The organism is Micromonospora coxensis, from assembly GCF_900090295.1.
Classification (GTDB): Bacteria; Actinomycetota; Actinomycetes; order Mycobacteriales; family Micromonosporaceae; genus Micromonospora; species Micromonospora coxensis.
In genome coordinates, this window is record NZ_LT607753.1 from 3,747,388 (window position 1) to 4,195,790 (window position 448,403).

Annotated in this window: 428 protein-coding genes, 6 tRNA genes, 4 pseudogenes and 3 riboswitches (1 of these 441 running past the window's edge); of the genes and pseudogenes, 237 read left to right on the plus strand and 201 right to left on the minus strand. The window is 72.8% G+C overall.

All coding sequences use genetic code 11. The features are described from left to right. Positions 1-306: 306 nt before the first annotated feature. The 8 genes from GA0070614_RS17025 to GA0070614_RS17060 form a co-directional block, all read right to left on the minus strand. Positions 307-380: transfer RNA gene (locus tag GA0070614_RS17025), tRNA-Phe, on the minus strand. A gap of 102 nt (positions 381-482) precedes the next feature. After that, positions 483-559: transfer RNA gene (locus tag GA0070614_RS17030), tRNA-Asp, on the minus strand. 33 nt (positions 560-592) lie between these two features. Then, positions 593-665: transfer RNA gene (locus GA0070614_RS17035), tRNA-Glu, on the minus strand. A 155-nt stretch (positions 666-820) separates the two neighbouring features. Continuing rightward, positions 821-1,612 (minus strand): polysaccharide deacetylase family protein, encoded by a 792-nt coding sequence (locus GA0070614_RS17040; protein ID WP_088976890.1) that lies wholly within the window; start codon positions 1,610-1,612, stop codon positions 821-823. A gap of 73 nt (positions 1,613-1,685) precedes the next feature. Beyond that, entirely contained in the window at positions 1,686-2,621 is a 936-nt protein-coding gene (locus GA0070614_RS17045; RefSeq protein ID WP_088976891.1) for a MerR family transcriptional regulator, read from the minus strand. Then, a complete protein-coding gene (idi, locus tag GA0070614_RS17050; RefSeq protein ID WP_088976892.1) occupies positions 2,611-3,216 on the minus strand; it encodes an isopentenyl-diphosphate Delta-isomerase in 606 nt (201 codons plus the stop codon). The genes GA0070614_RS17045 and idi overlap by 11 nt, the downstream gene beginning before the upstream one ends. 43 nt (positions 3,217-3,259) lie before the next feature. Then, on the minus strand, positions 3,260-4,741 hold the full coding sequence (gene crtI / locus GA0070614_RS17055; protein WP_088976893.1) for a phytoene desaturase family protein: 1,482 nt from the start codon (positions 4,739-4,741) through the stop codon (positions 3,260-3,262). A 28-nt stretch (positions 4,742-4,769) separates the two neighbouring features. Beyond that, a complete protein-coding gene (locus GA0070614_RS17060) occupies positions 4,770-5,924 on the minus strand; it encodes a polyprenyl synthetase family protein (protein WP_088976894.1) in 1,155 nt (384 codons plus the stop codon). 65 nt (positions 5,925-5,989) lie between these two features. On the opposite strand from GA0070614_RS17060, the gene GA0070614_RS17065 reads away from it, so the two are divergent. Further along, positions 5,990-6,907: a phytoene/squalene synthase family protein gene (locus GA0070614_RS17065; RefSeq protein WP_088976895.1), complete on the plus strand. Its 918-nt coding sequence runs from the start codon at positions 5,990-5,992 to the stop codon at positions 6,905-6,907. Next, positions 6,904-8,226 carry a cryptochrome/photolyase family protein gene (locus GA0070614_RS17070; protein WP_088976896.1) on the plus strand — a complete coding sequence of 441 codons (1,323 nt, stop codon included), beginning with the start codon at positions 6,904-6,906 and terminating at the stop codon, positions 8,224-8,226. The genes GA0070614_RS17065 and GA0070614_RS17070 overlap by 4 nt, the downstream gene beginning before the upstream one ends. A gap of 1 nt (position 8,227) precedes the next feature. Here the strand turns inward: GA0070614_RS17070 and GA0070614_RS17075 are convergent, their stop codons facing one another. Next, a complete protein-coding gene (locus tag GA0070614_RS17075; protein WP_088976897.1) occupies positions 8,228-9,049 on the minus strand; it encodes a hypothetical protein in 822 nt (273 codons plus the stop codon). Between the two features lie 204 nt (positions 9,050-9,253). Then, entirely contained in the window at positions 9,254-10,339 is a 1,086-nt protein-coding gene (locus tag GA0070614_RS17080; protein WP_088976898.1) for a serine hydrolase domain-containing protein, read from the minus strand. Between the two features lie 91 nt (positions 10,340-10,430). On the opposite strand from GA0070614_RS17080, the gene GA0070614_RS17085 reads away from it, so the two are divergent. Continuing rightward, positions 10,431-11,915, plus strand: a complete 1,485-nt coding sequence (locus GA0070614_RS17085; protein ID WP_088976899.1) for a dihydrolipoyl dehydrogenase family protein — start codon at positions 10,431-10,433, stop codon at positions 11,913-11,915. A gap of 7 nt (positions 11,916-11,922) precedes the next feature. On the opposite strand, the gene GA0070614_RS17090 is transcribed toward GA0070614_RS17085, so the two are convergent. Both GA0070614_RS17090 and GA0070614_RS17095 read right to left on the minus strand, forming a co-directional pair. After that, complete coding sequence (locus tag GA0070614_RS17090; RefSeq protein ID WP_088976900.1) at positions 11,923-12,678, minus strand: crotonase/enoyl-CoA hydratase family protein; 756 nt, start codon at positions 12,676-12,678, stop codon at positions 11,923-11,925. A 58-nt stretch (positions 12,679-12,736) separates the two neighbouring features. Continuing rightward, complete coding sequence (locus GA0070614_RS17095; RefSeq protein WP_088976901.1) at positions 12,737-13,210, minus strand: hypothetical protein; 474 nt, start codon at positions 13,208-13,210, stop codon at positions 12,737-12,739. A 128-nt stretch (positions 13,211-13,338) separates the two neighbouring features. Continuing rightward, positions 13,339-13,538: riboswitch (cobalamin riboswitch) on the plus strand. Between the two features lie 33 nt (positions 13,539-13,571). Here GA0070614_RS17095 and bluB point away from each other — a divergent pair. Then, positions 13,572-14,192, plus strand: a complete 621-nt coding sequence (gene bluB / locus GA0070614_RS17100) for a 5,6-dimethylbenzimidazole synthase (protein WP_088976902.1) — start codon at positions 13,572-13,574, stop codon at positions 14,190-14,192. A gap of 19 nt (positions 14,193-14,211) precedes the next feature. On the opposite strand, the gene GA0070614_RS17105 is transcribed toward bluB, so the two are convergent. Continuing rightward, a complete protein-coding gene (locus tag GA0070614_RS17105; protein ID WP_088976903.1) occupies positions 14,212-15,297 on the minus strand; it encodes a DNA glycosylase AlkZ-like family protein in 1,086 nt (361 codons plus the stop codon). A 99-nt stretch (positions 15,298-15,396) separates the two neighbouring features. On the opposite strand from GA0070614_RS17105, the gene GA0070614_RS17110 reads away from it, so the two are divergent. Beyond that, entirely contained in the window at positions 15,397-16,236 is an 840-nt protein-coding gene (locus GA0070614_RS17110) for a Rieske 2Fe-2S domain-containing protein (protein WP_231933309.1), read from the plus strand. Positions 16,237-16,284: 48 nt separating this feature from the next. On the opposite strand, the gene GA0070614_RS17115 is transcribed toward GA0070614_RS17110, so the two are convergent. The 12 genes from GA0070614_RS17115 to GA0070614_RS17170 form a co-directional block, all read right to left on the minus strand. Further along, positions 16,285-17,409, minus strand: coding sequence for a LysM peptidoglycan-binding domain-containing protein (locus GA0070614_RS17115; RefSeq protein WP_088976905.1), 1,125 nt, complete (start codon positions 17,407-17,409; stop codon positions 16,285-16,287). Between the two features lie 14 nt (positions 17,410-17,423). After that, complete coding sequence (locus GA0070614_RS17120; RefSeq protein ID WP_088976906.1) at positions 17,424-17,855, minus strand: hypothetical protein; 432 nt, start codon at positions 17,853-17,855, stop codon at positions 17,424-17,426. Further along, positions 17,852-18,316 carry a TadE/TadG family type IV pilus assembly protein gene (locus GA0070614_RS17125; protein ID WP_088979477.1) on the minus strand — a complete coding sequence of 155 codons (465 nt, stop codon included), beginning with the start codon at positions 18,314-18,316 and terminating at the stop codon, positions 17,852-17,854. The genes GA0070614_RS17120 and GA0070614_RS17125 overlap by 4 nt, the downstream gene beginning before the upstream one ends. An 8-nt stretch (positions 18,317-18,324) precedes the next feature. After that, entirely contained in the window at positions 18,325-18,735 is a 411-nt protein-coding gene (locus GA0070614_RS17130) for a TadE/TadG family type IV pilus assembly protein (RefSeq protein ID WP_231933706.1), read from the minus strand. Positions 18,736-18,851: 116 nt separating this feature from the next. Beyond that, positions 18,852-19,043 (minus strand): hypothetical protein, encoded by a 192-nt coding sequence (locus tag GA0070614_RS17135; RefSeq protein ID WP_088976907.1) that lies wholly within the window; start codon positions 19,041-19,043, stop codon positions 18,852-18,854. A 26-nt stretch (positions 19,044-19,069) separates the two neighbouring features. Further along, a complete protein-coding gene (locus GA0070614_RS17140) occupies positions 19,070-19,927 on the minus strand; it encodes a type II secretion system F family protein (RefSeq protein WP_088976908.1) in 858 nt (285 codons plus the stop codon). Next, entirely contained in the window at positions 19,927-20,826 is a 900-nt protein-coding gene (locus GA0070614_RS17145; RefSeq protein ID WP_088976909.1) for a type II secretion system F family protein, read from the minus strand. The genes GA0070614_RS17140 and GA0070614_RS17145 overlap by 1 nt, the downstream gene beginning before the upstream one ends. A gap of 55 nt (positions 20,827-20,881) precedes the next feature. Then, entirely contained in the window at positions 20,882-22,414 is a 1,533-nt protein-coding gene (locus GA0070614_RS17150; RefSeq protein WP_088976910.1) for a CpaF family protein, read from the minus strand. Continuing rightward, on the minus strand, positions 22,404-23,204 hold the full coding sequence (locus tag GA0070614_RS17155; RefSeq protein ID WP_088976911.1) for a P-loop NTPase family protein: 801 nt from the start codon (positions 23,202-23,204) through the stop codon (positions 22,404-22,406). Before GA0070614_RS17155 ends, GA0070614_RS17150 begins: the two co-directional genes overlap by 11 nt. 2 nt (positions 23,205-23,206) lie before the next feature. Beyond that, complete coding sequence (locus GA0070614_RS17160; RefSeq protein WP_088976912.1) at positions 23,207-23,854, minus strand: SAF domain-containing protein; 648 nt, start codon at positions 23,852-23,854, stop codon at positions 23,207-23,209. Beyond that, positions 23,851-24,801, minus strand: coding sequence for a hypothetical protein (locus GA0070614_RS17165; RefSeq protein WP_088976913.1), 951 nt, complete (start codon positions 24,799-24,801; stop codon positions 23,851-23,853). Before GA0070614_RS17165 ends, GA0070614_RS17160 begins: the two co-directional genes overlap by 4 nt. Next, the gene (locus GA0070614_RS17170; protein WP_088976914.1) at positions 24,795-25,358 is read right to left on the minus strand and encodes a hypothetical protein; all 564 of its coding nucleotides are present in this window, start codon (positions 25,356-25,358) and stop codon (positions 24,795-24,797) included. Before GA0070614_RS17170 ends, GA0070614_RS17165 begins: the two co-directional genes overlap by 7 nt. 482 nt (positions 25,359-25,840) lie before the next feature. Between GA0070614_RS17170 and GA0070614_RS17175 the strand changes: the two genes are divergently transcribed. Next, a complete protein-coding gene (locus GA0070614_RS17175; RefSeq protein WP_408630775.1) occupies positions 25,841-26,602 on the plus strand; it encodes a prepilin peptidase in 762 nt (253 codons plus the stop codon). A gap of 255 nt (positions 26,603-26,857) precedes the next feature. On the opposite strand, the gene GA0070614_RS17180 is transcribed toward GA0070614_RS17175, so the two are convergent. Then, complete coding sequence (locus tag GA0070614_RS17180) at positions 26,858-27,478, minus strand: phosphatase PAP2 family protein (protein WP_088976915.1); 621 nt, start codon at positions 27,476-27,478, stop codon at positions 26,858-26,860. A 168-nt stretch (positions 27,479-27,646) separates the two neighbouring features. On the opposite strand from GA0070614_RS17180, the gene GA0070614_RS17185 reads away from it, so the two are divergent. Together GA0070614_RS17185 and GA0070614_RS17190 are read left to right on the plus strand one after the other, a co-directional pair. Next, the gene (locus tag GA0070614_RS17185) at positions 27,647-30,001 is read left to right on the plus strand and encodes a glycoside hydrolase family 65 protein (RefSeq protein WP_088976916.1); all 2,355 of its coding nucleotides are present in this window, start codon (positions 27,647-27,649) and stop codon (positions 29,999-30,001) included. Between the two features lie 192 nt (positions 30,002-30,193). After that, the gene (locus tag GA0070614_RS17190) at positions 30,194-30,679 is read left to right on the plus strand and encodes a GNAT family N-acetyltransferase (RefSeq protein WP_088976917.1); all 486 of its coding nucleotides are present in this window, start codon (positions 30,194-30,196) and stop codon (positions 30,677-30,679) included. Here the strand turns inward: GA0070614_RS17190 and GA0070614_RS17195 are convergent. Beyond that, positions 30,660-31,130 (minus strand): hypothetical protein, encoded by a 471-nt coding sequence (locus tag GA0070614_RS17195; protein WP_088976918.1) that lies wholly within the window; start codon positions 31,128-31,130, stop codon positions 30,660-30,662. The genes GA0070614_RS17190 and GA0070614_RS17195 overlap by 20 nt on opposite strands. Positions 31,131-31,241: 111 nt before the next feature. Here GA0070614_RS17195 and GA0070614_RS17200 point away from each other — a divergent pair, with 111 nt between their 5' ends. Then, positions 31,242-32,057 carry an SAM-dependent methyltransferase gene (locus GA0070614_RS17200; protein ID WP_088976919.1) on the plus strand — a complete coding sequence of 272 codons (816 nt, stop codon included), beginning with the start codon at positions 31,242-31,244 and terminating at the stop codon, positions 32,055-32,057. A gap of 236 nt (positions 32,058-32,293) precedes the next feature. Here the strand turns inward: GA0070614_RS17200 and GA0070614_RS17205 are convergent, their stop codons facing one another. The 7 genes from GA0070614_RS17205 to GA0070614_RS17230 all read right to left on the minus strand — a co-directional run bounded on the left by GA0070614_RS17205 (position 32,294) and on the right by GA0070614_RS17230 (position 37,345). Further along, positions 32,294-32,875 (minus strand): FHA domain-containing protein, encoded by a 582-nt coding sequence (locus GA0070614_RS17205; protein WP_088979480.1) that lies wholly within the window; start codon positions 32,873-32,875, stop codon positions 32,294-32,296. Then, on the minus strand, positions 32,875-34,680 hold the full coding sequence (locus GA0070614_RS17210; protein ID WP_088976920.1) for a serine/threonine-protein kinase: 1,806 nt from the start codon (positions 34,678-34,680) through the stop codon (positions 32,875-32,877). The genes GA0070614_RS17205 and GA0070614_RS17210 overlap by 1 nt, the downstream gene beginning before the upstream one ends. Before the next feature lie 92 nt (positions 34,681-34,772). Then, on the minus strand, positions 34,773-35,198 hold the full coding sequence (locus tag GA0070614_RS17215; protein WP_157745023.1) for a hypothetical protein: 426 nt from the start codon (positions 35,196-35,198) through the stop codon (positions 34,773-34,775). Between the two features lie 178 nt (positions 35,199-35,376). Then, on the minus strand, positions 35,377-35,499 hold the full coding sequence (locus tag GA0070614_RS31430) for a hypothetical protein (RefSeq protein ID WP_269459449.1): 123 nt from the start codon (positions 35,497-35,499) through the stop codon (positions 35,377-35,379). Between the two features lie 135 nt (positions 35,500-35,634). Beyond that, the gene (locus tag GA0070614_RS17220) at positions 35,635-36,726 is read right to left on the minus strand and encodes a right-handed parallel beta-helix repeat-containing protein (protein WP_157745024.1); all 1,092 of its coding nucleotides are present in this window, start codon (positions 36,724-36,726) and stop codon (positions 35,635-35,637) included. A 136-nt stretch (positions 36,727-36,862) separates the two neighbouring features. After that, positions 36,863-37,138: a type II toxin-antitoxin system Phd/YefM family antitoxin gene (locus tag GA0070614_RS17225; protein ID WP_172892455.1), complete on the minus strand. Its 276-nt coding sequence runs from the start codon at positions 37,136-37,138 to the stop codon at positions 36,863-36,865. Positions 37,139-37,273: 135 nt separating this feature from the next. After that, a tRNA-Lys gene (locus GA0070614_RS17230) sits at positions 37,274-37,345 on the minus strand. 138 nt (positions 37,346-37,483) lie between these two features. Between GA0070614_RS17230 and GA0070614_RS17235 the strand changes: the two genes are divergently transcribed. The 3 genes from GA0070614_RS17235 (at position 37,484) to GA0070614_RS17245 (ending at position 39,516) form a co-directional block, all read left to right on the plus strand. Beyond that, positions 37,484-37,963, plus strand: coding sequence for an anthrone oxygenase family protein (locus tag GA0070614_RS17235; protein ID WP_088976923.1), 480 nt, complete (start codon positions 37,484-37,486; stop codon positions 37,961-37,963). A gap of 206 nt (positions 37,964-38,169) precedes the next feature. Continuing rightward, positions 38,170-38,388, plus strand: coding sequence for a hypothetical protein (locus GA0070614_RS17240; RefSeq protein ID WP_231933311.1), 219 nt, complete (start codon positions 38,170-38,172; stop codon positions 38,386-38,388). 45 nt (positions 38,389-38,433) lie between these two features. Further along, positions 38,434-39,516, plus strand: a complete 1,083-nt coding sequence (locus GA0070614_RS17245) for an NAD-dependent epimerase/dehydratase family protein (protein WP_088976924.1) — start codon at positions 38,434-38,436, stop codon at positions 39,514-39,516. A gap of 134 nt (positions 39,517-39,650) precedes the next feature. Here the strand turns inward: GA0070614_RS17245 and GA0070614_RS17250 are convergent, their stop codons facing one another. The 3 genes from GA0070614_RS17250 to GA0070614_RS17260 form a co-directional block, all read right to left on the minus strand. Next, positions 39,651-40,802: a hypothetical protein gene (locus tag GA0070614_RS17250; protein WP_088976925.1), complete on the minus strand. Its 1,152-nt coding sequence runs from the start codon at positions 40,800-40,802 to the stop codon at positions 39,651-39,653. A 128-nt stretch (positions 40,803-40,930) separates the two neighbouring features. Further along, positions 40,931-42,115 (minus strand): GNAT family N-acetyltransferase, encoded by a 1,185-nt coding sequence (locus GA0070614_RS17255; RefSeq protein ID WP_088976926.1) that lies wholly within the window; start codon positions 42,113-42,115, stop codon positions 40,931-40,933. A gap of 50 nt (positions 42,116-42,165) precedes the next feature. Continuing rightward, the gene (locus GA0070614_RS17260; RefSeq protein WP_088976927.1) at positions 42,166-42,885 is read right to left on the minus strand and encodes a PP2C family protein-serine/threonine phosphatase; all 720 of its coding nucleotides are present in this window, start codon (positions 42,883-42,885) and stop codon (positions 42,166-42,168) included. Positions 42,886-43,088: 203 nt separating this feature from the next. Here GA0070614_RS17260 and GA0070614_RS17265 point away from each other — a divergent pair, with 203 nt between their 5' ends. Continuing rightward, positions 43,089-44,552 (plus strand): benzoate/H(+) symporter BenE family transporter, encoded by a 1,464-nt coding sequence (locus tag GA0070614_RS17265; protein ID WP_231933312.1) that lies wholly within the window; start codon positions 43,089-43,091, stop codon positions 44,550-44,552. A 150-nt stretch (positions 44,553-44,702) separates the two neighbouring features. Here the strand turns inward: GA0070614_RS17265 and GA0070614_RS17275 are convergent, their stop codons facing one another. The 4 genes from GA0070614_RS17275 to GA0070614_RS17290 all read right to left on the minus strand — a co-directional run bounded on the left by GA0070614_RS17275 (position 44,703) and on the right by GA0070614_RS17290 (position 46,688). Next, on the minus strand, positions 44,703-45,077 hold the full coding sequence (locus GA0070614_RS17275) for a hypothetical protein (RefSeq protein WP_088976928.1): 375 nt from the start codon (positions 45,075-45,077) through the stop codon (positions 44,703-44,705). A 78-nt stretch (positions 45,078-45,155) separates the two neighbouring features. Continuing rightward, positions 45,156-45,410, minus strand: coding sequence for a hypothetical protein (locus GA0070614_RS17280; protein WP_088976929.1), 255 nt, complete (start codon positions 45,408-45,410; stop codon positions 45,156-45,158). Between the two features lie 81 nt (positions 45,411-45,491). Next, positions 45,492-45,965 (minus strand): large conductance mechanosensitive channel protein MscL, encoded by a 474-nt coding sequence (gene mscL / locus GA0070614_RS17285; RefSeq protein WP_088976930.1) that lies wholly within the window; start codon positions 45,963-45,965, stop codon positions 45,492-45,494. Positions 45,966-46,004: 39 nt separating this feature from the next. Then, the gene (locus GA0070614_RS17290; protein WP_088976931.1) at positions 46,005-46,688 is read right to left on the minus strand and encodes a FadR/GntR family transcriptional regulator; all 684 of its coding nucleotides are present in this window, start codon (positions 46,686-46,688) and stop codon (positions 46,005-46,007) included. A gap of 49 nt (positions 46,689-46,737) precedes the next feature. Here GA0070614_RS17290 and GA0070614_RS17295 point away from each other — a divergent pair, with 49 nt between their 5' ends. Continuing rightward, positions 46,738-48,054 carry an MFS transporter gene (locus tag GA0070614_RS17295; protein WP_088976932.1) on the plus strand — a complete coding sequence of 439 codons (1,317 nt, stop codon included), beginning with the start codon at positions 46,738-46,740 and terminating at the stop codon, positions 48,052-48,054. 9 nt (positions 48,055-48,063) lie between these two features. On the opposite strand, the gene GA0070614_RS17300 is transcribed toward GA0070614_RS17295, so the two are convergent. Beyond that, entirely contained in the window at positions 48,064-48,420 is a 357-nt protein-coding gene (locus GA0070614_RS17300) for an STAS domain-containing protein (RefSeq protein ID WP_088976933.1), read from the minus strand. A 157-nt stretch (positions 48,421-48,577) separates the two neighbouring features. Between GA0070614_RS17300 and GA0070614_RS17305 the strand changes: the two genes are divergently transcribed. Genes GA0070614_RS17305 through GA0070614_RS17330 form a run of 6 tightly spaced genes read left to right on the plus strand, consistent with a single transcriptional unit; the run spans position 48,578 to position 54,167 of the window. Continuing rightward, entirely contained in the window at positions 48,578-49,432 is an 855-nt protein-coding gene (locus GA0070614_RS17305) for an STAS domain-containing protein (RefSeq protein WP_088976934.1), read from the plus strand. Further along, on the plus strand, positions 49,432-49,848 hold the full coding sequence (locus tag GA0070614_RS17310; RefSeq protein ID WP_088976935.1) for an STAS domain-containing protein: 417 nt from the start codon (positions 49,432-49,434) through the stop codon (positions 49,846-49,848). The genes GA0070614_RS17305 and GA0070614_RS17310 overlap by 1 nt, the downstream gene beginning before the upstream one ends. After that, entirely contained in the window at positions 49,845-50,261 is a 417-nt protein-coding gene (locus tag GA0070614_RS17315) for an ATP-binding protein (RefSeq protein WP_088976936.1), read from the plus strand. Before GA0070614_RS17310 ends, GA0070614_RS17315 begins: the two co-directional genes overlap by 4 nt. Further along, entirely contained in the window at positions 50,258-51,274 is a 1,017-nt protein-coding gene (locus GA0070614_RS17320) for a SpoIIE family protein phosphatase (protein WP_088979482.1), read from the plus strand. Before GA0070614_RS17315 ends, GA0070614_RS17320 begins: the two co-directional genes overlap by 4 nt. Before the next feature lie 23 nt (positions 51,275-51,297). Further along, positions 51,298-52,623: an ATP-binding protein gene (locus GA0070614_RS17325; RefSeq protein WP_088979483.1), complete on the plus strand. Its 1,326-nt coding sequence runs from the start codon at positions 51,298-51,300 to the stop codon at positions 52,621-52,623. Next, positions 52,620-54,167: a SpoIIE family protein phosphatase gene (locus tag GA0070614_RS17330; protein WP_088976937.1), complete on the plus strand. Its 1,548-nt coding sequence runs from the start codon at positions 52,620-52,622 to the stop codon at positions 54,165-54,167. Before GA0070614_RS17325 ends, GA0070614_RS17330 begins: the two co-directional genes overlap by 4 nt. A gap of 130 nt (positions 54,168-54,297) precedes the next feature. On the opposite strand, the gene GA0070614_RS17335 is transcribed toward GA0070614_RS17330, so the two are convergent. Beyond that, entirely contained in the window at positions 54,298-55,164 is an 867-nt protein-coding gene (locus GA0070614_RS17335) for a helix-turn-helix domain-containing protein (protein WP_088976938.1), read from the minus strand. 31 nt (positions 55,165-55,195) lie between these two features. Here GA0070614_RS17335 and GA0070614_RS17340 point away from each other — a divergent pair, with 31 nt between their 5' ends. From GA0070614_RS17340 to GA0070614_RS17365, 6 genes are all read left to right on the plus strand, one after another. Beyond that, positions 55,196-55,762, plus strand: a complete 567-nt coding sequence (locus tag GA0070614_RS17340) for a TIGR03086 family metal-binding protein (RefSeq protein WP_088976939.1) — start codon at positions 55,196-55,198, stop codon at positions 55,760-55,762. A gap of 32 nt (positions 55,763-55,794) precedes the next feature. Beyond that, positions 55,795-56,331, plus strand: a complete 537-nt coding sequence (locus tag GA0070614_RS17345) for a PadR family transcriptional regulator (protein ID WP_088976940.1) — start codon at positions 55,795-55,797, stop codon at positions 56,329-56,331. After that, positions 56,328-57,029 carry an ABC transporter ATP-binding protein gene (locus GA0070614_RS17350; protein WP_088976941.1) on the plus strand — a complete coding sequence of 234 codons (702 nt, stop codon included), beginning with the start codon at positions 56,328-56,330 and terminating at the stop codon, positions 57,027-57,029. Before GA0070614_RS17345 ends, GA0070614_RS17350 begins: the two co-directional genes overlap by 4 nt. Beyond that, the gene (locus tag GA0070614_RS17355) at positions 57,026-58,546 is read left to right on the plus strand and encodes an FtsX-like permease family protein (protein WP_088976942.1); all 1,521 of its coding nucleotides are present in this window, start codon (positions 57,026-57,028) and stop codon (positions 58,544-58,546) included. Before GA0070614_RS17350 ends, GA0070614_RS17355 begins: the two co-directional genes overlap by 4 nt. A gap of 115 nt (positions 58,547-58,661) precedes the next feature. After that, entirely contained in the window at positions 58,662-59,084 is a 423-nt protein-coding gene (locus GA0070614_RS17360; protein WP_088976943.1) for a hypothetical protein, read from the plus strand. A 2-nt stretch (positions 59,085-59,086) separates the two neighbouring features. Then, complete coding sequence (locus GA0070614_RS17365) at positions 59,087-61,204, plus strand: bifunctional polysaccharide deacetylase/glycosyltransferase family 2 protein (RefSeq protein WP_088976944.1); 2,118 nt, start codon at positions 59,087-59,089, stop codon at positions 61,202-61,204. On the opposite strand, the gene GA0070614_RS17370 is transcribed toward GA0070614_RS17365, so the two are convergent. Together GA0070614_RS17370 and GA0070614_RS17375 are read right to left on the minus strand one after the other, a co-directional pair. Further along, positions 61,205-61,408: a hypothetical protein gene (locus GA0070614_RS17370; RefSeq protein ID WP_088976945.1), complete on the minus strand. Its 204-nt coding sequence runs from the start codon at positions 61,406-61,408 to the stop codon at positions 61,205-61,207. Positions 61,409-61,419: 11 nt separating this feature from the next. Continuing rightward, positions 61,420-63,513, minus strand: coding sequence for a S9 family peptidase (locus GA0070614_RS17375; RefSeq protein ID WP_088979484.1), 2,094 nt, complete (start codon positions 63,511-63,513; stop codon positions 61,420-61,422). 147 nt (positions 63,514-63,660) lie between these two features. Here GA0070614_RS17375 and GA0070614_RS17380 point away from each other — a divergent pair, with 147 nt between their 5' ends. Continuing rightward, the gene (locus tag GA0070614_RS17380) at positions 63,661-65,037 is read left to right on the plus strand and encodes an FAD-binding oxidoreductase (RefSeq protein WP_088979485.1); all 1,377 of its coding nucleotides are present in this window, start codon (positions 63,661-63,663) and stop codon (positions 65,035-65,037) included. A gap of 40 nt (positions 65,038-65,077) precedes the next feature. On the opposite strand, the gene GA0070614_RS17385 is transcribed toward GA0070614_RS17380, so the two are convergent. Both GA0070614_RS17385 and GA0070614_RS17390 read right to left on the minus strand, forming a co-directional pair. Continuing rightward, the gene (locus GA0070614_RS17385) at positions 65,078-65,509 is read right to left on the minus strand and encodes a hypothetical protein (RefSeq protein WP_088976946.1); all 432 of its coding nucleotides are present in this window, start codon (positions 65,507-65,509) and stop codon (positions 65,078-65,080) included. A gap of 57 nt (positions 65,510-65,566) precedes the next feature. After that, positions 65,567-67,636, minus strand: a complete 2,070-nt coding sequence (locus GA0070614_RS17390; protein WP_088976947.1) for a SpoIIE family protein phosphatase — start codon at positions 67,634-67,636, stop codon at positions 65,567-65,569. A 348-nt stretch (positions 67,637-67,984) separates the two neighbouring features. On the opposite strand from GA0070614_RS17390, the gene GA0070614_RS17395 reads away from it, so the two are divergent. Both GA0070614_RS17395 and GA0070614_RS17400 read left to right on the plus strand, forming a co-directional pair. Then, the gene (locus tag GA0070614_RS17395; protein ID WP_088976948.1) at positions 67,985-72,352 is read left to right on the plus strand and encodes a hybrid sensor histidine kinase/response regulator; all 4,368 of its coding nucleotides are present in this window, start codon (positions 67,985-67,987) and stop codon (positions 72,350-72,352) included. After that, positions 72,349-72,906: a response regulator gene (locus tag GA0070614_RS17400; RefSeq protein ID WP_088976949.1), complete on the plus strand. Its 558-nt coding sequence runs from the start codon at positions 72,349-72,351 to the stop codon at positions 72,904-72,906. The genes GA0070614_RS17395 and GA0070614_RS17400 overlap by 4 nt, the downstream gene beginning before the upstream one ends. Before the next feature lie 86 nt (positions 72,907-72,992). On the opposite strand, the gene GA0070614_RS17405 is transcribed toward GA0070614_RS17400, so the two are convergent. Continuing rightward, a complete protein-coding gene (locus GA0070614_RS17405) occupies positions 72,993-73,481 on the minus strand; it encodes a GbsR/MarR family transcriptional regulator (RefSeq protein ID WP_088976950.1) in 489 nt (162 codons plus the stop codon). A gap of 93 nt (positions 73,482-73,574) precedes the next feature. On the opposite strand from GA0070614_RS17405, the gene GA0070614_RS17410 reads away from it, so the two are divergent. Then, the gene (locus GA0070614_RS17410) at positions 73,575-74,486 is read left to right on the plus strand and encodes an ABC transporter ATP-binding protein (RefSeq protein WP_088976951.1); all 912 of its coding nucleotides are present in this window, start codon (positions 73,575-73,577) and stop codon (positions 74,484-74,486) included. Further along, positions 74,483-76,069: an ABC transporter permease gene (locus GA0070614_RS17415; RefSeq protein WP_088976952.1), complete on the plus strand. Its 1,587-nt coding sequence runs from the start codon at positions 74,483-74,485 to the stop codon at positions 76,067-76,069. The genes GA0070614_RS17410 and GA0070614_RS17415 overlap by 4 nt, the downstream gene beginning before the upstream one ends. Before the next feature lie 78 nt (positions 76,070-76,147). On the opposite strand, the gene GA0070614_RS17420 is transcribed toward GA0070614_RS17415, so the two are convergent. Both GA0070614_RS17420 and GA0070614_RS17425 read right to left on the minus strand, forming a co-directional pair. Beyond that, positions 76,148-77,263: a CapA family protein gene (locus tag GA0070614_RS17420; protein ID WP_231933313.1), complete on the minus strand. Its 1,116-nt coding sequence runs from the start codon at positions 77,261-77,263 to the stop codon at positions 76,148-76,150. Positions 77,264-77,387: 124 nt separating this feature from the next. Beyond that, positions 77,388-77,720 (minus strand): STAS domain-containing protein, encoded by a 333-nt coding sequence (locus GA0070614_RS17425; RefSeq protein WP_088976954.1) that lies wholly within the window; start codon positions 77,718-77,720, stop codon positions 77,388-77,390. A 141-nt stretch (positions 77,721-77,861) separates the two neighbouring features. Between GA0070614_RS17425 and hemL the strand changes: the two genes are divergently transcribed. From hemL to GA0070614_RS17465, 8 genes are all read left to right on the plus strand, one after another. Then, entirely contained in the window at positions 77,862-79,199 is a 1,338-nt protein-coding gene (gene hemL, locus GA0070614_RS17430) for a glutamate-1-semialdehyde 2,1-aminomutase (protein ID WP_088976955.1), read from the plus strand. Positions 79,200-79,321: 122 nt separating this feature from the next. Continuing rightward, a complete protein-coding gene (locus GA0070614_RS17435) occupies positions 79,322-79,969 on the plus strand; it encodes a histidine phosphatase family protein (RefSeq protein WP_088976956.1) in 648 nt (215 codons plus the stop codon). Further along, a complete protein-coding gene (locus tag GA0070614_RS17440; protein WP_088976957.1) occupies positions 79,969-80,541 on the plus strand; it encodes a TlpA family protein disulfide reductase in 573 nt (190 codons plus the stop codon). Before GA0070614_RS17435 ends, GA0070614_RS17440 begins: the two co-directional genes overlap by 1 nt. After that, a complete protein-coding gene (locus GA0070614_RS17445) occupies positions 80,541-81,386 on the plus strand; it encodes a cytochrome c biogenesis CcdA family protein (protein ID WP_088976958.1) in 846 nt (281 codons plus the stop codon). The genes GA0070614_RS17440 and GA0070614_RS17445 overlap by 1 nt, the downstream gene beginning before the upstream one ends. After that, positions 81,386-83,008, plus strand: coding sequence for a cytochrome c biogenesis protein ResB (locus GA0070614_RS17450; RefSeq protein WP_088976959.1), 1,623 nt, complete (start codon positions 81,386-81,388; stop codon positions 83,006-83,008). The genes GA0070614_RS17445 and GA0070614_RS17450 overlap by 1 nt, the downstream gene beginning before the upstream one ends. Next, a complete protein-coding gene (ccsB, locus tag GA0070614_RS17455) occupies positions 83,008-83,988 on the plus strand; it encodes a c-type cytochrome biogenesis protein CcsB (RefSeq protein WP_088976960.1) in 981 nt (326 codons plus the stop codon). Before GA0070614_RS17450 ends, ccsB begins: the two co-directional genes overlap by 1 nt. A 281-nt stretch (positions 83,989-84,269) precedes the next feature. Next, a complete protein-coding gene (locus GA0070614_RS17460; protein ID WP_088976961.1) occupies positions 84,270-85,076 on the plus strand; it encodes a helix-turn-helix domain-containing protein in 807 nt (268 codons plus the stop codon). After that, the gene (locus GA0070614_RS17465) at positions 85,067-85,255 is read left to right on the plus strand and encodes a DUF397 domain-containing protein (RefSeq protein ID WP_088976962.1); all 189 of its coding nucleotides are present in this window, start codon (positions 85,067-85,069) and stop codon (positions 85,253-85,255) included. Before GA0070614_RS17460 ends, GA0070614_RS17465 begins: the two co-directional genes overlap by 10 nt. Positions 85,256-85,267: 12 nt before the next feature. Here GA0070614_RS17465 and GA0070614_RS17470 read toward each other — a convergent pair whose 3' ends face one another. After that, positions 85,268-85,744, minus strand: coding sequence for a MarR family winged helix-turn-helix transcriptional regulator (locus GA0070614_RS17470; protein WP_088976963.1), 477 nt, complete (start codon positions 85,742-85,744; stop codon positions 85,268-85,270). Between the two features lie 63 nt (positions 85,745-85,807). Between GA0070614_RS17470 and GA0070614_RS17475 the strand changes: the two genes are divergently transcribed. The 3 genes from GA0070614_RS17475 (at position 85,808) to mqnP (ending at position 88,943) form a co-directional block, all read left to right on the plus strand. Then, a complete protein-coding gene (locus GA0070614_RS17475; protein ID WP_231933314.1) occupies positions 85,808-86,359 on the plus strand; it encodes a carboxymuconolactone decarboxylase family protein in 552 nt (183 codons plus the stop codon). Positions 86,360-86,571: 212 nt separating this feature from the next. Next, positions 86,572-88,032, plus strand: coding sequence for a menaquinone biosynthesis decarboxylase (locus tag GA0070614_RS17480; RefSeq protein ID WP_088976964.1), 1,461 nt, complete (start codon positions 86,572-86,574; stop codon positions 88,030-88,032). After that, on the plus strand, positions 88,032-88,943 hold the full coding sequence (gene mqnP, locus GA0070614_RS17485; RefSeq protein WP_088976965.1) for a menaquinone biosynthesis prenyltransferase MqnP: 912 nt from the start codon (positions 88,032-88,034) through the stop codon (positions 88,941-88,943). Before GA0070614_RS17480 ends, mqnP begins: the two co-directional genes overlap by 1 nt. Positions 88,944-89,121: 178 nt before the next feature. On the opposite strand, the gene GA0070614_RS17490 is transcribed toward mqnP, so the two are convergent. After that, positions 89,122-90,087 (minus strand): terpene synthase family protein, encoded by a 966-nt coding sequence (locus GA0070614_RS17490; RefSeq protein ID WP_088979487.1) that lies wholly within the window; start codon positions 90,085-90,087, stop codon positions 89,122-89,124. A gap of 145 nt (positions 90,088-90,232) precedes the next feature. On the opposite strand from GA0070614_RS17490, the gene GA0070614_RS17495 reads away from it, so the two are divergent. Beyond that, positions 90,233-90,862: a UbiX family flavin prenyltransferase gene (locus GA0070614_RS17495; RefSeq protein WP_088976966.1), complete on the plus strand. Its 630-nt coding sequence runs from the start codon at positions 90,233-90,235 to the stop codon at positions 90,860-90,862. A gap of 95 nt (positions 90,863-90,957) precedes the next feature. On the opposite strand, the gene GA0070614_RS17500 is transcribed toward GA0070614_RS17495, so the two are convergent. Beyond that, entirely contained in the window at positions 90,958-91,224 is a 267-nt protein-coding gene (locus GA0070614_RS17500; protein WP_088976967.1) for a BldC family transcriptional regulator, read from the minus strand. 268 nt (positions 91,225-91,492) lie between these two features. Between GA0070614_RS17500 and GA0070614_RS17505 the strand changes: the two genes are divergently transcribed. From GA0070614_RS17505 to cds1, 3 genes are all read left to right on the plus strand, one after another. Continuing rightward, on the plus strand, positions 91,493-91,951 hold the full coding sequence (locus GA0070614_RS17505) for an Lrp/AsnC family transcriptional regulator (RefSeq protein ID WP_088976968.1): 459 nt from the start codon (positions 91,493-91,495) through the stop codon (positions 91,949-91,951). A gap of 128 nt (positions 91,952-92,079) precedes the next feature. After that, a complete protein-coding gene (locus GA0070614_RS17510) occupies positions 92,080-92,919 on the plus strand; it encodes an SDR family NAD(P)-dependent oxidoreductase (protein WP_088976969.1) in 840 nt (279 codons plus the stop codon). A gap of 10 nt (positions 92,920-92,929) precedes the next feature. Further along, positions 92,930-94,021, plus strand: coding sequence for an L-cysteine desulfhydrase Cds1 (cds1, locus tag GA0070614_RS17515; protein WP_088976970.1), 1,092 nt, complete (start codon positions 92,930-92,932; stop codon positions 94,019-94,021). A gap of 7 nt (positions 94,022-94,028) precedes the next feature. Here the strand turns inward: cds1 and GA0070614_RS17520 are convergent, their stop codons facing one another. The 5 genes from GA0070614_RS17520 to GA0070614_RS30605 all read right to left on the minus strand — a co-directional run bounded on the left by GA0070614_RS17520 (position 94,029) and on the right by GA0070614_RS30605 (position 98,769). Continuing rightward, entirely contained in the window at positions 94,029-94,337 is a 309-nt protein-coding gene (locus GA0070614_RS17520) for a hypothetical protein (protein WP_088976971.1), read from the minus strand. Continuing rightward, the gene (locus tag GA0070614_RS17525) at positions 94,330-94,839 is read right to left on the minus strand and encodes a DUF6232 family protein (protein ID WP_088976972.1); all 510 of its coding nucleotides are present in this window, start codon (positions 94,837-94,839) and stop codon (positions 94,330-94,332) included. Before GA0070614_RS17525 ends, GA0070614_RS17520 begins: the two co-directional genes overlap by 8 nt. 501 nt (positions 94,840-95,340) lie before the next feature. After that, positions 95,341-95,961: a putative glycolipid-binding domain-containing protein gene (locus GA0070614_RS17530; RefSeq protein ID WP_088976973.1), complete on the minus strand. Its 621-nt coding sequence runs from the start codon at positions 95,959-95,961 to the stop codon at positions 95,341-95,343. Positions 95,962-96,060: 99 nt separating this feature from the next. Continuing rightward, positions 96,061-98,196, minus strand: a complete 2,136-nt coding sequence (locus GA0070614_RS17535) for a DEAD/DEAH box helicase (RefSeq protein WP_088976974.1) — start codon at positions 98,194-98,196, stop codon at positions 96,061-96,063. 126 nt (positions 98,197-98,322) lie between these two features. Further along, on the minus strand, positions 98,323-98,769 hold the full coding sequence (locus GA0070614_RS30605) for a hypothetical protein (protein WP_157745025.1): 447 nt from the start codon (positions 98,767-98,769) through the stop codon (positions 98,323-98,325). 421 nt (positions 98,770-99,190) lie between these two features. Between GA0070614_RS30605 and GA0070614_RS17545 the strand changes: the two genes are divergently transcribed. Next, positions 99,191-99,712 carry a PE family protein gene (locus tag GA0070614_RS17545; protein WP_088976976.1) on the plus strand — a complete coding sequence of 174 codons (522 nt, stop codon included), beginning with the start codon at positions 99,191-99,193 and terminating at the stop codon, positions 99,710-99,712. Between the two features lie 3 nt (positions 99,713-99,715). After that, positions 99,716-99,958, plus strand: coding sequence for a hypothetical protein (locus GA0070614_RS17550; RefSeq protein ID WP_088976977.1), 243 nt, complete (start codon positions 99,716-99,718; stop codon positions 99,956-99,958). A 405-nt stretch (positions 99,959-100,363) separates the two neighbouring features. Here GA0070614_RS17550 and GA0070614_RS17555 read toward each other — a convergent pair whose 3' ends face one another. Beyond that, entirely contained in the window at positions 100,364-101,998 is a 1,635-nt protein-coding gene (locus GA0070614_RS17555; protein WP_088976978.1) for a C40 family peptidase, read from the minus strand. A gap of 240 nt (positions 101,999-102,238) precedes the next feature. Between GA0070614_RS17555 and mqnE the strand changes: the two genes are divergently transcribed. From mqnE to GA0070614_RS17570, 3 genes are read left to right on the plus strand one after another with little or no spacing between them, the layout of a single operon-like run. Then, a complete protein-coding gene (gene mqnE, locus GA0070614_RS17560) occupies positions 102,239-103,408 on the plus strand; it encodes an aminofutalosine synthase MqnE (RefSeq protein WP_088976979.1) in 1,170 nt (389 codons plus the stop codon). Between the two features lie 41 nt (positions 103,409-103,449). Continuing rightward, positions 103,450-103,872 carry a hypothetical protein gene (locus GA0070614_RS17565; RefSeq protein ID WP_088976980.1) on the plus strand — a complete coding sequence of 141 codons (423 nt, stop codon included), beginning with the start codon at positions 103,450-103,452 and terminating at the stop codon, positions 103,870-103,872. 47 nt (positions 103,873-103,919) lie between these two features. After that, positions 103,920-104,228 (plus strand): DUF4229 domain-containing protein, encoded by a 309-nt coding sequence (locus GA0070614_RS17570; RefSeq protein ID WP_088976981.1) that lies wholly within the window; start codon positions 103,920-103,922, stop codon positions 104,226-104,228. 51 nt (positions 104,229-104,279) lie between these two features. Here GA0070614_RS17570 and GA0070614_RS17575 read toward each other — a convergent pair whose 3' ends face one another. Beyond that, on the minus strand, positions 104,280-105,620 hold the full coding sequence (locus GA0070614_RS17575; protein WP_088976982.1) for a C39 family peptidase: 1,341 nt from the start codon (positions 105,618-105,620) through the stop codon (positions 104,280-104,282). 205 nt (positions 105,621-105,825) lie between these two features. On the opposite strand from GA0070614_RS17575, the gene GA0070614_RS17580 reads away from it, so the two are divergent. The 4 genes from GA0070614_RS17580 (at position 105,826) to GA0070614_RS17595 (ending at position 111,141) form a co-directional block, all read left to right on the plus strand. Then, positions 105,826-107,697, plus strand: coding sequence for a M14 family zinc carboxypeptidase (locus GA0070614_RS17580; RefSeq protein WP_088976983.1), 1,872 nt, complete (start codon positions 105,826-105,828; stop codon positions 107,695-107,697). 108 nt (positions 107,698-107,805) lie between these two features. Continuing rightward, a riboswitch (cobalamin riboswitch) is annotated at positions 107,806-107,868 on the plus strand. 111 nt (positions 107,869-107,979) lie between these two features. Next, positions 107,980-108,918 carry an ABC transporter substrate-binding protein gene (locus GA0070614_RS17585; protein ID WP_088976984.1) on the plus strand — a complete coding sequence of 313 codons (939 nt, stop codon included), beginning with the start codon at positions 107,980-107,982 and terminating at the stop codon, positions 108,916-108,918. Positions 108,919-109,291: 373 nt separating this feature from the next. Then, on the plus strand, positions 109,292-110,320 hold the full coding sequence (locus GA0070614_RS17590) for a FecCD family ABC transporter permease (RefSeq protein WP_231933708.1): 1,029 nt from the start codon (positions 109,292-109,294) through the stop codon (positions 110,318-110,320). Positions 110,321-110,361: 41 nt separating this feature from the next. Continuing rightward, positions 110,362-111,141: an ABC transporter ATP-binding protein gene (locus GA0070614_RS17595; protein WP_088979489.1), complete on the plus strand. Its 780-nt coding sequence runs from the start codon at positions 110,362-110,364 to the stop codon at positions 111,139-111,141. Here GA0070614_RS17595 and GA0070614_RS17600 read toward each other — a convergent pair. From GA0070614_RS17600 to GA0070614_RS17615, 5 genes are all read right to left on the minus strand, one after another. Then, on the minus strand, positions 111,138-111,896 hold the full coding sequence (locus GA0070614_RS17600) for a VOC family protein (protein ID WP_088976985.1): 759 nt from the start codon (positions 111,894-111,896) through the stop codon (positions 111,138-111,140). The two genes, GA0070614_RS17595 and GA0070614_RS17600, sit on opposite strands and share 4 nt — an antisense overlap. A gap of 94 nt (positions 111,897-111,990) precedes the next feature. Further along, on the minus strand, positions 111,991-112,728 hold the full coding sequence (locus tag GA0070614_RS17605) for an ABC transporter permease (protein ID WP_088976986.1): 738 nt from the start codon (positions 112,726-112,728) through the stop codon (positions 111,991-111,993). Then, positions 112,725-113,621, minus strand: coding sequence for an ABC transporter ATP-binding protein (locus tag GA0070614_RS17610; protein WP_088976987.1), 897 nt, complete (start codon positions 113,619-113,621; stop codon positions 112,725-112,727). Before GA0070614_RS17610 ends, GA0070614_RS17605 begins: the two co-directional genes overlap by 4 nt. After that, on the minus strand, positions 113,618-113,776 hold the full coding sequence (locus tag GA0070614_RS30260; protein WP_157745026.1) for a hypothetical protein: 159 nt from the start codon (positions 113,774-113,776) through the stop codon (positions 113,618-113,620). The genes GA0070614_RS17610 and GA0070614_RS30260 overlap by 4 nt, the downstream gene beginning before the upstream one ends. A gap of 65 nt (positions 113,777-113,841) precedes the next feature. Next, complete coding sequence (locus tag GA0070614_RS17615) at positions 113,842-115,959, minus strand: HelD family protein (RefSeq protein ID WP_088976988.1); 2,118 nt, start codon at positions 115,957-115,959, stop codon at positions 113,842-113,844. 223 nt (positions 115,960-116,182) lie between these two features. Here GA0070614_RS17615 and GA0070614_RS17620 point away from each other — a divergent pair, with 223 nt between their 5' ends. Genes GA0070614_RS17620 through GA0070614_RS17630 form a run of 3 tightly spaced genes read left to right on the plus strand, consistent with a single transcriptional unit; the run spans position 116,183 to position 119,123 of the window. Beyond that, positions 116,183-116,767, plus strand: a complete 585-nt coding sequence (locus GA0070614_RS17620; RefSeq protein ID WP_088976989.1) for a winged helix-turn-helix domain-containing protein — start codon at positions 116,183-116,185, stop codon at positions 116,765-116,767. Between the two features lie 40 nt (positions 116,768-116,807). After that, entirely contained in the window at positions 116,808-118,238 is a 1,431-nt protein-coding gene (locus GA0070614_RS17625) for an MFS transporter (protein WP_157745027.1), read from the plus strand. 33 nt (positions 118,239-118,271) lie between these two features. Beyond that, on the plus strand, positions 118,272-119,123 hold the full coding sequence (locus tag GA0070614_RS17630; RefSeq protein ID WP_088976990.1) for a menaquinone biosynthetic enzyme MqnA/MqnD family protein: 852 nt from the start codon (positions 118,272-118,274) through the stop codon (positions 119,121-119,123). 92 nt (positions 119,124-119,215) lie between these two features. Here GA0070614_RS17630 and GA0070614_RS17635 read toward each other — a convergent pair whose 3' ends face one another. Both GA0070614_RS17635 and GA0070614_RS17640 read right to left on the minus strand, forming a co-directional pair. Beyond that, the gene (locus GA0070614_RS17635) at positions 119,216-120,145 is read right to left on the minus strand and encodes a serine hydrolase (RefSeq protein ID WP_088976991.1); all 930 of its coding nucleotides are present in this window, start codon (positions 120,143-120,145) and stop codon (positions 119,216-119,218) included. Then, the gene (locus GA0070614_RS17640; protein ID WP_088976992.1) at positions 120,145-121,122 is read right to left on the minus strand and encodes a hypothetical protein; all 978 of its coding nucleotides are present in this window, start codon (positions 121,120-121,122) and stop codon (positions 120,145-120,147) included. The genes GA0070614_RS17635 and GA0070614_RS17640 overlap by 1 nt, the downstream gene beginning before the upstream one ends. A 366-nt stretch (positions 121,123-121,488) precedes the next feature. On the opposite strand from GA0070614_RS17640, the gene paaA reads away from it, so the two are divergent. The 26 genes from paaA (at position 121,489) to GA0070614_RS17770 (ending at position 150,341) form a co-directional block, all read left to right on the plus strand. Then, complete coding sequence (gene paaA, locus GA0070614_RS17645; protein WP_088976993.1) at positions 121,489-122,556, plus strand: 1,2-phenylacetyl-CoA epoxidase subunit PaaA; 1,068 nt, start codon at positions 121,489-121,491, stop codon at positions 122,554-122,556. Further along, entirely contained in the window at positions 122,553-122,873 is a 321-nt protein-coding gene (paaB, locus tag GA0070614_RS17650; RefSeq protein ID WP_088976994.1) for a 1,2-phenylacetyl-CoA epoxidase subunit PaaB, read from the plus strand. The genes paaA and paaB overlap by 4 nt, the downstream gene beginning before the upstream one ends. Further along, positions 122,870-123,604 (plus strand): 1,2-phenylacetyl-CoA epoxidase subunit PaaC, encoded by a 735-nt coding sequence (paaC, locus tag GA0070614_RS17655; protein ID WP_088976995.1) that lies wholly within the window; start codon positions 122,870-122,872, stop codon positions 123,602-123,604. The genes paaB and paaC overlap by 4 nt, the downstream gene beginning before the upstream one ends. Before the next feature lie 55 nt (positions 123,605-123,659). After that, on the plus strand, positions 123,660-124,136 hold the full coding sequence (gene paaD, locus GA0070614_RS17660) for a 1,2-phenylacetyl-CoA epoxidase subunit PaaD (protein ID WP_088976996.1): 477 nt from the start codon (positions 123,660-123,662) through the stop codon (positions 124,134-124,136). Further along, positions 124,133-125,242: a 1,2-phenylacetyl-CoA epoxidase subunit PaaE gene (gene paaE, locus GA0070614_RS17665; RefSeq protein ID WP_088976997.1), complete on the plus strand. Its 1,110-nt coding sequence runs from the start codon at positions 124,133-124,135 to the stop codon at positions 125,240-125,242. Before paaD ends, paaE begins: the two co-directional genes overlap by 4 nt. 494 nt (positions 125,243-125,736) lie before the next feature. Next, positions 125,737-126,927: a cyclic dehypoxanthinyl futalosine synthase gene (gene mqnC, locus GA0070614_RS17670; RefSeq protein WP_088976998.1), complete on the plus strand. Its 1,191-nt coding sequence runs from the start codon at positions 125,737-125,739 to the stop codon at positions 126,925-126,927. A gap of 188 nt (positions 126,928-127,115) precedes the next feature. Then, complete coding sequence (locus GA0070614_RS17675; protein WP_088976999.1) at positions 127,116-128,321, plus strand: hypothetical protein; 1,206 nt, start codon at positions 127,116-127,118, stop codon at positions 128,319-128,321. 524 nt (positions 128,322-128,845) lie between these two features. Then, a complete protein-coding gene (locus GA0070614_RS17680; RefSeq protein ID WP_088977000.1) occupies positions 128,846-130,075 on the plus strand; it encodes an LPXTG cell wall anchor domain-containing protein in 1,230 nt (409 codons plus the stop codon). A gap of 131 nt (positions 130,076-130,206) precedes the next feature. Next, entirely contained in the window at positions 130,207-130,917 is a 711-nt protein-coding gene (locus GA0070614_RS17685; RefSeq protein ID WP_088977001.1) for a demethylmenaquinone methyltransferase, read from the plus strand. Positions 130,918-131,058: 141 nt separating this feature from the next. Further along, complete coding sequence (locus tag GA0070614_RS17690) at positions 131,059-131,283, plus strand: hypothetical protein (RefSeq protein WP_088977002.1); 225 nt, start codon at positions 131,059-131,061, stop codon at positions 131,281-131,283. Positions 131,284-131,416: 133 nt separating this feature from the next. Next, the gene (locus tag GA0070614_RS17695; protein WP_088977003.1) at positions 131,417-132,691 is read left to right on the plus strand and encodes a geranylgeranyl reductase family protein; all 1,275 of its coding nucleotides are present in this window, start codon (positions 131,417-131,419) and stop codon (positions 132,689-132,691) included. Between the two features lie 134 nt (positions 132,692-132,825). Continuing rightward, entirely contained in the window at positions 132,826-133,191 is a 366-nt protein-coding gene (locus tag GA0070614_RS17700) for an NADH-quinone oxidoreductase subunit A (RefSeq protein ID WP_088977004.1), read from the plus strand. 14 nt (positions 133,192-133,205) lie between these two features. Next, the gene (locus tag GA0070614_RS17705) at positions 133,206-133,883 is read left to right on the plus strand and encodes a NuoB/complex I 20 kDa subunit family protein (protein ID WP_088977005.1); all 678 of its coding nucleotides are present in this window, start codon (positions 133,206-133,208) and stop codon (positions 133,881-133,883) included. After that, on the plus strand, positions 133,880-134,617 hold the full coding sequence (locus GA0070614_RS17710; protein ID WP_088977006.1) for an NADH-quinone oxidoreductase subunit C: 738 nt from the start codon (positions 133,880-133,882) through the stop codon (positions 134,615-134,617). The genes GA0070614_RS17705 and GA0070614_RS17710 overlap by 4 nt, the downstream gene beginning before the upstream one ends. Further along, entirely contained in the window at positions 134,614-135,939 is a 1,326-nt protein-coding gene (locus GA0070614_RS17715) for an NADH-quinone oxidoreductase subunit D (RefSeq protein WP_088977007.1), read from the plus strand. Before GA0070614_RS17710 ends, GA0070614_RS17715 begins: the two co-directional genes overlap by 4 nt. A 52-nt stretch (positions 135,940-135,991) precedes the next feature. Beyond that, entirely contained in the window at positions 135,992-137,149 is a 1,158-nt protein-coding gene (nuoE, locus tag GA0070614_RS17720; RefSeq protein ID WP_088977008.1) for an NADH-quinone oxidoreductase subunit NuoE, read from the plus strand. Then, entirely contained in the window at positions 137,146-138,462 is a 1,317-nt protein-coding gene (nuoF, locus tag GA0070614_RS17725; RefSeq protein WP_088977009.1) for an NADH-quinone oxidoreductase subunit NuoF, read from the plus strand. Before nuoE ends, nuoF begins: the two co-directional genes overlap by 4 nt. Beyond that, positions 138,462-140,972, plus strand: coding sequence for an NADH-quinone oxidoreductase subunit G (locus GA0070614_RS17730; RefSeq protein ID WP_088977010.1), 2,511 nt, complete (start codon positions 138,462-138,464; stop codon positions 140,970-140,972). The genes nuoF and GA0070614_RS17730 overlap by 1 nt, the downstream gene beginning before the upstream one ends. Then, entirely contained in the window at positions 140,969-142,324 is a 1,356-nt protein-coding gene (gene nuoH / locus GA0070614_RS17735; protein WP_088977011.1) for an NADH-quinone oxidoreductase subunit NuoH, read from the plus strand. The genes GA0070614_RS17730 and nuoH overlap by 4 nt, the downstream gene beginning before the upstream one ends. Position 142,325: 1 nt before the next feature. Beyond that, on the plus strand, positions 142,326-142,967 hold the full coding sequence (gene nuoI / locus GA0070614_RS17740) for an NADH-quinone oxidoreductase subunit NuoI (RefSeq protein ID WP_088977012.1): 642 nt from the start codon (positions 142,326-142,328) through the stop codon (positions 142,965-142,967). Beyond that, the gene (locus GA0070614_RS17745) at positions 142,964-143,734 is read left to right on the plus strand and encodes an NADH-quinone oxidoreductase subunit J (RefSeq protein ID WP_088977013.1); all 771 of its coding nucleotides are present in this window, start codon (positions 142,964-142,966) and stop codon (positions 143,732-143,734) included. The genes nuoI and GA0070614_RS17745 overlap by 4 nt, the downstream gene beginning before the upstream one ends. After that, positions 143,734-144,051 carry an NADH-quinone oxidoreductase subunit NuoK gene (gene nuoK / locus GA0070614_RS17750; protein ID WP_088977014.1) on the plus strand — a complete coding sequence of 106 codons (318 nt, stop codon included), beginning with the start codon at positions 143,734-143,736 and terminating at the stop codon, positions 144,049-144,051. Before GA0070614_RS17745 ends, nuoK begins: the two co-directional genes overlap by 1 nt. Positions 144,052-144,062: 11 nt before the next feature. Then, the gene (nuoL, locus tag GA0070614_RS17755; protein WP_088977015.1) at positions 144,063-146,021 is read left to right on the plus strand and encodes an NADH-quinone oxidoreductase subunit L; all 1,959 of its coding nucleotides are present in this window, start codon (positions 144,063-144,065) and stop codon (positions 146,019-146,021) included. A 61-nt stretch (positions 146,022-146,082) separates the two neighbouring features. Next, positions 146,083-147,615 carry an NADH-quinone oxidoreductase subunit M gene (locus GA0070614_RS17760; protein ID WP_088977016.1) on the plus strand — a complete coding sequence of 511 codons (1,533 nt, stop codon included), beginning with the start codon at positions 146,083-146,085 and terminating at the stop codon, positions 147,613-147,615. Then, positions 147,612-149,165 carry an NADH-quinone oxidoreductase subunit NuoN gene (gene nuoN, locus GA0070614_RS17765; protein ID WP_088977017.1) on the plus strand — a complete coding sequence of 518 codons (1,554 nt, stop codon included), beginning with the start codon at positions 147,612-147,614 and terminating at the stop codon, positions 149,163-149,165. The genes GA0070614_RS17760 and nuoN overlap by 4 nt, the downstream gene beginning before the upstream one ends. Before the next feature lie 90 nt (positions 149,166-149,255). Continuing rightward, positions 149,256-150,341, plus strand: a complete 1,086-nt coding sequence (locus tag GA0070614_RS17770; RefSeq protein ID WP_088977018.1) for a polyprenyl synthetase family protein — start codon at positions 149,256-149,258, stop codon at positions 150,339-150,341. A 66-nt stretch (positions 150,342-150,407) separates the two neighbouring features. On the opposite strand, the gene GA0070614_RS17775 is transcribed toward GA0070614_RS17770, so the two are convergent. After that, complete coding sequence (locus tag GA0070614_RS17775) at positions 150,408-151,592, minus strand: MFS transporter (protein WP_088977019.1); 1,185 nt, start codon at positions 151,590-151,592, stop codon at positions 150,408-150,410. 156 nt (positions 151,593-151,748) lie between these two features. Here GA0070614_RS17775 and GA0070614_RS17780 point away from each other — a divergent pair, with 156 nt between their 5' ends. Then, positions 151,749-152,531, plus strand: coding sequence for an IclR family transcriptional regulator (locus GA0070614_RS17780; protein ID WP_088977020.1), 783 nt, complete (start codon positions 151,749-151,751; stop codon positions 152,529-152,531). Between the two features lie 165 nt (positions 152,532-152,696). On the opposite strand, the gene GA0070614_RS17785 is transcribed toward GA0070614_RS17780, so the two are convergent. Further along, entirely contained in the window at positions 152,697-154,826 is a 2,130-nt protein-coding gene (locus GA0070614_RS17785) for a PhoX family protein (protein ID WP_088977021.1), read from the minus strand. Positions 154,827-155,057: 231 nt separating this feature from the next. Here GA0070614_RS17785 and GA0070614_RS17790 point away from each other — a divergent pair, with 231 nt between their 5' ends. Both GA0070614_RS17790 and GA0070614_RS17795 read left to right on the plus strand, forming a co-directional pair. After that, the gene (locus GA0070614_RS17790) at positions 155,058-155,552 is read left to right on the plus strand and encodes a sigma-70 family RNA polymerase sigma factor (protein ID WP_088959261.1); all 495 of its coding nucleotides are present in this window, start codon (positions 155,058-155,060) and stop codon (positions 155,550-155,552) included. Beyond that, positions 155,549-156,253 carry an anti-sigma factor family protein gene (locus tag GA0070614_RS17795; RefSeq protein WP_088977023.1) on the plus strand — a complete coding sequence of 235 codons (705 nt, stop codon included), beginning with the start codon at positions 155,549-155,551 and terminating at the stop codon, positions 156,251-156,253. Before GA0070614_RS17790 ends, GA0070614_RS17795 begins: the two co-directional genes overlap by 4 nt. 34 nt (positions 156,254-156,287) lie before the next feature. On the opposite strand, the gene rarD is transcribed toward GA0070614_RS17795, so the two are convergent. The 4 genes from rarD to eccE all read right to left on the minus strand — a co-directional run bounded on the left by rarD (position 156,288) and on the right by eccE (position 160,097). Further along, positions 156,288-157,208, minus strand: coding sequence for an EamA family transporter RarD (gene rarD / locus GA0070614_RS17800; protein WP_088977024.1), 921 nt, complete (start codon positions 157,206-157,208; stop codon positions 156,288-156,290). Next, positions 157,205-157,696, minus strand: a complete 492-nt coding sequence (locus GA0070614_RS17805) for a GNAT family N-acetyltransferase (protein ID WP_088977025.1) — start codon at positions 157,694-157,696, stop codon at positions 157,205-157,207. The genes rarD and GA0070614_RS17805 overlap by 4 nt, the downstream gene beginning before the upstream one ends. Before the next feature lie 135 nt (positions 157,697-157,831). After that, the gene (locus GA0070614_RS17810; protein WP_088977026.1) at positions 157,832-158,218 is read right to left on the minus strand and encodes a phage holin family protein; all 387 of its coding nucleotides are present in this window, start codon (positions 158,216-158,218) and stop codon (positions 157,832-157,834) included. Between the two features lie 55 nt (positions 158,219-158,273). Further along, positions 158,274-160,097, minus strand: coding sequence for a type VII secretion protein EccE (gene eccE / locus GA0070614_RS17815; RefSeq protein ID WP_172892457.1), 1,824 nt, complete (start codon positions 160,095-160,097; stop codon positions 158,274-158,276). A 291-nt stretch (positions 160,098-160,388) separates the two neighbouring features. Between eccE and GA0070614_RS17820 the strand changes: the two genes are divergently transcribed. Then, the gene (locus GA0070614_RS17820; protein WP_088977027.1) at positions 160,389-160,706 is read left to right on the plus strand and encodes a WXG100 family type VII secretion target; all 318 of its coding nucleotides are present in this window, start codon (positions 160,389-160,391) and stop codon (positions 160,704-160,706) included. Positions 160,707-160,730: 24 nt separating this feature from the next. After that, on the plus strand, positions 160,731-161,024 hold the full coding sequence (locus GA0070614_RS17825; protein ID WP_088977028.1) for a WXG100 family type VII secretion target: 294 nt from the start codon (positions 160,731-160,733) through the stop codon (positions 161,022-161,024). A gap of 218 nt (positions 161,025-161,242) precedes the next feature. On the opposite strand, the gene mycP (GA0070614_RS17830) is transcribed toward GA0070614_RS17825, so the two are convergent. Then, positions 161,243-162,490 carry a type VII secretion-associated serine protease mycosin gene (mycP, locus tag GA0070614_RS17830; protein WP_088977029.1) on the minus strand — a complete coding sequence of 416 codons (1,248 nt, stop codon included), beginning with the start codon at positions 162,488-162,490 and terminating at the stop codon, positions 161,243-161,245. A 154-nt stretch (positions 162,491-162,644) separates the two neighbouring features. Here mycP (GA0070614_RS17830) and GA0070614_RS17835 point away from each other — a divergent pair, with 154 nt between their 5' ends. Both GA0070614_RS17835 and GA0070614_RS17840 read left to right on the plus strand, forming a co-directional pair. Continuing rightward, positions 162,645-165,902, plus strand: coding sequence for an SseB family protein (locus GA0070614_RS17835; protein ID WP_231933315.1), 3,258 nt, complete (start codon positions 162,645-162,647; stop codon positions 165,900-165,902). Next, positions 165,899-166,264: a hypothetical protein gene (locus GA0070614_RS17840; RefSeq protein WP_088977030.1), complete on the plus strand. Its 366-nt coding sequence runs from the start codon at positions 165,899-165,901 to the stop codon at positions 166,262-166,264. The genes GA0070614_RS17835 and GA0070614_RS17840 overlap by 4 nt, the downstream gene beginning before the upstream one ends. 1 nt (position 166,265) lies before the next feature. Here the strand turns inward: GA0070614_RS17840 and GA0070614_RS17845 are convergent, their stop codons facing one another. The 6 genes from GA0070614_RS17845 to acs form a co-directional block, all read right to left on the minus strand. Next, positions 166,266-167,198: an alpha/beta fold hydrolase gene (locus tag GA0070614_RS17845; protein ID WP_088977031.1), complete on the minus strand. Its 933-nt coding sequence runs from the start codon at positions 167,196-167,198 to the stop codon at positions 166,266-166,268. Between the two features lie 76 nt (positions 167,199-167,274). Then, positions 167,275-167,691: a hypothetical protein gene (locus tag GA0070614_RS17850; protein WP_197701341.1), complete on the minus strand. Its 417-nt coding sequence runs from the start codon at positions 167,689-167,691 to the stop codon at positions 167,275-167,277. A 214-nt stretch (positions 167,692-167,905) separates the two neighbouring features. Then, a complete protein-coding gene (locus GA0070614_RS17855) occupies positions 167,906-170,293 on the minus strand; it encodes an immune inhibitor A domain-containing protein (protein WP_088977032.1) in 2,388 nt (795 codons plus the stop codon). A 331-nt stretch (positions 170,294-170,624) separates the two neighbouring features. Further along, a complete protein-coding gene (locus tag GA0070614_RS17860; protein ID WP_088977033.1) occupies positions 170,625-172,931 on the minus strand; it encodes an immune inhibitor A domain-containing protein in 2,307 nt (768 codons plus the stop codon). Positions 172,932-173,305: 374 nt separating this feature from the next. After that, positions 173,306-176,113 carry an immune inhibitor A domain-containing protein gene (locus GA0070614_RS17865; protein ID WP_172892458.1) on the minus strand — a complete coding sequence of 936 codons (2,808 nt, stop codon included), beginning with the start codon at positions 176,111-176,113 and terminating at the stop codon, positions 173,306-173,308. A gap of 228 nt (positions 176,114-176,341) precedes the next feature. Then, positions 176,342-178,306, minus strand: a complete 1,965-nt coding sequence (acs, locus tag GA0070614_RS17870; RefSeq protein ID WP_088977035.1) for an acetate--CoA ligase — start codon at positions 178,304-178,306, stop codon at positions 176,342-176,344. Positions 178,307-178,841: 535 nt separating this feature from the next. Here acs and GA0070614_RS17875 point away from each other — a divergent pair. Beyond that, positions 178,842-179,588, plus strand: coding sequence for a Fic family protein (locus tag GA0070614_RS17875; RefSeq protein WP_088977036.1), 747 nt, complete (start codon positions 178,842-178,844; stop codon positions 179,586-179,588). Positions 179,589-179,792: 204 nt separating this feature from the next. Here the strand turns inward: GA0070614_RS17875 and GA0070614_RS17880 are convergent, their stop codons facing one another. The 16 genes from GA0070614_RS17880 to GA0070614_RS17955 all read right to left on the minus strand — a co-directional run bounded on the left by GA0070614_RS17880 (position 179,793) and on the right by GA0070614_RS17955 (position 190,101). Continuing rightward, a complete protein-coding gene (locus GA0070614_RS17880) occupies positions 179,793-180,596 on the minus strand; it encodes an HAD family hydrolase (RefSeq protein WP_088977037.1) in 804 nt (267 codons plus the stop codon). A gap of 351 nt (positions 180,597-180,947) precedes the next feature. Next, the gene (locus GA0070614_RS17885) at positions 180,948-182,216 is read right to left on the minus strand and encodes a tyrosine-type recombinase/integrase (RefSeq protein WP_231933316.1); all 1,269 of its coding nucleotides are present in this window, start codon (positions 182,214-182,216) and stop codon (positions 180,948-180,950) included. Continuing rightward, on the minus strand, positions 182,216-182,488 hold the full coding sequence (locus tag GA0070614_RS17890) for a helix-turn-helix domain-containing protein (RefSeq protein WP_088977038.1): 273 nt from the start codon (positions 182,486-182,488) through the stop codon (positions 182,216-182,218). The genes GA0070614_RS17885 and GA0070614_RS17890 overlap by 1 nt, the downstream gene beginning before the upstream one ends. A gap of 28 nt (positions 182,489-182,516) precedes the next feature. Continuing rightward, a complete protein-coding gene (locus GA0070614_RS17895) occupies positions 182,517-184,295 on the minus strand; it encodes a replication initiator (RefSeq protein ID WP_088977039.1) in 1,779 nt (592 codons plus the stop codon). Further along, complete coding sequence (locus GA0070614_RS17900) at positions 184,295-184,564, minus strand: hypothetical protein (RefSeq protein WP_088977040.1); 270 nt, start codon at positions 184,562-184,564, stop codon at positions 184,295-184,297. The genes GA0070614_RS17895 and GA0070614_RS17900 overlap by 1 nt, the downstream gene beginning before the upstream one ends. Continuing rightward, positions 184,561-185,325 (minus strand): hypothetical protein, encoded by a 765-nt coding sequence (locus GA0070614_RS17905; protein ID WP_088977041.1) that lies wholly within the window; start codon positions 185,323-185,325, stop codon positions 184,561-184,563. Before GA0070614_RS17905 ends, GA0070614_RS17900 begins: the two co-directional genes overlap by 4 nt. Further along, entirely contained in the window at positions 185,322-185,669 is a 348-nt protein-coding gene (locus tag GA0070614_RS17910; protein WP_088977042.1) for an RRQRL motif-containing zinc-binding protein, read from the minus strand. Before GA0070614_RS17910 ends, GA0070614_RS17905 begins: the two co-directional genes overlap by 4 nt. Then, the gene (locus tag GA0070614_RS17915; protein WP_088977043.1) at positions 185,666-185,965 is read right to left on the minus strand and encodes a hypothetical protein; all 300 of its coding nucleotides are present in this window, start codon (positions 185,963-185,965) and stop codon (positions 185,666-185,668) included. The genes GA0070614_RS17910 and GA0070614_RS17915 overlap by 4 nt, the downstream gene beginning before the upstream one ends. After that, positions 185,962-186,399 carry a DUF6197 family protein gene (locus GA0070614_RS17920; RefSeq protein WP_088977044.1) on the minus strand — a complete coding sequence of 146 codons (438 nt, stop codon included), beginning with the start codon at positions 186,397-186,399 and terminating at the stop codon, positions 185,962-185,964. Before GA0070614_RS17920 ends, GA0070614_RS17915 begins: the two co-directional genes overlap by 4 nt. An 87-nt stretch (positions 186,400-186,486) precedes the next feature. Beyond that, positions 186,487-186,696 (minus strand): hypothetical protein, encoded by a 210-nt coding sequence (locus tag GA0070614_RS17925; protein ID WP_088977045.1) that lies wholly within the window; start codon positions 186,694-186,696, stop codon positions 186,487-186,489. Next, positions 186,693-187,562, minus strand: a complete 870-nt coding sequence (locus GA0070614_RS17930) for an FtsK/SpoIIIE domain-containing protein (protein ID WP_088977046.1) — start codon at positions 187,560-187,562, stop codon at positions 186,693-186,695. Before GA0070614_RS17930 ends, GA0070614_RS17925 begins: the two co-directional genes overlap by 4 nt. Positions 187,563-187,644: 82 nt before the next feature. Beyond that, on the minus strand, positions 187,645-188,577 hold the full coding sequence (locus GA0070614_RS17935; RefSeq protein ID WP_088977047.1) for a hypothetical protein: 933 nt from the start codon (positions 188,575-188,577) through the stop codon (positions 187,645-187,647). Next, positions 188,574-188,801 carry a hypothetical protein gene (locus GA0070614_RS17940; protein ID WP_088977048.1) on the minus strand — a complete coding sequence of 76 codons (228 nt, stop codon included), beginning with the start codon at positions 188,799-188,801 and terminating at the stop codon, positions 188,574-188,576. The genes GA0070614_RS17935 and GA0070614_RS17940 overlap by 4 nt, the downstream gene beginning before the upstream one ends. Positions 188,802-188,907: 106 nt before the next feature. Beyond that, a complete protein-coding gene (locus tag GA0070614_RS17945) occupies positions 188,908-189,093 on the minus strand; it encodes a hypothetical protein (RefSeq protein ID WP_088977049.1) in 186 nt (61 codons plus the stop codon). Positions 189,094-189,122: 29 nt separating this feature from the next. Further along, entirely contained in the window at positions 189,123-189,551 is a 429-nt protein-coding gene (locus GA0070614_RS17950; protein ID WP_088977050.1) for a hypothetical protein, read from the minus strand. A gap of 232 nt (positions 189,552-189,783) precedes the next feature. Then, positions 189,784-190,101 (minus strand): hypothetical protein, encoded by a 318-nt coding sequence (locus tag GA0070614_RS17955; protein WP_088977051.1) that lies wholly within the window; start codon positions 190,099-190,101, stop codon positions 189,784-189,786. Positions 190,102-190,279: 178 nt separating this feature from the next. On the opposite strand from GA0070614_RS17955, the gene GA0070614_RS17960 reads away from it, so the two are divergent. Both GA0070614_RS17960 and GA0070614_RS17965 read left to right on the plus strand, forming a co-directional pair. After that, complete coding sequence (locus tag GA0070614_RS17960) at positions 190,280-191,038, plus strand: XRE family transcriptional regulator (RefSeq protein ID WP_088977052.1); 759 nt, start codon at positions 190,280-190,282, stop codon at positions 191,036-191,038. A 4-nt stretch (positions 191,039-191,042) separates the two neighbouring features. Then, positions 191,043-191,513 carry an NUDIX hydrolase gene (locus GA0070614_RS17965; RefSeq protein WP_088977053.1) on the plus strand — a complete coding sequence of 157 codons (471 nt, stop codon included), beginning with the start codon at positions 191,043-191,045 and terminating at the stop codon, positions 191,511-191,513. On the opposite strand, the gene GA0070614_RS17970 is transcribed toward GA0070614_RS17965, so the two are convergent. Beyond that, positions 191,501-192,067, minus strand: a complete 567-nt coding sequence (locus GA0070614_RS17970; RefSeq protein ID WP_088977054.1) for an HD domain-containing protein — start codon at positions 192,065-192,067, stop codon at positions 191,501-191,503. The two genes, GA0070614_RS17965 and GA0070614_RS17970, sit on opposite strands and share 13 nt — an antisense overlap. A gap of 1,094 nt (positions 192,068-193,161) precedes the next feature. After that, on the minus strand, positions 193,162-193,473 hold the full coding sequence (locus GA0070614_RS17975) for a hypothetical protein (protein WP_088977055.1): 312 nt from the start codon (positions 193,471-193,473) through the stop codon (positions 193,162-193,164). Between the two features lie 919 nt (positions 193,474-194,392). Here GA0070614_RS17975 and GA0070614_RS17980 point away from each other — a divergent pair. Continuing rightward, on the plus strand, positions 194,393-196,537 hold the full coding sequence (locus GA0070614_RS17980) for an AIPR family protein (protein WP_157745028.1): 2,145 nt from the start codon (positions 194,393-194,395) through the stop codon (positions 196,535-196,537). Positions 196,538-196,570: 33 nt separating this feature from the next. On the opposite strand, the gene GA0070614_RS17985 is transcribed toward GA0070614_RS17980, so the two are convergent. The 9 genes from GA0070614_RS17985 to GA0070614_RS18045 all read right to left on the minus strand — a co-directional run bounded on the left by GA0070614_RS17985 (position 196,571) and on the right by GA0070614_RS18045 (position 207,830). Beyond that, on the minus strand, positions 196,571-199,162 hold the full coding sequence (locus GA0070614_RS17985) for an HsdM family class I SAM-dependent methyltransferase (protein WP_157745029.1): 2,592 nt from the start codon (positions 199,160-199,162) through the stop codon (positions 196,571-196,573). A gap of 112 nt (positions 199,163-199,274) precedes the next feature. Beyond that, complete coding sequence (locus tag GA0070614_RS31180) at positions 199,275-200,900, minus strand: tyrosine-type recombinase/integrase (RefSeq protein WP_231933317.1); 1,626 nt, start codon at positions 200,898-200,900, stop codon at positions 199,275-199,277. Between the two features lie 11 nt (positions 200,901-200,911). Next, positions 200,912-201,205, minus strand: a complete 294-nt coding sequence (locus tag GA0070614_RS17995; RefSeq protein WP_088977058.1) for a helix-turn-helix domain-containing protein — start codon at positions 201,203-201,205, stop codon at positions 200,912-200,914. Positions 201,206-201,223: 18 nt separating this feature from the next. Continuing rightward, a complete protein-coding gene (locus GA0070614_RS18000; protein WP_231933318.1) occupies positions 201,224-202,936 on the minus strand; it encodes a replication initiator in 1,713 nt (570 codons plus the stop codon). Positions 202,937-203,013: 77 nt separating this feature from the next. Further along, positions 203,014-203,640, minus strand: a complete 627-nt coding sequence (locus GA0070614_RS18005; protein ID WP_088977060.1) for a DUF2637 domain-containing protein — start codon at positions 203,638-203,640, stop codon at positions 203,014-203,016. After that, entirely contained in the window at positions 203,637-205,025 is a 1,389-nt protein-coding gene (locus GA0070614_RS18010; protein ID WP_231933319.1) for an FtsK/SpoIIIE domain-containing protein, read from the minus strand. The genes GA0070614_RS18005 and GA0070614_RS18010 overlap by 4 nt, the downstream gene beginning before the upstream one ends. 431 nt (positions 205,026-205,456) lie before the next feature. Then, a complete protein-coding gene (locus GA0070614_RS18020; RefSeq protein WP_172892459.1) occupies positions 205,457-205,885 on the minus strand; it encodes a hypothetical protein in 429 nt (142 codons plus the stop codon). Positions 205,886-206,262: 377 nt separating this feature from the next. Next, positions 206,263-206,988 carry a GntR family transcriptional regulator gene (locus GA0070614_RS18030; RefSeq protein WP_088977064.1) on the minus strand — a complete coding sequence of 242 codons (726 nt, stop codon included), beginning with the start codon at positions 206,986-206,988 and terminating at the stop codon, positions 206,263-206,265. Positions 206,989-207,572: 584 nt separating this feature from the next. Further along, complete coding sequence (locus GA0070614_RS18045; RefSeq protein ID WP_088977066.1) at positions 207,573-207,830, minus strand: hypothetical protein; 258 nt, start codon at positions 207,828-207,830, stop codon at positions 207,573-207,575. A 383-nt stretch (positions 207,831-208,213) separates the two neighbouring features. On the opposite strand from GA0070614_RS18045, the gene GA0070614_RS18050 reads away from it, so the two are divergent. The 5 genes from GA0070614_RS18050 (at position 208,214) to GA0070614_RS18070 (ending at position 214,530) form a co-directional block, all read left to right on the plus strand. Then, a complete protein-coding gene (locus tag GA0070614_RS18050; RefSeq protein WP_172892460.1) occupies positions 208,214-209,437 on the plus strand; it encodes a helix-turn-helix domain-containing protein in 1,224 nt (407 codons plus the stop codon). A 24-nt stretch (positions 209,438-209,461) separates the two neighbouring features. Continuing rightward, complete coding sequence (locus tag GA0070614_RS18055) at positions 209,462-209,929, plus strand: NUDIX domain-containing protein (protein WP_231933320.1); 468 nt, start codon at positions 209,462-209,464, stop codon at positions 209,927-209,929. Positions 209,930-210,692: 763 nt separating this feature from the next. Further along, on the plus strand, positions 210,693-211,940 hold the full coding sequence (locus GA0070614_RS18060) for a dsDNA nuclease domain-containing protein (RefSeq protein WP_088977068.1): 1,248 nt from the start codon (positions 210,693-210,695) through the stop codon (positions 211,938-211,940). A 206-nt stretch (positions 211,941-212,146) separates the two neighbouring features. Beyond that, entirely contained in the window at positions 212,147-212,545 is a 399-nt protein-coding gene (locus GA0070614_RS18065) for a hypothetical protein (RefSeq protein ID WP_088977069.1), read from the plus strand. Beyond that, positions 212,542-214,530, plus strand: coding sequence for an ATP-binding protein (locus tag GA0070614_RS18070; protein ID WP_088977070.1), 1,989 nt, complete (start codon positions 212,542-212,544; stop codon positions 214,528-214,530). The genes GA0070614_RS18065 and GA0070614_RS18070 overlap by 4 nt, the downstream gene beginning before the upstream one ends. Before the next feature lie 303 nt (positions 214,531-214,833). Here the strand turns inward: GA0070614_RS18070 and GA0070614_RS30265 are convergent, their stop codons facing one another. Continuing rightward, positions 214,834-215,658, minus strand: a complete 825-nt coding sequence (locus GA0070614_RS30265) for a hypothetical protein (protein WP_157745030.1) — start codon at positions 215,656-215,658, stop codon at positions 214,834-214,836. 697 nt (positions 215,659-216,355) lie between these two features. On the opposite strand from GA0070614_RS30265, the gene GA0070614_RS18075 reads away from it, so the two are divergent. Continuing rightward, the gene (locus GA0070614_RS18075) at positions 216,356-216,676 is read left to right on the plus strand and encodes a hypothetical protein (protein ID WP_088977071.1); all 321 of its coding nucleotides are present in this window, start codon (positions 216,356-216,358) and stop codon (positions 216,674-216,676) included. 330 nt (positions 216,677-217,006) lie between these two features. Then, positions 217,007-217,219 (plus strand): hypothetical protein, encoded by a 213-nt coding sequence (locus tag GA0070614_RS18080; protein ID WP_157745031.1) that lies wholly within the window; start codon positions 217,007-217,009, stop codon positions 217,217-217,219. A 225-nt stretch (positions 217,220-217,444) separates the two neighbouring features. On the opposite strand, the gene GA0070614_RS30785 is transcribed toward GA0070614_RS18080, so the two are convergent. Then, positions 217,445-218,272: a VHL beta domain-containing protein gene (locus GA0070614_RS30785; RefSeq protein WP_197701342.1), complete on the minus strand. Its 828-nt coding sequence runs from the start codon at positions 218,270-218,272 to the stop codon at positions 217,445-217,447. 403 nt (positions 218,273-218,675) lie between these two features. Here GA0070614_RS30785 and ssd point away from each other — a divergent pair, with 403 nt between their 5' ends. The 7 genes from ssd to GA0070614_RS18125 all read left to right on the plus strand — a co-directional run bounded on the left by ssd (position 218,676) and on the right by GA0070614_RS18125 (position 224,075). Next, on the plus strand, positions 218,676-219,776 hold the full coding sequence (ssd, locus tag GA0070614_RS18090) for a septum site-determining protein Ssd (protein ID WP_172892461.1): 1,101 nt from the start codon (positions 218,676-218,678) through the stop codon (positions 219,774-219,776). Next, positions 219,773-220,978: a TadA family conjugal transfer-associated ATPase gene (locus tag GA0070614_RS18095; protein WP_088977074.1), complete on the plus strand. Its 1,206-nt coding sequence runs from the start codon at positions 219,773-219,775 to the stop codon at positions 220,976-220,978. Before ssd ends, GA0070614_RS18095 begins: the two co-directional genes overlap by 4 nt. Before the next feature lie 716 nt (positions 220,979-221,694). Continuing rightward, complete coding sequence (locus GA0070614_RS18105; RefSeq protein ID WP_088979494.1) at positions 221,695-222,264, plus strand: hypothetical protein; 570 nt, start codon at positions 221,695-221,697, stop codon at positions 222,262-222,264. Continuing rightward, positions 222,264-223,043: a type II secretion system F family protein gene (locus tag GA0070614_RS18110; RefSeq protein ID WP_088977076.1), complete on the plus strand. Its 780-nt coding sequence runs from the start codon at positions 222,264-222,266 to the stop codon at positions 223,041-223,043. The genes GA0070614_RS18105 and GA0070614_RS18110 overlap by 1 nt, the downstream gene beginning before the upstream one ends. Before the next feature lie 74 nt (positions 223,044-223,117). Beyond that, positions 223,118-223,246 carry a DUF4244 domain-containing protein gene (locus GA0070614_RS18115; protein WP_208418639.1) on the plus strand — a complete coding sequence of 43 codons (129 nt, stop codon included), beginning with the start codon at positions 223,118-223,120 and terminating at the stop codon, positions 223,244-223,246. Next, on the plus strand, positions 223,243-223,611 hold the full coding sequence (locus tag GA0070614_RS18120) for a TadE family type IV pilus minor pilin (protein WP_088977077.1): 369 nt from the start codon (positions 223,243-223,245) through the stop codon (positions 223,609-223,611). The genes GA0070614_RS18115 and GA0070614_RS18120 overlap by 4 nt, the downstream gene beginning before the upstream one ends. 2 nt (positions 223,612-223,613) lie before the next feature. After that, a complete protein-coding gene (locus GA0070614_RS18125; RefSeq protein ID WP_408630694.1) occupies positions 223,614-224,075 on the plus strand; it encodes an Rv3654c family TadE-like protein in 462 nt (153 codons plus the stop codon). Between the two features lie 69 nt (positions 224,076-224,144). On the opposite strand, the gene GA0070614_RS18130 is transcribed toward GA0070614_RS18125, so the two are convergent. From GA0070614_RS18130 to GA0070614_RS18140, 3 genes and pseudogenes are all read right to left on the minus strand, one after another. Further along, positions 224,145-224,723 carry an LURP-one-related/scramblase family protein gene (locus tag GA0070614_RS18130; protein WP_088977078.1) on the minus strand — a complete coding sequence of 193 codons (579 nt, stop codon included), beginning with the start codon at positions 224,721-224,723 and terminating at the stop codon, positions 224,145-224,147. Between the two features lie 47 nt (positions 224,724-224,770). After that, positions 224,771-224,977 carry a hypothetical protein gene (locus tag GA0070614_RS18135; RefSeq protein WP_088977079.1) on the minus strand — a complete coding sequence of 69 codons (207 nt, stop codon included), beginning with the start codon at positions 224,975-224,977 and terminating at the stop codon, positions 224,771-224,773. 637 nt (positions 224,978-225,614) lie between these two features. After that, a pseudogene (locus GA0070614_RS18140) lies at positions 225,615-227,975 on the minus strand (DEAD/DEAH box helicase); the annotation flags it as partial. 132 nt (positions 227,976-228,107) lie between these two features. On the opposite strand from GA0070614_RS18140, the gene GA0070614_RS18145 reads away from it, so the two are divergent. From GA0070614_RS18145 to topA, 6 genes are all read left to right on the plus strand, one after another. After that, complete coding sequence (locus tag GA0070614_RS18145; RefSeq protein ID WP_088977080.1) at positions 228,108-228,464, plus strand: STAS domain-containing protein; 357 nt, start codon at positions 228,108-228,110, stop codon at positions 228,462-228,464. Then, positions 228,461-228,898 (plus strand): ATP-binding protein, encoded by a 438-nt coding sequence (locus tag GA0070614_RS18150; protein ID WP_088977081.1) that lies wholly within the window; start codon positions 228,461-228,463, stop codon positions 228,896-228,898. The genes GA0070614_RS18145 and GA0070614_RS18150 overlap by 4 nt, the downstream gene beginning before the upstream one ends. 319 nt (positions 228,899-229,217) lie before the next feature. Beyond that, the gene (locus tag GA0070614_RS18155) at positions 229,218-231,575 is read left to right on the plus strand and encodes a sodium-translocating pyrophosphatase (RefSeq protein ID WP_088977082.1); all 2,358 of its coding nucleotides are present in this window, start codon (positions 229,218-229,220) and stop codon (positions 231,573-231,575) included. Between the two features lie 102 nt (positions 231,576-231,677). Continuing rightward, on the plus strand, positions 231,678-232,220 hold the full coding sequence (locus GA0070614_RS18160) for a hypothetical protein (RefSeq protein WP_088977083.1): 543 nt from the start codon (positions 231,678-231,680) through the stop codon (positions 232,218-232,220). A 26-nt stretch (positions 232,221-232,246) separates the two neighbouring features. Beyond that, entirely contained in the window at positions 232,247-232,831 is a 585-nt protein-coding gene (locus GA0070614_RS18165) for a hypothetical protein (protein ID WP_408630695.1), read from the plus strand. A 462-nt stretch (positions 232,832-233,293) separates the two neighbouring features. Next, positions 233,294-236,116 carry a type I DNA topoisomerase gene (topA, locus tag GA0070614_RS18170; protein ID WP_088977085.1) on the plus strand — a complete coding sequence of 941 codons (2,823 nt, stop codon included), beginning with the start codon at positions 233,294-233,296 and terminating at the stop codon, positions 236,114-236,116. 57 nt (positions 236,117-236,173) lie between these two features. Here the strand turns inward: topA and GA0070614_RS18175 are convergent, their stop codons facing one another. Continuing rightward, positions 236,174-237,478 (minus strand): D-arabinono-1,4-lactone oxidase, encoded by a 1,305-nt coding sequence (locus GA0070614_RS18175; protein ID WP_088977086.1) that lies wholly within the window; start codon positions 237,476-237,478, stop codon positions 236,174-236,176. A gap of 147 nt (positions 237,479-237,625) precedes the next feature. Between GA0070614_RS18175 and GA0070614_RS18180 the strand changes: the two genes are divergently transcribed. Then, positions 237,626-238,279, plus strand: coding sequence for a TetR family transcriptional regulator (locus GA0070614_RS18180; RefSeq protein ID WP_408630696.1), 654 nt, complete (start codon positions 237,626-237,628; stop codon positions 238,277-238,279). Positions 238,280-238,333: 54 nt separating this feature from the next. On the opposite strand, the gene GA0070614_RS18185 is transcribed toward GA0070614_RS18180, so the two are convergent. Then, positions 238,334-239,542, minus strand: a complete 1,209-nt coding sequence (locus GA0070614_RS18185) for an alanine racemase (protein ID WP_088977088.1) — start codon at positions 239,540-239,542, stop codon at positions 238,334-238,336. A 269-nt stretch (positions 239,543-239,811) separates the two neighbouring features. Here GA0070614_RS18185 and tmk point away from each other — a divergent pair, with 269 nt between their 5' ends. The 7 genes from tmk (at position 239,812) to GA0070614_RS18220 (ending at position 245,975) form a co-directional block, all read left to right on the plus strand. Then, a complete protein-coding gene (gene tmk / locus GA0070614_RS18190; RefSeq protein WP_157745033.1) occupies positions 239,812-241,911 on the plus strand; it encodes a dTMP kinase in 2,100 nt (699 codons plus the stop codon). Further along, positions 241,911-243,149: a DNA polymerase III subunit delta' gene (locus tag GA0070614_RS18195; protein WP_088977090.1), complete on the plus strand. Its 1,239-nt coding sequence runs from the start codon at positions 241,911-241,913 to the stop codon at positions 243,147-243,149. The genes tmk and GA0070614_RS18195 overlap by 1 nt, the downstream gene beginning before the upstream one ends. A gap of 107 nt (positions 243,150-243,256) precedes the next feature. Then, positions 243,257-243,583 carry a YbaB/EbfC family nucleoid-associated protein gene (locus tag GA0070614_RS18200; RefSeq protein WP_088977091.1) on the plus strand — a complete coding sequence of 109 codons (327 nt, stop codon included), beginning with the start codon at positions 243,257-243,259 and terminating at the stop codon, positions 243,581-243,583. Beyond that, on the plus strand, positions 243,583-243,888 hold the full coding sequence (locus GA0070614_RS18205) for a type VII secretion target (RefSeq protein ID WP_088977092.1): 306 nt from the start codon (positions 243,583-243,585) through the stop codon (positions 243,886-243,888). Before GA0070614_RS18200 ends, GA0070614_RS18205 begins: the two co-directional genes overlap by 1 nt. After that, positions 243,888-244,556, plus strand: coding sequence for a hypothetical protein (locus GA0070614_RS18210; protein ID WP_088977093.1), 669 nt, complete (start codon positions 243,888-243,890; stop codon positions 244,554-244,556). The genes GA0070614_RS18205 and GA0070614_RS18210 overlap by 1 nt, the downstream gene beginning before the upstream one ends. A 267-nt stretch (positions 244,557-244,823) precedes the next feature. Further along, on the plus strand, positions 244,824-245,684 hold the full coding sequence (locus GA0070614_RS18215) for a PSP1 domain-containing protein (RefSeq protein WP_088977094.1): 861 nt from the start codon (positions 244,824-244,826) through the stop codon (positions 245,682-245,684). 60 nt (positions 245,685-245,744) lie between these two features. After that, a complete protein-coding gene (locus tag GA0070614_RS18220; protein ID WP_157745034.1) occupies positions 245,745-245,975 on the plus strand; it encodes a hypothetical protein in 231 nt (76 codons plus the stop codon). Here GA0070614_RS18220 and GA0070614_RS18225 read toward each other — a convergent pair. From GA0070614_RS18225 to GA0070614_RS18240, 4 genes are all read right to left on the minus strand, one after another. Next, the gene (locus tag GA0070614_RS18225) at positions 245,944-246,405 is read right to left on the minus strand and encodes a nitroreductase family deazaflavin-dependent oxidoreductase (protein ID WP_088977096.1); all 462 of its coding nucleotides are present in this window, start codon (positions 246,403-246,405) and stop codon (positions 245,944-245,946) included. The two genes, GA0070614_RS18220 and GA0070614_RS18225, sit on opposite strands and share 32 nt — an antisense overlap. Next, positions 246,402-247,160: a bleomycin resistance protein gene (locus GA0070614_RS18230; protein WP_088977097.1), complete on the minus strand. Its 759-nt coding sequence runs from the start codon at positions 247,158-247,160 to the stop codon at positions 246,402-246,404. Before GA0070614_RS18230 ends, GA0070614_RS18225 begins: the two co-directional genes overlap by 4 nt. After that, positions 247,157-247,639 (minus strand): MarR family winged helix-turn-helix transcriptional regulator, encoded by a 483-nt coding sequence (locus GA0070614_RS18235; protein ID WP_088977098.1) that lies wholly within the window; start codon positions 247,637-247,639, stop codon positions 247,157-247,159. Before GA0070614_RS18235 ends, GA0070614_RS18230 begins: the two co-directional genes overlap by 4 nt. Before the next feature lie 149 nt (positions 247,640-247,788). Then, positions 247,789-249,537, minus strand: a complete 1,749-nt coding sequence (locus tag GA0070614_RS18240) for a metallophosphoesterase family protein (protein WP_408630697.1) — start codon at positions 249,535-249,537, stop codon at positions 247,789-247,791. Between the two features lie 139 nt (positions 249,538-249,676). On the opposite strand from GA0070614_RS18240, the gene GA0070614_RS18245 reads away from it, so the two are divergent. From GA0070614_RS18245 to GA0070614_RS18265, 5 genes are all read left to right on the plus strand, one after another. After that, positions 249,677-249,750: transfer RNA gene (locus tag GA0070614_RS18245), tRNA-Thr, on the plus strand. A 360-nt stretch (positions 249,751-250,110) separates the two neighbouring features. Continuing rightward, complete coding sequence (locus GA0070614_RS18250; protein WP_088977099.1) at positions 250,111-250,665, plus strand: RNA polymerase sigma factor; 555 nt, start codon at positions 250,111-250,113, stop codon at positions 250,663-250,665. Next, positions 250,665-251,681: a CU044_5270 family protein gene (locus GA0070614_RS18255; protein WP_088977100.1), complete on the plus strand. Its 1,017-nt coding sequence runs from the start codon at positions 250,665-250,667 to the stop codon at positions 251,679-251,681. The genes GA0070614_RS18250 and GA0070614_RS18255 overlap by 1 nt, the downstream gene beginning before the upstream one ends. A gap of 313 nt (positions 251,682-251,994) precedes the next feature. After that, on the plus strand, positions 251,995-252,732 hold the full coding sequence (locus GA0070614_RS18260; RefSeq protein ID WP_088977101.1) for a DinB family protein: 738 nt from the start codon (positions 251,995-251,997) through the stop codon (positions 252,730-252,732). 210 nt (positions 252,733-252,942) lie between these two features. Next, positions 252,943-253,338 (plus strand): nuclear transport factor 2 family protein, encoded by a 396-nt coding sequence (locus GA0070614_RS18265; protein ID WP_088977102.1) that lies wholly within the window; start codon positions 252,943-252,945, stop codon positions 253,336-253,338. Positions 253,339-253,439: 101 nt separating this feature from the next. On the opposite strand, the gene GA0070614_RS18270 is transcribed toward GA0070614_RS18265, so the two are convergent. Next, on the minus strand, positions 253,440-254,777 hold the full coding sequence (locus GA0070614_RS18270; RefSeq protein WP_157745035.1) for a hypothetical protein: 1,338 nt from the start codon (positions 254,775-254,777) through the stop codon (positions 253,440-253,442). A gap of 210 nt (positions 254,778-254,987) precedes the next feature. On the opposite strand from GA0070614_RS18270, the gene GA0070614_RS18275 reads away from it, so the two are divergent. Continuing rightward, on the plus strand, positions 254,988-255,548 hold the full coding sequence (locus GA0070614_RS18275; protein ID WP_088977104.1) for a hypothetical protein: 561 nt from the start codon (positions 254,988-254,990) through the stop codon (positions 255,546-255,548). Positions 255,549-255,620: 72 nt separating this feature from the next. On the opposite strand, the gene GA0070614_RS18280 is transcribed toward GA0070614_RS18275, so the two are convergent. Then, entirely contained in the window at positions 255,621-256,334 is a 714-nt protein-coding gene (locus GA0070614_RS18280) for a hypothetical protein (protein WP_088977105.1), read from the minus strand. A gap of 118 nt (positions 256,335-256,452) precedes the next feature. Continuing rightward, positions 256,453-257,073 carry a pyridoxamine 5'-phosphate oxidase family protein gene (locus tag GA0070614_RS18285; RefSeq protein WP_088977106.1) on the minus strand — a complete coding sequence of 207 codons (621 nt, stop codon included), beginning with the start codon at positions 257,071-257,073 and terminating at the stop codon, positions 256,453-256,455. 158 nt (positions 257,074-257,231) lie between these two features. Between GA0070614_RS18285 and GA0070614_RS18290 the strand changes: the two genes are divergently transcribed. Genes GA0070614_RS18290 through GA0070614_RS18300 form a run of 3 tightly spaced genes read left to right on the plus strand, consistent with a single transcriptional unit; the run spans position 257,232 to position 259,412 of the window. Continuing rightward, the gene (locus tag GA0070614_RS18290) at positions 257,232-257,738 is read left to right on the plus strand and encodes a DUF2231 domain-containing protein (RefSeq protein WP_088977107.1); all 507 of its coding nucleotides are present in this window, start codon (positions 257,232-257,234) and stop codon (positions 257,736-257,738) included. After that, on the plus strand, positions 257,735-258,277 hold the full coding sequence (locus tag GA0070614_RS18295) for an Hsp20/alpha crystallin family protein (RefSeq protein ID WP_088977108.1): 543 nt from the start codon (positions 257,735-257,737) through the stop codon (positions 258,275-258,277). Before GA0070614_RS18290 ends, GA0070614_RS18295 begins: the two co-directional genes overlap by 4 nt. Positions 258,278-258,284: 7 nt before the next feature. Further along, on the plus strand, positions 258,285-259,412 hold the full coding sequence (locus GA0070614_RS18300; protein WP_088977109.1) for a glycosyltransferase family 9 protein: 1,128 nt from the start codon (positions 258,285-258,287) through the stop codon (positions 259,410-259,412). Positions 259,413-259,449: 37 nt separating this feature from the next. Here the strand turns inward: GA0070614_RS18300 and GA0070614_RS18305 are convergent, their stop codons facing one another. Together GA0070614_RS18305 and rfaE2 are read right to left on the minus strand one after the other, a co-directional pair. Next, positions 259,450-260,328: a glycosyltransferase family 2 protein gene (locus tag GA0070614_RS18305; protein ID WP_088977110.1), complete on the minus strand. Its 879-nt coding sequence runs from the start codon at positions 260,326-260,328 to the stop codon at positions 259,450-259,452. Next, the gene (rfaE2, locus tag GA0070614_RS18310) at positions 260,325-262,337 is read right to left on the minus strand and encodes a D-glycero-beta-D-manno-heptose 1-phosphate adenylyltransferase (RefSeq protein ID WP_088977111.1); all 2,013 of its coding nucleotides are present in this window, start codon (positions 262,335-262,337) and stop codon (positions 260,325-260,327) included. Before rfaE2 ends, GA0070614_RS18305 begins: the two co-directional genes overlap by 4 nt. A gap of 93 nt (positions 262,338-262,430) precedes the next feature. Between rfaE2 and GA0070614_RS18315 the strand changes: the two genes are divergently transcribed. Next, positions 262,431-264,107: an MDR family MFS transporter gene (locus GA0070614_RS18315; RefSeq protein ID WP_088977112.1), complete on the plus strand. Its 1,677-nt coding sequence runs from the start codon at positions 262,431-262,433 to the stop codon at positions 264,105-264,107. Positions 264,108-264,117: 10 nt separating this feature from the next. Here the strand turns inward: GA0070614_RS18315 and GA0070614_RS18320 are convergent, their stop codons facing one another. After that, positions 264,118-265,032 carry a LysR family transcriptional regulator gene (locus tag GA0070614_RS18320; RefSeq protein WP_088977113.1) on the minus strand — a complete coding sequence of 305 codons (915 nt, stop codon included), beginning with the start codon at positions 265,030-265,032 and terminating at the stop codon, positions 264,118-264,120. A gap of 85 nt (positions 265,033-265,117) precedes the next feature. Between GA0070614_RS18320 and GA0070614_RS18325 the strand changes: the two genes are divergently transcribed. Then, positions 265,118-266,125: an EamA family transporter gene (locus tag GA0070614_RS18325; protein ID WP_231933321.1), complete on the plus strand. Its 1,008-nt coding sequence runs from the start codon at positions 265,118-265,120 to the stop codon at positions 266,123-266,125. A 388-nt stretch (positions 266,126-266,513) separates the two neighbouring features. On the opposite strand, the gene GA0070614_RS18330 is transcribed toward GA0070614_RS18325, so the two are convergent. Beyond that, complete coding sequence (locus GA0070614_RS18330; protein ID WP_088977114.1) at positions 266,514-267,005, minus strand: NUDIX domain-containing protein; 492 nt, start codon at positions 267,003-267,005, stop codon at positions 266,514-266,516. A gap of 99 nt (positions 267,006-267,104) precedes the next feature. On the opposite strand from GA0070614_RS18330, the gene GA0070614_RS18335 reads away from it, so the two are divergent. After that, a complete protein-coding gene (locus tag GA0070614_RS18335) occupies positions 267,105-268,739 on the plus strand; it encodes a fatty acid--CoA ligase (RefSeq protein WP_172892604.1) in 1,635 nt (544 codons plus the stop codon). A gap of 180 nt (positions 268,740-268,919) precedes the next feature. Here GA0070614_RS18335 and GA0070614_RS18340 read toward each other — a convergent pair whose 3' ends face one another. Next, the gene (locus tag GA0070614_RS18340) at positions 268,920-269,933 is read right to left on the minus strand and encodes an NADPH:quinone reductase (protein WP_088977116.1); all 1,014 of its coding nucleotides are present in this window, start codon (positions 269,931-269,933) and stop codon (positions 268,920-268,922) included. A 298-nt stretch (positions 269,934-270,231) separates the two neighbouring features. On the opposite strand from GA0070614_RS18340, the gene GA0070614_RS18345 reads away from it, so the two are divergent. Continuing rightward, complete coding sequence (locus tag GA0070614_RS18345) at positions 270,232-270,747, plus strand: class I SAM-dependent methyltransferase (RefSeq protein WP_157745036.1); 516 nt, start codon at positions 270,232-270,234, stop codon at positions 270,745-270,747. 27 nt (positions 270,748-270,774) lie between these two features. Here GA0070614_RS18345 and GA0070614_RS18350 read toward each other — a convergent pair whose 3' ends face one another. The 3 genes from GA0070614_RS18350 to GA0070614_RS18360 form a co-directional block, all read right to left on the minus strand. Next, positions 270,775-271,431, minus strand: a complete 657-nt coding sequence (locus GA0070614_RS18350; protein ID WP_088977118.1) for an HAD family hydrolase — start codon at positions 271,429-271,431, stop codon at positions 270,775-270,777. Between the two features lie 116 nt (positions 271,432-271,547). After that, positions 271,548-272,405 (minus strand): SCO6745 family protein, encoded by an 858-nt coding sequence (locus GA0070614_RS18355; protein WP_408630776.1) that lies wholly within the window; start codon positions 272,403-272,405, stop codon positions 271,548-271,550. Between the two features lie 107 nt (positions 272,406-272,512). After that, a complete protein-coding gene (locus GA0070614_RS18360; protein WP_088977119.1) occupies positions 272,513-273,154 on the minus strand; it encodes an FKBP-type peptidyl-prolyl cis-trans isomerase in 642 nt (213 codons plus the stop codon). Between the two features lie 188 nt (positions 273,155-273,342). On the opposite strand from GA0070614_RS18360, the gene GA0070614_RS18365 reads away from it, so the two are divergent. After that, positions 273,343-273,735 carry a PPOX class F420-dependent oxidoreductase gene (locus GA0070614_RS18365; protein WP_088977120.1) on the plus strand — a complete coding sequence of 131 codons (393 nt, stop codon included), beginning with the start codon at positions 273,343-273,345 and terminating at the stop codon, positions 273,733-273,735. Between the two features lie 46 nt (positions 273,736-273,781). On the opposite strand, the gene ku is transcribed toward GA0070614_RS18365, so the two are convergent. Then, entirely contained in the window at positions 273,782-274,798 is a 1,017-nt protein-coding gene (gene ku, locus GA0070614_RS18370) for a non-homologous end joining protein Ku (protein ID WP_088977121.1), read from the minus strand. Positions 274,799-274,882: 84 nt separating this feature from the next. Here ku and ligD (GA0070614_RS18375) point away from each other — a divergent pair, with 84 nt between their 5' ends. Both ligD (GA0070614_RS18375) and ligD (GA0070614_RS18380) read left to right on the plus strand, forming a co-directional pair. Next, positions 274,883-275,824, plus strand: a complete 942-nt coding sequence (gene ligD / locus GA0070614_RS18375; RefSeq protein WP_088979501.1) for a non-homologous end-joining DNA ligase — start codon at positions 274,883-274,885, stop codon at positions 275,822-275,824. After that, on the plus strand, positions 275,814-276,725 hold the full coding sequence (gene ligD / locus GA0070614_RS18380; RefSeq protein WP_088977122.1) for a non-homologous end-joining DNA ligase: 912 nt from the start codon (positions 275,814-275,816) through the stop codon (positions 276,723-276,725). Before ligD (GA0070614_RS18375) ends, ligD (GA0070614_RS18380) begins: the two co-directional genes overlap by 11 nt. Before the next feature lie 6 nt (positions 276,726-276,731). Here the strand turns inward: ligD (GA0070614_RS18380) and GA0070614_RS18385 are convergent, their stop codons facing one another. Then, positions 276,732-277,862, minus strand: coding sequence for a hypothetical protein (locus tag GA0070614_RS18385; RefSeq protein ID WP_157745037.1), 1,131 nt, complete (start codon positions 277,860-277,862; stop codon positions 276,732-276,734). 309 nt (positions 277,863-278,171) lie between these two features. Between GA0070614_RS18385 and GA0070614_RS18390 the strand changes: the two genes are divergently transcribed. The 5 genes from GA0070614_RS18390 to GA0070614_RS18410 all read left to right on the plus strand — a co-directional run bounded on the left by GA0070614_RS18390 (position 278,172) and on the right by GA0070614_RS18410 (position 282,043). Next, positions 278,172-278,933 carry a TIGR03089 family protein gene (locus tag GA0070614_RS18390; protein WP_088977124.1) on the plus strand — a complete coding sequence of 254 codons (762 nt, stop codon included), beginning with the start codon at positions 278,172-278,174 and terminating at the stop codon, positions 278,931-278,933. A gap of 16 nt (positions 278,934-278,949) precedes the next feature. Further along, positions 278,950-279,543 carry a dihydrofolate reductase family protein gene (locus GA0070614_RS18395; protein WP_088977125.1) on the plus strand — a complete coding sequence of 198 codons (594 nt, stop codon included), beginning with the start codon at positions 278,950-278,952 and terminating at the stop codon, positions 279,541-279,543. Positions 279,544-279,663: 120 nt separating this feature from the next. Then, positions 279,664-280,341: a hypothetical protein gene (locus tag GA0070614_RS18400; protein WP_088977126.1), complete on the plus strand. Its 678-nt coding sequence runs from the start codon at positions 279,664-279,666 to the stop codon at positions 280,339-280,341. A 232-nt stretch (positions 280,342-280,573) separates the two neighbouring features. Beyond that, entirely contained in the window at positions 280,574-281,536 is a 963-nt protein-coding gene (locus GA0070614_RS18405; protein WP_088977127.1) for a zinc metalloprotease, read from the plus strand. Positions 281,537-281,656: 120 nt separating this feature from the next. Beyond that, positions 281,657-282,043 (plus strand): VOC family protein, encoded by a 387-nt coding sequence (locus GA0070614_RS18410; RefSeq protein ID WP_088977128.1) that lies wholly within the window; start codon positions 281,657-281,659, stop codon positions 282,041-282,043. A gap of 69 nt (positions 282,044-282,112) precedes the next feature. Here the strand turns inward: GA0070614_RS18410 and GA0070614_RS18415 are convergent, their stop codons facing one another. Further along, positions 282,113-282,280: a carboxymuconolactone decarboxylase family protein gene (locus tag GA0070614_RS18415; protein ID WP_231933322.1), complete on the minus strand. Its 168-nt coding sequence runs from the start codon at positions 282,278-282,280 to the stop codon at positions 282,113-282,115. Between the two features lie 41 nt (positions 282,281-282,321). On the opposite strand from GA0070614_RS18415, the gene GA0070614_RS30275 reads away from it, so the two are divergent. Next, positions 282,322-282,492: a hypothetical protein gene (locus GA0070614_RS30275; RefSeq protein WP_231933323.1), complete on the plus strand. Its 171-nt coding sequence runs from the start codon at positions 282,322-282,324 to the stop codon at positions 282,490-282,492. A gap of 120 nt (positions 282,493-282,612) precedes the next feature. Here the strand turns inward: GA0070614_RS30275 and GA0070614_RS18420 are convergent, their stop codons facing one another. Continuing rightward, positions 282,613-284,292, minus strand: a complete 1,680-nt coding sequence (locus GA0070614_RS18420; protein ID WP_088977129.1) for a DNA repair helicase XPB — start codon at positions 284,290-284,292, stop codon at positions 282,613-282,615. Between the two features lie 178 nt (positions 284,293-284,470). Here GA0070614_RS18420 and GA0070614_RS18425 point away from each other — a divergent pair, with 178 nt between their 5' ends. Together GA0070614_RS18425 and GA0070614_RS18430 are read left to right on the plus strand one after the other, a co-directional pair. Beyond that, positions 284,471-285,388, plus strand: a complete 918-nt coding sequence (locus GA0070614_RS18425) for a L,D-transpeptidase family protein (RefSeq protein WP_088977130.1) — start codon at positions 284,471-284,473, stop codon at positions 285,386-285,388. Between the two features lie 129 nt (positions 285,389-285,517). Then, positions 285,518-285,751: a hypothetical protein gene (locus tag GA0070614_RS18430; protein ID WP_088977131.1), complete on the plus strand. Its 234-nt coding sequence runs from the start codon at positions 285,518-285,520 to the stop codon at positions 285,749-285,751. 5 nt (positions 285,752-285,756) lie between these two features. Here GA0070614_RS18430 and GA0070614_RS18435 read toward each other — a convergent pair whose 3' ends face one another. After that, complete coding sequence (locus GA0070614_RS18435; RefSeq protein WP_088977132.1) at positions 285,757-288,225, minus strand: helicase-associated domain-containing protein; 2,469 nt, start codon at positions 288,223-288,225, stop codon at positions 285,757-285,759. An 84-nt stretch (positions 288,226-288,309) separates the two neighbouring features. On the opposite strand from GA0070614_RS18435, the gene GA0070614_RS18440 reads away from it, so the two are divergent. Next, the gene (locus tag GA0070614_RS18440) at positions 288,310-288,933 is read left to right on the plus strand and encodes an HAD family hydrolase (RefSeq protein WP_088977133.1); all 624 of its coding nucleotides are present in this window, start codon (positions 288,310-288,312) and stop codon (positions 288,931-288,933) included. 29 nt (positions 288,934-288,962) lie between these two features. Next, positions 288,963-289,349, plus strand: a complete 387-nt coding sequence (locus GA0070614_RS18445; RefSeq protein WP_088977134.1) for a cold-shock protein — start codon at positions 288,963-288,965, stop codon at positions 289,347-289,349. Here GA0070614_RS18445 and GA0070614_RS18450 read toward each other — a convergent pair. Then, entirely contained in the window at positions 289,310-290,194 is an 885-nt protein-coding gene (locus tag GA0070614_RS18450) for a 1,4-dihydroxy-6-naphthoate synthase (protein ID WP_088977135.1), read from the minus strand. The genes GA0070614_RS18445 and GA0070614_RS18450 overlap by 40 nt on opposite strands. A 576-nt stretch (positions 290,195-290,770) precedes the next feature. On the opposite strand from GA0070614_RS18450, the gene GA0070614_RS18455 reads away from it, so the two are divergent. Continuing rightward, positions 290,771-291,649 carry a GNAT family N-acetyltransferase gene (locus GA0070614_RS18455; RefSeq protein ID WP_157745038.1) on the plus strand — a complete coding sequence of 293 codons (879 nt, stop codon included), beginning with the start codon at positions 290,771-290,773 and terminating at the stop codon, positions 291,647-291,649. Here GA0070614_RS18455 and GA0070614_RS18460 read toward each other — a convergent pair. Beyond that, positions 291,621-292,271, minus strand: coding sequence for a futalosine hydrolase (locus GA0070614_RS18460; RefSeq protein ID WP_088977137.1), 651 nt, complete (start codon positions 292,269-292,271; stop codon positions 291,621-291,623). The genes GA0070614_RS18455 and GA0070614_RS18460 overlap by 29 nt on opposite strands. Next, on the minus strand, positions 292,268-293,989 hold the full coding sequence (locus GA0070614_RS18465) for an MFS transporter (RefSeq protein WP_088979502.1): 1,722 nt from the start codon (positions 293,987-293,989) through the stop codon (positions 292,268-292,270). The genes GA0070614_RS18460 and GA0070614_RS18465 overlap by 4 nt, the downstream gene beginning before the upstream one ends. A gap of 99 nt (positions 293,990-294,088) precedes the next feature. On the opposite strand from GA0070614_RS18465, the gene GA0070614_RS18470 reads away from it, so the two are divergent. Beyond that, positions 294,089-294,928, plus strand: a complete 840-nt coding sequence (locus tag GA0070614_RS18470) for a DUF3027 domain-containing protein (RefSeq protein ID WP_088977138.1) — start codon at positions 294,089-294,091, stop codon at positions 294,926-294,928. A gap of 45 nt (positions 294,929-294,973) precedes the next feature. On the opposite strand, the gene GA0070614_RS18475 is transcribed toward GA0070614_RS18470, so the two are convergent. Further along, positions 294,974-295,231: a DUF2530 domain-containing protein gene (locus tag GA0070614_RS18475; RefSeq protein ID WP_088977139.1), complete on the minus strand. Its 258-nt coding sequence runs from the start codon at positions 295,229-295,231 to the stop codon at positions 294,974-294,976. A gap of 88 nt (positions 295,232-295,319) precedes the next feature. Here GA0070614_RS18475 and GA0070614_RS18480 point away from each other — a divergent pair, with 88 nt between their 5' ends. The 5 genes from GA0070614_RS18480 to thpR all read left to right on the plus strand — a co-directional run bounded on the left by GA0070614_RS18480 (position 295,320) and on the right by thpR (position 299,944). Continuing rightward, complete coding sequence (locus GA0070614_RS18480) at positions 295,320-296,795, plus strand: NCS2 family permease (protein WP_088977140.1); 1,476 nt, start codon at positions 295,320-295,322, stop codon at positions 296,793-296,795. Positions 296,796-296,917: 122 nt separating this feature from the next. Beyond that, on the plus strand, positions 296,918-297,367 hold the full coding sequence (locus GA0070614_RS18485; protein WP_172892462.1) for a MarR family winged helix-turn-helix transcriptional regulator: 450 nt from the start codon (positions 296,918-296,920) through the stop codon (positions 297,365-297,367). Positions 297,368-297,436: 69 nt separating this feature from the next. Beyond that, positions 297,437-298,723, plus strand: coding sequence for an MFS transporter (locus GA0070614_RS18490; RefSeq protein WP_088977141.1), 1,287 nt, complete (start codon positions 297,437-297,439; stop codon positions 298,721-298,723). A gap of 163 nt (positions 298,724-298,886) precedes the next feature. Next, positions 298,887-299,369 carry a hypothetical protein gene (locus GA0070614_RS18495; protein ID WP_088977142.1) on the plus strand — a complete coding sequence of 161 codons (483 nt, stop codon included), beginning with the start codon at positions 298,887-298,889 and terminating at the stop codon, positions 299,367-299,369. Beyond that, positions 299,366-299,944 carry an RNA 2',3'-cyclic phosphodiesterase gene (thpR, locus tag GA0070614_RS18500; RefSeq protein ID WP_088977143.1) on the plus strand — a complete coding sequence of 193 codons (579 nt, stop codon included), beginning with the start codon at positions 299,366-299,368 and terminating at the stop codon, positions 299,942-299,944. Before GA0070614_RS18495 ends, thpR begins: the two co-directional genes overlap by 4 nt. Positions 299,945-300,047: 103 nt before the next feature. Here the strand turns inward: thpR and GA0070614_RS18505 are convergent, their stop codons facing one another. From GA0070614_RS18505 to GA0070614_RS18520, 4 genes are all read right to left on the minus strand, one after another. After that, entirely contained in the window at positions 300,048-301,034 is a 987-nt protein-coding gene (locus GA0070614_RS18505) for an aldo/keto reductase (protein WP_088977144.1), read from the minus strand. 93 nt (positions 301,035-301,127) lie between these two features. Continuing rightward, entirely contained in the window at positions 301,128-302,207 is a 1,080-nt protein-coding gene (sepH, locus tag GA0070614_RS18510; RefSeq protein WP_088977145.1) for a septation protein SepH, read from the minus strand. Positions 302,208-302,393: 186 nt separating this feature from the next. Continuing rightward, complete coding sequence (gene serC, locus GA0070614_RS18515; protein WP_088977146.1) at positions 302,394-303,521, minus strand: phosphoserine transaminase; 1,128 nt, start codon at positions 303,519-303,521, stop codon at positions 302,394-302,396. A 268-nt stretch (positions 303,522-303,789) separates the two neighbouring features. Further along, positions 303,790-304,896, minus strand: coding sequence for a citrate synthase 2 (locus tag GA0070614_RS18520; RefSeq protein WP_088977147.1), 1,107 nt, complete (start codon positions 304,894-304,896; stop codon positions 303,790-303,792). A gap of 274 nt (positions 304,897-305,170) precedes the next feature. Between GA0070614_RS18520 and pdxH the strand changes: the two genes are divergently transcribed. The 7 genes from pdxH (at position 305,171) to GA0070614_RS18555 (ending at position 311,310) form a co-directional block, all read left to right on the plus strand. Further along, positions 305,171-305,800, plus strand: a complete 630-nt coding sequence (gene pdxH, locus GA0070614_RS18525; RefSeq protein WP_088979504.1) for a pyridoxamine 5'-phosphate oxidase — start codon at positions 305,171-305,173, stop codon at positions 305,798-305,800. Continuing rightward, complete coding sequence (locus tag GA0070614_RS18530) at positions 305,797-307,110, plus strand: MFS transporter (protein WP_088977148.1); 1,314 nt, start codon at positions 305,797-305,799, stop codon at positions 307,108-307,110. The genes pdxH and GA0070614_RS18530 overlap by 4 nt, the downstream gene beginning before the upstream one ends. Before the next feature lie 120 nt (positions 307,111-307,230). Continuing rightward, positions 307,231-308,160, plus strand: a complete 930-nt coding sequence (locus GA0070614_RS18535) for an aldose 1-epimerase family protein (protein WP_088979505.1) — start codon at positions 307,231-307,233, stop codon at positions 308,158-308,160. 4 nt (positions 308,161-308,164) lie between these two features. Next, the gene (locus GA0070614_RS18540; RefSeq protein ID WP_088977149.1) at positions 308,165-308,767 is read left to right on the plus strand and encodes a nitroreductase family protein; all 603 of its coding nucleotides are present in this window, start codon (positions 308,165-308,167) and stop codon (positions 308,765-308,767) included. A 179-nt stretch (positions 308,768-308,946) separates the two neighbouring features. Further along, a complete protein-coding gene (locus GA0070614_RS18545) occupies positions 308,947-309,252 on the plus strand; it encodes a type II toxin-antitoxin system VapB family antitoxin (protein ID WP_088977150.1) in 306 nt (101 codons plus the stop codon). A 33-nt stretch (positions 309,253-309,285) separates the two neighbouring features. Continuing rightward, positions 309,286-310,446: an acyl-CoA dehydrogenase family protein gene (locus tag GA0070614_RS18550; protein ID WP_088977151.1), complete on the plus strand. Its 1,161-nt coding sequence runs from the start codon at positions 309,286-309,288 to the stop codon at positions 310,444-310,446. 99 nt (positions 310,447-310,545) lie between these two features. Beyond that, complete coding sequence (locus GA0070614_RS18555) at positions 310,546-311,310, plus strand: DUF4230 domain-containing protein (protein ID WP_088977152.1); 765 nt, start codon at positions 310,546-310,548, stop codon at positions 311,308-311,310. A 291-nt stretch (positions 311,311-311,601) separates the two neighbouring features. On the opposite strand, the gene GA0070614_RS18560 is transcribed toward GA0070614_RS18555, so the two are convergent. After that, entirely contained in the window at positions 311,602-311,808 is a 207-nt protein-coding gene (locus GA0070614_RS18560) for a PspC domain-containing protein (RefSeq protein WP_088977153.1), read from the minus strand. 442 nt (positions 311,809-312,250) lie between these two features. On the opposite strand from GA0070614_RS18560, the gene GA0070614_RS18565 reads away from it, so the two are divergent. The 9 genes from GA0070614_RS18565 (at position 312,251) to GA0070614_RS18605 (ending at position 324,721) form a co-directional block, all read left to right on the plus strand. After that, entirely contained in the window at positions 312,251-313,618 is a 1,368-nt protein-coding gene (locus GA0070614_RS18565; protein ID WP_088977154.1) for an L-serine ammonia-lyase, read from the plus strand. A 58-nt stretch (positions 313,619-313,676) separates the two neighbouring features. Continuing rightward, the gene (locus tag GA0070614_RS18570; RefSeq protein WP_088977155.1) at positions 313,677-314,504 is read left to right on the plus strand and encodes an ABC transporter permease; all 828 of its coding nucleotides are present in this window, start codon (positions 313,677-313,679) and stop codon (positions 314,502-314,504) included. A gap of 2 nt (positions 314,505-314,506) precedes the next feature. Then, complete coding sequence (locus GA0070614_RS18575) at positions 314,507-315,250, plus strand: ABC transporter ATP-binding protein (RefSeq protein WP_088979506.1); 744 nt, start codon at positions 314,507-314,509, stop codon at positions 315,248-315,250. Further along, positions 315,247-317,208, plus strand: a complete 1,962-nt coding sequence (locus tag GA0070614_RS18580) for a DUF5941 domain-containing protein (protein ID WP_088977156.1) — start codon at positions 315,247-315,249, stop codon at positions 317,206-317,208. The genes GA0070614_RS18575 and GA0070614_RS18580 overlap by 4 nt, the downstream gene beginning before the upstream one ends. 15 nt (positions 317,209-317,223) lie before the next feature. Beyond that, positions 317,224-319,398, plus strand: coding sequence for a bifunctional glycosyltransferase/CDP-glycerol:glycerophosphate glycerophosphotransferase (locus tag GA0070614_RS18585; RefSeq protein ID WP_088977157.1), 2,175 nt, complete (start codon positions 317,224-317,226; stop codon positions 319,396-319,398). A gap of 159 nt (positions 319,399-319,557) precedes the next feature. Then, the gene (locus tag GA0070614_RS18590) at positions 319,558-320,865 is read left to right on the plus strand and encodes an ABC transporter ATP-binding protein (RefSeq protein WP_088979507.1); all 1,308 of its coding nucleotides are present in this window, start codon (positions 319,558-319,560) and stop codon (positions 320,863-320,865) included. A gap of 208 nt (positions 320,866-321,073) precedes the next feature. Continuing rightward, positions 321,074-321,541: a DUF4442 domain-containing protein gene (locus tag GA0070614_RS18595; RefSeq protein ID WP_088977158.1), complete on the plus strand. Its 468-nt coding sequence runs from the start codon at positions 321,074-321,076 to the stop codon at positions 321,539-321,541. A gap of 61 nt (positions 321,542-321,602) precedes the next feature. Next, entirely contained in the window at positions 321,603-322,352 is a 750-nt protein-coding gene (locus GA0070614_RS18600; RefSeq protein ID WP_088977159.1) for a beta-phosphoglucomutase family hydrolase, read from the plus strand. Then, positions 322,349-324,721: a glycoside hydrolase family 65 protein gene (locus GA0070614_RS18605; protein WP_088977160.1), complete on the plus strand. Its 2,373-nt coding sequence runs from the start codon at positions 322,349-322,351 to the stop codon at positions 324,719-324,721. The genes GA0070614_RS18600 and GA0070614_RS18605 overlap by 4 nt, the downstream gene beginning before the upstream one ends. Positions 324,722-324,952: 231 nt before the next feature. On the opposite strand, the gene GA0070614_RS18610 is transcribed toward GA0070614_RS18605, so the two are convergent. The 3 genes from GA0070614_RS18610 to GA0070614_RS18620 form a co-directional block, all read right to left on the minus strand. Then, positions 324,953-325,132 (minus strand): hypothetical protein, encoded by a 180-nt coding sequence (locus GA0070614_RS18610; RefSeq protein ID WP_088977161.1) that lies wholly within the window; start codon positions 325,130-325,132, stop codon positions 324,953-324,955. A gap of 90 nt (positions 325,133-325,222) precedes the next feature. Beyond that, on the minus strand, positions 325,223-325,570 hold the full coding sequence (locus tag GA0070614_RS18615) for a thioredoxin family protein (protein ID WP_088977162.1): 348 nt from the start codon (positions 325,568-325,570) through the stop codon (positions 325,223-325,225). Further along, positions 325,540-325,932, minus strand: coding sequence for a MerR family transcriptional regulator (locus tag GA0070614_RS18620; protein WP_088977163.1), 393 nt, complete (start codon positions 325,930-325,932; stop codon positions 325,540-325,542). The genes GA0070614_RS18615 and GA0070614_RS18620 overlap by 31 nt, the downstream gene beginning before the upstream one ends. Before the next feature lie 160 nt (positions 325,933-326,092). Between GA0070614_RS18620 and GA0070614_RS18625 the strand changes: the two genes are divergently transcribed. Beyond that, a complete protein-coding gene (locus GA0070614_RS18625; RefSeq protein ID WP_088977164.1) occupies positions 326,093-326,755 on the plus strand; it encodes a dienelactone hydrolase family protein in 663 nt (220 codons plus the stop codon). A gap of 117 nt (positions 326,756-326,872) precedes the next feature. On the opposite strand, the gene GA0070614_RS18630 is transcribed toward GA0070614_RS18625, so the two are convergent. Continuing rightward, a complete protein-coding gene (locus tag GA0070614_RS18630; protein ID WP_231933324.1) occupies positions 326,873-327,994 on the minus strand; it encodes an AI-2E family transporter in 1,122 nt (373 codons plus the stop codon). A 164-nt stretch (positions 327,995-328,158) separates the two neighbouring features. On the opposite strand from GA0070614_RS18630, the gene GA0070614_RS18635 reads away from it, so the two are divergent. The 3 genes from GA0070614_RS18635 to GA0070614_RS18645 all read left to right on the plus strand — a co-directional run bounded on the left by GA0070614_RS18635 (position 328,159) and on the right by GA0070614_RS18645 (position 329,967). Beyond that, entirely contained in the window at positions 328,159-328,341 is a 183-nt protein-coding gene (locus tag GA0070614_RS18635; RefSeq protein ID WP_088977165.1) for an antitoxin, read from the plus strand. 184 nt (positions 328,342-328,525) lie between these two features. Then, a complete protein-coding gene (locus tag GA0070614_RS18640) occupies positions 328,526-329,734 on the plus strand; it encodes a cytochrome P450 (RefSeq protein ID WP_088977166.1) in 1,209 nt (402 codons plus the stop codon). Continuing rightward, entirely contained in the window at positions 329,731-329,967 is a 237-nt protein-coding gene (locus GA0070614_RS18645; protein ID WP_172892463.1) for a ferredoxin, read from the plus strand. The genes GA0070614_RS18640 and GA0070614_RS18645 overlap by 4 nt, the downstream gene beginning before the upstream one ends. 99 nt (positions 329,968-330,066) lie before the next feature. Here the strand turns inward: GA0070614_RS18645 and GA0070614_RS18650 are convergent, their stop codons facing one another. Continuing rightward, positions 330,067-330,669 carry a hemerythrin domain-containing protein gene (locus GA0070614_RS18650; RefSeq protein ID WP_088977167.1) on the minus strand — a complete coding sequence of 201 codons (603 nt, stop codon included), beginning with the start codon at positions 330,667-330,669 and terminating at the stop codon, positions 330,067-330,069. Positions 330,670-330,844: 175 nt separating this feature from the next. Here GA0070614_RS18650 and GA0070614_RS18655 point away from each other — a divergent pair, with 175 nt between their 5' ends. From GA0070614_RS18655 to GA0070614_RS18685, 7 genes are all read left to right on the plus strand, one after another. Beyond that, positions 330,845-332,104, plus strand: a complete 1,260-nt coding sequence (locus GA0070614_RS18655; protein WP_088977168.1) for a cyanophycinase — start codon at positions 330,845-330,847, stop codon at positions 332,102-332,104. A 160-nt stretch (positions 332,105-332,264) separates the two neighbouring features. Beyond that, positions 332,265-333,698, plus strand: coding sequence for a pre-peptidase C-terminal domain-containing protein (locus GA0070614_RS18660; RefSeq protein ID WP_088977169.1), 1,434 nt, complete (start codon positions 332,265-332,267; stop codon positions 333,696-333,698). A 64-nt stretch (positions 333,699-333,762) separates the two neighbouring features. Then, a complete protein-coding gene (locus GA0070614_RS18665; protein ID WP_088977170.1) occupies positions 333,763-334,647 on the plus strand; it encodes a MurR/RpiR family transcriptional regulator in 885 nt (294 codons plus the stop codon). 91 nt (positions 334,648-334,738) lie between these two features. Continuing rightward, positions 334,739-335,683: a transporter substrate-binding domain-containing protein gene (locus GA0070614_RS18670; protein WP_088977171.1), complete on the plus strand. Its 945-nt coding sequence runs from the start codon at positions 334,739-334,741 to the stop codon at positions 335,681-335,683. Positions 335,684-335,853: 170 nt separating this feature from the next. Continuing rightward, the gene (locus GA0070614_RS18675; protein ID WP_088977172.1) at positions 335,854-336,708 is read left to right on the plus strand and encodes an amino acid ABC transporter permease; all 855 of its coding nucleotides are present in this window, start codon (positions 335,854-335,856) and stop codon (positions 336,706-336,708) included. Continuing rightward, positions 336,705-337,499, plus strand: coding sequence for an amino acid ABC transporter ATP-binding protein (locus GA0070614_RS18680; RefSeq protein ID WP_088977173.1), 795 nt, complete (start codon positions 336,705-336,707; stop codon positions 337,497-337,499). Before GA0070614_RS18675 ends, GA0070614_RS18680 begins: the two co-directional genes overlap by 4 nt. Next, entirely contained in the window at positions 337,499-338,659 is a 1,161-nt protein-coding gene (locus GA0070614_RS18685) for a M20/M25/M40 family metallo-hydrolase (protein WP_088977174.1), read from the plus strand. Before GA0070614_RS18680 ends, GA0070614_RS18685 begins: the two co-directional genes overlap by 1 nt. Positions 338,660-338,733: 74 nt before the next feature. On the opposite strand, the gene GA0070614_RS18690 is transcribed toward GA0070614_RS18685, so the two are convergent. The 5 genes from GA0070614_RS18690 to GA0070614_RS18710 form a co-directional block, all read right to left on the minus strand. Continuing rightward, positions 338,734-339,375, minus strand: a complete 642-nt coding sequence (locus GA0070614_RS18690) for a C39 family peptidase (RefSeq protein ID WP_088977175.1) — start codon at positions 339,373-339,375, stop codon at positions 338,734-338,736. 308 nt (positions 339,376-339,683) lie between these two features. Further along, complete coding sequence (locus tag GA0070614_RS18695) at positions 339,684-340,109, minus strand: pyridoxamine 5'-phosphate oxidase family protein (protein ID WP_088977176.1); 426 nt, start codon at positions 340,107-340,109, stop codon at positions 339,684-339,686. A 98-nt stretch (positions 340,110-340,207) separates the two neighbouring features. Beyond that, entirely contained in the window at positions 340,208-340,549 is a 342-nt protein-coding gene (locus tag GA0070614_RS18700; protein WP_088977177.1) for a YkvA family protein, read from the minus strand. A 327-nt stretch (positions 340,550-340,876) separates the two neighbouring features. Next, positions 340,877-341,674 carry a hypothetical protein gene (locus GA0070614_RS18705; RefSeq protein WP_088979510.1) on the minus strand — a complete coding sequence of 266 codons (798 nt, stop codon included), beginning with the start codon at positions 341,672-341,674 and terminating at the stop codon, positions 340,877-340,879. A gap of 139 nt (positions 341,675-341,813) precedes the next feature. Next, on the minus strand, positions 341,814-342,167 hold the full coding sequence (locus GA0070614_RS18710; protein WP_157745039.1) for a hypothetical protein: 354 nt from the start codon (positions 342,165-342,167) through the stop codon (positions 341,814-341,816). A 262-nt stretch (positions 342,168-342,429) separates the two neighbouring features. Between GA0070614_RS18710 and GA0070614_RS18715 the strand changes: the two genes are divergently transcribed. Continuing rightward, positions 342,430-343,032: a lipocalin family protein gene (locus GA0070614_RS18715; protein ID WP_088977179.1), complete on the plus strand. Its 603-nt coding sequence runs from the start codon at positions 342,430-342,432 to the stop codon at positions 343,030-343,032. Positions 343,033-343,194: 162 nt separating this feature from the next. Here the strand turns inward: GA0070614_RS18715 and GA0070614_RS18720 are convergent, their stop codons facing one another. The 3 genes from GA0070614_RS18720 to eccB form a co-directional block, all read right to left on the minus strand. After that, positions 343,195-344,463, minus strand: coding sequence for a WXG100 family type VII secretion target (locus GA0070614_RS18720; RefSeq protein ID WP_088977180.1), 1,269 nt, complete (start codon positions 344,461-344,463; stop codon positions 343,195-343,197). Next, complete coding sequence (locus tag GA0070614_RS18725) at positions 344,456-344,770, minus strand: hypothetical protein (RefSeq protein ID WP_231933325.1); 315 nt, start codon at positions 344,768-344,770, stop codon at positions 344,456-344,458. Before GA0070614_RS18725 ends, GA0070614_RS18720 begins: the two co-directional genes overlap by 8 nt. 146 nt (positions 344,771-344,916) lie before the next feature. Beyond that, entirely contained in the window at positions 344,917-346,395 is a 1,479-nt protein-coding gene (eccB, locus tag GA0070614_RS18730; protein ID WP_088977182.1) for a type VII secretion protein EccB, read from the minus strand. 161 nt (positions 346,396-346,556) lie between these two features. On the opposite strand from eccB, the gene GA0070614_RS18735 reads away from it, so the two are divergent. Further along, entirely contained in the window at positions 346,557-347,738 is a 1,182-nt protein-coding gene (locus tag GA0070614_RS18735) for a type VII secretion protein EccE (protein WP_088977183.1), read from the plus strand. Here the strand turns inward: GA0070614_RS18735 and eccD are convergent. Continuing rightward, positions 347,722-349,149, minus strand: a complete 1,428-nt coding sequence (gene eccD / locus GA0070614_RS18740; RefSeq protein WP_331715088.1) for a type VII secretion integral membrane protein EccD — start codon at positions 349,147-349,149, stop codon at positions 347,722-347,724. The two genes, GA0070614_RS18735 and eccD, sit on opposite strands and share 17 nt — an antisense overlap. A 137-nt stretch (positions 349,150-349,286) precedes the next feature. Here eccD and eccCa point away from each other — a divergent pair, with 137 nt between their 5' ends. The 6 genes from eccCa to GA0070614_RS31435 all read left to right on the plus strand — a co-directional run bounded on the left by eccCa (position 349,287) and on the right by GA0070614_RS31435 (position 357,570). After that, positions 349,287-353,249, plus strand: coding sequence for a type VII secretion protein EccCa (eccCa, locus tag GA0070614_RS18745; protein ID WP_088977185.1), 3,963 nt, complete (start codon positions 349,287-349,289; stop codon positions 353,247-353,249). A 267-nt stretch (positions 353,250-353,516) separates the two neighbouring features. Further along, entirely contained in the window at positions 353,517-353,825 is a 309-nt protein-coding gene (locus tag GA0070614_RS18750; protein WP_088977186.1) for a WXG100 family type VII secretion target, read from the plus strand. A gap of 28 nt (positions 353,826-353,853) precedes the next feature. After that, positions 353,854-354,132: a WXG100 family type VII secretion target gene (locus GA0070614_RS18755; RefSeq protein ID WP_088977187.1), complete on the plus strand. Its 279-nt coding sequence runs from the start codon at positions 353,854-353,856 to the stop codon at positions 354,130-354,132. 84 nt (positions 354,133-354,216) lie between these two features. Continuing rightward, positions 354,217-355,638 carry a S8 family serine peptidase gene (locus tag GA0070614_RS18760; protein WP_088977188.1) on the plus strand — a complete coding sequence of 474 codons (1,422 nt, stop codon included), beginning with the start codon at positions 354,217-354,219 and terminating at the stop codon, positions 355,636-355,638. A gap of 33 nt (positions 355,639-355,671) precedes the next feature. After that, positions 355,672-356,226 carry a hypothetical protein gene (locus tag GA0070614_RS18765; RefSeq protein WP_088977189.1) on the plus strand — a complete coding sequence of 185 codons (555 nt, stop codon included), beginning with the start codon at positions 355,672-355,674 and terminating at the stop codon, positions 356,224-356,226. 15 nt (positions 356,227-356,241) lie between these two features. After that, entirely contained in the window at positions 356,242-357,570 is a 1,329-nt protein-coding gene (locus tag GA0070614_RS31435; RefSeq protein ID WP_157745040.1) for a WXG100 family type VII secretion target, read from the plus strand. 119 nt (positions 357,571-357,689) lie between these two features. Here the strand turns inward: GA0070614_RS31435 and mycP (GA0070614_RS18775) are convergent, their stop codons facing one another. Next, entirely contained in the window at positions 357,690-358,928 is a 1,239-nt protein-coding gene (gene mycP, locus GA0070614_RS18775; RefSeq protein WP_231933327.1) for a type VII secretion-associated serine protease mycosin, read from the minus strand. A gap of 64 nt (positions 358,929-358,992) precedes the next feature. Continuing rightward, on the minus strand, positions 358,993-359,316 hold the full coding sequence (locus tag GA0070614_RS18780) for a helix-turn-helix transcriptional regulator (protein WP_088977192.1): 324 nt from the start codon (positions 359,314-359,316) through the stop codon (positions 358,993-358,995). A 207-nt stretch (positions 359,317-359,523) separates the two neighbouring features. Here GA0070614_RS18780 and GA0070614_RS18785 point away from each other — a divergent pair, with 207 nt between their 5' ends. After that, positions 359,524-360,180, plus strand: a complete 657-nt coding sequence (locus GA0070614_RS18785) for a carbonic anhydrase (protein ID WP_088977193.1) — start codon at positions 359,524-359,526, stop codon at positions 360,178-360,180. A 63-nt stretch (positions 360,181-360,243) separates the two neighbouring features. On the opposite strand, the gene GA0070614_RS18790 is transcribed toward GA0070614_RS18785, so the two are convergent. Next, complete coding sequence (locus GA0070614_RS18790) at positions 360,244-361,263, minus strand: coiled-coil domain-containing protein (protein WP_088977194.1); 1,020 nt, start codon at positions 361,261-361,263, stop codon at positions 360,244-360,246. A 4-nt stretch (positions 361,264-361,267) separates the two neighbouring features. Continuing rightward, positions 361,268-361,398: riboswitch (cyclic di-AMP (ydaO/yuaA leader) on the minus strand. A gap of 166 nt (positions 361,399-361,564) precedes the next feature. Then, positions 361,565-362,914: a YibE/F family protein gene (locus tag GA0070614_RS18795; protein ID WP_088977195.1), complete on the minus strand. Its 1,350-nt coding sequence runs from the start codon at positions 362,912-362,914 to the stop codon at positions 361,565-361,567. Positions 362,915-363,213: 299 nt separating this feature from the next. Here GA0070614_RS18795 and GA0070614_RS18800 point away from each other — a divergent pair, with 299 nt between their 5' ends. The 3 genes from GA0070614_RS18800 (at position 363,214) to GA0070614_RS18810 (ending at position 366,497) form a co-directional block, all read left to right on the plus strand. After that, a complete protein-coding gene (locus GA0070614_RS18800) occupies positions 363,214-365,238 on the plus strand; it encodes a heavy metal translocating P-type ATPase (protein ID WP_088977196.1) in 2,025 nt (674 codons plus the stop codon). Positions 365,239-365,267: 29 nt separating this feature from the next. Continuing rightward, the gene (locus tag GA0070614_RS18805) at positions 365,268-365,789 is read left to right on the plus strand and encodes a hypothetical protein (RefSeq protein WP_088977197.1); all 522 of its coding nucleotides are present in this window, start codon (positions 365,268-365,270) and stop codon (positions 365,787-365,789) included. 69 nt (positions 365,790-365,858) lie between these two features. Continuing rightward, positions 365,859-366,497: a DUF305 domain-containing protein gene (locus GA0070614_RS18810; protein WP_088977198.1), complete on the plus strand. Its 639-nt coding sequence runs from the start codon at positions 365,859-365,861 to the stop codon at positions 366,495-366,497. Positions 366,498-366,592: 95 nt separating this feature from the next. On the opposite strand, the gene GA0070614_RS18815 is transcribed toward GA0070614_RS18810, so the two are convergent. Both GA0070614_RS18815 and GA0070614_RS18820 read right to left on the minus strand, forming a co-directional pair. After that, positions 366,593-366,817 carry an SHOCT domain-containing protein gene (locus GA0070614_RS18815; protein ID WP_088977199.1) on the minus strand — a complete coding sequence of 75 codons (225 nt, stop codon included), beginning with the start codon at positions 366,815-366,817 and terminating at the stop codon, positions 366,593-366,595. 127 nt (positions 366,818-366,944) lie between these two features. Beyond that, on the minus strand, positions 366,945-367,244 hold the full coding sequence (locus GA0070614_RS18820) for a metal-sensitive transcriptional regulator (protein WP_088977200.1): 300 nt from the start codon (positions 367,242-367,244) through the stop codon (positions 366,945-366,947). Positions 367,245-367,340: 96 nt separating this feature from the next. Between GA0070614_RS18820 and GA0070614_RS18825 the strand changes: the two genes are divergently transcribed. From GA0070614_RS18825 to GA0070614_RS18845, 5 genes are all read left to right on the plus strand, one after another. Next, the gene (locus tag GA0070614_RS18825; protein ID WP_088977201.1) at positions 367,341-367,550 is read left to right on the plus strand and encodes a heavy-metal-associated domain-containing protein; all 210 of its coding nucleotides are present in this window, start codon (positions 367,341-367,343) and stop codon (positions 367,548-367,550) included. A 35-nt stretch (positions 367,551-367,585) separates the two neighbouring features. Beyond that, on the plus strand, positions 367,586-368,578 hold the full coding sequence (locus GA0070614_RS18830; protein WP_088977202.1) for a hypothetical protein: 993 nt from the start codon (positions 367,586-367,588) through the stop codon (positions 368,576-368,578). Positions 368,579-368,592: 14 nt separating this feature from the next. Then, positions 368,593-370,851, plus strand: coding sequence for a heavy metal translocating P-type ATPase (locus GA0070614_RS18835; RefSeq protein WP_088977203.1), 2,259 nt, complete (start codon positions 368,593-368,595; stop codon positions 370,849-370,851). Between the two features lie 143 nt (positions 370,852-370,994). After that, positions 370,995-371,168 (plus strand): CsbD family protein, encoded by a 174-nt coding sequence (locus tag GA0070614_RS18840; protein WP_088977204.1) that lies wholly within the window; start codon positions 370,995-370,997, stop codon positions 371,166-371,168. A 354-nt stretch (positions 371,169-371,522) separates the two neighbouring features. After that, a complete protein-coding gene (locus GA0070614_RS18845; protein WP_088977205.1) occupies positions 371,523-372,029 on the plus strand; it encodes a hypothetical protein in 507 nt (168 codons plus the stop codon). Between the two features lie 32 nt (positions 372,030-372,061). On the opposite strand, the gene GA0070614_RS18850 is transcribed toward GA0070614_RS18845, so the two are convergent. The 4 genes from GA0070614_RS18850 to GA0070614_RS18865 form a co-directional block, all read right to left on the minus strand. After that, a complete protein-coding gene (locus tag GA0070614_RS18850) occupies positions 372,062-372,697 on the minus strand; it encodes a dihydrofolate reductase family protein (RefSeq protein ID WP_088977206.1) in 636 nt (211 codons plus the stop codon). A 29-nt stretch (positions 372,698-372,726) separates the two neighbouring features. Beyond that, complete coding sequence (locus GA0070614_RS18855) at positions 372,727-373,971, minus strand: RNA polymerase sigma factor (RefSeq protein WP_088977207.1); 1,245 nt, start codon at positions 373,969-373,971, stop codon at positions 372,727-372,729. Next, a complete protein-coding gene (locus GA0070614_RS18860) occupies positions 373,968-374,327 on the minus strand; it encodes a YciI family protein (protein WP_231933715.1) in 360 nt (119 codons plus the stop codon). Before GA0070614_RS18860 ends, GA0070614_RS18855 begins: the two co-directional genes overlap by 4 nt. A gap of 102 nt (positions 374,328-374,429) precedes the next feature. Next, a complete protein-coding gene (locus tag GA0070614_RS18865) occupies positions 374,430-375,665 on the minus strand; it encodes a DUF2786 domain-containing protein (protein WP_088977209.1) in 1,236 nt (411 codons plus the stop codon). A 163-nt stretch (positions 375,666-375,828) separates the two neighbouring features. Between GA0070614_RS18865 and GA0070614_RS18870 the strand changes: the two genes are divergently transcribed. After that, positions 375,829-376,710: a DUF3152 domain-containing protein gene (locus GA0070614_RS18870; protein WP_231933328.1), complete on the plus strand. Its 882-nt coding sequence runs from the start codon at positions 375,829-375,831 to the stop codon at positions 376,708-376,710. 12 nt (positions 376,711-376,722) lie between these two features. On the opposite strand, the gene GA0070614_RS18875 is transcribed toward GA0070614_RS18870, so the two are convergent. The 4 genes from GA0070614_RS18875 to GA0070614_RS18890 form a co-directional block, all read right to left on the minus strand. Continuing rightward, the gene (locus tag GA0070614_RS18875) at positions 376,723-377,910 is read right to left on the minus strand and encodes a PP2C family protein-serine/threonine phosphatase (protein ID WP_088977210.1); all 1,188 of its coding nucleotides are present in this window, start codon (positions 377,908-377,910) and stop codon (positions 376,723-376,725) included. 79 nt (positions 377,911-377,989) lie between these two features. Next, positions 377,990-378,418 (minus strand): ATP-binding protein, encoded by a 429-nt coding sequence (locus GA0070614_RS18880; RefSeq protein WP_088977211.1) that lies wholly within the window; start codon positions 378,416-378,418, stop codon positions 377,990-377,992. Between the two features lie 153 nt (positions 378,419-378,571). After that, positions 378,572-379,177, minus strand: a complete 606-nt coding sequence (locus GA0070614_RS18885; protein ID WP_088977212.1) for an STAS domain-containing protein — start codon at positions 379,175-379,177, stop codon at positions 378,572-378,574. Positions 379,178-379,283: 106 nt separating this feature from the next. Next, entirely contained in the window at positions 379,284-379,682 is a 399-nt protein-coding gene (locus GA0070614_RS18890) for an STAS domain-containing protein (RefSeq protein ID WP_088977213.1), read from the minus strand. Positions 379,683-379,845: 163 nt separating this feature from the next. On the opposite strand from GA0070614_RS18890, the gene GA0070614_RS18895 reads away from it, so the two are divergent. The 4 genes from GA0070614_RS18895 (at position 379,846) to GA0070614_RS18910 (ending at position 381,974) form a co-directional block, all read left to right on the plus strand. Beyond that, on the plus strand, positions 379,846-380,115 hold the full coding sequence (locus tag GA0070614_RS18895) for a GlsB/YeaQ/YmgE family stress response membrane protein (RefSeq protein ID WP_088977214.1): 270 nt from the start codon (positions 379,846-379,848) through the stop codon (positions 380,113-380,115). Positions 380,116-380,192: 77 nt separating this feature from the next. Further along, on the plus strand, positions 380,193-380,522 hold the full coding sequence (locus GA0070614_RS18900) for a hypothetical protein (RefSeq protein WP_088977215.1): 330 nt from the start codon (positions 380,193-380,195) through the stop codon (positions 380,520-380,522). A 54-nt stretch (positions 380,523-380,576) separates the two neighbouring features. Next, on the plus strand, positions 380,577-380,912 hold the full coding sequence (locus GA0070614_RS18905; RefSeq protein ID WP_088977216.1) for a YnfA family protein: 336 nt from the start codon (positions 380,577-380,579) through the stop codon (positions 380,910-380,912). A 60-nt stretch (positions 380,913-380,972) separates the two neighbouring features. Next, positions 380,973-381,974: a phosphotransferase gene (locus GA0070614_RS18910; RefSeq protein ID WP_231933329.1), complete on the plus strand. Its 1,002-nt coding sequence runs from the start codon at positions 380,973-380,975 to the stop codon at positions 381,972-381,974. Between the two features lie 73 nt (positions 381,975-382,047). Here the strand turns inward: GA0070614_RS18910 and GA0070614_RS18915 are convergent. After that, positions 382,048-382,761, minus strand: a pseudogene (locus GA0070614_RS18915) (FkbM family methyltransferase); the annotation flags it as partial. A gap of 271 nt (positions 382,762-383,032) precedes the next feature. Between GA0070614_RS18915 and GA0070614_RS18920 the strand changes: the two are divergent. Continuing rightward, entirely contained in the window at positions 383,033-385,129 is a 2,097-nt protein-coding gene (locus tag GA0070614_RS18920; protein ID WP_088977219.1) for a cellulase family glycosylhydrolase, read from the plus strand. A 64-nt stretch (positions 385,130-385,193) separates the two neighbouring features. Here the strand turns inward: GA0070614_RS18920 and GA0070614_RS18925 are convergent, their stop codons facing one another. From GA0070614_RS18925 to GA0070614_RS18945, 6 genes are all read right to left on the minus strand, one after another. After that, the gene (locus tag GA0070614_RS18925; protein ID WP_088977220.1) at positions 385,194-386,060 is read right to left on the minus strand and encodes a RodZ family helix-turn-helix domain-containing protein; all 867 of its coding nucleotides are present in this window, start codon (positions 386,058-386,060) and stop codon (positions 385,194-385,196) included. A 224-nt stretch (positions 386,061-386,284) separates the two neighbouring features. Continuing rightward, complete coding sequence (locus tag GA0070614_RS30280) at positions 386,285-386,482, minus strand: hypothetical protein (RefSeq protein ID WP_157745041.1); 198 nt, start codon at positions 386,480-386,482, stop codon at positions 386,285-386,287. Positions 386,483-386,734: 252 nt separating this feature from the next. After that, positions 386,735-387,436 (minus strand): response regulator transcription factor, encoded by a 702-nt coding sequence (locus tag GA0070614_RS18930; RefSeq protein WP_088977221.1) that lies wholly within the window; start codon positions 387,434-387,436, stop codon positions 386,735-386,737. Continuing rightward, positions 387,433-388,680, minus strand: a complete 1,248-nt coding sequence (locus GA0070614_RS18935; protein WP_231933330.1) for a sensor histidine kinase — start codon at positions 388,678-388,680, stop codon at positions 387,433-387,435. Before GA0070614_RS18935 ends, GA0070614_RS18930 begins: the two co-directional genes overlap by 4 nt. Before the next feature lie 288 nt (positions 388,681-388,968). Next, complete coding sequence (locus tag GA0070614_RS18940) at positions 388,969-390,492, minus strand: non-reducing end alpha-L-arabinofuranosidase family hydrolase (RefSeq protein WP_088977222.1); 1,524 nt, start codon at positions 390,490-390,492, stop codon at positions 388,969-388,971. Positions 390,493-390,852: 360 nt separating this feature from the next. Continuing rightward, positions 390,853-391,230 carry a winged helix-turn-helix transcriptional regulator gene (locus GA0070614_RS18945; RefSeq protein ID WP_088977223.1) on the minus strand — a complete coding sequence of 126 codons (378 nt, stop codon included), beginning with the start codon at positions 391,228-391,230 and terminating at the stop codon, positions 390,853-390,855. A 79-nt stretch (positions 391,231-391,309) separates the two neighbouring features. On the opposite strand from GA0070614_RS18945, the gene GA0070614_RS18950 reads away from it, so the two are divergent. The 3 genes from GA0070614_RS18950 (at position 391,310) to GA0070614_RS18960 (ending at position 393,746) form a co-directional block, all read left to right on the plus strand. Beyond that, positions 391,310-391,720, plus strand: a complete 411-nt coding sequence (locus GA0070614_RS18950; protein ID WP_088977224.1) for a RidA family protein — start codon at positions 391,310-391,312, stop codon at positions 391,718-391,720. 176 nt (positions 391,721-391,896) lie between these two features. Further along, entirely contained in the window at positions 391,897-392,829 is a 933-nt protein-coding gene (locus tag GA0070614_RS18955) for a LysR family transcriptional regulator (protein WP_088977225.1), read from the plus strand. Next, positions 392,826-393,746 (plus strand): serine hydrolase, encoded by a 921-nt coding sequence (locus GA0070614_RS18960; protein ID WP_088977226.1) that lies wholly within the window; start codon positions 392,826-392,828, stop codon positions 393,744-393,746. The genes GA0070614_RS18955 and GA0070614_RS18960 overlap by 4 nt, the downstream gene beginning before the upstream one ends. 86 nt (positions 393,747-393,832) lie before the next feature. On the opposite strand, the pseudogene GA0070614_RS18965 reads toward GA0070614_RS18960, so the two are convergent. From GA0070614_RS18965 to GA0070614_RS18990, 5 genes and pseudogenes are all read right to left on the minus strand, one after another. After that, positions 393,833-395,983 (minus strand): annotated as a pseudogene (locus GA0070614_RS18965) (transglycosylase domain-containing protein); the annotation flags it as partial. A gap of 148 nt (positions 395,984-396,131) precedes the next feature. Continuing rightward, a complete protein-coding gene (bla, locus tag GA0070614_RS18970; RefSeq protein WP_408630777.1) occupies positions 396,132-397,040 on the minus strand; it encodes a class A beta-lactamase in 909 nt (302 codons plus the stop codon). A gap of 149 nt (positions 397,041-397,189) precedes the next feature. Then, complete coding sequence (locus tag GA0070614_RS18975; RefSeq protein WP_197701343.1) at positions 397,190-398,368, minus strand: GDSL-type esterase/lipase family protein; 1,179 nt, start codon at positions 398,366-398,368, stop codon at positions 397,190-397,192. A gap of 506 nt (positions 398,369-398,874) precedes the next feature. Continuing rightward, the gene (locus tag GA0070614_RS18985; protein ID WP_088977229.1) at positions 398,875-399,255 is read right to left on the minus strand and encodes a YccF domain-containing protein; all 381 of its coding nucleotides are present in this window, start codon (positions 399,253-399,255) and stop codon (positions 398,875-398,877) included. A 155-nt stretch (positions 399,256-399,410) separates the two neighbouring features. Further along, positions 399,411-400,463, minus strand: a complete 1,053-nt coding sequence (locus tag GA0070614_RS18990; protein WP_088977230.1) for a sodium:calcium antiporter — start codon at positions 400,461-400,463, stop codon at positions 399,411-399,413. A 109-nt stretch (positions 400,464-400,572) separates the two neighbouring features. Between GA0070614_RS18990 and GA0070614_RS18995 the strand changes: the two genes are divergently transcribed. From GA0070614_RS18995 to GA0070614_RS19020, 6 genes are all read left to right on the plus strand, one after another. Next, on the plus strand, positions 400,573-401,889 hold the full coding sequence (locus tag GA0070614_RS18995) for a hemolysin family protein (RefSeq protein WP_088977231.1): 1,317 nt from the start codon (positions 400,573-400,575) through the stop codon (positions 401,887-401,889). A gap of 256 nt (positions 401,890-402,145) precedes the next feature. Further along, positions 402,146-403,222, plus strand: coding sequence for a sporulation protein (locus tag GA0070614_RS19000; RefSeq protein ID WP_088977232.1), 1,077 nt, complete (start codon positions 402,146-402,148; stop codon positions 403,220-403,222). Positions 403,223-403,322: 100 nt separating this feature from the next. Further along, the gene (locus GA0070614_RS19005; protein WP_088977233.1) at positions 403,323-403,544 is read left to right on the plus strand and encodes a hypothetical protein; all 222 of its coding nucleotides are present in this window, start codon (positions 403,323-403,325) and stop codon (positions 403,542-403,544) included. Between the two features lie 358 nt (positions 403,545-403,902). Beyond that, complete coding sequence (locus GA0070614_RS19010; protein ID WP_088977234.1) at positions 403,903-404,175, plus strand: GlsB/YeaQ/YmgE family stress response membrane protein; 273 nt, start codon at positions 403,903-403,905, stop codon at positions 404,173-404,175. Between the two features lie 148 nt (positions 404,176-404,323). Next, positions 404,324-405,259 (plus strand): cation diffusion facilitator family transporter, encoded by a 936-nt coding sequence (locus GA0070614_RS19015; RefSeq protein ID WP_088977235.1) that lies wholly within the window; start codon positions 404,324-404,326, stop codon positions 405,257-405,259. Positions 405,260-405,336: 77 nt separating this feature from the next. Then, positions 405,337-405,510 carry a CsbD family protein gene (locus tag GA0070614_RS19020; RefSeq protein ID WP_088977236.1) on the plus strand — a complete coding sequence of 58 codons (174 nt, stop codon included), beginning with the start codon at positions 405,337-405,339 and terminating at the stop codon, positions 405,508-405,510. Between the two features lie 110 nt (positions 405,511-405,620). Here GA0070614_RS19020 and GA0070614_RS19025 read toward each other — a convergent pair whose 3' ends face one another. Together GA0070614_RS19025 and GA0070614_RS19030 are read right to left on the minus strand one after the other, a co-directional pair. After that, on the minus strand, positions 405,621-406,967 hold the full coding sequence (locus GA0070614_RS19025; protein ID WP_088977237.1) for an MFS transporter: 1,347 nt from the start codon (positions 406,965-406,967) through the stop codon (positions 405,621-405,623). Between the two features lie 520 nt (positions 406,968-407,487). Beyond that, positions 407,488-408,375: a LysR family transcriptional regulator gene (locus GA0070614_RS19030; RefSeq protein WP_088977238.1), complete on the minus strand. Its 888-nt coding sequence runs from the start codon at positions 408,373-408,375 to the stop codon at positions 407,488-407,490. A 190-nt stretch (positions 408,376-408,565) separates the two neighbouring features. On the opposite strand from GA0070614_RS19030, the gene GA0070614_RS19035 reads away from it, so the two are divergent. From GA0070614_RS19035 to GA0070614_RS19065, 7 genes and pseudogenes are all read left to right on the plus strand, one after another. Next, on the plus strand, positions 408,566-409,366 hold the full coding sequence (locus GA0070614_RS19035) for a GNAT family N-acetyltransferase (RefSeq protein WP_088977239.1): 801 nt from the start codon (positions 408,566-408,568) through the stop codon (positions 409,364-409,366). Positions 409,367-409,579: 213 nt separating this feature from the next. Then, positions 409,580-410,014 (plus strand): hypothetical protein, encoded by a 435-nt coding sequence (locus GA0070614_RS19040; protein ID WP_088977240.1) that lies wholly within the window; start codon positions 409,580-409,582, stop codon positions 410,012-410,014. Positions 410,015-410,039: 25 nt separating this feature from the next. Beyond that, positions 410,040-410,134 (plus strand): annotated as a pseudogene (locus GA0070614_RS31190) (ABC transporter); the annotation flags it as partial. Positions 410,135-410,444: 310 nt separating this feature from the next. Then, on the plus strand, positions 410,445-410,567 hold the full coding sequence (locus GA0070614_RS31440) for a hypothetical protein (protein ID WP_269459450.1): 123 nt from the start codon (positions 410,445-410,447) through the stop codon (positions 410,565-410,567). Between the two features lie 160 nt (positions 410,568-410,727). Further along, complete coding sequence (locus GA0070614_RS19050) at positions 410,728-412,362, plus strand: TlrC/CarA/OleB/SrmB family ABC-F type ribosomal protection protein (RefSeq protein ID WP_088977241.1); 1,635 nt, start codon at positions 410,728-410,730, stop codon at positions 412,360-412,362. A gap of 64 nt (positions 412,363-412,426) precedes the next feature. Next, entirely contained in the window at positions 412,427-414,004 is a 1,578-nt protein-coding gene (locus GA0070614_RS19055) for an FAD-dependent monooxygenase (RefSeq protein WP_088977242.1), read from the plus strand. 608 nt (positions 414,005-414,612) lie between these two features. Then, positions 414,613-414,685 (plus strand) — tRNA-Arg (locus GA0070614_RS19065). Positions 414,686-414,883: 198 nt separating this feature from the next. Here the strand turns inward: GA0070614_RS19065 and GA0070614_RS30285 are convergent. Then, positions 414,884-415,126 (minus strand): hypothetical protein, encoded by a 243-nt coding sequence (locus GA0070614_RS30285; RefSeq protein WP_157745042.1) that lies wholly within the window; start codon positions 415,124-415,126, stop codon positions 414,884-414,886. 192 nt (positions 415,127-415,318) lie between these two features. Then, complete coding sequence (locus tag GA0070614_RS19070) at positions 415,319-416,137, minus strand: AAA family ATPase (RefSeq protein ID WP_088977244.1); 819 nt, start codon at positions 416,135-416,137, stop codon at positions 415,319-415,321. A 70-nt stretch (positions 416,138-416,207) separates the two neighbouring features. On the opposite strand from GA0070614_RS19070, the gene GA0070614_RS19075 reads away from it, so the two are divergent. From GA0070614_RS19075 to GA0070614_RS19085, 3 genes are all read left to right on the plus strand, one after another. Further along, positions 416,208-418,079: a glycoside hydrolase family 3 protein gene (locus tag GA0070614_RS19075; RefSeq protein ID WP_088977245.1), complete on the plus strand. Its 1,872-nt coding sequence runs from the start codon at positions 416,208-416,210 to the stop codon at positions 418,077-418,079. A gap of 151 nt (positions 418,080-418,230) precedes the next feature. Continuing rightward, positions 418,231-418,959 carry a poly-gamma-glutamate hydrolase family protein gene (locus GA0070614_RS19080; protein WP_088977246.1) on the plus strand — a complete coding sequence of 243 codons (729 nt, stop codon included), beginning with the start codon at positions 418,231-418,233 and terminating at the stop codon, positions 418,957-418,959. Positions 418,960-419,327: 368 nt separating this feature from the next. Next, a complete protein-coding gene (locus tag GA0070614_RS19085) occupies positions 419,328-423,146 on the plus strand; it encodes a carbohydrate binding domain-containing protein (protein WP_088977247.1) in 3,819 nt (1,272 codons plus the stop codon). 68 nt (positions 423,147-423,214) lie between these two features. Here the strand turns inward: GA0070614_RS19085 and GA0070614_RS19090 are convergent, their stop codons facing one another. Then, positions 423,215-423,688: an SRPBCC domain-containing protein gene (locus GA0070614_RS19090; protein ID WP_157745043.1), complete on the minus strand. Its 474-nt coding sequence runs from the start codon at positions 423,686-423,688 to the stop codon at positions 423,215-423,217. Next, positions 423,685-424,002 (minus strand): ArsR/SmtB family transcription factor, encoded by a 318-nt coding sequence (locus tag GA0070614_RS19095; RefSeq protein ID WP_231933331.1) that lies wholly within the window; start codon positions 424,000-424,002, stop codon positions 423,685-423,687. The genes GA0070614_RS19090 and GA0070614_RS19095 overlap by 4 nt, the downstream gene beginning before the upstream one ends. Before the next feature lie 184 nt (positions 424,003-424,186). Between GA0070614_RS19095 and GA0070614_RS19100 the strand changes: the two genes are divergently transcribed. Beyond that, complete coding sequence (locus GA0070614_RS19100; RefSeq protein WP_088977250.1) at positions 424,187-425,962, plus strand: adenylyl cyclase; 1,776 nt, start codon at positions 424,187-424,189, stop codon at positions 425,960-425,962. Positions 425,963-426,354: 392 nt separating this feature from the next. Here GA0070614_RS19100 and GA0070614_RS19105 read toward each other — a convergent pair whose 3' ends face one another. Both GA0070614_RS19105 and GA0070614_RS19110 read right to left on the minus strand, forming a co-directional pair. After that, complete coding sequence (locus GA0070614_RS19105; RefSeq protein WP_088979515.1) at positions 426,355-426,951, minus strand: ATP-dependent Clp protease proteolytic subunit; 597 nt, start codon at positions 426,949-426,951, stop codon at positions 426,355-426,357. 139 nt (positions 426,952-427,090) lie between these two features. After that, positions 427,091-427,735: a helix-turn-helix domain-containing protein gene (locus tag GA0070614_RS19110; RefSeq protein WP_088977251.1), complete on the minus strand. Its 645-nt coding sequence runs from the start codon at positions 427,733-427,735 to the stop codon at positions 427,091-427,093. 153 nt (positions 427,736-427,888) lie between these two features. Here GA0070614_RS19110 and GA0070614_RS19115 point away from each other — a divergent pair, with 153 nt between their 5' ends. Next, positions 427,889-428,905: a potassium channel family protein gene (locus GA0070614_RS19115; protein WP_088977252.1), complete on the plus strand. Its 1,017-nt coding sequence runs from the start codon at positions 427,889-427,891 to the stop codon at positions 428,903-428,905. Between the two features lie 126 nt (positions 428,906-429,031). Here GA0070614_RS19115 and GA0070614_RS19120 read toward each other — a convergent pair whose 3' ends face one another. The 3 genes from GA0070614_RS19120 to GA0070614_RS19130 all read right to left on the minus strand — a co-directional run bounded on the left by GA0070614_RS19120 (position 429,032) and on the right by GA0070614_RS19130 (position 433,626). Continuing rightward, positions 429,032-430,066 (minus strand): 2-oxoacid:ferredoxin oxidoreductase subunit beta, encoded by a 1,035-nt coding sequence (locus GA0070614_RS19120; protein WP_088977253.1) that lies wholly within the window; start codon positions 430,064-430,066, stop codon positions 429,032-429,034. Continuing rightward, on the minus strand, positions 430,059-431,906 hold the full coding sequence (locus tag GA0070614_RS19125) for a 2-oxoacid:acceptor oxidoreductase subunit alpha (RefSeq protein WP_088977254.1): 1,848 nt from the start codon (positions 431,904-431,906) through the stop codon (positions 430,059-430,061). Before GA0070614_RS19125 ends, GA0070614_RS19120 begins: the two co-directional genes overlap by 8 nt. Positions 431,907-432,198: 292 nt before the next feature. Next, the gene (locus tag GA0070614_RS19130) at positions 432,199-433,626 is read right to left on the minus strand and encodes a hypothetical protein (RefSeq protein WP_088977255.1); all 1,428 of its coding nucleotides are present in this window, start codon (positions 433,624-433,626) and stop codon (positions 432,199-432,201) included. A 145-nt stretch (positions 433,627-433,771) separates the two neighbouring features. Here GA0070614_RS19130 and ndhC point away from each other — a divergent pair, with 145 nt between their 5' ends. Further along, a complete protein-coding gene (gene ndhC / locus GA0070614_RS19135; RefSeq protein ID WP_088977256.1) occupies positions 433,772-434,149 on the plus strand; it encodes an NADH-quinone oxidoreductase subunit A in 378 nt (125 codons plus the stop codon). Positions 434,150-434,167: 18 nt separating this feature from the next. Here ndhC and folP read toward each other — a convergent pair whose 3' ends face one another. After that, positions 434,168-435,037: a dihydropteroate synthase gene (gene folP / locus GA0070614_RS19140; RefSeq protein ID WP_088977257.1), complete on the minus strand. Its 870-nt coding sequence runs from the start codon at positions 435,035-435,037 to the stop codon at positions 434,168-434,170. Between the two features lie 311 nt (positions 435,038-435,348). Between folP and GA0070614_RS31195 the strand changes: the two genes are divergently transcribed. Genes GA0070614_RS31195 through GA0070614_RS19160 form a run of 4 tightly spaced genes read left to right on the plus strand, consistent with a single transcriptional unit; the run spans position 435,349 to position 437,771 of the window. Next, on the plus strand, positions 435,349-436,059 hold the full coding sequence (locus tag GA0070614_RS31195; protein WP_231933332.1) for a DivIVA domain-containing protein: 711 nt from the start codon (positions 435,349-435,351) through the stop codon (positions 436,057-436,059). After that, complete coding sequence (locus tag GA0070614_RS19150) at positions 436,056-436,553, plus strand: SRPBCC family protein (protein WP_088977258.1); 498 nt, start codon at positions 436,056-436,058, stop codon at positions 436,551-436,553. The genes GA0070614_RS31195 and GA0070614_RS19150 overlap by 4 nt, the downstream gene beginning before the upstream one ends. A 40-nt stretch (positions 436,554-436,593) precedes the next feature. Next, positions 436,594-437,193, plus strand: coding sequence for a DNA-3-methyladenine glycosylase I (locus GA0070614_RS19155; protein ID WP_088979516.1), 600 nt, complete (start codon positions 436,594-436,596; stop codon positions 437,191-437,193). Beyond that, a complete protein-coding gene (locus tag GA0070614_RS19160) occupies positions 437,190-437,771 on the plus strand; it encodes a hypothetical protein (protein WP_088977259.1) in 582 nt (193 codons plus the stop codon). The genes GA0070614_RS19155 and GA0070614_RS19160 overlap by 4 nt, the downstream gene beginning before the upstream one ends. Positions 437,772-437,882: 111 nt before the next feature. Here GA0070614_RS19160 and GA0070614_RS19165 read toward each other — a convergent pair whose 3' ends face one another. Continuing rightward, positions 437,883-438,674, minus strand: a complete 792-nt coding sequence (locus GA0070614_RS19165; protein WP_088977260.1) for an enoyl-CoA hydratase/isomerase family protein — start codon at positions 438,672-438,674, stop codon at positions 437,883-437,885. 4 nt (positions 438,675-438,678) lie between these two features. Continuing rightward, positions 438,679-439,497, minus strand: a complete 819-nt coding sequence (locus tag GA0070614_RS19170) for a PaaX family transcriptional regulator (protein WP_088977261.1) — start codon at positions 439,495-439,497, stop codon at positions 438,679-438,681. Between the two features lie 190 nt (positions 439,498-439,687). On the opposite strand from GA0070614_RS19170, the gene GA0070614_RS19175 reads away from it, so the two are divergent. Then, positions 439,688-439,855: a DUF3117 domain-containing protein gene (locus GA0070614_RS19175; RefSeq protein WP_007455245.1), complete on the plus strand. Its 168-nt coding sequence runs from the start codon at positions 439,688-439,690 to the stop codon at positions 439,853-439,855. A 144-nt stretch (positions 439,856-439,999) separates the two neighbouring features. Beyond that, positions 440,000-441,475: a leucyl aminopeptidase family protein gene (locus GA0070614_RS19180; RefSeq protein ID WP_088977262.1), complete on the plus strand. Its 1,476-nt coding sequence runs from the start codon at positions 440,000-440,002 to the stop codon at positions 441,473-441,475. Between the two features lie 55 nt (positions 441,476-441,530). On the opposite strand, the gene GA0070614_RS19185 is transcribed toward GA0070614_RS19180, so the two are convergent. Then, on the minus strand, positions 441,531-442,103 hold the full coding sequence (locus GA0070614_RS19185; RefSeq protein WP_088977263.1) for an O-methyltransferase: 573 nt from the start codon (positions 442,101-442,103) through the stop codon (positions 441,531-441,533). A 291-nt stretch (positions 442,104-442,394) separates the two neighbouring features. Between GA0070614_RS19185 and GA0070614_RS19190 the strand changes: the two genes are divergently transcribed. Next, positions 442,395-443,729, plus strand: coding sequence for a S1C family serine protease (locus GA0070614_RS19190; protein ID WP_172892464.1), 1,335 nt, complete (start codon positions 442,395-442,397; stop codon positions 443,727-443,729). Between the two features lie 74 nt (positions 443,730-443,803). Further along, positions 443,804-444,223 (plus strand): Sec-independent protein translocase family protein, encoded by a 420-nt coding sequence (locus GA0070614_RS19195; RefSeq protein WP_088977264.1) that lies wholly within the window; start codon positions 443,804-443,806, stop codon positions 444,221-444,223. A 165-nt stretch (positions 444,224-444,388) separates the two neighbouring features. Here GA0070614_RS19195 and GA0070614_RS19200 read toward each other — a convergent pair whose 3' ends face one another. From GA0070614_RS19200 to GA0070614_RS19210, 3 genes are all read right to left on the minus strand, one after another. Next, a complete protein-coding gene (locus GA0070614_RS19200; protein ID WP_088977265.1) occupies positions 444,389-445,537 on the minus strand; it encodes an Mrp/NBP35 family ATP-binding protein in 1,149 nt (382 codons plus the stop codon). A 102-nt stretch (positions 445,538-445,639) separates the two neighbouring features. Beyond that, positions 445,640-446,251 carry a DUF1003 domain-containing protein gene (locus GA0070614_RS19205; protein WP_088979519.1) on the minus strand — a complete coding sequence of 204 codons (612 nt, stop codon included), beginning with the start codon at positions 446,249-446,251 and terminating at the stop codon, positions 445,640-445,642. After that, positions 446,244-447,530: a magnesium transporter MgtE N-terminal domain-containing protein gene (locus GA0070614_RS19210; RefSeq protein ID WP_088979518.1), complete on the minus strand. Its 1,287-nt coding sequence runs from the start codon at positions 447,528-447,530 to the stop codon at positions 446,244-446,246. Before GA0070614_RS19210 ends, GA0070614_RS19205 begins: the two co-directional genes overlap by 8 nt. A gap of 33 nt (positions 447,531-447,563) precedes the next feature. On the opposite strand from GA0070614_RS19210, the gene GA0070614_RS19215 reads away from it, so the two are divergent. Beyond that, positions 447,564-448,403 carry the 5' portion of a PhzF family phenazine biosynthesis protein gene (locus tag GA0070614_RS19215; RefSeq protein ID WP_088977266.1) on the plus strand. Its footprint extends 30 nt past the window's final position, so only the first 840 of its 870 coding nucleotides appear in the window; it begins with the start codon at positions 447,564-447,566; its stop codon lies off the right edge, out of view.

The following is a 448,403-nucleotide window of genomic DNA, read 5'->3' on the forward strand; positions in this document are numbered from 1 at the left end:
TCCCGACCCGTCCGCGCCGGAGGCGGCGCCGCGCTCATCGGGGCGAGCCAGCTGGTCCAGCAGGTGCCGTTCGTCGTCCCCATGCCCTACCCGGCGAAGGTCACCTTGTTCGTGGTGGCGCTGCTCCTTCTCGCCGCCGCGCCGGCCTGGTACGTCCTACGGCGCGACTGACTGTCCGGATCCATCGCGGGGACGACAGTCGGGTGCCAGGGCTCCCGCCGAACGGGCTCGGCTCAGGGTGGGACGCAGAAACGCCGACCTGCGTTTCCGCTGGTCGGCGTTTCAGTAGCCCGGCGAAAGGCTATGTGGCCAGGGGCGGGGTCGAACCGCCGACCTTCCGATTTTCAGTCGGACGCTCGTACCAACTGAGCTACCTGGCCGTGGTGCTCGGCTCATGCTACCCGGAAGGCGGGGTCTCCGCCGAACAGGTCACACGCTCCGATACGCAGAACGCCGCGCAATGGTTCACGCGGCGTCGGCGCTGGCGGTCCTGACGGGACTTGAACCCGCGACCTCCGCCTTGACAGGGCGGCGAGCACTCCAACTGCTCCACAGGACCTAGCTGATGTTGCATCCGGCCGAAGCCGGACCGTGCCCCCAACGGGATTCGAACCCGTGCTACCGCCTTGAAAGGGCGGCGTCCTGGGCCGCTAGACGATGAGGGCGGCCCCGCCATCATTGCACACTCGCAACTTCAAGCGGACTTGCTCCCATCCGGCCCCGCCGGAGGCATGAGAAGCATATGCCATGCCCGGGCGGACGACCAAACCGGTATGGCCAGGGGCACAGCGCTCCGCAAAACCGCAGCTCAGAGAGGCTGTCAGCGGGGTGGAGCGATGCCGAAGCGCCGTTTCAGGTCGGCGATCAGGTGTCCGCAGGCGGCCAGGGTGCGGCTCCGGTCGCCCCCACCGTCGTGCATCAGGACGATCGCGCCGGGGCGTACGCCGGCCTGGATCCGCTTGGTCAGCACCGGGGCGGTGGGCTTGGCCCAGTCCTGCGGGTCCACGCTCCAGTGCAGCGAGCGCATGCCGAGCTGACGGGCCACCGTCACCACCTCCGGCGTCCACCGGCCGCCGGGCTGCCGGAAGAAGGGCACCTTGGCGCCCGGGACGGCCGCCCGGATCGCCTGGTTGGTGCGGGTCAGGTCGGCCCGGATCTCGGCCACCGGCCGGCGGCCGAGGTCGAAGTCGTGCCGCCAACTGTGGTTGCAGAGCTGGTGGCCCTCCCGGACGATCCGCGCCACCAGCTGCGGGTGCTTGCGGACCTGGGTGCCGACCACGCAGAACGTCGCCTTCACCCGGGCCGCCCTCAGCTGGTCGAGGACCTTCGGCGTCCAGGTCGGGTCCGGGCCGTCGTCGAAGGTCAGCGCCACCGCCCGTACGCCGGTGGCGCGCCGCAGGCCGGCGGGGAGCGTCTTGGGCGTCGGCCGCAACCGGGGTTTCGGCCTGGTGGTGGGTCGCGCCGCGGGCGACGGGGTTCCGGCGGCGGACGGGTCCGTCGAGACCGCCGGGGCGGGCGCCGAGACCTGCCGGCTGTTCCGCTGCTGCTCGCCACATCCGACGAGGAGCAGGACCAGGGCCAGGGCGACCGCCAGGACGGGGCGTGGACGCATCGTCACTCCGAGGGGATCGGGTACGCGGACCGCCCCGACGGTAACGGACGAAACGTGAATCCGGCAGGGCCGGTCAGTCCCCCGTCGACTGGTCCAGCGAGTCCCGGACGGCCAGCGCCAGCGAGACCGCCTCGGCCAGGTCGACCGGGCGGACCACCCCGGCGGGCAGCGTGTCGGCCCGCCAGCCCGGCCCGGCCGCCAGCACCAGCAGCGGCCGGCGGGGCACCCCGAGCAGGGCGCTGAGCTGCCCCGGGTCGGCGGTCGCCCGGGTGTGCGACCAGATCACCACGGCCGCCGGTCCGGTCCGGTTCACCGCCTCGGTCAACGCCGCCACCGGCACCCTCGCCCCGAGCATCCGGTACGCGACCCCGGCCTCGGCCAGCGCGGCGGCCAGCGCCTCCAGCGGAAGGCTGTGCTGCTCCTCGTCGGCGCAGGAGAGCAGGATCCGGGGTGGGCCGGTGGCCGTGCCGGCGCGGGCGACGGCGGCGAACGCCTCCGAGACGCAGCGGGAGACCAGATGCTCCACCTCGATCAGCCCGGCGGTGGCGGCGTGCCGCTCGCCGATGCCGGCCAGCACCGGGCGGAGCAGCCCCTCCCAGGTGGCGATCACACCGTCGCGGGCCAGCGAGTGCGCGATCGTCTCGCTGATCGCCACCGAGTCCAGCCGCATGGCGGCCCGGGCCATGCCCCGGGCGACCGGCCCGGCCCGGCCGACCGGGATGGTCTGCCCGCCGCCGTCCCGGACGCCCCTCATCCGCAGTTCGGCGCCGGGGCTGACGGCCGGGCCCTGCTTCGCCCAGCGGGCCGCCTCGGCCGGGGCCACCCCCTCGGCGGTGAGCTTGCGCATGATCTCCAGGCGCGCCAGGTCGGCCGGCGTGTAGCGCCGGTGGTGACCCGGGACGTGGTGACTGGGACCGAGGCCGTAGCGCTGGTGCCAGGTACGCAGCGTGGTGACCGCCACGCCCAACCGGCGTGCGACGGCCCCCGCGCTCAGCGCCTCATCGGCCACCCGACCGCTCCGGAGCGTCGTCCGCCGGTACGCCGGAGGGGATCGTCAGGCCGGCCGGGTCGCCGGAGTGCAGCAGCCGGCTCACCACCCCGCCGAGCCAGGGCGCGTACGCGCGGGGGTCGGCCTCGATCTCGGTCATCAACCGGACCGGGTCGACCCAGCGCAGCTCGTCGACCTCGTCCGGGTCCGGCCGCAGGGTGACGTCGGCCGGTACGTCGGCGCGCAGCACGTGGTCGTACTCGAACTCGACCCGGCCGGTGACCGGGTCCTCGGCGTAGTAGAGGTAGACCCCCACCTCGGTCAGCGACACCGGCTCGGCGCCCAGCTCCTCGCCCAGCCGCCGGTTGGCGGCCTCGGCCAGCGACTGGCGGGGGCCGGGGTGGCCGCAGCACGAGTTGGCCCAGCGTTGCGGGAACCGGGTCTTCACCGCGGCCCGTCGCTGGAGCAGCACCCGTCCCTGCGGGTCGACCAGCAGCACCGAGAAGGCGCGGTGCAGCCGTCCCGGCGCCTGGTGCGCGGCGGCGACCGTGGCCTCGCCGAGCACGTGGCCGGTGTCGTCGACCAGCTCGACCAGGTGCCCTTCCCGGGACTTCACCGCCGTGACCCCCCACTCCTCCTGGTCACCGCACCGCGAGTGGTCACCGGCCGGCCCCCGTGACCCGGTTGGCGGCGAGCTTGCCGGAGATGAGCACCATCGGCACGCCGACCCCCGGCTGGGTGCCGGAGCCGGTGAACACCACGTTGGACAGACTCCGGTGCAGGTTCGACGGGCGGAACGGGCCGGTCTGGAAGAGGCTGTGCGCGGCGGCGAACGGCGTACCGGCGGCCATGCCCTGCTCCTCCCACTCGGCGGGGGTGATCGTACGCAGCACCTCGATGCCGTCGCCGAACCCCACGTACCCGCGCTCCTCAAGTGTCCCGACCAGCTGGTCGGCGTAGCGGCGGCCGAGGTCGCCCCGCCAGTCGAACGGCGCCCGCTCCAGGTTGGGCACCGGGGCGAGCACGTAGTAGGTGTGTCGCCCGGCCGGGGCGACCGAGGGGTCGGTCCGGCTCGGGTTGGTGACCAGCAGCGACGGGTCGCTCATCAGCTCGCCGCGCCGGATCACCTCGTCGAAGGTGCCCTTCCAGGACCGTCCGAAGTGGATGTTGTGGTGGGCGATCTTGCCATACCCCTGGGTCGACCCGACGTGCAGGACCACGCAGGACGGCGAGTAGGTGAGCTTGCGCTGCCGGCCCTCGGGCAGCAGGTCGCGGTAGGCGACGGGCAGGTCCGGGTTGAGCACGACGACGTCGGCCGGGATCAGCTCGCCGTCGGCGGTCACCACGCCGGTGGCCCGGCCGTGGGCGGTCTCCACCCGGGTCACCGTGGTGCCGTACCGGAACTGCACGCCGTGCTTCTCGGCGGCGCCGGCCATGCCGCGGGAGACCGCGTGGATGCCGCCGCGCGGGAAGTAGACCCCGGCCACCGAGTCGAGGTACGCGATGACGCTGTAGATGGCCAGCGCGTCGTGCGGCGCGAGGCCGGCGTACATCGCCTGGAAGGAGAAGATGCGCTGGGTGCGGGGGTCGCGGAAGAACTGGTTGATCTTCGTCTGGAGTCGCCGGAACGCGCCGTGGGTCAGCAGCTTCACCAGGTTGGCGGTGAGCAGGTCGGTCGGCGCGTCCAGGTTCCGGTCGATGAAGTCGGCCCGCTCCCAGTGCCAGAGGTTGCGCGCGTAGTCGACGAAGCGCAGGTAGCCGTCGGCCTCGCGGGGGCCGCAGACCTTCGCGATCTCGGCCGCCATCCGGGTGGTGTCGGTGATGACGTCCAGCGTCGAGCCGTCCGGGTAGTAGGCCCGGTACGCCGGGTCGAGCGGGGTCAGGTCGAGCCAGTCGTCCAGCTCCTCGCCGACCGCGCCCAGCGCCTCGGCGATCAGGTCCGGCATGGTGAGCACGGTGGGTCCGGTGTCGAACTCGTACCCGTCGACGCTCAGCCGCCCGGCCCGGCCGCCGGGCACCGGCTCGCGCTCCACCACGGTCACCTGCCGGCCGCTGCCGGCCAGGTGCAGCGCGCACGCCAGCCCACCGAGGCCCGCGCCGACGACCACCACCCGGTCCGTACGTCCGTTCACGGTCCGCACGTGACCACCTCCCTCACGAAGTTGCCCATCATGCCCGCCGCTTGGTGGCGGCGGTGGCGAGTCCGGTCAGCGCGGTGCGCGCCGTCTCGTCGATCGACGCGGTGTCGAGCGCGGTCAGCGCCTCGGCCACCCGGTCGGAGATCATCCGTTCGACCCGGGTGACCGCGCCGGTGTCGGCGACCACCTCGGCCAGCCGGGCCACCTCACGGGCCCCGGTCGCCGTGCCGGCGCGGTCCAGCGCCCGCCGCTGTCCCGGGCTGGCGAGCTGCCGGGCCAGCATCAGCAGCGCGGTCGGCTTGCCGGTACGCAGGTCGTCGCCGGCCGGCTTGCCGGTGGTCGCCGGGTCGCCGTAGACGCCGAGCAGGTCGTCGCAGAGTTGGAACGCCTCGCCCACGGCCAGGCCGTAGCGGGTGTAGGCGGCGATCAGCGGCGCGTCGGCCTCGACCCCGGCCAGGCACGCGCCGAAGAGCAGCGGTCGCTGGACGGTGTAGCTGGCGGTCTTGTAGCGGGCCACCCGCAGCGCCCGGTCCACCGACCAGTTCGCCGCGTCGTTCTCGCCGAGCACGTCGAGGTACTGCCCGGCGACCGTCTCGATCCGCATCCGGTCGTAGCAGCGGCGTACCTCGAACAGCCGGGCCGCCGGCAGGGTGGCGTGACTGAGCAGCCGGTCCGCCCAGACCATGCAGAGGTCGCCGATGAGCACGGCCACCGCCTCGCCGAACCGGTCCGGGTCGCCGGAGTGCCCGGCGGCGCGGTGCCGCGCGGCGGCGGCCCGGTGCGCGGTGGGCAGGCCGCGCCGGGTGTCGGAGGCGTCCATCACGTCGTCGTGCACCAGGGCGAAGGTGTGCAGCAGTTCCAGCGCGGCGAACGCGGGCAGCACCGTGGGCAGCGGCTCGCCGCCGCCCACCACCCCCCGCCAGCCCCAGTACGCGAAGGTCGGGCGGACCCGCTTGCCGCCGGCCAGCACGCAGTCGCGTGCCGTTGCGGCGAAGCCACCCATCGCTGCGTCGATCTCGGTGAGCGAGTCGACCTCGGCGGCGAGGAACGCCGCCAGCGTCTCGTCGACCCCCTTGATCAGGTCCTTGGTGAACGCGGCCAGTACGCCGCGGACCGGATCGTCCGTCGCTCCCGGCTGTGCCGGCGCGACGCGGAGCGCGTTACCCGCAACTGCGTCGTTGGCCATGTGGGGGAGCGTACCCTAGGGTTACGAGTTGCGTCGATTGCTGCGTCGAATTTCGAGGAGGGCCGGTGGACACCGATCTCACCGCGGCCTATGCCCGCTGTCAGGAGCTGCACAAACGGCACGGGCGCACCTACTATCTCGCCACCCGGCTGCTCCCCGCTTGGAAACGGCGGCATGTGCACGCCTTGTACGGATTCACGCGCTACGCCGACGAGATCGTCGACCGCACCGAGGACCTCCCGCCGGCCGAGCGTGCGGCCCGGCTCGACGAGTGGTCGTCCCGCTTCGTCGCCGGCCTGCACGGCGAACCGGTCGACGACCCGCTGCTCCCCGCCGTGCTGCACACCATCGCCGTCTTCGACCTGGACCGGGACGACTTCGCGTCGTTCCTGCGCAGCATGGCGATGGACCTGACCGTCATGTCGTACCCGACCTACGACGACCTGCTCGACTACATGGAGGGTTCGGCGGCGGTGATCGGCACCATGATGCTGCCGATCCTCGGCAGCTCCGACCCGGCCGCCGCCCGCGAGCCGGCCCGCCAGCTCGGCTTCGCCTTCCAGCTCACCAACTTCATCCGCGACGTCTCCGAGGACCTCGACCGGGGTCGCACCTACCTGCCCGACGAGGACCTGGCGAAGTTCGACGTGACCCGCGAGGACCTGCTCGCGGCGAAGGCGCAGGGTCGCACCACCGGCAAGATCCGCGAGCTGATCGAGTACGAGGTGAGCCGCGCCCAGGCCCACTACGCGGCCGCCGCGCCCGGGATCGGACTGCTCAGCCCCGCCTCGCAGGCGTGCATGCGCACCGCGTACGCGCTCTACGGCGGCATCCTCGACGCCGTCGCCGCGCAGGACTACGACGTCTTCGTCCGCCGGGCGCTGGTGCCCCAGCGCCGCCGGATGGCGGTGGCCGCCCGCGCCCTGCTCACCCCGTCCGGCAGCCCGGTCGCCCTGCCCGGACCGGCGCCGGTGCGCCGATGAGTCGACGTACGGCGGTCGTGCTCTTCACCCGCGACCTGCGGGTGCACGACCACCCGGCGCTGGCGACGGCCTGCGCCGCGTTCGACCGGGTGGTTCCGCTGTACGTCCTCGACCCGGCGCTGGCCGACCGCTCACCCAACCGCACCCGGTTCCTGCACCAGAGCCTCGCCGGGCTGCGCGAGGCGTTGCGCGAGCGCGGCGGGGACCTGGTGGTCCGCCGGGGCGACCCGGTCGCCGAGACGATCCGGCTGGCCCGGGAGGTGGACGCCGAGGGCGTCGGCCTCTCCGCCGACGTCAGCCGGTACGCCCACCGCCGGGAGCGCCGGCTGCGCGAGGAGTGCGACCGGCACCGGCTGTTCCTGCGGCTCTTCCCCGGCGTCACCGTCGTCGAGCCCGGGGCGCTGCGACCGGCCGGCGGCGACCACTACCGGGTGTTCAGCCCGTACCACCGCAGTTGGCTGGCGGCGCGGTGGCGGGAGGAACTGGCCGCCCCGAAGCGGGTCGAACTGCCCGACGGCGTCCGGGTCGGCCGGCTGCCCGCCCTGCCGGCGGGCGAGTCGCCGCAGGCGGCGGAGGGCGGTGAGGGCCCGGGTCGACGCCGGCTCGACCGGTGGCTGGCCACCCTCGACCGGTACGACGACATCCACGACGACATGGCCGGCGACGAGACCTCCCGGCTCAGCCCCTACCTGCGCTTCGGCTGCCTGTCACCCCTGGCGGTGGCGAACCGGGCCGGTGACCGGAACGGCCCCTTCGTCCGCCAGCTCTGCTGGCGCGACTTCTACTACCAGGTCACCGCCGCCTTCCCGGAGATCTCGACGAAGGCGTACCGGCGCGGGGCGACCGAGGACTGGCGGTACGACGCCGAGGCCATGGCCGCGTGGACCGAGGGGCGGACCGGGATGCCGATCGTCGACGCCGGGATGCGGCAGCTACGGGCACAGGGCTGGATGCACAACCGGGCCCGCCTGATCACCGCCGGGTACCTGACCAAGGTGCTCGGGCTGGACTGGCGGCCCGGCGTCGAGGTCTTCTCCCGCTGGCTGCTGGACGGGGACGTCGCGAACAACTCCGGCAACTGGCAGTGGGTCGCCGGCACCGGCAACGACAGCCGGCCCTACCGCAGCCTCAACCCGGTCCGGCAGGCCGAGCGGTACGACCCCGACGGCCGGTACGTGCGCAGGTGGGTGCCCGAGCTGGCGTCGGTGCCGGGCAAGGCGGTGCACCAGCCGTGGCGGCTGCCGGACGAACTGCGGCGGACGCTGGACTACCCACCGCCGCTGGAGGTGCCCGGAGCAGACCCGGTCTGGCTCCGCTGAACTACTTCTCCCATACGGTGACCTTGACGATCAACCCGCCGTCGCCGACCGAGTTCACCGCCTGCGCCCAGCCGGGACGCCCCTCGGAGGTGGTGAAGCAGAACTGCTGGTTGCCGCCCCCGACGTAGTGGTGCGCGAAGCTCTGCCGGTCGTCCTCCCGGTAGGTGCGGCAACGGGCGTCGGCACCTTGCTCCGGGCCCTGGTTGCTGTCGTCGTACAGCGCGCTGTGCCGGACGCTGGAGTAGAGGATGTAACCCCAGTCCAGGTAGAGGTCGACGACGGCGTCCTGGCTGGCCCTGCGCTCGGCCCGCCGGCCGTCCAGGTCGACGCCGGTCTTCTTGTCGAGCTGCACCACGTCGCTGAAGACGATCGGCCTGGCGGCTGCGGCGGACGGGGCGCCGGACGTCTCGGAGCTGCCGGCGGCCGGAGCGGACGCCGAAGCGCCGGACGAGGGCCCGCCGGTCTGCGGGGCGGTGGACGCCGCGACCCCAACCGGCGGACGGCCCGGGTGCCGGGAGACGGCGAGCAGCCCGCCGACCGCGCCCAGGACCAGCAGCACGACGAGGCTGACAAGCACCGCCCGCCAGTTCCGCTTCCGCACCTGGTACACCGTCACGCCGACGAGGACGAGAGCGCCCAGCCCGATCCAGAACAGCCACAGCGAATCGGTGCGGAGCAGCTGGACCATGGTCATCAGCCCCGTCACAGCCGAGATCACGTTGGTGGCCACGCTGGACCGGTCCCCCAGCAGACCAGGGGCGGCGGGATCGCGCGGACGGGTCGACCGGCCGTCCGGGCCGGCGGCGGGCGCTTCGTTCTCCACGAATGAGGAAGCGTACGGACGGTAGGTGCGCCGCGACACCGCCGACGCGCCCACCGGCCGGTCCGCTATCCGTCACCGCCCGGGACGGACACCGGCCTGTCCGCGCGGTACGACGTCGACGCGGTCGGCAGCGGAACGGCGATGGCGTCCAGGCGTTCCCGGCCGGGCGGGTGGCCTCGCCCGTCCCGGCCGGGAGTCCCGTCGTCAGAGGCAGGAGTGCAGGACCTCCACCAGTTCCTCCACCCGGTCGTGGTCGGCGAGCCGGCTCGTCGCGTACGCGAAGACGTAGCCGCGCACCGGGTCGGCCCAGGCGCTGCTGCCACCGATCCCGCCCATCCCCCAGCTCCCGTCCTCCTCCCGCTGCATGCCGAGGGTCCAGCAGGTCCGGCGGTCAAGCAGCAGGTCAGGGCCGTCGTACTGGGTCCGGGTCGCCTCCGCGACCAGGTCGGCGCCGATCAGGCGGACCCCGTCGAGCGTGCCGCCGGCGAGCAGGCCGGCGTAGAGCCGGGCCAACCCGGACGCGGTGGCGTGCAGGTTGACCGCGGGCACCTGCGCGCCCCGCCACAGCGGGCTGTTCACCACCGCGAGGTCCATGCCACCGGCGGGGTTGCCCAATGCGCGGGCCCGCAAAGACCCCGGCTCGCCGAGCATCCGCACCGGCCACTCCGGATCGCCGTACGACAGGTCGGCGCAGCGGCGCTGGTCGGCCGCGTCCAGCCCGAAGCCCAGGTCGAGCCGCCACGGGCCGGCGATCTCCTCGGCCAGGAACCGCCCCACCGTCCGCCCGTCCACCCGGCGGACCAGCTCGCCCACCAGGTGCCCGTACGTCCAGGCGTGCTCGCCCGCGACGGAGCCCGGGTCCCACTCCGGTTCGGCGGCGGCCAGGTCGGCGCAGAGCAGCGTCCAGTCGGCGACCGCCTCCGCGGGCCGGGGCACCGGGAAGGCCGGCAGCCCGGCGGTGTGGCTGAGCACCTGCCGCACGGTGGCGGGCGTACGGAACTCCGGCCAGTACGCCGCGACCGGTGCGTCCAGCTCCACCCGTCCCCGGTCGACCAGCACGAGCAGGCAGAGCGCCGCCACCGGCTTGCCGACGGAGTAGACGTCGACCAGCGTGTCGGGCCGCCACGGATCGCCCGAACGTGCCGCGGGCCCGACCGCCGCGCGGACGCCGCCGACCAGGTCGACGACTGGACGGCCGTCGTACCAGACGGCCAGGCCGGCGCCCGTCTCCCGGCCGGCGGAGAACAGGTCGTGGAAGCAGTCCCGGACCGGGGCGAAGCGTGCGTGCATCGGGTCACCGTAGGCCGCGCGGAGGTTACCGGCGCGGGAATTCCGGCGCGCGGCGCTGGCCGACGTCCCCGCGCGGGAGGATGCTGGCCAGATGGCGGAGCCGGAGATCGTGGACGTGGTGGTGGTCGGACTCGGCGTCGGCGGCGAGGAGGTGGCCGGGCGGCTCGCCGAGGCCGGCCTCACCGTGGTCGGCGTCGAACGGAACCTGGTCGGTGGGGAGTGTCCCTACTGGGGGTGCATCCCCAGCAAGATGATGATCCGGGCGGCGAACGCGCTGGCCGAGGCGCGGCGCGTCGACCAGTTGGCCGGCACGGCGGAGGTCCGGCCGGACTGGGCGCCGGTCGCCAGGCGGATCCGCGAGGAGGCCACCGACACCTGGGACGACCGGGTCGCGGTGGAGCGGTTCACCGGCAAGGGCGGCCGGTTCCTGCGCGGCAGCGCCCGGCTCGACGGCCCCGACCGGGTGGTCGTCGGCGACCGGGTCCTCCAGGCCCGGTACGGCATCGTCGTCGGCACCGGCACCAGTCCGTCCGTCCCGCCGATCGACGGGCTGGCCGACACCCCGTACTGGACGAACCACCAGGCGATCGAGGTCGAGGAACTGCCCTCGTCGCTGCTGGTGCTCGGTGGCGGCGCGATCGGGCTGGAGCTGGCGCAGGTCTTCGCCCGGTTCGGCGTCCGGGTGACCGTCGTCGAGGCGGCGGACCGGGTGCTCGCCATCGACGAGCCGGAGGCGTCGGAGATCGCGGCGGCGGCGCTGCGCGCCGACGGGGTCCGGATCCACACCGGGGTGCAGGCCGAGCGGGTCAGCCACGACGGCGCGGCGTTCACCGTGCACGCGGGCGACGAGGCGTACACCGCCGAGCGGCTGCTGGTGGTCACCGGCCGCAAGGCCCACCTGGAGGAGTTGGGGCTGGACAGCGTCGGCGTCGACTGCGCGCAGCGCTACCTGCCGGTCGACGACCGGATGCACGCCGCCGACGGGGTGTGGGCCGTCGGCGACATCACCGGCGAGGGGGCGTTCACCCACGTCGCCATGTACCAGGCGTCGATCGTGGTGGCCGACCTGCTCGACCACGTCCGTCGGGCCCGGGGCGGCCCGGACGCCAGCGGCACCGCCAGCGTGGTCGGCGGCGCGATGGGCGCGAGCAGCGCCGTCGGCGGTACCGCGGGCGCGTCCGGGCCGGGCGGCGCGGCCGGCATGGTCCCGCGCGCCGACTACCGGGCCCTGCCCCGGGTCACCTTCACCGACCCGGAGGTCGGCGCGGTCGGCCTCACCGAGCGGCAGGCCCGGGAGCGCGGGATCAACGTGCAGGTCGGCTTCGCCCCGCTCCCGTCGTCGGCCCGGGGCTGGATCCACAAGGCCGGCAACGAGGGCTTCGTCAAGCTGGTCGCCGACGCCGACCAAGGCGTGCTGATCGGCGCGACGTCGGTCGGCCCGGCCGGCGGTGAGGTGCTGTCGGGGCTGGTCGTGGCGGTGCACGCCGCCGTGCCGCTCAGCCGGCTCCGGCACATGATCTACGCGTACCCGACGTTCCACCGGGCGATCGAGGACGCGCTGCGCGACCTGAGCTGACGCGGGCTCACCGGCCGTGCCGGCCGGCGCCGGCCGCGAAGCGGGCCGCGCCGGCCACGGCGTCCGTGGCGAGCGAGTCCAGGCCGTAGGCCAGCTCGGTGGCCATCGCCTCCGGCTCGGACAGACCCGCGCCGGCCAGCACCGAGGCGCGGTCGTTGCGCAGGCACGCCTGCGGGTGGCGGGCGATGTCGGCGGCCAGCCGCTCGGCCGCCGTCCGCGACTCACCCGGCGGGACCACCCGGTTGACCAGACCCATCGCGTACGCCTCGTCGGCGCCGACCGGGCGGCCGGTGAGGATCAGGTCCATCGCGCGGCTCTCCCCGATCAGCCTGGGCAGCCGCACCGTCCCGCCGTCGACGAGCGGTACGCCCCACCGCCGGCAGAAGACCCCGAGCACCGCGTCCGACTCGGCGACCCGCAGGTCGCACCAGAGCGCCAGCTCCAGCCCGCCGGCCACGGCGTACCCGGAGATCGCGGCGACGACCGGCTTGGACAGCGACATCCGGGTCGGACCCATCGGGCCGTCGCCGTCCGGCTCGACCCGGTTGCCGCGCGGCGTGCCGATCGCCTTGAGGTCGGCCCCCGAGCAGAACGTGCCGCCCGCGCCCCAGAGCACCGCGACCCGGGCGTCCGGGTCGGCCTCGAAGGCGCGGAACGCGTCGGCGAGGGCCCGCGCGGTCGGCCCGTCGACGGCGTTGCGGGACGCCGCCCGATCCAGGATCACCGTGGTCACCGGTCCGTCGTGCGCCACGTGTACGGCCATCGGCACAGCATGCCCTCCGGTGGCGCCGGCCCGCCAGGGGCAGGCCGGCGCCCGATGGTCAGTTGCCGCAGGCGGCGTCGACCGCCTTCAGGGTCGGGTCCAGGTCCGGGGCCTCCACCTTGGTGGCGTCCGGGCCGGTGAGCCGCTTCTTGACCGCGCCGGCCAGGTTCTCCAGGGCGGTGCGCACCTGCGGGTCGGCCGCCTTGGGCGCCTCGACGCGCAGCCCCTCGGCGATGGCGGTGTAGTTCGCGCGGACCTTCTCGCCCGCCTCCTTGGCGCTGACCGGCTTGTCGATGGCCGCGATGGCGTCGTCCGCCATCGCGACGAAGTGCTTCTTGACCAGGGCGAGGCTGGCGTCGCAGACCTGCTTGCTGTTGGCGGCGACGTCGACCGTCGGGCTGGGCGCGGTGGACGCCGACGGCGCGGCGGCCGGCGTGGCCGACTTCTCCTCGCTCTGGCAGCCCGCCGCGAGGCCGGCGGCGACGACCAGGGTCAGGGCGGTACGGACGATTCGGGCAGGCGTACGCGTCATGGTGTTTCCCCCGTGGGTGCTGGCCTCGACGGTCGGCTCGACCGGGTCACAGGCCGGAGTCCGACACTGTAGACGGCGACCGGGCCGGCGCGCCTGCCGGTTCCACCCGTCCGGCCGCTAGCATCGCCGACGGCACGATCATGCGAGGTGCCCCGCGGCTGCGGGGAGAATCTGGGAAGCCGGTGCGAATCCGGCACGGGCCCGCCGCGGTGACCGGGGAGCCACCGTCCACGCGCGAGCAGCGCAGCCACTGGCCGTACGGCTGGGAAGGCGGACGGCCAGGCGTCGATCCGGGAGTCCGAAGACCGGCCTCGCGTCGACCGCCCACCTGCCGGTGGGCCGAGCGCAGCGGGAGCCTGCCATGGACCTCTACACCGCCATCCACCGCCGTCGGGACGTCCGCGCCGAGTTCACCGGCGCGCCGGTGCCGGACGACACCCTGCACCGGGTCCTCGACGCGGCGCACGCCGCGCCCAGCGTCGGCTACTCGCAGCCGTGGGACTTCGTCCTGGTCCGGGACGCCGGGATCCGTCGCCGCTTCCACGAGCACGTGCAGGTGGAGCGGGACACCTTCGCCGCCACCCTGGACGGCGAGGCGGCCGCCCGGTTCGCCCGTATCAAGATCGACGGGGTGTTGGAGTCGACCCTGTCGATCGTGGTCACCTACGACCCGTCCCGGGGCGGCCCCGCCGTGCTCGGCCGGCACGCCATCGCCGACGCCGGCCTCTACTCGGTCTGCCTGGCGATCCAGAACCTCTGGCTCGCCGCCACCGCCGAAGGACTCGGCGTCGGCTGGGTCTCCTTCTACCGGGAGCCGTTCCTGGCCGACCTGCTGGGCGTCCCGGCGGGGATCCGCCCGGTCGCCTGGCTCTGTGTCGGGCCGGTGACCCACCTGGAGTCCGTCCCCGACCTGGCCCGGCACGGGTGGCGGCAGAAGCGCCCGCTGGCCGAGGCGCTGCACAGCGACCGCTGGGGTGGCTGAGCCCAGCGGCGGCCATCCGTCACCCGACGTCGACAACTCGTCCGGCGCGGGTGACGGTGGTCAGCCCCAGCCACGTCGCCAGCGCCTCCAGCTCCGCGTCGACGGCCGCGCTGACCTCACCGTCGAAGGGGACGTCCTCGTGGACGGCGTGCACCCGCAGCACGCCCGCCTTCCGGTCGGCGGTGGCGTCCACCTTGCCGACCATCCGGTCGTGGTGCAGCACGGGCAGCGCGAAGTAGCCCCAGCGCCGCTTGGCCTTCGGCACGTACATCTCCAGGACGTACTCGAAGTCGAACAGCTCCCACAGCCGTTTCCGGTCGTGGACCAGCCGGTCGAAGGGGGACAGCAGCGCGGTGCGCCCGGCGAACGGCTGGTCCAGCGCCGCCGGGTCGACCCGCCAACCACCCGGGGTGCCCTCGACCTCGGCCGGCTCACCGGCCTCCCCGACCACCGACGCCCGGGCGATGCCCAGCGAGCGCAGCCGTCGCTCGTCGCGGATCCGCCGGGCCTCGTCCGCCGGCACGACCTCGGTGTCCGCCGGATAGACCCGCTCGGCCAGGTCCCACCGCCGCTGACGGCCGATCCGGCCGGCGATGGCGACCTCGCCCCGGGCGGCGAGGAACTCCAGCATCTGGGTGACGTTGCGGTTGTTCGTCCAGCCGGTCGACGGCCACGGCACCACACTGCGGTCCGGCACCTCGCGGGACAGCAGCGGGCCGGAGTCGCGCAGCAGGTCGAGCACGTACCGGCGGAAGGAGTCGTTCGCGGTCAGCCAGGCGAGCGCGCGGCTGCCCTCCGGCGGCCAGGCCGCCATGTCGGCCAGGTGCAGCCCGAGATCCGTCATCGGCCGGACGTAGGCGTTGTGCTCGTACAGGGTGCGGTCCCGCTCCACCGCCTGCTGCAGGTGCGCCGGCCGGTACCCGGCGCCGAGCCGGCACCAGGCGACGAGGTCGGCGCTGGGCGCCACGGCCGCCGTCGGATCGAGCTGGAGGAAGGTGAGCTGCTCGACCGTCGGCAGCAGATCCGAGGACCGGTTGGCGTCGAGCAGTTGCGCGCGTACCGCGACGCGTCGGGCCTCGGCGCGGGAGATCCGGTGGGGACGCATCCCGGGAGGTTAGCCCAGGCGTCCTCCGTGCGGGGGATCGTGCCGCCCGCCCGGTTTGCGACCGCACCTGCCGGGAAGTCGGAGAAGGTGCGAGCGCTGATGACGAAGATCGAGCAGAACGCGAAGCTGGACCGGATCGGTGACCGGCTGCAACGCGCGGTGCAGGGGACCCTGCGCCCGCAGCGGGTCCGCGACCTGCTGCACGGCGTCTGGCTGGGCCACCCGCTGCACCCGGCGATGGTGCAGGTGCCGGTGGGCGCCTGGATCAGCGCCGCCTTGGTGGACCTGCTGCCCGGGCAGCGCCGGGCGGCGACCACACTGGTCGCCCTCGGCACGGTGGGCGCGGTGCCCGCCGCCGTCGCCGGGCTGAACGACTGGGCTGCCCTCGCCCGGGACCAGCGCCGGGTCGGCCTGGTGCACGCCGCCGCCAACTCCGTCGGACTGGCGCTCTACGCCGGTTCGCTGGCCGCCCGGCTCAGTGGCCGGCACGGGACGGGCCGGGCGCTGGCGTACCTGGGGTTGAGCGCGGCGAGCGCCGGGGCGTACATCGGCGGGCACCTGGCGTACAAGCAGGGTGCGCAGGTCAGCCAGAGCATCTCCGAGCTGCACCGGATGAGCGACGAGTGGAAGGCGGTCGCCGACCTGGCCACCCTGCCGCAGCGCCGGCTCGTCACCCGCGAGGTGGACGACGTCTCGGTGATTCTCTACCGGCACGGCGACGAGGTCACCGTGATGCTGGAACGCTGCCCGCACCAGAGTGGCCCGCTCGGCGAGGGCGAGGTGCAGGAGATCGACGGGCACGACTGCGTGGTCTGCCCGTGGCACGGCTCGGCGTTCCGCCTCAACGGCGGCGAGGTCGTGCACGGGCCGTCCCCCAACGACCAGCAGCTCCTGCCCACCCGGGTGGTCGACGGCGTGCTGCAGACCAAGCTGCCCTGACCCGGGTCGGTCCCGGCGGTGCCGCGCGGGTGACCCACCCGCTCCTGGTCAGTCCCGGCGGTGCCGCCCGGTGACCAGCGCGCGGGCAGCGGCGGCGGTGGCCCGGGCCGGGCGGCGGCGCAGCCCCAGGACCGCGCCGATCTGCGCGCCGACGATGCTCGCCACGGCGAGCACCGCCGAGACGGCCAGCGGCCGGTTGATGCCGTCGTCGGCGGTGGCCCGGGACGCCCCGGCGGCCAGCGCCGGCGGCACCCCCACCGGCTCGTCCCGCTGCGGCGCCGGCTGCTGCGGCACCGGCTGCTCCGGCGATCGCGGGTCGACCCGCTCGTCCGGGGTGGCCCGGGTGTCCGGCCCCGGCGCGCCGGGCGTGGCCGTCCCCGGTGACTCCTGCGGGGTGGCCGCGGGCGGGCGCGGCGACGGCTTGCGGGGCGGGGACGCCACCAGGCGGCCGGTCGCGTGCTGCCGGGCGCCACTGTCGGTGGCCTGCGCCGGCAACTTGATCAACTGGCCGGGGCGGATCCGGTCCGGGTCGGCCAGCCGGTTGAGCCGGGCCACCTCCCGGTAGCGGTCGAAGTCGTCCAGGTAGCGCTCGGCCACCTCACCCAGGTAGTCGCCCCTGGCGACCTGGTAGACGGGTGGGGTCGCCGGCGTACGGGTGGCCTCGGACCCGCTGCCCTCCGGCACCGCGCCCGCCGTCGTCGCCGTCGGCGCGGCCAGCACAACCGTGGTGGCGGCCGGCGGCGCGGCTGCGACCGTCGCCGGGTACGCCACGGTCGTCGCCGCGCTGGCCGCCGGGGCCGCCGCGACGATCAGCGCGACCGATCCGACCAGGGCCGCCGCCGCCCGCTGCTGCCGGCTCATCCCGGGCAGCCGGGGCGCGGGTCGCCGTGCCGCCTGCGCCCCCAGCTCCACCAGGACGGAGAAGGTGAACGTCGCCCAGCCGAACCAGCCGAGGACCGCCAGCGCCCGCAGGAAGAGCCGGCCGTCGTCGCGACTGGTCAGCGCGGTGCCCACCTCGGCGAGGGTGGGCAGGTGGTCGGGGAGCGGGTTGCCGGCGAAGGCGAGCAGCGCCACCGGTGCGCCCGCCAGCAGCGCGATCAGCACGACCAGCGAGCCGAAGCCGGTGAGCAGCTGCCCGGCCCGCCGGGCGGCGGAACCACGGGGTGCGGTCATGGCGGCCTTCCTTCCTACGGTGCCTCGGTGAGGGCGCGCGCGGTGGCCTCGCCCGAGACGGTGACGGTGCTGTCCATGCCGAACAGGCCGAGCATGTGCCGGCGGTAGGTGACGGTGACCCGGACCTGGATCTGCTTCTCGCCGCCGACCACCGGGAAGGTGACCCGGTAGCGGGTCACGCCGGCCGCCGCGAGGTAGTCGCGGACGGCGGCCCGGGCGTCGGCCTCGTCGATCTCCTTCGGGCCGCCCTCGATCGCCCGGGCCCGGTCGACGGCCTGGCCGCCGCTGCGGGCCGCCTCGGCGGCGAGGTTGTCGGCGCGTTGCAGGGACCGGAGCTGACCGGCGCCGTCGTACGCGACCCCGATGATCGCCAGCACGCCGGTCATGGTGACGGCGAGGAACAGGCTGACCCGTCCCTCGTCCCGCCGCAGCCCGCGCGCCCTCATCCCCGGCTCCGGTAGCGGTCCAGCGGCGAGGTGAAGGTCGCCGAGGCGGTGGTGCGCAGCGGCACGCCGGGCAGGCCGGGGGCCCGCAGGTCGGCGTGGGAGACCACGCAGGTGATCGCGACCGTCACGCTCGCCGGCTCCCCGACCGGGCTGCGGTACGCCGCGTCGAAGCCGGCCGGCCGGCCGCGTACCGAACCGCTGAAGGTGATCCTCGGGGCGCCCTCGCAGTTGAGGCGTCGCCAGTCGAGCTGGCGGCGGACGGCGTTCCGGGCGGCGGCGCGGGCGGTGGCGGCGTCCCGGGAGATCGAGGCGGCCCGGGCGGCGTCGTGCGCGGCCGACTCGACCGCCTCGTCGGCGACCGCCGTCCGCCCGGTCACCCCGGCCAGCACCATCAGCATGATGAACGCCGGGGCCAGCACGGCCACCTCCACCGACACCGAGCCCCGGGCACGGCCGTCCACCGGGGCGCTCACGGGGTGGTCCAGCGCTCGACGGTGCCGTGCGCGGTCTGCCGTACCCCGAAGCTGACGCCCGGGACGACCGACAGGGACCGGCCGGTGACCGTGCAGGTGACCTCGGTGGCACCGGTGAGGCAGGTCGGTTTCGCGCCGACCAGCCAGTCGCCGGCGCTGCCGAGGAACCGGGCGGCGCGGGCCTCGCCCGCGCCCGCCGGGGCGTGCAGCGTCCGCTGGGCGTTGACCCCGCTCTGCGCCGCGTGCAGCGCGGTGGAGCGGGCCACGAACCAGACCGCCACCTGGACGGAGGCGAAGAGCAGCACCAGCACCGCGGGCATCACGACGGCCAGCTCGACGGGGTTCGCGCCCCGGTCCGTACTGGCGGCGGTGAGGCGGCGTCGGACGGCCCGGACGGCGGCGCGCAGGCCGGCCCGGACGGCGGCGCGCGGACCGGGCCGGCCGGGGACGCGGGAGGGCGTGCCGGGGGACCGGACGGCGGCGGCCGTCCGGTCCCGGGACGCGACGGCGGGACGGATGCGGATCACCTGGTCGGGATGCCGTCCATCCACGCCTTGGCCTTGGTCGCGACCAGGGCGGTGACGGTGATGCCGGCCGCGACCAGCCCGGCGATGATCACCGCGGTCGGCACCGGGCTGTCGCCCCGGTCGGCCTCGCGGCGCAGCTCGGACAGGCGGGCCACCGTGGCGACGTAGAGGAAGGTGAGCAGTTGCATCGGGGTGCTCCTTGTCGGGGAGGGGACTACAGGCGGGCCACGAAGGGGTAGAGGATGAAACCGAGCAGGACGAAGACCAGCAGCGAGCCGGGGATGTCGAGGCGGCTGGTGACCCCCTCGGCCCGGGCCAGGTTGTCGGTGCGGATCTGGTCCCGCAGCGAGTCCGCGCGGCTGCGCAGGGTCTCGTGCACCTGCGCGCCCTCGCTGCCGGAGTTGCGCATGATCGCCCCGACGTCGCCCAGCTCCGGGATGCCGATCCGCTCGGCCAGCTCCTGGAGCTCGTCCCACGGGGAGTGCATCTGCATCTGCGCGATCCGCAGCGACTCCTGGATCCGGTCGAAGACCCAGCCGTCGCAGACCGCCGCCGCGCGTTCCAGCGACTGCACCGGGCCGTGCGCCGCCGAGAGCTGCAACGCCACCAGGTCCAGGTAGGTGCAGACCGCCTGGCGGAACTCGTCGCGGGCGGCGTCCGCCTTCGCCAGCACCGCCCGGTGGGCGAGCAGCGCACAGACCATCGCCATCCCGATGCTGCCCAGCACCGGTACGGCCACCGGCAGGTGGACCCCGCCGAGGAAGAGCACCGCGCCGAGCACGGTCGGGATGGCCAGCCCGACCAGTCCGGAGAGGAGCACGGAGAGGGCGTACTGCTCGGGGGTCTGGTCGATCAGGGCGAGCTGCCGGTGCGGCGGGCTGAGCCAGCGGGAGAAGCCGCCCAGCCAGTCCGGCCCGCGCGTCGGGGCGACGGTGCCGGGCGGCTGGTGCAGCCGGCGCAGCGCGGGACCGAGCGCCGGGGACGCCGGCAGCGCCTCGCGGACCAGCAGGAACAGGCCCAGCCCCACCCCCGCGCCGCCGAGCACGGCGATCGCGAGCTGCCAGTTGAGCATCATGCGACCGCCTCCTGAAGATCCGGGGCGGGCAGGAAGCGGGCCGGCGGCGGGGGCTGGCTCATCGACCGCACCCAGACCAGCAGCCCGACGAACGCCGCGCTGAGCACCGCCATCACGAGCTGGCCGAGGACGCTGCCGTACGGGCGGACGTAGTCGATGTTCAGCAGCCCGTACGCGAGCACGACCAGGGTCATGCCGGTGAGGAAGCGGACCGCGAACCGGGGCTGGGTGCGCTTGGCCTCCACCTCGCGCCGGGTGGCCACCTCGGCGGCGGCGGCCGAGGCGATCGAGCCGAGCACGTCGCCGAGGCGCTCACCCCGGTCGGTGAGGTGCAGGATCAGCGCGGCCACCACCTGATCGCAGACCGGGTCGCCGATCTCGTCGGCGAAGGCGAGCAGGGCGGCGCGGGCCGTCCAGCCGGCCTGGAGGCGGGCGGCGAGCAGCCGCACCTCCTCCTGGATCTCCTCCGGGACGGTGGCGATGGTGCCGATGATGGCCTGCTGGAGGCCCTGCCCGGTGGCGGAGACGTCCTTGAGCCGGCGGGTCCACTCGCCGACCGCCTCGATCCGGGCGATGGTCCGCTGCTCGGCCTTGCCGACGGCGAAGAGCCAGGGCACACCGGGCACCGCCACCGCCACGATCAGCCCCACCACCGGCAACCCGCTGAGCAGGAACGCGACCGCCCCGGCGACCAGCGCCACGGCGAGCCGGGCCTGGTGGATCCGGCGTTCCCGCCGGCCGGCGCCGGAGCCGACCCAGATCCGGCGCAGGCCCCGCCCGGCGGCCGGCCGGGGTCGGACGGGCTTGCGGGTGCCGACCACCGCGACCACGGCCAGGACCAGCCCGGCCACGCAGGCCGCCCCGGAGACGACCGCGATCAGCTCGATCTCGCTCATCGGAGTGTCTCCGTTCGCGACTGCGGGGCTCGCAACCCCGGCTCACTCCTCGCGCTCACCGGCGCACCGCCGGGCCGAGGCGGCTGTGCCGGGGACGACGCCAGGCGCCGGCGCCGGCCTCGATGAACCGGGTCAGCAGCCGGGCGTCGTAGCCGACCCGCAGCAGCTGGTCGCGGATACGTTCGGGCAGGTGGCGGGGGACCGCCCGGCCGTCCGGGCCGGGGCCGAAGACCGACGTGGTGATGATCCGGTTGCCCTCGCCGACCCCGATCACCTCCTCCACGTGGGAGACGAAGCGGTGCTTGCGGCCACCGATCGCGGTCTCGTCCTCGACGGTCACGTAGACGATCAGGTCGAGGGCGTTGCCGGCCATCCGGCGGGCCTGGTCGACCGTCATCTCCCGGCCGTGGGCCAGCGCCAGCTCGATGATCCGCTCGCTCACCCCGGCCGGGGTACGGGCGTGGATGGTGCACATCGACCCGCGGCTGGTGGTCATCGCCTGGAGCATCGGCACGATCTCCCGGGACCGCACCTCGCCGACGATGATCCGCAGCACGCCCATCCGCAGCGACACCGGGATCAGGTCGGCGATGCTCACCTCGCCGGCGGGTCGGCCGTCCAGGCCGCGCTCGCCGTGCCCCTCCCGGGACTCGAAGCTCATCACCGCCCGGTGCTTGTGCCCGCGCCGGGCGGGCAGCAGCTCCCGGCTCTCCTCCAGCAGCACGTACGGCTCGTCCGGCGGGATCTCGTCCATCAGCGCCCGGATGACGGTGGTCTTCCCCGCCCCGGCCAGCCCGGCGACCATGATGTTCAGCCCGGCCCGCATGGACGCGCGGAGGAAGTCGCGCAGCAGCGGGTCGATCATCTCGTCCAGGTCGGGACGGGTGCCGCAGATGTCCTCCAGGCTCACGTCCAGCGTGTTGTGCTTGCGGATCACCGCGTACGGGCGGTGGCTGACCAGGAAGACCGCCGCGAGCCGGCTGCCGTCGGGCAGTTGCAGGTCCAGCGTCGGCTTCGAGGTGGACAGCGACCGTTCGGTGGCCCCGGCCCGGCGGGCCGCCGCCTGGAGGATCTCCACCAGCTCCTCGTCGCTGTCGGCGATCGGCTCGGCCCAGTCGACGCCACCGCCGTGCCGGGTGATCCGCACCTGGTCGCAGCCGAGGATGTGCACCTCCTCGATGGAGTCGTCGACCAGCAGCGTCTGGAGCCGTCCCAGGCCGACCAGTTCGGCGGTCACCTGGTCGAGCAGGGTCCGCTCCTCGTCGGCGGTGAGCGGGGTGCCGGCCCGGCGTACCGAGTCGGCGTAGCCGGAGACGACGGCGACCGCGAGCCGGGCCCGTTCGACCTCCTCCTCGTTGGCGTCGAAGTCCCGGCCACGCTGCCACTGGGTGAGCCGCTCGCTGAGTTCCCGCCGCAGCTCGCGGACCACGGCGAAGTCCACCCTGGGCCGGGGCGGCGGCGCCGGGGCGGGCGCGGCGACCGGCGGCGCGTGGTGGTGGCGTCCGTTCGCCGGGGGCAGCGGCGGCATCGTCGAGGTCGCGCCCGGCTGCGGGCGACGCGGGTCGTGGTGGACCGGCTCAAACCGCATCGGGGACCTCCTGCGTCGCCGGCCAGGCCAGTCGGGCCCGGCGGCGGTCCAGCAGCGCCCGGACCGGCGTCTCCAGCCCGGCGGCCGCGCGCATCAGCGGCCGTCCGGCACGGACGGTGCCGCCGAGGCTGAGCACCTGCGCGGTACGCCGGTCCTCCGGCAACCGGCCGATCACCGGCACCCGCAGCGCCTTGCTGATCTCGCCTTTGCCGTGGCCGTCGCCGACCACCAGCAGCCGCAGCGTGCCCGGCGGCACCCGGTGCTCGGTGAAGTCCCGCTCGATCGCCCGGATCATCGACCGGGTGGCCGACAGGTCGGGCAGTTGTGCCCGGGTGACCAGCAGCACCACCGTGGCGGCGCGCAGGATCGGCCACGGTGGACCGGCCACCTGGAGCCGGCCGCAGTCGGCGATCACGTCGTACGGCGGTTGGCCCTTCTCCAGGTCGCCGAAGAAGTCCGCGAAGCGCTGCCAGAGCGGGGTGACGCTGCCGGCCTGGGCCGGGTCGACGACGCCGGGCAGCAGCAGCCGTTCCCGTTTCGGGGCGTCCAGGTCGACCAGTTGGGACCAGAACGCCGACTCCAGGTTGCCGTCGCGCAGTTCGCCGACGGCCAGTTCGCCGATGCCCCGGGGCCCGTCGAGTGCGCCGCCGAGGTAGCCGGCGAGGACCGTCCCGCCGGCCGGGTCGCACTCGGCGAGCACCAGCCGTCGGTGCCAGCTCAGGGTGCAGGCCAGCGCGGACGTGGTGACGCCGGGCGAGCCCTTCGCCGAGACCAGCGCGATGATCGCCATGCTCAGGCCGCCTCGACCAGCACCAGGGCGATCCGCTCCTGCGCGGCCAGCACCACCACCGCCGGCACGTCCCGGGTCGGCAGCGCCACGTAGACCACCACGTCCTCGTTCTCCGGGGTGGCCGTGTCGATCACGGTGCCGGTGAACCGGGTGCCCGGCGCCTGGCTGTCGTCGTCGGCGGGGGTGCTGACCAGCAGCACCTTGTCGCCGGGGTGCAACTTGCGGGCGGGCACCTGGCTGGGCTTGAGCCCGAGCGCGATCTGCTGCTGGCCCGGGCCGAGCAGGGGAGCGTCGGTGAGCTGCTCCATGGTCAGCAGGGTGCCGGGGGTCAGCCCCACCGCCGCCCGCTTGCCGACCACCTCGTCGAGTTGCTTCGCCGGCACCGGGGACAGCCCGGCCCCACCGGAGACCTGCACGCTGACCAGGTCGTCGGCGCTGAGCGTCCGGCCGACCTCGACCGGGCGGGCGACCGCCAGGTAGCTGCCGGTGGCGCGTACCGAGGTGACCGCGAACGCCGCGCCGAGGCCGCCGAGCGCGATCAGCAGCACCGCCAGCCCGAGCAGGCCGGGGCGGGTCCGGCGTTGCCGGACCACCTTGGGCGGGGCGACCGGCGCGTCGACCGGGGTGCCGTTGCGGGTGACCAGGCTCATCGGGTAACCACCTGAAGCTCGTCGATCTCGATCGGAATGGTGCCGCTGGTCCGGGTCTGCGGGATGACGCCGCTCTCGCCGCCCCCGCTCCAGGTCACCGTCCAGTACGTGGTGGCGCTGACCCGGTACGTGCCGGCCTTCGGGTAGCCGGAGTCGTAGCCGCAGTCGGGCGAGGTCTTCCCGGCGCGCTTGCCCTTCGCGTCGTACTCGGTGCCCTCGTCGGCGCAGGTGACCTTGACGCCGTTGCCCATGTTCCAGACGATCCGGTCGAACCGGGCGACGAGTTCCACCCGCAGGCCCCGGTCCTCCTCGGATTCGGTGATCGTCGGCCCGAAGTAGTTCCGGCCCTCGCTGGCCCACATCCAGACCGGCAGGCCGACCAGGCCGGGGCCGGTGCTGCGGCGGGGCGCCACCGCGATCCGGGGCGGCAGCATGGAGATCCGGGCCAGCGCCCGGCGGGCCAGTTCCTCCGGGTCGGGCGGGCTGCCGAAGCCGGGCGGCGGGGCGTCGCGCAGCACCACCGTCTGGGTGCCCAGGTCGCCGCCGTTGCAGGTCTGCACGTACCACTGCTGGCCCGCGGGAGCCTCGGGCTGCGGCTCGGCCAGCTTGTAGTAGCAGCCGTCGCCGTTGTTGAACCAGCCGAGGAACTCGTTGTAGCAGGGCAGCGGCTTGCCGTTCCACTGGCACTTCGGGGCGGTGCCGCCACCTCCGCCGGTGCTGCCGCCGTCTCCGCCGTCACCCGGGTCGCCCGGATCACCCGGGTCGTCGTCCCAGATGGTGCAGTCGTTCTGGCCGGGCGGGCACTCCGGCCCCGGGCCCTCGGCGGCGGCCGGCAGCGGCGCGAGGACGGCCACCAGCAGCGCCAGCAGCGTGCCGGCGAGCAGCCGGCGGGGCGTCCCGGCCCCGGTCGCCGGAGCCGGGACGCGCCCTCCTCCCCAGGTCAGCACGGCTGGTCCTCGTGCGCGGCGCCGGTGCTGATCAGCCACCGGCCGTCCGGGTAGCGGGTCGCGGTCGCGGTGGCCAGGTGCCGTCCACCGCCGGAGCCGGGCACCACCCGCTTGTCCTTGGCGTAGATCAGGCGGTACGCGGTGGCGTCGAGGCAGTCCTGGATCTCCACGGTCGGCGGGACGGTGTCCAGGCTGACCGAGGTCACCGTGGGATCCGAGCGCAGCGTCCCGGTGCGTACCGCGCCGTGCCGGCGGGCCTGGTCGAGGGTCACCCGGACCCGGGTGAGCAGCGGGTCGGCCAGGAACCGGGCGAGCGCGGGATGACGCGGGTCGCTGGCCCGGCTCGCCTCCCGGGACGCGTCCAGGTATCCGGCGTACGCCTTCAGCGCCGCCTGTCCGGCGGCCCGTTCGTCCGCGCTCGACTGCCGTGGGTCGGTGGCCTTGCGGGCGGGTGGCCCGGCGGCCGTTCCCGACCCGTCGCCGCAGCCGGCGGCTGCTCCGGCCACCGCGGCGATGACCAGGCAGGTTGTCCAGCGGCGGGGATGCCGTGTGCGCATCGCCGTGCCCTCCTCGGTGCCGCCCGACGGCCGGATCCCGGCGGCGTCCGGGCATGCGGCAGCGCGCCCGGAGGTTGCCGTCCGGACCTGCGTTCAGTGCTGCCGCATTTACCTGTGTGGATCTGTAGTGAAACGTGCGGCCGGTTACCCGGCGCCTGTCGACGGGGGTTGCGTCCTACCCAAGGGGCGAGCATAGGCTGACGTCCGCCGATGCAACAGAGGCAATTCAATCGAACACGGTGAGTGATGATCGGAGGTGGCCGGGGGTGGACGACGGCGAGCACGGCACGCCCGGACGGCTGGCGCTCCCCGATCGGGGGTCGGCGGCCGACGGACGGGCGGGCGACGGCGTCGATCGTGTCGTACCGGCCACGGATATGGCACCTGTCGATGCGTATGGTCCGATCCGTCCCCCGGCCGCCGATCCCACCACCGGCGATTCCCCACCGTCCGGCACGCCGGCTCCCGGGCACCTGTCGCACATTTCGACGACACCGGATCGTCACCCGGAACCGACGGCTGAATCACTCTCCGTACGGGGCCTGGCCGCCCTGGCCCTGGCCCCGCCACTGCGGCTCGCGGTCGCCCGGCACGCCGTACCCCCGGGGTCGCCGGCCCGGACCGGGTGCGACGGCTGCGGCGCCTCGCTCCGCCTGGGTGGGCCCGGGTCCGGCCCGGCGGCCCGCTGTCCGCGCTGTCGGACCCGGATCGGGGCGCCGGCCGGCAGCGTGGAGGCCGGCCTGGCCGCCGCCCTGGCCGTGCTGGTGCTGCTCGACGCGCCGCTCGCCGAGCGCGCGGCCGTCGCGTGGTGGTTGGTCTGGGCGATTCCGCTGGTCCTGATCGACCTGGCCGTCCGCCGACTGCCCGACCGGTTCACCGCACCGGCCGCGGCGGGAGTGGTCGCGCTGCTCGCGGTGGCCGCGTCGACCGGGGCGGGATTCGAGCCGTGGCTGCGGGCGGTGGCGGCCGGCGTCGGGCTCGGGCTCGCGTTCGCCGCCACCACGCTGCTGCTCGGCCGGCGCGGCTTCGGCCTCGGCGACGCCAAGCTGGCGGTCGGCGTCGGCGCTCTGCTCGGCTGGTACGGCTGGCCGGTGCTGCTGGCCGGGGTGGTGCTGACGTTCGCGTTCTCGGCGGTGACCAGCCTCGGGCTGCTGCTCGCCAGGAAGGTGACCTGGTCGACCCACCTGCCCTTCGGCCCGTTCCTGGTCCTGGGCACCTGCGCCGCCCTCCTCCTCACCCCCTGACCACCCACCACCCACCCGCACGCACCCGCCGTGTGGGGCGGGCCGCGGGCCGCGGGCCCGGGAACTCGGGCCGATGTGCCCACCCCCAGCGCTTCACGCGGCCCCGCGGCACCCAACCCCTGGCGCCCACCCGTGTTGATCAAGAGGTTTGCGTCCCTGGAGAGCGCTGTCCCGTGCCCAAACTTCTTGATCAGCAACCGGGCCAGGGCTGGGCCGGATCGGGGCGGGGGCGGGGTGGGGGTACGGGCGGGGCGGTCAGCGGCGGTGGGCGGTGACGGGGAGTCGGGTGGTGCGGTCGGTGCGGCGATTCAGCAGGTCGGCGGTGGGGCGGGCGGCCAGGAGTGTGACGGTGAGCGTCGCCGCCGCGCCGAGGAGCAGCCCGGCGGCGACGTCGTGCGGGTAGTGCACGCCGACGAAGACCCGGGAGAGCGCGGCGAGCAGCGCCAGCGGTGCGGCGAGCAGCCCGAGCCGGCGGGAGCAGAGCAGCGTGGCCACGGCCAGCGCGCCGGCGATGGTGGCGTGGTTGCTCGGGAAGGACCAGTCACCGGCCGGCGGGCACTGCGCGGCCACGATCCGGACGGCGTCGCGGCAGGGCCGGTCCTGGTCGAAGACGGTCTTCAGCCCTTCGCTGCACCCGTAGGCGAGGACCACGGCGACCGGCGCGACCAGGGCGACGGCCCGTTCCGCCGGGCCGCCCCGGAGCAGCCGGGGCGCGGCGGCGAGCAGGAACAGCGCGCCGAGCAGCAGGATCGCACCCTCGGTGAAGTGCGCCGCGAACCACTGGACGGGTGTCGGGCTGTCGGACGCCACGTCGACGACGTCGCGGTACCACTCTACGCTGATGTCGGGAACGTCCGTCGTGCCGGTGTGATTCATGTGTCACCTCGCCAAATGTTCATACCCCGTTCACCAGGGCCAAACGCTACGAATCACGGAGACCGGGCACATCGTGCGATGGTGAGGGTTTGCCCCTGACCTTCGTCTCAGCCAACTCACAGCCCGGGGCCGATTCGGCCCCCGCCGCGAGGGGGTAACGGGAGTGCCGTGCGCGACGACGAGAGCTGGCGGATCCGCCGTACCGACGCCGACCTGGACCGACTCGGCGAGACGGAGTCGCTCCTCGCGCTGGGCAACGGCTGGATCGGCTGGCGCGGCACCCTCGACGAGGGCGAGCCGGTCGAGATGCCCGGCAGCTACCTCAACGGCTTCCACGAGCGGCGCGAGCTGACCTATCCCGAGGACGGGTACGCCTTCCCGCAGCACAGCGACACCGTGGTCAGCGCGCCCAACGCCGCCCTGGTCAAGCTCTGGGTGGCCGGCGAACCGCTGGACCTGCGCACCGGCACCCTGCGTACCCACGAACAGGTGCTGGACCTACGGGCCGGCGTGGTGGAACGACGGACCGAGTGGATCTCGCCGGGCGGGCACGGGGTACGCGTGCGCAGCACCCGGCTGGTCTCGCTGCCCCGGCACGCGGTCGCCGCCGTCCGGTACGAGGTGGAACCGCTCGGCGACGACCCGGTGCCGCTCCGGGTCTGCTCGGACGTGCAGGCCAACGAGCGGGTGCCGGAACGCGGCGACGACCCGCGCGCCGCCACGGTCGTCCACGACCCGTTGACCGCCGAGGCCCGCCGCTCCGACGGCTGCTCCGGGGTGCTGGTCCACCGCACCGGGCGCAGCGCCCAGCGGGTCGCCGTCGCGGTGACCCACGAGACGGAGCCGCCGGACGGTTTCACCACCTCCGACGACTGCACCCCGGACCGGCTGCGGCTGACCGTCGAGGGCCGGCTGCGTCCCGGCGACCGGCTGCGGATCACCAAGTTCGCCGCGTACGAGTGCGCGCCGGTCGACGGGACCCCGCCGGACGCGCTGGCCGACCTGGTCGCCGCCGAGGCCGCCGACGCGAGGGAGCACGGCTTCGACGCCCTCCTCGCCGACCAGCGGGCCGCCCTCGACGCGCTCTGGACGACCGCCGACGTGGAACTCGACGGCGACCCGGAACTCCAGCAGGCCGTCCGGTTCGCCGTGTTCCACCTGCTCCAGGCCGGCCGGCCCGACGGTGACCGGACCATCCCGGCGAAGGGCCTCACCGGCAACGGCTACGACGGCCACGTCCTGTGGGACACCGAGAGCTACGTGCTGCCGGTGCTGACGTACCTGGCGCCGGAGGTCACCCGCTCGGCGCTGCGCTGGCGGCACGCCCACCTGCCCGAGGCCCGGGAACGCGCCGCCGAGCTGCGGCTGCCCGGGGCCACCTTCCCGTGGCGGACCATCGCCGGCCGGGAGTGCTCCGGCTACTGGCCCGCCGGCACCGCCGCCCTGCACGTCAACGCCGACATCGCCGACGCCGTGCTGCGCTACGTCGCGGCCACCGGCGACGAGGAGTTCGTCGGCGAGGCGGGGCTGGAGCTGCTGGTGGAGACCGCGCGGCTCTGGCACGGCTTCGGGCACTGGTCGGACGACGGCGCCTTTCACGTCACCGGCGTCACCGGCCCCGACGAGTACGCCGCCCTGGTCGACGACAACCTCTTCACGAACCTGATGGTCCGGCGCAACCTGCGCGGCGCCGCCGACGCCGCCGAGCGGCACCCGGTACGCGCCGCCGAGTTGGGTGTCGAGGCCGCCGAGATCGCCGGCTGGCGGGCCGCCGCCGACGCGGTCGCCGTCCCGTACGACCGCAAGCGCGGCGTGCACCAGCAGGCGGCCGGCTTCACCGAGCAGCCCGAGTGGGACTTCGCCGCGCTGACCGACGACGACTACCCGCTGCTGCTGCACTTCCCCTACCTGGAGCTGTACCGCAAGCAGGTGGTCAAGCAGGCCGACCTGGTGCTGGCCATGCAGCGCTGCCCGGGCGAGTTCACCGCCGAGGAGAAGGCCCGCAACTTCGCCTACTACGAGGCCCGTACCGTCCGCGACTCGTCGCTCTCCGCCGGCTCGCAGGCGGTGCTCGCCGCCGAGGTCGGGCACCTGGACCTGGCGTACGACCTGTTCGCCGAGGCGGCCCTGCACGACCTGGCCGACCTGGGCGACAAGACCACCGACGGGCTGCACCTGGCCGCCCTCGCCGGCGCCTGGACCGCGGTGGTGGAGGGCTTCGGCGGGCTGCGCGACGACCGGGGCGACCTGTCGTTCGCGCCCCGGCTGCCGGCCCGGATCCGCCGGCTCGCATTCAGCCTGCGCTGGCGCGGGCAGCGGCTGCGGGTCACCCTCACCCGCGACGAGGCCCGCTACGAGCTGCCCGACGACCCGGACGGCACCGTGGAGCTGCGCCATTCCGGTGAGCCGGTACGCGTCACCGGCGCCGCCCCGGTCACCCTGCCCATGCCCCCGGTCCCCGATCCCGGCCCCGAGCCCCCGTCACCCCCCGGCCGCCGCCCCCACCCCCGCAGCACCCCCTGACCCCCCCACCCCGTCACCCACCCCCCCACCCCCACAGCGCCGCCGCCGCGCGCCCGCGCCCTCCGCTGCGCGCACTTTCAGAGAAGGCGTGGCTATTCGCGAAGGAATACGCACTCTTTCTCTGAAAGTGCGACGGCTGGGGGCACGACGTCGGCGCGATCTTGGACGGGGGGTGGTGGGTAGGGTGGGTGGGTGAGGGGGTTGGAGCGGCTCGGTGCAGGTCACGCGGACGCGGTGTTGCGGTTCGAGCGGGAGAACCGGGCGTGGTTCGCGCGTACGGTGCCGGACCGGGGCGACGACTACTTCACCGGCTTCGCGGCCCGGCACGCGGCGCTCCTCGCCGAGCAGGCCACCGGCGGGTGCCACTTCCACGTCCTGGTCGACGACGACGGCGAGGTGCTCGGCCGGTTCAACCTGGTCGACGTCGCCGACGGCAGCGCCGAGCTGGGCTACCGGGTCGCCGAGCGGGCCGCCGGGCGCGGCCTCGCCACCGCCGGCGTACGGCAGGTCTGCGACCTGGCCCGGGACGAGTACGGCCTGACCCGGCTCACCGCCGAGACCACGCGCGACAACCCGGGCTCACTGGCCGTGCTGCGCCGTGCCGGCTTCACCCCGGTCGGCGAGGTGCTGCTCGACGGGCGGCCGGGGCTGCGCCACGTCAGGGAGCTGACCGGCTGACCCCGCCGTCCATCCGCTCCAGGACGGCCTCCAGCGCCTCGAAGGCGTACGCCCAGTTGTGGCACTTGAAGCTGCGCAGGCCCTCGATCGGGGTGTGGCAGTCCACGCAGTGCACCCCGGCGATGGAGTCCGGCACCTCGGTGTTGACGTACTTGCGCTCGCCGAGGATGACCGTGGCGACCATCGCCCGGTCGTGTACGCCCTTCAGCGCCGAGGAGACGATGTCCAACCAGGTCTGCCGCCGGCCGCACTTGGGGCAGTCCGGCTCGTCCCCGCTCACCCACAGCGGGGCGCCGATGCTGCGCGCCGGCATGCCGAGCAGCTTCTCGATCCGGCGTACGTCGTGCTCCGGGGTGACCCAGCGGTGCCGGCCGGGCAGTGAGGCGGGCGAGTCGTACACGGCGCGGAACAGCACCGGGTCGACCTCGACGGTCTCCCGTGGACGGCTCATCGCGTACCTCCTCCTCGGCGGTCGGTGCCCTCGTCGTACCGCCGGAGCGCCCGGCGCGCAGCCGGATCACCGACACGACGGGTCAGCGTAACGTCGCTGCGGGTGCTAGACATGCAGGCGCGACCGACAGGGAGGGGAGTGCCGGTGACCGCGCCGACCGATGCGGAGCACGCGCCGAACGTGGCCCGGATGTACGACTACTTCCTGGGCGGCTGCCACAACTTCGCGGCCGACCGGGCCGCCGCCGAGAAGATCCTGGAGATCTTCCCGGACACCGGCATCGCCGCCCAGGCCAACCGCCACTTCCTGCGCCGGGCCGTGCGCCACGCCGCCGAGCAGGGGATCCGCCAGTTCCTCGACATCGGCGCGGGGCTGCCCACCCAGGGCAACGTGCACGAGATCGTCCGCCAGGTCGCACCCGACTCGCGGGTGGTCTACGTCGACCACGACCCGGTCGCCGTCGCGTACGCCAAGCGGCTGCTGCCGACCGACGACCGCACCGTCGTCGTCCGCGCCGACCTGCGCCGCCCCGACGAGCTGCTGGCCCACCCCGACGTGCGGGCCGCCGTCGACCTCGGCCGGCCGGTGGCGGTGCTGCTGGTCGCGGTGCTGCACTTCGTCACCGACGCCGAGGACCCGTACGCCGCGGTCGCCCGGCTGCGCGACGCCACCGTCCCCGGCAGCCAACTGGTGCTCTCCCACCTCACCATGGACGGCGCGCCGCCGCTGCCGGCGCAGCAGGGGCAGGCCGTCTACCGGCGCAGCAGTGCCCCGCTGGTGCCCCGCACCCACGCCGACGTGCTGCGCTTCCTCGACGGGTACGACCTGGTCGAGCCGGGCCTGGTCCCGGTGGCGGAGTGGCGGCCGGACGGCGAGCCGCAGGAGCGCATCTCGCACGGCTACGGCGGGGTCGGCGTCCGCCGCTGATCCGGCGGGCCGGAAAACCTCCCCTTTTCGACACCTGCCCGGACGCGCGGCGAGCTGGTGTGATTCGTGTCGGGCGTCGTCGGCCTCGTCCTCCGGCCTCGTCGCCCTGGCGTGCCCGCAGCTGCACGCTGTCACCGTCGTCGGGCCCCGATCGACCAGGGGCGCGACGCGCAGGAGGAAACAGGGGGGTGTGCCCTCCGGGCCGCGTGGGGCGCGACCCGGAGGGCACGCGCACGTCAGGCCCCGGTCGCACCCCGGCGGACCGCCTCGCCGGCCAGCCGGGACCGCCGCCGCTCGTCGTTGCTGACCAGCCCGAACTTGTCGTACAGGTTGGTCAGGTGCTTCTTCACCGCGCTCTCGCTGACCCCGAGCGCGGTGGCCAGCGCCCGGACCGTCGGCGGCTCCGGGAAGGCGGTCCCACCGGAGACGTACGGGCGGCAGAGCACCTCGATCAGCTCCTGCTCGCGCCGGGTCAGCGTCGGGGCCGGCGGCGGTGGCTCCACCCCGACCGTGCGGGTGCCGGTGAGCTGGGGCGCGTGGAACACCAGCCGGGCCGGGCCGATCTCCACCCGGTCGCCGTGCCGCAACAGCCGCGCCTCGCGCACCGGCAGGCCGTTGACCGTGGTGCCGTTGGTGCTGCCCAGGTCACGGATGGTCCAGCCGGACGGGAAGCGTTCCACGAGCGCGTGCAGCCGGGAGACCAGCTTGCTGTCGACGGTCACCTCGTTGCCGGGGGCCCGGCCGATGGTCAGCGCGTCGGCGGTCAGCGGCACCAGCCGGACGCCGCCCACCCCGTGGACCTCGAAGTAGCCCCCCATCACCGGTCGCAGTACGGCTCGGTGGTGGCCGAGGTGGCCGCCTTCGTCCGGTCGGCGGTCACCGTCGCCGACGCGGTGGTGCAGCCGCCCGCCGACCGGTGCGGCTCGGTCCACAGCTCGTACGGCTGCCCGACCGCGCGCTGGCGGAGCACCGGCCGGTCGGCCCGCACCGCCAGGTCGACCGTCCAGGTGCCGCCGTCGACGGCGACGTTGTCCCGGTACTGCTTCCACACCCAGACGTACGCCATGGTCGCCCGGCAGCTCGGCGACCAGTACTGCTTGACCGAGATCGCCTTCAGGCCGCCCGCGTGCCCGTAGGCGGACGCGCCGACCTGGTAGGCGTCGGCGTAGCAGGGGCCGGGCGGGGCGTCGTCCCGACTGGCCCGGCGCGGCTGGGCGACGCCGGTGAGGGTCGTCGACACCGGCCGGCCGGCAGCGGTCAGCTCCAGCGACGCCCGGATCGGGCCGGCGGACCGCGGGACGGCGACCAGCCGCACCTCGCAGCGGCCACCCGGCCCCACCGGTCCGGGGCTGCATCCGTCGCGGACGATCCGCAGGTCCGCCCGGGACGGCCCGCTCAGCGTCACCCCGGTCACCCGGACCGGCCGGTCGTCGCGGTTGCGCACCGACACCACCTGCTCGTCGGACTCGGCGTAGAGCTCCAGCTCGCCGAGGGCCAGGGTGACCGGCAACTGCACCGGGGCGGGCGTCGGCACGGCCTGGGAGTAGCCGGTGGCGAGCACCGCCGCCAGCGCGGTGAGCAGCCCGAACGCGCGCAGCAGCGCGCGCGGGCGTACCCGGGGCGGCCGGCGCTCGACGGTGGCCGACAGCGCCAGGGCGGCGTGGCGGCGGTCGGTCAGCGACAGCGACGCGGCGGCGCCGCCCGGCTCGTCCGCCGCCGGCCCGGCGGCGTCGCCCCCGCCGAGGACGAACGGGGTGACCGGCACCCCGGCCGCCGCCTGCGCCGCACGCAGCTCGTCGGCGAACTCGGCGGCCGTCGCGGGCCGCCGCGCCGGGTCCTTGGCCATCGCCCGCTCCAGCGCCGCGCACACCCCCTCGGGTACGCCGTCCGCGCGCAGGTCCGGCACCGGATCGACGGCGACGCGGCGCAGCAGCGACTCCAGCGACTCGCCGGCGGCGGGAGCGAAGGCGGGCGTGCCGTGGATCCAGTGCAGCACCGTCGAGGCGAGCGCGTAGACGTCCGCGGCGACCGAGGCCGGCGCGCCGCGCAGCACCTCCGGCGCGGCGTGCAGCACGCTGGCGGTGATCCTGCCCCGGGGGTCGGTGCGGTCCGCCGAACAGGGGCGGGCCTGCCCGAAGTCGGCCAGCTTCGGCTCGCCGTACCCGGAGATCAGGATGTTCTCGGGTTTCACGTCGCGGTGCAGCACACCGGCCCGGTGCGCGGTCTCCAGCGCGCCGGCCACGCTGATCCCACCGGCGACGGCCTCCCGCCAGTCGCCGGCCGCCCCGCCGCGCAGCCGGTCACCGAGCGAGCCACCCTCCTCGTACGCCATGAGCAGGTACGGATTGCCGGCGGCGGTGCGACCGGCCTGGTGCAGGGTGACGATGTGCGGATGGCCGGAGAGCCGACCCAGCGTCCGCAGTTCCCGCTCGAAGCGGGTGCGGGACGGGCCGTGCCAGTCGGCGGCGAGCACCTTGACCGCCACCCAGCGGGAGAAGGTCGGCTGCCAGGCCCGGTAGACGACGCCGAAGCCGCCCCGCCCGACCTCGACGGCATCGGTGCAGCCGTCCACCCCGAGTACGGGGTGCGGGCTCTGCTCGACCGACTGCTCGCTGTGGACCATCGCCGCTGAATGCTACCGATGGCCCGCGACATCGCCGTCAGCCGTTCGTGCCCCGTGCGGGGGCGCCCTCCGGGGCGCCCCCGCACCGACCGTCAGTGGTCGTTGTAGAAGCGGTAGCCCCCGCACTCCGACTCGTGGCCGTCCCTGATCCGGCAGAAGAGGAAGCCGATGTACCTGTTCTCGGGCAGGTTGTAGACACCGCCGTCGCTGGCCCGACGGGTGGCGCAGTTGCCCTCCCCGCCCCGGGTGAAGGTGTACAGGGTCGGCCCCTTCGGACCGTCGAGCTTGACCCACATCTTCACCGCGTGGCCGTCTTCGTCCGTGTCGCAGATCTTGACGATGTCGCCGTGCTCGGTGAAGGTCGCCTCACCGCTGTAGTCGAAGAAGCCGCCGCCGACCGCGTCGCCGGTGTTCATCTCGTGGTACGAGTCCGACGCCATGGCCGGGCTGGGCAGGGCGACGGTGAGCGCGGTGACCGCCGCGGCCACGCCGAGCGCCTTGCGCATCGTGAATTTCATGACTCTGGTGTTCCTTTCGGGGTTGTTGCACGGATGCCGTGTCCCGGTGGTGCCTGCCGGACACCGGGGCGGACCCGTTCGTGGAGCCGGGATCAGCAGACCCTGCTGGTCGACCCGTCCGCCCGGTCGCGGCGGCCGGTGACGTGCGCGTGCGACGACGCCGTGTCGCCGGTGCGCCTCACCCTTCGGGGCGGGTGGTGTCGTCCGGCCGGCGCGCTCCGCGGTCGTTGCCACTGACGACGTGGACGCTGAGGTCCCGGTCGGAGTGGGTGGCGGTGAGGGGACGGCAGACGATCGTCATGTCAGCCCCTGCTCCCTCCGGTGGTCGGTCACCGATGAGCCAACCAGTGCCGGACGGCGGCCGACAGGTGACGAAGCGGGGACGCTTTCCTCCCCCGTGGTCGTCGCCGTCCGGCCGCCCGCCCTTGCTCCCGGGTCAGGCCGAGTTGCCCTGGACCACCACGTTGTTGCGCTGGACACCGCTCCGGTCGAGCTGCGGAGCGTTGCGGTCGTTGCCGAAGAGCTGGTTCCAGGAGATCTCCAGGTCGTTCAGCACGGAGTTGCTGTTGGCGTAGATGGAGATGCCGCTGTGGTTGCTGACCCGGTTGTCGAGGATCTTCACGCCGGTCAACGTGTTCATCTCGATGCCGTGGGCGTCGCCGTTGACGCAGACCCCGCACGATGAGTCGGTGACGACGTTCTTGTAGAGGGTGAGCCAGCTCGCGCCCGGCGCGATGACGATCTGCCCGCCGTCGCAGATCCGGCCGCCGCAGGAGTAGATGCCGGCCCGGTGGTTGCGCTCGAAGTAGTTGTTCGCCACGCCGTTGTCCCAGTGACCACCGGCCCCGCTCACCTGGAGCCAGAGCGCGTTGACGCGGATGTCGCGGAAGGTGTTCCACTCGACGCGGACGTAGCGGTTGTGCCGCACCGGCTCGTCGTAGCCCAGGTGCAGGCCCATCTCACCGGCGTTCTCGATGGTCGAGCCCCACCAGTTCAGGTGCCAGGTGCCGAGCACCACCGCCGCGTCGGCGCGCACGTTGCGGATGTGCACCCGGTCGAAGGTGATGTGTTGGGTGCTGCCGTTCTCACCGAACACGAAGACGGGCGCGCCGCACCCGTCGGTGCAGCGGAAGGACTCGCTGCCGTCGAACGAGCCGGACAGGCGCAGGTTCTCCACCACGACGTGCTGGGAGTGGTGGATGCTGACGATCGAGGTGCTCTGCCGGCCCTGGTAGTGGAAGCCCACCCCGTCACCCGCGCCGGAGATCCGCTTGCCGGAGACGCCGCTGATCGCGTAGCCGCCGGTGTGGCCGTCGGGTACCTGGATCATCGAGGTGATCACGATCTGGTCGTAGGCGTTGGCGTTCATGCCGGCCACGCACTGACCGTAGGTGCCGAGGTCACCGGCATGGCAGACCCTGGTGTTCGCACTCGCGGGCGCCTCGACCAGGCCGACGGCCGCGACCGCCAGGACGAGTGCCGAGAGTACGCCCAGCGTGCGCCGCGCCGGGCTTGTCCGTGGAGACACGTGCCACCTCCGTCGACACGGGCTCCGGCGCCGCTGCCGGAGCCGCATTGACGGTTTACAATACCTATAGTTTTGCCAACCTGGTTGGTTCCCCCCCCCGGGGCTGTCGAGGACGCCGTCGCGGTGAAGACCAGCCTCACGCGACGTCCCGCACGGTGGCCGGGTCGATCAGATCCCGCTCGGCCGCATCGCCCTGCTCAAGCTCCGCCATCGACCTGCGCAGGGCGGCGGCGTTGCTCGGGTTGCGTAGCAGGTACTCGGTCTCCTTCATCGACTCGTACTCCGCAAGGGGCACGATCACCACGGGCTCGTGGCCGGATCGAGTCATCACCACTTCCTCCGCGTCGTTGATGACGCTGTCGAGTTCGGCGGCCAGGTTCTGCCGTAGCTGGGTGAAGTTCACGGTCCGCACGACGACCTCCATGGCAAGCACAGAAACCTGTACTTCAGGTGGGCCTGCGGCGACATGCACGTGCGCCGGCTACTGCCGTAGGGGCACGCGCACCACGATGAGAGACGGGCGAAGGGCTGCTGACCTGGGGAAGAGTGGGCCGCCAGGGACTCGAACCCTGAACCTATGGATTAAAAGTCCACAGCTCTGCCATTGAGCTAGCGGCCCGTCGGCCCTCAGGCTACCGGACCTTGACTGGGTAGGCCTTCCGGCTTCCGGCCGATCGCGCCCCGCCTGGACGCCCGCGCATGCACCCGAGCCTCCCGGCCATGGCCGCCGGCGGCGCGTACGGGTGAGCTGGAGGGCATGCGAACCCTCTCCCTCGCCGCCGCCACCGTCGCCACCGGTCTCATGGCGGGGCTCTTCTTCGCGTACGCCTGCTCGGTGGTGCCGGGCCTGGCGGCGGTCGACGACCGGACGTTCGTCGGGACCATGCAGTCGATCAACCGGCGGATCCTCAACGGCTGGTTCCTCGCGGCGTTCCTCGGCGCGGTGCTGCTGATCGGTCTGGCGGTGGCGCTGCACGTCACGGTCGACGGCCGGGTGCTGGCCTGGACGGTCGCGGCGCTGGTGTCGTACGGCGCCACGCTGCTGATCACCATGCGGTGCAACGTGCCGCTCAATGACCGGCTCGACGCGGCCGGGCCGGTGGACCGCATCGCCGACCTGCGGGCGCTGCGGGACGGCTTCGAGGCGAGCTGGGCGCGGTGGAACCTGGCCCGTACGGTCACCACCGTCGTCGCGTTCGCCTGCCTGGTCGCCGCGCTGGCGTCCGGGCGGTCCTGAACCGGGCGTGATCGACTCCGTATGCAGTGAACGGGGGCGCGCGGACACCGCGACACGCCGCGAGCGGAGTCGATCACGGCGCGGACCCGGGGGCATGGGGACCCGAGCGCGGGGAACCGTGACGGGATGAGGATGACCAGCACCCCGGCCGTCGCGGCGTCGAGCGAGGAGCCGGGCCGGACGGCGTACGGGAGCCGGGTGGCGAGGTGCACGCCTGGCAGCCCGGCCGGAACTCGACCGTCTGCGGCCTCCAACTCAGCCGTACCCGGCTGCGCCGGTTCCCGCACGTACGGTTCGACTACACCTCCACCGACGTGCTCACCGAGGCCGATCCGGTGGGGTTCGTCTGCCCGCGCTGCCTCGCCGCCACCCAGGGCCGCCGCCGGCAGGAGAAGTCCTGGGTACGGCAGTCGCCGCGGCCCTGAGCGGTCCGGGGGTTGGAGTCCGGTTCAACGGGTACCGCAGCCGGCATGCGGATCGTGATCGTGGGCGCCAGCGGCAACGTGGGGACGGCGCTGCTGCGCCGGTTGCGTCGGGAGTCGGGGCTGGAACTGCACGGTGTGGCCCGGCGGCTGCCCGGCCCGGACGCCGGTGAGCCGTACGACGGGGTGCGGTGGCACTCCTGCGACGTCGGGGCGCCGGACGCCGCCGGGAAGCTCGCCGCGATCTTCGCCGGGGCCGACGCGGTCGTGCACCTGGCCTGGCAGATCCAGCCCAGCCACGACCAGCGCACCCTGCACCGGACCAACGTCGGCGGCAGCCGCGCGGTGACCTCGGCCGTCGTCGCGGCCGGCGTCCCCGCCCTGGTGTACGCCTCGTCGGTCGGCACGTACGCGCCCGGCCCGAAGGACCACCCGGTCAGTGAGCGCTGGCCCGCCACCGGGGTGGACGGGTCGTCGTACAGCCGGGACAAGGCCGAGGTGGAGGCGATGCTCGACACCCTCGAAGCGGAGCGTCCCGAGCTGCGGGTGGTCCGGCTGCGCCCCGGACTGATCTTCCAGCGTGACGCGGGCACCGAGATCAGCCGGTACTTCCTCGGCCCGCTCGCCCCGGTGCGGCTGCTGCGCTTCGGGCGCATCCCGGTGGTACCCGCCAACCGGCGGCTGCGGATGCAGGCGGTGCACGCCGACGACGTCGCCGACGCGTACGCCCGGGCGGTCCTGGGTGACGCGCGCGGCGCCTTCAACGTCGCCGCGGACCCGGTGCTGACCCCGGATCTGGTGGCCCGGCACTTCAAGGGCTGGACGGTCCCGGTGGCCGTCCCGGTGCTGCGCGCCGCCGCCGCGCTGACCTGGCGCGCCCGCCTGCAACCGGTCGACACCGGCTGGGTCGACCTGGCGTTGAACGCCCCGCTGATGTCCAGCGAGCGTGCCGAGACCGAACTCGGCTGGCGCCCGCGCACCGACGCCGTCACCGCGCTCAAGGAACTCTTCGCCGGCATGGCGGCGCGCGCCGGCACCGACTCGCCGCCGATGAGCGCGGCTCCCGACCTCCCCGGCCGCCCCGCCGCCCTGCTCAAGGCCCGCACCCCCGGCACCGGCAACCCCTACTGACCGCCCTCCCGTCCGGCCACCACCACCTGCACGATGGTTGATCAAGAAGTTTGCGTACCCGGGAAGGCGATTTCCGGACGAAAACTTCTTGATCAACAGGGCGGGGTCGCGTGTGGCGGGCGCGGGCGGTGGGGTCAGGTGGTCTTGGCGGAGGCGCCGAGGAAGAAGATGCCGGGCATACCCCTGGTCTCGAAGCCCGCGCTCGTGTTGCGCCGCAGGGTCGAGTTCTCGATCCGCAGGGTGCCGGTGCGGTCGTTGCTGACGAAGAAGATCGCGCCGCCGCCCTCGTTCGCCCGGTTGTCGCGGATCACCGTGCCGGCGATCCGCACGCCGAACTCGTTGCCGTCGCAGTAGATCGCGCCGCCGCTGCCGCCGCCGGGGGTGCCCGGCCGGGCCGGGTTGGCGCCGGTGCCGACCGCCCGGTTGCCGGTGAAGACGCTGTTCAGCACCGTCCAGGAGACCCCGATGCTGCTCAGCGCCGCGCCGTTGGCGCAGGTGCCACCGGTGAACGTGCTGCCCACCACGTACACCGGGCGGTTGTCGTACTGGCTGAGCACCCGCAGCGCCCCGCCGCCCAGGTCCTGCCCGGTCCGGTCGCAGCGGTTGCCGGTGAACCGCGAGTTGACCACCTTCACCCGGCCACCGCGTACGAAGATCGCGCCCCCGCCACCGCCCTCGGCCTTCTCGCCGGTGGAGTCGCCGTCGGCGAAGGTCAGGTTCTGCACGGTCAGCGTGGGGTGGTCCTGGTTCTGGCAGTGCGAGGTGGTCCAGCCCTGCGCGCCGTCGCAGGTGTTCATGTAGAGGATCCGCCGCTCACCGCCACCGGAGAGGGTGACCTTGCCGCCGCCGTCGAGCACGACCCGCCCACCGACCCGGTTGCGGACCTTCGCGGTGGCCGTCATCCGGATGGTCACCGGGGCGGGGCCGCAGTCGAACGTGATGATCCCGCCGGCCGCCACCGCCTTCACCACCGCCGCCGAGGTGCAACTCGCCGGGGTGCCCGTGCCGACCGTCCTGGTCGGACGGGAGGTGTCCACCGCCCGCGCCTCGACCGGGACCGCCGCCCGGCCGTCCGGGTTGCCGGCCGTGAACGCCGGTGCCGCTTTGGTGGGGCTCGGTGACGGGCTCCTGCTCGGCGTGCGGCCGGCCGCCGGGGTCGACGCCACCGGACTGGCCGGCGCGGCGACGGGGGTCGCCCAGCGGGCGTCGTCGGAGGGCTCACCGCCGCAGGCCGGAAGACCGGCGGTGGCGACACCGAGGACGAGCAGGACCACAGCGGACGGCATGCGCACCCGCCCGATGCTAGGGACCGCTCACCGGACCCGCCGCATCCCCGGCCGAGGATTAACCCGCACCTAAGCCGGCACCGGAACCGCACGCTCCGGGCAGTCGGCGCCCGGTGCGGGGAAACGCCTCAGAAGTCCGCGAAGAGGTACGGCAGTTGGCGCGGGAAGAGTCGCCGCAGCTCGGCCGCCGCCTCCGGGCCGACCGTGCCGAGCCCGCGTACCGCCACCTCGGCCGGGTCGAGCACCCCGTACGCCAGGGCGGAGAGGCCGGCGGCGGTGAGCGTCGCCGACGGCGCCGACCCGCCGGAGGTCAGCTCCAGCTGGCCGGTGGTGCCGTCGAGCAGGTGGGTGCCGCCCAGCCAGCGGTCGTCGACCAGTTCCACGCGCACCCGGCCCGGACCGGCCGGCAGGCCGGCGAGCGCGTCCACGGAGAGCAGCCGGGCCATCGGGGCGGGCGAGCCGGGGCGGGACACTCGCGCCTCCACGTGCACGGCCAGGTCGGTCAGCCACAGCTCGGGCAGCTCGTCGGCGGGCACCTGGAGGCTGATCCGCTCCACCTGGTCGACGTGCCGGGCGAGGAACTGCAACAGCAGCGCCCGCGCGTACGGGCCGTCCACCAGCAGGTCGTCGCCGTGCAGCTCGCCGCCGTGGTCGTCGATGCGGTAGGTGAGCACGCCGAGGGTCGTGCCGTCGATCCGGGCGGTGACCAGCCAGCGGTCGTCCCGGTCGCGCAGCCCGACCGCCCGGAAGTCCGGGAAGATCGCGAAGCCGTGCCGCTCCCACAGGCACCGTTCGGTGAACGCCCGGTACCCGGCGTAGCCGGCGCCGATCCGCTCCCAGGTCACCTCGCCCGGCAGGTCCGCCCGCAGCAGCGGGCCCAGGTCGGCCGGGGAGAACCGGACGGTACGCGCCCGGGGCAGCCCGACGTAGCCGAACCGTTCGTAGAAGCCGGCCCGGAACGGGTACAGCGCGCTGATCCGGTGCCCCTCGTCGCGCATCTCGTCGAGGAGCTGGTGCAGCAGCGCCCGGACGTGCCCCTGCCGGCGGGCCAGCGGATGGGTCGCCACCCCGGCCACCCCGGCCATCGGCAGCACCCGCCCGCGCAGGTTCTGCCGCATCGGGATCGCGCTGGCCGCCGCCCGGGTCTCCCCGCCCTCCTCGACGACCAGCGTCCGGTTGCCCTTGTTGTACGGCAGGTACCGGTGGAACGCCTCCACCCGCTCCCCGGTCAGCGGCGACGCCTCGAAGGCGTACGCCTGGAGCGGGAAACTGGTGGTCAGGCGTTCTTCGGCGGCCAGCCGGCGGATGGGCACCCGTCCATCCCAACCCGGCCGGCGCTGCGCCGCAACCCGGTTGCCCGGGCTCAGACCTCGACCAGGTCGGAGACGACCACGGTGACGTTGTCCGGCGCGCCGGCCTGGTGGGCCAGCTTCACCAACTGCTCGCCGCACTGCTGCCGGTCGGCGTACGTGGTCAGCGCCGCCTGGATGGCGGTGTCCTCCACGTAGTCGGAGAGCCCGTCGCTGCACAGCAGCAGCCGGTCGCCGACGAACACGGTCAGCACCCCGATCGCCGGGGCTGCGTCCGCGCCCTGCACGGCCCGGGTCACCAGGGACCGCTGCGGGTGGTGCCGGGCCTGGTCGGGGGAGAGCGCCCCCTGGTCGACGAGCGCCTGGACGAAGGTGTCGTCCCGGGTGAGCTGGGTCAGCTCCCCGTCGCGCAGCAGGTAACAGCGGGAGTCGCCGACCTGGGCGAGGACCAGGGCGTCGCCGGCGAGCAGGCCGGCGGTCAGCGTCGTACCCATGCCGTCGCGGGCGGGATCGGCGGAGATCGCGGCGCGGATGCGCTGGTTGGCGGTGGCGACGACGGCGCGCAGCGCCTCGGCGGCCTCGTCGGGGACGGTCGGCGGGACCAGTTCGTCCAGGATCCGGATGACGATCTCGCTGGCCACCTCGCCGGCGGGGAGTCCGCCCATGCCGTCCGCCACCGCCACGAGGCGCTCACCGGCGAGGGCGGAGTCCTCGTTGTTGGTGCGGACCAGGCCGACGTCGTTGAGGATGGCCGAGCGGAGGATCAGCGTCATGCGACAAGCTTGCCGGAAAGACCCGGCCGGCGTCTCTACCGCCCCGGTGGGTGGAGTGGGAGAAATGTTCCCGACCGGCGGGACGCCGGGTCCCGATCGGCCGCCCCGCGGGCCCGGTACCGCCCCGTGGGCTGCGGAGCGACGCGCGACGCGACCCCCGGGACGCGCTGGTTAGGGTGACCGGCGACGACGGGGGGTGCGCGGTGGCGGAACGACTGCAACCGGTGCTGGCCGGCGTGGTGACCGCCCTGGTCGGCTTCGCCAGTTCGTTCACCGTGGTGCTCGCCGGGCTGCGCGCGGTCGGCGCCGACGAGGCGCAGGCCGCCTCCGGGCTGCTCGCGGTGAGCGTCGCCTCCGGGCTCTGCGCCCTCTGGCTGGGGCTGCGGCACCGGATGCCGATCGCCGTCGCCTGGTCCACCCCCGGCGCCGCGCTGCTGGTGGCGACCGGTCCGGTTCCCGGTGGCTGGCCCGCCGCGGTGGGCGCGTTCCTGGTCTGCGGGGTGCTGATCGTCGCCGCCGGGCTCTTTCCCGCGCTGGGTAGGGCGGTCGCCGCGATCCCCGGCCCGGTGGCCGCGGCGATGCTGGCCGGGGTGCTGCTGCCGTTGTGCACCGCCCCGGTGCGGGCGCTGGTCGAGGTGCCCCGGCTGGCCGTACCGGTGATCGTCACCTGGCTGGTGCTGCACCGGTTCGCCCGGCGGTGGGCGGTGCCGGCGGCGCTGGTCGTGGCGGTGGCGGCGATCGCGGTGACCACGTCGGGCGGGAGCGTGGGCGGTCTGCGGCCGGTGGTCGAGCTGACCCCGCCGACCTTCACCGTGCCCGCGGTGGTCGGTCTGGCGCTGCCGCTCTTCCTGGTCACCATGGCCGCCCAGAACGTCCCCGGCACGGCCGTGCTGCGCGGCTACGGATACCGGCCGCCGCTCGGGTCGGCGCTGCGGGTGACCGGGCTGGGCAGCGCGCTGGGCGCGCCGGTCGGCGGGCACGCGGTCAACCTCGCCGCGATCACCGCCGCCCTCGCCGCCGGGCCGGACGCGCACCCGGACCCGGACCGCCGCTGGATCGCCTCGGTCACCGCCGGGGTGGGGCTGGCGCTGCTCGGCCTCGGCGCGGGGGTGGCGACCGCCCTGGTGCTGCTCTCCCCGCCGGTGCTGATCGAGGCGGTGGCCGGGCTGGCGCTGCTCGGCGCCCTGGCGACCGCGGTCTCCTCGGCGGTCGCCGAACCGGAGGGGCGGGAGGCCGCCGTGGTGACGTTCGTGGTCACCGCTTCCGGGGTGAGCCTGTTCGGGGTGGGCGGCGCGTTCTGGGGCCTGCTCGCCGGCTGGCTGATGCTGCTGCTGTTCCGTGCCCGCCGTACGCCGGGGACCGGGGCCGTCGCCGGTGCGGCCGGCGACGGAACGGTCGCGGCCGGCGGCGCGCTGCCGCACGACCGTGCGGGGACGGCGCCGCACGAGGGCGTGGCGCCGGTGCCGCCGGACGGTGCGGCGGTGCCGCGTGACGCGACGGTGCAGGACGACGTGGCGGCGGTGCCGGGCGCGGGCGTGGCGGCGGTGCCGCAGGACGACGTGGCGGCGGTGCCGCGTGACGGCGCGGCGGCGGTGTCGCCGGACGCCGAGGGCGGGGACGCGCGGTGGCGCGACGACGGCCGGGCGGCGCAGGTCACCCGGCGCTGACGGCGGGCCACGATCCGACCGGGAAGCCGCCCGGGTCATCGCCTGCTTCCTGAACAGGGCTGGAGCCTGCTCCGTGCGATCAGGTCCGTGGCGTCCGACAGGCAGGCGGGGCGGACCCGGCGGACCCGGCCGAGGGCATCCCGGCGCGGGTCACTCCTCCGGCGGCAGGTCGCCGGCGGGGACGTCGAGGCGTACCCGGCCGTCGGCGACCGTGGCGATCTGGTCGGCCAGCACGTAGACCGCGCCGGTGCGGGCCAGCTCGGTCGAGACCTTCAGGTAGCCGGTGCGCAGCAGGCGGGCGGCCAGGTCGGCGGGGACCTCGGGCTCCTCGACCGCCGCCGCCTCGATCAGCTCGTCCAGGCTGCTGCCCGGGTCGGCGGTCGGCGCCTGCACGGTCACCGCGTTGGGGTCGCCGCGCTGCACCAGGTCGACGGTGCCGACGTCGACGCCCTCGGCGTCGACCACCCGCATGCCCGTGGTGACCCGCGAGATGACCGTCTGCTCTCCGCTGCCCTGCTGCTCCATGTCCGCGCGGTTCCCGGCCCCGCCCCGCGCTAAACGCACCCCGCCCGCGCTGTACGCGCTCCGCCGGGCCGCGAGCGGTCAGGGGGCGGTCGGCGGGGCCCAGGCGCTGGGCGGGCGGGGGGAGAGCTCACGCCAGGCGTCCGTGCCCTCCAGCAGCGCCCGTACGGTCTCCTCGGCCTCCTCGGCGCTGGCGTACTCATAGAACTGGGAGACCCCCTCCGCGCCACCGGCCCGCTGCTCGACGTGCCAGCGGTCGCCGTCCACCCGGAGGAAGACGTCCCGCCGGGCCAGCCGCCCCCACTTACCGTTCCACCAGTGCCTGCGCTGTTCCATGGCGGGACTCTATCGAACATGTGTACGACACGGAGCGGCCCCTGTGGGATTCCCACAGGGGCCGATGTGCGATACGTCGCGTCAGCGCGGCGCCGGCGGCTCCGTACGCCGACCCAGCACGTCGTCGAGCGCGCCGCGCTGCTGCCCCGGGGTGGTGTGCCCGGCCGCGACCAGCGCGTCGCGGATCTCGGTGAGCAGCCGCACCTCCTCGCTGGGGGCCTTCGGCGGCGGCTCCTCGCCGCGCTTGCGGCGCTCGGCGAGCTTGTTCATCGGGAAGACGACCAGGAAGTAGAGCGCCGCCGCGGTGAGCAGGAAGGTGATCAGGGCGTTGACGAAGGCGATCCAGTCGAAGGCGATGCCCCGGAAGGTCGGGGCGGTGCCCGCCAGGCCCTTGTCGCTGCCGGTGATCAGCAGCACGAACACCCGGATCAGCGGTTCCAGGAAAGACTTGGTCAACTGGGTGACCACGCCGGTGAACGCGGCGCCGATGACGACACCGACCGCCAGGTCGACGACGTTGCCGCGCATGATGAACTCTTTGAAGCCCTTGAACATCCGCACTCCCGTGCTGTTCGATTCTGCGTCCGGGACAACCTATGCCCCCGAGGGCGGCTCCAGAAAAGCACCGGCCTCGATCGCCGCCCGCGCCGGGTCGCCGGCCCGGATCGCCTCGACGAGCCGACCGTGGTCGACGTACCGTTCCGGCTCCAGCGTGTCGCCCATCGCCTGGGCCACCGTGCTGCGCAGGGCCGCGCCGACCGAGGCGTAGAGCTCGGCGAGCATGCCGTTGTGGGCGGCGGCGACCACCGCCGTGTGCAGCGCGGCGTCGGCCTCCACGAAGTCGGCGACCCGGCCCAAGCGCCAGGCGGCCTCCCGGTCGGCGAGCGCGCCGTCGAGCGCCGCCAGGTCCTCGGGGGTACGCCGCAGCGCGGCCAGCCGGGCCGCCTCGACCTCGAAGGCGCGTCGGACCTCGACCACCTCGGTCATCCGGTCGTCGGTGAGCCGGCGGGCCACCACCGGGGCCAGCTCGTCGGTCGACACCACGTACGTCCCGGAGCCCTGCCGGCACTCCAGCACCCCGGCGTGCACCAGCGCCCGGACCGCCTCGCGGACCGTGTTCCGTCCCACCCCGAGCGCGGCGACCAGTTGCGGCTCGGTCGGGATCCGCCCGCCGACCGGCCACTCGCCGCCGAGGATGCGGGCCCGGAGCTGCGCGATGGTCTGTCGTACCCGGTGCCCGCGCGGGGGCACGGCGACGGAATCGACGGCGGGTGTCACCGGTTACACCTCCTGCCGAAATTCATCCCATGATTGTAGGTTCGAGGTCATGACCCCGCCACCCACCGCCTGCGCCGAGGCGCCCGCCGACGCCCGTACCGACGCCGTCGCGGTCGCGCCGACCGCCGGCGTCACCCCCGGACCCGCGCCGACGGCCGCCCCGGCGACCACCTCCGGCCCGGTCACCGGCGGGCTGCTGGTGCTGGTCGGGATGCTGCTGGTCGCGCTCAACCTGCGCGCCGCCGTCACCAGCCTCGGCGCCCTCCTCGACGAGGTGCGCACCGGGCTGGCGCTCTCCGGCACGATGGCCGGCTTCGTCACCACGCTGCCCACCATCGCCTTCGCCGCGCTCGGCGCGCTCACCCCCTGGCTGGTCCGCCGCTGGCCGGCCGCCCGGGTGCTGATCCTCGCGATGCTCGCCCTCACGGTGGGCCAGGTGCTCCGGGTGGTCACCGACTCGGCGGCGGTCTTCGTGCTCACCAGCGCCCTCGCCCTGGCCGGCATCGCGGTGGCGAACATCCTGCTGCCGATGCTGGTCAAGCAGCACTTCCCGCACCGCACCGGGCTGGTCACCGGGGCGTACACGATGGCCCTGACCGTCGGCACGACGGTGGCCGCCGCCTCGGCGGTGCCGGTCGCCCACGCCTTCGGCTCCTGGCGGGCCGGGCTGGGCGTCTGGGCCGCGCTGGCGGCGGTGGCCGTACTGCCGTGGGTGCCGCTGGCGCTGCGGGCGCGTGCCGCCCGACGGGCCGCGACCACGACGGCGGCCCCCGCGCCCCGGGTGCGGATCCGACCGGAGCGCACCCGGCTCGGCTGGGCGATGGCGGTCTACTTCGGGGCGCAGTCGCTCAGCGGGTACGCGATCATGGGTTGGCTGGCGCAGCTCTTCCGCGACGCCGGCTACCGGGCCGAGACCGCCGGGCTGCTGCTGGCCGGGGTCACCGCGCTCGGCGTGCCGGTCGCGCTGCTGATGCCGACGCTGGCCGGCCGGCTGCGCACCCTGCTCCCGCTGGTGCTCTCGCTGACCGCCTTCTCCACGGCCGCCTACCTCGGCCTGGCCCTCGCGCCGCACGGGCTCGCGCCGCTGTGGGTGCTGCTGCTCGCCCTCGGCCAGGGCGCCTTCCCGCTGATCCTGACCACCATCGGCCTGCGGGCCCGCACCGCCGAGGGCACCGTCGCCCTGTCGGCCTTCGCGCAGAGCACCGGGTACGTGATCGCCGCGCTCGGCCCGCTGCTGGTCGGCATCCTCTACGAGGCCACCGGCGGGTGGACCGCCCCGATCGGCTTCCTGCTCGGCGCGCTCGCCGTACAGACGACCGCGGGCATGGTGATCGCTCGCCCCCGATTCATCGAGGACGAGCGCTGAGGGGGAAGGTCAGGAGGAGGCCGGGGTGGGGTCACCCGCGACGGCCTGCTCGACCGTCGGGTAGGTGTGCAGCACCTCGACCAGACCGCTGACCTCCAGGATGCGCAGCACCCCGCGCTGCGGAGCGGCCAGCCGCACCACGCCGCCGGCCTCGTCGCAGCTGTTCTTGGCGCGGACGAAGACCGACAGGCCGGTCGAGTCGCAGAACGACACGTTCGCGAGGTCGAAGACGAGGCGGCTGCGGCCCTTGTCGAGCAGGTCGGTGATCTGGTCCTGCAGCTGCGGTGCGGTCGCCATGTCGAGCTCGCCCGCGACCGACACGACGACGACGTCGCCGCGCTGTTCCGTGTGCACCGTCAAGGACATTCGGACCTCCTGTTATCGGTGGAACGGTATCCCACGATCGGGGTCGTACGCAGAACGGGAGCGGCATCCGGTGGGCCTGATCATTCCTTTGCCTCGTGGCAAGTAAGTCGCCAGGTCCCGGTGATAGAGTCCGCCCGTCCAGCTCAGAGGAGGGATCATGGCCCTGACCATCGAGGAGAGTGGCCGGCTCGCCGGCCTGCTGGCCGAGCACGCCGAGCGTGTCGTCCAGCGCTGGACGGAGGTCGTCGCGGCGTCGCTGCGCGGCCGGCTCAGCCACGCGGAGCTGCGCCTTCAGGTGCAGGAGCTGCACCGTAGCATGATCGACGCCGGCGCCGAGGGGCTGACCGACGTCCATTCCGAGCGTGCCGCCGAGGTGCGGGCCGTGCTCGCCGAGCTCTCGCGTGGTCGGGCCCGGCAGGGCTTCTCCGCCACCGAGACCGCGATCAGCATCTACGCCCTCAAGGACGTGCTCGTCGAACTCACCGAGGCCGGCGACGTGGAACTGCGCGACGTCATCGCCTTCAACGCCCTGATCGACCAGATGGGCCTGTTCACCTTCGAGACCTACGTGCAGACGCGCGAGGGGCTGATCGCCGACCAGGCCGAGCAGCTGCTCGAACTCTCCACCCCGGTGGTGAAGATCTGGGACGGCGTGGTGGCCGTGCCGCTGGTCGGCACGCTCGACTCGGCGCGCGCCCAGGTGGTGATGGAGCGGCTGCTGCAGACCCTGGTCGACACCGGCTCGCCCTACGCGATCATCGACATCACCGGTGTGCCCGCGGTGGACACCCAGGTCGCCCAGCACATCCTCAAGACCGTGGTGGCCGCCCGGCTGATGGGCGCCGACTGCATCATCTCCGGCATCCGGCCGCAGATCGCGCAGACGATCGTCGCCCTCGGCATCGAGTTCGGCGACATCGCCACCAAGGCCAGCCTGGCCGACGCGCTGCGCCACGTGCTGCGCCTCACCGGAGTCGAGACCGCCCGCCGCCACGCACGCCGGGAGGCGTGATGGAGCGGGTGCCGGTCCTCAAGATCGGCGACATCCTGCTGGTGTCCATCCAGATCGACATGTCCGACCAGACGGCGGTCACCCTCCAGGAGGACCTCGCCGAGCGGATCGTGGCGACCGGCGCGCACGGCGTCATCATCGACATCACCGCGCTGGACATCGTCGACTCCTTCGTCGGGCGGATGCTCTCCACCATCGCCTCGATCTCCAAGGTGCTCGACGCCGAGACGGTGGTCGTCGGGATGCGGCCGGCGGTCGCCATCACCCTGGTCGAGCTGGGCCTGTCGCTCAACGGCATCCGCACCGCGCTGAACGTCGAGCGCGGCATGGAGTTGATCGCGGCGACCCGCGAGGACGACTTCGGCCTCGACGAGGCCGAGGACGTGGAGTCCGGATCGGCGGCGACATCCGCATGACCGCGGGCGTCGACCTGGGCCCCAAGGCGCAGGCGATCGGCAGCGACGAGGACGTCGTCCGGGTCCGTCAGCTGGTGCGTACCGTGGCCGTGGCGGTGAAGCTCTCCCTGGTGGACCAGACCAAGCTGGTCACCGCCGCCAGCGAGCTGGCCCGCAACACCCTGATCTACGGCGGGGGCGGCAACGCCGAGGTCACCGTCGTCGAGGACGGGCGCCGTCGTGGCGTACGGATCGTCTTCGCCGACTCCGGCCCGGGGATCCCCGACCTCGACCTCGCGCTCACCGACGGCTACACGACCGGCGGCGGCCTCGGGCTCGGCCTCAGCGGCGCCCGGCGGCTGGTGGACGAGTTCGACATCCGGACCGCCGTGGGAGAGGGCACCCGCATCACGGTGACCAAGTGGTCCCGGTGAGCGCCGAGACCGTTCCCATCGACGGCGCCTGGTTCCGCGTCGAGTCCAGCAGCGCGGCCAGCGCCGTCCGCCGGGCCGCCGAGCGACTCGGCGTCCAGCTCGGTCTCGATGGGAACCGCGTCGCCGAGCTGGCCATCGTCACCGCCGAACTCACCAGCAACCTGGTCAAGCACGCCCAGGAGGGCGTCCTGCTGCTGCGCCCGGTGCGGGGGGAGGGCGAGGCCGGCGTCGAGCTGGTCGCCGTCGACTCCGGCCCCGGCATGGCCGACCTGACCGTCTCCTCCCGCGACGGCCACTCCACCACCGGCACCCTCGGCATCGGGCTGGGCGCGATCGCCCGGCAGGCGAGCTGGTTCGACTCCTGGTCGCGGGTGGGCAAGGGCACCGTCACGATGGTGCAGGTGTGGCCGAAGGGGGTGCCCACCCCGTCGGTCTGGGCGGCCGGGCTGACCCGGCCGATCACCGGGGAACAGGTCAGTGGCGACGGGTACGCGGTGCGGGTGGCCGAGGGGCGGCACCAGGTGCTGGTCTGCGACGGCCTCGGGCACGGACCGCTCGCCGGCGTCGCCGCCGAGGCCGCGCTGGCCGCGTTCCGCTCCGCGCCGGCCGCCCCACCCGCCACGGTGGTCCAGCACCTGCACCGGTCGATGGCGCACACCCGGGGCGCGGCGCTGGCCGTGGCCGAGCTGGACCCGTCGGCCGGCCTGCTGCGCTACGCCGGGGTCGGCAACGTCGTCGGTGTCGTCCTCGGCCCGGACGGCGGCCGGAAGGGGCTGGTCTCGCTGCCCGGCATCGCCGGTCACCAACGGCCGGTGATCCGGGAGTACGACTACCCGTTCCCGGCGGGCGCGACCCTGGTCATGCACAGTGACGGGGTGGTCGACCGTTGGCGGATCGAGGACTATCCGGGGCTGACCGGCCGGTCGCCGCTGGTGGTGGCCGCCGCCCTGCTGCGCGACGCCGGCATCCGCCGGGACGACGCGTGCGTGCTGGTGGCGAGGAGGCCGGCGTGAACCGGCCCGAGCCGCTCCTGCGGATGGCGCTCCGGGTGGAACAGGACATCTTCATCGTCCGGCAGCGGGGCCGGGAGGTCGCCGACGCCGTCGGGCTGGAGCACCAGGACCAGATCCGGGTCGCCACCGCGCTCAGCGAGGTCGCCCGGGACCTGCTGCGTACCGCGGAGGGGGCGGACGTCGCCTTCTTCGTGGCGGATCGCCCGGACGGTCGTCCCGCCCTGCGGATCGACCTGACCCCGGTGCGTCCGCTGCCCGGCGACCGGTACGAGCCGCAGTCCGGCGCGGTGGCGCGTCTGGTGGACACCCTCGGCGTGGCCCACCCGGAGGGCGATACGGTCGTGAGGATGTCCCGACGTGTCCCGGCCACCGCACAGGCGCTGACCGCCGCGCGGCTGGCCGAGCTCCGCGCCGAGCTCGGGCACACCGCCCCGGCCACCGCCCTGGACGAGCTCGCCACCCAGAACGGGCAGCTCATCGCCGCGCTGGACGAGGTACGCAGCCAACGCGACGAGCTGGCCGTGCTCAACGCGGAGCTGGAGGAGACCAACCGGGGCGTGATGGCGCTCTACACCCAGCTCTCCGAGGAGCTGGAGGAGACCAACCGGGGCGTGGTGGCGCTCTACGCCGAGCTGGAGGAGAAGTCGGCCCAGCTGCGGGCGGCGAGCGAGTCGAAGAGCCGGTTCCTGGCCAACGTCAGCCACGAGCTGCGCGCCCCGGTGACCGCGATCATCGGGCTGGGGCGGCTGCTCACCGACTCCGCCTCCGACCCGCTCACCGCCGAGCAGGCCGAGCAGGTGGAGCTGATCCGCTCCTCCGCGGCGGACCTGCTCTCGCTGGTGAACGACCTGCTCGACCTCGCCAAGGCGGAGTCCGGGCGGATCGAGCCGGAGTGGGCGGACGTCGACCTGCGGGCGGTCTTCGGGCAGCTGCGCGGCACGTTGCGGGCGCTGACCGGCCGGTCGACCGTGGAGCTGGTGGTGGAGGACCCGCCCGCGCCGGCGGTGCTCCGCTCGGACGAGGTGTTGCTGTCGCAGGTGCTGCGCAACCTGCTGCACAATGCGCTGAAGTTCACCGAGCGGGGTGAGGTGCGGATGCGCGCGGAGCGGGACGGGGACCGGTGGCGGCTCTCGGTCTCCGACACCGGCGTGGGCATCCCCGCCGGGCTGCACGAGCGGATCTTCGAGGAGTTCTACCAGGCGCCGGGGACCACCCGGATCGGCGGCACCGGCCTCGGCCTGCCGTACGCCCGACGGTTGGTGACGCTCCTCGGCGGCACCCTGGAACTGACCAGCGAGCCCGGCCGGGGCAGCACCTTCACGGTCGTCCTGCCGGCGGACGGGGGGTGACCGTGGTCGGCGACCAGGCGACCGTGCTGGTGGTCGACGACAGTCGCACCAAGCGCTACCTGTTGGTGAGCTGGCTGACCCGGGCCGGCTTCGCCGTCCGTGAGGCGGAGTCCGGCACGGAGGCGTTGGAGCGGGTCGGGGCGGACCCGACGATCGACCTGGTGGTGCTCGACGTACGGCTGCCCGACCTGAGCGGCTTCGAGGTCTGCGAGCGGATCAAGGCGGACCATCCGGCGCTGCCGGTGATCCACGTGTCCGCGCACGCCGTCGACACGGTGGACCGCACCCAGGGCCTGACCCGGGGCGCGGACGCGTACCTGGCGGAGCCGATCGAGCCGGAGGAACTGGTCGCCACCACGCACGCGGTGCTGCGCTACTACCAGGCGCGGCAGCGGGCCGAGCTGCTCGCCGAGCGGCTGACCGGGCTGGCCGACACCACGGTCGCGGTGCACGCCGCCCCGAACTTCGCCCGCCTGCTGGAAGTGGCGGCGGCCGGTGCGGCGCAGATATTCCGGAGCCCGGCGGCGGTGGTCGCCGAGACCTTCGACGGGGATTGCCTGGCCGGTGTGGTCACCGCGCCGGGCGCCGCCCCGGCGATCGTGCCGTGGGTGGTCGACGACACGGGCGTGCCGAAGGGCGCCACGGTACGGATCGAGGACCCGGCGCAGTGGGCGCTGGCGTCGTGGCCGGCGGAGGACACGGTGACCGTGGCGGCGGCCCGGCTGCGCGACGACCGTGCCCCGCTCTACGTGGTGGTGCCGACGGCGACCCAGACCGCCCGCACGCCGGTGCTGGTGCAGCTCGCCCAGGCGGTGGCCTCGGCCGTGGAGGCGCAGCGCTCCTTCGACGAGGAGCACCGGATCGCGGTCACCCTCCAGCGCAGCCTGCTGCCCCGGCGGCTGCCCGAGGTCGCCGGCCTCGACCTGGCCGTCCGGTACGAGCCGGCCAGCGCCCAGACCGAGGTGGGCGGGGACTTCTACGAGCTGGTGATGCTCGACGGGCACCTGCTGGTGGCGATCGGGGACGTGGCCGGCCACTCGCTGCACGCGGCGACCGTGATGGCCGAGCTGCGGCACGCGGTGCGGGCGTACGCGGTGGAGGGCCACCAGCCCGGGGTGATCCTGCACCGGCTCAACGAGCTGATGCGTACGCTGCTGCGCAACGAGCTGGCCACCCTCTGCCTGCTGCTGCTGCACCCGCCGACCGGCCGGATCCGGATGGCCAGCGCGGGTCACCTGCCGGCGCTGGTCAGCGGCGGCGGCCGGGTGGAGTTCGTCCAGCAGCCCGCGCCGCTGCTCGGGGTGCGCGCCGAGCGTCCCGAGGACCTGGAGTTCACCCTGCCGGCCGGGTCGACCCTGGTGCTCTACACGGACGGGCTGATCGAGCGGCGCGACGCCACCATCGACGAGGGGCTGGCCGCGCTCGCCGCCTGCGCCGCCCGGGTGGACGACGACCTGGACCGGTTCTGCCAGCGACTGCTCGTCGAGCTGGCCCCGCCGGAGATCCACGACGACGTCGCCGTGGTCGCCGTCCGCCGCCGCTGACGGATCCCCACCGGTCACCCGAGCTGTTTGCGGCGTGTCGCGGCGTCACGCACGGCGGATAGCGCGACACGCCGCAAAGGACGGGTGCGGGACGTGGCCGGGGAGAGCGGTGGAGATGGTCCACGCTCGGTCAGTGCAGTGAGCGGGCGTACGCGGCGGGGGAGACGCCGGTGACCGTGGTGAATTCCCGGATCAGGTGCGACTGGTCGCTGTAACCCAGGTCGGCGGCGAGGGCGGACCAGTCGGGCGGCCCGGTCGCGGCCAGCTCGATCGCCTCCTGGAGCCGGTAGCGCCGGATCACCCACTTCGGACCGACCCCGACGTGCTCCAGGAAGAGCCGTTGCAACCGTCGGACCGGGACGCCGTGCCGGCGGGCGAAGTCGTCCACCCGCCGGACGCTCCGGTCGGCGCGGATCTCCGCCGCCAGCGCCATCGCCTCGGCGCTCGCCGGGTCGGGCCGCGGCGACCAGGCGGTGAGGAAGGCGTCCAGGGCCTGGCAGCGCTCGGCGTCCGTACCCGCGCAGCGAGCCGGCGGGGCGACGGACCCGGCGGCCGGTGCGGGCGTCCCACCGGCGACGGCGTCGGGGTGGTCCGGCAGGCCGGCGGCGCGGGCGGCCTCGGGCACCTCGGCGAGCGGGACACGGCGGCCGGTCAGCTCGGCCACCGCGCGCCGCAGGAACGGCCGGAAGCCGCCGGGCCGGAACTGGATGCCGCTGATCCGCCCGACACCGGTCAGCGTGACGGTGAAGAGCGTCCGCCCGACGCCGGCGATCTCGGCGCTCTCCGGACCGCCGTCGGCCTGCCCGAACACCACGTTGACCGCCGGGTGCGGCACGACCCGCTGCGTGAAGGGCGCGGTCAGCTCCCAGTCGATCAGCCAGTAGTGCTCGACCAGGTCGCGCAGCGGCGGCGCCGGCAGGTGCCGCCGGAAGCGCAGCTCACGCCGCAGCCGGGCCGGGTCGAGGATGCCTCGGTGGTCGCCGCGTGGCTGTCGCATTCGTTCAAGACCACCTTCATACGCTGGCCCTATGGCAACGAAGACTAGCGACCTGCTGGCCGTCGCCGGGCCCCGGACCGTCGCCGTGGTCCGCGCGATCGCCGACGACCAGCTCGACCTGCCCACGCCCTGCCCCGACTACACCGTCCGCCAGTTGCTCGGCCACCTGTACGACGTGGTGGTCAACTTCCAGACCCTCGCGGCGCGGCGGGAGGTGGACTGGTCGGCGAAGACCGACCGCCTGACGCCGGGATGGCGTGACGGGTTCGCCGCCGAGGTCGACCGCCTGGTCGAGGCGTGGGCCGACCCGGTGGCCGAGGAGGGCGTCTCGCCCGGCATGGGGCTGCCGCAGTCGACCGTCGGCCTGATGGGGCTGATCGACCTGACGGTGCACGGCTGGGACCTGGCCCGGGCCACCGGCCTGCCGTACCGGCCGGCGGTCGAGGTGGTGGCGGCGGGGCACCGGTTCATGGACGAGATGGGGCCGATGGGCCGGCAGATGGGCGCGTTCGGACCGGAGGTGGCGACCGGACCCGGCTGCACCGAACTGGACCGGCTGCTGGGGCGGGCCGGGCGGGATCCGGACTGGCGGGCTTGACGACGGCTATTCACTGAATGAATAGTGGTCGTGTGTCCACGACGCACGTCCTGCTCGGGCTGCTCGCCGCCGGCAACCGGCACGGGTACGACCTGAAGCGTGCCCACGACACCCGGCTGCCCCGGGCCCGGCCGCTGGCCTTCGGGCAGGTCTACGCGACCCTCGGCCGGCTGGCCCGGGACGGGCTGGTGGTGGCCACCGGCCAGGAGCGCGAGTCCGGCCCCGACCGGACCGCCTACGCGCTCACCGGCCGGGGCCGGGAGGAACTCGACGCCTGGCTCGCCGCTGTCGAGCCACCCGCGCCGTACGTGACCAGCACCCTGTTCACCAAGGTCGTGGTGGCGCTGCTGGTCGCCGACGTGGACACCGCCCGGGCGTACCTGGTCGCCCAGGCGCGGGCGCACACCGACCGGCTGCGCGAGCTGACCGCCACCAAGACGGCGCCGACGGCCACCCTCGACGACGTGGTCGCGGCCGACTACGCCATCGTCCACCTCGACGCCGACCTGAGGTGGCTGCGGACCACCCTGGACCGCGTCGCCGACTGGCACCGGGAGGTGCACCCGTGACGCAACTCGCGGCCCGTGGCGTGGTGAAGGCGTACGGCCCGACACCCGCCCTGCGCGGGGTCACCCTGGACGTCGCCGAGGGGGAGATCGTCGCCGTCACCGGCCCCAGCGGCTGCGGCAAGTCGACCCTGCTGCACTGCCTCGCCGGGATCCTGCGTCCCGACGCCGGGCAGGTGACCTGGCGGGGCGAGCGGATCGACAGCTGGTCCGAGGCGGCCCGGTCGAAGCTGCGACGCACCGAGTTCGGGGTGCTGTTCCAGTTCGGTCAGCTCGTCGCGGAGCTGACCGCGGCGGAGAACGTCGCGCTCCCGCTGCTTCTCGCCGGCACGGGGCGGCGAGAAGCGCGGGCGGCGGCGCTCGGCTGGCTGGAACGGCTCGACGTGGCCGACGTCGCCGACGTCCGGCCCGGTGCGATGTCCGGCGGGCAGCAGCAGCGGTGCGCCCTGGCCCGGGCCCTGGTCACCGAGCCCCGGGTGCTCTTCGCCGACGAGCCGACCGGCGCGCTGGACACGCTCACCGGCGAACAGGTCCTCACCCAGCTGGTCCGGCTCGCCCGGCAGCAGCGCACCAGCGTCGTGCTGGTCACCCACGAACCCCGGATCGCCGCGTACGCCGACCGGGAGGTGATGCTCCGCGACGGCGTCGTGGACACCACCGGGCTGGGGTTGGACCGGCCGTTCGCCGGAGAGCGTCGGTGAGACCGGCCACCCTGCTCCGGCTCGCCCTGGCCGGCAGCCGGACCGACGTCGTACGGGTGGTGCTGACCACGCTCAGCGCCGTGTTGGCCACCCTCGCCGGGCTGGCCGCGCTGACCGTGCTGGCCATCCCCACCCCGCCCGGCGGCGACCCGCACGCCCGGTCGGAGCAGTACGTCAGCGCCCTGCTCCGCGAGCCGGGGCTACGCGGCGGGACCGCCGTGGCGCTGCTGCTGCTCACCATTCCGGTGCTGGCGCTGGCAGGGCAGTGCGCCCGACTCGGCGCCCCGGCGCGGGACCGCCGGCTCGCCGCACTCCGGCTGGCCGGGGCCACCCCCGGGCAGGTGACCCGGATCGCGATCGTGGAGACCGGACTGGCCGGGCTGCTCGGCACGCTGCTCGGCCTGACGGCGTACCTCGGCGGCCGGGCACTGCTGGACCGGCCGGACGCGCGGGGGCGGCTGCCGCTGCCCACCGACGTGCTGCCGTCGACGCCGGCGATCCTCGCGGTGGTGCTCGGGCTGCCGCTGGTCGCCGCGCTGGCCAGCGCCCTGCTGCTGCGCCGGGTGAGCACCACCCCGTTCGGCGTGGTGCGCCGGGCCGCCCGGGAACGCCCACCCGGACCCTGGGCCGGCCTGCTCATCGCGGGCGGGCTGGCCGCGGTCGCCGCCATCGGCCCGGTGCAGGACTGGTACCGGGACCGCCAGCAGGACCAACCCGCGCTGCTGCTCCCGGCACTGCTGCTCCTCGGCGGGCTGGCCGCGACGGTCGGGGTGGTCGTCGGGACCGGGTGGTTGTCGTACACCGCCGGCCGGCTGCTGCACCGGTCCGCCCGGCGGCCCGACACGCTGCTGGCGGCCCGCCGGCTGACCGTCGACCCGTGGGCCGGCAGCCGTACCTTCGCCGCGCTGCTCGCCGCCGTGATCGTCGGCGGTGGCGCGGCCGCTGTGCGGGCCGGCATCAGCGCCGAGCTGGAGGTGCGCCGGCGCACCGGTGCCGGCATCGCCGGCGACGACGACTTCTACCTCGGCACCCTCGACCTGGTCGACCTGGCCGTCGGAGTGGCCCTGCTGATCGCCGGTGGCGGGCTGGTCGTCGCACTGGTCGAGCAGATCGCCGCCCGGCGGCGCGCGTACGCGGCCCTGGTCGCCACCGGGGTGCCCCGGGCCACCATCGGCCGCTCCATCGCCTGGCAGGCGTTCGCCCCGGCGGTGCCGGCGGTGGCCGTCGCGCTCACCGTCGGCCTGCTGCTCGGCCGGGCGGTCACCGGAGGCGGCAGCCGGCAGAGCGGGTACGCCCAGGAGGTCTGCGACGCCGGCGCGCTCTGTGACGACCCGGCCACCCGGGCGGCGTACGTCCGTACCGAGTGGGTGCCCGAGGTGAGCGTGACGCCCGACGTACCGCTGGCGCAGCTGGCCGGGTTCGGTGCCGGCGCCCTGGCCGCGGTGCTGGTGACGGTCGGCGTCGGTCTGCTCTTCCTGCGCGCCAGCACGGCGGTGGAGGAACTGCGGGCCGGCTGAGACGTAACGGTCCGTGGTGGGACGTCGCTGAGCACTGCGGAGGCCCGCCAGTGGGCCCCGCCCCCGGGGTGCACGTTCCCGGGCGGCGGCAGCACGGCGATCGGGAGATCACCAGATGCACAACCAGCCGGGCGGCGCCCCGCCGGTGTTCGTCGACCGGACCGGCCGGCGGCGCCGGATCACCGTCGTCGCCGGCACCGCGATGGGCCTCGGGCTGCTCACCAGCCTCGGCCTCATCCTGGCCGGGCTGTTCGGGGACACCAGCGTCCCGCTGCCCGGCTGGACCGACCCCAAGGCGCGGCCACCGGCCGAGGCGGGCATCGACGGGCCCGACGAGTTCGGCCGGCCGGCCGGCCCGACGGCGCGCCCCACGCCGGTGACCGGCACCGCCGTCCCGTCACCCACGGCCACCCGGACGACCGCGCCGGCCCCCGCCGCGCCGACCGTCGCCCCGCCGCCGGCCACCGACACCGTCCCCGGCCAGGGCGACGAGCGCCGGACGATCAAGCCCAGCCGCACCCCGGGCAAGCCCCGCTGACCATGGCGCGACACGTCGCCCGCCGCGACCCACGGGCCCACTGGGTGCTCCTGCTGCTCGGCCTGCTCCTGCTGCTCGCCGCGCTGACCGTCAACGGCATGGTCACCGGGATCGACGGCGGCTCCGGCCCGTCCGCCGCCCCGGCCGAGCCGGCGCCCGAGCAGGCCACCGCCGCCGGCCCGGTGCTGCGGCTGGACCGACCCGAGCCGGTCAGCCGGCGGATGCCGGACCGGACCGTCGCGCTGACCTTCGACGACGGGCCGGATCCGCGGTGGACGCCGCAGGTGCTCGACGTGCTGCGCCGGCACCGCGCGCACGCCACCTTCTTCGTGGTCGGCTCCCGGGTCAACGACCACCCGGAGCTGGTCCGGCGGATCCTCGACGAGGGACACGAGCTGGGCTCGCACACGTACACCCACGCCGACCTGGGCACGATCTCCCCGTGGCGGGCCGAGCTGGAGCTGTCGCTGACCCGCAAGGCGATCGCCGCGGCCACCGGACGCGAGGTGACCCTGCTGCGGGCCCCCTACTCGTCCACCACCGACACCCTCGACACCGCCCTGTACGACGCGCTGCGCCGCGCCGCCGGCACCGGCCACGTGGCCGTCCTCGCCGACCTCGACACCAAGGACTGGCAGCGTCTCGGCGTACCGGCGATCGTCCGGGCCGCCACCCCGGAGGACGGCCGGGGCGCGGTGGTGCTCCTGCACGACGGCGGCGGGGACCGGAGCCAGACCGTCGCCGCCCTGGACCAGCTCCTCACCCGGCTGTCGGCGCGGGACTACCGGTTCACCGGGATCTCCGAGGGCATCGACGCCCCGCCGTCGACCGTCCCCGCGTCGACCGGCACCCGGCTCGGCGGGTACGCGCTGCGCGCCACCCAGACCGGGGCGCGGTGGGCCGCCACCGGCATGGACGTGCTGCTCACCGTCGCGCTGGTGCTCGGCATCGCCCGGCTGGCCGTACAGGTCGCCTGCGCGCAACGGCACGTGCGCCGGGTCCGCCGCCCGCACGGGCCGCGCCGGGTGGTCGACGCGCCGGTCTCGGTGATCGTGCCCGCGTACAACGAGGCCGCGAACATCGCCGCGACCGTCCGGTCGCTGGTGGCCAGCGCGTACCCGGCGCTGGAGGTGATCGTGGTGGACGACGGCTCCAGCGACGGCACCGCCGACATCGTGGAGCGGATGGGGCTGCGCGGGGTACGGGTCGTCCGCCAGGCCAACGCCGGCAAGCCGGCCGCGCTCAACACCGGCATCCGGGCCGCCCGGGCGAACCTGCTCGTGCTTGTCGACGGGGACACCGTCTTCCAGCCGGACACCGTGCACCGGCTGGTGCAGGGCTTCGCCGACCCGACGGTCGGCGCGATCTCCGGCAACACCAAGGTCGCCAACCGGCGCCGGCTGCTCGGCCGCTGGCAGCACCTGGAGTACGTGATCGGCTTCAACCTGGACCGCCGGATGTACGACGTGCTGGAGTGCATGCCGACCATCCCCGGCGCGATCGGCGCGTTCCGCCGGGAGGTGCTGCTCGCCGTCGGCGGCGTGCCATCGGACACCCTCGCCGAGGACACCGACCTGACCATGAAGGTGCTCCGGGCCGGCTGGCGGGTGGTGTACGAGGAGGGCGCGATCGCCTGGACCGAGGCGCCGTCGTCGCTGCGGCAGCTCTGGCGGCAGCGGTACCGCTGGTGCTACGGCACCATGCAGGCGATGTGGAAGCACCGGCACGCGCTGCGCGAGCCGGGGGCCGGCGGCAGGCTCGGCCGGCGCGGCCTGCCGTACCTGACGGTGTTCCAGATCGTGCTGCCGCTGGCCGCCCCGGCGGTCGACGTGTACGCCGTCTACGGGCTGGTCTTCCTGCCCTGGTCGACGCTCGTGCTGGCCTGGGTGGGGCTGCTCCTGCTCCAGGGGCTGACCGCCGCGTACGCCCTGCGGCTGGACGGCGAACGCTACGGCCCGCTCTGGTCGCTGCCGTTGCAGCAGCTCGTCTACCGGCAGGTGATGTACCTGGTGGTGGTGCAGTCGGCGGTCACCGCGGTGATCGGCAACCGGCTGCGCTGGCAGCGGATGGTCCGCACCGGTGAGGTGGCGGCCCTCGTGGACGCCCGCCCGCCGGCCTGATCAGCCGGTGTCGAACAGCCCGGCCGACCAGGCCAGGGCCAGCCCGACCACGGTCGAGCAGCAGCAGACCAGCAGGGCGGCGGCGACCACGCCGAGGACCAGCCAGGCCGGCCCCCGCCGGGCCGCCCCCGGTTCCGCTCCCGCCGTGGGTACGTCGGGACCGGGCGGCTCGCCGGCCGCCCGGTCCTCGTGCGCGTCGGTCATCCCGTCGCCGGTCAGGCGCGGCCCAGCCGGTCCAGGATCCAGGCGTTGATGAACGCCTCCTCGCGCCAGGCGTCGTACCGGCCGCTCGGGCCGCCGTGCCCGGCGCCCATCTCGGTCTTGAGCAGGTAGTCGCCCTGCGGGGCCAGCGCGCGCAGCCGGGCGATCCACTTGGCCGGCTCGTGGTAGAGCACCCGGGTGTCGTTGAGGCTGGTCACCGCGAGGATCGCCGGGTAGTCGACGGGGGCCACGTTCTCGTACGGGGTGTACGACTTCATGTACGCGTACACCTCCGGGTCGGCGAGCGGGTTGCCCCACTCCTCCCACTCGGTGACCGTCAGCGGCAGCGACGGGTCGAGGATCGAGGTGAGCGCGTCCACGAAGGGCACCTGCGCGACGATCCCGCGGAAGGCGTCCGGGGCGAGGTTGGCGACCGCGCCCATCAGCAGCCCGCCGGCCGAGGCGCCCCGGGCGACCAGCCGGTCGCTCGCCGTCCAGCCGGCCTTGACCAGGTGCCGGGCGCAGGCCACGAAGTCGGTGAAGGTGTTCTTCTTGGCCAGCAGCTTGCCCTCGTCGTACCAGCGGCGGCCCAGCTCACCGCCGCCCCGGATGTGCGCCACGGCGAAGATGACACCCCGGTCGAGCAGGCTGAGCCGGGCGATCGAGAACCACGGGTCCATGCTCGCCTCGTACGAGCCGTAGCCGTAGATGACGCACGGCGCGGAGCCGTCGCGCGGGGTGTCCTTCCGGCAGACCAGCGAGATCGGCACCCGGGTGCCGTCGTCGGCGAGCGCCCAGTCGCGGTGCTGCTCGTAGTCGGCGGGGTCGTACGCCCGGCCGTCCGGGCCGGGACGGACCGGCTTCTGCCGGCGCAGCACCATCTGCCGGGTGACGAGGTCGTAGTCGTACACCGAGTCGGGGGTGACCAGCGAGGTGTAGCGCAGCCGGATCTCCCGGGTGCGGTACTCCGGGTTGGCGTCCAGCCCGACGCTGTAGATCGGCTCGGGGAAGTCGATGTCCCACTCGTCGCCGCCACCGATCGGCAGGACCCGCAGCCCGGTCAGGCCGTTGGCGCGCAGCGAGACGACGAGGTGGTTCTCGAACGCGTCGACCGCCTCCAGCCGGGTGCCGGGGGAGTGCGCGATCAGCGGCACCCAGTCGCCCGGGGCGTCCGCCGACGTCCAGGCCAGCGCGAAGTCCTCCGCGCCGTCGTTGTGCAGGATCAGGAAGCGGTGGCCGTGGTGCTCCAGCGAGTACTCCACACCCTGCCGGCGCGGGGCGACGACGGCCGGCTCGCCGGTCGGGTTGCCCGCCGGGATCACCCGGACCTCGCTGGTGACCTTGCTGTGGATGTCGACGACCACGAAGCGCTCGGAGCGGGTCAGCTCGACGCCGACCCAGAACCGCTCGTCGTCCTCCTGGTGGACCACCACGTCCTCGCCCGACGGGGTGCCGACGACGTGCCGCCACACCCGGTTCGGCCGCCACGCCTCGTCCACCGTGACGTAGAAGAGCACCGAGGCGTCGGTGGACCAGGCGGTGCCGTAGAAGGTGTCGGGCACCTCGTCGGCGAGCAGCTCACCGGTGCTGAGGTCCTTGATCCGCAGGGTGAACCGCTCGTCGCCGCTGAAGTCCGTCGAGTACGCCAGCCAGCGCCCGTCGGGGCTGACGTCGAACGCGCCGAGGGCGAAGAAGTCGTGCCCCTCGGCGAGCAGGTTGCCGTCGAGCAGCACCTCCTCGCCGTCCAGCGGCGCGCCGTCGGCGCTGACCGGTGGGGTGGTCTCGCCGTCGCGGACCGCCCGGCGGCAGTGCACGCCGTACTGCTGGCCCTCGACCGTGCGGGTGTAGTACCAGTACCCGCCCTTGCGGGTGGGCACCGTCAGGTCGGTCTCCTGGGTACGCCGGCGGGTCTCCTCGAACAGCACCGCGCGCAGCCCTTCCAGGTGCGCGGTGCGGGCCTCGGTGTACGCGTTCTCGGCGGTCAGGTGGGCGATGGTCTCCGGGTCGTCCTTGGCGGCCAGCCAGGCGTACTCGTCGACGACGGTGTCGCCGTGGTGGGTGCGCTCGGCGGGCACCCGCTTGGCGACGGGCGCGGGCGACGGCTCCAGGTCGGGGCGCGGCGTCAGACGCGCCGAGTTGGAGTTGTCGGGGGATTCGGTGGTCACGGCGTCACGTTACCGGCCGGTGCCGCTCACGGTGTTTCCTCTTCACGCGACGTGCCGACGCGTTGTTCGAACATGTGTACGATGACCGCCATGGCGGCAGCAGCGCGTTCCACCGGTGCAGCGGAGATCACCCGACGGTTGGCCTCGATCTGCGGCCCGTCCTTCGCCCGCTTCGCGGGGGCGGCCGACGAGGTGGCCGGGCGGGCCGCCCGCTGGGTCGCCGTCCCCGGCGGCCCGCAGGCGACGGCCGAGGTGCTGCGGCTGGCGGCCCGGCACGACCTGACCGTGGTGGCCCGGGGCGCCGGCACGAAGATCGACTGGGGGGCCACCCCGGCGCGGGTCGACATCATGCTGGACACCGGCCGGCTCGCCGGCATCGGCCACCAGCCGGCCGGGTCGCCGGTGGTCGAGATCGGAGCCGGCACGCCGCTGCGCGCGGTCCAGGCCGTGCTCGAACGCACCGGCCGCCGGCTGCCGCTGGATCCGCCCTCGCCCGGCGCCACCCTCGGCGGGGTGCTCGCCGCCGACGAGGCAGGCCCGCTGCGCCACCGCCACGGCACCGCCTGCGAGCAGCTCGTCGGCCTGCGCTGGCTGGACGCCGACGGCGAACTGGTCGGCGCCGGGGTGGGGCCGGCCGAGCTGTCCGCCGGGGCGGCGCCGGTCGGGCTGGACGTGGGCCGACTGCTCTGCGGCTCGCAGGGTGGGCTGGGGGTGCTCGTCTCGGCCACGGTGCGGGCGCAGGCCGTGCCGGCCAGCCGGATCTGGGTGAGCCGTCCGGTGTGGACCCCGCTGGAGGTGCACGACCTGCTCCGCGCGGTGCTCGCCGCCCGGCTCGACCCGGCCGCGATCGAACTGGACCTGCCGGCGACCGGCACCCGGCCGGCCCGGCCGATGGATCCGGCGCTCGCGGCGGCCCGCGCCGCCCACCCGTCCATGGCGGGGCGGCGGGAGGCGTCGGCGCGGGTCGGGTCGGGCACCCTGGCCGTCCTGCTGGAGGGGGGCCCGGCGGACGTGGCGGAGCGGGTCGACCGGCTGGTGGCGCTCTTCGACGGCGAGGCGACCGTGGACAACGCCGCCCCGCCCTGGTGGCGCAGCTACCCGTTCGGGCCGGGCGACACCGCGTTGCGTATCGAGGTGCCGATCACCGACCTGCACGCCGCCGTCTACGCGCTGCGCGACGCGGCCGGCGCCCCCGTGCCGGTACGCGGCTCCGCCGGCCTCGGCGTGCTGCACGCGGCCCTGCCCGGCACGCTGCCCGGGGATCGGGTCGCCTCGATCCTCGCCGCCGTGCGCGGGGTGCTGCTCGCCCGGCGGGGGCGGTGCGTGGTGGTCGCCGCGCCCCCGACCGTACGGCGGCAGATCGACGTGTGGGGCGAGGCGGCGGTGATCCCCCGGCTCCGGGCGGCGAAGGACCACCTCGACCCGCACCGTCGGCTGGCGCCGGGGCGGCTGCCGGGCGGCCTCTGAGCCGTCGTGCCGGCGGCGCGGGAGCCGGGCGCGGTCGGGCTCAGTCCAGCCACCAGCGGTGCACGGTGTCCAGCGCCGGGGTGAACCGCAGCACGGTCAGCACCACGGTGACGACCGTGGCGGTGAGCAGCAGCCGGCGGGCGCGCGGCGGGTACCGACGCCACCCGCGGGCCAGCACCACGCCGGTGTACACGGCGAGCGCCGGCCCGAGCACGAAGCCGATCAGGTAGAGCAGGCCGACGGCCAGGTAGAGCCAGGTGAACGGGTTCGCGCCGCTCACCCCGAACGGCACCATGTCCTTCGGGTCGTACTGCCCGGTCACCATGTCGGCGGGGCCGACCCCCTCGGCGAGCATCCGCCCGAGGAAGGCCGTCACCAGCGCGACGAACGCGCCGGCCAGCACGAGGTGTGCGGTCAGGACGACACCGATCCGTGGCCGCTGCTCCTCACGGACATCCACGACGCTCGACATGGGCGTCACCGTACCCCGGGCGGGGTGGCGTGCGGTGCCCCCACCGCTGTGGCCCGGTCAGAGGGCGTCGTTGCGCAGGACCAGGATGGCGATGTCGTCGCGCGGGGTCTCCACCGAGAAGTTGATCGCGGTCGCGCGCAGCCGGGCGGCGACCACGTCGGCCGAGTACCCGGCCAGCGGGGCGGCGGCGTCGCGCAGCCGGTCGACGCCGAACAACTCCCGGCCGCGCCGGCGCTCGGTCACCCCGTCGGTGTAGAAGACCAGCGAGTCACCGGGGGCGAGCGGCACCTCCGCCGTCGGCGAGGTGATCGCGTCGAGCAGCCCCAGCGCGGTGCCGCCGAGCCCGACGAACGAGGCCCCGCCCCCGCCGCGCAGCAGCACCGGACGGTCGTGCCCGGCCAGGTGCAGCGAGACGTCGAGCTGCCCGCGCTCACCCGGCCCGACGGCGGCGAGCGCCAGCGTGCAGTACCGGCCGCCACCCCGCTCGACGAGCGTCTCGTTGAGCCGGGACAGCGCCTCCGGCAGCGGCTTGCCGTCGCCGACCAGCACCCGGATCACGTCCCGGACCAGCCCGGTCACCGCCGCCGCCTGCACGCCCTTGCCGGAGACGTCGCCGATGACCACCAGCCAGCGGCCGTCCGGCAGCGGCACCACGTCGTAGAAGTCGCCGCCGACCTCGGCGTCGTCGCCGGTCGGGACGTACTCGGCGGCGAAGCCGATCCCCTCGACGACCGGCAGCACCGGGGGCAGCAGCGACTGCTGGAGGGTCTGGGCCACCCGGCGGCGCTCGGCGTGGATCCGGGCGTTCTCGATGGCGAGGGCGGCCCGGCGGGCCACGTCCTCCAGCACGGCGACCTCGTCCGGGTCGTGCCGGTGTCGCAGGTGCCGGCCGACCGCCAGGGTGCCGAGGCGTTGCCCCCGGGCGATCAGCGGGACGGCGAAACCCTCCAGCGGCGGGCCCAGCGGGACCTGGGTGGCGCTGCGGGACGCCTCCCTGAGCCGGGCCTGCACCGACTCCGGACCGGTCTCCTCGAGCACCTTGTGCAGCTGGGGCAGGACCGACTCGTCGGCGTGGCTGGACGCGGCCAGCCGCAGCCGGCCCCACTCGTCGGTGGTGTGCACCGCGCACCACTGGCCCAGCCGGGGCACCACCAGCTGCGGGATCAACGCCATGGTCAGCTCGACGTCCAGCGACTGGGCGAGCAGTTCGCTCGCCTCGGCGAGGAAGGTCAGCCACGCCTGGCGACGGATGTCGGCCCGGCGCAGCCGGTCGTTCTCCAGGTGCAGCGAGAGCCGTTCCGCGGCGAGCACCGCGAGCGGCCGGGCGTACGCCGAGGGTGCGGCGTCCAGCTCCAGCTCCCCGGCGTACGGGCGGTGCACGGCCAGCGGCACCTGGAGCAGTTCGTTGCCGGGGCGGGGCTGGCGGCCGTAGCGGGCGAGCACCTGGGTGCCCTGGCCGTCGCCCCGGTCCAGCCGGACCACGCCCCCGGCCGCGCCGACCATCTCGGCGACCCGGGTCAGCAGGTCGGCGGCGAAGTCGGGCAGCGGGTCCTCGGCGTACGGGTCGGGGCTGGTCTGGGTCAGCTCGCTCATCGCGGCGGCGCTCGGTGCGGAACTCGCCGGGACGGTGCCGTCCCCACCGTTGACCGGCACCTGGTCCAGCGCGGCGGGCGCCTCCTTCACCGCGCCGGGGCGGTCCAGCCGGAACCAGACACCCTTGCCGGTGGGCAGGTACGTGGTGCCCCAGCGACTGGCGAAGTGGTCGACCAGCAGCAGCCCTCGGCCCCGCTCGGAGACCTCGGTGATCTCGTCGACGTCGTTGCGGACGCCCACCACCAGCTCGTCCACCGGCCCGGCGGCGAAGTCGGTGACGGTGACGGTGAGCCCGACCGGGTCGGCGACGACCTCGATGTCCAGTTCGGTGCGGGCGTGCTCCACCGCGTTGGTGGAGAGTTCGGTGGTCAGCAGCAGCGCCTCGTTGAGCAGTTCGTCGAGGTCGGCCTCGGTGAGCACGGAGCGGACCAGCGCGCGGGCGGCGGCGGGCGTACGCCGGTCGGCGGGCAGGCGGATGCGACGGACGTGCTCGTCCCGGCCCCCGTCCGACGAGGGCCCCGTCTCCGCCGACACCCTCGTATCCTCCACCGGCACGGGCCGGGTGCCAAGCCGGACCGCCTCGTCGGACACCGTGGGTGACCGGTGCGGCCCCCTCGCGTCGCTGCCCGGGACGCCTCGGGCGTACCCGCGCGCCGGGTGCCGATCTGTGCCGGTACGGGCAGGTCGGCGGCGGCGTTCCGTGCCTGCGACGCCCCCGGAGCGGCGGCGCGTCCGGTTCATTGCCGGGCCCGCCGCACGCCGACCGCGCCGCGCCCGAGGTGGGGCGGCGGACGCGGCGTCCGTGGCGTCGACACGGCGGTGGGCACAATGATGGGATGGGTGGCGTGTCGACGCGCCGGGAGGCCCCGAGCTGAGCGAGGAATGATGAGCGCGAAACAGTCGGTGACCGCGGATCCGTCCGCGACCGAGAACGATGCGCTGTTCGTCGAGCTGGCGGAGGCGTTGCGCCGGGTACGCGGCGGTGACTTCAAGGTGCGGCTGCCCCGCCGGGCGGGCGCGGCCGGTGAGGTCGCCGACGCCTTCAACGACGTGGTGGCGCTCCAGGAGCGGCAGCACCTCGACCTGCGCCGGATCAGCCGGGTCGTGGGCCGGGACGGCCGGCTCACCGAGCGTCTCGACGAGGAGGGCTTCGACGGCTCGTGGGCGGAGGGCCAGCGGGCCATCAACTCCCTCATCGACGACCTCGGCCGCCCCACCACGGAGATCGCCCGGGTGATCGTGGCGGTGGCCGACGGCGACCTCTCCCAGCACATGGCGCTGGAGATCGACGGTCGCCCGCTGCGCGGTGAGTACCTGCGCATCGGCCGCACGGTCAACACGATGGTCGACCAGCTCTCGTCCTTCTCCAACGAGGTGACCCGGGTGGCCCGCGAGGTGGGCACCGAGGGCAAGCTCGGCGGCCAGGCCGACGTCCGGGGCGTCGCCGGCACCTGGAAGGACCTCACCGACTCGGTCAACACCATGGCGTCGAACCTGACCGGCCAGGTGCGGTCGATCTCCCAGGTGGCGACGGCGGTGGCCAAGGGCGACCTGTCGCAGAAGATCACGGTGGGCGCCCGGGGCGAGGTCGCCGAGCTGGCCGACACGATGAACTCGCTCACCGACACGCTGCGGCTCTTCGCCGAGCAGGTGACCCGGGTGGCCCGTGAGGTGGGCACCGAGGGCAAGCTCGGTGGTCAGGCGGAGGTGCCGAACGTCGCCGGCACCTGGAAGGACCTGACCGACAGCGTCAACTCGATGGCGTCGAACCTGACCGCCCAGGTGCGCAACATCGCCCAGGTCTCCACGGCGGTGGCCCGGGGCGACCTGAGCCAGAAGATCACCGTGGCGGCGCAGGGCGAGATCCTGGAGCTGAAGGACACCGTCAACACGATGGTGGACCAGCTGTCGTCGTTCGCCGACGAGGTGACCCGGGTGGCCCGTGAGGTGGGCATCGAGGGCAAGCTCGGTGGTCAGGCCCAGGTGCGCGGGGTCTCCGGCACCTGGCGGGACCTGACGGAGAACGTCAACCAGCTCGCCGGCAACCTGACCAGCCAGGTCCGCAACATCTCCCAGGTGTCCACGGCGGTCGCCAAGGGCGACCTGTCGCAGAAGATCACCGTCGACGCGCAGGGCGAGATCCTGGAGTTGAAGAACACCGTCAACACGATGGTGGACCAGCTCTCGTCGTTCGCCGACGAGGTGACCCGGGTGGCCCGTGAGGTGGGCACCGAGGGCAAGCTGGGTGGTCAGGCGCAGGTCAAGGGCGTCTCGGGTACGTGGCGGGACCTGACCGACAACGTGAACTCGATGGCGTCGAACCTGACCTCGCAGGTGCGCAACATCGCCTCGGTGACCACGGCGGTGGCGAAGGGTGACCTGTCGCAGAAGATCACGGTGGACGCCCGGGGCGAGATCCTGGAGCTGAAGTCCACGGTGAACACGATGGTGGATCAGCTGTCGTCGTTCGCCGACGAGGTGACCCGGGTGGCCCGTGAGGTGGGCACCGAGGGCAAGCTCGGCGGCCAGGCCCAGGTACGCGGGGTGGCCGGCACCTGGCGGGACCTGACCGACAACGTGAACTCGATGGCGTCGAACCTGACCGCCCAGGTGCGCAACATCGCCCAGGTCTCCACGGCGGTGGCGAAGGGTGACCTGTCGCAGAAGATCACGGTGGACGCCCGGGGCGAGATCCTGGAGCTGAAGTCCACGGTGAACACGATGGTGGACCAGCTGTCGTCGTTCGCCGACGAGGTGACCCGGGTGGCCCGTGAGGTGGGCACCGAGGGCAAGCTGGGTGGTCAGGCGCAGGTCAAGGGCGTGTCGGGCACCTGGCGGGACCTGACCGACAACGTGAACTCGATGGCGTCGAACCTGACCTCGCAGGTGCGCAACATCGCCTCGGTGACCACGGCGGTGGCGAAGGGCGACCTGGGCCAGAAGATCACCGTCGACGCGCAGGGCGAGATCCTGGAGCTGAAGAACACCGTCAACACGATGGTGGACCAGCTCTCGTCGTTCGCCGACGAGGTGACCCGGGTGGCCCGCGAGGTGGGTATCGAGGGCAAGCTCGGCGGCCAGGCGCAGGTGAAGGGCGTCTCGGGCACCTGGCGTGACCTCACCGAGAACGTCAACCAGCTCGCCTCGACGCTCACCACCCAGCTGCGGGCGATCGCCCAGGTGTCCACCGCGGTGACCCGCGGTGACCTGACCCAGCGGATCGCGGTCAAGGCGCAGGGCGAGGTCGCCGAGCTGAAGGACAACATCAACCAGATGATCGTCACCCTCCGGGAGACGACCAAGAAGAACGCCGAGCAGGGCTGGCTCGACTCCAACCTGGCCCGCATCGGTGGCCTGCTCCAGGGCCAGCGCGACCTCGGCGAGGTCTGCCGCATGATCATGATGGAGGTGACCCCGCTGGTCGACGCGCAGCTCGGCGCGTTCTTCCTGGCCGACACCTCCGAGGGCGTGATGCGGCTGCGGCTCACCGCCTCCTACGGGTACGTGGCCCGGGGGCACAACGTCACCTTCGGTCCCGGCGAGGGGCTGGTCGGTCAGGCCGCGCTCTCCCGCCGGACGATCCGGGTCAACGCGCTGCCCGACGGCCGGCTCACGCTGCGCTCCGGGCTGGCCGAGACGCCCCCGGCCGACCTGGTGGTGCTGCCGGTCCTCTTCGAGGGCGAGCTGCTCGGCGTGATCGAGTTCGCCAGCGTGGCCCGCTTCTCCGAGCTGCACCTGGCCTTCCTGGAGCGGCTGGTGCTGACCATCGGCGTCGCGGTCAACACCATCCAGGCCAACCGGCGTACGGAGGAGCTGCTGGCCCAGTCGCAGCGGCTGGCGCTGGAGTTGCAGGACCAGTCGGCGGAGTTGCAGCGCACCAACGCCGAGCTGGAGGACAAGGCGAAGCTGCTCAGCGAGCAGAAGGGCAACATCGAGACCAAGAACCGGGAGATCGAGCTGGCCCGGCTCGGCCTGGAGGAGAAGGCGCAGCAGCTCACCCGGGCGTCGGCGTACAAGTCGGAGTTCCTGGCGAACATGAGCCACGAGCTGCGTACGCCGCTGAACTCGCTGCTGCTGCTGGCCCGCCTGCTCGCCGAGAACTCGGAGCAGAACCTGAGCCCGAAGCAGATCGAGTTCGCCCGCACGATCCACAGCGCCGGCTCGGACCTGCTCTCGCTGATCGACGACATCCTGGACCTGTCGAAGATCGAGGCGGGCCGGATGGACGTCGAGCCGACCGAGGTCCGCTTCGACGAGATCCGGGGCTACGTCGAGCAGGCGTTCGCCCCGCAGGCCGAGGAGAAGGGCCTGGACTTCCAGGTCCGGGTGGCGAAGGACCTGCCCCCGGCGCTGGTCACCGACGCGCAGCGGTTGCAGCAGGTGCTGCGCAACCTGCTCTCCAACGCGATCAAGTTCACCGACGACGGCGGGGTGACGCTGCGGATCGGCCTGGCGCCGGAGGACGCGGTCTTCGACGTGCCGGCGCTGACCAACGCCCGGCAGGTGATCGCGTTCACCGTGATCGACACCGGCATCGGGATCTCCGACGACAAGCTGTCGCTGATCTTCGAGGCGTTCCAGCAGGCCGACGGCACCACCAGCCGGCGGTACGGCGGGACGGGGCTGGGCCTGTCGATCAGCCGGGACCTGGCCCGGCTGCTGGGCGGGGCGATCACCGTGACGTCCGCGCCCGGGCAGGGCTCGACGTTCAGTCTCTTCGTACCCGATGTGCTGGCGCCGGACGCGGTGGTGGCGCCGCAGGCCCCGTCGCCGCAGCGCGCGGGCCTGCCGTCGTCGTTGCTGATGCCGCCGATGGAGCTGCTGCCCCGGCCGGAGGCCCCGGCGACCCGGCAGCTCGACGGCGCCACCGTGCTGATCGTCGACGACGACGTCCGGAACGTCTTCGCGCTGACCTCCGCATTGGAATTGCACGGCATGACCGTGTTGTACTCGGACAACGGGGCGGACGGTGTCCGCCTGCTGGCCGAGCATCCGGAGGTGGACATCGTGTTGATGGACGCGATGATGCCGGACCAGGACGGGTACGAGACCACCCGGCAGATCCGCCGCAACCACCGCTTCGCGGACCTGCCGATCGTCTTCCTGACCGCGAAGGCGATGCCGGGCGACCGCGAGTCGGCGCTCGCGGCCGGTGGCAGTGACTACATCACCAAGCCGGTCGACCTGGACGAGCTGATCGAGCGGATGGCGTCCTGGATCAGCGGCAGCCGAAGCGAGGAGAATTCGTGACGCAGACGGCCAAGGCGCTGCTGGTCGACGACCGGCGGGAGAACCTGATGGCCCTGGAGGCCATCCTCCAGGGGCTCCCGGTGCAGTCGGTCGCCGTGGAGAGCGGCGAGGCGGCGTTGAAGCAGCTGCTGGTGGAGGACTTCGCGGTGATCCTGCTGGACGCCCAGATGCCGGACATGGACGGCTTCGAGACGGCCAGCCACATCAAGCGGCGGGAGCGGACCCGGCACGTGCCGATCATCTTCCTCACCGCCGCCGACAAGGACGCGCAGCTCGCGCTGCGCGGTTACGCGGTGGGTGCGGTCGACTACCTCACCAAGCCCTTCGACCCGTGGGTGCTGCGGGCGAAGGTGTCGGTCTTCGTGGAGCTGTGGGTGAAGACCCGCCAGCTCGCCGCGCAGTCCGACGTGGTGCGGGAGCGGGACGCCCAGTGGCGGGTGCTCACCGACGCGGTGGACGAGGCCACCATGATGCTGCGCGCCGACGACAGCCTGGAGGCCCGCGACCGGGCCGTCGAGTTGCTCGAGCAGGCCCGCTGGGGCAACACCCCCTGACCCACCCTTCACGATCCGCACACTTTCAGAGAAAGAGTGGCCATTCACGCGTGAATGGCCACTCTTTCTCTGAAAGTGCGGAGCGATCAGGTGGTGGCGGCGCGGCGGGCCCGCCAGCGTTCGCCGATGGAGTCGATCTCCTCCTGGACGAAGACGAAGAAGTCGCGCATCTCGGCCACCCGCTCCCCGGCGGGCGTGCTCCGGCCGTCCAGCGCCGTCACCCCGTCGTCGGCGATGTCGATGAGGGTCTTGTACAGGTTGGTCTTGGTGAGCGTCGCCTCGTACCAGGGGTTGTCCGGCACCCGGTAGCGGTCCCGCCGGGATCCCTTGACCGGCTCGCGGAGCAGCATCCCCCACTGGGTCAGGTAGCGGACCGCCCCGGAGATCGCGGCGGCGCTGACCCCCAGCCGTTCGCCGATCTCGGCCGCGGTCAGCGGCTCGTCGGCACTCATCACGGTGAAGAGCACCCGGGCCGCCATCCGGGGGAAGCCGACCTCCGCGAAGGCCATCGCCATCCGTTCGACGAAGAGGTGGAGGTCCTCGTCGTTGCGGGCGGGGCTGCGGTCGTCGGCCATGTGTGCGTGCTCCTCGGGCTGCGTCGGGTACCCGATGGTGCCCCGACTCTCACAGTCTTCACAAGTTTGTGAAGCGAGTGTAGCTTCCTAACTATGGAAACTCCCATCGAAGTGGCCGGCCTCGTCAAGACGTTCGGCCGGACCCGGGCGTTGGACGGACTCGACCTGAGCGTCCGCGCCGGCGAGGTCCACGGCTTCCTCGGCCCGAACGGCTCGGGCAAGTCCACCACCATCCGGGTGCTGCTCGGGCTGCTGCGGGCGGACGCGGGGGCCGTCCGACTCCTCGGCGGCGACCCGTGGCGCGACGCCGTCGCGCTGCACCGCCGGCTGGCGTACGTGCCCGGGGACGTCACCCTCTGGCCCAACCTCTCCGGCGGCGAGGTGATCGACCTGCTCGGTCGGCTGCGCGGCGGGCTGGACCCGAAGCGCCGGGCCGAGCTGCTGGAGTCGTTCGAGCTGGACCCGCGCAAGAAGGGCCGCGCCTACTCCAAGGGCAACCGGCAGAAGGTCGGCCTGGTCGCCGCGCTCGCCTCCGACGTCGAACTGCTCATCCTCGACGAGCCCACCTCCGGCCTGGACCCGCTGATGGAGGAGGTCTTCCAGCAGTGGGTACGCCGGGCCAAGCGGGACGGCCGCACGGTGCTGCTCTCCAGCCACATCCTGGCCGAGGTCGAGGCGCTCTGCGACCGGGTCACCATCATCCGCAGCGGACGGAACGTGGAGACCGGCACCCTGGCCGAGCTGCGCCACCTGCACCGCACCTCGGTCGACGCCGAGATCGTCGGCTCCCCGGACGGCCTGGCCGACCTGCCCGGCGTGCACGACGTACGGGTGGAGGGCGCCCGGGTGCGCTTCGACGTGGACAACCCGGCGCTGGACGCCGCGCTGCGCCGGCTCACCGAGATCGGGGTACGCAGCCTGGTCAGCCAGCCGCCGACGCTGGAGGAGCTGTTCCTGCGGCACTACGGGACGAGCACCGACGAGCCGGCCGGGGTGGCCCGATGAGCACCCTCACCGGCACCCGTCACCTGGTCCGGCTGATCCTGCGCCGGGACCGCGTCCTGCTGCCGCTCTGGGTGCTGCTGCTGGCGCTGCTGCCGATGACGTACGCCACCAGCTTCTTCGAGCTGTATCCCGACGCGGCGCAGCGGGCCGCGTACGCCACCGGCACCGCGAGCAACCCGTCGATCGTCGCCCTGCTCGGCCCGGTGTACGGCGACAGCATCGGCGCGCTGACCGCCCAGCGCGGCGGCTTCCTCACCCTGGTCATCGGGCTGGTCAGCCTGCTCACCGTCATCCGGCACACCCGGACCGAGGAGGAGGCCGGCCGGCGGGAGCTGCTCGGCGCCACCGTCCTCGGCCGGTACGCCGGGCTGACCGCCGCGCTGCTGGTGACGTACGCGGCGAACCTGCTGCTCGGGCTGCTCACCGCCGCCGGGCTGGTCGCCACCGGACTGCCGGCGGCCGGCTCGCTGGCGTACGGGCTGTCGGCCGCGCTGGCCGGCGTGGTCTTCGCCACCGTGGGCGGGGTGGCCGCCCAGCTCACCGAGACCGCCGGCGGGGCGCGCGGCATCGCGGTCGGGGCGCTCGGGGTGGCCTTCGCGCTGCGCCTCGTCGGCGACACCGCCGACCGGGACTGGGCGAGCTGGCTCTCCCCGCTGGGCTGGGCTCCACGCATCCGCGCGTACGAGGGCGAGCGCTGGTGGGTGCTGGCGCTGCCGGTGCTGCTGAGCGTGCTGCTCGCCGCGCTGGCGTACCCGTTGTCGGTGCGCCGGGACCTCGGCGCCGGCCTGCTGCCGCCCCGGCTCGGGCCGGCCGACGGTGGCCTCGCCGGGCCGTTCGGGCTGGCCTGGCGGCTGCACCGGGGGCAGCTCGTCGGCTGGTCGGTCGGCTTCGGCCTGCTCGGGCTGATCCTCGGCGGCGCGGCGGAGGCGGCCGGCGAGGCGGTGCAGGGCAACGCGGCGGTGGAGGAGATCCTGGCCCGGCTCGGCGGCACGTCCGCGCTGGCCGAGGCGTACCTCGGTGGCACCCTGGGCTTCGTCGGCCTGGCCGCCGCCGGGTACGGCATCCAGGCGGCGCTGCGGATGCGCGCGGAGGAGGTCGCCGGGCGGGCCGAGCCGCTGCTCGCCACGGCGGTGCACCGGTCCCGCTGGCTCGTCTCGCACCTGCTCTTCGCCCTGGCCGGGCCGGTGGTGGTGCTGGCGGTGGCCGGGTTCGCGGTCGGGGTGACCTACGGGCTCAGCGTGGGCGACGTGCCCGGTCAGCTGCCCCGGATGGTCGGCGTCGGCCTGGCGCAGGTCCCGGCGGCCTGGGTGCTGGCCGGCCTGGCGGTGCTGCTGTACGGCGTGCTGCCCCGGCTCGCCCCGGTCGCCTGGGGAGCGCTCGCGGCCTGCGTGCTGCTCGGCCAGCTCGGCGCGGTGTTGGAGCTGAGCCAGTGGCTGCTGGACCTCTCCCCGTTCAGCCACACCCCGCAGGTCCTGGGTGACGACTGGACCGTCACCCCCCTGATCACCCTCACCGCGCTCGCCGTGGCCCTGGCGGCGACCGGCACCGCCGCCTTCCGCCACCGCGACGTCCCCACCAGCTGACCATCCGCGTCCACCTCGGCCCGAGGGTCCGTCGGCCCTCGGACCGAGGGAAGCGCGCCGGGGAGTGTCGGCGCGGCATCAGGAGAGCGGGCGCAGGCCGGCCTCGAACGCGCCGCGCATGCCGAGGTACCCGTTGATCCGCTCTTCGATCTCGGCGTAGTGCGCCCGCCTGGCGGCGGGCAGCCCGGTGTCCCTGGCGGCGCTGACCAGGTCGACCACCCGGGCGGCCGGCCGGTACTCCATCCAGGTCGGCAGCACCGTCACGCCGGTCACCTCCCACGCTCCGGACGCGGAGCGGGTGAAGGTGAACTCGGGCACCACCGCGTCCTGCGTGTTCTCCGGTGAGCCGTCGGCGAACCGGGTGGTGAGGTTGCCCATCCCGTAGGCGACCCACTTCCCGCCGACCTTCTCGAACGGCTGCACCACGTGCACGTGGTGGCCGACGATCAGGTCGATGTCCGGCGAGGCGAGCAGCTGGCGGGCCAGGTCCTGCTGGTCGTCGTTCGGGGCGTGCTGGTACTCCGTCCCCCAGTGCATGGAGAGGATGACGATCTCGGCGCCCGCCGTACGGGCCCGGTGGGCCGCCGCGAGGATCGCGTCCCGGTCGATCAGGTTCGCCGCCCACGGCCGGCCCTCCGGCAGCGGGATGTCGTTGAAGCTCAGCGTGTACGACAGCTGCGCGACCTTCACGCCGGACACGTCGAGGATGTTCGGCCGGGCGGCCTCCGCCGCGCTGCGGGCCGTGCCGGTGTGGCGCAGCCCGACCCGGTCCAGGTTGTCCAGCGTACGGGTGATGCCCTCCATGCCCGTGTCCAGCGAATGGTTCGAGGCCGTGGAGCAGGTGTCGAAGCCGGCCCAGGCCGCCGCGTCGGCCAGTTCCGGAGGCACGCTGAAGGTGGGCCATCCGGTGAACGGGCCCTCCGGCGGAGCCAGCGGTGTCTCCAGGTGACAGATGGCCAGGTCGGCGGCGCTGACTCGCGGACGGATCGCGGCGAGCACCCGGGTGAAGTCGTGGCCGCCGCGCCCCGCCTGCCGGGCGTCGGCGGCGGCCTGCTCGGTGAGCGCGGGGTGGACCAGCAGGTCGCCGGCGGCCACCACGGTGAGCCGGTTCGTCGGCGCCGGGGCGCTGGCCCCGGCGCGGGGGGTGGCGGAGGGCAGCACGACGCCCCCGCTCTGCTCCGTGCAGCCTGTCACGAGCAGAACCACAATTGCCGCAATACTGACTTTTGCCCTCATTTCAGGCATTGTCGGCAGTGGCGGTCCGCCCTGTGGCGGAACGGCGAACGGCCCCCCTCGCGGGGTCGTCCTGCGCGGCGGGTCAGAGGGCGGTTTCGTTGCGGATCATCAGGGCGGAGCGGAGGCCGGTGATGTCGAGGACGCGGAGCAGGAAGTCGCCGACGTTGCTGAGCACCAGCAGGCTCTGCGCGTGGCTGGCCTTGCGGCTGAGCACGACGAGGGTGCCCAGGCCCTGCGAGTCGCAGAAGGTCACCCCGGCCAGGTCGAGCACGATGCGCGGCGGGGGATCGGCGAGCACCTCGTTCACGACGGTCGACAGCTGGCCGGCGGTGAGCATGTCGATCTCACCGGCGAGGCGAAGCACGGCTTCATCGCCTGACCGGTGTACCGTGATGGACAGTTCGGCACGATCCACCGCGTCAGCCTATCGCGATCTCGACGCCCCGGCCCGGTGAGAGTCAGCCCGCCGACCCGTCGCGCGTACGGGGTGAGTCTGGTAACCCCGTCCAGGGGTGGCTGCCGATTCCCGGTCCGGCGCTGTAACAATGGCCGCATCGTGACCGATACCTTTTCCGCCGGATCCGGCCGCTACCCGGCCGACGCACCGGCCTCCGAGGCCCTGTTCGACCGCGCCACGGCCATCGTGCCCGGCGGGGTCAACTCTCCCGTGCGCGCCTTCCGTGCCGTCGGCGGCACCCCGCGCTTCATGGTCCGGGGGGAGGGTCCCTGGCTGTACGACGCCGACGATCGGCGCTACGTCGACCTGGTCTGCTCCTGGGGCCCGCTGATCCTCGGCCACGCCCACCCCGAGGTGGTCGAGGCCGTGCAGGCCGCCGCCGCGAAGGGCACCAGCTTCGGCACCCCGACGCCGGGTGAGGTCGAGCTGGCCGCCGAGATCGTCGCGCGCACCCCGGTCGAGCAGGTCCGCCTGGTCAACTCGGGCACCGAGGCCACCATGTCGGCGATCCGGCTGGCCCGCGGCTTCACCGGCCGCTCCAAGATCGTCAAGTTCTCCGGCTGCTACCACGGTCACTCCGACGCGCTGCTCGCCGCCGCCGGCTCGGGCGTGGCCACCTTCGGCCTGCCCGACTCGCCCGGCGTCACCGGCGCGGCGGCCGGCGACACCATCGTGCTGCCGTACAACGACATCGACGCGGTCGAGCAGGTCTTCGCCGCCGAGGGGCCGCACATCGCGGCGATCATCACCGAGGCCGCCGCCGGCAACATGGGCGTGGTCGCCCCGCGCGACGGCTTCAACCAGCGGCTCGCCGGCATCGCGCACGCGCACGGCGCGCTGCTCATCGTCGACGAGGTGATGACCGGGTTCCGGGTCTCCCGCGCCGGCTGGCACGGCGTCGACCCGTCCGACGCCGACCTGTGGACGTACGGGAAGGTCATGGGCGGTGGCCTGCCCGCCGCGGCGTTCGGCGGGCGCGCGGAGGTCATGTCGCGGCTGGCCCCGGCCGGTCCGGTCTACCAGGCCGGCACCCTCTCCGGTAACCCGCTGGCCTGCGCCGCCGGCCTGGCCACCCTGCGGCTGGCCGACGACGCGCTCTACCGCCGGCTCGACGACACGGCCGCCGTCGTGGGCAGGCTCGCCGCCGACGCGCTGGCCGCCGCCGGGGTCCCGCACCGGCTCTCGTACGCGGGCAACATGTTCTCGATCTTCTTCACCGACGCCGACGTGGTCGACTACGACACCGCCCGCACCCAGCAGGTGCCCGCGTTCAAGGCGTTCTTCCACGGGATGCTCGCCGCCGGCGTCTACCTGCCGCCGAGCGCGTTCGAGTCCTGGTTCGTCTCGGCGGCGATCGACGACGCCGCTCTGGAGCAGATCGCCGCCGCGCTGCCGGCGGCGGCGAACGCGGCGGCCGCGGCGGGTCACGGGGGGTAATCGGTGAGCGCGAGGAGTGAGCCGGGTCTGCGAGCCCCGCAGTCGCGAACGAAGGGGCGCACGGTGAGCGCGAGGAGTGAGCCGGGTCTGCGAGCCCCGCAGTCGCGAACGGAGGGGGCTCGGTGAGCAGGACGGTGGTGCACGTGCTCCGGCACGGCGAGGTGTACAACCCGGAGGGCATCCTCTACGGTCGCCTGCCCGGTTTCCGCCTCTCCGAGCTGGGCGTCCAGATGGCCAAGGCGGCCGCGCAGGCGCTCGCCGAGCGGGAGATCGTGCACGTGGTCGCGAGCCCGCTGGAGCGCGCCCAGCAGACCGCCGAGCCGATCGCCGCCCAGTTCGGGCTCCCGGTGGGGGTGGACGAGCGGCTGATCGAGAGCGCCAACTGGTTCGAGGGCAAGAAGGTCTCGCCGGGCGACGGCTCGTTCCGCGACCCGCGCAACTGGTGGGTGCTGCGCGACCCGGTGACCCCGAGCTGGGGTGAGGCGTACCGGGCCATCGCGGAGCGGATGTTCGCCGCCGTGCACGCCGCCCGGGTCGCCGCCGAGGGGCGCGAGGCCGTCCTCGTCTCGCACCAGTTGCCCATCTGGACCCTGCGCCGCTACGTCGAGCGCAAGCGGCTCTGGCACGACCCGCGCCGCCGCCAGTGCGGGCTGGCCAGCCTCACCTCGTTCCACTTCGACGGCGCGAAGGTCGCCGGGATCGGCTACACCGAGCCCGCCGCCCACCTGATCGCCATCTCACCGACAGCCAGGACGGCCAAGGGGGCCTGATGTCGATCCGGAGGACGCTCGCCGCCTCGCTCGCCGCCGTCACCGCCACGGCGGCGTTGGTCGGCTGCTCCTCCGAGAGCGGGGAGAGCCGCTGCGCCAACGAGGGCGGCATCATCGAGTGCGCCCCCGAGCAGCGCTCCGCCGCCCCGACGATCGCCGGTGACCTGCTCACCGGCGGCCGGTACGACGTCTCCCAGGCCCGTGGCCAGGTGGTCGTGCTCAACTTCTGGGGCTCCTGGTGCGCGCCCTGCCGGGCCGAGGCCGACGACCTGGAGGCCACCTACCAGGCCACCAAGGCGTCCGGGGTGACCTTCCTCGGCATCAACGTGCAGGACAGCAAGGACAAGGCCGTCGCGTTCGAGGAGGGCCGGGTCACGTACCCGAGCCTGTTCGACCCGTCGAGCCGGCTGGCGCTGGCCCTGGACATCCCCCCGAACACCATCCCGGCCACCGTCGTGCTCGACCGAGAGGGCCGGATCGCCACCGTGATCCGCGCCGCCGTCAAGCAGGACGGCCTCCAGCCCATCGTCGAGCGGATCGCGGCGGAGCAGCCCGCGTCCGGTTCCCGCTGATGGGCGAGACGTTCCGTCAGCTCGCCGAGTCCGGCCCGCTGCTGCTGGCCATCGGCGCGGCGGCGCTCGCCGGGCTGGTCAGCTTCCTCTCCCCGTGCGTGCTGCCGCTGATGCCGGGCTACCTGTCGTACGTGACCGGGCTGGCCGGCGCGGACCTGGAGGGCCGGGCCCGCACCGCCGACCGCCCCCCGGTGGACGTCGACCCGGGCCCGGGCGGCGGCGGGGTGGCGGTGGCAGCTCCCGCGCCGGCCCGGCCGACGGTCGCGGTCAAGGGGCGGGTCCTCGCCGGGACGCTGCTCTTCATCGCCGGGTTCACCGTCGTCTTCACCGCCACCGCGATCCTCTTCGCCAGCTTCGGCCGGGTCTTCTTCGACCACGAGCGGACGCTGGAGATCGTCATCGGCGCGCTGGTCGTGCTGCTCGGGCTCAGCTACCTGGGCGCGGTGCCGGGGATGCAGCGCGAGTTCCGCATCCAGCGGCTGCCCGCCGCCGGGCTGCTCGGGGCGCCGGTGCTGGGCGCGGTCTTCGCGTTGAGCTGGCTGCCCTGCACCGGCCCGACCCTCGGCGCGGTGCTCGGCATGGCCACGGCCGCCGGGAAGACCGACCGGGCCGTGGTGCTGGCGGTGGCGTACTGCCTCGGGCTGGGGGTGCCGTTCATCCTCTTCGGGCTGGGCTTCCACCGCCTGCTCGGGGTGTTCCGCGCCGTCCGGCGCAACAGCCGCTGGGTGACCCGGATCGGCGGGGCGCTGCTGATCCTGATCGGTCTGGCCCTGGTCACCGGCGGGTGGCAGAACTTCGTGATCTGGTTGCAGACGACCGTGGGCGTGGGCGAGGTGAGCATCTGATGACGACCGTGGACGAGCGGCCGGCCGCGCCGGCCGGAACGCCCCGGCGGCCCAACCCGGTGCTGGCCCTGCTGCGCAACTCCTGGCGGCAGCTCACCAGCATGCGTACGGCGTTGGTGCTGCTGTTCCTGCTCGCCGTCGCCGCGATCCCCGGCTCGGTGCTGCCGCAGCGGGGGGTGAACCCGGAACAGGTCGACCAGTACTTCCGCGACCACCCGGAGCTGGCCCCGCAGCTCGACCGGATCGGCGCCTTCGAGGTCTTCGCCTCGGTCTGGTTCTCCGCGATCTACCTGCTGCTGTTCACCTCGCTGGTCGGCTGCATCCTGCCCCGGATGCGCGACCACCTGCGCGCCCTGCGCTCGCGCCCGCCGGCCGCCCCGAAGCGGCTGGAGCGGCTGCCCCAGCACACCGTGCTGGAGGCCCCGGCCGCCGCCGATGCGGAGGCGATCGCCGCGGTGCTGCGCCGCCGGCGCTGGCGGGTGGTGGTACGCGGCAACGAGGTCTCCGCCGAGAAGGGCTACCTCAAGGAGACCGGCAACCTGCTCTTCCACACCTCGCTGGTCGCCGTCCTGCTCGGCGTGGCGCTCGGCTCCTGGTTCGGCTGGCACGGCAACCGGCTGCTGGTGGCGGGCGAGGAGAACGCCTTCTGCAACACCCGGCAGCAGTACAGCGAGGCGTCGCTCGGCCCGCGCGTCGACAGCAACGACCTGCCCCGGTTCTGCCTCACCCTGGACGACTTCGACGCCCGGTTCCTCCCCTCCGGGCAGCCGGAGTTCTACCGGGCCTCGGTGACCGTGGACGAGCTGGACGGCACGCCGCGCGAGGCCGCCTTCTCGGTCAACTCGCCGCTGCGCCTCGACTCCGCCAACGTCTACCTGCTCGGTCACGGCTACGCCCCGATCCTGAAGTACACCGACCGGTACGGCCGCAGCCAGACCAGCACGGTGCCGTTCCTGACCACCGGCGACGCCAACCTCACCAGCGAGGGGGTGGCCGCCTTCCCGGACGCCAACCTCGACCCTCGGACCGGCAAGCGGGACCCGGCCCAGCAGGTCGCCTTCGAGGGGCTCTACCTGCCGACCGCGCCGCAGACCGCGCCGTTCGTGTCGTCGCAGTTCCCCACCGAGCAGAACCCGGCGGTGGTGCTGGTGGCGTACCGGGGCAACCTGGGGCTCGACGCCGGCATCCCGGGCTCGGTGTACCAGCTCGACCAGCGCCAGGTGGCCAACGGCAAGCTGAAGCAGATCGGTGACCAGAAGCTGTTGGGCGTCGGCGAGAAGTGGACCCTGGACGACGGCAGCACGCTGGAGTTCCTGGGCACGAAGCCGTACATCACGCTCTCCGTGCGGCACGCCCCCGGCCAGACGCTGATGCTGGTGGCCTGCGTGGTGCTGCTCGCCGGGCTGATGGGATCGCTGTTCGCCCGCCGCCGACGGGTCTGGTTCCGGGTGCTCCCCGCCGACCCGGCGAGTGGATCTCCGACAAGCGGTAGTAGTTTGGTCGAGGCCGGTGGGCTGCCGCGCACCGAGCATCCGGGCTTCGCCGACGAGTTCACCCGGCTCGTCGCCGCCGTACGCGACGACGGGCGGGCCGACGGGCGGACGCGAGAGGGAGTCGAGTGATGGCGGAGCTGTCCGACCAACTGGTGACGGTCGCGATCCTGGCGTACCTGATCGCCATGATCAGCCACGCGGTCGAGTACGCGCTCGGCAACGCCCGTGCCGTGTCGGTCGCGGCTCCGGCCCGGGAACTCGTGGGCGCCGGGGTGGGCGCGCCGGGTGACACCGAGGCGGCTCCGGCCGCCGCCAGCACCGACGACGTACGCAAGGCGCGGACCGCGCGGCGGGCCGAGCTGGCCGGGCGGATCGCCGCCTGGGTCACCGTCGTGGCCGCCGCGATCCACCTGGGCGCCGTGGTCACCCGGGGCATCGCCGCCGAGCGGATGCCCTGGGGCAACATGTACGAGTTCGTGCTGACGGTCACCTGGATCGGCACGGCGGCCTGGCTGGCGGTGCTCGCCAAGCGCCCCTCGCTGCGCCGGCTCGGGCTCTTCCTGAGCCTGGTGATGGTGCTGCTGCTGGCCTTCGCCGAGCTGAAGCTCTACGTCGAGGTGGTGCCGCTGATGCCGGCACTCCAGTCGTACTGGTTCATCGTCCACGTCTCGACGATCATCTTCGCCTCCGGCATCTTCCTGCTCGGCATCGTCCCGGCGGTCACCTTCCTCATGCGCAACGGGTACGAGCAGGGCCGGCGCAGCTTCCCGTACACCCTGGCCCGCCGGCTGCCGGCGGCGGCCGGCCTGGAGCGGTTGACCTTCACGCTGCACGCCTTCTCGTTCCCGATCTTCACCTTCGCGGTGATCGCCGGGGCGATCTGGGCCGAGGCGGCCTGGGGCCGGGCCTGGGGCTGGGACCCGAAGGAGACCTGGGCGTTCATCTCCTGGGTGGTCTACGCCGGCTACCTGCACGCCCGGGCCACGCCGAGCGTGAAGCGCAACGTGGCGACCTGGATCGCGGTGCTCGGCTTCCTGACGGTGCTGATGAACCTGTTCGGGGTCAACTTCTTCTTCACCGGCCTGCACTCGTACGCCGGGGTGGAGTGAACCGGCCGGTGAGCACCCGGTCGACGCCCAGGGTCACCTGGTAGGCGACCTCCGGCACGTGCGGGGACGGACGAGTCGACGCGCGCCATCTCTGCAAGACGTATGACTACACCTCTAAGAACCGTGGTCATAAGAGAATTGGTGGACTCCGGCCGGCGAATACTGGCGGGACGCTGGAGGTGTCACGGTCTGACAGTTCACTTCCGGTTGACTACTCTGCGAAACGACAATCTCGCCCGCTGTCGAGCGGACGTCTCCCCGTCCCGAGATGGGAATGCCGGATGAGTGAGCAGGTGTCGACGGCGGAGTTGATCCGCAGCCAGCTCCGCCGGTCGCGGGTGACCGCCGGCCTGAGCCAGGAGGAGTACGGCCGGCGCGCGCACTACTCGCCGTCGATGGTCTCGGCGGTGGAGCTGGGGCAGGTCGTGCCGAACCACGCCTACCTCAAGCGCGCCGACGAGGTGTTCGACAGCGGTGGACTCTTCGTCACGCTGCGGGAGTTGGGTCGGCGGGACGGCGAGCCGGTCTGGTTCCGCCCGTGGCTGGAGGCGGAACGGACGGCGACCCAGTTGCGCTGCTTCGCGGTGTCGGTGGTGCCCGGCCTGTTGCAGACCGCGGACTATGCGCGGGCGGTGTTCCGGCTCGACCTCGGGCACACTCCCGAGCGGGTGGAGGAGCTGGTGCAGGCGCGGCTGGCCCGACAGTCCATTCTCGACCTCGAACACCCGCCGCAGCTCACCGCCGTGATCGACGAGACCGTGCTGCGCCGCTTCGCCGAGGGCTGCGCCGAGGTGATGGCCGGGCAACTCCGACACTTGATCGAGTGCGCCCGCCGACCGCACGTCAGCGTGCACGTGCTGCCGCAAGGCGTCGGCCTGCATCCCGGTGTCGCCGGTCCGTTCATCCTGGGGCGCTCGGCTGACGGCGACTGGGTGGGCCTCCTCGACACGCAGATCGGCGGCACGGTGGTCGACGACATCGAGGGGGTGGCGACCCTGTTGGGCAAGTGGGAAACTCTGCGCAGCGATGCGCTGCCCCGGCAGCAGTCGATCGACCTGCTTGAGGAGATCGTGAAGCCATGGATCTGACCGGCGCCCGGTGGCGCAAGTCCACCCGCAGCGGCAACGACTCAGGCTCGTGTGTCGAGGTCGCCGACAATCTGCCCGGTCGGGTGCACGTCCGCGACTCCAAGGACCGTGACGGCGCGGTGCTCACCTTCTCGCCGGCCGCCTGGCGGGCCTTCGTGGAGCTGGCGCGCAGCCGCTGACCACCTTTCGCGTCAGCCGCCGAACCAGCCCGGCACGTCCAGCCGGAAGAAGTTCGGCGGGGTGACCGCGCGCAGGTCGTCCTCCATCGCGGCGACCCGCTCCTCGCCGAGAGTCGCCGCCCAGCGCCGTCGCAGCTCGTCGAAGAGCACCGCCGAGCGGCGCAGCCCGTCGACGCCCTTCTCGGTCATCCGGACCAGTTTGCGACGGGCGTCGGCGGGGTCGTCGGCGCGTTCCAGGTAGCCGAGGGCGACCAGCCGGTCGACGGTCTTGCCGGCGGCCTGCTTGGAGACGCCGAGGCGCTGACCCAGCTCGGACGCGGTGGTGCCGTCGACGCCGACGGCCTGGAGCACGAAGCCGTGCACCGGCCGTAGGTCGGGGTGCCCCTGCCCGGCCAGTTCGGCGTGCAGGTCGTCGATGAGGGTACGGAAGCCGGCCAGCAGCAGCAGGGGCAGCAGGAAGCCGGGGCGCGCGGGGTCAGGTGTTGCCATGTTCGACAACCAGGTTTACGATTTCGACAACCACGTTGACGATCGTACCCGAGAGGCTCCGCCGTGTTCACCGTGCACACCCTCGACACCGCCCCCGCCGCCGCCCGCCCCACCATGGCGGCGGTCCACCGCAAGCTCGGCCACCTGCCCGGCGCGGTCGCCCTGATGGCCGAGTCGCCCGAGCTGCTCAAGGGCTTCCTCACCGCCAACGCCAGCTTCGAGGCGACCGACCTCGACCCGATCGAGCGCGAGGTGGTCGTGCTGACCGTCGCCACCCGGCACGGCTGCCACCTCTGCGTGGCCATGCACACCGCCACCCTCACCCGGCTCGGCGGCGACCCGGAACTGGTCACCGCCCTGCGCGACGGCACCACACCGGCCGACCCCCGACTGGCGGCGCTGCGCCGGTTCACCCTCGCCGTCCTCGACCACGCCGGCGCCGTCCCCGACGACGAGCTACGCGCCCTCATCGCCGCCGGCTACCGCCCGCGACACGCCCTCGACGTGGTGCTCGGCGTCGGGACGTACACCATCTCCACCTTCGCCAACCGGCTCACCGGCGCCCCGGTCGACCCGCACCTGGCCCCGTACGCCTGGGAACCGGCCGCCGCGTGACGGTGCACGTCGTCATGGTTTGCGGCGTGTCGCGGTGTCCTGGCCCCGGGATCCCGCGACACGCCCTATACCGTGCGGGCCGCCGCCGTGCCGTAAACCGTGCGGGCCGCCGATACGCATGACGCCGGCCGGACGGATGCGTGGGGAGTGCCACAGCGGGCGCGGCCACCCGGCGTGGGCGGGGCGTCGAGTCGTACGGGAGACTTGCGGGCATGGCGGCTCGTGGCTTCCCGTACACCGATCTCAAGGACTTCCTCGCGGCGCTGGAGCGCGCGGGCGAGCTGCGGCGGGTGAGCGTCCCGGTCGACCCCACGCTGGAGATCAGCGAGGTGGTCACCCGGACGGTCCGCGCGGGCGGCCCGGCGCTGCTGTTCGAGCGCCCGACCCGGGGCGAGATGCCGGTGGCGATCAACCTGTTCGGCACCGAGAAGCGGATGGCGATGGCGCTCGGCGTCGAGTCGCTGGACGAGATCGGCGCCCGGATCGGCGCGCTGATCAAGCCGGAACTGCCCGTCGGGTGGTCCGGCATCCGTGAGGGCCTGGGCAAGGTCATGCAGCTCAAGTCCGTGCCGCCGCGCAAGGTCAAGACCGCCCCCTGCCAGGAGGTGGTCTACTCCGGCGACGACGTCGACCTGAACAAGCTCCCCGGCCTCCAGGTCTGGCCCGGCGACGGCGGGATCTTCCACAACTACGGGCTGACCCACACCAAGCACCCGGAGACCGGCAAGCGCAACCTCGGGCTGTACCGCCTCCAGCAGCACAGCCGCAACACCCTCGGCATGCACTGGCAGATCCACAAGGACTCCACCGCCCACCACGCCGTCGCCGAACGGCTCGGCCAGCGGCTCCCGGTCGCCATCGCGATCGGCTGCGACCCGGTGGTCAGCTACGCCGCCTCCGCCCCGCTGCCCGGCGACATCGACGAGTACCTGTTCGCCGGCTTCCTGCGCGGCGAGCGGGTCGAGATGGTCGACTGCCTCACCGTGCCGTTGCAGGTCCCCGCGCACGCGCAGATCGTGCTGGAGGGGTACATCGAGCCCGGCGAGCGGCTGCCCGAGGGGCCGTTCGGCGACCACACCGGCTTCTACACCCCGGTCGAGCCGTTCCCGGTGCTGCACGTCGAGACGATGACCATGCAGCGCGAGCCGGTCTACCACTCGATCGTCACCTCCAAGCCGCCGCAGGAGGACCACGGCCTGGGCAAGGCCACCGAACGGATCTTCCAGCCGCTGCTCAAGCTGCTGATCCCGGACATCGTCGACTACGACCTGCCGGCCGCCGGCGTCTTCCACAACTGCGCGATCGTGTCGATCCGCAAGCGCTACCCGAAGCACGCGCAGAAGGTCATGAACGCGATCTGGGGCGCGCACCTGATGTCGCTGACCAAGCTGATCGTGATCGTCGACGAGGACTGCGACGTGCACGACTACAACGAGGTCGCCTTCCGCGCCTTCGGCAACGTCGACTACGCCCGCGACCTGCTGCTCACCGAGGGGCCGGTGGACCACCTCGACCACTCGTCGTACCAGCAGTTCTGGGGCGGCAAGGCGGGCGTCGACGCCACCCGCAAGCTGCCCACCGAGGGCTACACCCGCGGCTGGCCGGAGGAGATGAGCATGTCGCCCGAGGTCGTCTCCCTGGTCGACAAGCGCTGGAAGGAGTACGGACTCTGATGGCGACCGCCGTCGCGCCGGCCGCCCGGCCGGGCCGGGTCAAGTCCTTCCTCAAGCTGGTCGCGATCGAGCACTCGGTGTTCGCGCTGCCGTTCGCGTACCTGTCGGCGTTGACCGCGATGCAGGTGTACGGCGGGCGGGTGCGCTGGCTGGACCTGCTGCTGATCACCGTGGCGATGGTCGGCGCGCGGACGTTCGCCATGGCCGCCAACCGGATCCTGGACCGGCGGATCGACGCGCGGAACCCGCGTACCGCCAACCGGGAGCTGGTCACCGGGGCGGTGAGCGTACGGACGGCCTGGACCGGCGCGGCCGTCGCCCTGGTGGTCTTCCTGGCCGCCGCCGCCCTGCTCAACCCGCTGTGCCTGGTGCTCGCGCCGCTCGCCGTGGTGCCGCTGGTCGTCTACCCGTACGGCAAGCGGTTCACCGACTGGCCGCACGCCATCCTGGCGATCGCCCAGGCGGTCGGCCCGGTCGGCGCCTGGCTCGCGGTCACCGGCACCCTCGACGGCTCCTGGCCGGCCTGGCTGCTCGGCGCGGCCGTCGGCCTGTGGATCGGCGGCTTCGACCTGATCTACGCCTGCCAGGACGCCGAGGTCGACCGGGAGATCGGCGTGCACAGCGTCCCCGCCCGGTACGGCAAGCGCTTCGCGCTGCACGCCTCGACCGTCGCGCACGTGGTGACCTTCGCGCTCTTCATCTGGTTCGGCGCGCTGATCGGCTTCGGCTGGCTCTGGTGGATCGGCCTGGCGCTGACCGCCGTCGCCTTCGGCTACCAGCACGTGGTGGTCAGCCCCACCGACCTGAGCAAGGTCAACCGGGCCTTCTTCACCGCCAACGGCTTCGTCGGCATCGCCCTCTTCGTCTTCGCCCTCCTCGACCTCACCCTCCGCCTCCACCTCCACCCCTGACCACCCCCTCCGGGACCCCACCCCACCCCACCCCCGCCGCGCTGCGCTGCGCCGCCGAGGCGTGCACTTTCAGAGAAAGAGTGGCTATCGCGCGCCGAATAGCCACTCTTTCTCTGAAAGTGCACGGGGGCGGGGGTGGGGCGGGGGCGGGGGTGGGGTGGGGTGGGGTGGGTGGGGGTCAGGGGGTGTCGGGGATGGGGTAGCGGGCGCTCTCCAGCGTCCAGTCGACGGTGCCGCGCACCGCGTTGGCGATCCCGTCCAGGTGGGCGGCGACCGCCGGGTCCCAGGTCGGCCCGAACGACGGGACCGAGGCGCGCAGCGCGACGAAGCGCGTCATCGACTCCCGCCACCGGTCGGCCACCAGAGCCACGGCGGTCTCCAGCGGCACGCCCCGCTCGGCGGCCACCGCCAGCACCAGGTTGTGCCCGCCCGAGGTGGCGAGGTCGCGGTCCAGCGAGGCGATGTCGTTGTACCAGGAGAGCAGGTCGTTGCCGAGTTCCCCGACCCGGCGCAGCAGCGGGTGGTGGTAGACCGCGTCCGGCAGCGGCCGGCCGGTCGCGAACTCCACCAGCGGGTACGAGACGTACGCCGCCGAGGTCGCCCGGCGCAGCTCCACGTACTCGCGCACCGACGGCGCTCGCCCGGCCTCCTTGGCGACCGCCTCCCGCCACGTCCCGTCCAGGTGGTGGGCGACCGCGTCGGCGAAGCGCGACCGCCAGCGGGCCGGCATCCGGCGGCGCGGCTCCCGCCACGCCTCGACCAGCAGCCGGCGCAGCGGCCCGCCGAACCCGGGGTGCCGCCACCGTGGCCCCTCCCGGAGCAGGGTCAGCGCGCCGGCCCGCAGCGCCCGGATCTGCTCCGGGTCGAGCCGGCCCGGCCCGTCGCAGGCGTCGTCGACCAGGAAGAACCAGGTGAAGAGAGCGGCGAGGGTACGCAGGTCCGGCTCGTCGGCGTCCGGGTAGAGGCGGCCCGCGTACCGGGCGAAGCCGGCGCGCTCCAGCCGGCGGCGGGTGGCCCGGTCCAGCGGCAGCCCCAGCCGGGGCAACCGGTCCAGCACCCACTGCTGCACCGGATCCGCGTACGGGGAGAGCCGGGGCGCGATCGGACACGCCGAGCGGAGCGACCAGAGGACCTCGTCGACCATGCTCGATCCCTCCCGTGTGGCGCGGATCGCCGACGGCAGCATGCCAGCTCCGTGAGATTCCCGCCTCCCGCCCCGACCGGGGGTGCCCACGGCGACACGGGGGGTGGCAGTCGGGCCGCCACGGTCACCAGGCAGGCTGGACGGTATGCGTGAACCTTGGGTGGTCGGGGTCTCCGGGGCGTCCGGCACTCCGTACGCGGCGGCCGTCGTCAACGGGCTGCTCGACGCCGGTGAGCCGGTGGACCTGATCGTCTCCCGGGCGGCCCGGCTGACCGTGCTCGACGAGACCGGCCGGCCGTTCCGGGACGGGCACTGGGCCGAGGACCTGGCCGCCTGGCTGGGCCGGGACCTGACCGGCGCGGACGTGCGGCACTGGCCGGCCGGCGACATCGCGGCGGGGCCGAGCAGCGGCTCGTACCGGGTACGCGGGATGGCGGTGGTGCCGGCGAGCACGGCGGCCTGCGCCGGCATCGCCATCGGGCTCTCCAAGGACCTGTTGCAGCGTGCCGCCGAGGTCAACCTGAAGGAACGCCGGCCGGTGGTGCTGGTGCCCCGGGAGACGCCGGTCACCCGCAGCCACCTGGAGCACCTGATCGCGCTGCACGACGCCGGTGCGGTGGTCCTCCCGGCCAGTCCCGGCTTCTACGGCGCCGGCGCCGCCGCCACCGCGCAGCAGCTCGTCGACTTCGTGGCCGGCAAGGTGCTCGACGCGCTCGGGGTGCCCCACACGCTCTTCCGGCGCTGGGCGGGGCAGCTCAACGCGGACCGTTCCTGAACCTTGCCCGCCGCGTTCCCGCGAGGAGGGCCGGCGGGCCCCGACGGACGCGGACCGGACCCCCCGGCCGGCCCGCGTACCCGTATCGCACCCCTTCAGTACATCCCGGCGTTCGCCGGGCCCGGCCCGGTCGAGGCGGCGGGGCCGACGTTGCGCGGCTTGCCCATCTCCTCCGCCTCGTCCAACATGCCCTCCCCTTCCAGCAGGGCCCGCACCTCGGATTCCCGAAACCGGCGATGCCCGCCTGGAGTCCGGATGCTGCCTATCCGGCCGGCCGCCGCCCAACGCGTCACAGTCTTCGGGTCTACCCGAAACAGCGCGGCGACCTCACCCGGTGTCAGCAGGCGATCTCCAGTGTCCACAGCCCCCTCCTCGCGTCGACGAAGCCCCCGGCTGAACACACTGCCCCCGGCCGGTGCGAGCCCAGAGCCGTCATGAGGGACGTATGGCAATTACAGCACCAGCGACCTGGCGTGTCCGCCAAACGCGAAAAACGCACTGAGTGGGAAGTTAGTAAATGGTACCGGTGCCGGACTCCCTCGACCGATGGTCTGCGAACTGTGACGGACTGTCATGTCCAACGGAGTCCGGGCGTCGGGCGTTACGCCCGGCCAGCTAGGGTCACACTCCGTGGACGCCATCGACCGGAGCCTCGTCGAACTGCTGCGCGGCAACGCCCGCCTGTCGTACGCCGAACTGGCACGACAGGTCGGACTCTCCGCCCCGGCTGTGCACGAACGGGTCGGCAAGCTCGAATCCGGCGGGGTCATCCGCGCGTACCGGGCGGAGGTCGAGCCGGAGGCGATCGGGCTCGGGGTGACCGCGCTGATCGGCATCGTCGAGGACTCCAACGCCGACACCGACGACGTGCTGGAGGCGTTCCGGCTGATGCCGGAGATCGAGTCCTGCTACTTCATGGCCGGCGTCGAGTCGTTCCTGCTCAAGGCGCGGGTCGGCACCATCGCCGAGCTGGAGCAGCTCATCGTCCGGCTCAACCGCACCCCGGGCGTCGCCTCCACCCGCACCAGCATCGCCCTGTCGACCAAGTGGGAGAACCGCCCCCAGCCCATCGAACCCGCCACCTCCTGACCAGGTCCATCGCTCCGTTTGCGGCGTGTCGCGGCATCCGCGACCGCTGACACCGCGACACGCCGCAAACGGAGCAGCGCCGGCGGCAGGGCTGGTGCCCCGAGCACGGCGGGCGGTACGGTGCGCCGATGAGGACGCCGGCGGCCGGAACCGCCGTGGTGACCGGGGCGGCGGGCGGGCTCGGCCGGGCCATCGCCACCGCCCTGCACGCCGACGGGTGGACGGTCCTCCTCACCGACCTGGACGCCGACGCGGTCGCCACCGCCGCCGGGCCGCTCGGCGGCTGGTCCCGCGCCCTCGACGTGCGGGACGCGGCGGCCTGTGCCGAGGTCGCCGCCGAGGCGGCCGGCCGGAGCGGGCTCGACCTCTGGGTCAACAACGCCGGCATCCTGGAGACCGGCGCGTCCTGGACGCACGACGCAGCCACCCGACGCCGGCTGGTCGAGGTGAACACCCTCGGGGCGATGAACGGCACCCTCGCCGCCCTCGACGTGATGCGGCCCCGGGGACGCGGGCACGTGCTCAACGTCGTCTCGCTCGCCGGGCTGATCGCCGCGCCCGGCGAGACCGTCTACGCGGCCAGCAAGCACGCGCTGCTGGCGTTCAGCCTCGGCACCCTCGCCGACCTGCGGATGGCCGGGCTCCGGGGCGTACACGTGTCGTGTCTGTGCCCGGACGGGATCTGGACGCCGATGCTGCACGACCGGCTGGACGACCCCGGCGCCCTGGCCTCCTTCACCGGGACGCTGCTGACGCCGGAGCGGGTCGCCGCGCGGGCCGTGCGGCTGGCCCGCCGCCCCCGTCCGGTGGTCAGCCTGCCGCGCTGGCGCGGCGCCCAGGTACGGCTGCTGGACACCTTCCCCCGGCTGGCGCTCGCGCTGACCCCGGTGGTCCGGGCCGCCGGCCGGGCCGGGCAGCGCCGGCAGCGGCGCCGGGTCGGGCCGGACCCGAGCCGGCGTCACTTGTAACGTTGCCGGCGTGACTCATCTCGACCGGTGCGACGAGGCCAGCCGGACGTGGGTGACCGAGGCGATCGCCGCGGTCGAGGCGGACGCGAACCGCTCCGCCGACACCCACCTGCTGCCGTTCCCGCTGCCCCGGGAGTGGGGGATCGACCTCTACCTCAAGGACGAGTCTGTGCACCCCACCGGCTCGCTGAAGCACCGGCTGGCCCGCTCGCTCTTCCTCTACGGGCTCTGCAACGGCTGGATCGGCCCGCAGACCACGATCATCGAGGCGTCCTCGGGCTCGACGGCGGTCTCCGAGGCGTACTTCGCCCGGATGCTCGGGCTGCCGTTCGTCGCCGTGATGCCCGCGACGACCTCGCCGGAGAAGATCGCCCAGATCGAGTTCCAGGGCGGGCGCTGCCACCTCGTCGAGGACCCGGCCAAGGTGGTCATCGAGGCGCGCTGGCTCGCCGAGGACAGCGGCGGGCACTTCATGGACCAGTTCACCTACGCCGAGCGGGCCACCGACTGGCGGGGCAACAACAACATCGCCGAGTCGATCTACGCGCAGCTCTCCCTCGAACGGCATCCGATCCCGGCCTGGATCGTGGTGGGCGCCGGCACCGGCGGCACCAGCGCCACCATCGGCCGGTACACCCGCTACCGCCGGCTGCCCACCAAGCTCTGCGTGGTCGACCCGGAGAACTCGGCGTTCTACCCCGCCTGGCAGGCCGCCGACTGGTCGGTGCGCACCGGCCGCGGTTCCCGGATCGAGGGGATCGGCCGGCCCACCGTCGAGCCCTCCTTCCTGCCCTCGGTGGTGGACCGGATGACCGCCGTGCCCGACGCCGCCTCGCTGGCCGCCATGCGGGCCGGCTCGGCCGTCCTCGGCCGCCGCGTCGGCGGCTCCACCGGCACCAACCTGTGGGGCGCGTTCGGCCTGATCGCCGAGATGCTGGCCGCCGGGCGGACCGGCTCGGTGGTCACCCTGATCTGCGACGCCGGTGACCGCTACGTCCCCACGTACTACGACGACCGGTGGGTCGCCGGGCAGGGGCTCGACCTCGCCCCCCACCTGGCCACCATCGAGCGTTTCCTGACCACCGGGGACTGGCCGGGCTGAGCCGCCGTCACTCCAGCGAACGCACGATCAGCTGCGCGGCCGTGCCGGCGGCCGTCGCCTGTACGGCGGTGCCGAAGCTCTTGCGCACCGCCTGCTGCAGTTTGTTCAGCCGGCCCTTCTCCTTCTCGTCCTTCACCCGGGCGGCGGCCGCATCGTGGTCGACGACCATTCCCTGGGCGTCGACGAAACCGTTCGCCTGGAGCGCGGAGATCAGCCCGGCCAGTTGTTGGGCGGCGTCCGGACCCACTATCTTCCCGATCTGCACCTGCCCGCCCTGCATGTTTATCTGATCGCCGTAGTAGTAGTGGTCACCCACCGCGCACCACCTTTCCGATCTGAATGCCGTCGCCCTTCATGTTGATCTCGTCGCCGAAGACCAGCTTCCGGTTGTCGATGTTCTGCACGATCTCCCGGGCCGGCGGATTCTCGATGGCGTTGGCGATGAGGCCCACCAGGTTGTCGACCATCGCGCCGTCGGTGCTCACCAGCGCGGCGCTGGGCGCCCCGGTGGTCTCCAGCACGAGGGCGTACTGGGTGGCCCGGGTGGCGATGCGGAACGCGGTCCAGCCGCTGTATGCCGCCAGGCCCAACGGAATCAGCGAGGCGAACACGATGACGCCCGTCGGCGCGTCGGCCTGCCCGGCGCAGCAGAGCAGCACCAGCCAGCCGACGAGCCAGGCGGCGGCCCGCCCGATGGCACGGGTGACCCCGGCGCGGTCGGGTTCGGAGACCAGTGACTGCACGCGGGCGATGTTGCGGAGCTGGTAGACGTCGCTCCCGATCCACAGGGTCGCGCGGTTGACCCTGAGCTGGGTCACCCCGGAATGGTCGGTCAAATCGGTACCCTCCTCTTCGCGGCCCGGTCCAATTCCGCACCGGGCTCTTGCGGCGGGTCCACGACGCCCACGTCGATGAGCGGCACGGAAATTGTTGACGCGAACCATACTCCGGAATCGGAAGTGAGTCCCACGGGTGGGACCTGTCGGCATGGCGACAGGAATGGGCGGCGGATGGAACTTCCACGCGCATTCCAACGGTCAATGAAACGAATGGCGACAGTGGGCGGCTCGACCGTTCATGCCGGCGTCGCCCGGCCGGCGGCGGGCCGGGCCGGACGGGGTGGGCGCACGACCGACCGGCGGCCAGCACCGACCGGTGGGCCGCCGGTGCCGGGGCACGTGCGCCTCGCCGCGCTCCGCCGACCGGGCCGGCGTCCAGCGGTCAGCCGGTGTCGCTCCGGGCGGGCGTGCAACGGTCAGCCCACGTCGATCCGGGCGCGCGCCCAGCGGTCAGCCCACGTGGATCCGCTCGGCCGGCGCTCAGCCGGCGTCGACCCGCTCGGCCAGGCCCGGATAGCGCGTCACGAAGCCGTCGCCGTCCACCGCCAGCTCCGCCCGGAAGGTGTCGCTGGCGAAGCCCACCCGGCCCGGCCCGAGCGCGGTGTAGACCTGCTCGGCGGCGATCACCTCCAGGCTCGGCAGCAGCACCCACGCCACGGTGATCCGGTGCTCGGTGCTGGCCGCCGCCCCGGCCAGGCCCAGCCGGCGCACCGGGAGGGCGTTGAACAGCGGCGAGCCGCTCAGGTCGACGTCGACCGCGTCGTACAGCCGGTCCGGGTCGTCGGTGCCGGCCAGCCCGGCCGGCGGGTGCCCGGCGGCCCGCAGGGCCGCGTCCAGATCACCCTGCTCGCCGGTGGTGACCCGCCACCCGTCCGCGCCCCGCTGCAGCCGTACCCGCCGTGACCAGCCGGCGCCCTCCGCCTCCACCTCCAGGGTGGAGGTCGACCCGTCCGCTCCGGCGGCCAGCCGGTAACGGCAGGTGCAGGCGACGGGGTCGACGGCGAGCAGCGTGCCGTGCGCGGTGAGCCCCGGACCGTCGGCGAGCACGGCGTGCTCCGCTCCCGCGCCGTCCGTCCGGCTCCAGAACAGTGACCTCGGCATGGTCCGGACGTTACGCCAACCCCGCCCCGCCGGCAGCGCATGCGGAAACGCCGCCGGGGAGCGTGGGCTCCGCGACGGCGTTCCGGGTGGTCGGGTGGATCAGTGGGTACGCGCCGGCGGCCGGCCGCCGAAGCCACGCCGGTCGTCACGCGGGCGGTCGTCCCGGCCCCGCCCCTCCGGGCGGAACCCGCCCCGGCGGTCGGCGCCGCGCTGCTCGCCGCCGAAGCGACGCTCACCCTGGGGACGGTCGCCGAAGCTGCGCTCCCCGGCGGGACGGTCGCCGTAGCGCCGCTCCCCGGCCGGACGGTCACCGAAGCCGCGCTGGCCCCGGTCGCCGAAGGACCGGTCACCGGTCGGGCGGTCGCCCCGGCCGTCGTGCCGCCGGTCGCCGTAGCTCCGCTCACCGGAGGGGCGGTCGCCGTAGCCGCGCTCGCCGGTCGGGCGGTCGCCGTAGCGGCGCTCGCCCTGCGGCCGGCCCGCGTCGCCCCGCTCGGCGTACGAGCGCCCGCCGGTCGGCCGGTCACCGTAGGAGCGTCCACCCGACGGCCGGTCACCCCGGTCGCCGAAGCGCTCGCCCCGCTCGCCGGTCGGCCGGTCACCGAAGCGCCGCTCGCCGCCGTAGGTGCGCTCGCGGTCGCCGCGCTCGGCGAAGGTGCGCTCGCCGGTGGGGCGGTCGCCGTAGCGGCGCTCGGACCGGTCACCGTACGACCGGTCGCCGCTCGGGCGGTCGCCGTAGCGCCGCTCGCCGTAGCCGCCCCGGCCGTCACGCTCGCCGTAGCGACGCTCGCCGGTCGGCCGGTCACCGAAGCGGCGGCCACCGGAGCGGCGCGGCTCCGGCTCCTCGCGGACCGGCACCCCGCTCGGCTCGCGGGCGCCGGTCAGCTCGGCCAGCGTCGGGTCGCCGGCCCGCACCCGGGTCTGCTCCGGCTCGACGCCGGCCTTCTCCATCATCGCCAGCGTGGTCCGGCGCTGCTTCGGCAGCACCAGGGTCGCCACCGCGCCCGACTCCCCGGCCCGGGCGGTACGACCCGCGCGGTGCAGGTAGTCCTTCGGGTCCTTCGGCGGGTCGACGTGCAGCACCAGGGAGACCCCGTCGACGTGGATGCCCCGGGCCGCCACGTCGGTGGCGACCAGCACGTTCATCCGGCCCTCGCGGAACTCGGCGAGGGTCTTGGTGCGCATCCGCTGGGTCTTGCCGCCGTGCAGCCCACCGGCCCGGACGCCCACCGCGGCGAGCTGCTCCACCAGCCGGTCGACCCCGAGCTGGGTGCGCGCGAAGAGCATCGTCCGGCCGGAGCGGGCCGCGATCGAGGCCGCCACCGCGAACTTGTCGTGCGGCGGGATCAGCAGCAGGTGGTGGTCCATGGTGGACACCGACGCGGTCGACGGCGCGGTGGAGTGGGTCACCGGGTCGGTCATGAACCGCTTGACCAGCGAGTCCACGTCACCGTCCAGGGTGGCCGAGAAGAGCAGCCGCTGGGCGTCCGCCGGCGTCTTCGCCAGCAGCTCGGTCACCTCGGGGAGGAAGCCCATGTCGGCCATCTGGTCGGCCTCGTCGAGCACGGTGACCTCGACGTCGTCCAGGACGCAGACGCCCCGGTCGATCAGGTCGCCGAGCCGGCCCGGGGTGGCCACCACGATCTCCACGCCGCGCCGCAGCGCGTCGATCTGCCGGTCGTACGGCACCCCGCCGACGGCGGTCTTGAGGAAGATCCCGACGGCCTTGCCGAGCGGCATCAGGGCGTCGTTGACCTGCATGGCGAGTTCCCGGGTGGGAACCAGCACCAGGGCCCGCGGGTGCAGCGGCCGGGCCCGGTTGCGCTCGGCGAGCCGGGCGATGATCGGCAGGCCGAAGGCGAGGGTCTTGCCGGAGCCGGTCTGGCCCCGGCCGAGCACGTCCCGGCCGGCCAGGGCGTCGGGCAGCGTGGCCCGCTGGATCTCGAACGGGGTGGTGATGCCCTGCCGGGCGAGCGCGTCGACCAGTGGACGGGGCAGTCCCAGGTCGGCGAAGTCGATGTCGACGGCCGCAGCGGCCTCCTCGGCCGGGGTGGTCTCGACGGCCGGGGTGGTCTCGTCGGCCCGGGTGTCGAGGACGGCCTCGACCGGCAGGTCGAAGGCGGACGGAATGGTGCCGGGGTCAGCGGAGATGGTCAAGAAATGCCTTTCGAGCGGGGCGCATCTTCGCGATGGCCCGCTGCGGCTCAACGCCGCCGAATCGCCCGCAAGATCGCCCATGGGCGCGCACCACGCGCGCCAGGTCAGTGATCCTCACCAGTGTACGGCGACCGGCGGAGACCGCCAGTCGGCCACGATCGGGTAGTGGGCGGGCTCACCCCGCCCTTCCCGACGTGCCGTCCCCGCTCACTTCGTGAGGACGTTGCCGACCAGCCCGTCCATGGCGTCACCCGCCAGCAGGACGACCAACACGCTGATCGCCACCAGCAGACCGAGGGACGCGGCCAGGACGACCACCACCCGGGCGGTGCGGGACTTCTCCGTCGCCGGTGTCTCCGACCACCCCTGGGCCAGGATGTGCCCGGTCAGCGACCCGGAGTTCTCCAGCGGGTTGTTGGCCGGGAAGGAGACGGTGGCGAAGCCCGGCCCGTCGGTGCCGCCGTAGGCGGTGCTGGCCAGGTCCGGTCCGCCCCGGTACGGCGTGCCCGGGCGGCCGATGCCGGCCGGCGGCGCGGCCGGGAACGGACTGGCCCCTCCTGCTGCCCACTGCGGGGCCGGCGCGGCGGCGCGGGCCGAGGCGGGCGGGGCGGCCGGGAAGGCCGTGGTCGGTGGCGTGACCGGGGGAGCCGACACGGGCGGGGCAGCCGGCGGGACGGGCACGGGCCGGGCGGTCGGGAAGGCCGTGGTCGGTGGCGTGACCGGCGCGGCCGACACGGGCCGGGCAGCCGGGAAGGCCGTGGTCGGCGGCGTGACCGGCGGAGCCGATACCGGCGGCGTGACGGGTGGGGCCGAGACAGGCCGGGCAGCCGGCGGGGCTGACACCGGCGGCGTGAACGGCGGAGCGGAGACAGGTCGGGCAGCCGGTGGCGCCGAGACAGGCTGGGCAGCCGGCGGGGCCGATACCGGCGGCGTGACGGGTGGGGCCGAGACAGGTCGGGCAGCCGGCGGGGCCGATACCGGCGGAGCCGGGACGGACGCGGCAGCCCGGACCGGCTGGGCCGGGAGCGACGGAAGACCGCCGGGCGGGGAGGAGACCGGCGCGGCACTCCCCGGCGTGGACGAGCTGGGCGCGGTGCCGCCGGGGGGCGCGGAGACCGGCGTGGAGACCGGGGCGGTGGCCCGGGCGAGCGGGCCGCCCGTCGACCCCGTACCGGCGGGCCCACCCGTGCCGGCGGAGCCGAACGGCCGGTCCGGTCCGGTCGAGCCGGGCATGGCCGGCGGCGGCGGGAACGGCGGCGCCGGCATCGGCCCCGGCGGAGGTGGGGGCGGTGGCACCGCCGGCCCGGGCGGCGGCACCGGAGGCCCGGGGACGGGCGGCACCGGTCCCGGCGGGGGCGACGGGCGCGGTCCCGGCGGCGGGCCGGGCAGCGGCGGCACCGGCGAGGGGAAGGGCCCGGGCTCCGGCGGTTGCGGGCTCGGCACGGGCGGGACGGGGGTGGGAGCCGGCTCGGGCGTCGGGACCGGCTCCGGAGCCGGAGTGGGTTCCGGCTCGGGCGTCGGCGGGGTGGGCGGCTGGGCCGGCTCCGGGGGCTGGGCGGGCTCGGGCGGCTCCGGGTTCACCGGCGCGGAGCGGTAGACCGTGGCCGCGCCCCCGGCCCGGGCGACGACGTCGGCCGCCCCGGCCGCCGCGTCCCCTGCCGAGATCCGGCTCAGCCCCGGCACGCTGGCGCTGGCCCGCGCGGTCGCGCCGCGCTGCCCGGGTACCACCGCGCTGCCCGTGGCGGCCCGGGCGCTGCCGGACGCCGCGCCCGTACCGGCGTCGGCCGGGGCGGGACGGGCCGGTGAGTGGTCGTCGGCGGAGTCGGGCGACCCGGCCCGGTAGGTGGTGCCGGAGGCGGTGGCCATCGGCAGTGCTCCGTCCGGCGGGGCGGTGGCGGTGGCGACGCTGGCCCGGGCGCGGGCCGGCACGGGCGAGCCGTCGGCGGAGAGCTTCGGGGCGGCCCCGGTCGGGCCGGTCAGCGCCGGTGACACCGCGCCGTCGCGTACCGGTGCGTCGACAGCGGACGGTGCCGGCAGGGCGGCCCGGCCGGCGGCGGGTTCGGGCACGGATCCGCGGTCGACCGACTCCGCCGGAACCTCTTGCTCGCCCATGCTCGTCCTCCGTGCCGCGCTCGCACCCGGGACCGTGGCTCCGGACCGGATGTGCCTGGATGTCACGGTGCCACATTCCACCCCGCCGGCACAGCCGGAGTGCGTACCGGGCCGGAGTCGGCGTGGCCGCCGCAGGTCAGGAGCCGGTGCTCGCGGAGGCCGACGCCGAGGTGCTGTTCTCCGGGGCCAGGCTGGTCGGCGCGGTGCTCGGCTGCGCGCTGCTGGCGGCGGTGCTCGGCGAGACGGAACTCGTCGGGCTCGCGGAGACGGATTCGGAACTCGTCGGGCTCGCGGAGACGGATTCGGACGGGGTCGGGACCGTGGTCTCCGACGGCGACGGCGCCGGGCTCTCCGACGGCGGCGTGGTCGGCCGGGTCGGCTGCGGCGACGGCGCCTTGGTCGAGGTCGGCGAGGGGTTCGGCGCCGGGGTGGTCGGCTTGGGCGACGCCGGGCCGGTCGGCTTCGGGGCCGGCGTGGTCGGCTTCGGCGCCGGGGTGGCCGGGGCGGGCACCGCACCGACGACCCGGGTGGCCGCGTAGAGGCCGGACCAGCGCACCGTGGAGATCTTGACGACGTCGCCGGTGCGCGGGGCCTGCACCATCTTGCCGCCGCCGATGTACATCCCCATGTGGTGGATCGTCGTCCAACTGCTGCCGGAGGCGAAGAAGAGCAGGTCGCCGGGGAGGAGCGCGCTGCGGTCGACCGTCCGGGAGCGGGTGGCGTAGTACTGGTCGCGGGAGACCCTGGGCAGGTCGTAGTAGCCGGCCGACCGGTACGCGGCCCAGATCAGGCCGGAGCAGTCGAACCGGTCCGGCCCCTCGGCGGCCCAGAGGTACGGATCACCGAGCTGGGCCAGCGCGTACCGGACGGCCGCCAGGGCCTGCGGGCTGGCGATCAGGCCGGTGGCGCTCTGCCCCTCGACGTACGCGGCGCCCAGCTTCTGCTCGGCGGCCTCCTGCTGCCGCTCCAGCTCGATGATCTGGGCCTGGTTGTCCGCCCGGAGCTTGACCAGCTTGCGCTCGTTGTCGCGCAGCGCCTTCTCCACCGCGGTGTACTGCTCGCCGGCCCGGCGGACCCGGTCCTGCGCGGCGGTGACCGCCTGGGTGGCGACCTGCTCCGCCGTCCGGGCGCGGGACAGCTCGCCGGTCGCGGCGGTGGTCGCCCCGTCGGCCTGCTCGCCCCGCGAGATCCGCTGGAGCACGCTGAGCCCGTGCAGGTCCTCGGCGATCTCGCCGGGGGGCAGCGCGGCGGCGGCCTTGAAGGCGTCCGCCGCCACGGCGTCGGCGCGCTCCTGGGCCCGGGCCAGCGCCTCCCGGGCCAGGCCCAGCTCCCGCTCGGCGGCGGTGAGCTGCGTCTGTGCGTCGGTGCGCTGCTGCCGGAGCCCGAGCAGTTGGTCGCCGAGTTGGCCGACCTGCACCTCCAGGGCGCTGATCTGGGCCAGCAGCGGGCTCGCCGCGACGCCGCCGACCGGCAGCGTGGTGGGCGTCCCGCCGGGCAGGCCGGCCCCGGCGCCGGGCAGGCCGGTGCCGGGCAGACCGGTGGCGGGCTGGCCGGGGATCCCGCCGGGCAGCTGGAGGCCGCCGGAGACGACCGGACGCGAGCCGGTGTCCGGCACGGTGTTCGGCAGCGGCGGCTCGGCGTACGCGGGGGTGGCGAGGGCCATCGCGGCGACGGCGCCGAGCAGGGCGGACCAGAGCCGGGGACGCAGCACCGGCGAGATCACCGGGCTCCTGCGTCGTCGCTGCTGTCGCCCGTACCCGCTGTCGGCCATTCCGCTCCCCGTCCGGCGTGTCGTGCCGCGCACGGTGGGCGCGGCGGGACGGGACGGTACCAGTGTGTGTTCCGCCCCACCCTGTCTTACCGCACGCCGGCAACGATGTCGATGCGTAGCCGGGTCACGGAAGGCTGGGAGTCCGGTGAAGTACGTCGCTGCCGGTGCCCGTCCTGCCGGGTCGTCGCCGGGCCGACGTAGGCTCGACCGGGACCGCAGGTGGAAGGGACGTGGCTTTCGATGGACGCCGGACTCAAGCGCGAGCTCGAAGCGAAGGTGTACGCCGGGGAGCGGCTGACCCGTGAGGACGGGATCGCCCTCTACGACAGCGACGACCTGGCCTGGCTGGGGCGGCTGGCGCACCACCGCCGCACCGAGCTGAACGGCGACCGGGTGATGTTCAACGTCAACCGGCACCTGAACCTGACCAACGTCTGCTCCGCCTCGTGCGCGTACTGCTCGTTCCAGCGCAAGCCGGGCGAGAAGGACGCGTACACGATGCGCATCGACGAGGCGGTCCGCAAAGCCAAGGAGATGGAGGACGAGCAGCTCACCGAGCTGCACATCGTCAACGGCCTGCACCCGACGCTGCCCTGGCGCTACTACCCGAAGGTGCTCAGCGAGCTGAAGGCGGCGCTGCCGAACGTCAAGCTCAAGGCGTTCACCGCGACCGAGGTGCAGTGGTTCGAGAAGATCAGCGGGCTGAGCGCGGACGAGATCCTCGACGAGCTGATGGCCGCCGGCCTGGAGTCGCTGACCGGCGGCGGCGCGGAGATCTTCGACTGGGAGGTCCGGCAGCACATCGTCGACCACGCCTGCCACTGGGAGGACTGGTCGCGGATCCACCGGCTGGCCCACTCGAAGGGCATGAAGACGCCGTCGACGATGCTGTACGGCCACATCGAGGAGCCCCGGCACCGGGTCGACCACGTGCTGCGGCTGCGTGAGCTCCAGGACGAGACCGGCGGTTTCATGGTCTTCATCCCGCTGCGCTACCAGCACGACTTCGTGGACTCGGCGGACGGCAAGATCCGTAACCGGATCCAGGCCCGGACCACGATGGCCTCGCCCGCCGAGTCGCTGAAGACCTTCGCGGTCTCCCGGCTGCTCTTCGACAACGTCCCGCACGTGAAGTGCTTCTGGGTCATGCACGGGCTCTCGGTGGCCCAGCTCTCGCTGAACTTCGGCGTGGACGACCTGGACGGCTCGGTGGTGGAGTACAAGATCACTCACGACGCCGACTCGTACGGCACCCCGAACACGATGCACCGGGACGACCTGCTGCACCTGATCTGGGACGCCGGCTTCCGTCCGGTCGAGCGCAACACCCGCTACGAGGTCGTCAAGGAGTACGACCCGGCGCCGTCGCTGGCCGAGCGCCGTGCCGAGCCGCAGCAGGTCTGGGCCTGAGTCCGGCCGTATCCTCACAGGACCATGACCGGACGGGCACGATGACCGAGCAGCGGGCCGGGTTCCCCCGGCGGGACGCCGAGGGCCGCATCCTCACCCTGGGCGACCTGCTCGGGGTGAGCCTCGCCGGCTGGGTGATCGGGATGCTGGCGCTGGTGCTCTTCGACTGGGGCTTCGCCACGGTCGGCGCCGGGGAGTTCGGCCGTACCAACGGCTGGCTGGCGGTCATCCTGCCCGCCTGGCTGTTCTGGGACGACTTCCGCGCCTGGGAGTTCGGCGCGGCCCGGGTGGTGGCGGCGCTGGTCGCCGGCGTGGTCGCGGTGGTCGGTGGCCTGCTGGTGGCCGGCCTGGTCGGCGGCCTGGCGCCGCTGGCCACCGGCGGCCTGGCGGCGGTCGCCTTCACCCTGCTGTACGCGGTGCTCTGGTTCCAGGGCGTGCACTGGCTGGCCCGGCGGACGGGCTGAACCGACCGCCCGGGGGCCACCCGGGGCGTGGAGAACGGAGTGGGAACGTGAGCGCGGCGGCAAAGTACACGCTGGGCCGGATCGGGCTGTTCGTCGTCGTCCTCCTGGCCCTCCTGCCGGTCGACATGAACATCTTCCTGAAGCTGATGGTGGCGCTGGCGTTCTCCGCGGCGGCGTCGTTCTTCCTGCTGCGCGGCTGGCGGGACGAGATGGCCGAGGAGATGGCCGCGGCGGCGGAGCGCCGCCGGGCGGAGAAGGAGCGGCTCCGCTCCGCCCTGGCCGGCGACGACCAGCCCTCGACGACCGACCAGCCCTCGGCCGAGCAGCCGCCGACCGACCGGACCGACCGGCCGTGACCACGGGGTCGTCGCCGGGCGACGACCCCGTGACCGCTGTCGGCGCGCCGGTTACCAGTTGGTCGAGCCCGGGACCACCGGCCACGGCCGGTCGGCCGGCTTGATCAGGTACGCGATGCCGCCGGAGCCGCCGGCCACCGTGCCGTTGGCCCGGTACCGCTTGGTGCGCAGCCAGATCTGCTCGAACTGCTCGCGCTGGTAGACGTTGCGCACCTCGGCGTTCGACGACGACGCCGGGTCGTTGACGATCACGTCCCCGTCGGCGGTGAAGCCGACGACCACGAAGAGGTGCCCGGCGGTGCCGTAGTTCGAGCCGTCCAGTTCGCTGGCGAGGAAGGACTGCGAGGTGACGACCGGGATGCCGGCCTTGATGAAGCGCTCCACCTCGTCGAGGGAGTGCAGCCGGGTGACCCGCGCGTCGATGCCGGGGAAGCCGGCGGCGTACGCGGTGTTGAACGGCCAGTTACCGGCGCCGGCGTACTCGTGGTCCCAGGTCATCCGGGCGGCGTGGGCGACCTGCGGGTCGGTGTAGCCGGGGGTCACCCAGGACAGGTCCTCGGCCGACGGGCCCCGGCCGTAGTACTCCAGCACCATCGTGGTGGAGGTCGGGCTGCACCAGACCTGGCCGCCGCCGCCCCACTCGGGGTAGTTGCCCCGGTGGATCATCTGGGAGCGGGCCGGCACGGCCAGTTCGGTGCCCCAGGCGATCCCGCCCCGGCTGGGGGTGACGGTGAACCGGTCGGGCACGTTCGAGCTCATCGCGCCGAGCATCCGCACCGTGGGCGAGGCCGCCTGTCCGGGCGCGCGGTAGAGGGTCAGTCGGAGCTGGTACGAGCGCAGCAGCACCCCGGCCGCCGCGTCGTCGATGGCGAAGGTGTCGGTCCACACGCTGGACCAGGGGTCGCCCTGGTCGTCGAGGGTGGCCCGCTTGATGTCCCGGTCGCCGGAGGCCCAGCGGCCGAGCACGTACCAGGGGGTGTGGGCGCCGGTGTTGTAGCCGCCCTGGAGTTCGACCTGGAGCCAGGTGCCGGCCGGGGTGTCGGCGTTCCAGGAGGCGACCAGTTCGGTGGCGTCGAAGCCGATCCGGGTGACCGGGGAGGTCCAGGTGGCGTACTCCCAGCTCCGGGTGACGCCGGTGTGCTCGTCGGTGAACTCGGTGGTCCCGGCGGGACGGCCGATGGTGATGCCGGCGCGGCGGCCGGGGGCGGCGTGGGTGCCCTGGTGGCTGCCGCCACGCCAGTCGGTGTGGTGGGACCACTCCTGGAAGGTGATCTGCTCGTCGTGCGCCACCACCGGCAGGCCGTTGTCGGCCTGGACGGGTACGGCGGTGCCGAGCAGGGTGAGCGCGGCGACGCCCAGCAGGGCGACGGTACGCAGGGACGTGCTGGCCATGGCAACTCCGCGAGGTGAGGAATCGTTGCCGTTCACTGTCCCGCTTGGAAGGAAGTTCCGCCAGATGTTGAGGGATGGAAAATAATTGCCGAAGAGAGGATCAGGCTGAGATGGATCAACGCAATGATGAATGTTGATATGACCATGTGAGTCCTGGTGAAGTGTGCGGACAACGGGATCTCCCCGTACCCCGAGGAGGTTGTCCATGGCCCTCCGCACGTCCCCTCTGCGCCGCCGGCTGGCGCTCGCCGTCGCCGTCGGGCTCGGCCTCGTCACCGTCACCACCGGGCCGGTCGCCGCGCGGCCGGCCCCCGACCCGGAACCCGCCGCCGTCGGCTACCGGGTGATCGGGCCGCGTACCCTCGCCGACCGCGACGCCGTCGCCCGCACCGGCGCGGCCATCGACTACGTCGAGCACGGCAAGCTGCACGTCTCCGCCACCCGGGCCGAGGCGGCCGCGATCACCCGGCTCGGCTTCCGGCTCGAGAAGGAGGCGACGCCGACCGCCGACCCGCACGACCACGGCGACGTCGGCACGCTCGACTTCCCGCCCGCCGACGCCAACTACCACAACTACGCCGAGCTGACCGCGGTGGTGAACAAGGTGGTCGCCGACCACCCGTCGATCGCCCGGAAGATCAGCATCGGCAGTTCGTACGAGGGCCGCGACCTGATGGCGGTGAAGATCTCCGACAACGTCGGCACCGACGAGAACGAACCGGAGATCCTCTTCAACGCCCAGCAGCACGCCCGCGAGCACCTGACCGTCGAGATGGCGATCTACCTGCTCAACCTCTTCACCGACAGCTACGGCACCGACTCCCGGGTCACCAACGTCGTCAACTCCCGGGAGATCTGGATCGTGCCGACGGTCAACCCCGACGGCAGCGAGTACGACGTCGCCACCGGCTCGTACCGGTCCTGGCGGAAGAACCGGCAGCCCAACAGCGGCTCGTCGTACGTCGGCACCGACCTGAACCGGAACTGGTCGTACCAGTGGGGCTGCTGCGGCGGCTCGTCCGGCTCCACCTCGTCGGACACCTACCGCGGCCCGTCCGCGTTCTCCGCCCCGGAGACCCAGGCGCTGCGCAACTTCGTCAACAGCCGGGTGGTCGGCGGCACGCAGCAGATCAAGGCCAACATCGACTTCCACACCTACTCCCAGCTGGTGCTCTGGCCGTTCGGCTACACCTACAGCGACACCACCACCGGGATGAGCGCCGACCAGTACAACACCTTCGCCACCCTCGGGCGGCAGATGGCGGCCACCAACGGATACACCCCGGAGCAGTCCAGCGACCTCTACATCGCCGACGGCACGAGCATCGACTGGATGTGGGGCGCCCACGGCATCTGGGCGTACACCTTCGAGATGTACCCGGGCTCGGCCACCGGCGGCGGCTTCTACCCGCCCGACGAGGTCATCCCCCGGGAGACGTCCCGCAACAAGGACGCGGTCCTGCTGCTGTCCGAGTACGCCGACTGCCCGTACCGGGTGATCGGCAAGGACGCCCAGTACTGCGGCGGCGGTGGCGGTGGCACCACGGTCTGGTCGGACACCTTCGAGACGGCCACCGGCTGGACCGTCAACCCGAACGGGACGGACACCGCCACCACCGGGGCGTGGGAGCGGGGCGCCGCCCAGGCGACCAACTCCTCCGGCCCCAAGCAGCTCACCCCGTACGCGGGCAGCAACGACCTGGTCACCGGTCGGCTCGCCGGCACCGGGGCAGGCGACCACGACATCGACGGCGGGGTGACCAGCGCCCGCTCGCCGGCGGTGACCCTGCCCTCGACCGGGACGCTCACCCTCTCGCTGGCCTGGTACCTGGCGCACGGGTCCAACGCGTCGTCGGCCGACTACCTGCGGGTCAGCGTGGTCCACAACGGTGGCACCACCACGCTGCTCAACCAGGCCGGGGCCGCCACCGACCGGGACGCCGCCTGGGCGGTGTCGAACCTCGACCTGAGCCCGTACGCCGGGCAGTCGGTGCGGATCCTGGTCGAGGCGGCGGACGCTTCCGGGGCCAGCCTGGTCGAGGCGGCTGTGGACAACGTCACCATCACCAGTTCGTGAATCGAGGTGGGGCCCCGTACGAGCCCCCGACGGGGCCCCACCACCCCTCCCGTCCGGACGATCTCCGCTGGTCGTGCGCTACCGTGGCACCGATCGGCCCGCAGCGAAGCCGGTGGGAAACCGGCGCTGTCCCGCAACTGTGATGCCCCGCCCCGGCGGGGACGAGCCAGGTCGCCTGCGGACCGGTCGCGACACGCGCTCTCGAGGAAGGGCGCCTCGCGGACGGGCCCGCCCGCGGTCCCTGTCGGCGAAGCACCACACTCCTCGACCGACAGGAGGACCATGACCCGCCGTACCCCCCGGCTGCTCGCCGCCACCCTCGCGGTGGCCGCGTTGACCCTCGGCGCCTGCGCCGAGAAGACCTCGAACGACACCCCCGCCGCCGGCAGCAGCTCGGCGGCCGCCACCTTCCCGGTCACCGTCGGCAAGCTGACCCTGGAGAAGCGACCGGAGAAGATCGTCTCGCTCTCGCCGACGGCGACCGAGATGCTCTTCGCCATCGGCGCCGGCAAGCAGGTCACCGCCGTCGACGACAACTCCAACTACCCGCCCGAGGCGCCGAAGAGCGACCTCTCCGGCTTTCAGCCGAACGCCGAGGCGATCGCCGCGAAGACGCCCGACCTGGTGGTGCTCTCCAACGACACCAACAAGATCGTCGACCAGCTCACCACGCTGAAGATCCCGGTCCTGCTCACCCCGGCCGCCGCCACGCTGGAGGACTCCTACCGGCAGATCACCGACCTGGGCGCGCTGACCGGCCACCCGACCGAGGCGGCGGACGTCACCCAGCGGATGAAGGACGACATCGCCAAGCTGGTCAAGGACCTGCCGCAGCGGTCGAAGAAGCTGACCTACTACCACGAGCTGGGCCCGGAGCTGTACACCGCGACCAGCAAGACCTTCATCGGCTCGATCTACGCCCTCGCCGGCTTGGAGAACATCGCCGACGCGTCGGACGCCGACGGCAAGAGCGGCGGGTACCCGCAGCTGAGCCAGGAGGTCATCGTCAAGGCGAACCCCGACTTCGTCTTCCTCGCCGACACCAAGTGCTGCCAGCAGAGCGCCGAGACGGTCAAGGCGCGCGCCGGCTGGGCCGACGTCACCGCGGTGAAGAACAACCAGGTGGTGGCCCTCGACGACGACATCGCCTCGCGCTGGGGCCCGCGCGTGGTCGACCAGCTCCGCACCATCGTCGACGCGGTCGCCAAGGTGCCCGCGTGACCCTCCGCCGTCCGTGAGGGTGCGACCCACGGAACCCCGGCCGGCCGGGACGCCCGACGCGTCCCGGCCGGCCGGTGTGCCCGGGGCCGGCCCGGCCGCCGACACGTCCGGCCCGGTCGCCGACGCACCCGACACGCCTGACGCGCCCGGCCGGGCCGTCGAGGTGCCCGGCGTGCCCGGCGTGTCCGGCGTGCCCGGCGTGTCCGCCGGGTCCGACCGGCTCACCGGGTCCGACCGGCTCACCGGGTCCGACCGGTCCGACCGGTCCGCAGGCGTGAAGGTCGACGCCGGGTCCGCCGCCGCGGCGGGCCGCCGGTCACCGGTCCAGTCCGGTCGCCGACCGGCCGCCGCCGGCTCCGGCCGGCCGGCCGGGCTGCGCAAGCGGTGGCTCGCCGCCGGGGTGCTGGCGGTGCTGGTCGCCCTGGTCGCCGGGGTCTCCCTCGGCCCGGTCAACCTGCCGCCCGGCAGCGTCGCCGTCGAACTGCTCAACCTGCTCCCCGGCGTGCGGCTCGACAGCGGGCTGACCCCCGGCGAGGCCGCCATCGTCACCCAGCTCCGGTTGCCCCGGGTGGTGCTCGGCCTGCTGGTCGGCGGCCTGCTCGCCCTGGCCGGCGGGGCGTACCAGGGGGTGTTCCGCAACCCGCTGGCCGACCCGTACCTGCTGGGCGTGGCAGCCGGGGCGGGGCTGGCGGTCACCGCGGTCATCGCGCTCGGCGGGGCGATGGACCCGCTGGTCGGGCTGCCGCTGACCGTGCCGCTGGCCGCGTTCGTCGGCGCGCTCGGCGCGGTCGTCATGACGTACCTGCTCGGGGCGGCCGGTGGGCGCAGCCGCTCCCCGGCGACGTTGATCCTGGCCGGGGTGGCCGTCTCGGCGTTCCTCTCCGCCGGGCAGACCTACCTGCTGCAACGGCACTCCGAGAGCATCCAGCAGGTGTACGCCTGGCTGCTCGGCCGGCTCGCCACCGCCGGCTGGCACGACGTGCTGCTGGTGCTGCCGTACTTCGTGCTCACCGCGGTCGTGGTACTGCTGCACCGCCGCGAGCTGGACGTGCTCTCCCTCGGTGACGACGAGGCGGCCAGCCTCGGCCTGCACCCGCAGCGCTCCCGCTACCTGCTGATCGCCGCCGCCTCGCTCGGCACCGCCGCGGCGGTCTCCGCCTCCGGGCTGATCGGCTTCGTCGGGATCATCGTGCCGCACACCGTACGGCTGCTCGCCGGGTCGAGCTACCGGGTCATCCTGCCGCTGTCGATGCTCTTCGGCGGCGCGTTCCTGGCGCTGACCGACGTGGTCGCCCGGACCGCCGCCGCCCCGGCCGAGATCCCGATCGGCGTGGTCACCGCGCTGCTCGGCGGCCCGTTCTTCGTCCTGGTGCTGCGGACCGCCCGGCGGGTGCTGACGTGAGCGCGCGCGGTGGCCCGGCGGTCGGGACCGGGGAGGACCGGGTGGACGCGCCCGCGATCGAGGTCCGCGACCTGCACGTCACGCTGGGCGGGGCGACGATCCTGGCCGGCGTCGACCTGACCGTCTCGACCGGCGAGTGGGTCACCGTGATCGGGCCGAACGGCGCCGGCAAGTCGACCCTGCTGCGCGCCGTCGGCGGCCTGCTGGCCACCGGCTCCGCCGTCGCCATCTCCGGTACGCCGCTGCGGTCGATGCGTCCCCGCGAGCGGGCCCGGGTGGTGGCCACCGTGGCGCAGTCCCCGGCGGTGCCGGCCGGCATGTCGGTCCTCGACTACGTGCTGCTCGGTCGTACCCCGTACATCCCGCCGCTGGGCCGGGAGTCCGCAGCCGACCTGGCCGTCGTGCACGAGGTGCTGGACCGGCTGGACCTGGCCGCCTTCCACGGCCGGGAGCTGGCCACCCTCTCCGGCGGGGAGCGGCAGCGGGTCTTCCTGGCCCGGGCGCTCGCCCAGGGCGCCACCCTGCTGCTGCTGGACGAGCCGACCAGCGCCCTGGACATCGGCCACCAGCAGGAGGTGCTGGAGCTGGTCGACCAGCTCCGCCGAGAGCACGCGCTGACCGTGCTCGCCACCATGCACGACCTCTCCATCGCCGGCGAGTACGCCGACCGCCTGGTGCTGCTCGCGGACGGCCGGGTGGTCGCCGACGGCCCGCCGGCCGAGGTGCTCACCGAGGAGCTGCTCGCCACCCACTACCGGGCCCGCGTCCGGGTCATCCCCGGCGAGCACGGCCCCCTCGTCGTCCCGGTCCGCCCGTACTAGGCGAGGGCGATGACGGAGAAGAGGGCGCCCTGGGGGTCGCGGAGGGCGGCGAGCCGGCCCTGCGGGACGTCGTGCGGCGGGACCAGGATGCTGCCGCCGAGTTCGGCGGCGCGCGCGGCGGTGGCGTCGGCGTCCGCCACCGCGAAGTAGATCGCCCAGTATGCGGGCAGGTCGGCCGGCAGTTCCTCCAGCGGCGGCGTCATGCCGGCCACGATCCGCGCCCCGCACCGCCAGCCGGTGTAGGTGACCGGCCCCATCGGCTCGTCCTCCGGGTGCCAGCCGAAGACCAGCTCGTAGAAGAGCTTCGCGCCGTCCGGGTCCGGCGTGACCAGCTCGTTCCAGCTCATCGACCCGGGGGCGTTGAACAGTTCGGCGCCGCGCATGGCCATCGGCTGCCAGACGCTGAACGTCGCGCCGGCCGGGTCCGCGAAGACCCCCATCCGCCCCTGGTCGAAGACGTCGAAGGGGGCGACCAGCACCTGCCCGCCGGCCGCCTCGACCCGGGTGGCCGCCAGATCGGCGTCGTCCGTGGCCACGTACGTGGACCAGATCGGCACCTGGTCCGGGGTGGCCGGCGGCCCGGCCCCGCCCACCGCCCGCCCGTCCTTGAGGAAGGTGGTGTACCCGCCCGCCTCCGGCTGCGGGGACACCCGCCCCGTCCAGCCGAAGAGTTCGGGGTAGAAGCGTTGGGCGGCCGTCAGGTCGGGGGTGGCCAGATCGGCCCAGCAGGGCGTGCCGGGCTCGACGCCGCTCACGGTGACCCCTCTCCGCCGGTGGGCGGCCCGGCCGGACGCCCTGCCCGCATCGTGGCACCGGTTCGCCCGCGAGGGGCCGGAACGGGGCGAAACGTCAGCTGAACCGGCGACCCTCGTCGCGCCGGTACGCCCACCCCGCGAGCGCCGCCAGCACCACCACCCAGGCGACGAGCGAGACCAGCGCGCGGGGGGCCGGCCGCCAGTCGGTGCACGCCGCCCACATCAGCTCCACCGCGCCCCGGGTGGGCAGGTAGGGGGCGACCGCCTTGATGAAGCCGGGCGCGTCGTCCGGGCCGGAGAGCAGGCCGCCACCGAAGGCGAGCGGGAAGAAGACGATCTGCGCGACGACGATCGCCGCCTTGCTCGGCAGCGAGTAGCCGATGGCGAGCCCCATCAGGGTGAACGGCACCGAGATCACCGCGACCGTGGCGAGGGCCAGCAGGAACTGCACCGGGGTGACCCGGGCCGCGGTGGCCACCGCCGCGATCACCACCACCGGCAGCATCGACACGTACGTCAGCACCAGGCCGGCGAGGATCCGACCGGCGAGCCGGGGCGCCGGGCCCGCCGGCAGGGTCCGGGTGTACGGGTTCCAGGGCTGGTCGCGGTCCTCGGCGACGCCCACGCCGTACTGGAAGATGTTGGCGGTGAGCACCGAGAAGGTGACCATCGCTGCGGTGGCGTACGTGGCGGCGACCCGGTCGTCCCCGGCGAACGGCACCACGAAGAAGAGCATCGCGGCGGCGGGGAAGAAGGCGCTGCCGAACACCGCGACCGGGATCCGGACGATCTCCAGCAGTTGGTAGCGGGCGTGGACCAGGGCGAGCGTCACCGGGTCACCTCCGGTACGGCCGCCGGCCGGTCGTCGGCGGTGATGGCGAGGAACGCCTCCTCCAGCGAGGTGGGGCGGACCTCCAGGTCGCGGAAGGCCACCCCGGCGGCGACGAGGTCGCGGACGAGCTGGTCGGCGTCGGTGGTGAGCAGGTGGGTACGCCCGTCGGCGTGCGCGGTGTTCACCACGCCGGGCAGCGGCGGCAGCGTGTCGGCGACCAGGCTGACCCGGCGTACGCCGACGATGTCGCGGACCGCGCCGACGGTGTCGTCGGCGAGCACCCGGCCCCGGCCCAGCACCACCACCCGCTGCGCCAGCGCCTCCACCTCCTCCAGGTAGTGGCTGCTCAGCAGCACGGTGCCGCCCTCGGCGTGGAACGTGCGGATCTGCTCCCAGAGGGTGTGCCGCGCCTCCACGTCGAGCCCGGTGGTCGGCTCGTCGAGGACGACCAGCCGGGGCCGGCCGAGGAAGGCGAGCGCGACGGCGAGCCGGCGGCGCTGCCCGCCGGACAGCCCACCGGTCTGCCGTCTCACCTGGTCGGTCAGGCCGAAGCGGTCGAGCAGCTCGGCCTTCGGCACCGGGTCGGAATAGTGCGCGGCCACGAAGTCGACGACCTCGCCGACGCGCAGGGTGCCGGGCAGGCCGGTCTCCTGCGGGGTGACCCCGAGCTGTCGCCGGGACGCCGGGTCGCGGGGGTCGCCGTCGAAGAGCCGCACCCGGCCGGCGGTGGGGCGGCGCAGCCCGACCAGCAGGTTGACCAGGGTGCTCTTGCCGGCGCCGTTGGGCCCGAGCAGGCCGACCAGCTCACCGGCGTGGACCGCCAGGTCGACCCCGTCGAGGGCGAGCACGTCGCCGTAGCGGCGGGTGACCTGCTCGGCCCGGGCGAGGATCACGGCCGCCGCGCGGGCCGCTGCCCACCGGTCGGGGCGGTCGGCAGCGGCCGGAGCGCCGCCGCGCCGGCCGGTGCCGCCGCTGCGGCCGGCGGGGACGCGACCGCCGGCGCGGCGACGGCCCCGGCGGTCGGCAGACCGCGTCGTGACTGTGGCATGTCGGCTCCCTCGTGGACGGTCGACGTCCATCCTCGCGGGTCGCCGCAACCCGGGCCGGGGGCGGTCAGCCCAGCGGGGCGGGCAGCGGCGCGGCGTGCAGCACGGCGAGCCGGGAGACCGCCCGGGTCAGCACCACGTAGAGGCGGTGCAGGCCACGCGGCTCGGCGGCCACGATCGCGGCCGGTTCGACGACCACCACGTGGTCGTACTCCAGGCCCTTGACCAGGGTCGCCGGCACCACGGTGACCCGCGCGACGGTGTCGAGGTCGTCGGCGGTCGCGGTCTCGATGCCGGCGGCCGCCAGCGCCGCGCGCAGTCCGTCCACCGCGTCGTCGGCGGCGATCACCCCGACCGAGCCGTCGTGCGCGAGCGCCGCCCGTACCTCGGCCACCGTCGCCGCCGTCAGGTCGGCCACGGTACGCACGTCCAGCGCGCCGTCGCGGCGCAGCGACTCGGCCGGGGGCACGTCGACCGCGAGCGCCGGCAGCAGGCGGTTGGCGAACGCGACCACCACGGCGGGCACCCGGAAGCCGACGCTCAGCGGGACCACCGCGGCGTCCGGCTTGCCCAGGTGGGCCAGGGACTCCCGCCAGTCGGTGGCGGCCCAGGGGGCGGTGCCCTGGGCGAGGTCGCCGAGGAGGGTGATCGAGCCGTGCTCGCTGCGCCGGGCGATGGCCCGGCACTGCATGGGGGAGAGGTCCTGCGCCTCGTCGACGACCACGTGCCCGTAGCCGGCGGGGCGTTCGAGCAGCCCGGCCGCCTCGTCGATCAGCACCGCGTCGGCCGCGGTCCACCTCGTCGCCTTCGGGGTGCGGCCGAGTGTGGTGCCGGTCGTCGCCGCGCCTCGTCGTCCGGCCGCCGCGCCGGTGCCGCCCGGCTGCCCGGCGGCCGTCCCGCCGCGCAGCAGCGCCTGCTCGTCGGCGGTGAGCAGGCCGTCGGCCGCCGTCGCGAGCGCGTCGGCGTCGGAGAGGAGCCGGTGCAGCAGGCCCTCGGGGGTCAGCGCCGGCCAGACCGCGTCGAGGAAGGCGGTGACCGGCTTCGCCTTGCCCGCCCGGCGCAGCCAGGCGTCGCCGGGGGACTCGGCCCGGCGGGCCTCGGACTGCCGTTGCAGCAGGCCGACCACCCGGGCCCGGACCCGCTCGCGGCCGGTGGCGTAGGGCAGCCCCTCGCGGCGGGTCTCCTCGACCAGCCGGTGCAGCGGTTCGAGGCCGATCCGCCAGCGGAACGAGCCGTCCGGCACCATGATCGGCTCGGTGGGTGTGCCGATGTGGGCGTCGACGGCCCGGCGCAGTACCTCGGCCATCCGTACGTCGTGCTTGAGCGCGGCCACCGTGGGGTCGTCGACCGCCCGTACCGGCACCCGGGCGACCAGGTCCTCCACCGTGGCCTGCTCGACCTCGACCTCGCCGAGGGCCGGCAGCACCGCCGCGATGTACGACAGGAAGGCCCGGTTCGGCCCGACGATCAGCACGCCGGAGCGGCGCAGCCGTTCCCGGTGCAGGTAGAGCAGGTACGCGGCCCGGTGCAGCCCGACTGCGGTCTTACCGGTGCCCGGCGCGCCCTGTACGCAGATCGAGTCGGCCAGGTCGGCCCGGACCAGCTCGTCCTGCTCGGGCTGGATGGTGGCGACGATGTCCCGCATCGGCCCGACGCGGGGCCGCTCGATTTCGGCGGTGAGGATGCGGCTCGCCGTGCCCAGTTCCTCGCCCCGGTCGAGGTGCTCGTCCTCGAAGCTGGTCAGCGCGCCGTTGCTGAACCCGAAGCGACGCCGCACCGCGACGCCCTGCGGGTCGCGGGCGCTGGCCCGGTAGAACAGCCGGGAGACCGGGGCCCGCCAGTCCAGCACCAGGGGTTCGCCCCGCTCGTCGGTGACGTGCCGGCGGCCGACGTGGTACTCGCGGCCGGCGTGGTCGGCGTCCTGCGTCCCGCTGTGCCGGTCGAAGTCGAGCCGGCCGAAGAAGAGCGGGGTGGTGGGGTCGTCGGCGAGTTCGGCGACCCGTCGGGCCATGTGCCGGCCGAGCTGTTCGGCGGTGTAGGCGTCGCCGGCGACCTTGTCACCGGTGGCGAAGAGCGCCTCGGCGCGCTCGCGCATCCGGCGCAGCGCGGCGCGGGAGGCGTCCAGGTGGGCCCGTTCGGCGACGAGTTCGCCGTCCAGGGTCTGTTCTTGGGCGTGCAGGGTCATCCACGTACTCCTCGACACGGGGAAAAACGCTGCCGCTCGCGTTTCCGACTCGGTGATCGGCGCGGGGACGTCCGCTGCGGTGCTTACTCACCGCGGCCGTCGGGCGGGACAGAGCAGCTTACTCCCGTGCGGCGGCCGGGCAACCGGTTTTCCCGCCGGCCGGCGGCGGGTCCGGCGGTGCGGTGGCTGGCCCGACCCGTCGGCGCGGCGGGATCATGGGGGGATGACCGAGCCGCGCCCGGAGCCGCGCCGGATGACGATCAGCGATCCGCAGGTGATGCGGGCGCTGGCCCATCCGGCCCGAATCGCGATCATGGAGCATCTGAGCACCCTGGACGGGGGTGCCACCGCCACCGAGTGCGCCGAGATCGTCGGGCTGTCGCCGAGCGCGACCAGCTACCACCTGCGGGCGTTGGCGAAGTTCGGCCTGGTGGAGCAGGCGCCGAGCCGGGGCGACGCGCGGGAGCGGGTCTGGCGCACGTTCAGCCACAGCTGGATGGTGGACGCCGGCCGGGGCGCCGGGCCGGAGGCGCGCGCGGCCGAGCAGGCGCTGGTCGAGGCGCACGCCGCCCGGGACATGGAGCGCACCCGGGACTGGTTGCGGCGCGCCGGGGACGAGCCCGCCGAGTGGTACGACGCGGCCCTGTTCAGCGACACCCTGCTGCTGCTCACCGCCGACGAGCTGGTCGAGCTGAACGCCGCGGTGACGGCGCTGTTCGAGCCGTACCGGCAGCGCAACCGGTTGGCCGATCCGCCGGCCGGGGCGCGGACCGTGGCGGCGCAGTACAAGGTGGTGCCGCTGGCGTAGGGGGTTGAGTCGATCAGTTGTGAAGCATTATTTTCGAAGTATGTCTTTCACAACTGACGGTTCGCGCTGGCCTGACGTCTGGCTCGCCGCCACCGCCCGGGGCACCACGATCTGCGGGGAGTTCCTCGCCGCCACCGCCCTGGCGCTTGCCCTGCAGGCGTCCGGGGCCGGTGGGCTGGCCGTCTCCGGGCTCCTGCTGGCGGCCACCCTCCCGCTGGTGGCGCTCGCCCCGCTCGCCGGCCGGGTCGCCGACCGGGTCGACAGCCGTACGCTGCTGGTCACCGTCGGCGCGGCGCAGTCGGTGATCTGCCTGCTCCTCGCGTACGCCGAGCACCCGCTCGCCGTCGTCGGACTCGTCGCGCTGCTCGCCTGCGGGCTCGCGCTGACCCAGCCCTGCCTGGCGGCGCTGCTGCCGGCCATGGTGCGCCGCGACGACCTGCCCCGGGCCAGCGCGGTCCACCAGACCGCGGTCTCCGTCGGCGCGCTCACCGGCCCGGTGCTCGCCGGGCTCCTGGTCGGGCAGTTCGGCACCCGCGTACCGCTGCTCCTGGACGCCGCCAGCTACCTGGCGCTGATCGCCGCCGGCCTGCTGCTGCGGACCCGGCGCGGTGGCCGGCCGGCGGCCGGCGCGGCCGGCGCGACGGCCGTGCCCACCCCGGCCTGGACGCTGCGCCGCGACCCGCTGATGCTCGCCATGGTGGTCACCACGGCGGCGGTGATCACCGCGGTCGGCGGGATCAACGTGGTCGAGGTCTTCTTCATCCGGGAGACCCTGGACTCCTCCGCCACCGTGTACGGCCTGGTCGGCGCCGCCTGGATGGCCGGCATGCTGCCCGGCAGCTGGCTCGCCGCCCGGCTGGCCCGCCGGCTCACCGACGACGGCGCCCTGGTGTACGGGGTGCTCGCCACCCTGGGCGGCGTGTCGCTCATGGTGGTGTTCGCCGCCTTCGTGCCGGCCGCCGCGCTGCTGGTGCCGCTCTGGCTGGTCGCCGGCGCCGCGAACGGCGGGGACAACGTCTTCGCCAACGTGCTGACCGCCCGGCGGGTGCCGGAGGCGGTGCGCGCCCGGGCGTACGCGGTCAACGGCGCGGCCGTGCAGGGCGGCTCGATGGCCGGCTACCTGATCGGCGGCGCGCTGCTGGCGGTACTGCCACCGCGTCCCCTGATCGCCGCCGCCGGGGTCGCCGGCCTGCTGGTGGTGGCGGCGTTCGTGCCGGTCGTGGTCCGCGCGGTCCGGCGGGCCCACAGCACCGACGGCCACCGGCCGGCACCGGTGCCCGGCCCGGCGGCGGGGCCCTGCGCGGCGGCGGGGCCCTGCGCGGCGGGAGGGGCCGGCCCGGCGGCGGGGGGCGTGCCGGCCGGGGAACGCCGTGCGGCAGCGGACCGGCCGCCGGCCGCGACGCCCGGCGGCCCGGCGGAGGTCGGCGCTCCGGCGGCTGCGGGGTTGGCCACTTCCGAGCCGGCCCGGTGAGCAGGTCGTGCGGCCCGGGGATACGGTCGGGTCATGGCTGAGCGCGTGGCCCGCCCCCGGGTCGGACACATCCAGTTCCTCAACTGTCTGCCGATCTACTGGGGGCTGATGCGTTCCGGCGCGCTGCTCGACGTCGACCTGCACAAGGACTCGCCGGACCGGCTCAGCGCCGCGCTGGTCGCCGGTGACCTGGACATCGGGCCGATCTCGCACGTCGAGTACCTGCGGCACGCCGACGAGCTGCTGCTCCTGCCGGACCTGGCGGTGGGCAGCGACGGGCCGGTGCTCTCGGTCAACGTGGTCTCCACCCGCCCGCTGGCCGAGCTGGACGGCGCTCGGGTCGCCCTCGGCTCCACCTCCCGTACCGGGGTGCTCCTCGCCCAGCTCCTGCTCGCCGAGCGGTACGGCGTGCGCCCCGAGTACTTCCGCTGCCCGCCGGACCTGACCCAGATGCTGCTGGAGGCCGACGCCGGGGTGCTCATCGGCGACGTGGCGCTGCGCGCGCTGCACGACGCGCCCCGCCGTGGGCTGGAGGTCACCGACCTCGGGCAGGCGTGGCGGGACTGGACCGGGCTGCCGATGGTCTTCGCCGTCTGGGCGGTACGCCGCGACTTCGCCGCCGCCCACCCCGGCATGGTCAAGGAGGTGCACGAGGCGTTCCTGCGCTCCCGTGACCTGTGCCTGGCCGAGCTGGACCAGGTCGCCGAGGCGGCGGCCCGCTGGGAGCCGTTCGACGCGGCGACCCTGGCGACGTACTTCCGTACCCTCGACTTCTCGCTCGGCGAGCGGCAGGTGGCCGGGTTGCGCGAGTTCGCCCGGCGGGCCGCGGCGGCCGGCGAGGCCCCGCCGCTGCCCGACGGCGGGCCGGAGTTCTTCGCCGGCTGACCCACGGCCACCTCGCCGCCGGCCACCCCCGGACGCGGACGTGGCGGTGTCCCCGGACCCGGGAACACCGCCACACCGGTGGAACGGCCGGCTCAGACGTCCTTGCCGAGCACCGCCTCGGTGATCTTCTGACAGTTCTTCATGCCGTACTCGTAACCCATGCCGACCGGGTAGCGGACCATCACGCCCATCGTCCAGCCGTCGCCGATGGCCAGGCAGTTGATGTGCATCTCCTGCTCCCGGGTCCGGTCGACCCAGCCGTTCTTGATCGCGATGGTCTTGCGCTCGGCGGCCGGGAACGCCTTGCGGATGCCGAAGTCGCCCGCGCCGCGCACCAGCCGCATCTCGTTGATCAGCCACTTGGTCCACTTCGGGCCCGCCGCCCGACCGTCGGCGATGCACGCCCCGAGCCGGGTGGTGTCCCGCGGGGACAGGTTCGTCCGGCTCCAGCCGCCGTCGGCGGCCGGGCTGCTGTCGGTCATGTCGCAGATGGAGACCATCCGCTTGATCGCGGCGGAGCGCCCGATGGAGTTGTAGAACTGCTCGGCCCGGGTGTTGTCGCTGTCCCGGATGATCCGGGTGGCGTCGGCGAGCTTGGCGTCGCTCGGGGTCTTCCCGGCCTCGTCCGTCCGGCGCAGGTAGTCGGCGACGATCCAGGACTTGATCAGCGACGCGGTCGTGCTGGTCTCGTCCATGTTCTCCGAGCCGAAGATCTCCCCGGTCCGGGTGTCCTGGACGCTCCAGGCGTACCAGCCCTTGAGGTCGAGGTCGATCTGCTGGTCGCGGAACGGCAGCGGATCGAGCGACGGGCTGGGGGTGGGGGTGGCCTTCGGTCGGTCGCTGCGGTCGGAGGGCTCGCTGGTGGACCGTCCGGGCGGGGACGGCTCGCCCCAGCGCGAGGCGGCGGCCGAGGCCAGTGGCGAACCGGGGAGCAGGCGCAGCGAGACCAGCACCAGGCCGATCAGGATCGCGGCGACGGCGGCGAAGGTGAGCGGGGCGTGGCCGCGCCGGTTGCGGGCCATCAGAGCTTCCCGACCGGCTGCTGCGGGACCTTGAGGGCCGCGCCGGGCTGCGGCGTGACGAGCTGGGTCGCCACGCTGGCGCAGACCTTCGCGCCGTACGTCAGCTTCTGCGACTGCGGGTAGCGCAACATGACGGCGAGACTCCACTTGTCGGTGACGGCAAGACAGTTCACGTGCCAGTTGCCGTCGTAGTTCAACACGGTCCAGCCGTTCTTGATGCTGACCGGCCCCTGGGCCTTGATCTCGGCGGGCAGCCCGTCCACGATGCCCCACTTGCCGCCGCCGGAGCGCGCCTGCTGCTGGCTGACGCTGCCGCGCACCTTCGCCATCTCGTCCAGCACCCACTTGGTCCACTTCGGGCCGGCGGCCCTGCCGTCGGCGATGCAGTCGCCCAGCCGGACGGCGTCGCGCGGCGACATCCGGGTGAAGCTCCACCAGCCCTCGTAGCCGGGGACGTTGCCGCGCTTGGTGTCGGTGAGCCCGCAGATGCTGATCGCCCGCTTGATCACCGGACCGGGCTGGCCGCCCGCCGGGGCCCGGTAGGAGCCGCCGGCTGCCGCGTAGACCTTGTTGGCCCCGTCGTCACTGCTGTCCCGGATGGCGGTGCTGGCGGCCTTCTTCAACGTCGCCGTCGGTTCCTTGTCGCCGAGCTGGCGCAGGTAGTCCGAGACGATCCAGGCCTTGAGCATCGACTCGGTGGAGCTGGTCGAGGCCATGTTCTTCGAGCCGGCGATCTTGTCGGTCTCCCGGTCCAGCAGGGCCCAGCCGAAGAACTCGCCCTTGAAGTTCACCGAGACCGGGCCGGCGGCCAGGGTCGGCGCCGGGGGCTCGGTGGGCGCGGGCGCGGGGACCAGCTCCCCGGCGCCGCCACCGACGCCGCCGCCGTCGGAGAGGCGCGCGTACGCGGCGGGCACCAGGAGGCCGGCGCCGAGCAGGACCGCCATTACGGCGAGCACCATGATCACGCGGGATCGCATGAGTGGGTGGACTCCAGATGTCAGGCCGGGGGGACCGGCTGTTCGCATGGGTCGGCCCGACCGCCGCGGCCGGGGGAGGTGGCCGGCGTCTTCGTGGCGATCGTCAGCAGCCGATCGGTGTGCCGGGGGAAGTCTACGTTCGGAAAGGCGACACGCCAGGATCCGACGCGTAGGTAATTGCTGGGAAGCCCGGGCGGAACACACATTCCGCGTAGCTTGTGAGGATTCATGTTGAAAAAGTGAGACGAATCATAGATCATCCTTCGCTGACGGCGGGATAGTCACGGCGGTTCGCCCGCCCAGGTCCGGTTCAGAAATCTGTTACACCCTCTGGTTTTGCCAAAGGTCAGCTGTAACACTTGAGAGATGTATGGCAACGACTTCGCCGCAGAGGACGCTCCGGGCGGCGGCCTGCTCGGCCAGGTCGAGGCGGCCGAGGCGGCGCTGCGCGAGGCGGCGTCGCGGGGACGCCGCGGCGCGCCGGAGCCCGGTGAGGACCTCGAGGCGTACTTCGCCGACGTCATCGACGCCGATCAGAAGATCGAGCCGCGCGACTGGATGCCGGAGGCGTACCGCCGGACGCTGATCCGGCAGATCGCCCAGCACGCGCACTCCGAGATCATCGGCATGCAGCCCGAGGGGAACTGGATCAGCCGCGCTCCCTCGCTCAAGCGCAAGGCGATCCTGCTGGCCAAGGTGCAGGACGAGGCGGGGCACGGCCTCTACCTCTACGCCGCCGCCGAGACCCTCGGCATCAGCCGCGACGAACTCGTGCGGCTGCTGCTCGACGGCCGGCAGAAGTACAGCTCGATCTTCAACTACCCGACGCTGACCTGGGCCGACGTCGGCGCGATCGGCTGGCTGGTGGACGGCGCGGCCATCGTCAACCAGGTCCCGCTCTGCCGCTGCTCCTACGGCCCGTACGCCCGGGCGATGATCCGGGTCTGCAAGGAGGAGTCGTTCCACCAGCGGCAGGGCTACGAGATCCTGCACACCCTGTCGCACGGCACCCCGGCGCAGAAGCGGATGGCGCAGGACGCCGTCGACCGCTGGTGGTACCCGTCACTGGCGATGTTCGGCCCGCCCGACGGCGACTCGACCCACTCCGCCCAGTCGATGGCCTGGAAGATCAAGCGGTTCTCCAACGACGAGCTGCGCCAGCGCTTCGTCGACATGTGCGTGCAGCAGGCCCAGATCCTCGGCCTCACCCTGCCCGACCCCGACCTGCGCTGGAACGACGAGCGGCAGGCGTACGACTACACCCAGCCCGACTACGACGAGCTGATGCAGGTGATCAAGGGGAACGGGCCGTGCAACCGGCAGCGGATGGAGCACCGCCGGCGGGCCCACGACGAGGGCGCCTGGGTACGCGAGGCCGCCGCGGCGTACGCGGCCAAGCAGGCGGCGAGGCAGAAGGAGAAGGTGGCGGCGTGAGCGAGCGCAGCGAGCGGACCGGTCGACCCGGCGAGGAGGGCCCCTCGCCGCTGTGGGAGGTCTTCGTGCGGGCCCGGCGCGGGCTGTCGCACACCCACGTCGGCAGCCTGCACGCCCCCGACGCCGAACTGGCCCTGCGCAACGCCCGGGACCTCTACACCCGCCGCCAGGAGGGGGTGTCGATCTGGGTGGTGCCGGCGAGCGCCATCACCGCGTCCAGCCCCGACGAGAAGGACGCCTTCTTCGACCCGGCGGCGGACAAGGTCTACCGCCACCCCACCTTCTACGAGGTGCCGGACGGGGTGGCCCACCTGTGAGCGCGGCGAACGGCCCCTTCGACTTCACCCTCGCCATCGGCGACGACGCGCTGATCGCGGCGCAGCGGCTGGCCGAGTGGACCTCCCGCGCGCCGGAGATGGAGGAGGACATCGCGCTGGCCAACATCGCCCTCGACCAGCTCGGCGCGGCCCGGCTGCTGCTGACCTACGCCGGTGAGCTGGAGGGCGCCGGGCGGGACGAGGACGCGCTGGCGTACCTGCGCGACGACCGGGAGTTCCGCAACTGCCTGCTGGTGGAGCTGCCCAACGGCGACTTCGCGGTGACCATGGTGAAGCTGCTGCTGCTCGCCGCGTACCAGGTGCCGCTCTACACCGCGCTGGCCGGCTGCGCCGACGAGCGGCTGGCCGCGATCGGCGCGAAGGCGCGCAAGGAGTCCGCGTACCACCTGGACCACGCCGCGCTGTGGGTGAAGCGGCTCGGCGACGGCACCGAGGAGTCGCACCGCCGCGCCCAGGCCGCGCTGGAGCAGCTCTGGCCGTACCACCACGAGCTGTTCACGGCGGATCCGGCGGCGCCGGTCGACCCGGCCACCCTGCGGGCCGACTTCGACGCCACCGTCTCCGCCGTGCTCGACGAGGCCACCCTCACCCGGCCGGAGACCGGCTGGGCGCCGGCCGGCGGCCGGGACGGCGTGCACACCGAGCACCTGTCGTACCTGCTGGCCGAGATGCAGGTGCTGCACCGGGCCCACCCCGGGGCTTCCTGGTGAGCGCGAGGAGCGCGGCGCAGCGGAGCCCCGCAGTCGCGAACGAGAGGCGGCACCGGTGACACCCAGGGAGGCGGCCGCGTCGGTGGTGGATCCGGAGATCCGGGTCGTCACCATCGACGAGCTGGGCATCCTGCGGGCGGTGGAGGAGGATCCGGCCAGCGGTCGGGTCGTCGTCACCATCACCCCGACCTACACCGGCTGCCCGGCGATGGACGTGATCCGCGCCGACATCCGCCGGGCGCTCGCCGCCGCCGGCCACCCGGACGCCGAGGTCCGCACGGTGTACAGCCCCGCCTGGAGCACCGACTGGATCACCGAGGCGGGCCGGGCGAAGCTGGCCGCCGCCGGCATCGCCCCGCCGGCCCCCGCGTCGCACGGTGGCACCGTGGTGCCGCTGACCCTCGCCGTACGCTGCCCGCGCTGCGGGTCGCCGGAGACCGAGCAGGTGAGCCGGTTCGGCTCGACCGCCTGCAAGGCGCTCTGGCGGTGCCGCTCCTGCTCCGAACCCTTCGACCACCTGAAGGCGCTGTGACTGTCACCATCACCCGCCCGGTCCGCCGCCGGCCGGTCTTCCACCCGCTGCACGTCGACGCCGTGGACCGGCTCACCGACGACGCCGTGGCGATCACCTTCGCCGTGCCGGAGGAACTGCGCGAGACCTTCGCGTTCTCCGCCGGGCAGCACCTCACGGTGCGGCGGATCGGGCCGGACGGGGCGGACGTGCGGCGGTCGTACTCGATCTGCTCGACGCCGGACGAGCTGGCCCGGCACGGCCGGCTGCGGATCGGGGTGCGGGAGGTACCCGGCGGCGCGTTCTCCGCGTACGCCTGCGGCGCCCTGCGCGGCGGCGACACCGTCGAGGTGCTGCCCCCGCTCGGGCACTTCACCACGGCGTTCGCGCCGGAGCGGGTCCGCCGGTACGGCGCGGTGGTCGCCGGCTCCGGCATCACCCCGGTGCTGTCGCTGGTCGCGACCGCCCTGGCCGTCGAGCCGGCCAGCACCTTCACCCTGGTGTACGGCAACCGCACGGCCAACACGGTGATGTTCGCCGAGGAGCTGGCCGACCTGAAGGACCGCTACCCGACCCGGCTGCACCTGGTGCACGTGCTCTCCCGGGAGCCGGGCGAGTCGCCGTTGCTGTCCGGGCGGATCGACGCCGACCGGCTGGCCCGGCTGTTGGACACGATCGTCCCCGGCGACGCGATCGAGGAGTGGTTCCTCTGCGGCCCGTACGGGATGGTGGTGGACGCGAAGGCGGTGCTGACCGGGCGCGGGGTGCCCGAGTCGGCGGTGCGTACCGAGCTGTTCCACGTCGACGCTCCGCCGGAGCCGGTGCGCCGGCCCACCGACGAGCCGGGCGCCGGCACCGAGGTGACCATCCTGCTGGACGGCCGGGCGTCCCGCTTCACGATGGGGCGGGAGGAACGGGTGCTGGACGCCGCGTTGAAGGTCCGCGGCGAGCTGCCGTACGCCTGCAAGGGCGGGGTCTGCTCGACCTGCAGGGCCAAGGTCGTCTCCGGTGAGGTGACGATGGCCCGCAACTACGCCCTGGAGCCGGACGAGGTGGCGGCCGGGTACGTGCTCACCTGCCAGTCCAGCCCGACCACCGACACGCTCACGGTGGACTACGACGCGTGACGTGGAACGCTGGTGAGCCATGCGGGTGGAGTGGCATGTCGCATCGGAACAGGCGACGTGCCACTCGCGGCTGATCCGCCTGTTCCGGTAGGTGCGGCGCGGTGGCCTGCAGATGCCAGGAGCACTAGCTCCTCGGAAGTGGACCCGGCAGCCTTCCGGACGGTAGGTGGGCCGGGTCTCGCGTCTTCCGGACGTCACACTTGGCGTGTCTCGCTGATCAGTCCTTGCACCGCCGTTCGCCAGTGCCCGCCCTTCGCCCAACACCACGCGAGGGCATCGGGGATCGACAGCAGGCATTCTTCGTGCGCCCGTAGATGTTCGTAGCGAAGGCTTTCCGACACGCCCGCCCGTCGTACGTGCTCGAAGAGCAGTCGTTGGTCGGACTTGAAGGTGGCTCTTGGAAATAAGATCGTGGGGCGTTCGAGGTCCTGGCACGTCACATATGTGAACACCGCCGCAGGGGTACAGCGGCTGACCGGCGTACCCTCAAGGACGTGACGGTGAGCCGGGAGATCGACGACATCCTGCAGCGCGGCGCGGACGGCGGGCGGATCACGCCCGAGGAGGCCCTGCTGCTCTACACCGAGGCGCCCTTCCACGCCCTGGGCGAGGCGGCGGACACGGTCCGCCGGCGGCGCTATCCGGACAACGTCGTCACGTACCTGATCGACCGCAACATCAACTACACGAACGTCTGCGTGACGGCGTGCAAGTTCTGCGCGTTCTTCCGGGCCCCCAAGCACAAGGAGGGCTGGACCCACCCGACCGAGGAGATCCTGCGCCGCTGCGGCGAGGCGGTCGAGCTGGGCGCCACCCAGGTCATGCTCCAGGGCGGCCACCACCCGGACTACGGGGTGGAGTACTACGAGGAGCTGTTCTCCTCGGTCAAGAAGGCGTACCCGCAGCTCGCCATCCACTCCATCGGGCCGAGCGAGATCCTGCACATGGCCAAGGTCTCCGGCGTCGGCCTGGACGAGGCCATCGCCCGGATCAAGGCCGCCGGCCTCGACTCGATCGCCGGCGCCGGCGCGGAGATGCTGCCGGAGCGGCCCCGCAAGGCGATCGCCCCGCTCAAGGAGTCGGGCGCCCGCTGGCTGGAGGTCATGGAGCTGGCCCACCGGCAGGGCGTCGAGTCGACCGCGACGATGATGATGGGCACCGGCGAGACCAACGCCGAGCGGATCGAGCACCTGCGGATGATCCGCGACGTGCAGGACCGCACCGGCGGCTTCCGGGCCTTCATCCCGTGGACGTACCAGCCGGAGAACAACCACCTCAAGGGCCGTACCCAGGCCACCACCCTGGAGTACCTGCGGCTGGTCGCGGTGGCCCGACTCTTCTTCGAGACGGTGCCGCACCTGCAGGCGTCCTGGCTGACCACCGGCAAGGACGTCGGCCAGCTCGCGCTGCACATGGGTGTGGACGACCTCGGCTCGATCATGCTGGAGGAGAACGTCATCTCCTCGGCCGGCGCCCGGCACCGCTCCAACCTGCACGAGCTGATCGGCATGATCCGGTCGGCGGGTCGGATCCCCGCCCAGCGGGACACCCTCTACCGCCGGCTCGCCGTGCACCACACGCCGGCCGACGATCCGACCGACGAGCGGGTGGTCTCGCACTTCTCCTCGATCGCCATGCCGGGTGGCGGCGCCGGGCGGCAGTTGCCGCTGGTCGACGCCCGCTGAACGGTCGGCCCTCCGCCCTTCGGGCAGGTGGCGGCGTCCGAGCGGCGTCGCCACGGCGGCCGTACGGCGGACGGCTGGTGCCGTGACGGTCGCCGATGCCGGCGTGGTGTCGAGCGGGGCAGCGGGGTGGACGACCCGTCGCTAGGGTGCGGCGTACCGTTCACCCTTCCCGACGGGGGAAACCTTCCATGATCTTCCGTAACCGTCCGCTGGCGCGGCTCGGCGCCGCCGCCCTGCTCGCCTCCGGCGCGTTCACCGTGCTCGGCACTCCCGCGTACGCCGAGGGCGCGGGGACCGACCTGTCCATCGACGTCGCCGGCACCCGGGTCGCCGCCGGCACCGAGGGCAAGCTCGGCTTCATCAAGATCGGCAACAAGGGCGACACCATCCCCACCGACGTCCGGATCACCGTGGACGTCTCCCAGCTCGACCTGGACAAGGTGGGGCTCTCCCCGTTCGCCGAGCGCGAGTGCGAGGAGACCAAGGTCGACGGCCGGCTCCTCTGGGACTGCGTCGTACCCGAGTTCGCCGTTCCGGGCCCGGGCACCACGTCCGAGCTGCCGTTGGTGGTGTTCCGCGGCACCGACGAGCTGAAGGGCGCGTACGCCGCGCCGGTCACCTTCACCGTGGTCGCGCCGGGCGACACGAACGCCGCGAACAACTCCGAGACGGTGAAGGTCGAACTCACCGATGAGAACGGCGTCGACCTGTCGGTGTGGGCCCCGGACATCAACCTCCAGCTCGTCTGGAAGCCCGGTGGCGAGCCGGACGTGAAGAAGCCGGTGCTCAACCCGGGCGACGAGACCGTCGTCTTCGCGTCCGTCATGAACCAGGGCGACATGATCGCCGACGGCCTCGACTTCACCATCTCCCTGCCCAAGGGGGTCACCCTCACCGAGGAGCTGAAGGGGTGCACGGTCGCCGCCGACCGGCGCAGCGCCACCTGTGGGGCGGGCAGCACCCAGCTCAAGCCGGACAGCGCGGTGTACCCCGTCTTCCCGGTGAAGGTCGCCGCCGACGTCGAGGCGCCGGTCACCCTCTCCGGCGGCACCATCGGGGCCAGCGCCCGGGGCGAGCTGCCGGTGACCGAGAAGAGCCTCGCCAAGGCCGCCGCCAGCGAGCTGCCCTCGTTCCTGACCGAGAAGCTCACCCTCGTCAAGGACGTCGACCCGAGCGACGACAGCGACGACTTCGCGGTCAGGGTCGTGGCCGCCGCCAATGGCGGTGGCGGCGGCACCGGTGACGACGGCGGCCTGCCGGTCACCGGCCCGCAGGCCGGCCTGATCGGTGGTGTCGGGGTGGCGGTGCTGGCCGCCGGTGGCGCGCTGCTGATGATGGCGCGGCGTCGCCGGGTGGTGCTGGTGACCCCGGGCGACGAGAAGCCGACGGCCTGACCGGATCCGCGACGGTGTGGGCGGGGCCTCTCCCGCCCACACCGGGTGACCGACCGCTCGCGTCCGGGTGACCGGCCGAAAGTCCTGATCGGAGCCGTCGGGACGGTATTCCTGACGACCGTTCGGACGACCGGTCGGCCGGAGTGCCCGGCACAAGAGCTGTCAATCCCGACAATCTGCGGGTGGCGGCGGGGCGTCCCGCCCGGTGGCGTCCGGCGCGGGGGCTGGCGGGGTCGGCCGGCGGGCGCTAACGTGCGGCCCGCGTACCTTTCGACGCCTGTTCGAGCAGGTGGGAAGGGTCGGCCGGCAATCGAGGCGTGTCCTCCATCGGCCCATGAGGGCCGTTCACATATAACGCACGGCAGTGGGGGCGGGATGGTTCCACCATCCCGCCCCCACTGTGTCGTCCGTCCGGCTCGGACGGTCGGGAAACGCGTCCCGCCGCTGGCGCACCCCCGTCGATCTCCGATACCGTCCGCTCGATCCGCAACCCATTCCCACTGTCCCTAATCCCCGGGGGATCGATGACTCTGCTCCACCGCTCGGCCCTGGCCCGCGCCGGCGCCGTGGCCGTGCTCGCCGCGGCCGGCATCGCCACCGTCGCCGCTCCGGCGCAGGCGGCCGACCAGGCCGACCTCCAACTGATCCCGCTCAGCTACGAGCTGGCCAAGGGCGTCAAGGAGGCCAAGGCCAAGCCGTTCAAGTTCCAGGTCGACAACACCACCGGCACGGTCGACGCCAAGGACGTCCGGGTCACCGTCGAGACCAAGGGCCTCAAGGACCGCAAGGTCGGCGTGGTCGTGCCCGAGGGCTGCGAGGTCGACGGCACCCGCTTCAGCTGCCTCCTCGGCGACCTGGCCGCCGGCACCACCGAGGACTTCGGCATCCCGCTCTTCTCCACCGGTGGTCGTGGTGACGCCGGCACGCTGGTGGTGACCATCAGCGCGGCCACCGCCGACCCCGACCTGGAGAACAACACCGTCGAGCACGACATCACCGTCGCCAAGCCCGGCTACGACCTCACCACCTGGGTGCAGGACGTGTACGCCGACGTGGTCGTCGACGGCGACGAGGCCGGCGAGGCGAACCTGACGCCGGTGCGGCCGGGCCAGACCGCCCCGCTGGACTGGGCGGTCTACAACGACGGCAGCCGCAAGGCCACCGGCATCGCGTACGGCATCACCCTGCCGGCCGACGTCACCTTCGCCGAGCTGCCCGAGGGCTGCGTCGAGCAGCAGCTGGGCGGGCTCGCCCAGGCGTACTGCGAGGACGAGGGCGCGGTGCTGCGGCCGGGCGAGTTCTACGCCGCCGAGGTGCGGGTCAAGGTCGACGCCGACGCCACCGAGAAGGTGCTGCGCCCCGGCTTCCTCTTCGCCGCCGGCCTGGACGGTGCCGAGGGCCAGCCGGAGGAGGAGCCGAAGGCGGCCACCTCCCTGCAGCGCAAGACGTTCACCGAGACCGACCCGGTCGACAACATCGCCCAGTTCGACGTCTTCGTCGACCTGAGCACGCAGCCCTCGCCGACCCCGACCGGTGAGCCCACCCCGACCGGCCAGCCGACCGCGACCCCGACCTCGGGTGGCGGCAGCGGTGGCGGCTCCGGCGACGGCGGCCTGCCGGTGACCGGTGTGCAGGCCGGCCTGATCGGCGGGATCGGTGGCGCGGTGCTGCTCGCCGGTGGCGCGCTGGTGGTGCTCTCCCGCCGCCGCAAGGTGGTCCTGGTGACCCCGGGCGACGAGAAGTCCGACAGCTGATCCGTCGCGTGTCGAGGGCGGGGTGGGCGACCACCCCGCCCTTTCGCGTACCGGTCGGCCGCCGACGCCGCCGGCCGGAGGCGGTACGCCCCAGCGGACGCCGGTCGCGGGGCGGCTGGCAGAGTGGAGGGGTGAGCCGTACCCCGCAGGGCCAGCGCGCCAGCCTGGACAAGCAGCCGCACGAGGTCGCCGCGATGTTCGACGGTGTGGCCGCCCGCTACGACCTGACCAACACCGTCCTCTCCTTCGGCCAGGACCGGCTGTGGCGGCGGGCGACCCGGGCCGCGCTCGACCTGCGCCCGGGCGACCGGGTGCTGGACGTGGGCGCCGGCACCGGCGTCTCGACCGAGGAACTCGCCCACTCGGGGGCGTACGCGGTCGGCGCCGACCTGTCGCTCGGCATGCTGTACGCCGGCAAGCGGTCCCGCCCGGGGGTGCCGCTGCTGGCCGGTGACGCGCTGCGGCTGCCCTTCGCCGACGCGAGTTTCGACGCGGTGACCATCTCCTTCGCGTTGCGCAACGTCAACGACACCGACGCGGCGCTGCGCGAGTTCGCGCGGGTGACCCGGCCGGGCGGCCGGCTGGTGGTGTGCGAGTTCAGCACGCCGGTGAACCCGGCCTTCCGCACCGTCTACCTGTCGTACCTGATGCGGTCGCTGCCGGCCGTGGCGCGCGCCGTCTCCAGCAACCCCGACGCGTACGTCTACCTGGCCGAGTCGATCCGGGCGTGGCCGGACCAGCCGGCTCTCGCCGCACGCATCGGCGCGGCCGGCTGGGGCCGGGTGGCCTGGCGGAACCTGACCGGCGGCGTGGTGGCGCTGCACCGCGCGGTCCGGGACTGAGGCCGGCCCGCGTCGACCCGGCGCGGGGTGAGGACGGTCCGCGCCGATGCGACCGGCTGCGGAGCGCCGGTGGGCGGCGCTGCCGAGCGGTGTTTCGTGAATGTCCGACTTGCAGGCATTCAGCCCCGTAAGCTGCCCTGCATGACGGGACCGGAGCAGGTGGACGCGGCGAACGACGACGACGCCGCCGAACTCATCGCGCAGCTCAAGGAGCTGGCCGGTGCGGATCCCGCCGACGTCCGTCAGGTGGTTGCCGAGGTGCTGGCCGCGCTGGACCGCGCCGCCGGCGGGGCGCTGCGCGAGCACCTGCCCGACACGATCCGGCTCGACGCCGGCCTGGACACCGCCGCACCGGCGCGCCGCTGACCTCCGGGGGACGCCGCCCGGCTTGTTACCGGCAAGTTAGGTACCCCTGGTCCGGCGGGGGTATGACACCGGTCATAGACTCCAACCCGATCGGCTTGTGAAGCATTTCACGAGCGTGCGGGAGGAGGCGCAGATGACCGCGGTGGAGAACGACGCCGACGTGATCGTCGTGGGCGCCGGTCCCGGAGGATCGGCGACGGCGTACCACCTGGCGCGGCACGGCGTACGTGTGCTGCTGCTGGAGAAGACCGAGTTCCCCCGGGAGAAGGTCTGCGGTGACGGCCTGACTCCCCGGGCCGTGCGGCAGCTCGTCCGGATGGGTGTGGACACCTCGCCCGAGGCCGGTTGGCTGCACAACAAGGGCCTGCGGGTGATCGGCGGCGGGGTACGCCTCGAACTGGACTGGCCCGACCTGGCCAGCTTCCCCAACTACGGCCTGGTGCGTACCCGGCTGGACTTCGACGACCTGCTCGCCCAGCGCGCGGTCGCCGCCGGCGCGAAGCTGCGCACCGGCGTGAACGTGCTCGGCCCGGTGCTCGACGCCGACGACCGGGTGATCGGCGTGCAGGCCGAGGTCGGCCCGGAGAAGGAGCCGGTCAGCTTCCGCGCCCCGCTGGTGGTCGCCGCGGACGGCGTCTCCGGCCGCTTCCCGCTCGCCCTCGGGCTGGCCAAGCGGGAGGACCGGCCGATCGGCGTGGCCGTCCGGCGCTACTACCGCTCGGCCGCCAAGCACGACGACGACTACCTGGAGTCGTGGCTGGAGCTGCGGGCCAAGGGCAGCGACGCGCTGCTGCCCGGGTACGGCTGGATCTTCGGCCTCGGTGACGGCCGGGTCAACGTCGGCCTGGGCGTGCTCAACTCGTCCTCGGCCTTCGGCAAGACCAACTACCGGCGGCTGCTCACCGACTGGCTGGCCAACACCCCCGAGGACTGGGGGATGACCGACGAGACGAACGCCGAGGGGCCGATCCTCGGCGCGGCGCTGCCGATGGGCTTCAACCGGGTCCCGCACTACACCCGCGGGGTGCTGCTGGTCGGCGACTCCGGCGGCATGGTCAACCCGTTCAACGGCGAGGGCATCGCGTACGCGATGGAGTCCGGCGAGCTGGCCGCCGAGATCGCGGTCCAGGCGCTCGCCCGACCGGCCGGGGCCGACCGGGAGCGGGCGTTGATGGCGTACCCGCAGGAGCTGAAGGCCCGCTTCGGCGGCTACTACCGGCTCGGCGGGATCTTCGTGAAGCTGATCGGCCGTCCGGAGGTGATGCGGATGGCGACCAAGCACGGCATGCCGCACCCGACGCTGATGCGCTTCGTGCTCAAGCTGCTGGCGAACCTGACCGACCCGCGCGGCGGGGACGCGATGGACCGGGTCATCAACGCGATGACGAAGGCGGCGCCGGCCGTGTAGTGGACCACGCCCGGGGCCAACGCCGGCCCCGGGCCGGACAGAGATCGACCCCCGCTGACGGCCGTCACGAGGGACGTGAATAGTGTGATTTTGGCCAAGCACCAGGGGCAGGGGAAGGACGAGCAGGAGAAAAGATGTCGCTCTCGCCTTACGCACCGATCATCGGGCTGTTCGCCCTCGCCGCGGGGTTCTCGCTGTTCTCCGTGGCCGCCGCTCGCTTCGCCGGGCCCCGGCGCTTCAACAAGGCCAAGCTCGAAGCGTACGAGTGCGGCATCGAGCCGAGTCCCCAGCCGGTGGGCGGCGGACGGTTCCCGATCAAGTTCTACCTGACGGCGATGCTCTTCATCGTCTTCGACATCGAGATCATCTTCCTCTACCCCTGGGCGGTCTCGTTCGACGCCCTGCCGATCTTCGGCTTCGTGGAGATGGTCCTGTTCATCGTCGCGGTCTTCGTCGCGTACGCCTACGTGTGGCGGCGCGGCGGCCTGGACTGGGACTGAGGGAGGTACGTCAGATGGGCATCGAGGAGAAGCTCCCCGCCGGCGTCCTGCTCACCTCCGTGGAGAAGCTGGTCAACTGGTCGCGGAAGTCGTCCGTCTGGGGCGCCACCTTCGGCCTGGCCTGCTGCGCCATCGAGATGATGGCCGCCGGTGGCCCGCACTACGACATGGGTCGCTGGGGCATGGAGGTGTTCCGCGCCTCGCCGCGCCAGGCCGACCTGATGATCGTGGCCGGTCGGGTGAGCCAGAAGATGGCCCCGGTCCTGCGCCAGATCTACGACCAGATGGCGGAGCCCCGCTGGGTCATCTCGATGGGCGTCTGCGCCAGCAGCGGCGGCATGTTCAACAACTACGCCATCGTGCAGGGCGTCGATCACATCGTCCCGGTCGACATGTACCTCCCGGGCTGCCCGCCCCGGCCGGAGATGCTCATCGACGCGGTGCTCAAGCTCCGCGAGAAGATCATGTACGAGCCGCTGGGCCCGAACGGCCGCAAGATGCTCGAGGCCCGCAAGGAGCGCGGCGACGTGCCCGTCGTGCCGTACGGCTCGATGCCCTCGTCGTACCGCAACGACAAGGCCCGGCGTGCCGAGTGGACGAAGGCCGTCCGCGAGGGGCGCGAGGAGCAGTTGCGGATCGAGAACTGGATGAAGGCCCAGAACCACCTGCACCAGCACGGGGGCATCAAGTGACCGCACCCAACGACAGGAACGACAACGGCGGCGTGCCGGTCCCGACCACGCCGGCCGGCGCCTCCAGCGGCGCCCCGGCGGAGCACCCGCCGTCCAGCCCCGCCGGCCGCGGCATGTTCGGCATCCACGGCAGCGGCGACGTCTCCGGCTTCGGCGGCCTGGTCCGCCAGCGCCGGCCGATCGAGGAGAGCCCCCGGCCGTACGGCGGCTACTTCGACGAGGTCCGCGACGCGCTGGAGGAGGCGTACCCGGCCTTCGGCGAGGCGATCGAGAAGGTCGTCGTCGACCGGGGCGAGCTGACCCTGCACGTCCGGCCGGAGCGGATCGCCGAGGTGTGCCAGGTGATGCGGGACGACCTGGGGCTGCGTTTCGAGCTCTGCTCCTCGGTCTCCGGTGTGGACTACCTGGGCGCCGACGACCGCCGGCTGCACGTCGTCTACCAGCTCACCTCGATGACCTACCGGCGCACGGTCCGGCTGGAGGCCGCGGTCTCCGCCGAGCACCCGCACCTGCCGAGCGTCACCAGCGTCTACCCGACCGCCGACTGGCAGGAGCGGGAGACGTACGACATGTTCGGCATCGTCTTCGACGGCCACCCCAACCTCACCCGGATCCTCATGCCGGACGACTGGGAGGGGCACCCGCAGCGCAAGGACTACCCGCTCGGCGGCGTGCCCGTCGAGTACAAGGGCGCGGAGATCCCGCCGCCGGACCAGCGGAGGTCGTACCAGTGACGACGTCGAACTACGCCACCGAGCGCGAGACCACCGAGGGCAAGGTCTTCACCGTCACCGGTGGGGACTGGGACACGGTCGTCTCCGGTACCGACCCGATCAACGACGAGCGCATCGTCGTCAACATGGGTCCGCAGCACCCGTCCACGCACGGCGTGCTCCGGCTGATCCTGGAGCTGGAGGGCGAGACGGTCCGCGAGGCCCGCTCGGTCGTCGGTTACCTGCACACCGGCATCGAGAAGAACCTGGAGTACCGCAACTGGGTCCAGGGCTCGACCTTCGTGACCCGGATGGACTACCTCTCCCCGCTGTTCAACGAGACGGCGTACGCGCTGGCGGTGGAGAAGCTGCTCGGCATCACCGACGAGGTGACCGAGCGGGCCACCACCATCCGGGTGCTGATGATGGAGCTGAACCGGATCTCCTCGCACCTGGTCTGGCTGGCCACCACCGGCATGGAGCTGGGCGCGATCAACATGATGCTCTACGGCTTCCGCGAGCGTGAGTACATCCTGGAGATCTTCGAGATCATCACCGGCCTGCGGATGAACCACGCGTACGTCCGGCCGGGCGGCGTGGCGCAGGACGTGCCGGACGAGGCGATCGTCAAGATCCGCGAGTTCCTGAAGCTGATGCCGAAGAAGCTCAAGGAGTACGAGAACCTCCTCTCCGGCCAGCCGATCTGGATCGAGCGGACGACGAACGTGGCGGTGCTCGACGTGACCGCCTGCCTCGCGCTCGGGGTGACCGGTCCGGTGCTGCGCTCCGCCGGCCTCGCCTGGGACCTGCGCAAGACGATGCCGTACTGCGGCTACGAGACGTACGAGTTCGACGTGCCGACGCACACCGACGGCGACGTCTGGGGCCGCTACCTGGTCCGGCTCGCCGAGATCCGGGAGTCGCTCAAGCTGGTCGAGCAGGCGCTGGACCGGTTGAAGCCGGGCCCGGTGATGGTGGCCGACCGGAAGATCGCCTGGCCGGCACAGCTCGCCATCGGCGTCGACGGCATGGGCAACTCGCTGGAGCACGTCGCCAAGATCATGGGTCAGTCGATGGAGTCGCTGATCCACCACTTCAAGCTCGTCACCGAGGGCTTCCGGGTCCCGCCGGGCCAGGTGTACGTCGGCATCGAGTCGCCCCGCGGCGAACTGGGCGTGCACGCGGTCTCCGACGGCGGCACCCGTCCCTACCGGGTGCACTACCGGGAGCCGAGCTTCATCAACCTCCAGGCCCTCCCGGCGATGGCCGAGGGCGGCCTGATCGCCGACGTGATCGCCGGTGGCGCCTCGCTGGACCCCGTCATGGGGGGTTGTGACAGGTGAGCGCGAGGAGTGAGCTGGCGAGCCCCGCAGTCGCGAACGGAAGGCGACTCTGATGACTGTCTTCACCGAAGAGACCCGGGCCCGGGCGCGCGAGATCATCGCCCGGTACCCCGCCGACCGGTCCCGCTCGGCGCTGCTGCCGCTGCTGCACCTGGTGCAGTCCGAGGAGGGGTACGTCTCCCCGGCCGGCGTGGAGTTCTGCGCCGAGGTGCTCGGGCTGAACAAGGCCCAGGTCGGCGCGGTCGCCACCTTCTACACCATGTACAAGCGCCGTCCGACCGGCGACTTCCTGGTCAGCGTCTGCACCAACACCATGTGCAACGTGCTCGGCGGCCAGGAGGTCTACGACACCCTCGCCGAGCACCTCGGCGTCGGGCACGACGAGACCACCGCCGACGGCAAGATCACCCTGGAGCACGCCGAGTGCCTGGCGGCCTGCGACTACGGGCCCGTCATGACGGTCAACTACGACTTCTTCGACAACGTGGACCCGCAGTCCGCGCTCGGGGTGGTCGAGGAACTGCGGGCCGGTGGCCGGCCGATGCCGACCCGGGGCGCCCGGCTCTGCACGCTCAAGGAGATGGCCGTGCAGCTCGCCGGCTTCGCCGACGAGCGTGACGGCGCGGTCGCCGACGGCGGGCCGGGCGAGCCGACCCTGCGGGGCCTGCGCCTGGCCGAGCAGCACGGCATCGCGGTGCCGGGCTTCGACCCGAACACGCCGATCCGGAGCAAGGCCGAGGCCGACAAGGCCGCCGCCGAGGCGAAGGCGAAGGCCGAGGCCGCGAAGCCGGCCCCCGCCACGGCGCCGGCCCCGACCGGCAGCGCCGTCGCGTCGGGCACGCCCGGCAACGCGGGCGTCGGCGAGCCGGCCCCGGCCGAGCGGGCCACCGGCAGCACCGCACCGGACGTGAAGTCGCCGGACGACAAGTCACCGGAGATCCGGGCCGCCGAGACCCGGCAGCCCGACGCCCGGACCGCCGTCCCCGACGCCCCCGGCACCAAGGTCCCGACGGACCCCACCGCGCCGGCCCCCCGGGACGCGCGGGAGGCGCAGGCCGCCGGCACCGCCGCGAACGCGCCCGCCGGTGACGGCAAGCCCGCCGGCGACGAGGCCGGGGCGCAGCAGCGCAACCTGAAGGAAGCCGAGGCAGGGGCCGGCAGCAACGGCGCCGGTTCCGCCGTCGCGAGCGAGACGGGGGTCCAGAAGTGACCACTCCCCGGCCGGAGACGCTGGCCAAGCTGACGCCGGTGCTGACCAAGCGCTGGCTGTCGCCGGACGCCTGGCGGATCGGCACCTACGAGAAGCTCGACGGCTACGCGGCGCTGCGCAAGGCCCTCAAGGCCCACCCGGACGACCTGATCCAGCTGATCAAGGACTCCGGCCTGCGCGGGCGCGGCGGCGCGGGCTTCCCCACCGGCCTGAAGTGGGGCTTCATCCCGCAGGGCGACGGCAAGCCGCACTACCTCGTGGTCAACGCCGACGAGGGCGAGCCGGGCACCTGCAAGGACCTGCCGCTGATGACGCACGACCCGCACTCGCTGGTCGAGGGCGTGATCATCGCGTCGTACGCGATCCGGGCCAACCGCGCCTACATCTACATCCGGGGCGAGGCGGTGCACGCCGCGCGGCGGCTGCGCCACGCCGTCCAGGAGGCGTACGCCAAGGGCTACCTGGGCCGCAACATCCAGGGCAGCGGCTTCGACCTGGACCTGGTGGTGCACTCCGGCGCCGGGGCGTACATCTGCGGTGAGGAAACCGCGCTGCTGGACTCGCTGGAGGGCTTCCGGGGCCAGCCCCGGCTGCGCCCGCCGTTCCCGGCGACCCACGGCCTGTACGCCAGCCCGACCGTGGTCAACAACGTCGGCACCATCGCCAGCGTGCCGTACATCGTGCTGGGCGGCGCGGACTGGTGGAAGACCATGGGCACGGAGAAGTCCTCCGGCCCGATGATCTACTCGCTCTCCGGCCGGATCGCCAACCCGGGCCAGTTCGAGTGCACGATGGGGATCACCCTGCGCGAGCTGATCGAGCTGGCCGGGGGGATGCAGCCCGGGCACAACCTGCGGTTCTGGACCCCGGGTGGCTCGTCGACGCCGCTGCTGACCGCCGAGCACCTGGACGTCCCGCTGGACTTCGAGGGAGTGGCGGCGGCCGGCTCGATCCTGGGCACCACGGCCACCCAGATCTTCTCCGACCAGGACTGCCCGGTCTACGCGACCTACCGGTGGCTGGAGTTCTACCACCACGAGTCGTGCGGCAAGTGCACCCCGTGCCGCGAGGGCAACTACTGGATGGTCCGGGTCTACCGGCGGATCCTCGCCGGCCAGGGCACCCACGAGGACCTGGACACCCTGCTCGACACCTGCGACAACATCCTCGGCCGCTCGTTCTGCGGTCTGGGTGACGGTGCGACCAGCTCGGTGACCTCGTCGCTGAAGTACTTCAAGCAGGACTACCTCGACTACATCGAGGGACGTACCGCACCCAAGTTGTCGGAGAAGACCCTGGTAGGGGCGCACTGATGACCGACGTAGCCAAGCCGACCGAGACCGTCACCCTCACCATCGACGGCGTCGAGGTCACCGCCCCGAAGGGGGCGCTGCTGATCCGGGTCGCCGAGCAGTTGGGGACCGAGATCCCCCGGTTCTGCGACCACCCGCTGCTGGCCCCGGCCGGCGCCTGCCGCCAGTGCCTGGTCGAGGTGGAGGGGCAGCGCAAGCCGGTCGCCTCCTGCACCCAGACCGTCGCCGACGGCATGGTGGTGCGGACCCAGCTCACCTCCCCGGTCGCCAAGAAGGCGCAGGAGGGGGTCATGGAGCTGCTGCTGCTCAACCACCCGCTCGACTGCCCGATGTGCGACAAGGGCGGCGAGTGCCCGCTGCAGAACCAGGCCATGTCCACCGGCCGCACCGACTCGCGCTTCCACGAGCACAAGCGGGAGTACGAGAAGCCGCTGCCGATCAGCACCCAGGTGCTGCTCGACCGCGAGCGGTGCGTGCTCTGCCAGCGCTGCACCCGCTTCTCCGAGGAGATCGCCGGCGACAAGTTCATCGACCTGATGGGCCGGTCGTCCGCCGAGGAGATCAATATCTACCGGGACGACGCGTACGGCGAAGAGGGCGACGCCGGTGACGTGCCGTTCAACTCGTACTTCTCCGGCAACACCGTGCAGATCTGCCCGGTGGGCGCGCTGACCGGCACCCAGTACCGGTTCCGGGCCCGCCCGTTCGACCTGGTCTCCACGCCCAGCGTCTGCGAGCACTGCTCGGCCGGCTGCGCCCAGCGCACCGACTGGCGGCGCGGCAAGGTGCTGCGCCGGCTGGCCGGCGACGACCCGCAGGTCAACGAGGAGTGGAACTGCGACAAGGGGCGGTGGGGCTTCCAGTACACCCGCGCCTTCGACCGGCTCACCACCCCGCTGGTCCGCGACGAGCGCAGCGGCGAGCTGCGCGAGGCGTCCTGGAGCGAGGCGCTGACCCGGGCCGCCGAGGGGCTGCGCGCCGCCCGGGACGGCGGGCAGGGCACCGCGGTGCTGACCGGTGGCCGGCTCACCGTCGAGGACGCCTACGCGTACGCGAAGTTCGCCCGGGTCGCCCTGCACACCAACGACATCGACTTCCGGGCCCGGCCGGTCTCCCGCGAGGAGGCCGAGTTCCTGGCCAGCACCGTCGCCGGGATCACCGACGTGACCTACGCCGACGTGGAGAAGGCGTCCACGGTGGTGCTGGTCGGGCTGGAGCCGGAGGAGGAGTGCCCGATCCTCTTCCTGCGGCTGCGCAAGGCGTACCTGAAGAAGAAGCTCAAGGTCTACGCGATCGCCCCGTTCGCCACCCGGGGCCTGGAGAAGCTCGGGGCCAAGCTGGCCCGGGTGGTGCCGGGCGAGGAGGCGAGCGTGCTCGCCGAGCACGACACGGTGGCCGAGGCGCTCGGCGCCGAGGGTGCGATCCTCTTCGTCGGCGAGCGGCTGGCCGGCGTGCCCGGTGGCCTCTCCGCCGCCGCGGACGTCGCCCGGCGTACCGGCGCGAAGCTGGCCTGGGTGCCGCGGCGCGCGGGTGACCGCGGCGCGGTCGACGCGGGCTGCCTGCCCAACCTGCTCCCCGGCGGGCGCCTGGTCACCGAGCCGGCCGCCCGTGCCGAGCTGGGTGAGGCCTGGGACATCCCGGCCGGGGTGATTCCCAGCCAGGCCGGCCGGGACACCGACCAGATCGTCGCCGCGGCGGCCAACGGCCAGCTCGGCGCCCTGGTGGTGGCCGGCGTGGACCCGGCCGACCTGGCCGACCCCCGGCTGGCCGAGCAGGCCCTGGACGCGGTGCCGTTCCTGGTCAGCCTGGAGCTGCGCAACTCGGCGGTGGCCCGCCGGGCGGACGTGGTCTTCCCGGTCGCCCCGGTGGTCGAGAAGGCCGGCAGCTTCCTGGACTGGGAGGGCCGGCTGCGCACCTTCGAGGAGGTGCTGCACACCGGCGCGCTGACCGACGGACGGGTGCTGGACGCGCTCGCCGCGCAGCTCGACGTCCGGCTGGGCACCGGTGACGTGCCGAGCATCCGGCGCGAGCTGGGCGGGCTGCCGCAGACCCGGACGGAGCGGCCCGCCGCGCCGTCCGTCGCCCCGGCGACCGTGCCGCAGCCAGGCGCCGGGGAGGCCGTGCTGGCCACCTGGCACCAGCTCATCGACCTGGGCAGCCTCACCGACGGCGACGAGCATCTCGCCGGCACCGCCCGCCCGCCGGTGGTCCGGCTGGGCAAGGGCACCGCCGAGGCGATCGGCGTCGCCGACGGCGACCCGGTCACGGTGGGCACCGACCGTGGCGCGCTGACCCTGCCCGCCGCGGTCACCGAGATGCCGGACGGCGTCGTCTGGCTGCCGACCAACTCACCCGGCTCGACCGTGCGGCGCAGCCTCGGCGCGACGTCCGGCACGGTCGTCCGGCTCTCCGTCCCCACCTCGACCGGCGCGACCGTGCCGGCCGGGCGGGTCGCGGCGGACGAGGCCGGCCGTCCGGGTCCGCTCCTCAACGCTGGGGGTAACCAGTGAGCGCGCTCTACCTCGCGCAGGACCCGACGCTGGCCGACTTCGGCAAGGACCCGTGGTGGCTGGTCCTTGGCAAGATCGTCTTCGCGTTCGCCTTCGGTCTGCTCGCCACGCTGCTCGGCGTCTGGTTCGAGCGGCGGGTCGTCGGCCGGATGGCGGTCCGGCCCGGCCCCAACCAGGTCGGCCCGTTCGGCCTGCTGCAGACCCTCGCCGACGGCCTGAAGATGGCGTTCAAGGAGGACATCCTCCCGAAGGCCGCCGACAAGGTCGTCTACTTCTTCGCGCCGGTCATCTCGGTGGTCTGTGCGGTCACCGCCCTCTCGGTGATCCCGTTCGGCCCGATGGTCAGCATCTTCGGCCACTGGACGCCGCTGCAGGTCACCGACGTGTCGGTGGCGGTGCTGGTGCTGTTGGCCTGCTCCTCGCTGGCCGTCTACGGCATCGTGCTCGGCGGCTGGGCCTCCGGCTCGACGTACCCGCTCCTCGGTGGCCTGCGCTCCAGCGCCCAGATGATCTCGTACGAGGTCGCGATGGGGCTGAGCATCGTCGCGGTCTTCATGACCGCCGGCACGATGTCCACCAGCGGGATCGTCGCCGCGCAGGGGGACGCCACCCGGCTGACCGTGTTCGGCACCGAGATCCCGGCCCCCGGCTGGTACGCGATCCTGCTGCTGCCCAGCTTCATCATCTTCTTCATCGCCACCGTCGGTGAGACCAACCGGGCCCCGTTCGACCTGCCGGAGGCGGAGTCCGAGCTGGTCGCGGGCTTCATGACCGAGTACAGCTCGCTGAAGTTCGCGCTCTTCATGCTCTCCGAGTACGTCGCGATGGTGACCATGTCCGCGGTCACCACGACGCTCTTCCTCGGCGGCTGGCGCGCCCCGGCCCCGATCACCACCATCTGGGCGGGCGCCAACTCCGGTTGGTGGCCGATGCTCTGGTTCTTCGCCAAGGTCGTGATGCTGGTCTTCGTCTTCGTCTGGCTCCGGGGCACCCTGCCCCGGCTCCGCTACGACCAGTTCATGCGCTTCGGCTGGAAGGTCCTCCTCCCGATCAACCTGGTCTGGATCCTGGTCCTGGCCGGTCTGCGCTCGATCGAGGACTGGCAGTCGCGGGACCGGTTGCTCGCCACCGCCGTCGGCGCGGGCGTGCTGCTGCTGGTCACCCTGCTGTGGCCGAGCCGTAAGCAGGCGCCGAAGCCGTCCGTCCAGGAACAGGTCAACAGTCGGCCGCACGGCAGCTTCCCGCTGCCCCCGATGGACCTTCAGGTACCACCGAGCCCGCGCACCAAGCGCGTGGTCGCCGAGCGGGAGCCGGCCAACGTCGCCGCCGGCTCGGACTCCAGGGAGGTGTGACGTGGGCGCGATCACCGGAACGTTCAAGGGCTTCGGGGTCACCTTCTCGCACATGTTCAAGAAGGTCGTCACCACCGACTACCCGTTCAAGCCGCCGGTCTCGGCGCCGCGCTACCACGGCCGGCACATCCTCAACCGGCACCCGGACGGCCTGGAGAAGTGCATCGGCTGCGAGCTGTGCGCCTGGGCCTGCCCGGCGGACGCGATCTACGTCGAGGGTGGCGACAACACCGACGAGCAGCGCTTCTCGCCGGGTGAGCGGTACGCCAGCGTCTACCAGATCAACTACGCCCGGTGCATCTTCTGCGGGCTCTGCATCGAGGCCTGCCCGACCCGTTCACTCACCATGAGCAACGAGTACGAGCTGGCCCGGGACAGCCGGCAGGACCTGATCTTCACCAAGGAGCAGCTGCTCGCGCCGCTGCTGCCGGGGATGGAGCAGCCGCCGCACCCGATGCGGCTGGGTGACAGCGAGAAGGACTACTACGTCGGCGCGCTGACCAACCCGGGCACCTCGGCCGGTGCCGAGCACTCGGCCAACAACCCGGGCCGGTACCAGCTCGAGGAGCACCCCGGGGTGACCTTCCCCGGCGCCGAGCAGCACGCCCAGCGGGCCGAGGCGGGCAAGGGAGCAGGAGCATGACCACGCAGACGGTGCTCGCCGCGGCGGGCGAGGTCTCCGGGGGTGAGCAGGTCACCTTCTGGATCCTCGCCCCCCTGGCGCTGATCGGCGCGATCGGCATGGTCCTGGCCCGCAACGCGGTGCACTCCGCGCTCTGGCTGGTGCTGACCATGCTCTGCCTGGGCGTGTTCTACGTGCTCCAGGCGGGCCCCTTCATCGGCATGGTGCAGATCATCGTCTACACCGGCGCGATCATGATGCTCTTCCTCTTCGTGCTGATGCTGGTCGGCCGGGACGCCTCGGACTCGCTCATCGAGACGCTGCGCGGCCAGCGGGTCGCCGCGATCGTGCTGGCCGTCGGCTTCGCCGGCCTGGTCGGCACCGGCGTGTACCGCGCCCTCGACGGGGTCACCGCGGTCGGGCTCGACCAGCCGAACGCCGAGGGCAACGTGCAGGGCATCGCCCGCCTGCTCTTCACCAAGTACGTCTTCGCCTTCGAGCTGACCTCGGCGCTGCTGATCACGGCCGCCGTCGGCGCGATGGTGCTGGCGCACGTGGAGCGGCGCAAGGAGGACCGGATGGACCAGGTCGCCACCATGAAGGCCCGGTTCCGCCCCGGCAACTACCCCGGCCCGAAGCCCGGCCCGGGTGTCTTCGCCACCTCGTCCTCCGTGGCCACCCCGGCCCGGCTGCCGGACGGCCGGCTCACCGAGCGCAGCATCCCGGAGATCATGCCGGTGCGGGAGCTGACCGCCGAGGAGACCACGCTGAAGGGGACGGACAAGTAATGGATCAGTTCTTCTCGGTCGAGCCGAACTACTACCTGGTCCTCGCGGCGGTGCTGTTCACCATCGGCGCCGTCGGGGTGCTGGTCCGGCGCAACGCGATCGTGCTGTTCATGTGCGTCGAGCTGATGCTCAACGCGGCGAACCTGACGCTGGTCACCTTCAGCCGGATCAACGGTGACCTCAACGGCCAGATCATGGCGTTCTTCGTGATGGTGGTGGCGGCGGCCGAGGTCGTGATCGGGCTCGCGATCATCATGTCGATCTTCCGGACTCGGCGCTCCGCGAGCGTCGACGACGCCAACCTGCTGAAGTACTGAGGGGCCCTGCGGTGGATGAGATCCTGACGTACGCCCAGGCCGAGCCGGCCGGCACCGTCGCCTACGCGGAAGCCGGAGGTCTGCTGAGCAGCGTCTGGCTGCTGGTGGCGATCCCGCTGGTCAGCGCGGCGATCCTGCTGCTGCTCGGCCGGCGGGCCGACCGCTGGGGGCACTGGCTCGGGGTGGCCGCCATCGGCGCCGCGTTCGTGCTCGGGCTGAGCTACTTCTTCCAGCTGCGCGGCCTGGAGAACAAGTCCGTCGAGCTGAGCCTCTGGGACTTCATCACGGTCGGCGACCTGCGGGTGGACTTCGGTCTGCTCTTCGACCCGCTGGCCGCGGTCTTCGTCCTGCTGATCACCGGGGTGGGTTTCCTGATCCACCTCTACGCGGTCGAGTACATGGCGCACGACGAGGGCCGGCGACGGTTCTTCGGGTACTTCAACCTCTTCGTCGCCGCGATGCTGCTGCTGGTGCTCGGCAACAACTACGTGATGCTCTACTTCGGCTGGGAGGGCGTCGGTCTGGCGTCGTACCTGCTGATCTCCTTCTGGTACGGGCGGCCGAGCGCGGCCACCGCCGGCAAGAAGGCGTTCCTGATGAACCGGGTCGGCGACGCCGGCCTGGCGATCGGCATCTTCATCATGTTCGCCACCCTCGGCACCACCCAGTACGACGAGGTCTTCACCGGCGTCGGCGCGCTGACCAGCGGCACCGTGCTGGTGCTGGGCCTGCTCCTGCTGCTCGGCGCGGCCGGCAAGTCCGGCCAGTTCCCGCTCCAGGCGTGGCTGCCGGACGCGATGGAGGGCCCGACCCCGGTGTCGGCGCTCATCCACGCCGCCACCATGGTGACCGCGGGCGTCTACCTGATCGCCCGCTCGAACCCGGTCTTCTCGGCCAACTCCACCCTCCAGCTCGTGGTGGTCAGCGTCGGCGCGATCACGCTGCTGATGGGCTGCCTCATCGGTGCGGCCAAGGACGACATCAAGCGGGTGCTGGCCTGGTCGACGGTGAGCCAGATCGGCTACATGTTCCTCGGCGTCGGCCTGGGCGGCGCGGCGTACGCGCTGGCGATCGTGCACCTGCTGGCGCACGGCTTCTTCAAGGCCAACATGTTCCTCGGCGCCGGCTCGGTCATGCACGGCATGAACGACCAGGTCGACATCCGCCGTTTCGGCGGGCTGTCGAAGTACATGAAGGTCACCTGGCTGACCTTCATGATGGGGTGGCTCGCCATCATCGGCATGTTCCCCTTCTCCGGCTTCTTCTCCAAGGAGCCGATCATCGTGGCGGCGTTCGAGCGGGAGGGCTGGACGGCCTGGCTGTTCGGCGGCGCGGCGCTGCTCGGCGCGGGGCTGACCGCCTTCTACATGACCCGTCTCTTCGTGCTCACCTTCCACGGCCCGAAGCGCTGGACCGAGGACATCGAGCACCCGCACGAGTCGCCGAAGCTGATGACCATCCCGCTGATCCTGCTGGCGATCGGCTCGGTCGGCGCCGGCTTCCTGCTGGCCACCTCCGTGCCGGACTGGCTGACCGCCACCGCCGGACTGGGTGAGCAGGAGGAGGGCCACCACGCGGTGCTGTCGCACACCGTCATCACCGTGCTCTCGCTGCTGGTCACCGTGCTCGGTGCCGGGCTCGCCTGGATGCTGTTCCGCAACGGCACGGCCACCGCGCCGCAGCCGGCGGGCGTGCTGGTCACCGCCGCCCGGCGCAACCTCTACACCGACGCCTTCAACGAGGCGGTCTTCGAGAAGCCGGGCATCTTCCTCACCCGGGCGCTGGTCTTCCTCGACAACCGGGGCGTCGACGGTCTGGTCAACGGCCTGGCCGCGGCGGTGGGTGGCGGCTCCGGCCGGCTCCGGCGGCTGCAGACCGGCTTCGTCCGGTCGTACGCGACGTCCATCCTCACCGGCGCGCTGCTCGTGGTGGCCGCGTTCCTGGCCGTCCAGGCGGGGTGGTTGGCGTGATCGACCTTCAGGCGGCCGTCGCCGGCGGACCGCGCAGTGACGACGGAGGTAAGGCCGCATAATGTCCGACTTCCCGTTCCTCTCGGTGCTCACCGTGGCGCCGCTGGTCGGCGCCCTGGTCGTGGCCTTCCTGCCACGGCGGCGGCCCGAGCTGGCCAAGCAGGTGGCCTTCGCGTGGTCGCTGCTGGTGCTGGTGCTCTCCGTGGTCATGTGGGTCTCGTTCCAGGTCGACGGCGACCGGCTCCAGTTCCGTGAGTCGTACCCGTGGATCCCGACCTGGGGCGTCAACTTCACCTTCGCCGCCGACGGCATCGCGCTGGTCATGCTGATGCTGATCGCGGTGCTGGTGCCGCTGGTGATCCTGGCGTCCTGGCACGACGCCGAGTCGTCGAAGCGGTCCGTGCCGGTCTACTTCGCCCTGCTGCTCATCCTCGAGAGCACGATGATCGGCGTCTTCGCCGCCGCCGACGTCTTCCTGTTCTACGTGTTCTTCGAGGTCATGCTGGTGCCGATGTACTTCCTGATCGGCAGCTACGGCGGCCACCAGCGGCAGTACGCGGCGGTGAAGTTCTTCCTCTACTCGCTCGTCGGCGGTCTGTTCATGCTCGCCGCGGTGATCGGCCTCTGGGTGGTCGGCGGGAAGACCTTCGACTGGCAGACGCTGACCCAGGTGGACATCTCCACCGGCACCGAGCGTTGGCTGTTCCTCGGCTTCTTCCTCGCCTTCGCCATCAAGGCGCCGTTCTTCCCGTTCCACACCTGGCTGCCGGACGCCGGTGGCGCCGCCCCGGCGGGCGCCGCCGCGCTGCTGGTCGGCGTGCTGGACAAGGTCGGCACCTTCGGCATCCTGCGGTACTGCCTGCCGCTGTTCCCCGAGGCGTCGAAGTGGTTCGCCCCGTGGGCGCTGGCGTTGGGCCTGATCGGCATCATCTACGCGGCGCTGCTCGCGGTCGGCCAGTCCGACCTGAAGCGGCTGGTGTCGTACACCTCGATCGCGCACTTCGGCTTCATCGGGGTCGGCATCTTCGCCTTCACCACCCAGGCCGGCACCGGCGCGGTGCTCTACATGCTCAACCACGGGCTCGCCACCGGCCTGCTCTTCCTGGTCGTGGGCATGCTGATCGCCCGCCGCGGCTCGGCGCTGATCAAGGACTTCGGCGGCGCGGGCAAGCTGGTGCCGCTCCTGGCCGGCGTGCTCTTCTTCGCCGGTCTGGCCTCGCTGGCGCTGCCCGGCACCGCGCCCTTCGTCTCCGAGTTCCTGGTGCTCATCGGCACCTTCACGGTGAACAAGCCGGTCGCGGTGATCGCCACGCTCGGCATCATCCTGGCCGCCGCGTACGTGCTGTGGATGATCCAGCGGACCACGCAGGGCACGCTCAACCCGGAGCTGACCGAGATCGAGCCCATGCGCCGGGACCTCAGCCTGCGCGAGAAGGTCGTGGTCGCCCCGCTGATCGCCCTGATCGTGCTGCTCGGCTTCTACCCGAAGCCGGTCACCGATGTCATCAACCCCGCCGTCCAGGCGACCATGCAGGACGTCGGCAAGACCGATCCCGCCCCTGAGGTCGGCAGCGTCCAGGAGGCTGCGAAGTGACCGAGCTGAAACTGCCGTCGATCGACTACGCGGCGCTCGCTCCGATCCTGATCATGCTGGGCGCCGCCCTGCTCGGCGTGCTGGTGGAGGCCTTCGTGCCGCGCCGCAACCGGCACCTGGCGCAGCTGTCGCTCGCCCTGGCGGCGGTGCTGGCCGCGCTGGTGATGGTGGTGCTCAACGCGGGCGACCGGCTGATCACCATCGGCGGGGCGATCGCCATCGACGGTCCGGCGCTCTTCCTCCAGGGCGCGATCCTGGTGCTCGCCGCGATGTCGCTGCTGCTGATCGGTGAGCGTTCGGTGGAGCGGGGCGGGGCGTTCGTCGCCCAGGCCGCGGTCACCGCCGAGTCGGCCGACGACCGGCGGCAGGCCGAGGGGACCAACGGGGCCACCGAGGTGTACCCGCTGACCACCTTCGCCATCGGCGGCATGCTGATCTTCGTGGCGGCGAACGACCTGCTGACCATGTTCATCGCGCTGGAGGTCTTCTCCCTGCCGCTCTACCTGCTCTGCGCGCTGGCCCGTCGCCGGCGGCTGCTGAGCCAGGAGGCGGCGATGAAGTACTTCCTGCTCGGCGCGTACGCCTCGGCGTTCTTCCTGTTCGGTGTGGCGCTGGTCTACGGCTTCACCGCCGGGATCCCGGGCCGGGCAGCCGGTGTCGACTTCGCCACCGTGCACGCCGCCGTCAAGGAGTCGCCGGCCAGTGAGGTGCTGCTCTTCGCCGGCATGGCGCTGCTCGCCATCGGCCTGCTCTTCAAGGCCGCCGCGGCGCCGTTCCACGTGTGGACGCCGGACGTCTACCAGGGCGCCCCGACGCCGGTCACCAGCTTCATGGCGGCCTGCACCAAGGTCGCCGCCTTCGGCGCCCTGCTGCGGGTCTTCCACGTGGCGTTCGCCGACGCGGCCTGGGACTTCACCCCGGTCCTCGGCGCGGTGGCGGTGCTCACCATGCTGGTCGGCGCGGTGCTGGCGGTCACCCAGACCGACATCAAGCGGCTGCTGGCGTACTCCTCGATCGCCAACGCCGGCTACCTGCTGGTCGGTGTGCTCGCCCCGAGCGGCGCGGGCATCTCCGGCACGATGTTCTACCTGGCCGCGTACGGCTTCTCGGTGCTGGCCGCGTTCGCCGTGGTGACCCTGGTGCGCGACGCGGACGGGGAGGCCACCCACCTGTCCCGCTGGGCCGGGCTGGGCCGCCGCTCGCCGTTCTACGCCGGCATCTTCACCTTCATCCTGCTGGCCTTCGCCGGCATCCCGCTGACCAGTGGCTTCACCAGCAAGTTCGCGGTCTTCGGCCCGGCGCTGGAGGCCGGCCACGCCTGGCTGGTGGTGGCGGGCGTGCTGACCAGCATGGTGCTGGCCTTCCCGTACCTGCGGGTCGTGGTGATGATGTGGCTCTCCGAGCCGGGCGAGAGCACCCCGACGGTCACCGTGCCGGGTGGCCTGACCGCCACCGCGCTGATGATCGGCGTGGTGGCCACCCTGGTCCTCGGCGTGGTCCCGGCCCCGCTGCTCGACCTGGCGACGGACGCCGCGGCGTTCGTCAGATGATCCACTCTTTCCGGACGCGGGGCCGGTGCGCGTCGGCGCACCGGCCCCGCGCCTGTATCCCCGCCCCGGAGCAGGTCGAACGGGTGTGGCATGGTTGATGGCGTGGTGATTCCGGCTGGCGAGGGTTCAGGCGTCGTCGGCTCCGGCGGTCGTCGGAGCCGGGCGGGCACGAGTCAGATCGGCGCGCTCGGCGTCTACCTCGCCGATCCGCGCGTCGAGGCCTCCGTGCTGGGTCTGCTCGACTCCGTCGAGGCCGACCTGCGGGCCAGCGTGGCCAGCGCCGACCCGTTCGTCACCGAGGCCGCGCGGCACCTGGTGGAGGCCGGCGGCAAGCGGTTCCGGCCGATGCTGGTGGCGCTGGGCGCCCAGTTCGGTGACCCGGGCGCCGCGCAGGTCGTCCCGGCGGCGGTGGTGATGGAGCTCACCCACCTGGCGACGCTCTACCACGACGACGTGATGGACGAGGCGGCCGTGCGGCGGGGCGCGCCGAGCGCCAACTCCCGCTGGACGAACTCGGTGGCCATCCTGGTCGGCGACTACCTCTTCGCCCGGGCCGCGGACATCGCCGCCGACCTCGGCCCGGAGGCGGTCCGTCTCCAGGCGCGCACCTTCGCCCGCCTGGTCCACGGCCAGATCGCCGAGACCGTCGGCCCCCGGGCCGGCGAGGACCCGGTCGCGCACTACCTCAACGTGATCGCCGAGAAGACCGGCTCGCTGATCGCCACCTCGGCCCGCTTCGGCGGCATGTTCGGCGGTGCGAGCGCCGCGCACACCGAGGCCCTCGCCGGGTACGGCGAGACGATCGGGGTGGCGTTCCAGCTCTCCGACGACCTGCTCGACATCGCCAGCGAGTCGGTGCAGTCGGGCAAGACGCCCGGCACCGACCTGCGCGAGGGCGTACCGACCCTGCCGGTGCTCTACGCCCGGGCGTCGGACGACTCCGACGCGGCCTCGGTGCGGCTGCGCGAGATCCTGGCGACCGGTCCGCTGGTCGACGACGCGCTGCACGCCGAGGCCCTCGGCCTGCTCCGGGAGAGCCCGGCGCTGAAGCGGGCCCGGGAGACCGTCCGCAGCTACGCCGAGGACGCCCGGGCGCAGCTCGCCCCGCTGCCGCAGGGCCCGGCCCGCCGCGCCCTGGAATCCCTCTGCGACCACATCGCCGACCGCACCAGCTGACCGGCGTCCCGAGCCCCTCGGTCACCGCCGCCCCCGCGCGGACCCGCCGGGCCGCGCCGGACCGGGTCAGCCCTGCGCGGTGAGCATCCGGCTGCCGAGCAGCATGAGCGCGGCGGCGGCCAGCATCGCCACGGCGGCGGTCAGCCACATCACCGGGTAACCGACGGCGGCGGCGGTGGCGCCGAGGCCCAGCGGACCGAGGCAGCCGCCCGCGTACACCCCGGTCTGGGTGATCGAGGTGGCGGCGGCGGGCGCCTGCGGGTGCAGCTTCACCACGGCGAAGTTCATCAGCCCCGGCCAGGCCCAGCCCAGTCCGAAGCCGAGCACCACGCCCGCCACCAGCGGCACCGCGCCGGTCATCGCGAGCAGGCCCAGCCCCACGGCCCCGACCACCAGCATCCCGGCGATCACCGAGACGTGCCCCTCGGCCCGCCGGTCGGCCAGCCAGCCCCCGGCGACCCGGGCGGTCACGCAGACCGCGCTGCCCAGGGTGAGGGTGAGCCCGGCCAGGCCGGGCGCGAGGCCCCGGGCCGCCGCGGAGTCGACCAGGAAGGTGCCCAGGGCGTTCGCCGCCGCCGCGGCGAGCGTCGCGGCCACCCCGACGACCACCAGGGCCGCGGTGGCCCGGCCGCCGCGCGTCCCGGCGGCCCGTGCCGCCGGTCGGGCCTGCGCCGGGGGTACGGCGGGCAGGGCGGCCAGGGCGGCGACGGCGGCCGCCGCGAACGCCCAGCGCCAGCCGGCGGTGAGCGCGATGGTGGGTACGGCCGCGCCGGCGAGCAGCGTGGAGGCCGGGATCGCCGCCTGCTTCACCCCGAAGGAGAGGCCCTGCCGGCGGGCCGGCACGTGCCGGGCCAGCGCGGCGTTGCTGGCGAGCTGGCCGAGCGCGTTGGCGGCGGCGCTCAACCCCAGCAGGACCAGCAGCGTCGGGTACGAGCGGGCGAGCACCGCGATGGCGAGCAGGCAGCCGGCGGCCAGCAGGATGCCGGCGCGGCCGACCACGGCCGCGCCGTACCGCTCGACGAGGCGGCCGGAGGGGACCGACGCCAGGGCGCTGACACCGAAGTACACCGAGACGGCCAGCCCCAGCCCGGCGGGGGAGAAGCCGAGGTCGTCCCCCATCTGTACGGCGAGGCCGCCGACCAGGAAGACCGGCAGCACGGAGGCGATGGTGGTGGCGACGGCTCCGGACACGGCGCGCAGCGGGCGCACCGCGGGCGGGCTCGGCGACGGGTCGAGGGCGGTTCCGGTCATGGTTCCGTCAACCTACGTGAGCCCGTCTCACGACGACCCGGCGTGTCGGAGCGATACACGCCACGTGCGGGCTGATCTGCCATCCTCGACCCGAACGGGCGTTCCGTCCCGGGCCGGTTTTTCATATGGTGTAAGTCCCCGGCTGCGGAGGTGGTTGTGCGCGACCCCCTGGCGGAGCCTTCGGACCTGATCCGGAGCGTCTCCCGCGCGCTACGCGTGCTCGAGTCGGTCGGTCGTGCCCCGAAGGGCCTGACCGTCAAGCAGATCGCCCGGCGGTGCGAGTTGACCGTCGCCACCACGTACCACCTGGTCCGGACCCTGGCGTACGAGGGCTACGTGATCCGCCGGGAGGACGGCACGTACATCGTGGGGCTGGAGGTGGCCGACCGGTACCGCGAACTGGTGACCGCGTTCCGGGGCCCGCCCGCGGTCGGTGAGACACTGCGCCGGGCCGCCGCCGACACCGGCTGGAGCCACTACCTCGGCCGCTTCGTGGGCGGCCAGGTGGCCGTCACGGCGGTCGCCGAGGGGCCGCGCTCGCCGTACCTGGAGGACCTGGTCCCCGGCTTCGACGAGGGGGCGCACGCGACCGCCCTCGGCAAGAGCCTGCTCGCCACCCTCACCGCCGAGCAGCGCTTCCGCTACCTGCGCGAGTACGGCATGCGCCCGTTCACCGCGGCCACCCTGACCACCGCCGAGGCGTTCGAGGCGGACCTGGCCGCCGGGGACCGACGCGGCATGCAGCTGGAGCTGGGGCAGTTCCGGCAGGGGGTGGCCTGCGCGGCGGTGCTGGTGACCCCGGACAAGGACATCGAGCGTCGGGTGGTGCTGGCCTGCGCGCTGCCGGCCAGCGAGATGATGACCTCCGCCCGGGTGGTCCGGGCCAAGCTGCTGACGGTCGCCCGGTCCGTCGCCGACGGCATCGCCACGGAGAGCTGACCAGGGCCGGCTGCTCGTGCCGGTCGCCGTGGCGCTGCCCGCCCAGGCGGAACGGACGCCGCCGGTGGGCAGCGGGCGCGGGTGTGGACGCCGAAAGGGCCCCGTCCCTGGCGGAGAGCGGGGCCCTTCGGCCGGTGGTCCAGCGCCGGACCACCGGGGGGAACGTCAGCTGCCGATCGGGCCGCCGTCCAGGCGCCAGGTGACCACCACGCCCGGCTTGGCGTAGTCGCCGTCCGGCCAGGTCGACACCGGGTTGTCCACCGTCGCCCCGGTGACCTCGCCGGGGTGCTGCACCGCCACGAAGACCGAGCGGCTGTCGCCGGTGATGAACGGACCGCAGGCCTCCGCGCCGAGCGGCACGGTGAGGAACTGCTTGAGGTGGCCGCGCTCCGGCCCTTCGACGGCGGTGGCGAAGAGGCCGTCGTTGCTGCCCAGCGCGTTGCCGTCGGTGGAGATCCAGAGGTTGCCGGTGGCGTCGAAGGCGACGTTGTCCGGGCAGGAGATCGGCGAGACCTTGGTCTTGTCGTACCCGGCGAAGTAGGTCGACGGGTCGGTGGGGTCGCCGGCGACGATCGGCAACGACCAGGCGAAGGTCTCCGCCGTGTTGTCGCCCCGGTCCTCCACCAGTTCCAGGACCTGCCCGTGCTTGTTGAGGTTGCGCGGGTTGGCCTCGTCCGCCGGGGCCTTCCCGGGCTTGCCGCGGTCGGTGTTGTTGGTCAGCGCCACGTACACCTTGCCGGTGAGCAGGCTCGGCTCGACGTCCTCCGGCCGGTCCATCTTGGTCGCGCCGACCTTGTCGCCGGCGAGCCGGGTGAAGGTCAGCACGTCGGCGGCGGTCATTCCGTCGACGTACGAGCGGTTGCCGCTGACCAGCTTGATCCAGCGGCCCCGGCCGTCGAACGCCCCGTCGGCCGGGAGCTTGCCGGAGCCGTCGATCTCGGCGGCGCTGGTCTGCTCGATCTTCGCCACGTAGAGGGTGCCCGACTCCAGCAGGGTCAGGTTGTGCCTGCGCGCCACCCACGAGTCGCCCGGCAGGAACTTCTTGTCGGAGACGAACTTGTACAGGTAGTCGAAGCGCTCGTCGTCGCCCATGTACGCGACCACGTGCCCGTTGCGCGCCACGATGACGTTGGCGCCCTCGTGCTTGAACCGGCCCAGCGCGGTGTGCTTGCGCGGCCGGCTCTCCGGGTCGTACGGGTCGATCTCCACGATCCAGCCGAACCGGTGCGCCTCGTTGGGGTGCTTCGCCAGGTCGAAGCGCTCGTCGGCCCGCTCCCACTTCCGGCTGCCGCCCGGGTACCGCGCGGTGGTGGTGATGCCGTACCGGGCCAGCTTCGGCTTCAGCTCCTCCGGCGCGGCGTCGCCGCCGACGAAGTACTGGTTGAAGTTCTCCTCACCGGAGAGCACGGTGCCCCACGGGGTGACCCCGCCGGCGCAGTTGTTCAGCGTGCCGACGACGGTACGGCCCTTCGGGTCGGCGGCCGTACGCAGCCAGGCCGAGCCGGCGGCCGGGCCGGTCAGCTCGAACTTCGTGGCCAGCGCGGTCACCCGCCGGTTGTACGGCCGTCGGCCGTTGGCTACCGGACGCCACTGCCCGGTGCCGTCGACCCGCTCCAGCTCCACCACGGACATGCCGTGCGCGGCCATGGCCACCCGCAGCTGCTCCACGGTGAGCGCGTCCATCGTGGTGAAGCCGGGGAACATCAGGTCCTCGTTGGTGTACTCGTGGTTGACCACGAGCAGCGCCCGCCGGCCGCCCCGGTCCAGCGGCAGCACCCCGACGAAGTCGTTGTTGTAGCCGAACTGCTTCGACTGCGCGGCGGCGGTCTGCCCGCGCAGGTCGAACGCCGGCGCGCCGGGGACGACCGGGTCGCCCCAGCGGATGACCACCGCGTGGTCGTACCCGTTGGGGACGACCAGGGTGTCGAGCTGGTTCGGCGGGATCGGCCTGAAGGTCAGCGCGCCGCTGCCGGCGCCCGGCCGTGGCCGGCCGAAGCCGGCCGCCTCCGGCGGCACCGGGGCGGCGGGCGCGGCGGCGGCCGGGGCCGCGCCGGCCAGCGCGCCGGCCGCCGCGCCGCCGAAGCCGAGCACCAGCGCGCCGACCGCGCCGGCCCGGACCACACCGCGCCGGCTGACCTCGGCGGAGACCACGTCGCCGAAGTACGCGTTGTCGGAGGTGTTGGGGACCGGGTGGTCGCAGGCGTTGCCGCACCGGTACAGACAGGTCATCGCATCACGGCTGCCGTGGCGGGTGGTGGTGCCCAGCAACGGGAGCAGCCGGGGTCGGTCGCTCATGGGGTGCCTCCTGGAAGCGGTTCGGTGGCACGCGGATCGCTGATCGACGTGCGTACCGGCCGGACGCTGCCAGGACGCGGTGAGCGGCCCTCGGATTGAGGATGAACGAGGTGTGAACAGCTGACACGGTGAACCGATCCGGGTCACCGCGCGTATCCACGGGCGAACACCCATCCGGCCCGACTCGCCGCGGAGAGCGAGGGGATCACCATCAGCGACCACGACGCCCAACTGCTGCGCGCCCTGCACGACGAGCACGCGGAGGCGCTGTACGCGCACGCGCTCCGGCTGGTCAACGGCGATCGGACGCGGGCGGAGGACCTGGTGCAGGAGACCCTGCTGCGGGCCTGGCGCCATCCCGAGTCGCTCGACCCGCGACGCGGATCGGTGCGCGCCTGGCTGTTCACCACCGCCCGGAACCTGGCGATCGACGCCTGGCGGCGCCGGTCCACCCGGGTCGGCGAGGTGTTCACCGATGACCTGCCCGAGCCGCCGGAGGCGGTCGACGAAGCGGAGCGCGCGGTGGAGGCGTGGACCGTGGCCGAGGCGCTGAACCGGCTCAGCCCGACCCATCGGGAGGTGCTGGTCGAGTGCTTCTACCAGGGCCGATCGGTGGCCGAGGCGGCTGCCCGGCTGGGCGTGCCGCCGGGGACGGTCAAGTCGCGCACCCACTACGCGCTGCGCTCACTACGGTTGGTCCTGGCCGAGATGGGGGTGACCGGATGACCCGCTGCGAGTTCGCGCACGACGACGGCGCGTACGTGCTGGGCGCCCTCGCCCCGGCCGACCGGGCCGCGTACGAGCGCCACCTCGGCGGCTGCGCGGCCTGCCGGGAGGCGGTCGCCGAGATCGCCGTGCTCCCCGGGTTGCTGGGCCGGCTCGACCCGGCCGCGCTGGACGAGTTCCTGCCCGCGCCGCCGGAGGCCACCCGGGTGCCCGACCTGCTCGCCGCCGCCCGGGACCGCCGTCGCCGCGACCGGTCGCGCACCCGCCGACGGTACGCCCTGACCGCCCTGGTCGCCGCCGCGTTCGCCCTGGTGGTGGGCTTCGGCGGGGCGACCGCACTGCGCCCGGCCGACCCCGCGCCCGCGCCGACCGTGCAGGCGGTCCGGATGGTCGCCATGCAGCCGGTGTCGGCGAAGACGCCCGCGGTGCACGCCGAGATCGGGCTGACCGGGACCGAGTGGGGCACCGAGGTCACCATGCGGTGCGGGTACGACGCGACCGCCGGCTACGGCAAGGCGTACACCTTCCGGCTGGTGGCGTACGGGCCGGACGACGCGACGGAGCAGATCGCCTCGTGGCTGGCCGGCCCCGGGGACGACGTACGCCTCACCGGCGCGACCCGGTTCACCGACGCGGAGCTGGTCCGGCTGGAGCTGATCCGCGCCGACGGCACCCCGGTCCTCGGCTACGACGTGCGCTGACCGGTGTCCCGGCCCCGGCCGGTCCGGTCGGCGCTCACCGGGTGGCGGCGACCGGCGCGAGGGCGCGGGCGGCGGCCCGGGTGCGCCGACCCCGGTGCAGCGCGTCCACCGTGAAGATCACCAACGCCACCCAGACCAGGGTGAAGCCGGCCAGCCGGGCCGGCGGCATCGGCTCGTCGAAGATCAGCACTCCACAGCCGAGCTGGAGGATCGGGGCGAGGTACTGCAACATGCCGAGCCCGGACAGGGGCAGCCGGTTGGCCGCGCCGGCGAAGAGCATCAGCGGGACGGCGGTGGCCGCCCCGGCCAGCACCAGCAGCGCGGTGTGCCCGGCCGACACCTGCCCGAAGGTGGCCGCGCCCCGGGACGCGAGCCACCCCAGGTACGCCAGGGCGGGCAGCGCCAGCACCGCCGACTCGACGAAGAGTCCCTCCGCGGCGGGCAGCCCGAGCCGCTTCTTGACCAACCCGTAGCCGGCGAAGCTGAAGGCCAGGGTGAGCGCCAGGTACGGCAGCCGGCCGTAGTCGACGGTGAGCACGGCGACGGCCAGCGCGCCGACGCCGAGCGCCGCCCACTGCGCCGGGCGCAGCCGCTCGCGGAGCACGAAGACGCCGAGCAGCACCACGACCAGCGGGTTGATGAAGTAGCCGAGGGCGGTCTCCACCACCCGGTCGGAGTTCACCCCGTAGATGTAGGTGCCCCAGTTGAGCCCGATCAGCACCGCCGCCGCGCCGATCCCGGCGAGGGTACGGGGGCGGCGGGCCAGCGCGCGCAGGAAGCCGATGTTGCGCATCGCGGCCAGCACCAGCGCGACGAAGACCACCGACCAGACGATCCGGTGCGCCAGGATCTCCAGCGCGCCGGCCGGGCGCAGCAGCTTGAGGTAGACCGGGAAGAAACCCCAGATCAGGTAGGCGCCGAAGCCGTAGAGGTAGCCGAGGCGGGTCGGGTTCACCGCTCCACCGTAAGGGCCGGTGAGCCGATCGGCTCCTTTCCGGTGAGCGGAGTCACCGGCCGCCGGTCCAGCTCCATCCAGCGCTCCGGCGTGACCGGGGTGAAGCCCACCCCGGCGTACACCCCGTGCGCGTCGAGGGTCGCCAGCAGGATCCGGTGCACGCCGAGGGAGGCCAGATGGTCCCGGACGGCCGTGGCCAGCCAGGTGCCCAGCCCGCGCCCCCGCTCCTCCCGGGCGACGTAGACGTCGCAGAGCCAGGCGAAGGTGGCCCCGTCGGTGACCACCCGGGCCACCGCCACCTGCCCGCCGTCGGGCACCCGGTGCACGGCGTACGGGATCGAGCCGGCGAAGGCGCGGGCGACGGTCTCCCGGCTGCGCCCCAGCGCCCAGTACGCGTCGGTGGAGAGCCAGTGGTGCACCCGGTCCAGGTCGAGCCGGTCCGGGTCGGTGCTGAGCAGGTAGCCGTCGTCGCGGGTCAGGGTGAACACCCCCGCGACGCTAGCCCGACCGACTCCCACCCGCGCCGACCAATTCCCGCCATCTGGCCGTCGGTCGTGGCCGATGGCAGGGCGCCCGGATGCGGCCCGCCACCGGTCGCGGCGGGCCGCAACGCGGCCGGTGGCTCAGTCGCGGTCGAGGACCGCCCCGAGGATCCAGGTCACGATGCCGACGAAGAGCGCGCCGAGCACCGCCTCCGGCCAGAAGCTCTCCACGTGGAAGGGCAACCCGGCCTGGTCGGCGATCCAACTCGTCAGCAGGAACAGCAGTCCGTTGACCACCAGTGCGATCAACCCGAGGGTCAGCAGGTACAGCCCGCAGCCGACGGTCTTGATGATCGGCTGGAGCACGGCGTTGACCACGCCGAAGATCACGGCGACCAGCAGCAGCGTGGTGACCGTCTCCACCGCCGAGTCGGAGTCCAGGGTGATGCCGGGGATGAGCAGCGTCGCCAACCAGAACGCGACGGCCGTGGCACCCAGCCGGATCAGCAGGCCCTTCAGAAAACCCATGGCCGGGATCGTGCCACGGGAGATCCACCCGGGGAACCCTCCGGCGGACCCGGAATCAGCGCCGCGCGGGCCGGCCGATCAGCTGCGACTCGATCGGGGTGGGGGAGAGCAGCGCCCAGCGCAGCGCCCGCCGGTTCACCACCGCCACCATGTCGTCCCGGATCCGGGTCAGCCACTCCGCCGAGCCGCCCAGCCCCAGCGCGGTGCCGGCCAGCGCCGCCTCCTGCGCGTCCAACGGTTGCAGCACCGCCAGGTCGGCCCGGCCCAGCACGTCCACGTCGGACGCGGTCAACTCGTCGCGTACCACCAGGGTGGCCCGCCAGGCCGGGCCCGGCGTCGGCTCGACCGGCGCCGCGCCGGCGTCGACCACCAGCAGCAGCGGGCACAACGGGGAGCCGGGCGCGCCGCCCACCGGACGGCCCGGTGGCAGCACCGCCACCCCGCCCCCGGTGCTGCCCACACCGCGCACGAACGGCTCCCACACCCGGGGGCGGCCGGTCTGCACCGCCACCCGCGCGCCCAGCGCCATCGCCCGCAGCACCAGCAGTTGCGCCGCGCGTACCCCGCCGACGAGGACCAACCGGGTGCCCTCGGCGCGGAACAGCCGCACGGTCACCGCCCCGCCGTGCCGGTTCGCGCCCACCATCAGGCCCCCGCCGCCGATCGACAGCTCCAACGGCTCCGGCTCCGGGCCGGGCGGGACCGGGCCGCCGGCCACCGCGAGCGGCAGGGTGACGGCCAGCGCGCCGAGCTGCTCGCCGTCGAGCCGGCGCACCTCACCGCCGGCGTCGGAGACGAGCCGGTGCAGCGCCTGCGCGGCCAGCGCCAGCTCGTCGGGCGTCCAGGCGGTCAGCCGTACCGTCAGCTCGGCCGGCGCCGGGACCGGATCGGCGCCGGCACGCGGACCCGCGCAGAGCGCGACGCTGGTCGCGGTCGCCGGCAGCGCCAGCAGCCGGGACACCAGCCGCCGGCCCAGGTCGGTCCGGGGGTCGGGCCAGCGGGTCAGCCGGAAGCCGGCCTGGAGCAGGTCGCCGGAGCAGACCGCCGGCCAGGTCTCCCGGGTCGCCCGCGCGCCGTCGTGGTGGGCCAGCTCCCCGAGTACGCGCAGCGCGGCGTGCTCACCGAGCGGACGCCCGCCGGCCGGCCCGAGCCGGCGCAGGATCCGGCGTACGGTGCCGGAGAGGGCGCGGCGCAGCTCCTCGTCCGACCAGCCGTCCACCCGCAGCACCCGCACCGCCAGCAGGGCCCGCTCCTGGCCCGGCAGCCGTCCCTCGGTCAACTGCCGATACGACGTGCCGGCCGTGCCGCCCGCCGCGCCGGGCGCGGGCGCCGGGGCGGCGTGCAGGAGGAGCTGGACCCGCACCGGCGGGTGGTCGGGCGCCGCCGGTGGGAGCAGGGTGGCGGGCGCGGGCAGTGGACGCCGACCGTCGCCGAGCAGGTCGCCCGGGTCGCCCAGTTCGAGCAGGGCGGTCAGCCCGGTCGCGTCGTCGACGACGGCGGCCGGTTCGCCGGACAGTTCGGCGGCGCGCACCGCGGCGCCCGGGAGCACCAGGTCCAGCAGGGCGTCCGGGCCGGCGGTCGGGGCGAGCGCGCGCCGCCGGGTGACGTAGCCCAGGGCGGTGCCCAGCCACTCGAAGAGCCACCGGCCACGCCAGCGCACCCAGGCCGTGGCGAGCAGCGCGCCGGCGGCGAGCAGGGCGAGCCCGGTCGTCGCGGCGCCCCGGCCGGTGGCCGCGACGACCAGCGCCACCGCGACCTGGGCGGCCACCACCTGGCCGGCGCGGACGGCGGTCGACGGGCGGGCGGCCGTCAGCCACTGCGGCGGCAGCGGCTGGCGGTGGACCGCCCCCACCTGCCGTCCGGTCGTGCTCGCCGTCACCGCGTCTCCTCCGCTCGACGTGTGGGGCCGCTCGGCTCCGGTGCGCCGGCCGCGACGGGGTCGCGCCGTTCCCGCGACCGCACCGCGACGGCGGCGTGACCCATGGTAAGGGGCCGCCGGTCCGCCGGTTGTCCACAGGGGAGGGCGAGGGGGTAGCACGACGGCGATCGGGCCGCTACCGTCAGCGACGAGTTCGGCTGACCGTGCGCGCCGGGGCCACCCGTCCGGCGCAACGTCCACCCTGGACGTGTCGACGGCCGGCCACGATCGAGGAGACGAGGTGACGTCCGGGTGTCCCAGACCCAGGCAGAAGCCGCGGTGATGCAGCAGACCGCCGCGAAGTTCGAGCAGGTGGACCAGTCCCTGCAGAGCATGCTCAGTGGCCTGCTGGCCGAGTTGGAGGTGTTGCAGCAGGCCTGGCGGGGCGCCGGTGGGCGTTCGTTCGAGCAGGTCAAGCAGCAGTGGTCGCAGGACCAGGCGGCGTTGCAGCGGGCGTTGCGGGAGACCGCGTCGGCGATCCGCACCGCCGGCCAGCAGTACGACGCCTCGGACACCGAGGCCGCCGGCCGGGTCGCCGGCACCCACCGCGGCATCCAGTTGCCGCTGTAACCGCACCGAGGGGGAGGACATCCGATGGACAACGGTGTGCTGGTCGTCAACTTCGCCGCGCTGCAACAGGCCAGCGCGGACATCCAGAAGGCGTTGAACACGCTCGACTCGCAGCTCGGCCAGCTCGAACGGGACGCCGCCCCGTTGGTGGCGAGCTGGGCCGGCGAGGCGCAGCAGGCGTACGAGCAGCGGCAGGCGCGGTGGCGCTCCGCCTCGCAGGACCTCCAGGCGATGCTGCGGGACATCAAGCTCGCGGTGGACGACTCCGCCGGCGACTACCTCAACACCGAGAAGCGGAACGTCGGCCTGTTCCAGTGAGACCGGCCGCGCGGCGGCGCCCGACCATCCCGTCGGCGCGCCGCCGCCGTCGTTCCCGGCCCCGCCCGCGCCGCGCCCACCGTGGCTGCGGCCGGCCGGCCGTGCTGAGCCGTGCGGCTCCGGACGGCCGAGCCCGTGCGTCGGACCAGCAGGTGCTCGACGACGGTGTCCTGGCAGACCCGGACCCGGTAGGCCGGGCTGTGGGTCAGGGTTCCCGGTCAGGCCGGGCCGGCCGGGCGCCAACCGCGCCGCACGCCGCGCGGCAGCACCAGCGCCAGCAGGACCGCCGCCGCCACCGCCGCGCCGGTGACCCCGGCGACCAGCAGCGCCCGGTCCCGGGCCGCAGCCCGCCGGTCCGACCGGGCGAGCAGCGCCGGGTCCGGGCGGTCCGCCGGCAGGGTGGCCGGCGGGCGGTACGCCACCGGCCCGGAGCCGGTGTCGGCGACCGCCCGGTACGGGTTGAGCACCCCGGCGCCGTACCCGCCGCGGTCGCCGGGCGCCGGGTCGGCGGTGCTCACGATCCGCTCCGCCACCTGCGCGGCGGTCAGATCGGGCCGGTACTGCCGGATCAGCGCCGCCGTGGCCGCCACGAAGGGTGCCGCGTAGCTGGTGCCCTCCGCCCGGTGGTGTCCCTGCCCCGGCGCGGCCATCAGCACGTCACTGCCGGGCGCGACCAGGTCGACGTACGGACCGGTCTGGGAGAAGTCCGCCCGCAGGCCGTCGGCGCCGATCGCCCCCACCCCGAGCACGCCCTCGTAGGCGGCCGGGTACGGGCGGGGGTCACCGCTGTCGTGCAGGTTGCCGGCGGCGGCCACCACCACCACGTCCCGGCGTACCGCGTAGCCGACCGCCGCGCGGACGGCCGGGTCGTCCGCGTACAGCACCACGGAGAGGTTCAGCACGTCGGCGTCGTGGTCCACGGCCCACCGGATGGCCCGGGCGAACTCCGTCGCGCTGACCGTCCGCCCCGACTCGCGTCCCTCGACGACCTGCTGCTCGCTGACCCGTACCGGCAGGATGCGGGCCCGGGGCGCGAGCCCCTGGAAGGCGACGCCGTCGCCGGGGGCCGCCGCGATGATGCTGGCCACCCCGGTCCCGTGACCGGCGCAGTCGCGCCCGCCGTCACCGCCCGGGTCGAGGAAGTCCGCCCCGGCGAGCACCTGACCCCGCAGTTGCGGGTGCCGCGGGTCCACCCCGGAGTCGATCACCGCGACGGTGACCCCGGCGCCGGTGGCCAGGGGCGCGAGGCGGTCCGGGGCGTACCGCTGCTGGGTCCAGGGCGGGGCGGCGACGGCGCGGGCCGGGGCGAGCGGGGCGGTGCACCCGGGCGCGGGCGCGCGGGCCGTCACGGACCCCGGCACGGCGGCGCGGGCCGGGGTGACCGACGACACGGCGACGGCCGGGAGCCCGGTCAGCAGGGCTGCGGCCAGGACCGCGACGGCCGGTCGCGTGCTGGGCCGGTACATCGACCGCCTCCGTATCGTGTCGACTCCGGAACGGGATGTTATCGCCCCGAGGTCGCGGCGGCGGCCCGCCGCCGGTCCAACCCATTGTGATCTTGTTCGTACCTTGTAGGTTGTACGCGATGCCTATGGCCTGTTAGCGGGAGGAGAGGTGGCCGTGACCGACTGGGAGCCGGCTACCGAGGTCGAGGCGGCGATGCGGGACGCGCTGCGCGCCGACGACCAGCAACTCTACTTCCGCATCCTGGCCGGCACCGACCTGTTCCTCCCGGTCTCCGCGCAGGCGCTGGCCGGCGAGGCGCCGATGGGCTGGGGCACCTGGACCACCGGCGGCCGGACCCACGTGCTCGCCTTCACCTCGCCCGCCGCGATGCGCGCCTGTCTCGGCGCCGACGCCGGTCCCAGCCGGCGCAGCCCGTACGCCGACCTCGCCGCCGCCTGGCCCCACCACGAGTGGTGGCTGGCGGTCAACCCGGGCCTGCCGGTCGAGGGCTACCTCCCGGCCTGGTTCGTCTCGCAGCTTTCCCGGGGCGACGTGCGGCTGCCCGGCCGCACCATGGGCGCCCGCGCCCGGCTGGAGCGGGTGGAGTCGCTCGCCGCCGAGCAGCCGGGCGCCGGTCCCGCGGATGCCTGGGGCCAGCCGCAGCCGCCTGCGGCGATCGGCGGTGTTCCCGACGCTCCGCCCGCCCGGCCGGCCACCGGCCAGGTCCCGCACCCGGCGCGGGCCGCCCACGGCCCCGGTGCCGCCCCGGCGCGTACGCCCGGTGGGCAACCGACCGTCCCCGCCCCCGCGACCCGCCCGGAGGCCGTACCGGCCGATGCCGGGGACCCGGCGAACGGCGAGCCCGGCCCCCGGCCCGACCCGCGTGACGGCGGTGCGGGCCGGCCGGGCCCCGCCTGGCCGATCCCACCGCGGCGTCGTCTGCTCGCCGAGGGCGCGGGCGCCCGGTCCACCGGGGACGAGGGCCCGCCCAACGGGCACAGTTCCTTCTTCGAGCCGGCCTCCGGCCGGAGCGCGGCGGCGCGGGCGTTCCGCGACAATCCGCTGCGCTCGGGCGAACGGGCCGCCCCGCCACTGCGGCCCGGACTCGGCGGCCAGCCGTTCCCCCGCCGCCGTCCGGCCGGCCAGCCGGGCGACGACCCGACCCGCGCGTTCCGGATGGACACCGACCAGGCGAGGACGCCCCCGGTCCCCGGGCCGGGGACGAACGGCTCGCGGCCCGAACGGCCGGCGGAGGCGCCCACCCAGGCCTTCCGGGCACCCGGCGCCGAGGCCACCGAGGCCCTGCCACGACGCCGGCCGACGCCCGCGCCGACACCGGCCGAGGAGCCCACCCAGCCGCTGACCGACCCGGCTCCGCGCCCGGTGCCCGCGCCGACCCCGGTGGAGGAGGTGGCGCAGCAGACGCCCGTGTCGTACGCCGAACCGGTCTCCGCGCCGCCCGCGCCGCGCCGGGGCTTCTCGCCCATCGTCATCGAGGGCACCGTCATCGAGTCCCGCGACCTGCCCGTCTCCGACGAGCCCGCGCCGGCGCCCGCGCCCCGGCCCGCCGCGCCGCCGGTCGACACCGGTCGGGACGAGCCCCCGGCCGGCTCCGACGCACCCCCGCACGGCACCCCGGGTGGCCCGCTCACCGCCCCGTACGGCCCCGAGGCCGAGGAGCCGACCGTGCCGGTCGTCCCCGCCTCCGGCGAACCGACCCGGCCGATCTCGCCGGCCGCCGGGGCGGTCCCGCCGCAGCGCCCGGCCGCGCCGGACGCGGAGGGCCCCACCGAACCCCTCGACTCGCTCTTCGCCGACCGGTCCGTGGACCGCGCCGAACCGACCATGTCGCTCGGTTCGGTCGACCGTGCCGAGCCGACGGTGCCGCTCGCCTCGCCCGACCGGGCCGAGCCGACGGTGTCGTTCGGTGCGCAGGACCGGGCGGAGTCGACGGTGCCGCTCGCCTCGCCGGACCCGGCCGACCCGACCGTGTCGCTCTTCGCCGACCGGCCCGGGGCGGTGGACCGCGCCGATCCGACGGTGCCGCTCGCCTCGCCCGACCGGGCCGACCCGACGGTGTCGTTCGGTGCGCAGGACCGGGCGGAGTCGACGGTGCCGCTCGCCTCGCCCGACCGCGCCGACCCGACGGTGCCGCTCGCCCCGCCGGACCCGGCCGAGCCGACCGTGTCGCTCTTCGCCGACCGGTCGGCGGTGGCCTCGGCGGACGGTGGCGCCGCGCCGGTGACCTCCGCTGCCGAATCGGCGACGCCGGCCGACCCGGCGACGGTGGTGAGCCCCGCACCCGAGCCGACCCCCGCCGCTCCCGTTCCGAACGACCTCCACCCGCCGGTGACCTCACCCGTGGGTGAGGCGTACCCGCTGGACGAGGTGTACCCGGTGGACGGCGGCGCCGGGGAGGCGGTGCGAGCCGCACCGGAGCCCGCCGTCCTCCCACCGCCCGCCGACCCGGGGTTCCTGCCGGCGAACGAGGTCGAGGAGGAGTTGCTGGACGCCGCGGGCGTCGGCAGCACCGACACCTTCCTGTCGACCCTGCTGCTGGCCCGGGTGCTGCTGCCCGTCGCCCCGGACTCGGCCCCCGGCAGTCGCCCCGGCGACCCCGGCTTCGTCTGGCGTACCGAGGAACTGGACGGGGAGCGCTACGTGGTGGTGCACACCTCGCCGGAGCGGCTGGCCGATCACGCCGACGCGGCCGTGGAGACGGTCGAGGTCCGGTTCGTGCAGCTGATCCGGCGCTGGCCGGACGAGCAGTGGTCGTTCGCGGTCAACCCGGGCACACCGGTCGGGGCGAAGCTGCCGGGTGAGCAGATCGTCGCGTTGGCCAACTGGGCGGCCGAGATGGGGCTCGGCGACGACGCCGAGCCGGAGGCGGCGACCGAGCCGGCGCCGGCCGATACCCCCCGGTACGTCCCGACGGCCAACGACCCCACCAAGCCCGTGGTGATGCAGAAGGCGATCGCCCCGAGCCAGCTCGCGTACTACCTGGAGCGTGGCTACGACCGGGTGTCCGGCTTCGTGCACCGGGCCAACGAGCTGGCCCACCTGACCACCCCGGCCCAGCTGCACGACGCGCTCGGCCTCGGCTACCCGGACTCCCCCTTCGCCCGGGACGCCGAGACGATCTACGTGCTGCGCTGGCCGGCGTACCGGCCGAGCCTCTACCGCATCCCGTACGGGGGGCAGAACGAGGCCGCCATGCGGGCGATGGAGGGGTGGGTCATCGAGCGCGCGCCGTTCCGGGGCAACGGGTTCGCGCCGGGCGAGAGCAGCGACGTGGTGGCCGAGTTCAAGGTGGACAGCGCCCGGTTGCCGCACGGCGCGCAGCTCTGGCGCCTCGGCGCGGACGGCAGCGAGCGGGTGATCGCCATCCTCGACACCGACACGCTGGTGTGGCGACAGGTGGGTGAGCCGTGACGCGCGACGGTTACGTCGCCCGCTGGCGCGGGCGCGAGTACCAGGCCAGCCCCGACGGCGACGACGTCCGGATCTACCAGCCCGAGCCCGGTGAGGGCTTCGAGGAGGTACGCCCCGGCCGGTACGTGCGGGTCCTGCCGGCCACCGAGGTGGAGGAGCTGGCGTACGTGCGGACCACCTGCACCTGGCAGGGTCAGCCGTTCATCGTCCTCGGCGAGCACGACGGCTGGCTGCGGGTGGAGTACACCGGTGGTCGCTGGCCGGTGGCGAAGGCGATGGGCCTGGAGGTCTTCGACTTCGGCGTCTACCAGGGCTGGGCCCCCGCCGCCGAGGTGGCCGATCTACGCGAGCAGCGGGTCTGAGTCAGGACTTCGTCCAGCGCAGGATCTCGCCGAGCACCACCTCGCGGGCCTCGACGTGCGGGAAGTGCCCCACCCCGTCGAGCAGCCGCCACTCGTACGGGGCGCTGACGTAACGGCCGGAGCCCTGGGCGGTCCGGGGCAGCGAGGCGGCGTCGAGCGCGCCGTGCAGTTGCAGGGTGGGCGTGACGAGGGGCTTCTGCATCAGCCGGACGAAGCGGTAGCCGTGCAGCCGCAGCACCGACCGGAACGCCCACCGGTAGCCCTCCATCGCGCAGAAGGCGGCCTGCGGGATCTGGATCGCCTCCCGGCAGCACCGCGCGTACGCCTCGAAGTCCGGGCTGTGGGTCCAGCGGGGGCCGCCCCAGCGGCGCAGGATCTCCTCGACGGCGGCTCCGCCGTCCCGGGTCAGCACGTGCTCGTAGCGGGGGAGTTGGAACTTCAGCGTCGGCGTGGAGGCGGTGAACTGCCCGCGCGGGTCGGCGAAGATGGCTGCGCGCAGCCGCAGCGGGTGCGGTGCCCCGAGCACCACGAGCCGCCGGACCAGGGTGGGGTGGAACGACGCGGCGGTCCAGCCGATCAGGCCGCCCGCGCCGGTGCCGACCACGGTCGCGGACCGCTCGCCGAGGGCGCGGATCAGCCCGGCGACGTCGGCGGCGAGGGTGTAGCCGTCGTACCCCCGGGGTGGCTTGTCGCTGGCGCCGTAGCCGCGCAGGTCGACGGCGACCGCCCGGAAGCCGGCGTCGGCGACCGCCGGGAGGATCTCGTGCCAGGCCCACCAGTACTCGGGGAAGCCGTGCAGGAAGAGCACCATCGGTCCGGTCCCGGCCTCCACGACGTGGAACCGGCTGCCGTTCGCGCCGACGAAGCGGTGCGTCCACGGCCCCTCGGTCAGGACGCAGGACTCGTCGACGGCCCCGCCACGCTGCTCGGTCATGTGCCACAGCCTAGGGCCCCGGTGCCGGTGGTCCGTTCCGCCGATGCGCCGGGTGGCCGGGACCGCTCGGCCGGGGTCAGCCGACCGGGCTGATCTTCACGATGCTCGCGGGGATGCCGGGCCCGCAGTCGATCCTCGGCACGGCCGAGGAGATGGTGACCTTGACGGTGGTGCCGGTGCCGTAGGTGCCCATCCCCGCGCCGTAGAGGGCGTACTCCCGGCCGTCGTCGGTGACCAGGCCGTAGCAGGGCCCGTCGCCGCCCCGGACGATCCGGCCGGCGAGCACGTCGGTGCGGCGGCTGTCGGTCGGCGTCTTCGGCAGGGTCGGGGTCGGCGGCAGGGTCGGCAGTTCGGTGGCGGAGAGCGGGGTGGGGCGGCCGGCGGAGGGGACCGGCCGGCCGGACGGCGGCTGCGCCGACGGCGTACCGGAGGGGACCTCGGCGGGCAGGGACGGCGACGGCGACGTGGCGCCGGGCGTCGGTTCCTCGGACACGGTGTCTCCGTTCCCGGCACAGCCCGCGAGGGGTACGAGCAGGGCCAGCGTGAGCGCGGCCGGCAGGCCGACGGTACGTGGTGTCACACCCCTCGGACGCGGCGGCGGCCCCGTCGGTTCCCGGGGTGGCGTGATCGGGCTGGTCCGGGTGGGGAAAGGGCGATGCCCGGGCAGGTGACCCTGCCCGGGCATCGGTGGTGCGGTGATCAGCGGATCAGGAGAAGCGGACCTTCAGCGAGGTGCCGTTCTGCTCCAGGACGCGGATCTTGGTGCCGGTGGCCGGGAGCTTGACGCCGTGGTTCGGCAGCTCCTCGTACCAGTACTTCTTGGTGTCGTCGAACAGCGGCTGCGCGGCCTGCCCCCGGATGTACTGCGGCTGGCTGTTGATGTGCAGCGTGAACGAGTCCGCCTTCTTCAGGCTGAACGGCGCGTCGTAGACCTGGACGCGGGCCCGCCAGGGCTGCCCGGTCAGGTTGTAGATCGGCCGCGGGTGCGCGTCGATGATCATGTTACGACCTTCGCCCGGGTGCTCGAAGGTGTCGTTGTCCGCCCACCGGGTGTTCCAGTAGGAGATCAGCAGACCCTCCTGGTACGCGTAGTGGTCCACGTAGTCCGGGCGGGTGTTCGCGTAGCCGAAGTAGTACGGGCCGGTCTTCAGGTACTGGTCGTACGAGACGTACGACCGGTTGCCGGCGATGTAGTAGTTGTCGAACAGGCGGGTGTAGGTCTCGGCCTGGATGCTGAACCCGTTCAGGGTCCAGCCCTCGGCACCGGCCTCGGCACCGTCGCTGAGCACGGTCTGCCCGTCGGCGGTCACGGTGATCGCGTCACCGTAGAAGCCGCCGGAGGAGACACCGCCGTCGGTCTGGTAGCGGAGCCGGAACTGCACGACCTGGCCGGCGAGCGCGTCCATCGGGATGGTCACGTCGACCCACTGGTCGTCGCTGGAGCCGTCGAGCGCGAAGCGCCCGGCCGAGATCTCCTTGAGGGCCTTGCCGTTGGCCGTGCCCGGCAGCGTGGACCAGTTCTGGCCACCGTCGGTCGAGGCCTCGAAGAAGAGGTAGTCGTAGTCCTCCTCGATGTTGTAGCGACCCTTCATCGACAGCGTGGCGCTGCTCTTCCCCGTGAGGTCGATGGTCCGCGTCATCGAAGTGTTCAGGTCGTCCTCGTTGCCCGAGAAGAACTGCTTCTCACCCTCGAACGGCTTGCCGTTCTGGAAGGTGTACTCGCGCTGCGGCAGCACCACCACGGCGGCCTGGGCCTTGGCGGAGTTGTACTCCTGCGGGCCCAGTTCCAGGGTGCGCTTCTGGCCGGCCACGACGACCTCGTAGTCGAGCCAGCCGAGCTGGAGCTTGTTCCAGGCGCCGAGGTCGCCGCCCCGCTCGCCGATGCCACCGTCGTTCTTGGCGCCGAGCCGGCTCTGGGCCATCAGGGTCCAGTGCTCGTTGTTGTTGTCCCCACCGTTGGTGACGTTGTAGTCGTCCGGCAGACCGAGGTCGTGGCCGTACTCGTGGTAGAAGACGCTGCGGCCGCCGTTCTCCGGCTGGATGGTGTAGTCACCGATCCACACGCCCGTGTTGCCGATCTGGGTACCGCCGGCCGGGAAGTTGGCCGGGCCGGTCGAACCCTGGTCGGACGCGAAGGCGTACCAGCGGTGGCTCCAGATGGCGTCCTCACCCTGGTACGGGTCACCGTCGGCCTCGTCGCCGCCGGAGTGGACGATCTGGAAGTGGTCGATGTAGCCGTCCGACTCGTTGAAGTCACCGTCGGCGTCGTGGTCGTAGCGGTCCCACTGGTCCATCGCCTTGACGTCGGCGGCGATCTCCTCGTCGGAGCGCCCCTGCGCCTTCTGGTCGGCGACCCACTTGTTGGCGGCGTCGCGGACCAGCGCCCAGGTGTTGGTGCAGACGTTCGAGCCGCACGGGTAGCCACCCGAGCGGCCGTACCGGGCCTCGTTGTACTGGACCTTGACCCAGTCGGTGACCTTGCCCTCGACGCTGTAGCGACCCGAGGACTGGGCCTCGTAGTACTGCTTCAGCGACTCGTCGCCCTGACCGGTACCGAAGTAGAGCTTGCGGTAGTAGTCAGCGCTGTAGTCCGCCTGCCAGACGGTGGAGTTGTCCACCGCGCGGTTCGGCTTCGGGATCTCGTTGTGCAGCGGCCCGTCGAACCGGGTCGGACCCGGGGTGTCCGGGTCGGTGTCCTGGTCCGGGTAGTTCGGGTGCCGCTCGTTGCCGAACTCCGCGAGGATCACGAAGATCCGGTCGGTCTGCTCGCGGGAGAGCTCGACGTACTGGTCCTGCGTCGGGGTGGAAGCCCCGAACGTCCGGGCGCTACGCCCCTCGGCCTGGGTCTTGCCGACCTTGACGACCGTGCTGCCGTTGATCTTCTGCGCCTTGGCCCTGCCGGACAGGACCTCGCTCAGGCCCTCCTGACGCAGTGCCCGCCGCTTGGTCTCGAGCGGGTTGGGCAGATCGTGATCGACGTGAGCGTGCTCGGCGGTCGACGGGGCGGTCGCCGGCGAATTCGCCGCCGGCGCGGCGCTGGCGGACGTGCCCGTCACCAGTCCTGTCGCCGTCAGCGAGAGCCCGAGCAGACCCACTGCGACTTTGCGCACGTGGTACCTCCGGTGTGAGGGAACCGGCCCAACGGGGGTACGGGCCGGTGAATGCGTCCGACTGGTGGGACCAGTGGGACTCATGGTGAACATAGACACTGCCGGGACCGGTGGGAAGACGCCCGCGTCGATTTGTTGCAACTTCTTGATGGGAATGCTTTTCACCGTCACACATCCGCTGTTCATCAACGGCTGTGAGCTGGGAAGACCTGCCGGCGCGGTATTCGCAGTGACAGATTTCGATCAGATTGCGATGGCGCGCAAAACAGTGGGGGCCGGTGGCGTGTGCCACCGGCCCCCACTGTCGACCAATCGGTCAGTTGGTGACCTTCACGACCATGTCGTCGGTCGGGTCGGTGCCCTGCTTCAGGATCTCGATCTTGGTGCCGGTGCCGGCCACCTTCACCGAGTTCCACGGGTTGTTGCTGTTCCAGTACTTGTTGATGCCGTTGTCGGTGAAGACCGGCGTCGGGTCGAGCTGCGGCACGGTGACCGCCACCCCGTTGCGGTGGAAGGTCTGTGCCGGCTTGGCGTACAGGCTGAACGTCGCGTCGTAGCCGTTGCGACGGTTGCTGATGGTGCCCTGTCCGCCAACGTTGATCTTGCCGGGGCGCACGTCCACCGGCAGGTTCAGGCCGTAGCCCGGGTGCTGCGAGGTGTTGTTGTCGCCGTACGCGAGGTTCACGTACCACACCAGCATGCCGGGGTGGTTCGCGAAGCGCTCCACGAAGTCCGGCCGGGTGTTGCCGAATCCGAAGTTGTACCCACCGGTGCGCAGGGTGTCGTCGTAGCCGACGTAGGACCGGTTCTCCGCGATGTAGAAGCGGGGGTACGAGTCGGTGACCGAGCCGGTCATCCGGGTGAAGCCCTTGGCGGTCCACTCGGCGGCCAGCGTCTCCGCGTCGTCGGTCCAGGCGACCGCGCCGTTGGAGACGAGGGAGATGTTGTCCAGGAACGCGCCGGCGAGGTGCACGCCGCCGTCGGTCTGGTAGCGGTAGCGGAACTGCACGGTCTGCCCGGCGTACGCGGACAGGTCGTAGGTCAGGTCGACCCAGTTGCCGCTGGTGGAGCCGTCGACCCCGGTCTCACCGGCGTCGATCGACGAGTTGCTCAGCGGAGCCCAGGTGGCGCCACCGTTGGTGGACACCTCGGCGTAGAGGTAGTCGTAGTCCTCTTCGATGTCGTACCAGGCCTTGGCGGTGATCGACGCGGAGGTCGAGCCGCTCAGGTCCAGCGTCCGGGTCAGCGTGGTGTTCAGGTCGTCCGCGCTGCCACCCCACCACTCGTACGAGCCCGCGAACGGGGTGTTGTACGAGGTGGTCTGGGTCTGCGGCGGGAGGTTGACCACCACGGCCTGGGCCTTCGGGCCGTCGCTGTCCCCGGCCGGGCCGAGGGTCACCTGGGTGCTGCCCTTGCCGTACTCCACGGTCGAGTAGTTCAGCCAACCGAGGTACAGCTTGGAGAACGGGTCCATGTAACCCGGGGTGGAACCGATGTCGTCGGTGCCGTGGCTCAGCCACGAACCGGACGCCATGAGGCTCCAGAAGCCCACGCCGTTGTCGCCGCCGGCGGTGTCGTAGTAGTCCGGCAGACCGAGGTCGTGGCCGTACTCGTGGGCGAACACGCCCAGACCGCCGTTCTCCGGCTCCGTGGTGTAGTCACGGATCCACATCCCGGTGTCGCCGATCTGCACGCCACCGGCGAGGTTGCCGGCCGGACCCGCGGAGCCCGCGAGGTTCGGGAAGGCGGCCCACCGGTGCGACCAGATGGCGTCCTCGCCCTGGGCGCCGCCGCCGGCCTCCTCGCCCTCACCGGCGTGCACCGCCTGGAAGTGGTCGATGTAGCCGTCGGCCTCGTTGAAGTCGCCGTCGCCGTCGAAGTCGTACCGGTCCCAGATGTCGAACTGGGCCAGGTACTCCTTGATCTGCTCCGGCGTCTTGCCCGCCGCCTTCTGCGCGTCGTACCAGGCGGTGGCGGTGTCCTTGACGAAGTTCCAGTACCCGTCGGCCTCGGAGATGGCAGGGCTGCCGTACCGGGCCTCGTTGAAGGGCACCTTCACCCAGTCGCTGACGTCCCCGTTGACCGTGTAACGCCCGCCGGACTGCTTGAAGTAGAAGTCCCGCATCGACTCCCCAGGACCGAACATCATGTCCTGGAAGTGGGCCCGGTTGAAGTCCGACCGCCACAGGGTGCTGTTGTCGTCGGTCGAGTTGCCGTCCCAGTTGCGGTCCGGCCGGGGGATCTGGTTGTGGACCGGGCCGGCAGCTCCACCGGTCCGGGGGTCCGTCTTGTCGCCGAACTCGACCAGCATGGTGAAGATCGGGTCGGTCTTCGGGGACTGCTGGTACTCGACGAACAGGTCGTCCTTGACCTGGATGACCTTCGAGCCGTTGCGCGTCTGAAGCTTGGCCTTGCCGGAGAGCAGGTCGGAGATGGCCTGCTTCTTGATCTCCCGCTGCTGATCCGCCTTCGGATCGGGGAGGTTGTCCTTGCCGTGCTTCGCCTTGTCGGCGCCGGGGGCCGGCTCCGCCGCCGGAGCGGCAGTGGCCGGGGCCGTGACGACACCGGCCGCCAGCAGCGCGGCCGCAGCCGAGGCCAGGCCGGCTGTGACTCGTCTCCTCAAAGGTCCTCCTCCTTTGTGGATCTGTTACATGACGGGGACGACCGAAGCCGGCACTGTCATGTGATGCGTCACTCACGATGACAGAGCTTTCGACAGTTGTCACGGGTCAATTACGGCAGGAAGTGGGCTTCAAAACGGACCAAATCTGCTCGAATTGCCCGGCTGAATCGCGGCGGATTCACGTTACGTTTCGGCCACGATCACCTAGCGTGATGGTGATTATGGAGTCCCCTTAGGGGAGCGAAGGAGCCCCGAAAAATGTCACACCGATTGACTGCGGACGTTCCGGGCGCGTAAGAGGCGGGGCCCGCCGGTGAGCAAGTGTGCTCACCACCGGGCCCCGCCGTGTGTCCCGAGGGACGGATGCGGACGGATCAGTTCGTCGCGGGCGTCACCTGGACGGTCGCGTACGAGTTGTCCTTGGCGGTCCGCAGGATCCTGATCGACACGCCGTAGCCCACGCCCGCGTCACCCGGGTTGCCCGTGCCGAGGACGGTGAAGCCGAGGTCGGTGCCGTACAGGCCGGTCGCCGGGGAGCCGTCCGGGTTGGTGATCCGGGTGGTGTAGGGCGCGTTGCCCCGCGACGGCAGCACGACCGAGGCGTCGTTGTCCCGGGCGAACAGGCGCCCGTCGCGGACCTCGATGCCGGGGTACCAGCCCTTGCTGTCGGTGAAGACCGGCACCGCGGGCTGCGCCGCGAAGTCGGTGCAGTACTCGCTGTACGGCTCGTCCGCCGCCTCCAGGCACTCCTTGAAGGGGTACGTGGAGTTCAGCGAGAAGGCCGCGTTCGCCGACTGCGGCCGGCTGGGCAGGTTGTCCAGCGTCGACGGGTCCTTCGCGGCCGCCGCGCCCTGCCGGCGGTACGGGTCGAAGTGCGAGTCGACGATGAGCAGGCCGCCCTTGGCGCCGTAGCTGGGCAGCGCGGTCAGCTGCGCGGTGACGTGGTTGACGTCGCCGAGCGCGGTGTCCCGGTACCAGACCAGCATGCCCGGGGCGTTGTACGACAGCTTGTCCACCTTCCAGGCGTCCCGCGAGTAGACCGTGTCGTAGGCGTACTTCAGGCCGTTGTCGAAGCCGTCGAAGTTGCGCCACTCGGCCAGGTAGTAGTGCGCCTGGATGCTGGTGCCGCCGTCGATGCGCCAGCCCGCGCCGGTGGTGTCGACGAAGGTGCCGCCGGTCTGGGTCCAGCCGTTGGCCCCGCCCTCGACGTCGTCGCTCCAGGTGGTCGCGCCGCCGCCGGTGACCGAGAAGTCGTCGGCGAACCAGCCCCGCTCGAGGAACGCCTCGTCGGTGGCCTGCCGCAGCCGCAGCTGCACCGTCGTGCCGGCGTACGCCGACAGGTCGACGTAGTCGTGGCGCCAGCCGTGGGTGTCACCGGTCAGGCCGTACTTCTTGTTGCCGAAGTCGACCATGCGGCCGTTCGGGTCGGCGTAGTCGTCGTCGGTGCTGACCAGCTTGCCCGCGGCGTCGTAGACCTTCTGCTCGCGCCAGGTGGCGCCACCGTCGGTCGAGACCTCGACGAAGCCGTAGTCCCAGTCCTCCTCGATGACGTAGTTGTTCCACATCCAGAACTTCGCGTCGCCCGCCGCCGGCACCGCCACCTGGCGGCTCAGCTTCACGTCGGCCCAGTCCTGGTCGGCGCCGGAGTACCACATGTTCGCGCCGCTGTGCGGCGTGGCGAGCGTGACCACCTTGTTCGGCAGGTTGATCTTGATGCCGTCCTTGGTGCCCACCGGCGTGCGCGACGTCTGCCCGAGCTGGACGTCACGCGGGTCGCTGCCCGGCGCGATGGTCAGCGGGTCGGCCCAGCCGAGCACCCACTTGTCCCAGAGGCCCATGTGGGTCGGCAGCGCCTGGAAGATCTCGCCCGAGTGCGAGCCGGACGCCATCAGGTCCCAGAAGTCGACGTCCGAGTCGGCGTTGCCGGAGGTGTCGTAGAGGTCCGGCAGGCCCAGGTCGTGCCCGAACTCGTGGGCGAAGACACCGACCCCGGCGTCCTCCGGCTGCACGATGTAGTTCGACACCTGCAGGTCGGTGCCGGGGATGGTGTAGCCGCCGGCGATGGACGACGAGTGCGCCCACACCGCGTACACGCCCTCCGCGCCGCCGCCGCGGGACTTGCCCTGGCCCGCGTGCACCAGCACCAGGTGGTCGATCACGCCGTCCGGCTCGAAGACGTTGCCGTCACCGTCCCGGTCGCCCTGGTCCTCGATGTCGTAGTCGGCCCACGGGAAGTTCGGGTCCATCTTCGCGAGGGTGTCGATGGCGTCGGTGGCGAGCCGCCCCGCGCCCTGCGGGTTGTCCGGGTGGCCGTTCATCGACTGCTGCCGGCCGGCGACCCAGTTGCCGTTCTCGTCCCGGAAGCAGCGCGACGCCGCGTACCAGCCCTCCGAGTGCGGCACGGTGATCCACGGGCTGGCCTGCCCGTCCACCGTGTACGCGCCCTTGGACATCTCCAGGTACATGTTGTGCATGGTCCGGCCGGCCAGGCTGATGCCCGGCTTGCCGTCCGGCCCGGTCAGGTCCTTGCGGACCCGCTCGGTGATGCCCTCCTTCGTGTAGAGCATCTTGTCGAAGTGCTCCGGCGAGAAGTCCGGCACCCACATCGAGTTGTTGTCCAGGTGCGGCAGCGCGGCCGGGTCGGGGATGTTGTTGTGCTTCGGTCCGTTCTGCACGGTGCCGAGGACACAGCTCCGGTCCTCGAAGACCGTCTTGGGGACCATGACGTCGGTGAAGTCGTCGTTGGCCTGGTCGTTGAACTCCACCAGCAGGGTCAGCAGCTTGGCGGTCTGGGTGCCCTTGGCGTTCTTGATCTGCCGGGGGTTCTTGCCGGTCCTGATCGCCTGCGCCTCGGTCTTCGCGAGCTGGCGGGCGGCCACCGGGTTGCCCCGGGCGAACTTGCGGTCGTACGCGCGGGCCTCGTCGACGGCCGGGGCGTGGATGCCGCCCTTGCCCTTGACCTCCTTGCCGTCGGTGTCCGGTTGCACGGCCGGCTCGGCGTAGTTGATGTAGAACTCGTCGGTGCCGATCGTGGCCCGGGCGGGGCCGGACTCCTGGGCTGCCGCGCTGCCCGTCACGGTCAGTGACGTGGCGGCGAGGGCGATGGCGGGCAGCGCGACGAGTATGCGTCGGCGTGACCCGGATCGGGGAATGGTGTTCATGCCGCTCCGTTTCTCGGGCATGGGGAGAGAGGAATCGCCGGCTGCGGGTCGAAGTGACGCGCGTCGAAATCCGGCCGATGCGGCTGAACCTAAATGAGAAAGGAGCCGTCCGACAGGGGGCGACGAGCGCCTTTGGCCGTTCAGCCCGCCTCGACTCCACCGACCGAACGATTCGTACCCGGAAAACGGAACCGGGGTGGGTGACGGTCCGTGCGGACCGCCACCCACCCCGGGGGCCTGCGTGCGATGTCAGTCCTCGTCGGACTTCCCGCCACCCATGCCCGAGGAGATCAGTTCCATCACCGAGGAGTCCTGGAGCGTCGTCACGTCGCCCAGCGAGCGGTTCTCCGCCACGTCCCGCAGCAACCGGCGCATGATCTTGCCGGAGCGGGTCTTCGGCAACTCGGGCACCAGCATGATCTGCCGGGGCTTCGCGATCGGGCCGAGCGTCCTCGCCACGTGGTTGCGCAGCTCGGCGATGAGCTGCTCGCCCGCCTCCCCGGCGGTGTCGGTGCTGCCGCGCGGGATGGCGAAGGCGACGATCGCCTGACCGGTGGTCGGGTCGGTGGCGCCCACCACCGCCGCCTCGGCCACCGCCGGGTGCGACACGAGCGCCGACTCCACCTCGGTGGTGGAGATGTTGTGCCCGGACACCAGCATCACGTCGTCGACCCGGCCGAGCAGCCAGATGTGCCCGTCGTCGTCCTTCTTCGCCCCGTCACCGGCGAAGTACATGCCCTCGAACCGCGACCAGTACGTCTCGATGAACCGGTTGTCGTCGCCCCAGATGGTGCGCAGCATCGACGGCCACGGCTCCCGCAGCACCAGGTAGCCACCGCCGCCGTTGGGCACCGACCGGCCCTGGTCGTCCACCACGTCGGCGACGATGCCGGGCAGCGGGGTCATCGCCGAGCCCGGCTTGGTCTCGGTCACGCCCGGCAGTGGCGAGATCATGATCGCGCCGGTCTCGGTCTGCCACCAGGTGTCCACGATCGGCAGCTCGCCCCGGCCGACGTGCTGCCGGTACCACATCCACGCCTCGGGGTTGATCGGCTCGCCGACGCTGCCGAGCAGGCGCAACGAACTCAGGTCGTACCCGGCGGGGATGTCCTCACCCCACTTCATCATGGTGCGGATCAGTGTCGGCGCGGTGTACAGGATGCTGACCTTGTACTTGTCGACGATCTCCCAGAACCGGCCCTTGTGCGGGGTGTCCGGGGTGCCCTCGTACATGACCTGGGTGGCGCCGTTGGAGAGCGGCCCGTACACGATGTAGGAGTGCCCGGTGACCCAGCCGATGTCGGCGGTGCACCAGTAGACGTCGGTCTCCGGCTTCAGGTCGAAGACCGCGTGCGTCGTCCAGGACGCCTGGGTGAGGTAGCCGCCGGTGGTGTGCAGGATGCCCTTCGGCCGGGCCGTGGTGCCGCTGGTGTAGAGGATGAAGAGCGGGTGCTCGGCGTCGAACGCCTCGGCGGTGTGCTCCGCCGACGCGGTCTCCACCGTCTCGTGCCACCAGCGGTCCTTCTCCGACCAGGCCACCTCCTCGCCGGTACGCCGCAGCACCAGCACGTGCTCCACCGACGGGCAGTTCGCCACCGCCTCGTCCACCGTCGGCTTCAGCGCCGACGGCTTGCCCCGGCGGTAGCCACCGTCGGCGGTGATCACCACCTTGGCGCTGGCGTCCTGGATCCGGTTGGTCAGCGCGTCGGCGGAGAAGCCGCCGAAGACCACGCTGTGGGTCGCGCCGATCCGGGCGCAGGCCAGCATCGCCACCGCCGCCTCGGGGACCATCGGCAGGTAGATCGCCACCCGGTCACCGGCGGTCACCCCCAGCTCGGTCAGCGCGTTCGCCGCCTGGCAGGTCATCCGGTGCAGGTCGGCGTAGGTGAGGGTGCGGGTGTCACCCGGCTCGCCCTCCCAGTGGATCGCCACCGTGTCGCCCCGGCCGGCCTCCACGTGCCGGTCCAGACAGTTGTACGCCACGTTCAACCGGCCGCCGACGAACCATTTCGCGAACGGCGGCTTCGACCAGTCGAGCACCTGGTCCCACTGCCGCGCCCAGGTCAGGCGTCCGGCCTGCTCGGCCCAGAAGCCGAGCCGGTCCGCGTCGGCCCGCCCGTACGCCTCGGCGGTGACGTTGGCCGCCGCGGCGAGCGCGGCCGGCGGCGGGAACTGACGCGTCTCGTTCAGCAGGTTGGCCAGGGCCTCGCTCATGCCGCCACCTCGCTTCGCTCGGCGACGCCATGAGGCTCCTGCACCCTGAGCCTGATGATTCGCTCGCTTCGCTCGCTCATGCGGTGACTCCTTCGTCGCGTGACCTGCGTCTCCTACCCGGGTGAGGTTAGTCGCGGCCCGCGACCGCCGCGACAGCTCCGTCGGCCGTCGCGCGCCCAGCGGACACCGTCGCGCGCCCGGCGGCGCGCGCCCGTCCGTCCGCGCGTACCGGGTGCTCGTCGGCCCCGGTTTCGCGCGCGTCCCGTGCTCCGTGCCGGCAGGTCACGCTGCCGGCCGGTGCCCGTGTCCGGCGGGATCGGGCGGTCCGACGGGAGAGCGCGACCCGGTGCGCCACAGCGGCTCGGGGTCCGGCGCCGGCCCCGTGGGCCCGGCCGTGGCGTCGGCCCTCGGCCCGGCTGTGGCGTCGGCATGTGGGCCCGGCCGTGAAGTGGGTGGCGTCGGCCCGGCCGTGGCGCCGGTCGCCTTCCGGGCGGGTGCCGCCCGGCCGGGGCGTGCGGGTCGCTAGCGTGGCGGGGTGACCACCGATCCGCTCGCCCCGCTGCTCGCGCTCGCCGACATCGCCCCCGCCGTCGAGCGGGCCCGCGAGCGGGTCGACCAGGCGATGCGGCACCGCGCGCTGCGCCGGCACGGCGGCCAGGTCGCGGCCGAGGTCAGCCTCCGGTCCGCGGTGGCCAGCGCCGCCCTCGAGGGGTACGCCCACGAGCGCGAGGAGGTGCGCGCCGGCACGGTCACCGAGCCGGTGCTCCAGGGCGCGCTGCGGGTCGCCGGAGCGCTGCCCGGCCTCAGCGAGCTGTGGCCGAAGGCGCCCCGACAGGCCCTGGCGAAGCTGCACGTGCTCGCCGCCCGCGACGTGGTCGCCGAGACCGAGCTGGGCCGGCCGGTCACCGACCCGGTGGTCGCCGCCCGGCTCGACGGGCTGGCCGGGCTGGTCGCCGGCGGCACCACCGTCCCGCCGCTGGTGCTCGCCGCCGTGGTGCACGGTGAACTGCTGAACCTGCGGCCGTTCGCCGGGCCGTCCGGCGTGGTCGCCCGGGCCGCCGCCCGGCTGGTGCTGATGTCCCGCGGCTTCGACCCGCGCGGCCTGGTCGCCGTCGACGTGGGGCACCGTGAGCGGGAGCCGGAGTACGTGGGCGCGGCCGGGGCCTTCGCCACCGGCACCCCGGACGGGCTGCGCTCCTGGCTCCGGCACTACATGTCGGCGATCGAGGTGGGCGCGGACCAGCTCACCGTCATCGGCGACGAGGTGCTGGCCGCCTCCTGAGCGCGATCTGCTCGGTTTCCGGCTGTGGTCGGCTCGGTCATCCGGGCCCCGGCTAGCGTCGTCGCCCGGACCCCGGTCAGCGTCGTGTCCCGGGCGCGGTCGGCTCTGTCTCCCTGGCCCCGGCCGGTGCCGTGTCCCGGGTCCGGTCGGTGCCGTCTCCCGGCGCGGCCTGCGCCGTCCACCCGGCGCGGTGGCGGCGGTGGCTCAGGCGACCTGGGCGGCGCGGGTACGGCGGTGCCGGCCGTACCAGGCGATGCCGATGGCCACCCCGACGCCGACCCCGAGCGCCGCCGCGGCGACCGGCACGGCGGGGCGTTCCCGCAGCCGCCGGCCCAGCGGGATCGGGTGTCGGAACTCCAGCACCGGCCAGGCGTTCTCCACGGCCAGCTTGCGCAGGGCCCGGTCCGGATTGACCACGCTGGGGTGGCCGACGCACTCCAGCAACGGCCGGTCGCTGTACGAGTCCGAGTAGGCGTAGGAGTCGGCGAGGTCGTAGCCACGGGCCTGGGCCAGCTCGCTCACCGCGTCGACCTTGCTCGGGCCGGCGGCGTAGAACTCCACCTCACCGCTGTAGCGGCCGTTCTCGACCGCCATCCGGGTGGCGATCACGTCGGTGACGCCGAGCAACTCGCCGATCGGGCGGACCATCTCCTCGCCGGAGGCGGAGACCAGGACGACGTCCCGGCCGGCGGCCTGGTGCTCCTCGATGAGGGCGGCGGCCTCGGCGTACACGTAGGGGTTGATCAGCTCGTGCAGCGTCTCCGCGACGATCTGGCGGACCTGTTCCACCTGCCAGCCCTTGCAGAGCGTGGCGAGGTAGTCCCGGGTCCGGGCCATGGTCTGCTCGTCGGTGCCGCCCAGCCGGAACATCAGCTGCGCGTACGCCGACTTGACCACGTCTCGCCGGGTGATCAGCCCGTCCCGGTAGAACGGCCGACCGAACGCCAGGGCGCTCGACTTGGCGATGACGGTCTTGTCCAGATCGAAGAAAGCGGCACTTCGGCCCACGGCGCGAAAGTCTAGCCCGATGGTCTATCGTCGGCGGGTGCCTGGGGTCCATACCCTCCCCGACCTGCGGGCCGAGTCGCACCACCCCTGCGGAACGTGACGGCCATCACACGCTGTGGTCACATTTTCGCCGAGAGTGGGGTCGACACCACTCGACGTGAACAGTCCGCTCGGGCATGCTTGTCATCACGACGAGTACTCATATCTCGGACAGTTGCAGACCCTCAGCGGTTGCACCCCCCGTAACCGCTGAGTGGTTCGGCTCAACCCCCCCGGAGCCGAACCTCCCGACGACCCCCGTCTCCCCCCGACGGGGGTCGTCCCTTTCCGGGGTCAGCGTTGGGCCACAGCTCACAGGCCGTCTCCGTCCCCGTCGAGAGGGCTCTCCGAGGGCGCTTTTCCAGCCGGAGGCAGCAGAGAGGCAGCAGAGCTGTCGAACGCCTCCAGGACGCGGGCAGCGTAGTCGTCCGGGGTGTGGGTGTACCGGTTGAGCGTGGTGGACGCCTGTTCGTGGCCCATGACCCGCTGCACCAGGTTGATCGGGACGCCGTCGGTGACCAGCCAGGTGGCGTAGGCGTGCCGCAGGTCGTGGAACCGCATCCCGCCGGCGGCCTTGGCCGCGACACAGGCGACGGCCTCCCGTTCGGTGGTGAACTCCGCCGACCACTCGACGCCCTCCCGGTCCGGCCAGGTCGCGCGGTACCGGTGCGGGCCGGTGTTGACCTGGCCGAGCAGCCCGGCGCGGACCAGCGAGGGCAGCCAGATTCGACGCCGGAAGTTCGACCGCCGCAGTGGGCGCCCCACCCGGTCGCGGAAAACCAGCGTGCGCGGGTCCGGATCGTCGGCGGCGGCGTGCAGCTCGCGCAGCGCGGCCAGGAGGAAGCCGGGCAGCGGCACGGTGCGGACCCCGGCGCGACTCTTCGGGTACGGGCGCAGCACGATCCCGCCGTGGGTCTCCTCGGCCACCTGGACCACGCGCAGCGATGCCCGGTCTAGGTCGACCGAGGACCACGTCAACCCGGCGCACTCACCCCAGCGCAGGCCGGCCCCGGCGGCGGCGGAGACGATCCCCCGGTGCCGAGGTGGGACAGCGGGCAGCAGCCGGCCGAAGAAGTCCTCCCGGCTGATCGTGACCGGCTTGACGTCGCGGGACCGGTCACGAGGCAGCTTCACCCCTTCGGCGGGGTTGGTGCCGATCAGCCGCGCCTGAACCGCTGTCTTGAGGATCATCGACAGCAGTTGGTAGCACTTGGCCACGGTGGCCGGGGCGAGATCCCGACCCAGGCCGGTCACCCACTCCTGCACCGACATGAAGTCGACCTTCCCGAGCGGCCAGTCACCCCACTTCGGCAGGACGTGCGTGCGGAGCATGGAGACGGTCCGTTCAGTGGTCCGGGCCTCGACTGCCCGGGTGGCGAGCCACTGCTGAGCGAAGTCACCGAAGCGGGTACGGCCGGCGTGCGGGTTGACGTATGTGCCCCGGTTCAGACTGCCCTCAACCTCTACCAGGAAGGCATTCGCCTCCCGCTTCGTGCGGAAGCTCTTGGACTTCTGCCCGCCAGCAGGATCACGCCAGCAGGCGCGGAAGGTGCCGGCCGGAGTCTTACGGACGAAACCCATCAGCGCCTCCGCCCGTGCTCGGTGCCGGTGGCGGCGGGTTGCTCGGTGACACCGTCGAGCCAGGCGTGGAACCGGGCACGCGGGATCAGCCAGCGGCCACCCAGGCGGGTCGCCGGAATCGTGCCGTCCCGGACGAGCGCGTAGGTGCTGCCGAGCGAGATGCCGAGCAGCTTGGCGACCTCCCGGACGGTGTAGGTGACCGGCTCGACGACGACCGCCCCGGTACGAGGGACGAGCCGGACGACCGGGCTGGGACGGGCAGTGGTGCTCATGACGGGGACCCCCTCAGGTCTGTCGGGATCAGGCGGCAGCCGGCACCGTGCCGGCCGGGGTGGTGCTGAGTTCGTGGGCGAGTTCTTCTCGGCCGGTGGTTCGTCGCTCGCGGGCCATGGCGGCGGCGGTGTTGGCCAGCAGCGCGTCACCGGTGGTGTGCCAGCCGACGCCGGCGAAGGTGAGGGTGCCGACGATGAGGGTGGTGTCCTCGTCGTGGTGGTCGACGAGCTGGCCGCCGGCGGCCGGGTGCTCGTGGGCTTGGTCCTCGTGCCGGCGGAAGGTGACGCGGGTGTCGCGCAGGAGTTGGAAGGTGACGGAGTAGCGGCGGGCTTTGGTGAGGAAGTGGCCGCCGAAGCCGAGCATGTGCGCCCAGCGGCGCAGCCGGGCGTAGGGGTTGGCGCTGGCTGGTTTCGTCGGTTGGGTGTCAAGGGCGGCTTGACGGGCGGCGGTGCAGGTAGGGCAGGCGGCGTAGCGGGTGTGGGTGCCGCAGTCAGGGCATTCCCAGGGGTCGACGAAGCCGGGTCGGGGCCGAGGGTCGCGGGGCCGCTGTGAGAGCGGTACGGGCGTGTGGGTGGGTCGGCCGATGCGCCAGCAGGCGTCGATGAGGCGGGCGGTGTGGTCGCCGTCGGGGTCGGCGTAGTCGTCGATGGTGTCGGTGGTGAGCCTGACGGAGCGGTGCCCGGTTACCTCGGTGCTTTTGGTGGCGTATTTGGCAAGGTAGCCGGCGACCATGCTGTCGGTGACCTCCCCGTCGCCGTTCAGGGAGATGGGTCGGATGTCGAGCTGCTCGCCCCAGGCGATCGGCCATCCGTCGGGTCGGTCGGGGTGGGTGGGGGTGTGGAAGGCGACGTGGGCGGCGGCGTGGCGTAGGGCGTCGACGAGGTCGGCGACGCCGAATCCGGCCGGTGGTGGTACGACGGCGGTGGAGTCGTCGGGGTGGACGCCGTCGAGGCGCACGAGGGCGTGGAAGTGGACCGCTCCGCGTGCTTGGAACTCGGCGGCCTTGCCATGGGACAGCCGCACGGGAGGCACTGTGCGCGTGTTGCCGGAGGCCGTCACGACCTGCACGCGGGGGATGCCGCGGCGACGGGCGAGTTTGGCGAGCCATCGTTCCGCGGCTTGCTTGGTGCGGTGCCAGAGTTCGCCGGAGTAGAGGTTCCAGACGACTTGGTGGTCGTGGTCGTAGCAGTCCAGGCACAACGGCTGCCCGAGCACTACGTCACCGGGTTCGTGGCGGGCCCAGCAGACAGCGGGCCGGCCGTGAGCGCAGAGGCCGGAGTCGCGGCGGGCGTGGCACGGTTCGGGTCGGCAGTCGCAGCGTTTGCGGTTGCCGCAGGTGTGCTTGCGGACGACCCGGTTGTGGACGGGGCCGAATGACGGGGCGGTGAAGGTGGGGAACACCGCCGGATGTTGGGCGACGGTGTCGGGGACGCCCTTGCCGCCGACGAGGCCGGCGCGCAGGAGTTGGTAGGCGTCGCGTTGGTAGGTGTGGGCGCAGGAGGGGCAGACGGTGGCGCGGCGGTTGCCGCAGGCGGTGTAGATGGCGGCGTCGGGCATGGCGTCGGTGTGCCGCTGCTCCAGCACCCGGCCCGTCGACGGGTCGATGGTGAGGAGTTGGCCGGCGAGCCGGATGGGGCGGGTGCAGCCGGCGGCGGCGCGGATGTGGTCGATCCAGCCGAAGTAGTCGCTTCGGGTGGCGCGTTCGAAGGCGGAGCCGGCGGCGGTGTAGTCGTAGACGATGGTGTCGGCGTTCGAGCCCACCCCCCGGGCCGTAGCGCGGGGGGTGAGGTCCAGCGTCGAGGCCATCAGCCAGCCACCCCGGTGGTGGGGTGGTGGTTGGTGATGGTGCGTTCGGTGACGATGACCCGGCAGGCGCCGCATTGGCGCTTGGCCGGCTCGTGCCGATGGCAGGGAATGGTGGTGGTCACCTGGCCGCAGCGGATGGTGACCGGTGCCCGGCAGGGCCCGCCGGGGATGATGTCGACGAGTGTGCGGCGGATGTCGTAGGGGTGCCCGTCCGGGTGGTTGGGGCAGGTGTGCCAGTCCTGGTCGAGGTCGACGACGTGGATGGTCATCGGGCACCACCGGTCAGGGTGGTGAGGATTCGGCCGGCGACGGCCGGGGTGACGTCGAGTCGGCCGGCCAGCTCGTCGGAGGTGATGGGTTGGCCGGTGTTCTGTTCGTGCTGCACTGCGGCGAAGCGGGCCATGGGCAGCAGGTGGGTGGGAACGTCGACCGGCTCCGGGGCCGGCACGGTGACAGGCTCCGGCTCGACAGCCGGAACGGGAACGGGTTCCGACTCGACGGCCGGCGTGGCGGCCGGGGTGGGTTCGGGTGCGGTGATGGCGGCCGGCGGTGCCGGCTCGGTGGTGACCTGCTCAGCCACCTGGACACGGATCGGGTCAACCGGCGTAGGGGTCGGCGTTTGGTTGTGGTCCTTGGTGGGTGCGAGGACGAGTTTGACCAGAGCCATGAACGCCAGGGCGGGGACGGCGGACAGGAGCCAGCCGGAGATGCCCGGCTTGGCGACCGCCAGTTGTGCGGCGAGGGAGAGGCCGGCGGCGGCGATGAGCAGGAACAGTGGGTAGCCGATGGGTGCGCCGGTGCGGCGGCGTCGGCGGATGGTCAGCAGGCAGGCGATGGGGACGAGTTCGGAGATGACGGCGTTGGCCCAGCCGAACCATGCCCCGGTCCCGGCAGGGCTGTTGGCGAGCGTCCAGTCCTTGACGTGAGTGAACGAGGCCGCTCCGGCGAAGCCGGCGACGGTGAGCAGGATGAGGACCAGGACGACACCCTCGGCGCGGGTGCCCCGGCTGGTCGGGGTGTGGGTGGTCATCGGTGGCCTCCGTGGCAGTCGAGGCAGCAGCCGTAGCGGCGGGGGATGTAGTAGGGCTGCACGAGGCCGCAGACGGCGCAGGTGCGGCGGGCCCGTAGAGCTTTGGCGATGGCCTCCCGCTGGGCGGGGGTGGCGGTGCGCTTGGGTGCGGCGAGGTCGAGGCGGTAGAGGTAGGCGACCCTTTTGCCGCGACGCCAGAGGATCTGCGCGACCGGGTCGTGTCCTCCGGGGCGGAGGCCGGCGGCGCGTAATTGCCGGCGGGTGGCCAGCCCGTCAGGGGCGTACCGGTAGCGGTAGGTCGGGAACTCCTCGCCGGTGTCCGCAGGGTTGTGGGTGGTGGTCATGCCTGGCCTCCCCAGCGCTGCTGGGCGGCCTGCCGAGAGATGCCGAGCCGGGCACCGATCTCGGCCCAGGAGTAGCCGAAGGCGCGAAGGCCGATGACGGCTTCACCGATCGCGTCGTCGAGGTTGGCCGACAGGGCGACGAGGTCGCGGAGGGCTTCGACGTCGCCGGTGGCGACGCGACGGCCGTGGGCGCGGATGATGCGGCGTGCGAAGGCGGCGAATTCGTCGTTCTCGACGACATCCCGTCGCTTCTGCCGGGGAACGCAGGGCGTCAAGGTGGGCTTGACAGTGCTCATCGGTTCTCACCCCCATCGGTGTGGAGGCGGTCCCACTCGTCAGCAGCCGCCAGAAGGGCGGTAATGACCTGCTCGGCGGTGCGGGTCGGGTCGTCGTTCCACGAGTACGGGGAGGTGTGCTCGTCGAGCAGGTAGCCGTCTTCGTCGATGTGGAAGACCGGCGCGAAGGTGTCGAGGTAGTCGACGAACACCGCGAGGGTGGTCAGGTAGCCGGCGAGGGTGTCGGGGTCGAGTTGGGAGAAGTGCTCGACGCGGTGGCCGGCGCAGGCGATGCCGATGGCCCCGGCGGCGCAGGCCGGCGGGGTGAGGGTGTCGCCGGTGGCGTAGTAGGTGCCCTGGTGCCAGCCGTGCCGGCGCAGGTATAGGGCAGCGCACCGGAGCAGGTCAGCAGGGGTGACCTGGACTCCGGTGGATGGAAGTTGGGTAGCCTTCATGGCAGCCGCGTCCTTTCAGAAGGGCTTGGTGGGAGGTCGGCAGGACCGGCAGTTGCTGCCAGGCGGTGTCCGGTCCTGTCGGCCGATTCAGGTGGTGCGCAGCCGCAGGTAGCGGCGGTGGCGGGTGTCGTCGCCGCCCATGAGTTGGGGCGGGGAGACGTAGACGAGTCGGCCGCTGGCCGAGGCGATCTGCACCATGGCCGCGATCTCGGCCGGTTGGGCGACGACCCACATTTCGGTGTACTGGGCGGCCCGCTGCTGGTTGGCACGCGACTGGGCGCGTTCGCGGGTGGTCATGCCGCCGCCAAGTCGAGACGGGTCAGGTCGGGGACCAGGGTCGGTAACCGGCGGGGCCGGCGGATCCAGGCGGCGTAGTCGGCGATGCCGGCGATCTGGGCGTCGGTCAGGTAGGCGACCTTGATGCGCTGTGGGGTGCCGCCTTCGGCGATGAGGTAGGCCGCGCCCTGGTTGGAGGGGGCGATGTCGGTGGCGGTGTAGCCCTGCTCGGCCCAGCCGTGGCCGAGGACGATGTTGGAGCTGTTGGGGGTGGTGCAGCGGAACGCGGCGCGGTAGCCGAACAGGTCCCGCAGGCTGGTGGGGATGATGTCGAAGCTGGGCCGCTGCGTCGCGGCGACGACCGGGATGCCGGCGGCACGGCCCCGGGCGACCAGGTCGCGCAGGAGAGCGACGAACTCTTCCTGCTCCTGCTTGCTGCCGACGGTGGCGGAGTAGAAGGCGATTTCGTCGACGAGGACGGTGATGACGGACAGGCCGTCGGCGGCGGTGAGCTTGCGGCGCCCGTGGGCGCGGAGCCAGGCGTAGCGGTTGTTCATCACCAGCTGGAGGCGCTTGAGGACGTCGAGGGCGGCGGTGATGTCGGGGCCGATGAACGCATCGGCGCAGTCCTCCCACTGCCCCAGCTCGACGAGCTTGCCGTCCAGCAGCACGAGCCGGGAATCGACGGACAGAGCGGCGTGGGCGGCAATCGTGTTCAGCAGCCCGGACTTGCCTCCGCCGGGCTCGCCGCCGGCGAGCAGGTTGCGGTAAGCGAGGGTGATGTTGACGTGCTGACCGAACTCGTCGATGCCGACGAAGATGGGGTCGAACATCGACAGGCCAGGCCCCACCGGTATGCCGGCAGCAGGGGCGGTAGCGGTGGTCATGGGTGCCCTCCTTGGGCGTAGGTGGGCGCGGAGAGCCACACGAACGAGCCCGCAGGGCTCTCCGCGACCAAGATGGTTGGGGTCAGATCCAGTCGGAGACGTCGTCCTCGGGAGTCGAGGACGTGGCCGTGGGCTTGCTGCCGTTGGCCGTGTTGGTGGTGGCCGGCGACTTCTTCTGCGCCGGCAGGGTGATGGTGGGCGCGTCGACGTCGGGCAGGTCCAGAGCCGTAGGCACGGCCGGGGTGGGCCGGTCGGTGGCCGGGGTTGCCGGGTCGATGACGTCGACGAGCGGGGAGCCCACCTGGGCGGTGAGGACCTCGCGGCGCTTGATGTCGAAGCGCAGGTAGGCGGCGTTGCCGTCGGATGCCCGCTCGATCAGGGCGGTGGAGGCGTGGCAGGCGACCGCGATCCGGTCGAGCCGACCTTCCAGATCGGCCAGGGACAGGCCGGGGCGCAGGTAGACCCAGACCCGCTCACCGACGGGAGTGGGCTTGGCCCACAGGATGAGCGGCAGGCTGCCGGACTGGTTGGCGATGATGAACTGCGCGAAACACACACGCAGCCGATGCCGCACGATCAGGCACCACGTCCAGGCGACCACGGCCCGACGGGTGACCGGCAGGGCGGCCGGGACACCGACGACCAAGGCGACCACGACCAGCGTGACCGGGGTCGAGGTGTGGTTGGCCAGCTGCACCCAGAAGGTGATGACGGCGGTGGTGAGCACGATCTCGATGGACCACCACCACAGCAGCCGCAGCACCGGCCAGATCCGCACGAGGACCCAGGCGAGTCCGCCCAGCGGAACACCGATCAGAGCCCCGGAGAAGAGGGCGAGGATGGGGTGGATGTAGGAAGCGGCCACCACGGCCGACAGAAGGCCGACGATGACCGCCGTTAGGATGAACGCCAACCGGGCGTTGCGGGCCGAGGACCGGTGAACCTTGGCCTCGATCACCGTGATGGTCCCGTTCGACTTCCCGCCGAAAGGCCGGCGGGCGGTGGGCTTGGTCATGACGCCCTCCCCATGTCGCCGCAGGCGGCGCACCAGCAGTAGCCGTTGGAATCGATGAGGGCGAGAGCGCCGACCATGGTCGTCTCGCAGCCGGTGCAGGCCACGACCATCGGAACACCGGCCTTCTCGTGGTCGGTCCAGGTGTATTCGGACTTGTAGCCTGCACGGGCCTGCAAGAAGTGCAGTCCTGTCGGCAGGCCGCTCGGGCGGGTAGGCTTGGACACGACACGTCCTCCCAAGTGATTGGGCTGGATGGGTTGGAGAGCCCGGGGTCGGCAGGTGTAGGAGCCAGTACCGGCCCCGCGCTCGTTTTCCGAGGCTGACCAGGGGTCAGTGGTTGCGGCGAATCTGGTTGGCGAGCAGCCCGTAGCGGATGCGCTCGTCTTCGTCCAGGACCGTCGGGGTACGCCCGGCGGCGCGCTCTTCGCGGAGCTGCCGGTCGAGGTGCTTCGGATCGACCTTGACCTCACGGACGCGGCCGTCGTTGTCTTCGCTGAACAGGTACTTGTTGCCCATGGCAGGGACCTCCGGTGTTCAGGGGTGGGTTAGAGGCAGGCGACGAGCAGCGCGGACACCCACAGGCATCCGGCGTGCAGGGACTGGTCGGCCAGGTAAATCCCGCAGATCGGGGCCTGACGGTCGGCGAAGTCGGCGCTACCGGTGTGGGTCAGCAGCCATCGCACCGGCCACCGCCGGTCGAGGATTGCGTGGCTGATCGCGGAGAAGCCCAGACCAGCGGCGAGGCCGCCGGCAGTGACGGGCAGGTCCAGCGCGGCGATGGTGACGGCCAGCATGAACGCCACCACGAGGTGATAGGCCACGACGTGGCCCAACAGGTGACGCCAGCCGTGCCAGCCCGGCGCGGCCTTGTTCGCGGCCTGCGTGTCGGACTGGCCGAACACGTGATCGGCCACCTGGTGGCCGGCGTAGAAGGTCGCCGCGACGACGGCGAACACGATGGCGGATTCGAGCATGACAACCACTCCCCACGTTGAGGGCAGACGGGTTGGAAGGGCAGGCGGGGCCGGCAGGTGTAGGAGCCAGTACCGACCCCGCGCCACAATTTGTTGAGGGCAACCACGGGTTGCCAGGGCCGGGAGAGTAGGAGCCAGCAAAACTCCCGGACCAATGATTGGAACAGTCAGCGGACCTCAGGCCGCTACGAGCGAGACACCGCAGGCTTCACACAGCACGCTGTGCGAAGGACTACTTGGCCGCCGCACCAGCCTTCGGCTTCAGCGAGATCGCACGGAACGCGACGCCGTTGCGCCCGTTGGTCGCCCACGGAATGGCCTCCAACTGCTCGACCTCGATGAGCTGCCCCACCATCACACCCGGCTTCTCACCCGCCGTGGTGATGGTGATGACCTCACCGCCCGTCTCGTCGAGAACGAAGACCTGGGTCGACCACATGAGCCGGCCCGTTCCCTTCTCCGACCGCTGATTGCCGTTCTGGTCGTTCTTCGGCTCCGGGTCCTTCGACACCGTCACCTGCTTCGCCTTGGTGTCCACGTACAGCTTCACAACAGACCTCCTGTGTCTCGGGCCAGTGGATAGAGCTTGTCCCCGGTGGACTCTTGCTCTTGGCCTCGGGGGATAAGGCTCTCGAAAAGCCGAGGACAGCCCGACCGGTGGGCTGGACGACTAAGGGACGTCTTGGTTACCGTGTACTCGTCCCTAGTCGTCCCTTGAGGAGGGTCAAATGCCCAACGACCGGCTACGCGATGCCATCCTGCGCAACGGACTGACTCCCGGCACGGTGGCCGAGAAGATTGGGGTCGACCCGAAGACGGTAGAGCGGTGGATCACTCAGGATCGGGTTCCGTATCCCCGCCATCGGCATGCAATCGCCGCGATGGTGCGCGAAGACGTGCCGTATCTGTGGCCGGACGCGGTGACGCCGGAGAAGGCATCGAGAATCGGGCAGAGCGAGCTGGTCCAGCTCTACTCCCGGCGCTCTTCCGTGCCGTACGACCTTTGGCGTCGACTGATCGAACGAGCAGAGAAGCGGATCGACGTCCTGGCCTATGCCGGACTCTTCTTGGTGGAGCAGAACCCGAGGATCGTCGACACCCTGCGCCAAAAGGCCACTGACGGCGTCGCGGTGACGATCCTGCTCGGTGACCCGACCAGCGCCGCAATCGAGCGAAAGAGCATCGAGGAGGGTGCGCCCGGTGTGATGGCCGCGAAGATTCGTCAGGTCCAGCAGTACTACAACCGGCTTGACGGTGCGCCCGGGGTCAAGGTGCTCTACCACGACACGACGCTGTACAACTCGATCTACCGGTTCGATGACGAGATGTTGGTGAACATGCATGTGCTCGGGTTTCCGGCGCCGCACGCACCGGTGATGCACCTGCGCAAGCTCAACGGCGGTGACTTGTTCCGCACGTACTCCGACAGCTTTGACCGGGTCTTGACTGCCTCGAAGCCTCAGCCGGGCGGCGAGGTGGCAGCCTAGGACCATGGCGAGAGTCGAGCACTACCACGACCCGAACGCGCCGAAGGCCAACAGCATCGTCGTGGCCGTCTCCGTCTTCGTCCGAGACGACGACGACCGGGTGCTGCTCATCCAGCGCACCGACAACGGCCTATGGTCGCTGCCCGGCGGCGGCCAGGAGATCGGCGAGTCGATCGCGGAGACGGCAGTCCGGGAGACACACGAGGAAACCGGAGTCAAGGTCGAGGTGACCGGGATGGTTGGCGTCTACTCCGATCCCCGCCACGTCATCGAGTACTCCGACGGCGAGGTACGGCAGCAGTTCTCGCTCTGCTTGCGAGCCGTACCCGTGGGCGGCACCCCGACCCCGAGCGACGAGTCAAACGATGTCCGGTGGGTGCCCCGCGACGAGCTGGACGCGTTCGACATTCACCCGTCGACCCTGCTCCGCATCAACCACGGCTGCGAGGAACGCCCCGAGCCCTACATCGGCTGAGCGACGCTGCCGGAGAGCCGGCACTGGGTCCGCTGCACGGCGGCGACCATCTCCGGTTCTGCTCGGCAGATGAACCGGGTCACCAGGTGCTCTGGCCCGTACCTCGACCGAATCTCCGCAAGCCGCTCCAAGACCTCGAAGTCCTGGCCGTCCGGCCCGGTCGTCATGTCCGAGAAGCAGAGAGCGTCAGTCACCGCGGTTTCCTCCCGGCGGAACTCGGTGGCCAAGACCTCGCCGAGCCCACGTTCCTCAGCTTCGAGCCACGCGCAGGAGTGGTGAGCCACCAGAGCGGCAATCCGCTCGTCGAATCGCTCGCGGCGAAGCCAGCGGCCACCATCGAGGGAGTGAAAGCCGGTGTCGACCAGTTCGGGGCTGTAGCCCACGTCATGCAGCCAGGCCGAAGCTACAAGCACCTCCCGATCTTCGATCGGCACCGCCCCGCTGATCCGGTCCGCCTTGGCAGCCACCGCCTGAACGTGACTCCAACGGCGAGGCAACGACGTCTCCAACAGGTGTCGCGCAACTTCCCGGGCGGTATCGACGAAGGCGGCCATCCCGTCAGCGTACGGAGCGCACCCTGCCCGCACTATCCCGATGTCCGGGCGACGAGGCGGGGCGGCCGGCCGCCAGCGATGTGGTTCAAAGTTTCTGTACGTCTTCAAGGCGGCCCTGAACGGGCCGCACGCGCCGCCGCCGGGGCGCGCGTCCGTCGCTCCGCTGGCGCTCCGACTCCGGCCACGCAACACGCCCGGCGGCTGGCGCGGAGAGCGGGAAGCCCGGTGGGCCGCCGCATGACGACAGGGCCGTTGACCGGCCGGTGGTGGGCCGGCAGCCGCCCGGGCCGCGCGGCCCACGAGCCCGCGCGGCGTAGGGAAGCGCACGCCGGCCGCGTCGGCGGCTGCCGGGTGATAGCGGGGGTTGCGGCTACTGCGCCTCCGGCGGGGGCGCTCCGGCTCCAGGATGGCCGGGGCCCGTCGGCGCGTCGCGGTCCGTGAGTGGTCACGGTGGGAGCCATCCCGCCCGCCGTCGACCCGGGCGAGCCGAGCAGACCACCGCCCGACCCGCCAGCGTCCGAACTTACGTCAAGGCCGTCTTGACGTGGCGGGCCGGGCGGTGGCCCGCTCCCGGAGAGGGCGGGTCGATGGCATACGGGATGGCAACCTAGCGCTGGGTGCAGACTACGGCTAGGCGCGCAGGTTCCCTCGTACGAACTCCTCACGAATGAAATCAGCGTGTCCAGAGGCGCCCTGAAGGGAAAGCGTCGCGAGTCCTTGCTGGTAACGCACTTCAAGAGAGGAATTGTACAAAAGCTCATAGCTTGGAGCGACCGCAGGGTAGAGGAGGAACACTAGTTCGTTCAGCCCCCAAACCCTCTTCCTCCGCCCGTTCGGAAACCTCTTCGTATACCCCATGTGCTTAGTGCAGTGAGCGTCACTGGCTTGGAGTTGGGTATGCTTAGCCGCTAGGCGTCGAGGGTCTCCAAAGATTGGGTCAGCCAGCAGCGCAGCGCGAACCCTGTGGAGGGAGCCATAGAAGTAGCAGACCGCCGCCCATTCCTCGCTTCTCGCAAGCAACGAGTCGGCGGTCTGGTGGTGGATTGCTGCCCGAGCGGTGTGATCGGCAGCCTGCAAGACCGGCCGGGTCACGGTCAGCAGCCGGAGTACGCGAACTCACGGGAGCCAGCGGCTTCCGCTGTCCCGTCAAAATCCTCGGTCTCGCCTAGGCTGATCGAGAATCCAATCGACAGCTCGTCAAAGTAGAACTCCCGAGCGCCGATCATTCGTGTCATGAGTGCCGTGTACTCCTTGTCGGTGAGGGCATGCGTTACGAACGCCGTCACCTGAGCGGTGCAAAGGTCCTCGTTGGCGACAATCCGGATCTTGGACACCGGAAAATCCCGCACGCGATCAGCAGTCATGTTGCCGAGCGAGTCGATGAGGTCCCGGAATTCCTGGTCCATCTCTCCCCCTCCGCTTGTAGATCGGAATACCCAGTCTTTGCAGGCACCCGATCCTTTGCGAAAGTAGTCCACTTTAACTGTCTGTAGTCAGTTTGTCGCTCGGTTGAACCAATAACGTACCTCCACTGTCAACAAGCGCGCGAACGACATGTACGCGCGTCGCGTCCGGTTCGTCACGCTTTGCGTGATTAACGAGGCTGGGGCGGCGCTGGTAGCGGGTGCTATGCCCGATCTTCAGATCGTCCACTGTGGGGAATCCAACATTGCGCGCCCGGTGCCAGGATGAAGCGATCTCGACGCTAGCTCTACTGGCAGAGAGATCCCCAAACTTCGCAAGGCTGTCACCGCTAAGGATGACGGCCCAGCTGAGGGAGCTCTTGCTCCAACAGTGCTACGGCGCTGTCCGCGAGAGCTGATGCCCGAGCCAACTTGCCCAGGCAAAATCCGACCGTTGTCGCCAACCCGTCTCCGTCGAGGGGGACCAGCACCGTCCTCGACATCCCACGGGGTCATGTGATCGATGACGCTCCCGAATGACAGGACCTTGATCTACCTCTGAACCTGAGGCATCGCGACCGCGAGTCAAGCCGCCCCGGGTCTAACGCCGGGACGGGGCACCAGGCGCCACCCATCGTTGGGGACAAGCCATCGGCATCAATCGTTCGCTTCGGCAAGGCCATCAAGCCTGCCAACAACCCGGGCAAGCCGAGCAGTATGCCACCCGGCCCGCCAACGTCCGAACCTACGTCAAGACCTGCTTGACGTGGCGGGCCGAGGGCGGGTCGGCGACGGACACTGGGATGGCGGTTGGTGTAGTTGGGACGAACGACTGTTGACACGGACATTCCCACCACAGAGCATGGATCGTCAATGCGATCAGCCGGGGCGCTGGTGGGAACGAGGGCTTGGGGAGTCCAAGTTGAACCCGATTCAAGTTCGGCACATTCGGGAAGCAGTCACCGAAAAATTTGAGAGCCTACTCGACATGTCGGATTGGGCACAAGCCACCGAGGACCGGCGGCGTCCAATTTTCCGCAGTCGCGCGCTCACTGCACTTGCTGTCCAGATTGAAACCGGCTGCACAGATCAAGAGGCTGCCGCCGCGGTAATCGACGGGGGGCAGGACCAAGGCATTGATGCAGTTGCAATCTCTGCGCCAGAGAAGGCCCCGCGGCTTTGGTTGGTGCAGACGAAGTGGGCCGAAAGCGGCAACGCCAGCCTCAAGCAGGACGAGGCTCTGCAATTCATTCGCGGCATGCAGAAAATCCTCAACAGCGAGTACGAAAAGTTCAACAGTAAGTTCCAGTCCCTCGCTCCTGACGTCGACAGGGTGCTCGGCATCAGGGGCGTTCAGATCACTCTGGTCATCGCGCTTTTAGGCAACACCAGGTTGCACGAAGATGTGATGTCAGTTCTTCAAGAAGAGTGCGACAAGCTTAACTTTGCTAAACCGATGGTTGATCTCCGAATCCTTGGTCTTAAGCATTTCTACCAGGCGATACTCGGCGACGCTGCGCAGCCTCAAATCGATCTAGATGCCCGGCTGGAAGGGTGGAATATCCAGAAGGAGCCATACGAGGCTTATTACGGGTCGATGGCGGTAGCCGACATTGCTAACTGGTACGACGAGCATGGACGCACGCTTTTCAGCAAGAACATTAGAGATTCGCTAGACCTAACCGATGTCAACGTTTCAATCGTAGACACGTTGCGCAATCATCCGGAAAAGTTCTGGTACTTCAATAACGGCATTACTGTATTGTGCGATTCTGTGGCCAAGACTCCGCGCTTCCTTCCTTCCCCTGGGGGTCCCGGTGATTTCAAAATTGTCGGTGCCAGCGTAGTTAACGGCGCACAGACCGTTGCGGCAATCCATCGGGCGCTCAGGCAAGGAGGAGTCGGCACGCCTAACCCCGGCCAGGTTTTGGTGCGTCTAATATCTCTTGAGAGCTGCCCTGACGGATTTGGCGAGCAGGTCACACAGAAGACCAATACGCAGAACAGGGTTGAGACCCGCGACTTTAGGGCGCTTGACCATGGTCAGCACAGGCTGAGGGAAGACTTCGCAAGGGCGCTCGGCAAGAAGTACGTCATCAAACGCGGAGAGCAAAGCCCGGAGCCGGACGACGGCTGTTCCATCGATGAGGCTGCGGTTGCTCTTGCCTGCGCACATAAAAGCCCTGAATATGCCGCTCGCGCAAAGCGAGAGGAGGAACTGCTCTGGGAAGACCGGACTTACCACGCGATCTTTGGTACGCACCCGAACGCTTACCGTGTCTGGCGCTGCGTGCTCGTGCTGCGGGCGGTGCGGTCTGAGCTGGAGACATTGGGGAGGACGCTTACTGGCCGAAAAGCGGCTGTTACGCTTTACGGCGACCTCCTTATAGCGCATATCATCTTCCAAAAGCTTGGGCTCGACCTTTCAAAGACCGATGACCCTATGGCGGACCCGGATTGGAAACACGCAGCGGTTCAAATCCCTGAACTGACCAGGACGGCATTTCTCTGGCTGGCGAGAATGATTGACCAGGAGTTTGGGCCATCAAGCTACGTGATCGCGACATGCAAGAGCTCCGAACGCAGCAGAAAAGTCGTTCGAGATGTTCTTGAGCAGATGGCGAATCCCCAGGCGGTCACGCCGGAGATGCCACGACCGTATAGGTCAACCACGACTGGTCGCCGGATGAACGCCGTCGCGATCTTGTTCGACGCAGGCTTCATACCTGACGGTACGGTCCTCGAATTCCGCGGTGTAAACCGCACTGAACGAGCCGCGCTGGCGCCGTGGGTGAAAGAGAATCCACAGCGAGGTCTTGCCGCTTGGAGCAGCAGTAACCGAAGGGCTCCCTTGCGATGGCTTGCCGATGACCAGTACTACTCCCCGACCGGCTTGGTCACTCGAATGCTGGAACTGGCAACAGGGGCACCTCCCCGCGCCGTCCAAGGCACGGCCCGGTGGTACTGGCCGGGTAAGGGCTCGCTGGTGGAGCTAGCAGAGCGGGCACGGCAGGAAGACGAGGCATACCAGGAAGAGGACGACGACCTGGGGACGGACGAAGAGTAGGAGCACAGCGGTTGCCGCAGCCGGACACACGAACTACAAGAGTGCTGTGTGGTCCGGCTGCGGCCGCGGGCGGGGGAGAGGGAGTCGCCCGCGGGTGAGTAGCAGATTCACCATGGCGTCAATGCTGACTTGGCCCGACAGGAGCTGATCTAGGAACGGCCAAATCTCGGTTCGCGCACTCGCATCGGTAATCCTCGGCAGGAGCACTTGCTCAACATCTTCAGACGCGATCTCGGCAAGACCGTCTGCCCCACGCGCAAGACCCCTCATCTGTACTCGGTACGCCTCGGAGCAAAGCCCTACGACGAGATCGAGGAGGTATTCCTCCTTACCGGCCTTGACTCGCATACGGTGCATCCCATTGGTCACGACTAGGTCAGTGGCTTCTCGCCCCACAAGAAACCACTTTCGGACGCTATTACGGATTCCACCGACAAAAATGTCTCCGGGCTCGGCAAGGTGGCGCGCACGCTGAGGGAGTTCCCACCCACGGCGCTCATGCCAGCGATAGGAGCCCGTCTCGACATCTTGAATCTCGACGTGCCGATAAACTCGGGACGGCTCAAATCGGAGCTTGGTCCCCCAACTGGAAGTCCGTTCCGGAATGAAGCGGACAACGTCACCGACTGCGAAAAACTCCCGCGACCTGATTTCCGCCCTAAGTTCAGCAAACTTCCTGCAGAGCCGCTTTGGGTCGAGCGTGCGATAGCTGTCAGCAGTAATGTCGGTAATCGGTACCGTCCAACCCGGTCCCCCGGCACCGTCTTGATCGCTGAGTCCTCTGGTTAGCCAAGGAGCGAAGACTGCGGCGTCGCTCGTGCGAATTCGCCGCAGGGCTTCGTCGAAGTCGCTGTCTGGAATCAGCTGGCCCTCCTCGTCAAGGAGGAACGTTCCGTCAGACTGATCCCGCCGGAACAGTGGAGCTGCCTTCTTGTCTCCCGTCATCCAACCGACGCGGTCGATGATTTCGACGCACACGTCGTAGTCGCCGTCCTGCGAGGAATCTGACAGGGGCGATGGGCGCTTCTCGCAGAAGATGATGCTGGCCGAGACGTCCGCGCCGGAGCCTTTGAAGGTGAAGCGAGGTAGCGCAACGATAACCATGACACGGCAATGCCGCAGAATCCACTCGCGAAGCGCCGAGTACCGGATGGAGCGGTTTCCCAAGTAGCCGTTCGGGACGACCAAGGCCATTCGTCCGCCAGGCCGAAGCATCCTGACACATGCTTCGGCGAACAGTATTCCGCTCTCCTGGGTTTCGAGCACTTCGTTCGTTCTCTCGAATCCCCCGAGGGGCGAACGGCCCCACTCGTAACCCATGTCGAACTGGGACAGGACGGCTTTGTTTCGTTCAACGATCCGCGTCCCGAAGGGTGGGTTGCAGATGACGATATCAGTCGACTTCTCGGTTTCCCGGATTGTCGCGAGCGAGTCCTCTCGTCGGATATTGCTGCGGCCGTCACCGTTAAGAATCATATTGAGAGTGGCGACTTGTACAGCTTCGGCGGAGATATCGCTGCCCCAGATGTTGCTCGCATAGTTGGGCCAACGAGCCTGACCGCGGCGAAACGCAGCCGTAAGAAAGTCGGCACTACCGCAAGCGGGATCCTTGACATGCTCCGCAAACCCAGGATTTAGTACCTCGACGATGAATTCAGTGAGGGATGTTGGAGTGAAGTACTGTGCAAGGTCCCACTTGTAGATGTGCCTAGCGAAGTACATGTAGAAGTCTTGGATGACACTACGCTTCATGGACACGATTTTGGTGGGGGCCAAGACTTTTGAAATCTCGACGAGAGTTTCGCCGTTGACGAAAAATTGAGCCGGAATGGGCTCCGGAAGAAACGTCTGGTAGTAGCCGACCGCCTTTGCCAGCAGCCGGTTCAGTTCAGACAACGCGATGTCGCCGCGGATGCTTAACGCCGAGAAATCCTGGAAGGTCAGAGGGGTTTCGGGGCGTTCTTGATGCTCATGCTCGTCATGAAGCTTCGCGAGCAGGAGCTGGAGCATGACTGTGAAACGCTTCATGGGGCCGAGTGCCGAAGCGTGAAGGATGTCCTCGATGCGAGCGAACACTCCAAGGAGCGGCTTCTGGTCATCAATGGTTGCGAATGTCAGTGGGCGGACGCCCGGAGTCCCTCCGAATGGGGGAAGGTCTGCGAGTGGAGCCTCCCGATACTGCTTAACCCCTGCGTTGCGCTCTAGCCAGTAGACACGTTGCTCGACGTTGTCCCAGTACAAAGCGACGCAGTTGCTCCGGACGGCGAAGTCCAGCATCGGCTTCACCTGGAAGGCTGCGGCGTTGGCCGCGTCGGCGTTATCCCGCTTGATCTCGGCGAGCAACAGGGCGTGCTCTAGGACTTCGTCGGGATTGCTTGTGTTGATGGCAGCGGCAGGAACATCAAGCACTGCGAAGTCAGCACGGAAGCTGCTCCTGCCGCTGTTTCCAAAGCGCTTGATTACTGCCTCGATGACGAAGTGTTCCTTGGGGTAGCCGCTGCGAATCAGATGACGAATGGCGTCAACCCGGAAGCGTTCTTCGCTGGGGGTAAGGCCGTCCTTGCTGCGTGCCTTTGCCTTCAGGCGTCCGCGGATGGGACATATCAGCGTAAGCCCGGAAGACATGCGCGCCGCTCTCCTAGCCCTGTTCCTGTACCGTTCTGCAACTACTCCAGACGGCGTTGGCCTGCCGGACCGCCCCTGTGCCCCACCGTTGGAGGCCGGCACACGCCCCGGATCAACCGAGCCTGCCACAGCCACCATCCAGGGACGCGATCGACCTCGTGTGTCGTGACAAGGAATGCACTGCTGCGGACAGTGGCGTTGACCGCAACGGAGCCGGACAGCTGTGTGCTGACGGGCGCTGGCTTAGGCGTGACTCCGAGCGTGCAGCCACTCTCGGTCTTGCGGGGGTGCGATGGGCGGAGCTTGTAAGCGAGGCGTCAGGCAGCGAGGCAGCAAGAAGGCAGCACGAGCATCGGTGCGGGTCGACCCTGAACGTCGACCGATGACGCTCGCTACCTGCTCGCCGACGCGGGGTGCCACCGGCTGGCAGCGGCCGACAGCTTGAGACCGCATCCCCCCGACGGGGGTCGTCCCTTTCCCGGGCCCCTTCCGGCCCAGATGACAGCGCGTCTCCCAGGTCGGCCGGGCGGGGCGACAGACGGAAAGTCAGCGAATCGTCAGCGAACGTCAGCCGCACCCGGTCGGCGTAGTCCTCGGGCGTGTGCGTGTACCGGTCCAGCGTCGTCGACGCCTTCTCGTGCCCCACCACCCGCCGCACCACGTTGACCGGCACCCCGTCCGTCACCAGCCACGTGATGTACGAGTGCCGCAGGTCGTGGAACCGCAGGCCGCCGACCGCCGAGGTCGCCGCGTGCGTCACCGCCGCCGTCTCCGTGGCGAACTCCGCCCGCTGCTCCCGGCCGCCCCGATCCGGCCACACCGCCAGCCACCGGCCCGGCGCCACCTGGGCGACCCGGCCGAGCAGGCCGGCCCGCACCAGCGACGGCAGCCACACCCGCCGCCGGAAGTTCGACCGCCGCTGCGGCCCGCCGTCCCGGTCGGCGAAGACCAACGCCCGGCCGTCCGGCGAGCCGGCCCCGCGCTGCCGCCGCAGCTCGTCGACGAGGAACGGCGGCATCGGCACCGCCCGCACGCCGGCCCGAGTCTTCGGGTACGCCCGCAGCACGATCCCGCCGTGGGTCTCCACCGCCACCTGGGCGACATGCAGCAGCCCTCGATCGAGGTCGACCGCCTCCCACGGCAGGCCCGCGCACTCACCCCAGCGCAGCCCCGCCCCGGCGGCGGCACACACGATCCCCCGGTGATCGGCCGGAACGGCAGGCAGCAGCCGGCCGAAGAACGCCTCCCGGCTGATGGTGCCAGCGCGAGCCTCACGCGCCCGGTTGTGCGGCACCCGCACGCCCTCGCACGGGTTGACCGCGATCAGCCGCGCCCGGATCGCTGTCTGCATGATCATCGACAGCATGCCGAGGTGCTTCGCCGTCGTCGAGGGCGCCAGGGTCCGGCCAAGGTTGGTCACCCACTCCTGCACTGCCAGGTAGTCGATCTTTGCCAACGGCCAGTCAGCCCACTGCGGAAGCAGATGCGCCCGCAGCATCGAATCCGTCCGCTCGGCCGTCCGCGCCTCCACCGACCGCCCGGCCAGCCAGCGCGTCACGAACTCCCCGAACCGCATGCGCCCCGCGTGCGGGTCGACATACGTGCCCCGGTTGATTGCGCCCTCCACCTCGGCCAGGAAGGCATTCGCCTCCTTCTTGGTGCGGAACGTCTTCGCCTTCTGCCGGTTGGCCGAGTCACGCCAGTTCGCCCGGTACGTCCCGGCCGGCGTCTTGCTCACGAAGCCCACGATCACCAGCCCCCGCGCGGCGCGTCGGTGCCCGTTGCCGAAAGCTCGCCGGAGGCACCGTCCAGCCAGGCGTGGAAACGGCTACGCGGCACCACCCAGCGCCGCCCCAGCCGCTCGGCGGGGATCTGCCCGGCCCGGACCAGGGCATAGGCCGAACTGACCGACAGCGACAGCATCACGGCCACTTCCTTGACCGTGTAGACGGCCCGGACCGGCCGAGGCGGGTAGTCGTCAGACGCGACTTCGCCAGCACGAGGCCCGGACTGCCGAGGCGCGAACGGCACGACGATGGACAAGAATTCCTCCCCAGGAGTTCAGGCCGCGAGCGCGGCGGGTTGTTCGGCTGCCGAAACGGCGGCGGCTGTTCGTAGCCCTGCGGTGTCTAGGTCTGCGCGCCAGCGGATGCGGGCGGATATCGCGCGCAGGAGGCGGTGTTCCAGTGGCGGCACGTCGGGGTCTTCGGGCCGGGCGAGTTCGAACCGGTACCGCTTCGATCCGTCTGCCTCGTCGGCGGCCTGGTCGTGCTCTTCGGTGTCGGCCATGCCGCCGGCGAGGATGGCGCGGACCCAGGCCCGGTTGTCGGCGCGGTGGTCGGCGAGGGTCTTGCCGGACCACTGTCGGGAGACGAGCACGCGGCGGCCGGTGAAGCCGAGGGTGGAGCGCTGGTGCACCTTCCCCGTGCACCGTCCGGGGGTCAAGCCCGCCTTGACCCCGTCCGGCTGGACGCCGTAGAGCAGCCAGTTGGCGCACGTCGGCGAGCACGGCAGGACGGACAGCTCTGCGTGCAGGCGGTCGAAGTGGGCCTTCTGCGCGTCGGAGCGCGGCTTGGCCTGGTCGGTCAAGTCCTTGGTGACGTACTTGGTCACGTACCGGATCGACCGCTCCGCATCCGTGGTGCCCTGCTCGATGCCGCGCGCGTCGATGCGGCCGAGTCGGGCGACATAGGCGGGGCGGCTGTCGGGCTCCTCCAGGGCGTCGAGCGCCTCTCCCCAGGTGGGCAGCGGCTCGCGGGTCTTCGGGTCGACGTACGCCTGTCGGTCGACGTCCCAGACCGGCGGCTTGTCGACCGGGTAGGTGAGGTCGTCGAAGGGCGGCCACCACACCTGGTGGTAGGTGGCCGCCGCGACCTGCTTAAGCAGCCGGCGCGGAAGCGTGCCCCGGATGGCGAAGTGCGCATGTGGGGCGAGTCGCCGTTGCAGCTCCACCGCTCCGGCGTATTGGATGTTCCAGCCGGCGGCGCGGCGGACGTTCTGCCACCACCGGTCGAGGACCCGGGCGAAGTGGATCGCGTCCAGGGCCGCGCGCCGGTAGTCGTAGCTCGTCGGGTCGACCGGGGTGCCGAGCACGTCATCGTTAGGGCCGTGCCGGGTGCCGCATTCGCAGGGGGCGACGTAGGCGCCGCGCCGTAGGTGGGAGTGCACCGGCCCGTGAGAGCCCAGGGTGAGGGTAACGAGCATCGACGGCCGGTGTGTCTTGCCGGCCCGGCCGGAGTAGGCGCGGCCGACCGTGCGCGGGTCGACGGGCAGCCGGGGCAGGTCCGGCGAATCCTGCCGCCGCCGAGTCGACCGCTTGCGGCGGGGTCGCTCGTCGCGCTCCTTGGGGGTGAGGTGACCGCGCAGGCTGGTTTCGGCGAGTGCTTCGTCCAGCTCGGCTATCGCGGCGTCGATCTCGGCCAGGTGCGCGGCCCGCTCGTCGGGGCTCATCGGCTGGTACTGGACGGCTTCGCGTTCGAATTCCAGGTGCGCCCGCACCCGGACGAGCGCGAGTACGTCTTCACCGGGCTTGTCGGGGCGGACGGCGGGTTCGTCGGCGAGGTGCCAGCCTTCGCGGATCTGCTGGATACGCAGCCGCTGGCCCCGCTCTGCGCACGGCTTGCACTTGACGGCGAGGGTCGCCCCGCAGGGGACTTCGACGACCTCGGTGAGGCCGGTGGCGGTGTCGGTGCGGCGCAGCGCGAGGGGGCGGACGCAGACGCCGTGTTGCTCGGCGAGCTGCTTGAGCGCGTCCTTTGCGAGGGGCTTACGCATCCGGTCCGCCCGCGACCCCGGCCGAGGCCGCTCGACACCGTCACCGGCAGGGGGCGTGGGGATGAGTGGCAGTTGGCTCACCGGTCACCCGCCAGGGTCTGCGGGGTGCCGTTGCGGGCCGTGAACGCTGCCGCCGGCACGGGCACCAGCCCCGGCCGCTGCACCGGCACCGTCTGCGGGACTTGTTCGGCGATCACCGGCGGGCGGTTGTCGACGGTCTCGACAGCGGCGGGCGAGTGATCCTCCATCGGGTCGTAGCCGGGCGGCACCTCACCCCAGCCGCTGGTGTCGGCCGGCTCGTCGACGGGCGCCGGAGCGGTGGGGGTGGTGGAGAAGACGAGCTTGGACAGGCCGAGGAACGCCAGGGCGGGGACGGCGGACAGCAGCCAGCCGGACAGGCTCGGTTTCGCCACCGCGAGCTGCGCCGCCAGGGACAGTGCGACGGCGCAGACGAGCAGGAACAGCGGGTAGCCGACCGGGCCGCCGGTGCGGCGTCGCTGGCGGATGGTCAGCAGCGCCGCCAGGGGCAGCAGTTCGGAGATGGCGGCATTGGCCCAGCCGAACCAGTCGCCGGTTCCGGTGGGGGAGTTGGCCATGGTCCAGTCGTGGACGTGGGTGAAGGACGCTGCTCCGGCCAGCCCGCCCACGGTCAGGACGATGAGCACCAGGACCACGCCTTCCACGCGTTCGGTGTCTGCCTTCACCGGGTCACCTCCTGCCCGTCGTTGTCGGTGTTGTCGCAGAGGCGGCGGTAGTCGCGGCCGAGCTGGCGGATGTCGTCGTCGGTGAGGTAGGCGAAGCGGACCCGGACCGGTTCGCGCACGCCGTCGAGTACGACGAACCCGACGCCAGGGGTGGATTCGGGGATGCGGTCGCAGAGGGCTCCCCGGTCGCGGGCGGCGTCGCCGAGGACCATGTCCACCTGCTCCGGCTCGGTCAGCCGCAGTCCAATGCGGGTGGGGAACAGGTCCCTAAACGGCAGCACGTCCTTGCGCGGGTCCTGCAACGCCGCCACCACATGCACCCCGACCGCACGACCCTGCGACAGCAGTAGCCCGAGGGACTCCTTGATCCGGTCACGGACCTTCCGATCGGTGATGTACGCGGTCAGCGCGGCCAGCTCGTCGACGACCAAAACGATCAGCGGCTCCTCCGGCGTCGGCACATGCTGACGGGTCACCCCACGCAGGCGAGCCGCCCGCAGCCGCATCCGCTTGACTGCCTCTTCCAGGACGCCGGCCATGCCGTCGGGGTCGTCGTAGGCGAACCGGGCGAACAGCGGCACCCCGGCCGCCAACTCCATCCCGCCCTTCGGGTCGAACGCCCACAGCTCCACCAACCCCGACCGGATACCGCCGGCCAGGGACCGGATCAGCGACCACAGCACCGATCCCTTGCCCGACCCCGTCGCCCCCGCGATCAGCACATGCGACCCGGCAAGCCGCAGCCGATACGGCTGCCCGTCCTCATCGACGCCGAGGGCGAGCCCGTCCAGGTCCGGCACCTCGGGCACCGGCAGCGGCGCCACGATCCCGGCGAGCGGGTCACGACGGACGAACCGCAGCACCACCCGATCCGGCCGGGCCGCCGAGCGGGCCTGCCCAGCACGGAGGCGGAAGGCGTAGGCGAGGCGTTCCGCGGCCTGCCCCCAGTCATCGGGGATCTGCCCCGGCAACATCCGCACCGTCACCTCATCGCCGTACCGATCACAGCGCACCCGCAGCAGCTGCGGCACGTACCGGTCACCGGCGAACGCCGTCGCCAGCCCGCAGGTGGCCATCACGGACGCCCACCGCCGCCGGTAGACGACCAGCGCCCGGACCCGGCTGACGAGCGGGTACCAGCCGAAGCGCAGCCACGACCCCGGATGCCACCGCCACCAGGCGGCACAGCCGGTGACGAGGGCGAGTACGACGCCGGCCAGGACCAGGCCGCCGAACTCGGCGCGCACCCACAGGACGAGCACGGCCGGTGCGGTAAGCCACCAGTACCGCACCGCCAGGACGGTCAACCGGAACAGGCCCCGGGCCAGCCACCAGAACACCAGCAGCCAGCCCGGAACCCGCCACGCGGGAAGACGCACGTTCATCGGCGCCACGGGGATCTTCTCCCCCGGAATGATGTTGATCAGAGGCACAGGTCACCGCCCCGATCCGGACGGGCCAGGGTCGAGATGCACGAGCGGCAGGACATCCGCCGCACGTCGAACCGGCGCGGCTTCACCCACCGGCAGCAGTGCGGACAGCGAATCGCACACACCCGGGCCGAAGCCGGCGACAGCCGCAGCGCCGACCGGAGCGTGGCCTCCACCTCCCGGTAGGCGTGCCGTAGGCCGACCAGGCGAGTACGGGACATCAGGACCACCGCCCCGACAAGCAGCGGCCACGCAAGGGGATCAGAGCAGGGGGAACTACCGTGGGCATCACGCCCTCCTTCATCAGGTGAGGGATGGGAGAGCGCGGGACGGGCCGGGACTCTTGGCGGGGAAACGACCCGCCCCGCGCGCCAAACGACAGCCGATCAGGCCGCCACCGAACCCGGCACGGTCGACGCCGGCCGGATCGCGGTAGCCCGCAGCGAGTACGCCATCCGCGAGCGACAGTCACCCGACGAGCGACCCGGCTTGCACCGCTGCGAATCCACATACGGGGTCAGGGTCAGGCCCTCGAACTCCACCGCAGGCGGGTAACCCGGCACGGTCGACGGCGGCGGCACCGGCTGCTGCCCGGCGACCACCTTGACCTTCACCTCGGTCGACCGACCGAACTTCCCGGCCTCCGGGTCCAGGTCCATCACCCGCACCACCCAGACCCGCTCGCCGGTCTCCTTGTCCCGCGCCTGGTTGTCCGCCTCACCCCGCCGCTCAAAATCGATCTGCGGCGACACCCCGAGGCACAGCGCCCCGGCGGGGAAGACGTACTCGGACGGGACCGGCACCTTCAACGTCATCGGAACCACTTGGGAAGCCTCCCAACCTCACCAGTCGTCTTCCTGACAACCGGTTGAGCTAACAAGCTACGTCAGCTTGTAAACACAAGCAAGGTTGAATGCGAGTCCGCTGCACAATGTGGAGAGCCGGCCCCGTGTTGCCAGGACCGGCATGGAGGGGGACGTGATGCCAACGCGGGAAACAGCCGAGCGCCTAACGCTGGTGGACACTGTTGACCGGTGGTTCCACCTGGAACAGCCAGTGTTTATCGAATCCGGGCAGACCTACTGGATCGACCGCACGACAAGCGAGCTGTGCGTCGATCGGGGAGACGGGCGAGTCACGCGGACTGCCGGTGAGATGTGCCGCTGCCGCCAGCGTGGTTGACGGCAGCGGATCAGGACAGCGCGTAGGTGTCCTCGATCTCGTGACGGCTGCCGGGCATGACCAGGACCGAGGTCATGATGGGGTCGCCGGACGCCTGGTGCACGGTGATGACGACGCTCATCACCGACTCGTCGGCCGGTACATCCAACGCCTCCGCTTCGACCTCGCTGACCCGGCGGGCGGTCATTCGCTCGGTGGCGTAGTCGGCCCGTAGGCCCTTGTGGCGGGCGATGAGGTCGAGCAGGCCGCCCGGGATCGGGTTCGGCTTCGTGATGTCGGTCCCGGCCGCGATGTCCACCGGTACGAACGTGGCCACCAGGTCTACCGGCCCCGTCTCGGAGATGGTCCGGCGGCGACGCTCGTAGATCGGCGTGCCCTCCGGTATCTGCAACTCCGCTGCGATACGTGGCGAGGCGAGCACCGGGCCGACGTGCAGGATCTCCGTCTCGCCGGTCTCGTCCAGCTCCACCGCGTCCCGCGCGTACTCCGGTGAGGTGCGGCCGGAGGCGGGCCGACCGCGTACGAAGCTGCCCTTGCCCTGTTGCGACTCGATCCAGCCGTCCTGTTTGAGGATGCCGAGCGCCTTGAGCACCGTCGGGCGGGAGACCCCGAACTCCGTACAGAGTTGGCTCTCCGAGGGCAGTGCCGCACCGGGCGCGTAGTCGCCGTCCTCGATGCGCTTCCGCAGCGTGTTCAACACGCGCAGGTATTTCGGCGTCGGAATCTCGTACGCCATCGCGGGCCACCCCACCTATGAACGCTGCATGAATCTCAGCAGCTTATGAGTTGTCTGCATGACAGAACAAATCAGCTCAGCCGTTCGGCGTCACATGCTCCACCGCTGCGGCCAACCACCCTGACCAGGACGACGGCGCTCCCACCGACTCCGGTCGGGACGCGCCCGGCCACCGGGCGCGGCAGGCAGCCGTACCGGTCGAACACCCGCAGCGCTGCCCGACGCTCCGCACACGGGCCCTCCTCACCGCAGGCGACGCAGCGCCCGTCCGCGCTCGACGGCGTGTGCTGGTCAAGCTGCGCCTGTGCCGCACGGAGTTGGTCGCGCACGGCGCCAGACAGGTAGATGCTCACCGAACCGCCCCATCGGCCGGGAGCTTGCTCGCGCGTACCAGGATCCGGGTCTGCGGGCCCCGGCGGCCGGACCGACCGACCCTGATCCCCTCGACCCAGATCCACTCATCATGCGGAGGACGGTGGGCCACCAGCCGAACCCCGGTCACCAACAACGTCACCGGCCCGTCCGACGGCAGGAGACGATCGGCTGCCTCGATCTTCAGCACCGCGCCGAGTCGTACCCGAACGTCAAACACCGCGTCTCCTCATCACCGGCGCCACGTTGCGAGGCGGCGCGCTTTCGGTCGTGCGGCGCTGGATCTGAAGGCCGACGATCTGCACGAAGACCTCCCGCCGCGCCAACGCCTTGCCGCTTAACGGGTCGATGGAGTAGCCGGTGAGCCACACCCAGCCGTGGTACGTCGGTTTGTCGCAGACCGAGGTGACCCGCAGGTACAGCGCTCGGTCGCCGCCGAACTGCACCGACGCCCGGCCGTCGATGAGCACCAGGTCACCTACTGACGGGACACCCGGCCGGCGTGGCGCCGGTGTGCGAAGCGCCGAGGCGGGCGGGCCATTCACGGGTCGTCGTTCGGATCGCGGTCCCACGCCAGCACCCACCCCGGGCCAGCCTCAGCAGGTCGCCGAGCGACCGGAACCCGCGCAGTCCAGGCAGGACCGCCGAGCCAGGGAACGACTCCGCTCCGACCCCCGCGCCATTCCCCGGATGGCGGCACGGGCAAGGGTGTACTTCCAGCCCGCGCCTGAGCAGGATTGGCAGTTGCTCGATACGTTCAGCCCCGTCATGCAGACAGGTTGTGGCACAAAGCGCCCAGCAGCCCGGAAAATCCTTCCGGGGTCGCAGCCGACCGAGGGGAGACAGTGAACCGATGCGCGGGATGACGAACACCCTCACCATCGGCGAACGTGTCGGCTGGTACCGCCGGCGGCGCGGCCTGTCCCAGGAGGTCCTGGCCGGACTCATCGGCCGTACCGCCGACTGGCTGGGCAAGATCGAGAACAACCGGATCGAGCTGGACCGGCTCTCCGTCATCAAGTCCCTGGCCGAAGTCCTGGACGTGTCCCTCGGCGACCTGCTCGGCGAACCCTCGCTGCTCGACTGGACCGGCGACAGTGGCACCGAGACCGTGCCCGCGCTGCGCGCCGCCCTGATGAACTACCGCGCTATTGCCCCGATCGGCGACGGCACGGACGCAGAGCCACCTAGCGTGGCAATGCTGAGGAAGGAGGTCGGTGCCCTCTGGGACGCATACCAAGACTCGCGGTTCGGGTACGTCACCGGCCGCCTGCCCGACCTGCTGCACCGCGCCCAGGCCGCCGCCGACCACCACGACGGCGACGACCAGGACCAGGCCCGCCGCCTGCTCGGCCTCGCGTACCAGTTGGCCGCGACCCAGCTCACCAAGCTCGGGGAGAGCGACCTCGCCTGGATCGCCGCCGACCGCGGCTTGGCCGCCGTCCGCCCCACCGGCGACCCGCTCGTCACCGGCTCCCTGTTCCGCTCGGTTGGCCACGCCCTGCACGCCACCGGCCGCTACGCCGAAGCTGTACGCCTCACCGAGGACGCCGCCGGCTACCTTGAGCCCCACCTCAAGCACGCCACACCAGCACTGCTCTCCGTCTACGGAACCCTCTTCCTGTCCGGCTCGATGGCCGCCGCCCGGTCCAACGACGCCGCCACCACCCGCACCTTCCTCGACGCCGCCGACCACGCCGCCAACCAGCTCGGAGCCGACGCCAACCACCTCTGGACCGCGTTCGGCCCCACCAACGTCGCCATCCACCGCGTCGCCACCGCCGCCGAGCTGGGCGACCTTCAAGTCGCCGTCGACCTCGGCCCGCGCGTCGACACCGCCGGCCTACCGATGGAACGTCGCGTACGGCACGCACTCGAAGTCGCCCGCGCCTACAGCTCCTGGAACCGCGTCGACGACGCCCAAGCCGTGCTGCTCGACGCGGAGAAGATGGCACCCGAACAGGTGCGACATCACTTCCTCAGCCGACAACTCGCCCTGACCTGGGTACGCCGTCAGCGCGGCAAGCCGCCGGCCGAGCTGGTCGACCTGGCTCGTCGGCTCAAGGTGCTTGACTGAACCCAGCCCATCTACGCTGCCCTGGTGACGGCCAACGAGATGCCACCCATGGCAACCCCACGCGTCGCCGCAGGCGCCCTCTTCTTCGACGGTGAGGGCCGAGTGCTCCTCGTACGCCCCAACTACAAGGGGCACTGGGACATCCCTGGCGGCTACGTCGAACCCGGCGAGTCACCCCGAGCGGCATGCGTGCGCGAGGTCCAAGAGGAACTTGGCCTCACGCCCACGCTCGGACCCATGCTGGTCGTTGACTGGGCACCCGCTGAGAACGAGGGCGACAAGCTCCTCTTCATCTTCGACGGCGGATCACTCGGAGCCGAGCAGGAGCGCGACATCCGCTTCGCCGACGGTGAACTCACCGAGTGGCGCTACGTGAGCGCCGAAGCCTTGGAGCAGCACGGGCCGTCCCGGCTCGCCCGTAGGATTCGCACTGCGATTGCAGCGCGCAGTAACGGCGTTTCCGCGTACGCCGAACACGGCAGCGCAATTTAGAGCAGAGTTTCGATACACGATCAAGGCGGCCCGCAAGGGGCCGCCGCCTGGGCGCGCGCCGGCCGCTGCCGCTGTCGCTCTGCGGCCGTCACGCCTGATGCCCGGCGGCTGGCGCGGACAGCGGGAAAGCCCGGAGGGCCGCCGCAGAACGACAGAGCGTCGACCGGTGGTGTGGTGGGCCGGCAGCCGGCCGGGCCGCGGCCAGGACCCGCGCGGCGTAGGGGAGGGGACGCCGGCCACGTCGGCGAGCTCGCGGCGGTCGCGGGGTTGCGGTTAGGGCGCCTCCGGCGGGGGCGCTCCGGCTCCAGGATGGCCGGGGACCGTCGGCGGGTCACGGTCCGTGGGTGGCTACGGTAGGCCATCCCGCCTGCCATCGACCCGGGCAAGCCGAGCAGAGCACCGCCCGACCCGCCAGCGTCCGTACGTGCGTCAAGGCCGTCTTGACGTGGCGGACCGGGCGGTGGCCCGCTCCACAGGAGTGCGGGTCGATGGCACACGGGATGGCAGGTAGCCACCGGTAGGGCGCTGCTGTGAGGGGTCGATTTCAGCGTGGCTACCAGAACCGCGAGCCAGGCACCGTCACCTGAACGGCTCGTCGAGGACCGGCCCTGCATGCACCGAGAGCAGCCGAATAGACCAGGTACAACGGGTCGACCGGCACGGAACCGATCCGTTAACATCGTTTTCCCTGAGTAGTAGGGCCATCACGCCACGTGATTCGGGTCTGGCCCTCGACGTCGCACCAGGTGGGAGTGTCTTTCGGGTGACCGACGCAACGAAGCAAGAGCCCACTCCCGGCCTTGGCAACCTCGCCACGATCGCCAATGTAACGAACGACCCCACCGGACTCGACACCTTCGCTCGCTACCTCTGGCAGGCAAAACAAGTAGTGCGACAGTGGCTGACCTGCTTGCGGGAACAAGACGGGCCCGCCTTCGCCGTCTGTGAGCAGATCGAGGACCTTGCTCTTGTCCACTCCGACAAGGTCCGCCTCATCCAGCTCAAGACCCGTGACAAGGGCTCCTGGAGCGTCGTCGCCATGTGCGAAAGCGGACTCGACGCGCTCGTTCGGTCGTACGTGAACGCGCGCAAAGCCAAGTGCCACGAACTCTACAGCTACGAACTCTGGCTTGAAGGAACGACGGCACCGAAGGCGGACACCGCTAGCTTCGTGCGTGACCCCACTACAGCAAGCAACGACGTCCGCGCTCGCCTCGTCGCACACGGCCTCATCAGAGCCTGGGTGGACGACTTCCTGCAGCGCCTAGTCATCGAGCCTGGACAGCCCACCCAGATGTACATCGACAAGGTGGCGATGTGGGAAATGTCAGCCCTGTGGCCCGCACTGTCTCATCAGGAAGTGCAGCACCTCTACGAACGGCTCCTCAGCGCCGCAAGCGCTGCACAAACTGGCGGTGCTGGTCAGCCGGCATCCATCCAGGCGATCTTGGCCGCAGCGCTTCCGCACGTGAGTTACGACCTCCCGCGTCCAGGAGAGCCCGGCTGGTCAGACATCGAGCCCATACACAACCAGACTCTCAGCCGCAGCATGCTCACATCACTCACTCCGCCCCTACCCGGCGAACGACAACACCAACTCCTCGCGCGCATGGCTAATGGATCTGCAACATCGCTGATGGAACTGAAGATGAGAGCTGCAGGTGCCAGCACAACGCTCATCGAAGATGTTCAGGAACTGCGAGCCACCATGGAAGTCGAGCGTCAACTCCTACTCGCCAGTCGCGACAATGCAGAGTCCGACCTAGAGGACCTAGCCCGTCGCGTGCTGCGGATGGCCCAAGCCACCTCTACTCGCATCAAGCTCTCTGCCGTTGGGAACCCCGTCGCTGCCGGCCGCCCCGCCGAAGCTATCGCCGCTGACTTACGTGCCCGCCCCCACGATCTCGCCCAATGCGACCGGCAACCCTTGCTCCATCAGGACGAAGAACTCATCTTCGGCTACCTCGGCCACCTATCCGACCTCTGCCGCTTCGACTGGGGTCTCTCGTGATTCCCAGCACGAGACCCGCGGCCCGCACCCCGCCTAGGCGCGGAGGACCGCCAGCGCTCCGCGCAGACCAATCACCGCGAGCCCGGTTCCGGCCCTCACGCGAAGCCGAGGCGCGAATCCTCCTGCTCATCGACGCCTTCAGCCGCAAAGCCCGAGGCCAATCCCGATACCTCGAAGGCCGCGTCAAGCTAGCCAAGCTTGACTTCTTGCTCCGCTACCCGCGCCATCTACGCCGCGTTCTGCTTTCCCAGGGCGTCAGCGCTGACAAGATCGAGCAGCTCGATCCCAACGAGGCGCCCCTCGACGCCCGCATGATGCGTTACCGCTACGGCCCATGGGACCCCTCCTACTACGCCGTCCTCGGATCCCTCATCGGCCGGGGCCTCGTCGTGGTAGCCCCCCTCGGCAACGGCTTCGGCTACCGCACCACCAACACCGGCGCGGACCTCGCAGCCAACCTGCGCGCCGACGGCAGCTTCGACGACATCAACCAGCGCCTAGCCCTCCTACGCCGCTACCTCGACAAGTCCGGAAACACGCTCAAGAGTTACCTGTACGAACTGCCCGAAATTGCCGACGCCGCATGGCACGAGGATCTGACGTGAGCCGACCTACCACGACCCCGCCAGAACCGGAAACCGAGCTCCAACCGGTTCATCCACACCGCCTCGAACTACTGCAGGTAGATCTTGTAGGTGGTGGCCGTGAAGTCACCTTCAACGCAGGCCTCAACCACATCGTCGGCGACATCACCACAGGCAAGACCACCTTCATCCGCCTGATCCGAGCGCTGCTCGGCACCATGCCCAAGGACCTACCACCCGAAGTCGACTACGTCGACGCCATCCGTGGGCACGTCATGCTCGGCGACCGCGCATGGAAGATCTATCGACCCCGAACCACTACCAGTGACGCACTCGTCGAGATCAGCGAAGACGAGAGCGAGCCAGGCCGTGAAGCCCTATCAGTACGGCTCCCCGTTGCCCGCTCGACTCACACCTACAGCACCTTTCTGCTCGACCGACTCAACATTCCAGAAATCAGCGTTCCTCAAGCCCGAACTGACCCCACCGGTGTTCAGAGCCCGGTCACCATGACCGACTGGCTTGGATACTGCATCATCACTGGCGACGAACTCGACACTGAGGTCTTCGGACACAAGCGCCACTTCCGCGACGTCAAACGCCGCTGGGTCTTCGAGATCGCCTACGGCTACTACGAACCCGAACTCGCCCGCCTCAACGCCCAGCTGCGTCACTTGCAACGACAGCTCGACTCCCTCGAACACGACGCTGAGGTCCGTGCCCAATTCCTCAAGGACACCCCCTTCGCGGACCTCGCCACCCTTGACTTGCAATTGGCGGCCAGCACGACAGAGCTCGACCACGTCATCGAACAACGCCGAGCTCTCGGAAGTGCAGTAACCTACGTCCCGGGCGTCCAGCAGGCGCGAGAAGATCTGCTCGCCGCACGCAGCCGTCGTGCCGACATCGCAGATCGCATGTCTCGGCTCCAGGCGCAAATCAAGGACCTCAGCGATCTGGTCAGGCAACTGAGTAGTCAGTCCGCCCGCCTCACTCGCGCTATCGTCGCCGGCGAGTGGCTTGTGGATTTCGACTTCGTGGTCTGTCCGCGTTGCGGCAACGATGTCGAACCAGCAAGGACCGATCCGCACCTGTGCTACCTATGCCTGCAACAGCCGCGGCCTGCGCCCTCCGAAGCCGAGCTGCTGAGCGAGCAGGACCGCATCGCGAGTCAGATCACCGAAACCAACGAGGTCCTCGAAGGACGTCAGCGCGCTCTCGACAGATTGGCGTACGAGGCAACCCGACTCGACCAGCTCATCGCCGAGCTGGCCGACGACCTCGACCAGCGCACCCAAGCGTTCGTTTCCGACCACGCTGCACAGATCGAGCATCAAGCCACCCGGCAAGCTCAGCTCGAGGCCGACATCAAGCGTCTCCGTGAATACGCCGACCTCCTACGACGGCACGAGCAACAACTTGCCAGCCGCGGTGAGCTTGAAGCTCAGCAAGAAGATCTCAGGCTTCGTATCTCTGAGCGTGAACTCTCTCGATACGATGCGGAAGAGAATGTTAAAGCCCTTGAGATACGGATGCTCGAGTACCTGCAGCAACTGCGCATCCCAGACCTCGGCCTAGAACTTACGGTTAAGATCAACCGAAAAACGTACCTGCCCGAGGTCTCCGGCCGCAGCTTCGACGAACTATCCAGTCAAGGCCTCAAGACACTTGTCAACATCGCACACGCGCTCGCTCACCACACCGTGGCGATCGACCGAAATCTTCCATTGCCTGGGCTTCTCATCCTGGATGGGATTTCAGCGAACAGCGGACAAGAGGGCTTGAGCTTCGACCGCATTCGTGACGCCTACCGACTCCTCAGTAAGGTAGCGGCTGACGACTCATATCGAGGCGCACTACAAATCATCGCGGTTGACAATGAGCTCTCTCGCGAAATTATCGTTGAACTCGTTGAACGTGTTGCCCTTGAGCTCACCCAAGAGGACCGTCTCATCCGAACTCCGAATCCGTCACCAAAATCCGAGCCGGACGACGTCGAGCCGTGAGCGATGGAGTCGGGGGCACACATGGGGCACAAGACATCGTGAAACGTCGGCAATCAGCGACGAACGACATGAGCCCAGGCGCGGGCTTGGCCAGGGTGCCGACCGTATCAACGCAGGTCACGCGACCGCCCGTCTAAGTTCCGCTTGAACGTCTGACACTGGGGCTGGGTAACCAACTGGGTGACGACGGGTGCGGGCACCGCCGGACGCCCGTGGACTGCGGCGGACCGTTCGGGCCGCACGAGGGCAGACGTTAGCGGCACGGTTCCTGCGGCCAGGCTGGGACTACTCGGGTAGTCCTGACTAGCGGTGACTATTCCTTTCAGCCTGGTTAGGTACCGATGGTACCGGCGCTGCCGCCTCGATCAGTGAGAGATTGAAATGCTTCCTGCAGCGATTGAATAGCGCCAGAGAATAGGACATCAATGCCTGGTTGTATCGCTCAAACCTTTCGGCATCAATGCGTAGTTTGTCGCCTGGCTGGTAGTCGAGCCAAGGGCATGAGTCCGTAAACTTTCTGTCGCAAATCCCGGCCCGATGGGCGAGAATGTTACGGCTTTGCCACATCTCGAATATCGTCTTCCGAACATCGGCGTCAACAGCACCATCTAGTCCAACCGCCTCAAGGAGCCGTTCGAATCGAGTAACGCCGCTGGCAAGCTCTGTCCGCAAGTCGCGCTGCGCCTCGGATATCAGTAGCCGAATCCGATCATCTTCGGACAGTCGAGTGAACTCAGCGAGCGGAATGCGAACTTTCGAAAACGCGGCTCTCTCCAGCACCTCCGGTACGGCTTTCATCCATGCGCCCGCAAGGTCCTCGACCATTGCTTCCAGCGCCGACCATAGGCCGAGTAGGCAGTGCGCGTACATTAGATGACTGCCGGAAACTTCGATTTTTAGCGCTATATCCGCTCGCCTTCGCGCTATCGTCAACGCATCTGGTGTCGGATTTGTTATCTCCAATAGTTGAGGGAACTTCTTGGCGTGACCAAGTCCACTTAAATGCATCTCGATCAACGCATCTACCTCGATGCCGTAGTCGATGAATCGCAAAATTGCTTCCGCCCAAGGTTCCACCGCTGAATCTTGTGCAGTACTTGCCTCCGAGGAAGCATCGTGTGGCGACATGGCATTAATCCTAGATGAAGACAGGTCTATCCCGGAGCACCCAACGGACCTGTTGTTCGCCGAGTCGCGTGTCAGACTCCTCTAGCGGGGGACTCGGCCGGCCCTTTTCCTCGGCGTGACCGCCGGCCGAGTGGCACGCGCTGGTCAAGATGCGCAGGAGCGCCACGCCGAGGGCAAGCGGGCGGTCGGGACCGAACATGGCCCACGTGGCGAGGGCCGCCGGAACGCGGCGAGCGGGTTGCGTCCGTGCCCGTTACGTGCCCCGATCTCGCAGTCGCCGACGGGTAACCAAGGTCAAGGCCTGACGGTCGGCGGCATACCTGGCCAGCGGTAACCGGCAGGTGGCGAGGGCTATTCGGCTTGCCGCGCCGAGAATTCCTAAACCGTGTGTCGCAGGCGAGCAGCCAACGGAGCAGCCAAGCCGGCGATCAACGGCGGACAGCGGCGGACCGCAGGCACCGGTGGACGAGGACCAGGACCACGCCGACCAGCAGACCGCGACCGACTCGTAATGCGCAGATCATGGCAGGGTCTACACCCGGCGTTGCCGAATCAGTCTCTTTAGGATCAAGGCGGCCCGCAAGCGGGCCGCGCCGGCCCGCCCCGGCCTGCTGGCGGCCTCCGGCCGGCATCGGCCGAACGGGCCGGCTTCGATCCGCCTGGGTGACTCGACCGCGGCTTCTGCCATCATCCGGCGATGGAGATCTGGTCTCATGGCACCGAGCTGTACGAGGTGAACTCGTACTACAGCGTGCCCGACGACGCCTGGCAGTACGAGCTGACCGGCATGTCGCCGGCAGGCGGACATCTCTCCGTCGTCATCCCTGACGCAACCCCGGATGACGGCCCGTTCACACCGCAGCCAGCACATCGCGTGCTGGTGCAGGTCGGTGACAGACAGATTCCCTGGCCGATCTTCCGACGCTTCATCGACCTGGTCGAGTCGTCCGGTGACCTCGCTGAGGCCGACAATGACGAGCCGCACACCAGCGGCCGAGACGATCGCGGGACTGGCTGAGCGACGGTCAACTTGGGGCGATCGGCTGCCGCGCCGCTTCGCGGCTTGCCATCGGAATCCGGGATCCAGGTGCGCGGAGAGCCGGCGACACGTCAAGCCGCCCCCGGCCCGAAGGCCGGGGGCGGTAAGCCGTACTCCGCCGGATAACCGCACACCATTGGCGCCGTGCCAGCCGCATGCCAGTAGCTGGTGTCCCTGGCGGTCAGCAGCGGTCGTGATCGGGCGACATGACACCGCCGTTGACCAGGCGTTCCGGATAGATCAGGTCGGCCGAGAACGATCTTCCAAACTGGCGGTACCGATGCGCGACGTGTACGTACCATGTCGGCCATGATCGTGGCGGAACTCCAGGAGTGGTTGTCGCAGCAGAACCCTCGCTCACCCGTCTGCGTTATGGGCATTGCTGACTGCGGCGCATCGGTGCAGGAGTGGGGCATCAACCTCGGCACAGGGCAGGGGCCAAGCGACGACGTCGATGAGGTCATCATCTCGTGGGCCCATTCGCCGGAAGCCGAAGCCCGCTACGAAACGCAGAAGCACTGAGGTCGTACCACCATAGGTGCAGCCGAGCTGACCGAGGCAGACAGTCAGCGGATCGTCAGCGAACGCCATACCGCGTGGTCCGGCTCGATCATGCTCGACGGCACGACCGATGCGTCTGACCACGCGGTACGGCACTTGATCACACTCGCTGCTACGTCAGGTCACTTTCCCCCCGACGGGGGTCGTCCCTTTCCGGACTCCGCAGGTGGACGGGCCGTCGCCGCCTTACCTGACCACGGCCTTCTTGATCTCCCGGGCCGGGAGGAAGCAGACCAGCCCTCGGCCATCGCCGTCGGTCACCACCCACGGGTGGCCCACGTAGGTCTGCTGCCGGTAGCCCTGACCCGGTTGCAGCACCGCGTACCGCTGCCGTTGGCCCCCGTAGTCCAGCCAGTGGACGACGACGAGCGTGCCACGGGTGTTGACGAAGTCGACGAAGGTCTCCGGCCCACCGCTGCTCGACCGCAGCGACGGCTCCTGGGACGGGGGCAGCGGCTCCAGCTCATCCGGGCGGGACTGGTCGGAGCCGGGGGGCCTCGGCGGCGTGGTCGACGGTCTCGGGCGGGTGGTCGTACCCGTGGTGGGTCGGTGGCTGGGCGACGCCGCGCGGGTCGGGGAGGGCAGCGACGCCCGGGTGGAGAGCGACACCGGCGCCGGCGAGTAGGTCCAGCTCGGCGTGGCGCTCACCGGCTCGGTCCCGTCCGCCTGTCCGGCGCCGGTCGGCAGGACGGCCACGGGCCTGTCCTCCGGCCGGGGCGAGGTGGACCAGAACGGCGACAGCGCGAACACCAGCGTGGCGATCACGCCGACCGCGACGCAGCCGAGGACCAGGGTGCGGGTGGGACCGCCGGGGCCGTGCGGGGACGCGGGCGGTGCGGCCGTCGGCCGGGCGCCGGCCCGCGGCGGTGGCGGCTCGGCCCGGTGCTGCGCGTCGTGGGCCCGGCCCTCGGGACGCCTCGGACCGGGTGGTGCCTGCCGGCGCGACTCGGGCAGCCAGCCGCCGATCCGCAGGGTGGCGTCGGTGCGGGGCACATCGTCGGGTGATTCGGGCATGGCCCCGTTTCCGAGAACGCGGGAGCCACCTCCAGCGGTGGCACGGGCCACGATTATCGGCGTACGGGGCTCCCCGCCGTCAATGGTTCAGAGGGTGGAAAACGGGACGTTCTTTCGCCGCCCGTTCTGTCGGGCGGGCACGACGAGAGGGAATTCCGAATGGTCGATCGGGCAGACCATTCGCCACGCCGTCGGCACGTGTAACGGAATTCGGATCCCGGACGCTGATATGGATTCTCCGTCACGCTTCGTGTCCGCCGGCCCATAGCAGATCGTCGTCCGGTACGGCGGTCGTCCACAGGCCCCGCCGTCGTCCACAGGTGACGGCGGACGGCCGGCGGTGCTCGTGCCATCGGAGCAGGGTCTCGGTCAGCACCCCCGAGCCCGACCGCTGGAGGCCGTGATGCCCCGTACCTCCCTCCCGCCCCACCGGCGGCTGCCGCTGCTGGTCACCTCCGACGGCGACCTCCTCGACGAACTGCTCCGGCTCGCCGCAGCCGGCGGCACCGAGGTCGAGCTGGCCGCCGACCCGGCCGCCGCCCGGGCCCGCTGGCTACCCGCCCCGCTGGTGCTCGTCGGCCGGGACCAGGCACAGGCGTGCCTGCGTGCCCGGCTGCCCCGGCGGCCGCGCATGGTGCTGGTCGGGCGCGCCGGGGAGTTGGACCCCGGCTGGGAGGTCGCCGAGCTGATCGGCGCCGAGCACGTCGCCACCCTCCCCGCCGCCGAGCCCTGGCTGGTCGACCGGTTCACCGAGTGCGGCTCCGACCGACCGGCCGGCGGGGCGGCGCGTACCGTCGCGGTGCTCGGCGGTCGGGGCGGCGCCGGGGCCAGCGTCCTCGCCGGCGGCCTCGCCGTCACCGCCGCCCGCGCCCGGCTGCGCACCCTCCTCGTCGACGCCGATCCGCTCGGCGGTGGGCTCGACCTGGTGCTCGGCTGGGAGGAACTCGACGGCCTCCGCTGGCCGGCACTCACCGACGCCGACGGGCGGGTCGACGCCCCCGCGCTGGTCCGGGCCCTGCCCAGCCGGGGAGACCTGGTGGTCCTCTCGTGGGACCGGGGTGACCTGCTCGCCCTGCCCGCCCAGGCGATGGCCGCCACGGTGGACGCCGCCCGTCGAGGGCGGGACTTCGTCGTGGTCGACGTGCCCCGTCAGCTCGACGACGCCGCCGTCGTCGCGTTGCAGGCGGCCGACCAGGCGTACGTTGTCGTACCGGCCGAGCTGCGGGCCACCGCGTCGGCGGCCCGGGTGGTCGCCGCGGCCGCGCCGCACTGCGCGGCGCTCGGAGTGATCGTGCGCGGCCCCGCCCCCGGCCGGTTGAAGGCCGTCGAGGTCGCTCGCGCCCTGGGCCTGCCGCTCGCCGGCACCCTCCGACCCGAGCCCGCGCTGTGCCGGGGGCTCGAACGCGGCGAGGCCCCCGCCGCAGCCGGGCGTGGACCGCTGGCGACCCTGTGCCGACGCCTCGTCGGCGAACTGACCGGGCTGCCCGTGCCGGGTGCGGCGTGAGCGCCCACTCCGAGGACCTGTCGGCCCGGGTCCGGCAGCGCATCGCCGGCTCGGCCGTTCCGGTCACGCCGGCCGCGATCGTCTCCGCCGTACGCGCCGAGCCCACCGCCGCCGTGCTCGGTGACACCGCGGTGCTGCGGATGGCCGACCGGGTGCACGACGACCTCGTCGGCGCCGGGCCGCTCGCTCCGCTGCTGGCCGACCCGCAGGTCACCGACGTCCTGGTCAACGGCACGCGGGTCTGGGTGGACCGGGGCGAAGGGCTGCGCCAGGTGGCGGTGCCGGTCGGCTCCGTCGACGACGTACGACGGTTGGCGCAGCGGCTCACCGCGGCGGCCGGCCGCCGGTTGGACGACGGCTGCCCGTACGCCGACGCGCGGCTGCCCGACGGCACCCGGTTGCACGCGGTGCTGCCACCGGTGGCGACCGACGGTCCCTACCTGTCCCTGCGCACCTTCCGGCAGCGCCCGTTCACCCTCGACGAGTTGGTCCGTCAGGGCACCGTGCCGCGCCCCGTCGCCCCGGTGCTGGCCGCGGTGGTGGCCGCCCGCCTGGCGTACCTGGTCACCGGCGGCACCGGCTCCGGCAAGACCACCCTGCTCAACACCCTGCTCGGGCTGGTGCCGGCGACCGAGCGGATCGTGCTGGTGGAGGACGCTGCCGAGCTGCACCCGGTGCACCCGCACGTGGTGGGCCTGCAGGCGCGGACGGCCAACGTGGAGGGATCCGGGGCGGTCGGGCTGAGCGACCTCGTCCGGCAGGCGCTGCGGATGCGTCCCGACCGGCTGGTGGTGGGCGAGTGCCGGGGCGCGGAGGTGGTGGACCTGCTCGCCGCACTCAACACCGGCCACGATGGCGGGGCGGGCACGCTGCACGCCAACACCCCGGCGGACGTACCGGCCCGGCTGGAGGCGCTCGGGTTGCTCGGCGGTCTGCCCCGGGCGGCGCTGCACGCCCAGGTGGCCGCGGCGCTCCAGGTGCTGCTCCAGGTACGCCGTGGGTCCCGAGGCCGGGTGCTGGAGTCGATCTGCCTGCTGCTCCCCGAAGGGCCCGAACGGCTGGTCACCGTGGTCCCGGTCTGGATCCGGAGCCGAGGGCTCGGGCTGGCCGGTCGGGCGCTCGCCACCCTGCTGCGGGACCGGGGCGTGGCGGTGCCGCCGATCCTCTGCGAGCCGTGGCCTGGATCGGCGGGTCCGGCATGACGTCGGCGATCTGGACGGTGGCGGCGCTCCTGGCCGCCGCGGCGGTGGTGGTCGCCTGGCCGGCCCGCCGGATCCGACGCCGCCATCGGGCGTTGCTCGGTGCCGGCGTGTCCGCCCGTCACGCCCCGCTCGCCCCTTCCGCACCGACGTCGCCGTCCGCCCTGTCGCCGTCCGCGCCGTCCGCGCTGTCGCCGTCCGCGCCGATGTCGGCCTCGTCGTCCGCGCCGATGTCGGCCTCGTCGTCCGCGCCGATGTCGGCCTCGTCGTCCGCGTCGCTGCTGGCCTGGCCGTCCGCGTCGTCGCCGTCGTTGTCCGTGCCGTCCGCGCCCGTGTCCGCGCCGGTGCCGTCGATCTCCGCGTCCGCACCGCCGGAGTCCTTGACCGTGCCGATGCCGTCCTCCGCGACCGTGGCTGCTGGGCCGCCCCGGTCGGGAGGCCACCCCTCGTCGTCGCGCCCACCGGGGCGGCGGGACTCCCGTCGTCCACCGTGGGTGCCGGAGCCTGCCGCGGTGGACGGCGCGTCCCCGGCGTCCGGCCGCGCTCCGGCGATACGCCGTCGGGCCGGTGACGCGACCGTCCCTCACCGGTCCGGCGCGGCGGTCACCACCACGGCGTCGTCCGGATCGACCGCGACTGCCCCCGCCCCGCCGCTCGGCGCCGTCCTGCGCCCGTCGAGCCTCGCCCCAGGCTGGCGGCTGCCGGCCCACCGGGGCCGGATGATGCTGCTGGCCGGCGTGCTCGGCGCGGCTGTCGGTGGCGTCACGGCCGGTCCGGTCGCCGGGCTGCTGCTCGCCGGGTACGCGGTGCTGGGTGCCCGAGCAGTCCACCGGGGCCGGACGGGACGGCACACCACTCAGCAGCGCCGCCGCCGGTTGGACCAGCTCAGCGCCCTCGCCGCCGACCTGCGGGCCGGTCTGCCCGTCCCGGAGCCGGACGGCGACCCGGACCGGCTCGGCCGGCTGACCCGGGCCGCCGTACGGCTCGCCGACCGGACCGGCGCGCCCCTGGCGGAACTCCTCGAACGCGTCGAGGCCGATGCCCGGGCGTACGACCGGGGGCTCGCTGCCGCTGCCGCGCAGGCCGCCGGCGCGCGGGCCACCGCGCTGCTGCTGGCCGCCCTTCCGCTCGGCGGGATCGGGCTCGGCTACGGCATCGGCGCAGATCCGCTGGCGGTGCTGCTGCACACCCCCGTCGGGGCGGTCAGCGCGGTCACCGCGATGGCCCTTCAGATCGTTGGCCTGCTCTGGACCGAGCGGCTGGGCCGGCTTCCGGACGGGGACGACTGATGGGTCCGGCTGTCGCGGGCGCGTTGCTGTTCGTGGCGTTGGTGGTGGCCGTACGCCCGGCGGCGTCCCCGCCGGTCCGCCGGCTGCGGCTGCTGGGTGCCGGCACCCCGCGCGCCTCCGACCGGGCCGAGGACGGGGCGGAGCGTTCGGTGGGAGCGCCGGCCGGACGGAGTCGCCCGTCCTGGTGGCCCGACCCGGTACGCCTCGGCGCAGGGCTGGCCGGGGTGGCGGTCGCGGTGCTGCTCGGCGGTGTGCCCGGGTGCCTCGCGGGAGTGATGGCCGCGCTCGTGGCGGACCGGCTGCTGCGGCGGATCGAGACCCGGGCCACCCGCGACCGCCGGCTGCGGGAGGCCGGTGATCTTCCGCTCGCTGCCGACCTGCTGGCCATGGCGCTACGGGCCGGCGCACCGGTGGACCGCTCGGTGCTGGCCGTCGCCGACGCGCTCGGCGGGCCACTGGCCGAGCGTCTCGGTCGGGTCGGCCGGACGCTGCTGCTCGGCGGCGGCCCGGAGGAGGCATGGGCCCATCTGACCCCGGTGCCCGGCGCGGAGCGTCTCGTCGCCGCAGCCCTGCGGTCCTCGCGGAGCGGCGCCGCGCTCGCCGGTGCGCTGACCCGGGTCGCCGACGACCTTCGGGCCGACCGGTCCACCGCCGCCGAGGCGTCCGCCCGCCGTGCCGGGGTGCTCATCGTGCTGCCGCTGGGGCTCTGCTTCCTGCCGGCCTTCATTCTCGCCGGCCTGGTGCCGGTGATCGTCGCCGTCCTCGGCGATGTGCTCTGACAACCATCGAGAAAGGACAGACAGTGCGCACACTCCGTACCCGAATCCGGACCCGGCTGCGCGGGGACGCCGGGATGAACACCGCCGAGTACGCCGTCGGCACCCTCGCCGCGGTGGCCTTCGCCGGCATCCTGCTCAAGGTGCTCACCTCCGGCAACGTGCAGTCCGCGTTGACCGCGGTGATCGACCGGGCCCTGAAGTGAGCCCGCGTCGGCGGGCCGGCCGCGACCGGGGCTCGTTCACCGCCGAACTGGCGGCCGGCCTGCCGGCGCTGCTCCTGCTCCTGCTGACCGGGGTGACGGCGGTCGAGGCCGTCACCACGAGGGCCGCCTGTCTGGACGCGGCCCGGGAAGCGGCGCTCGCCGCCGCCCGGGGCGCGGACGGCGTGGCCGCCGGTACGCGGATCGCTCCGCCCGCCGCGACGGTCTCGGTGTCGGTCGAGGGAGACCGGGTCACCGCGACGGTGCGGGCCCCGGTACGCGCCCTCGGCGCCCGGCTGCCGCAGCTCACCGTCGAGGCCACCGCGGTGGCCGCCGTCGAACCGGGATCCCCGGCGGCCGAGCCGTGACGGTGGATCAGTCCGGTGCACGGACGCCCAGGGGTCGCTCCGGCACGTGCCCGCCGGCCGGCTGCGGTGGATGCCCGTCGAGGTCACCGCGCCCCGGCCGGATCCGAGCCGATCGGTGTCGTCCCGACCGGGGTGGCGCGACGGTGTGCCTGCTCGTCGTCGGCCTGGTGTTCGTGCTGGTGGGTGTCTTCGGCGCGGCGATCGGCAGTGCCCGGGTGGCGCGGCACCAGGCCCGGGCCGCCGCCGACTTCGCGGCGCTCGCCGCGGCCGGGCTGGCGTTGCGGGGTGACGCGGCGGCCTGTGGCGCGGCGGACGACCTGGCCGCCGCCAACGGTGCCCGACTGACCGGGTGCCGACTGGACGGGCTCGACGCGCTGGTGACGGTGCAGGTGCCGGTGACGCCGCTGCCGGGGTTCCACCGGGCGGCCACCGCCACCGCCCGCGCCGGCCCCGTCCGTGACTGACACCGCCCTCGGGTGCGGAAGCCGGCCGGGGTGCGCGTCGTACGGCACGCACCCCGGCCGGCGGGTGGGTCAGCGCCCCTGGAGCGCGTCCAGCCCGATCGCCATCGCGATCACCAGGCGACGGTCGATCTGCGGGTTCTGCACCTCGACGACGTACCGGTCGCGCAGGCCCCACTTCTTGATCACCGAGAAGACCGGCTGGCCGTTGGCGACGAAGTCGAAGTGGTACGGCAGCCAGGAGAGCGAGTCGACGAACCTGCGCAGCAGCGCCACCGGCATGCTCCGCTCCTGCCCGGTGACCTGCGGCAGGCCGGGCTGCTCGACATGCCAGGTGGAGCGCAGCAGCGACTGGGCGAAGTCCTTGCGGAACAGCCCGATCGGGGTGCCGGCGTGGTCGGTGACGTCGTACGTGGCGCCGAGGTCGAGCCGCTGCCGGGCCTTGAAGCCGAGCAGGGCCTGCTGCTTGGAGTCGTCGGTGTAGATGGTCACCTGCTCCTTGAAGGCGAGCCGCTTCTGCTGCGCGAACGCCAGCAGCTCCCCCTCGGTGCCGTCGGGCGCCACCGCGTGGACCTGGTACTGGTTGACCATCATCCGGATCCGCTGCCGGATGTGGAACTGGTGCTGGGCCTGCAAACTGTCGAGCTGCATGAAGATCTCCTCCGAAGGGTGCGCCGGAGTCTCGCACAATCCGCTGGTCAGCGCCCTCCTTCAAGGGTCGACTTCATCGCCCAGGTGTTGAGCACCTGGTGGATGCTGCGCAGGCGCTCGTTGATCTGTTCCAGCCGCTCCGCCTGGGCGAGGGTGGCCAGCGCGGAGCCCAGGGCGATCTGCTGGTCGGGGGTGAGTTTGTCCTGGTCGATCGTGTAGAGCAGGTCGACGGTCTCGGCGATCGTGTCGGCCACGGCTCCTCCTCGACAAAGAAGAACGGCAGGGTCGGCTGGTCGGTCGGGTGCCTCCGTACCGGGCGGACCGATCGATGGAAGCGCTCCCACAGACCCATTGCCCACATGCCGCGCCGCTCATGCACACATCCCACAACCTGGTCCGACGGCCGTGGGTCACCCCGCCGGGTCGATCACCCGCTGCCCACTCACGGACGCCGCGCCGCGCACAGACGCCGCCACTCCGGCCGCCTCACTGCTCTGGGGGCGACCTACTGCGGCGGCAGGCCCCCACTGCCGGCCGGCCGCGCGTGCGGCAGACCACCCACACCACCGGGGCGCGTCACGCAACCGAGCCGCTTCGGCGCAGACGACCGCCCCGACCTGAGGCACGGCAGGGCTACTGCGCCCCCTGCCGAGGCACCTTCGGCCCCGAGCCGCTGCCCGCGTCTCGACTCGAACCGCTGCCCGCGTCACGCCCCGCGTCGCCGGCCGGCACCGACCCGTCGGCCGCCGTCGACCTGGCGGCCGCCGTCGACCTGCTGGCCGGCATCGCCCCGCCGGCCGTCGACCCCGCCCCCGGACCACCCCCGGGCGGCACCCCGTTCGTGGCGTCACCGGATGGCGAGGCCACGGGCGTCGGGTCGTCCTCGGGCGGGGCGGGGAGGTGGGCGAGCACCACCTCGAGGACCCGGACGGCGTCCGGCTTGGACAGTGGGTTGTTGCCGTTGCCGCACTTCGGGGACTGCACGCAGGACGGGCAGCCGGACTCGCAGCCGCACTCGGCGATCGCGTCCCGGGTGGCGCGCAGCCAGGCCGCCGCCGTCCCGTACGCGCGCTCGGCGAAGCCGGCCCCGCCGGGGTGACCGTCGTAGACGAAGACGGTCGGGGCCTCGGTGTCCGGGTGCGCGGCTGTCGACAGGCCGCCGATGTCCCAGCGGTCGCAGGTCGCCATCAGCGGCAGCAGCCCGATCGCGGCGTGCTCGGCGGCGTGCAGCGCGCCCGGGATGTCGGCCGCCTCGACGCCGGCCAGGGCCAGCGACTGTGGCGACACGGTGAACCAGACCGCGACGGTGCGCAGTTCCCGGGCGGGCAGGTCCAGCGGCCGGGTGTCGATCACCTCGCCGGAGGCGATCCGCCGGCGCTGGTACGACACCACCTGGCTGGTCACGTCCACCTCGCCGAGGAAGAGCCCGACCGGTCCGGCGTCCACGTACGACCGGACCGACGCCACCGAGAGCGAGGTGACGTCCCGGGCGTGGGTGGACCAGTCCGGCTCCTCGGCGTGCACCAGCGCGCAGCCGTCGGCCAGGTCGAGCGAGTCGACCACGTACGAGACGCCTTGGTGCAGGTAGACCGCGCCGGGATGGATGAGGAAGTGCGACGAGCCGCCGTCCACGGTGCCGAGCAGTCGCCCGGTGGCCGCCTCGACCACGCAGACCGGCGCCCCGTCCTCACCGCGCAGGTCGACCTCGGGGCGCTCCCGGTGCCGCCAGTACCAGCCGGTCGGGCGTTGCCGCAGGGCGCCCGCCTCGACCAGCGAGTCCACCGCCTCCTTCGCGCCGTCGCCGAAGAGTTCCAGGTCGGCGGGGGTGAGTGGGGCCTCGGACGCGGCGCAGGCCAACTGCGGGGCGAGCACGTACGGATTGGCCGGGTCGAGCACGGTCGCCTCGACGGGCCGCCCGAACAGCGCCTCGGGGTGGTGCACCAGATAGGTGTCGAGCGGGTCGTCCCGGGCGACCAGCACGGCGAGGGCCTCGTCGCCGGAGCGGCCAGCCCGGCCGGCCTGCTGCCACAGCGAGGCCCGGGTGCCGGGCCAGCCGCAGATCAGCACCGCGTCCAACCCGACCAGGTCGACGCCGAGTTCCAGCGCGTTGGTGCTGGCGAGCCCGAGCAGGTCGCCGTGCAGCAGCGCCCGTTCCAGTTCCCGCCGCTCCTCGCGCAGGTAGCCGGCGCGGTAGGCGGCCACCCGGTCGCCCAGCCCTGGCACCGCCTCGTCCAGCGCCCGTCGGGCGTTGGCGGCCACCACCTCGGCGCCGCGCCGGGAACGGACGAAGGCGAGTGTGCGTACCCCCTCGGCGACCGTGTCGGCGAGCAGGTCGGCGGTCTCCCGCAGCGCCGACCGGCGGACCTGGCGCAGGTCGGCGTCGCTGCCGGCGGCGTCGGCGGAGGGCAGCAGCGGCGGCTCCCAGAGCGCGAAGGTCACCCCGCCGCGCGGCGAGGTGTCCTCGGTGACGGCGGTGACGGGCAGGCCGGTGAGCCGGCCGGCCGCCGCCGCCGGGTCACCCGACGTCGCCGAGGCCAGGACGAAGACCGGGGTACGCCCGTACTTCGCGCACTGCCGCCGCAGCCGGCGCAGCACGTGCGCGACGTGGGAGCCGAAGACACCCCGGTAGGTGTGGCACTCGTCGATCACCACGTACGCCAGCCGGCGCAGGAAGCCGGACCAGTGCGCGTGCCCGGGGAGGATGCCGTGGTGCAGCATGTCCGGGTTGGTCAGCACGAACCGGGAGTGCCGGCGGATCCACTCCCGTTCGGTGCGCGGGGTGTCCCCGTCGTAGGTGGCGGGGCGTACCCCGTCGAGTTCCAGGCCGGCGACGGCGCGCAGCTGGTCGGCGGCGAGCGCCTTGGTCGGCGCCAGGTAGAGCACGGTGGCCCGCGGGTCGGCGAGCAGGGTGGACAGGGCCGGGAGCTGGTACGCCAGGGACTTGCCGGACGCCGTCCCGGTGGCCACCACCACGTTCCTGCCGGCGTACGCCAGCTCGGCGGCCTCGGCCTGGTGCCGCCACGGGGCGACGACGCCGCGCCCGGCGAGCGCCGCCCGCAGCTCCTCGGGGACCCACCCGGGCCAGTCGGCCGGCTGCCCGGGGCGGGCCGGCACCCGCTCGACGTGGGTGACCGGGTCGGTGCCGTGGTGGCGGGCGCGCAACCGGCGCAGCAGGTCGCCGGGCGCCGCCGTCAGCGGTCGACCGGAGCCCGGACCTGCGGATACGGTGGCTGCGGGATTCACGTCCTGCACTTTCGCACTGGTGTTCGGGTGGTGAACGACCGGGGGCGTGGGTAAGGAGGAGCCGCCGCCGGTGACCGGAGGTCACTGTGGCGGGGATGGTTAGATGCCCAGGAGAGTTTACGGCTCTCGGAGGAGGGACTGATGGAGCTGTCGCTGGCGACCCGCACCGTGGGGGAGCACACGGTGCTCGAGGTCGGCGGTGAGGTGGACGTCTACACCGCACCCCGGTTGCGCGAACGGCTCCTGGAGTTGATCGACGGTGGGGTCCGGCAGGTGATCGTCGATCTCGGCCGGGTGGACTTCCTCGACTCGACCGGCCTCGGCGTGCTGGTCGGCGCCCTCAAGCGGCTGCGCGCGGCGGGTGGCTCCTTCGCCCTGGTCTGCGACAAGGAGCCGCTGCTCAAGATCTTCCGGATCACCGCGCTGGACCAGGTCTTCCCGCTGCACCCCACGGTCGAGGCGGCGATCGCGGCGGATCCGACCGGCGCCGGCGCGTGATGGCGACGGTCCGGCTCTCCTTCTCTCCCGCCCCGGTGCACGTGCGTACCGCCCGCCTGGTCGGCGTCGCGGTGGCCCGCCGGGCCGGAGTCCGCGAGGACCTGCTCGACGAGGTGCGGCTGGCCATCGGTGAGGCGTGCACCCGGGCCGTCGCCCTGCACCGGCAGTACGGGCTGCCGGACCCGGTGCTGGTGGAGATGTCCGACTCGGGGGCGTACCAGGTGCGGGTGGTCGACCGGGCGCCGATCGAGGCGGGTATCGGCCTGGCCGCGTTGAACGCCGACGAGTTGGCCAACGAGTCGCTCACCGACGAGGCGCTCACCACCGGCGTGGGCTTCGCCCTGCTCGCCGGTTTCGTGGAGGATCTCCAGGTCCGACCGGTCGACGAGGGTGTCGGGACCGAGGTGCGGATGGTGTGGCCGGTGGGCCGCTGACCGCGTGACGTCGTGCCGACGAGGCCGTGACCCCGAGTGGGTCACGGCCTCGTCGTGCTGATGGCCCCCTATATCAGATTTTTCCTCATAACACAGTTACGAAGATCATCCGAACACGGTGTCCCCCGCGTGTGACCTCCGACACTCAGCGGGGCTACAGTCTGTGGGTTGTCAGCACGGGATCCTTCCCGCAGCCAGCGGATATGGACGTTGATCTTGGTCCGCCGGGGGTGGGTCGGAGCGCGTGCGCCACCGCATCCAGGCGTCGGTCAGTACGTCCGCTGGCCGACGCGACAGTGTTCGGTACAGGAGGACATAGATGTCCGGGACCTTGGCCGCCGAAGGCGGCGCGCTGTCCCTCACCGGAGCCAACCTGACGTACGTCGTCATCGCGGCGGTCATCGCCGCGGTGGCCCTCGTCTTCGCCGCCGCCTTGACCAAGGCCGTGCTGGCAGCCGGTAAGGGCACCACCAACATGCAGGAGATCTCCGGGGCGGTGCAGGAGGGCGCCTCCGCGTACCTGCTCCGGCAGTTCAGGACGTTGGCGATCTTCGTCGTCGTCGCCGTCGTGCTCCTCTTCCTGCTGCCGGTGCACGACACCGACGGCAGCGAGGTCGCGGTGAAGATCGGCCGGTCCGCGTTCTTCGTGGTCGGTGCCCTGTTCAGCGCGTTCATCGGCGGTGCCGGCATGTGGCTGGCCACCCGCGCCAACCTCCGGGTCGCCGCGGCGGCCCGCGAGGCCCAGGGCGGGCGCGAGGCCGCCATGAAGATCGCCTTCCGCACCGGCGGTGTGGTCGGCTTCCTCACCGTCGGGCTCGGCCTGCTCGGCGCCGCGCTCGTCGTCATCATCTTCAAGGGCGACGCCCCGACCGTCCTGGAGGGCTTCGGCTTCGGCGCCGCCCTGCTGGCCATGTTCATGCGGGTCGGCGGCGGCATCTTCACCAAGGCCGCCGACGTCGGCGCGGACCTGGTCGGCAAGGTCGAGCAGGGCATCCCCGAGGACGACCCGCGCAACGCCGCCACCATCGCCGACAACGTGGGCGACAACGTCGGCGACTGCGCCGGCATGGCCGCCGACCTCTTCGAGTCGTACGCGGTCACCCTGGTCGCCGCGCTGATCCTCGGCCGCGCCGCCTTCGGCGAGCAGGGCCTGGTGTTCCCGCTGATCGTCTCCGGCATCGGCGTGCTCATCGCGATCATCGGCGTCTTCATCACCCGGTTGCGCGCCTCGGACCGCAACGGCCTGACCGCGATCAACCGGGCCTTCTACATCTCCGCGCTGCTCTCCGCGGTGCTGGTCGCCATCGCCACCTGGCAGTACCTCCCGGCCACCTTCGCCGAGCTGGAGGGCGGTCTCACCGACGTCGACCAGAACCCGCGGACGGTCGCCATCGGCGCGGTCGTGATCGGTATCGTGCTGGCCGCCGCCATCCAGGCGCTGACCGGCTACTTCACCGAGACCAACCGGCGCCCGGTGCAGGACATCGGCAAGAGCTCGCAGACCGGCCCGGCCACCGTCATCCTCGCCGGCATCAGCGTCGGCCTGGAGTCGGCCGTCTACTCGGCGCTGCTCATCGGCGCCGGCGTCTTCGGGGCGTTCCTGCTCGGCGGCAGCTCCATCACGCTCTCGCTCTTCGCGGTCGCGCTGGCCGGCACCGGCCTGCTCACCACCGTCGGCGTGATCGTCGCGATGGACACCTTCGGCCCGATCTCCGACAACGCCCAGGGTGTGGCCGAGATGTCCGGTGACATCGACGAGAACGGCGCCCGGATCCTCACCGAGCTGGACGCCGTCGGCAACACCACCAAGGCGATCACCAAGGGCATCGCGATCGCCACCGCGGTGCTCGCCGCCACCGCGCTGTTCGGGTCGTACACCGACACGCTGCGTACGTCGTACTCCGACGCCGGCGTCGGCGACGTCGGGGCCGAGATCCTCAACGCGCTCAACGTGGCCAACCCGCGCAACCTGGTCGGCCTGATCATCGGCGCGGCGGTGGTCTTCCTCTTCTCCGGGCTGGCCATCAACGCGGTGTCCCGCTCGGCCGGCGCGGTGGTGATGGAGGTCCGCCGGCAGTTCCGCGAGCTGCCCGGGATCATGGACCGCACCCAGCGCCCCGAGTACGGCAAGGTCGTCGACATCTGCACCCGGGACGCGCAGCGCGAGCTGATGACCCCCGGCCTGCTCGCCATCCTCGCCCCGATCGCGGTCGGCTTCGGCCTCGGCCCGGGCGCGCTGGCGTCGTACCTGGCCGGGGCGATCGGGGCCGGCACCCTGATGGCGGTCTTCCTGGCCAACTCCGGTGGCGCCTGGGACAACGCCAAGAAGCTCGTCGAGGACGGCGCGTACGGCGGCAAGGGCTCCGAGTCGCACGCCGCGACGGTCATCGGCGACACCGTCGGCGACCCGTTCAAGGACACCGCCGGGCCGGCGATCAACCCGCTGCTCAAGGTGATGAACCTGGTCTCGCTGCTGATCGCGCCGGCCGTGGTGGCCTGGAGCGTGGGCGACGAGAAGAACACCCCGCTGCGGGTCGGCGTCGCGGTGGTCGCCACCCTGATCGTCGTCGCGGCGGTGGTGTTCAGCAAGCGCAAGGGTGTCGCGATGGACTCGTCCGCCGACGGCGACGACCCCGGCGCGGGCAGCCACGAGCGCGCCGAGGCGGTCAACGCCTGAGTCACGACGGCGGGTCCCCGGTCGGTGTCAGGCCGGCCGGGGACCCGTCCGCCGTCCGCCTGAGCGGTGGCGCATTCACCGCGAGGCCGTACGCTGCAACGCATGCGTACGTGCCGGGCGACAGCCGCCGGAAAGCTCACGGTGGTCCTGGCCACGCTCGTACTGGTCGTCAGCGGCTGCGGTGGCGGGCCCAGCCCGCGCGCCTGGGCCGCCTCGGTCTGCGAGGCGCTCACCCCCTGGCGGGCCGAGATCAGCAAGTTGACCAGCAGCACCAACCAGCAGATGACCGCGCAGACCACCCCGGCGCAGGCCAAGGAGAACCTGGTCCGGCTCTTCGCCGGCGCGGAGGAGGCCAGCGAGACCGCTCGCCGCCGGGTCGCCGACGCGGGCGTCCCGGAGACCGAGCACGGCGAGGAGATCTCCCGGGGCTTCCGGGCCACGCTGGAGAAGGTCCGCGACGCGTACGGCCGGGCCCGGGACACCATCGACGGACTCGGCACCGGCGAGGCCACCGCCTTCTACGACGGGGTCAGGGCCGCGGTCGACACGCTGACCAAGGAGTACGACGCGAGCGCGCTGGACACCAGCAAGCTCAACTCTGAAGAGCTCAAACAGGCCTTCGACGAGGTTCCGGAGTGTCGCTGACCCCTCCCGACATACCACCCCGACCGGTGCGCCAGCTGTCGCTGTTCGGCACCGAGGCGGCGGATCCGTCCGTCGCCGACCTGGCCGGCCTGCTCGCCGGCCCGGGGGAGGTGGTCCGGATGGGGCGTACCGCCCGGCTGTCGATCGTGGTCGACGCCGCCTGGCGGGTGCACGTGCTCGTCGCCGAGTTGCGGCTGCGCGGGCTCGCCGCGAGCTGGGAGGCGACGGAGGACCAGCGGTTCGCCGTCCGCACGTCGTACGCGAGGACCCTGGCCCCGCTGGCCACGGCCTGGCTGGCCGGTCCGGCGGGCAAGCGGCCGCCCGCCGGCTTCCACCTCAACGGGCGGCGGCTGCGGCTCTGGCTGGCTGCCGCCGGCGCCGGTGATCCCGCCGGCTTCCTGTTGGGGCTGGGCGGCGGCGACCAGGAGTGGTGGCCGACGGTGCGGGCGGCGCTGGCCGCCGTGGGACTGCCGACGGCCGTGGTGGAGCCGGACGCCGGCGGGCCGGCGTTCCGGATCGCCAGCCGGCGGCGACTCGCCCGGCTGGCCGAACTCGTCGGGGAGCGACCGTCCACCGCGCCCCCGGAATCCTGGCCGGCGGCCCCGGCCTGACGTCCGCCCCGGCCCGCGGCCCCGCGCGGGCCTGATCAACTCCACGTCGGCGTAATGGCGCGGTGGAAGTGGCCGGGAGGGCGCGCCCGCGCCGCAACGGAGTGGATCAGGACGCCCGGGCTCGCCTCGGGCGTCGGCGGCGGCGGGTCAAGGTGGCGAGCTGTCCGATCAAGGACAGCCAGCCGGCGTCCGGCCCGGTAGGAACGGGCCGGTGGCCCTCGGCCGAGGGTCCGCCATCGTCACAGTGACCCGCCTGGCACCCTACCCACGGTGTACGGTGGCGCCGTCCGGCCCGTGAGGGCCGCGCGGCACCGGTCGCGTACCGCCGTGCGGGGCTGATTGCCGCCCGCGAAACCCGAAAGCCGGGCGGCGCGTTACGTTGGACATCCGGACCGCCGGTGGTCCGGCAGGTGCAACACGGCCCGAATCGGGCATGGAGCAGGAGTGAGGTCGGGGAGAGACGTGCCGAGCAAAGCTGGAACCACCCGTCTGGTCATCGTCGAGTCACCGGCGAAGGCCAAGACGATCTCGGGCTACCTCGGCCCGGGGTACGTCGTGGAGGCCAGCTTCGGTCATGTCCGCGACCTTCCGCGCAACGCCGCCGACGTGCCGGCGAAGTACAAGGGCGAGCCGTGGGCCCGGCTCGGGGTGGACGTCGACAACGGCTTCCACGCCCTCTACGTGGTCTCCGCCGACCGCAAGCAGCAGATCAGCAAGCTGGTGAAGCTGGCCAAGGAGGTCGACGAGATCTTCCTGGCGACGGACGAGGACCGCGAGGGCGAGGCGATCGCCTGGCACCTGGTGGAGACCCTCAAGCCCAAGGTGCCGGTCAAGCGGATGGTCTTCCACGAGATCACCAAGCCGGCGATCCAGGCCGCGGTGGCCAACCCGCGCGAGATCGACCGGGACCTGGTCGACGCCCAGGAGGCCCGGCGCATCCTCGACCGCCTCTACGGCTACGAGGTCTCGCCGGTGCTGTGGAAGAAGGTCATGCCGAAGCTCTCGGCCGGCCGGGTGCAGTCGGTGGCGACCCGCATCGTGGTCGAGCGGGAACGGCAGCGGATGGCCTTCCGCACCGCCGAGTACTGGGACATCCTCGCCACCCTGGCGGTGGCGAACGCCGGCGAGGGTCCGCGCACCTTCAACGCGACCCTGGTCGCGCTGAACGGCGACCGGATCGCCACCGGCAAGGACTTCGAGCCGACCACCGGCCGGGTACGGCCCGGGGCCGGGGTCGTGCACCTCGACGAGAGCGGGGCACGCGGTCTGGCGGCCCGCCTGGCGGGGCGGCAGTTCACCGTCACCCGGGTCGAGGAGAAGCCCTACCGCCGCCGCCCGTACGCGCCGTTCATCACCTCCACCCTCCAGCAGGAGGCGGCCCGCAAGCTGCGGTTCTCGTCGCAGCAGACGATGCGCACCGCGCAGCGCCTCTACGAGAACGGCTACATCACCTACATGCGTACCGACTCGGTGAACCTGTCGGAGACCGCCATCGCGGCGGCCCGCCGACAGATCGTCGAGCTGTACGGCGAGCGCAGCGTGCCGCCGGAGCCGCGCCGCTACACCGGCAAGGTGAAGAACGCGCAGGAGGCGCACGAGGCGATCCGCCCGGCCGGGGACAACTTCCGCACCCCGGGCGAGGTGGCCAAGGAGCTGTCGGCCGAGGAGTTCAAGCTCTACGAGCTGATCTGGCGGCGCACCATCGCCTCCCAGATGACCGACGCGGTCGGCTCCAGCGTCTCGGTGCGCATCCGCGCCGTCTCCTCCGCCCAGGAGGAGGCCGACTTCGGCGCGACCGGCAAGACCATCACCGACCCGGGCTTCCTGCGGGCGTACGTCGAGTCGAGCGACGACGAGAACGCCGAGGCCGAGGACGCCGAGCGCCGGCTGCCGAACCTGGCGAAGGACCAGCGGCTGACCGCCGACGAGCTGGCCGCGCAGGGGCACCACACCCAGCCGCCGTCGCGCTACACCGAGGCGTCGCTGGTCAAGGCGCTGGAGGAGCTGGGCATCGGCCGCCCGTCGACGTACGCGTCGATCATGCAGACCATCCAGGACCGCGGGTACGTCGCCAAGCGTGGCCAGGCGATGATCCCGACGTTCCTGGCGTTCGCGGTGATCGGCCTGATGGAGCGGCACTACCCGCGCCTGATCGACTACGACTTCACCGCCAGCATGGAGAACGAGCTGGACGAGATCGCCGGCGGTGACCACGCCGCGGTCGACTTCCTCACCTCCTTCTACTTCGGCAGCGCCAACGGCACCGGCGACCAGGCGATCGCCCACGCCGGCGGGTTGAAGAAGCTGGTCACCGAGAACCTCAGCGACATCGACGCGCGCAGCGTCAACTCCATCCCGCTCTTCACCGACGACGAGGGGCGCGAGGTCGTCGTCCGGGTGGGCCGCTACGGGCCGTACCTGCAGCGCGCGGTGCCCGGCGAGCAGCCGGCCCCGGCGGCGGAGGGCGAGGAGGGCACCGCCCCGGGCGACCGCGCCCCGATCCCGGAGGGCCTGGCTCCGGACGAGCTGACCCCGGAGAAGGTGCACGAGCTGTTCCTCGGTGGCGGGGGCGAGCGCAAGCTCGGTGACGACCCGGCCACCGGGGAGCCGATCCTGCTCAAGTCCGGCCGGTTCGGCCCGTACGTGGCCAGCGGCGAGCGCAAGTCGTCCCTGCTCCGCTCCCAGTCGCCGGACTCGCTCACCCTCGACGAGGCGTTGAAGCTGCTCAGCCTGCCCCGGCTGGTCGGGGTGGCCCCGGACGGCGTCGAGGTGTTCGCCAACAACGGCCGCTACGGCCCGTACGTCAAGCGTGGTGACGAGTTCCGTTCGCTGGACTCGGAAGAGAAGATGTTCACCGTCACGCTGGACGAGGCGCTGGCCCTGCTGGCCGCCCCGAAGACGCGCCAGCGCCGGGCCGCCGCGCCGCCGCTTCGGGAGATGGGCAACGACCCGCTCACCGAGAAGCCGCTGGTCATCAAGGACGGGCGGTTCGGGCCGTACGTCACCGACGGGGAGACCAACGCGTCGCTGCGGCGCGGGCAGACCCCGGAGGAGCTGACCCTCGAAGAGGCGTCGGAGATGCTGGCCGAAAAGCGGGCCAAGGGTCCGGCGCCGAAGAAGAAGGCGGCCAAGAAGGCGGCTCCGGCGAAGAAGACGGCGGCGAAGAAGACCGCCGCCGCCAAGTCCACCGCCGCCCGCAAGACCACCACGGCCAAGGCCACCACGGCGAAGAAGGCCCCGGCCAAGAAGGCCGCCCCCAAGAAGGCGACCGCCACCCCGGAGTGAGCCCGCCCGACGGGGTCCCGGCCGACATCGCCGGGACCCCGTCGGGACGTCCCCGGCTCAGCCGAGGATGTGGTCGAGGTGGGCGTTGGTGAGCAGGCGGTGCGGGTCCAGGCGGTTGCGCAGCGCCTGGAAGTCGGCGAACCTCGGGTACGCGGTGGCCAGCGAGGCGGCGTCGCGCCAGTGCATCTTGCCCCAGTGGGGCCGGCCGCCCAGTTCCGTCGTCACCTCTTCGAACGCCCGGAAGTACGGCTCGTACGGCATCCCGACGTACTGGTGGACGGCGATGTACGCCGAGTCCCGGCCGTAGCCGTGCGACAGCCAGATGTCGTCGGCGGCGGTGAAGCGCACCTCGACCGGGAAGAGCACCTTGAACGGCAGCCGGTCGACGATCCGGCGCAGCGCGGAGAGCGCCTCGGGCAGGGCGGCGCGCGGGACGCCGTACTCCATCTCCACGAAGCGGACCCGGCGCGGGGTGCAGAAGACCGTGTCGGAGCGGCCGGTGTAGGTGCGCTCGGTGAGGGCCCGGGCGGAGACCGCGCTGATGGCCGGGGCGAGCGCCGGCACGGCCCGGCCCAGCCGGCAGGCCCCGGCGAAGACGGTGTTGGCGAGGAACTCGTCGTCCAGCCAGCCGCGCCAGCGGGGCAGCGGCCGGTCGTCGGCGGGCACCCGGTCGTTGGCCTTGACCTGCACCCGGTCGGTGTACGGGAACCAGTAGAACTCGACGTGGTCGTGCCGGTCGACCAGCCCGGGCAGGTCGGCCAGCACGGCGGAGAGCGGGGCGGGCCGTTCGTGGGCGCGCAGCACGAAGGCGTCGACGCAGCGCAGGGTCACCTCGACCAGCACGCCGAGCGCGCCGAGCCCGACCCGGGCGGCGGCGAACACGTCGGGGTGCTCGTCGGCGGAGCAGCGCAGCACCTCACCGGTGCCGGTGACCAGGGTCAGCGCCTCGACGAAGGTGGCGAGGCAGCCGTACGCGGCTCCGGTGCCGTGGGTGCCGGTGGAGATCGCCCCGGCGATGGTCTGGGCGTCGATGTCGCCGAGGTTGGGCATGGCGAGGCCGTGCGCGGCGAGCAGCGCGTTGAGCGTACGCAGGGTCATCCCGGCCGGGACGGTGACGAGCCGGCGGGCGAGGTCCACCCGGACGTCGGTCTCCAGCGCGGTCAGGTCCAGCAGCCGCCCGTCGGGTCGGGCGACGGGGGTGAAGGAGTGGCCGCTGCCCACCGGCCGGATCCGCTCGCCGGCCGCGGCGGCGTCCCGGACGGCCTCGATGAGGTCGTCGACCGTTGTCGGGCGCAGGATGGCGGTGGCGACACTGTGCTGGTTACCTGCCCAGTTGGACCATGCGGTGGTGGTACCGGCCATCGGCGCTCCTCGACATGAATATGAGCCATCTTCATATCAGGAACGTTGTGCCTGGTAAATACCGCAATCGAGGTCCGCTCGTTGTACCGGTAGTCACGAGCACGTGACATGCAGATATGTTCTTCCGTCGAAGGGGGGTGGCGCCGAGTGTCCACACCAGCCGCCACGACCGGACCGCTGCGCCGCGTTCCGGTGCAGGGTCGAAGTGTCGCGCGGGTCCAGCGGATGCTGGACGCCTGTGCCGAACTCGTCGACGAAGTGGGGTACGAAGGGCTGACCACCACGCTGCTCGCCGAGCGGGCCGAGGTGGCGATCGGATCGGTCTACCAGTTCTTCCCGGACAAGCGGGCCATCGTGCAGGCGCTCACCCTGCGCACGATGGAGTCCTACCTGCAGCGGCTCGACGAGCGGTTCGCCTCCGACGACCTGACCCATTGGTGGGACGGCGTGGACGCGGGCATCGACGAGTACATCACGATGCACCGCACCGTCCCGGGGTTCCGTACCCTGCACTTCGGCGACGTGGTCGACCTGCACCTGCTCGATGAGCAGCGCGACAACAACGGCGTGATCGCCGACCAGCTGGCCCGGGTGCTGACCGAGCGGTTCGGGATGGTCGACGAGCCACGGCTGCGGTTCTGCCTGGAGATCGCCGTCGAGGCCGCCGACGCCCTGATCAAGCTGGCGTTCCGGCGCAAGCCGGAGGGCGACGAGCGGGTGCTGGCCGAGGCGAAGGCGCTGATCCGCGAGTACCTGCACCGGCACGTCGACGCACCGGCCGAGCCGGTCGCCCAGGGCTGACCGCCCGGCCGCCCGGCCGCCGCGCCGGACGGCGTCCGGCGCGGCGACGCCGGCTCAGAGGAAGGCGTGGCCCTCGCCCCGGTACGTGGGCACGACGCCGACGACCTCGTCCCCCTCGACCAGGTGCAGTTCGTTGACGTGCTCGCAGAGTTCGCCGGCCTTGGCGTGGCGGAACCAGACCCGGTCGCCGACCCGCAACGCGGCGGCCGCCGCCCCGGCCAGCGGCGTCTGCACCTCGCCGGCGCCCTCCGTGCCGACCAGCGTCAACCCGGCCGGCAGCCAGGGGCGGGGCAACCGGCTGCGTTCGGCCGGACCCGAGGCGGTCCACCCCCCGCCCAGCACGGTGACCAGGCCCGGCCCCGGCCGGCGGACCACCGCGCAGGCGAAGAACGCTGCCGGGGTCGGCCGCCAGGCCCGGTACGCGTCGAAGAGCGTCGGACCGTACAGACCCGATCCCGCGGTGACCTCGGTGACGGCGGGATCGGCGCTGGTGGCGGCCACGCTGCCGGTGCCTCCGCCGTTGACGAACTCCAGGTCGGCGTGCTCGCGCACCGCCGCGACGGCCGCCCCTCGGCGGGCCAGCAGATCCCGCCACGACCCGCGCTGGGCGATCCGGATCGCGGCGCCCAGCGCGGCCCGGCCGGGCGGCGCGTCGCCGAGCCCGGCGATCTGCGCCTCGTACGACATCAGCCCGACCAGCCGGAAGCCCGGCCGGGCGGCGACGGTGGCGGCGAGCGCGCCGGCGGCCCGCGCGCTGTGCACCGGCGAGCGGCGCACCCCGACGTGCACCCGCCCGCCCAGCGGTCGCCAGGAGGCGTCCAGGTCGAGGCAGACCCGCAGCTCGGGCCGGCGGCCGGGGGCGCACACCGTGTCGGCGAGGTCGAGCTGCTCGGTCCCGTCGACCATCAGGGTGACCGCCGCGGCGAGCGTCGGGTCGGCGGCCAGTTCGGCCAGCGCGCGGCGGTCGGCCGTCGGGTAGGCGACCAGGGCGTCACCGGTCACACCGGCACGGACCAGCCAGATCGCCTCGGGCAGGGTGAACGCCATCACCCCGGCCCAGCCGGGCCGGTCGAGCGCGCGGGTGATCAGCGTGCGGGCCCGGACCGACTTGCTGGCGACGCGGACGGGCTTGCCGCCGCTGCGAGCGGCCAGCGCGGCGGCGTTGGCGTCGAAGGCGGCGAGGTCGACCACGGCGTACGGCGGGTCGAGGTGGGCGGTCGCCCGGTCGAGGCGCTCGCGCAGGGTGTCGCTGTCGGTGGCCACGGGTGCACGCTAACTGTCCGGGGAGTAATGCGAAATACCCTCATGTCCGTCGGCTGCGCAGGCTGGTCCCCGCGGCCTACGCTCGGCGAGCAGGAGAATGTCGCGGTGGGAAGGCCTCCCACCGGGACTAGAGTGTTGCACCGGGACCGCCCAGTCTTGGGCCGGCACGTGGAGGTACGGCCATCGAAAGCCAGCAGAACGGCGAGTCGTCCGGCGTGTCGTCGTCCGGGACACAGTCCGACCGGTCCGGGTACGCCGCGATCCGCTCGGTGCTGCGCATCCGGCCGTTCCGCCGGCTCTGGATCGTGCTCGGCGCGGCCTCCTTCGGCGACTGGCTCGGCCTGCTCGCCACCTCGGTCTTCGCCGCCGCCCAGGTCTCCGGCAGCACCGCCAAGGGCGCGGCCTTCGGCACGCTGATCGCGGTCCGGCTGCTCCCGGCGCTGGTGCTCGGCCCGGTGGCCGGCGTCCTCGCCGACCGGTTCGACCGGCGCTGGACGATGGTCATCTGCGACCTGCTGCGCTTCGTGCTGTTCGCCTCGATCCCGCTGCTCGCGCTCACCGGCGCCAGCGGCGGCGTGGTGGTCACCTGGGCGGCGATCGCCACCTTCCTGATCGAGACGATCACCCTGCTCTGGATCCCGGCCAAGGAGGCCGCGGTCCCCAACCTGATCCCGCGCGCCCGGCTGGAGACCGCGAACCAGCTCACCCTGATCACCACGTACGGGCTGACCCCGGTGGCCGCCGCCGTCGCCCTGGCGGTGCTGGACCGCAGCGTCCGCGCGGTGACCGGCGGCGAGATGCCGGGCTGGGCCGAGCCGGCGCAGCTCGCCCTCTGGTTCAACTCGTTCTCCCGGCTGGCCACCGCGCTGGTGGTGGCGTTCGGGATCAAGGAGATCAGCCAGACCCGGGCCGGTGAACGCGAGCGCACCGAGCAGAGCATGATGCGCCAGTTCACCGAGGGCTGGAAGTTCATCAAGCAGACCCCGCTGGTACGCGGCCTGGTGCTCGGCATCTTCGGCGCGTTCGCCGGCGGCGGCATCGTGATCGGCACGGCCAAGTTCTTCGCCGCCTCGCTCGGCGCCGGTGACGCGGCCTTCTACATGCTCTTCGGCGCGATCTTCATCGGCCTGGCCGTCGGCATCGGGCTCGGCCCGATGATCGTGCGGGACATGTCCCGCCGCCGCTGGTTCGGCATGAGCATCGTGCTGGCCAGCGCCTCCGTGCTGGTGCTCGCGTTCGCGATCCACCTGTCCATGGCGATGCTCGGCGCGATCATGGTGGGCGCCGGCGCCGGGATGGCCTTCCTCGCCGGCACCACGCTGCTCGGCGGCGAGGTCGCCGACGAGGTGCGCGGCCGGGTCTTCGCGGTGGTGCAGATCGGCACCCGGCTGGTGCTGATCCTCGCCATCGCGCTGAGCAGCCTCCTGGTCGGCGTCGGCGGCTCCCGCCAGCTCACCATCGCCGACCTGGGCATCTCCGTCTCCTCGACCCGGCTGCTGCTGCTCGCCGCGGGCGCCGCCGGCATCTTCGCCGGAATCAGCGCCTTCGGCCAGATGGACGACAAGAAGGGCGTACCCGTCCTCGCCGACCTGTGGGGCTCGATCCGGGGCCGCCCGCTGATGCCGGCCGAGCCCTTCGTCTCCAGCGGGCTCTTCGTGGTCTTCGAGGGCGGCGAGGGCGCCGGCAAGTCCACCCAGCTGCGCGCGCTCGCCGACCAACTGCGCGGGCAGGGGCGCGAGGTCGTGGTCACCCGCGAGCCGGGCGCGACGCCGGTGGGGGAGCGGATCCGCTCGCTGGTGCTGGAGAACTCCGCGGTCGACGCGCCCTCCCCGCGCGCCGAGGCGCTGCTCTACGCCGCCGACCGCGCCCACCACGTGGCCACCGTGGTCCGGCCGGCGCTGGTACGGGGCGCGGTGGTGATCAGCGACCGGTACGTCGACTCGTCCCTGGCGTACCAGGGGGCCGGCCGGACGCTGCCGGTCGAGGAGGTCTCCTGGCTCTCCTCCTGGGCCACCGGCGGCCTCAAGCCCGACCTGGTGGTGCTCCTCGACGTCGACCCGCACACCGGCCTGTCCCGGGTGGCCTCCCGCAACGAGGGCACCGACCGGCTGGAGGCCGAGTCGCTCGCCTTCCACGAGCGGGTCCGGTACGCCTTCCTCGACCTGGCCGCGAACGACCCGAAGCGCTACCTGGTGCTCGACGCCTCCCGGCCGGTCGAGGAGATCTCCACCCTGGTCGCCCGCCGGGTGCAGGAGTTCCTGGTCGACCCGGCCGGGATCGTGCACCCGCGCCCCGCCCACGGGCCGGACACCTCGGTGCAGCCCGAGTTATCCGACGCGGAGCTGGTGACGATGGAGCATCGGACCTGATGCCGGACGTCTTCGCCGACCTCGTCGGCCAGGACGAGGCGGTCGACACGCTGCGCCGCGCCGCCGCGTCGGCCGCCGCCGTGCTGCGTGCCGCCCACGAGCCCGCCCCGGACGCCGACGACCCCGACGGGGACGGCCCCGCCGCCGACCCGGGCGCGGGGATGACCCACGCCTGGATCTTCACCGGGCCGCCCGGGTCCGGCCGGTCGGTGGCCGCCCGCGCCTTCGCCGCCGCCCTGCAGTGCGTCCACGGCACCGGCTGCGGCGAGTGCCCCGGCTGCCACACCACCATGACGGGCACCCACGCCGACGTCCGGCTGGTGGTGCCCGAAGGGCTCTCCATCGGGGTGAGCGAGATGCGGGCGCTGGTGCTCCGGGCCGCGAGCACCCCCTCCGGCGGTCGCTGGCAGATCGTGATCGTCGAGGACGCCGACCGGCTCACCGAGGCGGCCGGCAACGCGCTGCTCAAGGCGGTCGAGGAGCCGCCACCGCGGACCGTCTTCCTGCTCTGCGCCCCGTCCACCCACCCGGACGACGTGTCGGTGACCATCCGCTCGCGCTGCCGGGTCGTACCGCTGCGGCAGCCGGCGGCCGGCGCGGTGGCCGAGGTGCTGGTCCGCCGGGACGGCATCGCGCCCGACGTGGCGCACTGGGCGGCGGCGGCCGCGCAGGGGCACGTCGGACGTGCCCGGCGGCTGGCCCGCGACCCGGAGGCCCGGCAGCGCCGGGACGCCGTGCTGGCGGTGCCGCGCCGGCTCACCGGCGTCGGCACCGCGCTGGACGCGGCGTCCGCCCTGATCGAGGCGGCCGAGGCGGAGGCCGAGGCGTCCGTCGCCGAGGCCGACGCGGCCGAGCGGGCCGCCCTGCAGACCGCGCTCGGCGCGGGCGGCACCGGGCGGGGCGCGGCCGGCGCGATGCGCGGCGCCGCCGGGCAGCTCAAGGACCTGGAGAAGCGGCAGAAGTCGCGGGCCACCCGGGCCCAGCGCGACGCGCTCGACCGCGCCCTGGTCGACCTGGCCGGCTTCTACCGGGACGCGCTCACCATGGCGCTGCGCGCTCCGGTGGCCCCGGTGCACACCGACACCGCCGCGATGGCCGAGGCGGGCGCGCAGAAGTGGGCGGCCGAGGGCGCGCTGCGGCGGCTGGAGGCCGTGCTGGAGTGCCGCACGGCCATCGAGGCGAACGTCAAGCCGCGGATCGCGGTCGAGGCGATGATGCTCGCCCTCTGGAAGGGGTAGGGGCCACCCCGGACGGCATCGACAGGCGTCGTGGGCGTGCGGTACGGTCCGGTGTGCCGTGGTGACGGTGACGGCACGCAGGGTGAGGTCGGCCGGGGGGAGAACCGATGCCGCGCGAGATCGACGAGGCGTGGATCGAGGAGGCGGTGCGGCGCTATCGCCGTATCGAGTCCCTGCAGGCCGAGTTCGACCAGGCGGTCGACACGGTCGAGGTCACCGTCCGCTCCCCCGACGGGCTGGTCGAGGTGGTGGTGACCGCCGGCGGTCGGATCACCGACGTGCGCTTCCTCGGGCCGCTGCACCACCGCCATCCGCGCGACGTCGCCGGCTCGGTGCAGGCCGCGGTGACCGCCGCCGCGGACGCCGCCCAGTGGGCCCGGGAGAAGCTGCACAACGAGACCTTCGCGACGTACCGGCCGCTGGCGGGGGCCTGATGGACACGCTGCGCGCCCTCGCCGCCCGGCTGGAGGAGGCCAGCGCCACCCTGGCCGTGCTCTCCCGCACGGTCACCGCCGCCGACCCGGCCCATCCGGCCTTCGGCGCCGACGCCCCGGGCCGACCGGGGGAGATCGGCCGGGCCCTGCACCGGCAGTGGACCGCCGCCACCGGCGACCGGGCCCGCGAGGCGAGCGCCGCCTCGGCCCGGCTCGCCGCCGCGGCCTCCGCCGTGCGCAGCGCCGCCGACCGCTACGCCGGCGCCGACGACACCGCCCGACGCCGGCTGCCCGGGGATCGCTGATGGACGCCCTCGACCGGCTCGCCGAACCCGGCCTGGACCTGCTCCGCCGGGTCGACCGGCTGCTCGCCGCCGGCGCTCCGGAGGGGCACCGGCTCTGGCCGCTGCTGCGCCGCATGCAGGTGCTCCCCGGCGACGCGCTGCGCGCCTTCCTCGACCTGCACCCCGCGCCGCTGGCGACCGCCGGGCACGCGGTGCGCCGGCTCGTTCGGGGGTACGACGACGCCTCCGCCGCCCTGACCGATCCGGGCCTGTGGTCCGGTCCGGCCGCGTCGGCGTACGACGAGGCCCGCTCGGCGCTGCTGCGCCATCTCGACGAGGGGCCGGAGAGCCTGGTCGGGCGGCTGGAGTCGACCGCCGGGTACGCCGACGCCCTGGCCCACTGGGTGGAGGGGAGCCGGTTGGCGGTGGCCCGGGTGCTCGCCGAGGTCGTCGGCTCCGCCGAGGCGGTACGCGTGCACGCCGCCAGCGCCCCCGGCGCGGAACCCGGTCCGGGCGCCCTCGCGGCGGCGGAGATCGCCACCCGGGTGCTCTCGGTGCTCGGTGTGGCGTACGACGGCGCGGAGACGCTGCTGCGGCAGTGGTCGCCGAGCCTGGCCGAGTCGACGTGGCGCGGGCCGGCCGGCGCGACCGGGGTCCGCTACGACGGCACGCTGCGGGTGGGCCGCTGATCCTCCGGTGGGACGGGCCACGACGCCGCGCGCGGCGCCCGGACCGGCCGGGCCCGGCGGCGACGCCGTGGCCTCTTCCCTGCACCCCCCGCAGGTCTGATTCCACTCAACGCCCACCTCGGCCGTCTGTCCTCCGGCACCGGCCGGATTCCACCGTCCGGGCGAGGGGTGGGGGCACGGGTCGTCGGCCGTGGACGACTGCACGGCGTGACCGGCCGGCGACGGGCGGGCCGGTGGTGGCCGGTCGTCCGTCGTAGGGTGGAGCGCATGGGCATGCTCTGCGCGGTCAGCTTCAACCGGTACGGGCGCCTCTACTACCTGGACCCGGGTGAGTGGCGTCCGCAGGTCGGTGACCGGGTGCTGGTGCCGACCGACGACGGCCCCGAGGTGGCGGAGTGCGTCTGGGCCGCCCAGTGGGTCACCGAGGACACCGACGGCTTCCCGAAGCTGGCCGGGCCGGCGCAGGAGGAGGACCTGCGCCGCGACGAGCTGCTGCGCCGGCGCAAGGCCGAGGCCAAGGTGGCGGCGAAGCGGCTGATCCGGGAGCACGGGCTGCCGATGAAGGTGGTCGCCGTCGACCACGTGCTCGGCACCGCCGAGGGCTCCGGCGACCGGACCACCGTCTACTTCACCGCCCCGCACCGGGTCGACTTCCGCTCGCTGGTCCGCGACCTCGGCGCGACCCTGCACTGCCGGGTGGAGCTGCGCCAGCTCTCGGCCCGCGACTCGGCCCGGGTGCAGGGCGGCATCGGCTCCTGCGGGCGCGACCTGTGCTGCGCGACCTTCCTCACCGACTTCGAGCCGGTCACCATCCGGATGGCGAAGGACCAGGACCTGCCGCTGAACCCGCTGCGGATCTCCGGCGCCTGCGGCCGGCTGATGTGCTGCCTGAAGTACGAACATCCGTTGTACGCCACGTTCGCCGAGTCCGCCCCGGCGATCGGTGCCCGCGTCACCACGCCGGAGGGGGAGGGCCGGGTGGTCGGCCACAGCGTCCCGAGGGACGCGGTGACCGTCCGTCTGGACGCGGACGGCTCGCGCTCCATGTGCTCCCGCGCCGACGTCTGCGGTTCCCGCCGCGCCTACGAGAGCCGTGAGCTGCCCGGCCCGGAGGGCGCCGCGCGATGATCGACGTGCCTCGTCGCTCGCGGTAGTGATCTTGCGGTGGGCGTGAGGAACATCTGGCGCGTGGACGACGTGAGAGCCCGGGTCGCCGACCACGACGAGCCGGTGACCTTCTTCTGCGGGGGCTCACGGACCTTCCACGCGTTCATCGACCTGTTCGACGGCGTCTTCGTCCTCGACCTGATGCCGTCTTCCGGCAAGGAGGCACATCGGCGGTACGCGCGCGGTTCAGGCGTCCGCCAGGTCTGGCGAGGAGGATGCGCTACCGCGGTGGCGGCGGTCCGGGGGCGGTGATGGGCTGGAGGATCACGACCGGGATCTGGCGGGTGCTCCTGCTCTGGTATCTGCCGTAGTCGGGCCACAGGCTCGTCATCAGCTGCCACAGCCTCGCTCGCTCGTCACCGGTGGCGCTGCGGGCTGTCGCGATGAAGCGTTCCGCACCGACCTGCACCCGAACCTCAGGATTCGCGAGGAGGTTCAGGTACCACGACGGATGATGCGGACTGCCGCCGTTCGAGCCGACGACGATGTATCGGCCGCCGTCCAGACCGTAGATCAAGGCGGTGCGGCGGAGCTTGCCCGACTTGCGGCCCCGGGTCGTGAGCAGAAGCGTCGTGACTCCCCAACGACGGTGTCCCTGGCGGCCCTCGGTCTCGACGTAGTGACGGATGTGCTCGGCGACCCACCCGGTCGGGCTGTCCAGGACCTCCTCGTCCTCGGTCATCGCGGGTCCCCGTCCGCCCCGTCTCCGGACCCGGTCGGCTGGACCCGAGCAGCCAGCAACGGTCGAAGCTCGGTGATCCTTCGGAGGTCGTCGCCGAGGCGCGTACGGTCGGCCGTGGTCAGGGGCAGTGCCGCCGCGTCGGCGAGGAGGCGCTGCGCGCTCGCCGGGTCGTCGAGCCGCATCGCGATGTCCGCGCGCAGGACCAGCGCGCGGAAGCGCAGCGCCGGCTCCGCACCGGTGTCGGTGGCCAGCGCGCCGTCGAGCACCTTGGCGGCTGCGACGAAGTCCCCCTTGGCGTCGGCCAGTCGGCTACCGGTCTCGAGCGCCCGATCGAGGCGGCTGCGCGGTGATGCGCCGGCCGGCGGCTCGGGGACGGGTTGGCCGATGCGGATGTAGTTGCCGGCGGGGTCGACGACGATGAACTGCCGGACACCGTAGAACGGCATGTCCTTCAGTGGATTGATGCGTGGGACGCCGCGGGTGGGGACCTTGCCGAGCAGCCCCTTCATGCCGGCTGTGAACGCGTCGTACAGCCCGTCGACGTCGCTGGTGGTTACGTAGCAGGTGCCCCAGTTGTTCGCCGGTTCCAGGTCCTTCAGCACGAAGAAGTGCAGCTCGATGCCGCCTCGTCGGATCGAGGCGTAGGTGTTGGGGCGCTGCTGTCGGTAGGTCACCTCGAACCCGAGCGCGCGGTAGAAGTGGAGCGTGTCGTCGATGGATCTGGCGGGCAGGATCGGGATCATCGTCTCGGTCACTCGGACGCCTCCGTCGTCTCCGCGTGGTGTGGTGGCTCCTCGGCGACACCGGGGTCGTCGAGGCGGCGCAGGACGGCCAAGGCCGTGGCGATCTCGGCCTCGCTGTACCGCTCGGCGAGCGCGTTGGCCCACCGGGCTTGGACCTCGCGGACGCGCTGCATCGCGTCCAGGGCCTGCGGTGTGATCACCATGAGTTTGGCGCGGCGGTGGTGCGGGTTGGCCCGGTAGGTGATCATGCCGTCGCGTTCGAGGGCGTCGGCGGTCTGCTGGACGCTCTGTCGGGACAGCCCCATGAGGCGGGCCACCTGGGCGACGGGCGCGGGTGCGTGCTCGACGACGCCGAGGACCTGCCACCGCGCACTGGTGAGGCCGAACGGCCGGACGAGTTCGTCGCCTTCGACCAGCAGGAAGCTGTTCGCGCGGAACACTTCGATCACCAGGTCGGACAGCAGCGCACCCGCCACCGACAGTTCAGACATGACAGGAGCCTGTCATCCCGACAGGTACCTGTCAAACTCGTGGCTCCAGGTCCCCCAGGCCTTCAGGATCAGGCGTTCGCTCCGGCGCGGTCCCGCGATGTCGATCTCGCGTCGAACGTCCCCCTCGGACCCGGGCGGTACTCCGGCGGTCAGGTGAGGGTGATCGGGGGTTCGGCGAGGCGGGGGGTGAGCGGGTCCTTCGGGAGCAGCCAGCTCGCGGTGGGGGACTGGTCGGGGTTGAGACGCCAGTCGCGGGACACCCGGTCGACGGCGATCGGGTAGATCGTCAGGGCGCCGTCGGGGCTGATGCGCATCCGCAGGAACGACTTCGCGTCCTCGATGCCCTGACCGGCGAAGAGTTCGTTGAGGTTCACCCCGAAGCTCCCCGCGATCAGCAGGTACGCGCCCACCACCTGGCTGGAGACCAGCCCGATCACCGGCCCGTAGACGACTGCCGCGGCGACCGCCGGCAGCGGCCACGGCCACTCGTAGAGGGGCAACGCCAGCCACGCCCAGGTGCCGGCGGCGGCCAGCCCCACGTGCGCCAGGCCGTGGCCGATCCCGAGGATCCAGTGCCGGACGTGCCGTTTCCCGCCGGCGCTCGGCGGCTTGGCGAAGAAGGCCGCGCCGAGCAGCGCCACCCCCAGCATGATCACCAACGGGACACTGAACAGCCGCTGCTCCGTGGTACCCGCCCGGTTCGCCGCCACCCCGGCCATGGCCAGCATCAGCAGCGTGTGCACGGTGCCGAGCAGCGTCGTGAAGCCCGGGTTGCGGAACGGGAGCCGGGCGAAGATCCCCCAGCCGTACCGCCGCGACCGCGCCGCGTCCGGGTAGCGGCCGGCCAGGTCGTACCCGCGGGTGCGGCTGGCCCGCCGGGAGAGGGTGTCCTTCGGCGGCACCTCGATCCGCTGCGGCAGCTTGTGCGTCGGGTACAGGTACGCCCCGCCCCCGCCGCAGGTGACGAGCTGCCGTTCCGGGCCGGCGTACCGGGCGTAGTGGTGCAGGTCGCCCGAGATCAGCAGCCGCACGTGCGCCCCGGTGGGGGCGATGATCGTACGGATGAAGTAGTCGATCGAGTCGTACGCCGTGGGGTGGTCGACGGCCTTGACCCAGGTCGGCGCCGGCACCGCCAGGATCACCCGGCTCTGCGGCCCGAGCCGGCGGGCCACCTCGTCGAAGTAGGCGAGCTGCGGATCGTCCAGGTACGACCCGGACTGGTCGTCCAGGCCGAGCAGCCACCAGTCGCCGGGCAGTTCCACCGCGAAGTACGACCGGGACTGGCCGGTGCCCCAGCCGCCGAAGTGCCGGTCCCGGGAACGGACGAAGATCCGCAGGAAGGCGGTCAGCCCGTCGTACCAGTCGTGGTTGCCGGGCACGGCGAAGAGCGCCGGGCGCTCGGTCGGGGCCACCGGCATCGCGGCCTGGTACGGCCCCTTGCAGCGGTCCTCGTACGCCTCGTAGCCCGCCGACGGGTAGACCTGGTCACCCCCCATCACCAGGGTCTGCGCCCGGGGCAGCCGGTGCCCGTCCACCACCAGCTCCGGCTGCGCCAGCAGGTACGCCACCGAGTACGTGGCGTTGAAGCCGTCACCCAGGTCCGCCACGTAGTCCAGCCAGAGCCCACCGTCCGGCCCCACCTGCTTCGCGATCCGCGCGTCCAGGGCGTTCTGCAGCTCCCGCTTGTCCAGGTACGCCCCGAACAGCATCGCCAGCAGCGTACGGATGCCGGTGCTGATCAGCAGGAACGGCGCGAGCCACGGCACCGGCTTGCGCGGGGTGAACCCCAGCTCGACCGGGTCGAGGCTGCGCGGCCGGCGGGCGGCCCGTTCACCGGGGGCATGCTCGCCGTCGGCGGGGTGAGCGGCTTCGGGGTGGATTCCTGAATCGTCCGTCACCCGGCGGAGCGTAGTCCGGACGTGCCGCCACCGCTGTCCGGAGAACGGCCGGATCGCGCGGGGTGTCCGGATCGGCGGCCGGGTGGTGGGGAACCCCCTCGGGCGGTGGTCGGGGAGTGGCGTACACTTTCTGATCGTTGCCGCCTTAGCTCAGTCGGCTAGAGCGACGCACTCGTAATGCGTAGGTCGACGGTTCGATTCCGTCAGGCGGCTCGGTACGAAGCCCAGGTCATCGGCCTGGGCTTCGCCATTTCCCGAGGTCGATCACCTCACCGCTGGCGGGTCGAGTCCTCGGAGGGTCCTTGTCCCGTGCGGCGACGCCTCGCCCAGCCGGTTGGCGACCGCGTCCAAGTCGTCACCGGACAGCCCCGCGTACACGTCCAGCGACTCGCCGCACTGTACGGAAGCAGATGCTGAAGCTCGTGGGAGCCCGTCGAAGGCCCGTTCCGGTGGAGCTGATGCTTCAGGGGGAGTCGTACGGTGCGTGGCTGGTGAAGGGAGGTCGGCGGTAATCATCGGACCGGTGGTGACACAAGCCAGGGTGAGAGTTCGTCAACCAGGCGGGAGTCTTGGATGGGTCCACCGGGAAAACGCGATGAGGACTGGTTCACCAGGGTCTACGGGGCCGATTACCCACACGTTGTGAAGTACGGCCGGCGTCGGCTTGCCGATCTGGACGCGGCGGCTGAACTCGCTCAGGAGGTGTTCGTCATCGCCTGGCGGCGTCGCCGCGAGGTTCCGGACCACAGCCTCCCCTGGCTGTACGGGGTGGCTCGTCGCCTGCTCGCGAATGAATGGCGAGCTCGGAGAGCTGCGCCGGATGTGCTACCGGTTACCGACGCTGGCCTGCTGCAGAAGCCGGGCTCGCCCGGCGCCGACGAGACGGTGGGCGTCGCCGATCTCCAGGCCGCTCTGGCCACCCTCGCCGACCTCGACCAGGAAATCCTCCGGCTGGTCGGTTGGGAGGAGCTGACAGTTTCCGAGGCCGCTCAGGTCCTCGGCTGTACCCGCACCACCGCTGCCGTACGTCTGCACCGCGCCCGTCGGCGCCTCGACAGAGCGATGTCGTACCGAGCTGTACCGCCGGCGCAGCAGCCGGTGTTGGCGAGTCCTCGAAAGGTCATGTGATGTTCGGAGAAGAGCGAACGCGTACCCTCCTCGGTCCGGCTGACCCGGCCCGGCACAGCACCGTCGCGCCGCCCCGGCTGTCGGCACACGATCTGATCGTCCGCGCGGAGGCTGTCGCCGAGCCGGTCGCCCATCACCGACCGGCCCGCCCGACGCGCAGACTGATTCTGGCGGCCGGGGCGCTGGCCGCAGCGGTCGGCGCCGCAGCAATCGTCCAAGCGCTCGACCCGTCCAGCCCGGGCAGCTCAGAGATCGCCGGTCCGCCTGGAGCGGATCCGGGAGTGGTGCTCGTGCCGGTGGCGTACGGCACCGGCACCCGTGATGCGGGGAGCCAGCTGCGCGCGTTGGCGAGCAGGCTCGTCGACGCGGAGTACGACAACCGCACCGGCCGGTACATGTACCACCACACGAAGACGTGGGGCGACCCGGTGATGACGTCCTCCGACGGTCGCCACCACGTCGCTTTCGCGGACGAGACCAAGGTCTGGCAGGCGGCCGACGGGTCCGGTAAGCAGGTCACGACTCAACTTGAGCCGCAGTATCCAGACCAGGAGTCCCGGAACTACTGGCAGCGCAACCTCAAGCCCAGGGCTGCCGCCTCCGCCACCCCCGCTCCCGACGACATGCCCCTGCCACCGATGGACCTCGCGCCGCTGCCGTCGCGTCGGGCACAGCTGAACGAACTGCTCAAGGTCAGGTTCGGCGCTGGCGCCGTCAGCAAGGAAGTCAGCACGGTGTACGGGCGGTATGTCGTTCCGCGTCAGACGCGCGCGGAGATCCTGCGGGTCCTTGCTGACGTGCCCGGGTTCCGGTGGCGGGGGCAGGTGACCGATCGGGTGGGCCGGAAGGGCGTAGCCGTCACCTTCGACGACCGCGAGCACAACCAGCAGTCCCTCCTGATCTTCGACCCCAGCACCGGCGATCTGCTCGCCCACGAGCGGCTGACCCTCTCGCCGATACGAATGAAGGCCTACCAGGTAATCCTCGATACCGCCTGGACCGATCGACTCGACTGAATCACCGGTGCCGGGGCCGCCGGCTCGACGGGTGGCTCCGGTCCGCGTCTTACCTTGGCGTTGGCCTGGGTCATGCACGGGCCATGAGCCGGTGCCAACGGAGGGCATTCCGGGCCGCCTGAGGCCATGTCCGCCAGGCGGGACCCGGTATCCCGAACCGATCTATCCCGGGCTGACGGTATCCGTCTTGAGAAGTGCCAGCCATGGAGCGTGTCGAGACGGGAGCCTGGCACTGGGGCGGATCGCCCGTACGGGCCATGTCGGGTGACGCGGTGCGCCGGTCGCTGTCGGTCCCGGACACTACGATCCGGCGATGGCCACCTACACGGGACCCGACGACCTGAGCGGCACCGAGTTCATCGACACGAACTTCGCGGGCAGCGTGTTCCGCGAGGTGGATCTGAGCGGTACCCGGATCAGGGGTGCTCTGCTCAACGACGCCGACATCGACGGGGTCATCGACGGGCTGCGGGTCAACGGCGTCGAGGTGGCACCGCTGATCGAGGCCGAGTTGGATCGGATGTACCCGGAGCGCACGACGTTGCGTCCATCCACACCGGACGGGATGCGTACCGCGTGGGAAACCGTGGAGGCGTTCTGGGCGCGGACGATGGCGCGGGCGGAGTCGCTGCCGGAGGAGGATCTGCACCGGTCGGTCGACGGAGAGTGGTCGTTCGTCCAGACACTGCGGCATCTGGTGATGGCGACCGACCTGTGGTTCGGTCAGGCGGTACTCGGCCGGGAACGGCCGTACCACCCGCTCGGGTTGCCGGCGACGTTCGTCACGAACGGTGCGGACCTCGGCATCGACATGGATGCCGATCCGAGCTTCGCCGAGGTGGTGGCGGTCCGGGCCGGCCGCATGACCGAGGTGCGGGAGTTCCTCGCCACCGTCACCCAGGAGGACCTGGACCGGGTACGCGAGCCGAACGCCCCGCCCGGCTGGCCGTCGCCCGGCCCTCGTGCCGCCTCGGCGTGCCTGCGGGTCATCTTCGACGAGGAGTGGGCACACCACAGCTTCGCCGTCCGCGATCTCGACGCGATGGGATGACCGGACGACCCACGGGCGGGAGGAGCACCGGACCAGCGCGACAGGAAGGCTCGGTCGCCGTTCGTCGTCGACCGGGCAGCCGGACGTCGCTCACCAGGGCTGGTCGACGCAACCTCGTCCACCCCGATCAGGTGGATCCGCCGGCACAGTCCTCACGGTCTGGCCCGATCCCCGTCGGCAGGGGTCGGTCACGGGGCAAGCTGGGTCCTTGTGGACAGGGAACAGGTCGCCCGCTGGCTCGGGGCGTACGAACACGCGTGGCGGACGCCCGGGACGGACCCGCTCGCCACGATCTTCACCCCGGATGCGAGCTACCGGCAGGGGCCCTACCGGGCACCGGTCGTCGGCCTGCCCGGCATAGCCGGGATGTGGGAGGACGAGCGTCGTGGACCGGACGAGGTGTTCCACCTGACGAGCGAGATCGTCGCGGTGGAGGGTGACACGGCGGTGGCGCGGATCGAGGTCCGCTACGGCGAACCGGTCGCGCAGGAGTACCGCGACCTGTGGATCATGCGCTTCGCCGAGGACGGGCGGTGCAGGTCGTTCGAGGAGTGGCCGTTCTGGCCGGCGCAGCCGATCGCCGTGTCCCGTCCCGAGGAAGGCTGACCCGAGGGCGCGACGACGGCCGTGAGGGCCCGAGCTGCGCTGGCAACGCCGGCCGGCGACGGGCACGGCGGACTGCGGGCCGCCGCGCCCGTCGTGCCGGTTCAGGACCGCGTCGACTGACCGATCAGGTACGAGTCGACGCTCGCTTGGACCTGGAGGTCGACCTGGAAGCGCCGCTGCCAGGCGACGGCGGCCCGGCCTCCGGGGGTCACCGCGGCGGTCGGCATCGTGCCGTTCGGCACCACCACCTGCGTGGCGCCGAACGTCCCCGACCGGTTCACCCGCCGCGCGGCGATGCTGCTGACCGAGCCGTCGATCCCCTGCCCCTGCCAGACCACGATGCCGTCACCGTCGTCGTCGACCCGGACGGAGTGCATCCGGCCGAAGGCCGACAGCAGGACCGGCTCTCCGACCGTCCCGGTCCGGCTGACCGCGGCGGAGTACAGGTGCCCCCGCTCGAACAGGTCCCAGGTCAGCAGCATGTCGCCGTCGAGGTCGCCGGCGATCGAGTAGTTCACCGGGTCGGTGTGCGCGGAGGGGGTGAGCTGGCGGACGTCGCCGACGGTCCCCTCGCGGGACAGCCAGCGGCCCCAGATCTGATCGCTCTGGTCGGCGGCGGTCCAGTGCCGCCAGGTGACGAGCGCATCGCCGTCCCGGTCCACGGTCACCTTGGCGGTGAAGTGGCGGTCGATCGGCGAGAGGGGCGCCGACACCGTCCTGAGTTCACCGAGGGTCCCGTCGGCGCGGAGCGTCCGGGCCTGCACGACGTTGTCGTTGGCCCAGGCGAGGACGGCGTCGCCCTCCCGGTCGTACGCCACCGCCGGGGTCTCCGCGTGCGCGGGGGTCGTGGCGAGCGCCACGGCCGGCGACAGGGATCCGCTGCTGCTCCAGCGGCGCATCATCGGGCGGACGGCGACGTCCTCGTCCCACTCGATCCAGGTGATCACGGCGTCACCGTCGGCGTCGACGGCGACGTTCGTCCCGTGCACCGTCAGGCCGGCGCCGGACAGCTCCACGAGCGGACCGAGCACCCCGTACCGGGAGACGCGCCGCGCGTAGGCGTGGTAGTCGACGCCGTCGTACGCGTGCCACACCACGAGCGCGTCGCCGTCGTCGTCCAGGGCGACCTTCGGCGCACGCGGGTCCTGCCCGTACGGCGACACGGTGGTGGTGGCGCCCCAGGTGCCCCGGTAGCTGCGGGGCTTGATCTGGACGTACCGGTAGCGCGGGTAGGTGTGGTCCTCCCGCACCCAGGTGAAGAGCGCGTCGCCCTGCCGGTCGAAGGCCTGGTGCTGGTCGTAGGAGTCGTAGCCGGCCGGGGATATCGAGGCCGGTGCGCCGAGCGCGGCCGAGGCGGCCGTCGGTGCCGAGACGAGACAGGTGAGGGAGAGGGTGACCGCCATGGTCGCGGCAAGAGGTCGCAGCCTTCTGCGGGTCATCGGTGAGGCCTCCGAACATTCCGGGTTCAGGCGGTGACTTCCGGTAGCGTGACGGGCCGGTCGAGCGGGCATCGCGCGGCAGAGGCGCTGCTCTCGCCCTCGTTACGGCCGGTCGGAGCATAGAGGAAGTCGCCGACGCCCGTGGCCCGGTGCGGTCAGCGCACCGATGTGGACGGACGCCACGTTGCCCGGCACGCATAGCCTGCGGGGGTGAACTGGTCGACTCTCGCCGGGACGATCCTGACGCTCGCCGCCGGCGCCCTCATCGGTCTGGTGCCCGCGCTGCTGATCGAGCGGCGCAAGGAGAGGCGTCAGCTGGCGACCCGGTGGGACGCCCCGCTCTACGAGCTGAGCGTGGAGTTCGCCTCGGCGGTCCGGATCTTCCGCCACGCGGCCTCCCGGCTGGCGGACGCGTCGGACCCGGTCGATCACCGGGAGCGTACGGAGGAGGAACGGCAGCGGTTGAACGCCCTGCTCGAACAGATCCGGCTGGTCGGTGACGAGCGGGTGCAGCGCGCCGCGCGGATGGTGGTCCGCCACTCGTGGGCGGTGCTGCGGGTGGTCGAGGGGCACGAGGACGAGCGCGCGGCGGAGTATCCCGGCCGGTCGCCGGAGACCCGCCTGACCGACGCGCTGCACGAGTTCATCCGTGCCGTACGGGTGCAGCTGCGGGTGCCGAACGCGGAGCGGATCGCCTCCGACGAGCCCGACGACTGGCCGGAACTGGCCGGCGGGCAGCGTCCGTTCCGGATCGGCCTGCCGTCCCGCTGACGGTCCCACCGCGCCGACCGGCGGGGACGGCGAGGCCCGGACCGCGTCGGTCCGGGCCTCGCGCGGTACGCCTCAGCCGTTCTCGCGGTCCGGGCTCTCCAGCCGGAAGAAGTTGCTCTGCCGGCCGTCGGAGCGTTCCTCCTGGTAGATGAAGTTGAGCCGGCGCTGGTCGAAGGTGGCGAACCAGTCGTCCCAGCTGATCTCGCGCAGCCGGTCCTCGCGCCCGTTGGCCGGGAAGTCGAACCGCAGCACGCCCGGGTGCCCGTCGTGCTCGCTGCCGTCCACCGTGGTCGGCAGTCCGCCGCGCGCCTCGGCCCACTGCCGGATCACGTCGTGGTCGGTGGTGACCAGGCTGCGGCCGGGCCGCTCCGGCTCGTCGTCCGGGGAGGTGATCTCCTGGGAGTACCGGACCGAGGACGAGGTGTGCGCCCCCGTCCGCGCCCCGCCGCCGTCGTCGGACCGGGACGACCGGCCGCTGCCGGACGAGCGGGCGCCGCGCGTATCGGCGGCCGAAGACCCGGAGGAACGACCGGAACCGGTCCGGCCGCCCCCACCGGACGACGAACCGTCTTTCAAGCTCTTGACCAGGGCCTTGACCAGCTGGTCCTTCTTCATCCCGTCGGTGCCGCCGACGCCGCGCCGGGCCAGCCGGCTGCGCAGCTCGTCGACCTTCAGCCGGGCGATCCCGCTCTCGTCGATGTCGGGGGTGTTCGGGGTCTGGTTGCCCGGAGGGTTCCTGGTCGCGGTCGAGCCGCCGCCGCGGCCCGAGGTGTTCTGCGTGGGCATCGCACGTCATCCTCTCTCGACCCGTGTCCGTCGGTGCCGCCGCGTACGGCGGTCGGGCCTACGAGGAAGATCAGTACCCTCAGCGATCAGCTCAAACATGGCGCCGTCGCGACGCGGGCTACCCCCGGTACAGCGAGTCCAGGTACGCCGGGCCGTAGTGGCGCTCCAGGTCGGCGAGGCTCTCCGGCACCGCCTCCACCTCCTTGGCCAGCCGGGGCCGGGGCGGCAGCGCCTCCGGCCGCCAGCTCTCCGGCCGCCACAGCTCGGAGCGGAGGAACGCCTTCGCGCAGTGGTAGAAGATCTGCTCGACCGTCACCTCGACCGCCAGGACCGGGCGGTGCCCCTTGACCACCATGTCGTCGAACCACGGCGCGTCGCGGATCAGTCGGGCCCGGCCGTTGATCCGCAGCGTGTCGGTGCGGCCGGGGATCAGGAAGATCAGGCCGACGTGCGGGTTGTCGAGGATGTTGCGGTAGCCGTCGGCGCGCCGGTTGCCCGGCCGTTCCGGGACGGCGATGGTGGTGTCGTCCAGCACCCGGACGAAGCCGGCCGGGTCGCCCTTGGGGGAGACGTCGCAGCTGCCGTCCGCCCCGGCGGTGGCCACCAGGCAGAACGGCGACGCGGCCAGCCACTGCCGGTCCCGTTCGTGCAGCACCACCCGCTCCTTGGCGATCGCCCGCGGCGTCGGCGTCCCCAGCAGGTCCCGTAGCTCCTCCGGCGAGGTGATCTCCACCGTCACGTCCGTCTCCCCCGTCCGTTGATCCTCCGGAGCGGCCGGTGGGATTCCGGCCCCCGCCCGTCAGCCTAGGCGGGCGTGGCGAGCGTGAGGTTTGCCCGCGACAGCGGCGGGTACCGCCTCACCCAGCGCCCCCGGACGCGAGCAGTGGGAGGCCCACCGTGGAGAGCAGACTCAAGGTGCTCGGCCATCCCGTGCACCCGATGCTGGTGATGTTCCCGGTGGCCCTCCTGGTCACCGGCACGCTCTTCGACATCGTCGACACCGTCGGCGGTCCCGACTTCCTCGGCGAGGTGGCGTACTGGAACATCACGATCGGCCTGGTCGGCGGCCTGCTGGCCGCGGCGGCCGGCACCTTCGACCTGCTCGCCATCCCGGCCGGCACCCGCGCCAAGCGGGTGGCGCTCACCCACGCCGCCGCCAACGTCGCGGTGGTCCTGCTCTTCGCCGCCGTCTGGGTGGTCCGGCTCAACGCGGAGTCCCGGGCGGCCGGCGGCGCGCTGATCGCCATCGAGGTGGTCGGTCTGGCCCTGCTCGGCGTCAGCGCCTGGCTCGGCGGTGAGCTGGTCGACCGGCTCGGCGTGGGCGTGGACGCCGACGCCGGCCTGGACGCCCCCAGCTCACTGCGGTCCACCTCGGCCGCCCAGCGGATCGGAGAGATGCGATGACGGAACAGTCCGGAGGGTTCGGCCGGGGATGGCGGGGGCGGCAACAGGGCTGGGACCCGATGGGGGAGCTCCAGTCGCTGCGCTCCGAGCTGAGCCGCCTGGTCGGTGGCGGCCGTGGCGCGTCCCCGGACGTCGAGCTGGCCGAGACGGCCGACGGCTGGGAGGTGGTCGTCCGGCTGCCCGGCGTCGCGCCCGAGGAGGTCGCCGTCGAACTGGACGACCGGGAGCTGTGCGTCCGGGCCCGTTCCGAGGCCGAGGTCAACGCCGACCAGGGCATCCCGGGCGGCTTCGAGACGCGCGGCTTCGAGTACCGCGTCGACCTGCCGTCCCGGGTGGACCCGGAGGCCATCGACGCGGTGATGGACCACGGCCTGCTCCGCGTCCACCTGCCCCGGGCGAAGCGGCCCGCGCCGCGCACCATCACCGTCGGCCGTGCCGGCTACCGCGGCGGTCCCGCCGCCGGGGGTACGACCACGGTGACCGACCCCGCGGCGGACCGGGAGCTGCACCACCCCGACACCGCCCTCGACCGGCCGTAGGGATCGCGTGGGCACCCCGTCCCTGCTCGGCCCGGTGGGCGAGCGCGTCCCCGACGTCGCCCGGATCGCCGTGCTGCGGGCCAACGCGCTCGGCGACTTCATCTTCCTGCTGCCCGCCCTGGAGTCGCTGCGGGCCGCGTACCCGGAGGCGGAGATCGTGCTGCTCGGCGCGCCGTGGCACGCGGCGCTCTGGCGCGACCGGCCCGGCCCGGTGGACCGGGTGCTGGTGATCCCCCCGGCCCCCGGCATCCGCGACCCCGGCCCCGGCGAGGAACCCGGCTCCATGGACGACTTCCTGGACGCGGTGGCCGGGGAGCGCTTCGACCTGGCGTTGCAGGTGCACGGCGGCGGCGGCAACTCCAACCCGCTCGTCAACCGGATGGGCGCCCGGGTCACCGCCGGGCTGCGGGCCGAGGGCGCGCCCCCGCTGGACCGCTGGATCCGGTACGTCTACTACCAGCACGAGGTGATCCGCTACCTGGAGGTCACCGCGCTGGTCGGCGCGCCGGCCGTCACGATCGTCCCGGCGCTGACCGTCACCGACACCGACCGTGCCGAGGCGCGCGACGTGCTGGGCGCGCCCGTGGGACCGCGCGTCGCGGTGCACCCCGGGGCCACCGACAGCCGCCGACGCTGGCCCGCCGAACGTTTCGGCGAGGTCGCCCGGGCGCTGCACCGCGACGGGTACGAGGTGCTGGTCACCGGCACCCCCGCCGAGCAGGAGCTGGTCGACGCGGTGGTCGCCTCGGCCGGCGTGCCGGTGCGCCCGCAGGTCGGCACGCTCAGCCTCGGTGGGCTGGCCGCCGCGTACGAGGGGTGCGACCTGCTGGTCTCCAACGACACCGGCCCGCTGCACCTGGCCGGCGCGGTGGGCACCGCCACGGTCGGCGTCTACTGGCTCGGCAACCTGATTAACGGGGCGACCCCGCTGCGCGCCCGGCACCGCCCGATCGCCTCCTGGACGACCCACTGCCCGGTCTGCGGCGTGGACTGCACCCCCGGGATCTACCCGCACCGTCCCGGCGACGGTGACTGCCCGCACCGGGACTCGTTCGTCACCGACGTGCCGGCGATCGAGGTGCTGGAGGCCGCCGCCGAACTGCTGCACCCGGAGCCGGGCGCACCTCGCGTCTGACCGTCCCCGGTGGGTGTCGACGCGGGACCGAGCGGGGTCAGGCCGGTTGCGGGGTGTCCGAGTCGGCGAGCACGACCTCCCACGCCTCCACGTCCCGCTCGGTGACCGTGGTCGGCGACTCCAGGTGGTACGCCCCGCTGGGCAGGACACCGGCGCCGCCGTGGCGCGCCAGCACCGCGAGCTGCGCGGCGACGTCCTCGCCCTGGTGCTTCTCCTGCACCCGACGCCAGAAGTCGAAGCCGCCGGAGTCCACCAGCGCGGCCCGGTCGTACAGCACGCAGCCGCCGATCCAGGAGACCTTGTACGCCCGCCAGGCCCCCGGCGGCAGGTCCAGCTTGCGGGTCACGTGCAGCAGGTTCGCCGCCGGGTGGATCGACGCCCGGTCCCACTCGGGGCTGCCCGGCCGGATCCGCTCGGGCACCACCGGCCCGTCCCACTCCTCGTAGTGCGCGTGCGTCTCCGGGCGCACGTCGTCGGCGTACGACAGACCGTGCACCGCGTTGCCCACGAAACCGCAGCCCAGCTCCCCGATCGCGGTGACCAGCCGGTGCAGGGTCCCCGGTTCCAGCCAGACGTCGTCGTCGAGGCAGAGCACGTACCGGGCCACCGACCGGTCCAGCAGGTACGCGCGGTGTTCGGCCAGCCCGCGCCGGGGCAGCCGGCGGGTCAGCAGCACCGGGTGTCCCCGGTGGCGCAACGCCCGGACCATGGTGGCCGCCGCCGGGTGCGCGTACGCCGGCTCCCCGTCGGACTGGTCGCTGACCACCACGCCGAAGCCGTCGACGCCCTCCTGGGCGGCCAGCCCGGAGAGGGTGACCGCCAGCTCGGCGGGACGGTTGCGGGTGGGCACCAGCACGTCGAGCTGCCGGGGCCGGCGGAAGTCCTCGGCCGTGCCGAGGTCGAGCGGTCGGTTCACGCGGTCCTGCCCGTGCTCTGCGGTGTGACGCCGTCCTGCGGCGTGTCCTGCGAGGTGGCCGGCGACATCGGGCGGGTGGCCCCACCGGGCCGGGTCGGCTGCGCCGACGAGGCCGCTTGGGCGCGGATCCGCTCGATGATGGCCGAGGTGGAGCGGTCCGGCACGTACCCGAGGGTGCGGACCTGGCCGCCGAGCCGCCGTACCAGCGGGGCCTCGGGCACCATCTCCGGCGGGTAGTCGCCGCCCTTGACGTAGACGTCGGGGCGGACCGTCTCGATCAGTCCGGCCGGTGAGTCCTCCTCGAAGACCACCACGTGGTCCACGCAGGAGAGCGCGGCCAGCAGCGCGATCCGGTCCTCCACCGGGTTGACCGGCCGGTCCGGTCCCTTCAGCCGTCGGACGCTGCCGTCGGAGTTGACCGCCACCACCAGCAGGTCACCCAGGGCGCGGGCCTGTTCCAGGTAGCGCACGTGCCCGGGGTGCAGCACGTCGAAGCAGCCGTTGGTGAAGACGATGGCCCGGCCGGCCCGACGGTGGTCGGCCACGATCGCGGCCAGCTCGTCCTTGCCGACCAGGGTCGGGTGGGCGGTGCCGTCCGGGGTCGTGCCGAGCGCGGCGAGCAGGTCCTCGCGCCGGCACACGCAGGTGCCGGTGTCCGACACGGTGATCGTCGCGGCGAGCTGGGCGAGTTGGGCGGCGGTGGCCAGCGGCGCGTCGGCGGCCAGCGCCAGCGTCATCGCCGCCAGGTACGCGTCCCCCGCGCCGACCGCGTGGCTGGCCGGGACCGGTGTGCTGTGGCTGCGGCGCGGCTCGCCGTCCGCACCGGCGACCACCGCCCCCTCGGTGTCCAGGGTCACCGCCACCACGTCCGCGCCGGTGTGTTCACGCAGCTCGGCCAGGCGGGACTCGGCGAGCAGCGCCCGGTCGACGCCCTCACCGGCCGAGGTGTTCACGGTGACTCCGGTGCCGGTGACGGTCAGCCCGTCCCCGGTCATGGCCACCCGGTCCTCGCCGGGCGTCGGCTCGCCGGTCGGGGCGCCGGGCGTCCGGGCGCCGCCCGGGAGCGGCCCGACGGTCAGGCCGGCGTCGTCCGGGGCCGGCCCGCCGGTGGGAACCGCGCCGCGCCCGTCGTCCGCGCCGAGGTGTCCGGTCGGGGCTTGGCCGAAGCCGGGCGGGTCGGTGCTCAGGTGCCGCTCACCCGCGCCGCCCGGGGCGGCCCCGACGACGAGTTCGGACGGGCCGTCGGCCGGATCGGACGGCGGGTGGTCGAGGTGCAGGGCGTTGCCCGCGCGGGCCGGGGCGGGCGGTGCGCCGAAACCGGCGGCGGCGCGGGCCAGCAGCCGGGTCGCCTCGGCGAAGCTCGGGGTCACCACGGTCGGCGTGAGCCCTCGCCAGTCGGCCAGGTCGTGCGCGTCGAGCGCCACGGTGCCGAACCGGTTCCGGTTGGCGACCAGCCAGGCGCGTACCGGCGCGGGCAGCGCGCCCAGGCCGTAGTCGCAGACCACCAGGGTGGGCGTCGCGCCACCACCGACCGCCTTCAGCTCCTCGGTCGCGCAGTCCAGCGCGGTGAGCAGCCGTCCCACGCCGTCGGCGTCGAGCGGGTCCTCCGGGTCACCGGAGTCCTCCCGCAGCAGGATCTGGTTGCCGGCCAGCATCCGCCGCTTCACCGGCGTCGGGCGGTGCTGCTGGCCGACCGTACGGTCCCAGACGCCGGCCCGGTCCAGGCAGTCGTGCAGTTCGTCGCCGGCCACGTCGGCGCCGACCGGGGCGACCAGCAGCGCCCGGCCGCCCAGGGTGGCGATGTTGACCGCCGTGTTGGCGGCCCCGCCGGCCGCGGAGATGCGCCGGCGCAGGGTGAGGACCGGGGCGGGTGCCTCGCGGCAGAGCCGGTCGGACTCGGCGAACCGCCACTCGTCGAGCATGGCGTCGCCGACGACCAGGACGGGACGCCCGAGCCAGCTCTCCACGACGGTGGACAGCCGGCGCTGTTCCGCTGCTGCTCCTGCCATGCCTTCCGGACTCCCCCGAGGGTCCCGGACCAAACCTGCGCACCGGCCGGCCCCGCCGAGGCATGTTTCACCCGCCGAGGGAAACAAGGCGGGATGACCACCCACGCCCAGGACGCCCCGGTGCTCACCCCCCGTCAGCTCCGGTTGCTGATGTTCGGTCTGATGACCGGGATGCTGCTGGCGGCGCTGGACCAGACCATCGTCGGCACCGCCCTGCCCACCATCGTCGGTGAGCTGGGCGGGATCAACCACTACTCGTGGGTGGTGACGGCGTACCTGCTCGCCTCCACCGCCTCGACCCCGCTGTACGGCAAGATGGCCGACCTGTACGGACGCCGCCCGGTCTTCCTCTTCTCGATCGGCACGTTCCTGCTCGGCTCGCTGCTGGCCGGGCTGTCGCAGGACATGACCCAGCTGATCGTCACCCGGGGTGTGCAGGGCATCGGCGCGGGCGGGTTGATGACGCTGGCGTTCACCATCGTCTCGGACGTGGTGTCACCCCGGGACCGGGGCCGCTACCAGGGCCTCTTCGGCGCGGTGTTCGGGTTGTCGTCGGTGGCCGGCCCGCTGGTGGGCGGCTACTTCGCCGAGTCGAACTGGCGTTGGATCTTCTACCTGAACGTGCCGCTGGCGATCCTGGCCATCGTGGTCTGCTACCACGTCATGCGGTTGGTCCCGTTCACCCGGCGCGACCACGCGGTGGACTGGGTCGGCGCGGGGCTGCTGGTCGCCGGGGTGAGCTGCCTGCTGCTCGCGCTGAGCTGGGGCGGCAACGAGTACGCCTGGGGCTCCGGCGTGATCGTCGGACTCTTCGCCGCCGGGGTGGTGCTCGGGGTGCTCTTCCTGCTCCAGGAGGCCCGGGTCGCCGAGCCGATCCTGCCGTTGCGGCTGTTCCGCAGCGCCACCTTCACGCTGGCCAACTCGGCCGGCTTCGTGCTCGGTCTGGTGATGTTCGGGTCGATCATCTTCATCCCGCTGTACCTCCAGATCGTCCGGGGCGCCTCGCCGACCCGCAGCGGCCTGCTCATGCTGCCGATGATGGCCGGCATCATCGTCACCTCGATCGTCACCGGGCGGGCGATGAGCCGGATCGGCCGGTACAAGTGGTTCCCGGTGGCCGGCTCGGTGGTGCTCCTGGCCGGCATGCTGCTGTTCACCCGGCTGGAGGTGGACACCTCGCTCTGGGCCGCCTTCGGCTACATGGTGGTGATCGGCGTCGGGCTGGGCCTGTGCATGCAGTCGCTGATCCTCGCCGTGCAGAACGCGGTCGACGTGCGTGACCTGGGGGCGGGCACCTCCGCGGCGACGTTCTTCCGCTCGCTGGGCGGCTCGTTCGGGGTGGCGATCCTCGGTGCCGTGCTCTCCTCGCGGCTCACCGCGCAGCTCGCCGACCGGCTGCCCGGGGCGATCGCCCAGCTCCCGCCGGAGCAGCGGGCAGCGGTGGCGGCCGGCGGCGGGGCGGACATCTCGATCAACGACCCGGCGACCATCCTGGCCCTGCCCGGCCCGGTCCGCGCCGCGATCCAGGCCGCCTTCGTCGAGTCGCTGCACCTGGTCTTCCTGACCACCGGTCTGATCGCGATCCTCGCCGTGCTGGTCACCCTGGCCCTGCCGGACCACCAGCTGCGGGGCGCCGGCCCGCAGGGCGCGACCGGCGGCGCGGACCCTCTCGGGGGCCGGGCCCCGGCCCCCGGCGGCAAGCCGCTGGCGAAGGAGTCCCCGCAGGAGGCCGCCGCCGAGATGGAGGCCAAGTCCCAGACGATGCTCTGACCGTCCCGGGTCAGGCGTCGTCGGGACGCGCCGGGCCGACGTCGGCGGAGGCGCGCAGCAGGGTACGGACGAGGGCGAGCGGCGCCCAGGCGGCACGGCCGCGGCGGACGACCGCGTACGAACGCAGGACGACCCCGGGATTCGCCAGGGGGAGCAGCCGTACGCCGGGGAGGGTGGGCTGGTCGGCGGGGAGCAGTCCGACCCCGAGCCCCGCGACGATCAGGTCCTGGACGAGTTCCAGGCTGTCGGCGCGGTGCTCGACGCGGGGCTCGAAGCCGGCCATCGCCGCGACGGCGCGCACGACCACCTCGTCGGCGGTGTTGCGGGAGTTGACGATCCAGTCGTGCTCCCGGAACCGGGCGAAGACGTCGGCGGCGGAGCCGCCGGGATCGGGGCTGTCCGCCGGCGCCCCGAGGCTCCACGCTGTGGACCAGAGCGGGACCGCCTCGACGGTGCGGTCCGTCGGCGCCGGCGCGAGGTGGTAGTCGTACGTCAGCGCCAGGTCGACGTCGTCCGCCGCGAGCAGCGCGTACGCCTCGGCCGGCTCGTGCTCGTGGATGCGCAGCCGTACCCGGGGGTGATGGGCGGCGAGGTCGGCGGCGACCGGCAGCAGGGAGCGGCGTACGGCGGTGGCGAAGCCGGCGACCCGGACGGTGCCGGCCGGCTCGGCCGACGGGTCGAGGTCGAGCCGGGCGGCGTCGACCGCGGCCAGGATGGTCACCGCGTGCTCGGCCAGCCGCCGCCCGGCGGGGGTGAGGCGGACCCGGCGGCCCTGCGGCTCGATCAGGGTCGCGCCGACCTCCCGGGACAGCACCGCGAGCTGCTGCGAGACGGTGGAGGTGGTCACCCCGAGGTCCTGGGCGACCTCGCGCATCGAGCCGAGGCGGGCCAGTTCGCGCAGCAGGCGAAGGCGGCGGAGGTCCATCCGACAGATTGTTCATCAACATCGAACAGTGCGTCCACCAATGCCACGTGGACGTGAACGGTTGCTGCGGGCTCTACTGGACGGCATGGCTCCCACCCGTGCGGGCGCGGCGATGGCCGTCGCGTCGATGCTCTTCGTCCAGCTCGGCCTCGCCGCCTCGGTCTCCCTCTTCGACCGGGTCGGTCCGGAGGGCGCGGCCTGGCTGCGGCTGGCCTGGGCCGGGGTGCTGCTGGCCGTCGTGCTCCGTCCCCGCCCGTCCCGCTTCTCCCGGCGCGCCCTGCTCGCCTGTGTCGCGCTCGGCGTGGTGACCGCCGGGGTCACCATGCTGTTCATGGCGGCGGTCTCCCGACTCCCGCTCGGTACGGCCAGCGCGCTGGAGTTCCTCGGTCCGCTCGGCGTGGCGGTGGCCCGGGGCCGGGGTCGCACGAAGCTCTGGGCGGCGCTCGCCGCCGTGGGCGTGCTGCTGCTCACCGAGCCGTGGCGGGGCGGCGCCGACCCGGTCGGTGTCGGCTACGCGCTGGCCGCCGGGGCGTGCTGGGCCGCGTACATCCTGCTCACCCAGCGGGTCGGCGACGAGGTCTCCGGCGTCCGGGGGCTCGCCGTGTCGATGCCGGTGGCCGCCGTGGTCGCCACCGTGGTGGTCGGGCCGTCGGTGATCGGCGAGCTCACCGGCGAGGTGTTGCTGGCCGGGCTCGGGCTGGCCCTGCTGCTGCCGGTGATCCCGTTCGTGCTGGAACTGCTCGCGCTGCGCCGGCTCACCACCGCCGCGTTCGGCACGCTGATGAGCCTGGAGCCGGCGATCGCCCTGGTCATCGGCCTGGTCGCGCTGGGCCAGGTGCCGGGCCCCTGGGCGGTCGTCGGGATCGCCTTCGTGGTGGCCGCCGGGATCGGCGCGGAACGCACCGGGGCCCGCCCCGGCGCGGCGGGGCCGGTTCCGGTCGCGCAGCGGATGGTGGAGCCGTCGGTGGGCGCGTCGGGCGCGGCGGGGCCGGTTCCGGTCGCGCAGCGGGTGGTGGAGCCGTCGGTGGGCGCGTCGGGCGCGGCCGGGCCGGTGCCGGACCTGCAGCGGATGGCCGAGCCGGGTCGGGCCTAGCCCCGGCGGGGGCAGCGCCCGAGCCCGAGGTGGGTGTCGGGACGCTACCGACTTGATCGCATCAGTGGATCGCCGGCCCTCGACTCGCCACCTCCCCTCGTCCCGGAGGTGAGCCAGGCAGCGGGCGAAGCCGACGTCTCGGCTCGCGTCCCGATGGCCCGGCTCGCGCCCCGACGGCCCGGCTCGCGCCCCGACGGCCCGGCTCGCGCCCCGACGGCCCGGCTCGCGCCCCGACGGCCCGCGCCGGCCGGCGGAAGACTCTCCCGCCCACCGTGGCTCATCGCGATTCACTTCTGCGCTCAAGTCTGTAGCGCCCAGATCCCCTGGGCGCAGCGGACGTCGGCCGCCAGCGGCAGCCCGGCCACGGGCAGGGCCCGCCGAGGCCGGGCTACTTGAGGATGAGGCGGTTGGTCTGCTCGAAGACGTCCAGGTCGGCGAGGGTCTCCGGGACCGAGGCCGACAGCGGCGACGGAAACTCGTCACGGTGGAAGAAGCCCGCGTCGGTGGTCTCGTCGGTCACCCGGGCCAGGTCGCCGTCCCAGTCCTCGACCCGGAACGCGGTGGTGAAGATCTGGTACGTGTGGCCGTACATGTTGGTGTGCGTGCGGTCGGGGCCGGTGTAGAGCGCGAAGGCGCTTACCCGCAGGGCGCGCAGGCCGGTCTCCTCCCGCACCTCGCGTACCGCGCAGTCGGCGATCGACTCGCCGAGTTCCATCGCGCCCGCCGGCAACGCCCAGTGTCCGTTGTCGGAACGTTGGATCAGCAGCACCCGGCCCGCGTTGTCGCGGACCACGGCACGGGCCCCGACGAACATCAGCGTCCGGTCACCGGCGAGGGCGCGTAGTTGCCCCACGTACGAGTCGGCCCAGGAGATGCTCACCGGGACAATCTACGCAGCTTCGCCGGGCCGGTCCGGCGATCCGGGGGTTCCCAACCTGTGACCGGCGACACTAGCTTGTTACCCATGCGTAGCACGATGATGGACGCCCCTCTCCAGGTCTCCCGGATCCTCGAACACGGCTCCACCGTGCACGGCACGGCCGAGGTGGTGACGTGGACCGGCGGTCAGCCCCGCCGGATGTCGTACGCCGAGGTGGGCCGCACCGCCGCCCGGCTGGCCCACGCCCTGCGCGACGAGTGCGGGGTGACCGGCGACGAGCGGGTCGCCACCTTCATGTGGAACAACACCGAGCACCTGGTGGCGTACTTCGCGGTGCCCAGCATGGGCGCGGTGCTGCACACCCTGAACATCCGGCTCTTCCCGGACCAGGTCGCCTACATCGCCAACCACGCCGAGGACCGGGTGGTGCTTGTCGACTCGACGCTGATCCCGCTGCTGGCCCGGGTGCTCGGCGAGATGACCACCGTGCGGCACGTGGTGGTCGTCGGCGGTGGCGACCCGGCTCCGCTGACCGAGGCGGCCGGCGACCGGATCACCGTGCACCACTGGGACGACCTGCTGGCCGGGCGCCCCGACCGCTACGACTGGCCGGAGGTGGACGAGCGGGACGCCGCCGCGCTCTGCTACACCTCCGGCACCACCGGCAACCCCAAGGGGGTGGCCTACTCGCACCGCTCGATCTACCTGCACTCGTTGCAGATCTGCATGCCGGAGGGCTTCGGGCTGGCCCCGACCGACCGGGAACTGGCCATCGTGCCGATGTTCCACGCGATGTCCTGGGGGCTGCCGTACGCGGCGTTCCTCTCCGGCGCGTCGCTGATCATGCCGGACCGCTTCCTCCAGGCCGCGCCGATCGCCGAGATGATCGCCGCCGAGCGCCCCACCCTGGCCGGCGCGGTGCCGACCATCTGGAACGACCTGCTGGCGTACCTGGACAGCCACGACGTGGACACCTCCTCGCTCAAGGAGGTGATCGTCGGTGGCTCGGCCTGTCCGCCGGCGCTGATGCACGCGTTCGCCGAGCGGCACGGCATCGACGTGATCCACGCCTGGGGCATGACGGAGATGTCCCCGCTCGGCTCGGTGGCCCGTCCGCCGGCCGGGGCCACCGGCGACGACGCCTGGCGCTACCGCTACACCCAGGGCCGGGTGCCGGCCGGGGTCGCCGCCCGGATCGTCGGCCCGTTGGGCGAGCCGCTGCCCGCCGACGGCACGTCCGTGGGCGAGCTGGAGGTCCGTGGGCCGTGGATCACCGCCCGGTACGTCGGCGACGAGGCCCCCGACGAGGAGAAGTTCCGCGACGGCTGGCTGCGGACTGGCGACGTCGGCACGCTCTCCCCGGACGGTTTCATCACCCTCACCGACCGGGCCAAGGACGTGATCAAGTCCGGTGGGGAGTGGATCTCCTCGGTGGAGCTGGAGAACGCCCTGATGGCCCACCCGGACGTGCAGGAGGCGTGCGTGGTGGGGGTGCCCGACCAGCGCTGGGACGAGCGTCCGCTGGCCACCGTGGTGGTCCGGGAGGGCGCCTCGGTGACCGCGGAGGAGTTGCGCGAGTTCCTGGCGAAGTCGGTGGCGCGCTGGCAGTTGCCCGAGCGGTGGGCGTTCATCGACGCGGTCCCGAAGACGAGCGTCGGCAAGTTCGACAAGAAGGTCGTCCGGTCCCGGTACGCCGACGGCGGGCTCGAGGTGCGTGAGCTGGCCGGGCCGTAACGTTTTTCGGCGACCCGTCGCCGTATGGGGCAGGGACGTACTCCTGAACATCCCTCCCCAGGGGCGGCCCCGGCGTTCGCACCGCGCCGGGGCCGCCCTTCCTCTGCGGGGCGACCCGCACAGCCATTGTCGCGAAAGCCGTTCGGCTCTGTCCGGACGATTGCGAAATACCCTCGCGAACTACTCCTCGGCGGTGGTGACCAGCACCTTTCCGACCACCGAGTCCTCCACCGCCTGGTGCGCCGCCGCCGTCTCGGCCAGCGGGTAGCGGTGCAGCGGCAGCCCGGCCTCCTCGCCCACCCGTACGCCGCCCTGGGCGACCGCCGCCGCCACGTCGACCAGCGCCTGCGCCTTGGCCGCCTTCGGCTCGGTGTAGACCAGCACGAACTGCCAGCGGGCGTTCGGCACCATCAGCGGCCGGATCGGCAGGGTCACCTCGTCGCCGCCGTCGTCGGCGTACACGCAGACCGCCCCGCCGGAGCGCAGCAGTTGGACGTCGACCGCCGCGTTGCGCGCGGCGGACACCTCGACGACGGTGTGCACCCCGTCGGGCGCGATCTTGCGGACCTCCTCGACCACGTCCTGCCGCCGGTAGTCGACCACGAAGGAGGCTCCGGCCGCCGCCGCGAGCTGCGCCTTCTCCGGGCTGCTCACGGTCGCCACGACGCAGGCGTCCGCCCAGCGGGCGAGTTGGATCGCCGCGTTGCCGACCGCGCCCGCGCCGCCCTGCACCAGCACCACGTGGTCGCTGAGCGCGCCCGGGTGCAGCCGCTCCGGCATGTACTCGCCGGCGGTGAGGCAGCGGTGCGCGGTCAGGAACGGGATGCCCAGGCACGCGCCCAGGTCGAAGGAGGCGTCACCGAGCGGCACCGCCTGCCGTACCGGGACCACCGTGTACTCGGCGGCGGTGCCCCAGGGGCGCTGCCAGGCGGCCTCCCAGAGCCACACCCGTTCGCCGACCAGGTCCGCGTCGACGCCGCCGCCGACCGCCTCGACCACCCCGGCGCCGTCCTGGCCGGGCGTCTGCCAGCCCTCCGGCAGCGGCCACTGCCGCCGCGCCTTCCAGTCGGTCGGGTTGACCCCGGAGACGGCCAGCCGGACCAGCACCTCACCGGGTCCGGGCTCCGGCACCGGCCGGTCCACCAGCCGGAGCACCGAGGGGTCGCCCGTGCGCTCGTACACGATCGCCTTCATCGCCGTCTCCTCACGCTCGGACCGCAGCCCTACCCGGACCGCACGTGATCATTCCGATCCGGCCCGCCCCGCAAACCGTATAACCCGGTAGTCGGCGACAGGGGAGTGATCATGCGGGACATACCGGTGCCGGTGGCGCCGAGGCCGTCCGGCGCGGAGCGATCCGGGGACGACCGTTCGGCGGACGATGCGGAACCGGCCTCACCACGGCCGGCGGCGGACGATCCGGGGCGGCCCTTCCTACCCCGCTCCAGCCGCAGCCGGCACATCTGACGCAGGTGGCCGCTACGGTCACCGCATGGCGGCCATTCCTGTACGACTGACCTGGGCGGTGGATCGACTCGCCCCCCACCCCGGCCACCGGGTGCTGGAGGTGGGCTGCGGGCGGGGCGTCGCCGCCGAGCTGATCTGCCGGGCGCTCACCGACGGCACGCTGCTGGCCGTCGACCGCTCGACCGGCGCGGTCCGGGCCGCCGAGGCGCGCAACGCGGCGGCCGTCGCGGCCGGCCGGGCCGCGTTCCGGGTCGCCGAGCTGGCCGCCCTCGACCCCGCCGACGGCCCGTTCGACCGGATCCTCGCCGTCGACGTCAACCTGTTCTGGGTCGGCCCGCCCGGCGTCGAGTACGCGCTGCTGCCCCGGCTGCTCGCTCCCGGCGGCGAGCTGCACCTGTGCTGGCAGCCCCCCGACCCCGGCCGGCTGACCACCATCGTCGACCGGGTGGCCGCGCGGCTGCGGGAGACCGGCTGGACCGTCGAGCCGGCCGTCCGACCCGACGGCCCGTTCTGCGCGGTGACCGCCCGCCGTCCCGGCTGACCCCGGGCGGCCGGGCGTCGCGTCGGATCAGTCGAGCCGCGCCACGACCTCCGGGGTGAGGGCGTCCACCGAGGCCAGCGTCACGGCGGCGAGCGCCGCCGCGTCCGGGTCCAGCGGGTACGACCCGTGCGGCACCGCGACCACCCGCATGCCGGCGGCGGCCGCGGAGCGTACCCCGTTGGAGGAGTCCTCGATCGCGACGCAGCGGGTCGGGTCGACGCCGAGCCGCTCGGCCACGGCGAGCCAGACGTCCGGTGCGGGCTTGCCCCGGGCGGTCTCCTCGGTGGAGAGGGTGACCCGGAACGCGGCGGCCAGGTCCGTCGCGGCCAGCGCCGCCGCGATCAGCCGGGTCGGCGACGAGCTGGCCAGCCCCAGCGGCCACCGCGCGGCCATCCGGCGCACGACCGCGTCCGCGCCGTCGATCAGCGGTACGCGCCGCGCGTAACGCCGGGTCATCTCCTCGACCACCTCGGCGGCGACCTGCCCGGCGGTACGGTCGACACCCAGCTCGCCGCTGAGGTAGGCGGCCCACTCGCCGGTGCTCATCCCCATCAGCCGGCGCTGGGTGTCCGGCTGCCAGGTGCCACCGTGCGCGGCCACGTACGCCCGCCGGACCTCCTCCCAGACCGGCTCCGAGTCCACGATCACGCCGTCCAGGTCGAAGATCACCGCGTCCACCGTCACCCGTCCATCCTGCCCGACGCCGGCCGCCGTCCCCGCCCCGCCGCGCGTCCCGCCGTGGCCGTATCGGGGGCGTGAACCTGGTGATGACCGCGACCGGCCCGGCGTGGTACCCGGTGTCAGGAGCGCAGGGCGGGCAGCCCGATCGGGCTGTCCTCCGGGATGACGGTGTGGCAGGCGCGGGCCATCGGTTCGAGCAGCTCCCGCAGGCGCTCGACGCGCTCCGCGCCGAGGGTCACCCAGGGGCGGGCGGCGGCACGGTCGGTGGCGTCCTCGATCGCCCGGAAGTCGGCCCGGCCGACGTCGGTCGGCTCGCCGTCGGCGTCGAGCCAGCCCCGCTCGGCCAGCCGACCCCGGGCCGCCTGCCACTGCTCCTCCGACCAGCCCCGGCCGAGCAGGTTCTGCAGGGGCATGTCCACCGCGACCCGCCAGGCCAGCGTCTCGACCGGATCGAGACCGGCGGCGACCAGCGCGGCGATGTGCCCGTCACCGCGGGACTCGCGCAGCGTGGTGGCGGCCTGCCAGAGCCGGGCCAGCGGGTACTCGCCGCGGGGCAGGGCGGCGTTGACCGCGCCGAGCACCCGGCCGGCGGTGTCCAGGCCGCCGGCCGCCTCCTCCAGCAGGTCGGCCGCCTCGACCAGGTGCGACTCGGGCAGCTCGTAGGTCAGCTCGGCCAGCGCCTGCACGGCGCCGGTGAGCCGGGCCCGCAGCGCCTCCTGCGGGGTGGCCAGCTTCCAGACGGCGGGCAGCGCCCGGGACACCATGTGCGGGGCGAAGGTGAAGAACGCCGCGATCACCGGGGCGGCGTCGGTGGGCCCGAGCGGGGCGGCCCGGCCGGCGAAGTATCCCCGCCAGTAGCCGCGCAACCCGACCGCCTCGTACGCGGCGCGGGCCCGGGGATGGAAGTAGGTGACCGCGTGCAGGGGTTCGACGTGCGTCCACATCAGCCGGGCCGTCCGCCCGGGATCGTTGAGCACCGGCACGTGCACCTCCGCGTGGTGAGGGGTCACCGTGCGGCGGCGAACCGCCCACGGTGACCCCGAACCTACTGCGCGTGTACGACGGCCGGGAAGAGCAGTGTGGCCTACTGCACCGCGAGGACGTCGACGACGAAGCGCAGCGGGCCGGCCGGCGCGCCCGGGCGCTGCGGCTTCTCGCCGTACGCCAGGTCGGCCGGGATGTCCAGCTGCACCCGGCTGCCGACGGTCTGGCCCTGCATGCCCTGGTCCCAACCGGGGATGACGTTGCCCTGGCCGAGCACGAACGAGAACGGCTCCGAGCGCTTCCAGGACGCGTCGAACTCCTCGCCGGTCCGGTACGACACGCCGACGTAGTTCACCGTGATCTGCTGGCCGGCCTGCGCCGCCGGGCCCTTGCCGCGGATCAGCGGGGTGGCCTTCAGGCCGGTCAGGTCGCCCTCGCCCTTGCCGGCCGCCGGCTTGGTGCAGAGCGCCTGGTCGGCGCCCTCGGGCAGGGTCGGGAAGCCGCCCGGGCAGCCGGCCGGCGAGGCGGCCTGCTTCGGGGCGTCCTCGTCGCCGCCCCGGGTCACCACGAACACCCCGACGATCACGGCGATGACGACCAGTCCGGTGAGCGCGCCCAGCCACGCCTGGCGGCGCTTCTTCGCCTCGGCGGCCTTCTGCGCGGCCAACTGGGCGGCCAGCCGCCGTTGCGCCTTCGTCTCCGGGCCCTGGCCCGCCGACCGGTTCTCCGTACGCTCGCTCACGTCCTCGACTCCCTGCTGGTGTGGGTGACCGGCCCGGCGACCCGGTGCCGTGGCCAGCGCACACGGTACCTGGATCGATGCCGTCGGTGCCCCGTCGCCCGCCCGGTCCGCCACCGGCCGTCCCCGGGCGGCCCCCGTCGTCCGGTTCGTCCCGGTGCGAAAGACCCGGCGACGGTAGATTTCGGACCATGGCGATCCTCACCGACGAAGACCTGGCCCTGCTCTCCGAGCCGCAGTTGGCCCACGTGGCGACCATCGAGGCCGACGGCACCCCGCACGTCACCCCGGTCTGGGTGGACACCGACGGGGAGCACATCGTGTTCAACACCGCCAAGGGGCGGCAGAAGTACGTCAACATCCAGCGCAACCCGGTGGTCGCGGTGTCCGTGGTGGACAAGGCGGACGACTTCCGGACCCTGTGGGTGAAGGGCACCGCCGAGTTCGTCACCGACGGTGCGGACGAGCACATCGACCGGATGGCGAAGAAGTACCTCGGGCAGGACACCTACCCGTTCCGGCAGCCCGGCGAGGAGCGGGTGATCGTCCGGATCACCCCGACCGGCAAGCTCGGCCGGGGCTGACGCCCGCGCCGCCTGACGGTGCCGGGGGTGGTTCGCCCCGGCGCCGTCAGGCGGTCTTGCGCGGCGCGGCCTTCTTCTCGGCGGCCTTCTTCGCCGGGGCCTTGGCCGCCTTCTTCTCCGCCGTCTTCTTGGCGGCCGTCTTCTTCGCCGGCTCCGCCTTCTTCGCGGTCTTCTTCGCCGGGGCCTTCTTCGCCGGCGCCTTCGCGGCCTTCTTCGCCGCCTTCTGCGCCGAGCGCGCCGCCGAGATCGGGGTCGGCTCGCCCGCACCGCCGGACGGCTCCTCGCCCCGGGCGGCCCGGGCCCGCTCCACCGACGCCTTCAGCGCGGCCATCAGGTCCACCGCGGCGGCCGGAGCGGCCTCTTCCTCCTCCGGCTGCACCACCTCGCGCCCCTCGACCTTGGCGTCGATCACCTCCTGCAACGCCGCCCGGTAGTCGTCGGTGAAGGCGTCCGGCTGGAACTCGCCGGCCATCGAGTCGATCAGGGAGGAGGCCATCGCCAGCTCCGGGGGGCGGACCTTGAGGTCCTCGTCGAGGAAGCCGAAGTCCGGGGTACGCACCTCGTCCGGCCAGAGCATCGTGTTGAGCAGCAGCACGCCCTCGCGGACCCGTAGGGTGGCCAACTGCTCCCGCTGGCGCAGCGCCACCTTGACGATCGCCACCCGCTCCGAGTCGGCCAGCGCGTCGCGCAGCAGCACGTACGGCTTGGTGGCCGCGCCCTCCGGCTCCAGGAAGTACGCCTTGTTGTAGAGGATCGGGTCGACCTGCTCCGCCGGGACGAACTCCAGCACGTCGATCGCGTGCGAGGTGGTCAGCGGCAGGTCGGCGAAGTCCTCGTCGGTCAGGATCACCATCTCGCCGCCGCCCAGGTCGTACCCCTTGGCGATGTCGTCGTAGGTGACCTCCTGGCCGCAGACCTGGCAGGTCCGCTTGTAGCGGATCCGGCCGCCGTCCTCCCGGTGCACCTGGTGGAAACGGATGTCCTTCTCCTCGGTGGCCGAGTAGAGCTTCACCCCGATGGAGACCAGCCCGAAGGACACCGCCCCCTTCCAGATGGCGCGCATGCCGTACTCCTCTCCCCGATCTGACCAGGATCGCAAACGATCGAAGCGCACGCACGCGCTTCCGTGCGCAACTACAGTCAGGACGTGCCCGGCGCGCCGCTGAAGCCGATGCTCGCGATGACCGGGCAGCTCCCGGTGGGTGACGGCTGGGCGTACGAGTTCAAGTGGGACGGGGTCCGGGCGCTCGCCGACATCACCGGCGGCCGGCAGCACCTGTACGCCCGCAGCGGCGTGGAGATCACCGTCGCGTACCCCGAGCTGATCACCCTGGCCGAGCAGGTCGACGACGCGCTGCTCGACGGCGAGGTGGTGCTCTTCAACGCCACCGGCCAGCCGTCGTTCACCGCCCTGGCGGAACGGATGCACGTGCGGGACCGGGCGAAGGCGGCCCGGCTGGCGGCCGGCGTGCCGGTCACGTACATGATCTTCGACCTGCTCCGGCTGCGCGGCGAGGACCTCACCGGGTGGCCGTACCACCGGCGGCGGGCCGCCCTCGACGGCCTGGGCCTGGGCGCGGCCCGGTGGGCGGTGCCGCCCTCCTTCGCCGACGGCGCGGCGACCTACGAGGCGGCCGGCGAACACGGCCTGGAGGGGGTGATGGCCAAGCGCGTCGACTCCGTCTACCGGCCCGGGGTGCGCTCGCCCGACTGGGTGAAGGTCAAGCTGGAGGTGACCGGCGACTTCGTGGTCGGCGGCTGGCGGCCCGGCGCCCGCAAGATCGGCGGGCTGCTGGTCGGGGTGCCCGGCCCGGACGGCCGGCTCACCTACCGGGGCCGGGTCGGCGGTGGCATCGGCGCGGCGATCGAACGGGAGCTGCTGCGGGAGCTGGAGCCGCTGCGCACCGGCGCGTCGCCGTTCGCCGGGGACGTGCCGCGCGAGGATGCCCGGGGCGCGATCTGGGTAACCCCTCAGGTCGTGGTGGAGGTCAAGTACGGCCAGCGCACCCCGGACGGGCGGCTGCGGTTCCCCCGGGTGCTGCGGCTACGGCCGGACAAGCCGCCGGAGGAGGTCGACGATGCCGGGTGAGCGGCTGCGCGTCGAGGTCGAGGGACGCCCGCTGGAGCTGTCCAACCTGGACAAGGTGCTCTACCCGGAGGCCGGGTTCACCAAGGGCGAGGTGATCGACTACTACACCCGGATCGCCCCGGTGCTGCTGCCGCACCTGACCGACCGGGCGCTGACCCGGATCCGCTTCCCCAACGGGGTCACCGGCGGATCGTTCTTCGAGAAGAACGCCCCGGCCGCCACCCCCGGGTGGGTACGCACCGAGACGCTGCCCGCCCCCGGCTCCAGCAAGGGCCGGGAGACCATCGACTACGTGGTCGCCGACGACCTGCCCACCCTGGTCTGGCTGGCCAACCTCGCCGCCCTGGAGCTGCACACGCCGCAGTGGAAGGTCGGCGAGCACCCGGACATGATGGTCGTCGACCTGGACCCGGGCGCCCCGGCCACGCTGCGGCAGTGCTGCCAGGTGGCGCTGCTGATGCGCGACCGGCTCGCGGACGACGGGATCGAGTCCTACCCGAAGACCTCCGGCAAGAAGGGCATGCAGCTCTGCTGCCCGATCGCCGGCACGCAGTCCTCCGACGACGTGTCCGCCTACGCCAAACGGATCGCGCAGGAGTTGGAGAAGGCGCACCCCAAGCTGATCGTGTCGAAGATGGCGAAGAACCTGCGGCCGGGGAAGGTCTTCATCGACTGGAGTCAGAACAACGCGGCGAAGACGACGGTCGCGCCGTACTCACTGCGCGCCCAGTCGGTGCCGTCGGTGTCGACCCCGCTGACCTGGGCCGAGGTCGAGGCCGGGGCGGCGGGCAAGCGCCCGTCGACCAAGCCGTACACCGCGACCGAGGTGCTCAGGCGGGTGGCGAAGCAGGGGGACCTGCTGGCCCCCCTGCTCGACGGCGGCCCGGAGCTGCCCGCCTGAGGCCCGTCAGGCGTACGGCCAGGTGGTGTACGAGATGCGCGCGTTCAGGTTGGCCGGCACGCCGAGCCAGGCGTAGCAGTTGACCTGGACCACCGTGTCCGCCCCGGAACGACCCCAACCCGCCAGCACGCAGTGCCCCCGGATCGGCTGGCTGTCGAAGTGCGGGGCGTGCGCGTTGACGAAGGCGGTGCCGTACGTGGCCGCGGTGTTCCGGAAGGTCATCTGGTAGCGGCCAGTGCCGAGCAGGTCACCCCGGGCCCCGCCGTAGTCGCCCAGCGTCGAGTTGTACTTGTCACCGCTGATCACCCCGTCGCGGACGTTCTCCCCGTAGAGGGTGCCGCTGGCGAAGCGCGGGCCGGCCGAGTGGCCGAGCAGGTCCACCCGGGTGCCGTAGGTGACCGCGAACCGGGCGTCGACCGGGATGCCGGCCGCGTTGGCGCAGCGCACCTGCCAGTGGTCCGGCCAGGCGATCTGGCAGTTCACCGCGCTGGTGCCGAGCGCGGTGACGTGGGTCAACGGGAAGTACGCGGTGCCGGGCGGATCCGGGTTCGGGTTCACCCGGAACTGGTAGCGGCCCGTCTCCAGGCGCTCGTACCGGATCGCCCCGCCCGTGGAGTCGTACCCGTAGCCGGCCGGCAGGGTGCGCAGTCCGGTCGGCACCGCCTGGTCGGTGACGAACCACGCCAGCCGGCCCTGGTGGATCTGCCGGCGGTTGGTGAAGGTCGCCACGAACCGGCTGTCGACCGGCGCGCCGGTGGCGGCGAAGCAGCGCACCTGGATCAGCAGGTCGTCGCCCCCGAGGAGGGCCCGGTACCAGCCGGCGACCGTGCAGTGCACCGGCCCGCCGCCGTACGCCACCACGTGCGCGACGCCGGTGCGCGCCGGGGCCTGTTCCAGCACCACCGTGTACGCGCCGGTGCCGGTGCGCCGGATCAGCACGCCGCCGTCGGTGTTGGTGGCGGTGTATCCCCAGCTCGGTCGGTACTCGGTGGTGGTCGGGGAGTGTGCCCAGACGGTGGCGGTGACCGTCGGGTCGAGGCCGGGCAGCGGCTCGGCGCGGGCAGGTGCCGCCCCGGCCGTCACCCCGACCAGCAAGGCGGTCAACGCGGTCACCACTCGGCGTGCTCGTGTGCGCATGGCGGCGGCCCTCCGTCCGGGGACGTGTCGCGGATGGTCGGGCGGCGGCCGTCCGGCCACCGCCCGTGCCGTGAGTCTGCCAACGCCTGTCAATGCCCTCGTTCGACGACGGCCCGACGACGGCTGCCTGGCCGGCGTCAGGCCGCCGGCCAGGTCGTGTACGACACCCGCGCGTTGATGTTCGCCGGCACGCCCCCGTACGCGTAGCGGGGTGTGGGTGAGGTGGGGGTGGGGGGAGGGGTGGCGCGTCGGGGGGTGGGGGTGGGGTGGGGGTGGCTAGGGTGGGGGCAGCCTGTTGAGGAGTCCGCGATGAACGTGACCGGGGCGCCGGTGTCGACGGTGGCCGGGGATCGGCCCGCCGGGACGGACCTGCCGCTGCTCACCTACCTCGACGACGCGACCGGGGACCGGGTCGACCTGACCGCCGGCCAACTCGGCGGGTGGGCGGCCCGCTGCGCCGGCCTGCTGCGCGACGGCTGCGGACTGGCCCCCGGCAGCCGCGTCGCGGTGCTGCTGCCGCCGCACTGGCGTACCGCTGCGGTGCTGCTCGGCGCCTGGTCGGTCGGGATGGCGGTGTCGTTCCGGCCCCGCGCCACGGCCGGGCTGCCGGTGCTCGAACCGGGCGGCGACCGGCCGTACGACGCGGTGTTCGTGACCCCGCAGCGGCGCGACGACTGGCTGGAGGACGTACCCGAGGGCGTGCACCGCTACCTCGTCGGCACCGAACCCGGTCCGCTGAGCGACGTGCCGGTCGGCTGGCTCGACTGGTCCACCGAGGTGCTCCGGCACACCGACACCCCACCCGACCACGCCGCCGTCCGTCCCGGGCAGCCGGCCACCCCCGACGGCACCAGCTACGACGAGTGGGGCCGGCTCGCCCGCTCCGTCGCCGACCAGTTCGACCTGCGCGCCGGCGACCGGCTGCTGGTCGACGCGGACCGACACGAGCAGCCGGTGCAGTGGCTGCTCGCGCCGCTGGCCGTCGGGGCGTCGGTGGTCGTCTGCGCCAACCTCGACCGGTCACGCCTCGACGAGCGCATCGCCGTCGACCGGATCACCCGGGTCCGCTGAGAGGGAGAGAGAGCCGATGTCCGGTGTCTTCACCGAGGCGAGCATGTCCCTGGACGGCTACATCGCCGGCCCCGGGGAGAGCGGCTTCGACCTGCTCTTCCGGTGGTACGGCAACGGCGACGTCGTCAGACCCACCGCCCAGCCGGACCGGACCTTCCGCACCTCGGCGGCGAGCGCCCGGCACCTGCGCACCCTCGACGACACCGGGGCGCTGGTCGTCGGCCGGCGGCTCTTCGACCTGACCGACGGGTGGGGTGGCATGCACCCGATCGGTCGGCCGGTCGTGGTCGTCACCCATCACGTGCCGGACGGGTGGCCGCGGCAGGGCAGGTGGTTCACCTTCGTCACCGACGGGGTCGAGAGCGCCGTCGCGCAGGCCCGGGAGCTGGCCGGTGACCGGTGGGTGGGGGTCAACGGCGGCAGCATCTCCCGGCAGTGCCTCGACCTCGGGCTGCTGGACGAGATCCGGGTCAACCTGGTGCCGGTGCTGCTCGGCGGCGGGGTTCCGTTCTTCGACCGGCTCGCGAAGGCGCCGGTCGAGCTGACCGGGCCGACGGTGATCGAGGGGGACGAGGTCACCCACCTCTACTACCGGGTCCGCCAGCCGTAGCCGTACCCACCGCGTCGTACACCGTAGGGGGTCCCCTGAGGACGGCGGCCGGCCTCAGGGTCGTACGACGCGGGTTTTCTCCGGTGGTCGGCGCGGTCGTGCGGTGACAGCGTTGCCGGCATGGCATCCCGACCCGTACGCCGCTGGCGGCAGCTCACGGTCTGGCTGCACGTCGTCACCTCGGTGGGGTGGATGGCGCAGGCCCTGGCGATCTTCGTGCTGCTGGTCACCAGCCTGACCACGGAGAGCCGCGAGGTGGCCGTGAGCGCCACCTCGATGGCGCAGGTGCTCGACGGCAGGCTGCTCGCCCCGCTCGCCAACGCCTCGGCGTTCACCGGTTTCATGCTCGCCGCCGCGACTCCGTGGGGGTTCGTCCGGCACCGGTGGGTGCTGGTGAAGTTCGCGATCACGCTGGTCCAGCTCCACCTGGGCATCTTCGTCCTCGGCGAGGCGCTGGCGGAGAGCGCCGAGGCGGCGGCCACCGGCGGCGTCGGGCCGGCCGTACCGCTGGCTGTCGGCTCGGCGCTGATGGCCGGCGCGATCGCCTTCCAGGCGTGGGTGTCGGTGGCCAAGCCCTGGTCGACGACCCGCTGGATGCCGGCGGACCGGCGGCGGGTCTCCGCCGAGACGGCACCCCGCGGGGTGTTCGTGGCCACCGTCGCCGGGGTCGTCGCGGACCTCGCCGTCGCCGGGGTGCTCGGCCATCCGGCTCCGCTGGTCTCGCTGACGATCCTGGCCACCTGGCTGGTGCTGCGCCGCCGTCGGGCGGCGGTGGTGGCCGCCGGCGCGACCGCCTGACCGCACCGCGCCGCCGCCCGTCCCCGCCCGTCCCCAGCGGCTGCCGAGCGGCCTGAGAAATCCATCAACAGCGCTGCTCAGCCCCCTGTCGTTACATCGTCTCCGGCCCGGTCCTCAGGGCTGTCGCCGACGCCGCCGACGTGGTCTTATACCGGGACGGCGACGTCATTGACCTGGTCATGGCAACCCCGCGTCGCCCCGCACCGCTCTCCATCCCCCGAAAGGTGCACCGATGCACAGAAAATCGGCCTTCCGACTGGCAGTCCTCACCGCCACCGCTGCCACGTTCCTGACGTCCGGCGGCGCGTACGGCGCGGTGGCCGCCCCCGCGCCCGCCCCCGCCTCCCCGGCCGTCGAGGCGTGCGAGACGGATGAGCACGGGCACAGCGTCGCCCGGGTCGCCGAGGGCGCCACCGCCAAGGAGCCGGAGCTCTACTCCAAGAACGAGGCCAACGCCTACGGCGTGATCAAGGACTCCCCGCGCCTGGCCAACGGCAGCGTCACCGTGCCGACGGTCTTCCACATGATCTCGGACCACCCGCTCAGCGCCGCCGAGACCACCCGGTTCAACACCATGATCGCCGCGCAGATGGAGGTCCTCAACGACTCCTTCGCCGGCCGCACCGCGGCCGACGCCGCCGACACGCCGTTCCGGTTCGACCTCGTCGACACCACGTGGACGGTGAACAGCGACTGGTACACCGTCGTCCCGGGCAAGAACGAGCGGGACATGAAGAAGGCGCTGTACACCGGCGACTCCACCACCCTGAACGTGTACGCGGCCAACATCGGCGGCGGGCTCCTCGGCTGGGCGTACTTCCCGAAGGGCTACAACAACGGCCGCGACTACATCGACGGCGTGGTGCTGCTCGACGAGTCGATGCCGGGCGGCACCGCCGGCAAGTACGCCCTCGGTGACACCCTGACGCACGAGGTCGGGCACTGGCTGATGCTGGAGCACACCTTCGCGCACGGCTGCTCCGCCTCCGGCGACTTCGTCGCGGACACCCCGCGCGAGGCCGCGCCGCAGTTCAACTGCCCGGTCGGCGCGGACAGCTGCACCGCGCCCGGCCTGGACCCGATCCACAACTTCATGGACTACACGCAGGACTCCTGCATGAACATGTTCACCGACGGTCAGGCGGACCGGATGAGCGACGCGTGGGTCGCCTTCCGGGCCGGCGGCAACGGCTGACGAAGTCTCCGCACAGGGGTTGGCGGGCCGCACCCAGCGGCCCGCCAACCCCTTTCGCGTACGTGTCCAGCAGGTAGACCAGGACGGCCGAGGCGAGCTCGATCTGGCAGGTTGGAACCCATGGAACGCGTGACCGGCATCGGCGGGGTCTTCTTCCGCGCCGCGGACCCCGACCGGATCAACCAGTGGTACGCCACGCACCTCGGCGTCGATCTGGCACCGACGTCGTACGACGTGTCCTCCTGGTGGCAGCAACCCGGGCCGACCGTGGTGGCCGCGATGCCGGCCGACTCCGAGCACTTCGGCGGCGCCGAACACTCCTGGTCACTCAACTTCCGGGTCGCCGACCTCGATGCGATGGTCGCCCAGCTGCGCGGTGCCGGTATCGACGTCGAGGTCGACCCCGAGGAGTACCCGAACGGCAGATTCGCCACCCTGCGCGATCCGGAGGGCAACGTGATCCAGCTCTGGGAGCCGGACGGCGCCGACAGCCGTGGACCGGCTTGAGGGGTTCGATCCGCGGCGCGGCGCGGGCCCGGCACAGGATCGAAGGGTCCCGGGCCGGGTCGGAGGGCGTCAGTCGAACGCGGCGGCGAACATGCCCGGCTCGTACGAGCCGCCCTTCTGGTGCAGGATCACGGCGAGCCGGTTGGCCGCGTTGATCAGGCCGACCAGACAGACCAGGGCGGCGATCTGGTCGTCGTCGTAGTGCTTGCGCACCTGCGCCCAGGTCTCGTCGGACACGCCCCGGTGGGCGTCGGCGAGCCGGGTGCCCTCCTCGGCGAGTGCCAGCGCGGCCTGCTCGGCCTGCTCGGCCTCGGATCCTGCACCTCGACGGCGAGCTGGACACGGTCCTGGCGCTGCGTGTCGACGACGGCCTCATCACCGGGATCTACGCCGTGCGCAACCCCGAGAAGCTGTCCCACATGGAACGGGAGACCATCCTGAGCCGGTGAGCCGACGTGACGCCGTCACGCCGACCGGCCCGCAGAGATCGACTCGGCTCGCGGCGTGTTGCGGGGTCGGGGCGGACTGGATACCGCGACACGCCGCAAACCGAGTCGATCAAGGCAGTGTCAGTCGAACGACGGCAGGGACGGTCCCAGGACGTCGTCGGCGTCCACGATCGTGTACGCGTACCCCTGCTCGGCCAGGAAGCGCTGCCGGTGGGCCGCGTACTCCGTGTCGATGGTGTCCCGGGAGACGACGGTGTAGAAGTGCGCCTGCCGCCCGTCGGCCTTCGGCCGCAGCACCCGCCCGAGCCGCTGCGCCTCCTCCTGGCGCGACCCGAACGTCCCGGACACCTGGATCGCCACCGCCGCCTCCGGCAGGTCGATCGAGAAGTTCCCGACCTTGGAGATGACGAGGGTGCGCAGTTCGCCGGAGCGGAACGCGTCGAACAGCCGCTCGCGCTCCTTGTTGGTGGTCGAGCCCTGCACGATCGGCGCGTCCAGGTACTCACCGAGCTGGTGCAACTGGTCGAGGAAGCCGCCGATCACCAGCACCTGCTCCTGCGGGTGCCGCTCCACCAGGGCCCGCACCACCGGCAGCTTGGTCCGCGCCGTCGCCGCCATCCGGTAGCGCTCCTCGGACTCCGCCGTCGCGTAGGACATCCGCTCGGCGTCGGTCAGGGTGACCCGTACCTCGGTGCACTCGGCCGGGGCGATCCAGCCCTGCTGCTCGATGTCCTTCCACGGCGCGTCGTACCGCTTGGGGCCGATCAGGCTGAACACGTCGCCCTCCCGGCCGTCCTCGCGGACCAGGGTGGCGGTGAGGCCGAGCCGGCGGCGGGCCTGGAGGTCCGCGGTGAACCGGAAGATCGGCGCGGGCAGCAGGTGGACCTCGTCGTAGACGACGAGGCCCCAGTCGCGGGCCCCGAACAGGTCCAGGTGGGTGAACGCGCCGCCGCGCCGCGAGGTGAGCACCTGGTACGTGGCGATGGTGACCGGTCGGATCTCCTTGCGCTCCCCGGAATACTCGCCGATCTCGTCCTCGGTCAGCGAGGTGCGGGCGATCAGCTCGCGCTTCCACTGCCGGCCGGCGACCGTGTTGGTGACCAGGATCAGCGTGGTCGCCTTCGCCTCGGCCATCGCCGCAGCGCCGACCAGCGTCTTGCCGGCGCCGCAGGGGAGCACCACCACGCCCGACCCGCCGGCCCAGAACGCCTCCACGGCCTCCCGCTGGTACGACCGCAGCGTCCACGGCCTGCCGCCGTCCTTGCCGCCCTCGGCCAGTTCGATCGGGTGCGCCTCGCCGTCGACGTACCCGGCCAGGTCCTCGGCCGGCCAGCCGAGCTTGAGCAGCGCCTGCTTGAGCCGGCCCCGCTCCGAGGGGTGCACCTGGATGGTGTCGTCGTCGATCTTGTTGCCGAGCATCCCGGCGAGCTTCTTGCTCTTGGCGACCTCGATCAGCACCATCCGGTCCAGCCCGCGCAGCACCAGACCGTGCGCGGGATCGTTGGCGAGCTGGAGCCGGCCGTACCGGTCCATCGTCTCGGCCACGTCGACCAGCAGGGCGTGCGGCACCGGATAGCGGCTGTACTTGATCAGCGAGTCCACCACGCCCTCGGCGTCGTGGCCGGCCGCGCGGGCGTTCCACAGCCCGAGCGGGGTGAGCCGGTAGGTGTGCACGTGCTCGGGCGAGCGCTCCAGCTCGGCGAAGGGCGCGATCGCCATCCGGCAGGCCTGCGCGTCGGGGTGGTCGATCTCCAGCAGCAGGGTCTTGTCCGACTGCACGATCAGTGGTCCACCGCTCACGCCAGCGTCCTCTCCTCGGCCGGGTCGCCGGCCACCGTGTCGCCGCAGGTGGCACCCGCCGCAGGCCGACCATCCAGTGTTGCACGGGGTCTGGGATGTAAAGAAAATTGCCCGAACGACGCAACGTTTCCGGATCCCCGCACGTCTACCAATGGGACGGTCGATTCGGGAGGGCGCCATGAGACACACGGGTATCACCATCCGGATCGCCGCCCTGGCCGTGGTCACGCTGGTCGGTGCGGGTGGATGCGCGCTCGATCCGCAGGCCGACCCGGGTGGCACTGGAGGAGGGCTCGCCCCGGTCGGCAAGGCGGAGCAGGTAACGGGGGCGAGTGGCGTCTCCCCGGCCGACCAGCGGACCCGTCCGACACCGTCGGTCGCCCCGCCGGCCGAGCCGGCCGCGCCGCGCAAGGCGACCGCGGCGTCGGCGACGCGTACCAGGACCCCGCCGACGCCCACCCAGAAGCGGCGGGCCCCGGCCGCCCCCCAGCCGGTCACCAAGACCCGCTGTGACCAGGGCGAGTACCAGCGCGAGGTCGAGGGGTACCTCGCCCGCCTCGGTGGCTTCGGCACGGTCACCGTGGACGGCCGGCAGACCGATGCCGACTGCGCCGCGATCAAGAAGTTCCAGCTGCGGTACGACATCCGCCCCGCCGCCGGCCGCGCCGGACCGCTGACGTACGACGTGGCGAAGCGGCTCGCCACCACCGACACCAGCCGGTGCGACACCGGTACGGGCATCACCTTCTGCGTGGACCTGACCCGGCAGACGACCTGGGTGATGAAGGGCAGCACGGTGGTGGCCCGCCCGACGGTGACGCGTACCGGGATGGCGGGCTTCGCCACCCCCGCCGGGACGTACAAGATCAATTTCCGGAACATCAAGGAGTGGTCGGACCCGTACGACGTCTGGCTGCCGTACTGGCAGCGCTTCAACGGCGGGATCGGCTTCCACGAGACCACCACCTACCTGCACAACGGCGCGATCGGCTCGCACGGCTGCGTCAACCTGCTGCACGCCGACGCGGTGCGCTGGTGGGAACTCGGCGCGGTCGGCTCGCGGGTGGTGCTCGTCGGCCGCCGCCCCGGCACCTGATCCACCGCCGCCGCCCCCGTCCGCAGGGCCCGCTCCCGCGACACGGCCGACTCGGGGTTTTATCCCCTGTGCGCCAGGCCTGTCCGGTGTCACCCTGGGAGCACGGGCCGTACGGGCGGGGGAGGCTGGATGAGCGTCGACCAGGAGTCGGTCACCGATGACGAGGGCCCGGCCGACGAGATCTCGACGGCGACCCTGGTCGGGTACGCCGCCGCCGCGTTCGCCCTGGTCGGGTGGTTCTTCTTCGGCTGGCTGGTGCAGCGGCAGGGCTTCGTCGCCTCGGTCGGCGAGACGGCGGGAGCCGCCTTCGGCCTGCTCCTCGCCGTCTCGGTGATCGGCACGTTCCGCCGCGACCGGCGCTGACCGGGTCAGTCCTCGCGTACCGCGGCGGTGATCCGGTGCAGCGCGAAGGTGTGCAGCATCTCGGTCCGCTCGTCCTCGGCGCGCAGGTAACCCGCGCCGATCGACACCGGTCGCACCAGCCGGGACGCCGTCGCCCCGTGCGCGTCGACGTACCCGACCCAGACCAGCGCCTTGTCCCGCAGCGCCTGTTGCAGCACCGCCAGCGCGTCGCTGTGACTGTGCGCCGGCATCGGTCCGGCCGTCGCCCGTGCCGCGCCGCCGCGTACCACCGCCGGGGCGCGGCGGGCGGCCCGCGCCGCCGCGTCGCCCCGCCGGATCTGCTCCACCACCCCGAGCAGGCGCGGCATCGCCAGCTTCGGCGCGGACAGCGGGTCGACGCCCCGGGTGCCCACCGACGCGCGGGCGGGCGCCCGCCGGGTCTTCGGCCGGGCGAGCACCGCCGAGCCGGTGGCGTCCTCCGGCACCGGCGCGTACCCGGCGTCGCGCAACGCGAGCAGCATCCGCTGCACCTGGTACGGGGTGACCAGCACCGTCGGGGCCAGCCGGCGGAACGCCAGCGGCTCCAACCGTCGGTCGGCCAGCACCTCGGCGAGCAGCGCCTCGTCGTCACTGCGCACGTACCCGCCGGCGGAGCCGACCCGCAGCCCGCCGTGCTTGCGGGCCACGTCGTCCACCAGGTAGGTGAGCCCCTGCGGGACCGGGGTACGCGACCGGCGGCGGAACAGGGCGTGCAGGTCCTCGGCGGTGTAGCCGGCGTCCAGGGCCCGCCGGACGCTGGCCGGGGTGACCCGGTGCACGCTGGCCCCACCCGCCGACTCGTGCTCGGCCACCACGTCCAGCTCCGCGGCGAGGGTCGGATCCGGCGGTCCGGGCACCACCACGGACAGGTCGGCCTGCACCAGGAAGTGGTCCACCGGGGCGGGCAGCAGGGCGTCCAGCGCCCGTACCGCGCTCGACGGGTCCCCGCTCTCGGCCTCGGAGCGCAGGCCCAACGTGTCGTCCCCGCCCCGCTCGTCGGCCTCGGTCACGTCGCCCAGCAGCAGCCGCGCGTACGAGGTGAGCGCGCCGAGCCCCGTCACGCCGAGCTGGGCCGCCTCGGTCAGCACCTCCCGGTGCGCGGCCTCCCGGCCCCGGCTGCGCCGGGGCGCCCGCCAGTCCAGCAGGGCCAGCACCTCGTCCGGGGTGGGCGCGGTGGCCGGCTCCAGATCGGCCAGCACCCCGAGCACCGCCCGCCGGGCGGCCGGCGCGCCGGCCCGTTCCGCCTCGGCGGAGAGCACACTGATCGGGCGGTCCCGGTCGTCGCGCTGGCCGACCAGCCCCACCTGGCGGCTCATGGTGAGCCAGGCGCGGGCGAGCTGCTCCCAGCGGTGCGCCAGCGACATCGCCCGCCACACCTCGTACCCGCCGGTGGGCAGCACCTGCTGGTCGGCGCCGTACCGGCCGGTGGTCGCCCCGGGCAGGTCCGCCTCACCGACCAGCCCCGCCGCGTACGCCACCTCCAGGACCAGCGCGGTGTTCGCCTCGTCCAGCCCCGTCGTGCGGGCCAGCCGGCGCAGGTCACGTACCCCGACGCCGCCCGAGCGGAGCACCGGCGCGGGCTCGGCGGCCAGGCTCTCCAGCAGCGCCTCGGTGTGGCGTACCAGCTCCATCGTCTGCCCGGCGCCGGCGGAGTCGGCCAGCTTCGGCTCGCGGGGCACGGCGGCCACCGGCGGCGGGCTGGTGCGCAGCGGGCCGAGCGGGCCGCTGTCGCGCCGCAGCAGCAGCCCCACCTCGCGGGGCAGTTCCACGGTGCCGGTGGAGACCCGGACCAGCAGCCGGGCGTCGACCAGCCAGCGCACCGGGGAGCCGGTGGGCGCGCCGCCGTTGGTGGTGTCCGGGGGGAGGTCGTCCTCGGCGCCGACGGCGGGGGCCTGGAGGGCACCCGGCGGCACGCTGCCGACCGGCGGGCCGGCGGCGAGCCGGTCCAGGACGGCGCGGGCCGACGGGGGAGCGGCCAGCAGCGTCCGGCGCAGCTTCGCGGCGTCCGCGCAGAGCGCCGCCGCCCGCGGGTCCAGCTCCGCGGCCGGTCGGCCCAGCCCCGCCGGGTACGGGGCGACCTCGTCCACGCTGCCGGCCACGCGCAGCGCGTGCTCCGGGCCGTACAGCAGGAAGAGCGCGCGCAGCCGGTCCACCGCGCGCCGGACCGTGGTCGGCGCGGGCGGACGCGGCCCGGCGGTGGCCATCGCCAGCACGGCCTCGGTGGAGGTGGTGCCCTCCTGCGGGTGCCGGGTGAGCCGGGCGGCGTCGAGGACCTGGAGGGTGAACTGGTCCAGCCCGTCCAGCGCGCGGGCCACGGAGACCCGGGACTCGGCCCGGACGGCGAGGGCGGAGACGTCGGCCGGCACCGGCACGACGAGGTCGGGCCGCAGTTGCAGCAGGGCGGCCAGCGACTCGTCGGGCAGGGCGCGCAGGTGGTCGGCGAGTGAGGTGGTCATCGTCGTTCCACGCTAGCCCGCTGCGGGGTGGTCCCGCCCCTCGGACGTCCGGCTGGGTTCGCCGTCGGCGGGTACGTTCTCCGGGTGTCCTCCCTGACGGTCGGCTTCGACCTCGACATGACCCTGGTCGACTCGCGCCCCGGCATCGCCGCCTGCTACCGGGCCCTGACCGCGCGCACCGGCGTGCCGGTCGACGCGGAGCTGGCGGTGTCCCGGCTCGGCCCGCCGCTGCGCACCGAGATCGCGCACTGGTTCCCGCCGGAGCAGGTGGACGAGGCGGTGACGATCTACCGCGAGCTCTACCCGGCGTACGCGATCACGCCGACGGTGCCGTTGCCGGGCGCCCTGGAGGCGGTGGACGCGGTGCACGCCCGGGGCGGGCGGGTGATGGTGGTGACCTCCAAGATCGGCCGGTTGGCCCGACTGCACCTGGACCACCTCGGGCTGCGCGTCGACGAGTTGGCGGGTGACCTCTTCGCCGAGGAGAAGGCGACCGCGCTGCGCGCCCACGGCGCGACGCTGTACGTGGGCGACCACGTGGCGGACATGGTGGCGGCGGCGACGGCCGGGGTGCCCGGGGTCGGCGTAACCACCGGCCCGTGCGACCGCGACGCGCTGCGGGACGCGGGGGCGCACCTGGTGCTCGACGATCTCACCGGATTCCCGGCGGCGCTGGACCGGATCATCGGGCTAGCCTTGGAGCAGTAGACGTTCCGAGCGAAGCAGAGGTTCTTCAGGTGCCGACGGGTCGAGTGAAGTGGTATGACGCGGCCAAGGGATACGGGTTCGTCACCAGCGACGAAGGTGGCGACGTGTTCCTGCCCAAGGGCGCGCTACCGGCGGGTGTCACCGACCTCAAGGGTGGGCAGCGGGTCGACTTCAGCGTGGTGGACAGCCGCCGGGGCGCCCAGGCCATGGGGGTCAAGCTGCTGGAGGCCCCGCCGTCCGTGGCGGAGCTGCGCCGGCGACCGGCCGAGGAGTTGCACGGCCTGGTCGAGGACATGATCAAGGTGCTGGAGGCGAAGGTCCAGCCGGACCTGCGCCGAGGTCGGTTCCCCGACCGCAGGACCGCGCAGAAGATCGCTCAGCTGGTCCACGCGGTGGCGCGCGAGCTGGAGGTCTGAGGGACGAGCCCGGCGTCGGTGGCCCGACCCAGCAGCGCCTCCACGGCGGCGAACCCCGCGTCCCCCAGGTCCGCGGTGAACTCGTTGACGTAGAGGCCGATGTGCCGGTCCACCACGTCGGGCTCCATCTCCTGCGCGTGCGAGAGCACGTACTCGCGGCTGGCCTCCGGGTCGGCCCAGGCCTGCCGCACCGACTCGCGGATCCAATTGGCGGCCTCGACCGGGTCGACGGTGCCCTTGCGGGCCAGGATCGCGCCGAGCGGGATCGGCAGGCCGGTGTCGCCCTCCCACCACTCGCCGAGGTCGACCAGCGCGGTCAGCCCGTGCCGAGGGTAGGTGAACCGGGCCTCGTGGATGACCAGGCCGGCGTCGTACCGTCCGGCGGCCACCCCGGGCATGATCTCGTGGAACGGCACCACCTCGATCCGGGCCGGCGGCCGACCGGCGGACCAGAGCCGGAAGAGCAGGTACGCCGTGGTCCGGTCGCCGGGCACGGCGACGGTGGCCCCGCTCAGGTCGGTCCGGTCCGGCGTGGTGCCGGAGCCGGATCTGGTGGCGGTGGCGGTGCCGGAGTCGCCCGCGCCCCGGGTGAGGACCAGGGGCCCGCAGCCCCGGCCGAGCGCCCCGCCGCACGGCAGCAGGTGGTAGTCCTCCAGCAGCCAGGGCAGCGCCGCGTAGCTCACCTTCACCAGGTCGAACGCGCCGCGCTCGGCGGCCGTGTTCGTGACGTCCACGTCCGCGTAGGTCACCTCGACCGGCGGCGCGCCGGGCACCCGGCCGTGCACCAGGGCGTGGAAGACGAAGGTGTCGTTGGGGCAGGGCGAGATCGCCAGGGAGAGCGCCACGGTCCCAACGGTAGCCCCGCCGCAGCCCGGTCGCCCGCCGCGCCCACCCCGCTGTGACGCCCCCGGATCCCAGCTCCTGGGGAGGAGGAAGCGCACTTCGCCCCGCTACGGACTTGATGACGAATATGACTCGGCGGACGAAGGTCGCGAGTCGGTAGCGTCTCGCGCATGACGAGCGAGTACGTGCTGCAGGACCAACCCCACCGGAAGGTGGTACGGGTCGGCGACACGATCGCTCTGCGTTGTGCCCGCTCTGCGCTGTGCCCGCTCTGCGCTGTGCGCTGCTGAACTGGTCGGACCGGTCCCGGCCGTGGTCGGACCTCCCGCTCCACAGCCGTGGCCGCACCCTGCGATTCATATCTGTACTCAAGTCTGTAGCGGCTCGTCGGGACCCATCGTGCGTCGGAGATGAGGCGGTCATCGGGCCACGTCCGTCCCCGACCGTCGCCACCGCCCGGGCCGGCAGCTCTCGTTGTCCCCAGCCCGTCGCGTTGTCCACAGGGTTGTCCACACGGTTGTCCACAGGTTGGTCGAGGGTGTTGAGGACGGGCGTCGGCGCCGTCGAGCATGGTGGTCATGACGCGATCCGAGTCCACGGTCGACCTGGGTGCGACGCTCCGGGCACTGCGCCGGCACGTCGACCTGAGTCAACGCGAGTTGGCCGACCGGTCGGGGGTGCCCCAGGGCACGGTCGCCCGGATCGAGTCCGGGCGTACCGCCGACCCCGGCTTCCGCGTGGTGGAGCGGCTGGTGCGTGCGGTCTCCGGTCGGCTGACGATCTCTCTGCCGCAGGCCGGCACGCCCCTCGACGCGCCGGGCGGGGCGGCGACATGCTCCCTGCCGGCCGTGCCGTACGAGGGGCTGCGGGACGCGGCCGACCGGAACTGCCCCGCGCACCTCGACCCCAGCGAGGTCCGGGAGCCCCGGGACTGGCCGGGCGCCTGGTGGGCGCAGTTGCCCGGCTTGCGGAACCTGCCACCCCGGCAGTTCCCGATGCCGCTGCCCGCGACCACCTGGCACCGTGACCGGGGGCAGCGGGACCGACGGCGTGCGGCGGAGCGGGTCCGTCGGGAGTTCTCGGTGCGCCGGATCCACGACCCGCAGTCACCGACGTCGTGGCGGTTCGTCGCCGAACTGCCCGACGGTGAGCTGATCGGTGAGCTGCGTGCCCACGAGCGCAGCCCGCACCTGGCGTACGGCGGCGACGAGACGGTGTGGCCGCGCGAGCTGGTCCTCGACGGAGTGCTCGTGGCGCGGGAGCACCGAAGGCTGGGCATCGGCCGCCGGCTGGTGGACGCGCTGGTCGGGGCGATGGCCGAGGCCGGCGTCGGCCGGGTGCACGGAACCACGGAGGGGCCGGGCGTGGGCCTCCTGGCCGCCTGCGGCTTCCGTGCCGAATCCCGGGCGCTGAGGATGGCACGCACGGTCAGCGCAGCGCCCGGGCCGCCTCGCTGAGCGCGACGAACGCCTCCTTCATCCGCCAGGCCGCACGGTCGCGCGGGCCGATCGGATTGGAAATCGTGCGCAGCTCGGCGAAGGGGAGACCGGCCTGGGCGGCGGCCACCGCCACCCCGTACCCCTCCATCGCCTCGGCGACGGCGGCGGGATGCCGGTCGGCGAGGGCGCGGGTGCTCGCAGAGGTGCCGGTCACGGTGCTGACGGTCAGGATCTCGCCGGCGGTGGCTCCGGGCAGCGCCGCGCGCAGGGCGGCGAGCAGGTCCGGGTCGGCGTCGACGGCCGGTCCGCCGCCGAGCAGCTCCGGCGGCATGCCCAGCTCGTCGATCGGGAGGAACCCGTCGGGTGACTCCGCGCCCAGGTCCGCGGCCACGCTCCGGGTCCCGACGACCGTCCCGGCGACGGGTACGCGCCCGGCGAAGCCACCCGCGATCCCGGCGCTGACCACCGCCCGGTACGGCCGACCCGCCGCCTCGGCCAGGGTGAGCAGCCGGGCGGTCGCGGCCCCGGCCACCGCCGGACCCACCCCGACCGGCCGGACGGTCACCGTCGGGTCGGTCAGCCCGGCCCGGATCGCCTCCGCCTCGGCCGGCACGGCGGTCAGCACCAGCAGTCCGCTCACGACACCGGCCCGGGCGACTGCCGCCGCCGCTCGTCGTCGGCGTCGCCGGCACGCGGGACGGCCGAGGACGGCCGGTAGATGTGGTACCCGGGCGGGGCCAGCCCGGCGTCGTCGGAGGGCTGCCCGGTCGGGGCGGGCGAGGTCGGCGCGGCCTGCGCCGCGGCCTCCGCCGCGTCGTCGTCCACCGGGGTCCCGTCCACCAGGGTGTCGCCCCGGTGGTGGCCGTCCCGTCCGGCCTCCCGGTCGGCGGCCTCCTGGTCGGCGGCGGCCTGCGCGGCGGCGGCCCGGTCCGCCTCGGTCGCCTCCCGGTCCCGGTCGGTCAGCTCCTCGTCGGTGAGCGGCCGGCCGATGAGGCGTTCGGCGCGCAGCCGGCCGGCGACCAGCACACCCCGGCCGGCGGCGAGCACCCCGACCCCGGCGGCCACCGCGATGCCGATCCGCCCGTCGAAGGGGACGAGCCCCAGGCCGCCACCGGCGACGAAGGCGAGCATCAGGGCGGTCTCCGAGTGGGCGAACGAGCTGGCCCGCAGCCGCTCCGGGATCCGCTCCTGGATCGAGGCGTCCACGGCCAGCTTGGCGATCCCGCTGCTCATCGCGGCCACCAGGCAGAGCACCGCGACCATCGGCAGGGAGAACTTCACCGTGGCCAGGACCGCCACGCCCGCCACGATGACCATCGTGCTGGACTGGATGGCCGCCGGCCGGTGGATGCGCAGCCGGGTGCCGAGCGCGGTGGCCAGGAATCCGCCGACGGCCAGCGCCCCGCCGACCAGGCCCAACGCCATCTGGTCGCTCAGTTCCCGGCCGAAGAAGTCGGTGGTCAGGTCGCCCTTCTTCAACGCGAACGCCAGGAAGAGCAGCAGGAAGCCGTAGAGCGCGCGCAGCGCCGCCGCCCCGATCAGGGTGGCGATCACCAGCCGTCCGGCCGGTCGGCCCCGGCCCAGCGGGCGGTCACCGTCGCGGCGCAGCGCCCGCAGCGGTCGGGGCACCCGCTCCGGCGGCTCGGAGTCCGCCTTGGGGGGCAGCCGCAGCGCGATCACCATGCCGACCAGGAAGATCACCGACGCGACCCGGAGCGGCCACTGCGGCCCGAACCAGAACGCGGCCAACCCGATCGGGGCCACCAGTGCGCCGGCCACCGTGCCGTAGACGCTGGCCCGGGCCCCGACCTGGGAGAGCCCGAGGCCCTCCGGCAGCAGCCGGGGCACGGCCGCCGAGCGGGCCACGCCGTACGCGCGGGAGAGCGCCAGCACGCCGAACGCGGCCGGGTAGAGCCCGAAGCCGCCGATGTAGTCCGAGATCAGCCAGGCCAGGAAGGCCCGGCCGAGCATGGTGGTGGCCAGGGCGTACCGGCGACCGTGGCGGAAGTGGTCGAGCAGTGGGCCGACCACCGGCGCGAGCATGGCGAAGGGCACCATCGTGACCAGCAGGTAGAGCGCCACCTTGCTGCGCGCCTCGCCGAGCGGGACGTCGAAGAAGATCGTCCCGGCCAGCCCGATCGCGATCAGCGTGTCACCGGCGCAGGAGATCGCGTGCAGGTCGAAGAGGCGGACCATGCCGACCTCGTTGCCCGCCCCCTTGGCCCGGGCCGAGCCGGCCCGCCGGGTCATCCAGCGTCCGCCGCTGACGGAACCGCGGAGCAGCAGACGTACGGCGCGCACGCCCGTGCCGACGGTCCGGCCGAGGACGGACCGCCCGGAGCGGGAGGACAGCGGCATGTGCACCATCCTCGCCCATCTGCTCCACGCGCGTCGCGCCAGTGGGGGAAGAGGCCGCCCGGGGGGTCATCGGGGAGTCCCTGTCGGGCGGCGGCGCGCATGGGGAACAATGGTCGGGTGACCAGGCCCGCCTCCACCCGTGCCGCCCGCCTCGACCAGGTCTGCGCCGCCGCCGTCGAGGTGGCCCGTGACGCGATCACCGAGGTGGAGCCCTCCGACGTCGGCGACCACCTGCGCGCCGTCGCCGAGGGCGACCGGGTCGTCACGCACTACTTCGAGTGCCTGCTGGCCGGCTACCGGGGCTGGCGCTGGGCGGTCACGGTCACCCGGGTGGCGCGGAGCAAGCACGTCACCGTCTGCGAGACGGTGCTGCTGCCCGGCTCGGACGCGCTGCTCGCCCCCGGCTGGGTGCCCTGGCAGGAGCGACTCAAGCCGGGCGACCTCGGGCCGGGCGACCTGCTCCCCACCCCGGCGGACGACGAGCGCCTCGCCCCCGGCTACCTGCTCTCCGACGACCCGGCGGTCGAGGAGGTCTCCTGGGAACTCGGCCTCGGCCGGCCCCGGGTGCTCTCCCGCGAGGGACGCGCCGACACGGCCCAGCGCTGGTACGACGGTGACCACGGCCCGTCCGCACCGATCTCGGTGGCCGCTCCGGCCGCCGCCCGGTGCGGCACCTGCGGTTTCTACCTGCCGCTCGCCGGTGCGCTGCGGCAGTCCTTCGGCGCCTGCGGCAACTTCTACGCCCCGGACGACGGCCGGGTGGTGAGCGCCGACCACGGGTGCGGCGCGCACTCCGAGACGCTTGTCGAGAGCGCCGAGTCCGCGGTCGAGGAACTGCCGACGGTCTACGACGACAGCGCGGTGGAGGCCATGTCGGTCAGCCGGGCCCCGGGGTCGGTGGAGGCCGCCGAGCCGGGCGAGCCGTACGGCCACCCCTGACCGCGCCGCCGGCGTCCTGACCCGCCGGCCCAACACCGGGCCGGCTCAGCCCTGACCGGCGGCCTGTCGACGGCGGCGCCGGTTGGCGTCGTGCCGCATCATCACCGCCAGGCCGGGAAAGCCCCACAGGAATCCGGCCAGGCAGGTCCAGAGCCAGTTCTCGTGCCCGTGCTCGGTGAGCCAGCCGCGGAAGAAGACCAGCAGGACGAGGCCGGCGACGGCCCAGGCGACCAGCCCGGCGACCGCGAACGGCACCATCGGCGGGTCGAGCGGCTCGGGGCGCGGCGGTTGCTCCTGTGGCACGGGGCAAAGCGTACGCGATCAACTTTTCCTGCCGGGCCCTGATCTGGGACGATGCGCGCGACAACGGAAGATCACCTGCGAGGACCTGATGGCCATTGCGCCGCCGGACAACGGCACCCCGCCCGATCCCGCCCACCCGCGGAGCGGTTTCGACCGATTCTTCGAGATCTCCGCCCGTGGCTCGACGATGAGCCGCGAGGTCCGGGGTGGACTTGCGACCTTCTTCACGATGGCGTACATCGTGGTCCTGAACCCGCTGATCCTGGGCGGCGCCGTCGACGGTGACGGCAAGAAGCTCTCGATCCCGGCGATCGCCGCCGCGACCGCGCTGGTCGCCGGCCTGATGACGATGCTGATGGGTGTCGTCGGCCGCTTCCCGATGGCGCTCGCCGCCGGCCTGGGCGTGAACGCGCTCGTCGCGTACGAGATCGCCCCGGAGATGACCTGGGCCGACGCGATGGGCCTGGTGGTGATCGAGGGTGTGATCATCGCGGTCCTCGTGCTCACCGGTCTGCGGACCGCCGTGTTCCGGTCCGTCCCGACCCAGATGAAGACGGCGATCGGCGTCGGCATCGGCCTGTTCCTGACCATCATCGGCCTGGTCGACGCCGGGTTCGTCCGGCGGATCCCGGACGCGGCCAACACCACCGTGCCGGTCGGGCTGGGCATCAACGGCAAGATCGTCAGCTGGCCGATGCTGGTCTTCGTGGTCGGCCTGCTGGTGACCCTGGTGCTGGTGGTGCGCCGGGTGCGCGGCGCGATCCTGATCGGCATCCTCGCCTCGACCGTGCTGGCGATCATCGTGGAGGCGGTCGCCAACGTCGGCCCGTCGTTCGTGGACGGCAAGCCGAACCCCAAGGGCTGGTCGCTCAACGTGCCGGAGCTGCCCCGGCAGGTGGTGGACATCCCCGACCTGTCCCTGCTGGGCAACTTCAACGTGCTCAACTCGTGGAGCCGGGCCGGCTGGCTGGTGCCGCTGATGTTCGTCTTCACCCTGTTGATCACCGACTTCTTCGACACCATGGGCACGATGGTCGCGATCGGCCAGGAGGGCAGCATGCTCGACGAGCAGGGCACCCCGCCGCGGGCGAAGGAGATCCTGCTGGTCGACTCGATCGCGGCGGCGGCGGGTGGCGCGGCGAGCGTCTCCAGCAACACGTCGTACATCGAGAGCGCCGCCGGGGTGGCGGAGGGCGCCCGGACCGGCGTGGCCAACCTGGTCACCGGCGCCCTGTTCCTGCTGGCGATGTTCCTCGCGCCGCTGTCGTTGGTGGTGCCGTTCGAGGCGGCCTCGACGGCGCTGGTGGTGGTCGGTTTCCTGATGATGACCGCGGTACGCACCATCGACTGGACCGACTACGAGATCGCCATCCCGGCGTTCCTCACCATCACCCTGATGCCGTTCACGTACTCGATCTCCAACGGCATCGGCGCCGGCATCATCTCGTACGTGGTGATCAAGCTGGCGAAGGGGAAGGCGCGCGACATCCACCCGCTGCTGTACGGCGTGGCCGCGCTCTTCATCCTGTACTTCCTGCGCGGGCCGATCGAGTCCGTGCTGTAACGCCACCACCCGCTCCGGGCCGGGGAGTCGAACCGGATACCCGGCCCGGAGCAGGGCAAACTTCTCGTGAGCATGGTCATATCGCGTGTCGTTAGCCAGGCTCATTAGTTAAGCTAACGACTGTGACGGAGCGGACGGTGACGGCGAACCGCGTGCCACCGGCGCAGCTGGCACCTCAGCTGCGTGATGCGATAACCCGACTCAACCGGAGGGTCCGGCAGGCCCGCCCGGTGGGAGACCTGACGGTCACCCAGCTCTCCGCGCTCACCAGCCTCAAGCTGGCGGGCGCGCTGACACCCCGGGAACTGGCCGACATCGAGCGGGTGCAACCGCCGACGATGACGAAGATCGTCGCGAAGCTGGAGGAGCGCGGCCTCGTGCAGCGCACCCCCCATCCGACCGACGGTCGCCAGGTCATCCTCGCGGCGACCGAGGGGGGTCGGGCCGTGCTCGAACAGTTCGAGCGGGCCCGTAACGAGTGGCTGGCCGACCGGCTGGCCGCGCTCACGGAGGGTGAACGGGACACGCTACGGCGGGCCGCCGAGATCCTCCAGCAGCTCGCTCGCGCCTGAGCGCCCGTACCGCCGGGTCCGCGCCGTCCGTTGTGGATACGGCGTACGACCCGAGGAGGCGCACCAAGAGTGCAGGCGAAGCTGAGCACGATGTTCCAGTCCCTTCAGGTCCGCAACTACCGGCTCTTCGCATCCGGACAGCTGATCAAGCTGATCGGCGTCTGGATGATGTTCATCGCCCAGGACTGGCTCGTCCTCGAGCTCTCCGACGACTCCGCGACCGCGCTCGGTGTGGTCACCGCGCTGCAGTTCACCCCGGTGCTGCTGCTCACCCTGCTCTCCGGCCGGCTCGCCGACCGGTACGACAAGCGCATGCTGCTCTTCGTCGCCAACGCTTTCTGGACCGTGCTGGCGCTGGCCATGGCCGCCCTGGTGATCACCGGCCTGGTGCAGCTCTGGCACGTCTTCACCTTCGCCGCCCTGCTCGGCGTCGCGAACGCGGTGGAGACCCCGGTACGGCAGGCGTTCGTCAGCGAACTGGTCGGGACGCCGCTGCTGCCCAACGCGCTCTCGCTCAACGCGGCCACGTTCAACTCCGCCCGGATCGTCGGGCCCGCCGTCGCCGGCCTGGCCATCGCCGCCTTCGACGTCGGCCCGGTCTTCCTGGTCACCGCGCTCAGCTCGATCGCCCCGCTGGTCAACGTGGTCCGGATGCGTCCGGCCGAGCTGCACCGGGAGGCGCTGCTGCCGCGCGAGGAGCGGGCGTCGGCGAAGGTGATCGACGGGCTGCGCTACGTGCGCCGCCGCCCCGACCTGCTGCTGCCGATGGTGATGATCTCGGTGATCGCCACCTCGCTGTTCAACTTCCAGCTCACCCTGGCCGCGTTGGCCAAGACCGTCTTCGACACCGGAGCGGCGTCCTTCGGCCTGTTCAGCAGCGCGCTCGCGGTCGGGGCCCTGGTCGGGGCGCTGGCCGGCACCGGGCGGCGCAGCCGCCCCTCGGTGTGGCTGGTGCTCGGCGCGGCGGTCGCCTGTGCCACCTTCGGCACCCTGGTCGGGCTCGCGCCGGCGTACTGGCTGGTGGTGGCGCTGCTGCTGCCGACCGGGTTCTTCATGGTCTTCTTCGCCCAGGCGGCCAACCAGCGGATCCAGCTCGGCACCGACGCCGCCTTCCGGGGCCGGGTGATGGCGCTGTGGGTGCTGGTCTTCCTCGGCACCAACCCGGTCGGCGCGCCGCTGATCGGCTGGCTCGCCGAGACGTACGGCGCGGGGGCCAGCATCTGGATCGGCGGGCTGGTCTCGCTGGCGACCGCCCTGCTGGCGCTCACCTGGCAGCTGCGCCGCGACGGCGCCCGGCTGCGCTTCCGGGTGCTGCCCATGCCCCGCTTCTACGTCGTCTCCTCCCCGGACTGCTGAGCCCGACCGCCACTCGCGGCGGCGGGATTCCCGGCCCGACACCGCCATCCGGGAGAACCGACGGGTTTAAGGTCCGGATACCGGCAATCCCCTGGCGGACACCCGGCGTGGGCCTTAGCGTCGATGCGTGGAGGGCGGTAGCGGGGCGTGGACGCTGGCACTGATGATCTTCGCCGTGGCGTGCCTGCCGGTCCTGATCGCCCTGCTCTTCTGCTTCGACGAGATCGCCGACCGGGTCGCCTGCGGCTGGGCCGAGTGGCGGGAGCGACGCCGGGAACGGCGCACCATCGCCAAACTGGACCGCTCCTTCGGTCCGGACGCCTACGCGCTGGACATCGACCTGAGTCGGCTCGACCGGCCGGACCGGCGACCGCTGGAACGCATCGCCGCCGACCTGCGCCGCCTGGGCGAGCACCGGCTCGCCGCCGGCGGTCGCTCGGTGGTCTGGCACAGCTCGGTCATCGAGGCGTACGACGAGCGGCTCCGGGCCGCCTGCCGGGCACTGGGCATACCCGAGCACCTGGGCGAGCTGACCGGGGTCGACCGGGAGATCGAGCGGGTACGCGTCGAAGGGCTGCTCGCCCTGGCCGGACTGGACCTGCCGACCACCCGCGCCGGTCACCGACCCCGTGACCGGCGGGCGTGAGACTCTTCGTCGCGGTCTACCCACCACCGGCCGCCGTCGCGGACCTGACCGCCCGGATCGCCGGGCTGCGGGTCGGCGCCGCCCAGGCCGCCGGCGTCAACGTGCGCCTCGCCGACCCGGCGCAGCTGCACGTCACGCTCGCCTTCCTCGGCGAGGTGGAGGCCGACCGCCTGATCGACGTGGAGAGCACCCTGGGCCTCGCCGTCGAGACCGCCCGGAAGACCTGGGAGAGCAGCCCCCGGCTGCGCCTCGGCGGGGGCGGACGCTTCGGGCGCGGCCGGTTCACCGTCCTCTGGGTCGACCTGCTCGGCGAGGTGGAGGCGCTGCACGTGCTGGGCCGGCTGATCCGGTCCGGGCTGCGCCGCAACCGCCTCCCGCACGACGACCGGCCGTTCCGGCCGCACCTGACCGTCGCCCGCCCCGGCGACCGCGTCGACCGGTCCGACGTGGAGGCCGACCGGGCCGCCCTCGACGCGTACCGGGGCCCGGAGTGGCCCGCTACCGAACTGGTCCTGGTCCGCAGCCACCAGGGCCCCCGCCCCACGTACGACCGCCTGGCGGCCTGGCCCCTCTGAACGGCCCACCGGGAGGGGCGCGAGATGCGGCGAGTCGCGGTGACCCGACACCGGGACACCGCGACTCGCCGCAACTGGTGTCAGACGAAGGCGGTCGGTCGGCTCACCAGGCCCACGCCTCCGGTCCCGGACCGCCGTTGCCGACCGGCGGGAACAGCTCGTCGAGCCGCTCCTGCGTCGCCTCGTCGATGTCGACGGTCAGCGCGCCGAGGGTGCGGTCGAGCTGGTCGACGGTGCGCGGGCCGATGATCGGGGCGGTCACCCCGGGCCGGGAGAGCAGCCAGCCGAGCGCCACGTCCGCCGGGTCGTGGCCGAGGTCCGCGCAGAACTTCTCGTACGCCTCGATGGTCGACCGGTGCTCGGCCAGCGCGTCGGCGGCCCGGCCGCTGGTGCCGCGCGCCGCGCCGCCCTCGGCCATCTTCCGGATGACCCCGCTGAGCAGCCCGCCGTGCAGCGGCGACCAGGGGATGACACCCAGCCCGTAGTGCTGCGCGGCGGGGATCACCTCCAGCTCGACGTGCCGGGTGAGCAGGTTGTAGATGGACTGCTCGGCGACGAGGCCGAGGAAGTTGCGCTTCGCGGCGGCCGCCTGCGCCTGGGCGATGTGCCAACCGGCGAAGTTGGACGACCCGACGTAGATCACCTTGCCCTGGGCGACCAGCGTCTCCATCGCCTGCCAGATCTCCTCCCACGGGGTGCTCCGCGAGACGTGGTGCATCTGGTACAGGTCGATCACGTCGGTCTGGAGCCGGCGCAACGAGTCCTCGCAGGCCCGGACGATGTGCCGGGCGCTCAGGCCCTGCTCGTTCGGCCAGTCGCCCATCTTGCCGTACACCTTGGTGGCGAGGACGACCTTGTCGCGCCGCCCGCCGCCCTGGGCGAACCAGCGGCCGATGATCTGTTCGGTGATCCCCTCACCGGTCTGCCAGCCGTACACGTTGGCGGTGTCGAAGAAGTTGATGCCGTGTTCCAGCGCCCGGTCCATGATGGCGAAGCTGTCCGGCTCGCTGGTCTGCGGCCCGAAGTTCATCGTGCCGAGGCAGAGCCGGCTCACCGAGAGACCGGTGCGTCCCAGATTCGTGTACTCCATGGACCCACCCTGGCACGCGGGCACTTAGAGTGCCTCACCACGAACTCCGGCGCGGTGCCGGAGTGTCGTACGCGTGCCAGGGGTGGCCGTGGATCAGGAGGACTCGCGGGCCGCCGGCCCGCTGCCGAAGAGGACGTCGTCCCAGCTCGGCAGGCGCTTGCGCGGCTTGCCACCGGCCTCGGCGGTGTCGCCGCCGGCAGCGGCCGCCGCGGCGCCCGTCCGGCGCGGTCGCAGCACCGCCAGCGACGGTACGGCCGGGACCTCCTTCGGCGCGTCCGAGTCGTCGTCGAAGGCGGAACCCTGACCGCCGCCGAGCAGCGCTGCCGCACCCCCGCCGACCGCCCGCTGCCGGGGTGCCTCCGGACCGGCCATCGCGGCCGGGGACCGCGGGTCGAGCCCACGGCCGGAGGTGCCGCCGAGCGGCCGGTCCAGGGAGGCGAGCAGGGCGTCCCGCCCGGCCCGGATCGGGTCCCGACCCGGACGCGGCTCGGCGGCCGCCGGCAGGCCGTGCCCGCCCCGGCTCGGCTCGCCGCGCGACGGACCGGGCAGCGCGTGGCCGCCCCGCTCCGGCGCTGGCTCCTGGCCGAGGATCGGCGTCGGACGCTCGGCGCAGAGGTACTGCGCCATGTCGTCGTGCGGGGCGACGTTCTGCCGGGTCTTGTCGAGGTCCCAGACCGCCTGCGCGGTGGCCTTGCCCGACGGCCAGGTGGCGATGATCCGCCAGGTGCCGTCGTCGCGCCGGTAGGCGTCCCAGGAGATCTTCTCGGTGTCGATCCCGTGCTGGGCCAGCCGGCCGTTGACCACCTCGGCGAGCGGGGTGGGCTTCTCGGCGCCCTTGAGCCGGGTGCGCCGGGCGTGCTGGGCCAGCATGGCCCGCTCCTGGAGCACCGGACCGGCGTAGCGCAGGACGCGGTCGACCGGGACGCCGGCGATCCGCGCGACGTCCTCGGCGGACTCGCCGGAGCGGATCCGGGCCTGGATGTCCCGCGGGGAGAGCGACGGGGTCGGGTCGGCGGCGGCCGGCACCACGGAGAGGGGTGCGGCACCCGGCTCGGCGTGCAGCGCCGAGGCGATCCGGTCGTCGATGGGGAGGGCGAGCAGACGCCCGACCTCGTCGGCGAGAACCAGAGCCTGGCCGTCCTCGGAGAGGGCGACGAAGCGTACTGGGCGCATGGCGTTGCCTCCGTCCCGCTTCGCTGGCCGTCACGCCACGAGCCGGCCACCCGGGCGTCTCGCACCACCGTACGCTCATCTACCCGAAGGTGGGGGATGCGACACCCGCATGTCGCGACTGAGCTGCGGCGATCGTCACGGTGGGTGGCAACGGGAGCCTTCCCGGCCACCCACCGTGACGGTTGATCAGAGTCGCTCGACCACGTAGTCGATCGAGGCGGTCAGCGCCTCCACGTCGGCCGGCTCGACCGCCGGGAAGAGCGCGACCCGCAGCTGGTTGCGGCCCAGCTTCCGGTACGGCTCGGTGTCCACGATGCCGTTGGCGCGCAGCGCCTTGGCGATCGCCGAGGCGTCCACCCCGTCGGCGAAGTCGATGGTGGCGACCACGTTGGAGCGCAGCGCCGGGTCGGTGACGAACGGCGTGGCCACCTCGGAGCGCTCCGCCCAGCCGTAGACGATGCCGGCGCTCTCGGCGGTGCGCTTGGCCGCCCAGGCCAGGCCGCCCTGCGCGTTCATCCAGTCGGTCTGCTCCGCGGCCAGGAAGATGGTGGCCAGCGCCGGCGTGTTGTACGTCTGCTCCAGCCGCGAGTTGTCGATCGCGGTGACCAGGTCGAGGAAGGCCGGGATGTAGCGGCCCGAGGACTTGATCTCGGTGGCCCGCTCCAGCGCGGCCGGCGACATCAGGGCCAGCCAGAGGCCGCCGTCGGAGCCGAAGCACTTCTGCGGGGCGAAGTAGTAGACGTCGGTCTCGCCGACGTTGACGTCCAGCCCGCCCGCGCCGGAGGTGGCGTCGACCAGCAGCAGCGAGCCCTCGTCGGCGCCCGGCACCCGGCTGATCGGCACCGCCACGCCGGTGGAGGTCTCGTTGTGCGGGGTGGCGTAGACGTCCACCCCGGCCTCGGCGACCAGGCTCGGGGCGCTGCCCGCCTCCGACTTGCGGACGGTCGGCTCACCGAGGAACGGCGCGTCCTTGACCGACTTGGCGAACTTCGCGCCGAACTCGCCGAAGCTGGCGAACTGGGCCCGGTCGCGGACCAGGCCGAAGGTGGCGACCTCCCAGAAGGCGGTGGTGCCACCGTTGCCGATGACCACCTCGTAGCCCTCGGGCAGGGAGAAGAACTCGGCGATGCCCCGGCGCAGCCGGGCCACCTCGTCGCGGACGGTCTTCTGCCGGTGCGAGGTGCCCAGGTAGCTGGTCGCCACGTCGGCGAGGGCGGAGACGGCCGCCGGACGGACCTTGGACGGCCCGCAGCCGAACCGCCCGTCGGCGGGCTTGATGTCGTCAGGGATCCGGATGGTCGGTGCGTCAGCCACGGTTGTCTCGATCCTTCCGCATGGGCGAGGGCGGGCCCGTACAACGGGCACGGATCGACGGCGGCCTCGCACGCCTCGGCGCGCGGGGCCCGTGGTCCGAGCCCGTTCCGGCGGCACTGCCGTGCCCTCATCCTCGCACCCGGTCCGGGCCGGCCGGCGGTCGGTCCCGGCCCGGGTGCTGAGGGATGCGCCACAGGCTGAGGCACACGCCACACCGACACGGACAGGGGCCCCGTCCGTGCGGACGGGGCCCCTGCGGGTACGTGGGTCAGACGCCGTGCGGGATGGCGTCCCAGCCCTCGACCTCCTGCGGCTTGCGGGTGCCCGGCCCGACGTAGCGGGCGGACGGGCGGACCAGCCGCTGGAGCTTCTTCTGCTCCAGGATGTGCGCGCTCCAGCCGCCCATCCGGGCGCAGGTGAACATCGAGGTGAACATGTGCGCCGGCACCTCGGCGAAGTCCAGCACCACGGCCGACCAGAACTCGACGTTGGTGGCGAGCACCCGGTCCGGGCGGCGGGCCTGGAGCTCGGCCAGCGCCGCCTTCTCCAGCGCCTCGGCCACCTCGAAGCGCGGCGCGCCCAGCTCGCGGGCGGTCCGGCGGAGCACCCGGGCGCGCGGGTCCTCGGCCCGGTAGACCCGGTGGCCGAAGCCCATCAGCCGCTCGCCGCGGTCGAGGACGCCCTTGACGTACCCCTCGGCGTCGCCGCTGCGCTCGACGGCCTCCAGCATGGTGAGCACCCGGGACGGGGCGCCGCCGTGCAGCGGGCCGGAGAGCGCGCCGATGCCGGAGGAGATGCAGGCCGCGGCATCGGCCCCGGTGGAGGCGACGATCCGGGTGGTGAAGGTGGAGGCGTTCAGGCCGTGCTCGGCGGCCGAGATGAAGTACGCGTCGACGGCCTTGACGTGGCGCGGGTCGGGCTCGCCGCGCCAGCGCTTCATGAAGCGCTCGACGATCGTCTCCGCCTTGTCGATCTCCTTCTGCGGCACGGCCGGCAGGCCGAGGCCACGGGCGGACTGGGCGACGAAGGAGAGCGCGGTGACCGACACCCGGGCCAGGTCCTCGCGGGCCTGCTCGTCGGAGATGTCCAGCAGCTGGTCGAGCCCCCAGTACGGGGCCAGCATGGCGACCGCGGACTGCACGTCGACGCGGATGTCACCGGAGTGCACCGGCACCGGGAACGGCTCGGCCGGCGGCAGGCCCGGACCGAAGCGCCCGTCGACCAGCAGCGCCCAGACGTTACCGAAGGAGACCTGACCGATCAGATCCTCGATGTCCACGCCCCGGTAGCGCAGCGCGCCACCCTCGCGGTCCGGTTCGGCGATCTCGGTCTCGAAGGCTACGACGCCCTCCAGGCCCGGTTTGAAGTCGGACATGTCGTCTCCTGGCTTCTGGCTCGGTGCGCCCCGCCGCGGGCTCGTACTGCCCGGTACCCAAGGCGACCCTCAGGGATGTGTTCGTGACATCTTGCCTGCTGGGTAACCGAGCGCGCGACCCAGTGCGACTGTGCCGCACACGACATCCCCGGAGGTGGAGCCCGTCCCGGGCTCGGCGAGACTGGATGCTGAGGGCTGGCCAGCGCCGAAGGGCGCGGACACCCCGACGAGGGGGAGAGGGAACGTGACCGGCGACACACCCGTCCCGGCGGCCATGCGTAACGAGTACGCCGCCGACCTGGGCCTTTCCGAGACAGATCTGGCCGCCGACTGGTACACCCAGTTCGACCGGTGGTTCGCCGACGCGGTCGCCGCCGGGCTGCCCGAGCCGAACGCGATGGTGGTCGGCACCGCCGACGCCGCCGGTCGCCCCAGCGGTCGCACCGTGCTGCTCAAGGGGTACGACCCGGAGGGCTTCGTCTTCTACACCAACCACGCCTCGCGCAAGGGCGCCGAGATCGCCGCCAACCCGTGGGCCAGCCTGGTCTTCCCCTGGTTCCCGATGCAGCGGCAGGTGGTGGTCGCCGGACGCGTCGAGCGGGTGGACCGGGCCGAGACCCGGGCGTACTTCGCCAGCCGCCCGCGCGGGTCCCAGCTCGGCGCCTGGGCCAGCACCCAGTCCCGGGTCATCCCCGACCGGGCCGCGCTGGACGCGGCGTACGAGGCGGCGGCGGCGCGGTTCGCCGACGTCGGGCAGATCCCCGCCCCGCCGCACTGGGGCGGGCTGCGGGTCCGCCCGGAGACGGTGGAGTTCTGGCAGGGGCGGGCCAGCCGGCTGCACGACCGGCTGCGGTTCCGGCGTGCCGACCACGGCGACTGGGTCGTGGAGCGGCTGGCCCCGTGACCGACGCGAACCCGACCCGGCGGCGCGGATCGCGTCGCTGGGCCATCGACCTGCGCCCGCTGGCGGTGCCGGCGTACCGGCGGATCTGGCTCGGCAACACGCTCGCCATGTTCGGCTTCCAGCTCACCGCGGTCGCGGTGCCGGTGGAGATGTACGCGCTCACCGGGGACTCGTTCTGGGTCGGGCTGCTCGGCGTCGCCGGCTTCGTACCGCTGCTGGTCTTCGGCTTGTGGGGCGGCGCGGTGGCCGACGCCCGGGACCGGCGCCGGGTGCTGCTCGCCGGCTCGGCGCTGCTCTGGGTCTCGATGCTGGGCCTGCTGGTGCACGCGCTGCTCGGCGACGGCCATCCGGTGGTGCTGCTGGCCCTGGTCACCGTGCACTCGATCGCCTTCGCGATCAGCTCGCCGGCCCGTTCGGCGATCCTGCCCCGGCTGCTGCCGCTGGAGCTGGTGCCGGCCGGCAGCACGCTGAACTACACCACGTTCACCGCCGCCTCGGTGGTCGGGCCGCTGGCCGCCGGGCTGATCATCGCGGCCTTCGGCGCGGACGCGGGCCTGCCGATCGCCTACGCGCTGGACGCGGTCCTCTTCACCGGACTGGTGGTGGCCACCGTCCGGCTGCCCGCCATGCCGCCGGAGCCGCCCGCTGAGGGGGAGGTGCCCCGGGGCGGTCTCGCCGGCATCGCCGACGGGTTCCGCTACCTGGCCACCACGCCGGTGCTGCTGCTCTCCTTCGCGATCGACCTGATCGCGATGATCCTGGCCATGCCGCGGGCGCTCTTCCCCGAGGTGGCGCAGGAGCGGTTCGGCGGTGGGGCGGCGGTCGGCTGGCTGTACAGCGCCATCGCGATCGGCGCGATGCTCGGCGGCCTGACCTCCGGCTGGATCGGCCGGCTGCGCCGGCAGGGGCTGGCGCTGGTGGTGGCGGTGGTCGGCTGGGGGGTGGCGGTCGCGCTGGCCGGGCTGGCCGGCCAACTCTGGCTGGTGGTGGTGCTGCTCGCCGTCGCCGGGATGGCCGACCTGGTCAGCGCGGTGCTGCGGCAGTCGGTGCTGCTGGTGTACGCCCCGGACCGGATGCGCGGCCGGCTGCAGGGGGTGAACACCGTCGTCGTCGCCGGCGGGCCGCGGCTGGGCGACCTGCGCGCCGGCACGGTGGCCGCCGGGTTCGGCACCGGGGTCGCCTGGGTCGGCGGTGGCCTGCTCTCCGCCGTGCTGGCGATCGCGCTGGCCGTGGTCTTCCCGGCGCTGGTCCGCTACCGCTCCGCCACGGTGGCCGACCGGGACCGGGCCGTCGGGACGCCGGCGGGGTGACGGTCCGGGTCGTGCCGGATGCCGGCCCGGCCCGGGACCGGAGTCGCCCGGGTGACCGCCGACCGGGACCGCGGGCGGCGGGTCCGGCGCGGGCCGACCGGGGCGACTAAGGTCGCCGACATGGAGAACGCCGTGTCGCGCCCACCCTCGGGTGCACAGTGGACCATTGCCGCCGACGGCCACCAGGCGGTCATCGTCGAGGTGGGCGGTGGGCTGCGGTCGTACCGGCACGACGGCGTGGACTACCTCGACGGGTACGAGGAGGACGAGATCTGCCCGGGCTCGGCCGGTCAGGTGCTCGCGCCGTGGCCGAACCGGATCCGGGACGGGGCGTACACGTCCGGCGAGCGGTCGCTGCAACTCGACCTCTCCGAGCCGGCCCGGAACAACGCCATCCACGGCCTGGTCAACTGGGTCTCCTGGCACCTGGTCGAGCAGACGCCGGACGCGGTCACCGTCGGCTACGACCTGCCGCCGCGCCCCGGCTACCCGTGGTCGCTGCGGCTGCGCACCCGGTTCGGCGTGGGCGCGGACGGGCTACGGGTCGAGCACGAGGCGACCAACACCGGCGACGAGCCGGCGCCGTTCGGCTTCTCCATGCACCCGTACCTGCGCCTGCCCGACGTGCCGGTGGACCAGATCCTGCTGCGCGTGCCGGGGCGTACCCGGGTGCTGCTCGACAGCCGGCTGCTGCCGGTCGGGGTGACCTCGGTCGCCGGCACCGAGTACGACTTCACCGCGCCCCGCCCGATCGGCGACGCGGTGCTCGACGTGGCCTTCGGCGACGTGGTCCGCGACGACGACGGCGGCTCGGCGGTGACCCTGGCCGCCGCGGACGGCGCGAGCGTCGTACACGTCTGGGCGGACCGCGAGTTCGGCTGGTGGCAGGTCTTCACCGGGGACACCCTGACCGGGCAGCGGCACCGCCGCTCGGTGGCGGTGGAGCCGATGACCTGCCCGGCGGACGCCTTCCGCTCCGGCCGGGACGTGATCACGCTGAAGCCGGGCGCGACCTGGCGGGGCGCCTGGGGCGTCCGCCCGGGGGCCTGAGCAGATGGAGTTCGCCGAGGTCGTCCGACGCCGTCGGATGGTGCGCAACTACGACCCGGACCGCCCGGTCCCGCCGGAGGTCGTGGACCGGCTGCTCGACCACGCCGTCCGGGCGCCCTCGGCCGGATTCGCGCAGGGCTGGGGCTTCCTGGTGCTGGAGGCCCCGGAGGACCGGGAGCGGTTCTGGACGGCGGCCACCCCGGCCGGCGGCGGACGGGAGCGCTGGCTGGCCGGGATGCGCCGGGCGCCGCTGATCGTGGTGCCGCACGCGAACCGCTCGGCGTACCTGGAGCGCTACGCCGAGCCGGACAAGGGCTGGGCGGACCGTTCGGCCGAGCGCTGGCCGGTGCCGTACTGGTACGTGGACACCGGCTTCGCCGCGCTGCTGATGCTGCTGACCGCCGTCGACGAGGGGTTGGGCGGGTGCTTCTTCGGCATTCCGCCGCAGCGGCTGGACGCCTACCGGGAGGCGTTCGGGGTGCCCGAGGAGTACCAGCCGATCGGCGCGGTGACCGTGGGTTACCGCGCGCCCGACCACCGGTCACCGTCGCTGCGCCGGGGCCGCAAGCCGGTGGGTGAGGTGGTCCGGCGCGGCCGGTGGAGTTGAAGGGGATTCGGGTGGTCCCGGCCGGGTATCGGCGGTAGCGAAACCGACATGAGGGAGTAAAACGCGGTGTGGCGGTGGCGGTTAGGCTGGCACGGACATCAGTGCCGCGCCGTGCGGCGCCACGGCGTGACCCGGCTCCGCGCCGTCGGTCGGCCCGGCCACGGGGAGGGGAGCGTGCCGTGATCTTCAGAGCGGTCCGGGACGGGCGTCCGTACCCGGAGCACAACTTCACGCTCAAGCAGTGGGCCGAGATCCCCCCGCGCCCGCTGCGGTTGGACCAGCTCATCACCACCAAGCGGGAGCTGGCCCTGGACAAGCTCCTCGCCGAGGACTCGACCTTCTACGGCGACCTGTTCCCGCACGTGGTGCAGTGGAACGGCGGGCTCTACCTGGAGGACGGGCTGCACCGGGCGCTGCGCGCGGCGTTGCAGCAGCGCAACCAGATCCACGCCCGGGTGCTGGTGCTCGGCGGTCAGGGCGAGTGACCGGCGGCCTGAGGAATCGTTAGGGTGGCCCCCATGAGCCCTCTCGACCTGCTCGACGTCGACGCCTCGCTGAGCGAGGAGGAGCGCCAGATCCGTGCCGTCGTGCGCCGGCTCGTCGACGACCGGGTACGCCCGCACGTCGCCGGCTGGTACGAGCGGGGGGAGGTGCCCGCCCGCGAGCTGGCCCGCGAGTTCGGCAAGCTCGGCCTGCTCGGCATGCACCTGACCGGGTACGGCTGCGCCGGCTCCTCGGCCGTCGCGTACGGGCTGGCCTGCCTGGAGCTGGAGGCCGGCGACTCCGGCGTCCGCTCGCTGGTCTCGGTGCAGGGCTCGCTGGCCATGTACGCCATCTGGCGCTACGGCAGCGAGGAGCAGAAGCAGCGCTGGCTGCCCGCGATGGCGGCCGGCGAGGCGATCGGCTCCTTCGGGCTGACCGAGCCGGACCACGGCTCCGACCCGGCCTCGATGGCCACCCGGGCCCGCCGCGACGGCGACGACTGGATCCTCGACGGCGCCAAGATGTGGATCACCAACGCGCCGATCGCCGACGTCGCGGTGATCTGGGCGCGCACCGACGACGGGGTGCGCGGGTTCGCCGTACCGATGGACACGCCGGGGGTGACGGCGCGCGAGATCCGGCAGAAGATGTCGCTGCGCGCCTCGCTCACCGGCGAGATCGTCCTCGACGGCGTCCGGCTCCCGGCGGACGCCCGACTGCCCGAGGCGGTCGGGCTGAAGGCCCCGCTGAGCTGCCTGACCGAGGCCCGGCACGGCATCGTCTGGGGCGCGCTCGGCGCGGCCCGCGACTGCCTGGAGACCGCCCTGGACTACGCCACCACCCGCACCCAGTTCGGCCGGCCGCTGGCCGGCTTCCAGCTCACCCAGGCCAAGCTCGCCGACATGGCCGTCGAGTGGAACAAGGGCCTGCTGCTCGCGCTGCACCTGGGCCGGCTCGCCGACGCCGGCCGGCTGCGCCCCGCGCAGGTCAGCGTCGGCAAGCTCAACAACGTGCGGGAGGCGCTGGACATCGCCCGGCAGTGCCGCACCATCCTCGGCGCGAACGGCGTCTCGGGCGAGTACCCGGTGATGCGGCACGCCAACAACCTGGAGAGCGTGCTGACCTACGAGGGCACCTCGGAGATCCACCAACTGGTCATCGGCCAGCAGCTCACCGGCCTCTCCGCCTTCGCCTGACCTGCGGATCCACCCGTTCGGGTCGCTCGCCGAGCGGGTGTCGCACCGGGCACGTACCGTCATCGGAAGACGACGTGTCTGACGAGGACGGTGAGGGCGATGGCCCGCGACGGTGACATCAACGAGCCCACGAGGGAGTTCCCCGGTTACCCGACCGCCGACACACTTCCGGCCCGGTCGGACGACCCGACCCCGCCGCCGCCCGGCGGGCGCGGGTCGGCCGGTGGCCCGGTGAAGGGCCTGCTCTGGGTGCTGGGTGCGGCGGCGCTGGCGGTGGTGGTGCTGCTCGGCGCCCAGACCACCGGCATCTTCCCCGCCTTCCGCAACCCGTTCGCCAAGGAGCAGACCGACCGCAGCCAGCCGCCGCTGCTCAAGTCGATCCAGGACCTCAGCCGCTACGTCGCCGCCGAAGGCAACTTCCAGGTCGTCGTCGATCTGCAGAACGACCGCAACAACGTGCCCGAGTGGCTGCTCAACCAGCGCACCCTCTTCGTCGGGGCGGGCAGCGTCGAGGCGTACGTCGACTTCTCCACGATCGCCGAGGGGGCGGTGGTGGAGTCGGCGGACGGAAAGTCCGTGGAGATCAAGCTGCCCGCCCCGCAGCTCGGCAAGACCAACCTCGACCTGGAGAAGAGCTACGTCTTCGCCGAGGAGCGGGGCCTGCTCAACCGGGTCGGCGACCTGGTCAAGGGCGACCCGAACCGGCAGCAGCAGGTCTACCGGCTCGCCGAGGATCGGATCACCACGGCGGCGCGGGACAGCGGGCTGCAACAGCGCGCCGAGGAGAACACCCGCAAGATGCTGGAGGGGCTGCTGCGTTCCCTCGGCTACGAGAAGGTGACGATCACCTACACCGCGCCCTGACCTGACGACGACGGGGGCGGGCGCGTGACCGCGCCCGCCCCCGCCCGCGTCGACCTACGCCAGTCGTAGCGCGAGACGGGCCGGCGCGGCTGGTGGAGGCACGTCCGCAACCTGTTGACACGCTGTCAATGCCGTGGTGTGCGAAGTTGTGCCTTCAAATAGCGGCAAAAGCCGCGTGGGCTGTGGGCAAAACTTGGCTCGTGTGTGTTTTTGTCGCGATGACGCGGGTGGTGCGCCTCGGCGGTGGCCGCCGCCGCAGGGCTGCGAGCGGCGGCCACGCCGACGAGGTCGTCAGTAGCGGGTGGTGGCGTAGCGGTCCTCGTTCGGCATCAGGATCCACAGCACCAGGTAGACGATCACCTGCGTGCCGGGCAGCAGCAGCGACAGCAGGAACAGCAGCCGGATCAGGTTCGGCGAGGTGTTGAACCGGCGGGCCAGACCCGCGCAGACACCGGCGAGCATGCGCCCCTCGCGGGGCCGGACCAGTTTGCGACTCATCGTCGTACTCCCACTCTGCGGCGATCCGCCGCTCTGCGATCCACGGTAGGAAGGAGTGGCCACCGCGCCCTCCGTCCCGAGAGGGATCCGGCGGCCCCGTACCCGTAGGTGGTTACCCGCGTCGGCCTCAGCCGACGCGCCCCGTACCCGCTCGTGCGGCCACGAGATGCGGCGTGTCGCGGTGTCCCGGTCGGTCGACACCGCGACACGCCGCATTCGGGGGCGAGGGCGAGGGGCTGGGCGAGGGCGAGTTGCCGGAATTCGCCGGGGGGGTGGCGGGGGTGTAGCGGTGAGCCGGGCACGCGGTGAGCTGGGCGGGTAGGCTCGCCCGTCGGCGCCGCCCGTACCCGTGGCGGTGCCGGAACGACCGTCCCGGCCGGGGCGGCCAGCCCACCGGGACCGGACCCCGCACCACGGGGAACGACGGCGAGGAAGTGCAGCCATGATCAGTGTCTTCGACCTCTTCAGCGTCGGCATCGGGCCGTCCAGCTCCCACACCGTGGGCCCGATGCGGGCCGCCCGCACCTTCGTCGCCGGGCTGAAGGCCGACGGGCTGCTCGCCGACGTGACGCAGGTCCGGGCGGAGCTGTTCGGGTCGCTCGGCGCGACCGGGCACGGGCACGGCAGTGACCGTGCGGTGCTGCTCGGGCTGGAGGGCGAGGCCCCGGAGACGGTCGACACCGACACCGTCGGCCACCGGGTGGCCGCGATCCGCGAAACCGGGCGGTTGAGCCTGCTCGGCGCCCAGGAGATCGACTTCGACCCGGACCGCGACCTGGTGCTGCACCGTCGCCGGTCGCTGCCGTACCACCCGAACGGGATGACCTTCGCCGCGTACGACGGCGCCGGCGCGCAGGTCCGCGCCCGGACGTACTACTCGGTGGGTGGCGGTTTCGTGGTGGACGAGGAGGCCGCCGGGGCGGACCGGATCAAGCCGGACACCACCCGGGTCCGGTACCCGTTCTACACCGGCGCCGAGCTGCTGGAGGTCACCGCCGCCACCGGCCTGTCGATCAGCGAGGTGATGCTCGCCAACGAGCTGTCCTGGCGCAGCGAGGCGGACGTGCGGGCCGGCCTGCTGGAGATCTGGCGGGTGATGCGGGAGTGCGTCGAGGCGGGCTGCGCGCGGGACGGCGTGCTGCCGGGCGGGCTGAAGGTCCGCCGCCGGGCGGCGGAGCTGCGCCGCAGCCTGGAGGCGGAGAGCGAGGCCGACCCGCTGCGCGCGATGGACTGGGTGACGCTGTTCGCCCTCGCGGTCAACGAGGAGAACGCGGCCGGCGGGCGGGTGGTCACCGCCCCCACCAACGGCGCGGCCGGGATCATCCCGGCGGTGCTGCACTACTACACCCGCTTCGTGCCGGACGCCGCCGAGGAGGGGGTGGTCCGGTTCCTGCTGGCCGCCGGGGCGATCGGGGTGCTGTTCAAGGAGAACGCCTCGATCTCCGGGGCGGAGGTGGGTTGCCAGGGCGAGGTCGGCTCGGCCTGTTCGATGGCCGCCGCCGGGCTGGCCGAGGCGCTCGGCGGCACCCCGGCGCAGGTGGAGAACGCCGCCGAGATCGGCATGGAGCACAACCTGGGGCTGACCTGCGACCCGGTCGGGGGGCTGGTGCAGATCCCCTGCATCGAGCGGAACGCGGTGGCTAGCATCAAGGCGATCACGGCCGCGCGGCTGGCGCTGCGCGGGGACGGGGTGCACGCCGTCTCGCTGGACAAGGTCATCAAGACCATGCGGGAGACGGGCGCCGACATGAAGGTCAAGTACAAGGAGACGGCACGCGGCGGCCTGGCCGTCAACGTGATCGAGTGCTGAGCGGGCGTTCGTTCACCGACTGCTAACCTGTCGTCCGTCGGTGAGGCGGGAGGCGACGGTGACCGCTGGCGTCGCGGCCTTGTGGTCGCACCGCAACTCGCTGCGCATCCTGGTCAAGCGCGACCTGGCGGTGAAGTACCAGCAGTCGGTGCTGGGCTACTTCTGGTCGCTGATCGAGCCGCTCGGCATGGGCGCGATCTACTTCTTCGTCTTCGGCGTGCTGTACTCCGGCGACACCAGCCGGCACCTGGGGCAGGCGGCCGAGTCGTACCCGCTGTTCCTGATCACCGGCATCTTCGCCTGGATGTGGACCAGTTCGGCGCTGAGCGAGGCGACAAACGCGTTGACCGGGCAGTCCCGCCTGATCACCACGATGAACGTGCCCCGGCAGGTCTTCCCGATCGGCCGGGTCACCGGCCGCTTCGCCGAGTACGTCGCCGGTCTGCCGATCCTGGTCGCGGTCGCCGCCGTCTACCTCGCCCACGGGCGGATCGACCCCGGCTGGTCGCTGCTCGCCCTGCCGCTGGCGGTGCTGGTGCAGGCGACGCTGCTGGTCGGCCTGTCGCTGCTGCTGTCGGCGGTCAACGTGCTGATGCGCGACGTCGAGCGGTTCATGCGGCTGATCATCCGGGTGCTCTTCTACGCCACGCCGATCATCTACCCGCTGAGCCTGGTCCGGGAGTCCGGCCTGCCCGGCTGGGTGAAGGTGGTGTACGAGCTGAACCCGCTGGTCGGAATCTTCCAGCTCCAGCACGCGATCTGGTACCCGGACGAGTTCCCGGACGCCCGGCTGCTGGCCACCACCGTCGCCGGCAGCCTGCTGGCGCTGGTGGCCGGCTGGTGGGCGTTCCGCCGGCTCGAACCGGCCGTGCTCAAGGAGCTGTGACGGTGGCGCCGATCATCGAGGCGGAGGGCCTCGGCATCCGGTTCGTCCGCAACCGCCGACGACAGTTGCGGCTGCGGGAGCTGTTCATCCACCGGGGTGGGCGCGGGGCGGCGGCCGGTCAGTTCTGGCCGCTGCGCGACGTCTCGTTCACCGTCGAGCCGGGCGACACGGTCGGGGTGATCGGGCGCAACGGCACCGGCAAGAGCACCCTGCTGCGGCTGATCGCCGGGGTGCTCATCCCCGACGAGGGGCGGATCCGGGTGTCCGGCGACGTCGCGCCGCTGCTGGAGCTGTCGGCCGGCTTCTCCAACGACCTCACCGGGCGGGAGAACCTCTACCTGGTCGGCGGGCTGCACGGGCTGTCGTCGGCGTACCTGAAGCGGCACTTCGACGACATCGTGTCGTTCGCCGGCGAGCAGGTGGAGCGGGCCATCGACACCTCGGTCCGGCACTACTCGTCCGGGATGAAGGTCCGGCTGGGCTTCGCGATCATCTCGCACCTGCCGCACCCGATCCTGCTGATGGACGAGGTGACCGCGGTGGGCGACGCGGAGTTCCGCAAGAAGTGCTATTCGACGATCGACCGACTGCTCGCGGAGGGGCGCACCTTGGTGCTGGTGTCACACAACGAGAAGGACCTGACCCGGTTCTGCCGTCGGGGGCTCTACCTCGACGGCGGGCGGCTGACCGTGGACGGCACGGTCGCCGAGGCGCTCGACGCGTACCACGCCGCGGTCCCGCGGTGACGCTCGCGATCGTGCTCGCCGCCGGTGCGCCGGCCGCGGGCCTGCCGACCTCGACCGGGGAGCGCCTCGACGCCCGCCTCGCCGACCAGTGGCGCCGCGCCGGGGCGGACGCCGTGCGGGCCGTCGCCGACCTGGGTGAGCTGGCCGCCCTGCTGGACACCGTGACCGGCCCGGTGGTGGTGAGCGGGGCCGATCTGGTCGCGCACACCGCCGTACTCAGGCATCTGCGGACCAGCCCGGTCGGGCCGACGGTGGCCCTGGTGCTGACCGATCCGCCGGCCGCCGGCCGGGTCGCGCTGCGCGAGGAGCGCGGCCAGGTGGTCGAGGCCGGACCGGAGGTCGCCGACGCCACCGGCGTGTTCGGCGGCGCGCTGCGGGTCGGCGCGGGCGACCTGCCGGCGCTGGCGGCCGCCGCCCGGGCCGCCGCCACGCAGCCGGCGGCCGGGCCCGCGGTGGACCGGCTCTTCGCCGCCCTCACCGCGCTCGGCACGCTGACCTTCGCCCATCGGGTACGCCTGCTCGTGGCGCACCGGGTCGACGACGCCGACGGGTTGCGCGCCGCCGAGGCGGAGCTGTCGGGGGTCGACGAGGACCGGACCGAGCTGCGGCTCTCGGTGAAGGAGCGGGACGACTTCTTCACCACCTACTTCGTCAGCACCTGGTCGCCGTACGTGACGAAGGCGTGCGCCCGGATCGGGCTCGGCCCGACCGCGGTCACCATGGTCTCGGTGCTCTTCGCCGCCGTCGCGGCGCTGCTCTTCGCCGTCGGTGGCCGGCCCGCCCTGGTGGCCGGCGGCGTCCTGCTCTACCTGGGGTTCGTGCTGGACTGCGTGGACGGGCAGCTGGCCCGCTACACCCGGCACTTCAGCGCCTGGGGCGGCTGGCTGGACACGATGGCCGACCGGGCCAAGGAGTACCTGGTCTACGCCGGTCTCGGCTTCGGGGCCACGGCCGGCGGGTTCCGGTACGGCTGGGCGTTGGCGATCGCCGCGATGACCCTGCAGACCGTCCGGCACATGACCGACGCCTGGTACGGGGTGCTGCACGACGAGGCGGCCCGGCGTCCCCGCCCGTCGGCCGGCGCGGGCAGCGGGATCGGCGGCATGCTCAACGCCGCCTCCACGAAGGTGCAGGCGGACACCGGCTCGGTGTCGTACTGGCTGAAGCGGACGGTGGTCTTCCCGATCGGTGAGCGATGGGCGCTGATCGCGCTGACCGCCGCGCTGTTCGACCCGACGGTCAGCCTGGTCGCGGTGCTGGTCTGGGGGACGCTGGCGTTCGGGTACACGGGTGCGCTGCGTACCCTGCGGGCCCGCTGGATGTGGGTGCCGGTGCTGGACACGGTCGACGCCACCCTGCACCGCGACGACGGCCCGCTCGCGGCCCGGCTGCCGGTCGTGCGCCCGGTGGGGCCGCTGACGCTGGCGGTGGTCGGGGCGCTCGGGCCGGCGGTGCTGCTGGTGGCCGCACTGGTCACGGCGGACGGCGGGGACGCCGGTGGGCTGCGCTGGTGGCTGCCGGTGGCGCTGCTGGTGCTCCTGGTCGGCGGGCTGGGGGCCGGCGCGGCGCACAACGGGCCGCTGGACTGGCTGGTGCCGGCGGCGTTGCGGGCCGGCGAGTACCTCTTCGCGATCACCGTCGGGGTGGTCGGCGGGGCGCCCGCCTGGCTGGTCTTCGGGTACGTCTTCGTGCTCACCCTGCACCACTACGACCTGACCGCCCGGCTGGAGAAGCGGCAGGCCGCGCCGCCGCTGCACTCCTGGACGCTGGGCTGGGAGGGGCGTTCGGTGCTGCTGGCGCTCGTGGCGATCGCCGGTTTTGCGGGCATCGGTCTGGCTACACTCGGTACGTACCTTCTCGTGGTTTTCGTGGCGAGTGTCGTCCTGACCTGGGTCGTCCTGCCGGCCCGCGCCGAGCGGGCGACGGCCGTGCCGGTCGGGGGTGGCTCGCCGGGCTGACGGAGGGCGGCCGGGATGACCCTGATCAGCTTCGTCGTCCCGGCCCACCGGGTGCAGGGCTACCTGCGCGAATGCCTGGACTCGCTGCTCGGGCAGCCGTTCGGTGACATCGAGGTGGTCGGCGTCGACGACGCCTCGCCGGACGCCGTCGGCGACATCCTCGACGAGTACGCCGCCCGCGACCCCCGGGTCCGGCCGGTCCGGCTCACCGAGAACGTCGGCCTCGGCCCGGCCCGCAACGTCGGGCTGGACCGGGCCGTCGGGGAGTACGTCTGGTTCCTCGACGGCGACGACTGGCTCGCGCCCGACTGCCTGCCCGAGGTGGCCGACCGGCTCCGCGCCACCCGTCCGGACGTCCTCGTCGTCGACCACGTCCGGGTGCACTGGACCGACACCGCGACCCGCAGCGCCATGGCGGAGGTGTTCCCCGAGCCGCCCGGCGCGGCGACCTTCCGGCTGGCCGACCGGCCGGAGGCCCTGCACCTGCTGCACACCGCCTGGAACCGGCTGGTCCGCCGGAAGTTCCTGACCGACCTGGGGCTCCGCTTCGCCCCCGGCTGGTACGAGGACGTCTCGTTCAGCTACCCGGTGCTGCTGGCCGCTGAGCGGATCGGCGTGCTCGACCGGGTCTGCGTCAACTACCGGCAGCGGCGGGCCGGGGCGATCACCCGGACCCGGGGCGACCGGCACTTCGAGGTCTTCGCGCAGTGGCACCGGGTGTTCCGGTTCCTCGACGCCCGTCCGGACCTGGCCGCGCTGCGCCCGGCGGTCTTCGAGCGGATGGTCTGGCACTACCTGACGGTGCTCGGCAACGGCGAGCGGATCGCCCCCGAGCTGCGGCCGGCCTTCTTCGCCCAGATCACCGCCGACTACCGGCGTTACCTGCCACCGGGCGGCGTCGCGGCGCCGGACGGGGTGGAGGGGCTCAAGCACCGGCTGGTGGCGGCGGGACGCTGGCGCACGTTCAGCGCGCTGCGCGGCGTCAACCAGGCCAGGGCGACCGCCCGGGGCGCGGCCCGGCGGGCCCTGCCGGTGGCCCGGCGGGCCGCCCGGTCGACCCGGGACGCGGTGCTGCGCGAGTACTACCGGGCCGAGCTGCGCCGGCCGATCGAGGAGACGTTGGCCGTGTACGCGGCCTACTGGTACCGCGGCTACGCCTGCAACCCGGCAGCGGTGGACGCCGCCGCCCGGCGGCTCGCGCCGCACGTCCGTGGGGTGTGGATCGTTCGGCGGGACCGGGTGGACACCCTGCCGCCGGGCACCGAGTACGTGGTGGCCGGCACCCGCGCCTACTACCGGGCGCTGGCCCGGGCGCGGTGGCTGGTCAACAACGTCAACTTCCCCGACTTCGTCCGGAAGCGGCCGGGATCGGTGCACGTGCAGACCCACCACGGCACGCCGGTCAAGGTGATGGGGCTGGACCAGCAGCGGTACCCGTTGGGCGCGGTCGGGATGGACTTCGCCGGGCTGCTGCGCCGGGTGGACCGGTGGGACTTCAGCGTCACCTCGAACAGCTTCTCCACCCAGATGTGGGACCGGGCGTACCCGGCGTCGTACACCACCCTGGAGGTCGGGTACCCACGCAACGACCGGCTGGTCACCGCCACCGCCGAGGAGGTGCGCGAGGTCCGCGACCGGCTCGGGGTCGCCCCCGGCGAGCGGGTGGTGCTCTACGCGCCGACGCACCGGGAGCACCTGCCGCGCTACCGCCCGCCGTTCGACCCGCGGCGGCTGCTCGACGTGCTCGGGCCGGCCGGTCGGCTGCTGATCCGCAGCCACTACTTCCAGGACCGGCAGGGCCGGGCCCGGCGGCGTACCCGGGGACGGGTCGTGGACGTCAGCGACCATCCGAGCGTGGAAGACCTGTACCTGGCCGCCGACGTGCTGGTCACCGACTACTCGTCGGCGATGTTCGACTACGCGGTCCTGGACCGCCCGATCGTCGTGTACGCCCCCGACCGGGAGGCGTACGCCCTGGCCCGGGGGGTCTACTTCGACGTGACGGCCGAGCCGCCGGGTGCGGTGGCGCTCACCTTCGACGAGCTGCTGGAGGTGTTCCGCTCCGGCGCGGAGACGGCGGCGGAGGCGGAGCGGGCCCGGAGCCGGTTCCGGGACCGGTTCTGCGCGCTGGACGACGGCCACGCGGCGGAGCGGGTGGTCCGGCGGGTCTTCCTGGACGAGCCCGGGTGACCGCTCGTGAGCTGGCGTGACGCCCTGTCACGCCGCTCTCACTACTGACCGGTTAATAGTCCTGTCATAACCCGAACATGGCACGTTTACCCGATGTGCGGAGACGGTGACCGGGGCGACAGTCAACCCCGGGGTTCGGCCGAGCTGGGGGAGGAGACGGTGACCACCGTCGCGCTCAAGGATGTGACCAAGGTGTTCCAGGACGGGACACTCGCGGTCGACAGCGTCAATCTCGACGTCAACGACGGCGAGTTCATGGTGCTGCTGGGGCCGTCCGGCTGCGGGAAGTCCACAGTGCTGCGGATGGTCGCGGGACTGGAGGACCCCACCTCCGGCGCGGTGATGCTCGACGGCGAGGTGGCGAACGACCTGCCACCCCGGGAGCGGAAGATCGCCATGGTCTTCCAGGACTTCGCGCTCTACCCGCACATGACCGTGGGGGACAACATCGGGTTCCCGCTGCGGCTGTCCGGCGTCGAACCGCTTCCGCGCGGGGAGCGGATCCAGGACGTGGCCAGCGCGCTGGGCATCGGCGACGTGCTCGGCCGCAAGCCGAGCCAGCTCTCCGGCGGCCAGCGCCAACGGGTCGCGATGGGGCGGGCGATAGTGCGCCGGCCGGGCCTGTTCCTGATGGACGAGCCGCTCTCCAACCTCGACAGCGGGCTCCGCGCCGAGCTGCGCGCGGAGATCTCCGGGCTCACCCGCGAGCTGGGCGTCACCACCATCTACGTCACGCACGACCAGGCCGAGGCGCTGACCATGGCCGACCGGGTCGCCATCATGCGCAAGGGCGTGCTCCAGGACGTGGGCACCCCCACCCAGGTGTACGGCCGCCCGGCCACCCTCTACGTCGCGGCCTTCCTGGGCAGCCCCCGGATGAACCTGCTGGAGGCGTCGGTCTACGTCCACCTCGACCGGTACATCACGCTGACCCTCGGCGACCAGGCGCTCTACCTGCCCTGGGACGACATCCGCAGCCGGGCCGTGGCGCACTACCACGGCGAGCGGATCGTGGTCGGCATGCGGGCCGAGGCGCTCACCCCGGTCGCCCCGGACACCCCCGGCGACGTGCTCCAGGGCCGGGTCCGCTACCTGGAGCACCACGGGCACGAGTCGCTGGCCTTCCTCGACATCGGCGCCACCGCGATCGTGGTGGACGAGATGGGCGTGCCGACCGACGAGGCCGCGTCCGGCCAGCGCGGGCTGCGACGCTTCGGGCAGGTCATGCAGCGGCTCGCCGGCCGGGCCGTCGACCCCGCGCCGGCCCCGGCGCCCGCCCCGAGCGGCAACCGGACCAGCGTGCTCAACGACCCGGGCCGGCACCACCGCCGCCCCGCCGAGCTGGCCGTGCGGCTCGCCCCGTACCCGGCGATCGCCGCCGGCCACCCGATGTCGGTGGCGGTGCGGATGGACGCCCTGCACTTCTTCGACGAGCGCGGCGACCGGATCGACGTCGGCTGGCGCTGACGGACCCGTCCGCCCACCTCGCCGCGGGCCGGTCGCCCGTCGGCCGGGCCCGTCTCGACCGACCCGGTGTGCGGTGAGTCGGGGTGTCCACGTCGACTGACACCGCGACTCGCCGCAAACGGTGCGCGTGTTGGGCGGCGTTCGTGCGGTCCGTCCGGCGGCGCGGCCGGGCCTTGCCCATGAAGTTACCGGCTAGTAACGTCGGGGCATGTCCATCGACTCGCGCCAGGTGGCGTCCGCGCTGCTGGAAGCCGTGCCCTTCGCCCGTACGCTCGCCCTGGAGGTCGTCGAGGTCGCGCCGGAGGCCGAGGGCGGCGTTCGGGCCGTCGTCCGGCTGCCCGACTCGCCGGCCACCCACAACCACGTCGGCGGCCCGCACGCCGGCGCGATGTTCACCCTCGGCGAGACGGCCTCCGGGGCGGTGGTGATGGCCGCCTTCGGCCACCTGCTCGACCGCGCGGTGCCGCTGGCCGTCCGGGCCGAGATCGGGTACCGGAAGGTGGCGATGGGGCCGATGCTGGCCACCGCCCGGCTGGGCCGCCCGCCCGCCGACGTGATCGCCGAACTGGACGCCGGGCAGCGCCCCGAGTTCGGCGTCGAGATCGAGATCTGCACCGAGGACGGCACCCCGACGTCGGCGATGACCGTGCTCTGGACGCTGCGCCCGCACCGCTGACCCCGCCGTCGCGCCCGGAAAAGCGGTTTGTCCGGGCGATCGGCTGGATAGATTTCTCGGTGTGCTGGGTCTACCCGCTCACGTGACCGCCTGCCTCTTCGATCTCGACGGTGTGCTGACGCAGACCGCCAAGGTGCACAACGCCGCCTGGAAGCAGACCTTCGACGCCTTCCTGGCGCGGCGGGCGGCGGCCACCGGCGAGCCGTTCCGCCCGTTCGACCCCGGCCCGGACTACAACCGGTACGTCGACGGCCGGCCCCGCGCCGACGGCGTCCGCACCTTCCTCGCCTCCCGGGGCATCGTGCTGCCCGAGGGGAGCCCCGACGACCCGCCGGACGCCGACACCGTGCACGGCATCGGCAACCGCAAGAACGTCGTCCTGCTGGACCGCATCCACCACGACGGCGTCGACGTGTATCCCGGCTCGGTGACGTACCTGCGGGCGGCGGTCGCCGCCGGGCTGCGTCGCGCGGTCGTCTCGGCCAGCGCCAACTGCCGCGACGTGGTGGCCTCCGCCGGCCTGGAACCGCTGCTGGAGGCACGGGTCGACGGCCTGGTCGCCCGCGCCGAAGGGCTGCGCGGCAAGCCGTACCCGGACACCTTCCTGGCCGGCGCGGCGCTGCTCGGCGTCGAGCCGGCCGCCGCCGCCGTCTTCGAGGACGCCCTCGCCGGGGTGGCCGCCGGCCGGGCCGGCGGCTTCGGGTACGTGGTCGGCGTCGACCGGGTCGGCCAGGCCGACGAACTGCGCGCCCACGGCGCCGACATCGTCGTCACCGACCTCGCCGACCTGCTGAAGGGGGCGGCGGCATGATCCGCGAACGGGCCTATCCGGTCGAGCCCTGGCATGTGCGCGAGACCCGGCTCGACATGGACGTGCTGGCCCAGTCCGAGTCGGTCTTCGCGCTCTCCAACGGGCACGTCGGCCTGCGCGGCAACCTCGACGAGGGCGAGCCGCACGGCCTGCCCGGCACCTACCTCAACTCGTTCTACGAGCTGCGCCCGCTGCCGTACGCGGAGGCCGGCTTCGGCTTCCCCGAGTCCGGGCAGACCGTCGTCAACGTCACCAACGGCAAGCTGATCCGGCTGCTGGTCGACGACGAGCCGCTCGACGTCCGGTACGGCGAACTGCTCGCCCACGAACGCATCCTCGACCTGCGCGCCGGCACCCTGCACCGGGAGATGCACTGGCGCTCCCCGGCCGGTCGCGAGGTCAAGGTGCGCAGCACCCGACTGGTCTCCTTCACCCAGCGGGCGGTCGCCGCCATCAACTACGAGGTCGAGGCGGTGGACGGGCCGCTGCGGCTGATCCTCCAGTCCGAGCTGGTCGCCAACGAGACCCTGCCGGCGCAGAGCCGCGACCCCCGGGTGGCAGCCGTGCTGGAGTCGCCGTTGCAGGCCGAGGAGGAGCTGACCACCGACGACGGCGGGCTGCTCATCCACCGCACCAAGGTCAGCGGGCTGCGGGTGGCCGCGACGATGGGCCACGACGTGCACGCCCCGGGCAAGACCACCATCGAGTCCGAGGGGTACGAGGACTGGGTCCGCACCACCATCGGCTGCGTGCTCCAGCCCGGCGAGAAGCTGCGGGTGGTCAAGTACCTCACGTACGGCTGGTCGAGCCGGCGGTCGCTGCCGGCGCTGCGTGACCAGGTCGGCGCGGCGCTCGCCGCGGCCCGGCTGGACGGCTGGGAGGGGCTGCGCCGCGAGCAGCGGCACTACCTCGACGAGTTCTGGGACGCCGCCGACGTGCGCGTCGAGGGCGACCCCGAGGTGCAGCAGGCGGTCCGCTTCGGGCTGTTCCACGTGCTCCAGGCCGGCGCCCGCGCCGAACGGCGGCCCATCGCGGCCAAGGGACTCACCGGGCCCGGGTACGACGGGCACGCCTTCTGGGACACCGAGATGTTCGTGCTCCCGGTGCTCACCTACACCCAGCCGTCCGCCGTCCGGGACGCCCTGCACTGGCGGCACGCCACCCTGCAGCAGGCCCACGAGCGGGCCCGGACGTTGAACCTGCGCGGCGCGGCCTTCCCGTGGCGCACCATCGAGGGCCCGGAGTCGTCGGCGTACTGGCCGGCCGGGACCGCCGCCTTCCACGTCGCCGCCGGTGTCGCCGACGCGCTGCGCCGCTACGTGCTGATCACCGGCGACGAGCAGCTGGAGCGGGAGATCGGGCTGGAGCTGCTGGTCGAGACGGCCCGGCTGTGGCGGTCGCTGGGCCACCACGACCGGCACGGCCGGTTCCACATCGACGGGGTGACCGGCCCGGACGAGTACACCGCCGTCAAGGACGACAACATCTACACCAACCTGATGGCGCAACGGAACCTGCTCACCGCCGCCCAGTGCGCGATGCGCTTCCGGGACGAGGCGATCGACCTCGGGGTGACCGAGGAGGAGGCGGCCGAGTGGCGGGACGCGGCCAACGCCATGCACCTGCCGTACGACGAGGGTCTGGACGTCCACGAGCAGGTGGAGGGCTTCACCCGGTTGCAGGAATGGGACTTCGGGCACACCCCGCCGGAGAAGTACCCGCTGCTGCTGCACTACCCGTACTTCGACCTGTACCGCAAGCAGGTGGTCAAGCAGGCGGACCTGGTGCTCGCCATGCACTGGCGGGGGGACGCCTTCACCGCCGAGGAGAAACTGCGCAACTTCCTCTACTACGAGCGGCGCACCGTGCGGGACTCGTCGCTGTCGGCGTGCACCCAGGCGGTGATGGCCGCCGAGGTGGGCCATCCCGAGCTGGCCCACCGCTACCTGCGCGAGGCCGCGCTGATGGACCTGCACGACCTGAACGAGAACACCCGGGACGGCGTGCACATGGCCTCGCTGGCCGGGGCGTGGATCGCGTTGGTCGCCGGGTTCGGCGGGCTGCGCGACCACGACGGGACGCTGTCCTTCTCACCCCGGTTGCCGAGCCGACTGGGCCGGCTGGAGTTCTCGTTGCAGTGGCGGTCGATCCGGCTCAAGGTGGACGTCCGCCCGCACCAGACCACGTACACGGTGCGCAACGGCGGCGCGGACACGGTGGTCGAGCTGCGTCACCACGGCGAGTTGATCCGGGTCACCGCCGCGCTCCCGGTCACCCTCCCGGTCCCCACCCCCGATCCGCCCGGCCCGGCACCCGAGCAGCCTGTCGGCCGGGCACCCCTGATGCACCTCCCGGACTCCCGCCCCTGACCCACCCGGTCCCGCGCTCCCTCCCCGCCCGGCCAGCGTCCGCTCTGCCTGCCCGGTCCTGCGGGGCCGATCCGCGCCGGTCCTGCGGGGCCGATCCTCGCTTGCTTTCGCGGGGCCGATCCGCGCTTGCCTTCGCGGGCTCGATCATGAAGTTGGCGGCGATGCCGATCTCTCCGGCTGCCGCCAACTCCATGATCGACAGGTGGGTGGGGCCTGGTGGGTCGTGGTGGGTCAGAACTGGCGGCCGTTGGAGGGGCGGCCGGCGGCGTCGCGCGGGGTCATCGCGCGCGGGTCGTCGGCCGTACGGGCCTGGGCCGCCTCGTCCGCCCAGTCACGGTTGCGCTCGGCGTCCTGTTCGTGACGTTCCTGTTCGGCGGTACGGGTCTGCTGGCGGGACTTCCGCTCGGCCATGGCGATCCTCGCGATCCGTCGGGGCGCGGCTGCGCCGCTGCTGAGGTCACCCCGGGCCTTCCCGCTCGCCCCGCACGCAAACGACGCCGGTCACGGCTGGAGGTGACGCGCGAAGGCGAGCCGCAGGTGGTTCTTCGGCCGGGACCCGACGATCGACCCGACCACCTCGCCGCCGGCGAAGACCAGCAGGGTGGGCAGTGACATCACCCCGTACGCCCGGGTGGTCGCCGGGTTCTCGTCGGTGTTCAGGGTGGCCACCAGCAACCGGTCGCCGAACTCACCGGCCAGCTCGGTGAGGCTGCGGGAGACCGCCACGCAGGGCGGGCACCACTGCGCCCAGAAGTCCACCACCACCGGCCGGTCGGCGGCCAGCACCGTGTCGGCGAAGGTGGCGTCCGTGACGACGGTCAGCCGTCGACCGTCCGTTTCCTGGAGCATGTGTCCTCCCGATCCGCGATGGCCTGGGCGAGTTGGTCGTGCAGGTGCCGCCGTACCGCCCCCAGCCGGTCGAGGTAGGCGTCCACCTCGGCGAGCTTGCGGCGCAGCACGGCGACCGAGTCGGGACAGACGTCGCCGGAGGCGTGCCCGGCGCGCAGGCACGCCACGAACGGGCGGATGTCGTCCAGGTCGAAGCCCACCGCCAGCAAGGCGCGGATCTCGTGGACGACCCGCAGCTCCGCCTCGTCGTAGACCCGGTAGCCGTTGGCCGACCGCCGGGGCCGGACCAGCCCACGCGTCTCGTAGTACCGCAGCGTGCGGGTGCTCGTACCGGCCCGTTCCGCCAGCTCACCGATCAGCATCCGACCTCCTCGCCCCCGGTCCCGGCCGTCACGCTAGACCTTGTCGCCGGTGTCAGGGCAAGGGATAACGCGCCGCCCCGGCGGGTAACCGCAGCGGGCCGTCACCCGGGTGGCGGGCCCGTCACCCGTGGCGGGACAGCGGACGGAGTGGAGGCACGGCATGGCTACTCGCGAGCAGGTGACCATCCCGGTCGGCGCGGCCGGTCTGCCGGCCGACATCGACGGGCCGGAGGACGCCACCGGCGTGGTGCTCTTCGCCCACGGCAGCGGCAGCTCCCGGCACAGCCCGCGCAACGTGGCGGTGGCCCGGACGCTCCAGCGCCGCGGGTCGGCCACCGTCCTGGTGGACCTGCTCACCCCCGAGGAGGACGAGGTCGACGCGGTCACCGCCGAGCTGCGGTTCGACATCGGCATGCTCGCCGAGCGGCTCGCCGGGATCGTCGACTGGCTCGGCGCCGAGCCGTCGCTGGGGCGGCTGCCGGTGGGCCTCTTCGGCGCGAGCACCGGCGCGGCGGCGGCGCTGGTCGCGGCGGCCGCCCGTCCCGAGCGGGTGGCGGCGGTGGTCTCCCGGGGCGGCCGTCCGGACCTGGCCGGGTCGGCCCTGTCGGCGGTACGCGCGCCCACGCTGATGCTGGTCGGCGGCCTCGACGAGCAGGTGATCACCCTGAACGAGCAGGCCGCCGCCGCGCTGACCGCCCCGCACGAGCTGCGGATCGTGCCCGGCGCCACCCACCTCTTCGAGGAGCCCGGCACCCTGGAACAGGTCGCCGACGCCGCCGCCGACTGGTTCACCACCCACCCCACCCTCCCCGCCCCACCCTGACCACCCCCTCCCGCCCGCACCCACGCGCACTTTCAGAGAAAGAGTGGCCATTCCGCGCGGAATGGCCACTCTTTCTCTGAAAGTGCGCCCGCAGGGGGCGGGGGTCAGGCGGGGGGGTCAGGTGGGGGGTGGGGTGGGGGGGCGGCGTTCGCGGTGGCGTTGGACGGTGTCGACCACCCGGTAGGTGACCGCGGCGATCGGCACCGAGACGAAGGCGCCGGCGATACCGGCGATCAGGGTGCCGGCGGTGACCACCACCAGGATCACCGCCGGGTGCAGCTGGACCTGCCGCTTCATGACCAGCGGTTCCAGCAGGTTGCCCTCGATCTGCTGGACGGCGATGACCGCGGCCAGCACCAGCAGCGCCGTGGCCGGGCCCTTCGCGGCCAGCGCCACCAGCACGGCGATCGTGCCGGCCACCGTCGCTCCGATGATCGGCACGAAGCCACCGAGGAAGGTGATCAGGGCCAGCGGCAGCGCCAGCGGCACCCGGAGCACCACCAGGGCCAGTCCGATCCCGATCGCGTCGATCGCCGCGATGATCATCGTGCCCCGGCTGTACGCGCCGAGCGTGTGCCAGCCCGCCCGGCCCGCCTCGGCGGTCACCTCGCGGTTCGGGCCGGTCAGCCGGCGCAGCACCCAGCGCCACATGGTGCGGCCGTCCTTGAGCAGGAAGAACAGCAGCACCAGGGCGAGCAGCGTGGAGCCGGCCGCCTCGGCGGCCGTCCGGGCCCCGCCGACCGGGTCGAAGCTGCCGCCGAGCCCGCTGCGCACCTGCTCGATGAGCTTGTCCAGTTGGGCGTCGCTGACCGGCAGGGTGGTGGTGACGAAGTCGCGACTGCGCTGCAGGCCCTCGCCGAGTTCCTCGCTCAGCTCGCCGAACTGCGCGGCGGTCAGGTTCCACACCAGCACCCCGACGCCGACCAGGATGCCGAGCAGCAGCAGGAGGGTGAGCAGCGCGGCCGGCGCCGCCGGCACCCGCAGCCGGCGCAGCCCCGCCCGCACCGGGTCGAGCAGCGCGGTCAGGAAGAGCGTCACCGCCAGGGCGATGGCCAGCGGCGCGAGCAGCACCGCCACCTTGCCCAGCAGGTAGAGCCCCACCACCACGACCACCAGGCAGGCGCTCCACACCACGGCGCTGCGGACCAGCCAGGGCAGCGCCCCCCACGCCTGTCGCGGCTCCGGGCGGGCGCCCGCCGCGCTCACCTCGGGCGTACGCCCGTCACCGTTCTCGACCACGTCGGCCCTCCTTGGTGTCGCCGGGTCGATACCCGACGGTGGCCGTTGCGACACCCGTCCCGCCGGATGGGCGGAATGGCCGGCCCGGCGGGCGCGGCGGCCGTCGGTGTTTGTGCCACCGACCCGGGGGAAGGCAGACAGGTGACGAGATGAGGAGGATGCCTGTGAGTGACTTCATGGACAAGGCCAAGGACTTCGCCGACAAGCACGACAAGCAGGTCGACCAGGGCCTGGAGAAGGGCGGCGACTACGCCGACCGTCGTACCGGCGGCAAGTACGACGAGCAGATCGACAAGGGCGTCGACATGGCGCAGGCGCGTACCGGTGAGGGCGACCAGGGGCGCTGACCTCGTACGTCCGCTGCCGGGTCACCCACGGGGTGGCCCGGCAGCGCGGTGTCCGGGGGACGGTGGTCTGGTCAGCATCGACCACTCTCGCTACCATCCGCAGTCGGGACATGACTCGCTGTCGAGTCGTTTCCGGACCGGTCCGCCCGGCGCGGCGGGCCGCCGACGAGAGGGAGCCACCCCGGTGACCGACACATCCCAGGCCACGATCCCGCAGCGCTACCCGTTCAGTGACCCCCATCGCCTCGACGTCGACCCCCGGTACGCGCTGCTGCGCCGCGAGGAGCCGTTGACCCGGATCCGGATGCCCTTCGGTGAACCGGCCTGGCTCGCCACCCGGTACGCCGACGTGCGCACGGTGCTGGCGGACCCGAGGTTCAGCCGGGCCGCCTCCGTCGGCCGGGACCAGCCCCGTAACACCCCACGCCAGGCCGACGAGGGCATCCTCGCGATGGACCCGCCGGAGCACACCCGGCTGCGCCGGCTGGTGGCGAAGGCGTTCACCGCCCGCCGGGTGGAGGAGCTGCGCCCGCGCACCACAGCCGTCGCCGACGAGCTGGTCGACGGGATGCTCGCCGCCGGCCCACCCGCCGACCTGGTCGCCCACCTGGCCACCCCGCTGCCGATCCGGGTGATCTGCGACCTGCTCGGTGTGCCCGTCTCCGACCAGGACCGCTTCCACACCTGGTCGGAGGCGATCGTCTCGACCACCTCGCTGAGCGCGGAGACCGCCGAGAGCTACATCGACCAGTTGCTGGGCTACATGGCGGGGCTGATCGCGCAGCGGCGGGAGACGCCCACCGACGACCTGATCGGCGCGATGGTCCGGGCGCGGGACGAGAACGCCGACCGGCTCACCGAGGAGGAGGTGATCCGGCTCGCCGCCGGGCTGCTCGCCGCCGGTCACGAGACCACCGTCACGCAGATCCCCAACATGGTGTACGTCCTGCTGACCGAGGAGGGCGGCTGGGAGCGGCTGCGTACCGACCCGACCCTGGTGCCGAAGGCGGTGGAGGAGCTGATGCGGTTCATCCCGCTCGGCGCGACCGCCGCCTTCCCCCGGTACGCCACCGAGGACGTCGAGCTGGGCGGGGTGCTGGTCCGGGCAGGTGAGCCGGTGGTCGTCTCGCTGCACTCGGCCAACCGGGACGAGCAGGTCTTCGCCGACCCCGACCGGCTGGACCTGGCCCGCGAGGCCAACCCGCACCTCGGCTTCGGGCACGGCGTGCACCACTGCATCGGCGCCCAGCTCGCCCGGATGGAACTCCAGGTGGTGCTGGAGACGCTGTTGCGGCGTACCCCGGGGTTGCGCCTGGCGGTGCCGGTGTCGGAGCTGACCTGGAAGAGCGGCCTGCTGGTACGCGGCCTGACCGCCATGCCGGTGCAGTGGTGAGCGGGGAGCAGCCGGGCGGCTGGCGGGTGTTCGTGGACTCGACCCGGTGCATCGGGTCGGGGATCTGCGTGGGCGCCGCGCCCCGGCACTTCGCGCTGGCGGGCGGGCTCTCCCGGCCGCTGGAGGAACAGATCGACCCGGCCGACGAGGTGCTGGACGCCGCCGAGTCCTGCCCGATGGAGGCGATCATCGTGTCCGACGTGGAGGGCAGCCGGATCGCGCCGGAGCCGTGATCCGGCTGCGGCGGACGGGCAGATCGCCGACCTGCGGGTCCGCCCGGACGCCGGACGGCCACGTCCCGGGTGGAGCCGGGGCGTGGCCGTCGGGGTGGGTCAGTGCTGCTGCTTCTCGCGCAGCTCCCGCATCGAGGTCGGGCGTCCGCTGAGCGCGTCGCGCATCCGGTCCACCAGGCCGGTGCCGGGGGCGAGCAGCTTGTTCGCCGGCGGGTGGTCCGGCGCGGCCGGGTGCGGCCGGGTCGGCGCGGACTTCTTCGCGGCCTGCACCTTGCCGGCCAGCTCGACCAGTTCCTCCTGGGCGACCGCGGCCCGCAGGCGGGGGAACAGGTCCGACTCCTCCTCCTGCACGTGGTGTCGGATCGTGCTGGTGAGGTGGGCCAGCAGTTCGTCGAAGCGCGGATCGGAGGGGTCCAGCGACTCCAACTCCTTCATCGTCCGCTCGGCGTCGGCGTGCTCGCTGATCTCGTGTTCGGCGATCTGGTCGCCGTCCGGCAGCGCCTTGCGGGCGGTCGGGTAGACGTACGCCTCCTCGGCGACGGAGTGGCGGACCAGCTCGGCGATGACCACGTCGGTCAGTTGCCGGCGGTGCTCCGGGGTGCCGTGCCGGGTCTCCAGCTCCACGAAGATCGCCTCGACCTCGCGGTGGTCGGCCATCAGGACGTCGACGACGTCCTGGTGCGTGCTGTCGTGATGGCTCATGTCGTGCCCCCTACCGGTGCGGACGGTTCGGCTCTGCCGAGGCTCCTACCCCCGGTCGGGCGACCGAACCACCGGATCCGGCGTCGGCGTCGGCCGTGCGCACCGTTGTCGCCGCCGTCGCCCTGCCGTACGCTTCCCCTCGGCCCGCCCTCACGGTCTCCAGTGAGGAGCAGTCATGCCCTTGAACCGCCTGTTGACCCTCGGGGTCAGCGCGAGCGCGGCGGTCGTGCTGAGCGTGCCGGCGGTCGCCGTCCCGGCCTCGGCGGCCCCGTCCCACCACCGCACCGGCGGCAGCCTGGTGCTCGTCGGCGGTGCTCTCGCCGACGACAACGCGACCATCTACGGCGACATCGTCCGACTGGCCGGGGGTCCCGGCCGGGCCCGGATCGGCATCTTCACCGCCGCCGCCCCGGTCCCCTCGGAGGACCCGGACGCCGGCACCCCGGACTGCAACAACAGCGTCTGCAACGGTGACTACTACGCCGCCCTGTTCGAGAAGTACGGCGCGGCCGACGCACAGTGGATCCCGATCGACCTGGACCGTCCGGCGGCTGCGGACGACCCGGCCGTGGTCCGGCAGATCGACTCGATGACCGGCTTCTTCTTCGGCGGCGGCGACCAGTACCGCTACGTCACCACGATGACCCGGGGTGAGGCGCAGCGGGACTCGGCCGCCCTGGCGGCCGTCCGCCGCAAGTTGCGCGGCGGCGCGGTGGTCGCGGGCACCAGCGCGGGCGCCCAGATCATGGCCGGCCGCGACATGATCACCGGCGGCTCGACCGAGCCGGGCCTGCGCGACGGCGCGAAGCCGGGCTACTTCGACGACCCGGGCGTGCTCGGGTACCTGCCCAAGGGGGGCTTCGGCTTCTTCACCGAGGGCCTGCTGGACACCCACTTCTCGCGCCGGGGACGGGAGGCGCGCTCGATCCGCCTCGCCTCCGACACCGGGCACGACCGGGTGTTCGGGCTGGACGAGAACACCGCGCTGGAGGTGACCGGGGTCGGTGGCCGACACCGGTCGCTGCGGGTGCTCGGCCAGCGTGGGGTGAGCGTGCTCGACCTGCGCCGGGCGTCCGTGACCAGCACGGACGGCGTGTGGGGCATCGAGGGCGTGCGGTGGAGCCGGTTGACCGAGGGTGACCGCTACCGGGCCGAGCGCTGGCAGCCGGTGATCGCGGCGGGCAAGGAGCGGGTCGTCCCGGCCGCCGGCCCGTGCACGGTGCCGCCGTCGGACGACGTGTTCTACGACTACGCCCTGGTCGGGCTCGCCGAAGGGCTGGTCGACCAGGCCGGCTGCGCCTCGACCTCCGGCACCTCCTACGAGAAGGACCCGCAGTTCGCGGCGGAGGTGACCCGTGGCCCGCGCTTCGCCGGGTACCGGGCGGGGGAGTCGACCTCCTTCGTCGACGCGGTGATCGGCATCCGCCCGGCCTGACCGGAGGGCCGCCCCGGTCCCGGACCGGGGCGGCCCCGCAGGCACCACTGTGGACATGGCCGCCGATCGTCATCGGGCTGTAACAGAAGTTACGTCTTGAGCAGCGAACTTAATGGATGTAACTTCTGTTTCATCGATCCGTGGCCCCTCGGAGGTGCCCATGTCCCCCTTCCGCAACCCCCGCCGCCTGTCGGTGGTGGCCGCTGCCGCCGTCCTGACCACCCTGGCCCCGGTCGGGGTCACCGCCGCCCACGCCCAGGTCACCCGGATCCGGCAGGGCAGCGCCACCGACGTGTCCCGGGCCGCCTGGTCCGGCCCGGCGTACACGATGAACGGTTCGGGTGGCATCGTCACCGCCACCATGACCCGGGCGATCGACGCGATCCGGGGCGGCGCCGGCGCGATCGACGTGGTGGTGATCGCCGCCTCCGGCACCACCACCCCGGAGTGCGACGTGATCACCGACCTGGCCGGGGTGAACTCCTGCACCACGCTCACCCTCACCGCCGCCCGGGACGGTAACGACACGCAGGTCAACACCGACATCCGCAACGCCGAGTTCGTCTACTTCGCCGGCGGCAACCAGTGCAACTACGTGGCCTGGAAGGGCACCGCGCTGGAGGCGTCCGTCGAGTCCGTGGTGGCCAAGGGCGGCGGGGTCGGCGGCGGCAGCGCCGGGCACCACGTCAACAGCGACATCGTGTACGACGCCTGCGCCGCCAGCGCCACCTCGGCGACCGCCCTCGACGACCCGTACGACCGCTCGCTGACCTTCACCACCGGCATGTTCCGCTGGCCGCACTACGCCGACACGATCAACGACTCGCACTTCGTCGAGCGGGACCGGATGGGGCGCACGATGGCGTTCGTGGCCCGGGCGATCAAGGACGGCCGCACCAGCGGCGGGAAGGCGTGGGGCGTCGGGGTGGACCGGGACTCGTCGCTGCACATCGACCGCAACGGCCTGGCCACGCTCAGCGGCGGCAGCGCGTACGTCGTGCTCGGCGACCACCAGCCGGAGGTGGCGGTGGCCGGCCAGCCGCTCACCTACTCCAACTTCAAGATCTGGAAGCTGACCAACGGCCAGACGTACGACTTCGCCAACCGGCCGACCTGCGGCTACTACCTGAAGAGCGTCAACGCCGGCGTCCCGAGCAGCAACCTCTACAGCGGCACCCCGGTCACCGACTGCACGACGCCCCCGCCGCCGCCTCCGCCCGGCGGGAGCAGCTTCACCGAGGTCGAGCCGAACGACTCCCGCAGCGCCGCCAACGACGTCTCCGGCAACACCTACCCGCTCACCGTCACCGGCGACATGAAGAGCACCACCGACCGGGACTACTTCGCGCTCACCCTGAACAGCAAGCAGAAGCTGACGGTGGCCTGCGCGGTGCCGACCGCGTACGACGCCGACATCTACCTGCTCGACTCGGGCGGCAGCACGGTGACCCGCTCGGTCAACGACGGCGCGGGCGCCGACGAGTCGGCCAGCCTCACCCGCAACACCTCCGGCACCGGTACGTACTACCTGGACGTGGAGGCGTACTCCGGCTCCGGTACCGCCGACTACACCTGCACCCTCACCAAGTCCTGATTCGCACCCCCCAGCGGGCGCGGAGCGGGCTCGGTCCCGCTCCGCGCCCGGCTACGCTCAGCGCGTGTCGAACCCCGATCTTGTCGACGAGCCGCACGGCGTCGGTGTGGCGGCGCTGATCCGGCAGCGTCTCGGTGAGTGCAGCCCGGCCGAGCGGCGGGTGGCCCGGACGCTGCTCGCCGCGTACCCCTCGGCCGGTCTGGGTACCGTCGCCGCGCTCGCCGAGCGGGCCGAGGTGAGCGCGCCGACCGTGCTGCGCTTCCTGGCCCGGCTCGGCTTCGGCGGGTACCCGGAGTTCCAGCGGGCGTTGCGCGACGAGCTGGCCGAGCGGGAGACCTCGCCGCTGTCGGCGTACCGGGCGGCGGAGCGCACCGGGTCGCCGCCGGAGGGCGCGCTGCCCCGTGCCGCCGCGACCCTGCCCGAGGCGGTGGCCGGCACGCTGGCCGAGCTGCCCCAGGGCGAGTTGGACGCCGCGGTGCGCCTCTTCGCCGACCAGCAGTTGCGGGTGACCGCGGTCGGCGGCCGGTTCTCGGGGCTGCTCGCGCACTACCTGGTGCTGCACCTGATGCAGGTGCGCGGGGGCAGCCGGCTGCTCCCGGCGACCCCGGTGGAGCGCACCGACATGCTCGTCGACGTGGGCCGGCGGGACCTGTTCGCGCTCTTCGACTTCCGCCGGTACGAGGAGCCGACGCTCGCGCTGGCCCGAGAGGTCACGACGCGGGGCGCGAAGGTCGTCCTGTTCACCGACCGGTGGCTCTCGCCGGTGGCGGGGCTGGCCGAGGTGGTGCTGCCCAGCCGGGTCGAGTCGCCCTCGCCGTACGACAGCTTCGTGCCCGCGTTGGCCCTGGTGGAGACCCTGGTGGCGGCCGTGATCGACCGCCTCGGGCCGGTCGCCGGCACACGGCTGAAGGCGATGGAGGCGGCGCAGCAGACGTTCGGGAGCGCCTGAGGTCCGTTACAGAAAATCGTAACCCCGCTGAAACCGTAACGTGCGTTACAGTCCGGGGGCTGGTTCGTTCTGGCCCCCGGAAGGACACCTCATGCGCATCCGCCACTTCGCCCTGGTCGGCGCGACCACGGCCCTCCTCTTCGCCACCGCCGCCTGCGGCGGCACCACCACCACCGAGTCGGGCGGCGGCGACGTCACCCCGGTCTCCGTCACCATCGACGGCGTCGGCGCGGTCAGCACCGACACCGCGCTGGCCGGGAAGGTCCCGGGCGACGTGCGCGCCCGGGGCACGATCACCGTGGCGACCAACGCCCCGTACCAGCCGTTCATCGACTTCAAGGTCGAGGGGAAGAACGACGAGTTCAAGGGCCTCGACTTCGACCTCTTCCAGGCCGCCAGCGCCCGGCTGGGCCTGAAGGCGACCTTCAGCCAGCAGCCGTTCGACGGCCTCGTCCCCGGGTTGCAGGCCGGCAAGTACGACGCCATCGCCGGGGGCATCACCGACAAGAAGGAGCGCCAGCAGGTCGCCACCTTCGTCGACTACTCCGCCTCCGGCACCGGCTTCCTGGTCCGCACCGGCAACCCGGCCGGCGTGAAGACCGTCGCCGACCTCTGCGGCCGGACCGTCGCCGTGCAGAAGGCCAGCAACCAGGCGAAGAACCTCGCCACCTACTCCAAGGACAGCTGCGCCGGCAAGGCGATCGAGGTCAAGGAGTACCCGGAGAACCCGCAGGCCGTGCAGGCGCTGATCGCCGGCAACGTCGAGGTGGTCGCCGCCACCCGGGTCAACCTGGTGGACACCGCCGCCACGCTCGCCGGCAAGGCCGAGTTGGTGGCCGACCCGTCCGCCCCCAACGGCTGGCTGGCCAGCCCGAACGGCTTCGGCTTCCTCAAGGCGAACAAGGAACTGGCCGAGGCGTACCGGGCGGCCGTGCAGAGCCTGATCGACGACGGCACCTACGGCAAGATCCTCGCCCAGTGGAAGCAGACCCCGATCGCCATCGAGAAGGCCACCATCGACCAGGCCATCGACTGACCCGGCGGACCACCACCCCTTGAGACCGCGGTCGCCGGGCGCCCTCCGACTCCGTGAGGGCGGGCCCGGAGAGGCGTCCGGCGACCGCCGCACCACACCCTGTTCGCCACTGTGGGGCTCCGCAGCGCCGCACGTCGCGCTCACCGGCCCCGCCCGCAGGAGGCACCGCAATGACGAGCGACACCGAGACCGTACGGGTCGTCCCCGTACGCCACTACGGGCGCTGGCTGACCGCGCTGCTCGTGGTCGGGCTGACCGTCCTCTTCGTCCGGGCGCTGCTGGACAGCCCCAACCTCGAACCCGGCACGATCCGGGAGTACCTGTTCAAGGACTACGTGCTCGACGGCGTGGTCACCACACTCTGGCTGACCCTGCTGGCGATGGTGCTCGGCACCGTCGGCGGGGTGGTGCTCGCCGTGATGCGACTGTCGGCCAACCCGGTGCTGCGCGGCGTCTCCTGGGCCTTCATCTGGGTCTTCCGGGGCACCCCGCTGCTGGTCCAGATCATCTTCTTCGGGTTCCTCGGGGCGCTCTTCCCCCGGCTCACCCTGACCGTGCCGTTCACCGGCACCGTCCTGTTCGACGAGCCGACCAGCGTGGTGGTGACCGGCACGGTCGCCGCCGTGCTCGCCCTGTCGCTCAACGAGATGGCGTACGCCGCCGAGGTGATCCGGGGCGGCATCCTCGCCGTCGACGCCGGGCAGACCGAGGCCGCCGCCGCGCTCGGGATGAGCCCGGCGCTGACCCTGCGCCGGGTGGTGCTGCCGCAGGCGATGCGGGTCATCATCCCGCCGATGGGCAACGAGACCATCACCATGCTGAAGTCCACCGCCCTGGTGTCGATCATCGCCGGCCGGGACCTGATGACCGCCGTGCAGACCGTCTACCAGAACAACTACAAGGTCATCCCGCTGCTGGTGGTGGCCGCCATCTGGTACCTCGCCCTGGTCAGCCTGTTGTCGGCCGGCCAGTGGCTGATCGAGCGGCGGTTCGGCCGCGGCTTCGCCCGGGGAGGCGTGCGATGACGGTGACCGAGGAGAGGACCGCCACGGCCACCCGGCCGATGGTGCGGGCCGAGGGCGTGACCAAGCGGTACGGCCCGGTGGAGGTGCTCAAGGGCATCGACCTGACCGTCGCCCCCGGCGAGGTGACCTGTCTGCTCGGCCCCTCCGGCTCCGGCAAGTCCACCTTCCTGCGCTGCATCAACCACCTGGAACGCATCGACGGCGGCCAGCTCTGGGTCGACGGGGAACTCGTCGGCTACCGCCGGCACGGCGACAAGCTGTACGAGCTGAAGGCCCGCGAGGTGGCCCGCCGCCGCCGCGACATCGGCATGGTGTTCCAGCGCTTCAACCTCTTCCCGCACATGACCGCCCTCGCCAACGTCGTCGAGGCGCCGGTGCGGGTGCTCGGCACCCCGCGGGAGCGGGCGCGGGCCGAGGCGGCCCGGCTGCTGGAGCGGGTCGGCCTGGCCGACAAGGCCGGCAGCTACCCGGGCCAGCTCTCCGGCGGCCAGCAGCAGCGGGTGGCGATCGCCCGGGCGCTCGCCATGCACCCCAAGCTGATGCTCTTCGACGAGCCCACCTCGGCCCTCGACCCGGAACTGGTCGGCGACGTGCTCGACGTGATGAAGGGACTCGCCGCCGACGGCATGACCATGGTGGTGGTGACCCACGAGATGGGCTTCGCCCGCGAGGTCGCCGACAACGTCGCCTTCCTCGACGGGGGAGTGGTCGTCGAGTCCGGCACCCCGGCCGAGGTGCTCGGCGACCCGAAGCACGAGCGCACCCGCGCCTTCCTGGACAAGGTGCTCTGATGGACGCCCTGCTCACCGCCGCCGGCGACCGGCTCGGGGCGTACCACGACCGGCTGGCCCGACTGGTCGCCGTGGACAGCGGCTCCGGTCAGGTGGACGGGCTGCGGGAGGCCGCCGACCTGGTGCAGACCTGGTGCCTGGCGGCCGGCATGGCGGTCGAGCGCGAGGCGGTCGCCGACGCGGCCGGTACACCCCTCGGCGACGTGCTGGTCGCCCGCCGACGCGGGCGGGGACGGCGGCACGTCCTGCTCGCCGGGCACCTGGACACCGTCTTCCCGCCCGGGACGGCCGCCGCCCGGCCGCTGCGGGTGCACGACGGCCGGGCGTACGGGCCGGGGGTCAGCGACGACAAGGGCGGCCTGCTCGCCGGGCTCGCCGCCGTCGAGGTGCTGGCCGCCCTGGGCCGCGAGGAGTACGCCGAGCTGGTGCTGGTGTGCACCCCGGACGAGGAGATCGGCTCCCCGGGCAGCCGCCCGCTGCTGCGTACCCTCGGATCGGAGGCCGACGTGGCTCTCTGCCTGGAGTGCGCCCGCGACAACGGTGACCTGGTGTCGGCCCGCAAGGGCGTCGCGGACCTGGAGATCACGCTGCGCGGCCGGGCCGCGCACGCCGGGATCGAGCCGGAGCGCGGGGCGAACGCGCTGCTCGCCGCCGCCCGGCTCACCGTCGCGCTGGACGCGCTCAACGGGCGCTGGCCCGGGGTCACCGTCAACGTCGGGGTGCTGGAGGCCGGCGGCCGGCCCAACGTGGTCGCCGACCGGGCCCGGATGCTGGTCGACCTGCGGGCCTGGCGGACCGCCGAGTACGCCGCCGCGCTCGCCGAGATCCGCCGGCTGGTCGCGGAGCCGGCCGTCACCGGGGTACGCGCCGAGCTGGCCGTGCACGCGCCCACCCCACCCTGGGAGCCCGGCCCCGAGGACCGCTGGCTGCCCGAGCTGGCCGCGAAGGTCGGCGCGGGGCTCGGGGTGCCGGTCTCGCACACCGCCACCGGCGGCTGCGCCGACGCCAACCTGCTCGCCGAGGCGGGCGCGACGGTGCTCGACGGGCTCGGCCCGGTCGGCGGGGACGACCACAGCCCGGCCGAGTGGCTGGACCTGGACTCGGTGGTGCCCCGGGTGGCGCTGCTCGCCGGCCTGATCGACGAGGTGGCCCGCCGCTGACGCCTCGCGCCCGAACGACGCGAGGGCCGGTCTCCCCGTTCGGGGAGACCGGCCCTCGTCGGTGGTGCGTCGGATCAGGAGCTGTAACCGCGGCCCGCGATCCAGTTGGCCAGCTCGGTGATGTCCATCCAGTACTCCGGGGCGTCCGGAGCGGCCGGGTCGGAGATCTTCACCGTGTTGCCGTCGTCCTTGTACTCGACCACGGTCAGGTAGTGACCGGGGTAGCTGTGCTCCTTGCCGTCGACGTCGACCGCGCCGCCGAGGATGTTGGCGACGACCGGCTCACCGGCGTCCACCGCGGCCTTCACGTCGGCCCGCAGCCGCTCGACCTGCTCCTTCGAGGCTTCGTCACTGCTGATCTCGGTGGTCTTGTACTTGCCGCCGGTGTACTCGTTCAGCACCCGGGTGATGTCGATCGCCGAGTCGGTGCCGTTGACGGTGGTGCCCAGCTTCTCGGCCAGCTCGTCCTGGCTGACCTCCTTGCCGTCGGCCGACAGCGCGATCCGGGCCGACGCCGGGCCACAGTAGTAGAAGTTCGGCTGCGCCTCGTACTCGTAGCCGGCCTTGCGCGCGCCCTTGCCCTTCTCGGACACGACCGACGCGGCGGCCTTCTCGGCCGGCGTGGCCTGCGCGGCCATCGCGGGGCCGGCGATGGCGCCACCAGCCATGATCAGACCGGCGACGGAGAGCATGCTGTTGCGGATGGCGATGTTCATGTCGAAGCTCCGTTCGGGGGTTGACGCCCGCGTCACTCCGGACGCGCACGCAGCACCTTCAGGCGCTCGGATTCTCAGGGGACTCGGCGGGCGGGCTCGCGGCCCTCCACTCACCGCCGGAGGTGACGACCGGTGGCCCCGGGCGTTGCGACCCGTCCGCCGTGCTGCTCGGTCGTACGCAGGGTGTAACGACCGGGGGTGGGCGGTGATTCCGCCGGGTGGGTGGCGACGGTCACCCTGCGTGACCGGACGTCAGGGCGTGAACCGGGTACGGCGCGCGGCGGATCCGGGCCCGTCGGGTCGGCCGGTCAGGAACCGGACACCGGGGGCAGACTGCCCATCAGCCGCGTCACGGCGATCTCGATGACGACCCGCTCGGGGTTCGGCCGGGGCTGCCGGTAGCGCTCGGCGTAGCGGCGTTCCGCCTCGGCCACCGACGCCGGATCGGTGCGCAGCACCGCCCGCCCCTCGATGGTGAGCCACCAGCGGCCGTCGACGTGGCACACCGCCACCGGCGTGCCCGCCGGGCCGGCGGCGGCCACCTGCCGGGCCTTCGCCGAGCCACCCGAGGTGATCACCCGGGCGATCCCGGCGTCCGGGTCGAAGGTGACCCCGACCGGCACCACGTGCGGGGTGCCGTCCGCGCGCAGCGTCGTCAGGGTGGCCAGGTGCCGCTCCCGGCAGAAGGCGAGCACCCGCACGTCGTGCGGGTCCAGCCGATGACCGCCTGCCATGTCGTCCCCCGTCTTCCCGGGACCGGCGCACACCGGTCCCGCCGCACCGCGCGGCCGGTGGCGCTCCCGGTGCCCCGGGGCCGCCGGACTCCGACCGATCATGGCACGGGACGGCGTACCCGGTCCTGGTCGGGAGGAGTGTCCGGCTGGCTGGGCAGCCCTGCGGTGGTGGCCCGACGCTGACGGGCCAGCCGGGTCAGGTAGATCAGCGCACCGGCGAGGACCCCGAGGTCGTCCAGGTAGATCGGGTCGGGCAGCACGTCGACCGGGAAGACCGTGTAGATCAGCGCGCCGTAGAAGGCCACCTTGCCGCCGACGCCGAGGGTGCCGAGCATCCGCCGGGCGCGGACCACCCGGACGGCCAGCAGCACCGCGCCGACCAGCGTCGCCAGCGCCAGCACGCCGCCGATGACGACGAGCACCACCATCTCCCGGGACATCCCGCCACGCTAACCCACCCGCACCCGCACCCGTACCGCCCGCGCGTCACCGGCCGGCCGGCTCCGCCCCGGGCCCCGCCCGGCTCCGCCCCGCCCGGCCGGCTCGCTGGCCCGTCCGTCCGCTCTGGCCCGGTCCGGCTGGCCTCGGTCCGGTGATCAAGAGGTTTTGGTCTGCGGAACGCGCTCTCCCGGACGCAAACCTCTTGATCACCGCGAGTCGGCGGCCCGGGGCGGGCCCGCCGACGGCGAGCGGCTGCGCGAGCGGTGCGGGGCGGTGCGGGGCGGTGCGGGGCGGTGCGGGCAGTGGGGGAGGGAGTGGGGTGGGGGTCAGTAGGCGGGGGCGGGGGCGTGGCCTCGGGCGGTGGAGGCGGGCTCGCGGGTCGGCTCGGCGGTGGGACGGCGGGTCTCCGGCATCGGCACCACCGACCCGGTCTCCTCCGGCCGGCGGTCGAGCGCGGCGAACGCCTCGTCGCGCAGGCTGCGCGACGCCGCCGCGGCCAACTCGGCCGCCCGCCACGCCTCGCGCTCCCGCTCCACGGCAACCCGGTGCCGGGCCGCCAGGTTGTCCCGGATCGCCCGGTGCAGGACCAGCTCCTGCTCCACCGGGTGCCGGCGCGGGTCCCAGCCGTTGCGGTGCGCGAAGACGTCGCTCAACTGCTCGACCGACAGCTCCTTGCGCCAGTACGCGTCCAGCGCCGCCCGGTGCAGGAACCGCTCCCGGTCGGCGTACTCGGCCGGGGTCTGCGCCGTCTGTGGCAGCGGCATGGCGGCGGCGGCCGAGAGCCGGCGGACGTCCGCCTCGGCCGCCTGGTACGCCGTCCAGGCCGCCTCGACCTCCTCCTGCGCGGTCAGCCACCCGGCCCGGCACCGCTCGGCGGTGGCCCCGGCGCGCCGCGCCGCCACGGCGATCTCCTCCGCGTACCGGGCGCGTTCCCGCTCCTCCTCGGCAAGCTCGACGTGGCTGGGCAGCGCCGCCTGCCGGATCCGGCCGGCGACGGCGGAACGCAGCCAGGCGGGGCGGGCCACCAGGGCGCCCACGGCGACGGCCGCGACGGTGAGCAGGACCAACCAGATCACGGCGGCGGCGGGGACGTCGGGCAGGACGGAGGAGAAGACGGTCTGCATCACCAGCACCTCACGGCGGGGATCGATGTGGACGACGAGCAGGTGCCCGGCGGGGCGACGTGGGAAGCGCGCGGGTCGACGTACCCACGAGGGGCCGCGACCATGCGCGGCGGCCGGTGCCCTCGGGACGCCGCGACGCTCAGCCGCGGGGCGGGCCGCGCCGGCCGGTGGCGTCCCGGACCGGATCCGCCGTCGCCACCGGGACCGTCGAGGCGGTCGGCGCGTCGGCGGGGACGGTGGCGCGCCGGGCCGGCAGCGGCCGGGCGGGGGCGTCGGCGACCTGCTCGTCGGTCGACGGCCGGGAGGCGGCGGCCGGCAGCTCGGCCGTCCGGGAGATCGCCACGCCGGGGGCGACCGGGGCGACGGCGGCCGGGCCGGCCGCGACGGCGCCGACGCCGACGGCGAGCACCAGGGCGGTCACCGCCAGCCGGGTGAGATCGCGCAGCGCACGCAGCGTCACCGTCCGGATCGGGCGGGAGGCGGCTACGGGCACGTCTCCAACCTATCGCCGCCGCGCGGTCCGCGCAGCGTCACGACGGCCGCGTTCGGGGTGACCCGGGCCACGGCGTGCGATGTGGACGGACCTCTCCCGAGGAGGGATACGACGGCCGGACAGCCGCCGGATGCATCGACGGAGATGAGAATGACGACAGTTTCCGGCCGACCGATCCGGGCACTTCCGGGCCGTGCTCGGGGCGAACGGTCGCCCCCGGCGCGCCGCCGCCGTACGAGCCGCAGAGACCGGAGGAGACACCATGGGAGTTCGCCGTCGGGGAGCCGTCGTCGCGGCTGCCGCCGCCGTCACGGTGCTGGCCACCGCCGTACCCGCGCAGGCGGCGACCGCCGTGGACACCGGGTCGCTGACCCCGGTGCCCGCGGTCGACGTCCAGCGGTACGCCGGCGACTGGTACCAGGTCGCCGCGATCCCGGCCATCTTCGAGATCCAGTGCTTCAAGAACGTCAAGGCCCGGTACGACGTGCAGCCCGACGGCACGGTCGGCGTCCGCAACAGCTGCCGGACGATCATCGGCACCACCAGCTCGGTCACCGGCCGGGCCCGCAGCGAGAACCCGCCGGCCAACTCGGCCCTGACGGTGTCGTTCCTCAAGCTCGGCGGTGAGTGGCGCTACTTCGGCGGCCCGAACTACATCGTGATCGGCCTGGACCCGGAGTACCGCTGGGCGGTCGTCGGCGACCCGGACCGCAGCAGCGGCTTCGTCCTGTCCCGGGAGCCGTCGCTCACCGCCGGGCAGACCGCCGAGACCAAGGCGGCCCTCACCGCCAACGGGTACGACCTCTGCGACTTCCGGACCACCCGCCAGGACGGCGGGACGACCCGGGCGGGCAGCTTCTGCTGACCCGACCTCGACCCGACCGATCGGTACGCCGCTCGCCGGCACCCTGACGACCGTGCGCGGCCGACGGCGGCCCACGATCGCAAGGACGAGAGTCGGCCCGGCCCCGGACGAGGGACGGCCCACCCGGAGCGCTTCCGGGTGGGCCGTCTCGACGCGGTCAGCTCAGCGGTCGCCGCCGAGCACGGGCGGCGCGGTCGTGCCGCCGTCCCCCCACACCATCTCGTCCTCGGTGAGCCAGGTCATCCGCTCGTCGGTGTCGTCCTCGGCGTGCTGGCCCCGGCCACCGATCACGCCGTTGCGACCGGCGCCGCCCGCCGTGGCCGCCCGGTTCGCCGCGCTCGCGCCCTGCCGGCCGCTGTTGCCGCCCGCGCCGAGCTGACCGGAGGCGAGCCGGCCGGTGCCGGCCGCGGAACGGTTCTCCATGCCGGTCGGAGCGCCGGGGCGGCTCGGCGTGGTGGCCGGCGCCCGGCCGCCCGAGGAGGCCAGCGCGCCGGTGCCGAGCACCCCGCCGGCCATCAGGCCGGCCGCCCCGAGCATCGGGCCCGAGCCGGTGCCCGGCCCACCGGTCGTGGTGGGGCTCGCCCCGGCCAGGCCGGAGCCGCCGCCGACCCCGCCGGTCACCGGGCCCGCGCCGGCGAGCGAGGTGCCGGTGCCGCCGTCGATCACGCCCGGACCGCCGGTCGTGGTTCCGACGGTGCCCGTGCCGCCCGTGCCGGTGCCGCCGGACCCGGTGCCCGGGCCCTGGGACACGCCGCCCGTGGTGGTGGCGGTGGCGTTGCCGCCGGGGCCGAAGCTCCCCGTGGTCGGCGCGGACGACGGGGTGCCCACCGCCGGCCCGCGCTGCGCCGGGACGCCGCCGCGGTCGGTGTCGCCGGGCAGCCGCGTGGGCGGAGCCGGCGGGTCGACGATCCGCCCGTACCGGGCGACCTCGTAGCCGGCCGCCAGGTCGGCGACCACCTCCACCATCCGCTGGTGGGCCTTCTCCTGCTCGGCCTTGTCCTGCTGGTGGCCCATGATGCCGCCGACGATCATGCCCGGCACACCGAGCAGCGCGCCCTTGGTCGCCCCGTCGATCGCCTTGTCGTGGTCGTCGGTCGCCTCGGGGCTCTCCGCCTTCTGCTGCGCGGTGCGCAGCTGGCCGGCCATCAGGTTGAGCGCCTGCCGCACGTCGGCCGCGCCCTCGGCGAGCTCGGTGGAGTACCGCACCACCAGCGACAGCCGGTCGTGGAACTCGCGGGCCGCGTCCCCCGTCCAGGCGGGGGCCAGCTTCTCGAGGTCGGTGTCGAGGTCGCGGGCCAGGCCGTCGAGGGTGTCGCGCAGCGAGCTCCACTCGCTGGCCAGGCCCTCCACCTGCTGCGGGTCACCGGCACGCACCGCGTCGTAGAGCTCGCGGTGGCTCACGTGCTGGTAGCGCTGGGTGTACTCAGACACTGCGGTCCCCCCGCTCCTTGAGCGCCTCGTTCACCCCGTTCAGCGCGGTGGCGATGTCACTGGCGTTGGCCGCGTTGCGCGCCTCGGTGGTGCGGTAGTTCGTCATGATCGTGTTGGTGGCGGCCCGGGACGCCTCCACCGCGCGACGCAGCCGCCCCACCCGCTCGGCGTAGCTCGCCTGGATCTCGCTGTACCGGCGGGCGTTGCCGGTGCCGTCGGCGAAGGTCCCGAGGGCCGGCGGCCGGCACTGCAACTCGGTGTTCAGCTTCTTGAGGGCCGCCTCGGCCTGGGTCAGCCTGTCCGCCAACCGCTGGTGAAAATCCTCCAAGGACAGTACGTCGACTGTCGTACGCCCGGTCATGGCAGCATCCCCGTTGTCCATAGTCGATACCGTCGGCCCCAGGTTAGTCGACCGGCGCCAGCCCGGGCGACCCGTCGAAGTGCCGGCCGCGCTCAGCCGCCCTGCGCCGGTGACTCCGACGCCTCGCCCCGCGCCGTCGGCGACGGGCTGCCCGCCCCGTCGTCCGGCGCGAAGTAGGCCAGCGCGTCCTGCCGTTCCAGGGTGGGGCCGGTCGGCACCAGCGAGAGCAGCGACGCCGGCACCACCAGCGGCTTCACCCCGCCGTAGCCGAGGGCGGCCACCGCGTCGCCGGAGCGCTTGCCCAGCGGGTACCGCATGCCCTGCGGGGTGATCAGGTAGACGGTCGCGCCGGCCGCCGGCTCCGTACCCTCGCCCGCTCCCGGCGCGGCCTGCACCAGCGCGCCCCGGCCGCCCGGCAGCAGCACCTCGTCGGCGGTCTCGACCGCGTCGCGCGGGCCCTGCCGGGCCGCCCGCACCCCGTCTCCGTCGGCGAGTTCGGCCGGCGCCCGGTCGAAGACCTCCAGGGTGGTGGTCGGCGGGCCGCCGCCCGGACCGGGCCGGTAGGTCGCGCAGACGACCGACTGGCCGGGACGGACCGGGCGCAGCGCGGGCAGCGTCCGCAGCGTCCCCTCGGCCTCCAGCCGCTCGTCGGTCAGCAGCCGGCCGGCCTCGTCCGGGGTGATGTCGGTGACCTGGCCGCCGTCGCTCTGCAACAGCAGCGCGCTGACCTCGCCGATGGAGACCAGGCCGTCCCGGGTCAGCACGTAGTGCTCGCCGGCGGCGCGGAACACGTCGCCGACGCGCGCCTGCCGGCCGCCGACCGTCCGGCCGCTCGGCGCGCCGTCGCCCTCGATGCCCAACTGCCGCAGCGCCGGGCCGGCCGGCACCGCGTTGAGCAGCGGCGCGCCCACGTCGAGGGTGGTCGCGTTCGTCATCTTCAGCGCGGCGAGCGCCGGATCACCGCCGACGATCTGCGCCCGCGCGCCGTTGGCCAGCAGGAACCGCTGCCCGCCGCCGCGCACCAGCACCGCCTCGTCGCCCAGCGGGGTGCCGCCGGAGAGCGGCCGGTCGATCACCAGTCGGGTGGTGGAGCGCCGGGAGTCGCCCGGGTCCGGCACGTCACAGACCGACCAGGGCAGGCCGACCAGCGACTTCCGGTCCGGCAGGGCGTCCGGGGCGCCGACGATGCCGACGGTACGACCGCGCGGCCGGTCGGCGATCGACGCCCGGGACATCGTCCGCACCGGCGCGTCGGCCTCGTTGAGGATCAGCCGCGCGGAGGTGTAGTTCAACGTCGGGTGCAGCACCCCGTCGGCGTACACGTACGTCGCCCCGGTCTCCCGCTCGATGACCAGGGTGTTCGTCTCCAACGGCGCGGTGTTGCCGGTGAACTGCCCGTACGCCCCGGCGCCGCCGAGCACGATGGTGGCGGCGAGCACGCTGCCGGCCACGGCCATGCCGAGCCGCCGCATCGGAAGGTTGGTGGTCTCCGGGTCGCCGGAGAGCATCCCCGAGACGATGCGTCGGGTGACGAAGCGGTACGCCTGCACCTGATCGCGGCGGGTCCGCATGTTTGACCTCCGACGGGGACGGGTCCACGACGATCAGGGCTCAACTCCGTCGCGGGCTTCCCTACGATAAGGGCCGTCGGCGGGTCGACGGACCCCCGCCCGCCCACCGGCGGCGCACCCACCGGCGGATGCTCCACGATGTCCAGAAGGGACGCTCACCGATGACGCAGCTTGCGGCGCCACCCGGGCGTACGCCCACCACCCCGGCCGTCCCCGACGACCGTCCGGTGGTGCCGGCCGACCGGCGCGGACGCGGACGGATCGGCCCGGTCGCGGTCGGCCAGCTCGTCCTGGTGGAGCTCTGCGCGCTCGCCGTCTGGGCGGCGACGGGCGGCCCGGGCTGGCTGTTGGGGGCGGTCGGCGGCCTGGTCGTGCTGGTGCTGGCGGCCGCCTTCCTGCGCCGGGGCGGCCGCTGGTGGTACGAGGACCTGCTGCTGCGTCGCCGGCTGGGCCGCCGCCGGGACCAGGCGCGGGCCGCGGTCGCGCAGGGCAAGGTCGTCGACCCCCGGCTGGCCGCGCTCACCCCCGAGCTGAGTGTGATCGAACTCACCGAGCGTGGCACCCGGCTCGGGATCGGGCAGGACGGCCGGGGCTGGTTCGCCGCGGTGGTGCTGACCGGCCGGCCCGGCGCACCGGCCGGCGCGATCGAGGCGGCCACGGTGGACCGGGTGCTCAGTGTGCTGGCCGACTTCTCCGGCCCGGTCACCCTCACCCAGGTCGTCTCGCACACCCTGGTCTGGTACCCGGCGCCCGGCGCGCCGCCGGCGGCCCACCGCACGGTCTGGGTGGCGCTGCGGCTGTCGGTGCCGGACGCCCGTACCGAGGCGGTGACCCGGGGCGGCGGGATGCACGGCGTGCACCGCACCGTCGCGGCCGGCATCGGCCGCCTCGGCAAGGCGCTGAACGCCGCCGGCCTGGGCCACCGGGTGCTCGGCCGGGACGAGCTGCGGGCCGCGGTCGTCTCCGCCGCCGGCCTCGACCTGGCCCCGGCGGCCCCGGCCGAGACCTGGACCGGGCTGCGGGGCGGCGGCTGGACGCAGCGCTGCCTGACCCTGCGCAAGCGCCCCGGGGCGTCGCTCGGCACGCTGGTGGACGCGGTCACCGCGACCTCCGCTCCGTCGCACACGGTGGCGACGGTGGTGGTGCCCGGCGGCCGGCCGGTGCCGCCGCTGCTGCGGGTCGCCGCCCTCGACGGGCACGTCGAGGCCCTGGTGAAGGTGGTACGCGACGTGGCCCGCCGGAGCGGGATCCCGGCCCGGCCGCTGGACGGCCAGCACGGGCCCGGGGTCTACGCCACCACGCCGGTCGCCACCGCGGCCGGGACGATCAGGGTCGGAGATTGACGATCCAGCCGTAGAGGCCGCACACCCAGAACGCCAGCGGCACCACCGCGACGATCAGCAGGATCTCCACGATGTCGAGCACCCGGCCCCAGACCGGCGAGATCCGCTTGCCCGCCACACTGAGCCCGTAGATCAGGCTGATCACCACGGTCAGCGCCACCCCGCCCAGGACCAGGCCCAGCCGGGTCGGCAGCGAGCCGCCGGCGAAGGTCGCCCAGGCGGCCAGCGCCAGCCCGACCGAACCGGCGAAGAGCACCGGGGTGCGCTGGGCGCGCCCGATGAACGGCCGGGCACGCAGCAGCGACAGCAGCGCCAGCACCAGGCAGAGCAGCACCGCCGGCAGTCGACCGTTGCCGGCCAGCACGATCTGGCCGCCCAGCACCAGCAGCGACACCGTCCACAGCAGACCGGTCAGGAACTGGTCGGCCCGCTCGCTCTGCCGCAGCACCCGCCGCCCGTCGACGGTCTCGGTGTCGGTCTTCAGGTCCTCCGGGCCGGTCGGGATGGAGGGCACCGGGAGCCGGGCCAGCCGGTAGGCGGTCATCGGCAGCGCCGGCAGGGTGGCGAACGCGACGGTCGCCACGATGGCGGCGGCCGCCGCCGCGCCGAGGCCGAACGCCAGCGAGAGCAGCGCGCCGACGGCGGTCGCCGCGCCGACGGTGACGGCCCCGAGGAAGAGCGGCATCCGGTCGCCCACGGCCAGCCCGGCGATCGCCCCGAACAGCACCACCGCGGTGCCCGCGAGCAGCACGTGCGGGCCGGCCAGCTCGCCGAGCCCACGGTCGCCGGCCAGCACCAGCAGGCCGCCGACGGCCGCGTAGCCGACCCCGGCCATCGCCAGCACCGCACCCGTCCGGCTGTCGCCGGCCGCCCGGGACAGCACCGCCGCGGCCACCATCAGCAGCACCGCCACCAGCAGGGCGGCCACCGCGCCGGGCAGCTGCGGCGGCCCGGCGAACAGGGTGACCGCCGCGCCGACACCGAGCGCCGCCGCGGCCAGCAGCACCGAGAACGAGCGGGTGGTGCCGACCTGCCAGGTGCCCGGGCGCTGGTTGGTGGCGGTCGCCACCGCGTCCACCACGTCGTCGAAGACGATCTCCGGGGCGGCGGCCGAGCGCGGGTTGAAGTAGAGCACCTCGCCGTCGCGGACCCCGAGCTGCGCGGCGGTGCGGCCACCGTCGAGCGGTTGCCCGCCGAGCCGGGCCAGGCTCCAACCCCCGTGCCGTACGCCCTCGTCGGCCAGGTCCTCCCCGGCGTACCGGAGCAGGGTGGGCAGCAGGTCCGCCAACGGCACGTCGGACGGGAGGGCCAGATCCATCCTGGTCCGTGGTGCCACGATGGTGATCCGGCTCAGTCCACCGGTCGCCGACTTCGTCGCCACTGTGGCCTCCTCGTGCTCTCTCAGATCCACCTCGGCCGGCGGCTCGCCCCCGCGGGTCCACGACGCCCACGGGAGATTACCTACGATGGCGGGCGCGTACGATGCCCACCCGACGACTCCGGTCGGTCGCGTACCGCGTCAGGGCCGCTCTTGGGGAGGAGACAGCCGTGAGCACGGTCGTGTTCCGTCGGCTTCCACGGAAGGCGGGGCCACCGCTGCCCCGGGGTGAGGTTCTGCTGGAGTCTCCTCCGGAGCTGCCCGAACAGACCCCCCGCAGCCTGGGCCAGATGCTGATGATCCTGCCGATGCTCTGCGGCGTCGGCGCGATGGCCTTCCTCTACGCCGGCCGGGGCGGCAGCACCATGACGTACGTCGCCGGTGGCCTGTTCGGTGTCTCCATGCTGGGCATGGCCCTCGGCACGATGAGCCACGGCAACAACGACAAGGCCGAGCTGAACGCCGAGCGGCGCGACTACATGCGCTACCTGGCCCAGATGCGCAAGCGCACCCGCCGCGCCGCCGAGCAGCAGCGGGCCGCGATGACCTGGCGGCACCCCGAGCCGGACGCGCTCTGGTCGATCGCCGCCTCCCGGCGGATGTGGGAACGGCGGATCACCGAGGACGACTTCGGTGAGGCGCGGATCGCCACCGGCCCGCAGCGGCTGGCCGTGGAGATCGTCCCCCCGGAGACCAAGCCGGTGGAGGACCTGGAGCCGATGAGCGCGATCGCGCTGCGCCGGTTCGTCCGGGCCCACTCCAGCGTGCCCGACCTGCCCACCGCGCTGTCCCTGCGGTCGTTCAGCCGGATCGTGCTGCGCGGCGACCGGGACCCGGTGCTCGACCTGACCCGGGCCGCCCTGGCCCAGCTGGTCACCTTCCACGCCCCGGACGACCTGATCCTCGCGGTGGTCGCCGCGCCGGACCGGCAGCCGGCGTGGGACTGGGTGAAGTGGCTGCCGCACGCGCACCACAGCGCGCGCACGGACGCGGCGGGCGCCCGCCGGCTCGTCTTCGCCAGCCTGGCCGAGGCCGAGGAGTCGCTCTCCGCCGAACTGGCCGGCCGGCCCCGCTTCACCCCGGAGGCCAAGCCGCTGACCACCGCGCCGCACGTGGTGGTGGTGATCGACGGCGGTGAGGTCTCGGCGACCTGCCAGCTGATGGGGGCGGGGCTGCTCGGCGTCACCACCATCGACCTCTCCGGCGCCGTTCCGCGCGACGCCGGCCGCTGGCTGCTCTGCCTGGACGCCGGTGACGGCAGCTCGCTGGAGCTGGTCCGGGGCACCGCGAACTCCCGGCTCGGCACGCCGGACCGGCTCAGCGCCGAGGCGGCCGAGGGGCTGGCCCGGCAGATCGCCCCGTACCGGCTCTCCCAGCAGCAGACCACCTCCGAGGAGCCGCTGGCGCGCAGCATGGAGCTGCCGGACCTGCTCGGCGTCGGCGACGCCGCGGCGGTGGACGTGCAGCAGACCTGGCGGCCCCGCAGCCACCGCGACCGGCTGCGCATCCCGCTCGGCGTCGGCCCGGACGGCAACGTCGTGGAGCTGGACTTCAAGGAGTCCGCGCACGAGGGCATGGGCCCGCACGGCCTGGTGATCGGCGCGACCGGTTCGGGCAAGAGCGAGCTGCTGCGCACCATCGTCGGCGCGCTCGCCGTGACGCACTCCTCGGAGGAGCTCAACTTCGTCCTGGTCGACTTCAAGGGTGGTGCCACCTTCGCCTCGCTGGAGGCGCTGCCGCACACCAGCGCGGTGATCACCAACCTGGCCGACGAGCTGCCGTTGGTCGACCGGATGCGCGACGCGCTCGCCGGCGAGATGACCCGCCGGCAGGAGGTGCTGCGGGCGGCCGGCAACTACGTCTCCCGGTTCGACTACGAGAAGGCGCGGGCGGCCGGTGAGCCGCTCGACCCGATGCCCAGCCTGCTGATCATCTGCGACGAGTTCAGCGAGCTGCTGGCCGCCAAGCCGGACTTCATCGACCTCTTCGTGATGATCGGCCGGCTCGGCCGGTCGCTCGGCGTGCACCTGCTGCTCGCCTCGCAGCGGCTGGAGGAGGGGAAGCTGCGGGGCCTGGACACCCACCTGTCGTACCGGATCGGTCTGCGGACCTTCTCGGCGGTGGAGAGCCGCATCGTGCTCGGCGTGCCCGACGCGTACGAGCTGCCGAACGCGCCCGGCCACGGTTACCTGAAGACCGACACCAGCACCATGCTGCGGTTCCGGGCCGCGTACGTCTCCGGGCCGTACCGGGCGCCGGGGCAGAGCCCGCAGTCGTCGCGGGCGATGGTGCAGCGCCGGATCGTCCCGTACGGGGTGAACTTCGTGCCGGTGCAGGTGCCGCAGACCCCGGTCGAGGCGACCCCGGCGGAGGAGAAGCCCGCCGACGGCAAGGCCGTGGCGATGCTGGACGTGCTGATCGACCGGATCAAGGGCCGGGGCGCGCCGGCCCACCAGGTGTGGCTGCCGCCGCTGGCGGAGCCGCCGAGCCTGGTCGAGCTGCTGCCGCCGCTGGCCGTCCACTCGACCTTCGGCCTGTGCACCGCGACCTGGCCGGGCCGGGGGCAGCTCACCGTCCCGGTGGGCGTCGTCGACCGGCCGTACGAGCAGCGGCGCGACCCGATGATGGTGGAACTGGCCGGCGCGGGCGGCAACGTGGTCATCGTCGGGGCGTCGCTGAGCGGCAAGAGCACCCTGCTCCGCTCGATGATCGCCTCGCTGGCGCTCACCCACACCCCCCGCGAGGCGCAGTTCTTCTGCCTCGACTTCGGCGGTGGCGCGCTGCGCAGCCTGGACGGGCTGCCGCACGTCTCCGGCGTCGCCGGTCGGCGGGACACCGAGGCGGTCCGCCGTACGGTGGCCGAGGTGGTGGCCGTCCTGGACGACCGGGAGACCCGCTTCGCCCAGCACGGCATCGACTCGGTCGCCAGCTACCGGCGCCGCCGGGCGGCCGGCGAGTTCGCCGACGACCCGTTCGGCGACGTCTTCCTCGTGGTGGACGGCTGGAACACGCTGCGCCAGGAGTACGAGGAGCTGGAGCAGACCATCACCAACCTGGCCAACCGTGGCCTCGGTTTCGGTGTGCACGTGGTGCTGACCGCGGTCCGCTGGGCGGAGATCCGGATCAACATGCGGGACCTGCTCGGCACCAAGCTGGAGCTGCGGCTCGGCGACGCGAACGAGTCGGAGATCGACCGGCGGGCCGCGGCGAACGTGCCGACCGGCGCGCCCGGACGCGGCCTGACCCGGGACAAGCTGCACTTCCTCGCCGCGGTGTCCCGGATCGACAACCGCCGGGACATCGACGACCTCACCGAGGCGTCGGTCAAGCTGGCGCGGCACGTCGCGGACGCGTGGCCGGGCGAGCCGGCGCCGAAGGTCCGGCTGCTGCCGCGCAAGCTGCCCTTCGCCGAGCTGCTGCGGATCTCCGACCGGTCCGCGCCGGGCCTGCCGATCGGGGTCAACGAGTCCGCGCTCGCCCCGGTCCACCTCGACCTGGCGAACGAGCCGCACCTCACGGTCTTCGGTGACGCCGAGTGCGGCAAGACCAACGTGCTGCGGCTGATCGCCCGGGGCATCGTCGAGCGGTACACCCCGGCCGAGGCCCGGATCGTCATCGCCGACTACCGGCGCGGCCTGCTCGGCGCGGTCGAGGGGGACCACCTGCTCGACTACGCCCCGTCGAACCAGGTCTTCAGCCAGGGCCTCGGCTCGATCCGCTCGGCGTTGCAGAACCGCCTGCCGGGCCCGGACGTCACCACCGCCCAGCTGCGGGACCGCAGCTGGTGGAAGGGGCCGGACCTGTACATCCTGGTCGACGACTACGACCTGGTCGCCTCCGGCGGCAGCAACCCGCTCAGCGCCCTGCACGAGCTGCTGCCGCAGGCGCGCGACATCGGGCTTCACCTGATCGTTACCCGACGGGTCGGTGGCGTCGCCCGGGCCCTCTACGAGCCGGTGCTGCAACGTCTGCGCGAGCTGGACTCGCCGGGCCTGCTGATGTCCGGCAACCGGGAGGAGGGCGCCGTCTTCGGCACGCTGCGGCCCAGCCCACAGCCGCCGGGACGGGGCACCCTGGTGCGTCGCCGGGACGGTCAGCAGCTCATCCAGACCGCCTGGGTGGAGCCGGTCTGACCTCCGGTGGCCGGGGTGGGTTCCCGGCCACCCGTCGTGGCCGCGGCGAATGGTGACGTTCGTCGATTGACGGTATCGACGTGGACGTGGCGGTGAGGTCTGTCCACAATGACACCAAACACGTCACGTCCCGCCCCGGGCAGGGCTGCGGCCGTTGGACACGGTGAGCTACCGTCTCCCATGAGTGTCCGTCGGTGGGGTTCGGCCTTGCCGCGGGGGAGGGCGCGGCAGTTTCCGCCGCCACAAGAAGACGGAAGGGTGTGAAGCATGGCGTTCGAGGTCGAAGCAGCGACTCTGCATACCGCCGCGAGTGACGTGCGGTCCACGCGCAGCGAGGTCGACGGCGAGCTGAAGAAGCTGTGGAACGTCGTGGACGACCTGGCCATCGCCTGGAAGGGGCAGGCGTCCACCGGCTTCCAGTCGCTGATGACGCGCTGGAACGAGGACACGGTCAAGCTGCTGACGGCGATGGACAACATCGCCGACCTGCTCGACAAGTCGGGTACGACGCACCAGGTCAACGACGAAGAGCAGCAGCAGATGCTGGACAAGTTCCACTCTGCTCTCAACCCGTGATCCGCCGAGACGAGCAGGGGAGGAATCAATGAGCATCAAGGTCGATTACGCGGTCCTCGAGAGCGCGAACCAGCAGATGCAGTCCATCTCGAAGACCATCGACGAGAAGCTGGACACGCTGCGGTCGATGCTGTCGAAGCTCCAGTGGGACGGTGAGGACCGGGCCGCCTACGAGCAGCACCAGGCGCAGTGGGACACCGCTGTCCGCGACATCAACCGCATCCTCAACGAGATCGGTGGCGCGGTCGGCGTGGCGCGCGAGAACTACGTCTCCACCGAGATGAGCAACGCCAGGGTGTGGGGCTGAGATAATCAGCCGTCGCGGCTCCGGTCCGGTTCGACCGGACCGGAGCCGCACTGCGTTGTCGCCGGTCGAGGTCCTGGGAGTGTCATGCGTACGGGGAAGTCTCTGCGGTCCACCGTGGCCGTGCTGGCCCTGGTGGCCACGACCGGCACGGCACCGTTGGTGGCGCCGGCTCCGGCCCGCGCCGACACGGTGCGCGGCCTGCAGTGGTATCTCGACTCGCTCAAGATCCCCCAGGCCCACAAGATCACCAAGGGGCGCGGGGTCACCGTCGCCGTGCTCGACAGTGGCGTCGATCCCGGCGTCCCGGACCTGCGCGGTCAGGTCCTCGCCGGACGGGGGATCGGCGCGGACACCACCGCCGACGGGCGGGGCACCGACGACAGGATCGCCCACGGCACCGGCATGGCCGGGATCATCGCCGGTAAGGGCGGCGGCGCGATGCGCCAGCTGGGCATCGCGCCCGAGGCGAAGATCCTGCCGGTGTCGCTGGGCGAGCGGATGAACGACGACGAGATCGCCGAGGGCATCCGCTGGGCGGTCGACCGGGGCGCGGACGTCGTCAACATGTCCATCGGCGGCCGCGGCAAGGGCAGCCCCGTGCTTGTCGACGCGGTCCGGTACGCCAACGACAAGAACGTGGTCCTGGTCGCCTCCGCCGGCAACACGAAGCAGGGCGAGTACGAGATCATCTCGCCTGCCAACATCCCCGGGGTCATCGCGGTCACCGGTCTGGGCAGGAACGGGTCCGCGAACTCCGGCAGCGCCACCGGGCGGGAGGCGGTGCTGGCCGCGCCGATGCAGGACATCATCTCGCCCCGCCCCACCTCCGTGATGGACAACGGGTACAGCGTCGGCAGCGGGACCAGTGAGGCGGCGGCCATCATGTCCGGCGTGGTGGCGCTGGTGCGCGCCAAGTACCCCGACCTGGACGCCGCCAACGTGGTGAACCGGCTGATCCGCACCGCCCAGGACCGGGGCCCGGCCGGTCGCGACGACGACTACGGCTTCGGCGCGGTCGACCCGGTCGCGGCGTTGACCCGTCAGGTGCCCGCCGTGGACGCGAACCCGCTGCTCGCCGGGGCGCCCGCCGGCGGGAACGCCTCGCCCCGTCCCGCGCCGTCCGAGTCCGACGACGGCCCGGCCGTCTCGTTCGGCGTGACCAACCGGGCCGGCGCCCTGGTCCAGGGCGCGCTGTGCCTGCTCGTGCCCCTGGCGGTGGCGATCGTGGTCTTCGTGCTGGTCCGCCGTTCCCGGCGTCGCCCGGCCGCCCCGGCCGCCCCGGCGGGCCCGCCGACCGGTGGACCGGGCTTCCCGCCGCCGGGCACCCGGCCCGCGCCCGGCCCGTACCCGCCGGCCCCACCGCCGTACGGGACGCCGCCCGGCGTGCCGTCGCAGCCGGCCGGTCCCTACGCACCCCCCGCCGCGCCGCCGCCCGGCGCCGGCTGGCTGCCACCGGGGGCGACGCCTCCGCCGGCCCCGCCCGCCCAGGGCGGGCACCACCAGTAAGCCAGAGAGTCTGTCGGCAACGGGGAGGAACCGATGACGGACGACAGGACCAAGCAGCCGGACCAGATCGAGGTCGACACCCCCAACGTGCCGGTCGCGCCGACCATCACGCCGTTCGTCTACTTCGACGGCTACACGGCCGACAACGTCAACAAGGCGCACAAGCCGACGCACCTCACCCCCGCACCGGGCGGCGCCGGCGCCACCACCGAGTGGGACGCGAGCAGCCTCGAAGGCGCGATCAAGTGGCTCAACGATCACGCCGACTTCCTCAACAGCCAGTCGTACCGGATGGAGGAGGACATCCGGAAGTGGATGCGCAACCCGGCGGGCGGCGCGGCCGGGATCGGTGGCGGCGGTGACGGGAAGAGCCCGCTCGGGTCGTTCGAGCGGGCGGCCGCGCTCGCGCAGCGGCACGCCGGCCTCTACGACGGCACCCAGACCGCGCTCCGCACGCTCGCCGAGGACCTCTGGAACGCCGCCAAGGCGCTCGAGAAGGTCAAGGAGGACTACGAGACCGCGGAAGGGGCCAACAAGATGACCGCCGACCAGATGGCGCAGGCCCTGGGCAACGGCGCGGCAAGCTGATCGGGGGGAAGACAGATGCCGAGCTGGGAAGAGATGTGCCAGCAGATCGTCGTCGACGGCAGGCCCGGCGACGTCACCAGCGCCGCTCTCGGCTGGGAGCAGTTGCTGAAGAACCTGCGCACGGTGAAGGAGAACCTGGAGAAGAACGTCAAGGACCTCGGCGAGACCTGGAAGGGCCCCGCGTACGAGTCGTTCAAGACGCACGTCGAGGGGCTCGCCAAGCGGACCGGCGGGGTCGTCGAGGATGCCGAGAAGCACGACGGCATCGTCCAGTCGCTGAAGCAGGCGGCCAACGACCTCACCGTGGCCCAGCAGAACTTCCCCATCCCGGCGAGCTGCGTCAACGACGTGCTGGAGGCGCGTAACGCCAAGCTCACGATCAGCGCCGGCTTCTTCGAGATGAAGGTCAAGCCCGACTTCCTCGGCTGGGTCGACCCGATCAGCTCGATGATGGACTGGTTGAACGACAAGACCGAGGACGCGGCCCGGGTCTACGACCAGGTGAGCAGCAACTACCTCGGGATCGAGGAGCGCGCGCCGGGCTCGGTGACCGACAAGGGCGCGCAGAACCCGGACCTCGGCCGGCCCGACCTGACCACCGGCGGCGGTGGCGGCGGGGGCGGTGGCGGTGTGCCGAGCATCGGCGGCTCGCCGTCGACCGGCGGCGTGGGCGGTGGCGGCAGCCCCTCGCTCAGCGGCTTCGAGCCGCCCTCCGGCACCGGTTCGGGCACGCCGGGCATCGGCTCCGGCACCCACCCCGGCCTGACGCCGGGCACCGGCGGCTTCGGCGGCGGCTCGGGTGGCGTGGGGGGTCTGCCGGGCACCGGCAGCCTCGGTGACGAGTACGGCAGCGGTCTGGCCGGCGCGGGCGGCGGGCTCGGCACCCTGCCCGCCGGCGGCGGTGGCGGTCTGCCCAGCACCACCGGCCTCGGCGGCGGCGCCGGCCTGGGTGGCGGTAGCGGCCTGGGTGGCGGCGGCATGGTCCCCGGCGGCGGCGCGCTCGGCAAGCCGGTCACCGCCGGCATGCCCCCGATGATGGGCGGCGCGGCCGGCGCCGGTGGCGCGGGCCGGGGCGGTGGCGGCCGGGGGGCCGGCCGGCTCGGCGGCATGGGCGCCGCGATGGCCCCCGGCATGGGTGGCGCTGCCGGTCGCGGTGGCGCCGGCAAGGGCGCGGGAGGCGTCCGGGGCGCCACCGCGGGCGCGGGCCGTGGCGGCGTGGCCGGCATGGGCGGCGGCCACGGGGCCGGCTACGGCGAGGAGGAGGCCGCCCGCAACAGCTGGCTGGAGGAGGACGAGGACGTCTGGGGCGCGGACGGCGACGCCACGCCCGGCATCCTGCGCTGACCCGACGACGAAGCGCCGCCCGCCGGCATCCGGTGGGCGGCGCTTCGTCGTGTCCGGGTCGGACGGTGGGCCGGGGGCCCGGCCCGCGTGGTGCCCTGTCCCGAGGCGGCCCGGGATGGTCAGGCGTCGGCGGGTTCGGTGCGGCGTCCCGGTCGCCAGCCGCGTCGCCGGCCCAGGGCCACGACCGGACGGGCGATCAGCAGCCCGGCGGCGAGCAGCGCCGCCACCCCGGCCGCCCAGAGGGCCACGGTCCACTGCCGGCCCAGCGGGTCCTCGTCCGAGGCGGGTGGGGGCATCGCGCCGGCCGGCGGGTCGGTCCGGGTGCCGAGCAGGCTGGTCAGCGCACGGTACGGATTGACCACGCCGTACCCCAGTTGGGCGTTGTGGCCGTCGGGCGGGTTGTCCGCGGTCCGGGTCAGCCGGTAGGCCACCTGCTGCGGGGTGAGGTCGGGGCGGGCGGAGCGGAGCAGCGCGGCGGCGCCGGAGACGTACGCGGCGGCGAAACTCGTCCCGCCCTCCGGCTCGGCGAGGTAGCCCTGCCCGCCGGGGGCGGGGCCGACGATGTCCAGCCCGGGGGCGGCGATGTCGACGTAGTTGCCGCTGACCGAGCTGCCGACGTGGCCGCCCTCCCGGTCCACGCCCGCCACCGCGATCACGCCCGGGTACGCGGCCGGGTACGCCGGCAGGTCCCGCTGGTCCTGTGCCCGGTTGCCGGCGGCGGCGACCACCACGACGCCCTTGTCCAGGGCGTACTGGACGGCGTCCTTCAACTGCGGGTGGTCGATGGTGACGAGGGACAGGTTGATCACCTGGACGTCCTGGTCGGCCGCCCACCTGATCGCCGCCGCGATCTGCACGGGCAGCCCGGGGTCGTTGGTCCGCTGCGTGTCGGGCAGCACGCGTACCGGCAGGATGCGCGCGCCGGGCGCGACGCCGCTGTACGGGGCACCGGTGTCGTCGCGGCCGGCGATGATGCCGGCGACGATCGTGCCGTGTCCGGCCTGGTCGCACCGGCCCTGCATCTGCGCCAGGCCGTTGAAGTCGCGGCCTTCGCCCACCTGCCCCTTGAGCAGCGGATGGACCGGGGAGACGCCGGAGTCGACCACGGCCACGGTGACCCGTTCACCCCGGGTGATCCGCCAGGCGGACGCCGGATCGAGCCGGCGCAGCGCCCACGGCGTCTCGGTGGGGGCCGCCCCGCCGGCCGGGGCGGGGCACTTCGGTTCGGCCCGGGCCGGGGCGGGCGCTACGACGAGCGTGGCGAGCAGGGCCGCCACGACTCCACTGAGGACCGTCCGGGATGGGCGCCGGGTGGGCCCGGTCAGCGCCGTCCCGCCCGGCCGGAAGCTCTCGCGCACGCGGTGAGACTACCGCCGGCGCGCCCGCAGCGCGGTGACGGGCGACCCGGACGGGGCGGGCGGGTCAGCGGGTGGAGTCGGCCGGGTCGCCGGTGAAGAGGGCGAGCAGGTCGCCGACCTGGCGGTCCGACTCCGCCGGGTGCCGGAAGTGGCCGCTCGGGTTGACCGTGTACTCGTTGCGTCGCCCGACCCGGGTCCGTCGCAGGTACCCGCCGGCCTCCAGGTCGGCGACGATCGCCTGGGCGGCCCGCTCGGTGACGCCCACCTCGTCGGCCACGTCCCGCAGCCGGGCGGTGGGATTGCGGGCGATGGCGAGCAGGACGTGTGCGTGGTTGGTGAGGAACGTCCAGTTCCGGGTGCTCCCGTTCTCCGCTGCCATGCCCGCCATCGTATGGCCCCTCCTTCGGATTTACGGTCCGGGCCTCCCCGGACCGCGACCTTTCCGGCCCCACCGGGGAGAAGAGGACCAAAGCATGAAATGTGTATCACGTAAACCTTGACGTACCTTCTGCTGCGTGTGACCGTGGGGGGCGCGGCCGCCTCCGTCGCCGGCCGGTGCGACCAGGCCGATCACGCGCAGGACAGAGGTGCGGCAATGACCCTGACCGATCCCACCCAGGCGCTCGCCGAACTGCTCGCCGGTAACCGGCGGTTCGTCACCGGCGCGCCGCGCCACCCCAACCAGGATGCCGCCCACCGGGCCGCCGTCGCCGACGGCCAGCATCCCTTCGCGGTGATCGTCGGCTGCTCGGACTCCCGCCTCGCCGCCGAGATCATCTTCGACCGGGGCCTGGGTGACCTCTTCGTCGTCCGCACCGCCGGGCACACCGTCGGCTCCGAGGTGCTGGGCAGCGTCGAGTACGCGGTCAGTGTCCTCGGCACCCCCCTGGTGGTGGTGCTCGGCCACGACTCCTGCGGAGCGGTGCAGGCGGCCCGACAGGCGGCCCGCACCGGCGCCACGCCGCCGGGCCACCTGGGCGCCGTGGTCGACGCGGTGACGCCCAGCGTGCGGCGTGCCGCGTCGCAGGGTGTCGACGACGTCGACGGGATCGTGGACATCCACATCGCGCGCACCGTCGAGGCGCTGCTGGACAACTCGGCCGTCCTGGCCGGCGAGGTGGCCGCCGGGCGGTGCGCGGTGGTCGGCCTGTCGTACCGGCTCGCCGCGGGCGAGGCCCGGACGGTGGCCGCGGTGCCCGCCGACGTGCCGGACCGGGCCGGGGACGACCAGGTGGCCGTGGTCGCCCGCTGATCCCCGACACACGACGAGGGCCGCCCCGACCGGGGGCGGCCCTCGTTCCGTACGCGCCGGGCGCTACAGCAGCGACATGTGCACGTGGTCGGTGTGGTTCGACGGTCCGCTGTACGACTTCCAACCCGTCGCCGGGAACCAGATCTGCCGGTTCCAGATGACGTAGTAGATGCCCAGCCGGTCCGCGTTGCGGATCAGGAAGGCGGTGAGGTTGTTGCCGTACATCCGGGTGTCGTTGTTGTGCCAGGGGGCGAAGCCGCTGTTCTGCAGGGACCAGTCGCAGGCCTTGCCCTTCGGGTGCTCCCACGGCCCGCCGGGGCGGTAGCAGCCGGCGAACCGCTTGAAGCCGGCCCGGCGTACCTCCTTGTAGGCGTGCAGGGTGCGCGGCGTGACACAGCCCGAGGTGGTCGGGTCGTCCTCGCTGCACGACTCGGAGCGCCAGCCGCCGTCCGCCGTCCGGCCGGGGGCGATCCGGGCGACCGGGGACGTCGCGTCCACCAGGCCGCCGGTGAAGCCCTTGCCGCCGACGAGCGCGAGGGCCTTCTCCGCCTCCCGGCTCTCCCGGGCCATGTCGTTGGTGAGCTTCTGCTGCTCGCGAACCTCGGCGTCGAGCGCCAGCTTGGCCTGCTCCGCGCGGTTCTTGACGGCGGTCACCTCGGCCAGCTTCTGCCCGTTGACCATGTTCAGCTCGTCCAGGGCGGCCGCGCGTCGGACGAACGAGTCGGGCGCGTCGCTCTCCAGCAGCATCGACACCGCGCCGATCCGGCCGGTCCGGTACGACTGGGCGGCGATCTGGGTGACGTGCGGCTTGAGCGCCTCCAGCTCGTCCTGCGCCCGCCGTACCTCCATGGCGAGTTCGAGCTGGCGCTTCTTCGACTTCTCCAGCTTCGACTTCGCCTTGCTGTACTCGCGGTTGCGCAGCTCGATGACGTCGGTGAGCAACTTGGGCTCGTCGTCCTCCGCGTGCCCGGAGGGGGTGGGGGTCGAGGGGGCGGCAATGGCGGGGGCCGCGCCGGCGAGGATGGCCAGGGCGGCGAGCACGGACACCACCGGAGTCATCCAGCGGCGCAGGGGTGCCGTCACAGTGTTCCCTTCCGTCGACCGCCGACCGGGTTAGCTGACGGGTTCGGGACGGAAGTGGCCCCTACCGCTGTCGCGGATTCACCCCAGGTACCTGGTTCCCCGGCTCGCCTCGCGGCGATTGGGCGGCGGCACCGCAGGCGCCGCTGCGCGCCTTCGGCGGTGACCGGCAGCGAGGTTACCTGACAGTCGTACCGGTGAGCTACGTCCTGAACCCGACTAAAAGCGTTATTTCGTCGTGGCGTTGCGTGACGAGTGACGCGTTCGTCAGGTTCCGGGTCGTCGGCGGTCACGCTGTGGAGTTTCACCATGCGGTGTCCGTGCTCCTTCCGGGGTCGGGCCACCGTGCGGGGGCCGGGGTGGACGGGGTGCCGGGACGGCCCGCGCTCAGCGCCTCCAGCGCGGCGTCCCGGTCGACGGCGGGGCGAGGCTTCGGGGTGGGATCCGGGTCGCGCACCGGGTCGGCCTCCGGAGCGCGGCCGGCGGTGGTGACCAGCGCGGCCAGGCCGGTGGTCAGCGGTACGGCGGCGATCAGCCCCAGCGTCGCCACCGCGCTGCGGACGATCTCCTGGGCCAGGAACTCGCTGGTGAGGATCTGCCCCACCGGCCGGCTGTCGGCGGTCAGCAGGAGCAGCAGCGGCAGCGAGGCGCCGGCGTAGGCGAGCACGATGGTGTTCACCGTGGAGGCGATGTGCGCCCGGCCGACCCGGGTGGCGGCCCGGTAGAGCTGCATCCGGGACAGCCCGGGGTTGGCGTGCGCCAGCTCGGTGACGGTGGCCGCCTGGGTGACCGTGACGTCGTCGAGCACGCCGAGCGAGCCGATGATGATGCCGGCCAGCAGCAGCCCGTGCAGGTCCACGTCGCGCTGGTACATCGACAGCGTGGTGGCCTCCTCGCTGCCGAACCCGGTCAGGTGCGCGGCGGCGGTGGCCAGGCTGCCGAGGACTCCGGTCAGCACCAGGCTGCCGAGGGTGCCGAGGACGGCCACGGACGTCTGCGCGGTGATCCCGTGGGTGAGGTACAGCACCACGAACATGATCAGGGCGGAGCCGGTGATCGCGATCAGCAGCGGCGAGCCGCCGCCGGAGATGCCCGGCACCACGAAGGTGAGGAGGATGGCGAAGCTCGCGGCCAGCCCGGCGAGCGCCGCGAGGCCGCGCAGCCGCCCGAACGCCACGATCGCGGCCGCGAAGAGCGCCACCAGCCAGATCAGCGGTTCCCCCCGCTGGTGCTCGGCGATGTTGTAGCTGCTGGCCGTCGGGTCCGCCGGGTCGGTCAGCTCCACCAGCACGACCTCGTCGCCCACGGCGACGGTCGGTGCGCCCGGGCCGGCCGGCACCGGCGTCTGGACCTGCTGGCCGGCGTCCGGGCCCTGCTCGACCTTGACCGTCACCGTCCCGCACGGGCCGTCGGCCGTGCCGGGCGACCCCTCGGGCGCCTCCGGCGTCGGCGGGCAGGGCTCGGTCACCACCCGGGTCACCGTGCCGTGGTAGCGCGGCACGTCACCGCCGGTGTCCTTCGTCGGCGTGTCCCGCGGCCAGAGCACCAGCGCGACGATCACCGTGAGGACGAACAGCGGCACCACCGTCGCGACGAGGATCCGTCGCACCCCCGGCGGGGTGGACGGAGCGGGACGGGTGTGGTCGGCGCCCATTGCGAGTCTCCCAACGATCCAGAGCGAGGTACGTGTCAGCCGGCTGGTCGGTTCAGCGGATGGTGCCGGATGTCGTCGTCGACGCCCCCGGATCGCCGGGGAGTGCCGGCGTCGTCACGTACCGCGAGCGGACGTCGTGTCCGCCGGGTGGCGACGGGCCGACGACGGGCCCCGGCGCGGTACGCGGGGCGGTCGCGGCGGTGGGCGCAGGCGTCATCGTCGGTGAATGGTAGCCAGGGTGGGTGTCGGCTCGCCCGGTTCGCCCTGCCCGGAGCGCGCCGAAGCGGCATGTTGGAGGCATGGAGCAGCATGCCGGGCACGGTCAGCAGGGCGGGCGACACGGCGGGCACGACAAGCACGCCGGCCACGATCCCGAGATGTTCCGTCGCCGGTTCTGGGTCTGCCTGGTGCTGACCCTGCCGGTGGTGCTCGTCGGCGACATGGTGATGGACTGGTTCGGGTACTCCCTGGAGTTCCCGGGGCGCTCGCTGGTCGGGCCGGTGCTCGGCTCGGTGGTCTTCTGGTGGGGCGGCTGGCCGTTCCTGATCGGGGCCGTCCGCGAGGTGCGCGACCGGGCCCCGGGGATGATGCTGCTGGTCGCGATGGCGATCACGGTGGCGTACGTGGCCTCGCTGGCGACCAGCCTCGGCGCGTTCGACCTGGACTTCTGGTGGGAGCTGGCCGCCCTGGTCACCATCATGCTGCTGGGCCACTGGCAGGAGATGAAGGCCATCGGGCAGGCCCGGGGCGCGCTCGCCGCGCTGGCCGCCCTGCTGCCCGACGACGCCGAGCGGGTCGGCCCGGACGGGGCCGTCGAGCGGGTGCCGGTCGCGGCGCTGAGCGTCGAGGACGTCGTGCTGGTCCGTCCCGGTGGCCGGGTGCCGGCCGACGGGCGGGTCGTCGAGGGCTCGGCCGAGCTGGACGAGTCGATGGTCACCGGGGAGTCCCGGCCGGTGACCCGCGAGGTGGGGGACCGGGTGGTGGCCGGCACCGTCGCCACCGACTCGGCGATCCGGGTCCGTGTCGAGGCCGTCGGCGACCAGACCACGCTGGCCGGGATCCAGCGCCTGGTGGCCCAGGCCCAGCAGTCCGGTGGGCGGGCCCAGGTGCTCGCGGACCGGTTCGCGGCGCTGCTGTTCTACATCGCCACCGCCACCGCCGTGCTGACCGCCGTGGCCTGGTCCGCGCTGGGCGACCGGGACCAGGCGGTGGTGCGGACCGTCACGGTCCTGGTGATCGCCTGCCCGCACGCGCTGGGGCTGGCGATCCCGCTGGTGATCGCGCTCTCCACCGGGATCGCCGCCCGGTCCGGGGTGCTGGTCCGCGACCAGCTCGCGCTGGAGCGGATGCGGACCGTCGACGCGGTGCTCTTCGACAAGACCGGCACGCTGACGAAGGGCGAGCACGTGGTCACCGGGGTGGCCGCCGTGCCGGGCACCAGCGAGGACGAGGTGCTGCGGCTGGCCGCCGGGGTGGAGGCCGAGAGCGAGCACCCGCTGGCCCGGGCGATCGTCACGGCCGCCGCCGACCGTGGCGGCCCGGCCCCGGCCACCGGCTTCCGGTCGCTGCCGGGCCGCGGCGTGCGCGCCGAGATCGACGGTACGGCGTACGCGGTGGGTGGGCCGGCCCACCTGCGCGAGCAGGGGCTGACGCTGCCCGACGCGCTGACCCCGGAGGCCCGCCGCTGGGCGGAGCGCGGGGCGGCGGTGCTGCACCTGGTCCGCCTGCCGGACACCGTCCTCGGTCTGCTCGCCCTCGCCGACGAGGTGCGACCCGAGGCGCGGGAGGCGGTCGTCACGCTGCGCGCCGAGGGGATCCGGACCATCGCGATGATCACCGGGGACGCCCGGCCGGTCGCCGACGCCGTCGCCGCCGACCTCGGGTTCCGCCCGGGTGACGAGGTCTTCGCCGAGGTGCTCCCGGCCGACAAGGACGAGAAGGTGACCGAACTCCAGCGCCGGGGGCTGCGGGTCGCCATGGTCGGCGACGGGGTCAACGACGCGCCGGCGCTGGCCCGGGCGGACGTGGGCATCGCGATCGGGGCCGGCACCGACGTGGCGATCGAGTCGGCCGGGGTGGTGCTCGCCTCCTCCGACCCGCGCGGGGTCGGTGGCGTGGTCCGGCTCTCCCGGGCCGCGTACCGGAAGATGCTGCAGAACCTGGCCTGGGCGGCCGGCTACAACGTGGTGGCGCTGCCGCTGGCGGCCGGCGTGCTGGCCGGGGTCGGGCTGACGCTCGGCCCGGCGCTCGCCGCCGTGCTGATGTCCGGCTCGACGATCGTGGTGGCGCTCAACGCGCAACTGCTGCGGCGGGTACGCCTCTGACTCCGCCCGGGGTCGGTTAGCGTTGTCGGGTGCGGACGGCGACGGTGGCGACGACCGGGTGGTGGACCCGGCTGCTGCTGCTCGTCTGCACCCTGCTCGGACTGGCCGCCATGCACACCATCGGCCACGGCGGGCACGGCTCCGGCCACCCCGACGGCCACGCCGTCGCGCAGGGCCCGGTGCCACCGGCCGGGGCCCACGTCACCGCTGCGGAGGTCCGGGTCGAGCGGCCGGGGACGCCGGCCGTGGCGGGAGCCGCCACCACGACCACCGTCGTGCCGGTGGCCGGTGACGGGTGCCCGGACGACGGCTGCCGGCACGGGGCGGCGCTGCCCGCCGGTGACCCGGACGGTCACCCCGGGGCGTGGGGCGTCTGCCTGGCGGTGCTCGGCACGCTGACGGTGACCCTGCTGCTCGCGGCGCTGCTGCTCCGGTGGGGACGACCGCGCTCCGGCGCCCACCACCCCGCCGGGCGGTGGGTCGGGTCGCGCGCGCCTCCGGGCCGCCCCGTCGGCCTCCGGCTCGCCACGGTGTCGGTGCTGCGCAGATAGGACGCCCCGGCGCGGTTCCGCCGCGCCCGCCGTCCGCTGCGTCCGTCCTGACACCGAAAGGTTCGAATCATGCTCACTCGTACCATCGCGCGCCGTGCCGCCCTGGCCGGCGTCGCCGGCGCCGCCGTCCTCGCCCTCGCCGCCTGCGGCGGCGGCGACCACTCGTCCGACTCCGGCCACGGCATGCCGGGCGCCGGCGCCACCACCGGCGCCGCCTCCGCGAGCGCCGCGGCCGGCTTCGACGACGACGACGTGATGTTCGCGCAGATGATGATCCCGCACCACCAGCAGGCGGTGCAGATGTCCGAGCTGGCCGACGGCCGGGCCCAGGACCCGGAGGTCAAGAAGCTCGCCGCGGAGATCAAGGCGGCGCAGGCCCCGGAGATCGCCACCATGACCGGTTGGCTGAACGCCTGGGGTCGACCGGTGCCGTCCGGCAGCCCGGACACCGGCGGTCACATGGACCACGGCGGCATGTCGGGGATGATGTCCGACGCCGACATGGCGAAGTTGAAGGCCGCCTCCGGCACGGAGTTCGACCGGCAGTTCGTCACCATGATGATCGCCCACCACGAGGGTGCGATCACCATGGCCAAGCAGGAGATCGCCAACGGCGCCAACGCCGAGGCCAAGGCCATGGCGCAGCAGATCGTCACCGCCCAGCAGGGCGAGATCGACGCCATGAACAAGATCCTCGCCCGGCTCTGAGCCACCCGGCCGGGGACGCCCGGGGCCCGCTCACGGGTCCCGGGCGCTCCGCCGTACGGCCCGGGTGGGCCGTCGGCTCGTCGTGGGCGGAGCGGTCAGCCGGCGGTCCGTAGCACGTCCCGGCGTCGGTGGTACTCCTCGTCGTCGATCTCGCCGCGCGCGTAGCGCTCGTCGAGGATCGTCCGCGCGGTGGAGTCCACCGGCGTCCGGGGCTGCTCCCGGGTCAGGCGGTACGCCAGATAACCCAGTCCCGCCAGCACGGCCAGCGCCAGCAGCGTCCAGACCCACATGGCGCCCATCATCGGGCCGTACCCCATCATGGCCGCCCTCCGTCCACGACTCGGGTGGCCGGTCCGGTGCTCCGGTGGCGCCGGTCCCGGTCGCCACCTGCGACGGTAGTCCCGCGCGCCGCCCGGCGGTCGGGCCGAAGGTCCCGACGTGGGCGGTTCAGCCGCGCTTCATCAGGCGGCCGACGGCGGCCATCATCTCGCTGGCCATCTCGTCGGCCCGGCCCTCGGCGGCGCCCTCGTGCATGCAGTGCCGGGCGTGCCCGTCGAGCAGGCCGAGGGCGACCTTGTCCAGCGCGGCCTGGATCGCGGAGATCTGGGTGAGCACGTCGATGCAGTACCGGTCGTCGTCGACCATCTTCTCGATGCCACGGACCTGCCCCTCCACGCGGCGCAGCCGCGCGAGCAGTTGGTCCTTGCTGGCGCTGTAGCCCCGGGTCGGGGTGCTCGGTGTGGTCATGATGACAAGGATAGCGTACCCCTAGGGGGTATGCTACCGTCACTGGGCGAGCTACCCCAGGGGGGTATAGCATCGCCTCAGGAGAGGAGAACTGCCATGGTCACCACCACGTACCAGGTGAAGGGCATGACCTGCGGGCACTGCGTCAACTCGGTCAGCACCGAGGTGGGCGCGATCCAGGGCGTCCGGGACGTCCAGGTCGACCTGGCCACCGGCCAGGTCACCGTCACCAGCGAGAGCCCGCTGGACACCGACTCCGTACGCGCCGCGGTCGACGAGGCCGGGTACGACCTCGTCGAGGCGTGACGGGTCACCCGACCCGAGAGAACCGAGGTACCACGATGAACACGGCGACGAAGCTGAGCGGTTTCGCCCTCGGCCTCGCGGCGGTGTTCGGCACGGCGTACGGGGTCGGCCACCTGGCCGGCCCCGTCACCCCGGCCGCCGACACCCGCCACGACTCCGCCGGCGCCCACTCCGACGACTCCCACGACGGTGGCGGCCAGGCCACCGCCACCGACCACCTCCCGGGCGGCCTGCTCGTCTCCGACCGGGGCTACACCCTGCAACCGGTGGCCGCCCCGACCGGCGAGTTCGCCTTCCGGATCACCGGCCCCGACGGCGCCCCGGTCACCCGGTACGACGTCGCCCACGACAAGCGCATGCACCTGATCGTCGCCCGGCGCGACCTCTCCGGCTTCCGGCACGTCCACCCCGAGCTGGACGCGGACGGCACCTGGCGGGTCGACTCGCCGCTCGACGGGCCGGGCGTCTGGCGCGCCTTCGCCGACTTCACCCCGACCGGCGGACAGCCGCTCACCCTCGGGGTCGACGTGGCCGTTCCCGGCACGCTGACGCCCCGGCCGCTGCCCGCCCCGGCGACCAGCACCACGGTCGACGGCTACACGGTCACCCTCGGCGGGACCCCGCAGCCGGGCCGGACCAGCACCCTGACCCTGACCATCAGCCGGGACGGGAAGCCGGTCACCGACCTGGAGCCCTACCTGGGGGCGTACGGGCACCTGGTGGCGCTGCGCCAGGGCGACCTGGCGTACCTGCACGTGCACCCGGAGGGGGTGCCCGGCGACGGGCGTACCCCGGCCGGCCCGGCGGTGAGCTTCGCCGCCGAGGTGCCCTCCACCGGCGCCTACCGGCTCTACCTCGACTTCCGGCACGGCGGCGCGGTGCACACCGCCGAGTTCACCGTGGTGGCCGGCGACACCGCCGCCGCCCCGATCGCCACCGCCGCCCCGACCGCCCCCGCGACCACTCCGGCCGCACCCACCCCGACCGCCGACGCCGGCCACGGCGCCCCCGGTCACGGGCACAGCTGACAGGAGGTGCAGCGATGACATCGACCGCCAAGTCGCTGCCGGTCGCCCCGAACCTGATCGAACTCGCGATCGGCGGCATGACCTGCGCGTCCTGCGCCGCCCGGATCGAGAAGAAGCTCAACCGGATGGAGGGCGTCGAGGCCACCGTCAACTACGCGACCGAGAAGGCCACCGTCCGGTACGCCGACGACGTCACCCCGGACGACCTGATCGCCACGGTGGAGAAGACCGGCTACACCGCCGTCCTGCCGCCCCCGCCCACCCCGGCCGGCGTCGCCGAGCCGGCCGCCGAACCGGTGGACGAGCTGCGTGGCCTGCGTACCCGGCTGTGGGTGTCGGTGGCGCTGGCCGTGCCGGTGGTCCTGCTGGCGATGGTCCCGGCCTGGCAGTTCACCCACTGGCAGTGGCTGTCGCTGACCCTGGCCGCCCCGGTGGTCGTCTACGGCGGGCTGCCGTTCCACCGGGCCGCCTGGATCAACCTGCGGCACGGCGCGGCCACCATGGACACCCTGGTGTCGCTCGGCACCCTGGCCGCGTTCGGCTGGTCGCTCTGGGCGCTCTTCCTCGGCACCGCCGGGACGCCCGGCATGACCCACCCCTTCAGCTTCGACATCGCCCGCACCGACGGCGCGGGCAACATCTACCTGGAGGCGGCGGCCGGCGTCACCGTCTTCATCCTGGCCGGGCGTTACTTCGAGGCCCGGTCCAAGCGGACCGCCGGCGCCGCCCTGCGCGCCCTGCTGGAACTCGGCGCGAAGGACGTCGCGGTGCTGCGCGGCGGTGCCGAGACCCGGATCCCGGTCGACCAGCTCGCGGTGGGGGACCGGTTCGTGGTCCGCCCCGGCGAGAAGATCGCCACCGACGGGGTGGTCGACGAGGGCACCTCGGCCGTCGACGCCAGCATGCTGACCGGCGAGTCGGTGCCGGTCGAGGTCGGCCCCGGCGACACCGTGGTCGGGGCGACGGTCAACGCCGGCGGCCGGCTGGTGGTCACCGCCACCCGGGTCGGCGCGGACACCCAGCTCGCCCAGATGGCGAAGCTCGTCGAGCAGGCGCAGACCGGCAAGGCGGCCGTGCAGCGCCTCGCCGACCGGATCTCCGGGGTCTTCGTCCCGATCGTGATCGCGCTGGCGGCCGGCACGCTCGGCTGGTGGCTCGGCAGCGGCGCGGGCCCGACCGCGGCCTTCACCGCCGCCGTGGCCGTGCTGATCATCGCCTGCCCGTGCGCCCTCGGCCTGGCCACGCCGACGGCGCTGCTGGTCGGCACCGGGCGCGGCGCCCAGCTCGGCATCCTGATCAAGGGGCCGGAGGTGCTGGAGTCGACCCGCCAGGTCGACACGGTGGTGCTGGACAAGACCGGCACCGTCACCACCGGTCGGATGACCCTGGTCGACGTGGTCCCCGCCGCCGGTCAGGAGCGTGCCGAGCTGCTCCGGCTGGCCGGGGCGCTGGAGGCCGGCTCCGAGCACCCGATCGCCCGGGCCGTCGCCGCCGGCGCGGCCGAGGCCGGGGCGCTGCCGCCGGTCACCGGCTTCGCCAACGCCGAAGGGCTCGGGGTGACCGGCACCGTGGACGGCCGTGACGTGGTCGTCGGCCGGCTCCGGCTGCTGCGCGAGCGCGGTCTCGACGTACCGGAGGAGGTCGTCCGGGCGGTGACCGACGCGGAGGCCGCCGGCCGGACGGCGGTGCTGGCCGGCTGGGACGGTCGGGCCCGGGGGGTGCTCGCGGTCGCCGACGTGGTCAAGCCGACCAGCCGGGCGGCGATCGACGGGCTGCGCGCGCTGGGCCTGACCCCGGTGCTGCTCACCGGCGACAACGCCACGGTCGCCAAGGCGGTGGCCGCCGAGGTCGGCATCGACGAGGTGATCGCCGAGGTGCTGCCGGCCGACAAGGTCGCCGTGGTCCAGCGGCTCCAGGCGGAGGGGAGGACCGTCGCCATGGTCGGCGACGGGATCAACGACGCCGCCGCGCTGGCCCAGGCCGACCTGGGGCTGGCCATGGGCACCGGCACCGACGTGGCGATCGAGGCGTCCGACCTGACCCTGGTCCGGGGCGACCTCACCGCGGCGGTGGACGCGATCCGGCTCTCCCGCCGGACCCTCGCCACCATCAAGGGCAACCTGTTCTGGGCCTTCGCCTACAACGTGGCCGCCCTGCCGCTGGCCGCCGCCGGCCTGCTCAACCCGATGATCGCCGGCGCCGCGATGGCCTTCTCGTCGGTCTTCGTGGTGGCCAACAGCCTGCGGCTGCGGCGGTTCCGCCCGGTCGGCTGACCCGCTGCCCCGCCGGTCCCTCCATCGGGGACGGCCCGTCCCGGTGCTCACCGTCGGTGGTCGCCGGGACGGGACGCGGTTTCCCCCGACGGGTCCGGGGGTACCTCCTGGATGTCGAAGCAACGGCTGACCAGGAGGCTCGCATGAGTTACGACGACAAGATCGGTAACGCGACCGAGAACACCGCCGGCAAGGTCAAGGAGGGCGTCGGCCGGGCGACGGACAACGAGCGCCTGGAGGCCGAGGGCCGCAACGACCAGGCCAGCGCCAACCTGAAGCAGGCCGGCGAGAAGATCAAGGACGCCTTCAAGAGCTGACGTACGCTCCTGCGCCACGCCGGACCGGCCATCCCGCCGGCCCGGCGTGGCGCGCGTGCGCCGCTCGCCCGGCGCCGGAGGCTGCCCGTTCACGGGCGTGATTGCGGAGGGTCACCGTGGCGGCGGGCCGGTGCCCCACGGGGCGACGCCCGCCGGGGTAGGGTCGCGCTCGGCCCGGCCACCGCCCGGTCCTGCCGCCGGGGCGGTCGTCCGACCGGGTCGTGGCCCGACGGCCGTGGCGGTGGGAAGGCCACCGGAGCAGACCGAGACGGGCGGGTCGGCAGTTCACCGCGCCACCCGCCCGCGCCATGCCGTCCCTGTCGGGGACGGCCGACGACCGAACGGGGAAAGTCGATGTCCCGCACCGCCCGCGCCGTGTTCGCCCTGCTCACCCTCGGCACCCTGACGGCGGGCTGCCAGGACACCGGTGACGGCCCGGCCGACCCGGCGAGCGCGCCGACGGGCGTTGCCACCACCACCGGCGCCCCCACACCGACCGGCGACCCGACGGCCAGCCCCTCGCCCACCGGACCGAGCGCCGCCAACACCGTCGCCGTCTGCCGCGAGGTCGACCGGCTGATCATCGAGGGGAGCCGGAGGATCGCCGCCGACTCGGCTGCCGCCACCCGGCGGGAGCTGACCCCGGAGCAGCTCAACGGCCAGCTCAAGGGCAGCCTCGCCAAGCTCGCCGACGACGTGCGCGCCCAGGCGGGCAAGGCCGAGGACCCACGGATCCGGACGCTGGTCGGCGACGCCGCCAAGCAGATCGACGCCGGGGCCGGCGCGGCCAGCCCGGCGACCTGGATGAGCCGCAGCTTCGTCGGCATCCCGGAGAAGCTGGCCCGCGACTGCCACGTCTGACCGGACCGGACGCGGCGCCCGTGACCGGCGGTTCAGCGGCGGACCCGGTACGTCAGGTGGGTCACCGTCGGCCCGCCGACCACCGACACCTGCTCCAGCCGGGGATCCCCCACCCCCTCGAAGAGCCGCTCACCGGCGCCCAGCACGATCGGCACCAGGTGCAGCTGGAGGACGTCCAGCAACCCGGCGGCCAGGAACTGCCGCACCGTGTCCGCCCCGCCGGCCACCGACACCACCTTGTCGCCGGCCGCCTCGCGGGCCCGGGCCAGCGCCGCCTCGACGCCGTCGGTGACGAAGTGGAACTCGGTGCCGCCGCGCATGACCAGCGTCTCGCGCGGGTGGTGGGTGAGCACGAAGACCGGCGTACGGAACGGCGGGTCGTCGCCCCACCAACCGCGCCACTCCGGGTCCCACGGGCCGTCGCCCCCGCCGAACATCCGCCGGCCCATCACGTACGCCCCGACGTCGCGGGTCATCTCCTCGACCACGTCGGCGTCGACGCCGCGCTCCCCGCCGGCCAGGCCGTGCCGCTCCCGCCAGGCGTCCAGCCCGAACAGCCACTCGTGCAGGCGCAGCCCGCCCCGGCCCAGCGGATCCTGGCGGCTCTGCTCCGGCCCGGCCACGTACCCGTCCAACGACATCGAGATCTGACAGCTCACCGTACCCATGCGGGGTGGACTCCCGGCGCGGCCGGAACTCATCGCCGCTCCCCGAGGCGCGCGGCGCGCAGCTCCAGGTAGCGCTGCTCGGGCAGGCTCGTCGTCCGGCGGGCCGCCAGCAGGTACGCCTCGCGTGCCGCCGCCGGCTCCCCGGCCAGCTCCAGCAGGTGCGCCCGGACGGCGGCCAGCCGGTGGTGGCCGGCGACCCGGTCGTCGGCGTCGAGCGGGGCGAGCAGGGCCAGCCCGGCGCGCGGCCCGTCGACCATCGCCACCGCGGCGGCCCGGTTGAGGGTGACCATCGGGTTGGGCGCCAGGCCCGCCAGCACCCGGTAGAGCGCGACGATCTGCCGCCAGTCGGTCCGCTCCGCCGACGGCGCCTCGGCGTGCACCGCCGCGATCGCCGCCTGGAGCTGGTACGGACCCGGCGGTGACCAGGTCAGCGCCTCGGTCACCAGCGCCACCCCCTCGGCGATCGCGGCCCGGTCCCACCGCGCGCGGTCCTGCTCGGCCAGCGGCACCAGCTCGCCACCCGGCCCGGTACGGGCGTCCCGGTGCGCGTCGGTGAGCAGCATCAGCGCCAGCAGCCCGGCCACCTCGCCGTCGTCGGGCAGCGCCCGGCGCAGCTGCCGGGTCAGCCGGATCGCCTCCCCGGTCAGCTCCGCCCGGTGCAGCTCGGCGCCGCTGGACGCGGTGTAGCCCTCGTTGAAGATCAGGTAGAGCACGTGCCGCACGGTCCGCAGCCGCTCGTCCCGCTCGGCCGGCGCCGGCATGACGAACCGGGCCCCGGCCGCCTCGACCCGCTGCTTGGCCCGGCGGATGCGCTGGCCCATGGTCGCCTCGGGCACCAGGAAGGCGCGGGCGATCTGGGCGGTGGTGAGCCCGCCCACCGCACGCAGGGTCAGCGCCAGCTGTGCCGACCGGGGCAGCGCCGGATGGCAGCAGAGCAGGAGCAGGGTGAGGCTGTCGTCGGAGTCGGACCCGTCCTCGTCGGCGGGCGGGGTCACCGCCGCGTACGCCGGCTCGCGGAGCGCGACGGCGACCTCGCGGTCGCGGCGGGCCCGTTCGCTGCGCCACTCGTCGGTCAGCCGCCGGCCGGCGACGGTGAGCAGCCACGCCCGCGGGTTCTCCGGCGCCCCCCGGTCGGGCCACTGGGTGGCGGCGGCCAGCAGCGCCTCCTGCACCGCGTCCTCGCAGGCGGAGAACTGGCCGTGCCGGCGGACCAGGACGCCGAGGACCTGCGGCGCGAGCACGCGCAGCAGGTCCTCCACCTCCCGACCGGTCACATCTCGGTCCCGGCGTCGTCCATCACCGGCCGGACCTCCAGCACGCCGAGGCCGAGGCGGACGTCCGGCCAGCGGGAGGCGATCTCCACGGCCCGTTCCTCGCTGTCGCAGTCGACCATCAGGTAGCCGGCGAACTGCTCCTTGCTCTCCAGGAACGGCCCGTCGGTCACCTCCGGGTGCTCACCACGGCGCTGGACCGTCCGGGTCCGCGACGGGTCGGCCAGGGCCTGACCGCCGACCAGTTCGCCGGACTCGGTCAACTCCTTCATGATCTCGTCGACCTCGCCGAAGAGCGCGGTGCGCTCCTGCTCGGAGAGGGCCTCGACGAAGCCGGGCCGGTTCCAGATCAGCAGCATGTACTTCACGACGGTGCTCCTCGGCTACGGGCCACCGGTGTGGCCGCTCGGGAAGGGGTCGGAGCCGGGCCGGCGGATCCGACACCCGCACCGCGGATCTTCTCAGCGGCGTCCGGGCAGCGGCCGGGTGGACGCGCCGGCGTCGAGCCGGGCCCGGTCGGCGGCGGAGGTGCCCGAGTGCCAGCCCTCCGCGTCCCGGATCGTCAACCGGGAGCTGGTGGCCCGGGGGAAGAGGGTCTCCATCCGCTCGCGGACGGCGTCCGAGCGGGCCGCCAGCACCGGCAGCAGCCGCTGCGGGCCGGCGTCCTCGGCGGCCTGTCGGTCCGCCGCCTCGGTGGCGGCGCGCAGCCGCTCGCCGATGCGCAGCGCGAACGCGTGCAGGAACGACTCGTCGTACGCCTTCGTCCGGCGGTCCTTGCGGGTGCGTTCGCCGCGTCCGCGCAGCATCGCTGCGGTGGCCTGCACCAGCAGCGAGGTGTACAGCAGTTCGACCGCCTCCAGGTCGGCCGGGAAGCCGAGCACGGTGGCGAAGCCGAGGTCGTCCGACCAGACCGACTCGCACCGGTTCGCCGCCGCCACCTCCTGCACCAGCAGCGCCTTCGCGCCCGCGTACGGGGCCTCGGTGCCCAGCCGCACCCCGCCCGGCTGGTCGGGGCGTTCGGCGCTCGCCTCGACCAGCGCCCGGTCCAGGCTGTGCCGGGCGATCAGCTCCTGCGCCTTGCCGGTGAGCGCCTCCGCCTCGGCGGGGAAGGTGGTCGACTCCGCCTTGGCCAGCAGCGCCCGGACCCGGTCGAGCATCGGCGAGCCGCTGCGGCCGGCCGGGCCGCGCCGGGGCACGGCCGGGCCACCGCCACCCGGCGGCGGGCGCAGCACCGCGACCGGCGGCAGGCCGTCGAGCAGCGCCAGCACCTCCACCGCGTCGCGCAGCGCGGTGATCCGGTCCTCGCTCTGCCGGGCGGCCCAGCGGGCCAGCCAGCCGGCGTCGTCGTCCCACCAGATCCGGGCGGCCAGCGCGTCGAGCTGCTCGTCCCACCACTGCGGGACGTCGCCGGTCTGGCCGCGCCGCTGGGCGGCGAGCGCGTCGACCACCAGCCGCCCGGGGCGTGGGCCGAGCCGCCGGGTGACGATCCGGGCCACGTCGACCGGCTGCCAGCCGCGCGGCCAGAGCCGGGCCAGCGCGCCCACCAGCCGGTCCAGCAGGGCGGCGTCGACCGCCGCCGTGCCGTCCGCGGCGCCGGTGCCGACCACGAGCCGGTCCAGCTTCCGCTCCGCGTCGCGTACGTCGGTGCCGCGCACCGCGGTGACCGCGGCGACGATGAGGGCGTCGGCGTCCGACACGGGGGGTTCCTTCCTACGGGTGACGGCCGGGCGCTGTCCGGATCGTCGGGAGTGTCTGCCCGGCAACGGTACCGGGTGTCGAATCGTCGGCCGGATGACTCATCCGCACGGGCCCTCCCCGCGTACTCCTGCCCGGAACGGACGATCGGGACGGAGGCCGAGGGTGGGGAGCCTGACCGTGAGCGGCATGGCCGGGGCGACCGACCGGGGCCGGCACCGTGGCCGACGCCGGCTGTGGCGGCGGGCCGGCGGGTGGACGGCGGTGCTGGTCCTGGCGGTCGGGGTGGCCGGGGGTGGGGTGGCCGCGCAACGCGCCGGCCTGGACCTCGGCGACGTGGTCGGTGACGTCCGGCGCCCGCCCGGCGTCGCCGCCCCGGCGGCCGCCGCCGCGCCCGCCCCGGCCACACCGTCCCCGGCCGCCTCGCCGGCCGGACCGGCCCCGCGCGCCCTGCGCTACCCGGAGCGGGGTACGGGGACCTTCCGCACCGCCACCGCCACCGGCCGGGTGGCCGGAACCGGGGGTGAGCTGATGCGCTACCGGGTGGCCGTCGAGCGCGGCATCGACGAGGTGGACGTGGAGCGCTTCGGCCGGGAGGTTGCGGTGGTGCTGGCCGACCCGAAGGGCTGGACGGCCGACGGCCGGTGGCGGCTGCAGCGGGTCGGCCCGGACACCCCGGCGGACTTCACCGTGCTGCTCACCACCCCGGTCACCCGGGGCGAGCTCTGCGGCGACCCGGCGGACCGGTACACCTCCTGCCGCAACGGCGACCGGGTGGTGATCAACGTGGCCCGCTGGGCGCGGGGTGTCCCGGCCTTCGGCGGCGACCTGGCCACCTACCGGGCGTACCTGCTCAACCACGAGGTCGGCCACCGGCTGGGCCGGGGGCACGAACTCTGCCCCGGCCGGGGCGAGCCCGCCCCGGTCATGCAGCAGCAGACGCTCGGGCTGCACGGCTGCACCCCGAACGCCTGGCCGCAGGTCGGTGGCGAACTGCACACCGGTCCGCCCGGCGAGTACGACGACCCGATCCCGGCCGAGGACTGAGCCCGCGCCGGATCAGTCCGGCCGGCCGTGCCAGCGGACCAGCAGCACGGTGGCGTCGTCGCCGAGCTGGTCGTCCTGGTACGCCAGGATCGCGTGCACCAGCCGGCGGGCGGTCTCGGCCAGCGGCAGGTCGTCGGCGAGCGCCCGGACGGCGAAGTCGACCAGCCGGTCGACGCCGAACGGCTCGCCGTCGCCGGATCGCGCCTCGGTGATCCCGTCGGTGTAGAACAGCACGTCGTCGCCGGGCTCCAGCGCCTCCTCGACGACCACCGGGGCCCGGTGCTCGCCGAGGGTCACCGGCAGCGCCGTCGGGGTGGGCAGCACGGTGGCCACCGTGCCCCGGCGCAGCACCAGCCCGCTCGGATGTCCCGCGGAGATCACCCGGAGCCGACCGGTGCGCTGGTCCAGTTCGGCGAGGACGCCGGTGATCAGGCCCCGCTTGTCGTGGTCGCGGACGGCGCTGTCGATGTGGTGGTACGTGTCGGTCAGGTCCCGACCGGCCCGGCGGGCGTTGCGGTACGCCGCCAGCGCGAGGCTGGCCAGCACGACCGCCCGCATCCCGCCACCGGATCCGTGCCCCACCGCGTCGAAGAGCGCCAGATGGGCGATGTCGCCGTTGACCGCGAAGTCGAAGGCGTCACCGCCGACGTCGTAGCTGGGCTCCAGGATGCCGCTGATGGTCATGCTGCCGGTGGAGAAGGTGAGCGGCGGCAGTTGGGCGCGCAGCATCTCGGCGGCCAGCCGCATCGGGGCGCGGCGGCGTACCCGTTCCACCGTGTCGCTGTAGTTGGACCGGGTCACCACCAGCTCCGCCAGCAGGGAGCAGGCGGCCTCGAACTCGGGCACCCGGTCGGCGGGCACCGGCCGGGTGGTGACCACCTCCACCACACCCATCCGCTCCAGCCCGTCCAGCAGCGGCACCCAGAGCCGGGCGGCGCCCGGCCCGCCCTCGGCCGGGTACGGGCGCATCAGCGCGTACGCCCGGCCGGCGAGGGTGCCCTCGATGGTCAGCACGTCGCGGGGCGGTGACGCGTCCTCCCGCATCGGCAGCAGCTCACGCTGCTCGTGGTCGACCAGGTAGATGATCATTTCGGTGGCGCCGAGTTCCCCGGCCATCCGCCGGGCCAGCCGGGGCAGGTCCTCCGGGCGGGCCTGGTGGGAGCGGTGCAGCAGACCGTGCAGCGCTTCCCGCTCGCTCATCCGTGCCTCCGTCCGACGCCGCTGTCCGTGCCAGGTACCCGCCGGGCCGGGTCGGCGAACTCCCGGTCGACCGCGCGGGTCAGCGCCGGGGGAACGCCGCCCAGATGTTCTTGGTGGTCTCCGTGGCGTACCAGCCGACGTCCAGGGAGACCGCCTGGGCGATCTGGAGGCCACGGCCACCGGCGCCCATCGGCCGGGTGTCGGCCAGCTCCGGGATGCTGCTCAGGTCGTGGTCGGCCACGTCCAGGATGAACCGGTCGTCGGCGGCCAGCAGCCGCACGATGGTGGGCGGGATGCCGTGCCGCAGGGCGTTGGTGGCCAGCTCGCTGGCGACCAGGGCGATGAGTTCGGGGACCTCGTCCAGGTGGCTCCCGGCGGGCAGCTCCTCACCCGTCAGCGCCTCGTGCAGGGACGCGCGCAGTCCGCGCAGGTCGGCCGGGTCGGCCAGCTGCCAGCGCCGCAGCTCCGTGGCCTGCGGTGGGGGCGGAGAGGTGCGCAGCTGTCCCATGATCTCGCCTTACCCTCCGTAGCCGCTTCCTAAGCGGCCTCCGCCCGGTGTCACGGAGGATGTCGGCCATCCGTCCGCGCCTGCCGGCGGCGGGCGGCTGCGCCCTGAGCGTCGGCCCGCCGCGGGGGGTGCGGACGGAGCGCGGGCCGACGCTCAGGAGCCGGTCGCCCGACCGGCCCCCGCGAGCGGCCGGTCGGGCTTCAACCGGGCCAGCGCCTCGTCCCGGCTGTCGTAGATCGGGAAGACCGGGTCCAGCCGCATGGTGTGCAGGACGGTGCGGACGAACCGGGACGGCCGGACCAGGCAGAGCGTGGCGCCCCGGTCGCGGGCCTCGCGGTGGGCCCGGACGAGCAGGCCGAGCCCGGTGGAGTCGATGACGTGCACGTCGGTGAGGTCGACCACCACGTGACCGCCCATGTCGGCGGCGTGCCGCAGCGCGGTGCGCAGGGTGTCCCCGGTGTCGAGGTCGATGTCGCCGGTGGCGGCGACGACCGTGGTGTCGTCCAGGTGGTCGATGCCCAGGATGCCGCCGGGGCCGTGGCCCTCGCACGGGACCTGCCCGCCGCCGGAGGACGGGCGCAGGCTGCAGTGCGGGCAGCGGTGCGGGCCGACGGCGAACGGGGAGCCGCTCCAGCCGTGCTCGGACACCAGGGTCCAGACGACCTCGGCGTCGGGGAGCACACAGGTGGGGCCGGTGACGGTGTCGCCGCAGCTGTCGCAGATCAGCGTCATCAGGTGGTCGTGCGGGACGACGGTCATCCTGCTGTCCTTCCTACGTCCGTGCCACGCCGGTCGACGTGGCGGGCGTCCGTCGACGGGAGCCGGAACTCGTGGTCCGGCGCTCGGCGGGCGGTGCGGGGGCTGGTCACTGCCGGGCGGGGACCGGCGCTCTGCCCCGGGCGGCCGGCCCCGGCCGCGCCTCCTCCTCCAGGCCGCCGGCGCCGGACGGCGGGGCCCCGACGACCGGCAGGACCCGGTCCAGGTGGGCGGTCGCCAGGATGCGCCGGATCCGGGGATTCGGGTCACGCAGGGTGAGCACCGCTCCGGCGCGGACCAGCCGCCGGTGAGTGTCCAGCAGCAGGCCGATGGCGGCGGCGTCGATGTGCCGGCACCCGGACAGGTCCACCACGATCTGCCCGGGGTGCAGGGCCAGCAGACGGTCGAAGACCGCGCCGGTCTCCGGCAGGCAGGCCAGGTCGAACTCGGTGAGGCAGATCTCGACCAGGGGGACGGTGCACCGGGCCGGTGGTTGCGGCGACGCCATGGTCGTACCCCCTTCTCCCGGTCGACCCCCACCGTCGCGGGCCAGGTTGGCGGGCACCACGCGGATCCATGACAGTTGCGTGACATTTCGGCGTCGCCGTTTCGGCGGTGTGCGCCGCTGGGCAGGCAGGGGGTCGACGACAACGATCGGAAGGACGGCTACCGTGGAAGTGACCGGCATCCTCACCGCCATCATCATCGGCCTGGTCATCGGCGCGCTCGGCCGCCTGGTGGTGCCCGGCAAGCAGCGCATACCGATCTGGTTGACCCTGGTCATCGGTGTGGTGGCGGCGATCCTCGGGACCCTGGTCGCCGCCGCCCTCGGTGTCGACGACACCGCCGGCGTCGACTGGATCGAGTTGTTCATCCAGGTGGCCTTCGCCGCGATCGGCGTCTGGTTGGCCGCCGGCGCGTACGGCCGCCGCCGCCACTGACGCCGGCCCCGCCGGCCCGTCCCGAGGGGCGGGCCGGCGGCGTTTCCCAGCAGCCGGTCCCGGTCTACCGTCGACACATGAGCGACGAGCGTGACTGGGTGCCGGCGTCGTGCACCCTGCCCACCCCCGAGCGACCGCTGCGGGTGGTTGAGTTCGACGAACTGTTCGCCACCGCCCTGCGCCGGCAGGAACGGCCGGACGCGACCCGGCTGCGCTGGACGTTCGACCCGACGGCCGAGGGGAGGGTCCGCGACCTGACCACCCGGGAGTCCGGGTGCTGCGGGTTCTTCACCTTCACCGTGGCACCGGCCACCGACCACGTCGAGGTGCGGGTGGAGGTGCCGTCCGCGCAGGTGGTGGTGCTCGACGCCCTGGCCGCCCGGGCCGCCGCGAGGATCGGCCGGTGAGCGGGGGCCGCGCGGCGGCCGGGCCGCCGCGCTGACCGGGGTACGGTCCGGAGGGTGACGGTCCTGCGTTCGCTGCTGCTGTTCGCCCTCGCCGCGCTCGCCGAGATCGGCGGCGCCTGGCTGGTCTGGCAGGGCTGGCGCGAACACCGGGGCCTGTGGTGGATCGCCGCCGGGCTGATCGCCCTCGGCGCGTACGGCTTCGTCGCCACCTTCCAGCCGGACCCGCACTTCGGCCGGGTCCTCGCCGCCTACGGCGGGGTGTTCGTCGCCGGCTCGCTCGCCTGGGGCGTGCTGGTGGACGGGTTCCGCCCCGACCGGTGGGACCTGGCCGGCGCGGCGCTCTGCCTGCTCGGCGTCGCCGTCATCATGTACGCCCCGCGCGACGCCTGAAATCCACCTGACCGGGGTGCCGGGGACCGGGCAGAATCGCGCCGCATGAGGGACCGACCGGTGGGTCTGACGGAGGCCGAGCTGACCGGGGCGCTGGCCGAGGGCTGGGCGGTCGAGGCGCAGGCGGTCGAGTTCCTGCCGGTCGGGGCGGGCAGCCACCACTGGGCGGTGCGTGACCGGACCGGCACGGGCTGGTTCCTCACGGTCGACGACCTGGGCGTGCGACCCGCCGACCGCGACGACACCTTCGCCCGGCTGAGCCGGGCGTACGGCACCGCGCTGGCCCTGCACCGCCACGGCGGTCTCGACGCCGTGGTCGCGCCGATCCCGGACACCCGTGGCGCGGTGCTGCGGCGGCTCACCGCGCGGTACGCCCTGTCGGTGTTCCCGCTGGTCGACGGGAGTGCCGGGCCGTTCGGCCCGCACCGGCCGGAGGACCACGCCGACGTCGTCGACCTGCTGGCCCGGCTGCACCGGCTCACCCCGACGGTGGCGGGCGTCTCCGGCCGCGCCGACCTGGTGCTGCCCGACCGGGAGCGGCTGCACGAGGCGCTGCGGGACCTGGACCGGGAGTGGACCGGCGGGCCGTACGCCGAGCCGGCCCGTACGCTGCTCGCCGCGCACGCGGAGCACGTCGGGCGGCTGCTCGCCGACTTCGACCGGCGGGTCGAGCGGGTACGCCGGACGGCGTCGGACTGGGTGGTCACCCACGGCGAGCCGCACCCGGGCAACGTCCTGCGGACCCCGGCCGGGCTGCGGCTGGTCGACTGGGACACCGTGCTCCTCGCCCCGCCGGAACGGGACCTGTGGATGCTGACCCCCGCCTTCGCCCGGATGCTCGGCGAGGAGCCGGCCGACGACGGTGACGCGTTGCTCGCCCGGTGGAGCCGGGCCACCGGGCGGGCCGTCGACCCGGCGGCCCTCGCGCTCTACCCGTCGTGGTGGCGGCTCGCGGACATCGCGAGCTACGTCGCCGAGCTGCGGGCCCCGCACGGTGACGGGGAGGATCCGGCCGCGGCGCTGCATTACCTCGCCGGTGCTCTCACCTCCGGCCCGGCCTGACCCGCGCCTGGCCTGGCCTGTGCCTGGCCTGGCCTGGCCCGCTGACCTCTGCGGTGCGCAGCGGGCGGGACAGGCAGTAGACGTCGCCGGAGTTCGTCTCGTGCGGCAGCGCGCGCAGGTGTGCCGCCATCTCGCGGGCGGCCACCCAGGTCGGGAGGGCCAGCGTCATCTCGTCGCCGAGGGCGAGGTTGTACTTGTCGAAGCCGAGCGCCCGCGCCCGGTCGAGGCAGCGTCGCGCCACCGGGCGTCCGATCGTGGTGAACTCGAAGGAGAGCGCGGCCACCGGCCGGCTCAGCCCGGCCAGCACCTCGTTCTCGAAGCCCTCGACGTCGACCTTCACGAAGGCCGGCTCGCCGTACGCGTCGACGAGCGCGTCGAGGGTGGTGGCGGCGACGCTCAGCTCCGCGTCCCAGGACTCGTCCTCCCAGCCGCCGGCCCCGTCCGCCGCGCGGAGGAAGTCGGCGGAGGCGGTGGAGACGGTGGGGTTGGCCGAGTTGACGTGCAGCCGTACGCGTCCGGCCCGGCCGCCGCACGCCGCCTCGACCAGGGTGACGCCGTCGTCGTCGCCGTGGATGGCGCGCAGGGCCCGCAGGCACAGCGGTTGCGGCTCCACCGCCACGACCCGGGCCCCGAGCCGGCGGAAGCTGCCGACCCGGTCCCCCACGTGCGCGCCGATGTCGAGGACGAGGTCACCCGGCCGGACGAAGGGCGCGTAGAACGCGTCCATCGCCGCCTCCCGGTCCGGGTCGCCGTAGTACGACTCCAGGGAGCGGCGCAGGGACGACATCGCCGGATCGGCCTGGAGAGCTCGGATCACGCCGGCACGAGCGCCCACGCCGCGACCCTAGCCCGCACGCTCGGGCAGGATGCCCGCTTTCAGGGGATTGCCCGGTGGGTCACCCGGGGTCCCTCCCACGCGGGTCGCGACCCATCGCATAGGCGAACGCCGATTGACAAAGTTTGGAATCCAAACTTAATCTCGGTGCGACCCGGGTGGCCCGTACGACGTCCCGGCCGCCCACCACCCCGCGCACCACCACCGTCCCCTGAGGAGAGCCATGTCCGGTCTGCACGGCACCCTGCGAAGAACACGATGGCGGCTCGGTCTGGCCGCGACGGGCGTCACGGCACTGCTGGTGGGCCTCGGCATGACGGTCGCCGGCAGCGCCCAGGCGGCGGTGGGCTGCAAGGTCACCTACACCACCACCGCCCAGTGGCAGGGCGGCTTCGGCGCGGACGTCGCCGTGACCAACCTCGGCGATCCGCTCGACGGCTGGCGGCTGACCTGGACCTTCCCCTCCGGGCAGCGGGTCACCCAGGCGTGGAACGCCACCGTCACCTCCTCGGGTGATCAGGTCACCGCCGCCAACGTCAGCTACAACGGCAACCTCGGCACCAATGCCACCACGTCGTTCGGCTTCAACGGCTCCTGGTCGGGCGCCAACACCGCGCCCACGACGTTCGCGCTCAACGGCGTCACCTGCACCGGCTCCGTCGGCACCACGCCGCCGCCGACCTCACCACCGCCGACCTCACCGCCCCCGACCACGCCGCCGCCGGCCACGGACGCGATGGCGGCGGTGGCCGCGATGCAGCCCGGCTGGAACCTGGGCAACTCCCTCGACGCCGTCGGCCCCGACGAGACCGCCTGGGGCAACCCGCGGATCACCGAGGCGCTGCTCGACAACGTCCGGGCACAGGGCTTCAAGAGCATCCGCATCCCGGTGACCTGGTCGGCCCACCTGGGTGCGGCGCCGAGCCACACCATCGAGGCGGCCTACCTCCACCGGGTCAAGGAGGTGGTCGACTGGGCCCTCGCCGACGGCTTCTACGTGATGATCAACATTCACCACGACTCGTGGCAGTGGATCAACACGATGCCCACCGACCGGACGAACGTGCTGAACCGGTACAACGCGATCTGGACCCAGCTGTCGAGCACGTTCCGCAACTCCTCGCCCAAGCTGGTCTTCGAGAGCGTCAACGAGCCGCAGTTCACCGGCAGCTCCGGCGACGCCCAGAACGCCGCGCTGCTCAACGAGCTGAACACGTCCTTCCACCGGATCGTGCGACAGTCCGGCGGCAACAACGCCACCCGCCTGCTGGTGCTGCCCACCCTGCACACGTCGTCCGAGCAGGCCCGGGTCGACGAGCTGGCGGCCACGTTCCAGACCCTGAACGACCCGAACCTGATCGCCACCGTGCACTTCTACGGCTACTGGCCGTTCAGCGTGAACGTCGCCGGCGGCACCCGCTTCGACGCCACCGCCCAGAAGGACCTGACCGACTCCTTCGACCGGGTGTACCACTCCTTCGTCGCCAAGCGCATCCCGGTGGTCATCGGCGAGTACGGCCTGCTCGGCTTCGACCGGCACACCGGCACCATCGAGCAGGGCGAGAAGCTGAAGTTCTTCGAGTTCCTCGGCTGGTACGCGCGCACCCGGCAGCTCACCACCATGCTCTGGGACAACGGGCAGCACTTCGACCGGACCGGCTTCCAGTGGAAGGACCCGGAGCTGTTCGCGCAGATCAGGTCGAGCTGGACGACCCGTTCCGGCACCGCGTCCTCGGACCTGGTGTTCAACGCGAAGTCCAGCCTGATCAGCAGCAAGACCCTCACCTTGAACCTCAACGGCACGTCCTTCGTCGGCCTCCGCCAAGGCGCCACCGACCTGGTGCGCGGCACCGACTACACCGTCTCCGGCGACCAGCTCACGCTCACCGCGTCGGCGCTGACCCGGCTGACCGGGGCCCGCGCGTACGGGGTCAACGCGACGCTGCACGCGCGGTTCTCCGCGGGCGTGCCGTGGCGGATCGACGTCCTCACCTACGACCGGCCCGTCGTGCAGAACGCCACCGGGACGACCAGCTCCTTCGCCGTCCCGACCGCGTTCCGTGGCGACCAGCTCGCCACGATGGAGGCCAGGTACGCCGACGGCAGCAACGCCGGCCCGCACAACTGGACCTCGTTCAAGGAGTTCGACCGGGCCTTCGCCCCGAACTACGCCACCAACGTGATCAACCTGACGTCCGACTTCTTCGCCGAGGTCGCCGACGGCAGGCAGGTGACCCTGACGTTCCACTTCTGGAGCGGCGAGCAGGTGACCTACCGGGTCACCCGGTCGGGCAGCACCGTCACCGGCGTCGCCGGCTGACACCGATCGACCGTGGGTGCCGGACCTGTCCGGCACCCACGGTCGGGAACGGGTGGTCGTCCGATCAGCCGGTGAACTTGCCCAGCGCCAGTTCCAGCGCGCCGTCGTCCGGGCTGGCGTACGCCTTCATCGTCGTCCGGTTGTAGGCGATGAAGCTCGGGCAGCGGGTGGCCGGGGCGTTGATCGTGCCGCCGTCGCCGATCTTCTCGCCGGTCTTGGCGTTGTGGAAGGTCAGCGTGTACCGCGACGAGACGTAGTCGATGGTGACCGTCTTCTGCGAGCTGTCCTTGTAGTCGCACTTGCGGCCCGGCCCCTCGCTGCCTTCCACGTAGGTCAGGCAGCCGATGACCGGCACCTTCTCCCACTCGGTCGACCTGGCGTAGTACGGCTCGCCGTAGCCGAACGACTCGCTCCGCCAGGACGACGGCCGGTCCGGGGAGTTCGAGAAGGTGAGCACCTTCGCGCCCTTCGGGCTGGTGTACGGCGCGGCGTTCAGGATCGGGCTGCCGTCGCAGACCGCCGACATGTCGCTGGAGCTCTGCGCGGTCACCGCGTTGTTGTTGTCCGGCTGCGGCTCACCCGGCTGCGGCGCGGTGGAGGGCGACGCCGCGGTGGGGTCGGGCGCGGCGACGGAGGTGGTCGGGCCGGGGGCCGGGTCGTCCTCGTCGTTGAGGGCGACGAAGCCGATGATGCCGCCGCAGGCGACCAGGAGCACCAGGACCACGGCGCCGATGCCCAGTCCGATGTACAGCCCCTTCTTGGACTTCTGCGGTGGCGGGACGGGCGCGCCGTACGGCGGGGCGGTCACCGGCTGGCCGGGGTAGCCCTGCGGCTGGCCGTAGCCCGGCTGACCGACCGGCGAGCCGGGCGGGGTGCCCCAGGGCGCATTCGGATCCGGCTGACCTCCGTACGGAGGGTAACTCTCGCTCATGTGTAGCCCTTGTCGCTGTGGAGGAGTGCGTTGGCACGCGATCAAAAGACAGGGTAGTTAGCAGCGCAAACTGAGCGAGAGCAGTGACGGACATGGTCCCGTACAGTGATCTCTATCGGTCGATTGCCCCGACTCTTGTCACGATTCGTGGTGGATCTCATGGTCACCCCGGCCGTGGTCCCACCGGCCGGAGGTCCCCTCCTCAGCGACGGCAGCCCGAGGGGTCAGTCGCGCTGCTCCGCGTTGTCGGCCGTCGATGCCGGGGTAGGTCGCTGCTGGCCGGCCGGGTCCACCGCGAACGGATGACGCAGCCGCCGCATCGCCTCCGCGCTGCCGTCGAAGGCCACGGACGGGCCGTCGAGCCCGTCGACGGTCGGCGTGGCGAGGAACAACGACGGTCGGTCCTGGTCGTGTGATGTCATGCGCATTCCTGTTCCTGGCGGGAATTACCTGGGGTCGCGGCCAGGTGCCGGCCGCGCGAGGGCAGAGTCGGCGCTCACCGGGGCGCCCGATCGACGGCGTCTCGATCGCGGGCGACCGCCCGGTGACACCGTCACCCCGAACCATACCCGGCGTCGCCCCTCGCCGCGCCCGTGCGTGCAGGACCCCGCCCGGTCCGCGCCCTCGCCCGGTCCGCGCCCTCACCCGGTCAGCGGGCCGCGCACCACCTCGGCTCAGCGCCCACGGCCGGGTCTGCGCGCAGTACGCCACCAGTCCTCGGTCCCATCCGCCGGCCAGAGTTCCAGCAGGTCCCCGGGCGCGAGGCCGAGCGCGCGTTCGATCTCGCCGGGGGTGAGGTCGCGCAGGGACTCGGACAGCGACCGGGTCAGGTCCCGCCAGTAGCCCCGCAGCGTGGACTCGCTGACGAACAGCTGCCGGGCGACCTGGGCGTAGCTCAGCCCACGGGCGCGGCCGTGCAGGACCTGGCGCTGGCGCTCGCTGAGCAGGGTGATGCAGTCCCGCCGGACCAGCACCTCGAGGATCCCGACGACCGACTGCGGCATGACCGTGCCACCGGCGGCGACCTCCAGGAAGAGTTGCTCGGCCCGGCCGGTCGGCAGCGCCTTGGAGACGACCCCGCTCGCCCCCGCCGCGATGCACGCCGCGAGCACGAAACGACGCTCCTCCTGGCTGTAGACGCAGACCCGGTAGCCACAGCCGGTGAGGGTGCGGATCGCGGCGATGCCCTGCCGGACGTCCGGCTGTTCGAGGTTCGCCAGGTGCAGGTCGAGCAGGACGACGTCCACCACCGGCCGGCGGTCCGTCAGCTCCTCCACCGACGCGACCGCGGCGACGACCTCCAGACCGGGCATGAGCAGGCTGAACGAGTCGCGCATCAGCGCCGCGTCCTCGACGACGGCGACGGCCGGCCTCATGCCGCCTCGCCGACGACGGCGTCCCCGTCCACGTCGAGGGCCGCCGGGCCGGGACCGGACGAGATCGTCACCGTCGTCCCGTCGCCCACCGCCGACTCGATCCGGACGTCGAGCCCTCGCCGCCGTAGCTCGCCGACGACGACCTCGCGCAGCCCGACCCCGGCCCGCACCGACACCGGGTCGAAGCCGACGCCGTCGTCGCGTACGGTCAGCGTCCAGCTCCCGTCGTCGGCCTGGTCCAGGTGGACCACGACCTCGGCCGCCCCGGCGTGCACCCGTACGTTGAGCAGCAGGCTCTCCAACGCGCGTTCGAGCGCCTCGGCCTGCGCGGCGGGCAGCCTCAGGTCGGCCCCGAGGTCGAGCAGGGCATCGACGGAGAGGTCGGCGAACCGGTCGCACGTCCGCCGCACCATCGCCGCGAGCGGCACGGACGGCCCCGAGGCGTCCTCCCCGCCGGTGGGCTCGTCCCCGTCGGGCGCCCGGCCGCGCAGGTAGGCGCGCATGCGCTTGAGTTCCACCTCGGCCAGGTCGATCAGCCGGGAGCGCGCCAGGCCGGCCTCCGACTCGGTGAGCAGGCGCATCACCGCGACGCCGTTGTGCATCATCACCTGGGCGCGCCGCTCCTCCTCCCGCCGGGCCAGCTCCGCCGCGCGGGCGCGCGAGGCGTCGGCGTCCTGCGCGATGTGGCGGATGTACCCGAAGAGCATCCGCGCGACCAGCGCGTACACCACGTAGGTGAGGACGTTGCCGATCGCGCTCGGGGTCATGTCGCCACCGAACTCGCCGCCGAGATACACCAGGTAGGAGACGGCGACGCCCAGGAGACCACCGGCCCAGAGGACGAGGCTGCGGACCCCGCTGGCCGTGATGATGATCGACAGCGCGTAGCCCGGCTGGTACGCGACCCAGCTGCCGAAGCGCTCACCCGTCGCCAGCACCAACGGCCCCAGCACCAGCAGTACGCAGGCCAGGGCGAAGTCCACCGCGGCAGCCGTCGCGCCCAATGGTCGGCGGCGCACGAGCGTCGCCACGCTCACCGCTACCGAGGCGACGGCCGCGGCGGTCCAGCAGGCGAGGTAGCCGGCGGCATGGGGGGACGTGGCCACGCCGGTGTTGACCGCCGGGATCATCTGCGCGACGGTGCCCAGGCGCACCCCCGCAATGAGGTACGAGAACGTCCGCTCGACGCCGGCCCTGGTCGTGGGCAACTCCGCGACCCGCCACCGCCTGCCTGAGCGGTTCATGCTCCTCCCCGCGTGATCGACGGCGCCGGCCGTCCCCGAGTGCGCGGATCCACGGGCCACGGCGAGCCCGCGGAACGCCAAAGTACGCAAGCACGGAAGGAATGGCTAGTGCTCCGGTGTCACTCGTCCTGCGGGAAAGGACAAGCCCGGCGGCCCGCCACCATCCCCGTCGGACAGACGTGTCGCCTCGTCCGCGACACGGGACAGCGGCGGGCTCGGCGTGCGCCGAGCCCGCCGCTACCGGTCGTGGTGCTCGGCGCGGGTGGCTGTGGGGGTGGGGTCCGGTGGTCAGCGTTGCAGGGTGAGGAGTCCGGGTCGGTAGGGCAGGAGGCCGTAGTCGCCGCCGGAGTTGGGGGAGCGTCCCTGGTAGAGCAGTTGGAGGTTGCAGGCGTTGACGGTCATGGTCTGGTCGGGGTTGGTGCGGATGAGTTCGCCGTGGCTGATGTCGTTGGTCCAGGTGGCGCCGCTGTTGGCCTTGCCGGCGAAGGGGTTGTTCTCGGTGGCGGCCTGGGGGGTCCAGGTGCCGGCGAGGTTGGTGGCGGTGAAGGAGCGGAAGTAGCGGCCCTGCGCGCCGATGGCCTCGACGAGCATGAGGTACCGGTTCTCGTTCTCGAGCTTGTAGACCTGGACGGCTTCGAAGAGGTTGTTCGTGGTGTCGGTCATGATGGTGGTGTAGGACGAGCCGAAGTTGCCGGGGAAGTTGCCGATGGGCATGCTGGCGCGGTAGATGCGGCCGTTGTCGCCGGCGAAGAACAGGTACATGTTCGTGCCGTCACCGATGAGCGCCTGGTCGATCGGGCCGGTGCCGGAGTTGGAGATGCTCCCGGTGAAGAGAGGCTGTTCCGGTGACCAGCTGTTGACGTTGGTGGGGTCGGTGGAGGTGCGGTAGGAGAACGCGGTGCTGCCCCACTGGTAGGCGAGGACCCAGATGTTGCGTGGGCGGAAGTAGAACAGTGTGGGGGCGACCGCCGAGAAGGGCATGGTGTTCTGGCTGGCGGAGGCCATCTCGGACCAGTTGGTGAAGAGGCCGAAGTTCATCGAGCCCCATCTGGTGCCGGTGTCGTGCGTGGTGGCGTAGACGAGATGCCGGCCGTTGTAGGGGGCGTGGGTGAAGTCCTTGAGTGACACCCACCCCGCCTTCGGGTTCGCCAGCGACCCGGTCGACGACCACCGGTACGTCGACGGGAGAGCGCAGGTGCCGCCCGGCGGCGGCGTGGTGGGGGTGCCCCCACCGTCGACCCGGACGAGCTGCCACTGCTGGTTGTTGCCACCCCAGTCGTCGTACTGCACGATGTTGCCCCCGTCGGCGGTCGAAGCGCCCTGTACCTCCACTACCTTGTTGCTGTTCCGGTTGATCAACCGGACGTAGCCGCCGGCCGAGTCCGCCAGCCGGAACTGCTGGTTGGACCCGTTGCCGTCGGTCCACTGCACGATGCTGGCGCCGTTGGCGGTCGACCAGTTGTAGACGTCCAGCACCTTGCCCGACAGTCGTGACTTCAGCCGGTAGTAGCCGCCGCCGGAGTCGACGAACTGCCACTGCTGCTGGCTGCCGTTGTTCCGGGTCCACTGGGTGATCCGCGCCCCGTCGTTCGTGGCCAGGTTGTACACGTCCAGCGCCTTGCCGCTGTTGCGGTTCACCAACACGTACCAGGCGCTCGTGTCGACCGTGGCCGCGGCGGCGGGCGTCGACACCACCGTGACGGCGGCGCCACCGACCACCACGGCCGTCACGGCAGCGGCGGCGACCCGCGGCAGCCACCCGCGCCGCCGTGCCGGCGGTGCGGTCGATGGAGACCTACCAAAGACAGACATGATCCTCCTCCGATGACCAAGAGCCGAGCGGTCCGCCCGAGGACGGGCGTGCCGCAGCGCATGGCCGGGCGCATGCGGGAGAATGTCAGCGCTAACAGGGCCTCCGCATACCCTGGCGTACGCCTGATCCAAGAGCCGACGACGATGCAGGCTCTGCCCGGTGAGTCGCAGGCGTTGCCGACCTCAGACATCGACTGTGAGCGATAACATACCGTTCGTCAAGTCGTGATGTTCGGGGACCTGTCGGGCGGTAGCGCGCGGCGGCCTCGGGGTTCGACCGCACACCGGCGGCGCACGTCGCGGTTTCCGGATACGGCAGCAGGCCGAGGGGCGGAACGAAGACCGCCCGGCCCGCATTCGTCACTCGGCCTCCGCGTCGAACGCCTTGCGGGCGCGTTCGATCTGCGGCATGTGGGTATCGGCCCACTCGAGGAGGGCGTCGACCGGGGCGCGCAGGGTCTTTCCCAGCCGGGTGATCCGGTACTCCACCGCGACAGGGCGGGTCGCCACGACGTGACGTTCGACGATCCCGTTGCGCTCGAGCCGTCGCAGGGTCGCGGTGAGTGACTTCTGCGTCACCTTCGGAACCGCCCGGCGCAGCTCGTTGAACCGGCACGGGCGCTCGCACAGTTCGTTGAGAACGCTGAGCGACCACTTGTCCAACACCTGGTCGAGCAACTCGCGATGCGGCGCGTCGATACGCAGTTCCTCGGCGCGGGCGGTGGTGGTATCGCGCATGTAACCAGGTCTCCTTGAAGTGTCCTGCGGCAACTAGGTATCAATGGTAAACCGAGCCGATTCCCGTAGAGGAGAAACGATGCCCGTCACCCGCTTCAGCCCCGACGGCCTCCAGCCGCACACGCCCTACCATCACGTGGCGGTGGCCACCGGGTCACGGCACATCCACGTCAGCGGTCAGATCGCACGCCTGGGCGACGGCACACCGGTCGCGCCCGGCGACCTGTCCGGGCAGGTCGCGCAGGCGCTGCGCAACACCGGCCGGGCCCTCGCCGGAGCCGACGCCTCATTCGAGGACGTGGTCCGGTTGACCTTCTACGTCACCGACTGGGCACCCGAGAAGATCGGGCCGTTCATGGCCGGGATCGAATCGGTCGTCGAGGAGCTCGGTCTGCCCTGGCCCCTTCCGCCGGCGTCGCTGATCGGGGTGGACTACCTCTTCGAGCCCGACGTGCTCGTCGAACTGGAGGCGACCGCGATCTCGCAGTGAGTGCTTCCTGCTCGATCGCGAGACGGAGACAGCGGTCGCACGGCCACGCGTCGGTGTCGCCACCTCACGCCCTGCATCACCCTGTGTCATCGTGCCCAGCATCAGGCCGACTCCGGCCTGATGCTGGGCAGGTGCCGCGCCAGTTCGTCCATGCGCTCCGGGTATAGGTTCGGTGAGTGGATGTGGTCGCCGCCTGCCGGGCCTTCGTCGCGGTCAGCGGCCACGGCAGCTTCACCTCCGGGGCCGCAGCTGCGGGCATCCCCCAGTCGGTCGCCAGTCGCCGGGTCGCCGCCCTGGAGGAGCACTTCGGGGCGCGGCTGTTCGACCGGTCGTCCCGGGCGGTCCGGTTGACGTCGTTCGGGCAGGACATGCTGCCGTCGGCCCGGCGCCTGGTCGACCTCGCCGACGCCATGCGCGACGACGCCGAGCGGGCCCGGTTGCGGCCGCTGCGGGTCGCCGTACCCGAGATCTGCCCGCCGCGCCGCCTCGCCGATCTGGTGGTCGCGGCGCGGCGGCAGGGGATCCACCTGGAGGTACGGCCGGCCGGCCCATCCGAGCGTCAACGGCTCTGCCGGACCCTGGAGGTCGGTGCCGGGATCGTGGCGGTTCCGGAGGCGACAGCCGCCTGGCGGGTCCCGCTGGGGCTGGCCGCCCGGACCCCCTTCCCGGCGCCGACGGTGTTCCTGGAGACGCTGCGCAGCGGCAGGGCCCGGACGCAGGCACGCCGGAGGATCCTGATCCAACCCGAGGACGACGTCGCGCACCTACGCGACCCACTGACCCGCGTCGGCCAGGCGGCCGGCCTGGCACCGGCCCAGGTGACGGTCGCGCCGTCGCTGGTCGACGCCGCGGCAGCGGCCCTCGGCTCTCCCGACCTGCTGCTCTGCTCCCGTCAACAGGCCGAGGAGTTCGACCTGCACTGGCGCCCTCTCGCCGGCCCGCGGCTCCTGCGGGGCTACGACGTCGCCACCGGCACCCGCGAGGACCTCGATCAGCTCAGCACGGTCCTGTACGCGGACATCGCCCACTGCCTGGGCGCCTCCGCCGGTGACCCGAGGCCGGCCGAGGGCTCGCCACCCGGCAGCCCGTCGACCGGAGATCCGACATGAGCGCCATCGCGGTGGTACGCAACGCCCAGGACCTGCTCGACGAGGCGGGACTGCACGGCGCCTTCCTGGTCCGCAACCTCGACACCGGCGCGGAGATCGGCTTCGACGCGGACACCCCGTATCCGGCGGCGTCGCTGGTGAAGGTGCCACTGGCGGTCGCCGTGCTGGAACGGGTCGCGCGCGGGGAACTCGACCCGGCGACACCGGTCGACGTCCCGCCCGGTCGGATCACCACACCGGGCCCGACCGGGCTGAGCCGCTTCCGCCATCCCGCGCGGATAGCCGTGGACGACCTGCTCTACCTCAGCACCTGCATCAGCGACTCGGTCGCCGCCGACGTCCTGTTCGACCTCGTCCCGCCGGCCGCGGTCGCCGCCGAACTGCGGCGACTACGCATCGACGGCATCGCTGTACGACATCGCGTCGGCGACCTCACCGACACCCCCGCCGAACGCCTCGGCCCCGACGACGTGCACCTGGCCCACTCCCTCGCCATCGGCGCGACCACCCCTGGGCAGGGCCATCCCGTCGCCCAGCTCGACGTCACCCGCGCCAACGCCGGATCGGCCCGGGCCTTCGTCGACCTGCTGCAGGCCCTCTGGCGGCCTTCGACGATCCTGGCGGCCACCGCGGCCCGGGTGCGCGCCCTGATGGGTGACAACCTGCACCGGCAGCGGCTCGCCCCCGACTTCACCTCCGACGCCTCCCGCTGGGCGTCGAAGACCGGCACCCTGCTGCACCTGCGCCACGAGGTGGGCGTGGTGGACCACGCGGACGGGCAGTCGTACGCGGTCGCCGCGCTCACCGCCTCCCGGGTGCCCGCCGTCGCCCAGCCCGGCAGCGAGGCGACGATGGCCCAGGTCGCCCGTTCCCTGCACGACCACCTCCGCACCGGCACACTGCCGTGGTGGGGTTAGCCGGCGACGAGCACGACCGGCTTCCACACCAGGTCACCACCGCACCGGGACATCTCGACGTACGGGTCGCGCGTGGCTCAGCGGGTCAGTTCCGTCGGCGCCGGTGCGAAATCGATGCGTGGCTTGCCCTGCATCGCCGCCGCCAGGGTCTCGTAGACCGGCGGGTTGACACCGTCGCGCTGCTGGTGCCGCATCTTCACGGTGGTCTGCGGCCAATCCGGGTCGGTCAGGATGCCCGCCACGGCGTACTGCTTGGTCATCGCGACCAGGGAGGCGTAGTTCTCCGCGTCGGTGGTGCCGGTCTTGCCGGCGACCGGCGCGTCCACTGCGGCTTTCACCTGCGCGGCCGTCCGACTGCCGCCACACCGGCTGGTGGCGGAGTCGTCGCCGACGGGGCAGCGGGCGACATCGACGGCGGCGCGCGCCACTGCGGTGTCGATCCGCTTCTCGCAACGGGGATCGGCGACGCTCAGGGTCCCGCCGTCCGGACCGCGGATCTCCTGCACCGGTGTCGGTGCGCACCAGGTGCCGTCCGCGGCCAGCGTCGCGTACGCGTTGGCCAGTTCCAAGGGGGTCGTGGCGGAGACGCCCAGGGTGAACGCGCCCCAGTCGTGGGCGGCCTCCCGGTCGTCGGCCCACCGGTTCTCCCGGTCGACCCGGAACTGGATGCCGAGCCGCTTGGCCACGTCGACCACGTTCTCGGCGCCGACCTGCTGCTGCAGCGGAACGAAGTAGGTGTTGGTCGACCGGGAGAACGCGCTCCACATGTTCAGCACGCCACCGGCCCTCTTGTCGGAGTTCGTGGGGCAGTACAGATCGGTGCCTGGACACGCGGTGGGGCTGGCGCGGTCGATGACGTACTCCGACCGAAACCGTTGTGGTGCGTCGATGGTGTGGCTCAGCGGGATGCCCTTCTCCAAGGCGGCGACGACGGTGAAGATCTTGAAGGTCGAGCCGGCCTGGTAGCCGGTGATGCCGTCCCCTCCGGTGAGCAACGGGTTCACCGTGTGGGGGTAGTTGCCCGAGGCGCCCTTCGCCCGCTGCTTCGGGTCACTGTGCGGCTCGTTGGTCGGGTTCCTCGGGTCGTCGGGCCGGAAGGTGCGGTTCACGGCGAGGGCACGGACGCGGCCCGTGCCCGGTTCCACCGCGGCGACCATGGCCGCTTCCTCGGCGGTCTCGCTTTTGGCCCTGCGTACCGCCTGGTCCGCGCCGCGCTGCGCCTGCACGTCGAGGCTGGTGGTGATCGTGTATCCGCCGCTCTTGAGTCGCCGCTCCCGGTCATAGGTGGTGGAGCCGAAGGTCTCCTGCGACATCCACCAGCGGTAGAGGTAGTCGCAGAAGAAGCCCCAGTAGCGCTGGTTGGTGGCGACGCAGCCGTTCGGGGTGCGCTCGTCCTCGACGACCATCTCGGTGGCCTTGGCCGCGTCGGCCTGCTGCTGGTTGATCGCGCCGATGGTGACCATGTTCTGCAGGACGTAGTTGCGCCGGTCGAGGGCGAGACCCCGGCCGCTGCGGGTGGTCGGGTCGTTCTGGCTCGGCGCCTTCACCATGCCGGCCAGCAGCGCGGCCTCCGCCAGCTCGAGCTTGCTGGGCGGCTTGCCGAAGTAGACCTGGCTGGCGGCGAAGATGCCGTACGCCCCGTTGCCGAAGGCGGCGATGTTGAGGTAGCGCTCCAGGATCTCGTCCTTGGAGAACTCCTTGTCGATCTCCAGGGCGTAGCGCATCTCGCGCAGCTTGCGGGCGCTGGTGTCCTCGGTCGCGGCGACCACGTCGGCCGGGTGCGAGGCGGAGTACGCGATGGCGAGCCGCACGTACTGCATGGTCAGCGTCGAGGCGCCCTGCTGACCGTTCGTGCCGGACTGGTTGTTGACGAAGGCCCGGGCGACGCCGTTGAGGTCGACCCCGTGGTGCTGGTAGAAGTCGTGGTCCTCGGCGGCGATGATCGCCTTCTGCATCAACGGCGACACGTCGGCGAGCTTCACGTCCCGCCGGTTCTCGTCGTACATGGTCGCCAGCGGGGTCTTGCCGTCCGAGGCCAGCAGGTAGCTGATCTGCGGCGCCCGGGCCACGGTCAGCTCCTTCGGCAGTGCGCCGAACGTCTCGGCGCCGGCCTTCGCCGTCAGGCCGGACATCGCCACCGCGGGGAAGGCCGCCGCCGCGACCACCACTCCGGCCAGAAGGCCACAGATCAGCAGCGATGCGGCGTTGGTGACGACATGGTGGTCACGTTTCCGCATCCCGGGTCACCTCGATTCGTAGGGTGCTGGGCAGCAGCGGCCCACCAGTCGGCGTCCCACGCCCCGGCCGGGCCTTCATCGCCGCCGCCCTGCGGTGTCCGACACGTCGGTGCGGGCGCACGGCGACGAGTGGGTGCCGGTCACCCGGTCACCAGCTGGCCAGCACCGCCTTCGTCGCCTCGGCGATGAGGGCGTTGTCATAGCTGGCGTCCTTCTCGTCCCGGCTGGACAGCACTGCGAGGACGATCGGCGCCCGGTCCGGCGGCCAGATCACCGCGATGTCGTTGCGGGTGCCGTAGCCGCCGGCACCGGTCTTGTCCCCGACGACCCAGCCGTCGGGCACACCGGCGCGGATCAGCTCACCGCCGGTGGTGTTGCCCCGCAGCCAACCGTTGAGGATGTCACGGTCCGCGGGTTCGAGGGCGTCACCGACGGCGTACGCCCGCAGGGTCCCGGCCAGAGCCCGCGCGGTGCTGGTGTCCCGTCGATCGCCGGGCCTGGCCTCGTTGAGCGCGGTCTCGTAGCGCGCCGGGTCGGTGACCTTGTCACCGACCTCGCGCAGTTCCTTCTCGAACTTCTGCGGTCCGCCGAGCTGGCGCAACATCAGGTTGCCGGCGGTGTTGTCGCTGTACCGGACGGCGGCGTCCGCGATGGCGCGCAGCGTCATGCCCGTGGCGACGTGCCGCTCGGTGACCGGCGAGTAGGTCACCAGGTCGTCCGCCGAGTACCGCACCACCCGGTCCAGCTCGGCGTCCGTGGTCTCGTCGAGGACCTCGGCGGCGGCCAACGCCTTGAAGGTCGAGGCGTACGCGAACCGTTCGTCGGCCCGGTACCCCACCGTCCGCCCACTGCCGGTGTCGATCGCGTAGACGCCCAGCCGCGCGTCGAACTTCTCCTCCAGCTGCCGGAACTCGTGCTCCCGGTCGGGTGCGGGTGACGCGGGGGCCGTCACCGTGCTGTCCCGCGTCGGCTGCTCGGCGGCACCGGCGGGGCTGCAGGCGGCCAGGGACACCACTGCCGCCGTGACCACCAGGCGGTGTGTCGCAAGAACCATGATCACTCCTCGTCGATACGCGGACCGGGCACCGGACAGCCGGTCGGACAGACTCGACCCTGACAGCGATCCGGCATGCGGTCGAAGACAGAAGTCGCGGGATTCATGCCGATCAGACATCAACGGCGCGGCGCGGACCGACCGCAGGCGGATCAGGAGCGGCGCTCCGCGAAGGGTCCACCGGCGGCGAACGCCCGCTCGGCGAAGCGTTCGGCGATGCGTCGGTGGGTGGCGGTGTCCGGATGGAGCTGATCGGGCAACGGCAGCTCGGCGAAGTCGGCCTCGCCGTAGAGGTCGAGGCCGTCGAGGTGGTGTAGGTTCGGGTCGTCGGCAGCGCGCTGGGCGGTGATCCGCGCCAACTCGTCCCGGATGACACGGAGGGTGAGCTTCCCGCTCGCCCGCTCCGCCGGGTCGCCGGTGGCCCGGAACCGCACCTGTCCGGTGGCGAGGGCGGTCAGGTCGAACGCGCCGGGACCGGGGGTGTCCTCGTGGATGGGGCAGTAGATCGGGGAGACGACCAGCAACGGCGTGGTGGGGTGGCCGTCGCGGATGGTGTCGAGGAAGCCGTGCACGGCCGGGGTGAAGGCGCGCAGCCGCATCAGGTCGGCGTTGACCAGGTTGATGCCGATCTTCACGCTGATCAGGTCGGCCGGGGTGTCCCGCATGGTGCGGGCGGTGAACGGGTCGAGCAGCGCGCTGCCGCCGAAGCCGAGATTGACCAGGTCGACGCCGCCGAGGGACGCGGCGACAGCCGGCCAGGTGGCGGTGGGGCTGGTGGCGTTGGAGCCCTGACTGATGGAGCTGCCGTGGTGCAGCCACACCCGGCGCCCCGGGTCGGGCACGGGTGCGACGGGAGCGTCGGTGCGCAGGGCGACGAGTTCGGTGGTTTCGTGGTGCGGCAGCCAGATCTCGACATCCTTCACCCGGTCGGGCAGGCCGGTGAACCGGACGGTGCCGGGTGGAGCGGACCGGCGCTGCGTGGTCCCGCTGGTCATGTCGATGGTCACCGTGTCCCCGCCGGTGACGCTGGTCTGGTCGGTCAGGTGACCGTCGACGAGCAGGTCGTAGACGCCGTCGGGGCGGCCCGGCAGGCCGACGTAGGTGTGTCGGGTGGGCAGCGTGTCCAGCTCGACCGCGGTCGCGCGGGTGCGGAAGGCCAGCCGCACGCCGGCGGGTTGAGCCTCCACCATGGCGAGTTGCCCGTCGGTGTACTGGGCGCGGGCCCAGGCGGGCAGCCGGTGCGGCAGCACCCCGCGCGCGGTGCGCTGCACGTCGAGCGCTCCGCGCAGGAGGTCCGTGCTGATCGGGGTGGTGATCCAGGCGGACATCATGCTCTCAATCCGTCAAGTGGCTTGTCGGATGGCGGTGACCCGGCGGCCGGGTCACTCACACCGGTCGTGTTCGCGGGCGTAGCGGGCCCGCTACGTGGCGGGACCGGGTCTGAGGCCTGCGCCGGCCGCTCCACCCGCCCACCAAGATCAATCAAAGTTACCTGGGTTGCCCCCTTCGTGTGTTGGTCGCAGCGGGGCATTGCTGTGGTCGCCTGCCGAGGCTCAGCAGAGGCGTGGTGAGCCTGGCAAGGTGGACGTGCATCGCGCTGTCCGGCGCCTGGCCGGGCGTGGCCATGCCAGCGACAACGTCGAATTCTTCCGAATGTTGTCGTATTCGACGACGTCAGCCCTCGAAACCACCCGTCGGTGACCACGTCACGAACGCGTGTGACGTCGTGTTGGACCACGGCCCGCGGCAAGTGCTGGTCCTGTCTTTCGGGTGCGCCACCAGATGACTGCGGTGATGACGATGGCGGCGCTGGTACTTCCCGCGGTGGTCGGACCCGTTACGGGGTGTCGATGACCTCGCGTCCGAGGGGCCAGAACGCGGCGGGGACGAGCTTGAAGTTGGCGATCCCGAACGGGATGCCGATGATCGTGAGGCACAGCGCGATGCCGGCGAGGAGGTGGGACAGGGCCAGCCACCAGCCGGCGAGCACCACCCAGAGGACGTTGGCCAGCCCGGAGGCGATCCCGGAGTCGGGCTTGGGTACGACGGTGCGGCCGAACGGCCACAGAGAGTAGACCGCCAGCCGGAGCGCCGCGACGCCGAACGGAACCGTGACCACCAGGAGAAAGCAGATCAGCGCGGCGACGCCGTAACCGGCGGCGAGGACGATACCGCCGCCGAATATGAGCCACAGCACGTTGAGCACAAAGCGGATCATGTTCTGAGCATGACCGACGCGTGCCACCCGGGTGGCGCTGTCGACAGGGACCGCCAGCGCCGGCGATCGGCGCAGCTGCTCTCCGTGCGAGCAACCTGGCGACTTTGCTCTGGGCGAGGGCTGCGGCGGCGAGGTGTCGGGCATGCAGGCGTGGGTTACGCGGGGGAGAGGGCGAGGATGACGGTCATAGCGGCGTAGCTGGTCACGAGTAGTACGCCTTCGAAGCCGAGGCGGCCCCATCCGCACGCCTGGCGGACGAGTAGACCACCGACAAGGACGGCGGTCATGAACAGGGCGTTGGTAGTGACAAAGAGTTCCTCGGTTCCGGCGGCGTGGTAGATCGATCCGTCGCGGTAGGCGATGTCACCCACGACGAGGTTGAGCGCGTCGAGGCTGTTACCGCCGAGGACGGCAGCGATGGCAAGCGTCGGGGCGCCGCGGCGAACGGCGGCGACGGCGGTGACGGTTTCGGGCAGGGCGTTGACGGCGCCCATCAGAATCGCGCCGATGAAGCCGGCGCTGAGCCCGGTGATGGTGACGAGGCTCTCGGCGGCGAGGGCGATGGCCCAGCCGCCGACGGCGACGAGCAGGCCGACACCGGCGAACCGGGTCCACAGCCAGGCGGAGCTGCGCTGGTCGAGCTTTCCATGGGCGTGCGGGACGTCGGGAAGTGTCTCCGTGGTGGCAACGGCCTGCCACAACGGGCTGGCCCCGGCTCTGCGGATGAGGTGCAGGCCCCCGAGGTAGCTGCCGATCATGACGAAGGAGGCGGGATGCAGACCGGCGAGAGTCGCGTCCGGGGTGAAGCTGCCGAGCAGCGCGACGGCGAGCAGGGCGATGAGCAGGGTGCCGAAGAGCACGTTCGACAGGGACGCGGCGGCGTGTTCGAGGTTCACCCGACGCTGGAAGGCGTCCGCGACCGCGACCGCGGTGGTCTGGGCGGCGATGCCGCCGACGGCGTTGCTGTAGCCGAGTTGTGGCTGGTCGGTGGCAGCGGTGACGGCGGTCATCACGATGCCGGACAGAGAGGTGGCCAGGCCGAAGAAGACGGCGCCGAAGAACGCCTCACCCCAGCCCGTACGGTCGGCGAGCGTGTCACCGAGGGTGACCAGCCGGATGCTCCCGAGCACGGTCAGTGCACCCGCGATCAGAAAAACGGCGACACTCCATCCCAGCGGCCAGGGCAGAGCGGTGAGAACCTCCGGCACCGGCGGCGGGTTCCCCGTTTTGCGGCGGAGATGCCCCGATCTCGGTGGTCCCGGGGCGGCTACGGTTGGTGTTGCGGAAGGTCCGGTTCAAGGAGGCGTCGAACAGGCTGTGGGCGGCTATGGCGTGCAGGTCACGCTGGTGTTCGTGTTGGTGTTGGTGAACGCGGTGTTCGCGGGCAGCGAGATGGCGTTGGTGTCGCTGCGGGAGAGCCAACTGCAGCGCCTGGAGCGCACCTCCCGGGCGGGTCGGGTGTTGGCAAAGCTGGCCCGGGACCCGAATCGTTTCTTGGCCACCATTCAGATCGGCATCACCCTGGCCGGGTTCCTCGCCTCGGCCGCCGCTGCGGTGTCCCTGGCAGCACCGCTGGTGGGGCCGCTGGGGTTCCTGGGGTCAGCGGCGGAGCCGGTGTCGATCGTGCTGGTCACCATCGTGCTGACCTTCATCACCCTGGTGCTGGGTGAGCTGGCGCCGAAGCGGATCGCGATGCAGCGCGCGGAGGGCTGGGCGTTGCTGGTCGCCCGTCCCCTCGATGCGTTGTCGGCGTTCTCCCGGCCGGCGGTGTGGCTGCTGAGCAAGGCCAGCGACGCGGTCGTACGCCTGACCGGCGGTGACCCCCGCGCCCGGCGGGAGGAGGTCACCACCGAGGAGTTGCGGGACATGGTGGCCGCGCAGCGCAACCTCACCCCCGAACACCGGATGATCATCTCGGGGGCGTTCGAGGTGGCCGAGCGGATCCTGCGGGAGATCCTCGTTCCGCGCCGCGAGGTCATCACCCTGTCCGCGACGCTGACCGCGCCGCAGGCGCTGCGCGAGTTGGGCAAGTCGGGGCAGACGCGCGCCCCGGTCGTGGGCCGCGGCGGCCTGGATGACACCGTCGGCGTGGTGCACATGCGCGACCTGCTCGACCAGGAAGGCCCGGTCGCCGACCACGCCAGTCCGGCGGTGTACCTGCCGGAGACGCTGAAGGTGACCGAGGCGATCCGGGAGATGCGCGCACAGCGGCAGCAGTTCGCCCTCGTCGTGGACGAGCGGGGCTCCATCGACGGAATCGTCACGATGGAGGACCTGGTCGAGGAGATCGTCGGGGAGATCTACGACGAAACCGACCGGGACGTGCAGGCCGTCGTGCGGGAGGTGGACGGGGCGCTGCTGATGCCGGGTGGCTTCCCGCTGCACGACCTGTCGGATGTGGGCATCGACCTCGACGAGGACGTCCTCGAGGCCGGTGACTACACGACCGTGGCGGGCTTGCTTCTGGCCCACCTGGGCCACATCCCGAAGACGCCGGGTGAGGTGATCGAACTGCCGGGCCTGACCGCCGAGGTGGCGGAGGTGACGGGCCGCGCCATCACCCGGGTACGCCTGCGCACCACCCCGGTGCGTGGCGACGGGCCCGAGGCCGGCGAGGACGAGACGACCTCCTGACGAGGCCGGCCGACTGACACGCGCGATGTGGGGGTGGCGGCCGCACTCGCGCGCAGAGACCAGGCCGACACCCGCACAGGTACCCGAGAGTAGCTGTGCGGATGCATTCAGCCATCTCTCAGGTGGCATTGGTAGCTTCCCGGCGCGACGGCTTCCATCATGGACGTCGTTGATTTCGTTGCGGCGCAAGGGTTCCGGTGGAAGTTGCACCGAGTCTGGGTTGTCGCGCGTTCGATGTGCGTCGAGGGAGAGGTTCGTGGTGTTCAAGAAGATGCTGGGCGCGTTCGGGGTAGGCGGCCCCAGCGTCGATACCGTCCTGTCCAATCCGAACACCCGCCCGGGGCTGATGCTGGGCGGGCAGGTGAACCTGACCGGCGGCAGCCACGACGTGGAGATCGACCACATCACCGTCGGGCTGGTCACCCGGGTGGAGATCGACGGCGCGGAGGAGGAGTACGACGCCCTCGTCGAGTTCCACCGCGTTCAGGTCGCGGGTGGCCTGCACCTGCGCGAGGGTCAGCAGTTGTCGCTGCCGGTCCAGGTGGCGATGCCGTGGGAGACCCCGGTGACCGACCTGTACGGGCAGCACCTGCACGGCATGACCATGGGCCTGCGCACCGAGGTGGCGATCCGCGGCGCGGTCGACAAGGGCGACCTCGACCCGGTGTTCGTGCATCCGCTGCCGGTCCAGGAGCGCATCCTGGAGGCGTTCGGCCGGCTCGGTTTTTCGTTCAAGGGCGCCGACCTGGAGCGTGGGCACATTTCGGGGCTGCACCAGAGCCTGCCGTTCTACCAGGAGGTCGAGTACTACGCCGCCCCGCAGTACGCCCACAGCGTCAACGAGGTGGAGCTGACCTTCGTCGCCAACGAGCACGGCGTCGACGTCGTGCTGGAGTTCGACAAGCGTGGAGGCCTGTTCACCGGCGGCCACGACTCGTTCGGCCGCTACCACGCCGCCCACGCCGACGCTGACCGCGTCGACTGGGCGGCGCAGGTCGACGGCTGGGTCCGCCAGGCCCTCGACGGCTACCAGAGCCTGCACGCCGGCCACGGCTACGCTCCGCCCGCCCAGGGCTACGGCACGCCGGGCTACCCGCCTCCGCCGCCCGGCTACGGGCAGCCCGCGTACGGCGTCCCCGGCCACGGGCCCGCCGGGTACGGCCACCCCGGCGAGCACTACAAGGAGGAGCATCACGAGCGGCACGGTGGCCCCGGCATGGGTGGCGTCGCCGCGGGTGTGGTCGGTGGCGCCGCGCTCGGCTTCGCCGGCGGCATGGTCGCCGACGAGGTCTTCGACTTCGGTGACGACGAGGGCGGCGACGAGGAGGAGTGAATGCGTCCACAGTGGATCGAAGCGCCCGCTCCATGATCTAATTCGACAGATATGTCCGCACCCGACCGGATTGTCTGGTCGGGACTTCGAAGGAGTATGCATGCCCGTCACCGCCGACCTCACCAAGCTGGTCGACAAGGCCTACCAGGACAAGACCCTCACCGAGATCGTCGACGCCCCGGTGTCCGCCCTCGCCGGGGTCAGCGACGGCGACGCCAAGCTGCTCAAGGACGCCTTCAACATCACCACCGTCGGCGATCTGGGCCGTAACCCGTACTTCCGCACCGCCAACGCCCTGGTCGCCCTCGCCGGCGGCAAGTAGCGCCCCCACGGCGTGGTGCCGGGGCTTCCGGCACCACGCCGCATCGTGCAGGTGCGGCGCCGGCCTGGGCGCGAGGATGACAGCACCTCAGGTCCGCTGCCCCCATCTCAGGCGAGCACGCCCCGGCACGAGCCGAGCTGTCGGTTGCGCCGGCGATGGGATTCGGGCTCAGGTAGCCGCGACGGCGGGACAGTTGCCAGCAGGGGACGGTGGAGCCGCTGACGCCGTTCTGACGATCGGTGCGCGATTGCATGACAGGTGTGTGAAGAAGTGCCGGCATGCCATCGGGAAGGTTTCGCCGGCGGCACCCCAGGGGCACAGTGACCTCCGGCAGACAACCTCTGGAGGGACGGCTCTCGTGGAAGTTACCGGCTTCTTCACCGCCATCATCATCGGTCTGATCATCGGCGCGCTCGGCCGCCTGGTGGTGCCGGGCAAGCAGAACATCCCGATCTGGCTGACCCTGCTCATCGGCGTGGTCGCCGCGATCCTCGGCACTCTCGTCGCCGGCGCCCTCGGTGTCGACGACACCCGCGGCATCGACTGGATCGAGCTGGCGATCCAGGTCGTCTTCGCCGCGATCGGCGTCGCGGTCGCCGCTGGCGCCTACGGCCGCCGCCGGATCCACTGATCCGCGCAGCGTGTGCCCGGCCTGTCCCTGCGGGACGGGCCGGCGCGTGCTGCCCGGCGGGATAGCGGCAGACACCGGTCCGGTGCCGGTCCGGCGTCACAGGCACACTGATCACCCATCCGACGATGCGACGAGGGAGAGCGGACCGATGGCGGCTGAGGGCAGTACCAAGGCTGTGGTGACGGCGCTGGTCGCGAACCTGGGTATCGCGGTCAGCAAGTTCGTCGCCGCGGGCATCACCGGGTCGGCGTCGATGCTCGCCGAGGGCGTGCACTCGGTCGCGGACTCCACCAACCAGGCGCTGCTGCTCGTCGGCGGCAAGCGCGCCCGCCGTGCCCCCACCGCGCTGCACCCGTTCGGCTACGCCCGCGAGCGCTACGTCTACTCGTTCATCGTCGCGATCATCCTGTTCACCCTCGGCGGTCTGTACGCGCTCTACGAGGGCTACCACAAGATCAGCGACCCGCACGAGCTGACCTCACCGCTGATCGCCGTGGCCGTCCTGCTGATCGCGATCGCCCTGGAGAGCTACGCGCTGCGGACCGCGGTGAAGGAGGCGAACAAGGTTCGTGGCAAGCGGGGCTGGGTCTCCTTCGTCCGCCACGCCCGCGCCCCGGAGCTGCCGGTGATCCTCCTCGAGGACGCCGGCGCCCTGCTCGGTCTGCTCTTCGCCCTGTCCGGCGTCGGCCTGAGCGTGCTCACCGGCAACGCCCTGTTCGACGGCATCGCCACCCTGTGCATCGGCGTCCTGCTGGTGGTCATCGCCGTCATCCTCGCCGTCGAGACCAAGAGCCTGCTCATCGGCGAAGCCGCCCTGCCCGAAGAAGTCACCGCGATCCGGACCGAACTGGTCGCCACCCCTGGCGTCGACCGCGTCATCCACCTGCGCACCCTGCACCTCGGCCCAGACGAGCTCCTCGTCGCGGCGAAGATCGCCATCGGCACCGCCGACCGGGGAGCCGACGTCGCCACCACCATCGACGACGCCGAGGCCCGCATCCGCCGGGTCCTGCCCACCGCCACGGCGATCTACCTCGAACCCGACATCGACCGGCAACCCGCACCGTCCGGCCTCAGCAACTGACCTGGTGGACGGTGGTTCAGGTCCGGCGCCAGGGGTAGTGGAACCCGTGTAGCGCCAGCATCGACGTGGGAGGCTCCATGGGTATCGACGACAAGATCGGCAACGCCTCCGAAGAGGCCGCCGGCAAGGTCAAGGAAGGCGCCGGCCGGGCGACCGACGACGAGCGGCTCGAAGCCGAGGGCCGCGGCGACCAGACCAGCGCGAACGTCAAGCAGGCCGGCGAGAAGATCAAGGACGCCTTCAAGAGCTGACCGGGCCCGCGCAGGGCGCGGCAGGGTGAGATGACTGAACGGCCACGACGGCACACCCCCGTCGTGGCCGTTCCCTGTCCCCGCCGGCCCTTTCCCCGAGTGCCCGGCGGCTACCGGTCGACCGCCGTCATCGTCCCCACCGGGAGGGCGATGTCGTCCCCGGCCTTGCGGGCCCACCGGCCAGCGGCGACCGCGTAACCCACCGCGAGGCACCCGTAGCCGACCGCGGCGACACCGAGCAGCACCGGTGAACGCCCATCGTCCGGAATGAAGCGGGATGCGGCCACCATGCCGAGCACATAGGCGAGGTTGAACGCCGTGTCGTTCACGGCGAAAACCCGCCCCCGGAACGCGTCGGCGCACTCGTGCTGCACCATCGTGTCCACCACGATCTTGATGCCGTGCCCGGCCACGTTGACCACCAGCACGACCACCACCAGGAGCAGCGGGTCGAACGGCAACCCGAACACCGGCAACGCCACCGCGACCGCCGCGAGCAACCCGACCACCCACCGCCACCCACCGACCCGGCGGGCCACCACCGGAGTCACCGCCGCCGCGAGCAACACGCCGGCCGCGCCCGCAGCGAAGACCAGACCCAACCGCGCCGGCACGCCGTCGAGGTCATCGCCGGCGAACCGGTTGCGGTAGAGCAGCAGCATCGCCAAGGCCAGAACCCCGAACAGCAGCCGGAATCCCGCCTGGACTCCCATCGCGTACGCGGCGCCGCGCGCCTGCCCCAGGTGCCGTATCCCGTCAGCCATACCGCGTACCACCGCCGCCGCCTCTCCGGCCAGGCCCGGCCGGTGCGGCAGCACCTGGTCGGGGCCCAACTCGTCGCGGGCGAAGGAGAACCGGGCCATCGCGGCGGAGGTCAGGTAGCCCACCGGTGCGAGCAGGGCGATGGCGGCGTAACCCGTGTCGCCGGCCGGGAACACGGTCTGGAGCAGCAGCAGGGCGCAACCCAGCCCGAGCGAGTACGCCACCGACCCCCCGGTGCCGCCGACCGCGTTCGCGGTCACCAGCCGCTCGTCGGGCACCACGTGCGGAGTCGCCGCCGACAACCCCGACAGCAGCAGCCGGCCCAGCCCGATCACGACCAGGGTCGAGACGAAGAACAGCGGCCCTTCCGACCCGAGGAAGATCAACGCGGCGATCGGCAGCACGACACCCGCCCGGGCCAGGTTCGTCACCACGGTCACCGTCCGGCGGCTCCACCGATCCAGCAACACCCCCGCGAACGGCCCCACCACCGAGTACGGCAGCACCAGCACCGCCGCGGCGAACGCGATCGCCGTCGGCGTGGCCTGCCGGTCCGGGTTGAACAACACACTGCCGGCCAGGGCGGCCTGGAACACCCCATCGGTGAACTGCCCACCGAGCCGGACGGCCAGCAGCCGCCGGAACGCCGGCACGGCAAGCAGGGCACGGAAGTGATGAGTACGGCGAGAAGCCATGATCCGCCAAGCCTACGGGGGTGACCAACGCCGCTCGGGTCACCCGCCCTGACCGCCAGCAGCATGCCGCTCGCGATCGTCCTGGTTCTCGCACATCGGGTCCGAGGTGTCTGCCGTCCACGGCGGCAGGCTGACGTTGCCCCTCCTGCTGGCCCACGCTCTGGCTGCCACCCCAGCTCCGCCGGCGCTGGGAGGACGCCTTCCCCGAACTCGCCGCGACCCGCAGCAACGCGGCGTAGCGGTGGACCCCTTCCACGAACGCCTCGCCCGCACGGGGCTCAGGGCCGTCCGCCGGCAGCTGAGGGGATGTCCTGCGCCGGCTGAGATTGGTCGCCCGCCGGACCTCCGGTCGTAGCGCCTGGCGGATCGTTTCCCGGCTGTACCCGGTGACCCGCTGCAGATCCATTGGCCGCCAGCCGGCCGCGTGAAACGCCCGTAGCCAATCTGTGGCGCGCGGCAGTCGGAAGCTTGTTGAGCCGCAGTCACGGTCTGCCGGTGGGAAGGGCGGCGCCAGGCCCGGCTACGTCGTTTGCTGCGCCTTTGTGACGACTTGAACGAAGGCGCGTACCAGGGCATTCTCTCCGCCTTTGCGCCACACCGGCGCGTAGTGCAGCACCGGTCCGTCGGTGATGGGCAGGAAGGTGATGTCGCCTCGTTGCCGGGTGGCTACCACGTCCGATCCGATCGGGGACACGACGCTGCCGCCGGCGATCGCTCGGAAGGCCTCCTCGAGGGTGACGATGCCCAGTCCGCGCCGGACGGGCCGCCCGGCCGGGGTGGTGGACGGGGTGTGCGCCTCCCACACGTAGTCGGGAATGGGTCCCTCGGGGTAGACCACCGGATGATCGCCGAGATCCTCCAGCTCGACGCTGCCCCGGCCGGCCAGCGGATGACCGGCGGCCACCGCCAGCACCAGCTCCTCGCGGTGCAGGACCGGCCCGACCGTGAGGTCGGGCTCGCGGATGGGCAGCCAGAGAATCCCGATGTCGACCGAACCGGCCCGCAGCGGCCCGAGCGGGTCGGTCGGCAGGATTTCGCGCAGGCGCAGCTCGCACTGCGGGTGCCGCTGCCGGAACAGGTCGAGGACGGCCTCGACCGACTGGTAGTGGGTGGCCATGGTGCCGACGGTCAGCGTGCCGGCCTGGCCCCGTGCGGTGGCGGCGGCCTCCTCGATGCCGGAGATGATCTCGCTGTAGCCGGCGCGGAGGCGGTCGCGTAACCGCTCGCCGAGCGGGGTGAGTCGAACAGCGCGGCTCGTACGCTCGAACAGGCCCCCGCCGATCCGGCGTTCCTGCTGTTTGATCGACTGACTGACCCGCGATTGGGACACGTGCAAACGCTCGGCGGTGCGACCGAAGTGAAGCTCCTCGGTCAGCGTCAGGAAGATCTCGATGTCGCGCAGTTCCACCAGACGGCCCTACCTTCGATCACTGCGGCCTGGAATTGGGCAGTCTACGGCCGCGACGAGAACGGGCGGCACGAGCGTGGCTCGGACCACCGGCCGTCGCGGGGTCCGTCCTCGATCGATCACCGCTGGCTAATGCGGCGATGCGATCTTCTGCGTTGTTCGGCCGGGGCGGCCGGGCGATGGTGGACGCATGAGCGAAAGCGTGATCGACATCGTGGCGGCGCCTGATCATCTCGGGACCCCACGCTGGCACGCTGTGACGTCGCCCGGTTCGGTGGCCGGGGTCGCCGATCTACGTCCGGTCATGCCGTTCGAGTACGAACTGCCACCGCCGACCGCCCTGCAGCCGGGCACCCTTGATCTGAACCTGTATGTGCAGCCGCAGTGGCGTCGACGAGGGATCGGATCGCGGCTGCTGGCCGCCGTCGGTGCACACGCCGTGGGACGGCGGCTGATCGTGGAGACCGCCCCGGATTCCGCCGCGCAGTCGTTCTGCGAGCGGCACGGATTTCGGCGCACCGGATCCAGGATCCATGACCTGCTCGCCTACCGCGATATCCACCATGCCTGGCTGGGTGAGTTGGTCGACGTCGAGCACCCCGGATACCGACTGCGTCACTGGACCGGGGACCCGACTGGCGCGAGCGGCGTCGAGCAACTGCTCCGGTATCCGAGCCGACCGGGTGATGCGGTGGTGAGCACCGCCGAGGCGGACGGCGGCGTGGTCGCCTGTGTCTTGGCGATGACGGGTGCACCGTCGCAGCGTCGCGCCCGCCAGTACGGCCCTGCCGTGCGCGTCGGTCATCGCGGACGGCGGCTGGGACTGTGGGTCAACGCCGCTCTGCTCACGCGACTGCGCGAGATCCACCCACACGTCGAGGAGATCGAGACTCGCACCGCCGACGAGGACTCCGACCTGGTCGCCCTGCATCGACACCTGGGCTTCCGCCCTCTCGGGCGGCGTCTCCGCTACGAACTCACCCTGCCGTAACCGGCGGCCCTGACTCCGGTCCAGCAGCACCGGGCCGACGCGTCCCGCTGAAGAGAGGTTTGTCATGAAAGATCCTGTCCACCCCTGGACGTGCGCCACCCCGGACGGGAGCCGAGACCCGCCCGGTGATCCCGGGCCGCCACCCGGCGGTCGCCACCCGCCCACGCCAACGTCAACGTCAACGTCAACGTCAACGTCAAGGAGCTCACCACCGTGTCCGTCAACCTTTCCACCCAGGACAAACTCACGCTTCGCACGGCCGCGTACGGTGCGGTCACGCTGCTGTCGGCGGCCGGAGCCGCCGGCGGCTCACCCCACAAGATCGCCACCGAAGGGTCCATCGCCCTGGCCTCGGCAACCGGCCTGGTCGGGCACGTGCTCGCGGAGAAGTCCACGGGTATTGACCTGGGCGGCAGGTCGGTGGCCGAGATCGCCGACCGCGTTCTGCCCGCCCTGACCGAGGCGATGCGCCTGCTCGCCGAGCAGGCTCCGGCCGAGGCCGACAACTTCCGCCGCACCGTCGTCGTCGCCCTCGACGCGGCCGTCCGTACCCGGCAGGGCGCACCCGGTCCCACCGTCGCCGACATGACCAACAAGATCGTCGCGGCGCTCGACGCCGCCGAGGCCACCCCGGAGGTGACCACGTGACGACCCCGGCGACTCGGTCTCCGGCCTGCGCAAGGCGTACAAGGACAAGCCGTCCTCGACGGCGTCGACCTCGACGTCCACGCCGGCACGGTGTTCTGTCTGCTCGGCCCGAACGGCGCCCAGTGTGCTGACCAACGTGATCGCCATCGCGGCGCTCGTCGGAGTGGTCTTCCTGCCGGGTTCAGCCCGGAGGCGAGCCTGACCGACTGGCTCGCCGTGGGTGGCGTCGTCGTTCTGCTCGCGTTCGCGGCGGGCTGGTTCACGGTCGCGCTGGGACTGTCGGCGAAGTCGCCGGAGACAGCGGGCATGGCCGCCGTGCCGCTGGTCATGCTGCCGTTCTTCAGCAGCGCGATCGTACCGGCGGAGAAGATGCGGACCGGGCCTTCGTCAGTTCGCCGAGTACCAGCCGTTCACGCCGCTCATCGAGACCGTGCGCGGCCTGCTCGACAGCGCGCCCGACACCACCGACGCGGCCGTCGCCGTCGCCTGGTGCGTGGCGATCGCCCTCGTCGGCTACCTGTGGGCGCGTTCCGCCTTCACGAAGCGAGCGTGACCCGGGCCGGTGTGGGGCGTTTGCGGCGCCGTCTCGGTGAACCCGATCCGACGAGGCGGCGCCGCAACGGGTCGAGAGCCCTTGCGCTCGGCACCTGGCCGTGGCGGCCGAACGGCCGTCATCGGCATGTCCTTGTCAAGCTGTCAGATCAGGGGCCGTCTTGTTCACGTCGCAACTTTCGCTGCACCACATCATCCGCCGCTACGACGAGCGCACCGTGCTGGCCGGCGTGTCCTTCAGCGTCAAACCGGGCGAGAAGGTCGGCATCATCGGCGACAACGGCGCCGGGAAGTCGACCCTGTTACGCCTGATCGCCGGGGTGGACCGACCCGACAACGGGGAACTGACGGTGATTGCCCCCGGCGGTGTCGGCTACCTGGCCCAATCGCTGGCGCTGCCGCCACATGCCTCGGTCCAGGACGCGATCGACCTCTCTCTGGCCGACCTCCGCGAGCTCGAGTCGCTGATCATGCACACCGAAGCCGGACTGAACGGCCTGTCGAGGGCTGAACTCGTCGCCGGCCTGGAGCACTACGCCGGGCTGGTTTCCCGTTACGAAGCACGGGGCGGGTACGGGGCGGACACCCGGGTCGAGAAGGCGTTGCACCGGCTCGGCCTGCCGAATCTGGACCGTACGCGGGCGCTCGGCACCCTGTCCGGTGGGGAGCGGTCCCGGCTGGCGCTGGCCGCCACGCTGGCCTCCCAGCCGGAACTGCTCCTGCTCGACGAGCCGACCAACGACCTCGATGATCAGGCCGTGGGCTGGCTGGAGGCGCGCCTGCGGCAGCACCGCGGCACACTGCTCGCGGTCACCCATGACCGGGAGTTCCTCAGCCGGGTCACCGACACGATCCTGGACGTCGGTCAGGGCACGGTGACACGCCACGGCGACGGCTACGACGGGTACCTGACCGCCACGGCCGCCGAACGCCGCCGTCGGCTACAGGAGTACGAAGACTGGCGCCATCAACTGGTCCGCAACCGTAAGCTCGCTGCCGCCAACGCGTTCCGTCTGGAAGCGATCCCGCGTAAGGCGCCGATGGCCAAGTTCGGGCACGGCGCCTTCCGTGCCCGCGGCCGTGATCACGGTGCGATGGGACGCATCCGCAACGCCAAGGAGCGCATCGAGCGTCTCACGGCAAACCCGGTCGCGCCGCCGCCCGACCCACTGGCGTTCTCGGCGAGCATCACCGGCGTCGACAAGGACGCCCCGGAGACGGTTGCCGAGCTCACCGAGGTTCGCGTCACCGACCGGCTGTACGTGCCGTCACTGCGGATCGGCGGCACGGACCGGCTTCTGGTCACTGGGCCCAACGGGGCGGGCAAGTCCACCCTCATCCGGGTCCTGGCAGGAGAACTGCGCCCGGACGATGGAAGGGTACGCACCCAGGGCCGGATCGGTCACCTGCGGCAGCAGATGACGCCGTGGCCGCCGGACCTGACCGTGTTGGAAGCGTTCGCCGGCGGGCCGGCTGGTGACCCGGACGAACTGCTGTCGCTGGGCCTGTTTCGGCCGGCTGACCTGCGGTTGCGGGTAAGGGAGCTGTCGTACGGACAACTCCGCAGGCTCGAAGTGGCCCGCCTGGTCAGCAAGCCGGTCGACCTGCTGCTCCTGGACGAGCCGACCAATCACCTGAGCCCTGCTCTGGTCGAGGAGTTGGAGCAGGCGCTGGTCGACTACCAGGGCGCAGTGGTCGTCGTCACCCACGACCGCAGGATGCGGGCTAGGTTCGCCGCCACGCACCTACAGCTACGTGCCGGCCACGTGGAACAACTCAGCGAGAGGACCGGCTGACGCCGGCATCTGCCGCGACGGCGGTGCCAGGGGCGACGAGAACCTCAGAGGGGAATGGCGAGTAATGGAGACTGACGTAATCATCGTGGGCGCCGGTCCGGCGGGCCTGATGTTGGCCGGGGAATTGCGCCTGGTCGGAGCCCGAACGGTGGTGCTGGAGCGCCACCCGCAGCCGCGAGACATCCCGAAGGCCAGCGGCCTCGGCGGGCGGATCCTGGACCTGCTGCGCCACCGGGGAATTCTGGAGCGATTCGAGGAGGCCAGCAGCAATCCCCAGGTGGCCCCTCGATTTCCGTTCGGCACCATGCACCTGGACTTCACGCACCTGGCGGATCCGCCGATGCGGGCGCTTCCAATTCCGCAGCGGGAGGTCGAGCGACTGCTCGAGGAACGCGCGCGGGAACTCGGCGCTGACGTCCGTCGCGGACACGACGTGGTCGGGGTGACCCAGGACGATGCCACGGTGACCGCGGACGTGCGTGGGCCGGACGGGCCCGCGCGAGTGACCGCTCGATACCTGGTCGGTTGCGACGGTGGGCGCAGCCGGATCCGCGACCTCGCGGGGATCGCGTTCCCCGGCGTGACCTACCCGGAGGTCAACAGGCTGGGCCAGGTCACGGTGCCCGACTCGGTGACGGTGCTGGACAACGGTGACATCGACGTTCCCGGGCTGGGCCGGATCCGCGCGGGTTTCACGCGGACGGACCGCGGTGTGTTCGCGTTCGCGATCACCGCCGGCGTCCTGTTCGTGCAGATCACCGAGGACGAAACCACCGAGTACGACGACGACGAACCGCTGACCCTGACCGAACTCGCAGAGAGCGCTCGCCGTGTGCTCGGCGCGGACCTCCCGCTGGGGGAACCGATCCGGCTGTCGCGCTACACGTTCAAGGATCGGCAGGCCGAACGATACCGCCACGGGCGGATCATGCTGGCCGGCGACGCAGCCCATCTGTTCCCCGCCACCGGTACGGCACTCACCGTCGGCATGCTCGACACGGTCAACCTCGCCTGGAAGCTGGGCGCCGACATCCACGGCTGGGCGCCGGCCGGCCTGCTGGACACGTACCACGACGAGCGCCACCTCGCCGGCGCACGTGCACGGCTGCAGACCCGAGCCCAGGCGGCCATGAGGCGCGGACACGACCCGGCCGCCGAAGCGCTCCGGCAGGTCTTCCAGGAACTGGTCGTCGACGAGCCGGCGCTGCGCCGGATGGGAGCACTCGTCGCTCATGCCGACGTCCGCTACCCGATGCCGGGCACCGGGCACCACGCCTTGGCCGGCACCTTCGCACCCGACCTCATTCTGCACACCGACCGGGGCACAACCAGCGTCGCGGAGCTCATGCACACCGCACGGCCCGTCCTCCTCGACCTTGCCGACCGCCCCGAGTTGCGCCAGATTGCCGGAGACTGGGTCGCTCGCGTCGACATCCGCGCCGCGAAGACCGACACCCGACCAGCAGACGTCCTCCTGATCCGCCCCGACGGGCACGTCGCCTGGGCCGCGACGCTCGACGAACCCACCGTCACCGCCGGGGCCACGTTGCGAGACGCGCTCTCCCGCTGGTTCGGCACACCGCCAAAGCCAAGGGGAGTGCCAGCTGTCGAGTACGGCTGCTCGAACGGGCCGGCGTCGTGAAGGTGGTACGGACGCGGAAGGTGCGGGGACAGTTGGGGGCGCGGTTACAGGGCCCGGTCGCTCTGTTCCACCCGGCACCGCGCGAGCGCGTCGAGGGAGGTGCCAGGTGACCTCAGACGAGCGGAGGTTGCCGGCCGGGTTCGGGCGGCTGTGGGCTGCGCCTCGACACCCTCGCGGTCGACCAACCCGCCGCCTGGCAGCGGGTCGACGACCTCATCGCCACGAAGAAACCCCGCGGCTACGCCGCCGCCGTACAACTACTCGTCGACCTGCGCGACCTCGCTGAACGCGACGGAGACAGCGGGCTTTTCCGAAACCGGCTGGCCGAGCCACGGGCGGCGACGTCGGCGGCGGTGGGCTCCAGGTGTCCGTCGGGACCCGCAACCGGACATCGAACTGTGTCGTTGCTGGGTGGACCCCGGAGGTCGGGTGGCAGCGTTCGCCGCGCACGCCGGCCTCGCACCGATCTCCCGGGACTCCGGCCGCCGACAGGGCCACCAAATTCGACTCCCTGGGCTGCGACAACGGCGGTCCGGGGAACGTGGGTGAGCGTCGGCCACTCCCTGCCACCCCAGGTGAACCGACAGGTCGCTAGACTAGGCCCTCGCGCCCTCGTAGCTCAGGGGATAGAGCATCGGTTTCCTAAACCGTGTGTCGCAGGTTCGAATCCTGCCGGGGGCACCTCGAGAAACAGCCAAAACGCCACCTGAGCAGCGGATACCCCCGCGTCGACCGGTCGCCTGTGCATGTCACCCGGAGCCGCTATGTGCACCCGTGCGTGCGATGATCTTGGATGCTTGAATGCCGCTGTCCGTGCAGGTCAGCGCCCGTGACGGGTGAATGGGCCCGGCAGAGGCCGTTCGCGGAGAGTCGGGATCATCAGCGACCCGCCAGAAGCCGGATCTGCGGTACGTCCCGGCTCACCACGACCGGCACGGAGCAGTGCCGACAAGACCCGGATGAGGGCCGGACGACGTTGGTCTGGGTGTCGACCTCGCCCGGCTTCTCCGCCTCCGGACAGCGGTAGCCCAGATTGAGCCGGACCCAGGGTGCTCGGGTGAGGGCAGCGCCAGGCTCGTTCCGCTTCGCGTCGTGGAACGGTGCCCACCAGTAGTCGACCACTGCACGCAGGCTGGTCTGGTCACGTTCTTCGCAATGGTCGAAGGCCGCGATGCGGCCGGCGGAGTAGTGCCGGCCGAACTCGTCAGCTGAGGGCTGGGGGTCGAGGGTCGAGGGGCCGAGGGTCGGAAGGCCGTGCGCCGCCGAGTGGCGCAACCGGGCCGGCCCCGGAGAGGCTCCGGCAGTACCGTTCCCTCAACCTCGACGGAGCGATTCCACCGCCTGGCCCGGACGTCGGATTCCTGGGTGCCCAGGTCGACGCTCCGTGGCCGGCTCGCTCGGTGTCGAGTCGTCTCCCGTCGTCGACGGTACGAGCAGGGCGACGACCGCTGCCATGATCGTCTCGACGGCCGGCGTCCCGTCGTCCGAGGTGTCGATCTCGACCACGGCGTCGACGCCCGCCGGTGGCGCGAAGATCGACCGCTTCATCTCGCCCCGCTGGAACAGGGACAGGAGTTGCTGGTCGACGGCTCCACCGTCGGCCGCCCGAGCGGCGAGCCGCCGGCCGATGACCGCCTCCTGGGCGACGACGTGCACAGCCAGCACTCGGGTGCTCGGGGGCAGCACAGCCAGCAGCTCGTCGGAGAGCACCGAGGACTCGACGACGAAGCTCACTCCCGAGGACGCCAGCAGTCGGACGGCGTCCACCATGACGCCCTCAGCCCGGCGGCTGACGGGACCGCCGGCGACGTGGAAGTCCTGGCCGAGCCGGACCCGGCCGTCGTGGGCGACGGAGGCGGAGGACAGCCCGAGGCCCACCTTGAATTCGTCCCGGGTCAGGAACGGGATGCCGAGACGGCCAGCCGTGGCAGCGGCAATGGTGGTCTTCCCGGCTCCGGGGCACCCGCATACAGCGATCACCACAGGCCGTTCGGTCACCATCCGTCGATCTTGGCAGACCAACAGACGCGTCGTGAGGAAGGGATACCGCTCGAACCCCCTCGGCCACCAGCGACCGTCCTCGGCGTTCCGCCACTCTCGGGTGATTCGAAAGCGACAGAACCCCACATTCATGTCCAGACGGGCAGGGTGCGTGGAGGTGGACCCCGACCGTCGAGGTCACTGATCGCTGGAGGGCAACCCTATGTTCCGTCGGCTCACCCACGCTGTGCTGCGGGTTCCCGTCGTGCTCGTCACCTCGTGCGGCCTCGTTCTCTCCGCCGGCGGATCGGCCGGGGTGGGCGCGGTTCCCGAGGCTGTCGGGTACCGGGCCGACGGCGGTCCGGCTCCGGACGACCCGGTGGACCGGCGGATCCGAACGGTGATGGCGGAGATGAGCCTGGCGCAGAAGGTCGGCCAGATGTTCGTCCTCCAGGTGAACGGGGACACCGCGACGACGACGAACCCCACCGATGTGGCGGCCAACCAGGCGCTCTACGGCAGTGACGTCCGCAACGGGGCGGAGCTGCTGGCGAAGTTCCACCCCGGCGGCATCATCTACTTCACCAACACCAACAACCTGAACAACCCGCAGCAGGTCGCGCTGCTGTCGAACGGTCTGCAACGGGCGGCGTCGGCCGACCACGGCGTACCGCTGCAGATCAGCACCGACCAGGAGGGTGGCGTCGTCACCCGGATCCCGCCCCCGTCGGCGATCTCGCCGGGCAACATGGCGATCGGGGCGACGTTCGACCGCGACGTGTCGTTCTCGACGGCCGCGGTGACCGGCAGGCAGCTCCGGGCGATGGGCATCAACATGGACCACGCGCCCGTGGTGGACGTCAACACCAACCCCCGCAACACGGCCGACGGGACGCGTGCCTTCAGCGACCGGACCGAGACGGTGTCCGCGTTCGGCGCCGCAGCCGTCCTCGGGTACCAGGGCAGCGGGGTGGCTGCCACGGCGAAGCACTTCCCCGGCCTGGGCGACGCGGAGGCCAACCCCGACACGGGGATCGCGGTCGTCGACGCGACCCGCGAGGAGATGCTGCGTACGCACATTCCGCCGTTCCGGGCGGCGATCGCCGCCGGAGTGAAGTCGATCATGCCGACGGCGGTGATCGTGCCCGCGCTGGATCCCTCCCTGACGCCGGCCATCCTGTCCCGGCCCATCGTGACCGGGCTGCTGCGCGACACGCTGCACTACGACGGCGTGGTCGTCACCGATGCGCTGCGCGCCGACGCGCTGGCGGCCATCCCGCAGGAGGAGGTGATCCTCGGCGCGATCCGGGCCGGCAATGACGAGTTGCTCCTGCCCACGGATCCGCCCGCCGCCATCGCCACGGTGCTCGACGCGGTACGCACCGGCGCCGTGAGCCGGCACCGCATCGACCAGTCGGTGTACCGGATCCTGCGGATGAAGGCCGAGCTGGGGCTCTTCGACGACCCGTTCACCACGAGCGAGGCGGTCGACTCGACGGTCGGCACGCCTGCCGCCCAGCAGGTCATGGCGGACGCCGCGCGTCGCTCGATCACCCTGCTGCGCAACCAGGCCGGTGTGCTGCCGTTGCCGGCGAACTCCGGTCGCCACGTGCTGGTCACCGGCTGGGGCGTCAACGCGGTGCCGTCCCTGGCCAACCAACTGTCGTCCAAGGGCCTGGTCGCGACCCCGATGTGGACCGGGTCGCCGGACCAACAGACGATCCGCCAGGTGGTGGCGGCGGCCGGCGCGAGTGACGTGGTCGTGGTGCTGACCAACAACGCCTGGGGCGACGTGAACCAGCAGAACCTCGTCACCGCGCTGCTGGCGACGAACACCCCGGTGGTGACCGTCTCCGTCGGCGGACCGTACGACATCGCCTACTTCCCGGCCGCGCCCACCTACGTGGCGGCGTACGGCTACCGGGACGTCTCACTCGTCGCCCTGGCGGATGTCCTGGTCGGGGCGGAGCCGGTCGGCCGCCTCCCGGTCACCGTCCGGACCCCGGACGACACGCGCGTCCTCTACCCCTACGGTTCGGGCATCGGCTACCAGAGGTCGACTCCGGGCGGGTCGGCGGCCGACCGGGGCAGGTGACCGGCCGAGCCCACGGTGACGAGCGGCCGGCGAGGCAGCCTCGCCGGCCGCTCGTCAGGTCCGCCGCGATCTGTCCGCCGGGTCGGTGACGGGGCAGCGACCGTCGGTGGCCGTGGTCGATACTGCGGATCCGAGTATCGACAGGAGAGTCGTGAACAGTCATACACAGTGGATCCTCAGTGCCCTCGCCGTTCCGCTCGTCCTGCTGGCGGGCCACGGCGCGGTCGGGCTGGGTCAGGCGTCGGCGCCGTCGTCGCGGCAGGAGGTGGGCACCATTCCGGGCAGCGTCGCCGAGTACCCGTCGATGACCGCGCTGCGCAAGGTCGAGAAGGAGGGGGAGGCCTACGACCTCACCTGGACGGTCACCGGCTCACCGCTGATCGTCGTCGCCCCGCACGGCGGCGCGATCGAGCCGCGTACCAGCGAGATCGCGAGCGCGATCGCGGGCGCCGAGCACACCCAGTGCCAGTTCAAGGGCACGCTGCCGGCCGGCCAGAACTTCCCGAGGCTGCACGTGACCAGCACCAACTGGGACGTCGAGGAGTGCCTGATCCTGATCCGCCAGCGGACGCACGCGTTGTCGATCCACGGCATGGCCGGCTCGGACAAGACGGTCCACATCGGTGGGCGGGACGCCGCCACCGGTGCCGAGTTGGCGGCGGCCCTGGGCGCCATCGACGGCATCAACGTGGTCTACCCCGCGACCGGTAACGTCGCCGGCACGCTGCCGGAGAACTTCGTCAACAAGGACGCCGACGGTCAAGGGGTCCAGCTCGAACTGACGAACGCCCTGCGGATGGAGCTGTTCCCGACGAAGGACGCGCCGCCCTCGTCGCGCGGGCAGGCGTTCGTCGACGCCGTGCGGGGCGTGTACTCCTGACCGTTCCCCGCCGGCCCGCGTGAGCCCGCGGTGGGTGGCGCTCGCTGCCGAGTGGTCCGGATGGAAGGCGGCTGCCGTGCCGGTACGGCAGCCGCCTTTCGCGTACCGGTGGGGGCCCGCCGAGCGGCCCGGAGGGCGGGACATCCACCTCCGTCGCACCCCGTTACCGTTTCGTTACTTCCCTGGAGCGACGTCAGCCAATATGTTGTCCCTTACAACAATCGACGGAGAGCGTTCTCACGTCACCCTACCGTGACGCACCGCCCGTACCCGTCGGTGACGCCCGTCTGTCCACCCGCCGCGAGCCCCGCCGGCGCGCGGTCGATCCACCCTGCCCGCGTACCCCCACCCCCACCACAGGAGGCACCGTGCACCCCGACCCTGATCGCAGGCGGCGGGGCGGTTCCCGTACCCGGACCGCCGCCCTGCTCGCCCTCGCCCTGCCCGCGTCGTTACTGGTCACACCGACGGTGGCGCAGGCCGTGCCGGACCACGTCACGGCCCGCGCCGTCGCCGCCGAGCCGCCGCCGGCCGGCGTCCGGCGGACCGTCGAGGACTACGAGGACGGCGTCCCGCCCGAGGTCGCGCTCTTCGCCTCCACCGACGCCGAGCGGCCCGAGGTGGCCACCGTCGCGACGGGCGACCGGCCGGGCGCGGGTGACGGCGACGACGCCTTCGCCGTCCGGTACGACATCGACGGCTGGGGCGGCTTCACCCACAACTTCACCGCCCCGGACGGCCACCAGGACTGGCGGGCGTACGACGGGTTCTCGTTCTGGGTCAAGGGGGAGGGCAGCGGCCGGAGCGTCCAGTTCGAGATCAAGGACGGTGGCGCGCACGGCGAGGCGTCGGAGCTGTGGGAGTCGTCCTTCGTCGACGACTCCACCGGCTGGAAGCAGGTCCGCACGACCTTCCCGGAATTCGCCTGGCGCACCAGCTACCAGCCGGCCGACGGTCCGAAGGACCGGGAACTCCAGCTCGACCGGATGTGGGGGTTCGCGGTCAACCTGCCGCAGGGCGCCGGTGAGCTGCGCTTCGACCAGGTGGAGCTGTTCACCAACGTGGCGACGGTCGCCGACTTCGAGGCCCCGCGCCCGCCGCTGGACCCGCCCGCGGGGCAGCCCGGTGTCTCCACCTTCGCCGGCGACGCCTCCCGCGTGCCGAAGCTGAGCTACGTCGACGCGCCCCGCGACGGCGCGCCCGCCGGCAACCAGGCCCTGGCCGTGGCGGTCGACACCACCACCAGCTGGGCGGGCTTCTCGCACAATCTGAGTTTCGACACCGACCCGCAGGACTGGAGCCGCTTCGGCGGGTTCCGGTTCTGGTACTTCAGCCCGCTGACCGTGCCGCCGGCCGCGCCCGGCGCCGGCCGCCGGATCGACCTGGAGATCAAGGACGGCGGGGCGGACGCCGACCACAGCGAGCTCTGGACCACCAGCTTCACCGAGGACTGGGTCGGCTGGCGGCTGGTCGAGATCCCCTTCTCCCGGTTCGCGTACCGGACCGACTACCAGCCCGTCGGCGGCATCAACAAGGAGTTGGACCTCGACCGGATGTGGGGCTACGCCATGCAGCCCCGCTCCGGCTACGCCGACACCTTCCGCATCGACGACGTCCAGGTGTACGGCGTACCCGAGGTGAAGCCGACCGTGCGGGTGGACGCCACCCCGGCGGTCAGCCTGCTCGACGAGGGTGGGTCGGCGACCGTGACGCTCCGGCTCACCACCACCGGTGGCGCGCCGCTGGAGCGCGACGTGACCCTCCGGTACGCCACGGGCAGCGGGTCCGCCACCGCCGGCGAGGACTACGAGCCGGTCGAGGGTGAGTTCGTCCTCCCCGCCGGCACCGCGTCCGGCACCACCCGGCAGATCACCGTGTCCACACGCCCCGACGACCGGGCCGAGACGGCGGAGAACATCCCGCTGACCATCTCCGGCAGCGGCGTCGCCGTCACCGAGGACCTGCCGAACATCGTGGTCAACGCGCACGGCCTGCCGTACCTGGACGCGTCGCGGCCGGTCCGGGAGCGGGTCGCGGACCTGCTCGGGCGGATGTCGGTGGAGGAGAAGGTCGGCCAGATGACCCAGGCCGAGCGCAACGCCCTCGACGCCCCCGACGACCCGGCCACCTGGCGGCTCGGCTCGCTGCTCTCCGGCGGCGGCTCGGTGCCCGACCCGAACACCCCGGCGTCCTGGGCGGACATGGTCGACGGCTACCAGACCCGCGCGCTGCAGACCCGGTTGCAGATCCCGCTGGTCTACGGCGTCGACTCGGTGCACGGCCACGGCAACCTCCGGGGCGCCACGATCTTCCCGCACAACATCGGGCTCGGCGCGGCCCGTGACCCGGGCCTGGTCGAGCGGGCCGGGCACGTCACCGCGAAGGAGACCCGGGCGACCGGGCCGCAGTGGGCGTTCGCGCCCTGTGTCTGCGTGGCCCGCGACGACCGGTGGGGGCGTACCTACGAGTCCTTCGGGGAGGACCCGGCGCTGGTGGTCGCCAACGAGACGGTGATCGACGGGCTCCAGGGCCGCTCGCTCGCCGACCGCGACAACGCCGACCGGGTGCTCGCCTCGGTGAAGCACTACGCCGGCGACGGCGGGACCACGTACCAGCCGGGCAGTGGGGGGTACCGGATCGACCAGGGCGTCACCACGATGAGCCGGGCCGAGTTCGACCGCGTCCACCTCGGGCCGTACGTGCCGGCGGTGCGCCGGCACCACGCCGGGACGATCATGCCGTCGTACTCCAGCGTAGACTTCACCGACGACGGGGTGGGCAACCCGGTCAAGATGCACGCCCACAAGGAGCTGCTCACCGACGTCCTCAAGCAGAAGATCGGCTTCGACGGCTTCCTGATCAGCGACTACGCCGCGATCGACCAGATCCCCGGCGACTACGCCAGTGACGTGCGCACCTCGATCAACGCCGGACTCGACATGATCATGGTGCCGAACGAGTACCAGCGCTTCGAGGAGACGCTGCTCGCGGAGATCGAGGCCGGGACGGTGCCGATGTCCCGCATCGACGACGCGGTCGGCCGGATCCTGACCCAGAAGTTCCACCTCGGCCTCTTCGAGCAGCCGTTCACCGACCGGACCCACCTGGCCGACGTGGGCTCGCCCGCGCACCGGGCGGTGGCCCGCGAGGCGGCGGCGAAGTCGCAGGTGCTGCTCCGCGACAACGGTCGGGTGCTGCCGCTGCCCACCACCGGCAAGGTCTACGTCGCGGGCGGCAACGCCGACGACGTCGGCGCGCAGGCCGGCGGCTGGACCATCACCTGGCAGGGCGGCAACGGCGACATCACCCCCGGCACCAGCATCGTCGAGGGCATCCGGCAGGTGGCCCCGGACGCCGAGGTGACCTTCAGCGCCGACGCCTCCGCGCCGCTGGCCGGGCACGACCGGGCCGTCGTCGTCATCGGCGAGCGGCCGTACGCCGAGGGCCAGGGCGACGTCGGCAACAACGGGTTCACCATGACGGTGAGCGCCGCCGAGCGGGACCTCGTCCGGAAGGTCTGCGCGGCGGTGGCCGACTGCGTCGTGCTTGTGGTGTCGGGTCGCCCGCTCGTGCTCGACGACGCGCTCGCCGGGGCGGACGCCGTGGTGGCCTCCTGGCTGCCCGGCACCGAGGGCGCCGGCGTGGCGGACGTGCTCTTCGGCAAGCGCCCGTTCACTGGTCGGCTGCCGGTGTCCTGGCCGCGTTCGCTGGCGCAGGAGCCGGTCAACGTCGGCGACGCCGGCTACGACCCGCTGTACCCGTACGGCTGGGGTCTGCGTACCGATCCGACCCGGGACCGGGTGCGGGAGCTGCGCGCCGGGTTGGCGGCGGTCGAGGGCGACGGCCGGATCCGCGCCGCGCTGGCCCTGCTGGACCGGTCGCTGCGCGACGGGAGGTCGTGGCACGCCGACGGCTCGGTCCGCGACGAGCGCCGGGTCGTCAAGGACCTGGTGGCGGTCTCGGCCCTGCTGGCCCTCACCGAGCGGGACGGGGCCGCGCAGCACGAGCTGCTGGTGTCGGCGCTGCGGGACGTCGCGCAGGCGGCGATCGCGCGGGACGGGACCACGGCCGCCTCGGCCGGGCGGACGTCCACGCTGACCGCCGACGCGGAGCACGCGTTGCTGGTCGGCGAGCCGACCAGGGCGGTGCTCAAGCTCGCCGAGGCCTGGCGGGTCGCCGCGGGTTGACCCACCTGGGCGGCGTCCCGGTCCGATCCGGATCGGGACGCCGCCCGGGCGTTCCGGCCGCCTTCGCCTCAGACCTCGGCCGCGTAGTGCCGCAGCAGGCCGGGCCAGCCGCCCTCGCCGCCCACCCCGGCGCGGACGCCCTCCCAACCGGGCCCGTGCGCGTCGAGCCGGTCGTGGACCAGGTCGACCCGGGTGCCCCGGTCGGTCGGGGTGAACGTGACGGTGACCCGGCTGCCGGTCGCGTCCGGTGCGGGCACCGCCCAGTCCGGGCCGATGAGCCAGGAGAAGGCGAAGGTGCGGGGTGGCTCCCAGGTGAGCACCCGGCCCCAGACGCACACCTCGCCGGCGTCGTTCTCCTCCCAGACCCGTCCGCCCTCGTGCGGGTCCACGCCGACCTGCTTGAGTTCGCCGGGCAGCAGGTGGTGGTGTCGGTTCCACCAGCGGTCCAGGCCGCGGGTGAAGACGGTGAAGGCGTGGTCGGGCGCGGCGGCGACCTCGATGCTGCTGCGGACGACGGTCGGCTCGTCGACGTCGGTTGTCACGATTTCTCCTCCGGTTGTTCCACGGCCTGCGCGAACGCGGCCAGGGCCTGGTTCCAGAACTGGTCGAAGTAGCCGCGTACGGCCGCCAGGCCCTGCGGGTCCAGCGCGTAGACGCGACGGGTGCCCACCGGGGTGGACGAGACGAGTCGGGCTTCCTTGAGCACCTTCAGGTGTTGCGAGACCGCAGGGCGGCTGACCGGCAGGTCGGCGGCGATCTCGGCGACGGAGCGGGGGCCGACGGCGAGGAGTTCGAAGATGGACCGTCGGGTCGGGTCGCCCAGGGCGTCCAGCATCCGCCCTTGGTAAGTTGTCACGAACGGTAAGTCTAGACTAACGGATGTCCCGGTCAAGGTTCGCGGCGATGACCTCTGGCGCGATCGGCGTCGAGGCGGTAGAAACGGCGGCATCCCCTGTTACCTCCAGCGGGACGCCCGACGGCCATCCGAGAGAGCGCTCTCTCGTTGGTCGTGGGGCCGACCACCACCGACAGGCAGGCCGATGACCTCCTACTTCCACCCGTCCCGCCGCCAACTGCTGACCCTCGCCGCGGCCACCGCGGCGGCCGGGCTCGTCCCGACCGCCGCCTCCGCCGCGCCCGCCCGCCACGACGAACCGGAGCCCGACTTCGGACCGAACGTCTTCGTGTACGACCCGAGCACCCCCGCCGCCGAGATCCAGTCCACCTTCGACCGGCTCTTCGCCCGGCAGGAACGCAACGAGATGGGCACCGACCGGTACGCGGTGCTGCTCAAGCCCGGCCGGTACGACGTGGACGCCCGACTGGGCTACTACACGACCGTCGCCGGCCTCGGCGAGCACCCCGACGACGTCGACATCCGCGGCGCGGTACGCGTCGTCGGCCAGCCCGACCCGAACTCGCCGGCCGGCATCTCCGCGCTGACCAACTTCTGGCGCTCGGTCGAGAACCTCTCCGTCACTCCCACCGACTGGTCGAACCAGTGGGCCGTCTCGCAGGCGTCGCCGATGCGCCGGGTGCACGTCAAGGGCATCCTCTGGCTGGAGCCTGGCAACGGCGGCTACTCCAGCGGCGGCTTCATCGCCGACTCCAAGGTGGACGGCATCACCATCAACGGCTCCCAGCAGCAGTGGCTCACCCGGGACAGCGAACTCGGCGGCGACTGGACCAACGGCGTCTGGAACCAGGTCTTCTCCGGCGTCCTCGGCGCGCCCGCCCAGGGCTTCCCGAACCCGCCGTACACCACGCTGGCGACCAGCCCGGTGACCCGGGAGAAGCCGTACCTCTTCGTCGACGCCGCCGGGCGCTGGCGGGTCGCCGTGCCGGGGCTGCGCCGGGACACCGCCGGCACGAGCTGGGCGTCGGGCGGCGTCGCCACCCGGTCGCTGCCGCTGCGCGCCTTCTTCGTCGCCCGCCCCGAGCACGACGCCCAGCGGATCAACCGGGAACTGGCGCGCGGCAAGCACCTGCTGCTCACCCCCGGCGTCTACCGGCTGGACCGGGCCCTCCGGGTGATCCACCCGGGCACCGTCGTGCTCGGTCTCGGCATGCCGAGCCTCGCCCCGACCACCGGGGACGCCGCGCTGCGGGTCGCCGACGTCGACGGCGTGCGCATCGCCGGCATCCTGGTCGACGCGGGCGAGCAGGAGTCGGCGACGCTCGTCGAGATCGGCCACCGGCACTCCCGCCGCGACCACGCCGACGACCCGATCTCGGTGCACGACCTCTTCTTCCGCATCGGCGGACCGTGGGTCGGCCGGGCCCGGACCAGCCTGGTGGTGAACAGCCACCACACCCTGATCGACAACGTCTGGGCCTGGCGGGGCGACCACGGCAACGGCATCGGCTGGACGGCCAACACCGCCGACACCGGCGTCGTCGTCAACGGCGACGACGTGACCGCGTACGGGCTCTTCGTGGAGCACTACCAGCGCTACCAGACCGTCTGGAACGGCGAGCGCGGCCGGACGGTCTTCTACCAGAGCGAGCTGCCGTACGACCCGCCGAGCCAGGCGGCCTGGCGCAGCCCGACCGGGCGTGGCTGGGCGTCGTACAAGGTCGCCGACGGGGTACGCGAGCACGAGGCCTGGGGCCTCGGCGTCTACTCGTACTTCAACCAGGGCGTCGACATCCGCTGTGACCGGGGGATCGAGGCGCCCCACCGCGACGGGGTGCGCTTCCACCACATGGTGACCGTCTTCCTCGACGGCAGCGGTGGCATCGAGAAGACGATCAACGAGGTCGGCGTACCGGTGGTCGGCGAGTACGGCACCAGCCCGGTCGTCAGCTACCCCTGACGTCCGCTCGGCCGTACCGGACCGGCGGCCGGCGGACACGGTCGCGGGGCCCGCGCGAGGGTCCCGGACGGCCGTGGGCCGCCGGCCGCCCGGGACGACGGCGGATGTAACAAGAATTGATCGGAAAGCGCTGCGCCCTCGTCCGGAGCGCGCCGGACCGCTGCGGCATAGGCTCGGCGGGTATCGAGGAACGCCGGTCCCGGCTCCGGCCGGGGCGGTCGACGGACACGATCGAGGGGGCGGGTCCGCCGCATCCGTCCTCGATGTCCACCGGTCGCCGGTGCCGTGCCGCGCCGCCGACGTGGGTGCCGGCGGGACACCGGCGGCACGCGGGCCGCCGGCCGGCGGGGCACGTGCCGCCGGCCGTGGTCATTCGCGCCGGGCGGACGGGATCAGCCGGCGAGCTGGTCGACGTGGGTCAGGACCTGGTCGATCAGGCCGTAGTCGCGGGCCTGCTCGGCGGTGAACCACCGGTCGCGGTCCCAGTCGCGCTGGATCTCGTCGAGGGTCCGGCCGCTGTGCTGGGCGATCAGCTCCTGCATGGTCCGCTTCACGTGCAGCATGTTCTCCGCCTGGATGGTGATGTCGGCGGCCGTGCCGCCCATCCCGCCGGACGGCTGGTGCATCATGATCCGCGAGTGGGGCAGCGCGAAGCGTTTGCCCGCCGCCCCGGCGCAGAGCAGGAACTGCCCCATCGAGCCGGCGAAGCCGAGGGCCAGGGTGGCCACGTCGTTGCGGACGTAGCGCATGGTGTCGTAGACGGCCATGCCCGCGCTCACCGAGCCGCCCGGCGAGTTGATGTAGAGGTAGATGTCCCGCTCGCTGTCCTCGGCGGCGAGCAGCAGGATCTGGGCGCAGATCTGGTTGGCCGAGGCGTCGGTGACCTCCGTGCCGAGGAAGATGATCCGCTCCTTGAGCAGCCGCTCGAAGACGTGGTCACCGAAGGACGGCTGTCCGTCGGCCAGCATCCGTACGTCGTACCCGATCATCGTGGCCACCCTCCGCGCTGCCGGCGGGCGAGGAGATCCGCCCGGGGGACCGGCACGTCCCCAGCCTGCGCCCGGCGGTGGTCGGGCCCCCAGCGTTTCTGCCGGCGGCAGATCCGCCGACGGCAGAACCGGCCGGGCCCTACCGGGCGGTCAGCCGCCGCCGGCCCGCCCGGGCCCGCCGCCGGGCCAGCAACCGGGAGGTACGCGCAGCGGGGCGAGCGGGCGGCGCGGAGGGGAACAGCCGGACCCGCAGGCCCGCGCCGCCGACCGGCGCACCGAGCTGCGGAGCCGGCACGCCGAGGGCCGACCCCGTCGCGCCCGGGCCGAAGGCCGACCCGGCCACGTGCAGCAGGCGGCCAGCGGTCGCCGTGGGCGCGGTGTCGAGGCGGAACAGCCGCTCGCCGGCCACGGGTGTCGCCGCCCGCGGCTCGGGCGCCGGGGAGTCCGGGTGGAACCCGACACGCAGGCGCGGGCCGGCGGCGTCGCCACGGGCGGCCGGCACCCGGTCCAGCCGGGCGAGCGCGGCCCGGGGCGCGGCGGGGACCCGCCGTTCGACCCGCCGCAGGTCGTCGCGCGCCTCCTCCAGCAGGTCGGAGAGGCTGATCCCGAGGGCACGGCAGATCGCGGCCAGCACCTCGGAGCTGGCCTCCTTGCGGCCGCGCTCCACCTCCGACAGATACGGCAGGGACACCCCCGCCGCCTCGGCCACCTCGCGCAGGGTGCGGCCCTGGCGCTGACGCACCCGGCGCAGCACCGCGCCGATCACCCGTCGCAGCAACGACATGGGGGCCTCCTCGCGGTGGGGCGATGGACTGAACCCATCATGCCCGCTGCCGGCCCGGACGGCCGTCCCGTACGCCACCCCGACGTGCGCAACGGCGACCAACCGCTATGTTGTGGTCGTGCAGGCGACGGCGAGGTCGGGGCAGGCCCCACGGTGATCCACTTTCCCGCGCAGCGGCGGGGTCCGCTCAGCGCGCTGAGTATCCGCCTGGCGGCCGCCCTCGGTCTGGTGCTGGCCGTGGTCGCGGTGGTCTACCTGGAGCGGGACGGCTACCGCGACGTCAACGAGGACGGGCTGACCCTCCTCGACTGCTTCTACTACGCGGTCGTGTCTCTCTCGACCACCGGGTACGGCGACATCACCCCGTTCACCCCCTCGGCCCGGCTGGTGAACGTCCTGTTCGTCACCCCCGCCCGGGTGATCTTCCTGATCATCCTGGTCGGCACCACCCTGGAAGTCCTGACCGAGCAGTACCGGACCGGCCGACGCCTGGGCCGGTGGAGGAGGACCGTGAAGGACCACGTCATCATCTGCGGCTACGGCACCAAGGGTCGCAGCGCGGTCTCCGCCCTGCTGGAGAACGGCCTGGACAAGTCCCGGATCGTGGTGGTGGAGCGCAGCGGGACGGCCCTGCGGCAGGCCACCTCCGCCGGCCTGGTCGCGATCGAGGGCTCCGCCACCCGCTCGTCGGTGCTGGAGGAGGCGCACGTCCGCAACGCCAAGGCGGTGATCATCGCGACCGACAGCGACGACGCCTCGGTGCTGGTGGCGCTCACCGCCCGGCAGCTCACCGCCGGCCAGGTCCGGATCATCGCCGCGGTACGGGAGGCGGAGAACGCCCCGCTGCTGCGGCAGAGCGGCGCCCACCACGTGATCGTCTCCTCGGCCACCGCCGGCCGGCTGCTGGGCCTGTCCACCTCCGCCCCGCCGCTCATCGACGTGGTGGAGGACCTGCTCACCCCCGGCCAGGGCATGGCGCTGGCGATGCGGTCGGCCGAGCGGCACGAGGTGGGCAAGTCCCCGCGCGAGCTGGAGTCGCTGGTGATCGCGCTGGTGCGGCGGGGCAAGGTGGTCACCCTGGCGGACCGGGCCGGCGCGGTGATCGAGACCGGCGACATGCTGGTCCACGTCCGCGACGACCGCCCCACCGCCACCACCCCCACCCCCTGACCCCCCTCGCCCCCTCTGGGCGCACTTACAGAGAAAGAGTGGCTATTCCGCCTCGGATAGCCACTCTTTCTCTGTAAGTGCGTGCGTGGGGCGGGGTGGGAGGGCGGGGAGGTACGGGGTGGGGGGTTAGAGGATGGTCCAGGTGTCGCCGCTGGCCAGGAGGCCGGCGAGCTGCTGTTCGGGGGTCTCGGTGACCGTCGCCTTGGCCGTGGCGACCTGCTCCTGCACCACGCTGTCGTACGACGGGCGGTCGACGGAGCGGAACACCCCGATCGGGGTGTTGCGCAGGTCCAGCCCGGGCAGCCGGGACAGCGCGAACGCGTACGCCGGGTCGGTCACCGTGGCGTCGTGCACGACGATGTCCTCGGCCGGGGTGGTGGCGGTCTCCCGCACCTCCAGGCCGAAGCCGCCCGGCGGGTGGACGACGCAGAACTGGCCGTCGGCGCCGAACGTGATCGGCTGCCCGTGCTCCAGCCGGATCAGGAAGTCGTCCCGGGTGGCCGGCTCCTTGAGCTGGTCGAACGCGCCGTCGTTGAAGATGTTGCAGTTCTGGTAGATCTCCACGAACGCCGAGCCCTCGTGCTGGGCCGCGGCCCGCAGCACCGACTGGAGGTGCTTGCGGTCGGAGTCGATCGTGCGGGCGACGAAGGTGGCCTCCGCGCCGAGCGCCAGCGACAGCGGGTTGAACGGGGCGTCCGCCGAGCCGACCGGGGTCGACTTGGTGATCTTGCCGACCTCGGAGGTGGGCGAGTACTGCCCCTTGGTCAGGCCGTAGATCCGGTTGTTGAAGAGCAGGATCTTGAGGTTGACGTTGCGACGCAGCGCGTGGATCAGGTGGTTGCCGCCGATGGAGAGCGCGTCGCCGTCACCGGTGACCACCCAGACCGACAGGTCCGGCCGAGAGACCGACAGGCCGGTGGCGATCGCCGGGGCACGGCCGTGGATGGAGTGCATCCCGTAGGTGTTCATGTAGTACGGGAAGCGCGACGAGCAGCCGATGCCCGAGACGAAGACGATGTTCTCCCGGGGGATGTTCAGCTCCGGCATGAACCCCTGCACGGCGGCCAGGATGGCGTAGTCGCCGCAGCCGGGGCACCAGCGCACCTCCTGGTCGGACTTGAAGTCCTTCGCGGTGAGCTTGAGGGCGACGGGCTCAGACATTCTTCAGGACCTCTTCCAACATCGTCTCCAGCTCGGCGGCGGTGAAGGGCAGGCCGCGGACCTGGTTGTAGCCGATGGCGTCGACCAGGTACGTCGCCCGGATCACGTGGGCGAGCTGGCCGAGGTTCATCTCGGGGATGACCACCCGTTCGTAGGAGCGCAGCACCTCGCCGAGGTTGGCCGGCAGCGGAGCCAGGTGCCGCAGGTGCGCCTGGGCGACGGAGAGCCCGCGCTGGCGCAGGCCACGGCAGGCCGCGCCGATCGGGCCGTACGTCGAGCCCCAGCCGAGCACCAGCACCCGGGCGTCGCCGTCCGGGTCGTCCACCTCGACGTCCGGCACCGGGATCGTCTCGATCCGGGCCGCCCGGGTGCGCACCATGAAGTCGTGGTTCGCCGGGTCGTACGAGATGTCGCCGGTCTTGTCGGCCTTCTCCAGACCGCCGATCCGGTGCTCCAGCCCCGGGGTGCCCGGGACGGCCCACGGCCGGGCCAGCGTCTCCGGGTCCCGCAGGTACGGCAGGAAGGTGGTGCCGTCCTCGCCGTTCGGCGCGCTGGCGAACTCGACCCGCAGGTCGGGCAGGGACTCCACGTCGGGCAGCAGCCACGGCTCGGAGCCGTTGGCGACGTAGTTGTCCGACAGCAGGAGCACCGGGGTGCGGTAGGTCAGCGCGATCCGGGCCGCCTCCAGCGCCGCGTGGAAGCAGTCGGACGGCGACTTCGGCGCGATCACCGCGACCGGGGCCTCGCCGTGCCGGCCGTACAGGGCCATGTTGAGGTCGGCCTGCTCGGTCTTGGTCGGCATGCCGGTGGACGGCCCGGCCCGCTGTACGTCCACGATGACCAGCGGCAGCTCCAGCGCGACGGCCAGCGAGATGGTCTCGCTCTTCAGCGCCACGCCGGGACCGCTGGTGGTGGTGACGCCGAGCGCCCCGCCGTACGACGCGCCCAGCGCGGCGCCGACCGCGGCGATCTCGTCCTCGGCCTGCATGGTGACCACGCCGAGCCGCTTGTGCTTGCTCAGCTCGTGCAGGATGTCCGACGCCGGGGTGATCGGGTACGCCCCGAGGAACACCGGCAGCCCGGAGCGGACCCCGGCGGCCACCAGGCCGAGCGAGAGCGCCGCGTTGCCGGTGATGTTCCGGTACGTGCCCGGCAGCATCTTCGCCGGCTTCACCTCGTACCGCACCGAGAAGGAGTCGGTGGTCTCGCCGAAGTTCCAGCCGGCCCGGAAGGCGGCCACGTTCGCCGCGACCAGTTCCGGCCGGGCGGCGAACTTGCGCTCCAGGAACCGCAGCGTCGACTCGTACGGCCGGGAGTACATCCAGGAGAGCAGGCCGAGGGCGAACATGTTCTTGGCCCGCTCGGCGTCCTTCTTGGACACCTCGTGCTCGGCCAGCGCGCCAACGGTCATCGAGGTCAGCGCGACCGGGTGCACCACGTAGCCGGCGAGCGAGTCGTCGTCCAGCGGGCTGGTCGCGTAGCCGACCTTGGCCAGGTTGCGCCGGGTGAACTCGTCGGTGTTGACGATGATGTCCGCGCCGCGCGGCAGGTCGGCCAGGTTGGCCTTGAGTGCCGCCGGGTTCATCGCCACCAGCACGTTCGGCGCGTCGCCGGGGGTGAGGATGTCGTAGTCGGCGAAGTGCACCTGGAAGCTCGACACGCCCGGCAGGGTGCCTGCGGGCGCCCGGATCTCGGCCGGGAAGTTGGGCAACGTGGAGATGTCGTTGCCCAACTGCGCCGTCTCGGAGGTGAACCGGTCGCCGGTCAACTGCATACCGTCGCCGGAGTCGCCGGCGAACCGGATGACCACCCGGTCCAGTTGACGGATCTGCTTGGTCACGCCTGCACCTCGCTTCGCTCAGCCCCGTCGCGCGGGCAGCTGAACATGTTGGTGACCCCGCCTTGCCCGGCCACGTGACCTCCTTGACGCGCCGCTGCGCCGAACAACCCGTGGCTGGTCCGGCCCGCTGTCGTTTCTCACCCCAGAGCCTACGTCGAGCCGTTAGGGCAACCTTGGTGGAGGTCCGACGAATGGGAATGGATTCGGCGGATTTTTTTCCTTATTTGTGCCGTTTCATGACCGCCGCCGTAATCCATATCACCGGCCGGTGACCCTTACCGGCGAGGTCGGCTCAGTCCGCCGCCGGATTCGCCGTCGGGTCCGGCGCCGGTCCGCCCATCCGCCGGCGCAGCGAGGTGGTGGCCAGCGCGAGCGCCAGGACGACCAGCAGCACCGAGACCGCGATCAGGGCGACCGCGATCCGCTGCACCGAACTCATCCCGCCGGTGTCCGCGTTCCGGCCGGCCGCGGCGAGCACGCCCTGGGAGCCGGTCGGCGTCGGGGTGGTCGCCGGCGGGGTGGCCAGCGCCGCCGCCGCCACGATACGGAAGCTCATCCGCATCTGCCGGGTGCGACCGCTGCGCGGGTCCAGCTCGCCGATCACCGCGCCGGCCAGCGGCGCCTCGCGCTGGGCCTGCGGGGTGGCGACCACCGGCAACCGCAGGGTCTGCGTCCGCCCCGTCGGCAGCAGGCCCACGTCGCACCGGGTACGCGTCGGCGACACCACGGCGCAGGCCGGCGGAGGGCTCTGCACGCTGACCCCGGACGGCAGGACCACCTCGACCCGTCCGGTGGCGTCCACCTCGCCGGTGTTGCCCAGCCGGACGGCCAACTCGGTCGCGCCGCCGGTGATGTCGAAGGCGACCTCCTCGGCGTCGAGCACCATCCCGGGCACCGGCGGGCCGGGCGGGAAGAGGACCGCGAAGCCCTCGTTGTCCTCGACGGTGCCGCTGGTGCCGGGCCCGGTGGCGGTGACCCGGACCGAGCCGCTCAGCGGCATCCGCCGCCAGGCGTCGCCGGCGACCCGTACCTTGATCAGGCTGGTGAAGCGCGCACCCGGCGCCACGGTCCACTCGCCGCAGCCCCAGCTCCCGCCGCCCGCGGCGACGCAGCCGGCCGTCCCGGCGTCGGTCAGCCCGGTGGGCAGGGTGTAGCCGAGCCGGACCCGCTCGCCGATCCGGCCGGTGTTCTCCACGGTGACCCGCAGGGTGGTCACGGTGCTCTTCGCGTTCCAGTAGGAGCGACCCAGCACCAGGTCCCGGGTGGTCACCCGGACTCCGAGCCCGTCGGCGTTCGGCTGGCTCGGGGCGGGCACGTTCGGTGGGGCCGGCTTGCCGCCGTCCGGCGGTGGCGGGGTGGTGGTCGGCGCGGCGGTCGTCGGGGCCGGGTCACCCGGCGGGGTGGTGGTGGGCGCCGTGGTGGTCGGCGCGGGCGCCGGGGTGGTCGGGTCGGGCGGCAGGGTCGGGGGCGCGGTGGTCGGCACCGGCTCGGTCGCCGTCGGCTCCACCGGGGGCGTGGTCGTGTCGTCGGTCGGCTCACCGCCGGGGGCGGTCTCGCCGGTGCCGGGGGTGGTCCCCGTGGCCGAGGTCGGAGCCGCGGTGGCCAGCTCGGGCGCGACCGCCAGGGCCACCGCCAGGCCGGCCGCGAGCGATGCCGCGAGCAGCGATGAGGTACGCCGGGCGAGCGCCCGCCGAGGGGGGCGTACGTCCACGCGGGCCATCTGTCCTCCGTGACACTGGGTGAGGTTCCATCTTCGTTAACAGTTGCCGCGGCGCACTAGTCCCGCCGAGAAACAAGTCCGTAACGCATTCGGTACGGCTCCTGGTCCGGCCGGCGTGGGGCGGTGCCCGGTAGGCTGACCCACCGTGACCGGTTACCTGGGCTCGTACGCGACGCTCGGGCTCTTGCTGCTCGCCAGCGTGCTCTTCTTCGTAACGGCGTTCTCGGCCAACCGGGTGTTACGTCCCGGCCGTACGGCTGATCCCTGGGGCAAGCGGGCCAGCTACGAGTGCGGCCTCGACCCGGTCGGCGGCGACTGGGCGCAGATGCAGATCCGCTACTACGTGTACGCGTACCTGTACGTGCTCTTCGCCGTGGAGGCGGTCTTCCTCTTCCCCTGGGCGCTGGTCTTCGACCGCCCGGGCTTCGGTGTGGTCACCGTCGTCGAGATGGGCGTCTTCGTGGCCGTGGTCGCCCTCGGCATCCTCTACGCCTGGCGGAAGAACATCCTGCGCTGGACCTGACCCGGCCGTCGCCGCCACTCAGGCGAGGCCGCGGCGGGTGAGGGCCGGCGGGCGGTCGCCGCGGATCGAGGCGACCATGTCCAGCACGCGGCGGGTCGGCAGGACCTGGTGGGCGCGGAAGACCTGGGCGCCGAGCCAGGCCGAGACGGCGGTGGCCGCCAGCGTGCCCTCCAGCCGCTCCGGCACCGGCAGGTCCAGCGTCTCGCCGATGAAGTCCTTGTTCGACAGGGCCACCAGCAGCGGCCAGCCGGTGCCGGACAGTTCGTCGAGCCGTCGGGTGATCTCCAGCGAGTGCCGGGTGTTCTTGCCGAAGTCGTGCGCCGGGTCGATCAGGATGCCGTCGGGGCGTACCCCCAGGGCCACCGCGCGCTCGGCGAGCCCGGTCACCGTGCCCACCACGTCGGTGACCACGTCGTCGAAGGCGGCCCGGTGCGGCCGGGTACGCGGCGCGAGGCCGCCGGCGTGCGAGCAGACCAGCCCGGCGCCGGTCTCCGCGGCCACCCGGGCGAGCGCCGGGTCGGCCCCGGACCAGGTGTCGTTGAGCAGGTCGGCGCCGGCCGCCACCGCCTCCACCGCGACCTCGGCCCGCCAGGTGTCGATCGAGACGACCACCTCGGGGAAGGCGGCCCGGACGGCGGCGATGGTGTCCACCGTGCGCCGGATCTCCTCGGCGACGTCGACCTCGTCGCCCGGCCCGGCCTTCACCCCGCCGATGTCGATGATCTCCGCGCCTTCGGCGACCGCGCGTTCCACCGCGCGCAACGCGCTGTCCTGGGCGAAGGTGGCGCCCCGGTCGAAGAACGAGTCCGGCGTCCGGTTGACGATCGCCATCACCACCAGCTCGCCCGGTGCGAACGTCCGCCCACCCAGCCGCAACGCCCCGGCCATCCCCGCCTCCCGCCCTCGCCGGCCGGGTCCGCCCGGCCGCTGACGACGCTATCCGGTCGCGGGGCGGGTCACCGGGGGCGGGTGTCGTGCTGTCGGTCGGGTGGCGGGTCGCCGGGGCGGGTGTCGTGCTGTCGGTCGGGTGGCGGGTCGCCGGGGCGGGCGTCGGTGGCCCGGTGCGATGGGTCATCGGGCGGGTGGGCACTGCTGCCGGGTCGCGCGGCGCGTCGTCCGGGTGGGCGTCACCAGGGGATCGGGAACCGGTGGCGTGGTTGGGGTCGCTCGGGGGCCGGTCGCCGTGCCACGATCTGTCCATGGGTCAGGTTCTGCTCGTACTGGTCGTCGCGTTGACCGTGGCGGCGGTGGTGTTCGGGGTGACGGTGCTGGTCTCCGGGCGGGATCCCGGCCTGGTCCCGGCGGAGCCGGACGGCCGCGCGGTGCCGCTGCCGGGCGCCCGGCCGCTGCGCGAGTCGGACGTCGGCGAGGTCCGCTTCGACACCGCGCTGCGCGGGTACCGGATGGCCCAGGTCGACCAGGCGATGCGCCGCGCCGCCTACGACATCGGCTACAAGACCGAGCTGATCGGCGTGCTGGAGGCCGAGGTCACCGCGCTGCGCGAGGGCCGCACCGCCGACGCGGACGCGTTGCGCCGGGCCCGCGAGGAGGCCGCCGGCGCCGCCACCGACCGGCCCACCGACCCGGCCGCCACCGACCGGCCGTCGGCCGGCACCGCCCCGGCATCGGCCGGTCACGAGCCGCCGGCCGGTGACGCGACTCCGGCCCTGCGCGATGCCGCCGCCGCGCCGGCCCCGGCCGAGGCGGCTGCCGCCACGGAATCCGACGAGACCGCCGCCACGGGATCCGACGAGACCGCCGCCACGGGATCCGACGAGGCCGCCGCCACGGGTTCCGACGCGGCCGCCGTCGCGCGACCGGAGGCGGCCGACGCCACCCGACCCGGCCCGGCCGACCGGCGGGACGCCGACCCGGCCGATGCCGCCAAGGTCCGCTCGGAGCCGGTGTGACCGGCCCGGAGGGCGCGGACGGGCTGCGCGAGGCCGCCCGCAAGGGGGCCGGCGAGTTCACCGCCACGGTGATCGTGGACGCCCCCGCCGACCGGGTCTTCGCCGCGCTCACCGACTGGGAGCGGCAGTCCGACTGGATCCCGCTCACCACCGTCCGGGTGGTGGAGGGCGACGGCGGGGAGGGCAGCCTGGTCGAGGCGGTCACCACGCTCGGGCCGGCCGCGTTGCGGGACGAGATGCGGGTGGTCCGGGTGGACGCGCCGTACGAGGTCGGCGTGGTCCACTGCGGGAAGCTGCTGCGCGGGCCCGGGGTGCTGCGCTGCACCCCGCTGGCGCGCGACCGTACCCAGGTGGTCTGGCACGAGTGGTTCCACCTGCCCGGCGGGGCGGCCGGCCGGGTCGCCTGGCCGCTGCTCTGGCCCGGCTCCAAGGCCAGCCTGACCCTGGCCCTCAAGCGGTTCGCCCGGATGGTCGAGCAGGGTCGCCTGCCCTGACCCCGGTCCACCGTCGGGGCCCTGGCCTACCGTGTACGACGTGAGTGACCTGGTGACCGGCGCCGACGGGCTGGCCCGCTGCGCCTGGGGGTTCAGCACCCCGGACTACGCCGCCTACCACGACACCGAGTGGGGCCGGCCGCTGCGCGGCGACGACGCGCTCTACGAGCGGCTCACGTTGGAGGCGTTCCAGTCGGGCCTGTCGTGGCTGACCATCCTGCGCAAGCGGCCGGCGTTCCGGCGCGCCTTCGACGACTTCCGGATCGAGCGGGTCGCCTCGTACGGCGAGGCGGACGTGGCCCGGCTGCTCGCCGACGTGGGGATCGTCCGCAACCGGGCGAAGATCGAGGCGGCGATCGCCAACGCCCGCGCCGCGCTGGAGCTGCCGGACGGGCTCTCCGCGCTGCTCTGGTCGTACGCGCCGCCGCCCCGGGCCGCCCGGCCGCAGTCGTTCGCCGACGTGCCCGCGCTCACCCCGGAGTCCACCGCGATGGCCAAGGGCCTCAAGAAGCGCGGCTTCCGCTTCGTCGGCCCGACCACCGCGTACGCGCTGATGCAGGCCACCGGGATGGTCGACGACCACCTGGCGGGCTGCCACGTCGCCGCTCCGGCGGCGGCGCGTGATGGGATGGGGGCATGACCGCAACCGACCACCGCGCCAGCCGGAGCACCGACGCGGGCGCCGGGCGGGCCGAGGGCGCCTGGGCGGTGCTCCTCCCGCCGGGGCGCCTCGACGCCGAGCGTCTCGTCCACCACGACTCGCTGGAGCTGCCCGGCTCCGCCGCCGACCCCCGGCCGCGTCCCGGCGACCCGGTGGCCGTGCTGGTGGACGCCCCGCTCCGGCTGGTGGCGCTGGGCCGGGTCACCCGATCCGGTGACGGGCTGGTGGTCGCGTACACCCGGCGGGCCTTCGACGAACCCGTCCCGGCCGAGCAGGTGACGGTCACCGGGCCGGTCGGCCCGCTCGACGTCGACGTGTTCCGGCAGCTCGTCGACCGGTTGGGGCCGCCCGCGCCGCGCCGGACCTGGCTGGTCAGCCTCGACCTGCCCATCGAGGCGGACTCCCGGGCCGAGGCGGTCCGGCTCTTCTGGTCGTACGTGCAGGAGCTGGGCCCGGCCGAGCTGCCCGCGTTCGTGTCACCCTCCGGCGACGAGTTGGCAATGCAGGCGTTCGTGCTCGGCGCCGAGGCCAACCAGGACCCGGAGGAGGACGACTAGCCCGCGTCAGGCCGCCGCCCGGCAGTGGGCGCACGGGGCATGGGCGCGGCCCGCACGGCGAGTGGTGCCCGGTAGGCGTCAGCCCCCGGGGCCGCGCGAGCCGCGACAGGTTCAGTGGCCCTCGAAGGTGGGCTTCTGCTTGTTGACGAAGGCCAGGGTGGCGGCCTTGTGGTCGGCGGTGGCCCCGCAGATCGCCTGGGCCTGCGCCTCGGCGGCCAGGGCGTCGGCCAGGGTGCCCGCGTCGGCGATGGAGAGCTGCCGCTTGATCGCCCCGTAGGCCACCGTGGGGCCGGCGGCGAGGCGGGCCGCCAGCTCCTGCGCGGTCGGCAGCACCGCCTCGTCGTCCTCGACGAGCTTGGTGAGCAGGCCCAGCCGGCAGGCCTCGTCCGCGCCCACCGGCTCGGCGAGCATCAGCAGTTCGACGGCCTTGGCGTGGCCGACCAGACGGGGCAGCGTCCAGGAGGCCCCGGTGTCGGCGGCCAGCCCCACCCCGGCGAACGCCATCAGGAACCTCGTCTTCGGCCCGCCGATCCGGAAGTCGGCGAGGAACGCCAGCGAGGCGCCGGCGCCGGCGGCCATTCCGCGTACCGCCGCCACCACCGGCTTGGGCAGGCTGGCCAGCTTCGCGGCGATCGGGTTGTAGTGCGCCCGGACGGTGTCCAGCGGGTTGGCGGTGGGGGACTGGAGGGTCTGCACGTGCTCGCGCAGGTCCTGCCCCGCGCTGAACGAGCCGCCCGCCCCGGCCAGCACCACCGCCCGGCAGGACCGGTCGGTCTCCAGCTCGGCCAGGATGTCCCGGAGCGCCTCCTTGAGCGCCACGTCGAGCGAGTTCATCGCCGTGGGGCGGTTCAGCGTCAGGGTGACCACGGCGTCGGTGCGGTCGACGAGCAGCGGCTCGGTCACGTTCTCAACGACCCTTCTGTCGGGTGGTGCGGTTGCCGTTGTCGAGGCACTGCTCGACGTACCGGTCGGCGGCCGGCCGCAGCCGGGCCGCGTGCCGGTCGAAGAAACTGGCCGCGGCGATGCCGGGCCAGCGCTCCGGGAGCAGCGCCGGTGGCAGCTGCGGGTCCCGGAACAGGAAGGTACGCCACGCGTGCACCAGCCGGAACCGGGCCGCGTACGCCTCCTCGTCGCCGCTGCGCACGGTCACCCCGGCCAGCAGGGGACGCTGCTCGGCGACGAAGCGCTCGTACGCGTGCCCGATCTCGGTGAGGTCCCAGGCCCGCCGGACCACCCCCATCGCGCCCGGCGTGCCGGCGGCGTGCGCGGCGGTGAACCGCTCGTAGCGCACCCCGGCCTCCTCCAGCAGCAGGTCCACGTCCTCGCTCGCCCGGGTGGCGACCCAGGTGTGCTCGTCCAGGGTGCCGTAGCCCAGGAAGCTCAGGTTGGCGGCCAGCCGCTGCCGGTCCCGCCGGGCCGTCGGGGTCTCCAGGACCAGCAGGTCGAACCGGCCGTCCCAGGTGACCCGGCCGGTGCGGTAGATCCGGGCGGCCGCCTCGTCGAGTCGTCGGGCGGCCTTCGGTGTGATCGAATATCCCGGCCCGGAGGCCAGGCGGAGCGGATCGAGCCAACCCTGGCGGACCATCCGGGAGACCGCGGTGCGCACGGCCGGGGGTGCGATCCCCAGCGGCGCGAGCAGCTTGACCAGGGCGGCGACCGGTGCACGGCCACCCCTCGGCCGGAGGTAGTCGCCGTACAGGTCGAAGAGTGCCGACCGTGCCTGCATGACCGCACATTGTGACAGGCCTATCCAAGATAAGCTAGGTGCTGTTACATCAATGCTGCTTCGGTTTGGGTCCGGCGGTGTTCATCAGGGAAAATCGTTGGTCGACACCCCCGCGTACGTTGCGGGTGGTCATGACGAAGTGGCTGTGGGGCAACCCACCGACCCTGGTGTAGGTCTGAGGGGAGACAACATGGCGGCGATGAAGCCGCGGACGGGCGACGGTCCGCTGGAAGTCACCAAGGAGGGCCGGGGCATCGTCATGCGAGTCCCGCTGGAGGGCGGTGGCCGGCTCGTCGTCGAGATGACTCCCGACGAGGCCAACGCGCTCGGTGACGCGCTGAAGGCGGCCGCCGGCTGATCGAACGACAATCCGCGCGACGGCGCGCGGACGGTTCGTCGTGTCCCTGAGCCACCGGCGACGCCGGTGGCTCAGGGTCTTCAGACCACTCACGCGGGTGTCCAGGCCCCCGCGCCACGATCATTCCCGGAGGTACGGTCCAGCGTGCTCGCCATCCGTCTGACAGCCGGTCCCGACCGGCTGGACACCCTCGTTCTGCCCGTCCGGGCCGGTGCCACGACCGACGGGGGCGAGACCCCGGCGACGCTGGCCCCGACCGTCCCGGCCCTGCCCGACGAGGTGGCGGCGGAGGCGACCGCCCTGCTGCCCGCCGCCCGGCTGACCGGCCGGGCCGGGGAGACCTTCGCCCACCTGCGGCCCGCCCGCACGCCGGGGCGGCTGCTGCTGCTCGGGGTCGGCGACGGCGCCGACAAGGCCTGGCGGACGGCCGGGGCGGCCCTCGCCCGCGCCGCGAAGGATGAGACGCGTATCACACTCGCGCTGCCCGTCGACGTCGCCGCCGATGCCGTCCGCGCCCTCGTGGAGGGGCTGCACCTCGCCTCGTACCGGTTCCGGATGACCGAGGCGGGCGAGACGCCCGCGCTGGCCGAGGTGGAGCTGCTGGTCGCCGATCCGCAGGCGTACCGGGAGGCGGTCGCCACCGCGGAGACCACCGCCCGGATGACCCGGCTCGCCCGGGACCTCACCAACACCCCGTCGTCGGTGAAGAACCCGCAGTGGTTCGTCGCCCAGGTCGAGGCCGCCGCGGCCGACCTGGCCGACCTGCACCTGCGGGTACGCGGCCCGGAGGAGTTGGCCGCCGAGGGCTTCGGTGGCATCCTCGCCGTCGGCCGCGGCTCGGCCAGCGGCCCCCGCCTGGTCGAGCTGGACTGGCGCCCCGCCGACGCCCGTACCCACGTGGTGCTGGTCGGCAAGGGAATCACCTTCGACACCGGCGGCATCTCGATCAAGCCGGTGCCGGCGATGAAGCTGATGCGCAAGGACATGGCCGGCGCCGCCGCCGTGGTCGCGGCGACCCTGGGCGCCGCCGCGCTGCGCCTGCCCGTCCGGGTCACCACCCTCGCCCCGCTGGCCGAGAACATGGTCAGCGGCTCGGCGTTCCGTCCCGGCGACATCGTCCGCCACTACGGCGGCCTGACCAGCGAGACCACCAACTCCGACGCCGAGGGCCGGCTCGTGCTCGCCGACGCCATGGCGTACGCGGTGCGGGAACTCGCGCCCGACCTGCTGATCGACCTGGCCACTCTCACCGGTGCCAACGCCGTCGCGCTCGGCAAGCGCCACGGCGCTCTCTACAGCGAGAACGACCAGCTCGCCGCCGACGTGCTGGCCGCCGTCGACGCCGCGGGCGAGGCCGCCTGGCGGATGCCGCTGCCCGCCGACTACGTCGAGCACCTCGGCAGCGACCTGGCCGACCTGCACAGCTCGCCGGACGCCGGCGCGGGCTCGGTCACCGCCGCGCTCTTCCTCCGCGAGTTCACCGGCGACCTGCGCGACCGGTGGCTGCACATCGACATGTCCGCGCCCTCCTGGGCCGACGGCGACGACGCCGAGCTGACCCGGGGCGCGACCGGCTGGGGCGTACGCGGGCTGCTGCGCTGGCTGGCGACCCTGGGCTGAGCGGTCGGTCCCACCCGGCGTCCGACGGGCGCCGGGCGGGCCGGTCAGCGACCGGTCAGCACTTCACCGCGACGAGCAGGCCGTGCCCGACCGGCAGCAGCGCGGTCGTCCAGTGCTCGGACTCGCGGATCGCCTTGACCGTCTCCCGGACGGTCACCGTCTCGGCGTCCCGGGCGGTCGGATCGCCGATCCGCCCGTTGGCCAGGATGCCGTTGAGGGCGACCATCCCGCCGGGGCGCAGCAGCCGCAGCGCGGCGTCGACGTAGGCGGCGAAACCGGTCGCCTCGGCGTCCACGAAGACCAGGTCGTACGCGCCGTCGGCGAGCCGGGGCAGCACGTCCAGCGCCCGGCCGGTGATGATCCGGGTCCGCCCGGAGGGGAAGCCGGCCTCGACGAAGATGCGCCGGGCGATCCGCTGGTGCTCGACCTCCAGGTCGATGGTGGTCAGCACGCCGTCGGCGCGCATCCCGCGCAGCAGCCAGACGCCGCTGACCCCGGTGCCGGTGCCGATCTCGACCACCGCGCGGGCGTTGCCGGCGGCGGCGAGCAGGCGCAGCGCGGCCCCGGCGCCCGGGGTGACCGCGTCGAGGCCCACCTCCCGGGCGAGGCTGCGGGCGGTGCGCAGCACGAGGTCCTCCCCGACGTACGACTCGGCGAACTGCAGCGTCTGCGCCGTCGGAGTGCCGGAATTGGCGACCGTGGCGATGGGACACCTCCGGGCGGCGGGAGTGGTGCGAGGGGCGGGTGGGCACTGTGAGCCTAGAGGCGAGGCTTCCGCCGCGCAGCCGCGCCGTCCACCGATGACGATCACGCCCACCGAGAGCCGACTCGGTACCCGGCATTCGTGCAATCCTGGAAGCGGTGTCCCTCGTCGCGTGCCGGTCGTCGTGCCGTGCCGGACGGGGGACCGGGGGACGGAGTGGGAGGCACCGACGTGACCGACGGCTGGGACTGGCGCCGCCCCGGCAGCAATCCGACGCCGGCGGTTCCGCCGGCCGGGGCGCCGCCGGTGGGGCCGCCGACGGCGCCGCACGGCGCCGGGGGAGGGGCGACATCGCCCTGGTGGTCCGACGCGCTCGCCGATCCGTGGCGGGACCCGTACGCGCCGGCCGCCGTGGTGATCCCGACCGTGCCCGCCGGGGCCGGGCCGGAACCGGTCACCGACCCCGACGCCCCGAGCCGGCCGAGGCTGCGCCAACTGCTGCTGATTCCGCTGATCACCGCGCTGCTCGCCGGGTCGCTCGGCGGCGCCCTCGGGTACGCCTTCGCGGTCCGCGGTGGCGCGGGCGGCGGCGTGACGCTCGGCGCCCGTCCCGCCGAGGCGCCCGGGCTGGCCCAGCGCCGCCCCGACTCGCTGGCAGGGGTCGCCGAGAAGGTCCTGCCCAGCGTGGTGACCGTACGGGTGGCCGGCCTGGGCGGAGTGAGCGAGGGCTCCGGCTTCATCGTCAGCGCCGACGGGCACGTGATCACCAACGACCACGTGGTCTCCGGTGGCACCGGCAAGGCCACGGTGGTCCTCAACGACGGCAGCACCGCCCCGGCCACCATCGTCGGGCAGGACCCGGAGTCGGACATCGCCGTGATCAAGGTGAACCGGACGGGGCTGCGCCCGATCGAGTTCGGCGACTCCGACGCGCTCGCCGTCGGCGACCCCGTGCTCGCCATCGGCTCGCCGCTCTCGCTGGCCAACACGGTCACCGCGGGCATCGTCAGCGCCCTGGACCGCACCATGCAGGCCGGGGAGCCGGGCGGCCCGGTGCGCTACTACGCGGCGATCCAGACCGACGCGGCGGTCAACCACGGCAACTCCGGCGGGCCGCTGGTCGACTCGGCCGGTCGGGTGATCGGGGTGAACTCCACGATCAAGTCGCTGGTGGCCGAGGGGCAGGAGGCGGGGAACATCGGGCTCGCCTTCGCCATCCCGATCAACCAGGCCAAGCGGATCACCCAGGAGATCATCGGCACCGGCAAGGCCCGGCGCACGGTGATCGGGGCCCAGGTGGGCGGCACCGGCTCGGCGACCGGCGGAGCCGGCGTACGGCTGGCGGCGGTGGAGCCGTCCGGGCCGGCGGCCGGCGCGGGCCTGCGGTCCGGGGACGTGATCCTGCGGTTGAACGGCCGGCCGATGACCGAGCCGACCGACCTGATCGCCCTGGTCCGCAAGTTCGCCCCGGGTTCGGTGGTGACCGTGGAGTACCGGCGCGGATCGACCCGGCAGAACACCTCGGTGACGCTCGCCGCAGACGCCAAGTGAGGACCGGTCACCCCCTCCCGGGTGGGCGTCCGACGTGCGTAGTCTTGGCCTGACGCCGACGAGGAGGCCCAGCAGTGCTCGACAACCTGAACTGGTGGGAGATCGGTGCGCTGCTGCTCCTGGCGCTGCTGATCTTCGGTGACCGGCTGCCCGCCGTGATCAACGACGGCCTGCGGTTGGTGCGCAACCTGCGCAACATGGCCCGGAACGCGACCGGCGACCTGAGCCGCGAGCTGGGCACCGACATCCAGCTGGAGGACCTGCACCCGAAGGCGTTCATCCGCAAGCACCTGCTGAGCGAGGAGGACGAGGCGGCGATCCGCAAGCCGTTGCAGGGCGTCTACGACAACCTGCGCGCGGACGTGACCGGGGTGCACGACGAGCTCAAGCAGGTGGCCGACGCCGCCGACCTGCGCTCCGACGGCCGCCGGAGCACCGCGACCGGCGCCGCGCCCGCCCCGGCCCCGCGCCCCAGCTACGACGACGCCACCTGACCCACCCCCCTCCGCGCCGCCCGGCCCCGCGCGCACTGCGCGCACCCTCGGGAAGCCGCACTTTCAGAGAAAGAGTGGCCTCCCCGGCGAGGGAAGCCACTCTTTCTCTGAAAGTGCGTAGCCCTAGCGGCCCGGTGGTTGCCCCTCGGGTCGAGGAGGGTTGGGTCAGCGGCCGGCGGGCTTGAGGCCGAGCGGCTTGCCGAGCAGCGACTCGCGCCGCACCGCGAGGCGGTCGGCCACCTGACCCAGCGCCTTCGAGGCCGGGGCGTCCGGCTCGGCCAGCACGATCGGGTGACCGGCGTCGCCGCCCTCCCGGACCCGGGTGTCGAGGGGGATCTGACCCAGCAGCGGCACCTGCGCGCCGATCGTCCGGCTCAACGAGTCGGCGACCGTCTGGCCGCCACCGGCGCCGAAGACCTCCATCCGCGAGCCGTCGGGCAGCTCCAGCCAGGCCATGTTCTCGATCACGCCGACCACCCGCTGGTGGGTCTGCAGGGCGATCGCGCCGGCCCGCTCGGCCACCTCGGCGGCCGCCGCCTGCGGGGTGGTCACCACGAGGATCTCGGCGTTGGGCAGCAGCTGGGCCACCGAGATGGCGATGTCGCCGGTGCCCGGGGGCAGGTCGAGCAGGAGGACGTCCAGGTCGCCCCAGTAGACGTCGCCGAGGAACTGCTGCAGCGCCCGGTGCAGCATCGGGCCGCGCCAGACCACGGCCGCGTTGCCCGGGGTGAACATGCCGATCGAGATGACCTTCACGCCGTGCGCCTGCGGCGGCATGATCATGTCCTCGACCCGGGTGGGCTTGCCGTCCGCACCGAGCATCCGAGGCACCGAGTGGCCGTAGATGTCCGCGTCGACCACGCCGACGGACAGGCCCCGGGCGGCCAGCGCGGCGGCCAGGTTGACCGTGACGCTGGACTTGCCGACGCCGCCCTTGCCGCTGGCGACCGCGTAGACGCGGGTGCGGGAGCCGGGCTGGGCGAACGGGATGACCGGCTCCTGGGAGGCCGCGCCGCCGCGCAGCTTCGTCTGCAGCTCCTGGCGCTGCTCGGGGCTCATCACGCCGAACTCGATCTCGACACCCGTCACACCGGGCACCGCGCCGACCGCGGCGGTGATGTCGCTGCGCAGCTTGTCCTTCAGCGGGCAGCCGGCCACGGTGAGCAGCAGTTCGACGCGGACGACGCCGTCGTCGCCGATCACGGCGGAGCGGACCATGCCGAGGTCCGTGATCGGGCGGCGGATCTCCGGGTCGTTGACGGTGGCCAGGGCGGCCTGAATCGCGTCGGAGACGGTGCTGACGGGTGCTGACATGCCGGCAATGTTACGTCGGCGGCGATCCGTCCCCGCCGCCAGCGCGGCCGGGTGTGAGGGAATCGATCGTCGCAGCTGACGCCCCGGCGACGGCGGGACGGCTCAGCCCTCCGACCGGCCGTCGCGGGCGAAGTCGCCGTCCAGGTCGTCGCGGGGCTCGTCCAGGGGTGGCTCCCCACCGCCGGGGCGCTGGGCCGCCCGCTCCTGCTGCCGCCGTTCCAGCTTCTGCCGGCGCTGCGCCGCCTCGTCCAGCTCCTCGGCCAGCCGGGCCAGCTCGGAGCGGAGGAAGTCCCGGGTGGCCACCTCGCCCATCGCGATCCGTAACGCGGCGATCTCCCGGGCCAGGTACTCGGTGTCCGCCTTCTGCATGGTCGCCCGTCGCCGGTCCTCCTCCAGCGCGACCCGGTCCCGGTCGGCCTGCCGGTTCTGCGCGAGCAGGATCAGCGGGGCCGCGTACGACGCCTGCAGCGACAGCACCAGGGTGAGGAAGGTGAAGGTGTACGGGTCGAAGCGCAGGTTCGCCGGGGCCAGGGTGTTCCAGGCGAACCAGGCGGCGATCACCACCGTCATGTAGACGATGAAGTTCGCCGTCCCCATGCCCCGGGCGATCCCCTCGGACCAGCGGCCGAACGCCTCCGGGTCGAAGCGGGGCAGCTTGACGCCCCGGGGCTCGCGCGGCTGGTCCAGCCGCTCGGCCCGTCGCTGCTCAGCCATCGCCACCGTCCAGCGTCTCCCCGGCGGGGCCCGGGGCCGGCACGGCGTCCCGGTCCCGCCAGTCGCGGGGCAGCGAGTGGTCCAGCACGTCGTCCACGGTCACCGCGCCCACCAGCCGGTTGTTGCGGTCCACCACCGGCATCGCCACCAGGTCGTACGTGGCCATCCGGCGGGTGATCTCCGGTAGCGGGGTGGTCGGGCGCAGTGGGTCGATGTCGTTGACCACCACCCCGCCGAGCAGGTCGGCCGGCGGCTCCCGGAGCAGCCGCTGGAAGTGCACCATGCCCAGGTAGCGGCCGGTCGGGGTGGTCATCGGGGCGCGGGCGACGAAGACCTGCGCGGCCACGGCGGGGGAGAGCTGCTCCTCCCGGATCCGGGCCAGCGCCTCGGCGACGGTGGCGTCCGGGGGCAGGATCACCGGCTCGGAGGTCATCACGCTGCCGGCGGTGCCGGAGGCGTACCGGAGCAGTTGGCGTACCGGGTCGGCCTCGTCCGGCTCCATCAGGTCGAGCAGCACGTCCTGTTCCGGCGGGGGCAGCTCGTTGAGCAGGTCGGCGGCGTCGTCCGGGTCCATCTCCTCCAGCACGTCGGCGGCCCGCTCCCGGTCCAGCGCGGCGAGGATCTCCACCTGGTCGTGCTCGGGCAGCTCGCTGAGGACGTCGGCGAGGCGCTCGTCGTCCAGGGCCGCGGCGACCTCGTTGCGCCGGGCGTCGGGCAGGTCCTGCAACGCGTTGGCCAGGTCGGCCGGGCGCATGTCCTCCAGCACGGCGAGCAGGTTGGCCGTACCCCGGTTGTCGGCGATGCCGCTGAGTCCGCGCACCCGGTCCCACTCGACCTGGTGCAGGTGGCCGCGGCGGGTGAGCCGGCTGCTCTGCTCGCGGACGGCGACCCGGGACAGCGACCACTCGCCGCCCCGGCTGCACTCCATCGCGACGTCGACCACCGCGCCCGGCTGGCCACCCGGTTCGAGCTGCACCCGCCGGTCCAGCAGCTCCTGGAGCACGAGCAGCTCGTTCGGGCGCTTCTCGAAGCGGCGCAGGTTGAGGGTGCCGCTGCCGAGCACCACCGCGTCCGCGTCGATGGAGGTGATCCGGTTGATGGAGAGGAAGATCCGCCGGCGCATCGGCATCTCGGCCACCAGGCCCACCACCTCGGGCGGGCGCTGCGTCGGCCGGAGCCGGGCCACCGCGTCACGGACCCGCCCCACCTGGTCGCCGTTGGGGTCGAAGACGGCGACTCCGGCGAGTCGAGCGATGTAGACCCGGTTCGGCGTGCTCACGGGCACCAGCCTAAGCGCCTAGTGTTTATCAACATGTCGACCTTGGCCTACGAGATCGTGGACGTCTTCACCGACCGCCCGTTCGCCGGCAACCCGCTGGCGGTGGTGTTCGGCGCCGAAGGGCTGGCCACGGAACAGATGCAGGCGCTCGCGCTCGAGTTCAACCTCTCGGAGACGGTGTTCGTGCTGCCCCCGACACAGGTCGGCGCCACCTACCGGGCCCGGATCTTCACCCCGGCCGAGGAGCTGCCGTTCGCCGGGCACCCCAGCGTCGGCGCGGCGGTCACCGCGAGCCGGCGCGGGATGTTCGACGTGGGCCAGGTCACCCAGGAGTGCGGCGCCGGGGTGCTCCCGGTCGCGGTCACCGCGACCGGGGCCACGCTGACCGGCGGCACCCCCACCCTCGGCCCGGAGCTCGACCCGGAACCGCTGCTGGAGATGGCCGGCCTGCGTCCCGAGGACCACGTCGGCCCGCCACCCCGGGTCGCCGGCTGCGGCCTGGAGTTTCCCTACCTCCCGGTACGACCGGACGCGGTGGCGCGCGCCCGGGTGAACGCGGTCGCGGCGGCGAAGTACGGCGTGGAGCACGTCAGCGTCTTCTCCTGGGACGCCGCGTCGCAAACCGCGCACGCCCGGGTCTTCGTGCCGGGGCTGGGCGTGCCGGAGGACCCGGCGACCGGCTCGGCCGCCCTCGGACTCGGCGTCTGGCTGGTCGCCAGCGGCCTGCTCCCCGGCGAGGGGCGCTCGTCGTACGCGGTCCGGCAGGGCATCGAGATGCGCCGCCCCTCGTCGCTGGCCTGCACCGTCACGGCGGCCGGCGGGGTGGCCGTCGGGGCGACCGTGGCCGGCCAGGTCATGCCGGTGGCGCGTGGC

Bases quoted from the DNA above. Each gene is read 5' to 3' on its own strand.
- GA0070614_RS17040 (WP_088976890.1), bottom strand. From the start codon at position 1,612: ATGCGTCCACGCCCCGTCCTGGCGGTCGCCCTGGCCCTGGTCCTGCTC.
- GA0070614_RS17060 (WP_088976894.1), bottom strand. From the start codon at position 5,924: ATGGCCAACGACGCAGTTGCGGGTAACGCGCTCCGCGTCGCGCCGGCA.
- GA0070614_RS17070 (WP_088976896.1), top strand. From the start codon at position 6,904: ATGAGTCGACGTACGGCGGTCGTGCTCTTCACCCGCGACCTGCGGGTG.
- GA0070614_RS17080 (WP_088976898.1), bottom strand. From the start codon at position 10,339: ATGCACGCACGCTTCGCCCCGGTCCGGGACTGCTTCCACGACCTGTTC.
- GA0070614_RS17085 (WP_088976899.1), top strand. From the start codon at position 10,431: ATGGCGGAGCCGGAGATCGTGGACGTGGTGGTGGTCGGACTCGGCGTC.
- GA0070614_RS17090 (WP_088976900.1), bottom strand. From the start codon at position 12,678: ATGGCCGTACACGTGGCGCACGACGGACCGGTGACCACGGTGATCCTG.
- GA0070614_RS17095 (WP_088976901.1), bottom strand. From the start codon at position 13,210: ATGACGCGTACGCCTGCCCGAATCGTCCGTACCGCCCTGACCCTGGTC.
- bluB (WP_088976902.1), top strand. From the start codon at position 13,572: ATGGACCTCTACACCGCCATCCACCGCCGTCGGGACGTCCGCGCCGAG.
- GA0070614_RS17105 (WP_088976903.1), bottom strand. From the start codon at position 15,297: ATGCGTCCCCACCGGATCTCCCGCGCCGAGGCCCGACGCGTCGCGGTA.
- GA0070614_RS17110 (WP_231933309.1), top strand. From the start codon at position 15,397: ATGACGAAGATCGAGCAGAACGCGAAGCTGGACCGGATCGGTGACCGG.
- GA0070614_RS17115 (WP_088976905.1), bottom strand. From the start codon at position 17,409: ATGACCGCACCCCGTGGTTCCGCCGCCCGGCGGGCCGGGCAGCTGCTC.
- GA0070614_RS17120 (WP_088976906.1), bottom strand. From the start codon at position 17,855: ATGAGGGCGCGCGGGCTGCGGCGGGACGAGGGACGGGTCAGCCTGTTC.
- GA0070614_RS17135 (WP_088976907.1), bottom strand. From the start codon at position 19,043: ATGCAACTGCTCACCTTCCTCTACGTCGCCACGGTGGCCCGCCTGTCC.
- GA0070614_RS17140 (WP_088976908.1), bottom strand. From the start codon at position 19,927: ATGCTCAACTGGCAGCTCGCGATCGCCGTGCTCGGCGGCGCGGGGGTG.
- GA0070614_RS17145 (WP_088976909.1), bottom strand. From the start codon at position 20,826: ATGAGCGAGATCGAGCTGATCGCGGTCGTCTCCGGGGCGGCCTGCGTG.
- GA0070614_RS17150 (WP_088976910.1), bottom strand. From the start codon at position 22,414: ATGCGGTTTGAGCCGGTCCACCACGACCCGCGTCGCCCGCAGCCGGGC.
- GA0070614_RS17155 (WP_088976911.1), bottom strand. From the start codon at position 23,204: ATGGCGATCATCGCGCTGGTCTCGGCGAAGGGCTCGCCCGGCGTCACC.
- GA0070614_RS17160 (WP_088976912.1), bottom strand. From the start codon at position 23,854: ATGAGCCTGGTCACCCGCAACGGCACCCCGGTCGACGCGCCGGTCGCC.
- GA0070614_RS17170 (WP_088976914.1), bottom strand. From the start codon at position 25,358: ATGCGCACACGGCATCCCCGCCGCTGGACAACCTGCCTGGTCATCGCC.
- GA0070614_RS17180 (WP_088976915.1), bottom strand. From the start codon at position 27,478: ATGAATCACACCGGCACGACGGACGTTCCCGACATCAGCGTAGAGTGG.
- GA0070614_RS17195 (WP_088976918.1), bottom strand. From the start codon at position 31,130: ATGAGCCGTCCACGGGAGACCGTCGAGGTCGACCCGGTGCTGTTCCGC.
- GA0070614_RS17200 (WP_088976919.1), top strand. From the start codon at position 31,242: ATGCAGGCGCGACCGACAGGGAGGGGAGTGCCGGTGACCGCGCCGACC.
- GA0070614_RS17205 (WP_088979480.1), bottom strand. From the start codon at position 32,875: ATGGGGGGCTACTTCGAGGTCCACGGGGTGGGCGGCGTCCGGCTGGTG.
- GA0070614_RS17210 (WP_088976920.1), bottom strand. From the start codon at position 34,680: ATGGTCCACAGCGAGCAGTCGGTCGAGCAGAGCCCGCACCCCGTACTC.
- GA0070614_RS17215 (WP_157745023.1), bottom strand. From the start codon at position 35,198: ATGAAATTCACGATGCGCAAGGCGCTCGGCGTGGCCGCGGCGGTCACC.
- GA0070614_RS31430 (WP_269459449.1), bottom strand. From the start codon at position 35,499: ATGACGATCGTCTGCCGTCCCCTCACCGCCACCCACTCCGACCGGGAC.
- GA0070614_RS17235 (WP_088976923.1), top strand. From the start codon at position 37,484: ATGCGAACCCTCTCCCTCGCCGCCGCCACCGTCGCCACCGGTCTCATG.
- GA0070614_RS17245 (WP_088976924.1), top strand. From the start codon at position 38,434: ATGCGGATCGTGATCGTGGGCGCCAGCGGCAACGTGGGGACGGCGCTG.
- GA0070614_RS17250 (WP_088976925.1), bottom strand. From the start codon at position 40,802: ATGCCGTCCGCTGTGGTCCTGCTCGTCCTCGGTGTCGCCACCGCCGGT.
- GA0070614_RS17260 (WP_088976927.1), bottom strand. From the start codon at position 42,885: ATGACGCTGATCCTCCGCTCGGCCATCCTCAACGACGTCGGCCTGGTC.
- GA0070614_RS17275 (WP_088976928.1), bottom strand. From the start codon at position 45,077: ATGGAGCAGCAGGGCAGCGGAGAGCAGACGGTCATCTCGCGGGTCACC.
- GA0070614_RS17280 (WP_088976929.1), bottom strand. From the start codon at position 45,410: ATGGAACAGCGCAGGCACTGGTGGAACGGTAAGTGGGGGCGGCTGGCC.
- mscL (WP_088976930.1), bottom strand. From the start codon at position 45,965: ATGTTCAAGGGCTTCAAAGAGTTCATCATGCGCGGCAACGTCGTCGAC.
- GA0070614_RS17295 (WP_088976932.1), top strand. From the start codon at position 46,738: ATGACCCCGCCACCCACCGCCTGCGCCGAGGCGCCCGCCGACGCCCGT.
- GA0070614_RS17300 (WP_088976933.1), bottom strand. From the start codon at position 48,420: ATGTCCTTGACGGTGCACACGGAACAGCGCGGCGACGTCGTCGTCGTG.
- GA0070614_RS17305 (WP_088976934.1), top strand. From the start codon at position 48,578: ATGGCCCTGACCATCGAGGAGAGTGGCCGGCTCGCCGGCCTGCTGGCC.
- GA0070614_RS17310 (WP_088976935.1), top strand. From the start codon at position 49,432: ATGGAGCGGGTGCCGGTCCTCAAGATCGGCGACATCCTGCTGGTGTCC.
- GA0070614_RS17315 (WP_088976936.1), top strand. From the start codon at position 49,845: ATGACCGCGGGCGTCGACCTGGGCCCCAAGGCGCAGGCGATCGGCAGC.
- GA0070614_RS17325 (WP_088979483.1), top strand. From the start codon at position 51,298: ATGGCGCTCCGGGTGGAACAGGACATCTTCATCGTCCGGCAGCGGGGC.
- GA0070614_RS17335 (WP_088976938.1), bottom strand. From the start codon at position 55,164: ATGCGACAGCCACGCGGCGACCACCGAGGCATCCTCGACCCGGCCCGG.
- GA0070614_RS17340 (WP_088976939.1), top strand. From the start codon at position 55,196: ATGGCAACGAAGACTAGCGACCTGCTGGCCGTCGCCGGGCCCCGGACC.
- GA0070614_RS17360 (WP_088976943.1), top strand. From the start codon at position 58,662: ATGCACAACCAGCCGGGCGGCGCCCCGCCGGTGTTCGTCGACCGGACC.
- GA0070614_RS17365 (WP_088976944.1), top strand. From the start codon at position 59,087: ATGGCGCGACACGTCGCCCGCCGCGACCCACGGGCCCACTGGGTGCTC.
- GA0070614_RS17370 (WP_088976945.1), bottom strand. From the start codon at position 61,408: ATGACCGACGCGCACGAGGACCGGGCGGCCGGCGAGCCGCCCGGTCCC.
- GA0070614_RS17380 (WP_088979485.1), top strand. From the start codon at position 63,661: ATGGCGGCAGCAGCGCGTTCCACCGGTGCAGCGGAGATCACCCGACGG.
- GA0070614_RS17385 (WP_088976946.1), bottom strand. From the start codon at position 65,509: ATGTCGAGCGTCGTGGATGTCCGTGAGGAGCAGCGGCCACGGATCGGT.
- GA0070614_RS17395 (WP_088976948.1), top strand. From the start codon at position 67,985: ATGATGAGCGCGAAACAGTCGGTGACCGCGGATCCGTCCGCGACCGAG.
- GA0070614_RS17405 (WP_088976950.1), bottom strand. From the start codon at position 73,481: ATGGCCGACGACCGCAGCCCCGCCCGCAACGACGAGGACCTCCACCTC.
- GA0070614_RS17410 (WP_088976951.1), top strand. From the start codon at position 73,575: ATGGAAACTCCCATCGAAGTGGCCGGCCTCGTCAAGACGTTCGGCCGG.
- GA0070614_RS17415 (WP_088976952.1), top strand. From the start codon at position 74,483: ATGAGCACCCTCACCGGCACCCGTCACCTGGTCCGGCTGATCCTGCGC.
- GA0070614_RS17440 (WP_088976957.1), top strand. From the start codon at position 79,969: ATGTCGATCCGGAGGACGCTCGCCGCCTCGCTCGCCGCCGTCACCGCC.
- GA0070614_RS17445 (WP_088976958.1), top strand. From the start codon at position 80,541: ATGGGCGAGACGTTCCGTCAGCTCGCCGAGTCCGGCCCGCTGCTGCTG.
- GA0070614_RS17450 (WP_088976959.1), top strand. From the start codon at position 81,386: ATGACGACCGTGGACGAGCGGCCGGCCGCGCCGGCCGGAACGCCCCGG.
- ccsB (WP_088976960.1), top strand. From the start codon at position 83,008: ATGGCGGAGCTGTCCGACCAACTGGTGACGGTCGCGATCCTGGCGTAC.
- GA0070614_RS17460 (WP_088976961.1), top strand. From the start codon at position 84,270: ATGAGTGAGCAGGTGTCGACGGCGGAGTTGATCCGCAGCCAGCTCCGC.
- GA0070614_RS17465 (WP_088976962.1), top strand. From the start codon at position 85,067: ATGGATCTGACCGGCGCCCGGTGGCGCAAGTCCACCCGCAGCGGCAAC.
- GA0070614_RS17470 (WP_088976963.1), bottom strand. From the start codon at position 85,744: ATGGCAACACCTGACCCCGCGCGCCCCGGCTTCCTGCTGCCCCTGCTG.
- GA0070614_RS17480 (WP_088976964.1), top strand. From the start codon at position 86,572: ATGGCGGCTCGTGGCTTCCCGTACACCGATCTCAAGGACTTCCTCGCG.
- mqnP (WP_088976965.1), top strand. From the start codon at position 88,032: ATGGCGACCGCCGTCGCGCCGGCCGCCCGGCCGGGCCGGGTCAAGTCC.
- GA0070614_RS17490 (WP_088979487.1), bottom strand. From the start codon at position 90,087: ATGGTCGACGAGGTCCTCTGGTCGCTCCGCTCGGCGTGTCCGATCGCG.
- GA0070614_RS17495 (WP_088976966.1), top strand. From the start codon at position 90,233: ATGCGTGAACCTTGGGTGGTCGGGGTCTCCGGGGCGTCCGGCACTCCG.
- GA0070614_RS17510 (WP_088976969.1), top strand. From the start codon at position 92,080: ATGAGGACGCCGGCGGCCGGAACCGCCGTGGTGACCGGGGCGGCGGGC.
- GA0070614_RS17530 (WP_088976973.1), bottom strand. From the start codon at position 95,961: ATGCCGAGGTCACTGTTCTGGAGCCGGACGGACGGCGCGGGAGCGGAG.
- GA0070614_RS17535 (WP_088976974.1), bottom strand. From the start codon at position 98,196: ATGGGCGATCTTGCGGGCGATTCGGCGGCGTTGAGCCGCAGCGGGCCA.
- GA0070614_RS17555 (WP_088976978.1), bottom strand. From the start codon at position 101,998: ATGGCCGACAGCGGGTACGGGCGACAGCAGCGACGACGCAGGAGCCCG.
- mqnE (WP_088976979.1), top strand. From the start codon at position 102,239: ATGGACGCCGGACTCAAGCGCGAGCTCGAAGCGAAGGTGTACGCCGGG.
- GA0070614_RS17565 (WP_088976980.1), top strand. From the start codon at position 103,450: ATGACCGAGCAGCGGGCCGGGTTCCCCCGGCGGGACGCCGAGGGCCGC.
- GA0070614_RS17575 (WP_088976982.1), bottom strand. From the start codon at position 105,620: ATGGCCAGCACGTCCCTGCGTACCGTCGCCCTGCTGGGCGTCGCCGCG.
- GA0070614_RS17580 (WP_088976983.1), top strand. From the start codon at position 105,826: ATGGCCCTCCGCACGTCCCCTCTGCGCCGCCGGCTGGCGCTCGCCGTC.
- GA0070614_RS17585 (WP_088976984.1), top strand. From the start codon at position 107,980: ATGACCCGCCGTACCCCCCGGCTGCTCGCCGCCACCCTCGCGGTGGCC.
- GA0070614_RS30260 (WP_157745026.1), bottom strand. From the start codon at position 113,776: ATGCCACAGTCACGACGCGGTCTGCCGACCGCCGGGGCCGTCGCCGCG.
- GA0070614_RS17615 (WP_088976988.1), bottom strand. From the start codon at position 115,959: ATGACCCTGCACGCCCAAGAACAGACCCTGGACGGCGAACTCGTCGCC.
- GA0070614_RS17620 (WP_088976989.1), top strand. From the start codon at position 116,183: ATGACCGAGCCGCGCCCGGAGCCGCGCCGGATGACGATCAGCGATCCG.
- GA0070614_RS17625 (WP_157745027.1), top strand. From the start codon at position 116,808: ATGTCTTTCACAACTGACGGTTCGCGCTGGCCTGACGTCTGGCTCGCC.
- GA0070614_RS17630 (WP_088976990.1), top strand. From the start codon at position 118,272: ATGGCTGAGCGCGTGGCCCGCCCCCGGGTCGGACACATCCAGTTCCTC.
- GA0070614_RS17635 (WP_088976991.1), bottom strand. From the start codon at position 120,145: ATGGCCCGCAACCGGCGCGGCCACGCCCCGCTCACCTTCGCCGCCGTC.
- GA0070614_RS17640 (WP_088976992.1), bottom strand. From the start codon at position 121,122: ATGCGATCCCGCGTGATCATGGTGCTCGCCGTAATGGCGGTCCTGCTC.
- paaA (WP_088976993.1), top strand. From the start codon at position 121,489: ATGTATGGCAACGACTTCGCCGCAGAGGACGCTCCGGGCGGCGGCCTG.
- GA0070614_RS17675 (WP_088976999.1), top strand. From the start codon at position 127,116: ATGATCTTCCGTAACCGTCCGCTGGCGCGGCTCGGCGCCGCCGCCCTG.
- GA0070614_RS17680 (WP_088977000.1), top strand. From the start codon at position 128,846: ATGACTCTGCTCCACCGCTCGGCCCTGGCCCGCGCCGGCGCCGTGGCC.
- GA0070614_RS17690 (WP_088977002.1), top strand. From the start codon at position 131,059: ATGACGGGACCGGAGCAGGTGGACGCGGCGAACGACGACGACGCCGCC.
- GA0070614_RS17695 (WP_088977003.1), top strand. From the start codon at position 131,417: ATGACCGCGGTGGAGAACGACGCCGACGTGATCGTCGTGGGCGCCGGT.
- GA0070614_RS17700 (WP_088977004.1), top strand. From the start codon at position 132,826: ATGTCGCTCTCGCCTTACGCACCGATCATCGGGCTGTTCGCCCTCGCC.
- GA0070614_RS17705 (WP_088977005.1), top strand. From the start codon at position 133,206: ATGGGCATCGAGGAGAAGCTCCCCGCCGGCGTCCTGCTCACCTCCGTG.
- nuoE (WP_088977008.1), top strand. From the start codon at position 135,992: ATGACTGTCTTCACCGAAGAGACCCGGGCCCGGGCGCGCGAGATCATC.
- GA0070614_RS17730 (WP_088977010.1), top strand. From the start codon at position 138,462: ATGACCGACGTAGCCAAGCCGACCGAGACCGTCACCCTCACCATCGAC.
- GA0070614_RS17745 (WP_088977013.1), top strand. From the start codon at position 142,964: ATGACCACGCAGACGGTGCTCGCCGCGGCGGGCGAGGTCTCCGGGGGT.
- nuoK (WP_088977014.1), top strand. From the start codon at position 143,734: ATGGATCAGTTCTTCTCGGTCGAGCCGAACTACTACCTGGTCCTCGCG.
- GA0070614_RS17760 (WP_088977016.1), top strand. From the start codon at position 146,083: ATGTCCGACTTCCCGTTCCTCTCGGTGCTCACCGTGGCGCCGCTGGTC.
- GA0070614_RS17770 (WP_088977018.1), top strand. From the start codon at position 149,256: ATGGTTGATGGCGTGGTGATTCCGGCTGGCGAGGGTTCAGGCGTCGTC.
- GA0070614_RS17775 (WP_088977019.1), bottom strand. From the start codon at position 151,592: ATGACCGGAACCGCCCTCGACCCGTCGCCGAGCCCGCCCGCGGTGCGC.
- GA0070614_RS17785 (WP_088977021.1), bottom strand. From the start codon at position 154,826: ATGAGCGACCGACCCCGGCTGCTCCCGTTGCTGGGCACCACCACCCGC.
- GA0070614_RS17795 (WP_088977023.1), top strand. From the start codon at position 155,549: ATGACCCGCTGCGAGTTCGCGCACGACGACGGCGCGTACGTGCTGGGC.
- GA0070614_RS17810 (WP_088977026.1), bottom strand. From the start codon at position 158,218: ATGGGTTTTCTGAAGGGCCTGCTGATCCGGCTGGGTGCCACGGCCGTC.
- GA0070614_RS17825 (WP_088977028.1), top strand. From the start codon at position 160,731: ATGGACAACGGTGTGCTGGTCGTCAACTTCGCCGCGCTGCAACAGGCC.
- mycP (WP_088977029.1), bottom strand. From the start codon at position 162,490: ATGTACCGGCCCAGCACGCGACCGGCCGTCGCGGTCCTGGCCGCAGCC.
- GA0070614_RS17845 (WP_088977031.1), bottom strand. From the start codon at position 167,198: ATGACCGAGCAGCGTGGCGGGGCCGTCGACGAGTCCTGCGTCCTGACC.
- GA0070614_RS17865 (WP_172892458.1), bottom strand. From the start codon at position 176,113: ATGCCCGAGAAACGGAGCGGCATGAACACCATTCCCCGATCCGGGTCA.
- acs (WP_088977035.1), bottom strand. From the start codon at position 178,306: ATGAGCGAGGCCCTGGCCAACCTGCTGAACGAGACGCGTCAGTTCCCG.
- GA0070614_RS17885 (WP_231933316.1), bottom strand. From the start codon at position 182,216: ATGGGTTTCGTCCGTAAGACTCCGGCCGGCACCTTCCGCGCCTGCTGG.
- GA0070614_RS17890 (WP_088977038.1), bottom strand. From the start codon at position 182,488: ATGAGCACCACTGCCCGTCCCAGCCCGGTCGTCCGGCTCGTCCCTCGT.
- GA0070614_RS17895 (WP_088977039.1), bottom strand. From the start codon at position 184,295: ATGGCCTCGACGCTGGACCTCACCCCCCGCGCTACGGCCCGGGGGGTG.
- GA0070614_RS17900 (WP_088977040.1), bottom strand. From the start codon at position 184,564: ATGACCATCCACGTCGTCGACCTCGACCAGGACTGGCACACCTGCCCC.
- GA0070614_RS17905 (WP_088977041.1), bottom strand. From the start codon at position 185,325: ATGACCACCCACACCCCGACCAGCCGGGGCACCCGCGCCGAGGGTGTC.
- GA0070614_RS17910 (WP_088977042.1), bottom strand. From the start codon at position 185,669: ATGACCACCACCCACAACCCTGCGGACACCGGCGAGGAGTTCCCGACC.
- GA0070614_RS17915 (WP_088977043.1), bottom strand. From the start codon at position 185,965: ATGAGCACTGTCAAGCCCACCTTGACGCCCTGCGTTCCCCGGCAGAAG.
- GA0070614_RS17920 (WP_088977044.1), bottom strand. From the start codon at position 186,399: ATGAAGGCTACCCAACTTCCATCCACCGGAGTCCAGGTCACCCCTGCT.
- GA0070614_RS17925 (WP_088977045.1), bottom strand. From the start codon at position 186,696: ATGACCACCCGCGAACGCGCCCAGTCGCGTGCCAACCAGCAGCGGGCC.
- GA0070614_RS17930 (WP_088977046.1), bottom strand. From the start codon at position 187,562: ATGACCACCGCTACCGCCCCTGCTGCCGGCATACCGGTGGGGCCTGGC.
- GA0070614_RS17935 (WP_088977047.1), bottom strand. From the start codon at position 188,577: ATGACCAAGCCCACCGCCCGCCGGCCTTTCGGCGGGAAGTCGAACGGG.
- GA0070614_RS17945 (WP_088977049.1), bottom strand. From the start codon at position 189,093: ATGGGCAACAAGTACCTGTTCAGCGAAGACAACGACGGCCGCGTCCGT.
- GA0070614_RS17950 (WP_088977050.1), bottom strand. From the start codon at position 189,551: ATGCTCGAATCCGCCATCGTGTTCGCCGTCGTCGCGGCGACCTTCTAC.
- GA0070614_RS17960 (WP_088977052.1), top strand. From the start codon at position 190,280: ATGCCCAACGACCGGCTACGCGATGCCATCCTGCGCAACGGACTGACT.
- GA0070614_RS17965 (WP_088977053.1), top strand. From the start codon at position 191,043: ATGGCGAGAGTCGAGCACTACCACGACCCGAACGCGCCGAAGGCCAAC.
- GA0070614_RS17970 (WP_088977054.1), bottom strand. From the start codon at position 192,067: ATGGCCGCCTTCGTCGATACCGCCCGGGAAGTTGCGCGACACCTGTTG.
- GA0070614_RS17975 (WP_088977055.1), bottom strand. From the start codon at position 193,473: ATGGACCAGGAATTCCGGGACCTCATCGACTCGCTCGGCAACATGACT.
- GA0070614_RS17985 (WP_157745029.1), bottom strand. From the start codon at position 199,162: ATGTCTTCCGGGCTTACGCTGATATGTCCCATCCGCGGACGCCTGAAG.
- GA0070614_RS18000 (WP_231933318.1), bottom strand. From the start codon at position 202,936: ATGCGTAAGCCCCTCGCAAAGGACGCGCTCAAGCAGCTCGCCGAGCAA.
- GA0070614_RS18010 (WP_231933319.1), bottom strand. From the start codon at position 205,025: ATGAACGTGCGTCTTCCCGCGTGGCGGGTTCCGGGCTGGCTGCTGGTG.
- GA0070614_RS18020 (WP_172892459.1), bottom strand. From the start codon at position 205,885: ATGACGTTGAAGGTGCCGGTCCCGTCCGAGTACGTCTTCCCCGCCGGG.
- GA0070614_RS18030 (WP_088977064.1), bottom strand. From the start codon at position 206,988: ATGGCGTACGAGATTCCGACGCCGAAATACCTGCGCGTGTTGAACACG.
- GA0070614_RS18050 (WP_172892460.1), top strand. From the start codon at position 208,214: ATGCGCGGGATGACGAACACCCTCACCATCGGCGAACGTGTCGGCTGG.
- GA0070614_RS30265 (WP_157745030.1), bottom strand. From the start codon at position 215,658: ATGTCGCCACACGATGCTTCCTCGGAGGCAAGTACTGCACAAGATTCA.
- GA0070614_RS18075 (WP_088977071.1), top strand. From the start codon at position 216,356: ATGGAGATCTGGTCTCATGGCACCGAGCTGTACGAGGTGAACTCGTAC.
- GA0070614_RS18080 (WP_157745031.1), top strand. From the start codon at position 217,007: ATGATCGTGGCGGAACTCCAGGAGTGGTTGTCGCAGCAGAACCCTCGC.
- GA0070614_RS30785 (WP_197701342.1), bottom strand. From the start codon at position 218,272: ATGCCCGAATCACCCGACGATGTGCCCCGCACCGACGCCACCCTGCGG.
- ssd (WP_172892461.1), top strand. From the start codon at position 218,676: ATGCCCCGTACCTCCCTCCCGCCCCACCGGCGGCTGCCGCTGCTGGTC.
- GA0070614_RS18105 (WP_088979494.1), top strand. From the start codon at position 221,695: ATGATGCTGCTGGCCGGCGTGCTCGGCGCGGCTGTCGGTGGCGTCACG.
- GA0070614_RS18110 (WP_088977076.1), top strand. From the start codon at position 222,264: ATGGGTCCGGCTGTCGCGGGCGCGTTGCTGTTCGTGGCGTTGGTGGTG.
- GA0070614_RS18115 (WP_208418639.1), top strand. From the start codon at position 223,118: ATGAACACCGCCGAGTACGCCGTCGGCACCCTCGCCGCGGTGGCCTTC.
- GA0070614_RS18130 (WP_088977078.1), bottom strand. From the start codon at position 224,723: ATGCAGCTCGACAGTTTGCAGGCCCAGCACCAGTTCCACATCCGGCAG.
- GA0070614_RS18145 (WP_088977080.1), top strand. From the start codon at position 228,108: ATGGAGCTGTCGCTGGCGACCCGCACCGTGGGGGAGCACACGGTGCTC.
- GA0070614_RS18155 (WP_088977082.1), top strand. From the start codon at position 229,218: ATGTCCGGGACCTTGGCCGCCGAAGGCGGCGCGCTGTCCCTCACCGGA.
- GA0070614_RS18160 (WP_088977083.1), top strand. From the start codon at position 231,678: ATGCGTACGTGCCGGGCGACAGCCGCCGGAAAGCTCACGGTGGTCCTG.
- GA0070614_RS18175 (WP_088977086.1), bottom strand. From the start codon at position 237,478: ATGGCCGGTACCACCACCGCATGGTCCAACTGGGCAGGTAACCAGCAC.
- GA0070614_RS18195 (WP_088977090.1), top strand. From the start codon at position 241,911: ATGCCGGACGTCTTCGCCGACCTCGTCGGCCAGGACGAGGCGGTCGAC.
- GA0070614_RS18200 (WP_088977091.1), top strand. From the start codon at position 243,257: ATGCCGCGCGAGATCGACGAGGCGTGGATCGAGGAGGCGGTGCGGCGC.
- GA0070614_RS18205 (WP_088977092.1), top strand. From the start codon at position 243,583: ATGGACACGCTGCGCGCCCTCGCCGCCCGGCTGGAGGAGGCCAGCGCC.
- GA0070614_RS18210 (WP_088977093.1), top strand. From the start codon at position 243,888: ATGGACGCCCTCGACCGGCTCGCCGAACCCGGCCTGGACCTGCTCCGC.
- GA0070614_RS18215 (WP_088977094.1), top strand. From the start codon at position 244,824: ATGGGCATGCTCTGCGCGGTCAGCTTCAACCGGTACGGGCGCCTCTAC.
- GA0070614_RS18225 (WP_088977096.1), bottom strand. From the start codon at position 246,405: ATGACCGAGGACGAGGAGGTCCTGGACAGCCCGACCGGGTGGGTCGCC.
- GA0070614_RS18235 (WP_088977098.1), bottom strand. From the start codon at position 247,639: ATGTCTGAACTGTCGGTGGCGGGTGCGCTGCTGTCCGACCTGGTGATC.
- GA0070614_RS18250 (WP_088977099.1), top strand. From the start codon at position 250,111: ATGGGTCCACCGGGAAAACGCGATGAGGACTGGTTCACCAGGGTCTAC.
- GA0070614_RS18255 (WP_088977100.1), top strand. From the start codon at position 250,665: ATGTTCGGAGAAGAGCGAACGCGTACCCTCCTCGGTCCGGCTGACCCG.
- GA0070614_RS18260 (WP_088977101.1), top strand. From the start codon at position 251,995: ATGGCCACCTACACGGGACCCGACGACCTGAGCGGCACCGAGTTCATC.
- GA0070614_RS18270 (WP_157745035.1), bottom strand. From the start codon at position 254,777: ATGACCCGCAGAAGGCTGCGACCTCTTGCCGCGACCATGGCGGTCACC.
- GA0070614_RS18280 (WP_088977105.1), bottom strand. From the start codon at position 256,334: ATGCCCACGCAGAACACCTCGGGCCGCGGCGGCGGCTCGACCGCGACC.
- GA0070614_RS18295 (WP_088977108.1), top strand. From the start codon at position 257,735: ATGACGGAACAGTCCGGAGGGTTCGGCCGGGGATGGCGGGGGCGGCAA.
- rfaE2 (WP_088977111.1), bottom strand. From the start codon at position 262,337: ATGGCAGGAGCAGCAGCGGAACAGCGCCGGCTGTCCACCGTCGTGGAG.
- GA0070614_RS18315 (WP_088977112.1), top strand. From the start codon at position 262,431: ATGACCACCCACGCCCAGGACGCCCCGGTGCTCACCCCCCGTCAGCTC.
- GA0070614_RS18320 (WP_088977113.1), bottom strand. From the start codon at position 265,032: ATGGACCTCCGCCGCCTTCGCCTGCTGCGCGAACTGGCCCGCCTCGGC.
- GA0070614_RS18325 (WP_231933321.1), top strand. From the start codon at position 265,118: ATGGCTCCCACCCGTGCGGGCGCGGCGATGGCCGTCGCGTCGATGCTC.
- GA0070614_RS18335 (WP_172892604.1), top strand. From the start codon at position 267,105: ATGGACGCCCCTCTCCAGGTCTCCCGGATCCTCGAACACGGCTCCACC.
- GA0070614_RS18340 (WP_088977116.1), bottom strand. From the start codon at position 269,933: ATGAAGGCGATCGTGTACGAGCGCACGGGCGACCCCTCGGTGCTCCGG.
- GA0070614_RS18345 (WP_157745036.1), top strand. From the start codon at position 270,232: ATGGCGGCCATTCCTGTACGACTGACCTGGGCGGTGGATCGACTCGCC.
- GA0070614_RS18365 (WP_088977120.1), top strand. From the start codon at position 273,343: ATGGCGATCCTCACCGACGAAGACCTGGCCCTGCTCTCCGAGCCGCAG.
- ku (WP_088977121.1), bottom strand. From the start codon at position 274,798: ATGCGCGCCATCTGGAAGGGGGCGGTGTCCTTCGGGCTGGTCTCCATC.
- ligD (WP_088977122.1), top strand. From the start codon at position 275,814: ATGCCGGGTGAGCGGCTGCGCGTCGAGGTCGAGGGACGCCCGCTGGAG.
- GA0070614_RS18385 (WP_157745037.1), bottom strand. From the start codon at position 277,862: ATGCGCACACGAGCACGCCGAGTGGTGACCGCGTTGACCGCCTTGCTG.
- GA0070614_RS18390 (WP_088977124.1), top strand. From the start codon at position 278,172: ATGAACGTGACCGGGGCGCCGGTGTCGACGGTGGCCGGGGATCGGCCC.
- GA0070614_RS18395 (WP_088977125.1), top strand. From the start codon at position 278,950: ATGTCCGGTGTCTTCACCGAGGCGAGCATGTCCCTGGACGGCTACATC.
- GA0070614_RS18400 (WP_088977126.1), top strand. From the start codon at position 279,664: ATGGCATCCCGACCCGTACGCCGCTGGCGGCAGCTCACGGTCTGGCTG.
- GA0070614_RS18405 (WP_088977127.1), top strand. From the start codon at position 280,574: ATGCACAGAAAATCGGCCTTCCGACTGGCAGTCCTCACCGCCACCGCT.
- GA0070614_RS18410 (WP_088977128.1), top strand. From the start codon at position 281,657: ATGGAACGCGTGACCGGCATCGGCGGGGTCTTCTTCCGCGCCGCGGAC.
- GA0070614_RS18425 (WP_088977130.1), top strand. From the start codon at position 284,471: ATGAGACACACGGGTATCACCATCCGGATCGCCGCCCTGGCCGTGGTC.
- GA0070614_RS18430 (WP_088977131.1), top strand. From the start codon at position 285,518: ATGAGCGTCGACCAGGAGTCGGTCACCGATGACGAGGGCCCGGCCGAC.
- GA0070614_RS18435 (WP_088977132.1), bottom strand. From the start codon at position 288,225: ATGACCACCTCACTCGCCGACCACCTGCGCGCCCTGCCCGACGAGTCG.
- GA0070614_RS18455 (WP_157745038.1), top strand. From the start codon at position 290,771: ATGACGCGATCCGAGTCCACGGTCGACCTGGGTGCGACGCTCCGGGCA.
- GA0070614_RS18465 (WP_088979502.1), bottom strand. From the start codon at position 293,989: ATGCCGCTGTCCTCCCGCTCCGGGCGGTCCGTCCTCGGCCGGACCGTC.
- GA0070614_RS18470 (WP_088977138.1), top strand. From the start codon at position 294,089: ATGGGGAACAATGGTCGGGTGACCAGGCCCGCCTCCACCCGTGCCGCC.
- GA0070614_RS18480 (WP_088977140.1), top strand. From the start codon at position 295,320: ATGGCCATTGCGCCGCCGGACAACGGCACCCCGCCCGATCCCGCCCAC.
- GA0070614_RS18495 (WP_088977142.1), top strand. From the start codon at position 298,887: ATGATCTTCGCCGTGGCGTGCCTGCCGGTCCTGATCGCCCTGCTCTTC.
- GA0070614_RS18505 (WP_088977144.1), bottom strand. From the start codon at position 301,034: ATGGAGTACACGAATCTGGGACGCACCGGTCTCTCGGTGAGCCGGCTC.
- sepH (WP_088977145.1), bottom strand. From the start codon at position 302,207: ATGCGCCCAGTACGCTTCGTCGCCCTCTCCGAGGACGGCCAGGCTCTG.
- GA0070614_RS18520 (WP_088977147.1), bottom strand. From the start codon at position 304,896: ATGTCCGACTTCAAACCGGGCCTGGAGGGCGTCGTAGCCTTCGAGACC.
- pdxH (WP_088979504.1), top strand. From the start codon at position 305,171: ATGCGTAACGAGTACGCCGCCGACCTGGGCCTTTCCGAGACAGATCTG.
- GA0070614_RS18535 (WP_088979505.1), top strand. From the start codon at position 307,231: ATGGAGAACGCCGTGTCGCGCCCACCCTCGGGTGCACAGTGGACCATT.
- GA0070614_RS18540 (WP_088977149.1), top strand. From the start codon at position 308,165: ATGGAGTTCGCCGAGGTCGTCCGACGCCGTCGGATGGTGCGCAACTAC.
- GA0070614_RS18550 (WP_088977151.1), top strand. From the start codon at position 309,286: ATGAGCCCTCTCGACCTGCTCGACGTCGACGCCTCGCTGAGCGAGGAG.
- GA0070614_RS18555 (WP_088977152.1), top strand. From the start codon at position 310,546: ATGGCCCGCGACGGTGACATCAACGAGCCCACGAGGGAGTTCCCCGGT.
- GA0070614_RS18560 (WP_088977153.1), bottom strand. From the start codon at position 311,808: ATGAGTCGCAAACTGGTCCGGCCCCGCGAGGGGCGCATGCTCGCCGGT.
- GA0070614_RS18565 (WP_088977154.1), top strand. From the start codon at position 312,251: ATGATCAGTGTCTTCGACCTCTTCAGCGTCGGCATCGGGCCGTCCAGC.
- GA0070614_RS18585 (WP_088977157.1), top strand. From the start codon at position 317,224: ATGACCCTGATCAGCTTCGTCGTCCCGGCCCACCGGGTGCAGGGCTAC.
- GA0070614_RS18595 (WP_088977158.1), top strand. From the start codon at position 321,074: ATGTCCATCGACTCGCGCCAGGTGGCGTCCGCGCTGCTGGAAGCCGTG.
- GA0070614_RS18605 (WP_088977160.1), top strand. From the start codon at position 322,349: ATGATCCGCGAACGGGCCTATCCGGTCGAGCCCTGGCATGTGCGCGAG.
- GA0070614_RS18610 (WP_088977161.1), bottom strand. From the start codon at position 325,132: ATGGCCGAGCGGAAGTCCCGCCAGCAGACCCGTACCGCCGAACAGGAA.
- GA0070614_RS18615 (WP_088977162.1), bottom strand. From the start codon at position 325,570: ATGCTCCAGGAAACGGACGGTCGACGGCTGACCGTCGTCACGGACGCC.
- GA0070614_RS18620 (WP_088977163.1), bottom strand. From the start codon at position 325,932: ATGCTGATCGGTGAGCTGGCGGAACGGGCCGGTACGAGCACCCGCACG.
- GA0070614_RS18625 (WP_088977164.1), top strand. From the start codon at position 326,093: ATGGCTACTCGCGAGCAGGTGACCATCCCGGTCGGCGCGGCCGGTCTG.
- GA0070614_RS18650 (WP_088977167.1), bottom strand. From the start codon at position 330,669: ATGAGCCATCACGACAGCACGCACCAGGACGTCGTCGACGTCCTGATG.
- GA0070614_RS18655 (WP_088977168.1), top strand. From the start codon at position 330,845: ATGCCCTTGAACCGCCTGTTGACCCTCGGGGTCAGCGCGAGCGCGGCG.
- GA0070614_RS18660 (WP_088977169.1), top strand. From the start codon at position 332,265: ATGTCCCCCTTCCGCAACCCCCGCCGCCTGTCGGTGGTGGCCGCTGCC.
- GA0070614_RS18670 (WP_088977171.1), top strand. From the start codon at position 334,739: ATGCGCATCCGCCACTTCGCCCTGGTCGGCGCGACCACGGCCCTCCTC.
- GA0070614_RS18675 (WP_088977172.1), top strand. From the start codon at position 335,854: ATGACGAGCGACACCGAGACCGTACGGGTCGTCCCCGTACGCCACTAC.
- GA0070614_RS18680 (WP_088977173.1), top strand. From the start codon at position 336,705: ATGACGGTGACCGAGGAGAGGACCGCCACGGCCACCCGGCCGATGGTG.
- GA0070614_RS18685 (WP_088977174.1), top strand. From the start codon at position 337,499: ATGGACGCCCTGCTCACCGCCGCCGGCGACCGGCTCGGGGCGTACCAC.
- GA0070614_RS18690 (WP_088977175.1), bottom strand. From the start codon at position 339,375: ATGAACATCGCCATCCGCAACAGCATGCTCTCCGTCGCCGGTCTGATC.
- GA0070614_RS18695 (WP_088977176.1), bottom strand. From the start codon at position 340,109: ATGGCAGGCGGTCATCGGCTGGACCCGCACGACGTGCGGGTGCTCGCC.
- GA0070614_RS18700 (WP_088977177.1), bottom strand. From the start codon at position 340,549: ATGTCCCGGGAGATGGTGGTGCTCGTCGTCATCGGCGGCGTGCTGGCG.
- GA0070614_RS18705 (WP_088979510.1), bottom strand. From the start codon at position 341,674: ATGCAGACCGTCTTCTCCTCCGTCCTGCCCGACGTCCCCGCCGCCGCC.
- GA0070614_RS18715 (WP_088977179.1), top strand. From the start codon at position 342,430: ATGGGAGTTCGCCGTCGGGGAGCCGTCGTCGCGGCTGCCGCCGCCGTC.
- eccB (WP_088977182.1), bottom strand. From the start codon at position 346,395: ATGCGGACCCGCCGCGATCAGGTGCAGGCGTACCGCTTCGTCACCCGA.
- GA0070614_RS18735 (WP_088977183.1), top strand. From the start codon at position 346,557: ATGACGCAGCTTGCGGCGCCACCCGGGCGTACGCCCACCACCCCGGCC.
- GA0070614_RS18750 (WP_088977186.1), top strand. From the start codon at position 353,517: ATGGCGTTCGAGGTCGAAGCAGCGACTCTGCATACCGCCGCGAGTGAC.
- GA0070614_RS18755 (WP_088977187.1), top strand. From the start codon at position 353,854: ATGAGCATCAAGGTCGATTACGCGGTCCTCGAGAGCGCGAACCAGCAG.
- GA0070614_RS18760 (WP_088977188.1), top strand. From the start codon at position 354,217: ATGCGTACGGGGAAGTCTCTGCGGTCCACCGTGGCCGTGCTGGCCCTG.
- GA0070614_RS18765 (WP_088977189.1), top strand. From the start codon at position 355,672: ATGACGGACGACAGGACCAAGCAGCCGGACCAGATCGAGGTCGACACC.
- GA0070614_RS31435 (WP_157745040.1), top strand. From the start codon at position 356,242: ATGCCGAGCTGGGAAGAGATGTGCCAGCAGATCGTCGTCGACGGCAGG.
- GA0070614_RS18780 (WP_088977192.1), bottom strand. From the start codon at position 359,316: ATGGCGGGCATGGCAGCGGAGAACGGGAGCACCCGGAACTGGACGTTC.
- GA0070614_RS18785 (WP_088977193.1), top strand. From the start codon at position 359,524: ATGACCCTGACCGATCCCACCCAGGCGCTCGCCGAACTGCTCGCCGGT.
- GA0070614_RS18795 (WP_088977195.1), bottom strand. From the start codon at position 362,914: ATGGGCGCCGACCACACCCGTCCCGCTCCGTCCACCCCGCCGGGGGTG.
- GA0070614_RS18800 (WP_088977196.1), top strand. From the start codon at position 363,214: ATGGAGCAGCATGCCGGGCACGGTCAGCAGGGCGGGCGACACGGCGGG.
- GA0070614_RS18810 (WP_088977198.1), top strand. From the start codon at position 365,859: ATGCTCACTCGTACCATCGCGCGCCGTGCCGCCCTGGCCGGCGTCGCC.
- GA0070614_RS18815 (WP_088977199.1), bottom strand. From the start codon at position 366,817: ATGATGGGGTACGGCCCGATGATGGGCGCCATGTGGGTCTGGACGCTG.
- GA0070614_RS18820 (WP_088977200.1), bottom strand. From the start codon at position 367,244: ATGACCACACCGAGCACCCCGACCCGGGGCTACAGCGCCAGCAAGGAC.
- GA0070614_RS18825 (WP_088977201.1), top strand. From the start codon at position 367,341: ATGGTCACCACCACGTACCAGGTGAAGGGCATGACCTGCGGGCACTGC.
- GA0070614_RS18830 (WP_088977202.1), top strand. From the start codon at position 367,586: ATGAACACGGCGACGAAGCTGAGCGGTTTCGCCCTCGGCCTCGCGGCG.
- GA0070614_RS18835 (WP_088977203.1), top strand. From the start codon at position 368,593: ATGACATCGACCGCCAAGTCGCTGCCGGTCGCCCCGAACCTGATCGAA.
- GA0070614_RS18840 (WP_088977204.1), top strand. From the start codon at position 370,995: ATGAGTTACGACGACAAGATCGGTAACGCGACCGAGAACACCGCCGGC.
- GA0070614_RS18845 (WP_088977205.1), top strand. From the start codon at position 371,523: ATGTCCCGCACCGCCCGCGCCGTGTTCGCCCTGCTCACCCTCGGCACC.
- GA0070614_RS18850 (WP_088977206.1), bottom strand. From the start codon at position 372,697: ATGGGTACGGTGAGCTGTCAGATCTCGATGTCGTTGGACGGGTACGTG.
- GA0070614_RS18860 (WP_231933715.1), bottom strand. From the start codon at position 374,327: ATGCTGCTGATCTGGAACCGGCCCGGCTTCGTCGAGGCCCTCTCCGAG.
- GA0070614_RS18875 (WP_088977210.1), bottom strand. From the start codon at position 377,910: ATGAGCGAGCGGGAAGCGCTGCACGGTCTGCTGCACCGCTCCCACCAG.
- GA0070614_RS18880 (WP_088977211.1), bottom strand. From the start codon at position 378,418: ATGGGACAGCTGCGCACCTCTCCGCCCCCACCGCAGGCCACGGAGCTG.
- GA0070614_RS18885 (WP_088977212.1), bottom strand. From the start codon at position 379,177: ATGACCGTCGTCCCGCACGACCACCTGATGACGCTGATCTGCGACAGC.
- GA0070614_RS18890 (WP_088977213.1), bottom strand. From the start codon at position 379,682: ATGGCGTCGCCGCAACCACCGGCCCGGTGCACCGTCCCCCTGGTCGAG.
- GA0070614_RS18900 (WP_088977215.1), top strand. From the start codon at position 380,193: ATGAGCGACGAGCGTGACTGGGTGCCGGCGTCGTGCACCCTGCCCACC.
- GA0070614_RS18920 (WP_088977219.1), top strand. From the start codon at position 383,033: ATGTCCGGTCTGCACGGCACCCTGCGAAGAACACGATGGCGGCTCGGT.
- GA0070614_RS18925 (WP_088977220.1), bottom strand. From the start codon at position 386,060: ATGAGCGAGAGTTACCCTCCGTACGGAGGTCAGCCGGATCCGAATGCG.
- GA0070614_RS30280 (WP_157745041.1), bottom strand. From the start codon at position 386,482: ATGACATCACACGACCAGGACCGACCGTCGTTGTTCCTCGCCACGCCG.
- GA0070614_RS18930 (WP_088977221.1), bottom strand. From the start codon at position 387,436: ATGAGGCCGGCCGTCGCCGTCGTCGAGGACGCGGCGCTGATGCGCGAC.
- GA0070614_RS18935 (WP_231933330.1), bottom strand. From the start codon at position 388,680: ATGAACCGCTCAGGCAGGCGGTGGCGGGTCGCGGAGTTGCCCACGACC.
- GA0070614_RS18940 (WP_088977222.1), bottom strand. From the start codon at position 390,492: ATGTCTGTCTTTGGTAGGTCTCCATCGACCGCACCGCCGGCACGGCGG.
- GA0070614_RS18945 (WP_088977223.1), bottom strand. From the start codon at position 391,230: ATGCGCGATACCACCACCGCCCGCGCCGAGGAACTGCGTATCGACGCG.
- GA0070614_RS18950 (WP_088977224.1), top strand. From the start codon at position 391,310: ATGCCCGTCACCCGCTTCAGCCCCGACGGCCTCCAGCCGCACACGCCC.
- GA0070614_RS18960 (WP_088977226.1), top strand. From the start codon at position 392,826: ATGAGCGCCATCGCGGTGGTACGCAACGCCCAGGACCTGCTCGACGAG.
- GA0070614_RS18975 (WP_197701343.1), bottom strand. From the start codon at position 398,368: ATGATGTCCGCCTGGATCACCACCCCGATCAGCACGGACCTCCTGCGC.
- GA0070614_RS18985 (WP_088977229.1), bottom strand. From the start codon at position 399,255: ATGATCCGCTTTGTGCTCAACGTGCTGTGGCTCATATTCGGCGGCGGT.
- GA0070614_RS19005 (WP_088977233.1), top strand. From the start codon at position 403,323: ATGCCCGTCACCGCCGACCTCACCAAGCTGGTCGACAAGGCCTACCAG.
- GA0070614_RS19015 (WP_088977235.1), top strand. From the start codon at position 404,324: ATGGCGGCTGAGGGCAGTACCAAGGCTGTGGTGACGGCGCTGGTCGCG.
- GA0070614_RS19020 (WP_088977236.1), top strand. From the start codon at position 405,337: ATGGGTATCGACGACAAGATCGGCAACGCCTCCGAAGAGGCCGCCGGC.
- GA0070614_RS19025 (WP_088977237.1), bottom strand. From the start codon at position 406,967: ATGGCTTCTCGCCGTACTCATCACTTCCGTGCCCTGCTTGCCGTGCCG.
- GA0070614_RS19035 (WP_088977239.1), top strand. From the start codon at position 408,566: ATGAGCGAAAGCGTGATCGACATCGTGGCGGCGCCTGATCATCTCGGG.
- GA0070614_RS19055 (WP_088977242.1), top strand. From the start codon at position 412,427: ATGGAGACTGACGTAATCATCGTGGGCGCCGGTCCGGCGGGCCTGATG.
- GA0070614_RS19070 (WP_088977244.1), bottom strand. From the start codon at position 416,137: ATGAATGTGGGGTTCTGTCGCTTTCGAATCACCCGAGAGTGGCGGAAC.
- GA0070614_RS19075 (WP_088977245.1), top strand. From the start codon at position 416,208: ATGTTCCGTCGGCTCACCCACGCTGTGCTGCGGGTTCCCGTCGTGCTC.
- GA0070614_RS19100 (WP_088977250.1), top strand. From the start codon at position 424,187: ATGACCTCCTACTTCCACCCGTCCCGCCGCCAACTGCTGACCCTCGCC.
- GA0070614_RS19105 (WP_088979515.1), bottom strand. From the start codon at position 426,951: ATGATCGGGTACGACGTACGGATGCTGGCCGACGGACAGCCGTCCTTC.
- GA0070614_RS19110 (WP_088977251.1), bottom strand. From the start codon at position 427,735: ATGTCGTTGCTGCGACGGGTGATCGGCGCGGTGCTGCGCCGGGTGCGT.
- GA0070614_RS19120 (WP_088977253.1), bottom strand. From the start codon at position 430,066: ATGTCTGAGCCCGTCGCCCTCAAGCTCACCGCGAAGGACTTCAAGTCC.
- GA0070614_RS19130 (WP_088977255.1), bottom strand. From the start codon at position 433,626: ATGGCCCGCGTGGACGTACGCCCCCCTCGGCGGGCGCTCGCCCGGCGT.
- folP (WP_088977257.1), bottom strand. From the start codon at position 435,037: ATGGCCGGGGCGTTGCGGCTGGGTGGGCGGACGTTCGCACCGGGCGAG.
- GA0070614_RS31195 (WP_231933332.1), top strand. From the start codon at position 435,349: ATGGGTCAGGTTCTGCTCGTACTGGTCGTCGCGTTGACCGTGGCGGCG.
- GA0070614_RS19160 (WP_088977259.1), top strand. From the start codon at position 437,190: ATGACCGCAACCGACCACCGCGCCAGCCGGAGCACCGACGCGGGCGCC.
- GA0070614_RS19170 (WP_088977261.1), bottom strand. From the start codon at position 439,497: ATGCAGGCACGGTCGGCACTCTTCGACCTGTACGGCGACTACCTCCGG.
- GA0070614_RS19175 (WP_007455245.1), top strand. From the start codon at position 439,688: ATGGCGGCGATGAAGCCGCGGACGGGCGACGGTCCGCTGGAAGTCACC.
- GA0070614_RS19200 (WP_088977265.1), bottom strand. From the start codon at position 445,537: ATGTCAGCACCCGTCAGCACCGTCTCCGACGCGATTCAGGCCGCCCTG.
- GA0070614_RS19205 (WP_088979519.1), bottom strand. From the start codon at position 446,251: ATGGCTGAGCAGCGACGGGCCGAGCGGCTGGACCAGCCGCGCGAGCCC.